The sequence below is a fragment of the Pantoea vagans genome, assembly GCF_004792415.1.
Classification (GTDB): domain Bacteria; phylum Pseudomonadota; class Gammaproteobacteria; order Enterobacterales; family Enterobacteriaceae; genus Pantoea; species Pantoea vagans.
In genome coordinates, this window is sequence record NZ_CP038853.1 from 512,271 (window position 1) to 973,643 (window position 461,373).

The 461,373-nt window shown below is 56.0% G+C and carries 412 protein-coding genes, 14 tRNA genes, 3 rRNA genes, 2 other RNA genes, 1 pseudogene, 1 riboswitch and 1 other annotated feature; of the genes and pseudogenes, 270 read left to right on the forward strand and 162 right to left on the reverse strand.

Features of this window, described 5'->3' with window-relative positions:
• Positions 1–48: 48 nt before the first annotated feature.
• The 7 genes from mreB to tldD all read left to right on the forward strand — a co-directional run bounded on the left by mreB (position 49) and on the right by tldD (position 10,288).
• Positions 49–1,092 (forward strand): rod shape-determining protein MreB, encoded by a 1,044-nt coding sequence (gene mreB / locus EGO56_RS02540; protein WP_003855260.1) that lies wholly within the window; start codon positions 49–51, stop codon positions 1,090–1,092.
• A gap of 148 nt (positions 1,093–1,240) precedes the next feature.
• On the forward strand, positions 1,241–2,269 hold the full coding sequence (mreC, locus tag EGO56_RS02545) for a rod shape-determining protein MreC (protein ID WP_135907615.1): 1,029 nt from the start codon (positions 1,241–1,243) through the stop codon (positions 2,267–2,269).
• Complete coding sequence (gene mreD, locus EGO56_RS02550; RefSeq protein WP_013359205.1) at positions 2,266–2,754, forward strand: rod shape-determining protein MreD; 489 nt, start codon at positions 2,266–2,268, stop codon at positions 2,752–2,754. Before mreC ends, mreD begins: the two co-directional genes overlap by 4 nt.
• Positions 2,755–2,762: 8 nt before the next feature.
• The gene (locus EGO56_RS02555) at positions 2,763–3,356 is read left to right on the forward strand and encodes a Maf family protein (RefSeq protein ID WP_135907616.1); all 594 of its coding nucleotides are present in this window, start codon (positions 2,763–2,765) and stop codon (positions 3,354–3,356) included.
• Entirely contained in the window at positions 3,346–4,815 is a 1,470-nt protein-coding gene (rng, locus tag EGO56_RS02560; protein WP_003855268.1) for a ribonuclease G, read from the forward strand. The genes EGO56_RS02555 and rng overlap by 11 nt, the downstream gene beginning before the upstream one ends.
• Positions 4,816–4,947: 132 nt before the next feature.
• Positions 4,948–8,778 (forward strand): AsmA2 domain-containing protein YhdP, encoded by a 3,831-nt coding sequence (yhdP, locus tag EGO56_RS02565; RefSeq protein ID WP_135907617.1) that lies wholly within the window; start codon positions 4,948–4,950, stop codon positions 8,776–8,778.
• A gap of 64 nt (positions 8,779–8,842) precedes the next feature.
• On the forward strand, positions 8,843–10,288 hold the full coding sequence (gene tldD, locus EGO56_RS02570) for a metalloprotease TldD (RefSeq protein ID WP_033784121.1): 1,446 nt from the start codon (positions 8,843–8,845) through the stop codon (positions 10,286–10,288).
• Between the two features lie 33 nt (positions 10,289–10,321).
• Here the strand turns inward: tldD and aaeR are convergent, their stop codons facing one another.
• Positions 10,322–11,239 carry an HTH-type transcriptional activator AaeR gene (gene aaeR / locus EGO56_RS02575; protein ID WP_135907618.1) on the reverse strand — a complete coding sequence of 306 codons (918 nt, stop codon included), beginning with the start codon at positions 11,237–11,239 and terminating at the stop codon, positions 10,322–10,324.
• A gap of 232 nt (positions 11,240–11,471) precedes the next feature.
• Here aaeR and aaeX point away from each other — a divergent pair, with 232 nt between their 5' ends.
• The 5 genes from aaeX to EGO56_RS02600 all read left to right on the forward strand — a co-directional run bounded on the left by aaeX (position 11,472) and on the right by EGO56_RS02600 (position 16,467).
• Positions 11,472–11,675 (forward strand): p-hydroxybenzoic acid efflux pump operon protein AaeX, encoded by a 204-nt coding sequence (aaeX, locus tag EGO56_RS02580; RefSeq protein ID WP_003855277.1) that lies wholly within the window; start codon positions 11,472–11,474, stop codon positions 11,673–11,675.
• A 7-nt stretch (positions 11,676–11,682) separates the two neighbouring features.
• Positions 11,683–12,615 (forward strand): p-hydroxybenzoic acid efflux pump subunit AaeA, encoded by a 933-nt coding sequence (gene aaeA, locus EGO56_RS02585; RefSeq protein WP_135907619.1) that lies wholly within the window; start codon positions 11,683–11,685, stop codon positions 12,613–12,615.
• Positions 12,616–12,624: 9 nt separating this feature from the next.
• Positions 12,625–14,577, forward strand: a complete 1,953-nt coding sequence (gene aaeB, locus EGO56_RS02590; protein WP_107319090.1) for a p-hydroxybenzoic acid efflux pump subunit AaeB — start codon at positions 12,625–12,627, stop codon at positions 14,575–14,577.
• 113 nt (positions 14,578–14,690) lie between these two features.
• Positions 14,691–16,142, forward strand: a complete 1,452-nt coding sequence (locus EGO56_RS02595) for an NAD-dependent succinate-semialdehyde dehydrogenase (protein WP_135907620.1) — start codon at positions 14,691–14,693, stop codon at positions 16,140–16,142.
• A 55-nt stretch (positions 16,143–16,197) separates the two neighbouring features.
• A complete protein-coding gene (locus EGO56_RS02600; protein ID WP_013359196.1) occupies positions 16,198–16,467 on the forward strand; it encodes a barstar family protein in 270 nt (89 codons plus the stop codon).
• 65 nt (positions 16,468–16,532) lie between these two features.
• Here the strand turns inward: EGO56_RS02600 and yhcN (EGO56_RS02605) are convergent, their stop codons facing one another.
• The 4 genes from yhcN (EGO56_RS02605) to argR all read right to left on the reverse strand — a co-directional run bounded on the left by yhcN (EGO56_RS02605) (position 16,533) and on the right by argR (position 18,448).
• Positions 16,533–16,796, reverse strand: coding sequence for a peroxide/acid stress response protein YhcN (gene yhcN / locus EGO56_RS02605; protein WP_013359195.1), 264 nt, complete (start codon positions 16,794–16,796; stop codon positions 16,533–16,535).
• A 93-nt stretch (positions 16,797–16,889) separates the two neighbouring features.
• Complete coding sequence (locus EGO56_RS02610) at positions 16,890–17,156, reverse strand: YdgH/BhsA/McbA-like domain containing protein (RefSeq protein WP_013359194.1); 267 nt, start codon at positions 17,154–17,156, stop codon at positions 16,890–16,892.
• Positions 17,157–17,239: 83 nt separating this feature from the next.
• Positions 17,240–17,503, reverse strand: coding sequence for a peroxide/acid stress response protein YhcN (gene yhcN / locus EGO56_RS02615; protein WP_098052264.1), 264 nt, complete (start codon positions 17,501–17,503; stop codon positions 17,240–17,242).
• Between the two features lie 474 nt (positions 17,504–17,977).
• The gene (gene argR, locus EGO56_RS02620) at positions 17,978–18,448 is read right to left on the reverse strand and encodes a transcriptional regulator ArgR (RefSeq protein ID WP_013359192.1); all 471 of its coding nucleotides are present in this window, start codon (positions 18,446–18,448) and stop codon (positions 17,978–17,980) included.
• Between the two features lie 440 nt (positions 18,449–18,888).
• On the opposite strand from argR, the gene mdh reads away from it, so the two are divergent.
• Positions 18,889–19,827 carry a malate dehydrogenase gene (gene mdh, locus EGO56_RS02625; RefSeq protein ID WP_135907621.1) on the forward strand — a complete coding sequence of 313 codons (939 nt, stop codon included), beginning with the start codon at positions 18,889–18,891 and terminating at the stop codon, positions 19,825–19,827.
• A 49-nt stretch (positions 19,828–19,876) separates the two neighbouring features.
• Here mdh and mscM read toward each other — a convergent pair whose 3' ends face one another.
• From mscM to rsgA, 3 genes are all read right to left on the reverse strand, one after another.
• Positions 19,877–23,206, reverse strand: a complete 3,330-nt coding sequence (gene mscM, locus EGO56_RS02630) for a miniconductance mechanosensitive channel MscM (protein ID WP_135907622.1) — start codon at positions 23,204–23,206, stop codon at positions 19,877–19,879.
• A 14-nt stretch (positions 23,207–23,220) separates the two neighbouring features.
• The gene (gene asd / locus EGO56_RS02635) at positions 23,221–24,120 is read right to left on the reverse strand and encodes an archaetidylserine decarboxylase (protein ID WP_013359189.1); all 900 of its coding nucleotides are present in this window, start codon (positions 24,118–24,120) and stop codon (positions 23,221–23,223) included.
• A gap of 171 nt (positions 24,121–24,291) precedes the next feature.
• Positions 24,292–25,341 (reverse strand): small ribosomal subunit biogenesis GTPase RsgA, encoded by a 1,050-nt coding sequence (gene rsgA, locus EGO56_RS02640; RefSeq protein WP_135907623.1) that lies wholly within the window; start codon positions 25,339–25,341, stop codon positions 24,292–24,294.
• Positions 25,342–25,442: 101 nt separating this feature from the next.
• Between rsgA and orn the strand changes: the two genes are divergently transcribed.
• The 4 genes from orn to EGO56_RS02660 all read left to right on the forward strand — a co-directional run bounded on the left by orn (position 25,443) and on the right by EGO56_RS02660 (position 26,426).
• Positions 25,443–25,991 carry an oligoribonuclease gene (gene orn / locus EGO56_RS02645; protein ID WP_135907624.1) on the forward strand — a complete coding sequence of 183 codons (549 nt, stop codon included), beginning with the start codon at positions 25,443–25,445 and terminating at the stop codon, positions 25,989–25,991.
• A 154-nt stretch (positions 25,992–26,145) separates the two neighbouring features.
• A tRNA-Gly gene (locus tag EGO56_RS02650) sits at positions 26,146–26,221 on the forward strand.
• 28 nt (positions 26,222–26,249) lie between these two features.
• A tRNA-Gly gene (locus tag EGO56_RS02655) sits at positions 26,250–26,325 on the forward strand.
• A gap of 25 nt (positions 26,326–26,350) precedes the next feature.
• Positions 26,351–26,426 (forward strand) — tRNA-Gly (locus EGO56_RS02660).
• Positions 26,427–26,776: 350 nt separating this feature from the next.
• On the opposite strand, the gene queG is transcribed toward EGO56_RS02660, so the two are convergent.
• Entirely contained in the window at positions 26,777–27,916 is a 1,140-nt protein-coding gene (gene queG / locus EGO56_RS02665) for a tRNA epoxyqueuosine(34) reductase QueG (protein WP_135907625.1), read from the reverse strand.
• On the opposite strand from queG, the gene nnr reads away from it, so the two are divergent.
• From nnr to EGO56_RS02740, 15 genes are all read left to right on the forward strand, one after another.
• Positions 27,915–29,435 carry a bifunctional ADP-dependent NAD(P)H-hydrate dehydratase/NAD(P)H-hydrate epimerase gene (nnr, locus tag EGO56_RS02670; RefSeq protein ID WP_135907626.1) on the forward strand — a complete coding sequence of 507 codons (1,521 nt, stop codon included), beginning with the start codon at positions 27,915–27,917 and terminating at the stop codon, positions 29,433–29,435. The genes queG and nnr overlap by 2 nt on opposite strands.
• The gene (gene tsaE, locus EGO56_RS02675; RefSeq protein WP_135907627.1) at positions 29,432–29,908 is read left to right on the forward strand and encodes a tRNA (adenosine(37)-N6)-threonylcarbamoyltransferase complex ATPase subunit type 1 TsaE; all 477 of its coding nucleotides are present in this window, start codon (positions 29,432–29,434) and stop codon (positions 29,906–29,908) included. The genes nnr and tsaE overlap by 4 nt, the downstream gene beginning before the upstream one ends.
• A complete protein-coding gene (gene amiB / locus EGO56_RS02680) occupies positions 29,905–31,575 on the forward strand; it encodes an N-acetylmuramoyl-L-alanine amidase AmiB (protein ID WP_135907628.1) in 1,671 nt (556 codons plus the stop codon). The genes tsaE and amiB overlap by 4 nt, the downstream gene beginning before the upstream one ends.
• A gap of 46 nt (positions 31,576–31,621) precedes the next feature.
• On the forward strand, positions 31,622–33,481 hold the full coding sequence (mutL, locus tag EGO56_RS02685; RefSeq protein ID WP_135907629.1) for a DNA mismatch repair endonuclease MutL: 1,860 nt from the start codon (positions 31,622–31,624) through the stop codon (positions 33,479–33,481).
• The gene (gene miaA / locus EGO56_RS02690) at positions 33,474–34,424 is read left to right on the forward strand and encodes a tRNA (adenosine(37)-N6)-dimethylallyltransferase MiaA (protein WP_013359182.1); all 951 of its coding nucleotides are present in this window, start codon (positions 33,474–33,476) and stop codon (positions 34,422–34,424) included. Before mutL ends, miaA begins: the two co-directional genes overlap by 8 nt.
• 104 nt (positions 34,425–34,528) lie before the next feature.
• Positions 34,529–34,840: an RNA chaperone Hfq gene (gene hfq, locus EGO56_RS02695; protein WP_009087468.1), complete on the forward strand. Its 312-nt coding sequence runs from the start codon at positions 34,529–34,531 to the stop codon at positions 34,838–34,840.
• 72 nt (positions 34,841–34,912) lie between these two features.
• Positions 34,913–36,193, forward strand: a complete 1,281-nt coding sequence (gene hflX / locus EGO56_RS02700; protein ID WP_013359181.1) for a ribosome rescue GTPase HflX — start codon at positions 34,913–34,915, stop codon at positions 36,191–36,193.
• A 227-nt stretch (positions 36,194–36,420) separates the two neighbouring features.
• Positions 36,421–37,659, forward strand: coding sequence for an FtsH protease activity modulator HflK (gene hflK / locus EGO56_RS02705; protein WP_013359180.1), 1,239 nt, complete (start codon positions 36,421–36,423; stop codon positions 37,657–37,659).
• Positions 37,660–37,662: 3 nt separating this feature from the next.
• Positions 37,663–38,667 carry a protease modulator HflC gene (gene hflC, locus EGO56_RS02710; protein ID WP_013359179.1) on the forward strand — a complete coding sequence of 335 codons (1,005 nt, stop codon included), beginning with the start codon at positions 37,663–37,665 and terminating at the stop codon, positions 38,665–38,667.
• A 57-nt stretch (positions 38,668–38,724) separates the two neighbouring features.
• Positions 38,725–38,925: a DUF2065 domain-containing protein gene (locus tag EGO56_RS02715; RefSeq protein WP_010256126.1), complete on the forward strand. Its 201-nt coding sequence runs from the start codon at positions 38,725–38,727 to the stop codon at positions 38,923–38,925.
• Positions 38,926–39,090: 165 nt separating this feature from the next.
• A complete protein-coding gene (locus tag EGO56_RS02720) occupies positions 39,091–40,389 on the forward strand; it encodes an adenylosuccinate synthase (protein ID WP_013359178.1) in 1,299 nt (432 codons plus the stop codon).
• A gap of 218 nt (positions 40,390–40,607) precedes the next feature.
• Positions 40,608–41,051: a nitric oxide-sensing transcriptional repressor NsrR gene (gene nsrR, locus EGO56_RS02725; RefSeq protein WP_013359177.1), complete on the forward strand. Its 444-nt coding sequence runs from the start codon at positions 40,608–40,610 to the stop codon at positions 41,049–41,051.
• 16 nt (positions 41,052–41,067) lie between these two features.
• Complete coding sequence (gene rnr / locus EGO56_RS02730; protein ID WP_033734046.1) at positions 41,068–43,563, forward strand: ribonuclease R; 2,496 nt, start codon at positions 41,068–41,070, stop codon at positions 43,561–43,563.
• A gap of 81 nt (positions 43,564–43,644) precedes the next feature.
• On the forward strand, positions 43,645–44,379 hold the full coding sequence (gene rlmB, locus EGO56_RS02735) for a 23S rRNA (guanosine(2251)-2'-O)-methyltransferase RlmB (protein WP_033734044.1): 735 nt from the start codon (positions 43,645–43,647) through the stop codon (positions 44,377–44,379).
• Positions 44,380–44,599: 220 nt separating this feature from the next.
• Positions 44,600–46,228: an isovaleryl-CoA dehydrogenase gene (locus tag EGO56_RS02740; RefSeq protein WP_135907630.1), complete on the forward strand. Its 1,629-nt coding sequence runs from the start codon at positions 44,600–44,602 to the stop codon at positions 46,226–46,228.
• Here EGO56_RS02740 and bsmA read toward each other — a convergent pair.
• Both bsmA and EGO56_RS02750 read right to left on the reverse strand, forming a co-directional pair.
• Entirely contained in the window at positions 46,202–46,528 is a 327-nt protein-coding gene (bsmA, locus tag EGO56_RS02745; protein WP_033734041.1) for a biofilm peroxide resistance protein BsmA, read from the reverse strand. The two genes, EGO56_RS02740 and bsmA, sit on opposite strands and share 27 nt — an antisense overlap.
• A gap of 56 nt (positions 46,529–46,584) precedes the next feature.
• A complete protein-coding gene (locus EGO56_RS02750; RefSeq protein WP_135907631.1) occupies positions 46,585–48,516 on the reverse strand; it encodes a methyl-accepting chemotaxis protein in 1,932 nt (643 codons plus the stop codon).
• 159 nt (positions 48,517–48,675) lie between these two features.
• On the opposite strand from EGO56_RS02750, the gene yjfP reads away from it, so the two are divergent.
• Entirely contained in the window at positions 48,676–49,425 is a 750-nt protein-coding gene (gene yjfP / locus EGO56_RS02755; RefSeq protein ID WP_135907632.1) for an esterase, read from the forward strand.
• Positions 49,426–49,474: 49 nt separating this feature from the next.
• Here yjfP and EGO56_RS02760 read toward each other — a convergent pair whose 3' ends face one another.
• Positions 49,475–49,681 carry a hypothetical protein gene (locus EGO56_RS02760; RefSeq protein WP_013359170.1) on the reverse strand — a complete coding sequence of 69 codons (207 nt, stop codon included), beginning with the start codon at positions 49,679–49,681 and terminating at the stop codon, positions 49,475–49,477.
• 404 nt (positions 49,682–50,085) lie between these two features.
• On the opposite strand from EGO56_RS02760, the gene rpsF reads away from it, so the two are divergent.
• The 4 genes from rpsF to rplI are packed head-to-tail and all read left to right on the forward strand — an operon-like array spanning position 50,086 to position 51,526.
• A complete protein-coding gene (gene rpsF, locus EGO56_RS02765) occupies positions 50,086–50,481 on the forward strand; it encodes a 30S ribosomal protein S6 (RefSeq protein ID WP_003855334.1) in 396 nt (131 codons plus the stop codon).
• A 6-nt stretch (positions 50,482–50,487) separates the two neighbouring features.
• Complete coding sequence (priB, locus tag EGO56_RS02770; RefSeq protein ID WP_013359169.1) at positions 50,488–50,805, forward strand: primosomal replication protein N; 318 nt, start codon at positions 50,488–50,490, stop codon at positions 50,803–50,805.
• A 4-nt stretch (positions 50,806–50,809) separates the two neighbouring features.
• Positions 50,810–51,037, forward strand: a complete 228-nt coding sequence (rpsR, locus tag EGO56_RS02775; protein WP_002210155.1) for a 30S ribosomal protein S18 — start codon at positions 50,810–50,812, stop codon at positions 51,035–51,037.
• Between the two features lie 39 nt (positions 51,038–51,076).
• The gene (gene rplI, locus EGO56_RS02780) at positions 51,077–51,526 is read left to right on the forward strand and encodes a 50S ribosomal protein L9 (protein ID WP_098052284.1); all 450 of its coding nucleotides are present in this window, start codon (positions 51,077–51,079) and stop codon (positions 51,524–51,526) included.
• Between the two features lie 76 nt (positions 51,527–51,602).
• Here rplI and EGO56_RS02785 read toward each other — a convergent pair whose 3' ends face one another.
• Positions 51,603–52,280: a LysM-like peptidoglycan-binding domain-containing protein gene (locus tag EGO56_RS02785; protein ID WP_156105718.1), complete on the reverse strand. Its 678-nt coding sequence runs from the start codon at positions 52,278–52,280 to the stop codon at positions 51,603–51,605.
• A 220-nt stretch (positions 52,281–52,500) separates the two neighbouring features.
• On the opposite strand from EGO56_RS02785, the gene fklB reads away from it, so the two are divergent.
• On the forward strand, positions 52,501–53,121 hold the full coding sequence (gene fklB, locus EGO56_RS02790; protein ID WP_010256433.1) for a BamJ family beta-barrel-assembly machinery protein: 621 nt from the start codon (positions 52,501–52,503) through the stop codon (positions 53,119–53,121).
• Positions 53,122–53,166: 45 nt separating this feature from the next.
• Here the strand turns inward: fklB and EGO56_RS02795 are convergent, their stop codons facing one another.
• The gene (locus tag EGO56_RS02795) at positions 53,167–55,110 is read right to left on the reverse strand and encodes a bifunctional 2',3'-cyclic-nucleotide 2'-phosphodiesterase/3'-nucleotidase (protein ID WP_135907633.1); all 1,944 of its coding nucleotides are present in this window, start codon (positions 55,108–55,110) and stop codon (positions 53,167–53,169) included.
• A gap of 293 nt (positions 55,111–55,403) precedes the next feature.
• Between EGO56_RS02795 and cysQ the strand changes: the two genes are divergently transcribed.
• On the forward strand, positions 55,404–56,147 hold the full coding sequence (cysQ, locus tag EGO56_RS02800; RefSeq protein WP_033734032.1) for a 3'(2'),5'-bisphosphate nucleotidase CysQ: 744 nt from the start codon (positions 55,404–55,406) through the stop codon (positions 56,145–56,147).
• 66 nt (positions 56,148–56,213) lie between these two features.
• Here the strand turns inward: cysQ and EGO56_RS02805 are convergent, their stop codons facing one another.
• Entirely contained in the window at positions 56,214–56,771 is a 558-nt protein-coding gene (locus EGO56_RS02805; RefSeq protein WP_135907634.1) for a YtfJ family protein, read from the reverse strand.
• Between the two features lie 315 nt (positions 56,772–57,086).
• Here EGO56_RS02805 and EGO56_RS02810 point away from each other — a divergent pair, with 315 nt between their 5' ends.
• Entirely contained in the window at positions 57,087–57,293 is a 207-nt protein-coding gene (locus EGO56_RS02810; protein WP_003855513.1) for a DUF1107 domain-containing protein, read from the forward strand.
• 81 nt (positions 57,294–57,374) lie between these two features.
• On the opposite strand, the gene paeA is transcribed toward EGO56_RS02810, so the two are convergent.
• Complete coding sequence (gene paeA, locus EGO56_RS02815; protein ID WP_013359164.1) at positions 57,375–58,697, reverse strand: polyamine export protein PaeA; 1,323 nt, start codon at positions 58,695–58,697, stop codon at positions 57,375–57,377.
• A gap of 516 nt (positions 58,698–59,213) precedes the next feature.
• On the opposite strand from paeA, the gene tamA reads away from it, so the two are divergent.
• The 3 genes from tamA to EGO56_RS02830 are packed head-to-tail and all read left to right on the forward strand — an operon-like array spanning position 59,214 to position 65,049.
• Entirely contained in the window at positions 59,214–60,929 is a 1,716-nt protein-coding gene (gene tamA / locus EGO56_RS02820) for an autotransporter assembly complex protein TamA (protein WP_185948879.1), read from the forward strand.
• A complete protein-coding gene (gene tamB / locus EGO56_RS02825) occupies positions 60,926–64,693 on the forward strand; it encodes an autotransporter assembly complex protein TamB (protein WP_135907636.1) in 3,768 nt (1,255 codons plus the stop codon). Before tamA ends, tamB begins: the two co-directional genes overlap by 4 nt.
• Before the next feature lie 2 nt (positions 64,694–64,695).
• Positions 64,696–65,049, forward strand: coding sequence for a gamma-glutamylcyclotransferase family protein (locus tag EGO56_RS02830; RefSeq protein WP_013359161.1), 354 nt, complete (start codon positions 64,696–64,698; stop codon positions 65,047–65,049).
• Between the two features lie 59 nt (positions 65,050–65,108).
• On the opposite strand, the gene ppa is transcribed toward EGO56_RS02830, so the two are convergent.
• The 3 genes from ppa to EGO56_RS02845 all read right to left on the reverse strand — a co-directional run bounded on the left by ppa (position 65,109) and on the right by EGO56_RS02845 (position 66,661).
• On the reverse strand, positions 65,109–65,639 hold the full coding sequence (gene ppa / locus EGO56_RS02835) for an inorganic diphosphatase (RefSeq protein ID WP_003855519.1): 531 nt from the start codon (positions 65,637–65,639) through the stop codon (positions 65,109–65,111).
• A gap of 100 nt (positions 65,640–65,739) precedes the next feature.
• The gene (locus EGO56_RS02840) at positions 65,740–66,189 is read right to left on the reverse strand and encodes a DUF441 domain-containing protein (protein ID WP_135907637.1); all 450 of its coding nucleotides are present in this window, start codon (positions 66,187–66,189) and stop codon (positions 65,740–65,742) included.
• A gap of 61 nt (positions 66,190–66,250) precedes the next feature.
• Positions 66,251–66,661, reverse strand: coding sequence for a lysozyme inhibitor LprI family protein (locus EGO56_RS02845; protein ID WP_135907638.1), 411 nt, complete (start codon positions 66,659–66,661; stop codon positions 66,251–66,253).
• A 169-nt stretch (positions 66,662–66,830) separates the two neighbouring features.
• Between EGO56_RS02845 and EGO56_RS02850 the strand changes: the two genes are divergently transcribed.
• Positions 66,831–68,390, forward strand: a complete 1,560-nt coding sequence (locus EGO56_RS02850) for a methyl-accepting chemotaxis protein (protein WP_135907639.1) — start codon at positions 66,831–66,833, stop codon at positions 68,388–68,390.
• Between the two features lie 50 nt (positions 68,391–68,440).
• Here the strand turns inward: EGO56_RS02850 and fbp are convergent, their stop codons facing one another.
• Entirely contained in the window at positions 68,441–69,448 is a 1,008-nt protein-coding gene (gene fbp / locus EGO56_RS02855; protein ID WP_013359157.1) for a class 1 fructose-bisphosphatase, read from the reverse strand.
• A gap of 168 nt (positions 69,449–69,616) precedes the next feature.
• On the opposite strand from fbp, the gene mpl reads away from it, so the two are divergent.
• Both mpl and EGO56_RS02865 read left to right on the forward strand, forming a co-directional pair.
• Positions 69,617–70,969: a UDP-N-acetylmuramate:L-alanyl-gamma-D-glutamyl-meso-diaminopimelate ligase gene (gene mpl, locus EGO56_RS02860; protein ID WP_135907640.1), complete on the forward strand. Its 1,353-nt coding sequence runs from the start codon at positions 69,617–69,619 to the stop codon at positions 70,967–70,969.
• A 352-nt stretch (positions 70,970–71,321) separates the two neighbouring features.
• Positions 71,322–72,062: an oligogalacturonate-specific porin KdgM family protein gene (locus EGO56_RS02865; protein WP_135907641.1), complete on the forward strand. Its 741-nt coding sequence runs from the start codon at positions 71,322–71,324 to the stop codon at positions 72,060–72,062.
• 38 nt (positions 72,063–72,100) lie between these two features.
• Here the strand turns inward: EGO56_RS02865 and yjgA are convergent, their stop codons facing one another.
• Positions 72,101–72,646 carry a ribosome biogenesis factor YjgA gene (gene yjgA / locus EGO56_RS02870; RefSeq protein WP_013359154.1) on the reverse strand — a complete coding sequence of 182 codons (546 nt, stop codon included), beginning with the start codon at positions 72,644–72,646 and terminating at the stop codon, positions 72,101–72,103.
• 115 nt (positions 72,647–72,761) lie between these two features.
• On the opposite strand from yjgA, the gene pmbA reads away from it, so the two are divergent.
• The 11 genes from pmbA (at position 72,762) to EGO56_RS02925 (ending at position 82,445) form a co-directional block, all read left to right on the forward strand.
• Complete coding sequence (gene pmbA, locus EGO56_RS02875; protein ID WP_013359153.1) at positions 72,762–74,102, forward strand: metalloprotease PmbA; 1,341 nt, start codon at positions 72,762–72,764, stop codon at positions 74,100–74,102.
• A gap of 63 nt (positions 74,103–74,165) precedes the next feature.
• Complete coding sequence (gene cybC, locus EGO56_RS02880; RefSeq protein ID WP_033734013.1) at positions 74,166–74,552, forward strand: cytochrome b562; 387 nt, start codon at positions 74,166–74,168, stop codon at positions 74,550–74,552.
• A 294-nt stretch (positions 74,553–74,846) separates the two neighbouring features.
• Entirely contained in the window at positions 74,847–75,182 is a 336-nt protein-coding gene (locus EGO56_RS02885) for a glycine dehydrogenase (RefSeq protein WP_061063460.1), read from the forward strand.
• Positions 75,183–75,195: 13 nt separating this feature from the next.
• Complete coding sequence (locus EGO56_RS02890) at positions 75,196–75,552, forward strand: SFCGS family glycine-rich protein (RefSeq protein WP_010256477.1); 357 nt, start codon at positions 75,196–75,198, stop codon at positions 75,550–75,552.
• Between the two features lie 2 nt (positions 75,553–75,554).
• Positions 75,555–75,854 (forward strand): DUF4312 family protein, encoded by a 300-nt coding sequence (locus tag EGO56_RS02895; RefSeq protein WP_013359149.1) that lies wholly within the window; start codon positions 75,555–75,557, stop codon positions 75,852–75,854.
• Between the two features lie 127 nt (positions 75,855–75,981).
• Positions 75,982–76,758 (forward strand): DUF4311 domain-containing protein, encoded by a 777-nt coding sequence (locus EGO56_RS02900; RefSeq protein WP_008925780.1) that lies wholly within the window; start codon positions 75,982–75,984, stop codon positions 76,756–76,758.
• An 11-nt stretch (positions 76,759–76,769) separates the two neighbouring features.
• Positions 76,770–77,411 (forward strand): DUF4310 family protein, encoded by a 642-nt coding sequence (locus tag EGO56_RS02905; protein ID WP_010256482.1) that lies wholly within the window; start codon positions 76,770–76,772, stop codon positions 77,409–77,411.
• Positions 77,412–77,454: 43 nt separating this feature from the next.
• Positions 77,455–78,585, forward strand: a complete 1,131-nt coding sequence (locus EGO56_RS02910; RefSeq protein WP_135907642.1) for an amidohydrolase/deacetylase family metallohydrolase — start codon at positions 77,455–77,457, stop codon at positions 78,583–78,585.
• The gene (locus EGO56_RS02915; RefSeq protein ID WP_135907643.1) at positions 78,569–79,690 is read left to right on the forward strand and encodes a DgaE family pyridoxal phosphate-dependent ammonia lyase; all 1,122 of its coding nucleotides are present in this window, start codon (positions 78,569–78,571) and stop codon (positions 79,688–79,690) included. Before EGO56_RS02910 ends, EGO56_RS02915 begins: the two co-directional genes overlap by 17 nt.
• On the forward strand, positions 79,687–80,427 hold the full coding sequence (dagF, locus tag EGO56_RS02920; protein ID WP_135907644.1) for a 2-dehydro-3-deoxy-phosphogluconate aldolase: 741 nt from the start codon (positions 79,687–79,689) through the stop codon (positions 80,425–80,427). The genes EGO56_RS02915 and dagF overlap by 4 nt, the downstream gene beginning before the upstream one ends.
• Before the next feature lie 107 nt (positions 80,428–80,534).
• On the forward strand, positions 80,535–82,445 hold the full coding sequence (locus tag EGO56_RS02925; protein WP_135907645.1) for a BglG family transcription antiterminator: 1,911 nt from the start codon (positions 80,535–80,537) through the stop codon (positions 82,443–82,445).
• A 22-nt stretch (positions 82,446–82,467) separates the two neighbouring features.
• Here the strand turns inward: EGO56_RS02925 and EGO56_RS02930 are convergent, their stop codons facing one another.
• Positions 82,468–83,367: a LysR family transcriptional regulator gene (locus EGO56_RS02930; protein ID WP_013359142.1), complete on the reverse strand. Its 900-nt coding sequence runs from the start codon at positions 83,365–83,367 to the stop codon at positions 82,468–82,470.
• A 129-nt stretch (positions 83,368–83,496) separates the two neighbouring features.
• On the opposite strand from EGO56_RS02930, the gene EGO56_RS02935 reads away from it, so the two are divergent.
• A complete protein-coding gene (locus EGO56_RS02935; protein ID WP_135907646.1) occupies positions 83,497–84,201 on the forward strand; it encodes a pirin family protein in 705 nt (234 codons plus the stop codon).
• A 52-nt stretch (positions 84,202–84,253) separates the two neighbouring features.
• Here EGO56_RS02935 and dolP read toward each other — a convergent pair whose 3' ends face one another.
• From dolP to EGO56_RS02955, 4 genes are read right to left on the reverse strand one after another with little or no spacing between them, the layout of a single operon-like run.
• Positions 84,254–84,826 (reverse strand): division/outer membrane stress-associated lipid-binding lipoprotein, encoded by a 573-nt coding sequence (gene dolP, locus EGO56_RS02940; protein WP_013359140.1) that lies wholly within the window; start codon positions 84,824–84,826, stop codon positions 84,254–84,256.
• Between the two features lie 14 nt (positions 84,827–84,840).
• Positions 84,841–85,428, reverse strand: a complete 588-nt coding sequence (diaA, locus tag EGO56_RS02945) for a DnaA initiator-associating protein DiaA (RefSeq protein WP_003855538.1) — start codon at positions 85,426–85,428, stop codon at positions 84,841–84,843.
• Positions 85,429–85,442: 14 nt separating this feature from the next.
• Positions 85,443–85,838, reverse strand: a complete 396-nt coding sequence (locus EGO56_RS02950) for a YraN family protein (protein ID WP_033784093.1) — start codon at positions 85,836–85,838, stop codon at positions 85,443–85,445.
• Positions 85,796–87,826, reverse strand: a complete 2,031-nt coding sequence (locus tag EGO56_RS02955; protein ID WP_135907647.1) for a penicillin-binding protein activator — start codon at positions 87,824–87,826, stop codon at positions 85,796–85,798. The genes EGO56_RS02950 and EGO56_RS02955 overlap by 43 nt, the downstream gene beginning before the upstream one ends.
• A gap of 62 nt (positions 87,827–87,888) precedes the next feature.
• On the opposite strand from EGO56_RS02955, the gene rsmI reads away from it, so the two are divergent.
• Together rsmI and rnpB are read left to right on the forward strand one after the other, a co-directional pair.
• Complete coding sequence (gene rsmI, locus EGO56_RS02960; protein WP_098052308.1) at positions 87,889–88,755, forward strand: 16S rRNA (cytidine(1402)-2'-O)-methyltransferase; 867 nt, start codon at positions 87,889–87,891, stop codon at positions 88,753–88,755.
• A 33-nt stretch (positions 88,756–88,788) separates the two neighbouring features.
• Positions 88,789–89,167, forward strand: an RNA gene (gene rnpB, locus EGO56_RS02965) — RNase P RNA component class A.
• Between the two features lie 533 nt (positions 89,168–89,700).
• Here rnpB and EGO56_RS02970 read toward each other — a convergent pair.
• The 10 genes from EGO56_RS02970 to EGO56_RS03015 form a co-directional block, all read right to left on the reverse strand.
• The gene (locus EGO56_RS02970; RefSeq protein WP_135907648.1) at positions 89,701–90,675 is read right to left on the reverse strand and encodes a glutathione S-transferase family protein; all 975 of its coding nucleotides are present in this window, start codon (positions 90,673–90,675) and stop codon (positions 89,701–89,703) included.
• Between the two features lie 76 nt (positions 90,676–90,751).
• Positions 90,752–91,162, reverse strand: coding sequence for a DoxX family protein (locus EGO56_RS02975; RefSeq protein WP_098052311.1), 411 nt, complete (start codon positions 91,160–91,162; stop codon positions 90,752–90,754).
• 202 nt (positions 91,163–91,364) lie between these two features.
• Complete coding sequence (locus tag EGO56_RS02980; RefSeq protein WP_013359134.1) at positions 91,365–91,649, reverse strand: YqjK-like family protein; 285 nt, start codon at positions 91,647–91,649, stop codon at positions 91,365–91,367.
• On the reverse strand, positions 91,649–92,044 hold the full coding sequence (locus tag EGO56_RS02985; RefSeq protein ID WP_135907649.1) for a phage holin family protein: 396 nt from the start codon (positions 92,042–92,044) through the stop codon (positions 91,649–91,651). Before EGO56_RS02985 ends, EGO56_RS02980 begins: the two co-directional genes overlap by 1 nt.
• Positions 92,045–92,046: 2 nt before the next feature.
• Positions 92,047–92,352, reverse strand: coding sequence for an ElaB/YgaM/YqjD family protein (locus EGO56_RS02990; RefSeq protein ID WP_033733985.1), 306 nt, complete (start codon positions 92,350–92,352; stop codon positions 92,047–92,049).
• A gap of 35 nt (positions 92,353–92,387) precedes the next feature.
• Positions 92,388–92,762, reverse strand: a complete 375-nt coding sequence (locus EGO56_RS02995; RefSeq protein ID WP_167493414.1) for a DUF1090 domain-containing protein — start codon at positions 92,760–92,762, stop codon at positions 92,388–92,390.
• A gap of 190 nt (positions 92,763–92,952) precedes the next feature.
• Complete coding sequence (mzrA, locus tag EGO56_RS03000; protein ID WP_013359131.1) at positions 92,953–93,300, reverse strand: EnvZ/OmpR regulon moderator MzrA; 348 nt, start codon at positions 93,298–93,300, stop codon at positions 92,953–92,955.
• Positions 93,300–93,974 (reverse strand): DedA family protein, encoded by a 675-nt coding sequence (locus EGO56_RS03005; RefSeq protein WP_003850219.1) that lies wholly within the window; start codon positions 93,972–93,974, stop codon positions 93,300–93,302. The genes mzrA and EGO56_RS03005 overlap by 1 nt, the downstream gene beginning before the upstream one ends.
• Positions 93,975–94,297: 323 nt before the next feature.
• Positions 94,298–95,074 (reverse strand): transcriptional regulator ExuR, encoded by a 777-nt coding sequence (gene exuR, locus EGO56_RS03010; RefSeq protein WP_061063451.1) that lies wholly within the window; start codon positions 95,072–95,074, stop codon positions 94,298–94,300.
• 86 nt (positions 95,075–95,160) lie between these two features.
• On the reverse strand, positions 95,161–96,465 hold the full coding sequence (locus EGO56_RS03015) for an MFS transporter (protein WP_135907650.1): 1,305 nt from the start codon (positions 96,463–96,465) through the stop codon (positions 95,161–95,163).
• Between the two features lie 400 nt (positions 96,466–96,865).
• Here EGO56_RS03015 and uxaC point away from each other — a divergent pair, with 400 nt between their 5' ends.
• Genes uxaC through EGO56_RS03030 form a run of 3 tightly spaced genes read left to right on the forward strand, consistent with a single transcriptional unit; the run spans position 96,866 to position 101,227 of the window.
• Positions 96,866–98,281, forward strand: coding sequence for a glucuronate isomerase (uxaC, locus tag EGO56_RS03020; protein ID WP_135907651.1), 1,416 nt, complete (start codon positions 96,866–96,868; stop codon positions 98,279–98,281).
• A 2-nt stretch (positions 98,282–98,283) separates the two neighbouring features.
• Positions 98,284–99,732, forward strand: a complete 1,449-nt coding sequence (locus tag EGO56_RS03025; RefSeq protein WP_135907652.1) for a tagaturonate reductase — start codon at positions 98,284–98,286, stop codon at positions 99,730–99,732.
• 4 nt (positions 99,733–99,736) lie between these two features.
• Complete coding sequence (locus tag EGO56_RS03030) at positions 99,737–101,227, forward strand: UxaA family hydrolase (RefSeq protein ID WP_135907653.1); 1,491 nt, start codon at positions 99,737–99,739, stop codon at positions 101,225–101,227.
• Positions 101,228–101,402: 175 nt separating this feature from the next.
• On the opposite strand, the gene sstT is transcribed toward EGO56_RS03030, so the two are convergent.
• The 3 genes from sstT to EGO56_RS03045 form a co-directional block, all read right to left on the reverse strand.
• Positions 101,403–102,635 carry a serine/threonine transporter SstT gene (gene sstT, locus EGO56_RS03035; protein ID WP_135907654.1) on the reverse strand — a complete coding sequence of 411 codons (1,233 nt, stop codon included), beginning with the start codon at positions 102,633–102,635 and terminating at the stop codon, positions 101,403–101,405.
• A gap of 235 nt (positions 102,636–102,870) precedes the next feature.
• Positions 102,871–103,839, reverse strand: a complete 969-nt coding sequence (locus EGO56_RS03040) for a TerC family protein (protein WP_013359123.1) — start codon at positions 103,837–103,839, stop codon at positions 102,871–102,873.
• A 255-nt stretch (positions 103,840–104,094) separates the two neighbouring features.
• Positions 104,095–105,081, reverse strand: a complete 987-nt coding sequence (locus EGO56_RS03045; RefSeq protein WP_135907655.1) for a Gfo/Idh/MocA family protein — start codon at positions 105,079–105,081, stop codon at positions 104,095–104,097.
• 146 nt (positions 105,082–105,227) lie between these two features.
• Here EGO56_RS03045 and EGO56_RS03050 point away from each other — a divergent pair, with 146 nt between their 5' ends.
• On the forward strand, positions 105,228–106,916 hold the full coding sequence (locus tag EGO56_RS03050; protein ID WP_135907656.1) for a chloride channel protein: 1,689 nt from the start codon (positions 105,228–105,230) through the stop codon (positions 106,914–106,916).
• Here the strand turns inward: EGO56_RS03050 and EGO56_RS03055 are convergent.
• A complete protein-coding gene (locus EGO56_RS03055; protein ID WP_013359120.1) occupies positions 106,913–107,416 on the reverse strand; it encodes a M48 metallopeptidase family protein in 504 nt (167 codons plus the stop codon). The genes EGO56_RS03050 and EGO56_RS03055 overlap by 4 nt on opposite strands.
• Before the next feature lie 83 nt (positions 107,417–107,499).
• Between EGO56_RS03055 and rlmG the strand changes: the two genes are divergently transcribed.
• The gene (gene rlmG, locus EGO56_RS03060; protein ID WP_135907657.1) at positions 107,500–108,618 is read left to right on the forward strand and encodes a 23S rRNA (guanine(1835)-N(2))-methyltransferase RlmG; all 1,119 of its coding nucleotides are present in this window, start codon (positions 107,500–107,502) and stop codon (positions 108,616–108,618) included.
• On the opposite strand, the gene EGO56_RS03065 is transcribed toward rlmG, so the two are convergent.
• Positions 108,619–110,637, reverse strand: a complete 2,019-nt coding sequence (locus EGO56_RS03065; protein WP_135907658.1) for an NADPH-dependent 2,4-dienoyl-CoA reductase — start codon at positions 110,635–110,637, stop codon at positions 108,619–108,621.
• Positions 110,638–110,846: 209 nt separating this feature from the next.
• Positions 110,847–111,554, reverse strand: a complete 708-nt coding sequence (locus EGO56_RS03070; RefSeq protein WP_135907659.1) for a purine nucleoside phosphorylase YfiH/LACC1 family protein — start codon at positions 111,552–111,554, stop codon at positions 110,847–110,849.
• Between the two features lie 106 nt (positions 111,555–111,660).
• On the opposite strand from EGO56_RS03070, the gene EGO56_RS03075 reads away from it, so the two are divergent.
• The 4 genes from EGO56_RS03075 to EGO56_RS03090 all read left to right on the forward strand — a co-directional run bounded on the left by EGO56_RS03075 (position 111,661) and on the right by EGO56_RS03090 (position 116,841).
• Positions 111,661–112,470 carry a 5'-nucleotidase, lipoprotein e(P4) family gene (locus EGO56_RS03075; protein ID WP_135910515.1) on the forward strand — a complete coding sequence of 270 codons (810 nt, stop codon included), beginning with the start codon at positions 111,661–111,663 and terminating at the stop codon, positions 112,468–112,470.
• A 579-nt stretch (positions 112,471–113,049) separates the two neighbouring features.
• Positions 113,050–113,685 (forward strand): carbonic anhydrase, encoded by a 636-nt coding sequence (locus EGO56_RS03080; RefSeq protein ID WP_135907660.1) that lies wholly within the window; start codon positions 113,050–113,052, stop codon positions 113,683–113,685.
• Positions 113,682–115,157 carry a SulP family inorganic anion transporter gene (locus tag EGO56_RS03085; protein WP_135907661.1) on the forward strand — a complete coding sequence of 492 codons (1,476 nt, stop codon included), beginning with the start codon at positions 113,682–113,684 and terminating at the stop codon, positions 115,155–115,157. Before EGO56_RS03080 ends, EGO56_RS03085 begins: the two co-directional genes overlap by 4 nt.
• A 262-nt stretch (positions 115,158–115,419) precedes the next feature.
• Entirely contained in the window at positions 115,420–116,841 is a 1,422-nt protein-coding gene (locus EGO56_RS03090; protein WP_033733958.1) for a GGDEF domain-containing protein, read from the forward strand.
• Between the two features lie 20 nt (positions 116,842–116,861).
• Here the strand turns inward: EGO56_RS03090 and ddlA are convergent, their stop codons facing one another.
• The 6 genes from ddlA to EGO56_RS03120 all read right to left on the reverse strand — a co-directional run bounded on the left by ddlA (position 116,862) and on the right by EGO56_RS03120 (position 121,581).
• Positions 116,862–117,959 carry a D-alanine--D-alanine ligase gene (gene ddlA, locus EGO56_RS03095; RefSeq protein ID WP_135907662.1) on the reverse strand — a complete coding sequence of 366 codons (1,098 nt, stop codon included), beginning with the start codon at positions 117,957–117,959 and terminating at the stop codon, positions 116,862–116,864.
• Between the two features lie 261 nt (positions 117,960–118,220).
• On the reverse strand, positions 118,221–119,525 hold the full coding sequence (gene yjjJ / locus EGO56_RS03100) for a type II toxin-antitoxin system HipA family toxin YjjJ (RefSeq protein ID WP_135910516.1): 1,305 nt from the start codon (positions 119,523–119,525) through the stop codon (positions 118,221–118,223).
• A 154-nt stretch (positions 119,526–119,679) separates the two neighbouring features.
• On the reverse strand, positions 119,680–119,862 hold the full coding sequence (locus EGO56_RS03105) for a hypothetical protein (RefSeq protein ID WP_135907663.1): 183 nt from the start codon (positions 119,860–119,862) through the stop codon (positions 119,680–119,682).
• A gap of 99 nt (positions 119,863–119,961) precedes the next feature.
• Positions 119,962–120,327, reverse strand: coding sequence for a hypothetical protein (locus tag EGO56_RS03110; protein ID WP_135907664.1), 366 nt, complete (start codon positions 120,325–120,327; stop codon positions 119,962–119,964).
• 184 nt (positions 120,328–120,511) lie between these two features.
• Positions 120,512–120,587, reverse strand: a tRNA-Ile gene (locus EGO56_RS03115).
• A 202-nt stretch (positions 120,588–120,789) separates the two neighbouring features.
• Complete coding sequence (locus EGO56_RS03120; protein WP_135907665.1) at positions 120,790–121,581, reverse strand: SDR family NAD(P)-dependent oxidoreductase; 792 nt, start codon at positions 121,579–121,581, stop codon at positions 120,790–120,792.
• A gap of 138 nt (positions 121,582–121,719) precedes the next feature.
• Between EGO56_RS03120 and EGO56_RS03125 the strand changes: the two genes are divergently transcribed.
• Both EGO56_RS03125 and mug read left to right on the forward strand, forming a co-directional pair.
• Complete coding sequence (locus EGO56_RS03125) at positions 121,720–122,304, forward strand: TetR/AcrR family transcriptional regulator (protein ID WP_135907666.1); 585 nt, start codon at positions 121,720–121,722, stop codon at positions 122,302–122,304.
• A complete protein-coding gene (mug, locus tag EGO56_RS03130) occupies positions 122,301–122,819 on the forward strand; it encodes a G/U mismatch-specific DNA glycosylase (protein ID WP_098052333.1) in 519 nt (172 codons plus the stop codon). The genes EGO56_RS03125 and mug overlap by 4 nt, the downstream gene beginning before the upstream one ends.
• 74 nt (positions 122,820–122,893) lie before the next feature.
• Here mug and rpoD read toward each other — a convergent pair whose 3' ends face one another.
• From rpoD to rpsU, 3 genes are all read right to left on the reverse strand, one after another.
• Positions 122,894–124,735 (reverse strand): RNA polymerase sigma factor RpoD, encoded by a 1,842-nt coding sequence (gene rpoD / locus EGO56_RS03135; RefSeq protein ID WP_013359071.1) that lies wholly within the window; start codon positions 124,733–124,735, stop codon positions 122,894–122,896.
• Positions 124,736–125,057: 322 nt separating this feature from the next.
• On the reverse strand, positions 125,058–126,803 hold the full coding sequence (gene dnaG / locus EGO56_RS03140) for a DNA primase (RefSeq protein WP_135907667.1): 1,746 nt from the start codon (positions 126,801–126,803) through the stop codon (positions 125,058–125,060).
• Positions 126,804–126,921: 118 nt separating this feature from the next.
• Complete coding sequence (gene rpsU / locus EGO56_RS03145; RefSeq protein WP_001144069.1) at positions 126,922–127,137, reverse strand: 30S ribosomal protein S21; 216 nt, start codon at positions 127,135–127,137, stop codon at positions 126,922–126,924.
• 277 nt (positions 127,138–127,414) lie between these two features.
• On the opposite strand from rpsU, the gene tsaD reads away from it, so the two are divergent.
• A complete protein-coding gene (gene tsaD / locus EGO56_RS03150) occupies positions 127,415–128,428 on the forward strand; it encodes a tRNA (adenosine(37)-N6)-threonylcarbamoyltransferase complex transferase subunit TsaD (protein ID WP_135907668.1) in 1,014 nt (337 codons plus the stop codon).
• Between the two features lie 226 nt (positions 128,429–128,654).
• Here the strand turns inward: tsaD and plsY are convergent, their stop codons facing one another.
• Complete coding sequence (plsY, locus tag EGO56_RS03155; protein WP_098052336.1) at positions 128,655–129,260, reverse strand: glycerol-3-phosphate 1-O-acyltransferase PlsY; 606 nt, start codon at positions 129,258–129,260, stop codon at positions 128,655–128,657.
• A 108-nt stretch (positions 129,261–129,368) separates the two neighbouring features.
• Here plsY and folB point away from each other — a divergent pair, with 108 nt between their 5' ends.
• Both folB and bacA read left to right on the forward strand, forming a co-directional pair.
• Positions 129,369–129,728, forward strand: a complete 360-nt coding sequence (gene folB / locus EGO56_RS03160; protein ID WP_013359068.1) for a bifunctional dihydroneopterin aldolase/7,8-dihydroneopterin epimerase — start codon at positions 129,369–129,371, stop codon at positions 129,726–129,728.
• Positions 129,729–129,919: 191 nt separating this feature from the next.
• Positions 129,920–130,738 (forward strand): undecaprenyl-diphosphate phosphatase, encoded by an 819-nt coding sequence (bacA, locus tag EGO56_RS03165; protein WP_013359067.1) that lies wholly within the window; start codon positions 129,920–129,922, stop codon positions 130,736–130,738.
• A gap of 15 nt (positions 130,739–130,753) precedes the next feature.
• On the opposite strand, the gene EGO56_RS03170 is transcribed toward bacA, so the two are convergent.
• On the reverse strand, positions 130,754–131,986 hold the full coding sequence (locus EGO56_RS03170; RefSeq protein ID WP_135907669.1) for a multifunctional CCA addition/repair protein: 1,233 nt from the start codon (positions 131,984–131,986) through the stop codon (positions 130,754–130,756).
• 158 nt (positions 131,987–132,144) lie between these two features.
• Positions 132,145–132,765, reverse strand: coding sequence for a TIGR04211 family SH3 domain-containing protein (locus tag EGO56_RS03175; protein ID WP_008925741.1), 621 nt, complete (start codon positions 132,763–132,765; stop codon positions 132,145–132,147).
• A gap of 272 nt (positions 132,766–133,037) precedes the next feature.
• Between EGO56_RS03175 and EGO56_RS03180 the strand changes: the two genes are divergently transcribed.
• The 3 genes from EGO56_RS03180 to hldE all read left to right on the forward strand — a co-directional run bounded on the left by EGO56_RS03180 (position 133,038) and on the right by hldE (position 138,729).
• A complete protein-coding gene (locus EGO56_RS03180; RefSeq protein ID WP_135907670.1) occupies positions 133,038–134,348 on the forward strand; it encodes a CYTH domain-containing protein in 1,311 nt (436 codons plus the stop codon).
• Positions 134,349–134,381: 33 nt separating this feature from the next.
• A complete protein-coding gene (glnE, locus tag EGO56_RS03185) occupies positions 134,382–137,234 on the forward strand; it encodes a bifunctional [glutamate--ammonia ligase]-adenylyl-L-tyrosine phosphorylase/[glutamate--ammonia-ligase] adenylyltransferase (protein WP_135907671.1) in 2,853 nt (950 codons plus the stop codon).
• A 70-nt stretch (positions 137,235–137,304) separates the two neighbouring features.
• A complete protein-coding gene (gene hldE / locus EGO56_RS03190) occupies positions 137,305–138,729 on the forward strand; it encodes a bifunctional D-glycero-beta-D-manno-heptose-7-phosphate kinase/D-glycero-beta-D-manno-heptose 1-phosphate adenylyltransferase HldE (RefSeq protein WP_013359063.1) in 1,425 nt (474 codons plus the stop codon).
• Positions 138,730–138,767: 38 nt separating this feature from the next.
• On the opposite strand, the gene ubiK is transcribed toward hldE, so the two are convergent.
• Positions 138,768–139,157 carry a ubiquinone biosynthesis accessory factor UbiK gene (ubiK, locus tag EGO56_RS03195; RefSeq protein WP_095706653.1) on the reverse strand — a complete coding sequence of 130 codons (390 nt, stop codon included), beginning with the start codon at positions 139,155–139,157 and terminating at the stop codon, positions 138,768–138,770.
• 171 nt (positions 139,158–139,328) lie between these two features.
• Positions 139,329–139,486, forward strand: a riboswitch (FMN riboswitch).
• Between the two features lie 110 nt (positions 139,487–139,596).
• Between ubiK and ribB the strand changes: the two genes are divergently transcribed.
• The gene (ribB, locus tag EGO56_RS03200; protein WP_013359061.1) at positions 139,597–140,253 is read left to right on the forward strand and encodes a 3,4-dihydroxy-2-butanone-4-phosphate synthase; all 657 of its coding nucleotides are present in this window, start codon (positions 139,597–139,599) and stop codon (positions 140,251–140,253) included.
• 236 nt (positions 140,254–140,489) lie between these two features.
• Positions 140,490–141,275, forward strand: a complete 786-nt coding sequence (ygiD, locus tag EGO56_RS03205; RefSeq protein ID WP_135907672.1) for a 4,5-DOPA-extradiol-dioxygenase — start codon at positions 140,490–140,492, stop codon at positions 141,273–141,275.
• Between the two features lie 52 nt (positions 141,276–141,327).
• Here the strand turns inward: ygiD and EGO56_RS03210 are convergent, their stop codons facing one another.
• The 3 genes from EGO56_RS03210 to tolC all read right to left on the reverse strand — a co-directional run bounded on the left by EGO56_RS03210 (position 141,328) and on the right by tolC (position 144,776).
• Complete coding sequence (locus tag EGO56_RS03210; RefSeq protein WP_033733915.1) at positions 141,328–142,488, reverse strand: glutathionylspermidine synthase family protein; 1,161 nt, start codon at positions 142,486–142,488, stop codon at positions 141,328–141,330.
• A 7-nt stretch (positions 142,489–142,495) separates the two neighbouring features.
• A complete protein-coding gene (locus EGO56_RS03215) occupies positions 142,496–143,167 on the reverse strand; it encodes a DUF1190 family protein (protein ID WP_033733914.1) in 672 nt (223 codons plus the stop codon).
• A 142-nt stretch (positions 143,168–143,309) separates the two neighbouring features.
• Positions 143,310–144,776, reverse strand: coding sequence for an outer membrane channel protein TolC (gene tolC / locus EGO56_RS03220; RefSeq protein WP_135907673.1), 1,467 nt, complete (start codon positions 144,774–144,776; stop codon positions 143,310–143,312).
• Positions 144,777–144,989: 213 nt separating this feature from the next.
• Here tolC and nudF point away from each other — a divergent pair, with 213 nt between their 5' ends.
• The 6 genes from nudF to EGO56_RS03250 all read left to right on the forward strand — a co-directional run bounded on the left by nudF (position 144,990) and on the right by EGO56_RS03250 (position 150,439).
• On the forward strand, positions 144,990–145,625 hold the full coding sequence (gene nudF / locus EGO56_RS03225; protein ID WP_033734725.1) for an ADP-ribose diphosphatase: 636 nt from the start codon (positions 144,990–144,992) through the stop codon (positions 145,623–145,625).
• Positions 145,622–146,047 (forward strand): DUF1249 family protein, encoded by a 426-nt coding sequence (locus tag EGO56_RS03230; protein WP_008925735.1) that lies wholly within the window; start codon positions 145,622–145,624, stop codon positions 146,045–146,047. The genes nudF and EGO56_RS03230 overlap by 4 nt, the downstream gene beginning before the upstream one ends.
• Before the next feature lie 42 nt (positions 146,048–146,089).
• Entirely contained in the window at positions 146,090–146,917 is an 828-nt protein-coding gene (gene cpdA / locus EGO56_RS03235) for a 3',5'-cyclic-AMP phosphodiesterase (protein WP_135907674.1), read from the forward strand.
• Positions 146,918–146,920: 3 nt separating this feature from the next.
• A complete protein-coding gene (gene yqiA / locus EGO56_RS03240) occupies positions 146,921–147,502 on the forward strand; it encodes an esterase YqiA (protein WP_033733910.1) in 582 nt (193 codons plus the stop codon).
• 49 nt (positions 147,503–147,551) lie between these two features.
• Positions 147,552–149,447, forward strand: coding sequence for a DNA topoisomerase IV subunit B (parE, locus tag EGO56_RS03245; RefSeq protein ID WP_033733909.1), 1,896 nt, complete (start codon positions 147,552–147,554; stop codon positions 149,445–149,447).
• A 92-nt stretch (positions 149,448–149,539) separates the two neighbouring features.
• On the forward strand, positions 149,540–150,439 hold the full coding sequence (locus tag EGO56_RS03250) for a LysR substrate-binding domain-containing protein (RefSeq protein WP_135907675.1): 900 nt from the start codon (positions 149,540–149,542) through the stop codon (positions 150,437–150,439).
• A gap of 372 nt (positions 150,440–150,811) precedes the next feature.
• On the opposite strand, the gene EGO56_RS03255 is transcribed toward EGO56_RS03250, so the two are convergent.
• Both EGO56_RS03255 and EGO56_RS03260 read right to left on the reverse strand, forming a co-directional pair.
• Positions 150,812–151,120 (reverse strand): putative quinol monooxygenase, encoded by a 309-nt coding sequence (locus EGO56_RS03255; protein WP_135907676.1) that lies wholly within the window; start codon positions 151,118–151,120, stop codon positions 150,812–150,814.
• 48 nt (positions 151,121–151,168) lie between these two features.
• Positions 151,169–151,750 (reverse strand): NAD(P)H-dependent oxidoreductase, encoded by a 582-nt coding sequence (locus EGO56_RS03260; protein ID WP_135907677.1) that lies wholly within the window; start codon positions 151,748–151,750, stop codon positions 151,169–151,171.
• A gap of 167 nt (positions 151,751–151,917) precedes the next feature.
• On the opposite strand from EGO56_RS03260, the gene EGO56_RS03265 reads away from it, so the two are divergent.
• The 4 genes from EGO56_RS03265 (at position 151,918) to ftsP (ending at position 157,504) form a co-directional block, all read left to right on the forward strand.
• Positions 151,918–152,682 (forward strand): transporter substrate-binding domain-containing protein, encoded by a 765-nt coding sequence (locus tag EGO56_RS03265; protein WP_135907678.1) that lies wholly within the window; start codon positions 151,918–151,920, stop codon positions 152,680–152,682.
• A gap of 192 nt (positions 152,683–152,874) precedes the next feature.
• Positions 152,875–155,148: a DNA topoisomerase IV subunit A gene (parC, locus tag EGO56_RS03270; RefSeq protein ID WP_135907679.1), complete on the forward strand. Its 2,274-nt coding sequence runs from the start codon at positions 152,875–152,877 to the stop codon at positions 155,146–155,148.
• A 45-nt stretch (positions 155,149–155,193) separates the two neighbouring features.
• Positions 155,194–155,931, forward strand: coding sequence for a 1-acylglycerol-3-phosphate O-acyltransferase (locus EGO56_RS03275; protein ID WP_033733902.1), 738 nt, complete (start codon positions 155,194–155,196; stop codon positions 155,929–155,931).
• A gap of 142 nt (positions 155,932–156,073) precedes the next feature.
• Positions 156,074–157,504, forward strand: coding sequence for a cell division protein FtsP (ftsP, locus tag EGO56_RS03280; protein ID WP_135907680.1), 1,431 nt, complete (start codon positions 156,074–156,076; stop codon positions 157,502–157,504).
• Between the two features lie 91 nt (positions 157,505–157,595).
• Here ftsP and dkgA read toward each other — a convergent pair whose 3' ends face one another.
• Complete coding sequence (gene dkgA / locus EGO56_RS03285; protein ID WP_013359044.1) at positions 157,596–158,420, reverse strand: 2,5-didehydrogluconate reductase DkgA; 825 nt, start codon at positions 158,418–158,420, stop codon at positions 157,596–157,598.
• A gap of 203 nt (positions 158,421–158,623) precedes the next feature.
• Between dkgA and EGO56_RS03290 the strand changes: the two genes are divergently transcribed.
• Positions 158,624–159,532, forward strand: coding sequence for an AraC family transcriptional regulator (locus EGO56_RS03290; protein ID WP_135907681.1), 909 nt, complete (start codon positions 158,624–158,626; stop codon positions 159,530–159,532).
• Positions 159,533–159,562: 30 nt separating this feature from the next.
• On the opposite strand, the gene EGO56_RS03295 is transcribed toward EGO56_RS03290, so the two are convergent.
• The 5 genes from EGO56_RS03295 to EGO56_RS03315 form a co-directional block, all read right to left on the reverse strand.
• Positions 159,563–160,225: a DedA family protein gene (locus EGO56_RS03295; RefSeq protein WP_033733897.1), complete on the reverse strand. Its 663-nt coding sequence runs from the start codon at positions 160,223–160,225 to the stop codon at positions 159,563–159,565.
• Positions 160,226–160,400: 175 nt separating this feature from the next.
• On the reverse strand, positions 160,401–161,591 hold the full coding sequence (gene metC, locus EGO56_RS03300) for a cystathionine beta-lyase (protein WP_135907682.1): 1,191 nt from the start codon (positions 161,589–161,591) through the stop codon (positions 160,401–160,403).
• 364 nt (positions 161,592–161,955) lie between these two features.
• Positions 161,956–163,242 (reverse strand): TRAP transporter large permease, encoded by a 1,287-nt coding sequence (locus tag EGO56_RS03305; RefSeq protein WP_061063367.1) that lies wholly within the window; start codon positions 163,240–163,242, stop codon positions 161,956–161,958.
• 14 nt (positions 163,243–163,256) lie between these two features.
• Positions 163,257–163,763, reverse strand: a complete 507-nt coding sequence (locus EGO56_RS03310; protein WP_135907683.1) for a TRAP transporter small permease — start codon at positions 163,761–163,763, stop codon at positions 163,257–163,259.
• 49 nt (positions 163,764–163,812) lie between these two features.
• Entirely contained in the window at positions 163,813–164,784 is a 972-nt protein-coding gene (locus EGO56_RS03315) for a TRAP transporter substrate-binding protein (RefSeq protein ID WP_135907684.1), read from the reverse strand.
• 349 nt (positions 164,785–165,133) lie between these two features.
• Here EGO56_RS03315 and exbB point away from each other — a divergent pair, with 349 nt between their 5' ends.
• The 3 genes from exbB (at position 165,134) to tcuC (ending at position 167,844) form a co-directional block, all read left to right on the forward strand.
• Positions 165,134–165,856, forward strand: coding sequence for a tol-pal system-associated acyl-CoA thioesterase (exbB, locus tag EGO56_RS03320; RefSeq protein WP_185948868.1), 723 nt, complete (start codon positions 165,134–165,136; stop codon positions 165,854–165,856).
• 6 nt (positions 165,857–165,862) lie between these two features.
• On the forward strand, positions 165,863–166,285 hold the full coding sequence (exbD, locus tag EGO56_RS03325) for a TonB system transport protein ExbD (RefSeq protein ID WP_013359036.1): 423 nt from the start codon (positions 165,863–165,865) through the stop codon (positions 166,283–166,285).
• A gap of 236 nt (positions 166,286–166,521) precedes the next feature.
• Entirely contained in the window at positions 166,522–167,844 is a 1,323-nt protein-coding gene (gene tcuC / locus EGO56_RS03330) for an MFS transporter (RefSeq protein WP_013359035.1), read from the forward strand.
• Here tcuC and EGO56_RS03335 read toward each other — a convergent pair.
• From EGO56_RS03335 to EGO56_RS03355, 5 genes are read right to left on the reverse strand one after another with little or no spacing between them, the layout of a single operon-like run.
• Positions 167,841–168,818: a Csu type fimbrial protein gene (locus EGO56_RS03335; protein WP_013359034.1), complete on the reverse strand. Its 978-nt coding sequence runs from the start codon at positions 168,816–168,818 to the stop codon at positions 167,841–167,843. The genes tcuC and EGO56_RS03335 overlap by 4 nt on opposite strands.
• A complete protein-coding gene (locus EGO56_RS03340; protein ID WP_135907686.1) occupies positions 168,815–171,262 on the reverse strand; it encodes a fimbria/pilus outer membrane usher protein in 2,448 nt (815 codons plus the stop codon). Before EGO56_RS03340 ends, EGO56_RS03335 begins: the two co-directional genes overlap by 4 nt.
• Before the next feature lie 7 nt (positions 171,263–171,269).
• Entirely contained in the window at positions 171,270–171,965 is a 696-nt protein-coding gene (locus tag EGO56_RS03345) for a fimbrial biogenesis chaperone (protein WP_135907687.1), read from the reverse strand.
• 25 nt (positions 171,966–171,990) lie between these two features.
• The gene (locus EGO56_RS03350) at positions 171,991–172,506 is read right to left on the reverse strand and encodes a Csu type fimbrial protein (RefSeq protein ID WP_135907688.1); all 516 of its coding nucleotides are present in this window, start codon (positions 172,504–172,506) and stop codon (positions 171,991–171,993) included.
• Positions 172,507–172,528: 22 nt separating this feature from the next.
• Complete coding sequence (locus tag EGO56_RS03355; RefSeq protein ID WP_013359030.1) at positions 172,529–173,098, reverse strand: spore coat protein U domain-containing protein; 570 nt, start codon at positions 173,096–173,098, stop codon at positions 172,529–172,531.
• Positions 173,099–173,643: 545 nt separating this feature from the next.
• Here EGO56_RS03355 and EGO56_RS03360 point away from each other — a divergent pair.
• From EGO56_RS03360 to EGO56_RS03370, 3 genes are all read left to right on the forward strand, one after another.
• Positions 173,644–175,701 carry a putative bifunctional diguanylate cyclase/phosphodiesterase gene (locus EGO56_RS03360; RefSeq protein ID WP_135907689.1) on the forward strand — a complete coding sequence of 686 codons (2,058 nt, stop codon included), beginning with the start codon at positions 173,644–173,646 and terminating at the stop codon, positions 175,699–175,701.
• A 168-nt stretch (positions 175,702–175,869) separates the two neighbouring features.
• A complete protein-coding gene (locus EGO56_RS03365; RefSeq protein ID WP_135907690.1) occupies positions 175,870–178,017 on the forward strand; it encodes a putative bifunctional diguanylate cyclase/phosphodiesterase in 2,148 nt (715 codons plus the stop codon).
• Positions 178,018–178,144: 127 nt separating this feature from the next.
• Positions 178,145–179,548, forward strand: a complete 1,404-nt coding sequence (locus EGO56_RS03370) for an aminotransferase-like domain-containing protein (RefSeq protein ID WP_135907691.1) — start codon at positions 178,145–178,147, stop codon at positions 179,546–179,548.
• On the opposite strand, the gene EGO56_RS03375 is transcribed toward EGO56_RS03370, so the two are convergent.
• Positions 179,545–180,027 (reverse strand): YlaC family protein, encoded by a 483-nt coding sequence (locus EGO56_RS03375; RefSeq protein ID WP_013359026.1) that lies wholly within the window; start codon positions 180,025–180,027, stop codon positions 179,545–179,547. The two genes, EGO56_RS03370 and EGO56_RS03375, sit on opposite strands and share 4 nt — an antisense overlap.
• Before the next feature lie 331 nt (positions 180,028–180,358).
• On the opposite strand from EGO56_RS03375, the gene EGO56_RS03380 reads away from it, so the two are divergent.
• Positions 180,359–180,970 carry a cupin domain-containing protein gene (locus EGO56_RS03380; protein WP_135907692.1) on the forward strand — a complete coding sequence of 204 codons (612 nt, stop codon included), beginning with the start codon at positions 180,359–180,361 and terminating at the stop codon, positions 180,968–180,970.
• A gap of 272 nt (positions 180,971–181,242) precedes the next feature.
• Positions 181,243–184,092, forward strand: coding sequence for a bifunctional diguanylate cyclase/phosphodiesterase (locus EGO56_RS03385; protein WP_135907693.1), 2,850 nt, complete (start codon positions 181,243–181,245; stop codon positions 184,090–184,092).
• 11 nt (positions 184,093–184,103) lie between these two features.
• On the opposite strand, the gene EGO56_RS03390 is transcribed toward EGO56_RS03385, so the two are convergent.
• The gene (locus EGO56_RS03390; RefSeq protein WP_135907694.1) at positions 184,104–185,168 is read right to left on the reverse strand and encodes a LacI family DNA-binding transcriptional regulator; all 1,065 of its coding nucleotides are present in this window, start codon (positions 185,166–185,168) and stop codon (positions 184,104–184,106) included.
• Positions 185,169–185,391: 223 nt separating this feature from the next.
• On the opposite strand from EGO56_RS03390, the gene EGO56_RS03400 reads away from it, so the two are divergent.
• Together EGO56_RS03400 and EGO56_RS03405 are read left to right on the forward strand one after the other, a co-directional pair.
• Positions 185,392–186,702: an MFS transporter gene (locus tag EGO56_RS03400; RefSeq protein ID WP_135907695.1), complete on the forward strand. Its 1,311-nt coding sequence runs from the start codon at positions 185,392–185,394 to the stop codon at positions 186,700–186,702.
• Between the two features lie 10 nt (positions 186,703–186,712).
• The gene (locus EGO56_RS03405) at positions 186,713–189,076 is read left to right on the forward strand and encodes a glycoside hydrolase family 31 protein (protein WP_135907696.1); all 2,364 of its coding nucleotides are present in this window, start codon (positions 186,713–186,715) and stop codon (positions 189,074–189,076) included.
• A gap of 303 nt (positions 189,077–189,379) precedes the next feature.
• On the opposite strand, the gene ftnA is transcribed toward EGO56_RS03405, so the two are convergent.
• A complete protein-coding gene (gene ftnA / locus EGO56_RS03410) occupies positions 189,380–189,886 on the reverse strand; it encodes a non-heme ferritin (RefSeq protein ID WP_033733871.1) in 507 nt (168 codons plus the stop codon).
• Between the two features lie 489 nt (positions 189,887–190,375).
• On the opposite strand from ftnA, the gene EGO56_RS03415 reads away from it, so the two are divergent.
• From EGO56_RS03415 to mrdA, 13 genes are all read left to right on the forward strand, one after another.
• A complete protein-coding gene (locus EGO56_RS03415; protein ID WP_135907697.1) occupies positions 190,376–191,044 on the forward strand; it encodes a nucleoside recognition domain-containing protein in 669 nt (222 codons plus the stop codon).
• A complete protein-coding gene (locus tag EGO56_RS03420; RefSeq protein ID WP_003848518.1) occupies positions 191,034–191,507 on the forward strand; it encodes a YjiG family protein in 474 nt (157 codons plus the stop codon). The genes EGO56_RS03415 and EGO56_RS03420 overlap by 11 nt, the downstream gene beginning before the upstream one ends.
• A 4-nt stretch (positions 191,508–191,511) precedes the next feature.
• Positions 191,512–192,615, forward strand: coding sequence for a M20 peptidase aminoacylase family protein (locus EGO56_RS03425; protein ID WP_135907698.1), 1,104 nt, complete (start codon positions 191,512–191,514; stop codon positions 192,613–192,615).
• A 293-nt stretch (positions 192,616–192,908) separates the two neighbouring features.
• A complete protein-coding gene (gene prfC, locus EGO56_RS03430; RefSeq protein ID WP_135910517.1) occupies positions 192,909–194,495 on the forward strand; it encodes a peptide chain release factor 3 in 1,587 nt (528 codons plus the stop codon).
• A gap of 257 nt (positions 194,496–194,752) precedes the next feature.
• On the forward strand, positions 194,753–195,367 hold the full coding sequence (gene osmY / locus EGO56_RS03435) for a molecular chaperone OsmY (protein WP_135907699.1): 615 nt from the start codon (positions 194,753–194,755) through the stop codon (positions 195,365–195,367).
• A gap of 96 nt (positions 195,368–195,463) precedes the next feature.
• Positions 195,464–195,625, forward strand: coding sequence for a DUF1328 domain-containing protein (locus EGO56_RS03440; protein WP_003848537.1), 162 nt, complete (start codon positions 195,464–195,466; stop codon positions 195,623–195,625).
• Positions 195,626–195,846: 221 nt separating this feature from the next.
• The gene (locus EGO56_RS03445; RefSeq protein ID WP_033733866.1) at positions 195,847–196,899 is read left to right on the forward strand and encodes a patatin-like phospholipase family protein; all 1,053 of its coding nucleotides are present in this window, start codon (positions 195,847–195,849) and stop codon (positions 196,897–196,899) included.
• Complete coding sequence (locus EGO56_RS03450) at positions 196,896–197,693, forward strand: TatD family hydrolase (RefSeq protein WP_135907700.1); 798 nt, start codon at positions 196,896–196,898, stop codon at positions 197,691–197,693. The genes EGO56_RS03445 and EGO56_RS03450 overlap by 4 nt, the downstream gene beginning before the upstream one ends.
• A gap of 234 nt (positions 197,694–197,927) precedes the next feature.
• Positions 197,928–198,707, forward strand: coding sequence for a deoxyribose-phosphate aldolase (gene deoC / locus EGO56_RS03455; RefSeq protein ID WP_135907701.1), 780 nt, complete (start codon positions 197,928–197,930; stop codon positions 198,705–198,707).
• 62 nt (positions 198,708–198,769) lie between these two features.
• The gene (gene deoA, locus EGO56_RS03460; RefSeq protein WP_135907702.1) at positions 198,770–200,098 is read left to right on the forward strand and encodes a thymidine phosphorylase; all 1,329 of its coding nucleotides are present in this window, start codon (positions 198,770–198,772) and stop codon (positions 200,096–200,098) included.
• Positions 200,099–200,193: 95 nt separating this feature from the next.
• Positions 200,194–201,417 (forward strand): phosphopentomutase, encoded by a 1,224-nt coding sequence (deoB, locus tag EGO56_RS03465; RefSeq protein ID WP_135907703.1) that lies wholly within the window; start codon positions 200,194–200,196, stop codon positions 201,415–201,417.
• A gap of 26 nt (positions 201,418–201,443) precedes the next feature.
• Positions 201,444–202,157 (forward strand): purine-nucleoside phosphorylase, encoded by a 714-nt coding sequence (gene deoD / locus EGO56_RS03470; RefSeq protein ID WP_013359011.1) that lies wholly within the window; start codon positions 201,444–201,446, stop codon positions 202,155–202,157.
• A 221-nt stretch (positions 202,158–202,378) separates the two neighbouring features.
• Entirely contained in the window at positions 202,379–204,250 is a 1,872-nt protein-coding gene (gene mrdA, locus EGO56_RS03475; protein WP_135907704.1) for a penicillin-binding protein 2, read from the forward strand.
• A gap of 28 nt (positions 204,251–204,278) precedes the next feature.
• Here the strand turns inward: mrdA and EGO56_RS22585 are convergent, their stop codons facing one another.
• Positions 204,279–205,598 carry a methyl-accepting chemotaxis protein gene (locus tag EGO56_RS22585; protein ID WP_135907705.1) on the reverse strand — a complete coding sequence of 440 codons (1,320 nt, stop codon included), beginning with the start codon at positions 205,596–205,598 and terminating at the stop codon, positions 204,279–204,281.
• A gap of 222 nt (positions 205,599–205,820) precedes the next feature.
• Between EGO56_RS22585 and EGO56_RS03485 the strand changes: the two genes are divergently transcribed.
• From EGO56_RS03485 to EGO56_RS03505, 5 genes are all read left to right on the forward strand, one after another.
• Positions 205,821–205,896: transfer RNA gene (locus tag EGO56_RS03485), tRNA-Phe, on the forward strand.
• Between the two features lie 303 nt (positions 205,897–206,199).
• Positions 206,200–207,165 carry a sensor domain-containing diguanylate cyclase gene (locus EGO56_RS03490; RefSeq protein ID WP_135907706.1) on the forward strand — a complete coding sequence of 322 codons (966 nt, stop codon included), beginning with the start codon at positions 206,200–206,202 and terminating at the stop codon, positions 207,163–207,165.
• A gap of 751 nt (positions 207,166–207,916) precedes the next feature.
• Complete coding sequence (locus EGO56_RS03495) at positions 207,917–208,081, forward strand: con-10 family general stress protein (protein ID WP_004571242.1); 165 nt, start codon at positions 207,917–207,919, stop codon at positions 208,079–208,081.
• 504 nt (positions 208,082–208,585) lie between these two features.
• Entirely contained in the window at positions 208,586–209,068 is a 483-nt protein-coding gene (locus tag EGO56_RS03500; RefSeq protein ID WP_033784034.1) for a YciE/YciF ferroxidase family protein, read from the forward strand.
• Positions 209,069–209,078: 10 nt separating this feature from the next.
• Positions 209,079–209,585, forward strand: a complete 507-nt coding sequence (locus EGO56_RS03505; RefSeq protein WP_135907707.1) for a ferritin-like domain-containing protein — start codon at positions 209,079–209,081, stop codon at positions 209,583–209,585.
• Between the two features lie 74 nt (positions 209,586–209,659).
• On the opposite strand, the gene treF is transcribed toward EGO56_RS03505, so the two are convergent.
• Both treF and EGO56_RS03515 read right to left on the reverse strand, forming a co-directional pair.
• Positions 209,660–211,318: an alpha,alpha-trehalase TreF gene (gene treF, locus EGO56_RS03510; RefSeq protein ID WP_071888691.1), complete on the reverse strand. Its 1,659-nt coding sequence runs from the start codon at positions 211,316–211,318 to the stop codon at positions 209,660–209,662.
• A 351-nt stretch (positions 211,319–211,669) separates the two neighbouring features.
• The gene (locus EGO56_RS03515; RefSeq protein ID WP_135907708.1) at positions 211,670–212,527 is read right to left on the reverse strand and encodes an SDR family oxidoreductase; all 858 of its coding nucleotides are present in this window, start codon (positions 212,525–212,527) and stop codon (positions 211,670–211,672) included.
• A 98-nt stretch (positions 212,528–212,625) separates the two neighbouring features.
• Here EGO56_RS03515 and EGO56_RS03520 point away from each other — a divergent pair, with 98 nt between their 5' ends.
• The 8 genes from EGO56_RS03520 to EGO56_RS03555 all read left to right on the forward strand — a co-directional run bounded on the left by EGO56_RS03520 (position 212,626) and on the right by EGO56_RS03555 (position 219,954).
• Positions 212,626–213,006 (forward strand): winged helix-turn-helix transcriptional regulator, encoded by a 381-nt coding sequence (locus tag EGO56_RS03520; protein WP_013359003.1) that lies wholly within the window; start codon positions 212,626–212,628, stop codon positions 213,004–213,006.
• A gap of 781 nt (positions 213,007–213,787) precedes the next feature.
• Positions 213,788–215,200: a cytochrome ubiquinol oxidase subunit I gene (locus EGO56_RS03525; protein ID WP_013359002.1), complete on the forward strand. Its 1,413-nt coding sequence runs from the start codon at positions 213,788–213,790 to the stop codon at positions 215,198–215,200.
• Position 215,201: 1 nt separating this feature from the next.
• Complete coding sequence (cydB, locus tag EGO56_RS03530) at positions 215,202–216,206, forward strand: cytochrome d ubiquinol oxidase subunit II (protein ID WP_013359001.1); 1,005 nt, start codon at positions 215,202–215,204, stop codon at positions 216,204–216,206.
• Position 216,207: 1 nt separating this feature from the next.
• Positions 216,208–216,387: a DUF2474 domain-containing protein gene (locus EGO56_RS03535; RefSeq protein ID WP_135907709.1), complete on the forward strand. Its 180-nt coding sequence runs from the start codon at positions 216,208–216,210 to the stop codon at positions 216,385–216,387.
• 505 nt (positions 216,388–216,892) lie between these two features.
• Positions 216,893–217,762, forward strand: a complete 870-nt coding sequence (locus EGO56_RS03540) for a helix-turn-helix domain-containing protein (RefSeq protein ID WP_033784030.1) — start codon at positions 216,893–216,895, stop codon at positions 217,760–217,762.
• A gap of 230 nt (positions 217,763–217,992) precedes the next feature.
• Positions 217,993–218,175: a hypothetical protein gene (locus tag EGO56_RS03545; protein ID WP_223811653.1), complete on the forward strand. Its 183-nt coding sequence runs from the start codon at positions 217,993–217,995 to the stop codon at positions 218,173–218,175.
• Positions 218,176–218,516: 341 nt separating this feature from the next.
• Positions 218,517–219,344 carry a siderophore-interacting protein gene (locus tag EGO56_RS03550; RefSeq protein WP_420371895.1) on the forward strand — a complete coding sequence of 276 codons (828 nt, stop codon included), beginning with the start codon at positions 218,517–218,519 and terminating at the stop codon, positions 219,342–219,344.
• Between the two features lie 70 nt (positions 219,345–219,414).
• Positions 219,415–219,954, forward strand: coding sequence for a PadR family transcriptional regulator (locus EGO56_RS03555; protein ID WP_013358997.1), 540 nt, complete (start codon positions 219,415–219,417; stop codon positions 219,952–219,954).
• Here the strand turns inward: EGO56_RS03555 and EGO56_RS03560 are convergent, their stop codons facing one another.
• On the reverse strand, positions 219,955–220,251 hold the full coding sequence (locus EGO56_RS03560) for an Rdx family protein (RefSeq protein WP_033733740.1): 297 nt from the start codon (positions 220,249–220,251) through the stop codon (positions 219,955–219,957). It abuts the gene before it with no gap.
• Positions 220,252–220,490: 239 nt separating this feature from the next.
• Here EGO56_RS03560 and EGO56_RS03565 point away from each other — a divergent pair, with 239 nt between their 5' ends.
• The 6 genes from EGO56_RS03565 to EGO56_RS03590 all read left to right on the forward strand — a co-directional run bounded on the left by EGO56_RS03565 (position 220,491) and on the right by EGO56_RS03590 (position 226,294).
• Positions 220,491–222,863 (forward strand): TonB-dependent receptor domain-containing protein, encoded by a 2,373-nt coding sequence (locus tag EGO56_RS03565; protein ID WP_135907711.1) that lies wholly within the window; start codon positions 220,491–220,493, stop codon positions 222,861–222,863.
• Between the two features lie 48 nt (positions 222,864–222,911).
• Positions 222,912–223,943 carry a hemin-degrading factor gene (locus tag EGO56_RS03570; RefSeq protein ID WP_135907712.1) on the forward strand — a complete coding sequence of 344 codons (1,032 nt, stop codon included), beginning with the start codon at positions 222,912–222,914 and terminating at the stop codon, positions 223,941–223,943.
• Positions 223,940–224,761, forward strand: coding sequence for a heme/hemin ABC transporter substrate-binding protein (locus EGO56_RS03575; RefSeq protein WP_135907713.1), 822 nt, complete (start codon positions 223,940–223,942; stop codon positions 224,759–224,761). The genes EGO56_RS03570 and EGO56_RS03575 overlap by 4 nt, the downstream gene beginning before the upstream one ends.
• A complete protein-coding gene (locus EGO56_RS03580; RefSeq protein ID WP_238348994.1) occupies positions 224,754–224,927 on the forward strand; it encodes a hypothetical protein in 174 nt (57 codons plus the stop codon). The genes EGO56_RS03575 and EGO56_RS03580 overlap by 8 nt, the downstream gene beginning before the upstream one ends.
• Positions 224,927–225,703 carry a heme ABC transporter ATP-binding protein gene (locus EGO56_RS03585; protein WP_185948880.1) on the forward strand — a complete coding sequence of 259 codons (777 nt, stop codon included), beginning with the start codon at positions 224,927–224,929 and terminating at the stop codon, positions 225,701–225,703. Before EGO56_RS03580 ends, EGO56_RS03585 begins: the two co-directional genes overlap by 1 nt.
• Before the next feature lie 93 nt (positions 225,704–225,796).
• On the forward strand, positions 225,797–226,294 hold the full coding sequence (locus EGO56_RS03590) for a CinA family protein (RefSeq protein WP_013358990.1): 498 nt from the start codon (positions 225,797–225,799) through the stop codon (positions 226,292–226,294).
• A gap of 31 nt (positions 226,295–226,325) precedes the next feature.
• On the opposite strand, the gene acuI is transcribed toward EGO56_RS03590, so the two are convergent.
• Positions 226,326–227,309, reverse strand: a complete 984-nt coding sequence (gene acuI, locus EGO56_RS03595) for an acrylyl-CoA reductase (NADPH) (protein WP_135907715.1) — start codon at positions 227,307–227,309, stop codon at positions 226,326–226,328.
• 563 nt (positions 227,310–227,872) lie between these two features.
• Between acuI and EGO56_RS03600 the strand changes: the two genes are divergently transcribed.
• The gene (locus EGO56_RS03600) at positions 227,873–230,026 is read left to right on the forward strand and encodes an ornithine decarboxylase (protein ID WP_135907716.1); all 2,154 of its coding nucleotides are present in this window, start codon (positions 227,873–227,875) and stop codon (positions 230,024–230,026) included.
• A 423-nt stretch (positions 230,027–230,449) separates the two neighbouring features.
• Here EGO56_RS03600 and EGO56_RS22245 read toward each other — a convergent pair whose 3' ends face one another.
• The 4 genes from EGO56_RS22245 to mutY all read right to left on the reverse strand — a co-directional run bounded on the left by EGO56_RS22245 (position 230,450) and on the right by mutY (position 233,629).
• Complete coding sequence (locus EGO56_RS22245; protein ID WP_167493415.1) at positions 230,450–230,644, reverse strand: hypothetical protein; 195 nt, start codon at positions 230,642–230,644, stop codon at positions 230,450–230,452.
• Between the two features lie 493 nt (positions 230,645–231,137).
• Positions 231,138–232,217: a membrane-bound lytic murein transglycosylase MltC gene (mltC, locus tag EGO56_RS03610; RefSeq protein ID WP_013358985.1), complete on the reverse strand. Its 1,080-nt coding sequence runs from the start codon at positions 232,215–232,217 to the stop codon at positions 231,138–231,140.
• Between the two features lie 54 nt (positions 232,218–232,271).
• A complete protein-coding gene (locus EGO56_RS03615) occupies positions 232,272–232,544 on the reverse strand; it encodes an oxidative damage protection protein (protein WP_003853409.1) in 273 nt (90 codons plus the stop codon).
• Positions 232,544–233,629, reverse strand: coding sequence for an A/G-specific adenine glycosylase (gene mutY / locus EGO56_RS03620; RefSeq protein WP_033784019.1), 1,086 nt, complete (start codon positions 233,627–233,629; stop codon positions 232,544–232,546). Before mutY ends, EGO56_RS03615 begins: the two co-directional genes overlap by 1 nt.
• Positions 233,630–233,783: 154 nt before the next feature.
• Here mutY and trmB point away from each other — a divergent pair, with 154 nt between their 5' ends.
• The 3 genes from trmB to EGO56_RS03635 all read left to right on the forward strand — a co-directional run bounded on the left by trmB (position 233,784) and on the right by EGO56_RS03635 (position 235,611).
• Positions 233,784–234,503: a tRNA (guanosine(46)-N7)-methyltransferase TrmB gene (gene trmB / locus EGO56_RS03625; RefSeq protein WP_010248887.1), complete on the forward strand. Its 720-nt coding sequence runs from the start codon at positions 233,784–233,786 to the stop codon at positions 234,501–234,503.
• Positions 234,503–234,829 carry a YggL family protein gene (locus EGO56_RS03630; protein ID WP_135907717.1) on the forward strand — a complete coding sequence of 109 codons (327 nt, stop codon included), beginning with the start codon at positions 234,503–234,505 and terminating at the stop codon, positions 234,827–234,829. The genes trmB and EGO56_RS03630 overlap by 1 nt, the downstream gene beginning before the upstream one ends.
• 65 nt (positions 234,830–234,894) lie before the next feature.
• Positions 234,895–235,611: a YggN family protein gene (locus tag EGO56_RS03635; protein ID WP_013358982.1), complete on the forward strand. Its 717-nt coding sequence runs from the start codon at positions 234,895–234,897 to the stop codon at positions 235,609–235,611.
• A gap of 35 nt (positions 235,612–235,646) precedes the next feature.
• Here the strand turns inward: EGO56_RS03635 and hemW are convergent, their stop codons facing one another.
• Genes hemW through EGO56_RS03655 form a run of 4 tightly spaced genes read right to left on the reverse strand, consistent with a single transcriptional unit; the run spans position 235,647 to position 238,668 of the window.
• Positions 235,647–236,786 carry a radical SAM family heme chaperone HemW gene (gene hemW, locus EGO56_RS03640; RefSeq protein ID WP_135907718.1) on the reverse strand — a complete coding sequence of 380 codons (1,140 nt, stop codon included), beginning with the start codon at positions 236,784–236,786 and terminating at the stop codon, positions 235,647–235,649.
• A complete protein-coding gene (locus EGO56_RS03645; RefSeq protein WP_135907719.1) occupies positions 236,779–237,372 on the reverse strand; it encodes an XTP/dITP diphosphatase in 594 nt (197 codons plus the stop codon). The genes hemW and EGO56_RS03645 overlap by 8 nt, the downstream gene beginning before the upstream one ends.
• A 21-nt stretch (positions 237,373–237,393) precedes the next feature.
• Positions 237,394–237,948, reverse strand: coding sequence for a YggT family protein (locus EGO56_RS03650; RefSeq protein WP_013358979.1), 555 nt, complete (start codon positions 237,946–237,948; stop codon positions 237,394–237,396).
• Between the two features lie 12 nt (positions 237,949–237,960).
• The gene (locus EGO56_RS03655) at positions 237,961–238,668 is read right to left on the reverse strand and encodes a YggS family pyridoxal phosphate-dependent enzyme (protein WP_135907720.1); all 708 of its coding nucleotides are present in this window, start codon (positions 238,666–238,668) and stop codon (positions 237,961–237,963) included.
• A 14-nt stretch (positions 238,669–238,682) separates the two neighbouring features.
• Here EGO56_RS03655 and EGO56_RS03660 point away from each other — a divergent pair, with 14 nt between their 5' ends.
• On the forward strand, positions 238,683–239,678 hold the full coding sequence (locus tag EGO56_RS03660) for a type IV pilus twitching motility protein PilT (RefSeq protein ID WP_135907721.1): 996 nt from the start codon (positions 238,683–238,685) through the stop codon (positions 239,676–239,678).
• Positions 239,679–239,683: 5 nt separating this feature from the next.
• Here the strand turns inward: EGO56_RS03660 and ruvX are convergent, their stop codons facing one another.
• From ruvX to EGO56_RS03690, 6 genes are all read right to left on the reverse strand, one after another.
• On the reverse strand, positions 239,684–240,103 hold the full coding sequence (gene ruvX / locus EGO56_RS03665; RefSeq protein ID WP_013358976.1) for a Holliday junction resolvase RuvX: 420 nt from the start codon (positions 240,101–240,103) through the stop codon (positions 239,684–239,686).
• Entirely contained in the window at positions 240,103–240,666 is a 564-nt protein-coding gene (locus EGO56_RS03670) for a YqgE/AlgH family protein (RefSeq protein ID WP_013358975.1), read from the reverse strand. Before EGO56_RS03670 ends, ruvX begins: the two co-directional genes overlap by 1 nt.
• Positions 240,667–240,753: 87 nt before the next feature.
• On the reverse strand, positions 240,754–241,698 hold the full coding sequence (gene gshB / locus EGO56_RS03675) for a glutathione synthase (protein WP_135907722.1): 945 nt from the start codon (positions 241,696–241,698) through the stop codon (positions 240,754–240,756).
• 106 nt (positions 241,699–241,804) lie between these two features.
• Positions 241,805–242,536 carry a 16S rRNA (uracil(1498)-N(3))-methyltransferase gene (gene rsmE, locus EGO56_RS03680; RefSeq protein ID WP_135907723.1) on the reverse strand — a complete coding sequence of 244 codons (732 nt, stop codon included), beginning with the start codon at positions 242,534–242,536 and terminating at the stop codon, positions 241,805–241,807.
• A 69-nt stretch (positions 242,537–242,605) separates the two neighbouring features.
• Positions 242,606–243,310 carry a deoxyribonuclease I gene (gene endA, locus EGO56_RS03685; RefSeq protein WP_135907724.1) on the reverse strand — a complete coding sequence of 235 codons (705 nt, stop codon included), beginning with the start codon at positions 243,308–243,310 and terminating at the stop codon, positions 242,606–242,608.
• Between the two features lie 76 nt (positions 243,311–243,386).
• Complete coding sequence (locus EGO56_RS03690; protein WP_135910518.1) at positions 243,387–243,899, reverse strand: SprT family zinc-dependent metalloprotease; 513 nt, start codon at positions 243,897–243,899, stop codon at positions 243,387–243,389.
• A gap of 209 nt (positions 243,900–244,108) precedes the next feature.
• Between EGO56_RS03690 and EGO56_RS03695 the strand changes: the two genes are divergently transcribed.
• Both EGO56_RS03695 and EGO56_RS03700 read left to right on the forward strand, forming a co-directional pair.
• Positions 244,109–245,254, forward strand: a complete 1,146-nt coding sequence (locus tag EGO56_RS03695; protein ID WP_135907725.1) for a glycosyltransferase — start codon at positions 244,109–244,111, stop codon at positions 245,252–245,254.
• A 25-nt stretch (positions 245,255–245,279) separates the two neighbouring features.
• The gene (locus EGO56_RS03700) at positions 245,280–246,512 is read left to right on the forward strand and encodes an O-antigen ligase family protein (protein ID WP_135907726.1); all 1,233 of its coding nucleotides are present in this window, start codon (positions 245,280–245,282) and stop codon (positions 246,510–246,512) included.
• Between the two features lie 79 nt (positions 246,513–246,591).
• On the opposite strand, the gene EGO56_RS03705 is transcribed toward EGO56_RS03700, so the two are convergent.
• From EGO56_RS03705 to EGO56_RS03715, 3 genes are all read right to left on the reverse strand, one after another.
• Complete coding sequence (locus EGO56_RS03705) at positions 246,592–247,989, reverse strand: sugar porter family MFS transporter (protein WP_013358968.1); 1,398 nt, start codon at positions 247,987–247,989, stop codon at positions 246,592–246,594.
• 532 nt (positions 247,990–248,521) lie between these two features.
• A complete protein-coding gene (gene metK, locus EGO56_RS03710; protein ID WP_010248851.1) occupies positions 248,522–249,673 on the reverse strand; it encodes a methionine adenosyltransferase in 1,152 nt (383 codons plus the stop codon).
• Between the two features lie 257 nt (positions 249,674–249,930).
• Positions 249,931–250,233 carry a hypothetical protein gene (locus EGO56_RS03715; protein ID WP_135907727.1) on the reverse strand — a complete coding sequence of 101 codons (303 nt, stop codon included), beginning with the start codon at positions 250,231–250,233 and terminating at the stop codon, positions 249,931–249,933.
• A 283-nt stretch (positions 250,234–250,516) separates the two neighbouring features.
• Between EGO56_RS03715 and speA the strand changes: the two genes are divergently transcribed.
• The 3 genes from speA to EGO56_RS03730 all read left to right on the forward strand — a co-directional run bounded on the left by speA (position 250,517) and on the right by EGO56_RS03730 (position 254,188).
• Entirely contained in the window at positions 250,517–252,493 is a 1,977-nt protein-coding gene (gene speA, locus EGO56_RS03720; RefSeq protein WP_071242808.1) for a biosynthetic arginine decarboxylase, read from the forward strand.
• A gap of 170 nt (positions 252,494–252,663) precedes the next feature.
• Positions 252,664–253,584, forward strand: coding sequence for an agmatinase (gene speB, locus EGO56_RS03725; protein WP_010248847.1), 921 nt, complete (start codon positions 252,664–252,666; stop codon positions 253,582–253,584).
• A gap of 193 nt (positions 253,585–253,777) precedes the next feature.
• Positions 253,778–254,188 (forward strand): YidB family protein, encoded by a 411-nt coding sequence (locus EGO56_RS03730; protein ID WP_033733689.1) that lies wholly within the window; start codon positions 253,778–253,780, stop codon positions 254,186–254,188.
• Between the two features lie 59 nt (positions 254,189–254,247).
• Here the strand turns inward: EGO56_RS03730 and loiP are convergent, their stop codons facing one another.
• Positions 254,248–255,003, reverse strand: a complete 756-nt coding sequence (gene loiP / locus EGO56_RS03735; protein ID WP_013358963.1) for a metalloprotease LoiP — start codon at positions 255,001–255,003, stop codon at positions 254,248–254,250.
• 271 nt (positions 255,004–255,274) lie between these two features.
• On the opposite strand from loiP, the gene tkt reads away from it, so the two are divergent.
• The 7 genes from tkt (at position 255,275) to EGO56_RS03770 (ending at position 263,696) form a co-directional block, all read left to right on the forward strand.
• Positions 255,275–257,269, forward strand: a complete 1,995-nt coding sequence (tkt, locus tag EGO56_RS03740; protein WP_135907728.1) for a transketolase — start codon at positions 255,275–255,277, stop codon at positions 257,267–257,269.
• Positions 257,270–257,581: 312 nt separating this feature from the next.
• Positions 257,582–258,601 (forward strand): erythrose-4-phosphate dehydrogenase, encoded by a 1,020-nt coding sequence (gene epd, locus EGO56_RS03745; protein WP_135907729.1) that lies wholly within the window; start codon positions 257,582–257,584, stop codon positions 258,599–258,601.
• A gap of 51 nt (positions 258,602–258,652) precedes the next feature.
• Positions 258,653–259,816: a phosphoglycerate kinase gene (gene pgk / locus EGO56_RS03750; protein ID WP_135907730.1), complete on the forward strand. Its 1,164-nt coding sequence runs from the start codon at positions 258,653–258,655 to the stop codon at positions 259,814–259,816.
• Between the two features lie 105 nt (positions 259,817–259,921).
• A complete protein-coding gene (gene fbaA / locus EGO56_RS03755) occupies positions 259,922–261,001 on the forward strand; it encodes a class II fructose-bisphosphate aldolase (protein WP_013358958.1) in 1,080 nt (359 codons plus the stop codon).
• A 192-nt stretch (positions 261,002–261,193) separates the two neighbouring features.
• A complete protein-coding gene (mscS, locus tag EGO56_RS03760; RefSeq protein WP_135907731.1) occupies positions 261,194–262,081 on the forward strand; it encodes a small-conductance mechanosensitive channel MscS in 888 nt (295 codons plus the stop codon).
• A 124-nt stretch (positions 262,082–262,205) separates the two neighbouring features.
• The gene (argO, locus tag EGO56_RS03765) at positions 262,206–262,829 is read left to right on the forward strand and encodes an arginine exporter ArgO (protein ID WP_033784010.1); all 624 of its coding nucleotides are present in this window, start codon (positions 262,206–262,208) and stop codon (positions 262,827–262,829) included.
• Positions 262,830–262,973: 144 nt separating this feature from the next.
• Entirely contained in the window at positions 262,974–263,696 is a 723-nt protein-coding gene (locus EGO56_RS03770) for an oxidative stress defense protein (protein ID WP_033784009.1), read from the forward strand.
• A 345-nt stretch (positions 263,697–264,041) separates the two neighbouring features.
• On the opposite strand, the gene EGO56_RS03780 is transcribed toward EGO56_RS03770, so the two are convergent.
• Positions 264,042–264,947 carry a LysR family transcriptional regulator ArgP gene (locus tag EGO56_RS03780; RefSeq protein WP_010248822.1) on the reverse strand — a complete coding sequence of 302 codons (906 nt, stop codon included), beginning with the start codon at positions 264,945–264,947 and terminating at the stop codon, positions 264,042–264,044.
• Between the two features lie 182 nt (positions 264,948–265,129).
• Between EGO56_RS03780 and rpiA the strand changes: the two genes are divergently transcribed.
• Both rpiA and serA read left to right on the forward strand, forming a co-directional pair.
• On the forward strand, positions 265,130–265,789 hold the full coding sequence (gene rpiA, locus EGO56_RS03785) for a ribose-5-phosphate isomerase RpiA (protein WP_135907733.1): 660 nt from the start codon (positions 265,130–265,132) through the stop codon (positions 265,787–265,789).
• A gap of 279 nt (positions 265,790–266,068) precedes the next feature.
• Positions 266,069–267,307, forward strand: a complete 1,239-nt coding sequence (serA, locus tag EGO56_RS03790; protein ID WP_033733680.1) for a phosphoglycerate dehydrogenase — start codon at positions 266,069–266,071, stop codon at positions 267,305–267,307.
• Between the two features lie 162 nt (positions 267,308–267,469).
• On the opposite strand, the gene EGO56_RS03795 is transcribed toward serA, so the two are convergent.
• The 3 genes from EGO56_RS03795 to zapA form a co-directional block, all read right to left on the reverse strand.
• Complete coding sequence (locus EGO56_RS03795) at positions 267,470–268,063, reverse strand: 5-formyltetrahydrofolate cyclo-ligase (RefSeq protein WP_135910519.1); 594 nt, start codon at positions 268,061–268,063, stop codon at positions 267,470–267,472.
• Between the two features lie 91 nt (positions 268,064–268,154).
• Positions 268,155–268,338, reverse strand: a non-coding RNA gene (gene ssrS, locus EGO56_RS03800) — 6S RNA.
• A 40-nt stretch (positions 268,339–268,378) separates the two neighbouring features.
• Entirely contained in the window at positions 268,379–268,708 is a 330-nt protein-coding gene (gene zapA, locus EGO56_RS03805) for a cell division protein ZapA (RefSeq protein ID WP_135907734.1), read from the reverse strand.
• A gap of 170 nt (positions 268,709–268,878) precedes the next feature.
• Here zapA and EGO56_RS03810 point away from each other — a divergent pair, with 170 nt between their 5' ends.
• The 8 genes from EGO56_RS03810 to EGO56_RS03845 all read left to right on the forward strand — a co-directional run bounded on the left by EGO56_RS03810 (position 268,879) and on the right by EGO56_RS03845 (position 278,921).
• Positions 268,879–269,457 carry a YecA/YgfB family protein gene (locus EGO56_RS03810; RefSeq protein WP_135907735.1) on the forward strand — a complete coding sequence of 193 codons (579 nt, stop codon included), beginning with the start codon at positions 268,879–268,881 and terminating at the stop codon, positions 269,455–269,457.
• A 46-nt stretch (positions 269,458–269,503) separates the two neighbouring features.
• Positions 269,504–270,826: a Xaa-Pro aminopeptidase gene (pepP, locus tag EGO56_RS03815; protein ID WP_135907736.1), complete on the forward strand. Its 1,323-nt coding sequence runs from the start codon at positions 269,504–269,506 to the stop codon at positions 270,824–270,826.
• On the forward strand, positions 270,823–272,001 hold the full coding sequence (gene ubiH / locus EGO56_RS03820) for a 2-octaprenyl-6-methoxyphenyl hydroxylase (protein WP_135907737.1): 1,179 nt from the start codon (positions 270,823–270,825) through the stop codon (positions 271,999–272,001). Before pepP ends, ubiH begins: the two co-directional genes overlap by 4 nt.
• A gap of 13 nt (positions 272,002–272,014) precedes the next feature.
• On the forward strand, positions 272,015–273,217 hold the full coding sequence (ubiI, locus tag EGO56_RS03825) for an FAD-dependent 2-octaprenylphenol hydroxylase (RefSeq protein WP_135907738.1): 1,203 nt from the start codon (positions 272,015–272,017) through the stop codon (positions 273,215–273,217).
• Between the two features lie 432 nt (positions 273,218–273,649).
• A complete protein-coding gene (gene gcvT, locus EGO56_RS03830) occupies positions 273,650–274,747 on the forward strand; it encodes a glycine cleavage system aminomethyltransferase GcvT (RefSeq protein WP_135907739.1) in 1,098 nt (365 codons plus the stop codon).
• A 23-nt stretch (positions 274,748–274,770) separates the two neighbouring features.
• Positions 274,771–275,157, forward strand: a complete 387-nt coding sequence (gene gcvH, locus EGO56_RS03835; RefSeq protein ID WP_033733675.1) for a glycine cleavage system protein GcvH — start codon at positions 274,771–274,773, stop codon at positions 275,155–275,157.
• A gap of 80 nt (positions 275,158–275,237) precedes the next feature.
• Complete coding sequence (gcvP, locus tag EGO56_RS03840) at positions 275,238–278,111, forward strand: aminomethyl-transferring glycine dehydrogenase (RefSeq protein ID WP_135907740.1); 2,874 nt, start codon at positions 275,238–275,240, stop codon at positions 278,109–278,111.
• A gap of 66 nt (positions 278,112–278,177) precedes the next feature.
• On the forward strand, positions 278,178–278,921 hold the full coding sequence (locus EGO56_RS03845) for an SDR family oxidoreductase (protein WP_033784003.1): 744 nt from the start codon (positions 278,178–278,180) through the stop codon (positions 278,919–278,921).
• Between the two features lie 30 nt (positions 278,922–278,951).
• Here EGO56_RS03845 and EGO56_RS03850 read toward each other — a convergent pair whose 3' ends face one another.
• Positions 278,952–280,391 (reverse strand): 6-phospho-beta-glucosidase, encoded by a 1,440-nt coding sequence (locus EGO56_RS03850; RefSeq protein ID WP_135907741.1) that lies wholly within the window; start codon positions 280,389–280,391, stop codon positions 278,952–278,954.
• Positions 280,392–280,506: 115 nt separating this feature from the next.
• The gene (locus tag EGO56_RS03855; RefSeq protein WP_135907742.1) at positions 280,507–281,226 is read right to left on the reverse strand and encodes a MurR/RpiR family transcriptional regulator; all 720 of its coding nucleotides are present in this window, start codon (positions 281,224–281,226) and stop codon (positions 280,507–280,509) included.
• Between the two features lie 169 nt (positions 281,227–281,395).
• On the opposite strand from EGO56_RS03855, the gene trhA reads away from it, so the two are divergent.
• Positions 281,396–282,061 (forward strand): PAQR family membrane homeostasis protein TrhA, encoded by a 666-nt coding sequence (gene trhA / locus EGO56_RS03860; protein WP_135907743.1) that lies wholly within the window; start codon positions 281,396–281,398, stop codon positions 282,059–282,061.
• 51 nt (positions 282,062–282,112) lie between these two features.
• Here the strand turns inward: trhA and ygfZ are convergent, their stop codons facing one another.
• Positions 282,113–283,099: a tRNA-modifying protein YgfZ gene (ygfZ, locus tag EGO56_RS03865; protein ID WP_135907744.1), complete on the reverse strand. Its 987-nt coding sequence runs from the start codon at positions 283,097–283,099 to the stop codon at positions 282,113–282,115.
• 226 nt (positions 283,100–283,325) lie between these two features.
• Between ygfZ and sdhE the strand changes: the two genes are divergently transcribed.
• Positions 283,326–283,592 (forward strand): FAD assembly factor SdhE, encoded by a 267-nt coding sequence (sdhE, locus tag EGO56_RS03870; RefSeq protein WP_013358937.1) that lies wholly within the window; start codon positions 283,326–283,328, stop codon positions 283,590–283,592.
• A complete protein-coding gene (locus EGO56_RS03875) occupies positions 283,567–283,977 on the forward strand; it encodes a protein YgfX (RefSeq protein WP_135907745.1) in 411 nt (136 codons plus the stop codon). The genes sdhE and EGO56_RS03875 overlap by 26 nt, the downstream gene beginning before the upstream one ends.
• A gap of 72 nt (positions 283,978–284,049) precedes the next feature.
• Here the strand turns inward: EGO56_RS03875 and fldB are convergent, their stop codons facing one another.
• Positions 284,050–284,568 carry a flavodoxin FldB gene (gene fldB / locus EGO56_RS03880; protein WP_135907746.1) on the reverse strand — a complete coding sequence of 173 codons (519 nt, stop codon included), beginning with the start codon at positions 284,566–284,568 and terminating at the stop codon, positions 284,050–284,052.
• Between the two features lie 102 nt (positions 284,569–284,670).
• Here fldB and xerD point away from each other — a divergent pair, with 102 nt between their 5' ends.
• From xerD to EGO56_RS03910, 6 genes are all read left to right on the forward strand, one after another.
• A complete protein-coding gene (gene xerD / locus EGO56_RS03885; RefSeq protein ID WP_135907747.1) occupies positions 284,671–285,564 on the forward strand; it encodes a site-specific tyrosine recombinase XerD in 894 nt (297 codons plus the stop codon).
• A gap of 21 nt (positions 285,565–285,585) precedes the next feature.
• On the forward strand, positions 285,586–286,299 hold the full coding sequence (gene dsbC, locus EGO56_RS03890) for a bifunctional protein-disulfide isomerase/oxidoreductase DsbC (RefSeq protein WP_013358933.1): 714 nt from the start codon (positions 285,586–285,588) through the stop codon (positions 286,297–286,299).
• Positions 286,300–286,302: 3 nt separating this feature from the next.
• Entirely contained in the window at positions 286,303–288,039 is a 1,737-nt protein-coding gene (gene recJ / locus EGO56_RS03895; RefSeq protein ID WP_135907748.1) for a single-stranded-DNA-specific exonuclease RecJ, read from the forward strand.
• Between the two features lie 232 nt (positions 288,040–288,271).
• Positions 288,272–289,370 (forward strand): peptide chain release factor 2 gene (gene prfB, locus EGO56_RS03900; protein ID WP_100228839.1). Its coding sequence is split into 2 segments (ribosomal slippage): positions 288,272–288,346 and positions 288,348–289,370, totalling 1,098 coding nucleotides; the frame shifts between segments, so codons are not numbered across the junction.
• A gap of 2 nt (positions 289,371–289,372) precedes the next feature.
• Positions 289,373–290,893 (forward strand): lysine--tRNA ligase, encoded by a 1,521-nt coding sequence (gene lysS, locus EGO56_RS03905; protein ID WP_135907749.1) that lies wholly within the window; start codon positions 289,373–289,375, stop codon positions 290,891–290,893.
• 123 nt (positions 290,894–291,016) lie between these two features.
• The gene (locus EGO56_RS03910) at positions 291,017–291,511 is read left to right on the forward strand and encodes a cupin domain-containing protein (protein ID WP_135907750.1); all 495 of its coding nucleotides are present in this window, start codon (positions 291,017–291,019) and stop codon (positions 291,509–291,511) included.
• Here EGO56_RS03910 and EGO56_RS03915 read toward each other — a convergent pair.
• A complete protein-coding gene (locus EGO56_RS03915; protein ID WP_135907751.1) occupies positions 291,508–292,134 on the reverse strand; it encodes a trypsin-like peptidase domain-containing protein in 627 nt (208 codons plus the stop codon). The genes EGO56_RS03910 and EGO56_RS03915 overlap by 4 nt on opposite strands.
• 361 nt (positions 292,135–292,495) lie before the next feature.
• Here EGO56_RS03915 and EGO56_RS03920 point away from each other — a divergent pair, with 361 nt between their 5' ends.
• Positions 292,496–293,659 (forward strand): MFS transporter, encoded by a 1,164-nt coding sequence (locus tag EGO56_RS03920; RefSeq protein WP_033783996.1) that lies wholly within the window; start codon positions 292,496–292,498, stop codon positions 293,657–293,659.
• Here EGO56_RS03920 and EGO56_RS03925 read toward each other — a convergent pair.
• Positions 293,656–294,576 carry a LysR family transcriptional regulator gene (locus EGO56_RS03925; RefSeq protein ID WP_013358926.1) on the reverse strand — a complete coding sequence of 307 codons (921 nt, stop codon included), beginning with the start codon at positions 294,574–294,576 and terminating at the stop codon, positions 293,656–293,658. The genes EGO56_RS03920 and EGO56_RS03925 overlap by 4 nt on opposite strands.
• A gap of 102 nt (positions 294,577–294,678) precedes the next feature.
• Here EGO56_RS03925 and lysA point away from each other — a divergent pair, with 102 nt between their 5' ends.
• On the forward strand, positions 294,679–295,935 hold the full coding sequence (gene lysA / locus EGO56_RS03930; protein WP_135907752.1) for a diaminopimelate decarboxylase: 1,257 nt from the start codon (positions 294,679–294,681) through the stop codon (positions 295,933–295,935).
• 32 nt (positions 295,936–295,967) lie between these two features.
• On the opposite strand, the gene EGO56_RS03935 is transcribed toward lysA, so the two are convergent.
• Entirely contained in the window at positions 295,968–296,276 is a 309-nt protein-coding gene (locus EGO56_RS03935; protein WP_135907753.1) for a PTS lactose/cellobiose transporter subunit IIA, read from the reverse strand.
• Positions 296,277–296,454: 178 nt separating this feature from the next.
• Between EGO56_RS03935 and EGO56_RS03940 the strand changes: the two genes are divergently transcribed.
• From EGO56_RS03940 to EGO56_RS03960, 5 genes are all read left to right on the forward strand, one after another.
• Complete coding sequence (locus EGO56_RS03940; RefSeq protein ID WP_135907754.1) at positions 296,455–297,804, forward strand: PTS sugar transporter subunit IIC; 1,350 nt, start codon at positions 296,455–296,457, stop codon at positions 297,802–297,804.
• Entirely contained in the window at positions 297,801–299,228 is a 1,428-nt protein-coding gene (locus EGO56_RS03945; RefSeq protein WP_135907755.1) for a glycoside hydrolase family 1 protein, read from the forward strand. The genes EGO56_RS03940 and EGO56_RS03945 overlap by 4 nt, the downstream gene beginning before the upstream one ends.
• A 15-nt stretch (positions 299,229–299,243) precedes the next feature.
• The gene (locus tag EGO56_RS03950; RefSeq protein ID WP_135907756.1) at positions 299,244–299,561 is read left to right on the forward strand and encodes a PTS sugar transporter subunit IIB; all 318 of its coding nucleotides are present in this window, start codon (positions 299,244–299,246) and stop codon (positions 299,559–299,561) included.
• A 96-nt stretch (positions 299,562–299,657) separates the two neighbouring features.
• Positions 299,658–300,431, forward strand: coding sequence for an FCD domain-containing protein (locus tag EGO56_RS03955; protein WP_033733824.1), 774 nt, complete (start codon positions 299,658–299,660; stop codon positions 300,429–300,431).
• A complete protein-coding gene (locus EGO56_RS03960) occupies positions 300,428–300,880 on the forward strand; it encodes a GNAT family N-acetyltransferase (protein ID WP_135907757.1) in 453 nt (150 codons plus the stop codon). Before EGO56_RS03955 ends, EGO56_RS03960 begins: the two co-directional genes overlap by 4 nt.
• Positions 300,881–300,920: 40 nt before the next feature.
• On the opposite strand, the gene EGO56_RS03965 is transcribed toward EGO56_RS03960, so the two are convergent.
• The 4 genes from EGO56_RS03965 to mutH all read right to left on the reverse strand — a co-directional run bounded on the left by EGO56_RS03965 (position 300,921) and on the right by mutH (position 303,926).
• Positions 300,921–301,961: an NADP(H)-dependent aldo-keto reductase gene (locus EGO56_RS03965; protein ID WP_061063274.1), complete on the reverse strand. Its 1,041-nt coding sequence runs from the start codon at positions 301,959–301,961 to the stop codon at positions 300,921–300,923.
• Positions 301,962–302,100: 139 nt separating this feature from the next.
• Positions 302,101–302,319: a YgdI/YgdR family lipoprotein gene (locus tag EGO56_RS03970; protein WP_135907758.1), complete on the reverse strand. Its 219-nt coding sequence runs from the start codon at positions 302,317–302,319 to the stop codon at positions 302,101–302,103.
• Positions 302,320–302,437: 118 nt separating this feature from the next.
• A complete protein-coding gene (locus tag EGO56_RS03975) occupies positions 302,438–303,148 on the reverse strand; it encodes a TerC family protein (RefSeq protein ID WP_003853954.1) in 711 nt (236 codons plus the stop codon).
• A 100-nt stretch (positions 303,149–303,248) separates the two neighbouring features.
• Entirely contained in the window at positions 303,249–303,926 is a 678-nt protein-coding gene (gene mutH, locus EGO56_RS03980) for a DNA mismatch repair endonuclease MutH (protein WP_110330840.1), read from the reverse strand.
• A 684-nt stretch (positions 303,927–304,610) separates the two neighbouring features.
• Between mutH and rppH the strand changes: the two genes are divergently transcribed.
• The 12 genes from rppH (at position 304,611) to recD (ending at position 323,114) form a co-directional block, all read left to right on the forward strand.
• A complete protein-coding gene (rppH, locus tag EGO56_RS03990; protein ID WP_009087042.1) occupies positions 304,611–305,138 on the forward strand; it encodes an RNA pyrophosphohydrolase in 528 nt (175 codons plus the stop codon).
• Positions 305,139–305,150: 12 nt separating this feature from the next.
• A complete protein-coding gene (ptsP, locus tag EGO56_RS03995) occupies positions 305,151–307,397 on the forward strand; it encodes a phosphoenolpyruvate--protein phosphotransferase (protein ID WP_033783993.1) in 2,247 nt (748 codons plus the stop codon).
• Positions 307,398–307,718: 321 nt separating this feature from the next.
• Entirely contained in the window at positions 307,719–308,600 is an 882-nt protein-coding gene (gene lgt / locus EGO56_RS04000) for a prolipoprotein diacylglyceryl transferase (RefSeq protein ID WP_033733822.1), read from the forward strand.
• Positions 308,597–309,391 (forward strand): thymidylate synthase, encoded by a 795-nt coding sequence (gene thyA, locus EGO56_RS04005; RefSeq protein ID WP_013358917.1) that lies wholly within the window; start codon positions 308,597–308,599, stop codon positions 309,389–309,391. The genes lgt and thyA overlap by 4 nt, the downstream gene beginning before the upstream one ends.
• 188 nt (positions 309,392–309,579) lie before the next feature.
• Complete coding sequence (locus tag EGO56_RS04010) at positions 309,580–310,050, forward strand: prepilin-type N-terminal cleavage/methylation domain-containing protein (protein WP_135907759.1); 471 nt, start codon at positions 309,580–309,582, stop codon at positions 310,048–310,050.
• Positions 310,047–310,574, forward strand: coding sequence for a prepilin peptidase-dependent protein (locus EGO56_RS04015; RefSeq protein ID WP_135907760.1), 528 nt, complete (start codon positions 310,047–310,049; stop codon positions 310,572–310,574). The genes EGO56_RS04010 and EGO56_RS04015 overlap by 4 nt, the downstream gene beginning before the upstream one ends.
• Entirely contained in the window at positions 310,571–310,975 is a 405-nt protein-coding gene (locus tag EGO56_RS04020) for a DUF2509 family protein (RefSeq protein WP_033733647.1), read from the forward strand. The genes EGO56_RS04015 and EGO56_RS04020 overlap by 4 nt, the downstream gene beginning before the upstream one ends.
• A gap of 46 nt (positions 310,976–311,021) precedes the next feature.
• Entirely contained in the window at positions 311,022–311,261 is a 240-nt protein-coding gene (locus tag EGO56_RS04025) for a prepilin-type N-terminal cleavage/methylation domain-containing protein (protein ID WP_167493443.1), read from the forward strand.
• A gap of 101 nt (positions 311,262–311,362) precedes the next feature.
• Positions 311,363–314,740 (forward strand): exodeoxyribonuclease V subunit gamma, encoded by a 3,378-nt coding sequence (gene recC, locus EGO56_RS04030; protein WP_135907761.1) that lies wholly within the window; start codon positions 311,363–311,365, stop codon positions 314,738–314,740.
• Between the two features lie 108 nt (positions 314,741–314,848).
• Positions 314,849–317,740, forward strand: a complete 2,892-nt coding sequence (ptrA, locus tag EGO56_RS04035) for a pitrilysin (RefSeq protein WP_135907762.1) — start codon at positions 314,849–314,851, stop codon at positions 317,738–317,740.
• Positions 317,737–321,276, forward strand: a complete 3,540-nt coding sequence (recB, locus tag EGO56_RS04040) for an exodeoxyribonuclease V subunit beta (protein WP_135907763.1) — start codon at positions 317,737–317,739, stop codon at positions 321,274–321,276. Before ptrA ends, recB begins: the two co-directional genes overlap by 4 nt.
• On the forward strand, positions 321,273–323,114 hold the full coding sequence (gene recD, locus EGO56_RS04045; RefSeq protein ID WP_135907764.1) for an exodeoxyribonuclease V subunit alpha: 1,842 nt from the start codon (positions 321,273–321,275) through the stop codon (positions 323,112–323,114). Before recB ends, recD begins: the two co-directional genes overlap by 4 nt.
• A gap of 49 nt (positions 323,115–323,163) precedes the next feature.
• Here recD and argA read toward each other — a convergent pair whose 3' ends face one another.
• Complete coding sequence (argA, locus tag EGO56_RS04050; RefSeq protein ID WP_013358908.1) at positions 323,164–324,492, reverse strand: amino-acid N-acetyltransferase; 1,329 nt, start codon at positions 324,490–324,492, stop codon at positions 323,164–323,166.
• Between the two features lie 232 nt (positions 324,493–324,724).
• Here argA and amiC point away from each other — a divergent pair, with 232 nt between their 5' ends.
• Positions 324,725–325,969, forward strand: coding sequence for an N-acetylmuramoyl-L-alanine amidase AmiC (gene amiC / locus EGO56_RS04055; protein WP_135907765.1), 1,245 nt, complete (start codon positions 324,725–324,727; stop codon positions 325,967–325,969).
• 110 nt (positions 325,970–326,079) lie between these two features.
• Here amiC and EGO56_RS04060 read toward each other — a convergent pair.
• The 3 genes from EGO56_RS04060 to EGO56_RS04070 all read right to left on the reverse strand — a co-directional run bounded on the left by EGO56_RS04060 (position 326,080) and on the right by EGO56_RS04070 (position 326,429).
• Positions 326,080–326,156: transfer RNA gene (locus EGO56_RS04060), tRNA-Met, on the reverse strand.
• Between the two features lie 54 nt (positions 326,157–326,210).
• Positions 326,211–326,287 (reverse strand) — tRNA-Met (locus EGO56_RS04065).
• Positions 326,288–326,352: 65 nt separating this feature from the next.
• Positions 326,353–326,429: transfer RNA gene (locus EGO56_RS04070), tRNA-Met, on the reverse strand.
• 203 nt (positions 326,430–326,632) lie between these two features.
• Between EGO56_RS04070 and mltA the strand changes: the two genes are divergently transcribed.
• The gene (mltA, locus tag EGO56_RS04075; RefSeq protein ID WP_013358905.1) at positions 326,633–327,781 is read left to right on the forward strand and encodes a murein transglycosylase A; all 1,149 of its coding nucleotides are present in this window, start codon (positions 326,633–326,635) and stop codon (positions 327,779–327,781) included.
• A 48-nt stretch (positions 327,782–327,829) separates the two neighbouring features.
• On the forward strand, positions 327,830–328,642 hold the full coding sequence (tcdA, locus tag EGO56_RS04080) for a tRNA cyclic N6-threonylcarbamoyladenosine(37) synthase TcdA (protein ID WP_135907766.1): 813 nt from the start codon (positions 327,830–327,832) through the stop codon (positions 328,640–328,642).
• On the opposite strand, the gene csdE is transcribed toward tcdA, so the two are convergent.
• The gene (csdE, locus tag EGO56_RS04085) at positions 328,621–329,076 is read right to left on the reverse strand and encodes a cysteine desulfurase sulfur acceptor subunit CsdE (RefSeq protein WP_135907767.1); all 456 of its coding nucleotides are present in this window, start codon (positions 329,074–329,076) and stop codon (positions 328,621–328,623) included. The two genes, tcdA and csdE, sit on opposite strands and share 22 nt — an antisense overlap.
• Before the next feature lie 2 nt (positions 329,077–329,078).
• Entirely contained in the window at positions 329,079–330,287 is a 1,209-nt protein-coding gene (csdA, locus tag EGO56_RS04090) for a cysteine desulfurase CsdA (protein ID WP_135907768.1), read from the reverse strand.
• A 209-nt stretch (positions 330,288–330,496) separates the two neighbouring features.
• Here csdA and EGO56_RS04095 point away from each other — a divergent pair, with 209 nt between their 5' ends.
• The 4 genes from EGO56_RS04095 (at position 330,497) to rlmM (ending at position 333,509) form a co-directional block, all read left to right on the forward strand.
• The gene (locus tag EGO56_RS04095) at positions 330,497–330,718 is read left to right on the forward strand and encodes a YgdI/YgdR family lipoprotein (protein WP_003854643.1); all 222 of its coding nucleotides are present in this window, start codon (positions 330,497–330,499) and stop codon (positions 330,716–330,718) included.
• 334 nt (positions 330,719–331,052) lie between these two features.
• Positions 331,053–331,970 (forward strand): transcriptional regulator GcvA, encoded by a 918-nt coding sequence (locus EGO56_RS04100; protein ID WP_003854641.1) that lies wholly within the window; start codon positions 331,053–331,055, stop codon positions 331,968–331,970.
• 50 nt (positions 331,971–332,020) lie between these two features.
• Complete coding sequence (locus EGO56_RS04105; protein ID WP_003854633.1) at positions 332,021–332,416, forward strand: DUF423 domain-containing protein; 396 nt, start codon at positions 332,021–332,023, stop codon at positions 332,414–332,416.
• Complete coding sequence (gene rlmM / locus EGO56_RS04110; RefSeq protein ID WP_033783981.1) at positions 332,409–333,509, forward strand: 23S rRNA (cytidine(2498)-2'-O)-methyltransferase RlmM; 1,101 nt, start codon at positions 332,409–332,411, stop codon at positions 333,507–333,509. Before EGO56_RS04105 ends, rlmM begins: the two co-directional genes overlap by 8 nt.
• A 24-nt stretch (positions 333,510–333,533) precedes the next feature.
• Here the strand turns inward: rlmM and xni are convergent, their stop codons facing one another.
• The 3 genes from xni to queF all read right to left on the reverse strand — a co-directional run bounded on the left by xni (position 333,534) and on the right by queF (position 336,703).
• Positions 333,534–334,289: a flap endonuclease Xni gene (gene xni / locus EGO56_RS04115; protein ID WP_135907769.1), complete on the reverse strand. Its 756-nt coding sequence runs from the start codon at positions 334,287–334,289 to the stop codon at positions 333,534–333,536.
• Between the two features lie 34 nt (positions 334,290–334,323).
• Complete coding sequence (ppnN, locus tag EGO56_RS04120; RefSeq protein ID WP_135907770.1) at positions 334,324–335,688, reverse strand: nucleotide 5'-monophosphate nucleosidase PpnN; 1,365 nt, start codon at positions 335,686–335,688, stop codon at positions 334,324–334,326.
• A gap of 169 nt (positions 335,689–335,857) precedes the next feature.
• Positions 335,858–336,703, reverse strand: a complete 846-nt coding sequence (gene queF, locus EGO56_RS04125) for an NADPH-dependent 7-cyano-7-deazaguanine reductase QueF (RefSeq protein WP_135907771.1) — start codon at positions 336,701–336,703, stop codon at positions 335,858–335,860.
• A 62-nt stretch (positions 336,704–336,765) separates the two neighbouring features.
• Between queF and syd the strand changes: the two genes are divergently transcribed.
• The 4 genes from syd to EGO56_RS04145 all read left to right on the forward strand — a co-directional run bounded on the left by syd (position 336,766) and on the right by EGO56_RS04145 (position 339,470).
• The gene (gene syd / locus EGO56_RS04130) at positions 336,766–337,314 is read left to right on the forward strand and encodes a SecY-interacting protein (RefSeq protein WP_013358896.1); all 549 of its coding nucleotides are present in this window, start codon (positions 336,766–336,768) and stop codon (positions 337,312–337,314) included.
• Between the two features lie 588 nt (positions 337,315–337,902).
• The gene (locus EGO56_RS04135) at positions 337,903–338,232 is read left to right on the forward strand and encodes a YqcC family protein (RefSeq protein WP_135907772.1); all 330 of its coding nucleotides are present in this window, start codon (positions 337,903–337,905) and stop codon (positions 338,230–338,232) included.
• Positions 338,232–339,011 carry a tRNA pseudouridine(65) synthase TruC gene (gene truC, locus EGO56_RS04140; protein ID WP_013358894.1) on the forward strand — a complete coding sequence of 260 codons (780 nt, stop codon included), beginning with the start codon at positions 338,232–338,234 and terminating at the stop codon, positions 339,009–339,011. The genes EGO56_RS04135 and truC overlap by 1 nt, the downstream gene beginning before the upstream one ends.
• Positions 339,012–339,023: 12 nt before the next feature.
• On the forward strand, positions 339,024–339,470 hold the full coding sequence (locus EGO56_RS04145) for a flavodoxin (protein ID WP_135907773.1): 447 nt from the start codon (positions 339,024–339,026) through the stop codon (positions 339,468–339,470).
• Positions 339,471–339,519: 49 nt separating this feature from the next.
• Here EGO56_RS04145 and garD read toward each other — a convergent pair whose 3' ends face one another.
• Complete coding sequence (gene garD / locus EGO56_RS04150) at positions 339,520–341,079, reverse strand: galactarate dehydratase (protein WP_135907774.1); 1,560 nt, start codon at positions 341,077–341,079, stop codon at positions 339,520–339,522.
• A 565-nt stretch (positions 341,080–341,644) separates the two neighbouring features.
• On the opposite strand from garD, the gene EGO56_RS04155 reads away from it, so the two are divergent.
• The 6 genes from EGO56_RS04155 (at position 341,645) to EGO56_RS04180 (ending at position 348,624) form a co-directional block, all read left to right on the forward strand.
• Positions 341,645–343,006 (forward strand): MFS transporter, encoded by a 1,362-nt coding sequence (locus EGO56_RS04155; RefSeq protein WP_135907775.1) that lies wholly within the window; start codon positions 341,645–341,647, stop codon positions 343,004–343,006.
• On the forward strand, positions 343,003–344,349 hold the full coding sequence (locus EGO56_RS04160) for an enolase C-terminal domain-like protein (RefSeq protein WP_095706745.1): 1,347 nt from the start codon (positions 343,003–343,005) through the stop codon (positions 344,347–344,349). The genes EGO56_RS04155 and EGO56_RS04160 overlap by 4 nt, the downstream gene beginning before the upstream one ends.
• A 10-nt stretch (positions 344,350–344,359) precedes the next feature.
• Complete coding sequence (gene gudD / locus EGO56_RS04165; RefSeq protein ID WP_033733625.1) at positions 344,360–345,691, forward strand: glucarate dehydratase; 1,332 nt, start codon at positions 344,360–344,362, stop codon at positions 345,689–345,691.
• A gap of 45 nt (positions 345,692–345,736) precedes the next feature.
• On the forward strand, positions 345,737–346,507 hold the full coding sequence (garL, locus tag EGO56_RS04170) for a 2-dehydro-3-deoxyglucarate aldolase (protein ID WP_013358888.1): 771 nt from the start codon (positions 345,737–345,739) through the stop codon (positions 346,505–346,507).
• 19 nt (positions 346,508–346,526) lie between these two features.
• Entirely contained in the window at positions 346,527–347,411 is an 885-nt protein-coding gene (gene garR / locus EGO56_RS04175) for a 2-hydroxy-3-oxopropionate reductase (RefSeq protein ID WP_013358887.1), read from the forward strand.
• A 73-nt stretch (positions 347,412–347,484) separates the two neighbouring features.
• Entirely contained in the window at positions 347,485–348,624 is a 1,140-nt protein-coding gene (locus tag EGO56_RS04180; RefSeq protein WP_033733622.1) for a glycerate kinase, read from the forward strand.
• A gap of 173 nt (positions 348,625–348,797) precedes the next feature.
• On the opposite strand, the gene barA is transcribed toward EGO56_RS04180, so the two are convergent.
• Positions 348,798–351,533, reverse strand: a complete 2,736-nt coding sequence (gene barA / locus EGO56_RS04185; RefSeq protein ID WP_135907776.1) for a two-component sensor histidine kinase BarA — start codon at positions 351,531–351,533, stop codon at positions 348,798–348,800.
• A 93-nt stretch (positions 351,534–351,626) separates the two neighbouring features.
• Between barA and rlmD the strand changes: the two genes are divergently transcribed.
• From rlmD to queE, 6 genes are all read left to right on the forward strand, one after another.
• Positions 351,627–352,943: a 23S rRNA (uracil(1939)-C(5))-methyltransferase RlmD gene (gene rlmD / locus EGO56_RS04190; protein WP_135907777.1), complete on the forward strand. Its 1,317-nt coding sequence runs from the start codon at positions 351,627–351,629 to the stop codon at positions 352,941–352,943.
• Between the two features lie 29 nt (positions 352,944–352,972).
• Positions 352,973–355,204: a GTP diphosphokinase gene (relA, locus tag EGO56_RS04195; RefSeq protein ID WP_013358883.1), complete on the forward strand. Its 2,232-nt coding sequence runs from the start codon at positions 352,973–352,975 to the stop codon at positions 355,202–355,204.
• Between the two features lie 156 nt (positions 355,205–355,360).
• Entirely contained in the window at positions 355,361–356,149 is a 789-nt protein-coding gene (mazG, locus tag EGO56_RS04200; RefSeq protein ID WP_098052505.1) for a nucleoside triphosphate pyrophosphohydrolase, read from the forward strand.
• A gap of 230 nt (positions 356,150–356,379) precedes the next feature.
• The gene (pyrG, locus tag EGO56_RS04205; RefSeq protein WP_013358881.1) at positions 356,380–358,017 is read left to right on the forward strand and encodes a glutamine hydrolyzing CTP synthase; all 1,638 of its coding nucleotides are present in this window, start codon (positions 356,380–356,382) and stop codon (positions 358,015–358,017) included.
• Between the two features lie 76 nt (positions 358,018–358,093).
• Positions 358,094–359,389, forward strand: a complete 1,296-nt coding sequence (gene eno / locus EGO56_RS04210; protein WP_013358880.1) for a phosphopyruvate hydratase — start codon at positions 358,094–358,096, stop codon at positions 359,387–359,389.
• A gap of 149 nt (positions 359,390–359,538) precedes the next feature.
• Complete coding sequence (gene queE / locus EGO56_RS04215; protein WP_135907778.1) at positions 359,539–360,210, forward strand: 7-carboxy-7-deazaguanine synthase QueE; 672 nt, start codon at positions 359,539–359,541, stop codon at positions 360,208–360,210.
• Positions 360,211–360,302: 92 nt separating this feature from the next.
• Here queE and queD read toward each other — a convergent pair whose 3' ends face one another.
• The gene (queD, locus tag EGO56_RS04220; RefSeq protein ID WP_013358878.1) at positions 360,303–360,662 is read right to left on the reverse strand and encodes a 6-carboxytetrahydropterin synthase QueD; all 360 of its coding nucleotides are present in this window, start codon (positions 360,660–360,662) and stop codon (positions 360,303–360,305) included.
• Between the two features lie 298 nt (positions 360,663–360,960).
• Here queD and cysJ point away from each other — a divergent pair, with 298 nt between their 5' ends.
• Genes cysJ through EGO56_RS04235 form a run of 3 tightly spaced genes read left to right on the forward strand, consistent with a single transcriptional unit; the run spans position 360,961 to position 365,224 of the window.
• Positions 360,961–362,772, forward strand: coding sequence for an NADPH-dependent assimilatory sulfite reductase flavoprotein subunit (gene cysJ, locus EGO56_RS04225; RefSeq protein WP_135907779.1), 1,812 nt, complete (start codon positions 360,961–360,963; stop codon positions 362,770–362,772).
• Entirely contained in the window at positions 362,772–364,493 is a 1,722-nt protein-coding gene (gene cysI / locus EGO56_RS04230) for an assimilatory sulfite reductase (NADPH) hemoprotein subunit (protein WP_135907780.1), read from the forward strand. The genes cysJ and cysI overlap by 1 nt, the downstream gene beginning before the upstream one ends.
• Positions 364,490–365,224, forward strand: coding sequence for a phosphoadenylyl-sulfate reductase (locus tag EGO56_RS04235; protein WP_004571209.1), 735 nt, complete (start codon positions 364,490–364,492; stop codon positions 365,222–365,224). Before cysI ends, EGO56_RS04235 begins: the two co-directional genes overlap by 4 nt.
• Before the next feature lie 59 nt (positions 365,225–365,283).
• Here EGO56_RS04235 and EGO56_RS04240 read toward each other — a convergent pair whose 3' ends face one another.
• Both EGO56_RS04240 and EGO56_RS04245 read right to left on the reverse strand, forming a co-directional pair.
• The gene (locus tag EGO56_RS04240) at positions 365,284–365,568 is read right to left on the reverse strand and encodes a YciI family protein (protein WP_135907781.1); all 285 of its coding nucleotides are present in this window, start codon (positions 365,566–365,568) and stop codon (positions 365,284–365,286) included.
• Between the two features lie 9 nt (positions 365,569–365,577).
• Positions 365,578–366,591 (reverse strand): aminopeptidase, encoded by a 1,014-nt coding sequence (locus tag EGO56_RS04245; protein ID WP_033783967.1) that lies wholly within the window; start codon positions 366,589–366,591, stop codon positions 365,578–365,580.
• A gap of 365 nt (positions 366,592–366,956) precedes the next feature.
• Here EGO56_RS04245 and cysG point away from each other — a divergent pair, with 365 nt between their 5' ends.
• From cysG to rpoS, 13 genes are all read left to right on the forward strand, one after another.
• A complete protein-coding gene (gene cysG, locus EGO56_RS04250) occupies positions 366,957–368,372 on the forward strand; it encodes a siroheme synthase CysG (RefSeq protein ID WP_135907782.1) in 1,416 nt (471 codons plus the stop codon).
• Between the two features lie 9 nt (positions 368,373–368,381).
• Positions 368,382–369,290 (forward strand): sulfate adenylyltransferase subunit CysD, encoded by a 909-nt coding sequence (cysD, locus tag EGO56_RS04255; protein WP_033733611.1) that lies wholly within the window; start codon positions 368,382–368,384, stop codon positions 369,288–369,290.
• A gap of 11 nt (positions 369,291–369,301) precedes the next feature.
• Positions 369,302–370,729 (forward strand): sulfate adenylyltransferase subunit CysN, encoded by a 1,428-nt coding sequence (cysN, locus tag EGO56_RS04260; protein ID WP_135907783.1) that lies wholly within the window; start codon positions 369,302–369,304, stop codon positions 370,727–370,729.
• The gene (cysC, locus tag EGO56_RS04265) at positions 370,729–371,334 is read left to right on the forward strand and encodes an adenylyl-sulfate kinase (protein ID WP_013358869.1); all 606 of its coding nucleotides are present in this window, start codon (positions 370,729–370,731) and stop codon (positions 371,332–371,334) included. Before cysN ends, cysC begins: the two co-directional genes overlap by 1 nt.
• A 52-nt stretch (positions 371,335–371,386) precedes the next feature.
• The gene (locus tag EGO56_RS04270) at positions 371,387–371,707 is read left to right on the forward strand and encodes a DUF3561 family protein (RefSeq protein WP_013358868.1); all 321 of its coding nucleotides are present in this window, start codon (positions 371,387–371,389) and stop codon (positions 371,705–371,707) included.
• 169 nt (positions 371,708–371,876) lie between these two features.
• The gene (ftsB, locus tag EGO56_RS04275; protein ID WP_013358867.1) at positions 371,877–372,194 is read left to right on the forward strand and encodes a cell division protein FtsB; all 318 of its coding nucleotides are present in this window, start codon (positions 371,877–371,879) and stop codon (positions 372,192–372,194) included.
• A 3-nt stretch (positions 372,195–372,197) separates the two neighbouring features.
• Positions 372,198–372,914, forward strand: a complete 717-nt coding sequence (ispD, locus tag EGO56_RS04280; RefSeq protein ID WP_098052518.1) for a 2-C-methyl-D-erythritol 4-phosphate cytidylyltransferase — start codon at positions 372,198–372,200, stop codon at positions 372,912–372,914.
• A complete protein-coding gene (ispF, locus tag EGO56_RS04285; RefSeq protein ID WP_008927107.1) occupies positions 372,914–373,396 on the forward strand; it encodes a 2-C-methyl-D-erythritol 2,4-cyclodiphosphate synthase in 483 nt (160 codons plus the stop codon). The genes ispD and ispF overlap by 1 nt, the downstream gene beginning before the upstream one ends.
• Positions 373,393–374,433 (forward strand): tRNA pseudouridine(13) synthase TruD, encoded by a 1,041-nt coding sequence (gene truD / locus EGO56_RS04290; protein WP_135907784.1) that lies wholly within the window; start codon positions 373,393–373,395, stop codon positions 374,431–374,433. Before ispF ends, truD begins: the two co-directional genes overlap by 4 nt.
• Before the next feature lie 192 nt (positions 374,434–374,625).
• The gene (gene surE / locus EGO56_RS04295) at positions 374,626–375,387 is read left to right on the forward strand and encodes a 5'/3'-nucleotidase SurE (protein WP_135907785.1); all 762 of its coding nucleotides are present in this window, start codon (positions 374,626–374,628) and stop codon (positions 375,385–375,387) included.
• Positions 375,381–376,007 carry a protein-L-isoaspartate(D-aspartate) O-methyltransferase gene (locus EGO56_RS04300; protein ID WP_013358862.1) on the forward strand — a complete coding sequence of 209 codons (627 nt, stop codon included), beginning with the start codon at positions 375,381–375,383 and terminating at the stop codon, positions 376,005–376,007. The genes surE and EGO56_RS04300 overlap by 7 nt, the downstream gene beginning before the upstream one ends.
• 162 nt (positions 376,008–376,169) lie before the next feature.
• Complete coding sequence (nlpD, locus tag EGO56_RS04305; protein WP_135907786.1) at positions 376,170–377,270, forward strand: murein hydrolase activator NlpD; 1,101 nt, start codon at positions 376,170–376,172, stop codon at positions 377,268–377,270.
• Positions 377,271–377,327: 57 nt separating this feature from the next.
• Positions 377,328–378,320 carry an RNA polymerase sigma factor RpoS gene (gene rpoS, locus EGO56_RS04310; RefSeq protein ID WP_009086923.1) on the forward strand — a complete coding sequence of 331 codons (993 nt, stop codon included), beginning with the start codon at positions 377,328–377,330 and terminating at the stop codon, positions 378,318–378,320.
• A gap of 133 nt (positions 378,321–378,453) precedes the next feature.
• Here the strand turns inward: rpoS and mutS are convergent, their stop codons facing one another.
• Together mutS and narL are read right to left on the reverse strand one after the other, a co-directional pair.
• Positions 378,454–381,015 carry a DNA mismatch repair protein MutS gene (mutS, locus tag EGO56_RS04315; RefSeq protein ID WP_135907787.1) on the reverse strand — a complete coding sequence of 854 codons (2,562 nt, stop codon included), beginning with the start codon at positions 381,013–381,015 and terminating at the stop codon, positions 378,454–378,456.
• Positions 381,016–381,320: 305 nt separating this feature from the next.
• Positions 381,321–381,923: a two-component system response regulator NarL gene (gene narL / locus EGO56_RS04320; RefSeq protein WP_238349016.1), complete on the reverse strand. Its 603-nt coding sequence runs from the start codon at positions 381,921–381,923 to the stop codon at positions 381,321–381,323.
• 356 nt (positions 381,924–382,279) lie between these two features.
• Here narL and EGO56_RS04325 point away from each other — a divergent pair, with 356 nt between their 5' ends.
• The 7 genes from EGO56_RS04325 (at position 382,280) to EGO56_RS04355 (ending at position 392,122) form a co-directional block, all read left to right on the forward strand.
• Complete coding sequence (locus EGO56_RS04325; protein WP_135907789.1) at positions 382,280–383,671, forward strand: NarK family nitrate/nitrite MFS transporter; 1,392 nt, start codon at positions 382,280–382,282, stop codon at positions 383,669–383,671.
• Positions 383,672–383,772: 101 nt separating this feature from the next.
• Complete coding sequence (locus EGO56_RS04330; protein WP_135907790.1) at positions 383,773–387,534, forward strand: nitrate reductase subunit alpha; 3,762 nt, start codon at positions 383,773–383,775, stop codon at positions 387,532–387,534.
• On the forward strand, positions 387,531–389,075 hold the full coding sequence (gene narH / locus EGO56_RS04335; protein WP_135907791.1) for a nitrate reductase subunit beta: 1,545 nt from the start codon (positions 387,531–387,533) through the stop codon (positions 389,073–389,075). Before EGO56_RS04330 ends, narH begins: the two co-directional genes overlap by 4 nt.
• On the forward strand, positions 389,072–389,800 hold the full coding sequence (gene narJ, locus EGO56_RS04340) for a nitrate reductase molybdenum cofactor assembly chaperone (protein WP_135907792.1): 729 nt from the start codon (positions 389,072–389,074) through the stop codon (positions 389,798–389,800). Before narH ends, narJ begins: the two co-directional genes overlap by 4 nt.
• Entirely contained in the window at positions 389,797–390,474 is a 678-nt protein-coding gene (gene narI, locus EGO56_RS04345; protein ID WP_135907793.1) for a respiratory nitrate reductase subunit gamma, read from the forward strand. Before narJ ends, narI begins: the two co-directional genes overlap by 4 nt.
• A 149-nt stretch (positions 390,475–390,623) precedes the next feature.
• Positions 390,624–391,706: a lytic murein transglycosylase B gene (mltB, locus tag EGO56_RS04350; protein WP_135907794.1), complete on the forward strand. Its 1,083-nt coding sequence runs from the start codon at positions 390,624–390,626 to the stop codon at positions 391,704–391,706.
• An 80-nt stretch (positions 391,707–391,786) separates the two neighbouring features.
• The gene (locus EGO56_RS04355; protein WP_135907795.1) at positions 391,787–392,122 is read left to right on the forward strand and encodes a zinc ribbon domain-containing protein YjdM; all 336 of its coding nucleotides are present in this window, start codon (positions 391,787–391,789) and stop codon (positions 392,120–392,122) included.
• Between the two features lie 33 nt (positions 392,123–392,155).
• On the opposite strand, the gene EGO56_RS04360 is transcribed toward EGO56_RS04355, so the two are convergent.
• Positions 392,156–393,043: a dihydrodipicolinate synthase family protein gene (locus tag EGO56_RS04360; RefSeq protein WP_135907796.1), complete on the reverse strand. Its 888-nt coding sequence runs from the start codon at positions 393,041–393,043 to the stop codon at positions 392,156–392,158.
• 165 nt (positions 393,044–393,208) lie between these two features.
• Between EGO56_RS04360 and tam the strand changes: the two genes are divergently transcribed.
• The 14 genes from tam (at position 393,209) to luxS (ending at position 404,387) form a co-directional block, all read left to right on the forward strand.
• Positions 393,209–393,985 (forward strand): trans-aconitate 2-methyltransferase, encoded by a 777-nt coding sequence (gene tam / locus EGO56_RS04365; RefSeq protein WP_135910521.1) that lies wholly within the window; start codon positions 393,209–393,211, stop codon positions 393,983–393,985.
• A gap of 105 nt (positions 393,986–394,090) precedes the next feature.
• Positions 394,091–394,585, forward strand: a complete 495-nt coding sequence (gene pncC, locus EGO56_RS04370; RefSeq protein ID WP_135907797.1) for a nicotinamide-nucleotide amidase — start codon at positions 394,091–394,093, stop codon at positions 394,583–394,585.
• Positions 394,586–394,680: 95 nt separating this feature from the next.
• Positions 394,681–395,751, forward strand: a complete 1,071-nt coding sequence (recA, locus tag EGO56_RS04375) for a recombinase RecA (RefSeq protein ID WP_013358828.1) — start codon at positions 394,681–394,683, stop codon at positions 395,749–395,751.
• Positions 395,752–395,872: 121 nt separating this feature from the next.
• A complete protein-coding gene (locus EGO56_RS04380) occupies positions 395,873–396,391 on the forward strand; it encodes a regulatory protein RecX (RefSeq protein WP_135907798.1) in 519 nt (172 codons plus the stop codon).
• A gap of 133 nt (positions 396,392–396,524) precedes the next feature.
• Complete coding sequence (gene alaS, locus EGO56_RS04385) at positions 396,525–399,152, forward strand: alanine--tRNA ligase (RefSeq protein ID WP_135907799.1); 2,628 nt, start codon at positions 396,525–396,527, stop codon at positions 399,150–399,152.
• Positions 399,153–399,402: 250 nt separating this feature from the next.
• Positions 399,403–399,588, forward strand: a complete 186-nt coding sequence (gene csrA, locus EGO56_RS04390) for a carbon storage regulator CsrA (RefSeq protein WP_008927091.1) — start codon at positions 399,403–399,405, stop codon at positions 399,586–399,588.
• Positions 399,589–399,870: 282 nt separating this feature from the next.
• Positions 399,871–399,963, forward strand: a tRNA-Ser gene (locus EGO56_RS04395).
• An 8-nt stretch (positions 399,964–399,971) separates the two neighbouring features.
• Positions 399,972–400,048, forward strand: a tRNA-Arg gene (locus tag EGO56_RS04400).
• Between the two features lie 212 nt (positions 400,049–400,260).
• A tRNA-Arg gene (locus EGO56_RS04405) sits at positions 400,261–400,337 on the forward strand.
• An 85-nt stretch (positions 400,338–400,422) separates the two neighbouring features.
• Positions 400,423–400,499, forward strand: a tRNA-Arg gene (locus EGO56_RS04410).
• 591 nt (positions 400,500–401,090) lie between these two features.
• Positions 401,091–401,657, forward strand: a complete 567-nt coding sequence (gene yqaB / locus EGO56_RS04415; protein WP_135907800.1) for a fructose-1-phosphate/6-phosphogluconate phosphatase — start codon at positions 401,091–401,093, stop codon at positions 401,655–401,657.
• The gene (locus tag EGO56_RS04420; RefSeq protein WP_033783952.1) at positions 401,654–402,082 is read left to right on the forward strand and encodes a YqaA family protein; all 429 of its coding nucleotides are present in this window, start codon (positions 401,654–401,656) and stop codon (positions 402,080–402,082) included. The genes yqaB and EGO56_RS04420 overlap by 4 nt, the downstream gene beginning before the upstream one ends.
• A gap of 31 nt (positions 402,083–402,113) precedes the next feature.
• Complete coding sequence (gshA, locus tag EGO56_RS04425; RefSeq protein WP_033783951.1) at positions 402,114–403,721, forward strand: glutamate--cysteine ligase; 1,608 nt, start codon at positions 402,114–402,116, stop codon at positions 403,719–403,721.
• A 150-nt stretch (positions 403,722–403,871) separates the two neighbouring features.
• Positions 403,872–404,387 (forward strand): S-ribosylhomocysteine lyase, encoded by a 516-nt coding sequence (gene luxS, locus EGO56_RS04435; RefSeq protein WP_135907801.1) that lies wholly within the window; start codon positions 403,872–403,874, stop codon positions 404,385–404,387.
• A gap of 61 nt (positions 404,388–404,448) precedes the next feature.
• Here luxS and EGO56_RS04440 read toward each other — a convergent pair whose 3' ends face one another.
• Together EGO56_RS04440 and EGO56_RS04445 are read right to left on the reverse strand one after the other, a co-directional pair.
• Complete coding sequence (locus EGO56_RS04440) at positions 404,449–405,735, reverse strand: HlyC/CorC family transporter (protein WP_013358821.1); 1,287 nt, start codon at positions 405,733–405,735, stop codon at positions 404,449–404,451.
• 15 nt (positions 405,736–405,750) lie between these two features.
• Positions 405,751–406,551, reverse strand: a complete 801-nt coding sequence (locus EGO56_RS04445; RefSeq protein WP_013358820.1) for a cytochrome C assembly family protein — start codon at positions 406,549–406,551, stop codon at positions 405,751–405,753.
• 165 nt (positions 406,552–406,716) lie between these two features.
• On the opposite strand from EGO56_RS04445, the gene ffh reads away from it, so the two are divergent.
• The 5 genes from ffh (at position 406,717) to rplS (ending at position 410,225) form a co-directional block, all read left to right on the forward strand.
• The gene (gene ffh, locus EGO56_RS04450) at positions 406,717–408,078 is read left to right on the forward strand and encodes a signal recognition particle protein (RefSeq protein WP_013358819.1); all 1,362 of its coding nucleotides are present in this window, start codon (positions 406,717–406,719) and stop codon (positions 408,076–408,078) included.
• A 141-nt stretch (positions 408,079–408,219) separates the two neighbouring features.
• Positions 408,220–408,468, forward strand: coding sequence for a 30S ribosomal protein S16 (gene rpsP, locus EGO56_RS04455; RefSeq protein ID WP_003849041.1), 249 nt, complete (start codon positions 408,220–408,222; stop codon positions 408,466–408,468).
• Between the two features lie 18 nt (positions 408,469–408,486).
• Positions 408,487–409,035: a ribosome maturation factor RimM gene (rimM, locus tag EGO56_RS04460; RefSeq protein ID WP_013358818.1), complete on the forward strand. Its 549-nt coding sequence runs from the start codon at positions 408,487–408,489 to the stop codon at positions 409,033–409,035.
• A 35-nt stretch (positions 409,036–409,070) separates the two neighbouring features.
• The gene (gene trmD / locus EGO56_RS04465; RefSeq protein ID WP_013358817.1) at positions 409,071–409,835 is read left to right on the forward strand and encodes a tRNA (guanosine(37)-N1)-methyltransferase TrmD; all 765 of its coding nucleotides are present in this window, start codon (positions 409,071–409,073) and stop codon (positions 409,833–409,835) included.
• A 42-nt stretch (positions 409,836–409,877) separates the two neighbouring features.
• Positions 409,878–410,225: a 50S ribosomal protein L19 gene (gene rplS, locus EGO56_RS04470; protein WP_003849035.1), complete on the forward strand. Its 348-nt coding sequence runs from the start codon at positions 409,878–409,880 to the stop codon at positions 410,223–410,225.
• Between the two features lie 97 nt (positions 410,226–410,322).
• Here the strand turns inward: rplS and EGO56_RS04475 are convergent, their stop codons facing one another.
• On the reverse strand, positions 410,323–410,859 hold the full coding sequence (locus EGO56_RS04475) for a GNAT family N-acetyltransferase (protein ID WP_135907802.1): 537 nt from the start codon (positions 410,857–410,859) through the stop codon (positions 410,323–410,325).
• A gap of 288 nt (positions 410,860–411,147) precedes the next feature.
• Between EGO56_RS04475 and EGO56_RS04480 the strand changes: the two genes are divergently transcribed.
• Both EGO56_RS04480 and tyrA read left to right on the forward strand, forming a co-directional pair.
• A complete protein-coding gene (locus EGO56_RS04480) occupies positions 411,148–412,227 on the forward strand; it encodes a 3-deoxy-7-phosphoheptulonate synthase (protein ID WP_135907803.1) in 1,080 nt (359 codons plus the stop codon).
• A 5-nt stretch (positions 412,228–412,232) separates the two neighbouring features.
• The gene (gene tyrA, locus EGO56_RS04485; protein WP_135907804.1) at positions 412,233–413,354 is read left to right on the forward strand and encodes a bifunctional chorismate mutase/prephenate dehydrogenase; all 1,122 of its coding nucleotides are present in this window, start codon (positions 412,233–412,235) and stop codon (positions 413,352–413,354) included.
• A 41-nt stretch (positions 413,355–413,395) separates the two neighbouring features.
• Here the strand turns inward: tyrA and pheA are convergent, their stop codons facing one another.
• The 4 genes from pheA to bamD form a co-directional block, all read right to left on the reverse strand.
• Positions 413,396–414,559, reverse strand: a complete 1,164-nt coding sequence (pheA, locus tag EGO56_RS04490) for a bifunctional chorismate mutase/prephenate dehydratase (RefSeq protein WP_013358813.1) — start codon at positions 414,557–414,559, stop codon at positions 413,396–413,398.
• Between the two features lie 22 nt (positions 414,560–414,581).
• Positions 414,582–414,706: a sequence feature (Phe leader region), on the reverse strand.
• Positions 414,658–414,705 carry a pheA operon leader peptide PheL gene (gene pheL / locus EGO56_RS22435; protein WP_187507180.1) on the reverse strand — a complete coding sequence of 16 codons (48 nt, stop codon included), beginning with the start codon at positions 414,703–414,705 and terminating at the stop codon, positions 414,658–414,660. (Overlaps the previous feature by 48 nt.)
• An 88-nt stretch (positions 414,707–414,794) precedes the next feature.
• Positions 414,795–415,130, reverse strand: a complete 336-nt coding sequence (gene raiA, locus EGO56_RS04495; protein ID WP_013358812.1) for a ribosome-associated translation inhibitor RaiA — start codon at positions 415,128–415,130, stop codon at positions 414,795–414,797.
• A gap of 280 nt (positions 415,131–415,410) precedes the next feature.
• Positions 415,411–416,142 (reverse strand): outer membrane protein assembly factor BamD, encoded by a 732-nt coding sequence (bamD, locus tag EGO56_RS04500; RefSeq protein ID WP_009086788.1) that lies wholly within the window; start codon positions 416,140–416,142, stop codon positions 415,411–415,413.
• Positions 416,143–416,271: 129 nt separating this feature from the next.
• Between bamD and rluD the strand changes: the two genes are divergently transcribed.
• The 9 genes from rluD to EGO56_RS04545 all read left to right on the forward strand — a co-directional run bounded on the left by rluD (position 416,272) and on the right by EGO56_RS04545 (position 427,948).
• Positions 416,272–417,249: a 23S rRNA pseudouridine(1911/1915/1917) synthase RluD gene (gene rluD, locus EGO56_RS04505; protein WP_013358810.1), complete on the forward strand. Its 978-nt coding sequence runs from the start codon at positions 416,272–416,274 to the stop codon at positions 417,247–417,249.
• The gene (gene yfiH / locus EGO56_RS04510) at positions 417,249–417,977 is read left to right on the forward strand and encodes a purine nucleoside phosphorylase YfiH (RefSeq protein ID WP_135907805.1); all 729 of its coding nucleotides are present in this window, start codon (positions 417,249–417,251) and stop codon (positions 417,975–417,977) included. The genes rluD and yfiH overlap by 1 nt, the downstream gene beginning before the upstream one ends.
• 113 nt (positions 417,978–418,090) lie before the next feature.
• Positions 418,091–420,676, forward strand: coding sequence for an ATP-dependent chaperone ClpB (gene clpB / locus EGO56_RS04515; protein WP_185948869.1), 2,586 nt, complete (start codon positions 418,091–418,093; stop codon positions 420,674–420,676).
• 474 nt (positions 420,677–421,150) lie between these two features.
• Positions 421,151–422,692 (forward strand): 16S ribosomal RNA (locus EGO56_RS04520).
• A gap of 73 nt (positions 422,693–422,765) precedes the next feature.
• Positions 422,766–422,842: transfer RNA gene (locus EGO56_RS04525), tRNA-Ile, on the forward strand.
• Positions 422,843–422,984: 142 nt separating this feature from the next.
• Positions 422,985–423,060 (forward strand) — tRNA-Ala (locus EGO56_RS04530).
• 208 nt (positions 423,061–423,268) lie between these two features.
• Positions 423,269–426,174 (forward strand): 23S ribosomal RNA (locus tag EGO56_RS04535).
• 92 nt (positions 426,175–426,266) lie between these two features.
• Positions 426,267–426,382, forward strand: a 5S ribosomal RNA gene (gene rrf, locus EGO56_RS04540).
• The 16S, 23S and 5S rRNA genes sit together here with 2 tRNA genes alongside, the layout of an rRNA operon.
• Positions 426,383–426,658: 276 nt before the next feature.
• Positions 426,659–427,948 carry an MFS family transporter gene (locus EGO56_RS04545; RefSeq protein ID WP_135907806.1) on the forward strand — a complete coding sequence of 430 codons (1,290 nt, stop codon included), beginning with the start codon at positions 426,659–426,661 and terminating at the stop codon, positions 427,946–427,948.
• A 5-nt stretch (positions 427,949–427,953) separates the two neighbouring features.
• Here EGO56_RS04545 and EGO56_RS22460 read toward each other — a convergent pair.
• From EGO56_RS22460 to trxC, 5 genes and pseudogenes are all read right to left on the reverse strand, one after another.
• Positions 427,954–428,253, reverse strand: a pseudogene (locus EGO56_RS22460) (YfiM family lipoprotein).
• A gap of 26 nt (positions 428,254–428,279) precedes the next feature.
• Complete coding sequence (gene pssA, locus EGO56_RS04555) at positions 428,280–429,635, reverse strand: CDP-diacylglycerol--serine O-phosphatidyltransferase (protein ID WP_135907807.1); 1,356 nt, start codon at positions 429,633–429,635, stop codon at positions 428,280–428,282.
• A 117-nt stretch (positions 429,636–429,752) separates the two neighbouring features.
• Positions 429,753–432,410 (reverse strand): bifunctional acetate--CoA ligase family protein/GNAT family N-acetyltransferase, encoded by a 2,658-nt coding sequence (locus tag EGO56_RS04560; protein WP_135907808.1) that lies wholly within the window; start codon positions 432,408–432,410, stop codon positions 429,753–429,755.
• A 139-nt stretch (positions 432,411–432,549) separates the two neighbouring features.
• Positions 432,550–433,227, reverse strand: coding sequence for a tRNA-uridine aminocarboxypropyltransferase (locus tag EGO56_RS04565; protein ID WP_135907809.1), 678 nt, complete (start codon positions 433,225–433,227; stop codon positions 432,550–432,552).
• An 81-nt stretch (positions 433,228–433,308) separates the two neighbouring features.
• Entirely contained in the window at positions 433,309–433,728 is a 420-nt protein-coding gene (trxC, locus tag EGO56_RS04570; RefSeq protein ID WP_135907810.1) for a thioredoxin TrxC, read from the reverse strand.
• Between the two features lie 159 nt (positions 433,729–433,887).
• Here trxC and EGO56_RS04575 point away from each other — a divergent pair, with 159 nt between their 5' ends.
• Entirely contained in the window at positions 433,888–435,072 is a 1,185-nt protein-coding gene (locus EGO56_RS04575; RefSeq protein WP_095706767.1) for a tRNA/rRNA methyltransferase, read from the forward strand.
• Between the two features lie 36 nt (positions 435,073–435,108).
• On the opposite strand, the gene emrB is transcribed toward EGO56_RS04575, so the two are convergent.
• From emrB to EGO56_RS04630, 11 genes are all read right to left on the reverse strand, one after another.
• Positions 435,109–436,644, reverse strand: coding sequence for a multidrug efflux MFS transporter permease subunit EmrB (gene emrB / locus EGO56_RS04580; protein ID WP_135907811.1), 1,536 nt, complete (start codon positions 436,642–436,644; stop codon positions 435,109–435,111).
• 16 nt (positions 436,645–436,660) lie between these two features.
• Entirely contained in the window at positions 436,661–437,833 is a 1,173-nt protein-coding gene (emrA, locus tag EGO56_RS04585; RefSeq protein ID WP_135907812.1) for a multidrug efflux MFS transporter periplasmic adaptor subunit EmrA, read from the reverse strand.
• A 150-nt stretch (positions 437,834–437,983) separates the two neighbouring features.
• Entirely contained in the window at positions 437,984–438,514 is a 531-nt protein-coding gene (mprA, locus tag EGO56_RS04590) for a transcriptional repressor MprA (protein WP_003850381.1), read from the reverse strand.
• 303 nt (positions 438,515–438,817) lie between these two features.
• Positions 438,818–440,005, reverse strand: a complete 1,188-nt coding sequence (locus tag EGO56_RS04595; RefSeq protein ID WP_135907813.1) for an MFS transporter — start codon at positions 440,003–440,005, stop codon at positions 438,818–438,820.
• Positions 440,006–440,401: 396 nt separating this feature from the next.
• Positions 440,402–441,361, reverse strand: coding sequence for a class 1b ribonucleoside-diphosphate reductase subunit beta (gene nrdF, locus EGO56_RS04600; RefSeq protein WP_135907814.1), 960 nt, complete (start codon positions 441,359–441,361; stop codon positions 440,402–440,404).
• An 8-nt stretch (positions 441,362–441,369) separates the two neighbouring features.
• Entirely contained in the window at positions 441,370–443,508 is a 2,139-nt protein-coding gene (gene nrdE, locus EGO56_RS04605; RefSeq protein ID WP_135907815.1) for a class 1b ribonucleoside-diphosphate reductase subunit alpha, read from the reverse strand.
• Positions 443,478–443,891, reverse strand: coding sequence for a class Ib ribonucleoside-diphosphate reductase assembly flavoprotein NrdI (nrdI, locus tag EGO56_RS04610; RefSeq protein ID WP_135907816.1), 414 nt, complete (start codon positions 443,889–443,891; stop codon positions 443,478–443,480). Before nrdI ends, nrdE begins: the two co-directional genes overlap by 31 nt.
• Before the next feature lie 4 nt (positions 443,892–443,895).
• Complete coding sequence (gene nrdH / locus EGO56_RS04615; protein ID WP_033783939.1) at positions 443,896–444,138, reverse strand: glutaredoxin-like protein NrdH; 243 nt, start codon at positions 444,136–444,138, stop codon at positions 443,896–443,898.
• A 294-nt stretch (positions 444,139–444,432) separates the two neighbouring features.
• Complete coding sequence (locus EGO56_RS04620; RefSeq protein WP_135907817.1) at positions 444,433–444,750, reverse strand: helix-turn-helix domain-containing protein; 318 nt, start codon at positions 444,748–444,750, stop codon at positions 444,433–444,435.
• Positions 444,743–445,132: a type II toxin-antitoxin system RelE/ParE family toxin gene (locus EGO56_RS04625; RefSeq protein ID WP_135907818.1), complete on the reverse strand. Its 390-nt coding sequence runs from the start codon at positions 445,130–445,132 to the stop codon at positions 444,743–444,745. The genes EGO56_RS04620 and EGO56_RS04625 overlap by 8 nt, the downstream gene beginning before the upstream one ends.
• Positions 445,133–445,355: 223 nt before the next feature.
• Positions 445,356–445,673: a DUF883 family protein gene (locus tag EGO56_RS04630; protein ID WP_033733577.1), complete on the reverse strand. Its 318-nt coding sequence runs from the start codon at positions 445,671–445,673 to the stop codon at positions 445,356–445,358.
• A gap of 154 nt (positions 445,674–445,827) precedes the next feature.
• On the opposite strand from EGO56_RS04630, the gene EGO56_RS04635 reads away from it, so the two are divergent.
• From EGO56_RS04635 to EGO56_RS04650, 4 genes are all read left to right on the forward strand, one after another.
• The gene (locus EGO56_RS04635) at positions 445,828–446,163 is read left to right on the forward strand and encodes a DUF2002 family protein (RefSeq protein WP_003850360.1); all 336 of its coding nucleotides are present in this window, start codon (positions 445,828–445,830) and stop codon (positions 446,161–446,163) included.
• A gap of 136 nt (positions 446,164–446,299) precedes the next feature.
• Positions 446,300–447,709 (forward strand): S-methylmethionine permease, encoded by a 1,410-nt coding sequence (mmuP, locus tag EGO56_RS04640; RefSeq protein ID WP_135907819.1) that lies wholly within the window; start codon positions 446,300–446,302, stop codon positions 447,707–447,709.
• Complete coding sequence (mmuM, locus tag EGO56_RS04645; protein ID WP_135907820.1) at positions 447,699–448,634, forward strand: homocysteine S-methyltransferase; 936 nt, start codon at positions 447,699–447,701, stop codon at positions 448,632–448,634. The genes mmuP and mmuM overlap by 11 nt, the downstream gene beginning before the upstream one ends.
• Before the next feature lie 85 nt (positions 448,635–448,719).
• Positions 448,720–449,139, forward strand: coding sequence for a hypothetical protein (locus EGO56_RS04650; RefSeq protein ID WP_003850357.1), 420 nt, complete (start codon positions 448,720–448,722; stop codon positions 449,137–449,139).
• On the opposite strand, the gene speG is transcribed toward EGO56_RS04650, so the two are convergent.
• From speG to EGO56_RS04680, 6 genes are all read right to left on the reverse strand, one after another.
• Positions 449,140–449,685: a spermidine N1-acetyltransferase gene (speG, locus tag EGO56_RS04655; RefSeq protein ID WP_003850356.1), complete on the reverse strand. Its 546-nt coding sequence runs from the start codon at positions 449,683–449,685 to the stop codon at positions 449,140–449,142.
• Positions 449,686–449,897: 212 nt separating this feature from the next.
• Positions 449,898–450,575, reverse strand: a complete 678-nt coding sequence (locus EGO56_RS04660) for an ABC transporter ATP-binding protein (protein ID WP_135910522.1) — start codon at positions 450,573–450,575, stop codon at positions 449,898–449,900.
• The gene (locus EGO56_RS04665) at positions 450,568–451,398 is read right to left on the reverse strand and encodes an ABC transporter ATP-binding protein (protein WP_135907821.1); all 831 of its coding nucleotides are present in this window, start codon (positions 451,396–451,398) and stop codon (positions 450,568–450,570) included. The genes EGO56_RS04660 and EGO56_RS04665 overlap by 8 nt, the downstream gene beginning before the upstream one ends.
• Complete coding sequence (locus tag EGO56_RS04670; RefSeq protein WP_033733571.1) at positions 451,388–452,245, reverse strand: ABC transporter permease; 858 nt, start codon at positions 452,243–452,245, stop codon at positions 451,388–451,390. Before EGO56_RS04670 ends, EGO56_RS04665 begins: the two co-directional genes overlap by 11 nt.
• Positions 452,242–453,294, reverse strand: coding sequence for an ABC transporter permease (locus EGO56_RS04675; protein WP_013358787.1), 1,053 nt, complete (start codon positions 453,292–453,294; stop codon positions 452,242–452,244). The genes EGO56_RS04670 and EGO56_RS04675 overlap by 4 nt, the downstream gene beginning before the upstream one ends.
• On the reverse strand, positions 453,294–454,862 hold the full coding sequence (locus EGO56_RS04680; protein WP_135907822.1) for an ABC transporter substrate-binding protein: 1,569 nt from the start codon (positions 454,860–454,862) through the stop codon (positions 453,294–453,296). Before EGO56_RS04680 ends, EGO56_RS04675 begins: the two co-directional genes overlap by 1 nt.
• 658 nt (positions 454,863–455,520) lie before the next feature.
• Between EGO56_RS04680 and mgtA the strand changes: the two genes are divergently transcribed.
• The gene (gene mgtA, locus EGO56_RS04685; RefSeq protein ID WP_135907823.1) at positions 455,521–458,223 is read left to right on the forward strand and encodes a magnesium-translocating P-type ATPase; all 2,703 of its coding nucleotides are present in this window, start codon (positions 455,521–455,523) and stop codon (positions 458,221–458,223) included.
• Positions 458,224–458,272: 49 nt separating this feature from the next.
• Positions 458,273–458,320 (forward strand): hypothetical protein, encoded by a 48-nt coding sequence (locus tag EGO56_RS22680; protein ID WP_370584677.1) that lies wholly within the window; start codon positions 458,273–458,275, stop codon positions 458,318–458,320.
• Positions 458,321–458,376: 56 nt separating this feature from the next.
• Here EGO56_RS22680 and EGO56_RS04690 read toward each other — a convergent pair whose 3' ends face one another.
• The 4 genes from EGO56_RS04690 to EGO56_RS04705 form a co-directional block, all read right to left on the reverse strand.
• Positions 458,377–459,231: a PA4780 family RIO1-like protein kinase gene (locus EGO56_RS04690; RefSeq protein ID WP_135907824.1), complete on the reverse strand. Its 855-nt coding sequence runs from the start codon at positions 459,229–459,231 to the stop codon at positions 458,377–458,379.
• A gap of 316 nt (positions 459,232–459,547) precedes the next feature.
• Positions 459,548–460,036: a cold-shock protein gene (locus EGO56_RS04695; protein ID WP_135907825.1), complete on the reverse strand. Its 489-nt coding sequence runs from the start codon at positions 460,034–460,036 to the stop codon at positions 459,548–459,550.
• Positions 460,037–460,230: 194 nt separating this feature from the next.
• Complete coding sequence (locus tag EGO56_RS04700) at positions 460,231–460,476, reverse strand: YmjA family protein (protein WP_033783932.1); 246 nt, start codon at positions 460,474–460,476, stop codon at positions 460,231–460,233.
• A gap of 114 nt (positions 460,477–460,590) precedes the next feature.
• Positions 460,591–461,319 carry a proteasome-type protease gene (locus tag EGO56_RS04705; protein WP_135907826.1) on the reverse strand — a complete coding sequence of 243 codons (729 nt, stop codon included), beginning with the start codon at positions 461,317–461,319 and terminating at the stop codon, positions 460,591–460,593.
• Positions 461,320–461,373: the final 54 nt, after the last annotated feature.

Below are 461,373 nucleotides of genomic sequence, written 5' to 3' on the forward strand. Positions count from 1 at the left end.
TAAGCGGATTTTATTTTCCGCCCCCAGCTTGCAGGATTATCCCTTAGTATGTTTAAAAAATTTCGTGGCATGTTTTCCAACGACTTGTCCATTGACCTGGGTACCGCGAATACCCTGATTTACGTAAAAGGACAGGGCATCGTGCTGAACGAGCCTTCCGTGGTTGCTATTCGTCAGGACCGTGCCGGTTCACCGAAAAGCGTCGCGGCCGTGGGTCATGACGCCAAACAGATGCTCGGCCGTACGCCAGGCAATATTGCCGCTATCCGTCCGATGAAAGATGGCGTCATCGCTGACTTCTTCGTGACCGAAAAGATGCTGCAACACTTCATCAAGCAGGTTCACAGCAACAGCTTTATGCGTCCCAGCCCACGTGTGCTGGTCTGCGTACCCGTCGGGGCTACGCAGGTAGAACGTCGTGCGATTCGTGAATCCGCTCAGGGTGCCGGCGCGCGTGAAGTCTTTCTGATTGAAGAGCCGATGGCTGCAGCAATCGGTGCAGGTCTGCCCGTTTCTGAAGCGACCGGTTCAATGGTCGTTGATATCGGTGGTGGTACTACCGAAGTGGCGGTGATCTCCCTGAACGGTGTGGTCTACTCCTCATCCGTACGTATTGGTGGCGATCGTTTCGATGAAGCTATTATTAATTATGTGCGTCGTAACTACGGTTCACTGATCGGTGAAGCGACCGCAGAACGTATTAAGCATGAGATCGGTTCAGCCTATCCGGGTGATGAAGTCCGTGAAATTGAAGTGCGTGGCCGTAACCTGGCAGAAGGTGTACCGCGCGGCTTCACGCTGAACTCCAACGAAATTCTGGAAGCGCTGCAGGAGCCGTTAACCGGCATCGTCAGCGCGGTGATGGTTGCTCTTGAGCAGTGTCCGCCTGAGCTGGCCTCCGATATCTCAGAGCGCGGTATGGTGCTGACCGGTGGTGGTGCATTACTGCGCAACCTGGATCGCCTGCTGATGGAAGAGACGGGTATTCCGGTTGTTGTTGCTGAAGATCCGCTGACCTGTGTGGCGCGCGGTGGCGGCAAGGCGCTGGAAATGATCGACATGCATGGCGGCGATTTGTTCAGCGAAGAATAATTGCCTCAACCGGCTGAGAACGCAATGATCATGCGAGGGAGTGGCATGTGAACCGGCGAAATCTGTGCCGGTACAGTGCGTTCAGCCCAGGGAAGCACGGTATTTTGCCGTCGCTTCCTCTCCTGTTGTCGAGGATCACGCAGATTATATGAAGCCGATTTTTAGCAGGGGTCCTTCCCTGCAGTTGCGTCTTTTCCTGGCGGTCATTGTGGCAATTGCCATTATCATTGCCGACAGCCGTGTGAGCTCTTTCACCCAAATACGCAACTATCTGGATACGTCGGTCAGTCCGTTTTACTTCCTGGCTAATGGGCCACGTCAGCTGCTGGATGGCGTGTCGGAGTCGCTGGCGTCGCGTCAGCAGCTGGAGCAGGAAAATAAAGCGTTACGTCGTGAGCTCTTCCTGAAAAACAGTAACCTGCTAATGCTGGGGCAATATAAGCAGGAAAACGCACGCCTGCGTGAACTGCTGGGTTCACCGCTGCGTCAGGATGAGCAAAAGATGGTGACGCAGGTGATCTCCACCGGCACCGATCCTTACACCGACCAGGTGGTGATCGACAAAGGCAGCGTTAACGGTGTCTATGAAGGTCAGCCGGTCATCAGTGATAAAGGCGTGGTCGGTCAGGTTATCGCCGTCGGACAGCTCACCAGCCGTGTTCTGCTGATCTGCGATGCGTCACATGCGCTGCCTATTCAGGTGCTGCGTAATGACATTCGTGTGATTGCCGCGGGTAACGGCTGTACTGAAGATCTCCAGCTTGAGCATCTGCCGGGTAATACGGACATTCGGGTCGGCGATGTGCTGGTGACGTCAGGTATCGGGGGGCGTTTCCCTGAGGGTTATCCGGTGGGCGTGGTCTCCTCTGTAAAAGTGGATACTCAGCGCGCTTACACGGTGATTCAGGCGCATCCGACCGCGGGTCTGCAGCGTCTGCGTTATCTGCTGCTGCTGTGGGGCGCAGATCGTAATGGCGATATGCCGCTGCCGCAGGATGAGGTTCATCGCGTTGCGAATGAGCGTCTGATGCAGATGATGCCGCAGGTTTTACCGCCTGCGGGTGAAATGGGTCCGCCTGCACCCACCGCACAGATGGGGCCGCCTGCTCCATCAACAGGCAGCAGTAGCAGTAGCGGACAGAGCAACTCCTCGCGTTCACGCGGGGGGCAGCCTTGAGTCGATATCGCAGCCAGGGACGTTGGGTCATCTGGCTCTCTTTCCTGGTCGCGTTAGTCCTGCAGATCATGCCATGGCCGGATGAAATTTATATGTTCCGGCCTTCATGGCTGCTCCTCATCCTTATCTACTGGGTTCTCGCACTGCCGCATCGGGTCAACGTCGGCAGCGGATTTATGCTGGGTGCTATCATGGATCTGATTGCCGGATCCACGCTGGGCGTACGTGCGCTGGCACTCAGTATCATCGCCTACCTGATAGCCTTTAAGTTCCAGTTATTCCGCAACTTAGCGTTGTGGCAGCAAGCGTTAATGGTTATGGTGCTGTCACTGGCGATGGATGTGATTGTCTTCTGGGCTGAATTCCTGGTAATCAACGTTTCATTCCGACCTGAAATTTTCTGGAGCAGTGTCGTCGACGGTATTCTCTGGCCCTGGCTATTCTTACTTATGAGAAAAATTCGTCGTCAGTTCGCTGTTCAATAAGGAAATTTATGGTAACCCTCTATCTTGCTTCCGGTTCACCGCGTCGTCGTGAGCTGTTAACTCAACTTGGCCTGACATTTGAGCGCATCGTGACTGACGTTGAAGAACAGCGTCAGCCGAATGAAGCGGCGGAGAGCTATGTCCGCCGGCTGGCTAATGACAAAGCGCAGGCGGGCGTAAAACTGGCCGCGCAGGATCTGCCGGTGCTGGGCGCAGATACGATTGTCGTGCTGAATGGTGATGTGCTGGAAAAACCGCGCGATGCCGCCGATGCCCACGCGATGCTGCGTAAACTCTCTGGCCATACGCATCAGGTCATGACGGCAGTGGCGCTGGCCGACAGCCAGCAGGCGCTGGATTGCATCGTGACGACTGATGTGACATTCCGCACCTTAACGGAGAGCGACATCGACGACTATATCGCGACCGGTGAGCCAATGGATAAAGCGGGTGCATACGGCATTCAGGGCAGGGGAGGAAACTTTGTCCGCAAAATTAATGGAAGTTACCATGCAGTGGTCGGATTACCGTTGGTTGAGACAGCGGAGCTGCTCAGCCATTTCCAGTCACTGCGTGCCGTAAGGGGTCATCATGACGGCTGAATTACTGGTTAACGTCACGCCTTCTGAAACACGCGTTGCCTACATTGATGGCGGCATCCTTCAGGAAATCCATATTGAGCGTGAAGCGCGTCGTGGCATTGTTGGCAATATTTATAAAGGACGGGTAAGCCGTGTTCTGCCCGGCATGCAGGCCGCTTTTGTTGATATCGGCCTAGAAAAAGCCGCCTTTCTGCACGCGTCTGACATCATGCCGCATACGGAATGTGTGGCGGGCGACGAAAAGAAAAATTTCATCGTGCGCGATATCGCCGAGCTGGTGCGTCAGGGACAGGATCTGGTGGTTCAGGTAGTTAAAGACCCGCTTGGCACCAAAGGCGCCCGGCTTACCACGGACATTACCCTGCCTTCGCGTTACCTGGTCTTTATGCCTGGCGCATCGCACGTCGGTGTCTCTCAGCGCATCGAGAGTGAGAAAGAGCGCGATCGGCTTAAGGCGGTGGTGGCGGATTACTGCGATGACCTCGGTGGCTTTATCATTCGCACCGCCGCAGAGGGGATCGGCGAAGAGGAGCTGGCGCAGGACGCGGCTTTTCTCAAACGTCTCTGGACCAAAGTCAGCGAGCGTAAAAAGCGCAACCAGACCCGCTGTCTGCTCTATGGCGAGCTGGCCCTGGCGCAGCGTATCCTGCGTGATTTTGCGGGCGCGGCGCTGGATCGCATTCGGGTCGACTCGCGTCTGACCTGCGACATGCTGGTGGAATTTACCGGCGAATATATCCCGGAGATGGCCGGTAAACTGGAGCTCTACAACGGTAAACAGCCTATTTTTGACCTGTTTGACGTTGAAAATGAGATTCAGCGCTCGCTGGATCGCAAAGTTGAACTAAAGTCAGGCGGATATCTGATCATCGATCAGACCGAGGCGATGACGACTATCGATATTAATACCGGTGCATTTGTTGGGCATCGCAATCTCGATGAGACGATATTCAACACCAATGTTGAAGCCACTCAGGCGATCGCGCGTCAGCTGCGGCTGCGTAATCTGGGCGGTATCATCATTATCGACTTCATCGACATGAGCAATGAAGACCATCGACGCCGGGTACTGCATTCACTGGAAAGCGCGCTCAGTAAAGATCGGGTCAAAACCGGGATTAATGGTTTCTCGGCGCTGGGTCTGGTGGAGATGACGCGTAAGCGTACCCGTGAAAGCATTGAGCATGTCCTGTGCCAGGATTGCCCGGTCTGCAAAGGGCGCGGCACGCTGAAAACGGTTGAAACGGTCTGCTATGAAATCATGCGTGAGATTGTGCGGGTTCACCACGCTTATGATTCTGACCGTTTCCTGGTCTATGTTTCACCGACAGTCGGTGAGGCCCTAAAAACCGACGAGTCTCATGCGCTGGCTGAAGTTGAAATCTTTGTGGGTAAGCAGGTGAAAGTTCATGTTGAAGCGCTCTACACTCAGGAGCAGTTCGACGTGGTAATGATGTAACGTCAGCCCGTAATCGGTCTGAATAAACGCCCTTGTTTGGGATAAAATGCGCATCTTTAACGCTTTTATCCGAAGACGGTCGGGTATGAGAACCAACTATCCGTCGTTTACGGAACACAAGGAGAGGCGTGAGTGAGGCAGTTGCCGAGGATTTTGTTACTGCTGGTCGCGACAATCATCGTGATTGTCGCGCTGCTGGTCAGCGGATTGCGTCTGGTGATGCCGCATCTCGACAGCTATCGCAACAACCTTCTGCAATTCATCTCCGACAAAACGGATGTGCCGGTTAACGCCAGCCAGTTACAGGGTAAATGGGAGAATTTCGGCCCAACCCTGCAGGTTCGTGACCTCAGCGTCGATCTGCATGAAAACGGCAAACTCACGATTAAACGTATCAATCTGGCGCTCGACGTCTGGCAGTCTCTGCTGCACTGGCGCTGGCAGTTCCGCGATCTGACCTTCTGGCAGCTGCACCTCGACACGAATCGCCCCTTACTCGACAACGACAAAGAGAAAAACAGCTTCCGTCCGGCGCAGATTAACGAGCTCTTCCTGCGTCAGTTTGACCACTTTGACCTGCGCGACAGCACCATTCGTTTCCGTACGCCGTCCGGCCAGCATGCTGAGCTGGCGATCCCCCGACTCACCTGGGTCAACGAAGATAACCGCCATCGCGCCGAAGGCGAAGTCAGTCTGTCGAGCTTTACCGGTCAGCACGGCGTGGTTCAGGTGCGGCTCGATCTTAACGACAGTAACGGTTTACTTAATGATGGCCGTATCTGGATGCAGGCCGATGACGTCGACATGCGTCCATGGCTGGGCCGCTGGGTGCGCGATAATACCCGGCTGGACAGCGCCCGCTTCAGCCTGGCGGCCTGGGTTAACCTGCGTGATGGCGACATCTATGCTGGCGATCTGCTGCTGCACAAGGGCGGCGCCAGCTGGCAGGGCGAAACCGGACGACACCGCATAGAAGTCGATGGGCTGACCGCGCATCTGTCACGCTTCCAGAATGGCTGGGTGGTCAATGTGCCGCAGACCCGGCTCAGCACCGACGGCGAGGCCTGGCCCGCAGGTCACTTCTCGCTGCTATGGCGTCCTGAAGACAAGCAGTTGCTGGGGCCGGATGGTCAGCAGGAGGTGCGGGTGCGCGCCACACAGCTGGTGCTGAGTCATATTGCGCCGATCGTACCGTTATTTGCGCCGCTCTCTCCGACGCTGTTTGAAAACTGGCAGACGCTGCAGCCACAGGGCACCATTGATGGCCTGGCGCTGGATATTCCATTACAGCAGCCTGAAAAAACCCGCTTACAGGTGAAGTGGCGTGATTTCAGCTGGCAGCACTGGAAACTGTTGCCGGGCATCAGTCACCTGAGTGGAGAAGCACGCGGCAGCCTGAGCCATGGTCAGGTCAGTGTGGATATGGGCGCGGCAACCGTCCCCTATGGCGACATGTTCCAGGCACCCTTAGAAATTAAGCGGGTGACCGGGGCACTGCGCTGGCTTAAAGATGAACATGGCCTGACGCTGGCGGGTGAAAACCTTGACCTCGACGCGCGCTCACTCCGGGCGCGCGGCGACTTCAGCTACCAGCAGAATAGCGGCGGCGAGCCTCGTCTGGATATTCTGGCGGGTATCCGGCTTACCGATGCGGGCGATGCCTGGCGCTACTTCCCGGTGCCGCTGATGGGTAACAGCCTGACGCACTATCTGAGTGGGGCGGTGAAGGGTGGCAGGGTGGACAACGCCACGCTGCTGTTTGCCGGTAACCCGGCGCTGTTCCCGTTCAAGCACAATGATGGCATGTTCCAGGTCTGGGTGCCGCTTCGCCAGGCGACCTATGCATTTCAGCCCAAATGGCCGGCGCTGAGCAATCTTGATGTCGACCTCAATTTCCTGAACGACGGTCTGTGGATGAAAGCGCCAGTGGCCAGACTGGGCGAAGTAGACGCTCGCAACGTCACGGCGGTGATCCCTGACTACCTGAAAGAAAAACTGATCATCGACGGGGATATCAGTGGTGAAGGCCAGCAGATCGCTGACTATTTCGATCAGACGCCGCTTAAGCCGTCACTGGGTGCCGCGCTGGAGCAGCTGGAAATTAAAGGCCGTGTCGGTGGCCATCTGAATCTGGACATTCCACTGGATGGAGAGCAGGTCCACGCCCGCGGCAATATCGATCTCAATAACAATTCGCTGTTTATCAAACCGTTAAAAACTACCATCGACAATCTTTCTGGCCGCTTCCGTTATGACAACGGCAATCTGGCCAGTGAGGATCTGCGGGCGAACTGGTTTGGGCAGCCGATGGGCGTCCGTTTCAGCACCCGGGAGAACCCGGATGACTTTGGCGTTAACGTCAAACTTCAGGGCGACTGGCAACCCGCGAAAATCAGCCAGGTTCCGGCAGCTGTCAGCAGGCAGCTCGGCGGGCATCTGCCGTGGCAGGGGGACGTCAATATTACGCTGCCGCATCATGGCGGGGCACGTTATGACGTGACGCTGAACGGTAATGCCAAAGAAGTAAGCAGTCACTTACCTGCACCACTCGATAAAAAAGCCGGTGAGGCGATGCCAGTTGCCATTCAGGCCAGCGGCGACCTGAACCATTTCGATCTCAGCGGCAGCGTCGATGCAAACCATCGGTTTAACAGCCGCTGGTTGCTGGAGCCGACGTTGCGCGTTGATCGTGGCATCTGGCTGAACGATGCACAGAAAACGCCTGCGCTACCCGACCATGAGGGCATGGTACTGAATCTGCCCGCGCTGGATGGTGAGGCCTGGGTAGCGATGATGGCTGCAGGCGGCTCTGCGGGAGCGGGTGTGTCGGGCGGCGGGAGCGACTTCCAGACCGGTGGCGTTACACTGCCGGGTAACATCACGCTGCGCAGTCCTGCGGTTACGCTGGCTGGACAGCAATGGCATGAGGTTGAGGCGACGCTGGCACAAAGTTCAGGTGGCCGAGGTCAGGTCAGCGTCAATGCGAAAGAGCTGCGCGGTGAACTGGCGATGGCCCCCAAAGCGCCATGGCAGGTGAACCTGGATTACCTCTACTACAATCCGCAATGGGAAAACGAGGCAGGCAAGGGCGGCAAAGCACCTTCTCAGCAAACCACAAACATTAACTTCAGTCAGTGGCCCGCCTTACAGCTGCGCTGTAACGAGTGCTGGGTACTGGGCCAGAAATATGGCCAGGTCTCCGCGATGCTGCAGCCTGAAGGAGATACGTTAGCGCTTACTAACGGAAAAGTGGATACCGGCAGCTCGCAGCTTAAAATTAACGGTGAGTGGGTTAATCGCCCGGACGATCAGCGCACCTCGCTGAAGGGCACGCTTAAGGGGCCGAATATTAATAATGCGACCAACTGGTTTGGCGTGAATACCCCGCTGCGCGATGCGCCTTTTGATATTGCTTACGACCTGCACTGGCGCTCTGCACCGTGGCAGCCCTCGGCAGAGACGCTGAGCGGTACCCTGAAGACCCACTTTGGCAAAGGCCAGATCGCGGATGTGAACACCGGCACGGCGGGAAAAATTCTGCGGCTGGTGAGCTTCGATGCGCTGCTGCGCAAGCTGCGCTTCGACTTCAGCGACACCTTTACCAACTCGTTCTATTTCGATTCGATTAACGGCACGGCCTGGATCGAAAACGGCGTCATGCGCACCGATAACCTGCTGGTGGATGGACTGGAAGCAGACATCGCCATGCAGGGTAATCTCGACCTGGTGAAACGTCAGATCGATATGGAAGCGGTGGTTGCGCCTGAGATCTCTGCCTCTGTCGGCGTAGCGACCGCCTTTGCCATTAATCCGGTGATTGGCGCGGCGGTATTTGCCGCCAGCAAAGTTCTGGGACCGCTGTGGAACAAGATATCGCTGCTGCGTTATCACATCAGTGGCCCGCTGGATAAACCGGAAATCAATGAAGTGCTGCGTAAACCGCGTGAAACAGACAACAAGTGAATTTGACGCCGTACCGGAATTACCGCAGGCTATGATTATCTGAGCACATAATGAGTGAGAAACGATGACTCTGAACCTGGTAAGTGAGCAGTTACTGACTGCTAACGGCATTAATCAGCAGGACCTATTTTCCCTGTTAGGGCAGCTTTCAGAACGTCGTCTGGATTATGCCGATCTCTATTTTCAGTCCAGCTTTCACGAATCCTGGGTGCTGGAAGACAAAATTATTAAAGATGGCTCATACCATATCGATCAGGGCGTCGGCGTGCGCGCGGTCAGCGGTGAGAAAACCGGCTTCGCCTATGCCGACCAGATTACGCTGAATGCGTTGCGTCTCTCCTCGGAAGCGGCTCGTAGCATTGTACGCGAACAGGGAAACGGCAAGGCCCATACGCTTTCTGCCGTGATGAACCGTTCGCTCTATTCGGCGGTCGATCCGCTGAGCAGCCTGACGCGTGAAGACAAAATTGCCCTGCTGCATCGCGTCGATAAAGTCGCCCGTGCGGCTGATCCGCGCGTGCAGGAAGTCAATGCCAGCCTGACCGGTGTTTACGAGCAGGTGCTGGTGGCGGCCACTGATGGCACGCTGGCGGCAGACGTTCGTCCGCTGGTTCGCCTCTCTATCAGCGTCCAGGTTGAAGATCAGGGCAAGCGTGAGCGCGGCGCAAGCGGCGGCGGGGCACGTACCGGCTATGCGTTCTTCCTTGAAGATGAAAATGGCGACGTGCGTGCTGATGCATGGGCGCGTGAAGCGGTGCGTATGGCGCTGGTTAACCTCTCCGCCGTGGCGGCACCTGCTGGCGCGTTGCCGGTAGTGCTGGGTGCAGGCTGGCCGGGTGTGCTGCTGCATGAGGCAGTCGGTCATGGTCTGGAAGGCGACTTCAACCGCCGTGGCACCTCGGTGTTCAGCGGTAAAATCGGTCAGCAGGTTGCCTCTGAACTCTGTACCGTGGTGGATGACGGCACCCTCGAAGGTCTGCGCGGCTCACTGGCGGTCGATGATGAAGGCGTTCCCGGTCAGTACAACATGCTGATTGAGAACGGTGTGCTGAAAGGCTACATGCAGGACAAGCTGAATGCGCGACTGATGGGCGTCAGCCCGACCGGTAACGGACGCCGTGAATCCTACGCGCATCTGCCAATGCCACGCATGACCAACACCTATATGCTGGCAGGCAAGTCATCGCCACAGGATATTATTGAGAGCGTTGAGTACGGCATCTATGCGCCGAACTTTGGTGGGGGTCAGGTGGATATCACCTCCGGCAAATTTGTCTTCTCCACCTCAGAGGCTTATCTGATTGAGAAAGGCAAAATCACCAAACCGGTCAAAGGCGCGACGCTGATTGGCTCCGGTATTGAAGCGATGCAGCAGATCTCGATGGTGGGTAATGACCTGGCGCTGGACAAAGGCGTCGGCGTTTGCGGTAAAGAGGGCCAGAGCCTGCCGGTCGGTGTCGGTCAGCCTACCCTGAAGCTGGATAAACTGACCATCGGCGGCACCGCCTGATGTGACCTCAACAACCCGCCGCCCGGCGGGTTGTTAGCTTTTACGGTGCTGCTGATACTGTTCAGCTACCTGTTCAAAATAGCCGGTCAGATAATCGATGCAGACCTGCACCTTCAGCGGCAGTTTATCCTTCTCGGTATAGAGCGCATACACCGGACGCGGATCGGACTGATAGTGCGGAAAAAGAATATCGATCTCGCCTGCGGTGATCTCATCAATCACCCACATCATCGGCACATAGGCGATGCCATTGCCCGACTTCAGCCAGCGAATCAGCGTCAGCGAATCGTTGGTCACGAAACGCCCCTGTGGCGCGAGGCGGGTGACTAAGCCTTCTGGCGCAATCAGCTCAAAATTGTTGTCGGGCCGTACGCTATATTCCAGCCAGGAAAAATTATCGATATCGCCCGGCTTCTCCGGCGTGCCATGCTGGGCCAGATAGCTTTTTGCGGCGCACACCACCATCGGCATCGCGCCAAGGCGACGCGAAAAGAGGCTGGAATCTTTTAATGCGCCTACCCGAATCACCAGATCCAGACCATCCGCAATCAAATCCGGGGCCGGAACGCCAGTAACCAGATTCACACTCAGCCCCGGATACTCCCGCAGCATATCGCTGGTCATACCGGCTAACACGTTCTGCGCCATGGTCGAGGAGCTGCCAATGCGCAACACGCCAATCGGCGTATTGTTAAACGCGTAGAGCTGTTCATGCACCTGCGTCGCTTCCGCCAGCATACGGCGGCAGCCCTGATAATAGATTTTACCCGCTTCGGTCAGCCCGATACTGCGGGTACTGCGATTCAGCAGCTTAACCTGCAATGCATCTTCCAGTTTCGCGACGATCTGGCTGATGGATGAGACGCTCAGATGGAGCTGACGCGCCGCCGCGGTAAACGAACCGAGTTCGACCACCCTGGCGAAGACAGACATACCTTTCAGTCGTTCCATTATTTACTCTGGCTTAAAAGTGATTTAGATCACATTCTGTAGAAAACTTATAGTCAGGCGCGTTATTATAAGCGCGCCGGGGTATTTCCCGGTGATTCTTCATTGCCTGATACCCTTCGATGATACGCTATTATTAAGCCAGCTGCGGTTCGGATAGCGCTGCCAGAGGGTTTTCCTGCGACATCTGAAAAGGCAACGAAGTATCCCGGCAAGGTCGAACTAAGGATTTGTGATGAGTGTGCTTCCGGTATTTGTCATGTTTGGGCTCTCTTTTCCGCCCGTTTTCATCGAATTGATTATTTCACTGATGCTGTTCTGGTTAGTGAAACGCGTGCTGACGCCGAGCGGTATCTACGATCTTGTCTGGCATCCGGCACTTTTTAATACAGCGCTTTACTGCTGTGTGTTTTACCTTGTCTCCCGTTTATTAGTCTGAGGTTGAAGTGAAAGCACTCATAAGAAAAATCGCGCGCTACGCGATCACGATTCTGCTGGTCATCATCGCAGTGATTATCATCTTCCGCGCCTGGGTGTTCTATACCGAATCACCCTGGACTCGTGATGCACGTTTTGCAGCTGACGTGGTGGCGATCTCGCCTGACGTCACTGGCCTGATTACTGAGGTTCCGGTACACGACAACCAGCTGGTGAAGAAGGGCGATACGCTGTTTGTGGTTGACCGCCCTCGCTATCAAAAGGCGCTCGATCAGGCACAGGCGGATGTTGAATATTACCAGGCCCTGGTGAGTGAGAAACGTCGCGAAGCCGGCCGCCGTAATCAGCTTGGTACCTCTGCAATGTCGCGCGAGGCGATTGAGCAATCTAACAACGATCTGCAAACCAGCGAGCATCAGCTGGCAAAATCGGTGGCGACGCGCGATCTGGCGAAGATCGATCTTGAGCGCACCACCGTGAAAGCGCCATCCGATGGCTGGGTCACCAACCTCAACGTCTATCAGGGCGAATTTATTACCCGTGGTTCTGTGGCGGTGGCGCTGGTTCAGCAGCACTCTTTCTATGTGCTGGCTTACCTTGAAGAGACAAAACTGCACGGCGTTGAGAAGGGCTTCCGCGCGGAAGTGACGCCACTTGGCAGCAACATTGTGCTGCGTGGCACCGTCGACAGCGTCGCGGCGGGCGTCACCAACAGCAGCAGCTCGGTCGATAGTAAAGGCATGGCAACGGTAGACTCCAATCTGGAGTGGGTCCGTCTGGCACAGCGTGTGCCGGTGCGCATCCGGCTTGATCAGCAGCCCGGCAATCGCTTCCCGGCGGGAACCACCGCGACCGTGGTGATTACCGGTCAGGCCGATCGTCAGCCTGAACAGGTTTCACCCATGATCCGACTGTTCAATCGCCTGCGTGAGTTTGGTTAAGAGGGCGATATGATCGAGTTCCTGCGTTTCCCGGTCAAGCTGACCTTCGCGCTGGTGTTAGCGTTGATGGTAGGGTTTCACTTTAACCTTGAAACACCACGCTGGGCAGTCATGACCGCCGGGATCGTGGCGGGCGGCACCGCGTTTGCAGCGGGTGGCGATCCCTATTCCGGCGCACTGCGCTATCGCGGCGTTTTACGTATTATCGGGACATTCATCGGCTGTATCGCTGCACTCACCATCATGATCGCCACCGTGCGTGCGCCGGTTGTGATGCTGCTGCTGTGCTGCATCTGGGCAGGGCTTTGCGTCTGGCTCTCTTCGCTGATTAAGGTAGAAAACTCCTATGCGCTGGGACTGGCGGGTTACACCGCGCTGATTATTGTGGTGACGGCTAACGCCAGCGGCGGTCTGACGCTGGTGCCGCAATATGCGGTTGAGCGCTGCAGTGAAATCGTACTCGGTATTCTGTGCGCCATTCTGGCCGACATGATCTTCTCGCCACGTTCGATTAAAAAAGTGATCGACGCAGAAGTTGATTCGCTGCTGGTGGCTCACTATCACCTGCTGCAACTCTGCGTCGCCCATGGTGATAAAGAAGAGGTCGATAAAGCCTGGAGCGCGCTGGTGCGGCGCACCACGGCGCTGAACAGCATGCGCAGCCAGCTGATGATGGAGTCGTCACGCTGGAAGAACAGCAACCGCCGTTTGCAGATGCTTAATACCCTGTCACTGACGCTGATAACGCAGGCTGCCGAAACCTTCCTCATTCAGAATTCCCGCCCGGACTATATTCCGCCCCAGTACCGGTTGATGGTTGAAAAACCGGCCTCGACGGTTGAAGAGGTGCATAAGCGGATGAAAGTAATGCGGCGGGTGATTGGCGCTACGGGCAAAACAACGCCGGTCACGCTGGCCAGTTGGGTAGGCAGCGCCACCGAATATCTGCTGCTGCTTAAAGGCATCAAAAGCAACAGCCGGATAACCTCGCTGGAAGAGGAGATTCTGCAGCGCGAAGTGGTGATTCAGGCGCGTTCGGCTGAAACACATCATGCGATGATTAACGGCATCCGCACCTTCGTTGCAACCGCGCTGGGTTCGCTGTTCTGGCTCTATACGGGCTGGACGTCGGGCAGTGGCTGTATGGTCATGCTGGCCGTTATTACCGCGCTGGCGATGCGTATGCCTAACCCTCTGATGATGGCCAAGGATTTTCTCTACGGCATGACGGTCGCGGTTCCACTCGGGGCGCTCTATTTTATGTATGTTCTGCCCGCGACGCAGCAGAGCGCACTACTGCTCTGCATCGCCATCGGCATACTGGGTTTTATCGGCGGCATCTTTATTCAGCGGCGTCAGCTCGGCACGCTGGGTGCGTTGATTGGTACGCTCAACGTGCTGGTTCTCGATAATCCGATGGAATTTCACATTAACGTTTTCCTCGATAATGTGCTCGGTCAGGTTATCGGCTGCTTTGTCGCGATGATGGTCATTCTGCTGATTCGGGATAAATCGAAGGCGCGCACCGGCCGCAAACTGCTGAACCGCTTTATGTATGCAGCGGTCTCGGCCATGACCACCAATCAGGCGCGTCGGCGCGAAAATCATCTGCCAGCGCTCTATCAGCAACTGTTTCTGCTGCTAAACCTGTTTCCAGGCGACATCAATAAATATCGCATCGCCCTGACGCTGATCATCGGTCATCAGCGGTTACGCGACGCGGAAGTGCCGGTCAACGCCGATCTCTCTGCGTATCACCGACAACTGCGTTACACCGCCGATCGGGTGATATCCGCCAGCAGCGACGACAAGCGCCGTTACTACTTTGAACGTCTGCTCAAAGAGCTGGATGTCTATCAGGAAAAACTGGTCCATTACGAGGCACCCGTCAGCGTAACGGAACCGGTCAAACGACTGGCGACGATGCTGGATAAATACCAGAACACGCTCATCCAAATCTGAATCTGGCCGCTGCGACCTGCAGCGGTCTGTGCAATCCCCATCCATCACAAAATCTGTCGCTTTTGCCAACTATACTCTCCAGACGGAAGAGCAAAACTGACAGGAGCGAATCAATGAAATCACTGCAAGAGAGCGAACTGTTCCGCACCGGCTATTTAGCCGACGGCCAATGGCATCAGGCGGCGTCCACCTTTGACGTGACCAATCCGGCAACCGGTGAGGTGATTGCGCAGGTAGCAAAAGCCGGTAAGGCGGAAACGGAACAGGCTATCGCCGCAGCGGAACGCGCCTTTCCCGCCTGGCGGGCGCAGACCGCAAAAGCACGTGCTGAAATTCTCACTCGCTGGTACCAGCTGATCATTGAGAACAAGCGCTGGCTGGGCGAGCTGATGACGACCGAACAGGGCAAACCCCTGAAGGAGGCGGAGGGAGAGGTTGAATACGCCGCCAGCTTTATTCAGTGGTTCGCCGAGCAGGCGAAAAGGGTGAACGGCGAGATCATTCCGCCGGCAAAAACCGGCTCCCGCATTCTGGCGACCCGCGAACCGATTGGCGTAGTGGCTGCCATTACGCCGTGGAATTTCCCGATGGCGATGCTGACCCGCAAACTGGGTCCGGCTCTGGCGGCAGGCTGCACCGGCATTATCAAACCCGCTAATAACACGCCACTCTCCGCCTTTGCCCTGCTGGCGCTGGCGAAGCAGGCGGGCGTGCCGGATGGTGTGCTGAACGCGGTGGCGGGTGATACCCATGCCATCAGCGATGCGATCATGGCCAGCAAAGCGGTGCGTAAAATCTCGTTCACCGGCTCCACCCAGGTAGGCAAGCTGCTGATGCGTAACGCTGCCGAAACCATGAAAAAAGTGTCGATGGAATTAGGCGGAAATGCCCCATATATCGTGTTCGACGATGCCGACATTAATGCCGCCGTACAGGGTGCCATTGCCAACAAATTCCGTAATGCGGGCCAAGTGTGCGTCAGTGTTAACCGCTTCTATATTCATAACGCTGTCTATGATGCGTTTACTCAGCAACTGGCTGCCGAAGTGAACAAGCTGAAGGTGGGCAACGGCATGGACGAAGGCGTGATTGTCGGACCATTGATTGAAGCGTCGGCGGTGGAAAAAGTTGAGCAGCACGTGAAAGACGCGGTAGCCAAAGGCGGCAAACTACTGGCAGGTGGTGAGCGCCATGCGCTGGGTGGCAACTTCTGGCAGCCTACGGTCATTACCGAGGCGCATGAAGGCATGCAGCTCGCGCAGGAGGAGACCTTTGGTCCGGTAGCCGCCTGTTTCCGCTTTGATGATGAAGATGATGTTATTCGCCGCGCCAATGATACGCCATTCGGCCTTGCCGCTTACTTTTATACCCAGAATCTGCAACGGGTGTTTCGCGTTTCAGCGGCGCTGGAGAGCGGCATGATCGGCATTAACGAATGTGCCGTTTCCACCGAGCTGGCGCCGTTTGGTGGAGTGAAAGAGTCGGGTCTGGGCCGCGAGGGTTCGGTACTCGGTATGGAAGAGTATCTGGAGGTCAAAGCGCTGCACCTGGGCGGTTTGAGCTAACGGTCACGAACGGGCGGCAGAGGTCGCCCGCAGACGGAGCATGGGAGCCGTCAGCATGAAAATCGAGCGTTTTGATTTTAATGAAATAGTCGACCAGTCCCATTTCTTTCGCCAGTTCAGCGAGCGATTTGCACTGGAGGAGCGCCGCATCTGTGATCTGGATGGATTGTGGGATGTCGTGACGGGCGATCTTTTACCGATGCCGCTGGAGATTGAGTTTGTCAATCTTGGCAGGGGCCAGCGACGGCGCTATGGCGCGCTGATTCTGTTATTTGATGAAGCGGAAGAGGAGCTGGAAGGCCGGTTGCACTTTAATGTCAGATAAAACGTCAGATGAAAAAAGGCCCCGGCGAGCGGGGCCAAAGGGTTCGTCATAGATCTGACGAGGAATTACTTATAAAGCTGTGCAGTGATGTGATAGCTATCACCGGTGCGCGCTTCAATGACTTTATAGGCGCTGGCACCCTGTTCATCCGCTTTCTGTGAAAGCTCAGCGCGGTAATCCATTGGGGATCCCCCGGTTCCACTGATGCTTACGGTGCCCGCAGGCTGCAGGTTCTGCGTCTGTTCGCTGGTGACCAGCTGTGCGGCTGATGCGCCGAACGCCATAACGGAAAGCAGACTGACTGTAGCGATGGTTGTTTTGATATTCATGATTATCTCCTCAATACATTCAACAACCTGCGGTTACTCGTAAGGGCCGGTCGTCGATATTTGTTATGCGCCTTCAGGCGTCATCACGGTTAATTATTTATAAAGCTCAGCGGTGACATGCCAGGTGTTGTCCTGGTTGTTTTCGATGATGCGATAATGGCTTGCGCCCTGTGCATCCGCTTTCTCTGACAGCACCTGACGGATATGCGTCTGGTCGCCGTTACGTCCACCAATGCTGATGGTCTGATTCATGGGCTGCAGACCCTGCGCCTGTTCATTCGATACCAGGCTGGCGGCGCTGGCACCCACTGAGAACAGGGACGCCAGACTAAGAGCAGCAATCGCTAATTTCATTTTCATTGTCAACTCTCCTGAAGATTTTGCTTCAGCTCTCCGGAGCGCAAAAAGGCGCGTCAGACAGAGAGCTGCTGGCATTATTGGGTTTAGTTATACAGCGCGGCGGTAGCGTGATAATTGCCGTTGTTGTAAGCCTCGATCACGCGATAGGCTTTTGCGCCCTGCTGATCCGCTTTGTCACTGAGCTTCTGTTTGATATCCATCGGTGAACCCGCGACGCCGCTGACACTGATGGTGCCGACAGCCTGCAGATCCTGTGCCTGTGCGGCATCGATAGATTCTGCTGCTACTGCACCAAATGACAGGGCAGAGAGAATGCTCAGGGTAGCGATGGTAGTTTTTACGTTCATAGATATTTCCTCGTCGTCTATTTTTATCTTTCTGGTTTGTGTGATTTGCATCACGAAAAGAAGTATAGAACTAATAACGAGAGAAATTAATACCCGGCTAATAATGTTTTTTTGTGATTCTTTATCCTTATGCCTACTTTTAATAACTTAACGTTATAAAAACAGCATAAAAAATAGCCTTTACGATGATTTTAATCAGAAAAACAGTGAGATAGATCACTTTAACGTTTAGTGCGAAACTATGAGGCGTATTGGACTGGAGTTTGATCTGGATCCGGGCAATGGTGCCGGATCAGTGATGTAAAGCAGTGTAAAATAGCGCAAAAGGTTAAGCAGAGTAAGCGATCTGACCAGGAGTCAGGCGTATTAAAACTGGCTTATTAGTATTAAACAGCGGGGCAGTGTGCCGCAAAACGATGGGCAGAGAAAACAAACTGACGACCCGGGGCGGGATAGCAGGCCGTCAGTCAGCGATCAGAGTTCCTGTTCAAACAGGTTAAGGATCGCGCTGTGCAGCTGCTTAACCGTAAAGTCGCGCGCACGGGTAATAAAGATTGTGTCATCGCCAGCGATCGTGCCAAGAATCCCATGCGCTTTGCCCAGTGAATCCAGCATACGTGCAATCAGCTGTGCTGCGCCCGGACTGGTATGAATCACCACCAGCGCATCGTTGTAGTCGATATCCAGTACCAGGTTTTTTAACGGGCTGGTAGTGGTCGGCACGCCCAGTTCAGCGGGCAGGCAATAGACCATTTCCATCCTGGCATTACGGGTGCGCACTGCGCCAAACTTGGTCAGCATTCGCGAGACTTTGGACTGATTGATATTTTCAAAGCCCTCATCCTGAAGCGCCTGAACAATTTCGCCCTGGGAACTGAATTTTTCTTCTTTTAATAAGGCTTTGAAAGCCTTGATCAGATCGTCTTGTTTCGATGGGTTTCGCATAGGTTACCAATAAATAGAGAGAATAACCGCGCATCCGCCCGCGGCAGAGTGGTGATTATGCATTTAAATGCATTTTTATGCAATCGGTCGATTGATGAGCAGAGTTCGGGCGGCTAGCGGGCGGCGATAATAGCAAATAAATCCGCTCAGACCAAAACCCCCGTCACAGCCCCGAAAGGCGAAGGTTGCAAAGTTGTTATATTATTGGTGGTGTAGTATCAGAAGTAGTAACAGAAAACGCACATAGCCGTTCTCTGTCTGACGACGGCAAAGTTGTCGGTCATTCAGGCGCAATGATAAGTAACTTTTGAATCCGGCGAGCAGGTGTGAAAACACGTAGAATTAACAGCGGATATTTATCATCGCCTGAGCAGTTGATTAAGGTCTGACACAGATAGAATTTCGGCCCATCTCTGCCCCACCTTAATAAGGAGTTAAGAATGAAAGTTGCCGTTCTCGGTGCCGCTGGCGGCATAGGCCAGGCGCTCGCACTTCTGCTCAAAACCCAGCTTCCCGCAGGTTCAGAACTCTCACTGTATGACATTGCGCCGGTTACGCCTGGCGTTGCCGTTGATCTCAGCCATATTCCTACTGCTGTCGCTATTGAAGGTTTTAGTGGAGAAGACGCCACGCCTGCCTTACAGGGTGCTGATGTGGTACTGATTTCTGCGGGCGTCGCACGTAAACCTGGTATGGATCGCGCTGACCTGTTTAATGTGAACGCAGGTATTGTTCGTAACCTGATTGAACAGGTTGCCACAACGGCCCCTAAAGCCTTGATTGGCGTTATTACCAATCCGGTCAATACCACCGTTGCCATTGCGGCAGAAGTGCTGAAAAAGCACGGCGTCTACGACAAAAATCGTCTGTTTGGCGTGACCACGCTGGACATTATTCGTGCTAACACCTTTGTGGCCGCGCTGAAAGGCAAGCAGCCTGACCAGGTTGAAGTCCCGGTGATTGGTGGCCACTCTGGCGTAACCATTCTGCCGCTGCTGTCACAGGTCAAAGGCGTCAGCTTCAGCGATCAGGAAGTGGCTGATTTAACTAAACGCATTCAGAACGCTGGCACAGAAGTAGTGGAAGCTAAAGCGGGTGGCGGATCGGCTACGTTGTCGATGGGCCAGGCGGCCGCGCGTTTTGGTTTGTCGCTGGTACGCGCGCTGAAGGGTGAGGCGAATGTTGTAGAGTGTGCTTACGTGGAAGGCGAGGGCGAATATGTCCGCTTCTTCTCTCAGCCGCTGCTGCTCGGTAAAAATGGCATTGCTGAACGCAGGCCAATTGGCACACTCAGCGCTTACGAACAGCAGGCGCTGTCAGGCATGCTCGATACGCTGAAGAAAGATATCGCTCAGGGTGAAGAGTTCGTTAAGCAGTAACAGACGGCTCAGACCTGAAATAACGCCCGGCTTTGCCGGGCGTTTTGCATTACAGGCCGCCAGATTTATAGGCGCGGGCTGCGGGCGCACCGTTGCTGGCAGGCAGCTTCTTGCCCAGCGTTTCCATGCGCATCTGAAACGGTGGGAACGGCATCTCGATACCGTGTTGCTCAAATCCGAGCAGAATCAGCTGGTGCAGCTCATGACGCAGCGGCATACGGTGTCCCATCTCTGCAGCATGTACCCTGATCTCAAACAACTGAATCCCCTGCTGCAGATCGACGAGGAACGCTTCCGGCGGTGGCGTATCAAGCACATAACTGCAGCGTTCGGCCGCCTGCACCAGAATGGTGGTTACCTGTTCACTGCTGACTTTGGCCGGGGCCGGAATGGTGAGCACCACCCGCGTCACGGAATCGGACAGCGACCAGTTAATGAACTGCTCGGTGATAAAGGCCTTGTTTGGTACGATGATCTCTTTGCGGTCCCAGTCGGTAATTGTGGTCGCACGCGTGTTGATCCGGGTAATACTGCCAGTCAGGTCGCGGATCGTCACGGTATCACCAATACGAATCGGCTTTTCGAACAGGATAATCAGGCCAGAGATAAAGTTGGCAAAAATCTCCTGCAAGCCAAACCCCAGTCCCACACCCAGCGCAGCAACCAGCCACTGCAGTTTCGACCATTCAATACCAATCATCGAGAAACCAATCAGCCCGCCAATCAGCAGCAGCAGATATTTGGTCAGTGTAGTAATGGCGTAACCGGTACCCGGCGTCAGATTAAGATGCTGCAACAGTGCCAGCTCAAGCAGCGCGGGCATATTGCGCACCAGCTGAGTGGTAATGATAAACACCAGAATAGCAATCAGCACTGAACCCAGGGTGATTGGCTGAATTGACTCCACGCCCTGTACGGACGTACTGACATCCCACAGCTGAATATTCTCCAGGAAGCCAAAGGCCGAGTGAATTTCTGACCACAGCACGATCACCGAGACGAGGGCAATCAGCGTCAGGATAGAACGCACCAGCCGCAGCGACTGCGCACTGATTGCATCCAGATCAATCACCGGCTCTTCGATTTCAATCGCGTCGGTATTCAGCGCGCTTTGCTCTTTCTCTTCTTCACTGCGCGCCCGGTTAGCCAGCATATCGGCACGGCGCTGACGGGCGCGGTCAAAACCAAGACGGCGACGCTGAATCAGCATCCAGCGCCGGATAATGTGGTAGATAACCAGCAGCAGGAACCAGATGGCGACGGAGGTTTCCAGTCGCGCCAGCAGCGCCTGCGCGGTCGCCAGATACCCCACGGCGGAGGCGAAGGCAGCCATCAGCGGCATGGCGATCATCAGGTTCCACAGCATCCGGTTCACGATGTTCTCGCCATTTCCCTCTTTATCGAGATAGAGCGGAATACCGGACCGCTTCAGGCTGACGGTAACAATGCTGATTGCTCCGCAGATCAGGATGAAACAGAGGCGACCCAGCGAGGAGGAGAACTGCCGATCTTCCAGATTGCCAAAGGCGATCAGCAGCATAATCAGCGGCACAATCAGCCCAATGCTCAGCGAGTAGTAGCGCATGGCGCGCGCTACCCGGTTCTGCGGCCAGCGGAAATGCACAATGAACAGGCCATTCGGACGGGCAAAAGCGGCGCTGATCATAAATGCCCACAGCAGCGGCAGCGTGGCGGTAATGCCATCGCCAATCGCCACGGCGATAGGGTAGGGCCAGGCGTTCTGCAGCCCATAACCCAGTGCACCCCACAATACCGGCAGCGGCAGCGCCACCAGAATCGACCAGAACACGGTGCGGATGGTCAGACGGAAACGATCCTGGGTGACCTTGCCGACTTTACTGGCAGAACGTTCAAGAAAGGCATTGAAGTGGCGGCGCGAGCTGATGCTGAAACCGACCAGCAGCAGGGCGCCAATAATTGGCAGCACCGAGTTGCGGCTGGTAAACATCATCGCCATCGCTTTGCCGAGCTGACCCAGCGTATCCAGCGACAGCAGGCGGGAAAGGTCTTTAGCCAGATCCAGCGGATAACTCAGACCGATTGGACTGACGTCAGCGGTCCAGAACAGATAGCGGTGCGTCGCGTCTTTGACTTCCGTCAGCGCATCCTGCAGCTGGGTATTGCCGACCTTGAGCTTGGTGATCTCCAGAATCAGGGTGTCACAGCCGGAGATCAGGGAGTTGAGCAGTTCACGCTGGGTGCGTAGCTGCGCATCAAGAATACGCTTCTGTTCTGCGGTGAAGGGCTGACCATCGGCCTGCCGTCCTTTGCGCAGCGTCTCCTGACGCTCCAGCAGATCTTCATAATAGAGACGCTGCACGCGAAGCTGTGCCATCTCATTATCAATCTGCTGGGACTTAGGCATCTCTGGCAGACGTGCGACCTGCGCCCGAAGCGCTTCGCCCAGCAGATTAGAGGCGCCCAGCCACTGTGACTGTTCTCTCAACGTAGAGAGCGCCTGACGGACCTGAATAATCTGGTTGGTGGCCAGCCGCTGCTGCGACGCCACCAGATCCATACGCTGCGCCTGCTGATTCAGCGCAACCGAGAGTTCGCGGTTAACCCGAAACTGATCGCTGATTGCTGGTGGCAGATCGCCGCTGTTTTCCGCCAGTTGCTCGGTGCGGGCGAGAGCGACTTCCGCTTCACGTTGCCGCTGATCGTTGAGCTGGTTGCGCAGCGCCTGCAGATAGTTATCGAGCTGCGTCGCCTTACGCTGATGGGCTTCCGCCCGCATACGCGCCAGCTCCTGACGGTTGTTGGCGGAGAGCTGGGCCAGCTCAAGTTCATCGACCAGCGCTTTATTAGCGGCGCTTTCCGCCTGACGCGCCGCCAGTTGCAGCTGGCCCTGCGGTGAACTGGTACTGACGCCCTGCAGCCGGCGTTCACTCTCCGTCATCGCCCGGCGTGCTTCGGTCTGTTGCTGCGGGAGTTGCGACAACGAATCGCTGATTTCCCGCGCCCGATCCTGCTCCTGGCGAGCCTGACGACCCTCTTCCAGCAGCTGGCTGCTGACCTGCAGAATCTCCTGATCCAGCTCGGCGCTACTCATGTTGCTGCGTACGGTTTTTCCGCTGTCGCTCAGCGCGGCGATCTGCTGACGCAGTTCGCGCGCCAGACGCGGAAAGTCATCAATCACCTGCTGATATTGCGTCGCGCGCTCCAGCGAGTCATCGCGTTCAGAGAGGAAGTTTAAGGCAGCTTCAATCGTCTGGATCTGTTCCGCCTGGGATGGAGAACTTTTGGCCGATTTTATCTCTTCCAGCTGCTGTTTGAGCTGGCTGGCGTCAGGAAGGCTGGCCGCGAAGGCCGGGCTGCTGAGCCACAGGCTCAGCAGCAGGAGGAGAATCGAACGCACAGAGGACACTCAATTTAGTCGACGATGACGTCGGAAATGTCTGTCGCCACAGGCAGCGCGATCGCCAGCGGTTGGCCCAGACGGGTTTTGCTTTCTGCTTCCAGACTTTCAGCCAGTTTGACGCGGCCAGGTGCGAACAGGTTGATGACGGTAGAGCCAAGTTTAAAGCGGCCCATTTCCTGTCCTTTCAGCAGTACTACCGCGCCTTCATCATCCGCTGCCGGATAGTGCCAGCGTTTGATCACACCTTCACGCGGTGGCGTGATGGTGCCCGCCCAGACCGTTTCAATGCTGCCGACAATCGTCGCACCCACCAGAATCTGCACCATCGGTCCGATATCCGTTTCGAAATAGCAGATGACGCGCTCGTTACGGGCAAACAGGTTGGGAATATTACGTGCGGTCAGCGGGTTGACTGAATAGAGATCGCCAGGCACATAAATCATCTCACGCAGGATACCGTTGCACGGCATGTGGACGCGGTGATAATCGCGTGGAGCCAGATAGGTGGTGACGAACTCACCCTCCACAAACTGAGCGGCCATCCGCTCATCACCCGCCAGCAGAGCATCGATGGTGTAGTGATGACCTTTAGCCTGGAAAATCTGATCGCCATGAATATGTCCAAGCTGGCTGATAGCACCATCTGCGGGCAGGGCGATCAGGCTGGCGTCTGCATCCACCGGACGCGCATCGTCTTTCAGCGGACGAACGAAAAAGTCATTAAACGTGCGATAGCTGGCGGTATCGGGCTTGCGCGCCTCCGCCATGTCGACTTTGTAAAACCAGACAAAGATGTCAATGACCAGTTTGGTCAACCAACCACCGCGGCGACTGGCGCCCCAACCGGCAAGTTCAGTCAGCCATTTCTTCGGGAGAATATGATTCAAGCCGAGTTTTAAACGATCAAACACCTTAGCCTCCTGGCTATTTCAGGACATGGTAAAAAAGGGGGCGGATTGTAGCAGTGCCCCGTTCAGATGGCGACTATACCTGATTTCTGGCACGCTGCACGGTCCGGACGCCTGATCGGAATCCACCTCGCAAAATGCAGCGGCTTATTTGCTCAGACGCGGTTATACCGATTAACTTTCACCATCAGGGAAATTTTTACGCGTTTTTACCTGCGCCATGCTCTCCAGAATACGGTGGTAGTTATCGAAACGGGACCGGTTGATTTTTCCCTGTTCGACCGCTTCACGAATCGCACAGCCGGGATCGCTGCCATGTTTGCAGTCACGGAATTTGCAATAGCCCAGGAAGGGGCGGAATTCGACAAAGCCACGCGTAACCTGTTCCGGCTCCAGATGCCACAAACCAAACTCACGCACGCCGGGAGAATCGATCACATCGCCGCCATGCGGGAAGTGATACAGGCGGGATGCGGTGGTGGTGTGCTGGCCCAGGCCTGAGCCATCTGATACTTCGTTGGTCAGAATCGCGACCTGCTCATCTTTGTCGAAGCCGAGCAGGGCATTCAGCAGGCTCGACTTACCGACGCCAGACTGACCGGCAAAGATACTCACGCGGTCGGTTAAGGCCGCTTCCAGATCGTCCAGACCGTTTTTCGCCCGGCTGGAGACCATCACCACGCGATAGCCAATATCGCGATAGATATCCATCTGCTGATCAACAAAGGCGCGCGCCTCGTCATCCAGCAGATCGGTTTTGTTCAGGACCAGTAAGGGTTCGATGTCCAGCGTTTCACTGGCCACCAGATAGCGATCGATGATGTTCAGCGACAGTTCCGGCAGGATCGCAGAGACGATGATGATCTGATCGATATTCGCCGCCATCGGCTTCACGCCGTCGTAAAAATCGGGGCGGGTTAATACGCTGGTGCGTTCATGCACCGCTTCAACAATGCCTTTGCCGCCGCTGGTGGCCGGACGCCACAGCACCCGGTCGCCCGTAACCAGTGAACGGATAGTACGGCGGATATTGCAGCGGTGGGCGACGCCTGCGCTATCCTCAACATCAGCATGCATGCCAAAACGGCTCACAACGACCCCATCTGCAGCTTCACCAAACAGGTTGTCATCCGCTTCCGGACGCTCTCTGCGCTGGTTGAGACGGCGATCGTGGTTAGCGCTTACGCGACGTTGTTGGCCCTTCGACAGTTTATTTTTACTCACTCACCCTCACAGCGTTAGCCAGATTTCGCCCGGCTGGGCAAAACGTCTATGATACACCTTATTCATCGTGAATGACGACTACAGCAACCGCAGGAAACAGCATGGCTACTGGAAATGAACAGAATCTGATCTGGATTGATCTTGAGATGACCGGACTTGATCCGACGCACGATCGTATTATTGAAATTGCGACCCTGGTGACTGACGCCAACCTGAACATTCTGGCGGAAGGGCCGGTCATGGCCGTCCATCAGTCCGATGCGCAGCTGGCGCTGATGGATGAGTGGAATGTCCGCACCCACACCAGCAGCGGCCTGGTTGCGCGGGTGAAGGAAAGCCAGATTGACGATCGCGCAGCCGAACTGGCGACTATTGAATTCCTGAAACAGTGGGTGCCGGCTAACACGTCGCCAATCTGTGGCAACAGTATCGGGCAGGATCGCCGCTTCCTGTTTAAGTACATGCCTGAGCTGGAAGCGTATTTCCACTATCGCTATCTGGATGTCAGTACCCTGAAAGAGCTGGCTCGTCGCTGGAAACCGGAAATCCTGCCTGGCTTCAAAAAAGGCGGTACGCACCAGGCGCTGGATGATATCCGCGAGTCGGTGGCGGAGCTGGCTTACTACCGCGAACACTTTTTGCAGCTTTAATCGACGACGGGTGCGCATGAAATCACCAGGTTGCTGATTTAATCAGCAAACGCGCGGAAAGCGAAAAATTTTGCTTTCAGACGCTTGCAGCAGCAACGATTTCTCGTATAATGCGCACCCCGTACCGGTGAAGAATTTAGTATCGGTACAAGGCGCGGGAATAGCTCAGTTGGTAGAGCACGACCTTGCCAAGGTCGGGGTCGCGAGTTCGAGTCTCGTTTCCCGCTCCAGATTTAAAATGCAAGCAGTAACCTCTTTGCGGGAATAGCTCAGTTGGTAGAGCACGACCTTGCCAAGGTCGGGGTCGCGAGTTCGAGTCTCGTTTCCCGCTCCAGTTTTATAAAGCAGTACCCTTCTATGCGGGAATAGCTCAGTTGGTAGAGCACGACCTTGCCAAGGTCGGGGTCGCGAGTTCGAGTCTCGTTTCCCGCTCCAGATTTTACATCACCCCCTGTTTCAGTTCGTTATACGACTGTTTTTGGTCGCGTGATTTTAGTTGTCTCCTGAAGGTTATCCACAGCACCACCTCCCATCTTTCGTGCCTGTCAGGGCGATCTGTAAATGTGTTCTGAACAGACTTATCCACAGCTTTGTGATTTAACCGCAGCGGTAGTGTCATTATTAAATAAACACAACTTTTTCATAAGTTGTTGATATTTATGTTTATGAAGATATTTCAATTTGTTATTTCGCAGTGAAATCAGCGTTGTTGCAGTTGAATGACAACAGCTTTTTATTTTTATTCACAGCATGTGGAAAACGATATCCAGCGGCTCGCTGTTCAATCATGCATCACGCGGTAAACCCTTCTCAACTGCACGAACCAGCCGTTTCTGCTGGGCGGGCTGCACTTCAACTACCAGCTGCTCGCGTTTCTGCTGCTGTTGCATCACTGCCCACTGAATATGTTCATCCAGCAGTTCACTCTCACCGAGTCGTTGTTCCAGCACCTGAATAATCTGGGGCGACCAGGGTGCATTACCCAGCGCCACGGCAATATTGCGCAGCCAGCGCAAATGGCCAATACGGCGAATCGCTGAGCCTTCCGTGATGCGTAAAAATTTCGCTTCATCCCACTGAAACAGATCGAGCAGCTCCGATGCATGTAACGCCGCGCGCGGTGAAAAGTCGCTTTCGTCACTGAGTTGCCCATAGCGATTCCACGGACAGATCAGCTGGCAGTCATCGCAGCCATAAATCCGGTTGCCCATCAGCGGGCGAAATTCTTCCGGGATTGCCCCTTCCAGCTCAATGGTGAGATAGGAGATACAGCGCCGGGCATCGACGACGTAAGGCTCAACGATAGCGCTGGTAGGGCAGATGGTCATGCAGGCAACGCAGCGGCCACACTGCTCCTGCTGCGGGGAGTCGACCGGCAGCGGAATGTCGATCAGCAGCTCGCCGAGGAAAAACCACGAGCCGGCTTCCCGATTCAGTATCAGCGAATGTTTGCCGGTCCAGCCGAGTCCGGCTTTGGCCGCCAGCGGGCGCTCAAGCAGCGGTGCCGAATCCACAAACGGCCGGAAATTCAGCTCGCCACAGTGCTGCTGGATCATTTCTCCGAGCTTTTTCAGTCGATTGCGCAATACTTTGTGGTAATCACGTCCGAGTGCATAACGGCTGACATAGCCCAGTCGGGGATTTTTCAGCGTGCTGGCAAAGGCAGCTTTGGCCGGAAGGTAGTTCATACGAACGCTGATGACGCGCAGCGTGCCGGGCAGCAACTCATGAGGACGCGCCCGCATCATGCCGTGTCGCGCCATCCATGCCATCTCACCATGATACTGCTTATCCAGCCATTCCTGCAGGCGCGGCTCTTCTGCACTGAGATCGGTATCGGTGATGCCGACCTGCTGAAAGCCGAGGTCTAATCCCCACTGTTTAATCTGTTGTGCGAGTTCATGAAGATCGAGAGGGTATGACATGAGTGACCAGGATTCGAAGAAAAACAGCCGCAGTTTACCATATTCTGTCTGGCCTGCGCAGGCTGTGGCGCAGCTTGAACAAGAGGGAGCCGATGTGCTCGGGATTACTCTGTATGAGCTGATGCAGCGTGCCGGGCAGGCCGCTTACGAGCATCTGACAGCCCACTGGCCCGAAGCCAGCCACTGGCTAATCCTGTGCGGTCACGGCAATAACGGCGGTGATGGCTATGTGCTGGCACGACTGGGCCAGGCGGCGGGAAAAACCATAACGGTGCTGGCATGCGAAAGTGAAAAAGCGCTGCCGGAAGAGGCGCAGCGCGCGCGGGACGCATGGCTGGACGCGGGCGGTGAAATCCATGCGGCCGATGCGGCCTGGCCAGAGCAGATTGATGTGATTGTCGATGCCCTGCTGGGAACCGGCAGCAATCGCGCGCCCGAAGAGCCCTATGCCACGCTGATCCAGCGGGCAAACGCCGATGCAGCACCGACAGTCGCCATTGATATGCCCTCCGGCTTATCCGCGCGCAACGGCACCGCGCCCGGCGAGGTGATTAATGCCAGTCACACGCTGAGTATGGTCGCCCTGAAACCGGGCCAGATCACCGGCAAGGCGCGAGACTACATCGGAAAGCTCTGGTATGCCGATCTTGGTCTGGCTGCTTTTCTGGCTGGAGAAGAGGCGCCTATCGCCCGTTATGATGCCAGCACATTAACCCGCTGGCTTAAGCCACGCAGACCGACCTCGCACAAGGGCAGTCATGGCCGGCTGCTGATTGTGGGAGGCGATGCAGGTACCGCTGGCGCAGTACGCATGACGGCAGAAGCCGCGTTACGCACCGGCAGTGGATTGGTGCGAGTACTTACTCACAAAGATAATATTATTCCGATTCTGACCGCACGGCCTGAAATTATGGTCGATGAGCTGACGGATGAACGCCTGACGGAGGCGCTGGAGTGGGCTGATGTCATTGCGATTGGACCCGGTCTGGGTCAGCGTGAGTGGGGAAAGCAGGCACTGAAGCGGGTAGCAGGCAGTGAAAAGCCGATGCTTTGGGACGCGGATGCGCTTAACCTGCTGGCAATCAGTGCTGAGAAACGTCAGAATCGCATTATTACGCCGCATCCCGGCGAAGCGGCGCGTTTGCTGAATATCGAGACCAGTGAAATTGAGAGTGACCGCTTACATGCAGCGCAGACATTGGCGCAGCGTTATGGTGGCGTAGTGGTACTGAAAGGTGCCGGCACGCTGATTGCCAGCGAGCAGGGCGAAATGGCCGTTGCGGATGTGGGCAATGCCGGTATGGCTTCCGGCGGTATGGGCGATCTCCTGAGTGGAATTATCGCCTCGCTGGTGGGTCAGAAACTGACGCTGTTCGATGCGGCCTGCGCGGGTTGCGTTGCACATGGTGCAGCGGCCGATGCGGTTGCGGCAGAACGCGGTACTCGCGGTATGTTGGCCACTGATTTACTGGATCTGCTGTGGCAGTTTGTTAATCCTGAGATGAATAAAGAAGCATGAAGACCTGTGTTATCTCTTTGCCCGATGAGGCGGCTACGCTCAGTTTGGGCGCTCAGCTGGCGCGCGCCTGTGGCAGCGCGGCAGTGATTTATCTCTATGGCGATCTGGGGGCGGGTAAAACCACCTTCAGCCGCGGCTTTCTGCAGGCGCTGGGCCATCAGGGCAATGTCAAAAGTCCTACTTACACCCTCGTTGAACCTTACTCGCTGGATGACCGTACGCTCTATCACTTCGACCTCTATCGCCTTGCGGATCCCGAAGAGCTTGAGTTTATGGGCATCCGCGACTACTTCAGCGGTGAAGCCATCTGTCTGGTGGAATGGCCGCAGCAGGGTGCCGGTTTTCTGCCGCAGCCCGATCTTACCTTAACGCTGCGTTATGTGGGTGAGGCGCGTGAAGCGGAACTGACGGCACAATCCGCGTCTGGCCAGCAATGGCTTGAACGCGTTGGTCAGGGCAGGGATCAGGCATGATGTCACGGATGAAAATAGCACTGGTATCACTGATGCTGCTGGTCTATACGCCCCTGTTTGCCGCCACGCTGTCTGATATCAAAGTGGCCAATGGCGATAGTCAGGCTACCGTTACGCTGAATTTTGCCGGACAGCCGGTCTATGCCTTCTTCTCTCTGCACAACCCGAATCGTGTGGTGCTGGATGTGCGCCAGAGCGGCGTAGTTCAGGGACTGCCGCTGAATTTCAGTGGCGAAAACATCGTAAAGCGAATTCGTACCAGCACCCCAAAAGACAAACAGAGCGTGCGGCTGGTGTTTGAACTGACGCAGGCGGGTAAAACCCGGGCAGTCACCCAGCGCAACGGCAACAGCTACAGCGTGGTCTTCACGATTACCGGCAAGCCGCCCGCTGTCACGCGCAGTGTGCCTGCGCCCGTCACAGCACCGACGCGCGTACCTGTGCAGAGTGCCGCAGCGGCTAACCCGTTCAATTCGAATCCGGTGACGTCCGTGACCAGCACCGCGAGTTCCGTACGTCCCGGCACTGCCGTCAGCCAGAATGACACTGTGATTGTGGCAATCGATGCCGGACATGGCGGTCAGGATCCCGGCGCTATCGGGCAGCGCGGACTGAAAGAGAAAAACGTCACTATCGCCATTGCCCGCAAACTGCGGGTGTTGCTCAATAACGATCCGATGTTCAAAGGCGTCCTGACGCGCGATGGCGACTATTTTATCTCGGTCATGGGACGTTCCGACGTGGCGCGTAAAGCCAATGCTAACGTGCTGGTCTCTATTCACGCTGACGCCGCGCCAAGCCATGCGGCGACCGGCGCCTCGGTCTGGGTCCTGTCCAACCGTCGCGCCAACAACGAGATGGCAAACTGGCTGGAGCAGAAAGAGAAACAGTCTGAGCTGCTGGGCGGCGCGGGTGATCTGCTGGCTAACAGTCAGGCCGATCCCTACCTCAGCCAGGCAGTACTGGATTTGCAGTTCGGCCACTCGCAGCGTGTTGGTTATGACATCGCGCAGAAAGTCTTGCAGCAGATGCGCAGCGTCACCTCGCTGCACAAACGTCTGCCTGAGCATGCCAGCCTGGGCGTGCTGCGTTCGCCCGATATTCCTTCTTTGCTGGTGGAAACCGGCTTTATCAGTAATTCCTCGGAGGAGCGACTGCTAGGCAGTAGCGCACACCAGGATAAGATTGCGCAGTCGATCTACAAAGGTCTGCGCACTTATTTCCTGGCGCACCCGCTACAATCCATCCCAAAGGAGGAAAACCGGCCGCTGGGCTCGTCGCCAGCGGTTAGCGTCGCCAGCAACCCGGCGACCGGAGTGACGCAATATACCGGCGCAACGCAGCGCCATACGGTAACGCGCGGTGAGACACTTTCCGGGATTGCCGCGAAGTATGGCGTCAGCATGGACACCCTGCGTGAGATGAATACCCTGAAGCGGGATGTGGTGTGGGTCGGACAGCGGCTGAAAGTGCCGGCTAGTGCAGTCGCCAGTCGCACCGCGCCCGCTAAGTCACGCGGCGTTGTGCGCCACAAAGTTGTGGTGGGTGATTCATTAACCGGCATTGCCGCACACTACGGCGTCAGTCCGAAAGCGATAATGCAGACTAATAATCTGAAGTCGACCAACGTCATGTTGGGGCAGAACCTGAAAATTCCTGCATCCTGATTGTTTGCCCGGCCACTGCACCGGGCTGCCAGCTAAAAGGAAAATCATGCCGATTCAAATTTTACCACCCCAGCTGGCTAACCAGATTGCGGCGGGTGAAGTGGTTGAGCGTCCTGCCTCCGTGGTTAAAGAGCTGGTGGAGAATAGCCTGGATGCCGGCGCGACGCGCATTGACGTTGATATTGAAAAGGGCGGCGCAAAGCTGATTCGTATTCGTGACAACGGCTGCGGCATCGTGAAAAGCGAGCTGTCGATGGCACTCGCCCGACACGCCACCAGTAAAATAGCCTCACTGGATGACCTGGAAGCGATCATGAGCCTGGGTTTTCGCGGTGAAGCGTTGGCCAGTATCAGTTCTGTCTCCCGCCTGACACTCACCTCACGCACCGCCGATCAAACTGAAGCCTGGCAGGCCTATGCAGAAGGGCGTGATATGGCGGTAACGGTTAAACCGGCGGCGCATCCCTGCGGTACCACGCTGGAAGTACTGGACCTGTTTTATAACACGCCGGCACGCCGCAAATTTATGCGCACCGAGAAAACGGAGTTCGGTCATATCGACGAGGTCATTCGCCGTATTGCCCTGGCACGTTTTGACGTGGCACTGTCGCTGAGCCACAACGGTAAAATGATGCGTCAGTATCGGGCCGTCAGCGAGGAGAGCCAGCGCGAACGGCGACTGGCTTCTATCTGCGGCACCACGTTTATGCAGCATGCGCTGCGCATCGACTGGCAGCATGACGACCTCTCGCTGCGCGGCTGGGTTGCCGACCCTGCCGGTTCGCGCCAGGTCACCGATCTGCAGTATTGCTATGTGAATGGCCGGATGATGCGCGATAAGCTGATTAACCACGCTATCCGCCAGGCGTTCCAGACCCAGCTTCAGGATGACCAGCAGCCCGCTTATGTGCTCTATCTGGAGATTGACCCGCATCAGGTTGATGTCAACGTCCATCCGGCCAAGCACGAAGTACGGTTTCATCAGTCACGCCTGGTGCATGATTTTATCTATCAGGGTGTGGTCAGCGCATTGCAGGCGATGGCGGCACCGACCTTACCTGCACTCCAGGCAGAAGAGCCCGCACCGCGCTGGCAGCCGGAAAACCGTCAGGCAGCAGGCGGTAATCATTTTGCGCAGCCTGCGGCGTCCGCCGGCGAGAAGAAGCCTTCAGCATCGGGGCGTGAAGCACAGCCTGCACCGGCCTGGCAGAACAAAGAGAATGTGTATCGTCAGCGTGAAGGGGCGGTTTATCAGCAGTTACTGAAAACCCCTGTCAGCACGTCATCACCACCAAAAGCCCGCGAGCCGATAGCGCGTCAGGCCGAAAGACCTTCGCCACTGGCCGCGCATGCTCAAAGTTTTGGCCGTGTACTGACCGTGTTGCACAATCATTTTGCACTGCTGGAGCAGGATCAGACATTAATGCTGATGGCGTTGCCGGTGGCGGCGCGCTGGCTGAAACAGGCGCAGCTTGAACCAGGCGAAGAGGGACTTAAACCGCAGCCATTGCTGATCCCGGTGCGCCTGAAAATCGCCCAGGAAGAACGACAGGCGGCAAAAGAAAATAGCAGCCTGCTCAATCAGATGGGTATTGAACTTCAGCCCGAAGGAGACCACGTGACGTTGCGCGCGGTGCCTTTACCATTACGAACACAAAATTTACAAATCTTGATTCCTGAGCTGTTAGGCTATCTCGCCCGGCAGCAGGAGAACTCTGCGACGCAACTGGCCCAGTGGCTGGCGCGGCGTCAGGAAACAGAGTCCTCTGACTGGAATCACTCACAGGCGATCAACCTGCTGGCAGAGCTTGAACGGCTTTGCCCTCAGCTGCTGAAATCGCCGCCTTCAGGCTTATTACAGCCCATAGAGATTGAGAGCGCGGTCAACGCGTTGAAGCATGAGTGAACTAAACCAGGCTGGCCGGCCAAAGGCTATTTTTTTGATGGGACCCACGGCGTCTGGCAAAACGGCTTTAGCAATTGAATTGCGTAAGCAGTTACCAGTGGAACTAATCAGCGTAGATTCTGCCTTAATCTATCGTCAGATGGATATTGGCACGGCGAAACCGTCGGCTGAGGAGTTAGCAGTGGCGCCCCATCGTCTGCTCGACATCCGCGACCCCGCAGAAGCTTATTCGGCAGCGGAGTTCCGGCGGGATGCTTTAGCAGAAATGGCGGATATCGTTGAAGCCGGACGAATACCGTTGCTTGTTGGTGGAACCATGCTCTACTTCAAGGCGTTACTTGAAGGATTGTCGCCGTTGCCCTCGGCCGATCCCGACGTTCGTCAGCGGATAGAGCAAACGGCGCGTGAAAAAGGCTGGGAAGCTTTACACCGCCAGCTGTGTGAAATCGACCCGGTTGCCGGCAGTCGTATTCATCCGAATGATCCGCAGAGACTTTCGCGAGCACTGGAAGTTTTTTTTATTTCGGGTAAAACTTTAACGGAACTGACAAAAACATCCGGTGAAGCGTTACCCTACGACGTGCAACAGTTTGCCATCGCCCCCGCGAGCCGCGAATTGCTGCACCAGCGCATCGCGTTGCGTTTTGAGCAGATGTTGGCGTCAGGATTTGAAGCGGAGTCTCGGGCCCTGTTTGCACGAGGTGATTTGCATACGGACATGCCTTCCATTCGTTGTGTTGGTTATCGTCAGATGTGGTCTTATTTGTCGGGCGAAATCGATTACAGCGAGATGGTTTATCGGGGAATTTGCGCAACCCGGCAGCTTGCTAAGCGACAGATGACCTGGTTACGCGGTTGGGAAAATGTTCACTGGCTTGACAGTGACGAGCCCCGGCTGGCGCGTGATACAGTGTTACAGGTTCTTAGTGCGAAGCATGGGTGATTGTGTACAATTGATGGGTTATCGTGCGCAAATTTTTACGCAGTTTTTTTCAGAACCATAGGTTCTACTAGCAACAAACAACAAGCATATAAGGAAAAGATAGAATGGCTAAGGGGCAATCATTACAAGACCCGTTTTTGAACGCACTGCGTCGTGAACGTGTTCCGGTTTCGATTTATCTGGTTAACGGTATTAAGCTGCAGGGTCAGATTGAGTCATTTGATCAGTTCGTCATTTTGTTGAAAAACACGGTAAGCCAGATGGTTTATAAGCACGCCATTTCTACCGTTGTTCCTTCGCGCCCGGTTTCTCACCATAGCAATAATACCGGTGGCGGCAGCAACAATTACCATCATGGTGGCAGCAACACATCTGCGCAGCCACAGCCACAACAAGACGGTGATAACGCAGAATAACGCGTCGCCGTACAGCCAGGAACGGAGAACAGCGGTTTTCCGTCCTGGTCTTTTATTTAGCGAGGTTATAGCTTGTTTGACCGTTATGATGCCGGTGAGCAGGCCGTACTGGTACACATCTGGTTCTCCCAAGACAAAGAAGTAGAAGATTTACAGGAGTTTGAAACCCTGGTCTCTTCTGCTGGCGTTGAGGCGCTGCAAGTGGTTACTGGCAGCCGTAAAGCGCCACACCCCAAGTATTTTGTCGGTGAAGGAAAAGCCGTTGAAATTGCCGATGCGGTAAAAACAACTGGAGCATCGGTCGTATTATTCGATCATGCCCTTACGCCCGCTCAGGAAAGAAACCTCGAGCGCCTGTGCGAATGCCGTGTCATTGATCGCACTGGTCTTATTCTGGATATTTTTGCCCAACGCGCGCGTACCCACGAAGGTAAATTGCAGGTTGAGCTGGCGCAGCTGCGTCATCTTGCGACACGTCTGGTACGTGGCTGGACGCACCTTGAACGTCAGAAAGGCGGGATCGGCTTGCGTGGCCCGGGTGAAACACAGTTAGAAACCGACCGCCGTCTTCTGCGCGGACGTATCAGTCAGATCCTGTCTCGTCTTGAGCGGGTTGAAAAACAGCGTGAGCAGGGACGACAGTCTCGTGCTAAAGCGGATGTGCCAACTGTTTCGCTGGTGGGTTATACCAACGCCGGCAAGTCGACCCTCTTTAACGCCATGACCTCTGCCAACGTCTTTGCCGCAGACCAGCTGTTTGCGACACTTGACCCCACACTGCGTCGTCTGAATGTTGCCGATGTCGGAGACGTGGTTCTGGCGGACACGGTCGGCTTTATTCGCCATCTTCCTCACGATCTGGTTGCCGCATTTAAAGCCACGCTGCAGGAGACACGTCAGGCGACGCTGTTACTGCACGTGATTGATGGTGCCGATCTTCGCGTTACGGAAAATATCGCCGCCGTCGATGCCGTACTGGAAGAGATTGAAGCGGACGAAATTCCGACCTTACTGGTCATGAATAAAATCGATATGCTCGACGGATTCGAACCGCGTATCGATCGCAACGAAGAGAACCTGCCCATCCGCGTCTGGCTTTCCGCCCAGACCGGTGCAGGCATTCCGTTGCTGTGGCAGGCTCTGTCCGAGCGCCTGTCAGGGGAAATTGCCCAGCACGCGTTACGTCTGCCACCGGAGGCGGGGCGGCTTCGCAGCCGTTTCTATCAGTTGCAGGCGATTGAGAAAGAGTGGAATGAAGAGGACGGCAGTGTAGGATTGCAGATACGTATGCCCATCATTGAGTGGATGCGTTTATGTAAACAGGAACCGTCGCTGACCAGTTACATTGTTTGATATTGCCCAAACGCATTTACCTTAAAAATTGAAGATTGTCGCACTTTCGTTGCAGGCCTGAATACGCAGGATTTACCCGGGTATTTCGGATTTCAGCAAGGCGGCAACTGAGTGAATCCCCGGGCGCTTACGCAGGTAAGTGAACGGGGTGAGCGAAGGCAGCCAGTACCGCTGCAATCCGAAAGATGAAGGGTAAAAACCGTAATTACAATAAATGGAGTAGAGACATGGCGTGGAATCAGCCCGGAAATAACGGACAGGACCGCGACCCGTGGGGAAGCAGCAATAATCAAGGCGGCAACTCTGGGGGAAATAAGGGAGGACGGGAATCCGGACCTCCTGATCTGGATGATATCTTCCGGAAGCTGAGCAAAAAGCTTGGTGGACTGGGCGGTGGCAAACAGAGCGACAACGGTCAGCGCGGCTCCGGCAGCGGTGGCAAAATCGTTGGCATCGTGGCTGTTGCTGCTGTAGTCATCTGGGCTGCAAGCGGTTTCTACACCATCAAAGAAGCGGAACGTGGCGTGGTAACGCGCTTCGGTAAGTTCAGTCACCTGGTTGAGCCCGGCCTGAACTGGAAACCGACATTTGTTGATCAGGTACGCGCGGTTAACGTTGAAGCAGTGCGTGAACTGGCGGCTTCTGGCGTGATGCTGACCTCAGATGAAAACGTCGTGCGCGTGGAAATGAACGTGCAGTATCGCGTGACCGATCCGGAACGTTATCTTTATGCCGTGACCAGCGCGGATGACAGCCTGCGTCAGGCGACTGACAGTGCGCTGCGCGGCGTGATTGGTCGTTCTACCATGGACCGCATTCTGACCGAAGGCCGTACCGTGGTGCGTAGCGACACCCAGCGTGAAATCGATGAAACAATTCGCCCTTACAACATGGGGATCGCGGTGCTGGACGTCAACTTCCAGGCTGCCCGTCCGCCGGAAGAGGTGAAGTCTGCGTTTGATGATGCGATTGCCGCACGTGAAAACCGCGAACAGTATGTCCGTGAAGCAGAAGCTTACGCCAACGAAGTTCAGCCTCGTGCTAATGGCCAGGCACAGCGTATTCTGGAAGAAGCGCGCGCTTACAAAGAGCGTACCGTTCTGGAAGCGCAGGGTGAAGTGGCGCGTTTCGCCAAGATTCTGCCGGAGTATAAAGCCGCGCCTGAAATCACTAAAGAGCGTCTCTATATCGAGACCATGGAACGCGTGCTGAGCCATACCCGCAAAGTACTGGTTAACGATCGGGGTAACAACCTGATGATGCTGCCGCTGGATCAGCTGATGCGTGGCGGTCAGGCGACATCGGGTCAGAATGGTCAGAAAGGCGGTAACAGTTCTTCGCTGCCAGCCACCTCCGATCGCAACGCCAGCCGCAATGACACGTCGTCATACAGTCCGGACAATATCATGGATCAGCGTCGGGCGAATGCTCAGCGCAGCGACAGCCAGCGCGAAGGGAGAGAGTAATCGATGCGTAAGCCAATAGTATTTTTAATCATTGTCGTGCTGGTGGCGCTCTATGCGTCGCTGTTTGTGGTGCAGGAAGGGCAGCGAGGCATTGTTCTGCGCTTCGGTAAAGTCCTGCGCGACGGCGAAAACAAACCCCAGGTGTTTGAGCCGGGTCTGCATTTTAAGATCCCATTCCTGGAAACGGTTAAAACGCTGGATGCACGCATTCAGACTATGGATAACCAGGCCGATCGCTTCGTCACCAAAGAGAAGAAAGATCTGATCGTGGACTCCTACATCAAGTGGCGTATCAGCGATTTCAGTCGCTACTACCTGGCTACCGGTGGCGGTGATGTTTCTCAGGCAGAAGTGCTGCTGAAACGTAAGTTCAGTGACCGTTTGCGTTCTGAAATGGGTCGTCTGGATGTGAAGGATATCGTCACAGATTCCCGTGGTCGCCTGACCACCGATGTGCGCGACGCGCTGAATACCGGTTCTGCGGGCAGCGATGATGAAATCGCCACGCCTGCAGCTGATGATGCGATTGCCAGCGCAGCAGCCCGTGTAGAGCGTGAAACCAACAGCAGCGAGCCGGCACCGAATCCGAACAGCATGGCAGCGCTGGGTATTCAGGTTGTGGATGTGCGCATCAAGCAGATCAACCTGCCGACCGAAGTTTCAGATGCAATCTTCAACCGTATGCGTGCTGAGCGTGAAGCCGTAGCGCGTAGTCAGCGTTCACAGGGTCAGGAAGAGGCAGAAAAACTGCGTGCCCAGGCCGATTATCAGGTGACGCGTACGCTGGCTGAAGCCCAGCGTGAAGCCCTGATCACGCGCGGTGACGGTGATGCAGAAACGGCGCGGTTGTTTGCAGATTCGTTCAGCAAAGATCCTGACTTCTACGCCTTTATTCGTAGCCTGCGTGCCTACGAAAACAGCTTTAATGAAAATCAGGATGTGATGGTGTTAAGCCCGGATAGCGACTTCTTCCGATATATGAAGGCGCCCTCTAACGCGACACGTTAAGAACTGATATAACCTGTGGGCCGACAATGTTGTCGGCCTTTTTTTTTGGGTAGCAAGATGAAAACAAGCATCTGGATGGCACTGGCGCTGGTATTAGTGCTGGAAGGGTTGGGACCGATGTTTATGCCACGCGCCTGGCGACGCATGATCCTGACGATGACCCGCTTACCCGACCGTCTGCTGCATCGCTTTGGCGGCGGACTGGTGGTCGCGGGCATGGTGATTTACTGCATGCTCAGCCTGCACGGCAACCTGTAAATCGGGTTTCAGACCGGCTAAATTGTGCCTCTTCGCGCCATTATCCCCAACATGTTGTAGTGATCAAAACTCAGGCAAAAAAGCGCGCAATCGTATGCTAAAAGTGCTGAAAACCATGGGATCAGATGGTAGAATCCTTTTTTAAGCAATCGGTGATTTTGAGAAATGGGTAAGAACGTCGTCGTACTGGGCACCCAATGGGGTGACGAAGGTAAAGGTAAGATTGTAGACCTTCTGACTGAGCGCGCGAATTACGTTGTGCGTTATCAAGGCGGCCACAATGCGGGCCACACGCTTGTCATCAACGGTGAAAAAACCGTCCTCCACCTGATCCCTTCTGGCATTCTGCGCGATAACGTCACCAGCATTATCGGTAACGGCGTAGTGCTTTCTCCTGAAGCCTTAATGAAAGAGATGAAAGGCCTGGAAGCGCGCGGGATCCCGGTACGTGAACGTCTGCTGATTTCTGAAGCCTGTCCGCTGATCCTGCAATATCACGTTGCGATGGATATGGCGCGCGAACGTGCCCGTGGTGCCAAAGCGATTGGTACTACCGGTCGTGGCATCGGTCCTGCTTATGAAGACAAAGTCGCCCGTCGTGCACTGCGCGTCAGCGACCTGTTCAACAAAGAAACCTTTGCTGCCAAGCTGAAAGAAGTGGTCGATTTCTACAACTTCCAGCTGGTTGAGTACTACAAAGAGCCGGCAGTGGACTTCGACAAAGTGCTGAGCGATGTGATGGAAGTCGCTGACATCCTCACTGGCATGGTGGTTGACGTTTCAGAACTGCTGGACAGCGCGCGTAAGCGTGGCGATCTGATTATGTTTGAAGGCGCGCAGGGTACGCTGCTGGATATCGATCACGGAACTTATCCGTACGTGACGTCGTCCAATACGACCGCAGGTGGCGTGGCAACCGGCTCAGGCATTGGTCCGCGCTATGTCGACTACGTGCTGGGTATTGTGAAAGCGTACTCAACCCGCGTGGGCGCAGGTCCGTTCCCGACTGAGCTGTTCGATGAAACCGGCGAATTCCTCTGTGCGCAGGGTAATGAGTTTGGTGCGACCACCGGACGTCGTCGTCGTACCGGCTGGCTGGATGCGGTCGCGGTTCGCCGTGCGGTTCAGATCAACTCCCTGTCAGGTTTCTGCATGACCAAACTGGACGTGCTGGATGGCCTGAAAGAGGTGAAAATCTGTGTTGCTTACCGTATGCCTGATGGCCGTGAAGTGACCACTACGCCACTGGCGGCAGAGAACTGGGAAGGCATTGAGCCGATCTACGAAACCCTGCCAGGCTGGAGCGAGACTACGTTTGGCGTGAAAACGCTGGAAGGTTTGCCTCAGGCTGCACGCGACTACATTAAGCGTGTAGAAGAGGTTACGGGTGTGCCGATTGATATTATCTCAACCGGTCCAGACCGCAGTGAAACGATGATTCTGCGCGATCCATTCGACGCATAATCATTCAGGCCGGACGCTGTCCGGCCCTTGTTTTTCCACTCTTTGATGCCACTTTACCTCCCTTCGCTTGTCAAACCTTGTGCTGGCTTAAAAAAACGCACGGCAAATCAGACTCTGGTTTATCATCGTAGCTAATCGAATGACGATCCGATTTAATTCTGACATCAATCACAGGGCGAATAATGCAATGCCACGCCTGAAGGTTCACTGAGGTTACTGTGCAGCTCACGAGTTTTACTGATTATGGCTTACGGGCGCTGATTTATCTGGCAGCGTTGCCTGAAGGTCAGCAGACCAATATTACGGAAGTGACAAATACTTATGGTTTGTCCCGTAATCATATGGTCAAAATCATCAATCAGCTGAGCCGTGCGGGCTACGTTGCCGCAACACGTGGAAAAAATGGGGGCATTCGCCTGGGTATGCCGCCTCGTCAGATTGTTATTGGCGACGTGGTACGCAAGATGGAACCGCTACAATTAGTGGACTGCGCCTCCTGTTCCATCACACCAGCCTGCCGTCTGAAGCAGGCACTGCACGATGCAGTGCAGCGCTTTTTGCAGGAGCTGGATAGCTATACGCTGGCAGATTTGGTCGAAGGAAATACACCACTTTATGAAATCATCCTGTCCAAATCGCCGGCGGAAATAAATATTAAATGACATCGGAGGAACCGCTATGTCAAAAGATCCTTTTCAGGATAGAGAAGCTGAAAAATACGAAAACCCTATTCCAAGCCGTGAATTTATTCTGGCTCTGTTAGAAAAACGTGAAAAACCAGCCAGCCGTGAAGAGCTGGCTGAAGAGATGAATCTGCACGAAGAAGAGCACCTTGAGGCGCTGCGTCGCCGCCTTCGCGCCATGGAGCGTGATGGTCAGCTGGTGTTCACCCGCCGTCAATGCTATGCGCTGCCAGAACGTCTTGATCTCCTGCGCGGTAAAGTCATTGGCCACCGTGATGGCTACGGCTTCCTACGGGCAGAAGGTCAGAAAGATGACCTCTACCTCTCTGCAGAGCAGATGAAATTCTGTATGCATGGTGACGTAATCCTGGCGCAGCCGCTGGGTGCCGATCGTAAAGGCCGCCGCGAAGCGCGCGTGGTCCGCGTGCAGGAACCACGTAACAATCAGATCGTTGGCCGCTACTTTACCGATGCCGGTGCCGGCTTCGTGGTACCGGACGACAGTCGCCTGAGTTTTGATATCCTCATCCCGCCTGAAGAGACGATGAATGCCCGCATGGGTTCCGTGGTGGTGGTTGAGCTGGTCCAGCGTCCGAACCGCCGCACCAAAGCGATCGGTAAAGTGGCTGAGATTCTGGGCGATGATATGGGCACCAGCCTGGCCGTTGATATGGCGCTGCGTACCCATGAAATTCCGCACACCTGGCCGCCAGAAGTGGAAGCTCAGGTCAGCAAGCTGAAAGAAGAAGTCCCGGAAGAGGCCAAAAAAGGCCGCGTCGATCTGCGCAAACTGCCGCTGGTCACCATTGATGGTGAAGATGCCCGTGACTTTGATGATGCGGTCTACTGCGAGAAAAAACGCGGTGGCGGATGGCGTCTGTGGGTGGCTATCGCCGATGTGAGCTATTACGTCCGTCCGGGTACGCCACTGGATGACGAAGCGCATCAGCGCGGCACCTCAGTCTATTTCCCGTCGCAGGTTGTGCCGATGCTGCCGGAAGTGCTGTCGAATGGCTTATGCTCGCTTAACCCGCAGGTCGATCGACTCTGTATGGTGTGCGAGATGACCATTTCGACCAAAGGTAAGCTCACCGGCTTTAAGCATTACGAAGCGGTGATGAACTCCCATGCGCGTCTGACTTACAACAAAGTCTGGAACATCCTGCAGGGCGACAAAGAGCTGCGTCAGCAGTATGCACCGCTGGTTAAAGATCTTGAAGAGCTGCACAACCTCTACCAGGTACTGGACGCTGCACGTGAAGAGCGCGGCGGTATCTCGTTTGAAACGGAAGAGGCGAAGTTCATCTTTAACGCCGAGCGCCGTATCGAACGGGTTGAGCGCGCGTCACGTAATGACGCTCACAAGCTGATCGAAGAGTGCATGATCCTGGCGAACATCGCCTCAGCACGCTTCGTTGAGAAAAATCAGGAACCGGCACTGTTCCGCGATCACGATCGTCCGACCGATGAGAGCATCAAGAGCTTCCGTACCGTGCTCAACGAGCTGGGACTGACTCTGCCAGGCGGTAACAAACCGCAGCCTGTGGATTATGCGGCGCTGCTGAAGCAGGTTGCCGATCGTCCTGATGCAGAAATGCTGCAAACCATGCTGCTGCGTTCAATGAAGCAGGCGGTTTACGATCCGGAAAACCGCGGTCACTTTGGTCTGGCACTCTCATCGTATGCGCACTTTACTTCGCCAATTCGCCGCTACCCGGATCTGACGCTGCATCGCGCCATTAAATATCTGCTGGCAAAAGAGCAGGATGAAGGTAAAGGCCTGGTACAACGCGCCATCAAATATCTGATGCCGAAGGAGCGCAATGTCGCCAAAGATATGACGACAGCAACCGGCGGCTATCACTACGAGATGCCGGAGATGCTGCAGCTGGGTCTGCACTGTTCCCTGACAGAGCGTCGCGCCGATGAAGCAACCCGCGACGTCGCGGACTGGCTCAAGTGTGACTTCATGCAGGATCAGGTCGGCAACGTCTTCAACGGCGTCATCTCCAGCGTGACCGGATTTGGCTTCTTTGTCCGCCTGAGCGATCTGTTCATCGATGGTCTGGTGCACGTTTCAACCCTCGACAACGATTACTACCGTTTTGACCCGGTAGGTCAGCGTCTGATCGGTGAATCGGGCGGCCGTACCTATCGTCTGGGTGACACCGTTGAAGTGCGTGTCGAGGCGGTCCATATGGACGAGCGTAAAATCGACTTTGCTCTTATCTCCAGCCAGCGTCAGGTGCGTGGTGAAGGTAAAACCGCGCGTGATCGGGCGAAGCGTGAAGACAACGCGCCAGCGAAGCGTCGTCGTAACGTGAACAAAAAGTCCAACTTCGAGCCGGATGCTGCATTCCGGGGTGACAAGGGGAAACCTGCCGCGGCCAATACCGAGAAAAAAAGTAAAAACGTCTCGGAAAAAACCCGTAAAATCGCCGCCGCCACCCGGGCGAAGCGCGCCAGAAAAAAAGCTGAGCCTGAAGGCTGAGCTTAACATGGTGCGCGTACCCGCCCTTTCTCTCCGCAGAAAGGGCGGTCATTTATTCATTTCCAACCACTGAGCAGATCGATGAGCGAAATTATTTTTGGTATCCATGCCGTGCAGGCGCTGCTGGAACGTGATCCACAACGTTTCCAGGAAGTCTTTATCCTCAAAGGCCGCGACGATCGTCGCCTGCAACCCGTGGTCGCCGCGCTGGAAGCTCAGGGGATCGTGATTCAGCTGGCCGAGCGTAAGTGGCTCGACAGCCAGGTTGAAGGCGGTGTGCATCAGGGCATCGTGGCGCGGGTAAAACCGGGTCGTCAGTATCAGGAAGGCGACCTGCCGGATCTGCTGCAGAGCCTGGAGAAGCCTTTCCTGCTGGTGCTGGATGGGGTTACCGATCCGCACAACCTGGGTGCCTGCCTGCGCAGCGCCGATGCGGCCGGTGTTCATGCGATTATCGTGCCGAAAGATCGCTCTGCTCCCCTGAATGCCACGGCCAAAAAAGTGGCCAGCGGTGCGGCAGAGAACGTGCCGCTGATTCGCGTCACTAACCTTGCGCGTACACTGCGCCTGCTGCAGGAGTACAACATTTGGGTGGTCGGCACCGCAGGAGAAGCGGATCATACCGTCTTCCAGAGCAAAATGACCGGTCCGATGGCGCTGGTGATGGGTGCGGAAGGCGAAGGCATGCGTCGTCTGACCCGCGAGCATTGTGATGAGCTGATCAGCATTCCGATGGCGGGCAGTGTTTCTTCACTCAACGTCTCGGTCGCAACCGGTGTCTGCCTGTTTGAAGCAGTGCGTCAGCGCAACGCCTGATCCCCGATGTGATCCTCGCCACAAATTAGTTTCTGTACCAGGCATAACTGCGCGTCATTCATATATACCCAAAGAATTTCGGGTTGCATTGAGGCGGCAAGAGAACGAATCCCGATGAGCTTACATGAGTAAGTGATTCGGGTGAGTGAACGCAGCCAACAAAAATGCAGCTTGAAAGACGACGGGTATACTTAGTGAGTGACATCCGCGAGGAGTGGTTATGACCTGGACAACACACACCGTTTTTAATCAGCCCCATCCTCTGAGCAACAGTAACCTGTTCCTGTCCGACACGCCGCTTGGCGAGGCACTGTCACGCGAAGGCGCCGGATGGGATGGGGAATGGCTGGCGTCAGTCGGCCGCCAGCTGGGCAGCGCCGAGTCGCTGGAGCTGGGGCGGCTCGCCAACGCTGAACCGCCTGAACTGCTGCGCTACGATGCCCGTGGCGTGCGCCTGGATGAGGTTCGTTTTCATCCTGCCTGGCACCTGCTGATGCAGGGCGTCTGCGCCAGTCGTCTGCACAATCTCAGATGGCAACCGACGGTGCGTGAACAGGCCAGCGTAGCGCGCGCTGCACGCTTTATTCTGCACGCACAGGTAGATGCGGGTACGCTCTGCCCGGTGACCATGACGCACGCCGCCATTCCGCTGCTGCAGGCTTATCTGCCCGCCGCGTTTGAAAGCTGGCTCGATCCGCTGCTCAGCGATCGCTACGACACGCACGCACAGCCCGGCGACCAGAAACGCGGATTGCTGATCGGGATGGGCATGACAGAAAAGCAGGGCGGCAGCGATCTGCTTACCAGCACTACCCGTGCCGAGCCGCTGGGCGCACGAGGCCCGGGTGAAGCCTGGCGGCTGACCGGCCACAAGTGGTTCTTCTCAGTGCCGCAGAGTGATGCGCATCTGGTCCTGGCCCAGACGCCCGAGGGATTAAGCTGCTTTTTCCTGCCGCGCCTGTTGCCCGACGGGTCACGTAACGCCATCCAGCTTGAGCAGCTCAAAGATAAGCTGGGCAATCGCTCAAATGCCAGCTGCGAAGTGGAGTTTCGCGACGCGACCGGCTGGCTGCTGGGGGAGGAGGGCGAAGGCGTACGGCTGATCCTGAAAATGGCCGGTATGACGCGCTTTGACTGCGCGCTCGGCAGTCATGGTCAGATGCGGCGCGCCTTCTCGGTGGCACTCTGGCATGCTCATCAGCGTCAGGTCATGGGGAAAAACCTGGTGGATCAGCCGCTGATGCGGCAGGTTCTGGCACAGCAGGCGCTGCAGCTTGAGGGGCAAACCGCCCTGCTGATGCGGCTGGCTCGTGCCTGGTCACAACCGGCCAAACCGCATGAGGTCGCCTTTGCCCGCTTGTTTACGCCAGCGGCAAAATATGTAATTTGCAAAGCGGGAGCGCCGTTTGTGGCGGAATCGATGGAAGTGCTGGGGGGCATCGGCTATTGCGAAGCGAGTGAGCTGCCGCGCCTCTATCGTGACATGCCGGTCAACAGCATCTGGGAAGGATCGGGCAACGTAATGTGTCTTGACGTGCTGCGCGTACTTAGCCGTCACGCAGAGGTGACAGAGATGCTGAGTCAGGAGTTTGAGGCGGTAAAAGGGAGTAATCGGCATTTCGATACGCGCTGGCGTCAGCTGCGACTGAGGCTTAAGAAGGTTCCTGAAGAGCAGGCGCGCGACGTCACCCACACGCTGCTGCAGCTGGCGACAGGCGCTCAGCTACTGAAATACAGTGAGCCACCCCTGGCCGATGCGTGGTGCCAGCAGTGGCTCGACCAGCGGGGTTCACACCCGTCTGAGGCTGCAGTGACTGACCGGTTACTGGCCCGCGCCTGTGGCCGGTGATGCACCGTACAGAATCGCGCTGGCGTACCATAAACCGGGCATTACCGTTTCGCTCAGCATCACAATCTGATAGTAAGCCGCGCCAGCCTGATTAGCCTGAGCGGCGATGGCTCGCTGGGCATCATCCGGTGAGCCATGCACGTTAACGGTAATGTTACCCAGCTTCGGCAAACCGCCACTCTGTGCCCGTGAAATCTCCTGCGCCTGTTGGGTTGGCGCAGGCGGGGCTTTTGGCGTGGTTTCAAGCGCAGAACAGCCTGCCAGCAACAGACTTATTATCAGTAAGTAAGCGGAACGCATAGCAAAACCCCTGTTCAGGACGAAACAGTAAGTGTATGTCATCGTCCTGAATGACGTCAGGATTTAAGGCTGAAAACGCTGACCAGCTGGGTCAGGTGATGCCCTTTATCACTCAGGTTCTGTGCGCTGTTTTCTGCCTGTGCCACCAGTTCGCTGTTCTGATGGGTCGCCTGACTGATCTGGTTCATCGCCAGATTCACCTGGCCGATACCCGCCGCCTGCTCCTGCGCTGCTACGTTGATCTCGCCCATCAGCGCCTGCACCTGTTCGATGTGGGTCACAATGTCGGTCATCGCATCGCGCGTCTGCTCAGAGAGCTGGTGTCCCTCCGCCACGTTGCTGATGGAGGTGGCAATCAGTCCATCAATCTCTTTGGCGGCCTGCGCGGAACGCTGTGCCAGCGCACGCACTTCTGCGGCCACCACGGCAAAGCCACGTCCCTGTTCACCGGCTCGTGCCGCTTCAACGGCCGCATTCAGTGCCAGAATATTGGTCTGGAAGGCGATTGACTCAATCACATGGGTGATATCCGCAATGCTTTGTGATGACACCTTAATGGCTGACATGGTATTAACCGAGCGCACCACCGTCTGGCTGCCATGACTGACGATATCGCTGGCTTCGGCCACCAGTGACATCGCCTGACGCAGGCTGTCAGCAGTGTGTTCGACCGTGGCACCAAACTGCTCCATGCTGGCTGAGGTCTGCTCCACGCTGCTGGCCTGACGTCCGATCTGCTCGCTGATGTTATGGCTGCTGGCCGCGATGGTGTCCGTGCCGTCGCTGATCTCCTGCGCTGCGCTGCGCACCTGGCCGACGATTTTTTCCAGCCCATCGCCAATGCCGTTAATCGCAATAATCAACTGACCGACTTCATCACGACGGCGGGTATCCATATGGACCTGCAGATTTCCGGCGGCATACTGCTCCGCCAGATGGATCACCTGCTGCAGCGGACGGGTAATTGCCCGACTGCTGTACCAGACAAACCCCAGCGCGAAGATCACCACCAGAATCAGTCCGGTAATCAGGAACAGGTTACGGCTGTGGGTAATCGGGGCGAGCAGGCTGGCACGGTTAACTTCACCGGTAATCACCCAGTTCCAGCCCGGCAACTGCTGCCATGCCAGCATCTGCTGCTCGCCGTTGATCTCCACCTGCTGCATGCCCTGCGGCTGCGTCAGCAGCGGCTGCAGTGTCGCGTCATCCCAGTCTGGCCGTTTCCCTTCGTTGTGCTGATCGAACAGATACTCGCCCTGATTCTTGCCGGGCGTGCCGTTGAGCACATAGAAATGGCCGCTGTCGCCCAGCCGGCGCGCCAGAATCTTTTCGCGCATCAGGGCATACTGCTTATCAATGCCTACGCCGACAAACAGGATGGCGACGACCTTGCCACTCTCATCTTTTACCGGCTGATACTGGGTGATGTAGCGGTGGCCGAACAGTGTCGCCAGCCCCTGATAGACTTCGCCCTGATGAACGCTTTTCCAGGCGGCACCAGTGCGGTCAAGCTGCGTACCAATCGCGCGGCTGCCATCCTGCTTTTTCAGTGAGGTGGAAATACGGATAAAATCGTCGCCGTCGCGCACAAAAATGGTCGCCACGGCGGCGGTACGTTCGGTGAAATCGTCAACCGCGGTCTGATCGAGGTTCAGCGTTTTTAACCCGGCGCGCAGCACGGGCGTCGAAAAGGCACCGACCTGCACCCGCGAGCTTTCATCCAGGCTAAAGCGCTTAGGCAGAAAGCTGGTAAAGAGGCTGGTGTAATGAGACACCTCTTCGGTGAGGGTGGCATTGAACATCGTGGTCATTTCACTGATGCCCTGCACCTGATTGTGCATGTCATCAATGGCGAGATTTTCCAGCTGGCGCGAGGCGTTGTGGCTTTGAGTCAGTGTCAGTACCAGCAACAGCAGCGTTACGCTGAGAGACGTCAGTACAGACAGCTTAACTCCGAGACTCAGTCCGCTGAGAGAGAGACGCTTCATAAATTACCTTTGATCAAGTTAGGGGAATACACGATCAACGGCACGCTGCGGAAAAAGTTTAGCGTGGAAAAGCATAACTAAGCGCAGCGGGGAATTTCGCAAATTAACCCGCAGAACGTACACTTGAACGGCACGCCTTGCCCCTGCTCAGGAGAGACCATGATTGAACTCACCACAGAAACGCTGGCCGGTATTGAATGCCTGCACGCTACGCCTGCCGGACAGCGGCATCAGCCACTGCCGACCGTACTGTTTTATCACGGTTTCACCTCATCAAAAGAGGTCTACGCCTACTTCGCCGTTGCGCTGGCGCAGGCGGGCTTTCGGGCAGTTATGCCGGATGCCGAACTGCACGGCGCGCGTTATCACGGTGACGCCGAAGCACGGCTGGGCCGCTTCTGGGAGATTCTGAAGCAGAATATTGATGAGCTGCCGATGCTGGAGACTGCGCTGCGTAATGAGAATCTGATCGCTGACAGGCATTTCGCGGTGGCAGGTGCATCGATGGGTGGCATGACGGCGCTGGGTGCGATGGCACGTTATCCGCAGATTCAGAGCGTCGCCTGCATGATGGGATCGGGCTATTTTATGCAGCTCAGCGAGTCGCTGTTTCCGCCGCTGGTGGCTGACACGCCGGAGCAGAAGGCGCAGTTTGCGGCCCGCATGGCCCCGCTGGCGGACTATGATCCCTGCAACCATCTGGAGGCACTGGCAAACCGACCCTTGCTGTTGTGGCATGGCGAGGCGGATGAGGTGGTGCCCTGGGCGGAGAGCGTACGACTGGAGCGCGCACTGCGTGAAAACGGGCTGGCGCAGCATCTGACCACGCTGTCGGAAAAACAGATTGGACATAAGATTACGCCATCCGCCTTAACGGCGCTGGTCAGCTTTTTTAAAAATCAGCTTTAAACGATGAACGGGCGGAGAAGGACTCTGCCGCCCGTAAACTTACCGGCCCTTACCAGTGTGCAGACGATTTTTCTGCTGTTCTGGCAGGCGCATTAACCGGGTTTCTTTCCGGCGTATCCAGCCGGTTAACGTAGACATAACCCGATGCCGCTTCGCTGCTGTGACTTCTCATCTGCTGCGCACAGTCAGCATAGCTGGCAAGAGCGGGTGGAGACAGGAAGAGACCCAGTAAAGTGGCGATGACGAACGTTTTCATGCCCGACTCCTCACTTCAGGGAACACACTCTGAATGACGCCACTAAGCGAACCGTCGCGTCTTTATTCAGTTTAGCGACTGAGCATATTATCGCCAGATCGTTCCTCTGAACCTCTCTGTCAGCGTTTTTGAACAAAGCGGTATTAACCCGCTGTATTCACATCATTAGCACAAAAAGCCACGGTATCTGGCACGCTGCCGGCAATTTGTTTAAATGTGCGCTTGAGTTCAGGGGCCGTCGCCAGTATGATTACGCGTCAATTTTTCAGCCGCATTCTCAGGCTGTGTCCCACAAGCGCTCGTCACAGCGAACCTTTGTGGGACACAGCCTATAACGTTCCTTGCTTCCATGGGCCGCGGTTGACCCCGACAGGAGGCTGAATAATCCGTAAGGAGCAATTTCGATGCGTCATTACGAAATCGTATTTATGGTTCATCCTGACCAGAGCGAACAGGTTCCTGGCATGATCGAGCGTTACACTGGTGCTATCACTGGTGCAGAAGGCACGATTCACCGTCTGGAAGACTGGGGCCGCCGTCAACTGGCTTACCCGATCAACAAACTGCACAAAGCGCATTACGTTCTGATGAACGTTGAAGCGCCGCAGGAAGCGATCGATGAGCTGGAAACGAACTTCCGCTTCAACGACGCCGTTATCCGTAGCATGGTTATGCGCGTTAAAAACGCGGTAACTGAAGCATCGCCGATGGTTAAAGCGAAAGATGAGCGTCGTGATCGTCGCGAAGATTTTGCTAACGAATCCGCTGATGAGTCAGATGCTGGGGATTCTGAAGAGTAATCCATCGTGACGGTCAATCGGCTTCGCCTGTCTGGCACTGTGTGCAGGACACCGGTTCGAAGAGTTAGCCCGTCAGGAATTCCTCACTGTCAGTTCGTGCTTGAGCACCGCTCAGTGCAGGAGGAGGCCGGGTTTCACCGGCAAGCCTGGTGTCGTATGCCTGTTATTATTAGCGGCAGCGCCCATCAGGTGATTACTCAACATATAACGGTCGGCACGCAACTCACACTCGACGGTTTCATTAGTTGCCATCAGGCACGAAATGGCCAGAGCAAAGTGGTGTTCCATGCCGAGCAGATTGAATTGATAGATTCTGGAGACTAGCCTAATGGCACGTTATTTCCGTCGTCGCAAGTTCTGCCGTTTCACCGCGGAAGGCGTTGTTGAGATCGATTACAAAGACATCGCAACGTTGAAAAACTACATTACCGAAAGCGGTAAAATTGTCCCGAGCCGTATCACCGGTACTCGTGCAAAATACCAGCGTCAGTTGGCTCGCTGCATCAAGCGTGCGCGTTACCTGTCTCTGCTGCCGTACACTGATCGTCATCAGTAATCGGCAACTGTCCATTAACGACTTTAAGAGGATAAGGTAATGCAAGTTATTCTGCTTGATAAAGTAGCAAACCTTGGCACCCTGGGTGATCAGGTTAACGTTAAAGCGGGCTACGCTCGTAACTTCTTAGTACCACAGGGCAAAGCTGTTCCTGCTACTAAGAAAAACGTTGAGTTCTTCGAAGCACGCCGTGCTGAACTGGAAGCCAAACTGGCTGACGTTCAGTCTGCAGCAACTGCACGCGCTGAGAAAATCAATGCACTGGGCACGGTAACCATCACGTCTAAAGCAGGCGATGAAGGTAAACTGTTCGGTTCAATCGGTACCCGCGACATCGCTGATGCAGTGACTGCAGCAGGCGTTGAAGTGGCTAAGAGCGAAGTTCGTCTGCCGAACGGCGTTCTGCGCACTACCGGTGAGCATGAAGTAGACTTCCAGGTTCACAGCGAAGTATTCGCTAAACTGAACGTGAAAGTTGTTGCTGGTTAATCCTGATTAACTGAGCACGACATTAACGCCGGCCCTGTGCCGGCGTTTTTGTTTTTATGACTTTCTGCTGGCCGCGTTACTGCGCGCGAATAAAGCTGCCATCGGGCTGACGGGTAAACAGCACCGGGCCGTTAGCGCCATCTACTGTCAGTCCTGTAACCACGCCCTGCGCATCCTGACGGATTTTAACCTGCTGGCCACTTTTCAGTGTGCTGAGCGGCTGATCGCTGCCTTCCACCCGCGCCATCGCAAACACATCATTGACCGGCAGACTGTTGTCACGAAACAGTTGCGCCAGCGTCTGACCGGACGCAATGGTCAGGTTACGCCATTCACCCTGAGAATCGGCTTTTGGCGTCTGCTGAGATTGCGAAGATGAAGGCTGACGGGTACCGTTGTTTTCATAAATATCCGCCTGCATCGGCACCTCTTTCTCCGCCTGGGGTGCGACAGGCTGCTCAACCGGATAGCGCAATGTACTGGCGGGCCAGAGAAACGCTACCAGCATCACCAGCAGAGCGGCTACGATGCCCCGACGGTGCGGCGCAGGCAGCGGGTCCATCCAGCGAATGTGGTCGGTAAAATGCCAGATACGCTGAAGCCATGTCGGCAGGCGGGATGACGCGTCTGAAGCCATTCGGGGTTTCTCCTCTCCGGCAGGCTGCTGTGGCCTGCGTGCGGCCAGCCAGCTCTGCAGCCGGGATACAATATGTTGTGCACGCATCCTGCGGCGTCGTGGGGCAATCTGGCCCATGTTTGCTCTCTTATTCAGGTGCTACAGACGGGGTGATCCCCATCGATAGTTATAGTATGGGCAATACCGGCGCGAAGTGCCTGCCAGCATTGATAAATTTGACGGCTCTATTGTTTCTCTTTCCCCCGCAAAAGTCATCTGCGACGCAGGGCATTTTACGCCAGCGGCCTGCGCTGCTATGCTGCCGGTTCGAATTTATCCGAGAGTGAAAGGAACGAAGATGACTACCCCTTCTTTCGACAGCGTCGAAGCACAAGCAAGTTACGGTATTGGTTTACAGGTTGGCCAGCAGTTGCTGGAATCTGGTCTGCAGGGTCTGCAACCAGAAGCACTGCTCGCGGGTCTGCGCGACGCGCTGGAAGGGAACTCACCGGCCGTACCGGTTGACGTGGTTCATCGCGCACTGCGTGAAGTACACGAACGTGCGGAAGGCGTACGTCGTGAGCGTACCGAAGCCATGGCAGCAGAAGGTCAGGCGTTCCTGCAGGAACATGCGCAGCGTGAAGGCGTGAGCAGCACCGAATCAGGCCTGCAGTTCAGCGTGATTACTCAGGGCGAAGGTCCAATCCCATCACGTCAGGATCGCGTACGCGTTCACTACACCGGCAAACTGATCGACGGCAGCGTATTCGACAGCTCGGTTGCCCGTGGCGAACCGGCAGAATTCCCGGTAAGCGGTGTTATCCCTGGCTGGATCGAAGCACTGACCCTGATGCCGGTTGGCTCAAAATGGGAACTGGTCATCCCACAGAACCTCGCGTATGGCGAGCGCGGTGCGGGTGCCTCTATCCCACCATTCAGCACCCTGATCTTCGAAGTTGAGCTGCTGGAAATTCTGTAATACCCGGACGCTGCAACCAATCCGGTTGCAGCGTTTTCTCCCGCCTTATTTCTGCTGTAAATTCACCTGCCACAGCGCAAAGCCAATCGCATCTGTGCCTTTGGACTGAAGCGGATATTGCGCATGCTGCTGAATAAAGCCGGTCGCCTTATCACCCGGTGCCGTTTCAAACTGAATATCGAGCGGGGTGGATGAGGTAATCGGTGCCAGACGCCAGTTATTGTCTGCCTTCGGCTGCACTTCTCCGTACGCTTTGGTTTCCGCGCTGATATAAGCCGCGACTACTGCCCGGTTCTCGTCCGGCGAAGCAAAGGCAATGTATTTATCCCCGGTACCGGCAAACTTGCCGCCGTAAGCGCGATAGTTATTGGTCGCGACCAGGAAAATGGCCTGCGGATCGACGGGCTTACCCTGCCAGCTAAGCTGGCGGATACGTGAAGCATCCGGGTGGATCAGCTGACACTCCGCGTCGTAGCGCGCAGGCTGAGTCACATCAATCTGGTAATTCACCCCGTCAATCACATCGAAGTTATAGGTGCGGAAATCCCAGTTGATTAGCGACTGCGTTTTGCTGCTGTGCGGATCGATCTGGTTAAACTGGCCCGCCGAACACTCCAGCCACTCTTTGACCTGTGCGCCCGTGACTTTCATCACCACCAGCGTATTGGGGTAGAGATAAAGGTCGGCGGCGTTACGGAAGGTCAGCGCGCCTTTCTCCACTTCGGTGTAGCTCGATGGGTCGTTTTTACGTCCGCCCGCTTTAAACGGCGCAGCAGCAGAGAGTACCGGCAGTTGGCCCAGATCCGGATCGCCCTGAATAAAGTGCTCCACGTAGGCGCGCTGCGCATTATTGACGATCTGCACTGTCGGGTCGTCTTGCACCAGCGACAGATAGCTGTACATCACATCGGCGGACTTGCCGATGGGTTTCGCCACAAACTCCCGCGTCGCGCGGTGATCGTCAGCGAGGACTTTCACCAGTGCCGGATCTTCCGCCGCCAGCGATTTTTTCGCGGCGATGTCATAAATCGGCCGCGCCTGCGCTTTGCCGCTGCTTACCTGCCAGTGTCCATCTTCATTGCTCAGCACCAGATCGACCACGCCCAGGTGATCGCCCCACATGCCTGGCATCACCGCCGGAATGCCGTTCAGCGTGCCGTTAGCGATGTCCGCACCCTTAATGGCGGCGAACTCCTCACTGGGGAAGACCGCATGTGCATGACCAAACAGGATGGCGTTGATGCCTTCCACCTGGCTGAGATAGTAAACCGAGTTCTCCGCCATCGTGTGATACGGCTCGCTGCTCAGGCCGGAGTGGGGGATAGCGATAATCAGATCGGCACCCTGTGCGCGCATCTCAGGCACATAACGGCGTGCCGTTTCGGTGATGTCATCGACCCGCACCTTGCCCTGCAGGTTGGCTTTGTCCCACACCATGATCTGCGGCGGCACAAAGCCGATATAGCCAATCTTCAGGGTCTGCTTTTTGCCGTCACGATCAACCATCGTGGTGGATTTGATGATGTAAGGAGTAAACAGCGGCTTGCCGCTCTTCACGTCAATCACGTTGGCATTTACATAAGGAAAGCGGGCGCCTGCCAGCGCTTTTTTCAGGTAGGGCAGGCCATAATTGAATTCATGATTACCGAGGTTGCCGACGCTGTAATCCAGCGTATTGAGCGCCTTATAGACCGGATGGATCTCGCCCTCACGTAATCCTTTGGCTGCCATATAGTCACCCAGCGGGCTGCCCTGGATGATGTCACCGTTATCGACCAGCAGACTGTTCTTCACCTCCTGGCGCGCGGCGTGAATCAGCGTGGCGGTTCGCACCAGACCAAACTTCTCGGTTGGCGTGTCTTTGTAGTAGTCGAAATCCATCATGTTGCTGTGCAGATCGGTGGTTTCCAGTATCCGCAAATCTACCGTTGCGGCCTGGGTGGCGACGGAAACGCTCAGGGCCAGTAACATCATTCCGGGCTTAAACATGCTTGCTCCTGCTGCAAATTAAATTAAGGCTCTCAAAATAATGTAAAAGCATGACAGATAGTCATTTTAAATCGTGATGGATATAACGTTTTGACGCATCAGCCAGCGGCGGATTCTTATACGACGGAGGCGCAGCAGCGCAGGCGTGGCGATTGTCGGATAACTATGATATTGATATATCTATGAATTGATGGGTCAGCCTGCCTGCACATGAGCACCGCAGGCTGAACTGCTAAAATGTCACTAGCTGGGGTGAATCTATCCCGCAGCAGACAGACACAACGAGGTGAAAAATGTTAGAGCAAATCTGCCAACTGGCACGCGAAGCGGGCGACGCGATTATGCAGGTCTATAACGGTGCCGCGCCGCTTGACGTTTCTCACAAATCGGACGATTCACCGGTGACCGCTGCGGATATCGCGGCGCACAACGTTATCATGAAGGGCCTGAAGCAGTTATCGCCTGAGATCCCGGTGCTGTCAGAAGAAGATCCCCCAGCCTGGGAGGTGCGTCAGCACTGGCAGCGTTACTGGCTGGTCGATCCGCTGGATGGCACCAAAGAGTTCATCAAACGCAACGGCGAATTTACCGTCAATATTGCACTAATCGAAGCGGGCAAGCCGGTGATGGGCGTGGTTTATGCACCGGTGCTGGGCGTCATGTACGCCGCTGCAGACGGCAAAGCGTGGAAAGAAGAGGGCGGTCAGCGTGAACAGATTCATGCCCGTGACGCGCGTCCTCCGCTGGTCGTGGTGAGCCGCTCCCATGGCGATGACGCCGAGATGAAAGAGTACCTGAAACAGCTGGGTGAACATCAGACCGTCGCCACCGGCTCTTCTCTGAAATTCTGCCTGGTGGCGGAAGGTAAAGCCCAGCTCTATCCCCGTTTCGGGCCCACCAACATCTGGGATACCGGCGCGGGTCATGCCGTGGCGATGGCCGCTGGCGCCCATGTGCATGACTGGCAGGGTAAAACCCTGGACTACGCGCCGCGCGAATCCTTCCTTAATCCTGGCTTCCGCGTCTCCCTGTTTTAATGCTGTCTGAATTTGCAGGCTGATGAAATCCCGGCGGTTGCGCTGTGACCGCCGGGATTTCAGCAATTACTCTTTCAGCAGTGAGGCCAGCAGCGCCATCACCTTTGTCACTTCATCCTGCGTCAGCGATCCATCCTTCACAAATCTCACCTTGCCCTGTTTATCCAGCACCATAATGGCGGAACCGCCCGGCTGTAACTGCCAGGCATGCTGCACATTGCCCTTGCTGTCGATGACAAACTGCGACCATGGATATTGCTGCTTGTTGGTCTCAACGCTGCTACGCACAAACATGCCGGTGCCGGGAATGGCGTCATCGGTATTCACGATAGTGGTAGTCTGATAGCGATCGTGCGGCAGCTTCGCAGCTTTGATTGCCTCTATCAGTGCCGCATTCATCTCTTTAGCGGAGGAGCGGCCAGCAATATGCTGGACCACGCGAACTTTTCCACTGAGCTGCGCGCTATTCCAGTTTTTGTAGCTAAACTTCTCCTGCTTTAATAACAGTTCGCCTTTGTCATTAACCCCCACCGGGGGAACCCGCATATCCTTTCTGAGGTCATGGGCCATCACGCTTGCTGGTATCAGCAAAGACAACGCCGCCGCGGTCAGAATGTTTCGCATTGCTATTTCCTTAAGTGATCGGACCAGTCAGTCATTTTACTGCAATAGTAAGCAGGGATGATGCGCCTGTCATGGAAAGGTGTCAGGTTTGTTATGGACACCACAATTCCTTAACCAATGAAGGTTTATACTGTCTTGTATGACCCTGATAACAGAGTGTTCTGTAATGATGTGTCAATTCAGTAAAAAAATTCACTTTTCGGAACACCAGTCGATTTTAGTGTTCTATAGTTATCGCGAATTCGCGCTTCATGGGCTGGAACCAAATTTGGAAACGGCGAAGCGTGCTTTAAAAATGTACAGGAGTTAGTCAGTATGAAGATCTTCCAGCGCTATAATCCGCTACAAATAGCGAAATATGTAAAAACGCTGTTCAAAGGAAGGTTGTATATCAAGGACGTTGGCGCGTTCGAGTTCGATAAAGGGAAAGTCTTGATCCCGCGCGTCAAAGACAAACAGCATCTGAGCGTGATGTCAGAAATTAACCGCCAGGTCGTTCGTCTCAAGCTTGAGTTCAACTAATATCAAGGGCGCCGATGGCGCCCTTAGTGTCTGGCCCGTCAGACTATTTATTTCACAGTCTGAATCTGGCCCTCAGTCATTCTACTCTTCTTCGCTTTTCGTCATGCTCAGCACCGGCGGTCGTTCGTCGATGCGGGTAACCAGCAGCTGGTCGATGCGATAGCTATCAATATCCACCACCTCGAATTTGTAGCCAGCAAACTTCACAAAATCAGTACGCTTTGGAATCTTACGCAGCATATACATCATAAAGCCGCCGATGGTTTCGTAGTTGCCTGACTGCGGGAAATCATCAATGTCCAGCACGCGCATCACGTCATCAATCGGTGTACCGCCCTCAACCAGCCATGAATTTTCATCGCGCGCCACAATCTGCTCTTCCATGCCCTGGCCTACCAGGTCACCCATCAGCGTGGTCATCACGTCATTCAGAGTAATAATGCCCACGACCAGCGCATACTCGTTCATAATCACCGCGAAATCTTCGCCAGCGGTTTTAAAACTTTCCAGCGCTTCGGAGAGGGTCAGCGTGTCCGGCACAATCAGCGCAGAGCGAATCTGCAGGCCACTGTTCAGCGCCATACTCTGATTGCCCAGCACACGCAGCAGCAGCTCTTTAGAGTCGACATAACCGACGATATGATCGATATCACCGCTGCAGACCAGAAACTTAGAATGCGGATGTTCAGCGATTTTGGTCTTGAGGCTGGTCTCATCTTCATGCAGATCAAACCAGACGATATTCTCACGTGAGGTCATTGAAGAGGGAACGGTACGCGATTCCAGCTCAAACACGTTTTCAATCAGCTCATGCTCCTGCTTACGCAGCACGCCCGCCAGCGCACCCGCTTCAACAACGGCATAGATGTCGTCAGAGGTGATGTCATCTTTACGCACCATCGGCAGTTTGAAAATACGGAAGAAGACGTTGGCCAGGCCGTTAAACAGAAAGACCAGCGGACGCATCACCAGCAGGCAGAAACGCATTGGGTTGATGATGCGCAGCGCGATGGTCTCCGGTGCGACCATGCCAACCCGCTTCGGGGTTAAGTCAGCGAACAGGATAAAGAGGCTGGTGACGATGGTGAAGGAGCAGATAAAGCTGAGCTGCTCTGCCAGTTCCGGCGAGACAAAACGGTTAAACAGGCCGCTGAAAACCGGTGAAAAAGCCGCGTCGCCGACAATACCGCCCAGGATGGCGACGGCGTTAAGGCCAATCTGCACCACGGTGAAGAACATGCCCGGCGTTTCCTGCATTTTAAGGACACGCTGCGCATTAACATTGCCTTCATCGGCGAGCAGTTTCAGTTTGATCTTACGGGCGGCCGCCAGCGATATCTCTGACAGAGAAAAAAAGGCACTGATTACGATCAGCAACAGAATGACAAGCAAGCTATCTAACATATGAGATCCAAAGGGTTATCCACTTGTCATTTTTGGCCTGGGCAGCGTGGGTAAGCGCAAACAGAGTTGGTTTATCCGTGAATCACAGCTATCCGTGCCAAAAATGTCTGCGCCTGTTCGACAGGAAAAAGATGTCGGGGCAGAAATGAAAACAGGCGGAATGCCTGTGGTGGCAGATTATAGCAGGAGCGCTCATTGTGCCGCCAGAGGGCAAACCGCCGCATCACACCGCATCTGCGTCCTGAGCGGCCGGTTATTGACTCGGATTTATCTGAGTGAGTCATCCGGAATTGATCATTCCACCCCTCAGGAGTTGTATCGCGATACCCATTTACCGACAATACCCTGTTATTTGACTTAGATGTCAGCGTTGCGCCGCCGTTTACCATAAAGTGCGGCTATGATGAGGGTGTTGCCGTTGCGGTAGTGCGGGCAAAGATGATTAATAAGTGCCCCGCGGAAAAGGGGCCGGCATGATTAACAGGAGTACAGGTGCCACGATTTTATGTTTATTGCATGGCTGGCCTGCTGCTTGCCGCGCCCGCCCTTGAGGCGGCGACAGTGCGATTACAGGTAGACGGCTTAACCGGGGATCTTCAGAGAAATGTCAGGGCGCGCCTGTCGACCATCGGCAGCGATGAGGTCTCTAACGATGGTCGTTTTCGCGCGCGTGTCTCTGTTGCGATAAAAGAGGGGCTGCGCGCACTCGGTTATTATGAACCTACTATCGATTTTGAATCCCGCCCCGCGCCTGCGCAGGGTGGACGTCCGGTTTTAGTGGCCCATGTCACCCCAGGCGAACCGGTAAAAATCGGCGGCAGCACTATCGTGGTCGAAGGCGATGCGCGGAACGACGCCGATTATAAAGCCTGGGTGAAGCAGGGACGGCCCAAAGTGGGCACGCAGCTTAACCACGGCCAGTATGACCGATTCAAAAGCGGCTTCTCAAATCTTGCGCTGCGTAACGGCTATTTCGACGGCACCTTTAAAAAAAGCCAGCTCGGCGTCTCGGTGGAACGGCGTGAAGCCTTCTGGGATATTGATTACGACAGCGGCGAGCGCTATCGCTTTGGCGACGTCACGTTCCAGGGTTCGCAGATTCGCGAAGAGTACCTGCAGAACCTGGTACCGTTCAAAGAGGGGGATTACTACAGCTCCCGCGATTTAGCCGAGCTGAATCGGCGTCTCTCCGCCACCGGCTGGTTTAATTCGGTGGTGGTTGCGCCGGAGTTCAGCAAGGGACGCCAGACCAAAGTCCTGCCGCTGAATGCCGTGATGTCGCCCCGCACCGAAAACACTATTGAAACCGGTGTCGGCTACTCCACTGATGTCGGTCCGCGCCTGAAAGGCACCTGGAAAAAACCGTGGATCAATGACAGCGGCCACAGTCTGGCGGCCAGCGCCTACGTTTCTGCGCCGGAACAGCAGGTCGATCTCAGCTACAAAGTGCCGCTGCTGAAAAGCCCGCTGGAGCAGTACTACACCTTCTCTGGCGGCCTGAAGCGCACTGACCTCAACGACACTAAAGCCGACACCACGACGCTGGCGATGTCGCGCAACTGGGACAGCAGCAGCGGCTGGCAGAAGGCAGTTAACCTGCGCTGGAGCCTGGACCACTTTACGCAGGGCAGCGTGACCAACACTACGATGCTGCTCTATCCCGGCGTCAGCGTAAACCGCACCCGTTCGCGGGGCGGTCTGATGCCGACCTGGGGCGATTCACAGCGCTACTCGGTGGACGTCTCGGATACGACCTGGGGTTCAGACGTTGACTTCCTGATCCTGCAGGCGCAGAACGTCTGGATCCGCACGCTGGGCGACAGCCATCGTTTTGTGGCGCGCGGCAATCTTGGCTGGATCGAAACCAACGACTTTGACAAAGTGCCGCCGGATCTGCGCTTCTTTGCCGGGGGCGACCGCAGTATTCGCGGCTACAAATACAAAAACATTTCGCCGCGTGATGACGACGGCAAACTCACCGGTGCATCCAAACTCGCCACCGGATCGCTGGAATATCAGTACAACGTCACCGGAAAATGGTGGGGCGCGGTGTTCGTTGACTCGGGTGAAGCCGTTAACGACATCAAACAGAGCAATATCAAAACCGGTGCGGGCGTCGGCGTGCGCTGGTCTTCGCCGGTTGGCCCCATCAAATTTGATATCGCCAGACCCATCGGGGATGACGAGGCACATGGATTACAATTCTACGTAGGGCTGGGGCCAGAACTATGAAGCTGTGGAAAAAGGTCCTGATCGGTATTCTGATCTTTCTGGTACTGCTGTTGGGCGGCGTGGCATTTTTAATTGGTACCACGCCGGGGCTGCATTTAGTGCTGAAGGGGGCATCGCGCTGGGTGCCCGGCCTGTCCATCAGGCAGGTCGAGGGCGGCTGGCGTAACCTGACGCTCAACGGTCTGCGTTTTGAGATGCCAGGCGTCAGCGTCGATGCCGGGCAAATCCATCTGGCGGTGGATCTCAACTGCCTGCTGCACTCCTCCGTCTGCGTTAACGATGTTTCCCTGCGTGATATCAGCGTGGTCGTCGACAGCAAGAAGATGACACCTGCTGCGCCAGCGCCGGAAGAGGAGAGTGGCAACACCAACCTCAGTACGCCGTACCCGATTACGCTGCGTCACCTTGGCCTGCACAACATCAATGTCAAAGTGGATGACACGGCGATCTCGCTGCTCGACTTCACTACTGGCCTGCAATGGCAGGATCGCGCGCTCACGCTGAATCCGACCCGTATTCAAAGCCTGCTGATTGCGCTGCCGAAAGCGGCGAAAGTCGTGAATGAAGAGGTGGTGGAGCCGAAGGTTCAGCAGCCTCACCCTGCGGAGAAACCGCTGGGTGAAACGCTGCAGGCGATGTTTGCCCAACCGCTGCTGCCTGCGCTGCCCGATTTCCGTCTGCCGCTGGATATTGAGGTGCAGCAGATTCTGGGTGAGCAGCTGCGCATTACCGGCGACACCGATATCTCCGTCAGCCGGTTACTGCTGAAAGCTAAAACCGCCGATCGTCAGATGCAACTGACGACGCTGGAAGTCGACTCGAATCTTGGCAACCTCAACGGCAGCGGACAGGCGACGCTGGCGGATAACTGGCCGGTCGATTTCACCCTGAACGGCACGGTTAACACCGACCCGATCAAAGGCGAAAAGCTGGCGCTGAAACTGAATGGTGCAATGCGCGACGAGCTGAAGCTGGGACTGAATCTTTCCGGTCCGGTGAAAGCACAGCTGGATGCGACCACTCAACTGGCCGTGGCGGGACTGCCGCTGTCGCTGCAGCTGACCAGTCCGCAGCTGCGCTGGCCGTTAACCGGCCCGGTACAGTATCAGGCGGATAACCTGGACTATCAGTTCAAAGGCAAAGCCACCGACTATGTGATGTCACTGCAGACCGCCGTGAAGGGCGAGTCGGTACCACCAGCCAATATCTCGCTGACGGGTAAAGGCAATGTTGAGCAGTTCAGCCTGGATCGCCTGCGCGTGGCTGCATTGCAGGGCAATATTGACCTCACCGCGCTGGTGGACTGGAGCAAGGCGATCAGCTGGCGCAGTGAGCTGACGCTGGCCGGGATCAACACCGCAAAACAGTATCCTGACTGGCCAGCGCGGCTGGATGGAAAAATCACCACCCGCGGCAGTCTCTATGGCGGCAGCTGGCAGCTGAGTGTGCCGCAGCTTCAGCTGAAAGGAAATGTGAAGCAGAACGCCGTGACCGCTGACGGCTCACTGACCGGTAACAGCTACAACCAGTGGACGGTGCCGGGCATTAAGCTGGCGCTGGGACGCAACCATCTGGATGTCAAAGGGGCGCTGGGCGACAGTCTGGATCTTGATGCCAGCATCGACGCGCCACAGCTCGACAATGCGCTGCCCGGTCTGGGCGGTGTCGTCAACGGCACTATCAAAGCGCGTGGCACCCTGAAAGCTCCGCAGCTGCTGGCCGATCTCAATGCCCGTGGTCTGCGCTGGCAGCAGATGCAGATTAATCGCGTTACGCTGAATGGCGATGTACGCTCCGGCGAACAGGTGGCGGGCAAACTGCAACTGCGCGTCGAGCAACTGAAGCAGGATGCGCTGAACATCAGCCTGCTGACGCTGAATGCGGACGGCAACGAGCGTCAGCATCAGCTGAAGCTGAATGTGCAGGGCAAACCGGTCTCTGGCCAGCTGGCGCTGAATGGCAGCTTCGATCGCCAGACCGAACGCTGGAGAGGCTCGCTGAACGATACCCATTTTGATACGCCTGTCGGCGAGTGGCGTCTGACCCGCGCGATGGCCATCGACTATCTCAACAGCCGCCAGACGGCGACCATCGGGCCGCACTGCTGGCAGAATCCGAATGCACAGATTTGTGTACCAGAGCCGGTAGAAGCCGGGCCGGCAGGCAAGGCGCATGTCGTGCTGAATCGCTTTGACCTGGCGATGGTGAAGCCGTTTATGCCGGATGCGACCCAGCTCAGCGGCCTGTTCAGCGGTGATGTGCGCGTCAACTGGACGGCCGACGGCGCGCTGCCGACCGGCACCGTGGCGCTGAAAGGCAACGGCGTGAAAGTGGTGCAGGATGTGCAGGGCAATAACCTGCCGATCGCCTTTGATACGCTGAACCTCAATGCCGCGCTGCAAAACGGACGCGCTAAGCTCGACTGGCTGATCCGCATCGCCAATAACGGGCAGCTGGATGGCAATGTGCAGATCGACGATCCGCAAAACCGCCGCACGCTGGGCGGTAACGTTAACATCCGCAATATCTCGCTGGCGATGATCAATCCGGCGCTGATGCAGGGCGAGAAGATCAAAGGCAGCCTGAACAGCAGCCTGCGTCTGGGTGGCAGCATCCAGCAGCCGCAGGTGTTTGGTCAGCTTGGTCTGACGGGTGTCGATGTGGATGGCAACTTTATGCCGGTCGATCTCACAGCCGCTAACCTGAATCTGGTGTTCAACGGCATGAGCTCCACCCTGAACGGGCTGGTGCAGACCGCGCAGGGCAACATTAACCTCAGCGGTAATGCCGACTGGAGCCAGCTCGATAACTGGCGTGCGCGCATTGCGGCGCAGGGCAGCCGGGTTCGCGTGACCGTGCCACCGATGGTGCGCATGGATGTCTCGCCGGATCTGGTGTTTGAAGCGACGCCAGCCGCCTTTAACCTTGATGGCCGGGTCGACATTCCGTGGGCGCGCATCACGGTGCAGGAAGTGCCGGAAAGCGCCACCGGCGTTTCGTCGGATGAGGTGATGCTGGATAAACAGCTGAAGCCAATTGCACCGCAAACCACCGCGATCCCGATTAACAGTAATCTGGTGATCCACGTCGGTAACGATGTGCGGCTCTCGGCATTTGGCCTGAAAGCGAAACTGAATGGCGATCTTAAACTGGTACAGGATAGGACAGGGCTTGGTCTGAATGGCCAGATCAACATTCCGTCCGGTCGCTTCCACGCTTATGGTCAGGATCTGATCGTCCGTAAAGGCGAGCTGCAGTTTGCCGGTCCGCCGGATCAGCCTTACGTCAATCTGGAAGCTATCCGTAACCCGGATGCGACTGAAGATGGCGTCACCGCCGGTCTGCGCGTCACCGGCCTTGCCGATGAGCCGAAAGCGGAAGTCTTCTCCGATCCGGCGATGTCGCAGCAGGAAGCGCTTTCCTATCTGCTGCGCGGTCAGGGATTAGGCAGTGACGGTGACAGTAACGCCCTTACTTCGGCCCTTGTTGGCTTAGGGGTTGCACAAAGTGGGCAGGTTGTGGGTAAAATCGGGGAGACATTCGGTGTCAGTAATCTGGCCGTTGATACTGCGGGTGTTGGCGACAGCCAGCAGGTGCAGGTCAGTGGCTATGTACTACCGGGTCTGCAGGTAAAATACGGTGTTGGCATATTTGATTCACTGGCGACGTTAACCTTGCGTTACCGCCTGATGCCTAAGCTCTATCTGGAAGCCGTATCCGGTGTGGATCAGGCTCTCGATTTGCTCTATCAGTTTGAGTTTTAGCAATGCGAATAATTGTCTACGGCAGTTTACGGCGCAAACAGGGAAACAGTCACTGGATGACGAATGCGCAGTGGCTGGGTGATCACCAGATTGAAGGCTTTGAGCTTTACAGTCTGGGGCATTATCCCGGCGTCATAGAGGGCAATGGAGCGGTACAGTGTGAAGTGTACCGCATTGATGCCTCAACCCTTGCGGAGCTGGATGCGCTTCGCACCAAAGGGGGAGAGTACAAACGTTATCTGACTCAGACGCCGTTTGGCAGTGCATGGCTTTATGTCTATCAACGCTCAGTGGCAGGACGCCAGCGCATTATGAGTGGTGACTGGCTGAAGCGCGATGAGGAGCCAGAGGCCTGAACAAAAACACCGTCCAGTTGGACGGTGTTTTTTTTTCAACTCACAAACCGGCAGCAGAATTACTTCTTCTGTGCGCGCTCGTAAGAGGAGATGATTTCGGCTTTAGCGGCTTCGGCGTTATCCCAGCCATCCACTTTCACCCATTTGCCTTTTTCCAGATCTTTGTAGTGCTCAAAGAAGTGGGTGATCTGTGCACGCAGCAGTTCTGGCAGGTCGTTCACATCTTTAATGTGATCGTACTCTTTAGACAGTTTGGTGTGCGGAACGGCAACCAGTTTGGCATCTTCGCCAGACTCGTCGGTCATTTTCAGCACGCCAACCGGACGGCAGCGGATCACTGAGCCCGGGACCAGTGGATACGGGGTCGGAACCAGTACGTCAACCGGATCACCATCCAGAGAAAGGGTATGGTTGATGTAGCCGTAGTTGCACGGATAGAACATGGCGGTAGACATGAAACGGTCTACAAACAGGGCACCAGACTCTTTATCAACTTCATATTTGATCGGATCAGCATTCGCTGGGATCTCAATGACAACGTAGATATCTTCTGGCAGGTCTTTACCTGCTGGCACCTGGTTCAAACTCATCTGGCATTCCTTCAGTAGTCGTATGTTGAGTGTCGGCTATTATAGCCAACTGACTCTGAAAGTATGCCCTCTTTTTGGCGTTTCGGAATGCGCCCAAACGCTACTTCGCCGCCACAAACAGCGAAACAATGCCTGCGGCAATCAGTGGTCCTACCGGCACGCCGCGGAAGAACGCTACGCCAATCACCGTACCAATCAGCAGCCCCCCGATGACCGACGGCTGCATGCTCATAAAATTCACGCCGCGACCGCCCAGCCAGGCGACAAAAATCCCCACCACAATCGCCACAATCGACTTCCAGTTGGCAAACGATTTAAGCAACTCAGAGGCGGGCAGTGAGCCGCTGGCCAGCGGCGCCATCACTGCGACGGTCAGAATAATGATCCCTAAGGTAATACCCTGTTTTTCTACATAGGGGAAAAATTGCGCCAGCGGGGTAATTTTAATCGCCAGCAGCACCAGAATAGAGATAGTGACCGCGTTGTTGTGAACGAAATAGCTCAGTACGGCAAGGGCAATCAGAATCAATGTCGAGGCGTAAGCAGCCATGGTTTCTCCCTGAAGGTTAACAGCGCACTGACGTCAGCCAGCGCAAAAAGCGGGTTATGGGTCAGCAGTCATCGGGATTGGCACAACTGCCTTTACCGAGGGACTGCAACATCAATGCCTGATTGCGTACCAGGCTCAGGCCCTGGGCACTCAGCGCTACGCTGCCCAGCGTTCCCTGCGTCGCCAGCTGACTGCGGCTCGCCTCAAGCCAGCTGTCGCGGTACCTCAGCCAGGCGCGCTGTGCAATACGCAGTCTGTTTTTAGCGTCGCCGTTCAGAGTCTTCATCAGTGTGTTGTACTGCTGATTCATCTGCTGATCCCAGATCGTTGTGGCCGCAGCATAGCACTGGTTCATCTCAAGGGTCGCAGAGGCGTCATTGAGGCAGCGATCCAGTGCGGCGTCTGAAGGCAAATCCTTCGCTATCGTTGCCGTACTGGCGAACAGCAGCATCAGAAGTAATCCCGATTTCATTCTTTTCTCCGGATAGCGGGCAGGCGGCGATCAGATTGAGCGATGTTTCCGTGATGATCAAGTTGTTAACTCTAATCAGGGTTAAAGTTTCGCCCCGTTACTGCCGATACCTCTTCCGTTTTAGGGCCGCTGGAAATTTCGCCTTTTCTCTTACACGGAAATCATCAGGATGAAACAGATATCACTTCGCACGGGGTTGCTGGCATTGCTGGCATTTATGACACTGCTGCTGTTGGCGGTGAGTTTTATGGGTATCGTGGCAATTAATAAAGGGAATCGCTCGCTGGATGTAATCAATCGCATTCAGGGGATCGAGCTGAACAGTCTTTACCAGAGTAATTCAGATCTGATGCGGGCCCGCGCGAATGCGGCGCTGGCGGTACGTAAAATTGAAATTGGTATGCTGGAAGAGGGCGCGGCAGTCACAAAACTGTCGCAGGCAGATGTGGTGTCATCACAGCAAAACCTGAAACGCTTTGTGGATGCCGGAACGGTGACGGCGCACGGGAAAATGCTGGCGGATGCGATTTCAGCCAGTTACAAAGCCTATCTCGACCAGGGCATCAAACCGATGATGGACGCGCTGGACAAGCAATACACTGACGAATATTACCAGCTGCTGGAAGGCAACCTGGCGACGCTGGCGGCAAGCTACAACAAAGCTGTCACAGACTTCAGCCAGTTCGCCGGACAGGTCACCGAAGCCCAGCTCGCACAGGCGGCCTACAACGAAACCAAAATGAAAATCCTGATCGCTGTGGCAGGCGTATTAACGCTGCTGCTGCTGGTGCTCGCCTGGCAACTGCTGCGCCGGATGCTCCTGCAGCCGCTTAATCTGGCAATTGTCCATCTTGAGCAGATCGCGGCAGGCGACCTGTCGCAGGCGCTGCCACCGTCCAGCAACAACGAGCTGGGGCGGCTCAATCATGCACTGAGCGGGATGCAGCAGTCACTTCGCACCTCGGTGAGTCAGGTGCGTGAAGCGAGTATGCAGATCGACATCGGCAGCCGTGAACTGGCGGCGGGTAACGTCAATCTGTCGCAGCGCACCGAAGAGTCTGCCGCTTCGCTGGAGCAGACGGCGGCCAGCATGGAGCAGCTCACGGCAACCGTGCGCCTTAACGCCAGCAATGCTCAACAGGCGCATCAGCTGGCTAACGCGGTCTCTGATACCGCCGATCGCGGCGCTGAAGTGGTCTGCTACGTAATGGAAAAAATGCATGAGATCACCGATAGCGCCAATCGTATCGGCGACATTCTCAGCGTAATTGACGGCATCGCCTTCCAGACCAACATTCTGGCGCTTAACGCCGCCGTCGAAGCGGCGCGAGCAGGCGAGCAGGGGCGTGGCTTTGCAGTTGTCGCAAATGAAGTGCGCACGCTGGCGCAGCGCAGCGCTAACGCAGCCAAAGAGATCCGCACCCTAATCAGTGATTCACAGTCGCGGGTCAAAGAGGGTACGGAGATGGCGACGCGCGCCGGGGAAACCATGGATGAGATTTCTGGCGAAGTGATGCGCGTAACGGCATTGATGAAAGAGATCTCGATGGCCTCCGACGAGCAGAGCCGTGGCATTGAGCAGGTCAATCTGGCGGTCACGCAGATGGATGCAACAGCGCAGCAGAACGCAGCGCTGGTAGAGCAGGCTACCGCCGCGACCCAGTCGCTGGAAGCGCAGTCCAGTCAGCTTCAGGCAACGATGGCGCAGTTCAGGTTGCAGACGGCGTAAAAGCAAAAAGGGCGCGAAATCGCGCCCTTTTAATTTATACCACGACCAGATTAACCCTGACGGCAATCCGGGAACTCGGCCAGGAAACGCTCAACGTCGTTTACCATCGCCTCATTACCGCAGTAGAACGGGCAGCGCTGATGCAGCGTGACCGGTGGAATATCCAGAATACGCTTCTGACCGTCGCTGGCTTTACCGCCCGCCTGCTCGGCCAGGAAGGCCATCGGGTTGCACTCATAAAGCAGACGCAGCTTGCCCTGAGGATGGCTGGCGGTGCTTGGGTAGAGGTAGATCCCGCCTTTCAGCAGGTTACGATGGAAATCCGCGACCAGCGATCCGATGTAACGTGAGGTGTAAGGACGGTGCGTTGGCAGATCCTCTTCCTGACAAAACTTCAGATATTTCTTCACACCCTGCGGGAAACGAATGTAGTTACCTTCGTTAATCGAGTAGGTGTAACCGGTTGGTGGATAGGTCATACGTTCGTGGCTGAGGCAGAACACACCCAGTGACGGATCGTAAGTAAACGCATGCACGCCTGCACCGGTGGTGTAAACCATCATTGTGGATGAGCCGTAGACCACGTAACCGGCAGCAACCTGTTTGTTGCCTGGCTGCATGAAGTCCGCTTCAACCACTGGCGTACCCGGCTCGCTGACGCGATGATAAATAGAGAAAATGGTGCCGACGGAAACGTTAACGTCGATGTTAGAAGAACCATCCAGTGGATCCATTAACACCACGTACTTACCGTTTTCCTCACCTTCAAAGATAACGAACTCGTCTTCTTCCTCAGAAGCGATACCGGCGACGATGCCACGTGCTTTCAGTGCTGCCTTCAGTTTTTCGTTGGCAAACAGATCCAGTTTCATCTGCTGTTCACCCTGAACATTTTCCACACCACTGGCACCGAGAATATCCACTAAACCGGCTTTATTGATGTCGCGGTGGATAATTTTGGCACCCAGCTTGATAGCTGAAATCAGCGCCGTCAGTTCACCTGTGGCGTGCGGAAAGTCGTGCTGCTTCTCGACGATAAATTCGCCCAACGTTTTCATAACACATTCCCTGAATCTTCGATGGAGTGGCAGCACGCGTAACAGTCTGCCAACGGATGCGTACGCAGTTTAGCCGATTGAACTTCAAAAACCATAGTCCTAATCCGTTTCTTCCGTCTGCGAGCGGCGTTACACTGTGCGCCGAACTTTTGAGTAATGGATCATGTTATGCGCATTCACATCCTCGGGATTTGTGGCACTTTTATGGGTGGTCTGGCGGTGCTGGCTCGTTCACTGGGTCATCAGGTGACCGGTTCAGACGCCAACGTTTACCCGCCAATGAGTACACTGCTCGAACAGCAAGGCATTGAATTAACGGAAGGTTATGACGCCAGTCAGCTTGATCCGGTGCCTGACTTAGTCATTATCGGCAATGCGATGACGCGAGGTAATCCTTGTGTGGAAGCGGTGCTGGAACGCAACATTCCCTACCTCTCTGGCCCTCAGTGGCTGCACGATTTCGTGCTGCGCGATCGCTGGGTGCTGGCCGTGGCCGGAACCCACGGTAAAACCACCACAGCCGGCATGGCAGCGTGGATTCTTGAGGCCTGCGGCCTTGAACCCGGCTTCATTATTGGTGGTGTGCCTGGAAACTTCGATGTCTCGGCAAAATTAGGAAAAAGTCCATTCTTCGTGATTGAAGCGGATGAGTACGACTGCGCGTTTTTTGATAAGCGTTCCAAGTTTGTCCATTACTCTCCACGAACCCTGATCCTCAACAACCTTGAGTTTGATCACGCCGATATCTTTGACGATCTGCGGGCGATCCAGAAACAGTTCCACCATCTGGTGCGGATCGTGCCGGGCCAGGGCAAGATCCTGCTGCCGGAACATGATCCTAACCTCAAACAGGTGATGGCGATGGGCTGCTGGAGCGAGCAGGAGAGCGTTGGTGAGCACGGGCGCTGGCAGGCGAAGAAGCTGACCAACGATGCGTCTCACTGGGAAATCTGGCTCGACGGCGAGAAAGTCGGGGAAGTGAACTGGGCGCTGGTGGGCGAACACAACATGCATAACGGCCTGATGGCGATTGCTGCCGCGCGGCATGTAGGTGTGAAGCCGGAAGATGCCGGCCTGGCGCTGAACACCTTTATCAATGCACGTCGCCGGCTGGAGCTGCGTGGCGAAGTGAATAACATCAAAGTCTATGATGACTTCGCTCACCATCCGACGGCCATTCTGGCGACACTGGCTGCCCTGCGCAGCAAAGTGGGTGGCAGAGCACGCATCCTTGCCGTGCTGGAGCCTCGCTCCAATACGATGAAGATGGGCGTCAGCAAAAACGACCTGGCACCGTCGCTGGCGCGTGCGGATGAGGTCTTCCTGTTCCAGCCGCACCATATTCCGTGGCAGGTTTCAGATGTAGCAGAAGCGTGCATTCCGCCTGCGCACTGGAGCGCGGATATCGATACCCTGGTAGAAATGGTGGCCAAAGCCGCTCAGCCGGGCGACACGATTCTGGTGATGAGCAACGGCGGATTTGGCGGCATTCATCAGAAGCTGCTGGACAGGCTGGCCTGAAAATCAGGCGCCCGTTTCGGGCGCTTTTTTTTAAAGCGTTATTGCCATTAATATTATTTCCTGAATAAATCCCGCATAGTTTGAATCCGATCTGCTCACTCTTCCTTCAGTTGCCATATTTTCTATATTAGTGTCTGAAACAGAAAGGCCACACCTGCCGGTTATTTTTAGCATCGTCTCTGCTGTAGCTGAGAAATAAATAATAATCAGAGGGATTCAGGTTAAAGAAACAATTAACAGGTTTTCTTCATGTGGCATCTTATATTAATACAGGTTTTAAATATAAGTTAAATTTGGGTTAAATGAATTTGGATAATTCATTGCCCTTATTACTGAGAATAAGGACATTTTTATGGGAAAAAGTACAACACGATCATTAGCTCTGGGCGTCACACTGTTATGCACTTCCGCGGCAGCGCTGGCAACGGCTACGGTGGATTACCGGCACGAGTACCGTCTTCGCGACCGCACGCACTATGACAAGCTGGGGCTGAGTACCACACTGCCGGATAATATGTTTCTTGGCGTTGAAACCAAATTTAAAACCGGTGGCGCAGATCCAAAAGATAAATATTATAACGACACCGTGTTAAATGTGGTGGAAGTCACCTTTCTGAAGTCCTATTACTGGGGGAACTGGACGCTGTCGCCTTTTATTCAGCCGGAATTTAACTCCTCGCGCACCGAATGGAAGTTTGGTGTGGCACCCTGGTATAAAATTAATGACCGCTGGTCTGTTGGCGGATTATATCGCCTTGAACTGACCGATTATGCCCATGACGATCAATGCCGCACCGGGGGTATTGATTATTGCGATACTGACCGGCATCGCACGGCTAACCGTTTTGATCTCTATCTGCGGAATAAAACCGATCGCCTCACCACCACTTATAAGCTGGTGTATAAGCACGCGGATGCGAAACTGTTTGCTAATAAGCATGATGACTATGAACAGGAGTTACAGTTCGATTATGCGCTTGGCAACGATCGCGTCTGGGTGCCTTACGTCACCTTTGGCGATATCGGACGTTCTGCTACATCGAGCGAACGCCAGTTGCGGCTGCGCACCGGTATTCTCTATATCTATCGGTAAGTGCTGCCGGGAGGCGGGCGAGACTGCCCGCCATGGCATTACTGCGCTTCGGCCAGCTCGCGCAGATACTGGAAAATCTGACGGGCAGACTTCGGCGGCTTGTTGCCCGCTTTCTCTTTCTGCGCATTACGGATCATACTGCGTAACTGCTGACGATCGGCATCGGGATAAAGCGCAATCACGTCGCTCATCGCCTCATCACCTTGCTCAATCAGACGATCGCGCAGCATTTCCAGTTTATGGAACAGCGCAACCTGCTGGTTGTGGCGATTCTTGAGCTTATCCAGCGCAATGCGGATAGGCTCCACATCAATGCTGCGCAGCAGTTTACCGATCAGCTGCAGCTGACGGCGGCGACCCTCTTTCTTGATGCGCTGTGCCAGTTCGATCTCGGTGCGCAGGCGCTCATCCAGCGGGATTTTATCCAGCGAGTTTTTACCCAGATCAACCAGTTCGGCTCCCAGGCGCTTTAACTCTTCTGCATCGCGTTTAATTTCACTCTTACTGACCCAGATAATCTCTTCATCTTCTTCTTCGTCATTATCTGGCACATCGTCGAGCCACTCATCGGGCTGTCTGGTCATTTCCGGGCTCCCAAAAAAAAGAGGCTAATCCTACCAGTATATCGGGTGACTGCGAAATTGTTCTCTGACTCTGATAGACTCAAATCATTCACACATAAGATTAGACGGCAGGTCGATGAACGTATCTACTCAGGTTGCAGAACAGCGAAAAGTACTGGAGCAGGCCATTGCGCAGGCACTTGAACTGGCTAAAGCAAGCACTGACAGCGCGGAAGTGGCTGTCAGTAAGACCACCGGCATCGGGGTCAGCACCCGTTATGGCGAAGTGGAAAACGTTGAATTTAACAGCGACGGTGCGCTGGGCATCACCGTTTATCATCAGAATCGTAAAGGCAGTGCCTCATCGACCGACCTCAGCCCGGATGCGATCAAACGTACCGTGCAGGCCGCGATTGATATTGCCCGCTATACCTCGCCCGATCCGTTTGCCGGTCTGGCCGACGCAGAGCTGCTGGCCTATGATGCGCCGGATCTGGATCTTTACCATCCGTGGGAAATTGACGCTGACCGCGCCATTGAACTGGCCGCGCAGGCGGAGCAGGCGTCGCTGCGTGCCGACAAGCGAATTACCAACACCGAAGGCGGCAGTTTCAACAGCCACGTCGGCATTAAAGTCTTTGGCAACAGCCACGGAATGTTGCAGAGCTACTGCTCAAGCCGCCATTCGCTCTCCAGCTGCGTCATCGCTGAGCAGGATGGCAACATGGAGCGCGACTACGCCTATACCATTGGCCGTGCATTTGAAGATTTGAAAAGCCCGGAGTGGGTAGGAGCCGAGTGCGCGCGCCGTACGCTATCCCGTCTGGCCCCGCGTAAACTGCCGACCATGAAAGCCCCGGTAATTTTTGCCGCTGAAGTGGCGACCGGCTTGTTTGGTCATCTGGTTGGTGCGATCAGCGGCAGCAGCGTTTACCGTAAATCGACCTTCCTGCTGGATTCAATGGGTCAGCAGATTCTGCCGGAGTGGCTCACCATCAGTGAACAGCCACACCTGCTGAAAGGGCTCGCCTCTACGCCGTTCGACAGCGAAGGGGTGCGGACTCAGGCGCGCGACATCATTAAAGATGGCGTATTGCAGACCTGGCTGCTGACCAGCTATTCCGCCCGTAAACTGGGTCTGACCAGCACCGGTCATGCTGGTGGTATTCATAACTGGCGCATTGCGGGTCAGGGCCACAGCTTTGACGACCTGCTGAAGCAGATGGGAACCGGATTAGTTGTGACCGAGCTGATGGGCCAGGGCGTCAGCGCCATTACCGGTGACTACTCACGCGGTGCAGCCGGTTTCTGGGTTGAGAATGGCGTCATTCAGTACCCGGTCAGCGAAGTCACCATTGCCGGCAATCTTAAAGAGATGTGGCACAACATGGTGACCATCGGTGACGATATTGAAACCCGCAGTAATATCCAGTGCGGTTCCGTGTTACTGCCTGAGATGAAAATAGCGGGACAATAAAGATGAATTCCTGAAGCAGCCGGTTGGCTGCTTTTTTTTCATCACAATAAAAAGGAAGTAATGATGCGTAAGCATGTGATTGCAATGTTGTCGGCTTCTCTGTTGTTCTCCAGCGTCAGCCTCTATGCGGCAGATCTGGAGCAGGATATGGACACGCTCAATGCGAATCTGAAAATCGTTAAGAAAACGGACAGTGCGCAGGAGATGCAGCAGGCGTTAACCAAAATGCGAACTGCGGCGCAGGATGCCAAAAAGTCGACGCCCGATAAGCTGGAAGGTCAGCCTGCTGACAGTGCGCAGATCAAAGACTACCACGCGGGCCTCGACTCACTTATCGCACAGATTGACGTGGTCAGCGCGCTGGCGAAAGCCAACAACGTGGACGGCGCAAAGCGCGAAGCCGCTAAATTTGATGACATCCGTAATACCAACCATAAGAAATTCCGCTAATCCGACCGCCGGTCAGCCTGACCGGCGGTTTTTACCATCACTTCTGCTTATCACCGCACCGTAAACCACCGCCCGGCAGTCTGATCGCCGCACAACATCACCGCTTTGCGAGGCTAACGCCATCACTTGGCGCATTTTGCGACGCATATCGCACTAAGCGTGCAGCCTGCGATCTGACGCACAACCTTCACTTCAATTTCCACTTACTGCTGGAAATGTTGCCTCTCCACAGCCGGGGTGATGACCGTTAATTTATTTCTAACGCGAATTATCCGGTTTAACAGGAGTAGCAAGGTGAGCAATAACGGCGTCCCGGTGTATGAAGCGCCACCGGAGAAAGTGCAACAGCTGGCTGACAGCGTGATGACGCAGATTGCGGCGATCTATCAGCAGCATGGCATTCAGCCCAATGCGGTCCAGCAGCAGATGCTGCAATCGCATGTCGGGGCCATGGCGTCACGCTCGCTGAGCGGGGAGCCGCTGCCGGAAGTGGAAGCGGAGCTGTTTGAGGATATTCCGCCTGAAACGGTCGCGCTGGCGCAGCAGGTCGTCGACCTGTTCGGCAATCTCCCCCGCGAAGAGGCCTGGCTGCTGTCAGTGCATATTGAAGTCGCGCGATCAAATAACTGAAGAGGAACACACCATGGTAACAGTAGTGATTGGCGATCGTTTAGGTAAGGGCCAGAAAGTGGCGGCGGGCATCGAGAAAGCGGGTGGCCGTGCTGTCGTGGTGCCAGGCGTGGCCGCTGACATGAAGCTGGGTGACGTGATGAAGGCAGAAAACGCCGATTTCGGCATCTCGTTCTGCGGCAGCGGCGGCGCGGGTGCTATCACCGCGCAGAACAAATATGGCTACAAAGCCAAACATGGCATGCGTTCTGTTGACGAAGGCGTCACCGCCATCAACGAAGGCGCCACCGTGCTGGGCTTCGGCTTTATGGATAAAGAAGAGTTAGGCGAGCGGCTGGTGCAGGCCTGGAACAAGAAGCACGGCAGCTGATTATGAAAGAACACTACGTTACCCAGGTGACGGTTGAGGGCAAAGGCGACACCAAAGCGAAAGCCTTTGCCGATGCCCTGAGTCGTGTGCAGAACCAGGTTCTGCGCGCGACGCAAAAAATTCTGCTGCGCATCGAACCTCAGGATGTCCGGGTGCTGCGCGCGCAGGAGAGCGTCAGAACCGAGAAGTTTCTCTTTTTCTTTCTGGCGCGCCAACGGCGGAGCTTCAGCGTGACGCTGGAGATCACCGTCAGCGTCACCGTTTTCGACACCGAGCAGGTGACGTTCACGGCGGCATCATAAAACAGAACCTGTTTACATCAGCCCGCCGTTTGCCCATTCCACTGCTGTAGCGATAGCGCGGCGGTCAGGCCGGGGCGATGCGGCGGCGCAGATAGGGCGGGTAAAAACGACAACAAGGTACAACAACATGTTTTTAATCATTTTGTTTAAGTCGTTGATCATTGGGGGCCTGGTAGGCGTCGGCGTTGGCGCGGGGGCTGCACGTATGTTCCACGCGCCCACCACCCAGGGCATGGGGGCGTTTCGTACGCTGGGCGAGCTGAACTCGTGTGAAGGCGATCCGGCCTCCCACTTCTCCTTTGGTCTTGGCTTCTTTTTCAATGCCTGGGCATCGTCTGTCGCAGCCGGTTCATTCACGCAGGATGTGGACCATCGCATCATTCCAAACTGGGGTGCGGCTGCCCTGATGGTGAAGAATCGTAATGTGGCGGAGACGCTGCACGATCCGAAAAAAATGGCTATCGCCTGCGGCATCATCGGCATGATCGTGGTCGCCTTCCTCAACTCTACCGCCTCTGCTGTGCCGGCTGCGCTGCAGGTGACGGCGGTCAAAGTGCTGGTGCCCGCCGCTAACCTGCTGGTGAATACCGTCATGCCGGTCATCTTCTGGCTGGCGGCGATCGATGCAGGCAAAAAATCAGGCTTCTGGGCCACCATTTTTGGCGGTCTGGCGCAGCTGATCATGGGCAACGCCGTACCAGGTCTGGTGCTGGGGATCCTGATCGGTAAAGGCGTGGAAGAGAGCGGCTGGAACCGGGTCACCAAAGTAATGATGACCGCCATTGTGCTGCTGTTTGTGCTGAGCGGCTTCTTCCGCGGTTTCGACATGAAACTGCTGCAGTCCTTCCAGCTCGGCATTCCAGGCTGGCTCGACATGATCCACAACTCAGTCAGCGGCAAATAAGAGGCGATGCGATGAACGAAAATAAAGGCTTCTGGTACGCCGACTGGTCTTTCCCGATCTTTGTTGGCCTGCTCTCGTCGGGCGTTTTCGCCGGGACGCACATGTATTACCTCTATGGCATTGGCGCGTTTAACGAAGTGGCGTTTGTCTCGATGCTGCGCGCAGGGATGGAGACCGGCGTCTACGGCGCGGTCGCCGCCTTTGGTGCCAGCTTCCTGTTTGCCCGCATTATCGAAGGCTCGCTGGTGGGCATTCTCGATATCGGCGGCGCGATCCAGACCGGGGTCGGGCTGGGTGTGCCGGCACTGCTGCTGGGGGCGGGCATCGTCTTCCCCGTGGCGAACTTCGCAGCTTCGCTGGCTACGGGCCTGGTGATTGGTGTGGCGATTGGCTACCTGATTATTCTGGCGCGTAAATTCACCATCAATCAGAGCGACTCCACCTACGGCGCAGACGTGATGATGGGTGCAGGTAATGCTTCAGGCCGCTTTCTGGGGCCGCTGATCATCCTGTCCGCTATGGCGGCCTCCATTCCGATTGGTCTGGGCTCGCTGCTGGGTGCGCTGCTGTTCTATCTCTGGAACAAGCCGATTACCGGCGGTGCCATCCTCGGCGCGATGATCCTGGGTGCGCTGTTCCCGATTGCTCTCTGATCTCACCGGCGGCCCGGCAGCGGGCTGCCGTTAAGGAGAAAACATGTACGACTTGATTATCCGCAATGCGCGCCTCAGCGATGAGCAGGTGGTCGATATTGCGTTGCAGGATGGCCGCATTGCTGCCATCGGCAAGGTGCAGGGCAGCGCACCGCGTGAGCGCGATCTGGCGGGCCGCTACTACCTCAGCGCGGGCTGGATCGACTCCCACGTTCACTGCTATCCCAAATCACCCATTTATCATGATGAAGCGGACGCGATCGGTGTGGCGCATGGCGTCACCACAGTGGTTGATGCGGGCAGCACCGGCGCAGAACACATTGATGACTTCTACCAGCTAACGCGCGCGGCGCAGACCCAGGTCTATGCGCTGATCAATATCGCCCGTACCGGCATCGTCACTCAGAATGAGCTGGCCGATATGACGCAGATCGATGGCGAGGCGGTGCAGCAGGCCGTGGTGCGACTGCCCGATTTTATTGTCGGCCTCAAGGCGCGTATCAGCAGCAGCGTGGTCGGTCAGAACGGCGTCCAGCCGCTGATAAAAGCTAAGGCAATTCAGCAGGAGAGCGGTGGTCTGCCGCTGATGGTTCACATTGGCAATAATCCACCCAATCTCGACCAGATTGCGGATCTGCTCACCACGGGCGATATCATCACGCACTGCTTTAATGGCAAACCCAACCGCATCCTGACGCCGCAGGGTGAACTCAAAGCGGCGGTCAGACATGCTATCGCGCGCGGCGTAAAACTCGATGTCGGCCACGGCAGCGCCAGCTTCAGCTTCGAGGTCGCCCGCGTGGCGATTGCGCAGGGCATTCTGCCCGACACCATCAGCTCTGACATCTACTGCCGTAATCGCCTGGCCGGGCCGGTTCACAGCCTGGCGCACGTGATGTCGAAATTCTTCAGCGTCGGCATGACGCTGCCGCAGGTGATCGACTGTGTGACGGTCAATGCGGCCGCAGGACTGCGCCTGCTGCGCAAGGGCCAGCTGAAAGTCGGCTACGACGCCGACCTGACTGTTTTTAGCGTCAAAGAGGAAACCCGGCCCTTTATCGATTCAGAAGGTGAACAGGTAACCGGTGAGAAGCATCTGGTTCCGCTGGCGGCCGTGGTCGCTGGTACGTGGATCGCGACAGAAGAAGGAATAGCGCATGACCTCGGTATATGAAAAGTATGGCCTGAAGCCGGTAATTAACGCCTCTGGCCGTATGACGATCCTCGGCGTCTCTACACCGTCGAGTGACGTGATCGATACGGTGAAGTACGGCCTCGACCACTACTTCGAAATGAAAGATCTGGTGGATAAGACCGGTGCTTATATCGCCGGACTGCTGAAGGTGGAGAACGCGCTGGTGGTCTCCTGCGCCTCCGCAGGCATCGCCCAGTGCGTGGCGGCGGTGATAGTGAAAGACAATGACTGGCTGGTGGATAACCTGCACGCCGCACCACTGACCATCCCGCACCAGATTGTGGTGCCGAAAGGGCACAACGTGAACTATGGCGCCCCGGTCGGCAGCATGGTGGCGCTGGGTGGCGGGCAACTGGTGGAAGCGGGTTACAGCAACGAGTGTTCACCCGCTCAGCTGGCGGCGGCGATCACGCCGCAGACCGCAGCAATCCTCTATGTGAAATCGCATCACTGCGTGCAGAAGAGCCATCTCGATGTAGCGCAGGCCGCGGCGGTTGCGCGTGAGCATGGTGTGCCGCTAATCGTTGATGCGGCAGCGGAAGAGGATCTGCAGTGTTACTACCAGGCGGGCGCCGATCTGGTGATCTACAGCGGCGCAAAAGCGATTGAAGGGCCGACCAGCGGGCTGGTCATTGGCAGGCATCAATACGTTGAGTGGGTCAAACGCCAGACCAACGGCATTGGCCGCGCGATGAAGGTAGGCAAAGAGGGGATTCTGGGGCTGACTCAGGCTATCGAAAATTATCTGACGCAGCCAAAAATCAGCGGCGCGCAGATGGTGGAAAAAATGACGCCGTTTATTGAGCAGCTCAATGGCCTGCATGGCGTGACGGCTCGCATCGTATGGGATGCCGCCGGACGTGATATCGCCCGGGCTGAGATCGCTTTTGACGAAGCTGCGATCCAGCAGCGCACCGGCGATCTGGTGCAGGCGCTGAAAAAGGGCGACGTCGCGATCTACTTCCGTGGCTACAAAGCTAACGAGGGGATCATTGAAGCAGACGTGCGCAGCGTCAGCGCCGATCAACTGAACACTATTTTCACCCGCATTCAGGTACTGTTAAACGGAGAGAAACACGCATGACGCTGACCCCCAACTTTTATCAGGATCGCATCTGTCTTAACGTCCTGGCGGGATCAAAAGAGAACGCCCGCGCCATCTGGCAGGCAGCAGAAGGGCACGTACTGGTCGGCGTGCTGTCAAAAAACTACGCCAGCAATGACGCCGCTATCGCTGATATGCGCGAGTATGCTGCGCTGATCGATAATGCGCTGTCGGTGGGGCTGGGTGCGGGCGATCCTGAACAGTCACAGATGGTGAGTGAGATCTCCGCGGTGCTGCAACCGCAGCATGTGAACCAGGTGTTTACCGGCGTCGCCACCAGTCGTGCGCTGCTGGGCCAGTCACAGACGATAGTGAACGGTCTGATCTCGCCCACCGGCACGCCGGGTCAGGTAAAAATCTCAACCGGACCGCGCAGCTCAACGCAGCGCGACGGGATCGTGCCTATCGAAACGGCGATTGCGATGCTGCAGGATATGGGCGGCAGCTCGGTGAAATATTTCCCGATGGGCGGTCTGCAGGCGGTGGATGAGTACCGCGCTGTGGCGGAAGCCTGTGCAAAACTCGATTTCTGGCTGGAGCCTACGGGCGGTATCGATCTGGAGAATTTCGGCGAGATCGTGCGCATTGCGCTGGAGTCCGGCGTCAGCAAAGTGATCCCGCACGTCTACAGTTCGATCATCGACAAAGCCAGCGGAGAGACCCGCATTGACGATGTGAAGCAGCTACTGGCCATCTGTAAAACGCTGCTGGCGTAGAGATCGATACGATCAGCCTGCAGCAGGCCGATCGCGCAACATGGACGTTGTGTGACGATCGCCGTAGGCTGATGTTCCCACTTTCTGTCTGCAAACAGGTAACGCTTGTGAGATTTCCCAATCAGCGCCTTGCGCAACTGTTCGATGCCCTGCAAAACGAAACGCTGCCTCAGGATGAGCTGGCGCGGCGTTTTGCCGTCTCGACCCGCACCGTGCGCACCGATATCACGGCGCTGAATGCGCTGCTGGCAGAGCATGGCGCGCAGTTTATCCTGAGCCGTGGCGCGGGCTATCAGCTGAAGATTGAGGATGCTCAGCGCTTTCAGCATCTGCAGCAGCACACCGCGTCGCCACTGCGGGTGCCACGCACCTCGCCAGACCGGGTTCGCTACCTGCTGACCCGCTTTCTCACTGCGGCCTATTCGCTGAAACTTGAAGAGCTGGCCGAAGAGTGGTTTGTCAGCCGCGCCACCCTGCAGAATGATATGGCAGAAGTCCGCGAATGGCTGGGGCGCTATCACCTCACTATTGAGAGCAAGCCACACTACGGCATGAAGCTGTTCGGCAGCGAAGTGGCGATTCGGACCTGCCTGACCGATCTGTTATGGCAAATCGATCAGGCGCAGCCGGAGAGTCCGCTGCTGACGATTGAAGCGCTGAACAGCGGCATGCTGGAGACGCTGCGCCCGCTGCTGCAAAACTGCTTTGCCCAGCACAATATTCGCCTCAGCGATGAGGGCGAGCGCTATCTGCGGCTTTACTGTGCCGTGGCGGTGCGTCGCATCAGTGAAGGCTATCCGCTAAACGATCCGGGAGCCGAGGAGATTGGTGATGAGGTGCGTGAAGCGGCACATCAGCTGATTAATCTGATGCGCCCGCTGGTCAGCAAACCGATTTCACCGGCGGAAGAGAACTGGCTGCGGGTCAATATCGCGGCGCGGCGCATTCAGGCGATCGCCCCCAGCGCTATTAATGCCGATGACGCCGACGCGCTGGTGGATTACCTGCTCAGCTTTATTAACACCCACTACAACTTCAATCTGCAAAACGATCAGCAGCTGCGTGCCGATCTGCTCACCCACATCAAAACCATGATTACCCGGGTGCGCTATCAGATCCACATTCCCAACCCGCTGCTCAGCAACATCAAGCAGCACTATCCGATGGCCTACGATGTCACCTTAGCGGCGGTAACCAGCTGGGGGAAATATACCCCGTATGTTATCTCCGAGAATGAGATCGGCTTTCTGGTGCTGCATATTGGCGTCGGGCTGGAGCGCCACTATGACGTCGGCTATCAGCGCCATCCGCAGGTGCTGCTGGTGTGCGACAGCGGTAACTCTACGCTGCGCATGATTGAGGCAATGCTGCTGCGTAAATACCCGCAGTTACAGGTCACGGCGCGCCTGTCACAGCGCGAATATGAGGCGCGCAGCCGTATCGACGAAGATTTTGTTATCTCGACCATCCGGCTCAGTGAAAAAGAGAAACCGGTGGTGGTGATGTCACCGTTTCCCACCGGTTTTCAGCTGGAGCAGATTGGCAAGCTGGTGCTGGTTGACCGGACCCGGCCTTACATGTTGGCGAAATTTTTTGATGCCCAGCACTTCCATATTGTCGACAAGCCGATGACCCAGTCTGAACTGTTTCGTCAGCTGTGCGATCAGCTGCAGGAGGAGGGCTTTGTGGATGCGGCGTTCTGTCCGTCGGTTGAAGAGCGTGAAGCGATTGTCAGCACCATGCTTGGCGAAGGGATCGCACTGCCGCACTCGCTGGGACTGCTGGCAAAGAAAACCGTGGTCTATACCGTGCTGGCACCGCACGGCATTCCCTGGGGCGACGATACCGCCTATGTCATCTTCCTGCTGGCCATCAGCAAAAGTGAGTATGAAGAGGCAATGGCGATATACGATCTGTTTGTGACGTTCCTGCGTGAACGGGCGATGACCCGCCTGCGGGACAGCAGCGATTTCAACAGCTTCAGGGCGGTGGCGATGGATTGCCTGAGCCGGTCTTAGCTTCGCCCTGAAACCATGATACTTAGTTTTTCTTCGCCAGCAGGCGCGGGATCTCGCGCAGACACCAGGATTTGGCTTCGCCCATGCTGTCACGTCGCCACGCCATAATAATATCGACCTCGCGGGTATACTCCGGACTCACTACCCGCAGGCGGCCTTCGGCAATATCCTGCTCGACTAATGAATAGGGCATGGTTGCCACGCCCAGGCCCGCCAGCAGCGCACGGCGCTTGTCGTCCATGCTGCTCACGGTCAGGCGCTGCTGCTTATCCAGCAACTGCACGGTCAGCACCGGACGCTCGCGCGCAGTATCCGCGACCGCAATGCCACGGTATTTCACCCGCGTCACTTCAGACTGCGGTTCCGGCTCGTTATGAATCGGATGATCCGCACTGGCGACGTAGACGCTCATCATGGTGTAGAGCTTGCGGGTATTGATCTCGGTGGAGGCGCGGAAATGCATATCGGGGGCAATCACGATATCGGCGCGGCCCTGTTCCAGTCGTTCCCATGCGCCCGCCAGCACTTCCGTCACCAGCGAAAACTGCGTGTTGGCTTTGTCGGCCAGACGGGTCACCAGCGGAAAGAGTGCATCAATGGGCACCAGCGCTTCGGTAACAATGGTCAGATGGGTTTCCCAGCCACGCGCCAGCGCTTCCGCATCGGTGGTGAGCTTGTCGGCCGCTTCCAGCAGTACCCGGCCACGCTCCAGCAGCATGCGTCCCACGTTGGTAAATTTGGTACGGTGACCGGAGCGGTCAAACAGCACCACATCCAGCTCCTCTTCCAGCTTCTGCATGGTGTAGCTGAGGGCGGAAGGCACGCGCCCCAGCTCATCTGCTGCTGCTGCAAAACTGCCACGCCGATCAATCGCATCCATAACGCGTAACGATTCAAGGGTTAACGCACGCTCTTTAGCCATCCCGGTTCTCTGTCAGGAAATTTGAACATGCCGGGCAGATTAACTGGCTAACAATCCGGCGTCCAGACTTTTACCATGGGTGCATAAAGTCCGTGGCCGATCCTCGTCACCGGATGCCGGAGGTAAATAATGATAACGACACGCAGTGCGTCCGCCTGTGGTCAGGCCGATTTCGGCTGGTTACAGGGCCGCTACAGTTTCTCTTTTGGCCACTATTTTGATCCCAAACTGATGGGTTACGCGTCGCTGCGCGTACTGAACCAGGAAGTGCTGGCGCCGGGTGCCGCTTTTCAGCCGCGCACTTATCCTCAGGTCGATGTGCTGAACATCGTGCTGCAGGGTGAAGCCGAATATCGCGACAGTGAAGGCAACACCATCAGCGTGCGGGAAGGGGAAGCGCTGCTGCTCTCTGCTCAGCCCGGAGTGAGTTACACCGAAATTAACCTGAGCAAAGATCGCCCGCTGACGCGCATGCAGCTCTGGCTGGCGGCCTGTCCGGAGCGCGAAAATCCGCGGATGCAGAAAATAGCCCTGACGGAAGGCCGCGTGTCTCAGTTGATTGCTTCGCCGGATGGCGTGGACGACAGCCTGCAACTGCGTCAGCAGGTGTGGATCCATCAGGTCGAGCTGGCACCGGGCGAACATTACTCGCTGCCGATACAGGGGCCACGAGCCTACCTGCAGTCGATTCACGGTTCGCTGGAGGCGATGTCCGGCACGGACCATCAGGAGAAGCTGGGCTGTGGTGATGGTGCCTTTTTGCAGGAAGAGAAGCAGTTGCAGCTGACTGCAAAAACCGCGACCCGCGCGCTGGTTATCGATATTCCGGTCTGAAAATCGGGCAATAAAAAAGGCGGCCAGGGCCGCCTTTTTGCGTTTTAGTGTGTTACTTCAGCATGGTAAAGGCGGTGGTGACGTGCTTCACGCCACTGACGCGGCTGGCAACATCGGCCGCGGCCTGCGCTTCCTGTTGCGTCACCAGACCCAGCAGGAACACTTCGCCATTCTCGGTCGTCACCTTCACGTTGGAGGATTTCACCTGATCGCTGCCCAGCAGCTGCGAGCGGATTTTGGTGGTGATCCAGGTGTCGGAGGACGTGGTGCCCAGCGTCACTTTCTGGCCGATGCGGATCTCGTTGTAGACCTCGGTTGCGCCATCAACGCCCATGGTGATCTGTTTGGCACGATTGGCGATCTCCTGCGAAGGTGCCTGGCCTGTCAGCAGCACTTTGCCCTGATAAGCCGTGGCGATGACGCGGGCATCGGTTTTAATCTGCTGATCTTTTGCCAGCGCGTTAGTGACGCGCAGCTCCAGGGTGCCGTCATCAACCTGCGTCCCTACCGAGCGAGGATCGGTCGCCGTTTTGGTGGCAACCGCTGCGCCGCCAGCCACAACCGCAACACAGCCCTGCAGCAACATGGCGGTTAACAGAATAGCTATAGCATTCAATGCTTTCATTCGTGCTCCTTCGGTCATTCCTGATGGGGAAAGAGAGTGTTATCGATCAGATCGCATAAGCAATTAACGGTGAGCATATGCATCTCCTGAATACGCGCGCTGCGGTGCGACGGAATGCGGATTTCCACATCCTGCGGACCCAGCAGTCCGGCGAGCTCTCCGCCATCATACCCGGTAAGCGCAACGATAGTCATATCGCGTGTTACCGCCGCTTCTACCGCCTTAACGATGTCGCGGGTGTTGCCCCGGGTTGAGATAGCCAGTAACACATCGCCTGCGTGTCCCAGTGCGCGTACCTGCTTGGCATAGATTTCATCATGCAGACGGTCGTTACCAATCGCGGTCAGCATCACGTTGTCTGCACTTAAGGCCAGCGCCGGTAAGCTGGGGCGTTCGGTCTCAAAACGGTTGATCATGCTGGCGGCGAAGTGCTGGGCATTGGCGGATGAAGCACCGTTACCACAGCTCAGGATTTTATTGCCATTCAGTAGCGACTGCACCAGCGTCATGGCCGCGCGCGAGATAGCATCGGGCAACGCCTCGGCTGCGGCAATCTGGGTTTGAATACTTTCGGTAAAACACGCTTTAATTCTTTCCTGCACACGACCACCTGGTTCTAAACGTCTGCATTAAAGGCATTCGGCAGCCACTCGAGCGCCGTGCCGGTAATGGCGATGATGTCGAAACGGCAATTCACTGTTTCAAAACTGCCGCCGCGTTGCGCCAGCCAGAGAGCGGCAGCGCGCAGCAGCTTTTGTTGTTTATTCCGGGTAACGCTGGCAAGTGCGCCACCATAACGCGCATCGCGCCGGTAGCGGACTTCAACAAACACCCAACAGTGCCCGTCACGCATAATCAGGTCAAGTTCACCATTGCGAAAGTGAACATTGCTGGCGACCCATATCAGGCCTGCCTGCTCCAGATAGCGCCGGGCATCTTCTTCATGCCCGGCACCAATCTGACGGCGATTTAATTGGCCGGTGCGATTTCGCCCCGACGATACTGGTTCCATGTCAACTTCCTGTTGATCACACAATCCGTGTCGGCGCTGAGCTTGCCGGTGTTGCCATCCAGCGTGAAGCCTGGTGACTGACGCATCTGGTTAAAGTGATTCGCCAGCGTCCAGGCATCCATACCCATGGCATAGAGGCGCACCAGCGAGTAGTCATTATTGAATGACTTCGAGGTCTGCTGCATCAGGCCAGGGTTGCTGCCGGAGAGCAGCGGAATATCGCTGAACTGCAGGCCATCCATTTCCAGACGGAAGTCCGGGCCGGCACCCGCCTGCGCGCTGCGCGAGCTGGCGTAGAGCGAGATGTTGCTGCGGCTGCCGGTGCGCATGGCAATCATAGGCTTGATCAGCTGCAGTTCATCCTGCGTGGAGACGATGTAGACCGCATCGACGCCGCCACCGCTGCTGGTGCTGACCACATCTGGCGTGCTCTGTTGCGGTGCCGGAATGGTCAGGCCCGCAATCGAAACGCCCTGCGGCTCGGCAGGTGCAGCATTCACCGGCGTACCTGATAAGCTGATACCTGCACCGCTGTTGATGCCCTGTTTCAGCTCAGAGGTCGAGCCAAAGCGCTGCTGCATGACCGTGCTGCCACCCAGCGTCTGCCACTCCTGAGCAAAGGCGTTGGTCACACGATCGCCCAGTCCGCTGCGCGGCACCAGCAACAGCGGCTGGCGTTTGCCCTGATCCCAGATATGGTGCGCGGCATCGCGCGCTTCGTCTTCAGGAGAAAGCGCAAAGTAACAGATATTCGGATGGTTCTGGATCTTCTCAGGCTCATTGAGCGCCAGCACGTTCAGTGGCGTCTGGCTGTTGGCGACCTTCTCAACGTTGCTCTTCAGCAGCGGGCCGACCACGATAGTCGCGCCATCCTGCTGTGCCTGCTGCATCACCTGCTCAATCGGCTGGCTGCTGGTGTCATAGACCTTAATCTGGGCGTTGCTGGCCGGTGCGGCTGCAGCAGGCTGAGACTGGGGCTGTGACTGAGGTTGGGTTGTGGTGTCAGCAGACTGCTGCGGCGCGCTGATGGGATCGGCAGCCGATCCCGCGGCAGCGGCAGGTTGCGTGCTGGCCGTCGCATCTGCAGCGGCAGGCTGGGCAGCAGCTGGCTGCGCGACCGGTACGGAGACGCCGTTCTTCGCGTCGTTAAAGCCTTTCTGAATCGCATTCGCGAACACCTGCGCCTGGCCGTTCAGCGGCAGCAGCAGCGCGATAATGCTGGTAGAGGCTTTGGTGTAGTTCTGCATCTGGCTCAGCTGCGTCGGCAGCGTTTTGGCCGCCGGGTTCTGTGGATAGCGGGTCTGCCAGTCTTTGATGCCTGACTTCAGCATCTCCGCATCCTGCGCGTTGGCGCGCCAGACCGCGAGCAGATCGAGCCAGCCCTGCAGCACATTTTCGTCGGCATTAATCACCAGGTTGCTGGCCTCCTGCGGCGACATCTGCGTCAGTGTCTGCCAGGTGGCGTCAATGTTGGCCTGATGATCGGTGCCTTTCAGCAGCGGCTCCTGCGCAATATAGGTGCGCAGCAGTGAGAGTGAAGGGCGACCCTGTGCGCTGGCGATCTGCAGGCTGTAATAACGCGCCAGCTGATCCTGCGACAGCGAACCGGTTTTCACCTGTGCTAACAGGGGTTCAGCCTCTTTGGTTTTCTGCTGTGAAATCAGTAATTGCGCTTTCAGCAGCAGCGATTCCTGTTGCTGCGTCTCAGAGAGCTGCTGCGGCAACTGGCTCAGTTGCTGGGTCGCCTCAGGATACTTTCCTTCCTTCAACAGGGCGCGGATTGCGAGTAATTGCCAGTCGGTCTTGCTATCATCGCTGCTTTGCTGCGCTTGCTGCAGATAGTAAGCGGAGCTGGCGGTGACTGGCCCCTGAATATTGACGGTTGAGGTTTGCGGCCCCTGACCGCTACATGCGGCTAAAATCAGCCCAGCAAGAATGACAGGCAGAAAGCGTCCTGCTTTATGACGAACGACTTTTGAAGGAAGCATACTGTATCCAGTGATGTTTTTTTCAAGATGCTCAATATTAAATCGGCAATTCGGATGAAACAATGAAACAACTCGATCGGGCAGAGATTTCTGCCAGCACGCTCTACATCGTTCCAACCCCGATTGGTAATTTGGGTGATATCACCCAGCGGGCGCTGACGGTGCTTTCGAGCGTCGATCTGGTCGCTGCGGAAGATACACGTCATACCGGGCTGTTGCTACAACATTTCGCCATCAATGCGCGACTCTTCTCACTTCATGACCACAACGAGCAGCACAAGGCTGAACTGCTGTTAACGAAGCTGCAGGAGGGTCAAAGCATAGCCTTAGTTTCCGATGCTGGCACGCCGCTGATCAACGATCCGGGCTACCATCTGGTGCGTCGCTGCCGTGAAGCGGGTATTCGTGTGGTGCCGCTGCCCGGTGCCTGTGCTGCCATTGCCGCGTTAAGTGCGGCAGGACTGCCATCCGATCGTTTCTGTTACGAAGGGTTTCTGCCCGCCAAAACCAAAGGCCGCTGCGATGCGCTGCGGGCACTGGTGCAGGAGCCACGCACGCTGATTTTTTATGAATCGACCCATCGTCTGATCGACAGTCTTCAGGATATGGTGAGTGAGCTGGGGGCTGAACGCTACGTCGTGCTGGCGCGCGAGCTGACCAAGACCTGGGAGTCAATTTACGGTGCACCGGTTGGCGAACTGCTGGCCTGGGTGAAAGAAGATGAGAATCGTCGCAAAGGCGAAATGGTGCTGATTGTTGAAGGGCACAAGGTCGATGACGAAGACGCGTTACCGGCCGATGCGCTGCGTACGCTGGCGCTGCTGCAAAAAGAGCTGCCGCTAAAACGCGCGGCTGCGCTGACCGCTGAGATCCACAGCGTGAAGAAAAATGCCCTTTATAAGTATGCGCTGGAGCAGCAAGAGGCGTGACAAACGCCGGCGAATGTCCTATTATCCCGCGCCGAAGCTGACCAGACAGTCGCCGCTTTGTCGTCGTCCTCACTTGTGGGGAGACGGGCAGAGGGGAGGAAAGTCCGGGCTCCATAGGGCAGGGTGCCAGGTAACGCCTGGGAGGCGCAAGCCTACGACCAGTGCAACAGAGAGCAAACCGCCGATGGCCCAGAAATGGGATCAGGTAAGGGTGAAAGGGTGCGGTAAGAGCGCACCGCGCGACTGGCAACAGTTCGTGGCACGGTAAACTCCACCCGGAGCAAGGCCAAATAGGGGTTCACAAGGTACGGCCCGTACTGAACCCGGGTAGGCTGCTTGAGCCAGTGAGCGATTGCTGGCCTAGATGAATGACTGTCCACGACAGAACCCGGCTTAACGGTCAGCTTCGACTTTTTACCAGAAACCCCGCTTCGGCGGGGTTTTTGCTTTATAAGCTCTGTGCAAACAGCGATGAATGACTGTCCACGACGCTCTCTATGAAAAGAACGCGGCTTAACGGTCAGCGTCGATTTTTTACTGAAAACCCCGCTTTGGCGGGGTTTTTGCTTTTGTGGGCTTGATGCGGACAGCGATGAATGACTGTCCACGACGCTCTCTATGAAAAGAATGCGGCTTAATGGTCAGCGTCGACTTTTTACCAGAAACCCCGCTTAGGCGGGGTTTTTGCTTTATAAGTTCTGTGCGGACAGCGATGAATGACTGTCCACGACGCTCTCTATGAAAAGAATGCGGCTTAATGGTCAGCTTCGACTTTTTACCAAAACCCCGCTTCGGCGGGGTTTTTGCTTTATAAGTTCTGTGCGGACAGCGATGAATGACTGTCCACGACGCTCTCTATGAAAAGAATGCGGCTCAATGGTCAGCTTCGACTTTTTACCAAAACCCCGCTTCGGCGGGGTTTTTGCTTTGTGGCGCTAACAACATTTAACCGCGGCCGTGCGGCTCATCCCAGTCAAACGCCGGGCCCAGCGAAATGACACCGCTCGGGTTGATGGTCTTGTGGCTGCAGTAGTAGTGATGACGGATATGCGGCAGATTGACCGTCTCCGCAATGCCCGGCATCTGATAGATATCACGCAGGAAACCGCTGAGGTTTCTGTAGTCACCGATCCGGTGACGATCGCATTTGAAGTGGGTCACATAGACCGGATCAAAGCGCACCAGCGTGGTCCACAACCGCAGATCCGCTTCGGTCAGCTGATCGCCGGTGAGATAGCGATGCTGGCCCAGGATCTGCTCCAGGCGCGACAGCGAATGAAACAGCGCAGTGACGGCCTCATCGTACGCGGATTGCGACGTGGCGAAGCCCGACTTATAGACGCCATTATTCACGGTGTCGTAGATCCAGCCATTCAGCTCATCAATCTTTTCACGCAGCGCAACGGGATAGTAGTCACCGGCACGGGCGCCCACCGCATCAAACGCACTGTTGAACATGCGGATGATATCTGCCGACTCATTGCTGACGATGGTGTTCTGCTGCTTGTCCCACAATACCGGCACGGTGACACGCCCGCTGTATTGCGGATCGGCGTGCAGATAGAGCTGATAAAGGAACTCGTTCTGGTAGAGCTTATCGCCGGTCGCATCCTGAAAGGTGTCATCGAACGTCCAGCCATTCTCCAGCATCAGTGGATGCACTACGGAGACATCGATCATGCTGTCCAGACCTTTCAGCTGGCGCATCAGCAGCGTGCGGTGCGCCCAGGGGCAGGCCAGCGAGACATAAAGATGATAGCGATCGCGCTCAGCGGCAAATCCTGCTTTACCTGACGGACCGGCGCTGCCATCCGGCGTTACCCAGTTGCGAAAAGCCGACTCTGAACGCTTGAAACGTCCACCGGTAGATTTGGTGTCGTACCAGGTGTCATGCCAGACACCGTCAATTAACTGTCCCATAATGGCTCCAATGCAAACAGGGCGGAGAAATGTCCCCGCCCTGTTAAGTATATGTGGCAATACGCTTTATGTGAGATTAGCGCGTAATCGCCTGTGGTTTTCTTTTGCTGATCAGGCGATCAAGGCTGTATGCACCCGGGCCGACCAGACCCAACACCAGGAAACCACCTGCGATAGAGAGGTTCTTCATGAACATCAGCTGGTTTACGCCTTCGGCGAAGTTACTGTGAAACAGAAACGCGGTCAGGATGGTAAAGCCGGCAGTGAACAGGGCAGTAAAACGGGTCAGGAAACCAAACAGGATGGCCAGACCGCCGCCAAACTCCAGCAGGATAACCAGCGGCAGCATAAAGCCAGGGACGCCCATCGCTTCCATATATTGCTGAGTACCTGCATAACCGGTGATTTTGCCCCAGCCGGCCGTAATGAACAGGATTGGCATCAGGATACGAGCCACTAACAAACCAACGTCTTCGAATTTTTTCATCATTTACTCCAGCGCTATCAGGGATGCAGGGCAGACTGCCCGCAGGGTTTATGCCCGCTGAAAGCAGTTCTGCATTCATTGGGTTGATAGCTGGAGATGATAATCGCGGCGTGGAAAGGTTGTAAGCGAGATATACTGTCAGTGTTCTTCAGAAATTCTGAAGAAGAAAAGCCGGCCTTTTCAGGACCGGCTTTAAGCAGGATTAACGCGGGGGCATAGCAGACTTGATCATGCGCCAGGTGCTCCAGGCACCGAATCCCCGCTTCGCCCAGCGCAGCAGCTTGCTCGGACTGCGAATGGAGTAAACGGCCAGCGCGCTGCTGCCAATGGCCAGGTAACGACGTAAGCTGAGGAAAGTAAACCAGCCGCGATCGTAGTGGGCGGTGCCTTCCAGCCAGTCACGCCGCGCAGCGCTTAAATCCAGCCGCTGCTGCTGCACATGCTTAAGCAGTTCATGGATGCGTTCTTCACGCTCGCGGCGGCTCATCAGCGCTGGTCCTCAAGCAAATTACGGTCTGTTTCCAGCTCTTTGCGCGTGTGGCGCAACAGCGTGGACTGACGTGATTTGTGAAGCGTCCAGAGCCCGAAAATAACCGCCAGCAAAAACAGCGTACCGGTCGTGATGCCAATCGCCATCAGACGATATTGTGCATCGACTGCCCAGATGATCAGGACCATCAGGCTCATCAGACCAAATGCAGTGAACAGCATTGTCAGGCCAATCATCAACAGCATCTGTATCAGATTCGCTTTCTCATGCTCCAGTTCCACTACTGCCAGACGAACGCGTGTCTCAACCATGCCAACCAGCGTGGTAACGATACGCTGGCCGATGTTAATGACCCCTTTAGCCGGGCCGTGGTTCTGCTGTGTGCCGGCCATGGTTAGCGACGCGAAATGAGCATGCCGAGTGCGACGCCAATCGCTGCACCGATACCCACACCATGCCATGGATTCTCACGCACGTAGCCTTCGGCTTTCTGCGCCGCTTCGCGCGTAGTCGCTGCGATGCGCTCGCCTGATTCGCCCAGACGCTCGCGTGAGCTGTCCAGCGCATCACGCGCTTTACTGCGAAGTTTATCCAGCTCGCCTTTGGATTTTTCGGTGCTGCTGCTCAGCACTTCTTCCAGGGTGTCGGCAAGGTTTTTCAGTTCAGCACGCAAATGTTCCGATGATGTGTCTTTAGACATAAAATACTCCTTTAACATCAGTTGGTTAATTCCGATTAATAGGGCTCCGCCTGTAACTTTTTCAGCTCCCGGCGCGCTTCATCCAGTTTTTGTTGTCGTTTGGCAATCTTCTCCCTGTCATGGCCCTTTTCACGCTCTTCCCTGAGTGCGTGCTCACGCTCAGCTACTTTCTGCTTCTGAGCATTAATTCTTTCAAGATGGGCGGCTTCCAGCTTTTTATCGCTGCAGTCCGCCCGGACTTCGGTCAGCGCGCGCTCCAGGCCGTTAACCCGGCGCTGGTTGTTATGCTTCTGCGCCATCCCGATTTCACGCTGAATATCCTGTTCTTTCTGTTCACAAAGCGATTCTGCTGCCAACAGCGAACCCGACAGCGAAAGCAGCGCGACGCCCAGTAATACTTGATATTTCATCGGTCCTGAACCTTCCATTGCGACCTGATTCGTCATCACGCGTCAGGCCTTATGCCTGCAGGTGCTGAAAATCGACTCTCGGTTAAGCATAGACACCGATAGTAAAAAGTTCAAAGAAGACCGGGAGATAGAGAGCCTTTCAGACCACCACATCCTGCCGCGGCGGTCTGAAAGCAAAGAGAGGGTCAGATTACGCCAGAGAGAGGTGCTGAGCGTGATCGTGCTGGGCGACGATAAAGCCCTGTGGCAGCAGGCGGCGTAATACTTTTTGCGCCGCCAGGCTCTGCTCTTCGCTGTCAAAATGGATGATTAGTGCGTCACCCGCAGGCGTGATGCTTTTGATACGGATCCCCTGCGCGCTTAATTGCTGATAGAGATAAAAGCCATCAGGCAGCGTTGCGCCAGCATGAGAAACCCGAATCTGCACCACTGTCTCGTGCTGCATCAGAGGAGGAACCACACAAAGCGCGGTCAGCGCAAGCGCGCCAGCAATCAACCACGGTATCCACCGTTTAGGAATAGCCTGCAGCAGTTTCATTACTCGGCTTTCCCGTTCTGATTCGCCTGACGCTTACGCCATAACACGACCAGCGACCCCACCAGGCCAAAGACCAGCAGCGCCAGCGGCAGCATCATCAGGAAGAACATCATCTCATCTTCATAACGACGGAAAATGGGGGTTTTACCCAGCGCAAAGCCGATAACGGTCAGAATGACTACCCAGAGGAAAGCACTTACCCAGTTAAAGAACTGAAAGCGGGCATTGCTGAGGCCTGATAACCCGGCGATGGTCGGCAGCAGCGTTCGCACAAAGGCGATAAAGCGGCCAATCAACAGGGCAGATAAGCCGTGACGGTGGAACATACTGTGCGCCCGCAGATGATACTGGGCGGGAAGGTGAGAAAGCCATTTCTGTACCGTAGGCGTATTGCCCAGCCAGCGTCCCTGAATGTAGCTCACCCAGCAGCCAAGGCTGGCTCCGGTGGTTAAAACCAGAATCGTTAACGGGAAGCTCATGGTGCCTTTGGCAATCAGAACGCCGACCAGAATCAGCAGACTGTCACCCGGCAGAAATGCGGCAGGAAGCAGGCCATTTTCTAAAAACAAAATCATGAACAGCACGCCGTAAATGGCCCATACCAGCGTGGGGTCGGAGAGGGTTTCGTAGTCCTGTTGCCACAGGGCATGCAGCAACGCTTGCAAAATATCCATCAATCATTCCTGAACATCATTGTTAAACATGTCCCACAGGGACTTAAACGCAGACCGGCATTTCGTTATAAATTTTAGGAGCGCAGCCTGGGCGGGGTTTTCCGGATCCTTCCAGAATTGATTGTTAAATCAGCGACTTTATAAAACCCTGTCGCAAAGGGTAATAAAAGGGCGATAACTGTAACAAAAATCGCCTGTCTGAGACAGGAAAACTCTCTGGCGAACAGGAGTTTTACCTTGTGAAACGGCGTGTAAAAAGGAGCTTTACATGACCTGACACTATTGCAGATTAACTGACCATCTCAGGGTGTTTTCAGGCACGTTTAGCGGGCGTTATTGGACCCATCAGGCAGGATGACCGGATTTTCACCAAACATGTAACGATCCACGTTAAATTCAAAATCATCCGCCGTCGCGTTAAACAGCATCTGTTTAGTATTTTCCAGATGTTGCCACATCGCCAGTTTGCTGGCGGCGGGATCTTTACGCATCAGGGCTTTAAGAATCTGATCGTGGTCGTCGCACCAGCTGAGAATGCTGCGCTGGTCGATGTGTTCGTGAAGTTTAAGCCAGTAGGGATTGTGCAGACGATGCAGCCACATTTTTTCAACGATGGCGGCTAAGGCGCTGTTCTGGGTGGATTGCGCAATACGCACATGAAACTGCATGTCCCACTCGGAGTCGCGGAAATGATCCTCCTGGCGGGCTTTTTCCTGTATCGCCATCAGATCGATAATGTCCTGACGCGTTACCTGGGTGGCAGCGAATTCCGCCACGTTACTCTCAATCAGCTGGCGCGCCTGAAGTAATTCAAACGGACCAAAGGTGGCAAACTCCAGCTGGCTGCTGGTGGGTGAGATACGATTCTGCTGCTGGCTGGCAATCACGTGAATGCCTGAACCTTTACGGACCTCAACATAGCCTTCCACTTCCAGCATGATGATCGCTTCGCGGACGACGGTGCGGCTCACTTCCATCTCTTCGGCAATCAGGCGCTCAGCAGGCAGTTTGTCACCTACCGGATAGATTCCGGTTTCGATGCGGCTTTTCAGCTCGCTGGCCAGCTGTTGATAGAGTCGACGGGATTCAGTGATGTCCATAGCACAATCCTGGTAGCAGACAGATAAGTTGTTATACCACTTCAGGGCGTGCGAGGAAATGGGCTGACATCAGCCAGCCCGGCAGTTTAACTGCTAACAACGCTGGCCTGAGGAATAACCGCTTCAGTATTCAGCTCTGAAATCGGTTTATTTTTCAGGACCGTCCAGATAACTACGGCACCCAGCAGATCAAACACCGCCAGTGCGGCAAACAGCGGGCTGAAGCCCAGCGTATCGGCCAGGGCGCCGACAACCAGCGCAAACATAGTGCTGGCGGTCCAGGCGGCCATGCCGGTTAAACCATTAGCTGTCGCAACTTCGTTGCGGCCGAAAACGTCTGACGACAGGGTGATCAGTGCGCCAGAGAGGGCCTGATGCGCAAAGCCGCCGACGCACAGTAGACCAATGGCGATATAGGGACTGGTAAACAGGCCGATGGTGCCCGGCGCAATCATTAACACCGCACCCATCGTCACCACCATCTTGCGGGAGACAATCAGGTTAACGCCAAACCAGCGCTGAAACAGCGGCGACAGATAGCCACCCAGAATGCAGCCGAAGTCTGCGAACAGCATCGGCATCCAGGCGAACATCGCAATCTCTTTCAGGTTGAAGCCGTACACCTTAAACATGAACAGTGGGATCCAGGCGTTAAAGGTTCCCCATGCCGGTTCTGCCAGAAAACGCGGCAGGGCAATGCCCCAGAACTGGCGGTTACGGATAATCTGCAGGGCCGACATTTTGCGGGTGTTGCCGGTCTGATGCTGCGCTTCCTGACCGGAGAGAATATAGTCGCGCTCTTCATCGCTCAGCTTCGTCTGCTGTTTCGGGTGCTTGTAAAACACCAGCCAGCAGAGCGCCCAGGCCATGCTCAGCACGCCGGTCATGATAAAGGCCATCTGCCAGCTGTGCGCCACGATCGCCCAGACCACCAGCGGCGGAGCCAGCATCGCCCCGATAGACGAACCGACATTAAAATAACCCACTGCGACGGAACGCTCTTTGGCCGGGAACCACTCACTGCTTGCCTTCAGTCCAGCCGGAATCATCGCGGCTTCAGCCGCACCGACGGCGCCACGTGCCAGAGCCAGGCCGCCCCAGCTGCCTGCCATCGCGGTTGCGGCACAGAATATTGCCCATAACACGGCAAACATGGCATAGCCGACTTTGGTGCCGAGAAGATCCAGCACATAACCTGCCACCGGTTGCATCAGCGTGTAGCAGGCTGAATAGGCCGCAATGATGTAGGAGTATTGCTGCGTGGTGATATGCAGCTCTGACATTAATGTCGGAGCCGCCACGGCAATGGTGTTACGGGTCAGATACCCCAACACTGTGCCGATCGTCACCAGTCCAATCATGTACCAGCGTAACCCTTTGATCTTACGCATCCTCTACCTCTTCCAGTTCTGTATGCGGTCTTGCCGCTGTTGTTATCTGGAGCGGGACAGCACGTGATGCAGCTCTGCTCACGCCCGCAGGTTCTGTGTGAGCAACCCTGTTATGACCTTGCCGTTATCTGAGTCACTAACGACCTCATGATGGAGCGAGAGCCTAACTTGTTATACAACTTTAAAAGTTGAGAGCCATCACAAAAACCCTTTCTGCACTGTGGGATACTGGAAACCTGCGTAATGACAGCCATTTAGCGCGCTGCGGGCGACAGAAACGTCCATAACGGCAGTCAGGGACCGCCGTTTATGTGAGCAGGATCGCAAATAAATCCGTAACGGACTAAAATTGGTATGATAACTTTGAGCCATCAGTGGTTCAGTCGATGAGGAAGCTTGTATGTCACGTTTCATGACCGAGGATTTTTTACTGGATAGCGAATTCGCCCGTCGTCTCTATCACGACTACGCGAAGGATCAGCCGATTTTCGACTATCACTGCCACTTACCGCCGCAGCAGATTGCCGAAAATTATCGTTTCGCTAACCTTTATGACATCTGGCTGAAGGGCGATCACTACAAATGGCGGGCAATGCGCGCCAATGGTGTGGCTGAAGCGTTCTGTACCGGCAACGCCAGCGATCGTGAAAAATTTGATGCCTGGGCACGCACCGTGCCGCACACCATCGGCAACCCGCTCTATCACTGGACTCACCTGGAATTACGCCGGCCTTTCGGTATTACCGACACGCTGCTTTCTGAGAAAACTGCCGACAGCATCTGGCATCGCTGCAATGAGCTGCTGGCGCAGGATAGCTTTACCACACGCGGCATCATGCAGCAGATGAAGGTGAAGATGGTCGGCACCACCGACGATCCGCTGGATGACCTGCGCCATCACCGCGCACTGGCAGACGATGCCAGCTTCAGCGTCAAGGTGCTGCCGAGCTGGCGTCCGGACAAAGCCTTTAATATCGAAGCCGACACCTTCCTGCCGTGGATCGCGACGCTGGAGCAGCTGACTGACATCAGCGTGCAGCGTTTTGACGATCTGCGCCGCGCACTGTATCAGCGGCTGGATCACTTTGCGGCTCACGGCTGTAAAGTCTCCGATCACGCGCTGGATGTGGTCTGTTATGCCGAGGCGGATGACGCCACGCTGGATGCAATCCTGGCGCGTCGTCGCAGCGGTGCCGTGCCGAACCCGCAGGAAACGGCCCAGTTCAAAACGGCGGTACTGGTCTGGCTGGGCAGCGAATATGCCCGCCGTGGCTGGGTGCAGCAGTATCACATTGGCGCACTGCGCAACACCAATCCGCGCCAGTATCAGCTGCTGGGGCCGGATGTGGGCTTTGACTCCATCAACGATCAGCCGCTGGCGGAACCGCTGGCATGCCTGCTGGGTGCGCAGAATCTCATTAATGCGCTGCCGAAAACCATTCTTTACTGCCTGAATCCGCGCGACAACGAAGTGCTGGCCACCATGGCGGGCAATTTCCAGGGAGAAGGTCAGGCGGGCAAAATGCAGTTCGGTTCAGCCTGGTGGTTCAACGATCAGCTGGACGGTATGCAGCGTCAGATGACGCAGCTGGCGCAGATTGGCCTGCTGAGCCGCTTCGTCGGGATGCTCACCGACAGCCGCAGCTTCCTCTCCTATACCCGCCACGAATATTTCCGCCGCTTGCTGTGCCAGATGATTGGCCGCTGGGTAGAGCAGGGTGAAGCACCCGCCGATGAAGCACTATTGGGTCAGATGGTACAGAACATCTGCTTTAACAACGCCCGCGATTACTTCGGTATCGAGCTGGGAGCCTGATAATGAAAAGGCTAAACCGCCACGACTTTCCCGGTGCAGTCTATCGCGACCGGGTGATCCAGTTTGGCGAAGGCAATTTCCTGCGCGCCTTTATCGACTGGCAAATTGACTGGCTGAATGAACATCAGGGCACCGATGCCGGGATCGTGGTGGTGCGGCCGCGCAACCGTGAAGTCAGCGACAGCCTGAATCAGCAGGATGGTCTCTACACCACGCTGATTCGCGGGCTGAACGATCAGGGCGAGCAGGTCAGCGAAACCCGGCTGATCCGCAGCCTCAATCGCGAAATCCAGCCCTGGCAGCAGTTCGGCGAATTTATGGCGCTGGCCCGGAATCCTGACCTGCGTATGGTCTTTTCCAACACCACTGAGGCGGGCATCGCTTTTGTCGGCACGGACCAGCTCACCGATCAGCCTGCCAGTAGCTTCCCGGGCAAACTGACGCAGCTGCTATGGGCGCGCTATTCACACTTCAATGGGGCCAGCGATCGGGGCTGGCTGGTGGTGCCGTGCGAGCTGATTGACCATAACGGCGACGCGTTGCGCGATCTGGTTCTGCGCTACGCCGATCACTGGCATCTGCCATCCGAATTTAAAACCTGGGTTCATCAGCACTGTGCCTTCTACAACACGCTAGTGGACCGCATCGTTACCGGCTTCCCGGCGGAAAGCGAGCAGCTGCAACGTGAGCTGGGTTATGAAGATCGCTATCTGGTGGCGGGCGAAGTTTACTATCAGTTTGTGATTCAGGGGCCGTCGGCGCTGTTCAGCGAACTGAAGCTGGCGGCGCTGTCGCCGCAGGTCCGGCATGTGGATGACATTGCACCCTATAAAGCGCAGAAAGTGGCGATCCTCAATGGCGCGCATACCGCGATGGTGCCGGTGGCGTTTCTGGCCGGTATTGAGAGCGTGGGTGAGGCGATGGCCGATCCAGCGATTGCCGGATTTGTCGATAACCTGCTGCGTCACGAAGTGATCCCGACGCTGGATCTGCCGGCAAACGAACTGCACGCCTTTGCCGATGCGGTTCAGCGGCGCTTCCGCAATCCGTTCATTCGCCACGCGCTGCTGTCGATTGCCCTGAATGGCATGACCAAATTCCGCACTCGTCTGCTGACGCCACTGCTTGCCGCACATCAGCAAACCGGTGAATGGCCGACACACATCACCTTTGCCCTGGCGGCGCTGATTGCTTTCTACCGCGGTGAATCAGCCAGCAAAAGCTGGCCGTTACAGGATGAGCCGCAGTGGCTACAGCGCTACGCCGACGCCTGGAAAGCGGTTGATGCGGACCAGATGTCACCGCAGCAGCTGGTGCATGCTGTGCTCAGCGACGCGCAACACTGGGGCGAAGATTTAACCCGTCAGCCCGGACTGGCTGCGGTTGTTACCCGACACCTGCAAAATATCATCGCTCACGGAATGCGTGAGGCGCTGAGCCAACTGAGATAACGCTATGCAAGATGCAATCAAAATTGATCCCCGCGACAATGTCGCCGTGGCGTTACGTGACCTGGATGCGGGCGCCACGATAGCGCTGCCGCCACTGAGCGTGGCGCTGCAACAGGCCGTGGGACGCGGGCATAAATTTGCCCTGCAGCCTATCGCGCAGGATGAGCTGGTAATCAAATATGGGCTGCCGATTGCCCATGCCACACAACCTGTGGCCGCCGGTGAGGTCATCCATTCGCAGAACGCCCGCACTAATCTCAGCGATCTGGATCAGTACGCGTATCAGCCCGATTTTGTGACGTTGCCACCGCAGCCGGGTGACCGTGAGGTGCAGATCTACCGTCGCGCTAACGGCGAAGTCGGCATCCGCAATGAGCTGTGGATCCTGCCGACCGTTGGCTGCGTCAACGGGATAGCACGTCAGATCCTGCAGCGTTTCCTGAAAGAGACACAGGAGGCAGAAGGCATTGACGGTGCGTTCCTGTTCAGCCACACCTTCGGCTGCTCGCAGCTGGGGCAGGACCACGAAAACACCCGCACCATGCTGCAGAATATGGTGCGCCATCCCAACGCGGGCGCGGTGCTGGTGATTGGTCTGGGTTGTGAGAACAATCAGGTCGATGCCTTCCGCGATACGCTTGGCGCGTTTGAAAGTGACCGGGTCGAATTTATGGTGTGCCAGCAGCATGATGACGAAGTGGAAGCCGGACTGGAGCGTCTGCATGCGTTGTATGAAAAAATGCGCCACGACCGACGTGAGCCGGGCAAGCTCAGCGAGCTGAAGTTTGGTCTGGAGTGCGGCGGCTCAGACGGTTTTTCAGGTATCACCGCCAACCCGCTGCTGGGGCGTTTCTCAGACCAGATGATCGCCAATGGCGGCACGACCGTGCTGACCGAAGTGCCGGAGATGTTTGGCGCAGAGCGGATTCTGATGAGCCGCTGCCGCGACGAAGCGACCTTCGGCAAAACGGTGGCGATGATCAACGACTTCAAACAGTACTTTATCGATCACCAGCAGCCGATCTACGAGAACCCGTCACCGGGCAACAAAGCGGGCGGCATCACCACGCTGGAAGAGAAGTCACTGGGCTGTACCCAGAAAGCGGGGCAGAGCCAGGTGGTCGATGTGCTGAAATATGGCGAGCGGTTAAAAACGCCGGGGCTGAATCTGTTGAGCGCACCGGGTAATGATGCGGTTGCCACCAGTGCGCTGGCCGGAGCTGGTTGCCACATGGTGCTGTTCAGTACCGGACGCGGCACACCGTATGGGGGGTTTGTGCCGACGGTGAAGCTGGCGACCAACACGCCGCTGGCGGAGAAAAAACCGCACTGGATCGACTTTAATGCCGGACGTTTGATCGAAGGGATGAGCATGGAAGCGATGCTGGAAGATTTTGTCGACAGCATTGTGGCGATTGCCAGCGGTCAGCAGACCAACAACGAGAAGAACGATTTCCGCGAGCTGGCGATTTTTAAAAGCGGTGTAACGCTCTAAAACTTGAACGTTCAGATAGCTCAAAAGCTCAGAGAGCGGGTGGCTTAGTCCGAAGAGCAAAGCGTCCCGCGCCAGGGAAGGCGCGGGCCGAGCGAGCAGGGATGCGTAAAGCGACTTTGCGATCGGACTAAGCCATCTGCGAAGCGCACAGGATTAACAGACGGTAATAACGATCTTATGCCCGGCTGGTTTCGCGCTCCGCTTCTGCCTGACAGACAGCGGCGGTAAACAGAATATCCGTTGAGGAGTTCAGCGCGGTTTCCGCCGAATCCTGCAGGACGCCGATAATAAAGCCGACCGCCACCACCTGCATCGCCAGATCATTCGGAATGCCGAACATATTGCAGGCCACCGGGATCAGCAGCAGCGAACCGCCCGCCACGCCCGATGCACCACAGGCACAGAGTGACGCCACCAGACTCAGCAGAATCGCCGTCGGCACATCAATGCTGATCCCCAGCGTATGCACCGCCGCCAGCGTCAGCACGGTAATGGTGATCGACGCCCCCGCCATACTGATGGTCGCACCCAGCGGAATCGACACCGAATAGGTATCCTCATCCAGATCCAGACGTTTCGCCAGCGCCATATTCACCGGAATATTGGCGGCAGAACTGCGGGTAAAGAAGGCGGTCACGCCGCTCTCACGCAGGCAGGTGAAGACCAGCGGATAGGGGTTACGACGGATTTTCCAGAACACCAGCAGCGGGTTTACCACCAGCGCCATCAACACCATGCAGCCCAGCAGTAGCGCCAGCAGATGGGCATATTGCCACAGCGCGCCAAAGCCGGTTGAGGCCAGAATCGACGCCACCAGACCGAAAATACCAACCGGGGCGCAACGGATGACGCAGCGCACCAGCCAGGTCACCGCCTCAGAGGCATCGTTGAGAAAGGCACGGGTGGTGTCACTGCTGTGACGGAACGCCAGCCCCAGGCCAATCGCCCATACCAGAATGCCGATGTAGTTCGCCTGCATCAGAGCCGTGATCGGATTCGACACCATGCTCATCAGCAGTCCACGCAACACTTCGGTAATGCCGGAAGGGGGAACGATTTCCGTGCTGCCCACCGCCAGCGTCAGCGTCTGCGGGATCAGATGGCTGAAGACCACCGCGACGACCGCCGCGAAAAAGGTGCTCAGCAGATAGAGCATGATGATTGGCCGGATATTGGTTTTCTGGCCCTGCTGGTGGTTGGCAATCGAAGCGATGACCAGTACCAGAACCAGCAATGGCGCGACCGCTTTCAGCGCACTGACAAACAGTTCACCCAGCAGACCGACCGCCAGCGCGGCATCGTGTGAAATCCAGGCGAGCGCCACACCGGCGATCAGCCCAATCATGATTTGCTTCACCAGGCTTCCGGCGAGCAGCGTGCCCAGACGTGCGGAGAGAGTTTTCTGCATAATATTTTCTATATTTTGTCGCGGATGTAGTTTCAGACGCGATGTTTTACATCGGCTAAAACGGTTTGCCCGGCGGAGTATAAGGAAATGACAGGCTGAGAAAAGAGAAAGTTCTGTCGCTTTGGCACAGGTCAGGTTTTTATTATGCTGGATAGTGGAAGTGTGACAGAGAGATGAAATGGCGTGACAGGCTGCCACAAAATAAAACAGGGGCATCCGCTGCCCCTGCAGGTAATTATGGTGCGAGCTTTTTCTGGTCTCTTTTGCGGTTAACCCAGGCGTTGATCAGCAGGGTAGACGCCAGAATGGCACCGACTACACCCAGGGAGATACCCACCGGGATATGATAAAGGTCGACAATCAGCATTTTGAAGCCGATGAACACCAGCACAATCGCCAGGCCATACTTCAGCATCGAGAAACGTTCCGCCACGTTCGCCAGCAGGAAGTACATGGCACGCAGGCCCAGGATAGCGAACAGGTTTGAGGTCAGCACGATAAACGGGTCGGTAGTAACGGCAAAGATTGCCGGGATACTGTCGACGGCAAAGATCACGTCGCTGAGTTCCACCATAATCAGCACCAGCAGCAGTGGGGTCGCAAACAGCACGCCGTTTTTGCGGGTGAAGAACTTCTCACCGTCGAGATCGTCGGTCATGCGTAAATGCTTACGCAGCCAGCGCACCACGGGCTTGTCGCCAACCGCACCGTCATCCTCTTTCGCCAGCGCCATTTTCACGCCGGTAAACAGCAGGAAGGCACCGAACACATAGAGGATCCAGCTGAACTGCGTGACCAGCCAGCTCCCTGCGAAGATCATGATGGTACGCAGCACGATAGCGCCTAATACCCCGTAGATCAGCACACGGCGCTGCAGATTGGCCGGAATAGAGAAGTAGCTGAACAGCATCAGCCAGACGAAGACGTTATCCACCGCCAGCGCTTTTTCCAGCACGTAACCGGTCAGGAAGGCGAGGGTCTGCGTATTAGCCACTTCACGTCCTGCGCTACCCTCCAGATACCACCAGAAGGCGGCGCTGAACAGCAGTGAGACAGAAACCCAGATCAGCGACCAGACAGCCGCCTGTTTGAAAGACATGGTCTGTGCGCCGCGGCGTCCCTGCAACAGCAGGTCGATAGCCAGCATGATCAGCACCACAACCGCAAAGCTGCCCCACAGTAAAGGCGTACCCACAGTTTGCATATTCGTATCCTGTCTTAAAAATAAAAAAACGGCTGAAGTCAGAAGACGTCAGCCGCTTATTTTTGTGTAAGCAAACCTCGCCTTCCGGCAAGGTCTCACTTACAACACAGAAATGGATTCCGGGTTGCCTGATGACCGGATGCTTGCGCAACGTAATGACGATCAATCAGCTTACAAGTTACTCCCCTTTGCAGGAGGGTAAGTTACGGTTTAGCCGCACAGGAAGCAACTCTTCACAGACATATTTAGAAATATTTACACAGCCGCCCGATCGGCCGGGAAAATCACGCCGGTCTGACGGCGGATTTCGGTCAGCAGCGCGGCGGTAATGCGCGAAACCTCCAGTCCCGGATGGTCCACCTGGCGCTGCTCAACCAGCCGGGCAAACGCGGCTGCTTCATACAGCATGGTGTTGATATGCTGCGGCTGGCTCAGCGCCTGCTTTTCCGCACCGCGAGGGATAAAGGTCAGCTGCTGGCACTCCGATAGCTTTTCAATCACCAGCGCGCCCGCCTCACCCTGAATCTCGCTGGGCAGGCTGGAGTCACTCACTTTTGAATGCAGTATCGTCACGTCGAAATCGCCGTAGCTCAGCACGACGACGCCATGCGCATCCACGCCGCTCGCCAGCAAGGTCGCGGTGGCCTGGACACTATCTGGCTCGCCCCACAGCGCCACCGCCGAGGCCAGGCAGTAATAACCGATATCCATCACCGAACCGTTCGACCAGCGCGGATCAAAGGTATTCGGGTTCTCGCCGTTAAGGTAGCGCGGATAACGTGAGGAGTACTGACAGTAATTCAGCAGCGCTTTTCGCAGTTTACCCACGTCAGGCAGCGCCTGCTGCAGCCGCAGGAAATTCGGCAGGCTGGCGGTTTTAAACGCCTCAAACAGTATCACCTGATGCTCACGGGCGCAGGCGATCATCTTCTCTGCTTCCGCCAGATTCGAGGCCAGCGGTTTTTCGCAAATGACATGCTTGCCGTGCGACATAAACAGCAGCGCCTGCTCGCAGTGCAGGGCGTTAGGACTGGCAAGATAGACCGCATCGATCGCCGGACTGGCGGCCAGGGCGTCCAGTGAAGTGAAGGTCTGTTTGCAGGGATAATCGGCGATAAAGGCGTCAGCCTGCTGCTGACTGCGTGAATAGACCGCGCAGAGCTTCATCGCTCCGGTTTCATGAGCGGCATCAATAAACTGGCGTGTAATCCAGTTTGTTCCCACAATGGCAAAACGAATCACGTCATCTCTCCGGCAGCGGTAAAGCGGCAGAGTAACATCTCACCGACGCGGTGCAAGCGCGCCGGGCAGGCAGGGATTGATCCTGCGATCCGCATTCCAATACTATGCGGAAGCGATAATAAACAGGCATCAACCAGGGAGCACAGGTGAAAGCAAGTAAGCACGCATTAAACTGGACCACATTGCTGATTGCCATTCCGGTCGGGTGTGCGGCGTCGCTGGTGACGCTGGCTTTTCGCGGCGTCATTGAGCTGATCAACCATCTGCTGTTTGCCCGCAGTGGCGACATTACTGAATCACTGCATCTCTGGCCGTGGATCTTCTGGCCGCTGCTGGTGGGCGCTGGCGGGGTGCTGGCGGGCTTTTTCCTGCGTTATGCGGTTGCCATCGAGCAGCAGCAGACGGTGAAAACGGATTACCTTGAAGTGATCAACGCCCGGCTCGATGCGGTGCCGACCAGAACCTCACTGTTCCGCGCCTTGTCGTCGATTGCCAGTATCGGCAGCGGTGCGTCGATTGGTAAAGAGGGACCGATGGTGCAGCTCTCGGCACTGTGCGGCAGTGCGATTGGCCGCCTGCTACCGTCTTCGCTTAACCTGAAAAACAGTGATGTGGTGGCGATGGCGGCGGCGGCGGGCCTCGCGTCGGTCTACCATGCGCCGCTGGCTTCGGCGATTTTCGTCGCGGAGATCGCCTTCGGCATTTCCGCGTTGCAGCGACTGATCCCCCTGATTATCGCCTCGGCGACGGCGGTGATGACCATGTGGACGCTGGGCTTCCGCAGCGCGCTCTATCCGCTGGCGGAGGCGAGCTTCGCTATGGATCTCAGCAGCCTGCTGATGACGGTAGTGATTGGGCTGAGCGCCGGAATGGCAGGCTGGATGCTGATTAAGTGCATCGCCCGCAGCAAAGTGCTGTTCAGCCGGGTTGCCTCGCTGCCCGTGCGTCTGGGCGTGGGCGGCTTTGCGGTAGGCTTACTGGCGCTGATCTCCACCGATATCCTCGGCAACGGCTACGAAGTCATCGTCAAAGTGATGGCGGGCGACTATCTGCTGCCGGGGCTGCTGCTGTTGCTGGTGCTGAAAACCCTCGCCACCAGCCTGTCGGTAGGGTCGAACGCCGTCGGTGGACTCTTTACGCCTTCGCTGCTGATAGGCGCACTGCTTGGCGTCATCATTGCCACGGTGGGGGCAGCGCTGCATCTGCCGCTGGGTAATGTGCTGCTTTATGCCGCGATTGGCATGGCGGCGGTGCTGGCGGCGGTCAGTCAGGCGCCGTTGATGGCGATGCTGATGGTGCTGGAGATGACACTCAACAGCAGCCTGCTTTTCCCGCTGATGATCGCCACCGTGCTGGCGTCGATGGTGGTCTATCGCCTGCAATCGGCCAGTACCTATCCGGTGGTGAGTCATCATTTCAGCCGTTCAGAGGCGAAATATGATTTCGATAATATGCGCATTGCCGAGTTAATCATTCCCGGTGCGGCGCTGCAGCCGGAAGAGTCAGTGGGGCAGGCGCTGGCGGTCAGCTCGCTGAAGCGTGAACGCTACGTCTATGTCATTAATGCCGCAGGCGCCTTCCTCGGCGTGGTGTCGATTCATGAGATTTCGCGCCGGGTGCTGGCGCAGGAGATCACCCTCGATTCACCGGTGCAGTGCGTGATGGATCAGGATTTTCCGGTGGTGTTTGAGAATCAGAGTATGCGTGAAGGCTGGGAGGCTTTTGCGGCGGTCACGCTGGAGCGACTGCCGGTGCTGAATAATCCCCGGGAGCGACGCTTTCTGGGCGCGCTGACTAAAACCAGCCTGATTCAGAAAGCGCAGGAGTTTCTTTAAGCCGCGTTGCCACGCATCGCCTGGTCTGTCATCCAGAGTCGAGCATCAAATTCGAGCTGGTGGTAATCCGGCTCCATATGGCAGCAGAGCTGATAGAACGCCTTGTCGTGATCTTTCTCTTTCAGGTGTGCCAGCTCATGCACCACGATCATCCGCAGAAACGGCTCAGGCGCGAGGCGGAAAAAGGTCGAGATGCGAATTTCCGCTTTCGCCTTGAGTTTGCCGCCCTGAATCCGTGAGATGGCCGTATGCAGGCCGAGTGCATGCTTCATCACCTTAATCTTGTTATCCCACATCACTTTGCTGATCGGTGGTGCGTTGCGCATATAGCGGTTTTTCAGCGCCTGGGTGTAGTCATACAGCGCTTTATCACTCATCACGTCGTGGGTGTCGGGATAACGTTCCTGCAGAAACGCACCTAAGCGCTGGTGGGTAATCAGCGTCTGAACCTGCTCAAGCAGAGGGGCAGGATAGCCCTGAAGGTAGATCAGTGAGGACATTAGGGATTCCAGGCGAAAGACAGTATACTGCGCCCCCGTTTTTGGGGCGAAAATCAACCAAAGTGTACCACGCCGGAGAATTCATGAGCCAACTTGAACTGAACGATCGCACACTGATCCTGCATCGCTTCCCGCAGATGCGTGACGAAAGTCCATTACAAGCCTGGGATGCGGCTGATGAATATCTGTTACAGCAGGCGCTGCCGGAAGGAGCCGTGCTGGTCTTCAACGACAGTTTCGGGGCATTAACCTGCGCCCTGAATTCACGCACCGTCTGGCATGTCAGCGACTCCTGGCTCAGCCAGCAGGCCGCCCGTCAGAACCTTTCCTTTAATGGGCTGGATGATAGCGACGTACACTTTGTTGATAGCCTGGCTGAACTGCCGGCGGCTCCGGCGGCAGTGCTGATTAAGGTGCCGAAAACGCTGGCGCTGCTGGAGCATCAGCTGCGTGCCATTCGCGAAGTCGTCACACCGGATACGGTGATTCTGGCGGCGGCGCGCGCCAAAGAGATCCATAACTCGACTCTGCAGCTGTTCGAACAGATCATCGGTGAAACCAAAACCTCACTGGCGTGGAAAAAAGCGCGTCTGATTTTCAGCCAGTTCAGCAAGCCTGCACTGCGTGAGGCGACGCCGACGCTGGTCTGGCCGCTGGATGGCACCCCTTACCAGATTCACAACTACGCCAACGTCTTCTCACGTTCGTCGCTGGATATCGGCGCACGGCTGTTTGTGCAGCATCTGCCGGAAAACATTGAGGGTGAGATTGTCGATCTGGGCTGTGGCAACGGCGTGGTAGGACTGGTGGCACTGGAGCAGAATCCGCAGGCCGAAGTGCATTTCCTTGATGAGTCTTATATGGCGGTCGCCTCCAGCCAGCTTAATGTGGAAGTGAACCGTCCTGACGATCTGTCGCGCTGCCAGTTCCTGGTGAACAACGTGCTGAGCGGCTATCCGTCGGATCGGCTGCATGCGGTGCTGTGCAATCCGCCGTTCCATCAGCAGCACGCGGTCACCGATCACCTTGCGTGGCAGATGTTCCGCGATGCGAAACGCTGCCTTCAGTATGGCGGCGAGTTGCGTATTATCGGCAACCGCCACCTCGATTATCACCACAAGCTGAAGAAGCTGTTCGGCAACTGCACGCTGATCGCCTCTAACCAGAAGTTTGTGGTGCTGCGCGCGGTGAAAATGCGCTAGTCAGACCGTTAACGCCAGCTGCGTCGCCTGCGCAATCGCGCGGCGCGCATCCAGTTCCTGCGCTACGTCTGCGCCACCTATTACCGTCACCACCTGTCCCTGTGCACGCAGCGCGGCTTCCAGTTCGCGCTGCGGCTCCTGCCCGGCACAGATAATCACGTTATCGACTGCCAGCAGCAGCGTTTCGCCGTTGCGCCGCAGATGCAGGCCGCTGTCATCAATCGCCAGATACTCCATGCTGCCCCACATCTCCACGCCGCGGGCCTGCAGACTGGCGCGATGGATCCACCCGGTGGTTTTTGCCAGGCCGGCACCGGGTTTCCCCGTCCGGCGCTGCAGCAGCCAGATTTGCCGTAACGCGGCAGGCGGCTCAGGTTTCACGATGCCGCCGCGCTGCGTCAGGCTGTGGTCGATGCCCCATTCGGCGTAAAATGCCGCCCGATCCTCGTCATGGGAAGGCTGTGACAGATACTCCGCCACATCAAAGCCAATCCCGCCGGCACCGATAATTGCCACCCGTTTACCCACCGGGCGCTTATCGCGCAGCACCTCAAGATAGCTGAGCACGCTGGGGTGATCGATGCCCGGAATATCGGGCGTGCGCGGCTGGATGCCGGTTGCCAGCACCACTTCATCGGCGTCACACAGCTGATCCGCCGTGACCCGACAGCCGGTTTTAACCGTCACGCCCGCAGCCGCCAGCTGATTGCGGAAATAGCGCAGGGTTTCGCTGAACTCAGATTTGCCAGGAATCTGCCGGGCAATATTGAACTGGCCGCCAATGTCGGGCGCGGCTTCATACAGCGTCACCTGATGGCCGCGCTGCGCTGCCTGCAACGCAAACGCCATTCCGGCGGGACCGGCACCCACCACCGCCAGCCTGCGCGGTGCGATGGTGGCGATGACCGGCATCAGCGACTCATGGCAGGCGCGCGGATTGACCAGACAGGAGGTGATCTTTCCGGCAAACACCTGGTCGAGGCAGGCCTGGTTACAGGCAATGCAGGTGTTGATGCTGTCCGGTTCGCCGCGCTGTGCTTTGCTGACAAAAGCAGGATCGGCGAGGAAAGGGCGCGCCATCGAGACCATATCGGCGCAGCCCGACTGCAACAGCTCTTCGGCAACGGCGGGGTGGTTAATGCGGTTGGTGGCGATCACCGGCACAGACACGTGGGCGCGCAGGCGCTGCGTTACCCAGGCAAAGGCCGCGCGCGGCACGCAGGTGGCGATGGTCGGGATGCGCGCTTCGTGCCAGCCAATGCCGGTATTGAACAGCGTGACGCCGCACTGCTCCAGCTCGCCCGCCAGCAGCAGCGTCTCTTCCAACGTGCTGCCCTCTTCGATCAGGTCGAGCATCGACAGCCGGAAGATGATGATAAAGGCGTCGCCGGTTGCGGCACGCACCGCGCGGGTAATCGCCAGCGCGAACTGCATCCGCTGGCGGAAGTCGCCACCCCAGCGATCGGTGCGCTGATTGGTGTGCTTCACCAGAAACTGATTAATCAGGTAGCCTTCAGAACCCATAATCTCCACGCCATCGTAGCCCGCCTGCTGCGCCAGACGGGCGCAGCGGGCAAAGTCCTCAATGGTCTGTTCAATTGCCGCCTCACTCATCGCCTGTGGTGTGAACGGGTTAATCGGTGCCTGACGTGCCGAAGGCGCAACCAGATCGGGCTGATAGCTGTAACGGCCGGTATGCAGGATCTGCAGGGCGATTTTGCCCTGATGCTGATGCACGGCTTGCGTGATCTGCCGATGCCAGCTGCACTGCGCCTCGTCGGTGAGCATCGCGCCATGCGCGGTGGTGACACCCTGCGCATTAGGCGCAATGCCGCCGGTGACGATCAGCGCGACGCCTTCACGCGCCCGCTCGCCGTAGAACGCCGCCAGCCGGGCTGCGCCATCCGGATGCTCTTCCAGACCGGTGTGCATCGACCCCATCAGAAAGCGGTTTTTCAATTGGGTAAAGCCAAGATCCAGCGGCGTAAACAGCGCAGGATAATCAGGATTGACGGACATTGTAGTCACTCACAGTTAAGTGGTCGGATGAGTTCACTCTAGTCACTTCTGCGTTAAAAAAAAGTGAAAGAATGTCAGGGTGTGAGTGAAATCATAAACATCGGCGGGGAAAGGCGAATGAGTGGGAGCAGGGAGGTTGTGCGTTACATAGCACCGCCATCTCCTGCATCGCTTTTGATGTTCAGTTCGGTTAACCGGCTCTGAAACCGCTAACGCCGCCGGATCCATGAATAGCGTGAGCGATAGCCGCTGCCATGGTGAGTATTAAAGCGGTAGCTTGATCCGCTCTCAGCCATGCAGTAGGTGCAGACATTCACGTTATCAATCTGCGCGGCCGGGACGCCCGCGTTCACCAGCAACTGCGTCGCCAGCGCAGGCAAATCGAACCAGACGCCCTGCTGGTGAGCAGAGGCCTGAGTACGCTGCGCCAGCGGGTTGACCGGCTGGTTCAGGTGCCAGCACAGCCCGCGGGCAAACGCCGGGTTCTGTGCTATCTCCGCCAGCTGCGGTTCGGCCAGTTCATAGCAGCAGGGCCCCATTGCCGGGCCGATGGCCACCACCAGATCCTGCGGCTCACAGCCCTGCTCGCCCAGTTTTTCCACGGCGCGGGTCAGCACGCCCGCCAGTGTTCCCTTAAGTCCGGCATGCACCGCCGCCACGATTCGCCTATTGCGATCGGCGAACAGCACCGGCAGGCAGTCAGCGGTATAAACCGCCACCGGGCGCGTCCCGCTGCCGATTACACCATCTGACTCGCAGCTTTTCGGCGGGATGTTCTCAATGTCGGTGACCACGGTCGCGCTGTGGCGCTGATGGCCCCAGGCGGCATCGGCGGGAGGCGGCTCACCGGCGGGCTGAAACGCATAATCGAGCCACTTCAGCGAATCGAGCAACGGCGAGCGCGGGATCACGGCCATAAGAATCTCCTGTTATAACTGCGTGCGTTGGGCTGCCCACAGCTTACGTTAACTGCTACATTTTTGAAGCTTCTCCTCAGACCTTTCTCACCTTAAGGATGAAATGATGAAAACCTCCGCAAAACTCGCTGCATCCGGACTGGTCGCGCTGCTGCTGACCGGCTGCGCCTCGTCGACACATCAGACCGCGCAACAGCAGCTCGGTCAGCAATCGGTGCTGGCGCTGAACTGGTTCCAGCAGTCTGGTGAATATCAGGCGCTGACCTGGCAGGCGTTTAACACCGCGCGCATGGCGTTTGATCAGGCACCGTCGCTGACCGGCAAACCTAAAGCGGTCATTGTCGATCTGGATGAAACCATGCTGGATAACAGCGCCTACAGTGCATGGCAGGCGAAGAATGGCCAGCCGTTCAGCAGCAAAACCTGGTCAGCCTGGACGCAGGCGCGTCAGGCGAAAGCGGTGCCGGGTGCAGTCGAGTTCGCACGTCATGTGACAGAGAATGGCGGTACGCTGTTCTATGTGTCGAACCGCGATCAGAAAGATTACGCCGCCACGGTCGCCAATATGCAGCAGCTCGGCTTCCCGAACGTCAGTGATAAAACGGTACGTCTGAATACCGACAGCTCTAACAAGCAGGCGCGTTTCGATGCCATCAAAAACGCGGGCTACAACGTGGTGCTCTATGTCGGCGATAACCTCAACGATTTCGGTGGCTCGACCTGGCATAAAGGGAATCAGACGCGTCGCGACTTTGTGAATCTTAACCACCAGCAGTTTGGTACGCAGTTCATCGTGCTGCCGAATCCGCTCTACGGCGACTGGGAGAGTGGAATGGCGGAAAACTACAATAAACTGACACCGGAACAGCAGCTGTCTGTGCGGGAATCACGGCTGCAAAGCTGGAACGGTAAATAATTCGTCAAGAAAAAGAGCCTGCCCGTTCAGGCTCTGTTCAGAAATGGCCCTGATTTACTTACTGCCGTCACTATTTTGCTGCAAATCAAATTAATCATCTCTTGCTTCATTCTTCTCTTATTACAGGCATATTTAACTGGCTGTCAGCAATTAAGCCGGTGGATTCTGCTAATGGTTAATTTTTTAATTAAGAGTATTCCTGGTAAAAAGCACACCGGTTGGTATGGCAGTGAATATCCCCTTATTTATTAATTGTATTTATTTGTCAGTGGTAACTTTAGTTTATTTTTACTGCTTTTTTAGCTAATTGATTTTAATGGCTTAATAAGGTGATTGGTTTATCTGGCCTCATTTATGCTGCTGAATTAAATTTACTTAACCCTGACCTTTACTGACCGTTGACTGACAAAAACCGCGTTGTTAAATCGCTGTGAAATATTGCGCGTGCATTGAAATTGGTTAGCGTCTATAACCTTTTTCTGTGACTCAGTTCTTATTAACCTGGCGGCTCACGCTTTATTTGTGAGCCGATACACTTTGTGGTTAGCCAGGATGCGACATCCCGGTAGTAGAGAGAAGATGATTGTGACGACACTTAAACCCTTATTAGCGAAAAATCGCAGTTGGGCATTACAGCGCCGCCAGCGTAATCCGGATTATTTTAATAAATTCCTTCATCAGCAAAAGCCGCACTCACTCTGGATTGGCTGTTCTGACAGTCGCGTTCCGGCAGAAGTCTTAACCGGCTCCCATCCTGGCGAACTCTTTGTGCATCGCAATATCGCCAACATGGTGATCGAGGACGATGACAATTTACTGAGCGTGCTGCAATACGCACTCTTCTTTCTCGGCGTTAAACGCATTGTATTAAGCGGTCACTATGGCTGTGGCGGTGTAGAAGCCGCGCAGAATCTGCCAGGCAGCGTGCTGGAAGGGCAGGAGAGCGCGCTGGCGAGACGCATCCAGACCCTGCGTGATGATATTCAGCATGGCCTGGCAGAAATTCCCCTCTCAGACGCGCCGCCGGGCGAACAGCTCGATCGGCTGGTTGAGGCCAATGTTAAGGCGCAATTCGCCAGGCTGGTGAAATCTGAACCGGTCCGGCAAATCTGGCAATCGGGCCAGGAACTGGAGGTGTTTGGTTGTGTTTACGACCTGCGCTCCGGCCATCTCAAAGAGCTGATTCATCAATCTGCAGAGGAGCCTTCATTATGAACCTCGATACCCTGCGTCGCGATATTCCTGCGGGTCTGGTGGTTTTCCTGGTCGCCTTACCGCTCTGCCTTGGCATCGCACAGGCCAGCGGATTACCCCCGTTTGCCGGTCTGCTGACCGGTGTGATTGGCGGTCTGGTGGTGACGTCGCTGAGCCCATCCCGGTTTGCCGTGAGTGGCCCGGCGGCGGGTCTGGTCACCATCGTCGTCGCCTCAATGGCCTCACTGGGCAGCTTCTCCGCCTTTCTCACCGCGCTGATTATTGCCGGGGCACTGCAATGCGTATTTGGTCTGCTGCGCGCCGGGCGGTTTATTTCGCTGGTGCCAGGTAGCGTCATCAAAGGGATGCTGGCGGCGATTGGCCTGCTGCTGATTATGCAGCAGATCCCGGTAGCGCTGGGTGCCGCTGGTGATGCAGAACTGGTGTCATTGGTGACCGGCCAGATGACCTTCTCGCTGCCCGCAATCCTGGTAGCGGGTGTCGGTCTGGCCATTTTATGTCTCTGGACGACCGCGCCGGTGAAACGGATCAAAGCGCTGGCCTGGATCCCCGGCCCGCTGATTGCGGTGCTCATCGGCTGTCTGGCAACGGTAGCAGGAGGGCGACTCTTCCCTGAAATGACCCAGGGACTGGCGCGCATTTCGCTGCCCGCTTTTGACAGCGTCTCTGCGCTGGTGGCTGAACTGGAAACGCCCGACTGGATGGCCTGGCAGAATCCGCAGGTCTGGGTAGTGGCGGTGACGCTGGCACTGGTAGCCAGTCTGGAAACGCTGCTGAGTCAGGAGGCGCTGAAAAAACTGCGTCCTCAGACGCCCGCGCCATCGCCCAACAAAGAGATGTTCGCGCAGGGTATCGGTAATCTGGCGGCCGGTTTTCTGGGTGCGATGCCGATAACGGCAGTGATTGTGCGCAGCTCGGTCAACGTCAGTGCGGGCGCGCAGACGAAGCTCTCGATCTTCATTCACGGCGTGCTGCTGCTGATATGTGGAATGTGGTTCAGCGAGATGCTGAATGCTATCCCGCTTGCCAGCCTGGCTGCCGTACTGCTTTATACCGGTTATAAGCTGGCGACACCCAAACTGTTTGTTGAGCAGTTCCGGATGGGCGCACAGCAGTACGTGCCGTTTCTGGCCACCATCGTCGGCATTATCACGCTGGGTATGCTGGTCGGTATTGGCATCGGTATCGCCACGCAAATTCTTTACAGCATCTATAAGAGCCATCGCAACGCGCTGCAGCTTACCCGCTATGACGACCACTATGTACTGCGTTTCCAGCAGAACCTGACCTTTATGCATAATCCAAAACTGCAGGGATTGCTGGATGAGATCCCGGAGAACAGCGTCGTCATTGTTGATAACGACAATGCGGAATATATCGATCCCGACGTAAAAGCGGTGCTGAAAGATTTTGGTGATAACGCCGACAAACGCGGTATACGCCTGAGTCAGTGGCCGGTTGCGGTAAAATAGCGCAACGGTTAAGTCGTTTAAGAAGCAAAAATCGGATATCTCGGATATCCGATTTTTTTGTTTGCGAGGCATAATAAGTTCCCAATTTCTGCTGTCATCTGTTGGGTTTAGCCTCTGCAGGATAACGTTCCTGAATCAGCCCGTGAAATGAGGTTTTATCGCCGGATGACATTGAGGGTATTCAGGATTTAATCATTCTGACACCACGCGCCTGTTCAGGCTGGCGTGGACAGCCAGCCTCTCTGCGACAAGGTCCGGATGTATGCGCATACAGCTGTTTGAAGAGCACAACGCTAAGAAGAACGCATTTTTGCTGTTTTTGATCACGCTGCTGTTTTGCTTTATCGGCGGACACCTGCGTTTCCCCCAGGAGCTGTCTCTGTTCTGGCCGGTCAACGCAATCGTCACTGGCGTTATCGTCCGTAATCCTTTTCTGCATCAGACCCGCTCTTACCTGGCCATTTTTGCCGCGATGGTATTTAACGACACCGTATTTTCCGGCTGGGCGCTCTCTGCTTTTACCCTCAATCTGGCGAATCTTCTGTTTGTGCTGGTGGCCGCCACGCTGCTGGTAAAGCATCTTCAGCACGACTCCGGCAGTGAGCGTATAACCAGTGTGCTGCGCATTTTTCCGGCCTGTCTGCTGGCTGCGCTGGCCTGTGCCAGCTGGGGAGCGCTGGCACAGCAGGCTGATTTTAATGCCGGACTGGCGGTGGCATGGGGTGACTGGTTCAGCGAGCAGTTCTCAACCGGGCTGATGCTGCTGCCCTTTTTGCTGACGCGCGACTGGTCGTCGCTGTCGCCCCGCCAGTTTCTGCAGATCCGCAAGCTGGCACCGGTCATCGCTGTGATGGTTTCGCTGATGATCGGCGCAATGATGGGCGGCGCGGGCAGCCTGACGCTGCCGGTTCCGGCGCTGGTCTGGTGCGCCATTGTGTTGCCGATGCCGCTGACCAGCCTGGTGATCCTGCTGACCGGCATTACTGAAATCATTCTGGTCTCTCATGGTGTGATGAACATTCAGGGCGACGATAATCTGTTGCCGATTAGCCATCTGACCTCTGCGCGTCTGGGTGTGGCAACCATCGCGATCAGTCCGCTGATCGTGGCTGCAAGCATGGATGCAATCCGCCAGCTTAATCAGCGTCTGGCGCTGCGCGCGAATTACGATTTCCTGACCCGCCTGCTGTCACGTTCCGGTTTATATGAAAGCCTGCGTGCGGAGCCGATTTTCCCGGATCGTAAAGTGGGCGTGATCCTGCTGGATGTCGATTACTTCAAAGCTATTAATGACAATTTTGGTCACGATGCAGGCGACAGCGTGCTGGAAGAGATCGCCCGCCGGATGCAGCGGGTAGTGGGTAAAGCGGGGCGCATCTGTCGCTTTGGCGGAGAGGAGTTTGTGGTGGTGCTGTTCGACCAGAACGCGGAAAAGCTCTATTTTCTGGCGGAGGCAATCCGGCAGAAGATGGCGAAAGAGAAGTTCTGGCTGCAGGGCAGTACGGCCACGGTGACCGTCAGCCTGGGTCTGGCCCATGGCAGTGCCGATGAGGCGACGGAGTGGCATCGCGTGATCAACCGGCTGATCTCCGCGGCGGATAAAAATCTCTATCTGTCGAAGCGCAATGGCCGTAATCAGACTTCGCCGGTTAACTACCGCACGATTACCAGCGACGTGGCATAGCGTCACGTCGCCGTGTCCGGTCAGCTGACGCTGCTTTTCAGGGTGCTGGCCTGCTGGTGGCGTTCAATCGCCAGGTCGATCAGACAACTGATCAAATCCTGATAGCTGAGTCCGGCCGCCTGCCACAGTTTCGGGTACATGCTGATATTGGTGAAGCCGGGCAGGGTATTCACTTCATTGACGATAATTTCGCCGTCATCGGTCAGGAACACATCGACGCGCGCCATGCCAAAGCACTCCAGCGCGGAGAAGGCTTTGATGGCGACGTCACGGATTGCATCGCTGGTTTCCGCTGCAATGGCTGCCGGAACCACCGTCTGCGCACCGCTTTCAGAGATATATTTGGTGTCATAAGAGTAGAAGGCGTCATGCACCACCACCTCGCCGCACGGGCTGGCTTCCGGCGCATCGTTGCCCAGCACCGCGCACTCAATCTCCCGGCCTTTGATACCCTGCTCAATCAGCACTTTGCGGTCAAAGGAGAAGGCCAGCGCCAGCGCAGCATCAAATTCTTCAATGCTATCCACTTTGCTGACGCCAACTGATGACCCCTGGTTGGCAGGTTTGATAAACAGCGGCAGGCCAAAGCGGGCTATCACGGCTTCGGCGTCCAGTTGCGCGCGCTGCGCCTGGGTGACGCTCAGCCATGGCGCGACGTTGAGGCCAGCATCGCGTAGCAGACGTTTGGTGAAATCCTTATCCATGCTGACAGCAGAACCCAGCACGTCAGAGCCGACAAACGGTAATGATGCCATGCGCAGCAGGCCCTGCAGGGAGCCATCTTCACCCAGCGTACCGTGCACGATAGGGAAGATAACGTCGATCTGCGACAGCGGATGGGCGTTGTGGCGGGTGATGATTTGCTGCTGCGTGTTACCCGGCACCAGCGCCACATCTTCAGCGGCGTGATTTAGCGCAATCAGCGCCGGATTTTCAGCGTTCAGTAAGAAGTTCGACGCATCATTCAGACGCCAGTGTCCCTGTTTGTCGATGCCCAGCAACACTACGTCAAACCTGGTTTTGTCGATCGCCTCAAGAATATTTTTGGCCGACTGCAACGACACCTCATGCTCAGCCGATTTGCCGCCAAACACGATCCCTACCCGCAACTTTGTCATCAATTTTGCCTACTGAAAAAATCAAAACCACAAGATAGCATGGGGTTTGCGCGGGAGAACAGGGTGGGGGAGGGAATTGTGGGCTGGGGGAATAGCTTTGCGATTCTGTCGGCGTCAGAGGGTTTAGATGGCATTTCGGCACCTGGTGAGAGTGCTGAAGTGGTGGAGCAGGAGTGTGAACCTGACTGGCGGTCTGGAAACGCTGGTAAGACTGCTATTTTCGCAGCGCTTCAGAAAATGGCTTAGTGAGGTTGAACGCATTTACCCTATTCGAGCGATACGCAATCTGGCATCGTCCAGATGGCGGCGTAATGTCTCAAGGCAAGGCGCGAAACTGGCAGAAAAGCGATCGCAACTGCAGGCTAAAGCATAGAATTTCTCCGCAAGTTCCAGCGCTTCCAGCCAGATATCTCCACTGATTACATCCGACAGTGATGCTGGCCTGAGCTCATTCACGATTGCGCCACCTGCTCTGGGAGCGAACCCCATAGGCAGAACGTCGTAGGCTGGCGCAAGGGAATAGGGGCGGCCGTGACTACTGATGAACGACAGATTTCCGTGGTGCATGTCGGTGTTACCAATTAGCATCCCGAATGCCCAGAGCCGGGCAGTACTGGCAGCAGCCTCAGGATGAACATGCCCCTGCCCGACAAGTTTATTAACCAGAACCGGCCAGATGGCACTGGCATTACCCACAAATTCAGCATCAAGTGCCCTAAGCGAGAAAATGCCGATACGACCCAACAGTCCAGTGCGATCGAATCGGGGGATTTCGAGGAAGCGTTGACCGTTGAAATCAAATATCTCTGTCTTCACACCCAACACCTCTAGTGCAAGATGTTCGGCCAGCAGAAGGTCGCGCCAGCGTTCGCTGACCGGGTTATTGTCCGTGGCCGAGAATTTAACCAGTACATGCCCTTGATCCGTAAAGGTACAGAATTTTGGCTGTTCACCACCTGCAGACGATCCAGGCGCTTCACCGGCACCCGCCGCCAGGGCCAGTGCCGGAAATGTTGTAGCGCGCTCAACCGGAACGGGCTCTGACATCTGTAGGAACCGATCCCGTGCCTGCTCACCTATCAGCAGGTTTCCGATAGCATCATGGCCTTGTGCCAGCAGTGCCCTGACCACTTCAGAGTCGGTCCATTGCTCTGGATTCGCTGGTAAGCCTAATCCAGCGGCATACGTCGATGCATAGGCTCGTCCGAGATACCCCTGTGGGCGCATGTCGAACAGCCACCACGGCAGTCCGTCACTGTGGAGACTTACTTTGTCGTTCTGCTGCATGACAAATCCGTCCGGGCGGACCGGAATCAATTCACCAAGTGGTTTAACGCGGCCCTCATCGCTGATGCGATAGATAGGTGCAGAATTGAATCCACGCCAGGCATCACGTAAAGCATATTGAATAGATGGACCCGCACCGATTCGGATAATCTCATCGCCAAGGCTATTCACTGCACGAGACAGCGTAGGTTGGCTAATGCCTAATTTTTCAATAAGCTGCCTTGCGGTCATGGGACCGTGGTTGAGTAACTGGCGTATCGTTTCGAAGCGATCAGGCATGGTTTGAATGGCTTTATGAATAGATTTATGAATAGGTATTTTAGCAAGGAAAGGGGGGATGATCACTCTTTGTTGGGTATGGATAATCGTCCATATCGCAGAGGGGTCTCAGACAGTTTTCTGCTATTCAGGAAGCATGACTCAAGGCCTTGATTCAACTGGCCTCATCTTTATCTGGGATTCTGTCTGTGTTTTTATCATTCGTTATTTTAAATACAGGTTTGTAGTGAAGACCTGAGATCTTCTTTTTATCTTTTCCTGGTCTTCTATCTCGCTTCCCTGATGTTACTGGCCAGTAGGTAAGTAAATCTGAAAGTACTTCAAGAAAATGATGCATTTGTATTTTCCTGTATTCCAGCCTGCACCTGATTAACTATCTTTGACGTTGCGCATAACCAGAAAGTGAACCACCGACATGGCGATGGTTCGCCTGTGATCACCACGTTAGTTTTTGCTTATCAGCTTTAACATTTTGCTGATACATCATTTCGATAGTAGTGTAATTGCACATATCAATACCCCCTTCGCAATAATCTTTGATGACTCTATCCATGACTTCCCGATCGTCAGCTTTAGTGAGTTTTTTAAAAGCGTTGAGGTTTTGCTGTTCCATCATGCGTAATGTTGTGGGTTGGCACATATCCAGTTGTCCATCGCAATAATCAGCTCTTACCGTACTTTGAATGAAACTTATTACTTCCTGTTTTTGTGCTTCGGATCCATCAAACTCTAACGGATGGATGAAACCAGCATCCGCCGTGAAGGATGACAAAAGTAAAGCTGTCCCGATAAGTATTTTCATTTTGGATTCCTTTTCAAAAAATAAGGGCCAAGACTAATCCGGAATAGTACCGATGGGAACTGAAAATGAACAGAGGGATAGGGTGAGTTAAAAAACACCGCCATTTTATCGCCATTCAGAAAAGCAGACACAAAAAAAGCCACGCTAAAGGTGGCTCTAATCTGCTGATCTCGCAGCTAAAATTTGGTGGCCCCTGCTGGGTTTGAACCAGCGACCAAGCGATTATGAGTCGCCTGCTCTAACCACTGAGCTAAGGGGCCAGCGGAGCGGGGATTATAAAGTATCTCTTCAGGGCAATCCAGCGCTCCGCCACCGGTTGCTGAAATAAGCAGCAGCAATTTAACTGCTGATTTCTATAACAAATCTGGCAACGCGTGAAGCTGAAGTCGGAAAACGGCACGGATAATGCTTCTCCGTACCGTTAACGAAACCGGACTTCAGCCGCGATAAGTTAACGCTGACTCAGTTCTGACGATAGCGAGATGCGGATTTATCTCGTGAAAGGTGAGGAACCATTGCACCACGCGCCCGATCGTAATCGTGCCACATCTGCAGATCCTCCAGCGGCGGAATAGTTACCGCCTCTTTGCTGTCCAGGCCGGCAAGTGCGGCATCCACCATCTCATCAACGTCCATCAGCATCTCAGCCGGGATTTCATTAATCGACTGACCTGCACGGTCGAAAATTTCAGTGCGGGTTGCGCCGGGTAATACGGCCTGTACCTGCACGCCGCTCTCTGCAAGTTCTCGCTGCATGGCGCGCGTTAGAGTCAGCACGTAAGATTTAGTGGCGTTATAGGCGCCATTGAACATCTCGTGCATTAGCGATAGTACCGAGGCGATATTGATAATAATGCCGTGACCGCGTGCTTTGAATGCCCGGCCCGCCGTCTGTGCCAGTCGGGTTGGGGCCAGAATATTTAACGCCAGCATGCTGTTAATGCGTGTGATGTCCGCCGCCAGAAACTCGCCTTCCACGCTCATGCCAGCGTTGTTCAGCAGCAGCGTAATCTCTGGATTGTTCGCCAGCTCTGACTCCACGCGCTTCAGGTCCTGCTCCTCCGTTAAGTCAGCCTTCATCACAGTCACCTTAACAGCGTGCTGCTGCGCCAGTGCATCCGCCAGGGTGGTGAGTCGTACCTGATCCCGGGCGACCAGGATCAGATCATAACCGCGTGCTGCCAGTCGTTTTGCATAAGTCGCGCCGATACCGCTGGATGCGCCGGTGATTAATGCTGTGCCTGATTGTGACATCTTTTCTTCCTCGTATGATGGTCGTCATAATGGCTATAAATATGACGATCATCATATCGGCCGTCAAGCTGGAATATGATGACCGTAATAATTACTATAATAGTCAGAAGCTACCGGGCAGAAACCGAAGGAAATAAGATGGAGAAGCAGAGCAGCAAAGCACAAACGCGGCAGCGTATCCTTGATGAGGCGGCGCGAGTGATGCGTGAAACCGGTACCGAAGGGATCGGTGTGGCGGCGCTGATGAAGCGGGTCGGGCTGACACACGGCGGTTTTTATGCACATTTTGCGTCACGTGAGGAGCTGGTTGAGGAGGTGCTGAAGCATATGTTCGCTGAAGCCGATACCTTTAAGCCCGCTCAGTCCGTGACTCAGCCAGCACAGCAGCTGGCAGACTTTATCGATAGCTATCTATCCGAAGCGCATCGTAATGCACCGGCGCAGGGCTGTCCGCTGGCAGCGCTGGTAAGCGAAGTGGCGCATCTTCCCCAACCGACGCGGCAGATCTTCGCCCAGGGCTTCAGTACGATGCATGCCAGTCTGACGCAGTTGCTGAGTGAGCTGGGGTGGACGGAAGCGGATGCGCTGGCTTCAAGCATGATGGCAGAGATGATTGGTGCGCTGGCACTGGCGCGAGCCTGTCCGGATGCGGAGCAGGCCAGCCTGATGCTGCAACGCAGTCGTGCTGCACTGAAGCAACGTACGCTGGAGGTCGCAGCATGAGTGAACACGCTATCCGCGACATCATCAGTTCCGGGCTTGATGTACTGTTCTGCGGCATTAACCCAGGCCAGTCAACGGCCCATCAGGGGTTCCACTTTGCACATCCTGGCAATCGCTTCTGGAAGGTAATCCATCTGGCGGGATTCACCCGGGAACAGCTGAAACCCGAAGAGGAGCAGCGCCTGACAGAAACTGGCTGCGGGATTACGATGCTGGTTGAGCGGCCCACGGTGCAGGCGAATGAGTTAGCACCTGATGAGCTGCGGGACGGCGGCAAGCGCCTGATGGAAAAGGTGCTGAATTACCAGCCCGCTGCGCTGGCGATTCTGGGTAAAGATGCGTTTCGTCGCGCCTTTAAGCAGAGCAAAGTCGAATGGGGGAAACAGCCGATCTGTATGGGAAAGACGCAGGTGTGGGTGTTGCCGAATCCCAGCGGACTGAATCGCGCATCACTGGACGAAATGGTTGAGGCGTATCGTCAGCTCTGGCTGGAACTGCATCCGGAGAGCAACTGAATCTGCGAAGGGCAGGGGAGAGGTGCTAACAGGCAGGCATAAAAAACCCCGGCGAACCGGGGTTTTTGTCGGACTTAATCGTCGAGGAAGCTACGCAGCACTTCCGAACGGCTCGGATGGCGCAGTTTACGCAGGGCTTTCGCTTCAATCTGACGAATACGCTCACGCGTAACGTCAAACTGTTTGCCCACTTCTTCCAGCGTATGGTCCGTGTTCATATCGATACCGAAACGCATGCGCAGTACTTTCGCTTCACGCGCGGTCAGGCCAGCCAGCACGTCGTGGGTAGCAGAACGCAGGCTCTCTGAGGTAGCAGAATCCAGCGGCAGCTCCAGCGTGGTGTCTTCGATAAAATCGCCCAGATGTGAATCTTCGTCATCACCAATCGGCGTCTCCATCGAGATCGGCTCTTTAGCGATTTTCAGCACTTTGCGGATTTTATCTTCCGGCATCAGCATACGCTCAGCCAGCTCTTCCGGCGTCGGTTCACGGCCCATCTCCTGCAGCATCTGGCGCGAAATACGGTTGAGCTTGTTGATGGTCTCAATCATATGCACCGGAATACGGATGGTACGTGCCTGGTCAGCGATAGAGCGGGTGATAGCCTGACGGATCCACCAGGTAGCATAGGTCGAGAACTTGTAACCACGGCGATATTCAAACTTATCTACCGCTTTCATCAGGCCGATATTACCTTCCTGAATCAGGTCGAGGAACTGCAGACCGCGGTTGGTATATTTCTTGGCAATCGAAATAACAAGACGCAGGTTCGCTTCCACCATCTCTTTCTTGGCGCGACGGGCCTTAGCTTCACCGATCGACATGCGACGGTTAATGTCTTTAACCTGCTCAATGGTCAGGCCGGTCTCTTCTTCAACCTGTGCCAGTTTCTGCAGGGAACGCATTACGTCATCCTGCACTTCCAGCAGCTTCTCAGACCACGGCTTGTTCATGGCCAGTGCGGCTTTGAACCAGCTTTCGTTGGTTTCGTTACCGGTAAACAGCGTGATAAAGTTTTTCTTTGGCATTTTGCACAGCTCAATACAGAGCTTCATGATCAGACGTTCCTGGGTACGGACACGTTCCATCATGGTGCGCATGCTGCCTACCAGGTAGTCGAACTGCTTCGGTACCAGGCGGAACTGCTTGAAGACGTCGGAGAGGTTCTGGATTTCGGCAACAGCAGCAGCATGACTGCGACCTTTGCTTTTAATCACGTCGCGGGTGGTTTCATACTGCTTACGCAGGTCAGAAAACTTCTCGCGCGCCAGTTCCGGGTCGATAGAGTTATCGTCGTCGGAGCTGTCATCATCCTCTTCATCTTCTTCATCGTCGTCGTTACGATCGGCTTCAGAAAGTTCAGAACCCACGTGCGTTGCCGTCGGGGCCAGATCTTCTTCTGCATTAGGATCGACGAAACCCGTGATCAGATCGGAGAGGCGTGATTCACCTGCTTCAACTTTGTCGTATTGATCCAGAAGATAAGTAATCGCTTCAGGGTATTCGGCTACAGAACACTGAACCTGGTTGATACCGTCTTCAATACGCTTGGCGATGTCGATTTCGCCTTCGCGCGTCAGCAGTTCAACGGTACCCATTTCACGCATATACATGCGAACCGGGTCAGTGGTGCGCCCGATTTCAGATTCAACGCTGGATAACACCTGAGCGGCAGCTTCCGCGGCATCTTCGTCAGTATCGGAGCTGTTTTCATTCAGCATCAGATCGTCGGCATCCGGGGCTTCTTCAACCACCTGAATACCCATGTCGTTAATCATCTGGATGATGTCTTCGATCTGATCTGAGTCGACGATATCTTCCGGCAGATGGTCATTGACCTCAGCATAGGTCAGATAGCCTTGCTCCTTACCACGGGTGACAAGAAGCTTGAGCTGTGACTGCGGGTTTTGCTCCATAAGACGGTATCCACACTTCTGTTAAATTAGATTGGTGTCGGTCGGCAGCGCGCCAACAATAGCAGTGAAGGCGTTTAATTCTTGCCGCTGCCTTCGTCGCGGCGTGGGCTTTGCCCAACAGTAATCGGCACTTAAGCCGCTTGTATAAATTTTTGGTGGTGCAGGCCTGGCTTACTCGCCATTCTGCTTCCCGGCAGTGCTCGCTCTCCTCACGTACTTCAGTACGCTCTGGGAGCTGTGCGCTGGCGGTAGACAGACTGGCTTCGACGCCTTGCCTTAAAACAGCCACGCCGCCCTTGGTCAGAACGGGCAGCGTGCAAAATTATTTCCTGGCAAACGCCTGACTGAGTGTCCAGAGTTCACGGCGCTCATCGGCGCTCAGTCCCTGGGTGCGCTCACGCGCAATCAAAAATTCCAGGCGCTCTTCAAGAGCAGAATCGTAGATGCTGGCCAGCGAGTCCTGAAACACCGCTTCGACTTCTTCATCTACTATCATGTGGTTCCAGATCGCCAGCGTTTCAAGCGTCTGACTAAAATTTGTTCCGCGATATAACTCTAGTAGCTGTCCGGTGGTCAATCCAGGATTCTCAGTACAACGACCCACTAACTCAATAAATAGCGGTAAACCCGGCATTTTTGACTCAGACAGCCCATCAAGCGAAGGTACCAGGGTCGCCAGCTGCGGGTTCTGAATCAGCAATGCTACCAGCACACGCATGGTGGTCCGTTTCAGCGGTGGCGCAACCGGCGCCGTTCCGCTTGCGGCCAGCTTTGGCATCAGCTTTTCAAGCTGATTGTCGTCAAGAATACCGAGCTTGTTCCCCAGTTCCTGACGCATATAAATACGTAACGTCTCACCGGGGATCTGCGTTATCAGCGGTAAAGCCAGCGTGCTCAGACGCGCTTTTCCGTCGCGTGAGCTCAAATCAACCTGCGGCAGCAGGCTATCAAACAAAAACGAAGAGAGCGGCATCGCCTGCTCCATCCTCGCTTCGAAGGCGGCTTTACCCTCTTTGCGTACCAGCGTATCCGGGTCTTCACCATCGGGTAAAAACATAAAGCGTAGCTGACGACCATCATTCATGTAAGGCAATGCGGTCTCAAGCGCACGCCATGCTGCTTCACGACCCGCCCTGTCGCCGTCGTAACAGCAGATCACGGTGTCGGTACTGCGAAACAGCAACTGAATGTGTTCAGCCGTGGTGGAGGTGCCTAACGACGCAACAGCATAATCAATGCCGTACTGCGCCAGCGCAACCACGTCCATGTATCCCTCGACCACTAACAGGCGGGCGGGTTCAGGATGGTTCTTAACTGCTTCATACAGGCCATAAAGCTGGCGGCCTTTATGGAAAATAGGGGTTTCCGGTGAGTTCAGATACTTCGGCGTATCGTTACCCAGTACGCGGCCACCAAAACCGATGACGCGTCCGCGTTTATCGCGGATCGGAAACATGACGCGGTCGCGAAACCGGTCATAGGTACGGCCTTTGTCATTGCTGACCAGCATGCCCGCTTCCATCAACGATTCGCGGTCTTCCGATTGCTTACCAAAACGCTTGAGAACATTATCCCAGCCGGCTGGCGCGTAACCTATGGCGAAATGATTGATGATGTCGGCGCTCAGACCACGACGATCAAGATAGTCGCGTGCTGGCTGCGCACTGGATTGCTGCAGACCCTGCTGATAAAAACCGTTCAGGTTCTCCATCAGCTGATACAGGCTCTGGCGCTGATGGCGTTCCATCTGGCTGGGCCCGCTGCCTGCTTCGTAAGGCACGTCTAAACCGTGGGATGTGGCTAACTCTTCAATACTTTCAACAAACTCCAGACGATCAAAGTTCATTAAAAAGTCGATAGCGTTGCCGTGTGCACCACAGCCGAAACAGTGATAGAACTGCTTTTCGCCGTTTACGGTGAAAGAGGGCGTTTTTTCATTATGGAAAGGACAGCACGCATGGAAATTCTTACCCTGCTTTTTCAGCTTAACGCGGGCATCGATAAGATCCACGATATCCGTGCGGGCAAGTAAATCATTGATAAATACGCGTGGAATTCGTCCAGCCATACGCCCCAGATTTTCAGCTCATAAACGGCAACAAGCCGCGCTTCCTTTCGGAAAGCACGGCCTTTTACTTGACTCTGTCTGCGTGAATCACGCGGTGGAGGCGAACCTCCGGAACGACTTAGTACAGACGAGTGCGGCGTGCGTTTTCGCGAGCCAGTTTCTTGGCGTGACGCTTAACTGCTGACGCTTTAGCGCGCTTACGTTCGGTAGTCGGTTTTTCATAGAACTCACGACGACGAACTTCAGCCAGAACGCCTGCTTTCTCGCATGAACGCTTGAAGCGACGCAGTGCTACGTCAAATGGCTCGTTTTCACGTACTTTAATTACCGGCATGTAACTCTCACCTCGATAAAATTCGGTTTTGCTGCTGACTGCGGCGCCAGCACATTTCAAAATGGTGCAGCATTTTACTCCAACTCATGTTGGTTTGTAAAGCACCATGGATAATTTGAAACCAACAGGAGCGTTTGCCTGTGCGGCTGCCGGTTTTTCCAGGGGCGGGAGTATAGCGCACTCTTTAGCCGACAGAAAATGACTTTTTACGCGGGATGCCCGCGCTGCACATCCCATTGCTGTGATAAACTGCGCGCCGCAAGAATGAGGTGATGCAATGCGAATTCTGGGTATTGAAACGTCGTGCGATGAAACCGGCATCGCAATCTATGATGACGAGGCTGGATTACTGGCTAACCAGCTCTACAGCCAGGTAAAACTGCACGCCGATTATGGTGGTGTGGTGCCGGAACTGGCCTCACGCGATCACGTGCGTAAAACCGTGCCACTGATTCAGGCGGCGCTGAAAGAGGCGGGGCTTGAACCGCAACAGATTGATGCCGTGGCTTACACAGCCGGTCCCGGACTGGTGGGTGCGCTGCTGGTCGGTGCCACCATTGGCCGCGCGCTGGCGTTTGCGTGGAAAGTGCCTGCCGTGCCGGTTCATCATATGGAAGGCCACCTGCTGGCACCGATGCTGGAAGAGAATCCACCGGAATTTCCGTTTGTCGCACTGCTGGTCTCCGGCGGACATACCCAGCTGATTAGCGTCACCGGTGTCGGTGAATATGAATTGCTGGGTGAATCGATCGATGATGCAGCGGGCGAAGCCTTTGATAAGACGGCGAAGCTGCTGGGTCTGGATTATCCGGGCGGGCCGATGCTGTCGAAGATGGCGCAGCAGGGCACGGCAGGGCGTTTCACCTTCCCGCGTCCGATGACCGATCGTCCGGGCCTGGACTTCAGCTTCTCCGGCCTGAAAACCTTTGCCGCGAATACGATTCGCGGCAATCCTGATGATGCACAGACCCGTGCTGACATCGCCCGCGCCTTTGAAGATGCGGTGGTGGATACGCTGTCGATCAAATGTAAGCGCGCGCTGGATCAGACCGGCTTTAAGCGTCTGGTCATTGCCGGTGGCGTCAGCGCTAACCGCACACTGCGCGAGCAGATGGCGGTCATGATGCAAAAGCGCGGCGGCGAAGTGTTTTACGCCCGCCCGGAGTTCTGTACCGACAACGGTGCGATGATCGCGTATGCGGGCATGGTGCGGTTAAAAGGCGGAACGCGGGGCGGGTTAAGCGTCAGCGTGCGACCGCGCTGGCCGCTGGCGGAGTTGCCTGCCATCTGACGTAAAAAAAGCCGGCTCAACAGCCTGAATGAGAGTGCATCTGGCCGCAACGGATAAGCTCAACACGCAGGGAACTGGGTCAGAAGAGGAAAGCGTCACGCGCCATGGATGGCGCGGGCCGAGCGGTCAGGGATGACGGCTTTTGTATCTTTCCGATCTGACCCTGTTTCCTGAGCAGTGCCGGTCGCACAGCCACAGTTTTTGGACACCCTATTGCCGGCTTTTTTTATGGCTGAGATTTCTTTTTGCGCTTCCAGATTTTGCCTTCCTGACCGCGCCACAGCCGCTGAATATTATCGTGATGACGCAGCAGGATCAGACAGGAGAGCATGGACACCGGAAAGGTAAACTGCGGTTTGAACCACCAGACATAGAATGGCGCGATCAGTGCACTGACAATCGCTCCCAGCGAGGAATAGCCACTGAGTAAAACCGTGAGCAGCCAGGTGCCGGTGACCAGCCCGGTTAAGTCCCAGCCAATCGGCGCAATCGCGCCAAATGCCGTTGCCACACCTTTGCCACCGCGGAAGTGAAAGAACACCGGGTAGATATGTCCGAGACAGGCGGCAATGGCGGTCAGGCCAAGATAGAGCGGCGTCACGTGCATCAGATAAGCCAGCCAGACCGGCACCATCCCCTTCAGCACATCAAACACTAATACGCTGGCTGCTGCGGCTTTACCGCCCAGACGCAGTACGTTGGTGGCACCGGGATTACCGGAACCGTGTGTGCGGGGATCGGGCAGGCCAGCGAGTTTGCAAACCAGAATTGCACTGGAAATCGAACCGCAAAGATACGCGAAAATAATCATACCAAGCGCGAAAGCACTCATAACACCGTACCGTTCCCTTTAGGGTCGTTTTGATCTCATCAACCGTGGATAATACGCATAATCCGCCGGAAGTGGTATCCGGCTTAGCCAAAAACAGAGACCCTCATCATGGATATCGTATTTATAGAACAACTCACGGTGTTCACCACCATTGGCGTTTACGACTGGGAACAGGGTATACAGCAGAAGCTGGTGCTCGATGTCGAAATGGCCTGGGATAACCGTCTGGCGGCCAGCAGCGACGATGTGAAAGATTGTCTCAGCTATGCCGATGTCTCCTCGGCGATTCTGACCCATCTGAACGGGGGGCGTTTTGCCCTGGTCGAGCGGGTGGCTGAAGAAATCGCGGATCTGTTGATGAACCGTTTCAATTCGCCTGGCGTACGCATAAAGGTAAGCAAACCGGGCGCTGTAGCCCAGGCGGCGCAGGTTGGCGTGCGAATTGAGCGCGGGACTATTCCTAAATAAATACGATGTGATTGCCATCACAATGAAACCAAACCAAATTACTGTCTGTCATAGCGTGGACCGTTTCGTTACAGCAGGCGAAACGGAGCGGACCTTAAGGTTTAATTCAGGCTAATTGCGGCATGATTTCAGGCGATAGCAACGCGCTACCGCCTTTTTAATGGTTTTGAAACGGATAGAGGGAACATTTGATGGCAGATATTCATCAGCTTTGGGTAGCTGCAATCCTGGGCGTTGTGGAAGGGCTGACCGAATTTTTACCGGTCTCTTCCACGGGGCACATGATTATAGTGGGTCACCTGCTGGGCTTTGAAGGTGAAAAAGCCGAGACCTTTGAAGTTGTGATCCAGTTAGGATCGATTCTGGCTGTAGTAGTGATGTTCTGGCGCCGTCTGTTTGGCCTGATCGGCATTCATTTTGGCGAAGTCAAACATGAAGGTGTCGGCACCGGGCGTCTGTCGCTGATCCATATCCTGCTGGGTATGGTACCGGCGGTAGTTGTGGGTCTGGTGCTGCACGATCAGATCAAAACGCTGTTCAATCCGATCAACGTGATGTACGCGCTGGTGGTGGGTGGTGTGCTGCTGCTGGCCGCAGAGTATCTCAAGCCAAAACAGCCGAAAGCTGTCGGCGTCGATGATATTACCTATCGTCAGGCCTTCATGATTGGCTGTTTCCAGTGCTTAGCGCTGTGGCCGGGCTTCTCACGTTCTGGTGCAACCATCTCCGGCGGGATGCTGATGGGTGTGAGCCGCTATGCCGCGTCAGAGTTCTCCTTCATCCTGGCGGTGCCAATGATGATGGGTGCGACCGTACTGGACATGTACAAGAGCATCGGCTTCCTGACCATGGCAGACTTTCCGATGTTCGCCGTGGGCTTCGTAACGGCATTTATCGTGGCGCTGATTGCGATTAAAGCCTTCCTTGAGCTGATCAAACGCATCTCGTTTGTCTCGTTCGCCATTTACCGCTTTATCGTGGCGGCAGCGGTTTACATGATCTTCATGTAAACCCGTGGCAGCCTGCTAGTCAGGCTGCCCGATCGCCAGACCCTGAGCGACGGCGGCAATACGTCGTCGCGTCATCTCTTCCCGCACTTCCATCCCTTTGAATCCCGCTTCGACAACCGCTTTGGTCGGCACCGCCTGCGCCAGCGCAAAAGCACGACGCAGATAGTCGCCCTGCGGATAAGGCATACTCTCCAGCCCGGCACGTCCGCGCGCATCCGCTTCGCTGGTCAGCGCCATCTGCTCAACGCGCTGCGGCTTACGCCAGGCATCGATGCGGTCAAACAGCGCTACCAGTGACGCCGCAGATTGCCGCTCAATGGTGTGCACAATGTCGTGAAACTCGGTCACGATCAGCGCCAGATCGCGAATTGCATTGGGCACCCGCAGTCGCTGGCACAGCGCCTCGACCAGCGGAACGCCTGCCAGACCATGACCGTGGTGGCTCGGCCACAGCTCAGGGGGTGTCAGCGCTTTACCGACGTCATGAAACAGTGTGGCGAAGCGCACATCGATCTCACTGGAGAGCGCGGCGGCCATCGCCAGCGTCATCAGCGTATGTACACCGGTGTCGATCTCCGGGTGCCACTTAATCGGTGCAGGAATACCAAACAGATTATCCAGCTCGGGAAACAGCACCTGCAGCGCACCGCAGTCGCGCAGCACCTGAAAATAGACCTGCGGATTGCGTGAACTCAGCGCTTTTTCCGTCTCTTTCCACACCCGTTCGGCAGTGAGATTCGATAGCTCACCGCTTTCGGCCATCAGCTGCATCAGCTGCTGGGTTTCGGGGGCAATACGGAAGTTGAGATGGGCAAAACGCGCAGCAAAGCGCGCGACGCGCAACACACGCAGCGGGTCTTCACTGAAGGCTTCCGAGACGTGACGCAGCAGGCGCTGGGCAATATCACGCTGGCCGTTGTAGGGATCAACCAGCTCGCCGTTTTCATCCTGTGCGATGGCATTGATGGTCAGATCGCGGCGCTGTAAGTCCTGCTCCAGCGTCACGTCGGGCGCAGACCAGGTGACAAAGCCGGTGTAGCCTTTCCCGTTTTTCCGCTCGGTCCGGGCCAGCGCATACTCTTCGCGACTGACGGGATGCAGGAAAACGGGAAAATCGCGACCGACCTGTTGATAGCCCTGCTCAAGCATGGCTTCGGGCGTGGAGCCCGTTACCACCCAATCTTTGTCTGTAACCGGCAGATTCAGCAGCGCATCACGCACCGCTCCGCCAACAAGAAACGTCTTCACGCAAAACTCCAGAGAAAAAGAAATGACCTGCACGCCGGGCGTATCCCGCGCCTGAAATCAGCGGTGCATCTCATTTTATTGTTGCACAGATTCCCCGGATTGCAGACATGCCAAAAGGGGGATCCTGCGATCCCCTGCTTAAACCCGACAGAAGGGGGTCAGTTCATCCAGCGATCGCTTTTCTTACGGCGCGGCAGCATGTGCGGCAGTAAGAGTCCCAGCAGCAGGCCAACACCCAGCACACCGCCGCCATACATAAACCACTGCATGATTATGGTGCGCTGCTTGTCATCCAGCTGAACGTTGGCGGCGCTGACTTTCTTCTGGGCGACGATCAGCTCATTTTTCAGCTTCTGATTCTCGCCTTTCAGCCCGTTGATCACGCCGTCGCTGCTGGCGACTTTGTTCTGCATCTCAGCAGTCCGCTGGTTCCAGCTGTTGTCAATGTTATCCAGCTTGGCCGTCAGATCTTTCACCTGCTGCTCAAGCTGCGGCACCCGGGTGCGCAGGCTCGGATTGGCGCTGAGCTGCGACAGGGGGATCCAGGTGGTGCGGCCTTCCGAATCACGGATCTGGCCATAATGGGTGTCATTGTTAGTCTGTAGCAGCTGCACCTCTTCCCCGGCGTTCAGCTTACCGAGCAGGCGGAACTGATCGCCCGGCCCGCTGCGGACCCAGGTTGAGAGTTCATCAGAAACATAGCGTTTTTCGTCGGCATGGGCAGGTGCAAGGGTGCTGAGGGCCAGCAAAGTGAGTCCAGCGAGTGTGATTTTTTTCATTCGATTTCGTTTGGCTTAGTCTGACTTAAAATTTACCGGCACAGTCTGGAGAGGCCTCGCATAAATCTGAATGAGAACTATCCTGGTCTCATGAGAGTGCGAAAAGGTCTGCGAAAGAGCAAAGAAAGCAGAGACAGCGCGGCTTCTGTGCATTAATCTTCGCCTGATAACCCCTTGCCCTCCAGGCGGCAGCGTGAGTAACCTGCTGATAATCGCCTGAAATATGCAGGAAAAACCCTCTTAAGTGCCAGCGGCGTAGTGAATAAAAAATTATGACCATCGAAATCGAACTAAAGTTCATTGCAACTCCACAGGCAGCCGGGAAACTGGCTGAACTGCTCTCCACTCTGCCGCATCAGCATCAGGCTGCTCGCGAGCTGACCAACATCTACTTCGAAACGGACGACAACCAGCTTCGGCGCTGGGACACGGGATTACGTATCCGTGGCGTCGACCAGCGTTATGAAATGACGCTGAAAGCGGCGGGGCAGACGCTCGGCGGCCTGCATCAGCGTCCGGAATATAACGTTGAGCTCAGCGAGCCGGTGCTGGATATTGCGCGCCTGCCCGCAGAGATCTGGCCTAAGGGCACCGATGTCGCGGCGTTGCAACAGCGGTTACAGCCGCTATTCACCACCCATTTCCAGCGCGAAATCTGGCTGATCACCACAGGCAACAGTGAAATTGAAGTCGCATTTGATCAGGGCGCGGTCACGGCGGGTGAGCTTAGCGAACCGCTGTGCGAGATCGAACTGGAGCTTAAAAGTGGCGAACGCCAGGATCTGCTGGCCTTTGCGCAGCAGCTGGTGGCGCTGGGCGGTCTGCGTATGGGCAGCCTGAGCAAAGCCGCCCGCGGTTATCAGCTGGCGCAGGGTAATCCGCCGCGCCAGATTGAGGCTTTCCCGCTGCTGAAAGCAGGTGCTAAAGCGACCGTTGAGCAGGGCATGATCGCTGCAATGTCGGCGGGGCTGCGTCACTGGCAATACCATGAAGAAGTCTGGCTGCGCGGCAACGCGGCGGCGCAGGATGCGGTGCGCGAAGCGCTGGATCTGCTGCGTCAGGCGTTCAGCCTGTTTGGTGCGCTGGTGCCACGCAAAGCCAGCAGTGCTCTGCGTCAGCAACTGACCACGCTGGAAGAGACGCTGGTAAACGAAGAGCAGGAGGCGGCGACGTTTTGCTTATCTTCTCTCTCGGTTGAAACGCAGCTGGCGCTGACCCACTGGCTGGCGGAGTCTCAGTGGCGTCAGTGGATCGATGCCAAAGGAGAAGCCAAGCTGCAGGGTTCGTTTAAGCGTTTCAGCGACATCATGCTGAGTCGCGTCAATGCTGACCTGAGAGAGACGTTCGTCACGGTCAAACAGCCCAATGAGTATCAGGACAAAGCCACGCGTCTGGCGCGCCAGCTGCTGACGGTGCATCTGCTGGCCGGATCTTACCCTGCAGAAACGGTGATGAGCTGGCTGGAACCCTGGCAGCAACTGCTGTCGGCGATTCATGAAAAGCAGTCATCCGGATTAGCCTGGCTGACGTCGCAGGCACTGAAACAGCAGCCATTCTGGCTCACCAGCGGCGCTGGCCGCTAACGGGTAATTCGTACCGCCATCAAGGAGGACGTTATGTTGGCAGCACTTCCCGCGTTGCTACGCGACCAGGCCGACCAGGCCGCCCGACAGCTTGGGGTTCCGCTGACTTCGCTTAGCCCGGAGCAATCCGCCGGGCTGGCTTTCAGCGATTTCGTGCTGGAAAACCTGCAACAACATCCCGACTGGTGGCAGACGATACTCGACCAGCCGCCGCAGCCTGATGAGTGGCAGCACTACGCTGTATGGCTAAATGAGGTACTCAGCGGCATCGACAGTGAAGCGAGCCTGATGCGCGAACTGCGACTGTTTCGCCGCCGTATGCTGGTGCGTATTGCCTGGATGCAGGCTCTGCAACACGCCACGACTGAACAGAGCCTGCAACAGCTTAGTGTCTTAGCTGAGGTGCTGATCAGCAGGGCGCGCGACTGGGTATATCAGGATTGCTGCCGTGATTTTGGTACGCCCTGTAATGCCGACGGCGACGCGCAGCCGCTGCTGATTCTGGGCATGGGCAAGCTGGGTGGCGGCGAACTCAACTTCTCCTCTGACATTGACCTTATTTTCGCCTGGCCGGAAAACGGCACCACGCGCGGCGGACGGCGTGAGCTCGATAATGCTCAGTTCTTTACCCGTATGGGCCAGCGTCTGATCAAAGTCCTGGATCAACCCACCATGGATGGCTTTGTCTATCGTGTGGATATGCGGCTGCGGCCGTTTGGCGACAGCGGTCCGCTGGTCATGAGCTTTGCCGCACTGGAAGATTACTACCAGGAGCAGGGACGTGACTGGGAGCGTTACGCCATGGTCAAGGCGCGCCTGATGGGCGATGACCACGACCGCTGGAGCCTGGAGCTGCAGCAGATGCTGCGACCTTTCGTATACCGGCGCTACATCGACTTCAGCGTGATCCAGTCGCTGCGTAACATGAAAGGGATGATCAGCCGCGAGGTACGGCGACGCGGGCTGAAAAACAATATCAAACTCGGCGCGGGCGGCATCCGTGAAACCGAGTTTATCGTGCAGGTGTTCCAGCTGATTCGCGGCGGACGTGAGCGTTCGCTTCAGTTGCGTTCGCTGCTGCCGACGCTTGAGGCGATCAAAACGCTGGCTCTGCTGCCTGCTGAACAGGTCGATGCGCTGCGTGACGCCTATCTGTTCCTGCGGCGGCTGGAGAATCTGCTGCAAAGCCTGGGCGACGAGCAGACCCAGACGCTGCCCGAGGATGAGCTGCATCGCGCCCGGCTGGCGTGGGCGATGGATTGTGCCGACTGGCCTGCGCTGATGACCCAACTTGATGCTCAGATGGCAGCGGTACGGACAATCTTTGATGAGCTGATTGGCGAAGATACGCCTGAGATTGGCGATCAGCGTGAGCTGGCGGAGTTTCAGGTGCTGTGGCAGGACCAGCTGGAGGATAACGAGCTGGCACCGCTGGTGCCGCAGCTCAGTGACGATCAGCGGCTTACGCTGCATCAGACGCTGGAGGCGTTTCGTCAGGACATCAGCCGGCGCACCATCGGCCCGCGTGGCCGTCAGGCGCTGGATCAGCTGATGCCGCGTCTGCTGAGCGAAGTCTGCCCGCGTGAAGACGCGGCGGTCACGCTGAGCCGTCTGACGCCACTGCTGCTCGGCGTGCTGACCCGCAGCACCTATCTGGAGCTGCTGACCGAATATCACGGTGCCCTGCGTCACCTGATTCGCTTGTGCGCGGCCTCACCGATGGTGGCCAGCCAGCTGGCGCGTCACCCCCTGTTGCTGGATGAACTGCTCGATCCCGCCACGCTCTATCAGCCGACTGCCACCGATGCCTATCGTGACGAGCTGCGACAGTATCTGCTGCGCATCCCCACTGAAGATGAGGAGCAGCAGCTGGAAGCGGTGCGGCAGTTTAAGCAGGCGCAGCATCTGCGTATCGCTGCTGCTGACATCGCGGGCACGCTGCCGGTGATGAAAGTCAGCGATCATCTCACCTGGCTGGCTGAAGCAATCATCGACTCTGTGGTGCGTCAGGCGTGGAACATGATGGTGCAGCGCTACGGTCGTCCTTCCCACCTGAGCAATGAACATGAACGCGGTTTTGCGGTGCTGGGTTACGGCAAGCTGGGTGGCTGGGAGCTGGGTTACAGTTCCGATCTCGATTTAGTCTTCCTGCATGACTGTCCGGCAGACGCCGTGACCGAAGGAGATCGCAGCATCGATGGTCGTCAGTTCTATCTGCGTCTTGCCCAGCGCATTATGCATCTCTTCAGTACCCGCACCGCCTCCGGCATTCTCTACGAAGTGGACGCGCGTCTGCGTCCTTCCGGCGCGGCGGGGATGCTGGTCAGTACCTTTGAGGCGTTTGAAGAGTATCAGCGCAGTGAAGCCTGGACATGGGAACATCAGGCGCTGGTCCGGGCGCGCGTGGTGTTTGGCGAAGCAGCGCTGGGTGATCGTTTCAACGCGATTCGTCAGACGATTCTGTCGCTGCCACGTCCTGCAGACGCGCTGCAAACCGAAGTGCGTGAGATGCGTGAAAAGATGCGCGCTCACCTCAGCAACAAACATAAAGGTCGCTGGGATATCAAAGCCGATGCGGGTGGCATCACCGATATTGAATTCATCGCCCAATATCTTGTCTTACGCTACGCCGCTGAGCAGCCTGAACTGACGCTCTGGTCTGACAATGTGCGCATTTTCGAACTGATGGCGAAGTACCATAAAATGCCCGCCGATGAAGCGCAGGCGCTGACGCAGGCTTATGTCACGCTGCGCGACGCCCTGCACCATCGCGCCCTGCAGGAGCTGCCGGGCCACGTTGAGCCAGAGGCTTACGCAGCGGAGCGGCAGACGGTTCTGAACAGCTGGCAGCGCTGGCTGATAACGCCTGCGTCTATCCTGGCGTGATGCTGATAGCACAAATCGCAACTGTGCTATCATCCGCGCACTATTTTTAATGCAGTCTGGAGTGTCTGGAATGAAAGTGACTCTGCCCGCGTTCGGCCAAGCCTCAGTGCTGGTTGTTGGCGATGTAATGTTGGATCGTTACTGGTATGGCCCAACCAGCCGAATCTCCCCTGAAGCCCCGGTTCCGGTGGTGAAAGTGGACACGGTTGAAGAGCGCCCTGGCGGCGCGGCAAACGTAGCGATGAACATTGCAGCACTCGGTGCCGCGTCCCGGCTAATCGGCCTGACCGGTGAAGATGATGCGGCGCGCGTGTTGAGCAACACGCTGAAAGACGTCAACGTTCATTGTGACTTCGTGGCGGTCAAAAGCCATCCGACCATTACCAAACTGCGCGTGCTTTCCCGCAATCAGCAGCTTATCCGCCTCGACTTTGAAGAGGGCTTTGAACAGGTCGATCCGGAGCCAATTCATCAGAAAATGCGTGATTCACTGGCCGCAGCGGGTGCGCTGGTGCTGTCCGATTATGCCAAAGGCGCGCTCTCCAGCGTGCAGACCATGATTACCCTGGCGCGCGAAGCGGGTGTGCCGGTATTAATCGATCCGAAAGGCACTGATTTTGCGCGCTACCGTGGCGCGACGCTGCTGACGCCGAACCTTTCCGAATTTGAAGCCGTGGTCGGCAAATGCAAAAACGAAGAGGAGATCGTGGCGCGTGGCACGCAGCTGATCGCTGATTTTGATCTCTCCGCGCTGCTGGTGACCCGTTCTGAAAACGGTATGACGCTGCTGCAGCCGGGCAAAGCGCCTCTGCATCTGCCGACTCAGGCGCAGGAAGTCTATGACGTGACCGGTGCCGGCGATACGGTGATTGGTGTGCTGGCGGCAGCGCTGGCAGCGGGCGACTCGCTTGAAGAAGCCTGTTTCCTGGCCAACGCGGCGGCGGGCGTGGTTGTGGGTAAACTCGGTACCTCGACCGTCAGTACGGTTGAGCTGGAAAATGCGATTCATGCCCGCCCGGAACAGGGTTTTGGCATCATGACGGAAGCGCAGTTAAAAGCCGCCGTTGAGATGGCCCGCCGTCGTGGCGAAAAAGTGGTGATGACTAATGGCGTGTTCGACATTCTGCATGCGGGACATGTCTCTTATCTGGCCAACGCCCGCAAGCTCGGTGATCGACTGATCGTTGCGGTGAACAGCGATGCGTCTACTAAGCGTCTGAAAGGTGAAAGCCGTCCGGTCAATCCGCAGGAAAACCGGATGATCGTGCTCGGCGCGCTGGAAGCGGTCGACTGGGTGGTTGTCTTTGAAGAGGATACGCCGCAGCGGCTCATTGCGGGCATTCTGCCTGACCTGCTGGTCAAAGGCGGTGATTACAAGCCGGAAGATATCGCGGGCAGTAAAGAAGTCTGGGCAAATGGCGGCGACGTACAGGTGCTGAACTTCGAAGATGGTATCTCGACTACCAACATCATCAAAACCATTCGCGGCAGCTAACGCAGAGGGTAAGCGGGAGCCTGGCTCCCGCTTCACGCTTATTCTGACTTGTTGTCCGGAACAGGTTTCACGACATCGGCAACCGGTGGCGGTGAAACAGCGGGTGAGGTGGCTACTGAAGCAGATGGTGTAGCCGCTGCAACAGGTGTTGCCGGTGCGGTTGCCGTCGGAGGCGTACCCGCTGATGAACCCTGACTTTCCAGCTGGGCCAGACGCTGCTCCAGCGCCGCCAGTTTCTCCCGCGTACGCAGTAATACCTGCGTCTGCACATCAAATTCTTCACGGTTGACCAGATCCATCCGGGTCAGCTGCGCCTGAAGAACCTGACGAATTTTCTTTTCGACATCATCACCAAACTCACGAACACCTTTAGGCATCGCTTCGTGAACCTGACGGGCAAGTTGTTCAATTTTTTTCGTGTCGATCATGATGATTTCCTGGTTACGGGGAGCTGTGTCAGCGTGTTTACCAACGTAATAAGTGTTAAGTGTAATGCCAGAAATGAAAAGGATAAACCTCAAATCGGTAACGCAGGAAATGCAAAAGCAATTGCGCTATTGATGATTGCCGCCTCAAACGATCGGCGTTATAGTTGAAAGGCTTATTCTCAGGGCGGGGCGCAATTCCCCACCGGCGGTAAATCAGCTTCGGCTGAAAGCCCGCGAGCGCTTTATCTTGATGAAAAGAGAGGTAAAGGTCAGCAGATCCGGTGTAATTCCGGGGCCGACGGTTACAGTCCGGATGGGAGAGGGTAACGACATCTGTCGGACAATTGTGTCTGCATCACGTTATTGCCACGTCTTTTTGACGTCACTCCTAAGCACGCCCTGATTCTGGTAACCCATACATTTTAAGGTTTTTATTACCATGAATCAGACGCTACTTTCTGAATTTGGCACGCCTGAACAGCGTGTAGAACGTGCTATCGCCGCCCTGCGTGAGGGACGCGGTGTGATGGTACTCGACGATGAAAATCGTGAAAACGAAGGCGATATGATCTTCGCCGCAGAAACCATGACCGTTGAACAGATGGCGCTGACTATTCGTCACGGCAGCGGCATTGTCTGCCTCTGCCTGACCGAAGCGCGTCGCCAGCAGCTTGACCTGCCCATGATGGTGGAAAACAACACCAGCTCCTTTGGCACCGGCTTCACCGTGACCATTGAAGCGGCTGAAGGCGTCACCACCGGCGTCTCCGCGCAGGATCGCATCACTACTATCCGCGCGGCCATTGCCGATGATGCTAAACCTGCCGATCTGCATCGCCCTGGTCATGTCTTCCCGTTGCGTGCCAGCGAAGGCGGCGTATTAACCCGTGGCGGACATACTGAAGCGACTATCGATTTAGTCACTCTGGCCGGCTTTAAGCCTGCGGGTGTGCTGTGTGAACTGACCAACGACGACGGCACCATGGCTCATGCGCCTGAAGCGATTACGTTTGCGCGTCAGCACAATATGCCGGTAGTGACTATTGAAGATCTGATCGCCTGGCGTCGCGGACACGAAACGCGCCACGCCAGCTAATCTTTCTGCTGCGATAAACAGGCCCCGCTCAGGGCCTGTTTCATTTATGTCGTACCGCCATGATGCGGACTGTACTCTCGCTTTTCCTCACTTCTTTCTGCTGAATACCTGTGCCATCTGTCACGTCAGATTTCATTCAAATTTCCTGGTGATCATCATCATGCTTATCCGCGTGATAACCTGGCGAATGCGCGTATCGTAGTGGCTATTGAACCACCGGATGCCGGAGAGTACGAATGAGTCAGTTACGCATGCCAGCCCTGTTTTTAGGCCATGGCAGCCCGATGAATGCCCTTGAAGAGAACCGCTATACCGCCGCATGGCGTCACGCAGGCGACACGCTGCCACGTCCACGCGCCATTATTGCGGTTTCGGCGCACTGGTATACGCGTGGCACCGCCGTGACGGCAATGGCACAGCCGAAGACCATTCATGATTTTGGTGGCTTCCCACAGGCGCTGTTTGATACGCGCTATCCGGCACCCGGTTCGCCTGAACTGGCTCAGCAGCTGGTGGAGCAGTTAGCGCCCGTCGAGGTGAAGCTGGATCAGGATTGGGGACTGGACCATGGCTCCTGGGGCGTCCTGATTAAGATGTACCCGGATGCCGATATTCCGGTGGTACAGCTCAGCATTGATGGCACTAAACCTGCGGCATGGCACTTTGAGATGGGCCAGAAACTGGCAGCACTGCGCGATCAGGGCGTAATGATTGTCGCCAGCGGCAACGTGGTGCACAACCTGCGTAAAGTGCGCTGGGATGGCAACAGCGAAGTCTATCCGTGGGCCAGCAGTTTTGAACAGTTCGTCCGTGATAACCTGGCGGTACAGAGCGATGCGGCTTCTCATCCGCTGGTTAACTTTATGGATCACCCTGGCGCGGCGCTCTCTAACCCGACGCCTGAGCACTATCTGCCGCTGCTTTATGTGCTGGGCGCACGTCAGCCGGATGACGCCATCAGTATCCCGGTTGATGGCATGGAGATGGGTGCCATCAGCATGCTGTCGGTTCAGGTGGGTTAGGCGAAGTTGAGAGAAAACAGGCCAGAAGCTGGCCTGTTATTATCGCGGTGCGTTAACCGATAAAGGCGTGCGGATAGAAACGGGAAAGATCCTGAGTGATCAGGTCGCGATCTTCACGCAGACCGATTCCGGCTGGTTGATCGTCGATCAGCCAGCTACCAATCAGCGTATAACTGTCGCCAAATTTTGGTAGCGGATGGAACTGCTGGACGATCATTCCCTCTTCGCCGTACGGCCCATCAACGCGGGCAATCTCCTGGCCATTCTCTACGATGCGGATGTTAGCCCCTTCACGTGAAAACAGCGGCTTCACCACATATTTTTCCATGTGTGGCACGTCATCTTCCGCGAACCAGGCGGGCAGCAGGTTAGGGTGATTCGGGAACATCTCCCACAGCAGCGGCAGCAGAGCTTTGTTCGAAATGATGCTTTTCCATGCCGGTTCCAGCCAGCGCACGCCAGCATCGCCCAGCTTGGTGGAGAACATTTCACGCAGCATGAATTCCCACGGATAAAGCTTAAACAGGTTACTAATCACCTGATCGTGAGCGTCGGTGAATTCACCTTTTTCGCCCAGGCCAATCTCATCAATATAGAGAAACTCACTCGGCAGACCCGCTTCGGTAGCGCAATCCTGAAGGTACTGCACGGTGCCACGATCTTCGTCGGTGTCGCGGCAGCAGGCGAAGTGCAGCCAGTTAAAGCCGTGCTGCTGATGTAACGCGGCAAAGCGTTCAATCAGCTTTTCCTGCAGGCTATTAAACTGATCGCTGCCGGCGGGGAGCTGACCGGCATTAAGCTGGTCTTCCAGCCAGAGCCACTGGAAAAACGCTGCTTCATACAGCGAGGTCGGCGTATCAGCATTGTTCTCCAGCAGCTTCACATCACCCTTGCCATCCCAGGCGAGATCCAGACGAGAGTACAGCGATGGCTGACGCTGATGCCATGAATCGCGCACGAAATCCCAGGTGTGCTTAGGGATGCGGAATTTAGTCAGCAGCGCTTCGCTGTTGACCACTTTTTCCACCACCTGCAGACACATCTGATGCAACTCAGCGGTGACTTCTTCCAGATGCTCAATTTGCGCCAGCGTAAACTGGTAATAAGCATCTTCACACCAGTAGGGTTCGCCATGCATGGTGTGAAAACGAAAGCCGAACTCGGTGGCTTTTTCGCGCCAGCCCGGGCGCTCTGAAATGGCAATGCGTTCCATCGGGGCGTTAGCCTCCCATTGAGCGGCTGGAGGTGCCGGTTGCGCTGCTGCGCTGCATGCTGTTCTGCTTAGCAACGGTTTCACCGAAGCCACCACGGGTAATGGTCGACGTGGTCGCCGGTTTCGGTGCCAGCGCCGTTTTCGGCACGGTCATGGTTTTGCCGGAGGTGGCAGCACCATAGTTACGGCCCGATGCATCAACAAACTGACCATTAGCCGGGCTGCGGGCATTTTTCGGCGAGAACAGCGGTTGCTGCGCAAAGCCCGAACCACCGCCCATCATGCGGCCCATCATGTAACCCGCCATCAGTGGCATCCAGAAGCTGCCGCCGCTCTGCTGTGATTCCGCATTGGTGGTGCCCACGCCTGCCTGAGCCGGTGTCTGCTGACACTGATTTTCGCCAAATTCAGCAACACAATCTTCACGGGTGGCATATTTTGGCGCGGTGCGTTCCGCCTCTTTTTTGGCCTCATTGAATGCGGTGGTACATTGCGCACTCTGGCCCGGATTGGCTTTCGAACAGTCATCGGCGTTCTGGTACATCGAAACCGTTTCATCGTTCTGTTCACAGCCAGCCAGCATAAATACCGCCGAAACGGCGATAGCAACGGGCGTTAAATGGCGTGCCTGCCAGCTCTTACGAAAAGCGGCATAGCGAATAGATTTTGTGCGTTTCATTATGATTATCCTGTGCCCAAAGGTAGCGCATAGAATAGGGGATGGGGGGGTAAAATTGAAGCTGGAGGCCTGATACAACAGGGATCTTTACTTAGTTATACGTTCAACAGAGAGGCGGGCCGCAAAGCAGCCCGCCCGCTGATTAATTACCGAAAGGATTACCGCTGCTGTGGCGAGCTGCAGGACGCGCTGCCTCAGAAGAGCCGGTTGCCGCCGGACCGCTATCGACACGTGCGGTCTGCTGGGCATTTTCCGGCGCCACGGTTTCCGGTGACGTCGGGATCTCTTTACCTAACTGACTGTTCAGTTTCTGCAGGCTCTGCTCATTGAGCGTACCCAGCGCATAGCTGATATTCAGCTGGTTAATCAGGTAGCTATAGCGCGCATCGGAAAGCTGCTGCTTCGCGTTATAGAGCACGGTAGTCGCATCGAGCACATCGACGATAGTACGTGTACCCACCTGATAGCCTGCTTCTGACGCATCCAGAGAGCTTTGCGCAGAAACGACGGCCTGTTTGTAGGCGTTGATGCTGCTGATAGACGCATTCACGTTGTTAAACGATGAACGTACGGTCTGAACCGCTGTGCGATGTGCACTTTCCAGCTGTTCGCTGGCGCTGACGAAGCTGTACTGCGCCTGCTTCACCTGAGAGGTGACGCTGCCGCCGCTGTAAAGTGGCAGTGAGAAGCTCAGGCCAACCTGATTTGAACCGGTAATCGAGTCAGTAGACCCCTGACTCTGATTGGCACGGCTGCCGCCATATTTGCTGTTCGACATGCCAGTAGAGGCCGTCAGGCCCAGCGTCGGCATATGCCCGGATTCAGCGGAGCGGATCTGCTCACGGGCTAAATCCTGGTTCAGACGGGCAGAGAGCAGTGACAGGTTACGGCTTTCCGCCTGCTTAAGCAGTGCGCTGACCGCTTCGGGCTTATCGGTTCTGAAGCGATCGATGCTCAGCGAAGCCAGCGACATATAGTCCATACCGGTGATCTGACGCAGCGTTTCTACGTTGTTATCGAGGTTGTTACGCGCGGTCACTTCGTTAGCCAGCACGCTGTCATATTGCGCACGGGCGTTCTGCACGTCTGTGATGGCAACCAGGCCAACGTTAAAGCGCTGAGTGGTCTGATCCAGCTCGCGGTAAATCGACTGTTTCTGCGCTTCGGTGTAAGAAAGCGTATCAATCGCTTTCAGCACGTTGAAGTAGGCAGTCGCGGTGTTCAGAATCAGATCCTGCTGTGCGACCTGATAGGTCACATCCTGAATACCGGCCGCTTTTTCCTGCAGGGTCAGCGCGCGCCATTTCGACATGTCGAAAATAGTCTGGGTTAATTGCAGTGTGCCGCTGGTCGTGTTGGAATGAAGACCGCTGCTGTCGCGATAGCCGTTGTTATAGGTGTAGTCTGCACCCAGGCCGAGCTGGGGTAATAATGGGCTACGCGCTTCGTTGATTTTCTCAAAAGCAGAATCGCGATCGGCAGCGGCACTGCGCAGATCCGGGTTGCTCAGACGCGCTTGTTGATAAACCTGAAGCAGGTCTTCTGCCTGGCTGGCGAAGCTGAAACCGCCCAGGCTCAGCCCAATAAAAAATGGGAGCAGTTTTTTCATTTGCATTCCTTTTGTTGCAGCAAATTGCAGTGGGTGCGCTGCCGGGTAAGCCAAAAAATTATCGCCGATTCTAGCAGAGGGCAACTGTGAGATAAGTTGGCTGAACGTGCCTTCTCCCCCTAATTTACGTAAATAATTCAGAAAGAACTACTTACATGGAGCACAGTTACAGGCTTTTTTCGCTCCACTCCAATCTGCACAAGGAACCTGATGATGCCGGAAGAAAAAAAATCCCCTGTGACTTTCACAAAAAACGATGTAGAAATTATTGCACGCGAAACCGTCTATGATGGTTTTTTTTCCGTCGAACGTTACCGCTTCCGCCACCGCCAGTTTAATGGCGAAATGAGTGGGGAAGTGCAGCGTGAAGTTTTTGAGCGCGGACATGCCGCCGTGCTGCTACCTTATGATCCCTTACGCGATGAAGTGGTGCTGATTGAACAGATCCGCATCCCGGCTTATGACAGCAGTGCTTCACCCTGGCTGCTGGAGATGGTCGCCGGCATTATTGAACCCGGCGAATCGGTTGAGCAGGTTGCGCGCCGTGAAGCCGTTGAAGAAGCAGGTTTAGACGTTGGCCGGGTTAAGCCTGTGCTTAGCTATCTGGCCAGCCCTGGTGGCACCAGCGAACGTCTGTCGGTGCTGATTGGGGAAGTGGATGCCAGCCAGGCAGAGGGATGCCACGGTCTGGAGGAAGAGAATGAGGATATTCTTGTGCATGTGGTGAGCCGCGAACAGGCTTATCGCTGGGTGGAAGAGGGGATAATCGACAATGCGGCGTCTGTCATCGCCCTGCAATGGCTGGCGTTGCACCATGAAAAACTACGCGAAGAGTGGATACAAAAATGAAACAGCGTTATACCCCTGACTTTCCCGAAATGATGCGGCTCTGCGAAACCAACTTCGCCCAGTTACGCCGCCTGCTGCCGCGCAACGATGAGGCGGGCGAATCGGTGATTTATCAGGTGAGTGGCGCCCGTTATCAGCTGACGATTCAGGAGTCGACGCGCTACACCACGCTGGTGGAGATCCGCCAGGTCGCGCCTGCCGTGAGTTACTGGAGCCTGCCCTCAATGTCGGTCCGGCTCTATCACGATGCGATGGTCGCCGAAGTGTGTTCAACTCAACAGATCTATCGCTTCAAAGCGCGCTATGATTATCCTAATAAAAAATTGCATCAGCGCGATGAAAAGCATCAGATAAACCAGTTTCTTGCAGACTGGCTGCGCTACTGCCTGGCGCATGGCGCAATGGCAGTTCCGGTCTGCTGATGCGTATAATGCAGTAAATGGCGTGGAGACGAAGGAAACGCTTTGGATAGCCTGCTAACTCTTCCTGCAGCGAACGGTTCCGAAATCAGGATTTTGCAAATCACGGATACTCACCTGTTCGCGGGAAAACATGAATCGCTGCTTGGCGTGAACACCTGGTCGAGTTATGACGCGGTGCTGGATGCGATTATTTCGCAACAGCGCGACTATGATCTGATCATCGCCACCGGCGATCTCGCCCAGGATCACTCTGTCGAAGCCTATCAGCATTTTGCTGAGGGTATCTCACGTTTACCGCGCCCCTGTGTCTGGCTGCCCGGTAATCACGACTTTCAGCCCGCGATGGTCGACACGCTGGCGGCAGCGCACATCAATGCCCACAAGCAGGTGCTGGTGGGTGAGCAGTGGCAGATTGTGTTGCTCGACAGCCAGGTTTACGGTGTCCCGCATGGAATGCTGAGCGACTATCAGTTGGAGTGGCTCGACAACGCGCTGTCCCGCTTTCCGCAACGTTATACGCTGGTCCTGCTGCATCACCATCCGCTGGCCTCGGGCTGTACCTGGCTCGATCAGCACAGCCTGCGTAATTCCCATCAGCTCGATGCGGTGTTACAGCGCTACCCGTTAGCCCGGACGCTGGTCTGTGGTCATATTCATCAGGAGCTGGATCTGGAGTGGCACGGCCGCCGCGTGCTGGCCACACCCTCAACCTGCGTCCAGTTCAAACCGCACTGCACCAGTTTTACGATTGACACCGTGGCACCGGGCTGGCGCTGGTTTACCCTGCATCCGGATGGCGGCCTTGAGACCGAGGTCAACCGGCTCGACACCGACGCTTTTCGTCCCGATTTAGACTCAGAAGGATACTGACGCGTGGCGGCATTGCTTTATCTGCACGGTTTTAACAGCTCGCCGCAGTCGGCGAAGGCAACGCAGTTCCGGCAATGGTTAGAGGCGCAGCATCCCGGGATCGAGATGATCGTGCCTCAGCTGCCGACTTTTCCGGCCGATGCCGCGGCCATGCTGGAAGATCTGGTGCTGAGCCGCAGTGGCGAAACGCTGGGGCTGGTGGGCTCTTCGCTGGGCGGTTATTACGCCACCTGGCTGTCGCAATGCTTTATGCTGCCTGCCGTGGTCGTTAATCCTGCGGTTCGACCTTTTGAGCTGCTGGCGGATTTCCTGGGCGAAAATCAGAATCCCTACACCGGCCAGCAATATGTGTTAGAGTCACGCCACATTTACGATCTCAAAGTAATGCAGATTGAACCGCTGGAAGCGCCCGATTTACTCTGGCTGCTGCAACAGACCGGCGATGAAGTTCTCGATTACCGCCAGGCGCTCGACTATTACAGCGCGTGCCGTCATACGGTAGAAGAGGGCGGTAATCATGCATTTACTGGATTCGAGCGCCATTTCCCGCAGATTCTGGACTTTCTCGGTCTGAATCATCCCTGAGTAATGCGGAAATCGCACCCCATTTAACCCTTCTAATCAGACATTTACGATGAGTCAATCTAACTATAACGCGGATGCCATTGAGGTCCTGACTGGCCTTGAGCCTGTTCGCCGTCGTCCGGGCATGTACACCGATACGACGCGTCCCAACCATTTGGGTCAGGAAGTGATTGATAACAGCGTCGATGAGGCGCTGGGCGGCCATGCGAAGCGGGTTGAAGTGATTCTGCACGCTGATCAGTCGCTGGAAGTGATTGATGATGGTCGCGGCATGCCGGTAGACATCCACCCGGAAGAGGGCGTGCCCGCCGTCGAGCTGATCCTGTGTCGTCTGCATGCGGGCGGCAAGTTCTCCAACAAAAACTATCAGTTCTCGGGCGGCCTGCACGGCGTCGGCATTTCTGTGGTTAATGCCCTGTCAAAACGTGTCGAAGTTACGGTGCGCCGTAATGGCGAAATCTATGACATGGCGTTTGAAAATGGCGACAAAGTGCAGGATCTCACCGTCACCGGCACGGTGGCGAAACGCAACACCGGCACGCGCGTCCATTTCTGGCCTGATGAAAGCTTCTTCGACAGCCCGCGCTTCTCGGTATCGCGTCTTTCCCATTTGCTGAAAGCCAAAGCGGTGCTCTGCCCTGGCGTTGAGATTGTCTTCAAAGACAAGCTGAACAATACCGAGCAGCGCTGGTGCTACGAAGATGGCCTGACCGACTATCTGTGTGAAGCGGTGAATGGCCTGCCGACGCTGCCGGAAAAACCCTTTGTCGGCAGCTTTGCCGGTGATGTGGAAGCAGTGGACTGGGCGCTGTTGTGGCTGCCGGAAGGCGGCGAGCTGTTAACGGAAAGCTACGTTAACCTGATCCCGACCATGCAGGGCGGGACGCACGTCAACGGCCTGCGTCAGGGACTGCTGGATGCGATGCGTGAATTCTGCGAATACCGCAACATCCTGCCGCGTGGCGTGAAGCTCTCAGCGGAAGATATCTGGGATCGCTGCGCCTATGTGCTGTCGGTGAAGATGCAGGATCCGCAGTTCGCCGGACAGACCAAAGAGCGTCTCTCTTCCCGTCAGTGTGCTGCCTTTGTCTCTGGCGTCGTAAAAGATGCCTTCAGCCTGTGGCTGAACCAGAATATTCAGACGGCGGAAATGCTGGCTGAGCTGGCGATCTCCAGCGCCCAGCGGCGTATGCGGGCAGCCAAAAAAGTGGTGCGTAAAAAGCTCACCAGCGGACCGGCGCTGCCGGGCAAGCTGGCGGACTGCACCGCGCAGGATCTGAATAAAACAGAACTGTTCCTGGTCGAAGGAGACTCGGCAGGTGGCTCGGCCAAGCAGGCGCGCGATCGTGAATATCAGGCGATCATGCCGCTGAAAGGCAAGATCCTGAACACATGGGAAGTCTCTTCCGATGAGGTGCTGGCGTCGCAGGAAGTGCACGATATTTCCGTGGCGATCGGCATCGATCCTGACAGCGAAGATCTGTCGCAGTTGCGCTACGGCAAGATCTGCATTCTGGCGGATGCGGACTCCGATGGTCTGCACATTGCTACGCTGCTCTGTGCGCTGTTCGTGAAACATTTCCGCTCACTGGTCAGAAATGGTCACGTCTACGTTGCGATGCCGCCGCTCTACCGCATCGATCTCGGCAAAGAGGTCTATTACGCGCTGGATGAAGATGAGAAAGAGGGCGTGCTGGAGCAGCTGAAACGCAAAAAGGGTAAACCGAACGTTCAGCGCTTTAAAGGGCTGGGCGAAATGAACCCGCTGCAGCTGCGCGAAACGACGCTGGATCCGAATACCCGCCGACTGGTACAGCTGACGATCAGCGAAGAGGATGTGGATCAGACGCTGCGCATGATGGATATGCTGCTCGCGAAAAAACGTTCCGAAGACCGGCGTAACTGGTTGCAGGAAAAAGGCGATATGGCCGATATTGAAGTATAAAAACAGGACGCGAAAGCGTCCTGTTCTCTTTGTGCTTCAGCCCGCACATCCTAAGAGAACCCGGCAGATTCAGAGCAGAGACAGTAACCCTTGTGAAAATTACCCTGGAAGAGCTACGCGCCTGGGTGGCGGTGGTAGACAGCGGTTCCATTACGGCGGCGGCAACCCAGCTGGTGCAGACCAGTTCGGGCATCAGCCGGGCGCTGTCGCGGCTGGAGAGCAAGCTGCAGACCACGCTGTTGCATCGGACTACCCGACGGCTGGCGCTGACCGAAGAGGGACAGGTGTTTCTGGAGCATGCGCGCCAGATCCTGGCCTCGGTTGAGCAGGCGGAAGAGCAGATTGCGCTGAGGCGCGAGATGCCGTCAGGACGACTGCGGGTGAACGCTGCGACGCCCTTTATGCTGCATGTGATTGTGCCGCTGGTGGATGATTTTCGCGCCCGCTATCCGCTGATCCAGCTTGAACTGAATACCGACGATATCATGATCGATCTGCTCGAGCAGCAGACCGACATTGCCATTCGCATCGGGGAACTGCGCGACTCCACGCTACGCGCCCGGCTGCTTGGCAGTAGTGCAATCCGGCTGATGGCCAGTCCGGCCTATCTGGCGAAAGCGGGCACGCCACAGAGCGTTGCCGATCTTGCGCAGCATCAGACCATCGGCTTCAGTTATCCTGACACCCTCAACGTCTGGCCGATCTGGCAGCCTGATGGTGATTTTATGCGCGTCAAGCCAACACTCGCAGCCTCCAGCGGTGAAACCATCCGGCAGCTGGCGCTGGCGGGACAGGGGATTGCCCGCCTCTCAGACTTTGTCAGCCGGGAAGATTGCGCCGCTGGCCGGCTGGTGCCTGTCCTCCCCGCGGAAACCCGCGATTTGCGGTTGCCAGTGCATGCGGTTTATTACCGTAACACCACGCTCTCTTCGCGTATCGGCTGCTTTCTCGATTTTCTCCGCACCGAGATTGATCGGCGTCAGATGCTTTAAACCGGCCTGTCAGAAAGAAAAAATCGCTGTTGCAGAGCGTAGGTTTGAGGAGGGTGACAAAGTCTGGCCGGCTTTGCTTTCTGATTGTGCCCGCTCAGGGAATATGGACAGATCGGAAAGACGCTCAAGCCAGTCCCTGGTCGCTCTACCCGCGCGATTACGCACCTCATCCCTGAGGTGCGCCCTTGTCGGACCAACGCTTTGCGTTGTTCAAAAACGCTCCCGGCGTTTTTATCCAGGCGCGGGACGCTTTCCTCTTCTGCCCATATTCCCTTCGGGTTGAGCTAATGCGTTGCTGCCAGAGCCACTCAGCTTTGAGTTTGCCAGCAGCCTCCGGCACGAATACAGGAACATTAGCAATCAGCTTATTAGTCAGGCACTCGGTTCCAGCACCAGAATCTTCATATCCACCACATCATCTTTAATGATGGCGCGATGCGCATCCATGTGCGGCATCTGCTGATGCTGCTCCAGATGACGCAGCGTTTCCCACTGCTCCAGCATGAAAATAGAGTCTGGCGAGTTCTGCTTCCATGGCACCTGCGCCTGATGATCCAGCAGCGCGTCATACTGATGGCAGCCATCTTCTTCTAAGACCTGCGGGATCAGCTTTTTCACTGCATCCAGCACAGCCTGACGGCGACCGGGTTTAACACAAATTTCAGCTACGACTGTTAACATTCTCGAATTCCTCTTTCGTGAGAAAATAGGGGGTATCCCCTGACTATCTTACGCAAAAACGCGGCTAAGATGGGTCCGATAAGCGGCAATATCGCGTGGCACGTCCGGTGCTTTAATCACGTCATTGCAGATAAAGGTCGGCAGTGCTTCCATTCCCAGGAACTGGTTGGCTTTGTGGAAGTGCAGATAAAGACCATCGACGCCGACGCCTTCAAAGAACTGCTCCGGGTCGGTAAAGGCCTGCAGCGGCGCATTCCAGGTGAGCGACAGCATATATTTTTTGCCCTGCAGCAGACCGCCGGAACCATATTTTTTTGCTGCATCGGAACGGGTACGACCATCGCTGGCATAGAGCGAACCGTGGCCTTCAGTAAAGACTTCATCGATGTAACGCTTCACCGTCCAGGGCTCGCCCATCCACCAGCCCGGCATCTGATAAATCACCACATCGCTGTCGACATATTTCTGCACTTCATCGGCGATCACGTAATCGCTGTCAGCTACGGTGACTGACACCTCATGTCCCATGTCACGCAGCTGGCTGGCCGCAACATCGGTCAGGGTGTGGTTCAGTTCGCCTTTAGAGTGGGCAAAAGTTTTGCCGCCATCGATAATTAAAATCCTGCTCATGAATAGGTTGCCTCGTTTCCTGAATATGGTGCTCAGCTTACGCGCGCCGCAGCCGCAGAAAAATGCGATGTTGATCACAACACTTTTGCTGTAGCAGCAACAATACGCCGGTTTATGGCACCATCGGTAGGCAAACTCACCATAAAAAATCATAGAAAATAATCAGAATGAAAAAATTAATCCTCGCTTTGCTGCTGGCCAGCGGTGCTGTCCAGGCACAATCTCATCTCGACACCGTTCTCAGTTCTAAGACGCTCAAAGTCTGCACCACCGGCGATTACAAACCCTACAGCTATCTGCGACCCGATGGTCAGTATGAAGGGCTGGATATCAGCATGGCGAACGCGCTGGCTACCTCGCTCGGTGCGAAGGTGGAGTGGGTACAGACCAGCTGGAAAACCCTGATGCCTGACTTTCTGGCAAAGCAGTGTGATATCGCCGTTGGCGGCGTCTCCGTCACGCTGAAGCGCCAGCAGACCGCCTGGTTCGCGCAGCCGCTGGACGTGGATGGCAAAATCCCGCTGGTGCGCTGCAGCGATAAAGAGCGCTTCCAGACCATTGAACAGCTCAACCGGCCTGACGTGCGGCTGATCGAACCGGCTGGCGGCACCAACGAAGCCTTTGTGCACAGCCATCTGCCAGAAGCCTCGCTGACGCTGTTCCACGATAACGTCACCATCTTCCAGCAGCTGGTCGACAACAAGGCAGATGTGATGATCACCGATGCCTCTGAAGCGCGTTTTCAGCAGCAGCATTACCCGACGCTGTGCGCGATCAATCCTGATAAACCGCTGCAGTATGGCGAGAAGGCTTACATGATCCCGCGTGACGACATCAGCTGGAAGCTCTATGTCGATCAGTGGGTGCATCTCAGCACCGCCACCGGTGAATATCGTGATATTGCCCGTCAGTGGATAGGGGCAAAGCCCTGATTCACTTCCGCAGAGAGGTCAGGCACTTGCCGGTCTGAATCCGGCGTGCCTCCGGCACATGAAATTGCGCGGCGGGACGCCTCTTGTCCCGCGCTTCCCCTGTGACTAACACCAGGGAATAAGGTACTATCCTCGCCAAACCACCGCCGGGTGTCCCGCCGTTGTGGGCCACGATGTGAGGATGAGAAATTAATGAGTGAACTGACTCAGGATGGTGCAGAGCGTCTTGCCCTGCACACATTCACCGAGAATGCGTACTTAAACTATTCGATGTACGTCATCATGGACCGCGCACTGCCTTACATTGGCGACGGATTAAAGCCGGTTCAGCGACGTATCGTTTACGCCATGTCCGAGCTGGGCCTGAGCGCCAGCGCAAAATTCAAAAAATCGGCACGTACCGTGGGTGACGTGCTGGGTAAATACCATCCGCACGGCGACAGCGCCTGCTATGAAGCGATGGTGCTGATGGCGCAGCCGTTCTCCTACCGTTATCCGCTGGTCGACGGCCAGGGTAACTGGGGCGCGCCGGATGATCCCAAGTCGTTCGCGGCGATGCGTTACACCGAATCCCGTCTGTCAAAATATGCCGAGCTGCTGCTGGGCGAGCTGGGTCAGGGCACGGTCGACTATCAGCCGAACTTTGATGGCACGCTGCAGGAGCCGAAGATGTTACCGGCGCGCCTGCCCAATATTCTGCTGAACGGCACCACCGGTATCGCCGTGGGCATGGCGACCGATATTCCGCCACACAACCTGCGCGAAGTAGCTCAGGCGGCGATCGCACTGATCGACGCGCCGAAAACCACGCTGGACCAGCTGCTGGATATTGTTCAGGGACCTGATTATCCGACCGAGGCGGAAATCATTACGCCGCGTGACGAAATCCGTAAAATTTATCAGACCGGGCGCGGCTCCATCCGCCAGCGTGCGGTATGGAAGAAAGAAGAGGGCGAGGTGGTTATCACCGCGCTGCCGCATCAGGTATCAGGCGCGCGCGTACTGGAGCAGATTGCTAACCAGATGCGCAATAAAAAGCTGCCGATGGTGGAGGATCTGCGTGATGAATCAGATCACGAGAACCCGACCCGTCTGGTGATCGTGCCGCGCTCTAACCGCGTCGATCTCGATCAGGTGATGAACCATCTGTTCGCCACCACCGATCTGGAGAAGAGTTACCGCGTTAACCTCAATATGATCGGTCTGGATAACCGCCCTGCGGTGAAAAACCTGCACGAGATCCTGACAGAATGGCTGGTGTTCCGCCGCGACACGGTCAAACGTCGTCTGAACTACCGACTGGATCGCGTGCTGCGCCGCCTGCATATTCTGGAAGGTTTGCTGGTCGCATTCCTGAACATTGATGAAGTGATCGAGATCATCCGTACTGAGGATGAGCCGAAGCCGGTCCTGATGTCGCGTTTTGGCATCAGTGAAACGCAGGCCGAATCGATCCTCGAACTGAAGTTGCGCCACCTGGCAAAACTGGAAGAGATGAAGATCCGTGGCGAGCAGGCGGATCTGGAAAAAGAGCGCGATCAGCTGCAGGCGACGCTGGCGTCTGAACGCAAGATGAACACCCTGCTGAAAAAAGAGTTACAGGCTGACAGCGCCAGCTACGGCGACGATCGTCGTTCGCCGCTGTGTGAGCGTGAAGAAGCCAAAGCCCTGAGCGAAACCGAGCTGGTGCCGTCTGAACCGGTCACCATTGTGCTGTCGCAGATGGGCTGGGTGCGCAGCGCCAAAGGCCACGATATCGATCCCGCCGGACTGAGCTATAAAGCGGGCGACAGCTATCTGGCTGCCGCACGCGGCAAGAGCAATCAGCCGGTGGCCTTTATCGACTCCACCGGCCGCAGCTATACGCTGGATCCGACATCGCTGCCTTCCGCGCGCGGACAGGGCGAGCCGCTGACCGGCAAGCTGACGCCACCGCCGGGTGCGGTGGTTGAACAGGTGCTGATGGAGCCGGATGACCAGCGTCTGCTGATGGCGTCTGATGCGGGCTACGGCTTTATCTGTACCTTCAGCGACCTGATATCGCGCAACCGCGCCGGTAAAGCGCTGCTGACGCTGCCGGACAATGCCCGCGTGATGACGCCAATGGCGGTGCATCATGAAGATGACATGCTGCTGGCGATTACCCAGGCGGGACGCATGCTGATGTTCCCGGTTGGCGAACTGCCGCAGATGTCGAAAGGCAAGGGCAACAAAATCATCTCCATTCCGTCAGCAGAAGCCGCTGCGGGTCAGGACAAACTGGCCTGGCTGATGATCCTGCCGCCGGGCAGCGCGATCACACTGCACGTGGGCAAGCGTAAAATGCTGCTGCGCAGTGAAGAGCTGCAGAAATTCCGCGCCGATCGCGGACGTCGCGGCACGCTGTTACCGCGCGGCCTGCAAAAAATTGATCGTGTTGAACTGGATACGCCTGCGCGTCCGGCGAGCCCGGATAGCGAAGCGTAAACTACCCGGCTGACCCTGCGTCAGCCGTGGCTCAATGAGGGAACTATGTTACTGATTCTGCGTGCCATTATCGTCGTCATTTATTCGATCCTGATCTGTATCTTTGGCTGTATCTGGTGTCTTTTTTCACCACGCGATCCGCGCCACGTCGCCACTTTTGGCCATCTGTTCGGCAAATTGTCGACGGTATTTGGTCTTAAAGTTGATCTGCGCAGACCGGAAGGCGCGGAGAATTATGGCAATGCGATCTATATCGCCAACCATCAGAACAACTACGACATGGTCACCGCGGCCAAAATGGTGCAGCCCTATACGGTCACCGTGGGCAAGAAGAGCCTGCTGTGGGTGCCGTTTTTTGGCCTGCTCTACTGGCTGACCGGCAACCTGCTGATTGACCGCGATGACCGGGCGAAAGCGCGCGGCACCATCGGTGAGCTGGTGGATCAGTTTAACCGCAAGCGCATCTCTATCTGGATGTTCCCGGAAGGAACGCGCAGCCGTGGCCGTGGCCTGCTGCCGTTTAAAACCGGTGCCTTCCACGCTGCCGTGGCGGCGGGCGTGCCGATCATTCCGATTGTGGTCTCCAATACCCATGGCAAGATCGATCTCAATCGCTGGAACAACGGTCTGGTCATTGTTGAGATGCTGCCGCCGGTTGATGTAAAAGCATTCGAGTCTTCGTCGGTGCGTAAGCTGGCGACTCACTGTCGCGAACTGATGGCGGCGAAGCTGGAAGAGCTCAATGCCGAAGTCGCAGAACGCGAAAAAAACGGAAAAATCTGACCGGCGATTCATTCGCCGAACTATCCTGCATGGATGCCGCGCGGCGAGCCTTTTCCGGCTCGTCGTGAACGCAGCACAGCAAAAACAGATCAATAAAAACAGGGCCGGCGCTTAGCGCCACGCGTAAAGGGTCAGAAGTTTTATGTCTTTCAGCAGACGTCAGTTCATCCAGCTTTCTGCCGGAGCGGCGCTTAGCGCCAGTTTACTCCCTCATGCGGCACATGCCGCTTCTTCAGCCAATGGCGATACGCCACTTCCGGTTCCGCCGTTGCTGGAATCCCGTCGCGGCCAGCCGCTGTTTCTGACGATGCAGCGCAGCCACTGGTCATTTAATGGCGACAATAACAAAGTGCCGGTGTGGGGCATTAATGGCCTCTACCTCGGCCCGACCGTCCGGGTTTACAGCGGTGACGACGTTAAGCTGATCTACAGCAACCGGCTGAATGAGTCCGTCTCCATGACCGTCAGCGGTTTGCAGCTGCCGGGTGCGTTAATGGGTGGCGCGCCACGTATGATGTCGGCCGGTGTCGACTGGGCGCCGGTGCTGCCGATTCGTCAGGCGGCCTCAACCTGCTGGTATCACGCCAATACCCCAAACCGCATGGCGCCGCATATCTATAACGGTCTGGCGGGCATGTGGCTGGTGGAAGATGACATCGGCAAACAGCTGCCGCTGCCGAAGCATTACGGCGTCGATGACTTCCCCATCATCATTCAGGACAAGCGGCTCGATAACTTTGCCACGCCGGTCTATGACCCGCCGCAGGATGGTGGTTTCCTGGGTGATACGCTGCTGGTGAATGGGGTACGCAATCCTTATGTTGAGGTGTCACGCGGCTGGGTGCGCCTGCGTCTGCTGAACGCCTCGAATGCGCGACGCTATGAGATGGTGCTCAGCGACAATCGTCCGTTTATGGTGATTGCCAGCGATCAGGGCTATCTGCCTGCGCCGGTGGCGGTGCAGCGTCTGTCACTGGCGCCGGGCGAACGTCGTGAAGTGCTGGTGGATATGTCGCAGGGTGACGAAGTGTCGATTACGGCGGGAACAGCGGCAGGCATTATGGATCGGCTGCGCGGTTTCTTTGAGCCATCTTCTATTCTGACCTCCACCCTGATCCTGACGCTGCGCCCAACCGGCTTACTGCCGCTGGTGACGGATAATCTGCCGATGCGGCTGCTGGCCGACCAGATTCTGGATGGCGTGGCGGTGCGCACCCGCGAATTCCGCATCGGTGACAGTATGCCGGGCATCAACGGCGCGCTCTGGGATATGAACCGCATTGACACCACTGCGCAGCAGGGCACCTTTGAGCGCTGGATCCTGCACGCCGATCGGCCGCAGTCGCTGCATATTCAGGGCGTGATGTTCCTGATTAAAAGTGTGAATGGCGCTCAGCCGATGGGCGAAGATCGTGGCTGGAAAGATACGGTGTGGGTTGATGGCAGCGTGGAACTGATGGTTACCTTCCCGCAGAGTTCGTCCGATCACTTTCCGTTCGTCTATTACAGTCAGACGCTGGAACTGGCCGATCGCGGTACGGCCGGTCAGCTAGTGGTGCAGCCCACGGCATAACAACGTGGTCAGGCGGGAAGAACCCGCCTGACCACGTTAAGCCTTCTCTGTCCGTCAACAGCAGGGCAGAGTGGTTAAGGTCACCTTCACGTCAGTTAAAGGTTTCCGGGTCCGGTCCCAGACGATTGCCGCTGTCCAGTTTCGCAATATCACTCACTTCATGCTTATCCAGACGGAAGTCGAACACCTTGAAGTTCTCTTCGATACGCGCTGGCGTCACCGACTTCGGAATCACCACCAGACCGCTATCCAGATGCCAGCGGATCACAATCTGCGCCGGTGTCTTGCCATATTTCTTCGCCAGCGACTTGATGATCTCCTGATCGAAGACCCCTTTACCGCCCTGCGCCAGCGGACTCCAGGATTCGGTCTGGATCTGGTGCAGCGCGTTCCACGCATGCAGCGTGCGCTGTTGTAGCATCGGGTGCAGTTCAATCTGGTTCACGACCGGCGTCACACCGGTTTCATCCAGCAGACGCTTCAGGTGCGCTTCATGGAAGTTACAGACGCCGATGCTTTTGGTCAGCCCCTGCTGCTGCAGTTCGATCATCTTCTTCCAGGCATCAACGTAATGGTCTTTTTCCGGGCACGGCCAGTGCATCAGATAGAGATCGACCTGATCCAGTTTGAGTTTTTCCAGGCTGGTTTCCATCGCCTGCTGAACGTTCTGCTGATCGTCGTTCCACAGTTTGGTGGTCACGAAAATTTCTTCGCGCGGTACGTCGGTTTCCTGCAGAGCCTGGCCAATCGCCTCTTCATTCTTATAGGCGGCGGCGGTATCGATTGAGCGATAGCCGACCTCAAGCGCTTTCAGCACCGCATGACGCGCATCTTCGATGCTGGCCTGCCACACACCGAGTCCGAGTTGCGGCATCATATTGCCATCGCGCAGTTTGATAATGGGTTGGTCTGCCATAGTTGCTCCTTTCCGTTGCGGTTAACCCGTGAGAATTCACTGTGCTTAAGTCTAGCCAACAATTTTCAGCCTGCTCAGCGCCAGCAACAACAGCGGGTCTGCTCTTCTGCCCGATCCGGTAAATTTCTTGCCTGATTCTCCAGGCTGCTGGCGGTTCAGGCATTAGCACGGCACACTGGCTTTTTGCCCGAAAAGGAGTTGCTATGGCGCACGATGCACTGTGTCACCGGCTGGCACAGCAGGTAGTCACCTTAATGACCCATGGTCGCGACCGTCTTTGCCCGGTCGAAAATGTGTCGCTGATTTATGCCAGTCAATATCGTCCCCGTACGCCGATGATGTATCAGCCCGGCATTGTCATCCTGTTTCAGGGCAGCAAAACCGGCTATCTCGGCAGCACCGTGTTTCAGTATGACGCCAGCAAATACCTGATGCTGACCGTGCCGCTGCCGGTGGAGTGCGAAACCTGGGCCTCGCCGGAGATCCCGATTGCCGGGCTGTGTCTCAGGGTTGATACCGCCAGCCTGCAGGATCTGCTGATTGAAATTGGCGACGACGATCAGTTTCAGCCGCAGCCGCAGACTTCGGGTATTCACTCGGCCTGGCTGACGGAACCGATGCTGTGCGCCGCGGAGCGACTGCTGGATGTGATGACCCAGCCGCGCGATGCGCGCGTGCTGGGGCCGCATATCGTGCGGGAGATTATCTACTATGTGCTGACTGGCCCGATTGGCGGCGCGCTGCTTTCGCTGATGAGCCGACAGACGCAGTTCAGCCTCATCGCGCGCGCCCTGCGACGGATTGAGAATCACTATGCGGAAAACCTCAGCGTCGATGCGCTGGCCGCGGAAGTGAACATGAGCGTCTCAGCCTTTCACCATAACTTCAAAACGGTGACGCAGACCTCGCCGTTACAGTATCTCAAGCGCTATCGCCTGCATCAGGCGCGGCTGCTGATGCTGCACGATGGACTCAAGGCGAGTGCGGCGGCGGTGCGGGTGGGCTATGAAAGCCCTTCGCAATTTTCGCGGGAGTTTAAACGCTATTTCGGCGTGACGCCGGGGGAAGAGGTGAGTCGTGTCAGGCAGACGGTAGCGGATCCGTCCGTCTGAGGGGCGGCGGATCCGAAAGCCAGACGCGCGTCAGGCGCGTTTCTGGCGACGCTTTTTCCAGATCACCACAATGCTGCCGGACAGGCCGAGCACCAGCAGCACCATCGGCAGTATCATCAGAATCGCCATCACCTGATCTTCATGACGCTTGATAAACGGCACCTGGCTGATGCCATAGCCAAAGGCAACCACAATGCCGACCCACAGCACGCCGCTGAGCCAGTTAAACAGCTGAAAGCGGCCATTCTGCAGGCCTGCAATGCCCGCCATGGTCGGCAGGATAGTGCGGATAAAGGCAAGAAAACGGCCGACCAGCAGCGCCATCAGGCCGTGACGGTTAAACATATTCCAGGCGCGCTGGTGATACTGTGCCGGCAGATGCATCAGCCAGCTCTTCACAAGCCGGGTATTCCCCAGCCAGCGGCCCTGCAGATAGCTCAGCCAGCAGCCGAGGCTGGCGGCCGTCGTGAGGATCACCATCGTCGGCACAAAATCCATCACCCCTTTAGCCACCATCGCGCCTGCCAGCAGCAGCAGACTGTCGCCCGGCAGGAAAGAGGCGGGCAGCAGACCATTTTCCAGAAACAGCGTCAGAAACATCACGCCGTACACCACCCACACCACATCCGGATTTGCCAGCGCGGCAAAATCCTGATGCCAGAGCGCCTGGACAATCTCGTGTAAAACACCCATTAGCGATTCCATCACGTCACAAGGAACAATCCGTCTGCGTTCAGGCAGCACGGCAATCTCACCGGTAAGCTGAACGATGCGGGATAAATTTTAACAACAAATGAGCCGGGGCCCGGCAAACTCTCCGGGCCGCCGCTACGTGGTTTATCTTCTGTTTACTTTCTGTTTATCTGACTTAGCGCGTCAGGCGCGCAAAACCGGCCTCCAGGTCAGTCAGCAGATCATCAACGTGCTCCAGACCAATGTGCAGCCGCACCAGCGTGCCGGTGAAATCCACACCGCCCGCCGGACGAATCTCAGCCAGCTCTTCCGGCTGATTCGCCAGGATTAGCGATTCATAGCCGCCCCAGGAGTAAGCCATGCTGAAATGATGGAAGTGATCGAGATATTCCGCCAGTTGGGGCGCGTCTAATTTTTCCTGCAGGATGAACGAGAACAGGCCGCTGCTGCCGTTAAAATCGCGCTGCCAGAATGCATGACCTTTGCTTTGCGCCAGTGCCGGATGATTGACCCGTGCCACTTCCGGGCGCGCCGCCAGCCACTCAGCCACCTGAATCGCGCTCTCTTCATGCTGACGCAGACGGGTGCCCAGCGTGCGCAGACCGCGGCTCGCCATGTAGGCGGTATCGGCATCCACCATCTGGCCCATCAGATAAGAGTTCTCACGCAGCTGGTCGATACAGCATGCATTGGCGACTGCCGTGCCGATCATTGCATCGCTGTGACCAATCAGATATTTGGTACCAGCCTGAATCGAGATGTCGATGCCGTGCGCCAGCGCGTTAAACAGAATACCGGCCGCCCAGGTGTTGTCGATCATGATGATCGCCTCGGGCGCTTTAGCGCGTACCGCTGCCACAATCGCCGGAATATCCTGAACTTCCATCGTGATTGAAGCGGGCGACTCCAGGAAGACAACACGGGTGTTGGGTTGCACCAGCTCACCGATTTCACTGCCGATGCAGTGATCGAACCAGCCGGTGGAAACCTGCAGCTTAGCGAGAATTTTAGTACAGAAATCCTGCGTCGGTTCATAGACCGCACCGCTCATCAGTACGTGGTCGCCCGCCTCGACAAACGCCAGAATCGCGTTCGCCACGGCAGCCGCGCCGCAGGGGTAGAGCACACAGCCCGCACCGCCTTCCAGCTCGGTCATCGCATCCTGCAACGCGAAGTGCGTCAGGGTGCCACGACGGCCATAAAAGAGTTCGCCTTTTGCCCGACCGGCGGTGGCGCGTTTCTTCTCTGCAACCGTATCAAAAACCAGCGAAGAGGCGCGCTGAATGACGCTGTTCACCGAGCCCTGGGTATAACGCTTGCTGCGTCCTGCACTGACGAGCGTGGTATCAATTTTTCTGGTGGTCATGAGTCGCCTTTACCGCTTCAGACTAAGCCTTCACGTTATCACGAAACGGCCAGCAGGGTTGAGACTCAATGGTGATTATCAGAGTGCGTCGCAGGAAAAAAACCGGCCCGCGAGCGGGCCTGAAATTGATGACAAAGTGTGGCCCGGTTAGCTGTGAGACCGAGCCAGTACAGGAAACCCGGTCAGAACGGAAAGGCGCTTACGCCAATCCCTGGCTCGCTCGGCCCGCGCCGTCCATGGCGCGGGACGCTTTCCTCCTCTGACCGGGTTCCCTGCATGTTGAGCTAATCCATCGCTGCCAGTTGCACCCTGATTCGAGTTTGTCAGCAGTCTGGGACCCGCAAGCAAGCCGGTTTCCATTGCCTTACATCACGCCCATCAGGCGCGGTAACCAGAGTGAAATAGCGGGAATATAGGTAATCAGCATCAGCACCAGGAACAGCATGCCGTAGAACGGCAGCATCGCCCCGACGACCTGCTCAATCTTCTGCTTACTCACCGCGCTGGCCACAAACAGCACGGTGCCGACCGGCGGCGTAATCAGCCCGATGCCCAGGTTCGTCAGCATGATCATGCCAAAGTGAACCGGATCGACCCCCAGCGCGGTGGCTACCGGCAGCAGCACCGGCGTCAGGATCAGAATCAGCGGCGCCATATCCATCAGCGTGCCCACCACCAGCAGCAGGATGTTGATACACATCAGGATCACATATTTGTTATCGGAGAGGCTGGTGAACGCTTCGGTAATAATGGTTGGCAGCTGCATAAAGGTCATTACCGCGCCAAACCCGGCCGCGAAAGCGATCAGCACCATCACGATGGTGACGGTTTTAATGGTGCGGAACAGCAGGATATGCAGCTGACTCCATTTAAAGTCGCGATAGATAAACATGGTGACGAAGAACGCCCAGATACAGGCAATCGCAGCGGACTCCGAGGCGGTAAAGATGCCGGAGAGGATCCCCCCCATGATGATCACGACGGTAAACAGCCCCCAGAACGCGTCGAAGAAAATCTTCAGCGCCTGACGAAACGGAATACGCTCGCCTTTGGGGTAGCCGCGTTTACGGGCAAAGCCCAGACACATCACCATCAGGCAGGCCCCCAGCAGCAGGCCAGGAAAAATCCCGGCGACAAACAGCGAGGAGATAGTCACCATGCCGCCGGTCGCCAGCGAGTAAATCACCGAGTTGTGGCTGGGGGGCGTCAGCACCGCCTGAACGGAGCCGCTGGCGGTTACGGCAGCCGCAAAGTCACGCGGATAGCCTTTCTCCTCCATCTGCGGAATCATCACCGAACCAATCGAGGCGGTATCGGCTACCGACGACCCGGAGATAGCGCCAAAAAAGGTTGAAGCGACGATATTAACCAGCGACAGCCCGCCGCGAATAAAGCCGACAAAGATATAGGCGAAGTTGACCAGGCGACGGGCAATGCCGCCCTCCGCCATAATCGCGCCAGCGAGGATAAAGAACGGAATGGTCAGCAGTGAAAATTTGTTAATCCCGTTGGTGACCTGAATCACCACCGCTTCCAGCGGCAGATCGATCCACCAGGCGCCGATAAAGGCGCTCAGTCCCACCGCAAAGGCGACCGGAAAACCTACCATCAGCAACACCAGCAAACTGCCTATCAAGATCAATGCATCCATTTTTCTGCTCCGCGTTAGTGGGTGCCGCCCAGCGTGACAATCGGTCGCTGGCTCTGATCGCCGCTCAGCAGGCGCTCAATAACAAACAGCAGGGTGAAAATTGCGCCAATCGGGATCGGCAGATACATCTCGCCGTAGGTCACCGCCGGAAGTGAGGCGAGGGTCTGCACCCACATCGCTTCGCACAGGCTGTAACTGGCCTGGAAGATCACCAGACAGGTGACGACCATCAGCAGATCGCTGACGCGCAGCATCAGGCGCTGCCGGGCAGGCGACAGGCGGTCAGTGACCATCGACACGCAGATATGGGTTCCGGCGCGCAGACCCACCGGTGCGCCAATAAAGGTAAAAATAATCATGCAGATAATGGCAACCGGCTCCGGCCACGAGAGCGCGCCGTTCATCACGTAACGGGCGAAGATCCCAATCGGGATCACCGTCACCATGATCAACAGCGCCATGGCGGCCACCAGCATGCAGAGCAGATAAAGCCCATCCATCAGACGCGTATAAGCAGACATAATTGATACCTGATTAAATACGCCACACGGCAGCGTGGCGCGGGAAGGGTTATTTCACCTCAGCGATCCGGGTCATCAGATCCTGATATTTGCCGCCAAACTGATCGCGCACCGGCTGAGTCGCTTTGACGAAATAGTCACGGTCGGTCTGCTGGAAGGTGACGCCGCCCGCCTTCATTTTGGCGATCGACTCTTCGGTATAGGTCGCCCAGAGATGGCGCTCCTCATCCTGTGCCTCTTTGCCAAGCTTTTTCAGCAGGGCCTGATCGTCGGGTTTCAGGCGATCCCAGGCGCGTTTTGAAAACAGGATCATCTCTGGCTGGATAAAGTGGCCGCTGAGGGTGTAATACTTCGCGACCGGCATATAGTTATGGGCGACAAAGGTTGGTGGGTTGTTTTCGGTGCCATCAACCACGCCGGTCTGCATCGCACTGAACACTTCACTGACGCCCATTGCCACCGGATTGGCGCCCATCGCTTTCAGCGTCGCCAGCGAGATGGCGCTGTTCTGCACCCGGATTTTCATGCCCCTGAGATCGTCCGGCTTCGCCAGCGGCTTTTTGGTGATCATGTTGCGCTCACCGGCATCGGTCCAGCCCAGGAACACCATGCGGGCGTTGGGATCGTTATCGAATTTGTCGGCAATCTCGCGGCCTATCTCGCCATCCAGCACGTTGTGCATGTGATTAACGTCGCGGAAAATGTAGGGCAGGGTCAGCACGCTGGTTTCCGGGGCAATCGAGGTGACCGGGGCCAGCGAGACGCGGATCATATCAATAGCCCCCAGTTGCACCTGTTGCAGCGTCTGATCTTCATCACCCAGCACGCCACCGGCGTAGAGCTTCATCTCCAGCCGCCCATCGGTGGCCTGTTTCAGTTTGTCGCCCATGTGTTGCAGAGCGACCACAGTGGGATAACCGGCAGGCTGCACTTCAGCCACCTTAATCACCTGTGCCGTGGCGGTGGCGCTCGCTATCATCGCCGCCAGGGCACTGGCCACGCATGTTTTCATCATTCTCATTATATTGTCTCCCGCAGAGGTAAGACGGCCTGCGGTCAGGGCTAACCGCAGAGGGCCGTAAGGAGCCAGCATAGTGAAAACGTGTCTGAGTAAAATGCAGCAATGCTGATTGAATGAATTCCGTCACATTTTGAAACGTTGTTTTAATAAATTTTCATACAGCTTCACATTTTCGAAACATCCTCACAAACCGTGCCTGAACCCGCTCAACAACAGGTCAATAGCGCTGAGCAGCTTTGTAAATAGTAATGAGAACGACTATCAATTCGCCGGCGTTTTGCTATTATTTGCGCTTGTTTCGCATCCCTGAATCAGAAGTTGGAGAAGCAGCGTGGTAGCCAGTGATTTGATGCAAACGGACCTCTCCGTTTGGGGCATGTATCAACATGCCGATATCGTGGTAAAGGTGGTCATGATTGGCCTGTTATTGGCCTCAGTGGTGACCTGGGCGATCTTCTTCGGCAAATATGCCGAACTCAGCGCGGCTAAGCGTCGCCTGAAGCGTGAGCAACTGGCACTGGGCGAAGCCCGCAATCTGAATGACGCCGCCCGCATTGCCAAAGCCTTTACCGGGCACAGCCACTCTGTGATGCTGTTGAACGATGCGCAGAATGAACTTGAACTGTCGGCTGGCGTGGAAGATACCAACGGCATTAAAGATCGCACCAGTTTCCGCCTCGAGCGCCGTGTAGCCGCCTTCAGCCGTCATGCGGGTCGTGGCAACGGTTTCCTGGCGACCATCGGTTCTGTCGCTCCGTTTATCGGCCTGTTCGGCACCGTCTGGGGCATCATGAACAGCTTTATCGGCATCGCGAAAACCCAGACCACCAACCTTGCGGTGGTGGCACCGGGTATTGCCGAAGCGCTGCTGGCGACCGCGATTGGTCTGGTTGCTGCGATCCCGGCCGTCGTCATCTATAACGTTTTTGCCCGCATGATTGCCAACTACAAAGCCTCGCTGGGTGATGTCGCCGCGCAGGTGATGCTGCTGCAGAGTCGTGATATCGATCTGGGCACCGTCGCCACAGAGGTTCCGCGTCCTGCGACCGCCCAGAAACTGCGCTTAGGGTAAGTTGTTATGGCCATGCGATTAAACGACGATCTGGAAACCGATGGTGAAATGCATGAGATCAACGTGACGCCGTTTATCGACGTCATGCTGGTGCTGCTGATCATCTTTATGGTGGCCGCGCCACTGGCTACGGTCGATGTGCGCGTTAATCTGCCTGCTTCCACCAGCGCGCCGCAACCGCGTCCGGAAAAGCCGGTCTATCTGTCGATTAAAGCAGATAAGCAGCTTTACGTGGGTAACGATCAGGTCACCCCGGACTCGCTGGTTAACGTGCTGACCAGCCAGACGCAGGGCAACAAAGAGACCACCATTTTCTTCCAGGCAGACAAGTCGGTAGATTATGAAACGCTGATGAGCGTGATGGATAAGCTGCGCACGGCGGGCTACCTGAAAATCGGTCTGATGGGCATGGAAACCGTGAAGAAATAGCGGGTTATCCGGCAACATGAAAAGGCGACTGTTAAGGTCGCCTTTTTTTATGGCGGCTCTTCAGCCAGATAAAATCAGGCAGATCAGCACCAGAGCTGATCACTTATGCTGGCTGATCTGAATTGTTAATTGCTTGTTACTTATGTACACAGAATTGTAAAGTGCAATGGTGAGCCAGGTCACATTAATCTCGCCTCAGGCAGGCTAAAACGGCTAAAAAACAACAGGAAGCCGTTATGAGTCACACCCCGTCTTTACAAAAGCCGCCGAAAAGTGCTGCCCGAACCATCTTTAACGTCACCAGTGGTAACTTTCTGGAGATGTACGATTTTATGGTGTTTGGCTATTACGCCACCGCCATTGCCAAAACCTTCTTTCCCGGTGATGACCCGTTTGCTTCCCTGATGCTCACCCTGATGACCTTTGGTGCCGGCTTCCTGATGCGCCCGCTGGGGGCGATCATTCTGGGTGCCTACATCGACCATCATGGTCGTCGTAAAGGCTTATTACTGACGCTGGGCTTAATGGCGATTGGTACCCTGACCATTGCGCTGGTACCAGGCTACGCCACGCTGGGCGCGGCGGCACCGATTCTGATTCTGCTGGGACGCCTGTTGCAGGGCTTCTCGGCAGGCGTCGAGCTGGGTGGCGTATCGGTCTATCTGGCGGAAGTCGCGCCAAAAGGTCGCAAAGGCTTTTTCGTCAGCTGGCAGTCCGGCAGTCAGCAGATTGCGGTGATTTTTGCCGCCCTGCTGGGCCTGATGCTGAATCATCTGCTGGCGAAAGAGGCGGTGACGGAGTGGGGCTGGCGTATCCCGTTTGTGGTCGGCTGCCTGATTGTGCCGTTCCTGTTCTACATTCGCCGGATGCTGGAAGAGACCGAAGCGTTCAGCAAACGTAAACATCATCCGAGCATGACGGAAATTATGCGGTCAGTTGCCAGCAACTGGGCGCTGGTGCTGGCGGGCATGCTGATGGTGGTCACCACCACGGTGATGTTCTACATGATCACTGCCTTTACCCCGACCTTTGGTAAAACCGTGCTGATGATGAGCGATAAGCAGGCGTTTCTGGTCACCCTCTGCGTGGGTGTCTCAAACCTCTTCTGGCTGCCGCTGATGGGCGCGCTGTCGGACCGCGTCGGACGCCGTCCGCTGCTGATCATCTTTACCCTGCTGATGATTGTGACGACCTGGCCGGTGCTGCACTGGCTGGTGGGCTCGGCCAGCTTCGCCCATCTGCTGGAAGCGGAACTGTGGCTGTCGTTTCTTTATGCCAGTTACAACGGGGCGATGGTGGTGTATCTGGCGGAGATTATGCCTGCTGAGGTGCGCGCCGCCGGTTTCTCTATGGCCTACAGTCTGGCGACGGCGCTGTTTGGCGGCTTCACGCCGGCTATCTCCAGCTATCTGATCCACGCCACCGGTGATAAGGCGATGCCGGGCGTCTGGCTGACCTTTGCTGCCGTCTGCGGGCTGATCGGTACGCTGTTGATTGGCCGGATGGTGAAACAGTATCAGTTGCGCCACAGCGCGACGCCGGCCAGCGCTTCCCTCTAAAAAGACAAATCGACCACCACGCTGTCGCTGTAGTTACCGGCAGGCGGCGTGTTCTGCGTGGTCAGGATGCGCGCGGTGTAGTTAAAGCCGCGCGTCAGTCCATCCGTGGATACCGCCGTCGAGGTGGTACTGCTCCAGCGCTCCGTACCTGCCGGGCCCCAGCGATTGCTGGTGGTACTCTTATAAATCTCATAGCTCAGCCGATTCGTCCCGCTCGCCATATTCCTGACGCTGCTCACCGCATAGCTGCCATTGCTCAGTCCGACGGTATAGGTGCTGCCTTTACTGCACAATACGTTGATGGTCTGCGAGACGGTGGAAAAGCTGCCCACCAGCGGCGCGCTGCCAAAGCTGATATTGGGTGAGGTAATCGTCGTGCAGTCATTGGTCAGGATAGCGGTGATGTTAATCGGGATCACGCCGCTGCCGGTCTGCTCACTTAAGCAGAGATTTCCCACGCCGACGCTGGTGCAGATGCGATAGGTCACCGCCATGTTCAGCGTCACCTGATAGGTGCCGGCGGCGACGACCTGACCGGGAACGGTGCGCAGATAGACCGGAATGGCAAAGTTGAGGCTGCCCAGCAAACCCGCCAGGTTAATCAGAGTCTGCGATCCATAGACAAATGGCGTGCCACCGATGGTCAGTTCGGTGGCGCAGGCACTGTCAGTGCAGAGTTGCACCGGCACATTATCGCTGCCGGTGTCACCGCTACGCTTGAGGATGCCGCGCGTGCCGCTGACAGTGGTTGCGCCGGTCAGCTGAAAGGTTATCTGGTTATTGCCGAGCAGCGACAGCGACGAGCCGGAGCCACAGTTGACGTTGGCGTTGGTGGTGACCGAACTGACGGTGGTATTCGCCACAAAGGTGGTGACCGAACCAAAGCTTGCTGTGGAGGCGGGCAGGGTACAGGCGGCGTAGCTCAGTGACGGCAGTAGCAGCAACAGGCCAGCCAGTAACAGCGATCTCATCATAGTGGATTTCCGGACGTAAAAGGTTCAGCAGGCGCGGCGGCGCTGCCTGCAACAGGAGCCGGTAGCGCGCAGGTCAGAGGGCCATAGGTTTTCAGCGCCTGCGGCTGACCGCTGGCGATATGCAATTCGGTTTCGCAGCGGCGACCATCTGGCGTCACTACCTCGATCGGATTGCTGGCGGTAAGATCTTCCATCCAGACGATGCCATCCCAGCCGACATATCCGGTGGGATGGTCAGGCCGCTGCACCAGGCTTGAGACCGGCAGCGGCTGGCCCTGCGCATCAACCAGGATCACGCTGGCGGCGCGCAGTTTTTCCACCGGGAAGTTGAGCAGGTAGCCGCTCTGGCGTTTCACCGCGAAGCGCTGCTCAACCCGCGGCGTGGTCATATCGGCGGGCAGGTCGAGGGTGTCGATATCATATTTGGCCGGATAGTAGCTGCTGATGGCGGGCACCAGCAGATAGCCCTGTTGATTGGTGCGTCCCATCGACTGATTTTCGTAGCGCACGTTCACGTCGGGATAGCTTGTTTTCACCAGCACAAAGGCGTCGTTGATGGCGTTAGCGGCAAAAACGCTGTTATCCATTAATACCAGCGCACCGGAGAGATCGGCCCATTGCGTGAGGTTGTCATCATCGCCATAAAAACCGCCGGAGGTATCAATCTGGTTATTGCGATAGCGCAGACTGCCCTGACGATAATCGCCGCTGTCACCGCTCTGATTCGCCCAGGAGGCATCCCAGGCGAACCCGCCGTCGCTGGGCATGGCGCTGGAGGCGTAGATACGCTGGCTGTCGCGACCGCGCTGATCGCGTTCGGTGCTGATGGCCGCGCTGCCCTGTTCACCAAACGGGATCACTAGCGAGATGGCACCGGTCCAGCTCTTCTCCTGCTGATCGCGGCTGGCAGAGACATAGAGGCTGCTGTTACCCCACAGGTTTTTACTCCATGAGAGGTTCCACAGGCGGGTGCGGTCGCCCTGGCCGTCGGTGATATCGATGAAAGCGGCACCGACGCTGCCAAACTGGTTCAGCGAGACGCTGGCGCTGTACTGCGCACTGCGGCGCGACAGCGCGTAACGGCTATCCGCCTGGCTCCCGGCTCGGCTGCCAACCAGCGCCAGATTGCCGAAGTCGCTGCTGCGCTGGGTCTGCTGCGTGCCGATGTTGAACCAGCTATTATTGTACTGATAACCCCAGCTGTATTGCCTGCCGCTCTCGCCCTCAAGCTGACTCTGCGCCACCGCGCCGTTGACCACGCCCCAGCTGCCGACGCGTAACTGACCGCCCAGCCCGCCCATCGCCAGGCTTTCGCTGCCTTCAGCGTGACTCTCCAGCGTCAGCCAGTCGGTCATGCCGTATCGGTAAGAACCGCTGGCGGCGGCCTGCCCATAATCGAAGTTTTTTATGCCGTAGTTCTCGCGGATCGCGCCAGCGGAAAAGGCATAATCCGACAGGCCCGACTTCAGCAGATTACTGGAGACGTAAAACGGCATGGTGGTAGTGACGCGACGGCCCACCGCATCGGTGGTGGTGATCACCGCGTCACCCGCGCCATTAACAAACGGCACATTGGTCATCGACCAGGGGCCTGGCTGCACGTTTTCCTGGCTGGAACGATAGCCGTTGATAAAGAGATCGACGGTGGAGGGAACGGCTGCCTGGCCGGAAAAAGCGGGCAGCGGATAGGTTACCAGATCGGGACGGACGCTGAAGTCGCGGCCGACGCGGATGCCGCCAAGCCGCACGCTGCTGCTCCACGCCAGCGAGTCGGTGACCAGATCCCCAACCCGCCAGCTTACCGCCGTGTTCTCATCTTCATTGCTCCACCAGCTATCGTAGCGGATATAGCCATCGTTCTGATAAGTCTTGCTGCCCTCCAGCTGTTGCTGCCAGACACCGTTAGTGGAGACGTGTCCGGTATCACCAAACATCCGTAGTTCATATCCGGCGGCAAGGCGGGTGCCGCTGTTATCGGTGCGGCTGGCATAAAGATCGTAGTTAATCAGCGCACCGCTGCTGGTGCGGCCTGGATAACGCGGTCCGTTCTTTGCCTCCCCAATGACCTGACCGGGCAGCCAGTCAGGCGGCACGGTCAGCAGCAGGCGCTGCCGCGCAGCGTCATACTCCACGCTGATGGATGGCAGGCTGCTGACATCAACCTCTGGCTGCTGGCCCAGCTTAGCCGGTGGCAGACCGGCACGCTGCAGATCGCCGCTGCGCAGCCAGAAATGACCGTCGCGCTGCTCCACCGCCACAATGTTGCCGTTCGCCTGCTGGTTAATCACCAGCTCCAGCATATAACGCTGACCGCTGCCGGTGCTCTGCAGGCTGGGCGGCGGGGGCAGGGATGAGTAAGTCTCCGCCAGCACAGGATCCGGCGTAAGCGCGTAAATCACGCTGGCCACCGCCAGCGCGCAGGGATGCAGGGAAAAGGGTCTCATTCAGCGCTTACTTCTGAGCAGCGCTGCGCCACTGGCTTTTGTTCACGTCAGCGGTAAGTTCGCCGCTGACCTGCGAGGTGAGCGGCCAGCGATGCGTGCTGTCTGCCAGCACATAGCCGTATAAGCCTTCGCCCAGTTTGCGACCACCAATCGCCACATTGCTGAGCCGGGCGTGGCCGTTACCGCTGTTGGTCAGCTGAAGCCAGCGCTTGCCGCCCTCGCTGATCTGTTGCCAGCGCAGAGCAGGGCGGGCGCTGTCGGTGGAGAGCCCGGTACCATACACAAACAGCGGCACCGAATAGCGCATCTGAAAGGTCAGCCCGGCCTGATTCTCGCCAGGATTGTTCGGCGTCGGGATCTCATCCAGCACCACCCGATAGGCCAGCTCTTTACCGGCCGCCGGGGGCGTCTGTTTAATCAGCCTGACCAGCTGTTTCTGGCCCGGCTCCATCCGCACCATCGGCGGGCTGGCGACCACCTGCTGCTGGGTCTGATACTGCTCCTGACTGTTAATCTGCTGCCAGCTGAAAACCCGGATCTGCATCATGGTCGTGCTGTTACCGCGATTCTCCAGCCAGAGTTCGCTGGCTTTCTCTTCAGGATTAATGGCGGGGTCGATAGGCCAGATCATCACCGAGTTAGCGGCGAAGGCCGGAGAGAGCAGGGTGGGACTCAGCAGCAGCAGGGCGCGCAGTGGCTTCATGATCATATCCTTGTTTTCTATCGCCTCACCAGCTCAGGGTGACGGTCAGCGTGTCGGTATAGACGCCGGCGCGCGCAGTGCCGGGCAGTTGTAGCTGGCCATAGATCGGCAGCGTAATGTTATTGGCATTGCTATAGCTCAGCGACACCGCCTGGTTTACCGGGATGACCGTGGTGCGGCTGGCGTTGCTAAAGAGCGTATAGGGAACGGTATTGGTGAAGTTGGGCAGCTTCAGATTACGGGTCGTCGTGAAGTTACTGCCCTGATTAATACTCATGCTCAGCGTGGTGCCTGGCGTACAGGCAAGGTTAATGGAGGTGCTCTGCACGAAGCTGGCGTTGACGGTGCTGGTCGCCACACCAGACTGCGTGCCGAAATCAAGAGTGCCGAAAACGCCGGTATTGGTACCGGATATCACGCAGCCTGCCACAATCGACGCCGTAACCTGGAAAGTGCTGCCAGGCAGACTCCAGGCGTTAACGCTCCCTATCAGCAGAGGCAGACCGCGTGCGATCGTCAGGCAGGTTCGCCAGAGAACCACCTTTCTTTACCTGCGAGAGCAGTTAATAGTTCACGGCAACGTTGATCGTATCGGTATAGGTTCCGGCAGGGATCAGGGGGTTAAAGCCGCCGCCGACCACCCGGCCATAAATGGCGTAGTTGGTTCCCCGCGTCGGATCGGTCGTACCGCTGGAGGCGATCGGCGTATTGTTGGCGATCGCCGTGGTGAAGGAGGCGTCACTGTAGAGGGTATAGGCGATCCCCTGCGCATTATTCGATCCCAGAATCAGATAACGCGGCGATGTAGAGGCGGTGCCATAGATAGTAGCGGGCGCAGCATTGCTGCTGGTCACCACCACGTTGTAATCCTGACCGGTGGTGCAGCGCACAAAAATACCGTTACCGGCTGCACCGACCAGGGTGGCGTTCAGGGTATCAAAGGTGGCGGCGCTGCTACCAAAGTTCAGGGTACCGAAGTTAACGCCCGCCGTGGCTGACTGTCCGTTTACCAGGCAACCGGTGGTCAGCGTTAACGTGGCATTGATGGTTCCCGAGGTCGTAGCCGCCTGGGTTAATGATGGAACAGCAACAGTTAATCCTGCAGCGGCAAACAGAAAAAGCTTGAGTTTCATAATATTTCCTTACGAATTATCGAGAGTCAGTGCTTTTTCACCCGGTGTTTATTAACGATTCAACCCAAAGTAAGGAAATAAAAATAACAAGTCCGGCAGCGCCGCAGTCTTAAGAAAAATCTTAGACTTAAGAATGATGATTTATATCAGTTTTACTTACTATAGATCAGTTAAAGCGTTACGCGAAGTGCGGCTGTTTATTTTTCGTTAATCAAATGGTCTCTCTGGCCGATAACCCAGTTACAGCAAGGCATAAAAGCGAGATGGCAAAACAAAACCCCTTGTTTTTTCGGCCTCTGGTATGCTTTCTGCTTCGGTGATATGTTCCTGTACCAATCAGACATAATAACGATTTACCGCCAGAGACAGCAGGCGGTTAATAAGATGCAGGTCACAAATGGCCCTGCATTTATGGGCCTGTTTTGCCCGGCTTTCAGGGCCAGTAAATACTGAAGTTTATTAACTTTCACCCATTGGGTGTTATTAAAATTATTTTTCTGACTTTATACAGCACCTGATTTTCTGCGGGTGGTGAGGAGTTGTACATGTTGCTTGTCACCTGGGATAGCGTGCTGATCTGTGTTTCGCTGCTCGTGGCGTTTATTGCCTCTTTTACAGCGCTGGACACTGCCGGACGGGTGGCGGTCTCCCGTGGCTGGAGCGCGCGGTTCTGGCTGCTGGTGGGCGGCACGGCAATGGGGATTGGCATCTGGGCCATGCATTTTATCGGGATGCTGGCAATGATGGTGCCGATGACGATGCGCTATGACACGCGGCTGACGATCCTTTCGCTGCTGGTGGCGATCCTGGCGTCAATATTCGCCTTCGGCCAGACGGTGGGCGGCCTGCATCTCACCCGTCAGCGGCTGCTGCGCGGCACGCTGATCCTGGGCGCGGGCGTGGTGGTGATGCACTATCTTGGTATGTCGGCCCTGCTGATTGATCCGCAACCTGAGTGGAATATGCTGCTGGTGGCGCTCTCGGTGCTGATTGCGTTCGTCGCCTCGGGCGTGGCGCTGTGGCTGGCGTTTCATCTGCGGCAGGGTGACCATCATCTGCTGCTGATGCGTGGACTGGCCTCAATAGTGATGGGGATCGCGATTGCAGGCATGCACTATGTGGGCATGGCGGCGGCGGTGTTCAGCCAGAACAGCACCATGCAGCCGCACGGCGTCAGTAATCCGGGACTGGCGGTATGGGTCTCGCTGATTACGCTGAGTATTCTGGGGATCACCCTGCTGAGTTCGATGCTGGACGCTCAGGTGCGCGCCGCGCGGCTGGCAACCCGGCTCAATCGCGCTAATCAGGAGCTGCGTCAGCTGGCGATGCATGACAACCTGACGGCGCTGCCCAATCGGGTGATGCTGGAGCAGCAGCTTGATCTCGCCATCAAACAGGCGACGCTGAATGAAGATCGCTTTGCCGTGATCTATATGGATCTGGACGGCTTCAAGGCGGTCAATGACACCTGGGGACATCACGTCGGTGACCGGCTACTGGTGGCAGTGGCGGAACGGCTGCGCAGTCAGCTCAGTAACACCATGCTGCTGGTGCGGCTGGGCGGGGATGAGTTTGTGCTGATGGCGGAGTGTGATATCAGCCCGGCCCGGCAGCTGGCGCAAAAACTGGTGAAAGTAATCGGTACGCCGTTTGAACTTGACCGCTATGTACTGCACGTTTCACTCAGTGCCGGTATTGCGATCTTTCCACTGCATGGCCGCAGCCGGCAGGAGCTGTTGTTTAATGCCGACGCGGCGATGTACCACACCAAACACAGTGGGCGAAACGGCTGGTGCCTGTTTGAGCCCGCCATGAGCGCGGCAACGCAGCATCAGCTTGAGCTGGCCAACGATCTGTGGGAAGCGATCGATCGCCAGCAGATGCGGCTGTTCTATCAGCCCAAATTCCGTTCCGGCGGCACACGATTAATGGGATTTGAAGCGCTGCTGCGCTGGCAGCATCCGCAGCGCGGTCTGCTGACGCCTGAGCTGTTTTTGCCGCGCGCCGAAAAAACCGGTCAGATTGTGGCGCTGGGCAACTGGGTGATTGAGGAGGCGTGCCGTCAGTTAAGGATCTGGCACAGCCAGGGACACAGCGACTGGACGGTCTCGGTGAATCTCTCGGCATTGCAGTTTCACCAGCGTGATCTCCTCAGCACGCTGACCGGGACGCTGGCGCGTTACCAGCTGTCAGGGAGCGCGCTGATGCTGGAGATCACCGAAACGATTGCTATGCGCGACCCTGTTTTCAGCCAGCAGCGGATTCGGGAGTTGCAGCAGGCAGGCGTCAGCGTCGCCATTGATAACTTCGGCATCGGCTACGCCAACCTGTTGCATCTTAAGCATCTGGATGCCAGTGAACTTAAGATTGATCGCAGCTTTATCAACTGCCTGCGACCTGGCAGTGAAGATGCGACCGTGGTCAGCGCCATGCTGACGCTGGCGCAGAGCCTCAACCTGCGCATGGTAGCGGAAGGCGTTGAGACGGAAGAGCAGCAGCATCTGCTCACCAGCTTAGGCTTTGATGCATTGCAGGGATATCTGCTGGGCAAGCCAACGCCTCCGGATCGGGTTGACGCGTTCAGCTTTCCCGCACTGCGGTAGCCGGTGTCGTCGGTTTCTGGCTGAAGCTGACGATAGATTTCATCACTCAGAATGAGTGGAAAGGATGCAGGGTTCGCGGCTCATTAACCGCCGGGCTATGCCGATAACTCATACAAATTTAAAAAAACCTCTGCCCAACCACCAGCACGGCTTTCGCGGGAATGCACTATGTTAGCGACCTCATACGACTCTTTTATCGTCATCGTCTCAGTTCTTGTCGCGATGCTGGCTTCGTTTACCGCCTTAGATATGGCGGGACGGGTGGTACATTCTACCGGCAAAGTGGCGCTGGTCTGGCTGTTCGGCGGCGGTTTCTCCATGGGCATCGGCATCTGGGCGATGCACTTTATCGGCATGCTGTCGATGAGCATGGAGATGGTCATGAGCTACAACGCCGGACTTACCGCCTTCTCCGCCGCCATTGCTGTCTGCGCGTCGATATTTGCACTGTGGCTGGTCTGCAGCAGTGGCGATCTGCCTTTGCCGCGTCTGGCGGGCGGCGCGCTGATCCTCGGCAGTGGTGTCGCGGCGATGCACTACACCGGCATGGCGGCGCTGATGTTCTCGCCTGGTATCGTCTGGCAATGGGGCTGGGTAGCGCTGTCGGTGGCGATTGCTCTGGCCGCTTCGGGGGCGGCGCTGTGGCTGGCGTTTAATCTGCGTGAGGGTCAGACCGGCCGGGTCACACTGCTGCGCATTGGCGCCTCGGTGGTGATGGGCTGTGCGATTGCAGGCATGCACTATACCGGCATGATGGCGGCAGAGTTTCCCACCCACAGTCATCCGGTCGGGCAGGGCGTTAACAGCAACTGGCTGGCGATTCTGGTCACGGTGGTCACCATTTCGATTCTGGGCATTACCCTGCTGGTCTCGATGCTGGATGCGCGGATGCAGGCGCGTACCTCGATTCTCGCCAGTTCGCTGGCTGAAGCGAATCGCGAGCTGGCTCAGCTGGCGCTGCACGATAACCTGACCCGGCTGCCGAACCGTATCCTGCTGGAGGATCGACTGGAGCAGGCGATCAACAAAGCGAACCGTGAGCAGACGCAGTTTGCCCTGATGTTTATGGATCTCGATGGGTTTAAGGCGGTTAACGACGCCTTCGGACATCACATTGGCGACAGTCTGCTGGTTGGTGTGACCGAGCGGATGAGTCAGCAGATGACCGGCTACTACACGCTGGCGCGGCTCGGTGGTGATGAGTTTGTGCTGCTGGTTGAGATAGACGATCCCAATGATGCTGCGGCCATCGCCGATAAGCTGGTTAAAGCGGTGGATCGCCCGTTTGATATCTCACGCTATGAACTGGTGGTCTCACTGAGTCTGGGTATCGCCGTCTATCCCGGTGATGGCGTGGATGAGCGGGAACTGATGTTCAACGCCGATGCGGCGATGTACCACACCAAAAATAATGGCCGCAACGGCTACACCTTCTTCCAGCCCTCAATGAACATTCAGGCGCAGAGCCAGCTTCAGCTGAATAACGATCTCTGGCATGCGCTGGAGAACGACGAACTGCGCCTGTTCTATCAGCCAAAATATTGTGCGCCGCGCGGCCCGATCCTCGGTTTTGAGGCGTTGCTGCGCTGGCAGCACCCGAAGCGTGGCCTGCTGTCGCCCGATAAATTCCTGCCGATGGCGGAAAAGACCGGCATGATTGTCAGCATCGGTAACTGGGTGATCCATGAAGCCTGTCGTCAGCTGCGTCAGTGGCATCTGCAGGGCCATCCGGACTGGTCGGTGGCGGTGAACCTGTCGGCGCTGCAGTTTGAACAATCGAATCTGGTAGAGACGGTGGTGGATGCGCTGGCAAAACATCAGATTCCGGCCGAACTGCTGACGCTGGAAGTGACGGAGACCACTGCGATGCGCGATCCCGATGAGAGCGTGCGTATTCTCACCGAGCTGACCCAGCTCGGCGTGAAAGCCTCGATTGATGACTTTGGCACCGGCTACTCCAGCCTGCTCTATCTGAAACGGCTGCCGGCCAGCGAGCTTAAGATCGACCGGGCCTTTGTGAATGAGCTGCAGCATCAGAAAGAAGATGCCACCATCGTGTCGGCGATTGTGGCGCTGGCGCAGTCGCTGCAGCTGAAAGTGGTGGCTGAAGGCGTTGAAACCGCTGAGCAGCAGGCCTTTCTGACCAGCCTCGGCTGCAATACGCTGCAGGGCTATCTGCTGGGCAAGCCGGTTCCTCCTGAGCGAGTGCCGGATCTGGCTAATTTTGTGGTGCCGGAAGCGGAAGCGGCAATGGCAAACCTGAGCCCGATGACTGAGGCCGATCAGCCCCTGACGCCGCAGGTGGCGGTGATCTGACGCGCCTGTGCAGCGCCGAATCAGCGTAATCAGAGACGATAAGCGATGCGCGCCGCCTGTTATTGGCCGCCGTGCGTGGTAAAGTCTCGCGGTCAGACTACTCGCGGTAAACAAGGAGAGGCGACCCGTGGCGAAATACCAGCGCTTGATGGATGAGATTCAGCAGCAGATAGAGGCCGGCATCTGGCTGCCGGGCACCCGATTACCGTCGCTGCGTCAGCAGGTCGCGCAGCAGGGTGTCAGCCTGATGACGGTGCTGCATGCCTATGAGCTGCTGGAGAGTCAGGGCTGGATCGTCTCGCGTCCACAGTCAGGTTACTACGTGGCACCGCGCGCCTTAGCGCCCGCACCGCTGAGTGTGGCGATCAGCGAGCAGGTCGATATCAACGACTTTGTGTTTGATGTACTGCAGGCCACGCGCGATCCCGCCATCGTGCCGTTTGGCTCTGCATTCCCCGATCCGGCACTCTTTCCGCAGCGTCAGCTGATGCGCTCGCTGGCGAACGTCTCTCATCATCTGACCCCAACCGATGCGCTGCACAATCTGCCACCCGGCAACGCTACGCTGCGACAGCTGCTGGCGCAGCGCTATGCGCGTCAGGGCATCACCCTGTCGCCGGATGAAATTGTCATCACCAGTGGGGCGCTGGAGGCGCTGAACCTCAGCCTGCAATCCCTGACCGAGCCGGGCGACTATGTGGTGATTGAGCAACCGAGTTTTTATGGCGCGCTGCAGGCGATCGAGCGGCTCAAGCTCAAGGCGCTGGCGATTCCGGTCGATGCAAAGCAGGGCATCGATCTCGTCCAGCTGGAGGAGGCGCTGCAACGCTGGCCGGTAAAAGCCTGCTGGCTGATGACGACGCTGCAGAATCCGCTCAGCGTGACGTTAACGCCGGAGCGCAAACAGCAACTGGTGACGCTGCTGGCGCGTTATCAGGTGCCGATGATTGAAGATGATGTCTATGCCGAACTCTGGGCGGGTGAGGCTGCGCCGCTGCCCGCGAAGGCCTGGGATCGCCAGGGAAACGTGCTGCACTGTGGCTCGTTTTCCAAGTCGCTGGTGGCGGGTTTCCGCGTCGGCTGGGTGGCAGCGGGACAGCATGCGCAGCGCATTCAGCGCCTGCAGCTGATGAGCACGCTCTCGACCAGCGCACCGATGCAGCTGGCGCTGGCCGACTTTCTTGCCACGCGGCGTTACGACACCCATCTGAAGCGGCTGCGACAGATACTGGCGAAGCGACAGCAGATGGTGCGTCAGGCGCTGCTGAAGGTGCTGCCGCCGCAGGCGACGGTCAGCGAAGCGCGCGGCGGCTATTTTCTCTGGGTGACGTTGCCGGACAGCATCGATACTACCCGGCTCTACCAGCAGGCGCTGGCGCAGGGGATCAGTATTGCACCGGGGCAGTTGTTTTCGGCAGGAGAGCAGTTCAGTCACTGCTTCAGACTGAATACCGCCTGGCCGTGGGATAGTCGGGCCGAGGCGGCAATAGCAACGCTGGGTCAGTTAATGGCGCAACCGCAGGCGGATTAGACGCGCGCCGCTTCCTGGTGGCCCCAGGTCAGGTAGTAGACATCATAAAAGTCCACTTCCCCTTTTTGCGTCAGCAGACGCTGGATACCACTTTTCACCCGCTCCGGCGTTTCAGGTAGCGACAGAATGCGTGAGATAGCCTGCTCGCGCACCGGCTGAACGTAATACCACTCACCGTTGTAGCAGACACGCAGATCGAGCGCATCGATATCTTCAAAGCGATATTTCGGGTTGATATCGAGCAGCATCAGCACGCTCATCACCAGCACAAATGCGGTGGCAAACCAGAAGGCGGGCCAGCCGAGCATCTCGGTGGTGAAGATCAGCGCCACGCACAGGCCATAGCAGAGATACATAACGGCCCAGAGGCCGGGATGGTTCTTCAGAAACGAGAGGCTAAAGCGCGGCAAATTGTCGCGACGTTCTTCGCGGTTAAGCGTGGCGATCTCGTCAATCAGGATTTGTTTAATAGCGTCCATTTGTTACCTCACTGTCATCTGTTAGCTATTACAACAGATAACAGTCAAGCATATCAGAAACAGATCTGTGCGATTTTTGTATAACAGTTTATCAAAAGAGTGTCCGGACATCGGGCTGCCGTATCTGCGTGCCGGGCCGCCTGACATTTTGCAACACTTTGCCGCAGTAAGAACCGCTATCCGCAGGCGTACAGGCACTATCTGGCCCTATTGTTAACGACACATTTGGCTTTAGTCAGCAATATCAGTCAATTATCTCAATTGTGTCGTCCGGCGCACATTGCATTGTGCTGCGGGTTTGCCACACTTAGAAAAAAACCGGAGAACCTGTATGCGTGCCTCATCCTCCAGTCTGTTATTAATGATGTCCTTCGCCGCGGGTACTTTTTCGGCCGGGGCCTCTGATAATCCTCAGCATCTGATGCTCGCCATCCCGTCGGGCGGCGTACCTAATAACCCGTTACCTCTGATTATCTGGCCGCGCGTGGTGCCGGAAGAGGAGGAGATCGCAGCGTGGTTTGAAAAAACTTTCGACGAAAACGGCTGGCCACCCGCCTGGCGCTATCCGATTTTCCCCTATACCCATTTCCATCCCAACACCCATGAACTGCTCGGGGTTGCGGAAGGCTGGGCGGAAGTGCTGTTTGGCGGCGACAGTGGCCGGATGGTCACCCTGCGCGCAGGCGATGCGGTGCTGATCCCGGCAGGTGTCGGTCATCGCCAGGTCAGCGCCAGCGAAGATTTTATGGTGATTGGTGCCTATCCGCGCGGCATGTCGCCTGAGAAGCTGCGCGACGAACCCGCGAAGCTGAAAATGGCGCAGGAGCAGGTGAAAAAAGTGCCGTTGCCGACACAGGATCCGTTCACCGGTAAAGAGGGCGCGTTAACCGAGATCTGGCAGCCGATTGCCGCGATGCATTTACAGCAACAGATGGACCTGTAAACGCCGTTTCTGCCGCGAAATGATTAAGCGCGAGCCAGCCTCGCGCTCTGACTTGGCTGGCTGTAAAACCTGCCTTAACGCCTGACCTCAGGCGCTTATCCCGATCATCACATCATTGAACATTTGCTCGCCGCTGCCGATAACTCCCCTGTTAAGATTAGTTATTCTTCTTAATACGCTTGTCTTCGCAGACCTTTTCCGCTGTAGTCTCGGCTCGCGATTAAGAACATTCCTAAGCCTTTACCGGGCTACCGAGCAGCAGGCAAATAACAATGGATAATAACTCTGATGTCATGTATCGCATGCTGGTACAAAGCGTGATCGACTACGCGATCACCATGCTTAAACCGGACGGGACTGTCGCCAGCTGGAATGGCGGGGGTCTGCACGTCCTTGGTTACAGGCCAGACGAAATTATTGGACAGCACGCCGCCCTGTTTTACAACGAAGAGGATCGCCGTCGCGGTCAGCCGCAGCGCGAACTTGATATCGCCGTCACCACCGGACGTTACGAAAACGAAGGCTGGCGCTGCCGCAAAGATGGCAGTAGCTTCTGGGCACACGTGGTCATCTATCCGATCCGCGACGAGACCGCTCAGCTGATTGGATTTGCTGCTGTCTGCCGTGATTGCACCCGGCAGCAGGAGCAGCAGCGCAAAGAGCGGGAGCAGGAGATGCGCTTTCGCCTGCTGGTGGAGGGCGTCACCGATTACGCCATCTACATGCTCGATCAGGACGGAAACGTAGTGAACTGGAACGCCGGCGCACAGCGGGCCAAAGGCTATGTGGCGGAAGAGATTGTCGGCCAGCATTTTTCCCGTTTCTACAGCGCGCAGGATCGACTCAATCATATCCCCAGCCAGAACCTGCAAACTGCGTATCGCACCGGCCGTTTTGAAGATGAGGGCTGGCGCTACCGCAAAGATGGCAGCGCGTTCTGGGCCCATGTGGTGATCGACACGATCCGCGACGATCAGGGTAAATTGCTGGGTTACGCCAAAATCACTCGTGACTGCACCGAACAGCAGCGTGTCCGCAGCGAGCAACGGGAACAGGAGCAGCGTTTTCGCCTGCTGGTAGAGGGCGTCACCGATTACGCCATCTACATGCTCGATGTCGACGGCGTGGTGGTGAACTGGAACGCCGGTGCCCAGCGCGCCAAAGGGTATAAAGCGGAAGAAGTGGTGGGACAGCACTTCTCGCTGTTTTACAGCGCTCAGGAGCGACTGAACCGCACGCCCGAAGCCAACCTCGGTATCGCGCTGAAAACCGGCCGTTTTGAGGATGAAGGCTGGCGCTACCGTAAAGACGGCAGCGCGTTCTGGGCGCATGTGGTCATCGACGCGATCTATGATGATGACGGTAAGCTGATCGGTTTCGCCAAGATCACCCGCGACCGCACGGAAGGCCGTGAGCAGGAGCAGCAGATCCTGCGCGCCCGGGATCTGGCCGAAGCCCAGAGCACGCAGAAAACCGCCTTGTCTAAATTCCTGGACAATATCATTGCTAATATTCCCTCCTGCGTGATTGTTGAAGATGCGATCACCCGCGAGATCCTGCTGGTGAATGACCGTACTCAGCAGCTGTTTGGCCTGTCGAAAGCACTGATCGTCAACAAGCGTCCGCACGAGTGCATGTCGCCTGAACTCAGTGACTATTTTAACAATCTGGCGGACGTTGCACTGCGCAGTGAGGGCATGCATGAGCGTGAGCAGTTGCTGATGACCGCCAGCGGCGAACGCATTCTGCATACCCGCGCCACCGCGATTAATGGCCAGGATGCACGCCGCAACTACCTGATGCTGCTGGTGGAAGATGTTACCGACCAGCGTGCCGCCGATGCCCGTATTCACCATATGGCGCACCATGACAACCTGACCAGCCTGCCGAACCGCATTCTGTTCCGCCAGCGTCTGAGTGAGGCGTTGCGCACCGCGAATCAGACGCAGCGCCAGACCGCCGCGCTGTGCCTTGATCTGGATAACTTCAAAAATGTGAACGATGCGCTGGGCCATCAGATTGGCGATGAGCTACTGCGCAGCGTGGCTAAACGTCTGCGTAACACGCTGCGCGATCAGGATACGCTGGCGCGCATCGGTGGCGATGAGTTCGCTATCGTGCTGCCTTCGGTCGCGAACAGTGAGGAGGCGAGCATTGTGGCGCAGCGTCTGATCGAGGCGATTCGTCCGCCGGTCAACGTTGAGGGTCATAATCTGTCGGTCGGGCTCAGCGTAGGCATTGCGCTCAGCACCACCATCACCAATACGCCGGAGCAGCTGCTGCGCTGTGCGGATATGGCGCTGTATGAAGCCAAGCGTAATGGCCGCAACCGCTATGAGCACTTTACGCTGGAGATGGATGATGTGGCGCGCAGCCGCCGCCTGATTGAAAACGATCTGCGCGATGCAATCAGCGGCGGGCACCTGCGGCTTTACTATCAGCCCATCACCAATGGCGATCATCGCACGATTATTGGCTATGAGGCGCTGATGCGCTGGCATCATCCGATCCGCGGGCTGATCATGCCCAACGACTTCATCCCGATTGCAGAAGAGACCGGCCTGATTCATATGCTGGGCGCCTTTGCGCTCTATGAAGCCTGTCGTGAAGCGGCGAGCTGGGAAGGGGAGCAGTCGGTCTCGGTCAACCTCTCACCGCTGCAGTTTAAAAACAGCTCGCTGGTGCCGGTGGTCGAAGGCGCGCTGAAAGAGTCGGGTCTCGATCCGGCGCGCCTGGAAGTCGAGATCACCGAATCGGTGCTGCTGGATGACTCACTGGGGAATATCCGTACCCTGCAGAATCTCAAGGCGCTGGGCGTACAGATTGCGCTGGATGATTTCGGCACCGGCTATTCGTCGCTGAGCTATCTGCGATCCTTCCCGTTCGACAAAATCAAAATCGACAAATCGTTTATTAACGATATGGGCGACAGCCGCGAGGCGCTGGCGATCATCCGCGCGATTACCGGCATGAGCCGCAGTCTGGATATCCAGATTACCGCTGAAGGCGTGGAAAGCGATGAGCAGTTCGCGAAACTGCGCGATGAGGGCTGTACGCTGTTCCAGGGCTTCCTGTTCGGACGGCCTCAGCCGTCGGAACTGCGGCTGAAAACGCTGGGTTAATCAGCACCGGGTTAATCATAAAGGCCATGCTGCTGAACCGGCGCATGGCTGAGATTATCGCGGATGCGGCGCACCGACTCGCGCACCACCAGCCTGCCATTCAGCAGCAGGCTGCCGGTGGGTGTGCCGGGATTCAGCCGCATCTCCTGCAGCATTCTGACTGCTGCGGCGCCCAGCTCATCACGTGGCACCTGCACCGAGGTCAGCGGAATGTCGTGGATAGCGGCCAGGTTAAACCCGTCCATGCTCATTACTGAGATATCCTGCGGCACCCGCAATCCGGCCTGCTCCAGCGCAGTGACGGCGCCAGCCGCAATATAATCTCCGCTGGCGAGAATCGCCGTCGGGCGCAGCGCATCAGGGCAGTGGCGCAGATATTCCCCCAGCCGTTCCGCCGCCTCATTGCTGCTGAAGCTGTTCAGGGTCAGCAGATGCTGGCGGCTGTCAAAGCGCAGATTCATGGCGTGCCAGGCGTCACGTACCCCCTGTAAGCGCTGCTCCATGGTGTAGCGGCGCAGGCAGTGCAGCGACAGGATCTGCCGGTGTCCCTGCTCAAACAGATAGCGCGCGGAGAATTCCCCAATCAGCTGATGATGCGGCGAAACCGACGGCAGGCGCATCCGGCGATCGCGGGCGTTGATCAGCACGCAGGGTTTGTTCATCTCCGCCGCCAGCTGATGAATATGCTCATCATCAATGCCGATCAGCAGGGCGGCTTCGGTCTGCTGCATCTTATCGATAAACAGCGCGGCATTACTCTCCAACTCTTCCAGCGGACAGTAGCGCAGCCGCACTTCATGTGGCTCTACCGCCTGGCTGATCCCCTGAATCACCTTGTAGTAGAAAATGTCGCTGCGTACGTCAAAGGCGCGCGGCGGGGCAAAGACCATCAGGTTATTAAGCAGCAGGCGACCGCTGTGCAGGTTATCCAGCACGCCCTGCTGCTGCGCCACGGCCAGCACTTTGTCCCGTGTCGCGGGCCGGGTATTCGCTTTTCCCGCCAGCACCCGCGATACCGTACTGATCGAGACCCCGCTCAGCGCCGCAATCTCACCGATTTTCAGCCTTTGTTTCATTCTGTGATCGCCTTCAAATCTGCTGATGAAAAATTTTTCATAGCCTGCTGAATCGCGTCAGATAAGCGTTTCAGTGCCATTTTCTGTCGGGATTCAGCCTGCCATGAAAAGCGTTGCAAAAAAGTGGCTGTACCCACGTTTCACACTTTTTTAACGTCGCTTACAGGACACGCGGTACGCCAGCAGGCGGTGTGCGTCATCAATGGCAATCAGGAGTGGCACAATGAGCCTCGAATCAACAACCAAACCCATCAGTGCATCACGCACGGTGCGCGTGATTAAAAATTTACGCTGGTGGATGCTGGGAATGTTCCTGCTGGGTGTGACCGTCAACTACATCACCCGTAACTCCCTCGGCATTCTGGCACCGGAACTGAAAACCAGTCTGAACATGACCACCGAACAGTATTCGTGGGTCGTAGCCGCATTTCAGCTCGCCTATACCCTGTTTCAGCCGATTTGCGGCTGGCTGATCGATGTGATCGGACTGAAGATGGGCTTCCTGATCTGCGCGCTGATCTGGTCGCTCACCTGTCTGCTGCACGCCGGTGCGGGAAGCTGGCTGCATCTGGCGCTGCTGCGTTTTGTCATGGGCGCGTCGGAAGCGGCGGCGACGCCCGCTAACGCCAAAGCGATAGGTGACTGGTTTCCGAAAAAGGAGCGTCCGGTTGCGGCGGGCTGGGCGGGCGTCGGCTTTTCGGTTGGTGCGATGCTGGCGCCACCGATTATCTATGTTGCCCACATTACCTTTGGCTGGCAGGGCGCATTTCTGCTGACCGGCGGCCTGGGCCTGCTGTGGGTGGGACTCTGGTGGTGGGGCTATCACTCGCCGGAGAGCCATCCCCGTCTTTCCGATGATGAACGCGCCTTTATTAATCAGGACAACGAGGCGATGGGTGAAAAGCTGGCGTTCTTCACCGCGCTGAAAGTGATTGGTAAAGAGAAGAAATTCTACGGCATCGCCATTCCGGCCTTTCTGGCTGAACCCGCCTGGGCGGTGCTGAGCTTCTGGGTGCCGCTCTATCTTGCCAACGAGCGCGGCATGGATCTTAAGCAGATCGTCATGTTCGCCTGGCTGCCGTTTCTGGCCGCCGACCTCGGCAGCGTCGCCAGCGGCTATCTCACCAGAATCTATGTGCGCTGGTTTGGCATGACCCGCGTGAATTCCATTGTCGCCAGTTCCGTCACCGGGGCACTGCTGATGGTGTCGCTGGCGCTGATGACGCTGGTGAAAGATCCCTGGCTGGCGATCGCCCTGATCTCCGTTGGTGGCTTCGGTCATCAGGTGATCTCCTGCATGCTGAGTGCGCTGGTGGTGGAGCGCTTTGATCGCCGCCAGATGGCCACCGTCAACGGCATGCGTGGCTCCTGTGCCTGGATCGCCAGCTTTATCTTCTCGCTGATTATCGGTGTTACCGCCGATACCATCGGCTTTAATCCGCTGTTTGTGGCGATGGGCTTCTTTGACCTGATTGGTGCCGTTTTCCTGGTGATGCTGATCGCCGAACGCCGCCAGCGCCCTGCTAACCCATAAGGATATCGCGATGAAAACCCTGAAGAACTGGACGCTGCATCAGCAGGCCGATCACTTTGTTGAACTCAAGGTCGACGCTCGACATTTCCTGCGGCTTTACGTGCTTGAAGAGAAGCTGATGCGCGTGCTGCTGAAGCGCGACGGTGAGCTGGCGCTGAACCGCACCTGGAGCATTGCGCCAGAGCACGATGTGCCCTGGCAGGGACGTGACCGTGAGGCGCTGGATGGCTTTACGCTGCCCGCGTTTCAGGTGGAGCATGATGCGCAGCAACTGCGCATCAGCACCCGACAGCTGCGGGTGACGGTGCATCAGCCGCTCTGCCTGAGCTGGGAGCAGTTTGATGGTGCCAGCTGGCAACCGCTGACCGCCGATCGTCACACCGGTGCTTATCTGCTCAATGCCCACGGCGACGGCGTCGAGCACTATCAGCGTCGTCAGCCGCAGGATCGGGTGTATGGTCTGGGCGAGAAGAGCGGCGACCTGAACCGCGTTAACCGCCGTTTTGAGATGCGTAATCTCGATGCCATGGGCTACAACGCCGCCAGCACCGATCCGCTCTACAAACATATTCCGTTTACCCTGACGCAGCGCGATGGCGTCAGCTTCGGCCTGTTCTATGACAACCTCAGCAGCAGCTGGCTCGATCTGGGGAATGAGCTGGATAACTACCATCTGCCTTATCGCCGTTATCGCGCCGAGGCGGGCGATCTCGATTACTACATGATGCTCGGCCCGACGCTGCTCGACGTCACTAAAGCTTTTGTGCGTCTGACCGGACGCACGCTGTTTCAGCCGAAGTGGAGCCTGGGCTACAGCGGTTCGACCATGCATTACACCGACGCGCCCGACGCACAGCAGCAGCTGCAATCCTTTATCCGCCTGTGTCGCGAGCATGAAATCCCCTGTGATTCGTTCCAGCTCTCTTCCGGTTATACCTCGATTAATAACAAGCGCTATGTCTTCAACTGGAACTACGACAAAGTCCCGAACCCCAACGCGATGAGCGACGCATTTCACACTGCCGGAATGAAGCTGGCGGCCAACATCAAGCCCTGTCTGCTGCAGGATCATCCGCGCTACCAGGAAGTGGCGGCGCAGGGGCTGTTTATTCGTGACTCTGAGTTTGATCGTCCCGAGCGTTCGGTGTTCTGGGATGATGAGGGATCGCACCTTGATTTCACCCATCCGCAGGCGGTGCGCTGGTGGCAGGAGAATGTTACGCAGCAGCTGCTGGAGAAAGGCATCGATTCTACCTGGAATGACAATAACGAATATGAAGTTTGGGATGGTGAGGCGCGCTGTCACGGTTTTGGTCAGCCAATCGCCATCAAGCATATCCGGCCGGTGATGCCACTGCTGATGATGCGTGCCTCAATGGAAGCGCAGCAGCAGTTTGCGCCAGACAAACGTCCCTATCTGATCTCCCGTTCCGGCTGTGCCGGGATGCAGCGCTATGTGCAGACCTGGAGCGGCGATAACCGCACCAGCTGGCAGACTCTGCGCTATAACATCCGCATGGGGCTGGGGATGAGCCTTTCCGGGCTGTTTAACGTCGGACACGATGTCGGCGGCTTCTCGGGCGATAAGCCGGATGCTGAATTGTTTGTGCGCTGGGTTCAGAATGGCGTGATGCATCCGCGCTTTACCATCCACTCGTGGAATGACGATCACACGGTGAACGAGCCGTGGATGTACCCGGAAGTGACACCGATGATCCGCGAAGCGATCCGCCTGCGTTATCGTCTGATGCCTTATCTCTACAACCTGGCGTGGCAGGCGAGCGTGGAAGATGAGCCAATGCTGCGCCCGACCTTCCTCGACCATGAGCAGGATCCGCTGACGTATGAGGAGTGTGATGATTTTATGCTGGGCCGCGATCTGCTGGTCGCCAGCGTCGTGGAGCAGGGCGCGCGCAGTCGTGAAGTCTATCTGCCACGCAACCAGGGCGGCTGGTATGACTGGCACAGCGGCAAAGCGTATGCAGGTGGTGAAACGATTACGCTGGATGCGCCACTGGATCGGCTGCCACTGCTGGTGCGGGCGGGGGCGATCATTCCGCTGGGCGAGTGCGAAACCACCACCGATGCGCGGCGCGACACGGTGCGGCAGTGGCAGCTGTGGCCGGCACCGGAAGGCGTAACCACCCAGGGCGAAATGTTTGACGACGATGGCGAGAGCCATGGCTGGCAGCAGGGCAATGCGCTGTGGCTGAGCTGGACGTTGTGCAGCAGCGCCAGCCGAATCGACCTGACGGTAGAAAAACGCGGCGATTATCAGCCCGCCTGGCGGGAGATTGCGCTGTTACTGCCTGCGGGTGAACGTCGTGAGCTGTGGGTAAATGGCGAGAAAGCGGCGAGTTACCGGCTGGGATAGCGGTGGCGTGGTGGCAAAGCCTAATCAATCAGGTTTTGGGCAGCAACGCTTAAGTTCATTGAGCAGGGAACAGGGGCAGAGGAGGAAAGCGTCCCGCCGCCCGGATAAAAACGCCGGGAGCGTTTTTGAACAACGCAAAGCGTTGGCCCGTTTACGGGCGCACCTCAGGGATGAGGTGCGTAATCGCGCGGGCCGAGCATGCCAGGGATGGCGGCTTTTGCGTCTTTCCGATCTGACCCTGTTCCCTGTGAAGGCACGATCTCACAGCGACCAGGTCTTATACCTCATTGGTCGCAAAAGATATTATTCTGCGTGGTTCTCGGTGCTCATGCGGCCCAGGTCTTTATCGACCAGGAACAGACCGTTGCCGCTGTTGCTGACCAGCGCCAGTTTATCCAGCACGGTTTTGAACAGCTTCTCTTCTTCGTGCTGCTCGGCAACGTACCACTGCAGGAAGTTAAACGTTGAGTAATCCTGTGACGTCATAGCGGCGTGTGCCAGCTCGTTGATTTTGCTGGTGATCAGCTGCTCATGCTCCAGCGCCTGCTGCAGGATTTCATTCAGCGAGGTGAACGAAACCGGTGGCGCAGCGATGGTGCCCAGCACCGGCATCGCGCCGGTATCGCTCAGGTAGTCAAACAGACGCTGCATGTGCTGCATCTCTTCGCGTGAATGCATCTTCAGGAAGGAAGCGGCACCCTCAAAGCCTTTGTCGCTGCACCAGGCGCTCATTTGCAGATAAAGATTGGCAGAGAAAAATTCCAGGTTCAGCTGGTCGTTTAAACGCCCAGTCATTTCAGCAGTCAGCATGGCCGAGTCCTTTTAAGAAGATGTTAAATAAACAGGTGGATGCGGTGAATTATGCATCATACATGTTAGTAAAGTGAAGCCTTTTCCGCAAAATAAGACAATTTATCTGATTGATTTAAATAGAATTATTTCGGAAATTGAATGCGACCAATTCTCATTCTGCATCGCGCAATATCAGGCAACAACGTCAGGAGAATCAGCACCATGATAGTGCGGGCGATAGCTATTCTGCTGGTGCAATGGTCGCTGCGGCAGACGAAATACCCACCCTCTGATGCCGTCCCGGAAATATAACGTTGTGTTCTGAAAATCATTTTCAGAGCGCGATAAGAGGTATGGCGTGGATTAAACGTCCTGTGTCGGCAAATAAGGCGTTAACAATCGTTCTCCTGGCGGCTCTGGCATAAATCCTGCTTAGAACTGAGTTCCATATATTGAAACTTGCCACGGCAGGGAACGAGCGGCAGGCCATGTTATCAGGAGAAAATAATGTCAGATGAGAGTGTGGTTAATCCGGTAAAAATGACGGCGACCAAAGGCAGTTATATCGCTTTAATTTTTGCCATTCTGTTTTTCTCAGGGCTGTTTTATAACGTCGAGGGCCTTAAATGGCTGGGTGCGTTTGACTTCACCACGCTGGGCGGCAGCTTCGGCACCATGAAAGATCCCGTCAGCAACACCTTTCTCGGCGCAGGCGGACTCAGTGCCAAAGCGGGTTTTCTGTTTGCTCTGTCGCTGACGCCGACGGTAATGCTGGCGCTGGGCGTGCTGGAAATCTTTACCCACTATGGCGCGATTCGCGCGGCACATCGCTTACTGACGCCGCTGCTTAAACCGCTGATGGGGCTGCCGGGTCGTTGCGGTCTGGCGTTAATCACTGACCTGCAAAGCACCGACGCGGGCGCGGCATTAACCAAAGAGATGGCTGACCAGAAACAGATTGGCAAAAAAGAGCTGGTGGTGATGAGTGCCTGGCAATATTCCGGTGCCGGATTAATCAATAATTACTTCGCCATCGGTTCGGCTCTGTTCGCCTCAATGACGCTGCCGATCATTATTCCGCTGTTATTAATGTTCGTGCTGAAATTTGTCGGTGCGGCGATAACGCGCGCTGTGTTAAACAGTGTTTATAAGAAGGATTTCGCCGATGGAAAATAAAATTGCGACAAGCAGTAATCCGTTCGATGTGTTTGTGACCGGTGCGCGTAAAGGCTTTCATATCGCCATTCACAATCTGATGCCGAATGTGGTGATGGCCTATGTGCTGGCAGAAGTGCTGAACCTGCTCGGCATTATGCAGTTTCTCGGGCATGTGTTTGCGCCGGTGATGGGGCTGTTCGGCCTGCCGGGCGAGGCAATAACTGTGTTGCTCACCGCCTGGCTCTCCTCGTCGGCGGGCACCGGCGTCGCAGTAAGCCTGCTGACCAAAGGGCTGCTGACCGGTGCAGATATCACCATTCTGGCACCGGCGATTTTCCTGATGGGATCGCAGCTGCAATATATGGGGCGGCTGCTGGGCGTGGCCGATGTGCCCAAAAAATACTGGCCGCTGCTGATGCTGGTGAGCATCATCAACGCGCTGATCGCAATGTCTGTTATGCGTCTGTTTATTCAGGAGTAACGCTGTGTCTAAGGTATTAGAGCATTACCACTTTCTGCATGAAATTCCGGAGCTGGGTTTTCAGGAGGTGAAAACCTCGGCCTACATCGCCGATCAGCTCGAGAAAGCGGGCCTGAAGGTGACGCGCAACATCAATAACACCACCGGCATTGTGGCGGAGATCGACAGCGGTGTGCCGGGACCGGTGCTGGCGCTGCGTGCAGATATGGATGCGCTGGGCCACATCATTGATGGCGTGCCCTGTGCGCGTCACACCTGTGGTCACGACGGTCACTCTTCGGTAGTGCTGACGGCAGCATCGGCACTGCTGCAGGAGGGCACGGTGAAACGTGGCCGGCTGAAGATTCTGTTCCAGCCCGCCGAGGAGCTGGGTGCGGGTGCGCTCTCGATGATTGAAGGTGGCGCACTGGATGATGTGGAGATGATTCTGGGCTTCCATCTGCGTCCGCTGGAGGAGTGCGTGGTCGGTCAGGCGGTGCCTGCGGTGCTCTACTCCGCCTGCAGCACGCTGGAAGCGACCATCAAAGGTCAGCCCGCCCATGCGGCGCGACCGCATCTGGGCGTGAACGCGCTGGATGCCGCCGTGCAGGCGGTTCAGGCGGTTAACGCCCTCCATCTGTCTCCCGGTCTGACCTGGAGCGTCAAGGCGACCCGCTTCCTGTGCGATGCCGGTGTCACCAACTCGGTACCGGATGAAGCCCGCGTGGTGTGGGATCTGCGTTCGCAGGAGAACGGGCCGATGACGCAGCTGAAAGAGCAGGTCACGCGCGCCATTACTCACAGCGTGGCGGCACTGGGCGCCACCGCCGAGGTCCGCGTGCTGAAAGAGATGCCCGCCGCCGAGATTGATGATGAGGCGACCGCGGTTATCCGCGCGGCCATCGTTGAAGTGCTGGGTGAAGAGGGCGCACTGCCGACCCGAACCACGCCGGGCAGCGAGGACTTTTTCTACTATCCGGTCAAGCGTCCGGGTGTGAAGGCGGGCTTCTGGGGGCTGGGCACCAACCTGACGCCAGGACTGCATCATCCCGACATGCGTTTCGATCTCAGCTCGCTGGAGATTGGTGTGCAGATTTTTAAAGCCTGCGTCAGAAAGGTACTGGGATAACAGAGTGGGGGCGGGTGCAGACCTGCCCGACTCTGTTGCCGCATCCGCTGTTCTCCGATTCTCCCTCTGCGAAATCCCGCCCCCTTCCCTGTAGGCCGCGCGCGCAAAATATTGTATGCTATGCCGCCTTAAAGCTGACCAGGTAACCGGACTTCACGCCAATGTAACTTCGCGCTGACCCGCCAACGATGAAACATCGTTTTTGGCACCGTTTACCCGCCGGTAAGGTTCTGCCGGCCACCGTGATTTATCAGCAGCGCCAGTACGTTGCGCTGCCTATTGAGAAGAATTCCATGTCTAATCCCTTTTTAGAAGAGGTGGCACGCCGCCGCACCTTCGCGATCATTTCGCACCCGGATGCCGGTAAAACCACCATTACCGAAAAAGTGTTGCTGTTCGGACAGGCTATCCAGACCGCCGGTACGGTAAAAGGCCGTGGCTCTAACCAGCACGCCAAGTCGGACTGGATGGAGATGGAGAAACAGCGTGGTATCTCCATTACCACCTCGGTGATGCAGTTCCCTTACCGCGATAGCCTGGTGAACCTGCTGGATACCCCAGGTCACGAAGACTTCTCGGAAGATACCTACCGTACGCTGACTGCGGTTGACTGCTGTCTGATGGTGATCGATGCCGCGAAAGGCGTCGAGGATCGTACCCGCAAGCTGATGGAAGTGACCCGTCTGCGCGATACGCCCATCCTGACCTTTATGAACAAACTTGACCGTGACATCCGCGATCCGATGGAGCTGCTGGATGAGGTGGAAAGCGAGCTGAAAATCGCCTGCGCACCGATCACCTGGCCTATCGGCTGCGGCAAGCTGTTCAAAGGGGTTTACCACCTCTACAAAGATGAGACCTATCTCTACCAGACCGGTAAAGGCCACACCATTCAGGATGTGCGCATCGTGAAGGGGCTGAACAACCCGGATCTCGACACTGCAGTGGGTGAAGACCTGGCGGCACAGCTGCGTGAAGAGCTGGAGCTGGTGCAGGGCGCCTCGCACGAGTTCGAGCAGGAGGCCTTCCTGAGTGGCGAACTGTCGCCGGTCTTCTTCGGCACCGCGCTGGGTAACTTCGGCGTTGACCACATGCTGGATGGCCTGGTTGCCTGGGCGCCACGTCCGATGCCACGCGATACCGACACCCGTACGGTAGAAGCGAAAGAAGAGAAGTTCACCGGCTTCGTGTTTAAGATCCAGGCCAACATGGACCCGAAACACCGTGACCGGGTGGCCTTTATGCGTGTGGTCTCCGGTAAATATGAAAAAGGGATGAAGCTGCGTCAGGTGCGCACCGGCAAAGATGTGGTGATCTCCGACGCCCTGACCTTTATGGCGGGCGACCGTTCACACGTTGAAGAAGCGTATCCTGGCGACATCATCGGTCTGCATAACCACGGCACCATTCAGATTGGCGACACCTTTACCCAGGGTGAGAATATGAAGTTCACCGGTATTCCGAACTTTGCGCCAGAGCTGTTCCGCCGTATTCGCCTGCGCGATCCGCTGAAGCAGAAACAGCTGCTGAAAGGGCTGGTTCAGCTGTCGGAAGAGGGTGCCGTGCAGGTATTCCGCCCGGTGCATAACAACGATCTTATCGTTGGCGCGGTCGGGGTACTGCAGTTCGATGTGGTCGTGGCACGTCTGAAAAGCGAATATAACGTCGAAGCGATCTACGAAGCGATTAACGTCTCTACGGCGCGCTGGGTTGAATGCGGCGACGCGAAAAAGTTTGAGGACTTCCAGCGTAAAAACGAAGTTAACCTGGCGCTCGATGGCGGTAATAATTTGACTTATATCGCGCCGACCATGGTCAATCTTAATATTACGCAGGAACGTTATCCCGACGTCACTTTCCGTAAAACGCGCGAGCACTAATCGCCTGTTTCCGGGCCATTCCAGCAGGGAATGGCCCTGATTTCCCCACTCCAGACTCCTCCTAAAAACCCCGTTTTTTTTCTGTTTTGACGTGTGATCAACCAGTTAGCCAGGCAAATCGCAAAATGCCGTCTATGATTATTTTATCGGACGGCGGAAGAGACTTCTCTTGTCCTTACGTCCTGTAACGCAGCGGCACCTGTGCCTCTGTTTCGCCCACAGTTTTGGGTGAGTTAACTGATAGAAGGAAGATATCGATGAACAAGACTAAGATTGCTAAAACCCTGATGGCCGCCATGATTGGCTCAGCACTGATCAGCGGCAGCGCACTGGCCGACGAATCGCTTTCTCAGAAAGCGTCACAGACAGCCGACAGCGCGGGTTCGAAAATCGATAGTTCTATGAAAAAAGTCGATGGTTATATGGATGACAGCGGCATCACCGCCAAAGCCAAAGCGGCACTGGTGGATGACGACGCAATTAAAAGCACGGATATCTCGGTAAAAACGCATAGCGGCGTCGTGACCTTAAGCGGTTTCGTCACCTCACAGGATCAGGCTGAAAAGGCTGTGGCAGTGGTGCAGAAAATCGAAGGTGTTAAATCCGTCAGCGACAAACTACACGTCCGAGACAGCAAATCATCTTCAGTGAAAGGTTATGCCGGCGATGCCGCTACGACCAGCGAAATTAAAGCTAAGCTATTAGCAGACGACATTGTTCCGTCGCGCAACGTAAAAGTTGAGACCACCGACGGTGTTGTTCAGCTTTCAGGGCATGTTGCTACTCAGGCACAGTCAGATCGTGCAGAAAGCATCGCTAAAGCCATTGAAGGCGTGAAAAGCGTTAAGAATGACCTGACGGTTAAATCTTAAGCTTGCATGCGGTCACTCCGGTGACCGCATGGATAAAAGATACCCATCCGGGGATTAAATAAGCAGTTCGATTTTAAATAGGGTAAGGAGAGGCTTATGTTTCGTTGGGGCATTATTTTTCTGGTGATCGCACTGATCGCTGCAGCGTTAGGTTTTGGCGGTTTAGCGGGCACAGCAGCATGGGCAGCTAAAGTTGTCTTCGTCGTTGGTATTATCCTGTTCCTCATCAGCCTGTTTACCGGCCGTAAAAAGCTTTAGCCGATGAGTCCTGCAGCGTAATAAAACGCAAAGCATAGAGCGGAGACCAGTCATCGGCAGCGACTGACGTGAAGAGAAGGACACCTTCACATCGCTGCGATGGCAAGCCAGTTCAGCTGGCCTGCCGGTTAAAGGAATAGATGACTGGTTCTCCGGAATGCTGCTGTCTTTGATGGATCCCTCCTCCAGCATACCCGGAACCCTTTTTTGAGGTTCGCACAGTGGGTATACGCATTCCCGTCACACTCGGCGCCATTGAACCTCTGGCCCTGACACCCTTTAAAGCTCAGAAAATTGCCCTGGTTTGTGAAGGCGGCGGTCAGCGCGGCATTTTCACCGCAGGGGTACTGGACGAATTTCAGCGCGCCCGATTCAATCCTTTTCAGCTGATGCTTGGCACCTCTGCCGGTGCACAAAATCTCTCTGCCTTTGTCTGTGGTCAGCCCGGCTACGCCCGTCGCGTGATTACTCGCTATACCACCAGTAAACTCTTTTTTGATCCGCTGCGCTTTGTGCGTGGCGGCAACCTGATTGACCTCGACTGGCTGATCGATATCACCCGCAGTGAATTTCCGCTGGCGATGAGCAGTGCGGAACAGCTGTTCTCCAGCGGTCGCGAGTTTTATATGTGCGCCTGCCGCAGCGACGACTATTCGCCCGGCTACTTTACGCCCACCGCCGACAACTGGCTGGATCTGATCAAAGCCTCCAGTGCCATTCCCGGTTTTTACCGGCTGGGCGTCAATCTGGAAGGGATCAGCTATCTCGATGGTGGCATTAGCGATGCGATTCCGGTGCGTGAAGCCGCCCGACGCGGGGCTGATACCATTGTGGTGATCCGCACGGTGCCATCGCAGATGTTCTACACCCCAAAATGGTTTAAACGGATGGAGCGCTGGCTCAGTACTGGCGCGCTGCAGCCGATGATCAACGTGCTGAACAAGCATGAGCAGAGCTATCGGGAAATTCAGCAGTTTATCGAGAATCCGCCCGACGATTTGCGCATTATCGAAATTTTTCCGCCGCACGTGCTGGCCAGCAGTGCCCTGGGCAGCCGGGTTGCCGCGCTGAATCAGGATTACCATCTGGGACGCCGCTGTGGTCGCTATTTCCTCGCCACGCTGGGCCAGTGGCTGAGCGATGCTGAACCGATGATCTCAGCGCGCATCGTCACCCCGCCTGCGCCGGTTGCCAATGCACCGGATACCCGATTGATTATCACGCCGCCGCTGGCGGACAATGATGCGGATTACGACAAAGGATCGCTGGCATGACGTTTATCGATACGCACTGTCATTTCGACTTTCCGCCTTTTGAAGGAAATGTTGCCGCCAGCCTGGCGCGCGCCGCGGAAGCGGGTGTAGAGAAGATTATCATCCCGGCGATCGATGCCAGCCGGTTTGAGCGCGTCTGCGCACTGGCTGCTGAACACCCGCCGCTTTACGCGGCGCTGGGCCTACACCCTATCGTCATTGAAAATCACCTTGAGGCGCATCTTGGACAGCTGGAAACCTTACTGCAACAGCGGCCACGTAAGCTGGTGGCGATCGGCGAGATCGGGCTGGATCTCTATCGCGACAATCCACAGTTTGATAAGCAGCAACGCTTTCTTGAAGCACAGCTGAAGCTGGCGAAACAGTATCAGCTGCCGGTGATCCTGCATTCGCGGCGCACCCATGACAAGCTGGCGCAGATTCTGCGTCGTCTCGATCTGCCGCGCCGTGGCGTGGTGCACGGTTTTGCGGGCAGCCTGCAGCAGGCGCAGGCCTTTATTAAGCTGGGTTATGCGATTGGCATTGGCGGGACCATTACCTATGAACGCGCCAGCAAAACCCGTCAGACCGTAGCACAGCTGCCGCTCTCTTCACTGCTGCTGGAAACCGATGCACCCGATATGCCACTGCAGGGCTTTCAGGGCCAGCCAAACCGCCCGGAACGGGCGCGTCAGGTGTGGGAGGTACTCTGCAGCCTGCGAGAAGAGTCACCCGAAGAGATTGCCGATGCGCTGTGGCACAACAGTCAGAAGCTGTTCCAGCTCGATCCCGCTTTCCCGGCGCTGCGTAACTGACCAGATCTGCCTCATCTGCACTTAAATGTGATAATAGTAACATTGGGCCGGCTGGCGTATAATGGCCATTAAACGCTGTTATCTGCGATTTAAGTCACAGTGATTGTGACGTAATTGCACCAATTTCTTATCCCTATGTGACTACTGGCACATATCAGGCCGCTTCTGAGTGTTATTATTATAACATTCCGCCGGCAAGCCGGTGGGTTGCACCCCGATCCTTTGGAGAGCCTCATGACCGATATTAAACCTCTTGCCCTGCGCGCCCTGAAACTGATGGATTTAACCACCCTGAATGACGACGACACCGACGCAAAAGTGATCGCCCTGTGTCATCAGGCTAAATCTCCGGCAGGCAACACCGCCGCCATCTGTATCTATCCGCGCTTTATTCCGATTGCGCGTAAAACGCTGCGCGAGCAGGGTACGCCGGAGATCCGCATCGCCACGGTGACCAACTTCCCGCACGGCAATGACGACATCGATATTGCACTGGCAGAGACCCGCGCCGCTATCGCCTACGGTGCGGATGAAGTGGATGTGGTCTTCCCGTACCGCGCGCTGATCGCCGGTAACAGCCAGGTTGGTTTCGATCTGGTGAAAGCCTGTAAAACCGCCTGTGCTGAAGCGGAGGTGCTCCTGAAAGTCATCATCGAAACCGGTGAGCTGAAAGAGGAAGCGCTGATCCGTCAGGCTTCTGAGATTGCTATCGACGCGGGTGCCGACTTCATTAAAACCTCTACCGGTAAAGTGCCGGTCAACGCCACGCCAGAAGTGGCGCAGATCATGATGAATGTGATCCGTGATAAAGGCGTCAGCAAGGACGTTGGCTTTAAACCGGCGGGCGGCGTGCGCACTGCTGAAGATGCCGCGATCTATCTGCAAATGGCAGAAGAGACGCTGGGTGCCGACTGGGCCGATGCGCGCCATTTCCGCTTTGGTGCATCTAGCCTGCTGGCGAGCCTGCTCAACACCCTGGGTCATGACAGCGACACCAGCAAAGCGGGTTACTGATCTTTCAGGCGGTCGCTGACCGCCTGTTCTCCATCCTGATTTCCCTGAACCAGGGGGCTACTTTGTTTCTGCCACAAGAAATTATTCGCAAAAAACGTGACGGCCAGGCGCTGACTGAAGAGGAGATTCGCTTCTTCATCAATGGCGTGCGCGATAACACCGTCTCGGAAGGTCAGATCGCCGCGCTGGCGATGACCATTTATTTCCACGACATGACGCTGCCGGAGCGGGTCGCGCTGACGATGGCGATGCGTGATTCCGGTACGGTGCTTAACTGGAAATCACTCAACCTTAACGGGCCGGTGGTGGATAAGCACTCGACTGGCGGTGTTGGCGATGTGACGTCGCTGATGTTAGGGCCGATGGTCGCCGCCTGCGGCGGATATGTGCCGATGATCTCCGGTCGTGGTCTGGGTCATACCGGCGGTACGCTGGATAAACTGGAAGCGATTCCGGGCTTCGATATCTTCCCCAGTGATGACCGTTTCCGCGACATCATTAAGCAGGTCGGTGTGGCGATTATCGGCCAGACCAGCTCGCTGGCCCCGGCAGATAAACGCTTCTACGCGACGCGTGACATCACCGCCACCGTCGATTCTATTCCGCTGATCACCGCCTCGATTCTGGCCAAGAAACTGGCAGAAGGGCTGGATGCGCTGGTGATGGATGTCAAAGTGGGTTCCGGCGCATTTATGCCAACCTATGAAGCCTCAGAAAGTCTGGCGCAGTCGATTGTTGGCGTTGCCAACGGCGCAGGCTGCCAGACCACCGCGCTGCTGACGGACATGAACCAGGTACTTGCCTCGTCAGCCGGTAACGCGCTGGAAGTGCGCGAAGCGGTGCGCTTCCTGACCGGTGAACAGCGGAATCCGCGCCTGCTGGAAGTGACGCTGGCGCTCTGTAGCGAAATGCTGATCTCCGGTAAACTCTCCGCCAGCGACGCCGACGCGCGTCAGAAGCTGATGACGGTGCTGGATAACGGTAAGGCGGCTGAGGTGTTTGGCCGCATGGTCGCTGCCCAGCAGGGACCGGCTGATTTCGTCGAACGCTACGACGCTTATCTGCCCGCGCCAATGCTGAGCAAACCGGTCTATGCCGACCAGCCAGGCATCGTCAGCAGCATGGATACCCGTGCGCTGGGTATGGCGGTCGTCGCGATGGGCGGCGGACGTCAGCGCGCCAGCGACAGCATCGATTACAGCGTCGGCTTCAGCGAAATGATCACCCTGGGCGAACGTGCCGATGCGCAGCGTCCGCTGGCGATGATTCACGCCAGCAGCGAAGACAAATGGCAGCAGGCCGCCGCAGCGGTTAAAGCGGCGCTGGTGCTCGGGGATTCCGCCCCGGCTGAGACGCCGGTCGTCTATCGCCGTGTGAGCGATCTCAGCTAACTGACCAGTAACCGGTGCCAGCCGCGATGCATTCGGGTATACTGATCTGATCGCTTTTTTTTGACTTGTCACGCGCCAATGCGCAGGAGACTTGCATGAAACGTGCTTTTATTATGGTTCTCGATTCCTTTGGAATTGGCTCCAGTAAAGATGCCGATAAATTCGGCGACGCAGGTTCAGATACCCTGGGTCATATCGCCGAAGCCTGTTTTAAAGGTGAAGCAGACAAGGGACGTAAAGGTCCACTGCATCTGCCTAATCTCACCGCGCTGGGGCTGGGTAAAGCCGCCGAGCTGTCGACCGGCCGCTTCCCGGCGGGTCTGGATCCTGAAGCGAAGATCACCGGCGCGTACGCTTACGCCAGTGAGCTTTCGTCAGGTAAAGATACGCCGTCAGGCCACTGGGAGATCGCCGGTGTGCCGGTGCTGTTTGACTGGGGCTACTTCAGCGACAAAGAGAACAGCTTCCCGCAGGAACTGCTGGACAAGCTGGTAGCGCGCGCAGACCTGCCGGGCTATCTCGGTAACTGCCACTCTTCAGGTACGGTGATCCTCGACCAGCTGGGCGAAGAGCATATGAAAACCGGCAAGCCGATTTTCTACACCTCTGCGGACTCCGTATTCCAGATCGCCTGTCATGAAGAGACCTTTGGTCTTGAGCGGCTCTATGCGCTGTGCGAAATTGCCCGTGAAGAGCTGACCGAAGGGGGTTACAACATTGGCCGCGTGATCGCCCGTCCGTTTGTGGGTGACAAAGCGGGTCAGTTTGAGCGTACCGGTAACCGTCACGATCTGGCGGTCGAGCCGCCATCCGCCACCATGCTGAAAAAGCTGGTGGATGAGAAGGGCGGTCATGTGATCTCCGTGGGTAAAATCGCCGATATCTATGCTGAGCAGGGCATTACCAAAAAGGTCAAAGCGACCGGTCTGGATGCGCTGTTTGACGCGACGATTCAGGAGATGAAAACCGCGCCGGATCAGGCGATTGTGTTCACCAACTTCGTTGATTTCGACTCCACCTGGGGACATCGCCGTGATGTCGCCGGTTATGCGGGCGGGCTGGAGCTGTTTGACCGTCGTCTGCCTGAGCTGATGGAACTGGTTGGCGAAGATGACATCCTGATCCTGACCGCTGACCACGGCTGTGATCCGACCTGGGAAGGCACCGAACATACGCGTGAGCACATTCCGATTCTGATCTACGGACCGAAAGTGGAGCCGGGTTCACTGGGATACCGCGAGACTTTCGCTGATATTGGTCAGACAATTGCACACTATTTTGGCCTGTCCGAGATGGACTATGGCAAGAACATGCTGTAAATCAGCAATTTAATAAGGATTAAACAATGGCAACCCCTCATATTAATGCTGAAATGGGTGATTTCGCAGACGTCGTACTGATGCCTGGCGATCCGCTGCGCGCAAAACACATCGCAGAGACCTTCCTGGAAAATGCGGTCGAAGTGAACAACGTGCGCGGCATGCTGGGCTACACCGGCACCTACAAAGGCCGTAAAGTCTCTGTAATGGGTCACGGAATGGGTATCCCTTCCTGCTCCATCTACACCAAAGAGCTGATCACGGACTTCGGCGTTAAGAAGATCATCCGTGTCGGCTCCTGCGGTGCCGTACGCCCTGATGTAAAACTGCGTGATATCGTGATCGGTATGGGTGCCTGCACCGATTCCAAAGTGAACCGTATGCGTTTCAAAGATCACGACTTCGCAGCGATTGCTGACTTCGACATGGTGCGTAACGCGGTTGATGCGGCGAAAAACCTGGGTGTTGAAGCGCGCGTGGGTAACATCTTCTCTGCCGATCTCTTCTACACGCCGGATCCGCAGATGTTCGACGTAATGGAAAAATATGGCATCCTCGGCGTTGAAATGGAAGCCGCAGGTATCTACGGTGTGGCTGCTGAGTTCGGTGCGAAAGCGCTGACCATCTGTACCGTATCAGACCATATCCGTACGCACGAGCAGACCACTGCTGCTGAGCGTCAGACAACCTTCAACGACATGATCAAGATTGCGCTGGAGTCTGTCCTGCTGGGTGATTAATCCGTGCGGCGGGTGACGATTCCCGCCTGCTGCCCGATCGCCTGTTCAGATCCTCCTTAACCGGAGGATCTGAGTTTCCCGCCTCGCTTTCCCGGTAACATTCACATCAAATGACACACTTTTGCCGAGGCTTGTGCATCTTCGCGCTGGCACGCCTGCGATCGCGCTTTATCATAGTGTGCAATAACAGATAATAATTAGTCGCCTGATAATGCCCCCTGATGAACTTTCGTAACTTCGATGCTGAAGAGAAGCTGTTTGCCCGTCGCGCCGCAATCGCCTTTGCTCTGGTCTGTCTCTGTTTCACTATTCTTGGCGTAAACCTTTTCCGCTTACAGGTGCGCGACCATGCCTACTACCAGACGCGCTCCAACCAGAACGACATCAAGATGATCCCCATCGCCCCGACGCGCGGGCTGATTTATGACCGCAACGGTATTCCGCTGGTGCGGAACGTCAGCTGGTACGCCATCACGCTGACGCCTTATAAAATTGACGATATGAACGCCACGCTGCGGGCGCTGACGCCGATCGTAAATCTGACACCCGATGAGATTGACACCTTCCGCCGTGCGCTGAAGCAGACCAGTCGTTACAAGCCGGTCGTGCTGAAAGAGGAGCTGACCGAAGAGCAGGTTGCCCGCTTTGCGGTCAATCAGTTCCGCTTCACCGGTGCCAGCATTGAGACCTACCAGGATCGTGAATATCCCTATGGGGCCGATCTGGCCCATGTGATTGGTTATGTCTCGAAAATCAACGATAACGACTACAAACGGCTGAATGCGGAAGGTATCGCCGAAAACTATGCGGCTGACCACAACATCGGCAAGCAGGGGATTGAGGGCTATTACGAGGCGCTGTTGCATGGCAAGCCGGGCTATCAGGAAGTAGAAGTGGATAACCATGGCCGCATTGTGCGGGTGCTGAAAGAGGTGCCGCCGGTGGCGGGTAAAAACCTGACGCTGACGCTGGATCTGCATCTGCAACAGTATGTGGAGAGCCTGCTGGCCGGGCAGCGTGCGGCGCTGCTGATTGAAGATCCGCACGACGGCTCCGTGCTGGCGATGGTCTCCAGCCCCAGCTACGACCCGAATCCGTTTGTGAAAGGTATCAGCTATCAGGCTTACAAAAAGCTGCTGCAGGATAAAGACCTGCCGCTGATTAACCGCGTCACGCAGGGACTCTATCCGCCCGCCTCGACGGTGAAGCCTTATATGGCGATGTCGGCGCTGCTGACCCATGTGATTACGCCACAGTCGCAGTTCTTTGGTGCGCCGACCTGGACTTTACCGGGCACGGACCGGCGCTATCGCGACTGGAAGAAAACCGGGCACGGCATGCTGGATGTCACTCGCGCGATAGAAGAGTCTGCCGACACCTTCTTCTATCAGGTGGCTTTCATGATGGGCATTGACCGGATTCACACCATGCTCAGCCAGTTTGGCTACGGCAAATCGACCGGCATCGACCTGAATGAGGAGTACAACGGCTTACTGCCAAGCCGTGAGTGGAAGCAGAAGGTGCATAAAAAGCCATGGTATCAGGGCGATACGGTTTCAGTAGGCATTGGTCAGGGCTACTGGATTGCGACGCCGATTCAGATGGTGAAAGCGATGGTCGCGCTGATTAACAATGGTCGGGTCATCGCACCGCATCTGCTGGAGAAAACTCAGCGCGGCACCCTGGTGGAAAACTACCATCCACAACAGCACGAGGCGCAGATTGGCGATCCTCACTCACCGTACTGGTCGCTGGTGCGTCACGCGATGTTTGGCATGGCTAACGCGCCTAACGGCACCGGTTATAAATATTTCCATACCGCACCTTATGGCATCGCGGCGAAAAGCGGGACGTCGCAGGTGTTCAGCCTGCGTCAGAACCAGACTTATAACGCGAAGATGATCCCGGTGCGGCTGCGTGACCATATCTTCTACACCGCCTTTGCACCGTTTAATGACCCGAAAGTGGCGGTGGCGTTAATTCTGGAGAATGGTGGCGGGGAAGGGGTAACGGCTGCGCCCGTGATGCGGGATATTCTGGACCATATCTTTATCCCGCCGGTGCCAGAAGCACCCGCTCAGGCCACACCGTAAAAAAGGGGGCGAAGGCCCCCGCAGAGCATCAGACTTTAAGCGTTTTAGTGACCTGTCCGATGGCGCGCACCACGTCCGTTGCGCCTTCACGGATTTCTGCAATCACGCCGCCCGCCTCCTGAGCCAGCTGTACGCCCTGGTCGGCACGTTTCAGGTTCGACTCAATACCTTTCAGCGCCCGGCTCGCCAGCAGATGATTTTGCTGAATCCGGTTTTCAATGTCGGTAGTGGCGCGGTTAATGTTGGCTGCCAGCGTGCGGACTTCGTTAGCCACCACCGCAAAGCTGCGGCCATGGGTGCCGGCCCGCGCTGCTTCAATGGCGGCATTCAGCGCCAGCAGGTTGGTCTGATCGGCGATCCGGCGAATACCTTCCACAATCGCCCCGATACGATCGGAAGACTCACTCAGGCCGGTAATATCCCCGGAGATCCCCTGCAGTTCACCCGCCAGCGCATTCATGGTCTCCACGCTGCTGGCGATCACATCGGCACCCAGCTTTGTGCTTTCATCCGTTTGCAGCGCGGTGTGATAAGCCCGTTGTGCCGCATCATGCTCCTGCTGATTCTTTTCTACCTGTGCGGTCACATCCGTGGCGAATTTGACGATTTTGTAGAGCCGGCCCTGTTCGTCAAATACCGGATTGTAGGTGGCGCGCAGCCAGACCGTCTCGCCCCGTTTATTTACCCGGGCAAACTGACCCGAGACAAATTCACCCCGGTTCAGTTGCTGCCAGAACTCGCTATATTCGCGGCTGTCGCGCACAGCCTGCGAACAGAAACGACTGTGGTGGATCCCTTCTACCTCCTCACGACGGTAGCCCATGGTTTTCAGAAAATTGTCGTTGGCTTTCAGCACTTCACCTTTGAGGTTAAAGGCGATGACCGCCATCGACCGTTCAATGGCGGTGGTAATGGCGCGCTGCTCCTGGGCATCGTTGATATGGCCCGTAATGTCGGTGGCCAGTTTGACGATTTTAATCACCCGGCCATGGCGGTTCTGCACCGGCACATAGTTGGCTTCCAGCCAAATCGGGCGGCTGTTTTTCGCCATGCGCAGAAATTTATCGCTGAAGCTTTCGCCCCGGTTCAGCCGCAGCCAGAAGTCCTGATAGTCCCGCGACTGAAGCTGTTCCGGCGTGCAAAAAAGGCTGTGGTGCTGGCCTTCAATCTCCGCCAGCGTGTAGCCCATGCGCGCCAGAAACAGCGCATTGGCGCTGAGAATGGTGCCATCGGAGGAGAATTCAATCATGGCAATGGAGCCGTGGAGCGAGCTCAGCGTGGCCGCTGAGTGAGCCCGCTTCTGCCAGCCGTGGCGTGAAGCGATACCTGATGTAATGGTGGAAAACATGGCGATCCTTATTATTAGTGTTGGTCTCGCCTCCTATATCGGCAAAATCGCGGCACAATGGAGCCTTTACCGCTCCGCTGACTAAAATTTATCCGGCCAGACGCGAGATTTTTGCGCCGGGTCAAACCCGATATTTGAGTTGATGGAAAAGCCGTCAGTCGATGTGATTTTGGTGAAAAGCGTTTGACGCTGCCGGGCCGCTTTGGTTTAATGCGCCCCGTTGCCCGAATAGCTCAGTCGGTAGAGCAGGGGATTGAAAATCCCCGTGTCCCTGGTTCGATTCCGGGTTCGGGCACCATATTTAAAGAACCCGCCTCTGGCGGGTTTTTGCGTTATGGCGAACCGGGTTCGCCAGACTCCCCCGACATTTCCGAATTTCACTTCAGTCCGGCGCATTTCACTTCACAACGCTGTAGCAATGCAAACAGATTTCACGGCGAAACCAATTTGCCGCTTCGCCTCTGTGCTGTGTTGCCAGACCCGCACCGCCTGATGTGCTGTCCAGCCTGCAATTGGCCGCGGCTAATCGTGTTTTATTAGCCACTCTTTACAGAATCAACCTGACAGGCACAATAGCCCTTTTTACAGTTCTCTCACGGTCATGTCAGAAGAAGCGCTGCGTCTGCAGATACAGAACCTGAAAAAGCATAATGCGCGTCTGAAGCGTATAGCGCATGACGCCCGTACAAAACTCAACGCAGCGCTGGATGGCACCGGATTATTCCTGTGGCAGCTCGATATTCCCAGCGGCAAGCTGGTGATCTTCAACCGACGCTGGGGTGCGATGCTCGGCTTCCAGCCCAAAGAGACCGACGCCAACTTCGAATCGTGGAAAGAGAGTCTGCATCCTGATGATGCCGCCGAAGTTTTGCGGGCGTTTAACGATCACATCGCCGGAAAAGCGCCTTACTATGAAGCGCTGCATCGCATGATCGCCAAAAATGGCAGTATCACGTGGGTGCTGGATCGGGGCCGGGTCAGCGAGTGGAACGCGCACGGCGAGCCGGTTAAAGTCATCGGTACTCACATCGACATGACCAAAGAGAAGGAATATGAAGAGCAGCTCGCTCTGCTGGCGCTGCACGATCCCCTTACGCTGCTCAATAATCGCCATGCCCTGCAAAATGCTTTCTGTGAAATGAAAGCGCAGGGGCCGCTCTGCGTTGTCTTTATTGACCTGGATAACTTCAAACACGTCAACGATACCCTGGGGCATCGCAGCGGTGATGAAGTGTTAATTCAGTTAAGCCAGCGATTGACTGAGCTCTCCCCGGCAGAAGTGATCATTGGCCGGCTCGGCGGCGATGAGTTCGTCCTGCTATTACCGTTTGCACTCAGGCAGCCGCAGGTCAGACAGCTGGCGCATGCCTGCCTTGATGTGGTACTTACCCCTTTTGATTTGGCTAACGGGCACGCGCACATAGGCGCGTCAGTAGGCGTGTCACAGGTTGAGGTAAAAGATGACTTTGATACCGCCCTGGCACGTGCTGATAAAGCTATGTATCGCATAAAGAAGAACGGTAAACGCGGCGTTGCCTTTTATTCCGCCGTGTCTGACTCCCTCTGACGCTGCCGGGCTTCCTCCCTGCACGCCACTGACGCATCATTTCCTGACAGGCACTGCACGATTACACCCGTCATTTTTTGATTTCTCCTTCTGCTCGCCGCCTGCAGGCTCATAAAACCTATGAATTTCTCCACAGAAAACACTTTTTAGTACTATTCCGAAAACCCTATTTTTATCCCCGATTTACCTGAATATCACCGCTTCGTTTAATCCTGAATATCCGTACCAATTATTGCGTATCATTCTGATTAAAATTTTCATTAAATCAGTATAATTGATCGTTTATTGATCAAAATCAGCTATTTTCAGCTGGCACGGTCAAAGCCTTGCGTCTCGCTTAATTCAGCTTCCAAAACAGCGGCGTGTAAATATATTTACCGCTTCGCTTAGGGAAATTGATCGTTTGTTGATCATCTTCACTAACTGATATTGATGAAGTTATCTCAGTGCCGCTTCGGTTACTGTTTTTTCAATTGGACATTTTTCGAAAATGATCGATTAATAGGGCGCGGCGATTTTTGTAAGAAATGTATTTTGCGCCGTAGCTCTTTTTTGAATAGAACAGAGCGATAGTTGAAATGCGTTACCAGTCCGGATGAGGGTTGAACTGCCAATAAGTCAGATCGGTAGCGGGTTTTTTATTTGTCTCGCTTGATCGGTCCGGTTTTCTGTCTACATTTAGGTTGCTGAATCGGCCTGATTAAGCATTAACTGTGCAAATTCTGATTTTAATTTCAAAGAGGAACACAGAATGACTCAATATCGTGGTGGGGCCGGGAATTTTGCGGCTGACAAAGAGCGTGCTGCGGAAGCAGGGCGCAAAGGCGGTCAGAAAAGTGGCGGGAACTTTAAGAACGATCCCGAACGTGCCATCGAAGCCGGGCGCAAGGGAGGTAAGGTAAGCCGCAGAAGCTAAACGCTTTTAAGGCTGCCGGATGGCAGCTTAACGCGTTTGCCGGGCTGCACAGATCCTCTTTTCATTTTCCTGCAAGATAATTACCTCCTGAATTATGTCGCTGATTTATCATTGACACAGAGAGATGCCGTTAATTAAACCGGTTGGGTTTTCCCTGCCGGTTTTTTTATTTCCGATCGATTAAAGCTATACGGTTTAATAAAGTTCTGTACAACTAAGTTTTGACTGGTGCTTTTTTTATGCACTTAATCCTAAAAAATTTATACAGAGATTTATTGCTTTGTACAAATTCCACCGCAGCGAGCGAAGCCGCAGCCATAAAAACCTTTTTCGGCTAAATGACTGCTGTAAAAAGGAAAATGCATTTTGCATGCCACTTTTGTATTAAATTCATACTGCCACAGCGTGCGATATTAAGAATCTCCACTAAACTTTTCAGGTGCCAACGATATGACCGGCGTTGCGTTATTACCGACGCAGCTTTTTAATCAATGAGGCTATCTTATGACAGTGAAAACGTTAAACGATCTGTTCATCCACGACCTTTCCGATGTATACAGCGCTGAGAAACAGATAACCCGTGCATTGCCTAAAATGGCGCGTGCTGCCAGTGACGAAAATCTTATCGCTGCGTTTAATCAGCATCTTGAAGAGACCCGTGCTCAGATTGAACGGCTGGATGAACTGGTAGACGTGACACCTGAAGTCAAAATCAAAAGAATGAAATGCCATGCGCTTGAAGGTCTGGTTGAAGAGGCCCAGGAAATTATCGACTCGGTCGAAAAGGGCGAAGTCCGCGATCAGGGGCTGATCGGTGCGGCACAGAAAGTTGAGCACTATGAGATTGCCACCTACGGCACGCTGCATGCACTGGCGCTGAAGCTGGGCTATACCAAAGCGGCAGAGCTGCTGGCAGCGACCCTGAATGAAGAGAAACAAACGGATGAGAAACTCACCTCGGTAGCCGAGGCTATTACCGTCTCTTAAGGAGTGACACATGACTGCGATTGAACATTATCATGACTGGCTGCGCGATGCGCATGCGATGGAAAAGCAGGCAGAAAGCATGCTGAGCAAGATGTCAGGCCGTCTTGAACACTATCCGGCGCTGGAACAGCGTCTGGCGCAACATCTGGAAGAAACTAAGCATCAGCTGACCCTGCTGGAACAGCTGCTCGACAGCCACGCTATCGATCACTCTGTGATGAAAGATGCGATGGGTAAAATGGCGGCGACCGGCCAGGCGGTGGGCGGTATGTTTAACTCTGATGAAGTGGTGAAGGGTGCCATCAGTGGCTACGTTTTTGAGAATGCTGAGATCGCCAGCTACACCAGCCTGATTGCCGCGGCGGAGCAGGTGGGCGATACGCAGGGCGTTCGCATCCTCAACGAGATCCGCGATCAGGAAGTGACTATGGCGGAGTGGCTGCTGCAACACCTGCCTGAAGTGACTCAGAAATTCCTGCAACGTGCGTCGCAGCCAGGCGCAGAAGCGAAGAAGTAACGCCTGAATGCCTGCATGAAAAAAGCCGGGAATGACCCGGCTTTTGCGTTTTAGTGATTTACAGGCTGCGACACTCAGTCAGCCATTAAATGCCCATACATCGTCATCAGCTTACGCGTGACGCCATTCGTCCAGCCGAAGCCATCCTGTAATGGATACTCGCCGCCGCCGCCGGGACGGGCGCGGTCGCCACTGATGTCATACTTCTCGACCAGTTTGTGGTGCAGCTGATAGAAGTTATTAACCGTATTAAGCCAGTTCACTGCGACTTCACTTGCCAGCGTCTCTTCACCGTAGTTATTCAGGCCGACAACGGCCATCCACTGCATCGGTGCCCAGCCGTTAGGACGGTCCCACTGCTCACCGCTTTCCACCATTGAGGTCAGCAGGCCACCGTTGCTCAGCAACAGATGACGCAGGGAGATCGCCTGCAGGTGCGCCTGATGCGGTGTTGCCAGACCCACAAACAGCGGAACGACCGAGGCAACGGTAAAGGCACCAAAACGCTCACGACGCCAGTCGTAGTCACGGAACACACCAGCGGTGCTGTCCCACAGGTAACGGGTAATAGCGCGTTTCCGCGTTTCCGCCTTTTTCTGCCAGGCCAGCGCCGTCAGCTCTTCGCCTTTGGCGTGCGACAGGGTGGCAATCATCAGCTCCAGCTTGTACAGGAACGCATTCAGATCGATAGGGATAAACTGTGTTGTACGGATACTCGACAGCCGTTTCGGATTACGCAGCCAGCGCGAGGAGTAATCCCAGCCCGACTCCGCACCAGCACGCAGGTCACGATAGACTTCGCTGGCCGGACGTTTTGATTCGCGCGCGGTTTCAACGTCTTCCATCCACGACTCATCACGTGGCGTATCGCGGTCATCCCAGTAACGGTTCAGCAGCGAGCCATTTGGCATGCGCACGACGTGACGATAAGCCTGGTTTGGCATCAGTGAGCCGGCACCATCCATCCAGAACTGATACTCCTTCATCAGCTGTTCCTGATAGCGCTTAGCACCGCGCACGCCATCCTCTTCAAACAGCTCCACCATCAGGGCAAATACCGGCGGCTGAGAACGGCTGAGATAATAAGTACGGTTGCCATTTGGCACATGGCCGTAGTTATCGATCAGCCAGGCAAAGTTGTCTGCCATATGACGCAGCAGGTCATCACGGCCAGATTCCGCCAGGCCCAGCATGGTGAAGTAGGAGTCCCAGTAGTAGGTTTCGCCAAAGCGTCCGCCCGGTACCACATAGGGTTTCGGTAACGGCAGCAGCGATGAGTGCGGCATATGCTGCTGCGGCATTTTGGTCAGAACCGGCCACAGATCGTCGATATGCTCGTTGAGCGATTTATCCGGGTTGGAGACATAAAAACTTTCGTTTACGCCAGGCAGATAAAAGTGATCGGCGACAAAACGCGACAGGTCGAAATCACTGCTGCGTTTCTGTCGACGATAGCGCATCAGCACATCCAGCGGATCGTACTTAGGCGAACAGTCGGGAAAGGTTTTGCTGTCCTCAAAAATCCGCGACATCTGGACATGTTCAAACAGTTCCAGATAACGATCGGCAGGCGTGAGCGCATCCGGTGCCGGTAAGCCTTCAATCAGCTCCGGTTCCGGTTCAGAATCCTGCATGCGATCCAGTTTCAGTTCATGGGGATCGTATTGATACTCAACTTCCGCCCCGGCACGAACCTCTTCAAGTGCATTTTGTTGCTGGCGATGGGTATTAATAACGGCCTCCTGAGCGGTCGTGGTTGCACAAAGGAGAAATTATAGACCTCTCATCCTGCGGAACAACAATGCAGAATATCTATGAACGTAATAAAAATTGTCGATTAATCGAGGCTTTTTAATAAATTCCAGTCAATTCAACCAAATATAGCGGTGTTCACAAAAAATACATTTCGGATGAATCTCTTAGCCGCATGAATAAAAAAATTTAAGCTGAAGAAAACTGGCATTTATTCACATTTTGTAAAAGAAACCGCAGCCGCAAAGGGTGCAGAAAATGGCATACGCAACGGAAATCAGGGCAGGAGTGAGAAGTGAGCGGGCAGGGTTGCCCGCTCAGAGAGAGCTGGGTTAATGGTTCGCCAGTGCTGCGCGGATCACTGCCTGCCAGCTTGTGGTCGGGCGACCAATCAGTTTGCTCAGCTGACGCGAATCATCAAACAGGCCACCTTTTTCTGCACCGGCATCAGAATCCGCCAGCATCTCCGCCAGACCCTCTGGCAGGCCAGCGCCTTTCAGCGCGGCGGCAAAGTCAGCCTGAGACAGATTGACGTAATCGACCTTCTCACCACTCTGTGCGGCAATCTCCGCAGCAAACTGCGCCAGCGTATAGCTGTCGTCGCCGGACAGCTCATAGACCTTGCCCGCCTGATCGTCACGAGTCATTACTTCAGCCGCCGCTTCAGCGTAATCCTGACGGGCAGCCGACGCGATGCGACCTTCACCTGCCGCGCCGATAAACGCATGATGTGCCAGCGCCGGAGGAATGCTGGCGGCATAGTTCTCGGTGTACCAGCCGTTGCGAAGCAGGGCGAACGGGATGCCTGCGGCTTTCAGCAGCGCTTCAGTCGCGCGATGTTCAACACCTAAACCCAGCGGTGAGGTATCCGCATGCAGCAGACTGGTGTAAGCGATAAAGCCCACGCCTGCAGCCTTTGCAGCCTCGATGACAGCTTTATGCTGCGCCTCACGCTGGCCCACCTCACTGCCCGAGATCAGCAGCAGCTTATCCACGCCTGCAAAAGCGGCCTCCAGCGTCTCTGGCTGGCCATAATCGGCCTGGCGGACAATCACGCCCAGCGCAGCAAGATCGGCCGCTTTGGCGGGCGTACGCACAGCGGCAACAATTTCTGCTGCCGGAACTTTTTTCAGTAATGCATCGATAACGATTCGGCCCAGCTGGCCGGTGGCACCTGTAACTGCAATCATGGGATGACTCCTGTGGCTGTTGGTGAAATTCAGACTAGGGTATAAACTAATTTTTAGTAAGTACTTACAGAATTGTTAGTTTGAGGTGCACAGGTTAAATGTCTGAAAAACTGAGTGAAAAATTTAGTCGTGGTGAGCTGCTTAACGTTAACTGTCCGTCGCGTGACGTACTGAAACGGGTGACCAGTCGCTGGAGCGTACTGATTCTGCTGGCCCTGCAGGGCCAGACGCTGCGCTTCAGTGCGTTGCGCCGGGCGGTGGGTGGCGTCAGTGAACGGATGCTGGCGCAGAATCTGCGCTACCTGGAAGAAGATGGCTTCGTGCAGCGCATCGCTTACGATGTCGTACCGCCGCACGTGGAGTATCGTCTGACCCCGCTTGGCCGCGAAGTCAGTGAACAGGTAGTGGGGCTGGCGGACTGGCTGGAGCTGAACCTGAGCCGGATTCTGGCACAGCGTGAAAAGTCTGCAGCTGAGTAAAATCCCCGCCTGTCAGCCATTCCGTCGTGAAGGTGTGGAGATGCTGGCAGGAGATTTTTAATCTGTTCTTCTCTCCCATTTCTCTTCCTGAAACCGGAATAACGTAACGGCAGCGAAAATAACCCAAGCGGTTTTTTCGCCTCTTTGCTGGTTATTAAATCATTTCATCAGGCTCTGGCCCGGAATAACCGACTGCTTCGGGCGCGCTGTTAATTCAGTCCAGCTTTTTGACCCATTTTATTAACATCTCCCGTGGCGCTTAAAGGCGCCGCTCTGGCTATTTTTCGCCTGGGTGCAGGTCTGAATTAGCAAGGGTAATGCAAAAAAATAAACAAAGCGGTAGTGGTACTCATTTACTGATTTAACTTATTAAAAAATAAGATTATTTAATTTATCTGCTCTCAGGTTTGACCTTTTTGAAATCAGGGTTTATAACAAAATAACGTCTGGAAACAGCCGGTTGAAGGCTTTTTTTAGTCAGGATTTGCTTTGCCGATATGAATTTTAAAAGTGACAAATACCGTAACATTAACGACACATAAATACGCTCTGATTAACCTTTAAGCCTTATTTTTAAATAAGTAATTCCCGCTAAAAACAATGATCAAAATCAACAAAGACTGTTATAGTTTTCATTAACCCCACTGTTTCTGTTTCCTCGTCGCGAATAGTTCTAAATTTGCGGCGGGAATTTCAATAAGCGCAGAGAAGTCAGCGCATCAGGCTTAAGTTGTTAATAATAAGTAAATACATGGTGTTCTATGTGGCAAAGAGGTAAGCAATGTTCGGATTAGATGCCTTTCATCTGGCCAGGATTCAGTTCGCATTTACTGTTTCCTTCCATATTATCTTTCCCGCCATCACCATCGGTCTCGCCAGCTTCCTGGCCGTACTCGAAGGTATGTGGCTCAAAACCCGCGATCAAACCTATCGCGATCTCTACCATTTCTGGTCCAAAATCTTTGCCGTTAACTTCGGTATGGGTGTGGTGTCAGGGCTGGTGATGGCTTATCAGTTCGGCACGAACTGGAGCGGCTTCTCAGAGTTTGCCGGCAGTATCACCGGTCCGCTGCTGACCTATGAAGTGCTGACGGCGTTCTTCCTGGAAGCGGGCTTCCTGGGCGTGATGCTGTTTGGCTGGAATCGCGTAGGTCCGGGTCTGCACTTCTTTGCCACCTGCATGGTCGCCCTGGGTACACTGATTTCGACCTTCTGGATCCTGGCCTCTAACAGCTGGATGCATACGCCACAGGGCTACATCATTCAGAATGGCATCGTGGTTCCGCAGGACTGGTTCAAAATCGTCTTTAACCCCTCTTTCCCTTACCGGCTGTTCCATATGTCGGTGGCGGCGTTCCTGGCGAGTGCCTTCTTTGTCGGTTCATCGGCGGCATGGCATCTGCTGAAGGGCAACAATAATCCTGCCATCCGCAGGATGTTCTCCATGGCGTTATGGATGGCGCTGATCGTTGCGCCGATTCAGGCGATGATTGGTGATGCTCACGGTCTGAACACGCTGGAGCATCAGCCTGCCAAGATCGCGGCGATTGAAGGGCACTGGGAAAACCCGCCGGGTGAAGCCACACCGCTGATCCTGTTTGGCATTCCCGATATGGAGCAGGAGCGCACCAAATATGCGCTGGAAGTGCCTTATCTCGGCAGTCTGATTCTGACGCACAGTCTGGACAAGCAGGTTCCGGCGCTGAAGTCGTTCCCGAAAGAGGATCGACCTAATTCAACGGTGATTTTCTGGTCCTTCCGCGTGATGGTGGCGCTGGGCCTGCTGATGATCACGCTGGGCGTGGTCAGCCTGTGGCTGCGTTTCAAAGGGCGTCTTTATGAGTCGCGTCCGTTCCTGTGGTTTGCACTGTTGATGGGTCCATCGGGTCTGATTGCGATTCTGGCAGGCTGGTTTACCACTGAAATCGGTCGCCAGCCGTGGGTGGTTTATGGCGTGCAGCGCACCATTGATGCGGTCTCGGCACATGGCGATATGCACATGAGCATCAGCCTGCTGGCCTTTATTCTGGTCTACAGCTCGGTGTTTGGCGTGGGGTATCACTACATGATGCGTCTGATTAAGCAGGGACCGGTTGTGGGCGAAGGTCATATCACCGAAGAGGGTGGACCAGGTCAGAAGAAAACGCCAGCGCGTCCACTTTCCGCTGCCACCTTTAAGGATGGAGACCACTAAGATGATCGATTTTTCCGTTATCTGGTTTGTGATTATCGTCTTCGCAACCCTGATGTATATCGTGATGGATGGTTTCGACCTGGGCATTGGTCTGCTGTTCCCGTTCAATAAAGATGCTGGCGAGCGCGACATGATGGTGAATACCGTCGCGCCGGTCTGGGATGGTAATGAGACCTGGCTAGTGCTGGGAGGCGCAGGCCTGTTCGGTGCGTTCCCGCTGGCCTATGCAGTCATTGCCGACGCACTGTCGATTCCGCTGACCGCCATGCTGATTGGTCTGATTTTCCGCGGCGTTGCCTTCGAGTTCCGCTTTAAAGCGGTGGAAGGCCATCGTGCATTCTGGGACAAATCGTTTATTGCCGGTTCGATCATCGCCACCTTCAGTCAGGGTGTGGCGGTCGGTGCATTGCTGGATGGTATTCCGGTTGAGGGACGCCGCTTTGCCGGTTCCGCAATGGACTGGCTGGCACCGTTCCCGCTGTTCTGCGGCGTGGGTCTGGTGGTGGCCTATGCGCTGCTGGGCTGTACCTGGCTCATCATGAAGACCGAGAATGAACTGCATCGTAAGATGTCTGCGCTGGCGACGCCGCTGGTGATTGCGCTGCTGGTGATTATTGGCATCGTCAGCCTGTGGACGCCGTTTGCGCATGCCGACATCTCTCATCGCTGGTTCAGCACGCCAAATCTGTTCCTGTTCCTGCCGGTTCCGGTGCTGGTGCTGCTCTGTTCGTGGGGCATTATTCGCGCCATCAAACGTGAGGCACACTATTCACCGTTCCTGCTGACGCTGGCGCTGATCTTCCTCGGCTTCTCCGGACTGGGCATCAGTATCTGGCCAAACATTATTCCGCCATCCGTGACCATCTGGGCCGCTGCGGCACCTCCGCAGAGTCAGGCCTTTATGCTGGTGGGTAGCCTGCTGATTATCCCGATGATCCTGGGCTATACCTTCTGGAGCTACTACGTGTTCCGTGGAAAAATCAAAGCAGACGCAGGATATCATTGATATGAAAAGCCTCAGCAGCATGAAAGACCACAACCATAACCACAACGCAGAGACGAAAGCACCGTGGTGGAAGCGGGTGATGTGGCTGGTGTTTATCTACGCCGCCAGCGTGCTGGCACTGGGCGTTGTCGCCTCGCTGTTCCGGATGATGATGACTGCGGCGGGAATGCGTAGTCATTAATTGTCTGGCAGAACATATACTGGCTCAGGGAGCATATGCCCTTTGCAAAGTCGCAAAACGCCATCCGTGGCCCGCGATGTTTTGCTCCTGGCGTATGCTCCCATCGCTTTATGTTGTGAGTTAGCCTCAGACTGCTGACAAACCCAAATCAGTGTGAATCTGGCAGCAATATATAAGCTCAATGCGCAGGGAACACGGTCAGAGGAGGAAAGCGTCCCGCGGCAGGGACGGCGCGGGCCGAGCAGGCCATGGATGGCGGTTTTTGCGTCTTTCCGATCTGACCGTGTTCCCTTCGCAGGCTCGGTCTTGCCGCTACCGGGCTGGACTTTGTCAACAATCAGAGGCTGACGTCAGTCAGCCTTTTTTAGTTAGTAACCTAAGCAATTAATGCGGAATCGCCCCGAACAGGCGCGTGCGCCTTACCCTTTCCTTACACCGATTCGCAATTTTTGTTATTCTTTTGTAACGAAAATTCCAGTCCTAACCCGCGTCGTAAATCGCCATCATGCTCAGTCAGGCTATTAAAAAACAGCACATTAACGATCTGGTCGAGTGGATAGAAGCCAACCTCACCGACGATCTCAATATCGATCAAATCACCCTGAAATCAGGTTATTCCAAATGGCACATGCAGCGCATGTTCAAGGAGATGACCGGACAGACGCTGGCGGCATATACCCGCAAACGGCGTCTGACGATGGCGGCCATGGCGCTGCGTCTGACACGCATGACGCTAATCGATATCGCCGTACGTTTTGGCTTTGATAACCAGCAAAACTTCACGCGGGTGTTCAAAGGCCACTTTTCACTGACGCCTGGCGCGTTTCGCCGTATTCCTCACTTGCCGGTTAAAAACTTCCATGGTCGCATTCTGGTGCGATCGCTGGCAGAGCGTGCGACGCTGGTGGAACGTGAGGAAGAACTGCATCTGTGCGGAGAGACACTGGAGTGGGAGTGCAGGTTTGGTGAGTATATTGCCGACCACGACCACCGGGTGGCTGAGCAGGCACGGCATCTGGTCGCGCTGGCGGGCAGCCATGCGACGCACGGCTGGTTAGGCTTTCAGTATGGTCCCGGCCATAGCTCTGCTGACCAGCAGAATATCAGCCTGTTTCAGGCGCTGGCACCACAACATGCCGGGCTGCTGGGTGACAATACCGCTAGCTGGAGCGAGGTGTGCGGCCTCTATGCGTCGATCCGCTGGAGCGGCAGGCCGGAGCAGCTGACGCGATTTATCGAGGATATCTACTATCAGCATTTGCCCATGCTGGGCGTGTCGCGCCGTCCGGGCAAAGACCTGTTGCGTCTTGATTTTGCGCACTGTAAGCCCGACTGGCTCAGCGGCGTTTTCTCTATTCCGGTGATGCAGGCGTAGCCGGCAGGGCAGGGTCAAGCGCTTCTGCTCCTGCCAATGCATCTTTTGTGCGATAAACCGTGACAAACCGCACGATTTTATAAAATAAGTCGCCATTCTGGCGTAAAATCCTCCCCCGAAACCCTGCCATATCTGAATCATCGTGCTTCTGTGGCAGGGCTGGAACATTCATCTGCATTTCAGGCCTTTTCTGGCCAAAACGACAATCGAAGACAACTATGCGACGCTTAATGATTTCCCTGATCCTGGCATTGCCTGCAATGGCGATGGCACAGCAGGCTGAGCCTTTCTCACCGCCTGCCGGACTGCATCCGCACTCTCAGGTTACCCAGCATGAAATCCTGGGTGATGGTGAACTGCCGGATCACACCAGCAGTAATGCCTCCCTTTCCGGATTCAACGACACGCTGTAAGTGTTGATGCGCTGCCAGAACCGGCGGCGCGAGATGATGCCCGGCTCGTCAGGAGCCGGACAGCTTCTGCCTGATTTACCTGCTCATACTCTGCACCTGCGGCTTCCTCTCTGAGGCCCATTCACCTGCATCTGAAACACGCTTTACCTGCATATTGCATCTTTGATGCTTCTGATTCATGCCGCTTCCCGTCCATATCTCCTCGCTTACGACACTGCTTAAAATATATCTTAAGTTGCAGAATCGCATTTTTCGTTCTTGTGCCGAAGATATATCATAGCTAATCTTGTCGCTTCAGATGAGAATGATTGTTATTCCATTGTTGTTTAATCATGGCGGGTATGCCCCTGACTATCGGGCATAGACCCTGTTTCAGGAGAGAGATTTTGACTACAACAGCCGATAAGCGCACGCCGCAGCGCGTCCGCAATGAACTGCGTTTTCGCCATATCCAGGTCGAAAGTAAAACCCATATTGCCGGGAAATTCTGGCGCATCCGGTTCAGCGGCAGCGATCTGGCAGGCTTTACGTCGCCAGGCTTTGATGACCACATCAAGGTGTTTTTCCCTGCTGCTGAAGGTGAAACACTGGTTCTGCCACAGATTACCGACGCAGGCATTGTCTGGCCGGAAGGTTTACGTCCGCAGGCGCGTGATTACACGCCGCTGGAATTCGATGGTGAATCTTCACTGACCCTCGACTTCTATATTCATCAGCAGGGCGTAGCCAGTGACTGGGCCGCGCAGGCGCAGGTGGGCGATCAACTGATTGTTGGTGGGCCACGCGGCTCGCTGGTGGTACCGACCGATTACGCATTCCAGCTTTACGTCTGCGACGAAACCGGGCTGCCCGCTTTTGCCCGCCGTCAGCGCGACGCCCGCGCCCAGGCGCTGCATCTCTATGCCTTTACCGATGAAGCGACCGGTCGCGACTATTTAGCGGATACGACAGGCGTAACGACAAACTGGCTGGGCAGCGGTCAGATGCAAAAAGCGCAGTTCAGCCAGCTGATTACCCGGCTGGATCAGATCGCTATTCCGACGGAGGATTACTTTATCTGGCTGACCGGCGAAGGTGAGTTTGTCAGAGCGCTGTCTGACTACTTTACCTCGCAGCGTGGTCTCGACAGCGACTTCGTGCGCGCGGTGGCCTACTGGCATCAGAAGTAAGCCGCGCTGGCAATTGAGTTTTGCCAGATGGCGGACTACCATCACTCTCCTTTTTTCAGCAGGGCAGGTCATGAAACAGCATCCGACTTCCACTTCATCTGACGAACAGACTTCGCGCGCAGGCGGCTGCAGCGGACGACGTAAACGACGTGAAAAGATGCTGGAAGCGAGTGAGATTCGCCTGCTGATGCTCCACTTCCTGGCGCAGAATGCGGCGCACGGCTATGAGCTGATCAAGTCCGTTGAGGAGCTGTCAAAGGGAGAGTATTCGCCCAGCCCGGGGATCATCTATCCCAACCTGACGCTGCTGGAAGAGATGGAGGCGATTCAGGTGGTGGATGCGCAGGCAGCGCGTAAAGCCTACCGACTGACGGCGGCTGGTGAGGCGCAGCTGGCGGATAATCGCGAAACCGTAGCCAGCCTGATTACGCGGCTCTCTACGCTGGCGATCGTGGTCAATAACCGCAGCATTCCTGCTGTGGAGCAGGCGATTCACGGGCTGAAGATGGCTCTGAATCAACGACTGGCGCAGGAAGATATTTCAGAAGCCGCGCTGCAGACGCTGATTAAGGCGCTGCACGACGCGGCTGATAAAATCACCCACAGTTAATCAGCTGATTTCACTCTTATTCTTGTCGATGTGGCCCAGGGTACGATCCGGGAAACAGATGTCGCGCACGCGCTGTTTCAGGGTAGTCGCATCCGGGAAACCACCGTCCCGCTTACGTTCCCACAGCAGATGACCATCCAGCGTAATCTCAAAAATACCGCCGGTGCCGGGTTTCAGCGTGACCTCTGCCAGATCCTCGGCGAAGGTATGCAACAGTTCCTGTGCCATCCACGCTGACCGCATCAGCCAGTTGCATTGCATACAGTAGTGAATAACAACCACAGGTTTTTGCGCCATAACTCTCTTCCTTTACGTATTGATAAATGCAGATGCATTCGGGTTAACAATTTGTGCGCTGTGGTTTATTTCTTAATGTAAATAGGATTGATAATGATTATCAGTTGCATTAAATTCGCGGCGATAATGATTACACCCGCATGATGTTCTGACTTTTTACGGCTTTTATGCAGAGCCGTTTTTTATGTTGCAGCAAGCAAGTGAGCGAATACTAACAATTAATCAGGTAATTCGCGCCTATGTCACCACGTTTTCGGAGATTGACGCAACCGCGTCTGTCTGAGCTGGCGTTGCTCGCCACCTTTATCAATACCACCTGCACCTATGCTGCGGGCAGTGAACCTGCCACGCTGACCCTTTCCGACCGCTATGGCAGCAGTGCTGAACCGGTAATGACGGTGAATGCACCGGAAATTAAACAAACGGCGGGCAGTAAAACCACGCTCTCTGCCAGCGATCTGCAGCAACGTGGCGCTACTGATTTTGGATCGATCATGCGTTATGAACCGCTGATCAGCGCCACCGGCACCAGTGGCGGTTCCTCAGCCGGTAAGAGCGGCTTTGACCGGGCCGGTTACACCGGCTACAACATTCGTGGTTTAGAGAGCAACCGCGTGGGTCTCGATGTGGATGGCATTCCATTACCGCAGGCCACCGGCCGTAGCTATGTGGGACGAGCCGGTCTCGACAGCTTTGGGATTGGCCGCGATTACATCGATCCCTATATGTTTGGTCATATCGGAATTGAGAAGGGTGCCACGGCAGTGGATCAGCCGAATAACTCGATTGGCGGCAATGTCTCGTTCCGTAACAAATCCCCGGATGACTATCTGCATCCCGGTAAAGGCAACTATTTCGGATATCAAAGCGACTACGACTCTGCCAGCCGCAGCTGGCACAACGGCGTTACGGCAGCAGCAGGCGATGATACGCTGCGGGGAATCTTTGTTTACAGTCGTCGTGACGGCCAACAGACCCGCAACAACAGCGACACGGTTGATGCCTATCCAGCCAACTGGCATTCTGATGCCTTTATGACCTCGGGCATCTGGCAGCCCAATGATCTTCACAAGCTCAGCGCGACTTTCGATTACTATCACAAAACGCACCACAGCCATTACGACAGCTGGAGCACGTCCGGCAATACGGTCTGGGGAACGGCGCAGCAGCAGAGCGATACCCGACGCTGGGGCATCAGCCTGGCGGATGAGTACACGCCTTACAATGACCTGATCGACAGTCTGACAACCCGCGTTTACTGGCAGCAGACCCAGGCACATGACAACACCTTTATGCCGTCAGGTGCCACCACCTGGCAAACCGTCTACTCCGACTACAACAGCGACAGCTACGGTTTTGACACCCGCGCGCTTAAAACCATCGGGCGACATGAACTGAGCGCCGGGCTGAATGCGCGTCTGGTGGATACCGAACGGCCTTTCCGTCAGTCGCCTGCGGCGAGCGCCACCAGCGTGATCATGCAACCGCAGGCTAACAGCCGCAGTTATACGGTTGGTGGTTATCTGCAGGATACCATCAGCTTCGATGCTGACGGACACCGTGCGGCTATCGTGCCGGGCGTGCGTGTAGCATACCAGAATACCCGCCCACGCGATGTGGCGACACTGACGACAAACAGCAGTGTGCTCGACGCCAGCGAAGTCTCCGCGCTCTACGGTTCGCCAAACAGCGACACTCAGGTGTTGCCGTCGATCGCCTTCCAGTACGATCTGACCCCGGCATTGATGACTTATCTGCAATATACCCGTGGCGCGCAGTTCCCCAACGACTCCCAGCTCTATGGCTCATGGAACCTTGGCTCCAGCTATGCCGGCACCGCGCAGTATGCGCTGATTGGCAATGCCGATTTGAAGACCGAAACCAGCAACAACTACGAATGGGGTATAAAAGGCCAGGTTGCAGAGGGCGTGACGCTTAACGCTGCCGCGTTCTATAACGACTACAAAAACTTCATCGCCTTTACCCGCTACAGCCGGGCGGCCAATCCGGGTAAGTTCGTCAATGTACCCAGCAACATCTACACCACCTATCAGGCGGAGAACCGCGACAAAGCCTATATCTATGGGGCTGAAATCAGCAGCAAGGTGAACTTCGGCAGCTGGTTCAGCGAGGTCGAGGGGCTGAGCGCTAATCTGGCGTTTGGTTACACCCAGGGTGCGGCGAAGTCGAGCTACCTGGGGGACCGCTACATCGACCTGGAGAGCGTTGCGCCGATGAAAGCAATTGTCGGACTCGCCTGGGATGATGAGGCGCGCGGCTATGGTGCTGCCGTCACCGCCACGTTTGTTAAAGGTAAGAAAGCCAGCGCCACAAATCGCAACAGCTTTACCAACACCGGCAACAGCCTGACTGACTCCAGCACCGATTACATGCGGGTGCCGGGTTATGGCCTGGTGGATATGACCGCCTACTGGCGCGTCACGCACAACGTCAGGTTAAGCGGCGGGCTTTACAACATAACCGACCGCAAATACTGGGATTACCTCAGCAGCCGTCAGCTGACCAGCGCAACCCAACAGGATCGTAACGATCAGGCACTGGCCGTAATGCCGGGTCGTACTTTCCAGTTAGGTGTTAATGTCGATTTTTAATCACCGCTGCCCTGCGCTGATGCAGGGCATGACTAAGAGAAGCGAACCATGAATCCGATTTATCAGCACTATCTCGCCCTGAAGAGTGAACATCCGAAGAAATATGCCCGCGATCTGGCCACACTGATCGGTATCAGCGAAGCAGAACTGTGTGAAGCGCGTATCGGCGTTGATGCCGTGGCGCTGAAACACGATTTTCCGGCGCTGCTGAAGGCGCTGGGTGCGGTCGGCGAGACCAAAAGCATTACCCGTAACGCTTATGCGGTGCATGAGCATCTGGGCGAATATCAGAATGTGCAGATCGGCGCACATGGCGGCTTGGTGCTGAATCCCCGGGCGCTCGACCTGCGTCTGTTTGTCGGACAGTGGTTCAGCGCCTTTGCCCTGCAGGAGTCGGGCGCACAGGGCGTACGTCACAGCATTCAGGTCTTCGATCGTCACGGCGATGCGGTGCTGAAAGTTTACGTTACGGAGCAGACCAACATGGCGGCATGGCACGCGCTGATCGCTGACTTCACTGACGCCGCTGCGATGCCGCTGGTGGTTGAGCCGGTTACCGCTGCTACTCAGACAGAGACCATTGATGCCACCGCGATTGACCGTGAATGGCGCGCTATGACCGATGTTCATCAGTTTTTTGCCCTGCTGAAGCGTCATCAGGTGTCCCGACCGCAGGCATTCAGCGCAGTGGGTGAGGATCTCGCCTGGCAGACCGGCAACGATGCGCTTGAGCGTGTCCTGCAGATGGCACAACAGGCGGGCAACGAAATTATGATTTTTGTCGGCAACCGTGGCTGTACCCAGATTTTCACCGGCCAGGTAGAGAAGCTGGTACCTATGGATAACTGGCTCAACATCTTCAATCCCCGCTTCACGCTGCACCTGATGGCGGACCAGATCAGCGAAAGCTGGGTTACACGCAAACCCACCGGCGATGGCTTTGTGACCAGCCTGGAACTGTTCGCCGCCGACGGCACGCAGATCGCCCAGCTCTATGGACAGCGTACGGAAGGCACGCCAGAACAGGCCTGCTGGCGTGAGCAGGTGAACGCACTCCGTACGCCAGGAGCGGCGGCATGAAATACCTGAGTCTGTTGTGGCTGCTGCTGACGCTGCCCTCACTGGCTGCTGAGCGGGTGGTGTCAATTGGGGGTGACGTCACCCGGATTATCTACGCGCTGGATGCTCAGTCACAGCTGGTGGCGCGCGACAGCACCAGCCTGCGTCCGGCGCAGGCTGCCCGGCTGCCGGACGTGGGCTACATGCGCCAGCTGAATGCCGAAGGTATCCTGGCGCTAAAGCCGACACTGGTGCTCGCCAGCGCGCAGGCAAAGCCGTCGCTGGTACTGCAACAGATTGCCCGCGCGGGCGTCAGGGTGGTGACGGTCAGCGGCGACAACAGTCTGCAGGCGATCCCGCAGAAAATTATCACGGTGGGGCAGGCGCTGCAGCGTGAAAGCGAAGCGCAGGCACTGGCGCAGCAAATAATGCAGCAGATTCGCCAGTTGCCACAGCAATCGCTGCCGGTGAAGGTGCTCTACATCATGGCAAACAGCGGCATGAAAACGATGGCGGCCGGAAATCAGACCGCAGCCGACGGCGCTATTCGCAGCGCCGGGCTGGAGAATGCCATGGGTTCGGTGCCGCACTATCAGGCGCTGTCGCAGGAAGGCGTGATCGCCGCCGCGCCGGATCTGGTGGTGATCGGCGAGGATGGACTGAAAACCCTGGGTGGTGAAGCGCAGCTGTGGCAGTTACCCGGCCTGGCGCTGACGCCAGCCGGGCAGCAGCATCGTCTGCTGATCATTGATACCCAGGCGCTGCTGGGATTTGGCCTTGATACGCCGCAGGCAATAGTGAAATTGCGGCAGGCTGCGGAATCGCTGAACCATGATTAATGGCAATGCACTGCGCGGTCTGACGCTGATGCTGATTTTCCTGCTGGTGGCGATGGTAGTGGCGGCGAATCTGGGGGCGATGTCGCTGTCGGTGCGGGCGCTATGGCAGGCACCGCTCAGCGATCTCATCTGGCTGATCCTGCGTCAGCAGCGAGGATTTGAATGATGGAAAGGTTAGAGGCGACGGGACTCTGTGTGGCGCGCGACGGCAAAACCGTTATCGATAATCTTGACGTTACGCTGTCAGGTGGAGAGCGGGTGGCGCTCATCGGGCCTAACGGCGCAGGTAAATCAACACTGTTGCGGATGCTGACCGGATTTTTAGCGCCCGATCGGGGTGAGTGCCGGCTGGGCGATCGTGTGTTGTCCGCATGGCCGCGTGAGCAGCTGGCGCGACGCCGGGCCGTGATGCGGCAGCAGAACAACCTGACCTTTGCCCAGTCGGCGCAATCGGTAGTGGCGATGGGCCGTGCGCCGTGGCCTGAGACGCAGACGTCGCAGATTGTGGCTGAAGTCATGCAACTGACCGGCTGTGATTCGCTGGCGCAGCGCGATTACCGCCAGCTCTCCGGCGGTGAACAGCAGCGGGTGCAGCTGGCGCGGGTGCTGGCGCAGCTCTGGCAGGAGGGAAGACCGCGCGGCTGGCTGTTTCTGGATGAGCCGACCTCGGCACTGGATCTCTTCTGGCAGCAGCAGACTCTGCGTTTATTACGCCAGCTGACGCGCACGGGTGATCTCACCGTCTGCACCGTGTTACATGACCTTAATCTGGCGTCATTATGGGCCGATCGCATACTGCTGCTGCACGCGGGCAGACTGGTGGCTCAGGGTTCACCGCAGACGGTGATGACTGAAAAGACGCTGACGCGCTGGTATCAGGCTGATTTGCAGGTGGTGGCACATGCCGGGAACGGGAAGCCACATATCCAGCTGCGGGTTTAGACCGTTTCGCTTTAAAAACATTGCCTTGCGTGCTTTTAATCACTGATTTTGCGCTATACCTGGTGTTCAGGACAGAAGACTTAGGAGACCATAATGGCAAAATCATTAGATCAAACCGCTGAGCAACTGGGTAACATTTTACTCTCCTCCGGACTTCATCTGACGACCGCCGAATCCTGTACCGCCGGGTTGATCAGCATGACGCTGGCCGCGGTGGAAAGCAGCGGCGACTTCTATACCAGCGGCTTCGTGACCTACAGCGAAAATGCCAAAATCCGCCTGCTGGGCGTGCATCCTGATACGCTGAAACAGCACACGGCGGTGAGCGAGCAGACGGCGCGTGAAATGGTACAGGGAGCCTGCGCCCGCTCAGGTGAACCGGTAGGGTTATCGATTACCGGCTATGCCGGACCCGATGGCGGCGAAGATGGCACGCCAGCGGGCACTATCTGGTTTGGCTGGGTATTGCCGGACGGCAGGGACGAGGCGGAGTGTCATCAGTTCAGCGGCGATCCGAAATCCGTGATGGAGCAGGGCACGCAGTTCGCGCTGGAAGGGTTGATCAAACGGCTGCAGCGAGCCAGTCGATAAAGGCGCGCGGTACGCGCCTTATAAACGCGGGTTAACGGCAGTCGACAATCAGACGACCCTGTACGCTGCCATCCAGCAATGCCTGCGCACCTTCTCTGGCTTCACTCAGCGGGATCACCCGGCTCAGTTTGCTGAGCCGATCGCTATCCAGCAGCTCGCCGAGCCGCTGCCACGCCTGCTGACGAAGCGGCTTCGGACACATCACGCTGTCGACACCCGCCAGCGTGATGCCACGCAAAATAAAAGGCGCGACGCTGGCGGGCAGGTCGAGTCCCTGCGCCATACCGCAGGCAGCCACCACGCCATCACGCTGAATACCGGCCAGCACGTTCGCCAGAGTGTGACTGCCGACGCTGTCTATCGCGGCGGCCCAGCGCTCTTTTGCCAGCGGCTTACCGGGATGGGAAAGCTCTTCGCGATTAATCACCGATGCCGCGCCCAGCGTATCGATAAGATACGCATGGTCGCTGGCCCGACCGCTGGAGGCGATGACCTGATAACCCAGACGCGCCAGCAGGCTGACGCTGTAGCTGCCGACGCCGCCACTGGCACCGGTCACCAGCACGGGGCCATGTTCGGGCGTGATGCCCTGTTTTTCCAGCGCCATGACGCAGAGCATTGCGGTCAGCCCTGCTGTGCCGATGGCCATGGTTTGCAGCGGGCTAAGAGAAGCGGGCACACGCACCAGCCAGTCGCCGCTGATGCTGGCTTTCTGCGCCAGACCGCCCCACTGTTTTTCGCCTGCGCCCCAGCCCGTCAGCAGCGCCACATCATCCTCTTTCCAGTCGGGATGGCGGCTGGCCGTCACGCGGCCGACAAAATCGATACCTGGCACCATCGGAAACTGGCGCACAATCGGGCCTTTATTGCAGATAGCCAGTGCATCTTTATAGTTCAGGGATGAGTAGCTGACGTCGAGCGTGACATCGTAGTCGGGCAGTTGGGATTCGGAGAGATCTTTCAGCAGGGAACGGTAACCTTGTTCGTCATTTTCAATGACCAGTGCCTTGAACATGCAGCCTCCGGCAGAGTGGGAAAGAGAGGGTAAGTTTACGCCCGCGAGTGGCAATGCGGTAGGGCAATGGCCGCCTCTTCGGTTCAAGGAGGCAACAGGCAGGGAAAAGCGCGCTGACAGCGCTAGCGAATCATGTGCATAAATCTGCATATAATTCATATAATTAGTCGTATTATGAATTTTTTATGATAAATAGACTATAAAAATCATGTTGTTATCCTTTTATTGTGTGACTGAATAATTGCCTGGGTCGGGTTGTTCGTGCATAAAAAAGATGACATTATGACCGCCACTTTTTGACCCTGCTTGTTCACTACAGAGGACGTCGCCATGTCCGGTTCACCGCGCACCTGCCCGGATTACCGTTCGCTTTTTCCGGCGCTCACCGGGTTTTCCTCTTTTCCGCACTCTCCGTTATTCACCATGCGGTGAGGCCAGCCAGGCAGCGGCTGTGGATCTGCTCGCCACACTGCACTATGCCTTCTGACGCTTAATTATTCGCCGGGGCGCTGTCCCCATACTTGTGCTTCTGGCACCTCCTCCCTGACGTTAGGGATCCTGTTATGACTCCACTGAAAATTGCTGCCAGCGCCGCTGTCGCGCCCAGCCTGACCCTCAACACCGCGCGTGACGTAGTGACGCTGGATAACACTGATTTTACGGATGTGGCTGCGGTCGTCGTCTCGCTGGCGGATACCCGCAGCGGCGTGCTGGCGCTGCTGCGTCACACCGGCTTTAATCTGCCGGTATTTGTCGCGAATGCGTTTGAAGAAGAGGTGATGCACCTGCCCGGCGTCAGCGGTGAGCTGAATGGCGAGCCACAGGAGTGGCTTGCGCTGGAAGCAGCTGCGCAGGCGTATGAAGCGGCGCTGCTGCCACCTTTTTTCGAAACGCTGACCCGCTATGTCGATATGCAAAACAGCACCTTTGCCTGTCCCGGACATCAGGGCGGCGCGTTCTTTAAAAAGCATCCGGCAGGCAAACAGTTTTATGACTTTTATGGCGAGAATGTTTTCCGCTCTGACATGTGCAACGCCGACGTCAAACTGGGCGATCTGCTGATTCATGAAGGCTCGGCTAAAGATGCGCAGAAGTATGCGGCAAAGGTGTTTAACGCCGATAAAACCTACTTTGTGCTCAACGGCACCTCAAGCGCCAATAAAGTGGTGACCAATGCGCTGCTGACCCGCGGCGATCTGGTGCTGTTTGACCGTAACAATCATAAGTCGAACCATCATGGCGCGCTGATTCAGGCGGGCGCGACCCCTGTTTATCTTGAAGCAGCACGTAACCCGTTCGGCTTTATTGGCGGCATTGACGCGCACTGCTTTGATGAGGCTTATCTGCGTGAGCAGGTCGCGGTCGTCGCCCCTCAGCGCGCAGAAGAGGCGAGGCCTTTCCGTCTGGCGATTATCCAGCTCGGCACCTACGATGGCACGGTCTACAACGCCCGCCAGGTGGTGGATCGCATCGGCCATCTGTGTGATTACATCCTGTTTGATTCCGCGTGGCTCGGCTATGAGCAGTTCATCCCCCTGATGGAAGGCTGTTCGCCGCTGACCCTGGATCTGAATGAAAACGATCCTGGCATTTTTGTCACCCAGTCCGTGCATAAGCAGCTGGCGGGTTTTTCGCAGACTTCGCAGATCCACAAAAAAGATAATCACATTCGCGGACAGCGGCGCTTCTGCCCGCACAAGCGTCTGAATAACGCCTTTATGCTGCACGCTTCCACCAGCCCGTTTTATCCGCTGTTTGCCGCACTGGATATCAACGCCAGAATGCATCAGGGCGAAGCGGGGCGTCGCATGTGGGATGAGTGCGTCACGCTGGGTATTGAGGCGCGTAAAGCGATCCTCGAACGCTGTGAAATGATCCTGCCGTTTGTGCCGGAAACGGTAGATGGACAGCGCTGGCAGGATGCGCCAGTTGAGACGATCGCCCGCGATCTGCGTTATTTCAGCTTTGAACCGCAGGCGAAGTGGCACGGTTTCGCCGGTTACGCGCGCGATCAGTATCGGGTCGATCCCTGCAAGCTGCTGCTGACCACGGCAGGGATCGATGCGGCCAGCGGGGAATACAGTGATTTCGGGATCCCGGCCACCATTCTGGCTAACTACCTGCGTGAGAACGGCATCGTGCCGGAGAAGTGCGATCTCAACTCGATCCTGTTTCTGCTGACTCCGGCTGAGAGCCCGGAGAAGATGGCGAATCTGGTGGCGATGCTGGCGCAGTTTGAGCAGCACGTTAAAGAGGATGCGCCGCTGGCCGAAGTGCTGCCGACGATTTACCGCAAAAACGCCGAACGTTATGCCGGGTATACCCTGCGTCGTCTCTGTCAGGAGATGCATGACCTTTACGTCAGTCATAACGTGAAGGATCTGCAGCGCCTGATGTTCCGCGCCGCCGAGTTCCCGCCGGTCAGCGTAAATCCGCAGGATGCACATCAGGCTTATATTCGCGGCGAAGTGGAGCTGGTACCTATCGCCGAGGCCGCAGGACGTGTCGCTGCGGAAGGCGCGCTGCCTTATCCACCGGGTGTGCTGTGCGTCGTGCCAGGCGAAATCTGGGGCGGCGCGGTGCAGCGTTACTTCCTGGCGCTGGAGGAGGGACTTAATCTGCTGCCGGGCTTCTCGCCGGAGCTGCAGGGCGTTTACACCGAAGAGGATGAGCAGGGACGTAAGTATCTGGTGGCCAATATGATGGTGGGGCGCTGATCTGAGCGGGGCAGAGGCGGGTAGCGGCCCGCCAGGCCTTTTTGTTCGCTGCGTGAACGGGCTATGAGAGGGGTTTCTTTCGCCTGGCAGCGGGGCATGCTTTGCAGCGGGCTGGCTATGAGAAGGTTTCGCTTTGCAGCGGGCTGGCTTTGAGCAGGTTACGCCCGCCAGGCGATGGGGAGTTTCAGGTTGCCGGTGCAGGCGGACGCGTCAAGGGGCGGACGCCCGCCCCTTAACTATCCCGGCGTCCGGCTGCCTGCGCGCCCCGCTTTGCGGGGTGCCTTCGTCACGCCCTGCGGCCAGCGGACCGTCCGGACGCGCCATCCCTGGCGCGAACCGTCCTTTCGCCGACGTCCTGTCGGCTCATCCTCGCCTCCGGTTGTTCCTCAGCGCTTCGGATGCCTCTGAGAAACCCCCCGCCTGTTATCTCTTTTGTTTTCTCTGGTGCTGTATTGTCTGCTGACCTGAAAAGCCAAAGCCAAAGCCAAAGCCAAAGCCAAAGCCAAAGCCAAAGCCAAAGCCAAAGCCAAAGCCAAAGCCAAAGCCACAGCCACAGCCACAGCCACAGCCACAGCCACAGCCACAGCCAAAAACCCACAGCGATAAAGTACCCAACACAGAAAGAAGAGATAACAGCAGGGGGGAGGGAGGCCGTCAGAACCGCTGAGCGGATGAGGGATTTCAGGACGAGCGACAGGGATGTCGCGAAGAGGCGGGTTCGCGCCAGGGATGGCGCGTCCCGGCGGTCCGTGAGAAATTCGGAAGAAGCGAAGGTACCGCGAAGCGGCGGTGAAGCAGGCCGGAGCCGGGGGTCAAGGGGCGCGGCGACTGGCGCCCCTTGTCGGTCGCCTGCAGAGGCGTGTCTGAAACTGCCCAACTGCTCAGGCGAACGAAACCCTTCTCAGTGCCACCCTGCTGCAAGCGAAACCTTTTCATAGCAAGCCCGCTGCGAATCGTGCCCCGTTCGCGCGGCGAACACCACCCAGCTCTGGCGAGAAAAACCCTTCTCAGCGCCCGTTCGCGCAGCGAACACTTTCAGCGTCAGCCCGCTGCAAAGCGAACCTCAAGCCTCGTTCGCGCAGCGAACAACCCCCCGCTTCAGCGGCGCCGATCAGAATCCCCGATAACTCTTCTGCGCCGTACTCACCTTATACAGATAACGACGCGACTCCGCCGACGGATGCTGGTTCGCCAGGGTCGAATAGACCTTGCTGGGTGACATGCCGTTAATCATCGAGAACGCCCGATCTTTATCGCTGGAGAAGACGCGCAGCACGCTGCCTGCACCACCGTTATAGGCGGTGATCACCGCATAGCGGCGTGATACCGGATCCTGAATGCCGCCCAGATAGCTGCGCTGCAACAGCGACAGATAAGCTGTACCGGCATCGATGTTGTTCTCCGGATCCAGCAGATAGCTGCGGCTCGGCTTGCCCCATTTACCTTTCATGCGGAACACGTCAACACCGGCGGTATGCTGCACCACCTGCATCAGACCCAGCGCATCAGAATGGCTCACGGCGTAGGGGTTGAAGCTCGACTCGGTCTGCATAATCGCCAGGATCAACGAAGCGTCGACACCATACTGCTCGGCGGCTTTACGCACCATCGGCAGGTATTTGTGCGCACGCTTATCCAGGTGGTTCGGCACCATCGGAATCGAAATGCTGTAAATCACATGCAGACCCGAGGTACGGCGCATCAATTTATTCTGAATCAGATAGTCAGCAAAGGCTTCAGCGCGACCCTGCCAGCGAATCGGCTGACCGGTGTTATCCAGCACCTGACCATAGAGCAGCGGCTCTTTACTGATCTCAATGTCGTTGGCGTCAGAATAGAGATCGACATTACCCGGATCTTCGCCAATCAACAGCGTGGTCACGATAGCCTGACGCAGACTGGCCATTGGATCGGTGCCAGAAATGGTTTCGATGGTCAGCTTACCGCTTTCAAAGTTGATGTGGCTGCGGGTGTAATAGTTGTCGCTATATTTGACGTAATCTTTCGGTCCGGCGATCAGGACCTCATTGATACCCCAGATATTCTCAATATTGTGAGCAAACTGGCCCATCAGAATATCAAAGCCGTTGGTGTCTTTAACCCACTCCTCGTGGGATTGCTGATTCTTTGACCCGGAACAGGAAACCAAAAGTGGTGCTATCACCAGCAGGGCGATTAATTTTTTATTCATTGGGAATGCAAGCCTGACCTGGATAACCGGCCTCAGCGATGAGGCCCGGAATGTTTACGCTTCTGGCGGTGTATAGCCTTCGATATGAACGTCTTTGCCTTCGAACAGGAAATTGATCATCTCCTTCTCCAGCACCTTACGATCTTCGGGATTCATCATGTTGAGCTTCTTCTCGTTGATCAACATGGTCTGTTTCGCCATCCACTTCTGCCAGGCTTCTTTGGAGATGTCGTTGTAAATGCGCTTACCCAGGTCGCCCGGATAGAGCTGAAAATCCTGACCTTCCGCGTCGCGCTGTAAAAAAGTACAAAAAATGGTGCGGCTCATTACTCTTCCTCATTAATCTCACAACTGTCCAAAGCCAGTTGTCGGGGATGGCGCAGCTCGTGTAACAGGCGCTCAACGGGTGCAGCTAATCCCACAGATGGTGGCAGCGCTAAGTTATACCAGAGACCGCCTGCTTCATCCATCGCCGCCCCGGCAGAAGGCCACGACAGCCACATTGGCACGATATCGAGATGGAAATGACTGAAGGTGTGACGAAACGCGGTAAGCTGCTGCGGTTTTGCATGGATGCCACGCGCCGCCAGCCAGTCATTCAGCGCCGCTTCGGTGGTGAACTGCGGGAAGCAGAACAGACCGCCCCACAATCCCACAGGCGGGCGCTGCTCCAGCCAGACATCATCGCCATCCTGCATCATCAGGAACCAGCCGCTGCGCTCCGGCAGCACTTGCTTAGGCTTTTTGCCGGGATAGCTTGCCCAGCTGCTGCTGGCGTACGCCTCACAGCCGCTGTTCAGCGGACAGATTTCACACTTCGGCTTAGAGCGGGTACAGACAATCGCACCCAGATCCATCATCGCCTGATTAAACTGGCTGACGCCCTCGGCGGGTGTGACCTCTTCGCTGATCTGCCACAGCCGTTTCTCGACCTCTTTTTTACCCGGCCAGCCGCTGACGGCATAGCAGCGGGCCAGCACGCGCTTGACGTTGCCATCCAGAATCGGGAAATGCTGACCCAAAGACAGCGACAGGATCGCACCTGCCGTTGAGCGGCCAACGCCGGGCAGGGCAGAAACATCATCGAAATTACGCGGGAATTCGCCCCGGTGAACCTCGACAATCTGCTTTGCCGCTTTATGCAGATTACGCGCACGGGCGTAATAGCCGAGGCCGGTCCAGAGATGCAGCACCTCATCCAGCGGCGCCGCAGCGAGATCGGTGACCGTGGGGAAGCGCGCCATGAAGCGTTCAAAATAGGGAATAACCGTGGCAACCTGGGTTTGCTGTAGCATCACTTCGGAGAGCCACACCTTATAAGGCGTTTTCTCCAGCTGCCACGGCAGGGTTTTGCGACCAAAGCGCTGATACCAGTCCAGCACCTGTTGCGCGAACTGCGGCGCTTGCATCATAAGAAGGAAATTTTCCGTGTTTACTCTACACTCAGGCAGGAATTCCAGCACATGCGCACCTGGGTGTAAACCGGAAGATTGCAAAGGCTTGCTTCTGCTTATGAACTTTGCATAATGCCCGTTTCCCGGAACAGGCTAACCAGCAGGCTTTTACATGATTAATGACGTCATCACCCCAGAATTTGATGAGAACGGGCGGCCATTGCGCCGGATCCGCAGCTTTGTGCGCCGCCAGGGTCGCTTAACAAAAGGCCAGCAGCAGGCGCTGGATACCCTGTGGCCGGTCATGGGGGTGGAATATCAGCCTGAGCCTGTCGATCTGCCCGCGCTGTTTGGCCGCGAAGCTCCGGTGACGCTGGAGATTGGCTTTGGCATGGGCGCATCGCTGGTGACCATGGCGCAGAACACGCCACATCAGAACTTCCTGGGTATTGAAGTGCATGCGCCGGGCGTGGGTGCCTGTCTGGCCGCCGCCAAAGAAGCCGATGTGCAGAACCTGCGGGTCATGTGCCACGACGCCGTGGAAGTGCTGGAGAAAATGATTCCGGATAACTCGCTGCGCATGGTTCAGCTCTTCTTCCCCGACCCGTGGCATAAAGCACGTCACAATAAACGCCGTATCGTCCAGGTGCCGTTCGCCGAACTGGTGATGCGTAAACTGAAGCTGGGCGGCGTTTTCCACATGGCGACCGACTGGGAAGCCTACGCGGAGCATATGCTGGAAGTGATGAACAGCATCGATGGCTATCGCAACCAGTCAGAACAACAGAATTACGTGCCGCGTCCTGAGACGCGTCCACTGACCAAGTTTGAGCAGCGCGGGCAGCGTTTAGGCCATGGCGTATGGGATTTAATGTTTGAGAGGGTGAAATAATGGCCACACAACGCAGCCGCCGTTTACGTAAAAAACTGCACATCGACGAGTTTCAGGAACTGGGCTTCTCCGTTGCCTGGCGCTTCCCGGAAGGCACCAGCGAAAGCGAAATTGATGAGACGCTGAACCAGTTTATCAATGAAGCGATCGATCCTAACGGCCTGGCCTTTGATGGCAGCGGCTACCTGGTGTGGGAAGGTCTGGTTTGCCTGCAGAAAACCGGCAAATGCACCGATGAGCATCGTGCGCTGGTCCGCAAATGGCTGGAAGACTGCAAGCTGCAGGATGTGCAGATGACGGAACTCTTTGACGTCTGGTGGGACTAAGTCGTCACACAGTGTCGGGCTGCGGCCCGATCGGAGGGTTTCAGACCCGATCTTAGGGAGTAGATATGATGCGTAAAGCGCTTCTTGCTGTGCTGCTGGTGGCAGCAACTCAGGCTCAGGCAGCCTACGAATGCAGCGTTAAGCCGCAGGACGATGTGGTGATTAAACCGCAGAGCGTGCAGGTGGTCGGTGCTAACGGCAATATGGAAATCTCGCCGCAGGGCGACGTGCAGTTCAATGGCCAGAAAGTTTCGCTGGATATCGCTGAACGTCAGAAAGCTATCGACTATCAGAACGCGCTGCGTCGCGATCTGCCTTGGATCGACAGCGGAGCGACATCTCGTCTGGAGAAAGGACGTGCGGCACTGGATCGGGTCATCGTTGAAAAACTGGGCACCGACAGCAACGTGCGTAATCGCCTGACCACGCTGAATGGCCAGCTGAAACAGCAGATGAACCGCATCATTGAACACCGTGAAGACGGTCTGACGTTCCACCATCAGGCGATCGATCAGGTGCGCGCAGAAGGCGAAAGGCTGGTGCAGTCAACGCTGGGCGGCGTGATGCAGGACAGTCTGAATGAGATGGGCAGTAAGCAGGGCAGTGGCGGCAGTAATCCGCTGCAGGCGATTATGGGCAATCTGGGCGGTCTGCAACAGTCGATTCAGGCTGAGTGGAGTAAGCAGGAGCAGGATTTCCAGAACTTCGGACATGAAGTGTGTAATCGCGTTATTTCGCTGGAAGATCAGCGTAAACAGCTTACCGGCGCACTGAAAAAATAAGTTAACGCCTCAGCCTGACGGGCTGAGGCGCTTTTTTACTCTTCCGCTAAAAACAGCTCAAGCAGCGAATTCAGGAACAGCTTCCCTTTTTCCGTAATCTGCCACTGCTGAGCGGTTTCCGTCACGTAACCGGCGGCAATCGCGGCATCCATCTGTGGACGGATCACCTCTTCTGACAAACCGGTGTAGCGGCTGAATTCGTCGCGCGGCGCGGCCTCCAGCAGGCGAAAGCGGTTCATGAAATATTCAAACGGCTTGTCGCTATCGGCAACCTCATACTGCTTTTCGCGGTAGTTACCCTGCATGAAGCCACGCGGATGACGGGTTTTCACTGTGCGGACAATGCGGCCATCCGGTTGCGTCAGCTTGCCGTGTGCGCCACAGCCAATCCCCAGATAGTCGCCAAAGCGCCAGTAGTTGAGGTTGTGTTCACAGTGATATCCCGGCTTCGCGTAGGCGGAGGTCTCATACTGCTGATAACCGGCCGCCTGCAGCAGCCGATCGCCCTGCTCGAAAATATCCCACAATGCATCATCATCCGGCAGCACCGGCGGGCGTGAGCCAAACAGGGTGTTGGGTTCGATGGTGAGCTGATACCAGGAGAGATGCGGAGGATTCAGCGCAATCGCCTGACGTAAATCGTCGAGCGCCTCTTCCAGCGACTGATCGGGCAGGCCATGCATCAGGTCGAGGTTAAAGCTGCGCAGCGACAGCGACTCTGCCAGTTCGGCGGCGCGGACGGCCTCTTCCGGACCATGAATACGGCCCAGACGCTGCAACTTTTGCGGACTGAAACTCTGTACACCAATCGAAATACGGTTGATACCAGCACGCTGATAAGCGCTGAACCGGTCAGCTTCCACGGTGCCAGGATTGGCTTCCATGGTCACTTCCGCATCAGGGGCGAGCGTCAGACGCGCCCGCACGCCATCCATCAGCATCTGCATCGCACTGCTGCTCAGCAGGCTGGGCGTGCCGCCGCCAATGAAAATCGTGCGCACTTCCCGGCCATTGATCAGCGGCAGGTCGATCTCCAGATCGCGCAGCAGGTGCTGCACGTATTCAACGTGCGGCACCTCATCTTTCAGCGCGTGGGAGTTAAAATCGCAGTAGGGACACTTCTGTACGCACCACGGAATGTGGATGTAGAGACTTAACGGCGGCAGATTAGGCATTACGCATCGCTTCCAGCAACAGCGTCAATGCTTTACCCCGGTGAGAAACTGCACCTTTTTCCGCTTTGCTCAGCCCGGCCGCGGTTTTACCCAGCGCCGGGACATAGAAAATCGGGTCGTAACCAAAGCCACCGGCGCCAGAGGCGGAGCGAGCGATCTCACCCTGCCAGCTGCCGTGGAACACCAGCGGCGTCGGGTCTTCCGCATGACGCAGATAGACCAGCACGCAGTGGAACTGCGCCTGGCGCTGACCGTCAGGCACGTTTTCCAGCGCCTGCAGCAGCTTCTCCAGGTTCTGCTGATCGCTGGCCTCTTCACCGGCGTAGCGCGCCGAGTAGATGCCAGGCGCGCCGCCCAGCGCATCCACGGCCAGACCGGAGTCATCGGCGATGGCCGGTAATCCGGTGATCTGTGCCGCGTGACGCGCTTTGAGAATCGCGTTCTCAATAAAGGTCAGGCCGGTCTCTTCAGCTGATTCAACCCCAAGGTTCGTCTGCGCGACGATATCCAGACCAAAGGCGGAGAGTAACTCCGCCAGTTCACGCACTTTGCCGGGATTGCCGGTTGCGAGCACAACTTTTTGCATAACAGTTCCAGTTTGATTCATTTACAGCAGATACCAGAGACCCGGGAACAGGTCCATGCCGAGAAAGTTCAGGGCATACAGCACCAGGATGACGATCATCGCTGAGAAATCGATGCCGCCCATCGCAGGCAGAATACGGCGAATAGGTGCCATCATCGGCTCGGTCAACTGCACCAGCAGATAATCGACCGGGCCACGGCCCTGGCTGATCCAGCTCATCAGAGAGCGAACGATGATGACCCAGAAGACCAGATAGCCGGCGGATTTCACCAGCGACAGCAGACCGACCAGCAGATTCGTCGGATCAACCGAGAACACGCCCACCTGAATCAGCAGCAGAATCGGGTATTTCAGCGTGGTCAGCACAAAGGCCAGCAGCAGCGAGGCGGTATCAATCGGCCCCAGAGCCGGCAGTATGCGGCGCAGTGGCTTAACAATCGGCTGTGTCACTTTTACGACAAACTGCGCCACTGGATTGTAAAAATCGCAGCGGGACCACTGCATCCAGATGCGTAACAGCAGCACCATGACGTAGAGATCGATCAGCGTTTTTACCAAAAACGTCAGTGTTAACATGAAGTTCCTCTGTTATTGTTGTGAGTTGTGCGCATAATCTCGTGCGCCAAAAATGGCGGTGCCGATACGCACCATCGTACTGCCTGCGGCGATTGCCGCCTCCATGTCATCGCTCATTCCCAGCGAAAGCGTATCTATACCAGAATAGTGCTGTTGCAACTGCCGGAAGGCTTCCGCCATCTGCTGACACACCGCCAGCTGCCGCTGGTAATCACTCTCCGCTGCCGGAATCGCCATCAATCCCCGCAGCCGCAGTTGCGGCAGTGCAGCGATCTGCTCCGCCAGCCCGGAAACGGCCTCCAGCATGATGCCAGATTTGCTGTTCTCGTCACTGATATTTACCTGAATTAACACATTCAGCGGTGGCAGCGAGGCGGGCCGCTGATCGTTGAGCCGCTGCGCAATGCGCTGGCGGTCAATGGTGTGACACCAGGCGAAATGCTCTGCCACCAGACGGCTTTTGTTGGACTGCAACGGACCGATGAAGTGCCACGCCAGTTCAGGATGTGCGGCCAGTGCCTGAACCTTTTCAACCCCTTCCTGGACGTAATTTTCACCGAAGGCAATCTGGCCAGCGGCAAAGGCTTCTTCGACCGCGCTCGCAGGTTTGGTTTTACTGACTGCAAGCAGGGTAATTTCTTCCGGAGCGCGGCCGCAACGCGCGGCAGCGGCGGCGATTCGCTGTCGCACTTGCTGTAGGTTCTGCTGGATTGAAGTCATAGTCAGGAGAAATTATGAATCTGGATGAAATGGTGGAGCTTAGTGTAAAGCATAATGCCGCCGATCTGCACCTTTGCAGCGGACATTTGCCCTACTGGCGGCGGCAGGGAAGGCTGGAGGTGATTCCGCAGCAGGCCAGACTTTCTGCCGCCTGGATGGCAGAGTTTATGACCCGCTGGCTCAGTGACCCGCAGCGTCAGCAGCTGGAGCGTGCAGGGCAGCTCGATTTCGCCCTGAGCCTGACCTGCGGCCAGCGTCTGCGTGCAAATCTGTTTATGCAGCGCAACGGCCTGTCACTGGCGCTGCGTATCATTGCCACCGCGTGCCCGACGCTGGAGAGCCTGCAACTGCCCGCCATTGTGCCGACACTGCTGGAGCAGCAGGATGGCCTGATTCTGGTGACCGGTGCGACCGGCAGCGGTAAATCGACCACGCTGGCGGCGCTGGTCGATGCGCTGAACCGCCAGCAGGCGCGCCACATCATTACGCTGGAAGACCCGATTGAATTTATCCATCACAGCCAGCAGTCGCTGATTCAGCAGCGCGAAATTGGCCTGCACTGCGATTCGTTCTCGCTGGGGATAAAGGCGGCGCTGCGTGAAGATCCCGACGTCATCCTGCTGGGCGAACTACGCGACAGCGACACCATCCGTCAGGCGCTGACGGCGGCGGAGACTGGTCATCTGGTACTGGCGACGCTGCACACCCGCGGCGCGGCGCAGGCGGTGGACCGGCTGGTGGATGTCTTTCCGGCGGAGGAGAAACAGCTGGTGCGTACGCAGCTGGCGGGCAGCCTGAAAGCAGTGATTGCGCAGCGGCTGGTGCCTTCAATTGCCGGATCGCGCATCGGACTGTTTGAAGTTCTGTTCGCCACACCGGGCATCACGAATCTGATCCGGGAGGGCAAGATGCACCAGATCCCTGCGCTGCTGCAGACCGGCGCGCAGGCCGGTATGCAGACGTTTGAGCAGAGCCGGCTGGCGCGTCAGGCCGCCGGTCTGATTGAGTAAGCAGATCAGTAGTGGTTTTCGAACCAGTCCTGCAAAATGATGGCAGCGGACTGTGAATCGACCGACCCTTTGTTGAGCGCACGATAGCCGCCGCGCTCAAACAGGCCAGCACGTGCTTCTACCGTGCTGAGTCGTTCATCCTGCAGCTCTACCCGGATGCCAAAGCGACCATGCAGGCGGTTGGCAAATTTACGCGCGCGATCGGTCAGCGGCTGCTCGGTGCCATCCATATTCAGCGGCAGGCCGACGACTACGAAATCGGGCTGCCACTCTTTCAGCAGCTTTTCAATCACCTGCCAGTCCGGGATGCCATCCTGCGCTTTAATCGCGGTCAGCGGACGGGCGCTGCCCGTGAGTTCCTGACCTACAGCGACACCAATACTTTTGGTGCCGAAGTCGAAACCTAACAGAGTCTGAGTTGACATCAGGCGTGTCCCGCGTCGCTGGCCATGTTATGAATATCGACGCCAATACTGCGCGCCGCTTCGCGCCAGCGCTCTGAAATCGGCGTCTGGAACAGGATATTGCTGTTAGCTGGCGTGGTCAGCCAGGCATTTTCCATCAGCTCATTTTCCAGCTGATCTTTTTCCCAGGCGCAATAGCCCAGCGCGACCAGCACATTGGTGGGCTGAGACGCGGTGCCGATCGACTCCAGCACGTCACGGGATGTGGTGATAATGGTGTTATCTGAGACACGGATGCTGGAGGTAAACGTTCGCTGTGCTGAGTGCAGGATAAAGCCACGATCCTCTGCCAGCGGGCCGCCGGTAAACACCGGTTTATCCAGCCTGATGGCCGGGTCGCGATCGTCAGCAGAGATTTTCAGCTTCTTCAGAATGCCTTCAACCGTCAGGTTTTCCATGGGTTTATTGATGATCAGTCCCATTGCGCCCTCTTCGTTATGTTCGCAGAGATAGACCACGGAACGCTTGAAGAAAGGATCCTGCAATGAAGGCATGGCAATCAAAAAGTGATGTTGTAAATTCATTCTCACACGATGTACCAAAAAAATAACCGGCACGCGACGACCGCACCGGTATTGGGTTGATCACGGAGCCACGCCCCGGCTTCTTGCTCAGCCCAGGCGCTTCTCAATGGCATCCATCAACATGCCGGTGATGGAGATCGGGAACGCAGCCTCAATTTCACGAATGCAGGTTGGGCTGGTCACGTTAACTTCAGTCAGTTTATCACCGATGATGTCGAGACCGACAAAAATCAGTCCTTTTGCTTTCAGTGTCGGGCCAACACGGCGCGCAATTTCCCAGTCGCTTTCGCTCAGCGGACGCGCTTCACCACGACCACCAGCGGCGAGGTTGCCACGCGTTTCACCGCCCTGCGGGATACGTGCCAGGCAGTAAGGCACCGGTTCGCCATCCACAACCAGCACGCGTTTGTCACCCTCTTTGATCGCCGCAATGTAGTTCTGCGCCATGCAGAAACGGCTCTCATGCTCGGTCAGGGTTTCGGTAATCACACCAAAGTTAGGATCGTCTTTCTTCACGCGGAAGATAGACGCGCCACCCATGCCATCCAGCGGCTTCATGATGATGTCGCCATGCTCCTGCCAGAAGTCACGCAGCTGCGCTTTGCTGCGGGTCACCAGGGTGTCAGGCGTGAACTCGGCAAACCAGGCGGTATAGAGCTTTTCGTTACAGTCACGCAGGCTCTGCGGTTTGTTCACGATTAGCGTACCCAGCTCTTCTGCGCGCTCCAGAATGTAGGTCGCATAGATGAACTCGGTGTCGAATGGCGGATCTTTGCGCATCAGCACCACGTTCAGGTCAGCCAGCGGGATCACCTGCTCGCTGCCGAACTGATACCAGTTTTCAGGGTTCTGCTCGACGGTCAGCAGGCGGGTGCGGGCAGAGGCCACGCCACCGCGCATAGAGAGATCGTGCATCTCCATGTAGTGAATTTCGTAACCACGGCGCTGTGCTTCCAGCAGCATAGCGAAGCTGGAGTCTTTTTTAATATTGATGGACGAAATAGGGTCCATCACGATGCCAAGTTTAATCATTATTATCTCCTCGGTGAGGCGGTATTTACCGCCTCGTCTGGTTCGGTCTGCAGTGGGCCGATCGGTCAGGACATCATGCCTGTGCTCTTTCCGCTGAAAGTATCGCTTAACCCAGGTCGCCAAACCTCACCTGAAGTGCCGTAATGGCCGTCAGCGCGGTGGTTTCGGTACGCAATACCCGTGGGCCAAGCAGAATGTCAGTAAAATCGTGCTGCGCCGTCATCGCAATCTCGTCCGCAGACAAACCGCCTTCAGGGCCAATCAGCAGTCGTACCCGCTCAACAGGCTGTGGCAGCGTGTTGATGCTGTGGCTGGCGCGCGGATGCAGGTTGAGCTTCAGACCGCTGTCAGCCTCAGCACACCAGGCTTCCAGCGTCATCGCTTCACGAATCTCCGGCACGCGATTACGGCCACACTGCTCGCAGGCGGCAATAGCAATTTTCTGCCACTGCTGGATCTTCTTCGCCAGACGTTCAGCATCAAGCTTTACGCCACAGCGCTCGGAAAACAAGGGTGTAATGACATTCACGCCCAGTTCGATCGATTTCTGGATAGTGAATTCCATTTTTTCACCGCGCGACATCACCTGACCTAAATGCAGATGCAAAGGTGACTCGCGATCGTCCGGCTGGCTCTCTGTGGCCGATACTTTTACACGCTTTTTATCAACATGCGTGATCTCTGCTGCAAAAGTCAGATTAGTGCCATCAAAGAGTTCCAGACGCTGGCCTGCCGTCATCCGGAGTACCCGGCCCACATGATTGGATGCATCTTCATCCAGGGTAATTTCACTGCCGATCTCTAAGGCTTCGGCGTGATAGATGCGAGGTATGCGCATAAGGTTCCTGAAACCGGACGCCGCGCTGCGGCGGCGTCATGGGAAAAGAGCTAGTGTAGGGCAGGGATTTTAGCGCTGGCAAGCCTGCTGCACATAAGGATTGTGATTGCCCTGAACCTTTGCAATGCGCTGGTCGCGTTCGCACTCCCACTGGGTGACGGGATAGAGCTTATTCCAGGCGGTAAACAGCTGCGTCTGCTGGCGCGAAATGCGCAGATGATACTGGTCGCGCATGTAGAAATAAGTACGGGCAATGGCACCACGCGCCCGCGCAGGCGGCTCCGCCTGTTTGAGTTTAAAGTCGATCTTCATCTCACACTGGCCGTACTGCTTCTCGCTGCCGTTCCATTGACTGTAGGCGAAGTTACCACGGTCGCCATTCACTTCACCCACTGCGGGCTGAAGGTTATGCAGGTCAGTTTCGATGCGGCGATAGTCGGGGTCCTTGCTGCAGTTTTTGCGGCCACCGTCCTGCCAGCACTGGCGCTGATGACCAAACTCCCAGGCCGGCATCACATGTTCCCACTCAATGCGCCCGGCGCGATTGGCGTTCTTGCGCACCTGATAGCCACAGCTGTTGAGATCGGGAATGCCCTTTTTGCCCTGCCACTGAATCTTACAGCCACAGTAGAACGAACCCGGTGCATCGGCGTTAATCGCCGCCGCAAAGGTTTTGGCCTGCTGGAAGTTATTTTGATGATAGTTATTCAGATTAAGGGCGTCAGCGGCAGGTGCAAACAGCAGCGCAACCGCCAGACTTAGTATGCGAGACATATTCCGGATTTCTTCCTGGTACGAAAAAGGGCGGCAGGTTAACAGAATGTGGAATAGGGCGGAATGGGGATTGTTCTCAGGAAGCGACAAACTCGCCTGCGACCAGCAGGCTGCCGCAGTGCACGCAGCGATATTCACTTTCTTTGCGCAGAACACGATTGTGGCGGCGAACCGTCAGCTGATGCTGCTGACACTGACAGCGGTATGCAAAGGTATTACTGCGCACGGAGGCGATCTCAAACTGATGGGTACGGCGTGCCGGCACCCCCAGCACCTGCTCCATCATCCACTTCCACTCTTTGCCGTGCGGTGCGACGCGGCCAAACTGTTTCCACACCAGCAGATGCGCCAGCTCGTGCGGCACCACTTCATCGATAAATGCCTGCTGGTTTTCCAGCAGCAGCACCGGATTGATGCGGATCTCCCAGGATGCCAGCCAGGCGGTGCCCGCCGCCGTACCGCGTTGCTGGTAGAGCAGCTTCGGTTCCGGGTAATGGGTTTTCAGGGCCTGATTTGCACGCTCAAGCGACTGGCGCAGTGAGCGCATCACGGCCTGCTGCAGGGCAATGGGGAGACGAGGTGTTTTCATGGCGCTCAGAATAATCGCCGTCGCCCAGGAACTCAATGTTACCCACGAAAACGACAGCGCAGCGACTATACTCATCCGCCAGTTTCGATCCATACGATCCACAGCGGGCGTGTGGCCCGGCGTGCCCCTGCGATTAGTTAAAATTCTGGATTAAATATTGTTACGGTCTTTTTTAGAATATCCTGTTGATAATGTTCACTGCAGAGTGAATGGATCAGAAGCGGAAGGCACAGTGTACGGACAACGCAATGAAAAATAATAACATCAGGAAACAGCGTATTGTGCTGGTTACCGATCTCATGGCTGGCCGCGGCGGTATGGAGAATGTGACCTGCCAGCTGATTACCGCCCTGAATGCGGAACCCGGAACGGAAGCGGGGCTGTTTATTATCAACAGCGGAGAGGAGAGCCACTCACGTGCCTGGACCGCCAACGCCGTTTTATCAGAGAGCGTCTGCACGCTGCGGAATAAGAAAATAAAAAATCTTATTCACACGCTGAGAATGGCCGCCTTCTTTCGTCGCTATCAGCCCGACCATGTTCTGACCCTCAATACCATTCCCTGTCTGATGACGCGCCGGGCCATTACGCTCTCAGGGCGCAAAATCGTGTTGTCGAGTTGGATGCACCTGCCACCGCGGGAGCGCTACCGTCCCCACTATCTGCTGCGGGCCGATCACCATTTTGCCATCAGTAAGCAGATCAAAGAGCAACTGGTGGAGCTGGGCGCACCCGCTACTGACGTTGACGTTATCTATAACCCGATCCGGCGTAATGACGTGGTTATCGGCAGGCCGCAGGGGCTGAAGTTTCTCTATATCGGTCGCGTCCATTTTCAGCGGCAGAAACAGCTTAAAGATCTGTTTGATGCGTTAAAGCATCTGGATGCACCGTGGACGCTGGAGATTGTGGGTGACGGAGAAGACCTGACGCAGTGTCAGCACTACGTGACGCAACTCGGCATTCAGGATCGTATTACCTGGCATGGCTGGCAGGAGAACGCCTGGGAGTATGTCATCCGCCATATCAGACAGGTCACCTGTCTGATCATGACCTCGAACTTTGAAGGCTTTCCGCTGATCCTGCTGGAGGCGATGTCACGGGGTGTTTACTGCGTCTCATCCGACTGCATCAGCGGTCCGTCAGAGATTATTCAGAACGGTCTCAATGGTCAGCTCTACCCTACTAATGACAGCATGGCGCTGGCCGCTATTCTCAACGCCATGAGCCGGGATTTCCACTTTCCCGATCATCAGGTTATTAAAGCGAGCATCACCGGTTTTTATGAGGAAAATTATATGAAGCACCTGATGAGTGCGTTTAACCGTCTGACTGAGGTTAAGCATGACGAATAAAAGCAGTCGTAATGGATTAACGTTAATGATTAATGCTTCAGTTATTGCGCTCTGTCTGGCGCTGTCACTGAATATGTTTGTTTCCGGCCTGCCGCAAAAAATATTTTATCTGGTCTCTTATCTCTCCGTCGCATCCGTGTTGTATGGCCTGGTGCGCAGGCGAGTGGCGTTTAAAGAGAACGGTTTTTATGTCGCCCTGTTTGCTGTGCTAATTCTCTTTGCTCTGATCCGTCTGTTCTGGGCGATACACACAAAGGGGATTGAGACCGCGCCCTCAAACGATGCCATCACCAATATCGGCAACTATCTGCTGGGGGCGAAACGGCTGTTGCTGGGAGCCTTTGTGCTGCTCAGTCTGGCGATTTATGGCAACCGGGTCTCTGCAACCACGCTGCGTATTGGAAAAGTGTTAATTCTGGTCGGTCTGCTGATTACGCTGGGCTTTGGTATTCATGAGCATCTTTATACCGAGAATATCCGCATCAAGCTCACCACCGAAGCGGCCTCGATGTCCTCCTACATGATTCTGTTTATCTACTGCACCTGGCTATGGCTGAGCCGTTACGAGACGCACGCATACTGGAAGATTGCCGATATCGCTGTGCTGGCTGTGACCTTTGCCTTGCTCTACCTGTGCGGCACCCGCGTAACGCTGATTGCGCTGATTGCCGTGGGGCTGCTGTTCCTGTTGCAGACCTACCGGCTGTCGCTGCTGACCAACTGGCGAATCAGCGCATTACTGGTGGGCGTGCTGGCGGTGCTGATCCTGATGACCAGTAACCGCTGGGTAGAAGGGATGCAGGACATTGAAAACTACGGGTCAAACAGCTCGACCTCGCTGGGCGCGCGCGTGGCTATCTGGGGCGGGGCAGTTAACTTTATTGAGCATCATGGCGGTTTTGCCACGCCGGATGCACGCACCACGGAGGCGCGGGAGTTCATCATGGCGCACTATCCGCTTAATGGTGAAGGCTATACCAACGTCAAATACAACATGCACAACGAGTTCCTCGAAGTGACCTCATTGCAGGGCTGGCTGGGAATGCTGTCGCTGGCGCTGCTCTATCTGGCTGTGCCTGGCGGCTGGCTTAAGAAGTGCGATCTGCGCGGCGTGGCGCTGCCAATGCTGGCACTGTTTATCTGCGGACTGACCGATTCAGTACTGCCGTATAATCAGACAGCCACTATTTTCATTATGGCGCTGGCGCTCTGCTGCATACGGCAGCCATTGCCGGCAGGGCGGGCTAACTCGCTTTAATCATGCATTGAACAAATAAAAACGGCGGGGTTTCCAGAGAAACCCCGCCGTTTTTTACCGCATTTTTTATCGGGTAATATTAGTCACGTGAACCGATGTCGCGCAGTTTCTTACCTGCCATCAGGTTACGTTCGATGTGTTCCAGCGAGACATTTTTGGTCTCAGGAATCAGCATCACGGTCAGCAGAATGAAGAACAGGTTAAGCAGTGCGTAGACCCAGAAGGTGTTTGCGTTGCCCAGCGTATTCAGCATCGTCAGGAAGGTCGCACCCACGATCATGTTAGCGATCCAGTTGGTGGTCGTGGAAACCGTGATACCGAAATCGCGGCCTTTCAGCGGCTGAATTTCGGAACAGAGCACCCAGATCAACGGACCGGCTGACATCGCAAAACCAACGATAAACATCAGCAGCATACCGACCGCGAAGTACTGTGCGCCCGCGGAGTGAATGCCGAAGTGCAGCATCGTACCCAGCACGCCCATACCAGCTGCCATCACCATAAAGCCCAGAATCAGGGTAGGTTTACGGCCCCAGCGATCCACCAGACCAATAGCAATGAAGGTCGCCAGTACGTTGACCAGACCCACAATCACCGTGCCCCACATCTGCTGGGTGGTGTTGGTGAAGCCCGCGATTTCAAAGATTTTTGGTGCGTAGTACATGATGACGTTCATACCGGTAAACTGCTGCATGACCTGCAACAGGATGCCCAGATAGACCGCACGACGGAAGTGGCTGCTGCTGGTGAACAGACCCCAGCCAGACTGCTTGACCTTCAGGCTTTCACGAATCTCTTCCAGCTCACGTTTTGCCTGCTCACTGGTGTCACGCAGACGATCCAGTACGCGTTGCGCATCGCGGAAGTTGCCTCGCGCCGCCAGCCAGCGTGGGCTGTTTGGCAGGAAGAAAACACCGATCAGCAACAGCAGGGCCGGAATGGTGATGATACCCAGCATCCAGCGCCAGTTGCCGGTAAAGCTGAAGGCGGTATCGGTAAGGTAAGCACCCAGAATACCGATGGTGATCATCAGCTGGTAAAGCGAAATCATACTGCCGCGAATTTTTTCCGGAGCGATCTCAGAAAGATAAAGCGGGGCGGTATAAGAGGCAATACCGACAGCCAGGCCCAGCAGAACGCGGGCGCTGATCAGCATTTCCGGGTTTGGCGACATCGCTGACCAGAGTGAACCGATAACGAACAGAATCGCACCGGCCATCAGGCTTTTTTTACGGCCCAGGCGGGATGACATCCAGCCACTGCCGATAGCACCGACCGCCGCACCAAACATCATGGAACTGACGATCCACTCCTGCTGGTGGGGAGTAACGTTAAAGTCCTTTGCGATAAACGGCAGGGCACCGGCGATAACGCCGATATCCAGACCGAACAGCAGTCCCGCAAGGGCCGCCAGAAAGCAGACAAATAAGGTCATCGCCTTATTTGAAGTTCTGCTTTTGTGTGTATTGCCAGGCATTGGAGCCTCCAGGTTTATCCATCATTGTTTTTATCAATGTTAAAAAACCTTTTGCGGGAAAAAAGTGAGTCTGATCACATCAGTGTAATCGTTTACACACGCTGAAACCCTGAAATTCAGCATATTTTTCCCGGAAAGATTAATTAACCAGTGAGGTATAGCACTCATTAAGTTTCTGACAATGCTCTATTTAGTGGCTATCAGACGACGCTGAAAATAACGCATTTTCAGCATAATAACTACGTACGTTAATTCCTAAATATCGGAAAAACAAAGCATTTCAATTTGTAATCGTTAACATTTTGTCGTCAGAAAAAGCGAAAGGAAGTGTAGCTGAGAATGGAAAATTTGCTGCAGAGTGAAAGAGATGCCGGGCATATTGGTTTTTCTGATGTCTGACGGTCACCAGTAACTGCGCGGATATAGCGTTAAGCTGCATGTGTGAGAAAGCAGTCTCTGGTCAGCAATGGGGCTGAAAAGGCGATAAAAAACCCCGCCGCAGGGGCAGGGTTTTCATCAGCAGCAGCTGACCTTACAGGCCAGCGGCTTCACGAAGCAGGGCCGCTTTGTCGGTTTTTTCCCATGGGAAATGTTCGCGACCAAAGTGACCATAAGCGGCGGTCTCTTTATAGATTGGGTGCAGCAGATCCAGCATCTGAATCAGACCGTATGGACGCAGGTCGAAGAACTCGCGAACCAGCAGCGTCAGCTGTTCGGTAGAGATTTTCTCAGTGCCGAAGGTTTCCACCATGATGGAGGTCGGTTCAGCCACGCCGATTGCGTAGGAGACCTGGATTTCACAACGGTCAGCCAGACCGGCCGCCACGATGTTTTTCGCCACATAACGCGCTGCATAGGCTGCAGAGCGGTCAACTTTTGACGGATCTTTACCCGAGAACGCACCGCCACCGTGACGCGCCATGCCGCCGTAGGTATCCACGATGATTTTACGACCGGTCAGACCGCAATCGCCCATCGGGCCGCCGATCACAAAGCGACCGGTTGGGTTGATGTGATATTTGGTTGAGGCGCTCAGCCATTCTGCTGGCAGAACCGGCTTGATGATCTCTTCCATCACCGCTTCCTGCAGATCTTTCTGGCTGATGGATTCCGCGTGCTGAGTAGAGAGCACGACGGCATCGATGCCGACGATTTTGCCATCGTCATACTGGAAAGTGACCTGGCTCTTGGCATCCGGACGCAGCCACGGCAGGGTGCCGTTTTTACGCACTTCAGCCTGACGCTGAACCAGACGGTGCGCATAGGTCACCGGCGCAGGCATCAGCACGTCTGTTTCGTTGGTGGCATAACCGAACATCAGGCCCTGATCGCCCGCGCCCTGTTCCAGCGGATCGGTGCGGTCAACGCCCTGGTTGATATCCTGAGACTGTTTACCAATCGCGCTTAATACCGCACAGGAGTTGGCATCAAAGCCCATATCGGAATGAACATAGCCGATTTCACGTACGGTCTTGCGGGTGATCTCTTCGATATCGACCCAGGCGCTGGTGGTGATTTCACCGCCAACCAGCACCATACCGGTTTTAACGTAAGTTTCGCAGGCCACGCGCGCTTTCGGATCCTGTTCAAGGATCGCATCCAGCACAGCATCGGAGATCTGGTCGGCGATTTTATCGGGATGTCCTTCTGATACGGACTCGGACGTAAAAAGGTGTTTAGCCATTCTGTTCTTTACCTTAAATATGGTTTGAGTACGACTGCATAGCGCCAGTGAGGTTGTCTGACCTGACGCCCCTTCAGGCAAAGCCGCGAGCAGTGAGGTTGTGTCAGCACAGCGGGCCAACACCGCCTGGATAGTAACCTGTTTAGATGGAAAACCATCTGGACGGCTATTTTAGGATAGAGGGGAAACCAATTACCAGCCCTTTTTCTGTTTCAGCATTTAACCTGTTATCGTTATCGACATAATTTGCTGACACTTCACGCAATTCCCGGATAATCTTTTTGCATTTTAGGGCCGTAAACGGTATAAAACGCCGCTGCTTCGAGAGCAGCAGCAAGAATGACGCCACTCTCTGCGTCGCGCCTGTCGGACTCTGATCTGGCTTTCACCCAGGTTGTTTTCCATGTGCCCCTGGCATATGCGGAGGTGATAAAAGTAATGAACCACGCTTTTTCTTTTTCCGGTTCTCTGCGCTGCGGCGTGGCGCTGGCTCTCTCCTGCTTCCCATCTGTTTCTCTTTTCTGCCGACACTCTGGGCGATGCGGTAATTTTACCGACACAGGCGCCGGCTAATCTTTATCTCTGCTCGATCGGTTTTGTCTCTTCTCTGCGCCCGCGCAGCGGAACGACGCAGATTATCCATGGTCAATAGTGATCGGTTAAATGTTCTCTGTTTCAACGGAGATGGCCAGGGTGTTTTACACTTAACTCTCATGCGTGAATCGCGCTGACGGCAATGTCAGGTGAACAGGACAGTGCATTTAATGTGGCAACAGGTTTTCAGATTAGCGGCCATAAAGCCGGTTAACAGTTCTATCTTTCAACGGAAAATTGAGGTTCGCGATGTCTGACGACATGAAGAATATCAAAGGTTCGTCAGCTGGCGAACAGGGTACACTCCGCTCCATGCAGGAGGTTGCAATGAACGATCAGGATGCGAGCAAAATGTTGCGTACGTACAACATCGCCTGGTGGGGCAACAACTATTACGACGTTAACGAACTGGGCCACATCAGTGTCTGCCCCGATCCGGACCGGCCGGATGTGCGCGTCGACTTAGCCCGTCTGGTGAAAGAGCGCGAAGCACAGGGCCAGCGTCTGCCCGCCTTGTTCTGCTTCCCGCAGATCCTGCAGCATCGCCTGCGTTCTATTAACGCCGCCTTTAAGCGTGCGCGTGAATCTTACGGTTACAAAGGCGACTACTTCCTGGTTTACCCGATCAAAGTGAACCAGCACAAACGTGTCATCGAATCGCTGATTCACTCTGGCGAGCCGCTGGGACTGGAAGCGGGTTCCAAAGCCGAGCTGATGGCGGTGCTGGCGCACGCCGGACAGACCCGTTCAGTGATCGTCTGTAACGGCTATAAAGACCGTGAATATATTCGTCTGGCGCTGATCGGCGAGAAGATGGGTCATAAGGTCTATCTGGTGCTGGAGAAGATGACAGAAGTCCGGCTGGTGCTGGAAGAAGCAGAACGTCTGAATGTGGTGCCGCGTCTCGGTATCCGTGCGCGTCTGGCTTCACAGGGCTCCGGTAAATGGCAGTCGAGCGGTGGCGAAAAGTCGAAGTTTGGTCTGTCCGCGACGCAGGTGCTGAAGCTGGTTGAGATCATGCGCGAAGCGGGTCGCATCGACAGCCTGCAGCTGCTGCACTTCCATCTGGGTTCGCAGATGTCGAATATCCGCGACATCGCTACCGGCGTGCGTGAGTCGGCGCGCTTCTACGTCGAACTGGCTAAGCTGGGCGTTAACATCAAATGTTTTGACGTCGGCGGCGGTCTGGGCGTCGATTACGAAGGCACACGCTCGCAGTCTGACTGCTCGGTCAACTATGGCCTGAATGAGTACGCCAACAATGTAATCTGGGCGATTGGTGCGGCCTGTGATGAGCACGGTCTGGACCATCCGACGGTGATTACCGAGTCGGGTCGTGCCGTGACCGCGCACCACACGGTGCTGGTCTCCAACATCATCGGTGTGGAGCGTAACGAGTTCAGTGAACCCGAAACGCCGGATGCGGATGCGCCGCGCCCCATCCTCAGCATGTGGGAAACCTGGCAGGAGATGCACGAACCGGACACCCGTCGTTCGCTGCGTGAATGGCTGCATGACAGCCAGATGGATCTGTCTGATATCCACACCGGCTACGCGTCCGGTACCTACGATCTCAAACAGCGTTCATGGGCTGAGCAACTCTATCTGAGCATCTGCCACTACATTCAGCAGCATCTGGATCCCAGCAACCGTGCGCACCGTCCGATCATCGACGAACTGCAGGAGCGGATGGCGGATAAGATCTACGTAAACTTCTCGCTGTTCCAGTCCATGCCGGATGCGTGGGGTATCGATCAGCTGTTCCCGGTTCTGCCGCTGGAAGGGCTGAACAAGAAGCCGGAGCGTCGTGCCGTGCTGCTCGACATCACCTGTGACTCTGATGGCACCATCGATCACTACGTCGATGGCGACGGTATCGCGACTACTATGCCGATGCCGCAATATGACGTTGATAACCCGCCGATGTTAGGCTTCTTTATGGTCGGGGCGTATCAGGAAATCCTGGGCAACATGCACAACCTGTTCGGTGACACCGAAGCGGTGGATGTCTATGCACGCGAAAATGGCGAAGTCGAAGTGCAGCTTTCGGATGAAGGTGACACCGTGGCAGACATGCTGCGTTATGTGCAGCTTGATCCTAACGAGCTGATGGCGCTGTTCCGCAATCAGGTACAGGCGTCCGATCTCGACGACGAGCTGCGCGCGCAGTTCCTGGAAGAGTTTGAGAGCGGCCTTTACGGATACACCTATTTAGAAGATGAGTAATCGGCCCTGGCAGCCCGCAATCGCATATTGCAGTTGCCGTTAACTATGTCGATAATCTGAACCACTCAATCCCTTCCTCGTCGGGCCTAACGACGCGGAGGGGATTTTTTTCATCTCAACCTTAATGGCATGCGGGCCTCGCCCGACTTACGCACATAGAGAGAGCAATTATGTATAACACGCTTGGCAATCAGTACGACAACTCCCTGGTTTCTAACGCCTTTGGCTTCATGCGTTTTCCGCTGAATTTCCAGCCTTACGACAGCGACGCCGAGTGGGTTATCACCGGCGTGCCGTTTGATGCCGCCACTTCCGGTCGTCCGGGCAGCCGCCTGGGGCCGGGCGCAATCCGTCAGATCTCAACTAATCTGGCCTGGGAAGGCTGCCGCTGGCCGTGGGATTTCGACCTGCGTCAGCGCCTGAACGTCGTCGACTGTGGCGATCTGGTTTACGCCTTCGGCGATTCGCAGGATCTCTCTGACAAGTTACAGGCCCATGCGGAAAAACTGCTGGCGAATGGCAAGCGCATGATGACTTTTGGCGGTGACCACTACGTTACGCTGCCTCTGCTGCGCGCCCATGCGAAACATTTCGGCAAGATGGCGCTGGTGCACTTTGATGCGCATACCGATACCTACTCCAACGGCCCGACCTTTGACCACGGCACCATGTTCTTTACCGCGCCGAAAGAGGGTCTGATCGATCCACAGCACTCCGTGCAGATCGGTATCCGTACCGAGTTCGATAAGAGCCTGGGCTTCAACGTGCTGGATGCGGCGCAGGTCAACGACCGCAGCGTTGACGATATCCTCGCCGAAGTGAAACGCACCGTCGGCGATCTGCCGGTTTACCTGACTTTCGACATCGACTGTCTGGATCCGGCCCATGCGCCTGGCACCGGCACCCCGGTCATTGGCGGCCTGACCACCGACAAAGCGACCAAGCTGATCCGTGGCCTGCAGGGCATGAACATTGTCGGCATGGACCTGGTAGAAGTGGCACCGGGTTACGATCACGCCGATCTGACAGCACTGGCGGCGGCGACGCTGGCACTGGATATGCTGCATGTTCAGGCCGTGAACAAAGGCTAATCCCGTCCTGAGCCTGCCGGGTCAACCCGGCAGGCTTTGCGCCGCCACCTGAAGCGGCGCAGTGCCAGTAACTATTTTCATCAGCTTTTTCCCCTCCGGACTTTTCTCCCCTTGTGACACCGCACGCGCCTCAGGCGTAACCTCGCATCAGCAACTAAACTGACTGATATCAATTCTCAACGTGGAGGCAATTATGGGCTTTCTGGATGAACTGGCGGGAGCGCTGCAGGGCAACCAAAGCGACGGGCATCTGCCTGGACAGCTGCAGGCGGTCTGGCACTGGGTACAGGAGCAGGGCGGCATCGAAGTGCTGCTGCAAAAATTCCAGCAGGGCGGGCTGGGTGAGGTGTTTGGTTCGTGGATCGGCACCGGGACGAATCAGCCGGTAGAACATAGCGACATCCACTCGGCGTTTGGTGAGGCGGAACTGCAGTCACTGGCGGATAAGCTGGGAACCGACGTGAAAGGCGCAGCGGGCACGCTGGCAGTTATCCTGCCGCAGCTGATCGATAAGATGTCACCGCAGGGGCATATGGATGAAGCATCGCTGCACGAGAACAAACTCGATTTAGGTTCGATGGTGGATCAGATATTCAAACGTTAGGCCACGGATACTGACCTGACTCTATAGGCGCATGCACGGTGCATGCGCCTGGTTATGCGTTACTTCGCGTCAGCAGCAATGCGCTCACGGATATGCTCGGCGCGCGCTTCAGAAGCCGGGTGCGAGTCAAACATTGAGCTCTGACGGCCCTGTTCCAGCTTCGCCAGTTTCTCGAAGCTGGTCACCAGGCCTTCCGGATTGATGTTGCGCTTCTTCATCAAATCGTAGGAGTAGTCATCCGCCTGCGATTCCTGCGTCTGGGAGAACTGCGCATTGACCAGTTTTTCACCCATTTCACCCAGCTGTGACTGCGACAGCGAACCGATCACGCCGCCCACCGAGGCTGCTGCCGTGCGGGCTGCGGTGGTGGCATACGCCAGCTGCATAGCCTTGCGCGTATGACCCAACGCCACGTGACCCATCTCATGGCCCAGGACGCCTTCCACTTCATTGTCGGTCATCATATCCATCAGGCCGCTGTAAACGCGGATACAGCCGTTCGCCATCGCCCAGGCGTTGACATCTTTGGTCTGATAAACCTTGTAGTTAGCCGGAACGCCGTTGATGTTGTCGCCCAGCGCGGCGGCGATCTTGTTCAGGCGCTGCTGATACTCACTGTTCGCAGGCGCAACCTGATTATCTTTGTCCATCTGCTCACAGGATTTATCGCTCAGCTGCTTAACCTGATCGTCGCTCAGGGTGTACGCCTGAAACGCCTGCGCGCCCGACTGCATCAGTCCATTATTGTCTAAACCCTGACAGCCGCTGAGCAGCGTTGCCAGCCCAAGCGCTAACACCGTTTTCTGGATTTTCATGCTCTATCCCATTCATAACAAGGTAAGAAAAACAAACACCTGAAACTCTGTCAGGTGAATAAACGATTTGGTTATAGCGTGCCAGTCTGCACTTTGCTAGCAGAGTTGGCCGGAAAAGCCATACGAAGCGGTTACATTTAGCGTTTTACAGCATGTACTTTTGCCCCGATTTTCATGTACATTGATGGGCAACTTTTTCCTTGTTTTGCCCACTAACTCATTAATAACAATAAGTTAAGGCGCGAAGCATTAATCCGACCTGGAGTAGAAAATGCCCTCTCGTAAAGAGCTTGCCAACGCCATTCGTGCGTTAAGTATGGATGCAGTACAGAAAGCGAAATCGGGACATCCGGGTGCCCCAATGGGCATGGCGGACATCGCTGAAGTACTCTGGCGCGGCTACCTGAACCACAACCCAACCAACCCGCTGTGGGCCGACCGCGACCGTTTCGTCCTCTCTAACGGTCACGGCTCCATGCTGATCTATAGCCTGCTGCACCTGACCGGCTACGATCTGCCACTGAGCGAGCTGGAAAACTTCCGCCAGCTGCACTCAAAAACTCCAGGTCACCCTGAATATGGCTACACCGTGGGCGTTGAAACCACCACCGGTCCGCTGGGGCAGGGCATCGCGAACGCAGTCGGCTTCGCCATTGCGGAACGCACGCTGGCCGCACAGTTCAACCGTCCGGGTCATGACATCGTAGACCACAACACCTATGTCTTCATGGGTGATGGCTGCATGATGGAAGGTATTTCTCACGAAGTCTGCTCACTGGCAGGTACGCTGAAGCTGGGCAAACTGGTTGCGTTCTATGATGACAACGGCATCTCTATCGACGGTCACATTGATGGCTGGTTCACCGATGACACCGCGAAGCGCTTTGAAGCGTACGGCTGGCACGTGGTGCGCGGCGTTGATGGTCACGATGCGGACGCGATTGCGAAAGCGATCGACGAAGCGAAAAGCGTCAGCGACAAGCCTTCACTGCTGATGTGCAAAACCGTTATCGGCTTTGGTTCACCGAACAAAGCGGGTACGCATGATTCACACGGCGCACCGCTGGGTGATGACGAAGTGGCACTGACCCGCAGACAGCTGGGCTGGAACCACGCGCCATTCGTTATTCCTTCTGACATCTACGCAGAGTGGGACGCGAAAGAAGCTGGCAAGGCAAAAGAGTCTGCATGGGATGAGAAATTCGCTGCGTATGCGCAGGCACATCCTGAACTGGCTGCCGAGTTCAAACGTCGCGTCAGCAACGAACTGCCTGCTAACTGGCAGGAAGAGTCGCAGAAGTTCGTTGAGCAGCTGCAGGCGAACCCGGCGAAGATCGCCAGCCGTAAAGCCTCACAGAACGCTATCGAAGCCTTTGGTAAAATTCTGCCGGAATACCTGGGCGGCTCAGCCGACCTGGCACCGAGCAACCTGACTATCTGGTCTGGCTCCAAGCCAATCAACGAAGATGCAGCGGGTAACTACATCCATTACGGCGTGCGCGAGTTCGGTATGACCGCTATCGCTAATGGCCTGGCGCTGCATGGCGGCTTCCTGCCGTACACCGCCACCTTCCTGATGTTCGTTGAATATGCGCGTAATGCAGCGCGTATGGCGGCACTGATGAAGATCCGTCAGATCATGGTCTACACCCACGACTCTATCGGTCTGGGCGAAGATGGTCCGACGCATCAGCCGGTTGAGCAGATGGCGAGCCTGCGTACCACACCAAACATGAGCCTGTGGCGTCCGTGTGACCAGGTTGAATCTGCCGTGGCGTGGAAATATGCCATCGAACGTCAGGATGGCCCGACAGCACTGATCTTCTCTCGTCAGAACCTGGCGCAGCAGGAACGTGACGCTGCACAGCTGGCCAACGTGGCACGTGGCGGTTATGTACTGAAAGATTGCGACGGCACCCCTGAGCTGATCCTGATCGCTACCGGTTCAGAAGTTGAACTGGCTGTCGGTGCCTGGGACAAACTCACCAGCGAAGGCCGCAAGGTACGCGTGGTCTCTATGCCGTCAACAGATGCTTTCGACAAGCAGAGCGATGAGTACCGCGAATCTGTGCTGCCGAAAGCCGTCAGCGCGCGCGTCGCTATCGAAGCGGGCATCGCGGATTACTGGTTCAAATACACCGGCCTGAACGGCGCTATCGTGGGTATGACCAGCTTCGGCGAATCTGCACCTGCGGATCAGCTGTTTGAACTGTTTGGCTTCACCGTCGACAACGTGGTCGCGAAAGCGAAGGCGCTGCTGGCGTAAAACCCGGCCAGGCGGGTCTGTTGCCGTCTGGCAGTAAAAGAAAAGGGGCGAAATTTTCGCCCCTCTATTTATTATTCCTCCAGTAATAACTGACTATGGCCTGAATTTGTGACGCAGATCCAAATTTAAGCAGTCAGATTGATCACAGTCATTCCTGTTATTCCTTCCTTCTATTATTGTGGCTGAACCGTTTCAGTCGCTGTGCACACCGCCCTGATTTCGGACAATGCCGGGTAAGAATCTCCTGTACAAAATGCAGTGAAACGCTCAGGCTAACGGCACGTTTTTTCAGTCTGACGTGGCAGGAGAGAAATGACGGTACGGGTAGCGATAAATGGTTTTGGCCGGATTGGACGCAACGTCCTGCGCGCGCTCTATGAAACGGGCCGGCGTGCAGAGATCACTGTGGTCGCCATTAACGAGCTGGCAGAAGCCACCGGTATGGCACACCTGCTGAAATACGACACCAGCCATGGCCGTTTTGCTTTCGACGTCCGTCAGGAGCGCGATGTGATGTGGGTGGGGGGAGATACCCTGCGTATTCTGCACCGTGCAGAGATTGCCGATTTGCCCTGGCGTGAACTTGACGTGGATGTGGTGCTGGACTGTACCGGCGTCTATGGCTCGCGGGCTGATGGCGAAGCGCATCTGCAGGCCGGCGCTAAAAAAGTGCTTTTCTCTCATCCCGGCGGCAACGATCTCGACGCCACGGTGGTGTATGGCGTTAACCAGCAGGCACTGACCGCCAGTGACCGCATCGTCTCCAACGCCTCCTGTACGACGAACTGCATTATTCCGGTGATTAAGCTGCTGGATGATGCGTTTGGAATCGAATCCGGCACCGTCACTACGATCCACTCGGCGATGCACGATCAGCAGGTGATCGACGCTTATCACAGCGATCTGCGCCGCACACGCGCAGCCAGTCAGTCGATCATTCCAGTGGATACGCGTCTGGCGGCTGGCATTACCCGTATTTTTCCGAAATTCAACGATCGCTTTGAGGCGATAGCCGTTCGCGTCCCGACGATTAACGTGACGGCCATTGATCTCAGCGTTTCTGTGCATAACGCGGTGACAGCGTGTGATGTTAACACCCTGTTGCGGAGCGCGGCAGAAGGGGCATTTCGTGGTATAGTTGACTATACGGAATTACCGTTAGTCTCAGTAGATTTTAACCATGATCCGCACAGTGCCATTGTGGATGGAACACAAACGCGGGTCAGCGGTCAACACCTTATCAAGACCCTGGTCTGGTGTGACAACGAATGGGGCTTTGCTAACCGAATGCTCGACACGACGTTAGCGATGGCCGCAAGCGGTTTCAGGTAAGACGCGGTTTGCGTCTGGCAAAACTTATGAGAATCAACGAGAGGGTTCACCATGTCTGTAATTAAGATGACCGATCTGGATCTGGCTGGCAAACGCGTTCTGATCCGTGCCGATCTGAACGTACCAGTTAAAGAAGGTAAAGTGACGTCTGATGCACGTATCCGTGCTTCTCTGCCAACCATTGAAGCGGCGTTGAAACAGGGCGCGAAAGTAATGGTTACCTCCCACCTGGGTCGTCCGACCGAAGGTGAGTACAACGAAGAGTTCTCGCTGCTGCCGGTAGTTAACTACCTGAAAGAGAAGCTGAGCGGCACCAATGTGACCCTGGCAAAAGATTACCTCGATGGCGTTGAAGTCGGCGCTGGCGACCTGGTTGTGCTGGAAAACGTTCGCTTCAACAAAGGCGAAAAGAAAGACGACGAAGCGCTGTCTAAAAAATATGCTGCACTGTGCGACGTATTTGTGATGGACGCCTTTGGTACTGCGCACCGTGCGCAGGCGTCTACCCACGGCGTCGGCAAATTTGCTCCTATCGCCTGTGCTGGCCCGCTGCTTTCAGCAGAACTGGAAGCGCTGGGTAAAGTCATGAGCAACCCGGAACGTCCGCTGGTGGCTGTCGTTGGCGGTTCTAAAGTCTCAACCAAATTTGACGTGCTGCAGTCTCTGGTCAAAATCGCGGACACCGTGATTGTGGGCGGCGGCATCGCGAACACCTTCGTGGCTATCGACAACAATGTCGGTAAATCACTCTATGAACCAGACTTCGTTGAAGCGGCCAAAGGCCTGCGCGATCAGCACGGTATCCCGGTTCCAACTGACTCACGCGTCGGCACAGAATTCTCTGAAACTGCGCCAGCGACCGTGAAAAAGGTTTCGGAAGTAGCGGATAACGAAGAGATTATGGACTTTGGTGACGAAACCGCACATGCGATGGCGGCTATCCTGAAGGATGCTAAAACCATCCTGTGGAACGGCCCGGTGGGCGTGTTTGAGTTCCCTAACTTCCGTAAAGGCACCGAGATCGTAGCGAACGCCATTGCAGACAGCGATGCCTTCTCTGTTGCTGGCGGTGGCGATACCTTAGCGGCTATCGACCTGTTCGGCATTGAAGACAAAATTTCCTACATCTCTACCGGCGGCGGCGCGTTCCTTGAATTCGTTGAAGGCAAAAAACTGCCTGCAGTTGCTATGCTGGAAGAGCGTGCGAAGCAGTAATCCTTTGGGGGTGATGCCTGGCGGCATCGCCTGAAGTCTTGCCCGTCTGGGCGTTTAAATCGTTGTTCCCGAGCGGGAACAACGGTCACGAAACAGGACACAATCATGTCTAAAATTTTTGATTTCGTAAAACCCGGCGTTGTCACTGGTGATGACGTACAGAAGATCTTCAAAGTTGCGAAAGAGAACAAATTCGCACTGCCAGCCGTAAACTGCGTCGGCACCGACTCTATCAATGCCGCACTGGAAGCCGCTGCGAAAGTTAAAGCGCCAATCATCATCCAGTTCTCTAACGGCGGTGCTGCATTTATCGCGGGTAAAGGCTTCAAGACTGATAAACCACAGGGCGCGGCCATTTTCGGCGCTATCGCGGGTGCACATCATGTTCACCTGATGGCTGAGCAGTATGGCGTGCCGGTTATCCTGCACACTGACCACTGTGCCAAGAAACTGCTGCCATGGATCGACGGTCTGCTGGACGCAGGTGAAGAGTATTTCCAGAAAAACGGTAAACCACTGTTCTCTTCTCACATGATCGACCTGTCAGAAGAGTCTCTGGAAGAGAACATCGAGATCAGCAGCAAATACCTGGCGCGCATGGCGAAACTCGACATGACGCTGGAAATCGAACTGGGCTGCACCGGTGGTGAAGAAGATGGCGTGGATAACAGCCACATGGACGCTTCTGCACTCTACACTCAGCCGGAAGATGTGAACTACGCGTACGAAAAACTGCATGCGATCAGCCCGCGCTTCACCATTGCGGCTTCATTCGGTAACGTACACGGCGTTTACAAGCCAGGTAACGTGAAACTGACCCCAACCATTCTGCGCGATTCGCAGAAATATGTGTGTGAAAAACATGGCCTGCCGCACAACGCGCTGGACTTCGTTTTCCACGGCGGTTCAGGTTCTTCAGCTGCAGAAATCGAAGAGTCTATCAGCTACGGCGTGATCAAGATGAACATCGATACCGATACCCAGTGGGCAACCTGGGACGGCATCCTGCAGTACTACAAAAAGAATGAAGGCTATCTGCAGTCGCAGCTGGGTAACCCGGAAGGCGACGACAAGCCAAACAAAAAATACTACGACCCACGCGTCTGGCTGCGTTCTGCCCAGGCCTCTATGGTCGTGCGTCTGGAGCAGGCTTTCAAAGAGCTTAACGCTGTCGACGTGCTGTAACTGACATTCAGTTATCGTACAAAAAAGGCCCGAAAGGGCCTTTTTTTTGGCCTTTTTTCGTCAGATTTGTGTCAAAAGCCATGCAGGTTTGGCACACCGCCATTTATTGTTTACCCTTTTGTCAGGGATTGTCAGAGCGGTTCTGGCAATGTGTTGTTATTTCCCCGGGCAATTTAATTACAGGATGGTTCCATGCAGGATACGGGTATGTTTGATGAGCTCAACAACGCGGGTAACTGGATAGTACGCAATCAGGAGCTGCTGATTAGCTATGCGGTAAACATTGTCGCAGCTATTGCGATTATCTTTGTGGGGATGATGATTGCACGCATCATCTCTAATACCGTTAATCGTCTGCTGCGCGCGCGTCATATTGATACGACCGTTGCTGATTTTCTGTCGGCGCTGGTGCGCTACGGTATTATCGCCTTCACACTTATCGCGGCACTCGGGCGCATTGGTGTCCAGACAACCTCGGTCATCGCCATCCTTGGTGCAGCCGGTCTGGCTGTCGGTCTGGCATTAAAAGACTCTCTGTCAAACCTTGCTGCGGGCGTACTGCTGGTGATTTTCCGTCACTTCCGTGCCGGTGAGTTCGTTGATCTGGGTGGGATCATGGGTACGGTAATGAACGTGCAGATCTTCTCCACGACGCTTAAGTCAGCCGACGGCAAGCGAGTGGTGGTACCTAACGGTAAAATTCTTGCCGGAAACATCGTTAACTTCTCGCGTGAGCCGGTTCGCCGTAATGAATTTATCATTGGCGTCTCTTACGATGCCGATGTTGATGAGGTTCTGACGCTGCTGCGTGAAGTGGTCGATGCTGACAGCCGTGTATTGCAGGATAAAGGCGTGCAGGTTGGTCTGAATGAGCTGGCCGCTTCTTCCATGAACTTTGTGGTGCGCTGCTGGAGCAACAGCGGCGATCTGCAGGACGTTTACTGGGACCTGCTGAAGAACTTCAAGCGTGCGCTGGATGGCAAAGGAATCGGTATTCCTTATCCGCAGATGGATGTGCATTTGCATCGCGTCAGACAGTCGGACGCAACCACGCCAGAAACTCAGCCGCAGGCGCAGTAACCGGTCAATGGGCGGCGCCCGTCGCCCATTAATTTTGCTAATCGCAGATTAATTCTTTCAATTTCCGCTAATCATTTCCTCTCTTTATACTTCTTCGCATCTGACCATGTGAGGACGTAATGCTATGATATCTCTCTACTTTCAGGGGCTTGCCCTCGGCGCCGCGCTGATACTACCGCTGGGGCCGCAAAACGCATTTGTGATGAATCAGGGTGTAAAACGTCAGTACCATCTGATGACGGCGGCACTCTGCTCGCTGAGCGATATTCTGCTGATATGCGGCGGCATCTTTGGCGGCAGCGCCTTGCTGAGCCAGTCTCCGCTGCTGCTGATGGTCATCACCTGGGCGGGCGTGGCTTTTCTGCTGTGGTATGGCTGGGGCGCGTTGCGCAGTGCTTTTCGCGGTGAGGCCGATCTGACGGATGGTGAGCCGTTAAAGCAGAGCAGGGGACGCATCATTGCGACGCTGCTGGCGGTAACCTGGCTCAATCCGCACGTCTACCTCGACACCTTTGTGGTGCTGGGCAGTCTTGGCGGTCAGTTGCCGACCACCACGGCGCGTCAGTGGTTCGCGCTGGGCACCATCAGTGCGTCAATCCTCTGGTTCTTCGGCCTGGCCCTGCTGGCCGCGTGGCTCTCACCGCGCCTGCGTACCGCGAAAGCCCAGCGCATCATTAACCTGCTGGTGGGCGCGGTGATGTGGTTTATCGCCCTGCAGCTGGCGCGCCAGGGCATTGCCGGTTTTTGATCCCGGCTGCGATCCGTGGCGGTAATTGCCGCACCGCAGGCGAACTTTTGCCATAATGACCACTCAAAGCATGGCGCATACCGATGCGCTGTTGGGCTTCGCCGGTTGGAAGCCGTCATAGTGACCTTTTCAAGGAGGACTTTCATGAAACTGAAAGCATTGGCTCTGGCCGCAATCATGAGCGCCGGGGCATTGCCTGGCGTACACGCTGATGAGTTACCTAACGGACCGCACGTGGTGACCTCAGGCAAGGCAACGGTCGATGCCCGTCCCGATATCGCGACGCTCTCAATCGTGGTGAACGTGTCGTCGAAAGATGCTGCAGATGCGAAAAAGCAGGCGGATAGCCGGGTTGCGCAATATTTCGATTTTCTGCAGAAAAACGGCATTGAGAAGAAAGATATCGATGCAGCTAACCTGAGCACACAGCCTGAGTATGATTACACCAAAGAGGGTAAATCGGTACTGAAAGGCTATCGTGCGGTGCGTCAGGTGCAGGTCACCCTGCGTCAGCTGGACAAGCTGAACGATCTGCTGGACGGGGCGCTGAAGTCCGGTCTGAATGAGGTACGCAGCGTTGAGTTAGGCGTGGCAAACCCGGAAAGCTACAAAGAGCAGGCGCGTAAAGCCGCGATTAAAAACGCGACTCAGCAGGCCTCACAGCTGGCTGAAGGCTTCAACGCGAAGCTGGGATCCATCTACAGCATTCGTTATCAGGTTGCCAACTATCAGCCGATGCCAATGAACCGCATGTATAAAGCGGCAGCCGCGGCAGATACGTCGGCGCAGGAAACCTACGATCAGCAGAGCATCAACTTTGACGATCAGGTCGATGTGGTGTTTGAGCTCAAGCCCAACACGCCATAATGCAAAACGGGGCTGATGCCCCGTTTGAGATTGTTGACAAAACCTGGCCCGGTTCGCTGTGAGACGGTGACTGCACAGGAAACAGGGTCAGATCGGAAAGTCGCTAAGGCCAATCCCTGGCCGCTCGTCCCGCACAATTACGCACCTCATCCCTGAGGTGCGCCCGTGACCGGGCCAACGCGTTGCGTTGTTCAAAAACGCTCCCGGCTTTTTTGTCCCAGGCCGCGGGACGCTTTCCTCTTCTGACCCTGTTCCCTTCGCGTTTAACTTTTCTGTTGTTGTAAGACTCCTGGTTATCCCGATTTGTCAGCAACAAAAAACGGGGCTTTCGCCCCGTTTTTGTTTTCAGGCTGCCACGTCATCCTGACGCAGCACCCGATGTCCATGCGCAATCAGCGCATCGGTCACCCGACGCATTAAGCGGCTCTCCGGCGCAAACCGATGCCAGTAGAGCATCCGGCGCTGACACAATCCCGGCGTCAAATCGATTAACTCACCGCTTGCCAGCTCACGCTCGATCTGAAGATGCGGGATCATACAGCAGGTTGAACCCTGCCGCGCCATCTGCACAAAGGCTTCAGAGGAGTTCACGATGTGGCAGGGCACGCTGCCGGGTGAAAGATCAAAGTTCTGCTGCAGGAAGGCCTGATGCATATCATCAAGATGGTCAAACGCCACTGCAGGCGCTTTCAGCAGGGCTGAGCGGGTGACGCCGTTAGGGAAGAAGCGATCGGCAAAATCACGGGACGCGACAAACAGATAGTCGAGCGCGCCGAGCTGATCCACCAGGCAACTGGGCAGCGGCTGCGGCTGAATACTCACTGCACCTACTACTTCACCCCGACGCAGACGCTCCTGAGTGCGGGTTTCATCTTCGACCTGCAGATTCAGACGGACAGGGGAATCTGCCAGCACATCTTTCAGCGCAGGCAGCAGCCAGGTCGCCAGACTGTCGGCATTGACCGCCAGCGACAGCAGTAGCGGCGTGGTGCCACTGTTCTCATCGCCCAGCCACTCCTCTTCCAGCAGCTCCACCTGATGCAGCAACGCCAGCAGTTTTTGCCCCTGTTCAGTCGGACGCGGCGGCACGGTACGCACCAGCAGCGGCTGACCAAACAGGTTCTCCAGTTGCTTGATACGCTGTGAAACCGCCGATTGGGTGATACACAACTTTTGTGCGGCACGCTCAAAGCCGCGTTCGCGGATCACTGAATCCAGCGCCTGAAGCGTTCGATAATCCGGGCGTTTCATTCTTCTTCTCTCTCCTTCAGGGTGGACGTCACTATGCCACAAAAGTGTCACCTGTGATGGCTCGCTTGTTTTTTGTGGACTGGCTTCCAAAGCGATAAATCCACGTCGGACAGCCGAGCATTTTCAGCAAGCCTTGTTTTATACTACGCGCACTTCGTTGTCGCACAGGTTTTAAACATACCATGACCCAGGATGAACTGAAAAAAGCCGTTGGCTGGGCTGCACTTGACTATGTGCAGCCGGGCACCGTTGTTGGTGTAGGCACCGGATCCACCGCTGCCCACTTTATTGATGCGCTGGCCACGATCAGGCATCAGATCGAAGGTGCCGTCTCCAGCTCCGACGCTTCTACCCAGAAGCTGAAAAGCCTGGGCATTCAGGTGTTCGATCTGAACGAGATTGACCTGCTGTCGGTTTACGTTGATGGCGCGGATGAGATCAACCCACAGATGCAGATGATCAAAGGCGGCGGCGCAGCGCTGACGCGTGAAAAGATCGTAGCCGCGGTGGCCGAGACCTTTATCTGCATTGCTGACGCCTCAAAAGAGGTCGATGTGCTGGGGCGTTTTCCGCTGCCAGTCGAAGTGATTCCGATGGCGCGCAGTTACGTGGCGCGCCAGCTGGTGAAAATGGGCGGCTTACCTGAGTATCGTCAGAACGTGGTGACCGATAACGGCAACATTATTCTTGATGTGCATAATCTGCGCATTCTCGATCCGATTGAGCTCGAAAAAACCATCAATGCCTTGCCTGGCGTCGTTACCGTTGGTCTTTTTGCCGCGCGCGGGGCCGATATCGCATTGATTGGCGGTCCTGATGGCGTGAAAACCATCAAAAAATGATCTGTCTGGCGCTGTAAAGGCGCCGGTTATTTCTGCCTGCAAATCATCTTTTCTCACGTCGGTGAAATTTGGTGACTTATGTCACATAACCGTCATCGACAGTAGGTTCGTTCTCTCTTCACCGCTGACATCATGATTTTGTCCGGCAATGTGCTGCTGTCAGCCGTTGCCGTGCTGGCTGCCGGGCAATCGTTTGTATTGCCGGACGCGATTTTTTTGATATTTTGACAGAAGGCTGGCTTATGGTAGTCCTCATTGAATGCTGAATAGGATCGGGAAATGGCAAAGGTATCACTGGAAAAAGATAAGATTAAGTTCCTGCTGGTGGAAGGTGTCCATCAGAGCGCGCTGGAGAATCTGCGGGCTGCAGGCTACACCAACATCGAATTCCACAAGGGCGCACTGGACTCCGACGCGTTAAAAGCATCGATCCGCGATGCGCACTTCATTGGTATCCGTTCCCGCTCCCAGCTCACTGAAGAGATTTTTGCGGCGGCTGAAAAGCTGGTCGCCGTTGGCTGTTTCTGTATCGGCACCAACCAGGTTGATCTGCAGGCGGCTGCGAGCCGGGGTATTCCGGTATTCAACGCGCCGTTCTCGAATACCCGCTCGGTGGCAGAACTGGTCATTGGTGAGATGCTGCTGATGCTGCGTGGCATCCCCGAAGCGAATGCGAAAGCACACCGTGGTATCTGGAATAAGATTGCCAAAGGCTCATTTGAAGCGCGTGGCAAAAAGCTGGGTATTATCGGTTACGGCCACATCGGGATGCAGCTGGGCGTACTGGCAGAAAGCCTGGGCATGCATGTTTTCTTCTACGATATTGAAAATAAGCTGCCGCTGGGTAATGCCACCCAGGTACGCCATCTGGCCGATCTGCTCAACATGAGCGACGTTGTCAGCCTGCACGTGCCGGAAACCGCCTCTACACAGGATATGATCGGTGCAGAGCAACTGGCGCAGATGAAACCCGGTGCGCTGCTGATTAACGCCTCACGCGGTACCGTCGTGGATATTCCGGCGCTGTGTGATGCCCTGGCCAGCAAGCATGTGGGTGGCGCAGCCATCGATGTCTTCCCGACCGAGCCTGCTACCAACAGCGAGCCGTTTATCTCTCCACTGAGTGAGTTCGACAACGTGATCCTGACGCCACACATTGGCGGCTCGACAGAAGAAGCGCAGGAGAACATCGGAATTGAAGTAGCGGGTAAGCTGGCGAAATATTCCGATAACGGCTCGACTCTCTCGGCTGTTAACTTCCCGGAAGTATCACTGCCGATTCACGGTATCAGCGCCAGTCGTCTGCTGCACATCCATGAAAACCGTCCCGGCGTGCTGACGGCCATTAACCAGATCTTCGCAGAGCAGGGCATCAACATCGCCGCGCAGTATCTGCAGACCTCGCCGTTTATGGGTTATGTGGTTATCGACATTGATGCAGAGCCAGAAGTGGCAGAGAACGCACTGCAGCTGATGAAGGCGATTCCGGGCACTATCCGCGCGCGTTTGCTTTACTAAGGGGATCTTTACAGCCTGTAGCGTTTAGTGGCGCTACAGGCTATTGAGAAACCTGAATCTGATAAATCTGATCGTGTTTCCTGCGCTGTCTCGATCTCACCGCTAACAGGGCACAATTGCCAGCAATCTCAGGCGCTTCACCGTGCCTGTTTCTTAACAATTCTACTCCCACTGCCAGAGCTTTGACGGCGTCATCACCGCTGGCAAAGGCACATCCCATTCTGCAACCGGCAGGCTATCCACCTGCTGACAGTCGTGTGCCAGACCGACCGGCAAAAAACCGTGCTGCCGCCAGTTCTGTAGCGTGCGATCGTAGAAGCCTCCGCCCATCCCCAGTCGCTGCCCATGCTGATCAAAAGCCACCAGCGGCACCAGCATCAGATCCAGTTGATCAAGTGTGATCAACTGCCGGATATCGAGCGGCGGTTCAGGAATGCGCAGTTTATTCGGGACCAGTGGTGTATCGGGCGAGTAGCGCAGAAACAGTAAATTACCGGGGGAAAAAGGGTGTAAGACCGGCAGATAGACCGCTTTCTTCAGATGCCAGAGCCGGGCAATCAGCGGACGGGTATTCAGCTCACCATCAACAGATAAAAACAGGGCAATATTGCGTGCAGTTGAGAGCGGGGCGTAGTTAAGGGCGAGTTCAGCGAGCTGTTCGGCGGCCTGAGCCTGCTGCTCATCCGTCATGGCACGACGCAGATGGCGCACCTGCTGACGAATTTCCTGACGCTGTAACATTGAAGGTGATGACATGGAAGGTTCAGACATGATTTCCCCGCCGTTTAAGCCGCTGTGCAGCGACTATAACATGTCGGTCCGGGGAAAAAAGCAGGACTACAGAAGGGAGATCTCCGAGATGCCGCCGTAGGCTGTAACCCTTGAACCCTTGGTTCAAGGTGAACATGCCGTCGTAACCATCAGGCTTCTCGGACGAACCGAGCATGCACACAGGTTACAGAGCGTCACATTCTGTTTTTTCGAAATATCGGCTCAGGGGACTGGCCCACATGCAAACATCTCAGAGAAAATTTACCTCACCGTTGCTGTAACGATAGCAACCATGAAGTTTTATTCGAACTTCGCACCCTCACGCTCAGAGATGCGACCTTGCTCAACCAGTGCCTGTTCTATCGTCTGCTGCAACATACGAATACGCTGTTCCATATTAGCAGCATAATCGCGCGTTTTCACTTTCTCTTGCGCCAGCTCGTGGCAGACGTTTAACGCGGCGATGAACACCAGTTGTTCTGTATTTGTGACTCTAGTGCGAACTTTTAGATCTTGCAACCGTTGATTGAGATCATCAGCCGCGCTATTGAGCGCATCTTGCTGCTCTGGCGGACAATTCACTCTCAACGAACGACCAAAAATTTGTAAATCTACCGGTTGTGCAGACATGCCACCTTCCTGACTGATTACTTCGCTCGCAACTCCCTTAGCAGTCAATGGCTTGGGAGGCGGGCAACTATATAGACCCACGAAATAAGATACAACCCCTTTTCTGGAAACCTTGAGGCAGCTAGTGGTAGCATAACACGAACTTATTCTGCCAACGACGATGAAAACTTATGTCCTTACAGAACGCAACCCCCGATTACAACGCGCTCGCGGCTGTGCTCTCCCAGCAGGGCGTTGGCATGACGCCCGCGGAAATGCATGGCCTGCTGAGCGGGATCCTCTGTGGCGGTAACCAGGACACCAGCTGGAAGACGCTGGTACACGATCTGGCTAACGAAGGCATGGCGTTTTCCCACACTCTTGCCGTGCCGCTGGCGGCGCTGCACGAGCACACGGCCACCACGCTGGAAGATGACGGCTTCCTGTTTCAGCTGATGCTGCCTGCTGACGATGACATCACTGTCTTTGACCGCGCAGATGCACTGGCAGGCTGGGTTAACCATTTTCTGCTCGGCCTGGGCGTAACACAGCCTAAACTGGATAAGGTCACCGGCGAAACCGGCGAAGCAATCGACGATTTGCGCACTATCGCCCAGCTGGGTTACGAAGAAGATGAAGACCAGGAAGAGCTGGAGCAGTCGCTGGAAGAGGTGATCGAGTATGTGCGTATCGCCGCACTGCTGTGCCACGATACGTTTACCCGTCCACAGCCCACCGCGCCAGAAGTGCAAAAACCGACGCTACACTAATTTCAGGTCAACGCGTTTAACCGGTCAGTTTACAGGGAGTGCAGAGATGATTTCACTGGAACGATACCTGCAGCGTCGTCAGGCGCTGCTGGCAAAGATGGCGCCTGGCAGCGCAGCGCTGATTTTTGCTGCGCCCGAAGTGACGCGCAGTAATGACACGGAATACCCGTTCCGCCAGAGCAGCGACTTCAGCTATTTCACCGGCTTTAACGAGCCGCAGGCACTGCTGGTACTGATCAAAAGCGATGAAAATCATAATCACAGCGTGCTGTTTAATCGCGTGCGTGACCCGGCAGCGGAAGTCTGGTCTGGCCGTCGGCTGGGCCAGGAGGCGGCTCCCGAAAAACTGGGCGTCGATCGTGCCTTACCCTGGAGTGATATCGGTGAACAACTCCACCTGCTGCTGAATGGCCTTGACGTCATTTACCATGCGCAGGGCGAATATGCCCATGCGGATACGCTGGTGTTCAGCGCGCTGGACAAGCTGCGTCGCGGTTTCCGTCAGAATCTCAGTGCGCCCGCTACCGTCACTGACTGGCGACCGTGGGTGCATGAAATGCGCCTGTTCAAAGATGCAGAGGAGATTGCGCTGTTACGTCGCGCCGGGGAAATCAGTGCACTGGCGCATACCCGTGCCATGCAAACCTGTCAGCCCGGCATGTTTGAGTACCAGCTCGAAGGGGAGATTCATCACGAGTTTACCCGTCACGGCGCGCGTTATCCCTCCTATAACACCATTGTGGGTGCTGGTGAGAACGGCTGCATTCTGCACTACACCGAAAACGAAAGTGAAATGCGCGACGGCGATCTGGTCCTGATCGATGCAGGCTGTGAATTCTACGGCTATGCGGGCGATATCACCCGCACCTTCCCGGTTAACGGCAAATTCAGCCCGGCGCAGCGCGCGATTTACGACATCGTGCTGGCTTCGCTGAACCGATCGCTTGAGATGTTCCGCCCTGGCGTCAGCATTCGTGAAGTGAATGATGAAGTGGTGCGAATCATGATTACCGGTCTGGTTGAACTGGGCATTCTTGAAGGCGACGTTGATACCCTGATCGCTGAAGAATCGCATCGCCAGTTTTACATGCATGGCCTGGGGCACTGGCTGGGACTGGATGTGCACGATGTTGGTCACTATGGCACGCCGAGCCGCGACAGGATTCTGGAGCCAGGTATGGTGTTAACCGTCGAGCCGGGTCTTTATATCGGGCCGGATGCGGACGTGCCCGCACAGTATCGCGGCATCGGCATCCGAATTGAAGATGACATTGTCATTACGGAAGATGGCATTGAGAATCTCACCGACAGCGTGGTGAAAGAGGCCGATGAGATTGAAGCACTGATGGCGGCGGCAAAACAGGCATGACGATTCTGATTGCCGGAGGCGGCATGACCGGGGCGACGCTGGCGCTGGCGATCTCCCATCTTACCCAGGGCACACTGCCGGTGACGCTGATTGAAAGCAGCGAGCCTGGCAGTCGGGCCCATCCCGGTTTCGATGGCCGCGCGATTGCGCTCTCTGCCGGCACCTGCCAGCAGCTGGCGGACATCAATCTTTGGCAGCGCATCGCCAGTTGTGCCACCCCGATTACCGACATCCATGTTTCTGACCGCGGGCACGCCGGCTTTGTGTCGCTGGCAGCGGCTGATTACGCGATTCCGGCGCTGGGACAGGTGGTCGAACTGTTTGACGTCGGTCAGCGGCTGTTTGCTGAACTGAAAAAAGCGCCAGGCGTGACGCTGCGCTGTCCGGCGCGCGTCACGCATGCCCAACGCAGTGAGAAGCAGGTAGAGGTGACGCTGGACAGTGGCGAGCAACTCAGCGGCAAACTGCTGGTGGCGGCGGATGGCACGCGCTCTGCGCTGGCCGCCTCATGCGGTATTCAGTGGCAGCGGGACGACTATCAGCAGCTCGCTGTGATTGCCAATGTCACCACTGCGTTGCCTCATCAGGGCCGGGCATTCGAGCGTTTCACCGAACATGGCCCGCTGGCGCTGCTGCCGATGTCCGGCAATCGTCTCTCGCTGGTCTGGTGTCATCCGCTTTCGCAGCGTGAACGCATTGAGCAGTGGAGCGAGGCCGAATTCCTGAGCCAGCTTCAGCGTGCCTTTGGCTGGCGCCTGGGCAAATTCACCCACACCGGTCAGCGTGAATATTACCCGCTGGCACTCCACCGGGCGATCTCGCCTGTGACCCACCGCGTGGCGGTGGTGGGCAATGCGGCGCAGACGCTGCATCCGATTGCTGGTCAGGGCTTCAATCTTGGCCTGCGCGATGTGATGTCGCTGGCCGAAACCCTGGCCGCCGCCCATCGCCAGCAGCAGGACCCCGGCAGCTATGCGGTGCTGAACCATTACCAGCAGCGTCGTCAGCCCGATCGTGCCGCGACTATCGGTATTACCGACGGGCTGGTTCGTGTCTTTGCGAATCGCTATGGCCCGATGGTGGCCGGTCGCAACGTGGGTCTGCTGGCGATGGATCATCTGCCGTGGCTACGAAATCAACTGGCTGAGCGTACGCTTGGCTGGGTTAAGCGTTAATAAAGAGGCTCAGATGCAAACTTTTGATGTGGTGATTGCCGGTGGCGGTATGGTGGGGCTGGCGGTGGCCTGCGGCTTGCAGGGCAGCGGACTGCGCATCGCCGTGCTGGAACAATCGCCGGAGCCACCGCTGGCGCTGAGTGCGTCTCCGTCCATTCGCGTGTCGGCAATCAACGCTGCCAGCGAACGGCTGCTGCAGAAGCTGGATGTCTGGTCGACCATTCTCTCGCTGCGCTGCCGCGCATATCACGGCATGGAAGTGTGGGATAAGGACAGTTTCGGCACCATCGCCTTTGATGATGAGCAGCAGGGCCTGTCGCATCTGGGCCATATCATCGAAAATCCGGTGATTCATAACGCGCTCTGGCAACGCGCCAGCGCCTGCAGTGACGTAACGCTGATGGCACCTTCGCAGTTACAGCAGGTGGCATTTGGCGACAACGAAGCCTTTATTACCCTGCAGGATGGCAGCATGTTAAGCGCGCGATTAATGATTGCCGCTGACGGGGCTAACTCCTGGCTGCGTAATAAAGCCGATATTCCGCTGACCTTCTGGGATTACGATCACCATGCGTTAGTGGCTAACGTCCGCACTGAGAAGCCGCACGACGCGGTGGCGCGCCAGGTGTTCCACGGCGACGGCATTCTGGCTTTCCTGCCGATGCAGGATCCGCATCTGAGCTCCATCGTCTGGTCGCTCTCGCCGCAGGAAGCGAGTCGTCTGGAAACCATGCCGGAAGCGCTGTTCAATCAGCAGCTCTCGGTGGCGTTTGATATGCGCCTCGGCCTGTGCCAGCTCGAGAGCGAGCGTAAGTCGTTCCCGCTGGTGGCGCGCTATGCCCGCAACTTTGCGGCACACCGCCTGGCGCTGGTGGGTGATGCAGCCCACACCATTCATCCACTGGCGGGTCAGGGCGTTAACCTTGGCTTTATGGATGCCGCCGAACTGATTGGTGAAATTCGCCGTCTGCATCAGCAGGGTAAAGATATTGGTCAGCACCTCTATCTGCGTCGCTACGAGCGCAGCCGTAAGCACAGTGCCGCCATGATGCTGGCGGGAATGCAGGGCTTCCGTGAAATGTTCGCCGGTAATAATCCGGCGAAGAAACTGCTGCGCGACGTCGGCCTGAAGCTGGCCGATCGCCTGCCGGGGGTAAAACCCATGATGCTGAAGCAGGCGATGGGCCTGAATGATCTGCCCGCCTGGCTACGCTAAATCCACGCCGTCTGATAAGCCAGCATCTGCTGGCTTTTTTTATCCCTGAACCCCTCTGCACCACCAAAAGGCAACGCTGCACCATCAGGGATCTTCGTTTGATTTATTCTAATTTTGCGGCCGAATTCGCATTACTTTTTCTCATTCATCTCCTGGCAGAGTGCGGAATTTTTTTAACATCCTGAATGCCATCCCGCATAAATTTGCTGCGTATATTTAAAAGCCCTGCATTTATTGCGCGATTAATCACAAAATTGCAGTTTTTTATCCTGTAAGTCGCGGTTCCTGGTTAGGCTGTGCATCTGCTTTCGACCCCGTTTTGCTTATGGTTAATCGTCAGATTCGGTGGTAACGTCAGCCGTAAGAGAACGTTTGCGTCGGCACTGAATTCCGGCGCACTTTTGCACTCAACCGCTTCTGCACAGGATGGTTATGACTCAGCAAACACCTCTGTTTGAACAGCACCAGGCCTGCGGTGCCCGCATGGTAGATTTTCATGGCTGGATGATGCCGCTGCACTATGGCTCCCAGATGGATGAACATCATGTTGTGCGCAGCGACGCCGGTATGTTTGATGTCTCTCACATGACCATTGTTGACCTGACAGGTCCGCGTACCCGCGAATTCCTGCGCTACCTGCTGGCAAATGATGTGGCAAAACTGACGCAGCCGGGCAAAGCGCTCTACACCGGCATGCTGAATGCTTCAGGTGGCGTCATTGACGATTTGATTGTTTACTTTATGAGCGAAACGTTCTTCAGGCTGGTGGTGAACTCCGCCACCCGTGAGAAGGATCTCGCCTGGATTACCCAACACGCAGAGGGCTATGGCATTACGCTCACCGAACGTGATGACCTGGCGCTGATTGCCGTGCAGGGGCCGCAGGCGCAGCAGAAAGCGCAGACCCTGTTCAGCGAAGAACAGCGTCTGGCTGTCGCTGGCATGAAGCCGTTTTTCGGTGTGCAGTCAGGTGACCTGTTTATCGCTACGACCGGCTACACCGGCGAAGCGGGCTATGAAATTGCGATGCCCGCAGAAGAAGCGGCCGATTTCTGGCAGCGTCTGCTGGCCGCTGGTGTAAAACCGGCTGGCCTTGGCGCACGCGATACGCTGCGTCTGGAGGCAGGTATGAATCTTTATGGTCAGGAGATGGATGAAGGCGTGTCACCGCTGGCCGCCAACATGGGCTGGACCGTCTGCTGGGAACCCGCCGATCGCGATTTCATCGGCCGGGAAGCGCTGGAACTGCAGCGTGAACGTGGCACCGAAAAACTGGTGGGGCTGATCCTCACAGAAAAAGGGGTGCTGCGTAACGGCCAGCCGGTGCGTTTCACCGATGACAAGGGGCAGTTGCAGGAAGGCATCATCACCAGTGGTTCTTTCTCACCGACGCTGGGTTACAGCATCGCCCTGGCGCGTGTTCCAGCCTCTATCGGCAGCACTGCCATCGTTGAGATCCGTAACCGCCAGATGCCGGTTCAGGTTACCCGTCCCGTTTTTGTCCGCGCCGGTAAACCGGTCGCCCAGTAAATTTTATTCAGGAGAAATGGCCAATGAGCAATGTGCCGAATACGTTGAAGTACCGCGACAGCCACGAATGGGTGCGCAAAGAAGCCGATGGCAGCTACACGGTGGGGATTACGGAACATGCGCAGGAGTTACTGGGCGACATGGTGTTTGTTGATCTGCCAGAAGTGGGCGCGACGTTTGCTGCCGGTGAAGAGTGCGCGGTGGCTGAATCCGTTAAAGCGGCCTCAGACATCTATGCGCCGATCAGCGGTGAGATTGTGGCTGTCAATGAAGCGTTGACCGACTCACCGGAGCAGGTCAACAGCGAGCCTTATGACGGCGGCTGGTTATTCAAAATCAAAGCCAGCGACGCGTCTGAAATCGACACGCTGCTGGATGCGGATGCTTACAAAGCCTCCATCGACGAGTAGTCGTCAGGCGGCCTCGTGCAGAGGCCGCAGATTTCTGTTTGCTCTCCGGTTCCCCCAGCCCGATTCAGGATTTACTGCTAATGACTCAGACTCTCAGCCAGCTTGAACACAACGGTGCATTCATCGAGCGCCATATTGGTCCTTCACCTGAGCAGCAGGCGCAGATGCTTGACGCGATTAGTGCCCGTTCGCTGGACGCGTTAATCAGCACGATTGTGCCGGCAGACATTCAGCTGCCAGGCCCGCCCGCGGTGGGCGAAGCCGCCACGGAACAGCAGGCGCTGGCCGAACTGAAAGCCATTGCCAGCCAGAATCTGCGGTACAAATCCTGGATAGGTATGGGATACAGCGCGGTGATCACCCCGCCGGTCATCCTGCGTAACATGCTGGAGAATCCGGGCTGGTACACCGCCTATACGCCGTATCAGCCTGAAGTTTCACAAGGCCGTCTGGAAGCGCTGCTGAACTTCCAGCAGCTGACGCTGGATCTCACCGGCATGGATATCGCGTCTGCCTCACTGCTGGATGAAGCCACTGCCGCCGCCGAAGCGATGGCAATGGCAAAACGCGTCAGTAAGCTCAAAAACGCCAATAAATTCTTCATTGCCGACGATATTCATCCGCAGACGCTGGATGTGGTCCGTACCCGTGCGGAGACGTTCGGCTTCGAACTGATCATCGATAGCGCCGACAAGGCACCGGATCACGACGACCTGTTTGGCGTGCTGCTGCAACAGGTAGGCACAACGGGTGAAGCGCACGATTACAGCACGCTGATTGCCGGGCTGAAAGCACGCAAAGTCGTGGTCAGCGTGGCGACGGACTTTATGTCGCTGGTGTTACTTGAAGCGCCAGGCAAGCAGGGCGCAGACATCGTCTTTGGTTCCGCTCAGCGCTTCGGCGTGCCAATGGGTTACGGCGGCCCGCATGCCGCCTTCTTCGCCAGCCGCGATGAGCATAAACGCTCCATGCCAGGCCGCATCATCGGTGTGTCACGTGATGCCGCAGGCAATGCGGCGCTGCGTATGGCGATGCAGACCCGTGAACAACATATCCGCCGTGAAAAGGCCAACTCCAACATCTGTACGTCGCAGGTGCTGCTGGCCAACATCGCCGGTCTCTACGCGGTGTTCCACGGCCCGGCCGGTCTGAAACGCATTGCCTCACGCATTCACCGCTTCACGAATATTCTGGCCGCCGGACTGCTGCAGGGTGGCCTGAAGCTGCGCCATCAGCACTGGTTCGATACGCTGACGGTGGAAGTGGCGGATAAAGCCACCGTGCTGAATCGCGCCCTGAGCTTTGGCGTTAACCTCCGCAGCGACATCCATAATGCCGTCGGCATCACGCTGGATGAAACCACCTGCCGCGACGATATTCTGGCGCTGTTCGCTATTCTGCTGGGGGATGAGCACGGCCAGGATCTGGAAAAGCTCGACAGCGAAGTCGCCAGCGAAAGCCACGCGATTCCGGCTGGCCTGCAACGCCACAGCGAGATTCTGACCCATCCGGTGTTCAACCGTCATCACAGCGAAACCGAGATGATGCGTTACATGCACAGCCTGGAGAAAAAGGATCTGGCGCTGAATCAGGCGATGATCCCGCTCGGTTCCTGCACCATGAAGCTGAATGCCGCTGCCGAAATGATCCCGATCACCTGGACGGAATTTGCGGAGCTGCATCCGTTCTGTCCGGCTGAACAGGCGACCGGCTATCTGCAGATGATCGGCCAGCTTTCACAGTGGCTGGTGCAGCTCACCGGCTATGATGCACTCTGTATGCAGCCGAACTCCGGCGCGCAGGGTGAATATGCCGGGCTGCTGGCGATCCGCCGCTATCACGAAAGCCGCGGCGAGGGCGATCGTCACCTCTGCCTGATCCCGAGCTCGGCGCACGGTACGAATCCGGCATCCGCCCAGATGGCAGGCATGGACGTGGTGGTGGTGGCCTGCGATAAACAGGGCAACATCGACCTTGGCGACCTGCGCGAAAAAGCGGCGCAGGCGGGCGATAAGCTCTCCTGCATCATGGTGACGTATCCGTCCACCCACGGCGTTTACGAAGAGACCATCCGTGAGGTGTGCCAGATTGTGCATCAGTACGGCGGCCAGGTTTATCTGGATGGCGCGAACATGAATGCGCAGGTCGGCATTACCACGCCAGGCTATATCGGCGCGGATGTCTCGCACCTCAATCTGCATAAAACCTTCTGCATTCCGCACGGCGGCGGCGGTCCGGGTATGGGACCGATTGGCGTGAAAGCGCACCTGGCGCCGTTTGTTCCGGGGCACAGCGTAGTGCAGATTGACGGTGTTCTGACGCAGCAGGGCGCGGTCTCCGCAGCGCCTTTTGGCAGCGCCTCTATTCTGCCGATCAGCTGGATGTACATTCGCATGATGGGCGCGGAAGGGCTGAAACAGGCCAGCTCAGTCGCGATTCTGAATGCCAACTATATTGCCAGCCGCCTGCAGTCTGCTTATCCGGTGCTCTACACCGGCCGTGACGGACGCGTGGCGCATGAATGTATTCTCGACATCCGCCCGCTGAAAGAGCAGACCGGTATCAGTGAGCTGGATATCGCTAAGCGCCTGATCGATTACGGATTCCACGCACCGACCATGTCTTTCCCTGTGGCAGGCACGCTGATGGTGGAGCCGACCGAGTCTGAGAGCAAAATCGAACTGGATCGTTTTATCGACGCGATGCTGGCGATCCGCATGGAGATTGACCGGGTTACGGCAGGGGAATGGCCGCTGGACGACAATCCACTGGTGAATGCGCCGCATACCCAGTTGGAAATCGTCAGTGAGTGGTCACATCCTTACAGCCGCGAACTGGCCGTCTTCCCGGCGGGCAGCCACAACAAATACTGGCCGACGGTGAAACGTCTGGATGATGTATTTGGCGACCGTAATCTGTTCTGCTCCTGCGTGCCGATGAGCGACTATCAGTAAGCTCACCGCAGGTAAGCATTAACCATCAGGGGCCGCTTCGTCGGCCCTTTGTTCTGGGGGAACAGCATGAAACTGGCACTGGTTACGGGTGGCAGCCGCGGTATCGGACGGGCCACGTCGCTGTTACTGGCCGCGCGGGGTTATCGGGTCGCGGTGAACTATCGTCAGCGCGAGGCGGAGGCTCAACAGCTGGTGGCGCAGATCCAGCAGCAGGGCGGTGAAGCCTTTGCGGTTCAGGCGGATATCAGTGATGAAGCCCAGGTCATGGCGATGTTTGCGCAGCTCGACCAGCAGTCTGTGCCGCTGGCGTTGCTGGTAAACAACGCCGGGATTCTGTTTCAGCAGTGCCGCACCGAGCAGCTGGATGCGGCTCGCCTGCACAAGGTTTTTGCCACCAACGTTATCGGAACCTTTCTCTGCTGTCGTGAGGCGGTTAAGCGGATGGGCACCCATCACGGCGGTCAGGGTGGCGCGATTGTAAACGTCTCGTCGGCCGCGTCGCGTACCGGTGCGCCTGGTGAATATGTCGATTACGCCGCCTCAAAAGGGGCGATGGACACGCTGACGAAAGGTTTGTCGCTGGAAGTGGCGCAGCAGGGGATTCGGGTTAATGGCGTCCGTCCGGGATTCATCTATACAGAGATGCATGCCGATGGCGGCGAGCCAGGCAGGGTGGACCGGCTTGCCAGCATTATCCCGATGGGACGTGGCGGTGAGGCAGAAGAGGTGGCGGAAGCGATCGTCTGGCTGGCCAGCGACGCGGCCTCTTACGTCACCGGCAGCATCATTGACGCTGCCGGTGGGCGTTAATCGCCGCTGCTGATGCGGCGGAGTATTAAATCAGAGGTTTTCGCCGTTGCTGGCGATAACCTGCTGATACCAGCTAAAGCTCTTCTTCTTCGCACGAGAAAAGTCGCCGCTGCCATCATCATTTTTATTCACATGAATAAAGCCGTAACGCTTGTCGTACTGGCCGGTGGTGAAGGAGACGCAATCCAGACAGCCCCACGGCGTATAGCCCATTAATTCGACGCCATCATACGTCACGGCTTTCTTCATCTCTTCGATGTGCGCACGCAGATAGTCGATACGGTAATCATCTTCAATCAGCCCGTCGGCATTGGGCTTATCGATAGCCCCAAAGCCGTTCTCTACAATAAACAGCGGCTTCTGATAACGCTCGTACATCTCATTCATGGCATAGCGCAGGCCAACCGGGTCGATCTGCCAGCCCCAGTCTGACGCTTTCACATGCGGATTTTTCACCACGCCTTCAAAGCCGGTGATCGGGTCGTAAACGCCGCTGGCATCGGTCTTCACGGCGTTGCTCATGTAGTAGCTGAAACCGACATAGTCGGCGCAACCCTGGCGCAGCGTCTCGGCATCGTCCGCTTCCATCTGGATATTATACCCTTTGCGCGCCCACTCTTTCAGGGTGTAGGCCGGATAGTAGCCGCGCATCTGCACGTCACTGAACACATAGCGCTGATGCATCGACTCCTGTGCCAGCACCACATCGTCCGGGTGGCAGGAGAACGGATAAACCGGGACCATGGCGATCATGCAGCCAATCTGAAAGTCAGGATTGATATCGTGACCGAGTTTGACCACTCTGGCGCTGGCAACAAACTGGTGGTGCATCACCTGATACATTGCCTCTTCAGGCTTCTCGTGTTCGGTGAAGATCACGCCTGAACAGCAGTAACCAAACAGCGGATACTGCCAGTTGCGCTGGTTATTGATCTCGTTAAAGGTCATCCAGTATTTCACTTTGTTCTTATAGCGCTTTAGCACCACTTCGCTGAAGCGAACAAAGAAGTCGACCACTTTGCGGTTATGCCAGCCGCCATACTCTTTGACCAGGTGATAAGGCATTTCGAAGTGCGAGAGGGTGATGACCGGTTCAATGCCGTACTTCAGCAGTTCATCAAACAGATCGTCATAGAATTGCAGACCCGCTTCGTTGGGCTGCTGCTCATCCCCGTTGGGGAAGATGCGGGTCCAGGCAATGGAGGTGCGGAAGCATTTGAAGCCCATCTCGGCAAACAGCGCGACATCCTGTTTGTAGTGGGAGTAAAACTCCACGCCCTTGTGGTTCGGATAGAAATGGCCAGGCTGCACGCCGTCGGTGATCACCCGGTCAACGCCATGCGAACCGCCGGTCAGCACGTCAGCAATGCTGACGCCTTTGCCGCCCTGATCCCAGCCGCCTTCAACCTGATGCGCTGCCACCGCGCCGCCCCAAAGAAAGCCTTTTGGTAACTGCAATTCTGCACTCATGCTTCACCCCATTGCGGATATTGAAATTGGGCTGAGTGTAGCAAGGCAATAATGAAAGTCACGATATAACAGCGCGCCAGTAATTGCGTTTGTCACATCTGAAAAACAGGCTGTTTTATTTGCCCAATTGGCGGCCGATCGCTTCAATAATATAGGTGACTGGCACCTGCGTCGTAATATCGGTGTTGTCCGCCATGCGGATAATCGGCACATGGTAGCAGAGGTTGAAATCACCAATCTTCGCCAGCGAACAGCTTTCCGTATTGGTTATCGCAATGATTCTGCACTTATTCAGACTGAACTGGCTGGCAATACGCAGGATCTCTTCGGTTTCACCCGAGACGGATAAAATAATGGCAATGGCATTTTCATAAAGATCGGGAGCGACCGGATAATAGGGGTCATCAATCGCATGACTGAATTTACCAAGGTTGGAGAAAAAACGCGCGCCATATTTTGCCAGGCTGCCGGAGGTGCCGACGCCAATAAAGAAAACCTGCTCAGCCTGATTAATCTTCTGCGCAGCCTGGGCGATGAGTTGTTCAAATTCCGGGTTATTAATACTCTTAAAAAAGCTCAGCATCTCGCTGACGCCCGCCGTATTGAGCAGCGGCGCGCTCTGTTGTTCGCTTAAGCGCAGGCGGATGCGGAATTCTGACCAGCCTTCGCAGTCCATCTTGCGGCAGAAACGCAGCACGGTGGTGGTGGAGACACCAGCCTGCGCAGCCAGCTCGCGGATCGTCATGTAGCTGACGCCTTCGCGGTGCTTAATGATGAACTGATAGACCTGCATTTCCAGATCGTTAAGGCGGGCAAGATCGCGATGCGAAAACATGGATGGCTCATTGAACAGTTGACCGGCGGTCAGTTTACCAGATTCAGCACCGGGTTTAACGGAGAGTGAATTTCAGCAAAATAATTTTAGCGTACACGTGTACACTGAAAAAATATTGGCTACGCTGGGTAACAGTTATCACTGCTATGGAGCTGTTCAGGAACCGGATATGACCACCACACTCTCTCAAAAACACCGGCCCGCAGCGGGCTATTCAGTTGCCGAAGAAATTGCCAACAGTATCAGTCACGGCCTTGGCTGCCTGTTCGGTATCGTCGGGCTGATAATGATGATCAACCAGGCCACTGCGCGGCAGGCGGACACCCTCACTTTTATCAGTTACAGCCTCTATGGCGGCAGCATGATTTTGCTGTTTCTGGCCTCGACGCTCTATCATGCGGTTCCGGATGGACCGGCCAGACCCTGGCTGAAAAAGCTGGATCACTGCGCCATCTATCTGCTGATTGCCGGCACCTATACGCCGTTTCTGCTGGTCGGGTTAAGAACGCCGCTGGCGTATGGATTAATGGCGGTGATCTGGGGTCTGGCGCTGGCCGGTATTCTGTTTAAGCTCACGATTGCGCATCGCTTTAAAGCGCTGTCGCTGGTGACCTATCTCTGTATGGGATGGCTGTCGCTGATTGTGGTTTATCAGCTGGCGATGATCCTGCCGCCGGGCTGCATCTGGCTGCTGGCCGCAGGCGGAATTATTTATTCGCTGGGGGTGATCTTCTATGTGGCGCGCCGCATTCCCTATAACCATGCCATCTGGCATTTTTTCGTGCTGGGCGGCAGTCTCTGCCACTTCTGCGCTATCTACTTTTATGTGCGCTGATCTGAATTGCAGCACTGGCCCTTCCTTTAGCGGAAGGGCCATTTGGCGGAATCAGCTCTCATCCAGCGAGTAGGGCAGCGGCTGAATGGTCAGATGGCCGCCTTCATCACCTTCAACCCGCAGCACGCTATCCGGCTCCAGATCGTTATTCAGCACCACCTGAATCCAGCTGATGCCGTCATCTAACTGCACCGCAGCCAGCACGCTGCCGGTACGACGCCAGCGGTCACCCATCTGCAACTCCAGCGGGGCATTGGCTTCCGGCAGATGACTGGCCTGACCCGCCAGCCAGTAGAGCGCGCGTTTATTAGCACCGCGATATTTCGCCCTGGCGACCATCTCCTGACCGGCATAGCAGCCCTTTTTAAAGCTGATCGCATCCAGCGCCTGCAGGTTGGTGGCCTGCGGAATAAACTGCACGCTGGTGGCCGGATCGATCACCGGAATTCCCGCTTCAATCTCCAGCGCCAGCCACTGCTGACTGTCATTGAACTGCGCATCATCGTTAAGCTTCTGCTTCAGCGTCTCAGCCATAGCCTGCGAGGTAACAATCAGAAAACGTTCGGCCGGATGGGCAAACCACAGCAGCGTCGTTTCTCCCTGCTGTATCACCGTTTTCTCGCTGTCGGGCAGGGTATCAAACAGATTCGCCAGGGCGGCACGCGCCTGAAAACCGGCTACGCCCAGCAGCACAGACTCGTCGTCAGCCGCCATCGTCACTTTCGAAAACACCGCGTATTTCTTCAACTCGGTAAGCTGGGTGTCGCGCAGTTCACGGCGGATCAGATAGGCATAGCCTTCGCCGCGATGGAACAGGCGCAGGTTGCTCCACATTTTGCCTTTGGCATCGCAGTGTGCGGCGGGCGAATGGTGGTCTGCATCCAGCGCCGCGACATCCAGCGTTAACTGACCCTGCAGATAAGCGGTGCTGTCGGCACCGGTAATGGAAACCAGCGCCCAGCTATCCAGTGACATCAGGGTTAACGGCAGACGAGACGACGCGGCAGGCTGGCGCGGCGGTAAAGTAAAAGTGGGCATGGAGATATCCTGTATAAGAAGGTTCATCCGGAATGTTGTCTTCAATGTTAAAAGAGCCGACTGGCAATGCAACCTGTTTACGGAAAACGGCGCACAAAAGGCGTGATAACCCTGAAAACAGATAATCTTAAATGTGGCAGGTTGCACAGCCTGCGACGCTGCGCCTGCGAGCCGCAGTAAACCAGGTTACACTAGCGGCCACGTTGTGAATTGTGGAAATTGACGCATGGATATTAATGATAAATCACGTATTCAGTGGGCCTGCCGTCGCGGCATGCTGGAACTGGATGTGGCTATTATGCCGTTCTTCAAATTTGAGTATGACACGCTGAACGACACGGATAAGCAGGTCTTCGTTGCCCTGCTGAAGAGTGACGATCCCGATCTGTTTAACTGGCTGATGAATCATGGCGAGCCAGCCGATCCAGAGCTTAAGCGGATGGTAAAACTGATCCAGCAGCGTAACCATGATCGCGGCCCGGTGGCAATGTAAGCTGCGACCCTCTCGCCTGGCGTGCGGATGTCTGTGCGCCTGGCTGGTGGCTGCCGTTCCTGGTGTAATGCTGATGATGCTGCCTGTGGGCGGCTGGCTGATTAAAACGCCGGTTATTCTGCTGATGCTGGCTGAAGGCTGGCGTTGTTACCAGCGATTGATTCGGCGACACGGCACATTGCAGCGGGAAAGCGTTCATTGCTGGATCTGGCAGGGAAAACGCTGGCGGCCCACCCAGCCGCTGCGGTGGTTACCGATTGGCGTACTGCTGGTAGCGAAGAGCGAGCAGGGGGCTATGCTGCGCTGGTGGCTGATGCAGGACAATATGCAGCCGGACGAATGGCGGGCGTTACGCGCCAGCTGCTTCAGTAAGGCGCGGCATTAACGGCAACAGGGCTGGCAATCATCGTTTGCTGGCGCATGGGTTCAACAACAGCAAACCAGCGCGCCTGACCGGTCAGAGCAGTGCGGCGGTTTCGGTTAACACCTGTTCACACCACTGCTCAACACGCTCATCGGTGACCTCAAACTGATTCACATCATCCAGCGCCAGACCCACAAACTGCGCGCCATCGGCACTCAGCGGTTTCGGGCTGGTAAATTCATAGCCTTCAAGTGGCCAGTAGCCGACAAAGCGCACGCCCATCGGCTGCAGCAACTCGTGCAGCATGCCGAGCGCATCTAAAAACCACTCGCCATAGCCAATCTGATCGCCCATCCCATAGAGTGCGACAATCTTGTTGTGCAGATTCAGCGCGGGCAGCTGCGTCCAGATGGCTTCCCAGTCCTCCTGCAACTCACCGAAATCCCAGGTCGGGATGCCCATGATCAGCAAGTCATACTGCTCCATCAGGCGCGGATCGTCATCTTTGACGTTATGCAGCGTCACTAACTCTTCGCCAATAAAATCGCGAATTTTTTCCGCTACGATTTCGGTGTAACAGGTACTGGAACCGTAAAAAAGACCGATTTTCATGCAGATAACACTCTGTAAATACTGACTTTGGCGCAATTGTACCAGAAGCACCGCTGAATCAGGCATAATGAGCATGATTTTACACCAGACGGCGGAGATAACGTGCAGGACAGCGATCTGACAGAACAGTTTCTTGATGCGCTCTGGATTGAACGCAATCTGGCGCAGAATACTCTCTCCTCTTATCGTCAGGATCTTCAGACGCTGATCGGCTGGCTGACGCATCACCAGCTGACGCTGCTCAGCGTGACGCCGCTGGATCTGCAGCAGTTCCTGGCCGAACGGCTGGAGGGCGGCTACAAGGCAACCAGCTCAGCGCGGCTGCTCAGCGCGATGCGTCGCTTGTTCCAGTATCTTTATCGCGAAAAGCTGCGCCCGGACGATCCCAGCGCGCTGCTGTCTGCGCCAAAACTGCCGCAGCGTCTGCCGAAAGATCTCAGTGAAGCCCAGGTTGAGCGGCTGTTACAGGCACCGGATACCAACATCCCGCTGGAGCTACGCGACAAGGCGATGCTGGAAGTGCTCTATGCCACTGGCCTGCGCGTCTCTGAACTGACTGGACTGACGCTCAGCGACATCAGCCTGCGTCAGGGCGTCGTGCGGGTTATCGGTAAAGGCGATAAAGAGCGGCTGGTGCCGTTAGGTGAAGAAGCGGTTTACTGGCTGGAGCAATATATGGAACATGGTCGCCCATGGCTGCTCAATGGTCAGACGCTGGACGTGATGTTTCCCAGCAATCGTGCACAGCAGATGACGCGCCAGACCTTCTGGCATCGCATCAAGCACTACGCCACGCTGGCGGGCATCGACAGCGAAAAGTTATCGCCGCATGTGATGCGTCACGCCTTTGCGACCCATCTGCTGAACCACGGCGCGGATCTGCGTGTCGTACAGATGCTGCTGGGACATAGCGATCTTTCCACCACCCAAATTTATACGCACGTCGCCACTGAGCGCCTGCGTCAGTTGCATCAACAACACCATCCGCGAGCCTGATTCGCGGCCATAAGGATAAAAATGAACAAGCATTTTGCCATGCTGGCCCTGTTAGCCAGCGCCTTTTCCGGTCTGGCACAGGCCGATGACAGCGCCATTCAGCAATCCCTTAAAAAGCTCGGTCTGAACCAGACGGAAATCAGCCCGTCACCGCTGCCAGGGTTTAAAACCGTGCTGTCGGAAAGCGGCGTGCTCTACGTGACCGATGACGGCAAACATATGATTCAGGGCCCGCTCTATGATGTCAGCGGCAAACAGCCGGTCAACGTCACCAACCAACTGCTGGACAAAAAAGTCGAGGCGTTGGTGCCGGAAATGATCGTCTACAAAGCGCCAAAAGAGCAGCATGTGATCACGGTCTTCACCGACATCACCTGTGGCTACTGTCACAAGCTGCACGAGCAGATGGCGGACTACAATGCGCTGGGCATCACCGTGCGCTACCTGGCGTTTCCGCGTGAAGGGCTGAATGGTCAGATCGAACCAGCGATGAAAGCGATCTGGTGCAGCGCTGATCGCAATAAAGCGTTCGATGAGGCGATGAAAGGCAATGCACCGAAAATGGCCGCGCCGGACAGCTGTAAAATCGATATTGCTCAGCACTACAAACTGGGCGTGCTGTTTGGCATTCAGGGCACGCCCGCGATGCTGACCGACACCGGCATGATGATCCCGGGTTATCAGTCGCCGCAGGAGCTGAAGCAGGTGCTGGACAATCAGAAGCGTGGTGGTTAATCGGTGTTAAAACAGGAAGTGGAACTGCGTCGCCGTGAGGTGACGGTTGACGATGCGCTACCGGCCACGCTGCCGCCGCTGCTGAAACGACTCTATCTGCAACGCGGCGTGTGCGACGCCGCGGAACTGGAGCGCGGTGCGAAAAACCTGCTGCCGTATCAGTCCTTAAGCGGGATTGAGAGCGCCGTGGCGCTGCTGCATGAGGCGCTGCTGGATGGGCGTCGCATTATGGTAGTGGGCGACTTTGATGCCGATGGCGCAACCAGTACTGCGCTGACGGTGATGGCGCTGCGCAGCATGGGTGGCGGCAACGTGCAGTATCTGGTGCCTAACCGCTTTGAAGATGGTTATGGCCTCAGTCCGGAAGTGGTTGAGCAGGCGCGCGCACGTGGTGCCGCGATGATCCTGACGGTCGATAACGGCATCTCCTCTCATGCCGGTGTGGAATGCGCACATCAGCACGGCATTCCGGTGCTGATTACCGATCACCATCTGCCGGGCGAAACCTTACCGGCCGCTGAAGCGATCGTGAATCCCAATCTGCCGGACTGCAACTTTCCTTCACGCGCGCTGGCGGGCGTGGGCGTCGCGTTCTATCTGATGCTGGCGCTGCGCGCCCATCTGCGTACCCAGGGCTGGTTTGGCGCTACCCGCACTGAACCGAATCTGGCGGAGATGCTGGATCTGGTGGCGCTCGGCACGGTTGCGGATGTGGTGCCGCTCGACGTTAATAACCGCATTCTGGTGTGGCAGGGGCTCAGCCGTATCCGGGCCGGAAAATGTCGGCCAGGCATCCGGGCGCTGCTGGAGATTGCGAATCGCGATGCGCGTCAGCTGGCGGCCAGCGATCTCGGTTTCGCGCTGGGGCCGCGGCTCAACGCCGCAGGCCGCCTCGACGATATGTCGGTGGGCGTAGCGCTGTTAATGACCGACGATCTCAGCCAGGCGCGCATGCTGGCTAGTGAACTGGATGCGCTGAACCAGACGCGCAAAGAGATAGAGCAGGGCATGCAGAGCGAAGCGCTGGCGCTGTGTCAGGCGCTGGAGCGTGAACAGAGCGATCTGCCGCTGGGACTGGCCTTTTATCATCCCGAATGGCATCAGGGCGTGGTGGGCATTCTCGCCTCTCGTCTGAAAGAGCGTTTCCATCGTCCGGTCATTGCCTTTGCGCCAGCTGGCGACGGCACGCTGAAAGGCTCGGGCCGTTCGATTGCCGGTCTGCATTTGCGCGACGCGCTGGAGCGTCTGGACACGCTGAACCCAGGCCTGATGCTGAAGTTCGGCGGTCACGCCATGGCGGCCGGTTTATCGCTGGAAACCGCGCGTTACGAGGAGTTTCGTCAGCGCTTTGCCGACCTGGTCGGAGAGTGGCTGGATGGCGAATCCCTGCAGGGCATCATCTGGTCCGATGGCGCGTTACAGCCGCAGGAGTTTTCGCTGCAGACCGCAGAGATGCTGCGCGAAGCCGGTCCCTGGGGCCAGGCGTTCCCGGAACCCGCGTTTGACGGCAAATTTAAGCTGCTGCAACAGCGTCTGGTGGGCGAGCGTCATCTGAAAGTGATGGTCGAGCCGCTGGATGGCGGACCGCTGATCGATGGTATCGCCTTTAATGTCGATACTACGCTGTGGCCCGACAGCAGCATTCGTCAGGTCGAACTGGCGTATAAGCTGGATATTAATGAGTATCGCGGTAACCGCTCGGTGCAGCTGATCATCGACCATATCTGGCCGCTGAACTGAGTCAGACAGGCTGTCGCGACTCTCCGGCCACGGCAGAGTCGCGACAGCCTGATTATCCCCTGCATTAACCCGCTACCTGCGAGCATGTCGCCGCGCTGCAAGACGCAAATGCGACACGTCACGCAACCCCGGCATCCGCCCGCTGTCTCAGCGCTACAATCTGCCGCCAGTTTCGGGTAAACTTGTGCGTTAATTTTCCTGTCCCATCGCACATAAGAAAGACGCTAAAGCCATGTTTGAAATCAACCCGGTCAAAAACCGTATTCAGGACCTCAGTGAGCGCAGCGACGTTCTTCGGGGGTATCTTTGACTACGATGCCAAGAAAGAACGCCTCGAAGAAGTAAACGCCGAGCTGGAACAGCCCGATGTCTGGAACGAACCTGAGCGTGCTCAGGCGCTGGGCAAAGAGCGCTCCTCGCTGGAAGCCATCGTACAGACGCTGGATCAGATGTCGCAGGGCCTGGAAGATGTGCAGGGTCTGCTTGAGCTGGCCGTAGAAGCGGAAGACGAAGAGACCTTCAACGAAGCCGTTGCCGAGCTGGATGTGCTTGAGGGCAAGCTGGGCGAACTGGAATTCCGCCGCATGTTCTCCGGCGAGTATGACAGCGCCGACTGCTACATTGACCTGCAGGCGGGTTCCGGCGGCACCGAAGCGCAGGACTGGGCCAGCATGCTGATGCGTATGTATCTGCGTTGGGCCGAAGCAAAAGGCTTCAAAACCGAAATTATCGAAGAGTCTGAAGGTGAAGTTGCGGGCATCAAGTCTGTGACCATTCGCGTATCAGGCGACTACGCCTTTGGCTGGTTGCGCACCGAAACGGGCGTGCATCGCCTGGTGCGTAAGAGCCCATTCGACTCCGGCGGCCGTCGTCACACCTCCTTCAGCTCCGCCTTTATTTACCCGGAAGTGGATGACGATATTGATATCGACATCAACCCGGCCGATCTGCGCATTGATGTCTATCGTGCGTCTGGTGCGGGCGGTCAGCACGTTAACCGGACCGAATCTGCGGTGCGTATTACCCATATTCCAACCGGCACCGTCACCCAGTGTCAGAACGACCGTTCTCAGCACAAGAACAAAGATCAGGCAATGAAGCAGATGAAAGCGAAGCTGTACGAGCTTGAGATGCAAAAGAAAAATGCTGAGAAACAGGCGCTGGAGGACAACAAGTCCGACATTGGCTGGGGAAGTCAGATCCGTTCTTACGTTCTCGATGATGCACGCATCAAAGATCTGCGCACCGGCGTAGAGACGCGTAACACCCAGGCGGTGCTGGACGGCGATCTGGATCGTTTCATTGAAGCTAGTTTAAAAGCAGGGTTATAGACATGTCTGAACAACAACCGCAGAGCGCTGATGCCGCCGTTGAGTTAAATAACGAACTGAAAACGCGCCGTGAAAAGCTGAGCGCGCTGCGTGCCAACGGTCTGGCGTTTCCTAACGATTTCCGTCGTGACAGCCTTTCGAACCAGCTGCTGGAAAGCTATGGCGAGAAGAGCAACGAAGAGCTGGAAGAGTTAGGTATCGAAGTCAGCGTTGCCGGACGCATGATGACTCGTCGTATCATGGGTAAAGCCTCCTTCGTCACCCTGCAGGATGTGGGCGGCCGGATTCAGCTTTACGTCTCGCGTGACGATCTGGCGGAAGGCATCTACAACGAGCAGTTTAAGAAATGGGACCTCGGCGATATCCTGGGCGCGCGCGGCAAACTGTTTAGAACCAAAACCGGCGAACTGTCGATTCACTGTTCAGAACTGCGTCTGCTGACCAAAGCACTGCGCCCGCTGCCGGATAAGTTCCACGGCCTGGCCGATCAGGAAACCCGTTACCGTCAGCGTTACCTTGATCTGATCGCCAACGAAGAGTCTCGCAACACCTTCAAAATTCGTTCGCAGATCATGGCCGGTATTCGCCAGTTCATGGTGGGCCGCGACTTTATGGAAGTGGAAACCCCGATGATGCAGGTGATCCCGGGCGGTGCCTCTGCGCGTCCGTTTATCACCCATCACAATGCGCTGGATATCGACATGTATCTGCGTATTGCGCCAGAGCTCTACCTGAAGCGTCTGGTGGTGGGCGGCTTTGATCGCGTGTTCGAGATCAACCGTAACTTCCGTAACGAAGGTATTTCGCCACGTCATAACCCAGAGTTCACCATGATGGAACTCTATATGGCTTATGCGGATTACAAAGATCTGATCGAACTGACCGAAAGCCTGTTCCGTACGCTGGCGCAGGATGTGCTGGGCAGCACGATCGTGCCATATGGCGAGCAGGAGTTTGATTTCGGTAAGCCGTTTGAAAAACTGACCATGCGTGAAGCGATTAAGAAATACCGTCCGGAAACGGATCTGGCCGATCTGGAAGACTTCGACAAAGCCGTGGCGATTGCACAATCCCTGCATATCAAAGTGGAGAAGAGCTGGGGTCTGGGCCGCGTCGTGACCGAGATCTTCGAAGAGACGGCAGAAGCGCATCTGATTCAGCCAACCTTCATTACCGAATATCCGGCTGAAGTCTCTCCGCTGGCACGCCGTAATGACGAGAACCCGGAAATCACCGATCGCTTTGAGTTCTTCATTGGTGGTCGTGAAATCGGCAACGGCTTCTCCGAGCTGAACGATGCAGAAGATCAGGCTGAGCGTTTCCTGCAGCAGGTGAATGCCAAAGATGCGGGTGATGACGAAGCGATGTTCTACGACGAAGACTATGTCACCGCACTGGAACACGGTCTGCCGCCAACCGCGGGTCTGGGCATCGGTATTGACCGTATGGTGATGCTGTTTACCAACAGCCACACTATCCGTGATGTGATCCTGTTCCCGGCACTGCGTCCAGGCAGCAAGTAAGTCTGACTGTTCTCAGAAAAGGCCGGGCATCCCGGCCTTTTTTATGTCTGCTGTTCGCCTCGCCATGCTTGAGTCATGCCGCTTCCTCTGCCAGGCTGAATGTCTCAACCTGGAGCCATCATCATGACGCAACGTCCCGACTGTATTCGCCACTGGCAGGCGCTGGAAGGCGAAGATAACGAACACTATGCCGACAGCTATGAGCGCATGTCGATTGGTGCGCCACTGGGGAGATTGCTGGGATTAACCCGTCTTGGCATTCACCATGAAAGGCTGTTGCCCGGACGCCGCTTGTCTTATCCCCACGCGGAGAGCGCGGAAGAAGAGTTCATTTTTGTGCTTGAAGGACATCCTGACGCCTGGATTAACGGCGAGCTTTATCCACTGTCGCCGGGCGATGCAGTGGCCTTTCCGGCGGGCACGGGCATTTGCCACACCTTTATCAATAACAGCGAGCACGAGGCACGCTTCTTAGTGATAGGGGAGACCAGCAAGCCTGAAAATCGTATTACTTATCCTCTTAACCCGGATTACGAAGCAACCCGTAAAGACAGATGGCTGAATCCGCCCGAACATCCTATGGGCAACCATCCCGGTTTGCCCGACAAAAAATCTTAAGATTTTATCGCCTGATCCAGCCAGGTCTGGAATCGCGAATAGGGCACATAGAGCGCAACGTTCTTATACAACGTCTTACCGCTGGCATTGTCATTGATGTTATTGCTGTAGCCGATAATTACACCTGCCAGCGTGTCGTCTGAGGCGTTATAGACCGCGCCGCCCGACATCCCTTTCACCACACCCGCATTCGCCGCGACGACGACGCAGTCTGGTTTGTTCCAGCTGTTTGCCAGCGTGGTATTAATCAGGTTCTGTCCGCTGGAGCTGACCGGCATGGCCGAAATGAAACTGTAACCGTAGAGATTCACCTGGTCGCCGATATGGCTGTTGCGGAAGCTGGGTGGCAGGTTCATTTCGCTGTTTTTGTGATAGACCACCGCCAGATCGCATTGCGGATGCCAGGCTTTGACGCGGTAAAGTGAAAACTTTGCCACATGCGCGGCGGTCAGGCTGTACTCCGGCGTCAGCGGGATAGTGGTACCGAGCGTACCAATACCCAGCACGGTAGGAATGCCGGTCACGGTCATATCAACCCGTTTTTCAGCCTCTTTACTGTACTCATAATGACCCACCGAGCAGCCGGTTAAGCCAAACACCATTAAGGCTATGAGTCGTTGCATTCTCTCTCCCTGCGTCAGAAGTTGATTACATCACCTGGCAATTGATTAGGGATATATCGGCAACGTTAAAGATTTATTAATTAATTCCGCATTAAAAAGCGTAACCGGTTAACAGAAAATGACAACCTGACCGTGGGGGATTGGGGCTGTGCGGGTCTGGCCTGCAGGCTGGAGACGGAAGATTTTTACGACAACGTGGGAGGATTATTGCGGCGGCGGCAATAATCCTTTGCTGGACGCAGGCTATGTCGCAAATCAGCGCTGTGCTGTAATACTCAACGTGACGCAGATCAAATTCTAACAAGCGTCGAGGGGCGGCGCGTCTGCGCGGTTCACCTGCAAATCAAACCGGGAGAGTGTTATGCCTGTAGCATTAATGGCGCTGGCGTTGAGTGCGTTCGCCATCGGAACCACCGAATTTGTCATTATGGGATTGCTGCCGGAGGTGGCACGTGACCTTCAGGTGTCGATTCCGTCGGCGGGCTGGCTGATCAGTGGCTATGCGCTGGGAGTGGCGATTGGTGCGCCGATTATGGCACTGCTCACCGCCAGACTGCCGCGCAAAAAAACGCTGATCCTGCTGATGGTGATCTTTATTGTCGGCAACCTGCTCTGTGCGCTGGCATACAACTACAACCTGCTGATGCTGGCGCGAATCGTCACCGCGCTCTGTCACGGTGCTTTCTTTGGTATCGGCGCGGTGGTTGCCGCCAGCCTGGTGCCGGCCGGTCGTCAGGCTTCTGCTGTGGCGCTGATGTTTACCGGGCTGACCCTGGCTAACGTGCTGGGCGTTCCGCTGGGCACCAGCTTCGGACAGATGTTTGGCTGGCGCGCCACGTTCTGGGGCGTAGCGGTGATCGGCGTGCTGGCGTTTATCGCCCTGATCGTGAGTCTGCCCAACAATAAAGAGGAGAAGCCGGTTCATCTGGCGAGTGAAATCGGTGCGCTGGCCAACGGCAAACTCTGGCTCTCGCTGCTGATGACGGTGTTCTTTGCCGCGGCGATGTTTGCCCTGTTCAGCTACATTGCGCCGCTGCTGTTAGAGGTAACGGGCATCAGCGATCGGGGTGTCAGCTGGACGCTGTTCCTGATTGGCGCGGGCCTGACAGTGGGTAACATTCTTGGCGGCAAACTGGCCGACTGGAAAGTCTCCTTCAGTCTGATCCTTAGCTTTTCTCTGATCGCCATCTTCTCGCTGCTGTTCAGCTGGACCAGCCATGCGCTGTGGCTGGCGGAGCTCACCCTGTTCCTCTGGGCAATGGCGACCTTTGCCACGGTACCGGGCCTGCAGATCAACGTGGTCCGTCATGGCAAAGAGGCACCGAACCTGGTCTCAACCCTGAACATTTCGGCGTTTAACGTCGGTAATGCGCTGGGTGCCTGGGTCGGCGGGGCAGTCATTGGCCGTGGTTTTGGCCTGACGGCGGTACCGGTTGCGGCAGCTGCGCTGGCCGCTATCGGCCTGCTGATCTGCCTGATCACCTTCCGTAAATCGGGCAGCGCAGCCGCCCGGGTTCGCGCTTAAGCCAGGCGGGCGGCAATACGTGCCGGAAAGTCAGCCACCTGCTGCTGCAGATGGCTGACAAAGGCATCGACCAGCGCTGACGCGGGACGGTGTTGTGGCCTCACCAGGCTGACGGTAAACGGCACCGCCACGCTGAATTTTCGCATCACCACACCGCTGTCGGCGTAATCCAGCGCCGTCAGCGGATTCACAATCGAAATACCCACGCCCGCTCTGACCATCGCGCACACCGATGCGGCGCTGTGCGTCTCCATCACCAGCCGCCGTTCGACGCCCTGATCCTGAAACAGCGCATCCAGCAGCTGACGATAGCTGTCGTTGCGCGACAGGCTGACATACTGTTCGCCGGCAAAGTCGTGCGGTGTCAGTTCTGCACGCTGACTCAGAGGATGATGCTGTGGCAACACGCATACTTCATCACAGGTCAGCAGGGCGAGGCGGTCAGTCCCGGCCGGCGCGTGCTGGGTTTCGGTTAAGCCGATATCGTAGCGCTGTGCCGACAGCCACTCCTCCAGCAGCGGCGACTCCTGCGGAATCACATTCAGGCTCACATCCGGGTAGCGCTGTAAAAACGGCTGACACAGCGGTGGCAGCAACGACTGCGAAAAAACCGGCAGGCAGGCGATCGACAGCTCACCCTGACGAAACTGACGCAACCCTTCTGCCGCTTCCATGATGCGATCCAGCCCATACCAGGATCGCTGTACCTCTTCAAACAGACGTAACCCCTGTACCGTCGGCTGCAGGCGACCGCGTACCCGCCCGAACAACGCTAATCCCAGCTGCTGCTCCAGTCGCGCCAGCTCCCGGCTTACGGTCGGCTGTGAGGTATGCAGCAGCGTAGCAGCCTGGGTCAGGTTGCCGCTGGTCATCACCGCATGAAAAATTTCGATATGCCGCCAGTTAATGTTCGCCACGCCGCCTTCCTATATCCATTCTGAATAGATGCTATTAAAACAGATATTTTTCGCTATAGCATGATTCTGGCTTAATGCAGTTATCGCCACAGGAGAATTGCTATGCCACGTTCATTACAGAGTACCGACACCGCCCTCAACGCCGCTAATCTGCTGCTGCTGGCACGCCGTTATGCCGGTCCATTCTGGGCTTATGACGCACAGATTATTCAGGCGCGTATTGCTCAGCTGCAGGCGTTTGATGTGGTGCGTTTTGCGCAGAAAGCCTGCTCAAATATTCATATCCTGCGCCTGATGCGGGCCGCGGGTGTGAAAGTGGATTCGGTATCGCTGGGTGAGATCGAACGTGCGCTGGCTGCTGGCTACCAGACTGGCGGTGACGAGATCGTCTTCACTGCGGATCTGTTCGATCAGCCGACACTGGCGCGGATTACTGCGTTGAAGGTGCCGGTCAATGCCGGTTCGATTGATATGCTGCATCAGCTCGGCGCGGTGTCACCGGGACATGCGGTGTGGCTGCGGGTGAATCCTGGCTTCGGTCACGGCCATAGCCAGAAAACCAACACCGGCGGCGAAAACAGCAAGCACGGTATCTGGCACGGCGATTTAGCCGAGGCGCTGGCAGCGATTCAGCAGCACGGCCTGAAGCTGGTGGGCATTCACATGCACATTGGCTCAGGCGTCGATTATGCGCATCTGCAGCAGGTCTGTGATGCGATGGTCGGACTGGTGATGGCATCGGGTCAGGATCTGACTGCGATCTCTGCGGGCGGTGGCCTTTCTATTCCTTATCGCTACGGCGAAGAGGCGATCGATACCGATCACTACTTTGGACTGTGGGACGCGGCGCGTCAGCGTATCGCTCAGCATCTGGGTCACGCAGTCAAACTGGAGATTGAACCGGGCCGTTTCCTGGTGGCCGAAGCGGGCGTGCTGGTGTCGCAGGTGCGGGCAGTGAAGTCGATGGGCAGCCGTCACTTTGTGCTGGTCGATGCCGGTTTCAGTGACCTGATGCGTCCCTCCATGTATGGCAGCTATCACCATATCTCGCTGATGGCAGGTGATGAACGGGTGATTGATGAGCAGCAGACCATCGACACGGTAGTGGCCGGTCCGCTGTGCGAATCGGGCGATGTCTTTACCCAGCTGGAGGGCGGCATGGTCGAACCGCGCGCGATGCCGGCAGCAAAAGTGGGCGATTATCTGGTGTTCCACGACACCGGAGCTTACGGTGCCTCTATGTCCTCAAACTACAACAGCCGTCCGCTGATCCCGGAAGTGCTGTTTGAGCTGGGCCAGCCGCGCGAAATCCGTCGCGCGCAGACGATTGAGTCGTTGCTGGCGCTGGAACTCAGCTAATCCTCTCACTCAGGCGGCCACTGTGCCGCCTGTCAGCCAAAGATCTCCTTACGCAGCATCACCAGCTCTGCTGCCAGCTCACGGCACAGCATCGCATTCATCAGGTGATCCTGGGCATGCACCAGAATCAGCGTCACCGGTAATTTGCCGCTTCCCTCATCTGCACCGATCAATGCGGTCTGAATTTTATGTGCGGCTTTTGCCGCACTGTCTGAGGCAGCCAGCGCCGCGTCAGCATCATCCCAATCGCGTTTGCGCGCGCACTGAATTGCCATCATTGCCGATGAGCGTGCTTCCCCGGCATTGATCAGCAATTCCATCATGATCTGTTCATAATCCATACACCCTCCGCTATTGGTATGCCAAATTGGCTTTTTTAATCATACTGGAATGCCAAAAAACGTTTCCGGGAGGTTCATCACAGAAAGAGTCGCCGGGAATCGTCATTTTGGTATGCCACTGGCAGGGAAGACCACGACGACTACAGGAATACCGATCTTACATCTCTGAGGATTGATCATGTCTCTACAGGACCGCCTTATCGATTCCCTGGGCAGCTTCGCCACCCGCTTTAACAGCTACCGCTATATCATGGCGATAAAGGCCTCTTTCATTACCCTGATGCCGGTGATCATCGTCGGTGCATTCTCGGTATTGATCTCAAATATGGTGCTGGACAGCAAAAATGGCCTGGCCAGCTTTGCCGCTCTGGCTTTTTTAGCCGACCTCAAGCCCATTACCAGCAGTATTAATTACGCCACGCTCAGCTTTCTCAATATTGGCGCGGTGTTTCTGATTGGTATCGAACTTGGCCGCATCAACGGGATCAAAACACTGTTTCCTGGGCTGCTGGCGATCATCTGTTTTGTCTCGGTAACGCCGACCACCCTGCAGATGATGGTGGACGGGCAGATACATCTGGTCACAGATGTGCTGGCGAAGCAGTTCTCTGATACTAAAAGCCTGTTTCTTGGCATGTTTATCGCCATTCTGTCGGTAGAAATCTACTGCCGCCTCGAACAGGTTGAGCGGCTGAAAATCAAAATGCCCGACACCGTGCCACCTAACGTTGCCGCTTCTTTTTCTGCGCTCATCCCCTCCATCATCACTGTGACGCTGGTGGCGACCCTGGGCTTTATCTTCCATCGCGTCACCGGCATGTATCTCTACGACGCGGTATACCAGGTGGTTCAGCAGCCACTGGAATCGGTGGTGCAGAGCCTGTGGGGCATTCTGATTCTGATGTTCGTTGCTCAGCTGTTCTGGGTCATTGGCATTCACGGCAACCAGATGGTCAAGCCGATCCGTGAGCCGCTGTTACTGGGGGCAATCCTGGTCAACATGACCGCCTTTGAGCAGGGTAGAGAGGCACCAAACATCATCACTATGCCGTTCTGGGATGTCTATATGAGTATCGGTGGTTCAGGCCTGACCATTGGTCTGCTGACCGCTGTGATGCTGGCGACGCGGCGCAAAGAGATGCGCGAAATTGCCAAGCTGTCGTTCGGACCAGGCATTTTCAATATTAATGAACCGGTAATATTTGGTATGCCGATTATGCTCAACCCGATTCTGGCCATTCCTTTCATCATCACACCCCTGGTAACCGGTTCAATCGGCTACTTCGCTACGGTTTTGGGTTTTGCCGGGAAAGCCGTGGTGATGGTGCCATGGACCACACCACCGATTATCAATGCCTGGCTTTCAACGGCCGGATCAATGGGCGCGGTAGTGACGCAGATTGTCTGCATTCTGGTGTCGGTGCTTATCTACCTGCCGTTCGTGAAAGTCGCCGCGCGCCGCGCCGATGCTGCGGAAGCAAAAAGCCTGCAACCTGAGCTGAACCCCAACCGGACGGAGGTGTTATGAGTCGTCAGACTATCGACATACCTGAGCATTTTATTCTGGGGGCAGCGGCCTCCGCCTGGCAGACAGAAGGCTGGAGTGGAAAAAAAGCGGGGCAGGAGTCCTGGCCTGATGCCTGGTATCAGCAGGATCGTCACGTCTGGCACAATGGCTACGGCCCGGCGATTGCCACCGACTTTATTAATCGCTTTGGCGAAGATGTGGCGCTGATGAAGGCCAGCGGGCTCACGCACTACCGCACGTCAATCAACTGGTCACGTTTCCTGACCGATTATGAAAAAGCCACGGTCGATGAGGAGTATGCGGCTTACTATGACCGGCTGATTGATGAAATGCAGCGTCAGGGTATTGAACTGATGCTCTGTCTGGAGCATTACGAACTGCCTGCCGCGCTGCTGGAGCAATATGGTGGCTGGCAGTCAAAGCATGTGGTTGAACTGTTTATCCGTTATGTCGAACAGGTCTTTGAACGCTATGCCGGTCGGGTAACGCGCTGGTTTGTGTTTAACGAGCCGATTGTTGTGCAGACCCGCGTCTATCTCGACGCACTGCGCTGGCCCTATGAGCAGAACACGCATAAATGGATGCAGTGGAACCATCACAAGAATCTCGCTACCGCCCGGGTCGTTAAGCTGTTCCGTGAGAAAGGCTGTGCTGGCAGCATCGGCACTATTCTCAATCCGGAAGTGACCTATCCGCGATCATCAGCCCCGCACGACCAGAAGGCGGCGCACATCTACGATCTTTTTTATAACCGGGTTTTCCTCGATCCCGCCATTAAAGGCGCGTATCCGGCGGAGCTGCTGGCGCTGCTGGATAAACATCAGATTGAGTGGGAAGCCACGTCGGAAGAGCTGGCGATTATAGCCGCTAATACCGTCGATGAGGTTGGGCTTAACCTCTACTATCCGCATCGCGTGAAGGCGCCGTCCCGCGCCTGGCATCCTGAGACGCCCTTTCATCCCGCCTGGTATTACGAGCACTTTGAGTTGCCTGGCCGGCGCATGAACCGGTCACGCGGCTGGGAAATTCAGCCAGAAATTATCTGGGATATGGCACAGCGAATGCGTGATGAGTACGGCAATATCCCGTGGTTTGTGGCTGAAAGCGGTATGGGCATTGAAAATGAAGCGCAATTTAAAAACGCCGCCGGAGAGATTCAGGACGATTATCGCATCGCGTTTATCAGCGAGCACCTGCGTCAGGCGATCCGCGCCAGCCAGGCTGGCATCAACTGCCTGGGTTACATGCTGTGGGCGTTTACCGACAATGTTTCACCGATGAATGCCTTTAAAAATCGCTATGGGCTGATCGAAATCGACTTAGATAACCAGCGTCAGCGTCGTATGAAGAAATCTGCCCACTGGTTCCGGACGCTGCGCGATACGCAGCAATTTACCCTGTGGCTTGATGATGAGCCGAAATAACGCGAGGAAGCGAGCATGAAACGAATTGTTCTTGCCTGTGCTGCGGGCATGTCGACTTCAATGGTAGTGACGCGGATGGAAAAAGAGGCTGCCGATCGCGGACTGGCTTTTCAGATCTACGCCATTCCTGAGCAAAACCTGCGTGAAGAGCTGCAAAATTACGGTAACGAGGTGGCAGTAGTGCTTCTTGGGCCGCAGGTGCGCTTCAAACTGGAGGAGAACAGAAAACTCACCGACAGCTATCAGTTGCCCATTGCGGTGATCGATACGGTTGCTTACGGCACGCTGAATGGTGCAAAGGTACTCGATCAGGCGCTGGCTTTGATACACTGAGCCCCAGTTTGCGAGCCAGCTTCTCCGGTTCGCGGGCATTGTCGCGCAGGGAACGGCGGCAATGCCGTTAGCGCATTGATTGCAAAGGGTGACAGCGTGGACAAAGCCGAAGCGCCGCAAGAAAAAAAGCAGTATCAGGAAATTGGTCAGCACCTGCGTCAGCAGATCAGTGACGGGCACTATCCGGTGGGATCGCGCCTGCCACCTGAACGTCAGCTGGCTGAGACCTGGGGTGTCAGCCGGACTATCGTGCGCGAGGCGCTATTGATGCTGGAGCTGGAAGGCACGGTGGATATCCGCCAGAGCTCCGGCGTCTATGTGATGCGTATTCCTTCCGCCAGTGATGATGAAGAAGAGGCCTTCTTTCGCAGCGACGTTGGCCCGTTTGAAATGTTGCAGGCGCGTCAGCTGCTGGAGAGCAATATTGCTGCATTTGCCGCAAAAATGGCGACCAAAGCGGACATTGAAAATCTGCGCCGCACCCTGGAACAGGAGCAGCGCGCCATCGCGGCCAACGACAGCAGCCAGGACAACGACAAGTTGTTTCATCTGTTGCTGGCGGGCGCCAGTCAGAATCAGATGCTGCTTGATACTGTCACCAGCATCTGGCGTCATCATGACAGCAGCCCGCTCTGGCAGCAGCTGCGTCCGCAGTTTGAAACCCGCGCTTATCGCCTGAAATGGCTTGGCGATCACCAGACCATTCTGGCGGCCCTGCGTCGGCGTGATGTGATGGGGGCCTGGCAGGCAACCTGGCAGCACCTCGAGAACGTCAAGAACACACTGCTGGAGCTTTCCGATGCCGACGCACCGGACTTCGATGGTTATCTTTTTGACTCAGTGCCGATCTTTCAGGGGAAACTCATGTGATGCAGATTGTCCCGCTCAGCGATGTGCCGCAGTTTGCCGATCAGGTCACCGACTGGCAGTGGCGCGCTTTTGGCGAAGCCAGCAGCCGGGCGTTCTTCGCCAGTGTGGTAAACAGCAGCCTGACCGGCGCTGATTTTCCGGTCACCTTTGTCGCCTTAGAGGCGGGCAGGGCAATCGGCACGGTGGGATTCTGGCGCTGCGATCTGATCAGCCGTCAGGATCTCTATCCGTGGCTGGCGGCGCTCTATGTGGATGAGTCGGCGCGCGGCAAAGGTGTCAGTGAGGCGCTGCAGCAGCATGTCATTGCTTATGCACAGGCTCGCGGCTATCCACGGCTGTGGTTATGGTCAACGTTTGGAGGATATTACGAACGGTCTGGCTGGCTGCCGCAGGGAGAGGCGCTGGAGTATCCCGATAAGCCGGTGAAACTCTATTATCGTGACCTGTGAGAGAGGCCAGCCGCCCCTGCGGCAGCTGGCAACAGATTACTTATGGCGCAGGATAGGTATAGCGGCGGTGGATCGCCTCAATACCTTCCAGAATCTCTGCATTTAAGGTCAGATTGAAGCTGTCGATATTAATCTGCAACTGCTCAAGCGTTGTGGCACCCAGCAGCGTGCTGGCCACAAACGGCTGCTGACGCACATAGGCGAGCGCCATCTGCGACGGGTCAATCTGATGCTGTTGCGCTAACGCCACATATTCGGCAATCGCCTTCTGAGACTGCTCGCCGCTATAGCGGGTAAAGCGGCTGAACAGCGTGTTACGTGCGCCCGCAGGCTGCGCACCGTTCAGATATTTGCCGCTCAGCGTACCAAACGCCAGGCTGGAATACGCCAGCAGCTCGACGCCTTCATGCTGGCTGATTTCGGCCAGACCCACTTCAAAGCTGCGGTTCAGCAGGCTGTAGGGATTCTGAATGCTGATAATGCGCGGCAGTTCATGCTTCTCCGCCAGCTGCAGATAGCGCATCACGCCCCACGCGGTTTCGTTCGACACGCCGATATAACGGATTTTACCGGCGCGCACCTGCTCGGTAAGCGCTTCCAGCGTCTCCAGCAACGTCACCTGCGCCGTGGTCTCGCTGTACTGATAGCCCAGCTTGCCAAAATAGTTGGTCTGGCGCTGTGGCCAGTGCAGCTGGTAGAGATCAAGGTAGTCGGTGTTCAGACGTTTCAGACTGGCATCGAGTGCGGCGCGGATGTTTTTACGGTCCAGTGCCATATCCGGGCGAATCGACGCATCATTGCCGCGTGACGGACCCGCCACTTTACTGGCCAGAATGATTTTGTCGCGGCTGCCGCGCTGTTTAAGCCAGCTGCCAATGTATTGTTCGGTCAGACCCTGGGTTTCCGGGCGCGGTGGCACCGGATACATTTCAGCGGTATCAATAAAGTTGATGCCGGAACGGATAGCCAAATCCAGCTGAGCATGGGCGTCGGCTTCGCTGTTCTGTTCGCCAAACGTCATAGTGCCCAACCCCAGCTGACTCACTTCCAGCGTGCTGTGGGGAATACGATGATAGTGCATTGCCAGCTTCCTTTTTTTATGGAATGGAATGTTGTGTCCTCAGGGACTATAGCGCGAGCAACGGCGGGGAAGGAAGGGGGAAAAGTCGGGGAAATCACCTGCCAGCGCGGAATCGGTGGCAGGTAATTAAATCGGGCACTTAACGTTCAATGATCGTTGAGACCTCATCGCTGTTAATCTGTACCTCGTGACCCGTCTGGTCGGTGTACTGCACCAGGCCGGTCTCTTTATCAATGCTCGGCTTGCCCTCGGTCATGATCATCCGGCCATCTTTGGTCGCCATGACATAATCAGAACTGCATCCACTCAGGAACGCTGCGGTTACCATCACCAGTGCTACGCCTGCCAACCCTTTCATCACGCCTCTTCCTCACAAATCGTTAAGTGCAAAAAGTGTAGTAATAAATGGTTTTGCCGGCAGGGTTAATCGTAGGATTCTGAAAATAACCGGGCGAGCAGGCTCGCCCTTGACTTTCTCAGGCGTGCTTTTTCTTGCTGCGCATCAGGTTTAGGCACTCAACCGCCATGGAGAAGAACATAGCGAAATAAATGTAACCTTTTGGTACGTGGACCGCGAAACTCTCCAGAATCAGGGTAAAACCGACCAGAATAAGGAAGGAGAGTGCCAGCATTTTCACTGACGGATGGCGCTCGACGAACTCACCAATGGCGCGTGCGGCAAACATCATCATCAGCACCGCAATCACGACGGCTGCCATCATAATGAACAGATGATCGGAGAGGCCGATGGCGGTGATCACCGAGTCGAGGCTGAAAATGATGTCGAGCATCATGATCTGCACAATCGCGCCAAGGAACGAATGAACGCGGGTATTGTGTTCGCCTTCGCTGCCTTCAATCGTTTCATGGATCTCCATGCTCGATTTCCACAGCAGGAACAGACCGCCAAACAGCAGGATCAGATCGCGCGCCGAGAACGCATGATCCATCAGCGTAAACAGCGGATTAGTCAGACGGGCGACCCAGGCGATGGAAGCCAGCAGGCCAAGACGCATTAACATCGCACCCATCAGACCAATGCGGCGTGCACTGGCTTGCTGGTGTTTTGGCAGTTTAGCGACCACCAGCGACAGGAAAATGATGTTATCAATACCCAGCACCACCTCAAGGATGGTCAGGGTGCCCAGCGCCAGCCAGGCGTTGGGATCGGAAATCCACTCAAACATACCGGCATTCAATCCTAAACGAAAAGTAAACGGCGATTATACGCATTGAATTCACCAATCTCCCACAAAATTGCGACGATGGTCGCGCAGGATAAGCGATTTACAGGAGAAAATGGCGTGCCAGCAGGGGGCCGGTGAAGCTCTTCTTCAGGTAGAAGCCGCGCGGCAGGGTCATGATGGGCTGGCCCTGATCGCCGATTCCCTCGGTCAGTGCCTTACTGTTGGCGGCTTTGGGCCGGATTTGCAGCCAGGCACCATGGCGTGCGGTAATCTGCTCAACGCGCCCCAGCACGATCATATCCATTAGCTCTTCCCAGTCCTGACGCAGCATCTCATCTTCTTCCGCATTCGGGCTCCATAACAGCGGCGCGCCGACACGGCGTTCCCGCAGCGGAATCTCGCGTCCGCCTTCAACCGGGATCCAAAGCACCCGCGCCAGCTTGTGACGCACATGGCTGGTGAGCCAGGTCACGCCGCTGTTACCGGTCAGCGGTGCGACGCAGACAAAGGTGGTTTCCAGCGGTTTACCCTGTGCATCAATCGGGATGGTTTTCAGTTCGATACCGAGATGGGCAAAGTCCTGTTCCGCTTTGCTGCCTGCACTCGCCCCAAGGTGCCACTCCAGCAGCATGCCGACCCAGCCTTTATCGCGTTTAAGATCCGCAGGCATGGGCAGGCCGGCACGCGCAGCCAGCGTTTCCATAGGTAATCCGGCTAAATCCTGCGCGCGTGCCAGCAGGCTGGCTTCATCTTCGGGTGGTCCTGGTGGATAACGCATGTTGATAACTCGTAATGGTTAAAATTCGTACAGCTGCGGGTGGTTAAGTTGTCCCGCTAAAATAAATCGTGTCCGGGATCGATAATAACATGATAGATCATGCTTTTTTAGGTGGATTGACCTTGCGCTATCCGCAGTGGGCCAGGGTTATCCCAGCTTACCCGCAACAATGAACAGGATCTCCAGCCCGGTTATCCACAGAAAAGTGGGATAACCCCCTTATGTTTGCGGTACTGGTTCCATTTACAGCCTTGACTTTTCGCTATTTGACCAAATTTTCACCGCCCTGACCTAACCCTGAGCAATTATCTGTGGATAAAAAGCACTGTGCTTATAATTTAGCCAATTGTCAGTGGGCGTAAAAATATTCGCTGTTTATAAAAAGCCGATGAAGTGAGATTCTGCATTAATTTAATTATTAATCAATAAGATAATAAACTAAGTCTTTTCGGCATTCCCTGGTGTGATGGCAGGGTTATTCAGTTAACTCCCGCGTTCTGCACAAAGCTATCCACAGAAAAGGTGAATAAGATCGATCTTTTTTGTGGTCTTTGTTTATAACTTTGCCCTTTTCTGTGAGTTATCCCGCTATTGATGGCTCAACCCCCCATGAATCCAGTGGTTTACCGCCTGTAAGGAGTGTGAAACAATCAAGCCATTCAAATTTTGCTTTGAGGTAGTCCGGTGATCGATGATGATGGCTACCGCCCGAATGTTGGTATCGTAATCTGTAACCGGCAGGGACAAGTGTTATGGGCCAGGCGCTTTGGACAGCACTCCTGGCAATTTCCTCAGGGAGGCATCAATCCCGGTGAAACCGCAGAACAGGCGATGTATCGCGAACTGTTCGAAGAGGTCGGATTACACCGGAAAGATGTTCGAATACTTGCCTCTACCCGTAACTGGTTGCGTTACAAGTTGCCAAAACGTTTGGTGCGTTGGGACACAAAGCCGGTATGTATCGGCCAGAAACAAAAGTGGTTTCTTCTGCAGTTAATGTGTAATGACGCGGATATCAATGTGCAGCACAGCAGCACGCCGGAATTTGACGGCTGGCGCTGGGTCAGTTTCTGGTATCCGGTGCGTCAGGTTGTCTCCTTTAAGCGCGATGTCTATCGTCGGGTAATGAAGGAATTCGCTGGCGTGGTGATGTCTATGCAGGAGAGTGCGGGGCAGCGAAATAATCCTGCCCATCGACGTAAGAGAGGATAGGCCACGCCCTTTATGCTCACTCAGTTGCGCGAAATTGTAGAAAAAGTGGCGAGTGCGCCGCGTCTCAATGAAGCACTCGACATCCTGGTCAATGAGATCTGTCTGGCGATGGACACGGAAGTCTGTTCCGTTTACCTCGCCGACCACGATCGTCGCTGCTATTACCTGATGGCGACGCGCGGCCTCAAAAAACCGCGTGGCCGCACCGTGACGCTGGCGTTTGACGAAGGTATCGTCGGTTTAGTGGGCCGTCTGGCCGAACCGATTAACCTTGCTGACGCCCAGAGTCACCCCAGTTTTAAATATATCCCCGCAGTCAAAGAGGAGCGTTATCGCTCCTTCCTCGGCGTGCCCATTATCAGCCGTCGCCAGCTTCTTGGCGTGCTGGTGGTGCAGCAGCGCGAACACCGTCAGTTTGATGAAAGCGAAGAGTCATTCCTGGTTACGCTCGCTACCCAGATGGCGGCGCTGCTGTCGCAGTCTCAGATGGGTCAGCTGTTTGGTCAGTTCCGGCAGACGCGGGTGCGCGCCATTGCGGCAGCGCCTGGCGTAGCGGTGGCACCCGGCTGGGTCGATGAGACGCAGCCTCTGCTCGATCAGGTTTCGGCCGCCTCGACGCTGGATGTGCAGCGTGAACGTGAGCGTCTGTCGCTTGCTATGAGCGAAGCGGCCAGTGAATTCCGCCGCTTCAGCAAACGTTTCAGCGCCAGCGCACAAAAAGAGAGCGCGGCCATTTTCGATCTCTACTCTCACCTGTTAACCGATGCCCGGCTGAAGAAAGATCTGTTCGACGAGATCGAGCGCGGATCGGTCGCGGAGTGGGCTGTGAAACAGGTGATCGAGAAGTTTGCTGAACAGTTCGCCAGCCTGACTGACAACTACCTGCGTGAACGTGCAGGCGATCTGCGGGTGCTGGGTCAGCGTCTGCTGTTTCACCTCGATGATACTCTGGTCGGCACCAATGCCTGGCCGGAACGCTTTGTGCTGGTCGCCGATGAGCTGACCGCCACTACCTTAGCGGAGCTGCCGCAGGAGCGGCTGGCGGGTGTGGTAGTGCGTGACGGCGCGGCTAACTCCCACGCGGCGATCCTGACGCGCGCCATGGGCATCCCGACGGTGATGGGCGCTGACATCCAGCCTCATCAGCTCAACAAACGCCTGCTGATCGTTGATGGCTATCGTGGTGAACTGCTGATCGATCCCGAGCCGGTACTGGTGCAGGAGTATCAGCGGCTAATCAGCGAAGAGAATGCGCTGAGCAAAATGGCGGAAGGCGTGGTCGATCAGCCGGGTGAGCTGAAAAGTGGCGAACGCGTGCAGGTGATGCTCAATGCCGGATTAAGCCCGGAACATGAACAGGCGCTGGGCAGCTGGGTGGATGGTATCGGCCTCTACCGCACCGAAATCCCGTTTATGCTGCAGAACGGCTTCCCGTCGGAAGAGGAGCAGGTGGCGCAGTATCAGGGCATGTTGCAGCTGTTCCACAACAAGCCGGTAACGCTGCGAACGCTGGATGTCGGGGCAGACAAACAGCTGCCCTACATGCCGATCAGTGAAGAGAATCCCTGCCTGGGCTGGCGTGGCATCCGCCTGACGCTCGACCAGCCGGAAATTTTCCTGGTGCAGGTGCGCGCGATGCTGCGCGCCAATGCTGCCTCCGGCAACCTCAGTATCCTGCTGCCGATGATTAGTCATATCGACGAGATCGACGACGCAAAACAGCTGATCGATCGCGCCGGACGCGAAGTGGAAGAGATGCTGGGCTATGCGATTCCCGCGCCGCGTATCGGCATCATGATCGAAGTGCCGTCGATGCTGTTTATGATCCCGCATCTGGCGTCACGGGTCGATTTTGTCTCGGTCGGCACCAACGACCTGACGCAGTATCTGCTGGCGGTGGATCGCAACAATACCCGCGTCGCGAACCTGTATGACTCGCTGCATCCGGCGATGCTGCGCGCACTGAATGCGATTGCGCAGGAAGCCCGCCTGGCCAATCTGGAATTGTGTCTGTGTGGTGAAATGGCAGGCGATCCGATGTGCGTCGCGCTGCTGGTCGGCCTGGGTTATCACCATCTCAGCATGAACGGTAAAAACGTACCGCGCGTTAAGTACCTGTTGCGTCATCTGGATCATGAAGAGGTACAGAAGCTCAGCGAGCAGGGAATGAATGCCGACACTGCCACCGAAGTTCGCCATCTGGTCTCGGCCTTTATGGAGCGGCGCGGATTAGGTGGGCTTATCCGTGGTGGTCGTTAACTGCCTGACCCATCAGGCTATTTTATTTGCCATTCTGGCCCTGGGCAGTGCTCACACAGGCTGCTTTAGCAACCTGAACGCCCGTCAGGGCGGCCCTGAAAGGGCGAGCACAGCGAGTAATCCTCACGTACTACGTGTACGCTCCGGTTGTTCCGCGCTGTCCGTGTCCAGACTGGCTGCAACAATGTACGCCTGACGGGTCAGGTTTTACGCGTTTACATTTGCAAGACAATTCACAAAACCGGCTGTGCTATGATGCGCAGCCTTAATTTATGTGCCTGACAACGCCCCTTTTCAGGGTTGAAAAATAGACGGTGAATGATGAATAACGGCTATATTGCATTTCCGCAGTTCGATCCGGTGATCTTCTCGATCGGACCGGTTTCGCTGCACTGGTACGGTCTGATGTATCTGGTGGGCTTTGTTTTCGCCATGTGGCTGGCAGTACGCCGCGCCAATCAGCCTGGCAGCGGCTGGAAAAAAGAGGAAGTTGAGAACCTGCTTTACGCCGGTTTCCTGGGCGTCTTCCTGGGCGGCCGTATCGGCTATGTCCTGTTTTACAACTTACCGCTGTTCCTGGAAAATCCTCTCTATCTGTTCAAAGTCTGGGATGGCGGCATGTCGTTCCACGGTGGCCTGATCGGGGTGATTGTGGTGATGCTGATCTTTGCCCGCCGCACTAAACGTAATTTCTTCCAGGTTTCGGATTTCATTGCGCCGCTGATCCCGTTTGGTCTGGGTGCCGGTCGTCTCGGCAACTTTATTAACGGCGAGCTGTGGGGACGTGTCGATCCGGGCTTCCGTTACGCCATGCTGTTCCCTGGCTCCCGCAGCGAAGATGTCGCGCTGGCCGCCACCAATCCGCAATATCAGGAACTGCTTAACACCTACGGCGTACTGCCACGTCATGCTTCGCAGCTCTATGAACTGGCGCTGGAAGGTGTGGTGCTGTTTATCATTCTGAACCTGTTTATTCGCAAGCCGCGCCCGATGGGCAGCGTCTCTGGCCTGTTCCTGATTGGCTACGGTGCCTTCCGTATCATCGTTGAGTTCTTCCGCCAGCCGGATGCCCAGCTTGGCCTGTTTGAAGGCGGAATCAGTATGGGACAGATCCTCTCTGTGCCGATGATTGTTGCCGGTATTATTATGATGATCTGGGCGTATCGTCGTCGCCCACAGCCACAATTTCGCGAGGAAAAATGAAACAGTATCTGGATTTAATGCAACATGTGCTGCACGAAGGCACACCAAAAGCTGACCGTACCGGCACGGGTACGCTTTCAATTTTTGGTCACCAGATGCGTTTCAATCTGCAGGATGGTTTTCCGCTGGTCACCACCAAGAAATGCCATATTCGCTCCATTATTCATGAGCTGCTATGGTTCCTGAAAGGTGACACCAACATCGGTTATCTTAAGGAAAATAACGTCTCCATCTGGGACGAGTGGGCAGATGAGAATGGCGATCTCGGCCCGGTGTATGGCAAACAGTGGCGCAGCTGGGGCACGGCCAGCGGTCAGGAAATTGACCAGTTAAGCCAGGTGATGGAGCAGCTGAAGCGCGATCCTGACTCACGGCGGATTATCGTTTCTGCCTGGAACGTTGGTGAGCTCAGCGAGATGGCGCTGGCACCGTGCCATGCGTTCTTCCAGTTCTATGTGGCGGACGGCAAGCTCTCCTGCCAGCTTTACCAGCGCTCGTGCGACATCTTCCTGGGTTTGCCGTTTAACATCGCCAGCTATGCGCTGCTGGTGCATATGGTGGCGCAGCAGTGCGATCTGCAGGTGGGCGACTTCGTCTGGACGGGTGGTGATACGCACCTCTACAGCAACCATCTGGAGCAGGCGCGCCTGCAACTGACCCGCGAGCCGCGTCCGTTGCCAAAGCTGGTGATCAAACGCAAACCAGCGTCACTGTTTGACTATCAGTTCGACGATTTCGAGATTGAAGGCTACGATCCGCATCCCGCGATCAAAGCGCCTGTCGCCATCTGATCCGCAGTAAACGATAACGCCCTGGCAACTTCGCCGGGGCTTTTTTTTGCCTGCATACCGGTAAATCTGCGGCACCACTCGCACGCTTCTGCCACTGCCTGTGTGGGGGGGATGATTCTCTGCGGCACGCTTTCCAGCCTGTCACAACACCTGTTGTTTCGCCTGTTCATCACCCGCACTCTGACGCCATGAAAACATCACACTTACGCGGTTTTACCCTGCCGGAGCTGCTGCTGGTAATGGTGATTGCCGGCATTCTAAGCCTTGCCGCGCTACACGGCTGGCAGCGCTGGCAACAGCGGCAGCAACTGCGCGACAGCGCTCAGCAATTGCAGGGATTCCTGCTACGACTGCGTGCCCAGGCCAACCGGCAAAATAGCGACCTGGTGTTATGGTCACAGCCTGGCGATCCCTGGTGCATCGGCGCCGGCAGCCGCCCCGTTACGGGGTGTGTTCACGGGAAACGGCTGCATTTCATCGCGCCGCATGCGGGCGTGGCGCTCTATGACATTCGGGGCGAGCCGGGTTTCTATGGCCGCCGCAATGTCGCTAAGGCGGGCAGTATAGAGCTGGGGAACAGTGCCGGACGCATGCGGCTGATTATCTCAGCCAGAGCCCGTATTCGCCTCTGCATGATGGATGAGGAGACGTGCCGTTGAAAATCGCCGGATTCAGCCTGCTGGAGATGCTAATCGCCATGGCAATCAGCGCGGTCGTCATGTTAAGTACCGGGCGTTTTCTGCCGCTGCTGCTGGCAGAGAGTGCTGGCGTACTGCAACAGGCGCAGCTGCGTCAGGAGTTACAGCAGATGATGGCCACGCTGGAAAAGGCGGTTCGGCGTGCCGGTTATTGTCACGGTGAGTGCGGCAGTGGTGCGCTGAAAATCAGCGAGAACTGCCTGCTGCTGCGTTGGGATGAGAACAGCAACGGTAAATGGGAACCAGTGAGCCATACGGAGAGTGACTATTACGGCTTTCGCCTGCGTCAGCAGCAGCTTGAGATGCAGCGCGGTGTTGATCAGTGTCAGTCAGCGGGCTGGGAACGGCTCTCCGATCCCGCATTCATGACAGTGGAGCAGTTCGGCATCAGCCAGCAGGGTACACAGGTCAGGATCGTGCTGCAGGGACGGGCCGGACGCTGGCTTGAAACGGTGGAGAGCTGGATAGAGGGCGTGAACCTGTGAAGCAGCGAGGCAGCAGTGCGCTGGGCATGGTGCTGATGATTATGGTGATCGGCAGCTTTACGCTGCATGCCAGCCGAAAGATGTCTGAGCAGGGAATGCGACTGCTGGCGGATGAGCAGCAGTTTATTCAGGATTTCTGGCGGGCGCAGTCGGCGCTGCAATGGGGTCTTTCCCTGAGCTGGCCAGCGACGGAGTCTGCCCTGTGTCAACAGGATGATCGTCAGGGCTGGCGCAGCTGTTTACAGCGAGGTGAAAAGGATGAAGGTCTGCTTAAAGGTGAGGCCAGCGGCAGTGGCATGGCGGTATGGCATTGGGTGCGTTTACGGGGCAATCAGATTAGTGCGCTGCCGCACGGCTGGATTGATTACTGTCCGCTCACGTCCCCGGCAACCTGCCAGTAAATGCGGCGGATTCAGTCTGCCGGAAGTGTTGTTTGCTCTGCTGTTAATGGCATTAAGCAGCAGCACGCTGTTGCACTATCATCGCGCACTGGCGCTGGGATTCAGTCAGCAGTGGTATCAGCGCGAGGCATGGCGGGTGGCTGAGCAGCGCCTGGCAGGGCATGACGTTGCGGGCTGGACATCTGCGCTGCAACAGCAGAGCGGCCCTTCAGGCTGCACCCTGGAGCGGGCTGACGTGACGGGGCCTTATCAGCGCCGCGCTACGCTGACGCGGCTGCGATGTTAAAGGTCGCGGGTCGCCCTTTTGATGGGTTTCAACCGCGATACGCGGTAAAGTGACAGAGCCGCAATACCGCAGTCACGTTCTGAGTTATCACAGGAGTTTTCATGTTTCACGTTTATCACTCAAATCAGCTTGATGTGCTGAAGATTCTGGCGGCGGCGGTGATTAAACATGATCCTCTTGATGATCCTTTCGCCTCAGAAATGGTGCTGGTGCAGAGCCCGGGAATGGCGCAATGGCTGCAGATGGAGCTGGCGCAAACCTTTGGCATTGCGGCCAATATCGAATTCCCGCTGCCTGCCAGTTTTATCTGGGAGATGTTCGTCCGCGTACTGCCCGATATCCCGGTAGAAAGTGCTTTCAGCAAGGCCAGCATGGGCTGGAAGCTGATGCACCGGCTGCCGGTGATGCTCGAACAGGAAGAGTTTATCTCTTTACGCCACTATCTCCATGACGACGGCGACAAGCGAAAACTGTATCAGCTCAGTTCACGCGTGGCCGATCTGTTCGACCAGTATCTGGTTTATCGTGCCGACTGGCTCAACAGCTGGGAGCGTGGCGAAACCATTGACGGACTGGGCGAAGCGCAGCGCTGGCAGGCCGCACTGTGGCGCGATCTGGTAAGTTATACCCAGGCGCTGCGCCAGCCCGGATGGCACCGTGCCAACCTCTATTCGCGATTTATCCAGACGCTGGAGCTGGCGAAAACCACGCCGGAAAATCTGCCGAAACGGGTCTTCATCTGTGGTATCTCTGCGCTGCCGCCGGTCTATCTGCAGGCGTTGCAGGCGCTGGGACGTCACATCGACATTCATCTGCTGTTCACCAATCCCTGCCGCGACTACTGGGGCGACATTCAGGACTATGCGTTTCTGGCGAAACTGCAGAGCCGTCAGCGCCGACGTCATGGTGCCGATGAATCACGCGGACTTTTCCGGGATGCAGAGCAGGCTCCGGCGCTGTTTAACGACGCTGGTGAACAGCAGCTCACTAACCCGCTGCTTGCCTCATGGGGCAAGCTGGGGCGCGATAACCTGTTCCTGCTCAGTCAGATGGAGTCAAACGACGATATTGATGCGTTTGTGGATGTGGAGCCGGATAACCTGCTGCACTGCATGCAGCACGATCTTCTCAACCTGCAGGATAACGCCGTCATCGGGCTGAATGCGGCGGAACTGGCGCACAGCGATCAGAAGCGCTGCCTTGATCCGGAGGACCGCTCCATTGCGGTTCAGGTCTGCCACAGCGCCCAGCGTGAAGTCGAAGTATTGCAGGATCATCTGCTGGCGATGATGGAGGCCGATCCGACGCTGAAAGCGCGTGACATTATCGTCATGGTGGCCGATATCGACGCTTACGCGCCGTTTATTCAGGCGGTGTTCGCCAACGCACCCGCCGATCGCTACCTGCCGTTTGCGATTTCAGACCGGCGGGCCAGTCAGGCGCATCCGGCCATTGTGGCATTTCTGAATCTGCTGGCACTGCCGGACAGCCGTTTTGTCTCAGAGGATGTCCTGGCGCTGCTGGATGTTCCGGCGCTGGCTGCTCACTTCTCTATTGATGAAAGTGGCCTGCGTTTACTCCGGCGCTGGGTCAGCGAATCGGGTGTGCGCTGGGGGCTGGATGATGCCAGCGTAGAAGCGCTGTCACTCCCGATTACCGGCCAGCACACCTGGCGCTTTGGCCTGCAGCGCATGCTGCTGGGTTATGCAATGGAGAGCCACAACGGTGACTGGGAAGGGATTCTGCCTTATGACGAGTCGAGTGGTCTGGTAGGGGAACTGGCGGGACATCTGGCTGAGCTGCTCTCCCGGCTTAATCACTGGCGACAGCTGCTGGCCGAACCCCGTCCGCTGGTCGCCTGGCTGCCACTATGCCGGGAATTGCTGAACGCCTTTTTCAGCCCCGATGCAGAAACCGAGGCTGCCCTGCTGCTGGTGGAAGAGCAGTGGCAGCAATTGATCGAATATGGGATGGATGCACGCTTTGAAGAGGCGATTCCGGTGGCGCTGCTGCGCGATGATCTGCGCAGCCGCCTTGATCAGCAGCGCATCAGCCAGCGTTTTCTGGCCGGACAGATTAACTTCTGCACCCTGATGCCGATGCGCTCCATTCCTTTTCAGCTGGTCTGTCTGCTCGGCATGAACGACGGCGTCTATCCCCGGACCCTGGCACCATTAGGCTTTGACCTGATGCAGCAGCAGTCCCGCAAAGGCGACCGCAGTCGCCGCGATGATGATCGCTATCTCTTCCTGGAGGCGATGATTTCGGCACAGCAGCAGCTTTACATCAGTTATATCGGTCGGGCGATTCAGGATAATACGGAACGCTACCCGTCGGTGCTGGTCACAGAACTGCTGGATTACATTGGACAGAGTTTTTATCTGGAGGGTGACGGTCATCTTGAGCTGGATGAGAGTGCCGAACGGGTGCGGGTGCACCTGCAGCACCTGCACAGCCGGATGCCCTTTGCTGCAGAAAACTTCCAGCCGGCTGCCAGACTGCAGAGCTTCGCCCGTGAGTGGCTGCCTGCCGCGCAGGGAGCAGGGAAGCCGCAACCCGATTTTGTTCAGCCGCTGGAAGCGCCGTTAATTGATGCGCTGACGCTGGAAGCGTTTCTGCGTTTCTGGCGGCATCCGGTCCGCGCCTGGTTCCACCAGCGGCTCGGCGTGAGTTTCTGGCTGGAGGAGAACGAACTGCCCGACAGCGAGCCGTTTGCGCTCGACAACCTGGAGCGTTACCAGATCAATGCGCAGCTGCTGAATGCCCTGGTCGAAGGCGAGGACACCCAGCGGCTTTATGCGCACCATCGCGCGGCCGGTAATCTGCCTTACGGCGCGTTCGGTGAGCTGTTCTGGCAGGCGCAGCGTGATGAGATGCAGGAGGTGGCTGCTGAAGTGGTCACTCAGCGCAGTGATGGCGAGAGCTGGGAAGTAAACCTGCAGCTGGAGCAGGTCAGCTTAACCGGCTGGCTGACGCAGGTGCAGAGTGATGGATTACTGCGCTGGCGACCTGGCGTGCTTAACATGAACGACGGACTGTTACTCTGGCTGGAGCACCTGGTCTACTGCGCGCTGGGCGGCACCGGCAGCAGCCGGATGTTTGGCCGGCAACAGAGCCGCTGGTGTTTCCTCGCCGTACCTCAGGCTGAGGCGATCGCTGCGCTGAATGAATATGTCGCAGGCTATCTCGCCGGTATGCGCCAGCCGCTGATGTTGCTTAACAAAAGTGGCGGCGCGTGGCTGACCGCCAGCTATGACAAAAAAAGCCAGCAGATGCTGACCGATGAAGCGACGCAGCTCAAAGCGCGTAATCGACTGCTGACCGCCTGGCAGGGTAACTATCAGGTTGAGGGCGAGGGCGGCGATCCCTATCTGCAGCGTCTTTGCCGTGTGCTGGATGAGCCACAACTGCAGCAGATAACTGAGGCAGCACAGCGCTGGTATTTACCGGTGCTGGCTGCACATCAGGATGATGAATAGCAGGCCAGAAGGCATTTTTGCTGACTGGCTTATTACACAGAAATTTTGCTCTGCTTTGAGCCGCCGTGTCAGAGATTGGCGGCTTATCGGGAAACGAGAGGGGTTTACATGCGGGTACATGCACGCTGGATAGCGGCGCTATTGTTAAGCCTGGTGGCTTGCACAGCACAGGCGCAGACATCATCAGGCTGGCAGCCAGTTAACGACACTATTCGCAAAAGTGAACAGGATCCTCGCCACTATCAGGCGATCCGGCTGGATAACGGGATGACGGTGTTACTGGTTTCCGATCCTGTGGCACCGAAATCGCTGGCGGCGCTGACGCTACCGATAGGATCGCTGGACGATCCCGATCAGCAGGCGGGACTGGCACACTACCTCGAGCATATGGTGCTGATGGGCTCAAAGCGCTACCCGCAGCCGGACAATCTGGCTGAATTCCTGAAAAAGCATGGTGGCAGCCACAACGCCAGCACCGCTTCTTACCGCACCGCTTTTTACCTGGAAGTGGAAAACGATTCGCTGGAGCCGGCGGTTGATCGCCTGGCGGATGCGGTGGCTGAGCCGCTGCTGGATCCGGTTAACGCCGATCGCGAACGCCACGCCGTGAACGCCGAGCTGACCATGGCGCGCTCGCGCGATGGCCTGCGCATGGCCCAGGTGGGCGCTGAAACCCTGAACCCGGCGCATCCGGCGTCACGTTTCTCGGGCGGCAATCTTGAAACACTGAAAGATAAGCCCGGCAGCAAACTGCACGAGGCGCTGCTGGATTTTTATCACACGCATTATTCCGCCAACCTGATGAAGGCGGTGATCTACAGCAACAAACCGCTGCCAGAGATGGCATCGATAGCGGCTAAAACTTTTGGCCGGGTGCAAAATCATGACGCCAGCGTGCCGGAGATTACGGTGCCGGTGGTGACGGATGCACAGCAGGGCGTCATCATTCATTACGTTCCGGCCCAGCCGCGCAAGCAGCTCAAAATCGAATTCCGCATTGCCAATAACAGCGATCGCTTTCGCAGTAAGACCGACACGCTGATTAGCTATTTAATCAGTAACCGCAGCAAAAATACGCTGACTGACTGGCTGCAAAAGCAGGGGCTGGCCGACGGGGTCAATGCGGGCGCTGATCCGATGACCGAGCGTAACAGTGGCGTATTTGCGATTACCGCGTCACTCACCGATAAAGGCCTGGCACAGCGTGACGAAGTGGTAGCGGCCATATTCAGCTACATCAATCTGCTGCGTCAGCAGGCCGACGATAAGCGCTATTTCGATGAAGTTTCACACGTGCTGGCGCTCGACTTCCGCTATCCCTCCATCACCCGCGATATGGATTACATCGAATGGCTGGTTGATACCATGCTGCGCGTGCCGGTTGAACACACGCTGGATGCGCCCTATCTGGCGGATCAGTACGATGCCGCTGCGATCAAGGCCCGGCTGGACGAGATGACCCCGCAGCATGCGCGCATCTGGTATATCAGCCCGCAGGAGCCGCATAACAAAACCGCCTATTTTGTGGATGCGCCTTATCAGGTTGAGAAAATTACGCCACAAACCTTTGCCGACTGGCAGCAGCGCGCCAGCCAGATCACGCTGGCGATGCCCGTGCTGAACCCCTATATCCCGGACGACTTCACCCTGTTGCCGTCGGACGGAAAAACGTATCAGCATCCGGTGAAGCTGAAAACCGAAGACGGTATGCGCATTTACTGGATGCCCAGTCGTTATTACGCCAGCGAGCCTAAAGCGGCGATAACCCTGGCGTTACGCAATAAAAACGCCATCAGCGACGCCCGTCAGCAGGTGCTGTTTGGCCTGAATGACTACCTCTCCAGCCTGGCACTGGACGAGCTTAACTCGCAGGCCTCGGTGGGCGGCATCAGCTTTTCAACCGGTGAAGATCAGGGGCTGGTGTTCAGCGCCAACGGTTTCACGCAACGTCTGCCGACGCTGCTGAAGAAACTGGTAGAGGGCTATGCCACCTTCCAGCCGACAGAACAGCAGCTGGAGCAGGCCAAGTCCTGGTATCTGGAGCGTCTGGACGCGGCGGAAAAAGGCAAAGCGTTTGAGCAGGCGATTCAGCCGATGCAACTGCTGTCGCAGCTGCCTTATACCCAGCGCGAGACCCGCCGCAAGCTGGTCAGCACAATCTCACTTAAGGATGTGACGACCTATCGCGATACGCTGTTCCGCGACGCGACGCCAGAGATGCTGGTGGTGGGTAACCTCAGTGCTGACAGCGTGACGCAGCTGGGACATGAGCTTAAGCAACAGATGCAGAGTAATGCGACCCGCGACTGGCACAGCCAGTATGTGACGATTAAAAAACCGCTGAAAGCCAACCTGCAACAGCAGGGTAGCAGCACCGACTCCGCTCTTGCCGCTCTCTATGTTCCCTTGGGGTATGGTGAATATCAGAGCATGGCGCACAGCTCGATGCTGAGCCAGATCGTTCAGCCGTGGTTCTACAATCAGCTGCGTACTAAAGAGCAGCTCGGCTATGCGGTGTTTGCCTTCCAGATGCCGGTGGGCCGACAGTGGGGTGTCGGCTTCCTGCTGCAAAGTAACAGCAAACAACCGGACTGGCTGTTGCAGCGTTACAAAGCCTTCTATCCACAGGCAGAAAAACGATTACGCAGCATGAGTAAGGCAGATTTTGCCCAGTACCAGCAGGCGATGATCAACGATTTGCAGCAGCGTCCTCAGACGCTTTTTGAGGAAGCGGATCGTTTTAGCCGCGACTTTGATCGGCAGAATGATCACTTTAATACCCGGCAAAAAGTGATCGAGCAGGTTCAGCAGTTAACCCCGGCCAGTCTGGCAGACTTTTTCCGGCAGGCCGTGATTGAACACAAGGGCATGGTAATGACCTCGCAGATTGCCGGCACCGGCACTGGCAAAACTGAATTTGCCCGCCAGCCTGGCTGGAAAACCTGGAATGAAGTGGCGCAACTGCAGCAGTCGCTGCCGGTAAAGAGTGAGACCCAATGACGCAGTTACCGCCCGTCTCGCTGAATCCTTTAACGCTGCCGCTCAGAGGCGAGCGGCTGATTGAGGCGTCAGCGGGCACCGGAAAAACCTTTACCATTGGTCTGCTCTATCTGCGCCTGCTGCTGGGGCTGGGCGGAGAAAACGCCTACAGCAGACCGCTTTCGGTAGAAGAAATTTTAGTGGTGACCTTCACCGAGGCCGCCACTGCGGAGCTGCGTGGACGCATCCGCGAGAATATTCATCAGTTGCGTCTGGCCTGTATCCGCGGCAAAAGCAGCAATACGATGCACCAGTTACTGCTGGAGCAGATGCCGGATCTGAGTCAGGCCGCCGCGCAGCTGCTGGCTGCTGAACGGCAGATGGATGAAGCCGCCATCTTCACCATTCACGGCTTCTGTCAGCGGATGCTTAATCTCAACGCCTTTGAATCGGGCATGCTGTTTGAGCAGGAGCTAATTGAAGATGAGCAGGCGCTGCTGAAACAGTCGACTGCCGACTTCTGGCGTCGTCAGTGCTACCCACTGAGTCTGGATGTCGCGCGGATTATTGCTGCGGAGTGGAGCGGGCCCGACAGCCTGCTGACTACGCTGCGTCCCTGGCTTCAGGGTGAATCACCCAGCCTGAAACGTCCGCCCGCAGCCGATGAGACGCTGGCATCACGTCACGCCCGTAACCTGGCGCGCATTGAGGCCATCAAGCAGCAGTGGCAGGCGCTTAGCGCCGATGTTGAAGGCATGATTAGTGCTTCTGGCGTGGATAAGCGCAGCTACAGCAGTAAACATCTGCCCAACTGGGTCGCAAAAGTCACGCAGTGGGCCAGCAGTGAGACGCTGGATTATCAGCTGCCGAAAGAGCTGGAACGCTTTGGTCAGCAGGTGCTGGACGAGAAAACCAAAAAAGGCGACGCACCACGACACTCGCTGTTTGAGGCGATCGATCAGTTTCTGGCAGAACCCTTGTCGCTGCGCGATGTGATTATCGCGCAGGCGCTGACCGATGTGCGTGCCACGGTGCAGCGTGAGAAGCGGTTACGCGCGCTGTTAGGCTTTGACGATCTGCTCAGTAAACTGGATGAGGCGTTGCAGCAGCCCGGCGGGGTGTTGCTGGCGGAAACCATCCGGGCGCGTTTCCCGGTGGCCCTGATTGATGAATTCCAGGATACCGATCCACAGCAGTATCGCATCTTCCGCACGCTCTATATTAATCAGCCGGAGCAGGCGCTGTTTCTGATTGGCGATCCCAAGCAGGCAATCTACGCGTTTCGCGGCGCAGATATTTTTACCTATCTGCGCGCCAGAAGCGAAGTCAGTGCTCACTACACACTGGATACTAACTGGCGTTCTTCACCTGAGATGGTCGGGAGCGTCAACCGCCTCTTCTCTCAGCTCGATTCACCTTTCCTGTTTTCGGCGATTCCCTTCCAGCCGGTTAAGCCCGCTGCGCCCAACGAGTCACTGAAGCTGATTTTTGATCAGCAGCAGCAACCCGCATTACGTTTCTGGCTGCAGCCTGGCGAGGGGGTCGGCAACAGCGACTACCAGCAGTTTATGGCGCAGCAGTGTGCCGCCGATATCAGCCGCTGGCTGGTGGCAGGACAGCAGGGACGAGCCTGGCTGGGTAAAGATGAGGCGCTGCAGCCGGTGCGGGCTTCCGATATCACCGTGCTGGTGCGCAGTCGCAATGAGGCCGGTTTAATCCGCGACGCGCTTAACGCGCTGTCGATTCCGTCGGTCTATCTCTCCAGCCGGGACAGCGTCTATACCACGCCGGAAGCGCGCGAATTACTCTGGTTGCTGCAGGCGATACAGGCACCGGAACAGGAACGGCTGCTGCGTAGCGCGCTGGCGACGTCGATTTTTGCCATCGATGCGGCGACGCTGGACGCGCTGACACAGAATGAGCGCGAATGGGATGCGCTGGTGGAGCAGTTTGCCGTCTGGCAGCAGCTGTGGCATCAGCGCGGCGTGTTACCGATGCTGCGTGATGTGATGATCAAGCGGCAACTGGCGGAGAATATGCTGGCCTCAGAGAATGGTGAACGTCGCCTGACTGACCTGATGCATCTGGGTGAACTGCTGCAGGAGGCCTCGGTGCAGCTGGAGAGTCCGCACGCGCTGGTGCGCTTCCTGGCGCAGCAGATTGCCCGGCCAAACAGCCAGGCCTCCAGCCAGCAGCTGCGTCTGGAAAGCGACCGCCATCTGGTGCAGATCATCACCATCCATAAATCAAAAGGGCTACAGTATCCGCTGGTCTGGCTGCCGTTTGCCGCCGGGTTCCGCGAGGCGGCCAGCGCGCTCTATCACGATCGTGACAACTTCACGGCGCTGCTCGATGTGCAGGGCGATGCGCAGAGCCTGGCGCTGGCCGAAGAGGAGCGTCTGGCAGAGGATCTGCGTCTGCTCTACGTGGCGCTGACCCGTTCCGTTTATCACTGTAGCGTTGGCATTGCACCGCTGATCAAAGGCACCCGTAAAAAAGAGGGCGAAAGCGATCTCCACAAGAGCGCACTGGGCTACCTGGTGCAGCAGGGGCAGGCGGCCGATGCGCAGCAGCTCAGCCAGCGACTTAATGCATTAACCGGTGAAGGGATTGCGCTGGTCGAAGAAGATCTGCTGCCGGGCGAAATGTGGCGGGACGCTGAGCAGGGTGATGAGGCGCTAAGCAGCCGCGACGTGACCCGCGCCCTGGCGGATGTCTGGCGGGTAACGAGCTACTCCGGGCTGCAACAGCATCACAGTTCGCCACTGCTGGATGCGCTCCCTAACTTCGATATCGATGCAGCGGGCGAAGAAGAAAATGGTGAAGAAGCGGCACTGACGCCGCATCACTTTCCTCGTGGTGCGGCACCCGGTACCTTCCTGCACGGTCTGTTTGAGTCGATCGACTTTACCGAACCGCCGGATCGCATCTGGCTGGAAGATCAGCTGCAGCACAATGGTTACCCGCTGAGCTGGTTACCGGTCATTGAACAGTGGATTGATCGGGTGTTACATACCCCGCTCAATGCGGAGGGGCTGACGCTGTCGGCAATCAAAAGCAGCGAACGGCTCATCGAGATGGAGTTTTATCTGCCGATCAACAATCTGCTGACGGCGGCGGATCTTGACGATCTGCTGCGTCGTCACGATACACTCTCTCAGCAGGCCGCTCCGCTGGATTTCCGCCAGGTGCGCGGCATGCTGAAGGGCTTTATCGATCTGGTCTTCCGCTGGCAGGGAAAATATTATCTGCTGGATTACAAATCGAACTGGCTGGGGGAAAGTCACGCCGCTTATACGCCCGAGGCGATGGCGCAGGCGATGATTGGCCACCGCTACGATCTGCAGTATCAGCTCTATACGCTGGCGCTGCATCGCTATCTGCAGCATCGCCTGCCGGACTACGACTATCAGCACCATTTTGGTGGGGTGTTTTATCTGTTTTTACGTGGGATGGATGGCAGCTCGCCGGACAACGGCATTTTTGCCACCCGACCTTCCGAAGCTTTTGTGGAAGAGATTGATGCGCTGTTTGGTGAAACCGGGGAGATGCTATGAGTGACATGCTGAGCCTGCTGCTGCAGGCGGTTGAGAAGCGTCTCCTGCGGCCGCTGGATATTCAGTTTGCCCGTCTGGTGGCGACAGAATCACAACCTGCGCTGTTGCTTGCTGCTGCCTGCGTCAGCGCAGAGGCGGGAGAAGGGCACGTCTGTTTACCGCTGAGCAATCTCTGCGAAGACAGCCTGTTTGCCGGGCGTCAGCCTGCGCTGGCCCAGGCCATCTGGCAGGCAGCGGGCAAGCCGGATGACTGGCCATCACACCTGGCAGACTGGTCGGCGGTCAGTGATGGCAGCCGGGTGACGCCGCTGGTGCTGAGCAACCAGCGTTTGTATCTGCATCGGCTGTGGCACAGTGAAGGCCGGGTCGCCGACTTTTTTGCTGCGCAGGACGTGAAAACCGCGTTTGATATGCGTGCCGCAGGAGACGTGCTGAACAGTCTGTTTGGTGACCAGCCGGAGAACTGGCAGAAAATTGCTGCGGCCGTGGCGCTGACCCGCAAGACGGCGGTCATTTCCGGCGGGCCGGGCACCGGCAAAACCACCACCGTGGCAAAACTCCTCGCCGCCCTGATTCGCCTGAATCCCGGCGCGCTGCGGATTCAGCTGGCAGCACCGACAGGCAAAGCTGCTGCGCGACTGACCGAGTCGCTGGGCAGGGCGCTGCAGGATCTGGCGGTCAGCGACGAAGAGCGGCGGCGTTTTCCCGCCGAAGCCACTACGCTGCATCGCCTGCTGGGCGCACAGCCCGATACCCAGCGGTTACGCTACCATGCCGGTAACCCACTGCATCTTGATGTGCTGGTAGTCGATGAAGCATCGATGGTCGATCTCTCAATGATGGCAAAACTGATCGCCGCGCTGCCTGCCCATGCCCGCGTAGTGTTTCTGGGCGACCGCGATCAGCTCGCCTCCGTTGAAGCCGGTGCGGTGCTGGGCGACATCTGCCGCTGCACGGAAAGCGGCTACAGCCTGGCGCGGGCCGAACAGCTCGCCCTGCTGACCGGCTGTACGCTGCAGGGCAGTGACGATGGACAGGCACCGGTCGTGCGTGACAGCATCTGCCTGCTGCAGAAAAGTTATCGTTTTGACGCCTCATCCGGTATCGGCCAGTTGGCAAAAGCGATCAACCTTGGTGATGCAGAGCAGGTCAGGGCGGTGTTTGCTGCGGCCCATGACGATGTCAGTTATCAGACGCTGAACAGCGCGGAAGCGTATCAGGTGATGCTGGATGAGGTCGCACAAGGCTATCAGCCCTTCCTGCAGCTTATTCGCCAGCAGGCGGAGCCTGCTGAGGTGATTGCCGCCTTTGGCCGTTATCAGCTGCTGTGTGCGTTACGTGACGGGCCTTTTGGCGTGCAGGGTCTGAACCAGCGCATTGAGCAGCGACTGATGCAGCTGCAGCGCATCCGGCGTCCTGGTATCGGCAGCCGCTGGTATGCCGGGCGTCCGGTGATGATCACCCGCAATGACAGTGCGCTCGGCCTGTTTAACGGTGATATCGGCATTACGCTGCGGGATGAAGAGGGTAACCTGAAGGTCTTTTTCCCGCTGCCGGATGGGTCAATCAAGGCGATCCAGCCGAGCCGGTTACCTTCCCATGAAACGGCCTGGGTGATGACGGTGCATAAATCGCAGGGGTCGGAGTTCGACCACACTGCGCTGGTAATGCCGACGCAGTTTCTGCCGGTCCTGACCCGTGAACTGGTCTATACCGCGATTACCCGCGCACGTAGGCAACTGACCATTTACAGCGAACCGGGCGTATTTCAGCGCGCCGTGCAGCTGCAGACGCAGCGACGCAGCGGTCTGGTGGAACGACTGGGTGAAACCGGCTGAGAAGAAGGGGGACAGTCCACGCCAGATGGCCTGTCCCTTCTGGATTGAATCAGGTGAGGTCGGCCATCAGCACCTTGGAACGGCGCTGATAGTTGTACATCTCTTTTTTACTCTCGGGCAGTGACTCGATATCAACCGGCGTAAAGCCGCGCTCCTGGAACCAGTGGATGCTGCGCGTGGTTAACACAAACAGCTTTTGCAGTCCCATCTGCTTCGCCTGCAATGCCACGCGCTGCAGCAGCATTTCTCCACGTGAGGAGCTGCGATAGTCAGGATGAACCGCCACACAGGCCATCTCGCCAATCTTCTCATCCATAAACGGATAGAGGGCGGCACAGGCGATGGTCAGGTTGTCGCGCTGAATAATCGTGAACTTATCGATCTCCATCTCCAGTTGCTCGCGTGAGCGACGCACCAGAATGCCCTGCTGCTCCAGCGGACGGATCAGTTCGAGGATACCGCCGATGTCGTTGATATTGGCACGACGGATCTGCTCGGCCGACTCCATCACAATCTGCGTACCGATACCGTCGCGTGAGAAGAGCTCCTGCAACAGCGCGCCATCTTCCTGATAGCTGATGAGATGGCTGCGGCGCACGCCACTGCGGCAGGCTTTCACCGCACCGCGCAGGAAGCGGACTGTCCCGGAAAGATAATCACCTTCCTTTTCAATCTCGTCAATGCGGGCCTGCGCATCGTTCGGGAAAAGCTCGGAGATGATTTCACCGTCGCTGTTCAGCACACCCTGCTCGGAGCAGAAGCCGATCATTTTTTCGGCTTTGAGCTTAATCGCCAGTTGGGTAGCCACTTCTTCTGAAGTCAGATTAAAGCTCTCGCCGGTCACAGAGACCGCCACCGGTCCCATCAGCACGATGGCATCGTTATCCAGCTGGCGGTGAATCGCCTCTTCATCAATACGACGGATGCGCCCGCTGTGGCAGTAGTCCACGCCATCATCCACGCCCAGCGGCTGTGAAATAATGAAGTTGCCGCTGACCACATTGATATGCGCGCCCTGCAGTGGGGTATTGTTAAGACTCATTGAGAGGCGGGCAGTGATATCGAGCTGCAACCGGCCGGCAGCCTGCTTCACTAATTCCAGCGATTGCGCATCGGTCACCCGGGTAAATTTATGATAAACCGGTTCCAGCTGCTGCTGAGCCAGGCTGGCGTCTATCTGCGGCCGTGCGCCATAAACCACCACCAGGCGGATGCCCAGGCTGTGCAGCAGGCCGATGTCGTTAACGATGCCAGAGAAGTTCTCATGCTCAATCGCTTCGCCACCCAGCATGATGACAAAGGTTTTACCCCGGTGGGCATTGATATAGGGAACGGTATGGCGAAAACCCTGAACCAGTTCGGTACTACGTTCCTTCACGGCCAACCCTCAGTGAATGTTTATTCGTATTTTCTGTATTTTTATGCTTTTACGCCCGATTTTGCAAGTCTTAATCCTGACGAAAATTTACGTTTTTATGGGTGTCAAAGCCGCTAACAGACTGCATTATTTAGGGTTTCCGGGGTGACATCATCCTGCGGATTGGATAAAGTTTTCGCCGCCATTTGATTAACTGGCGCTTTTTTAGACATAACACAGCAGCTGGAGCGGCATGTCAGACGGTAATTCCCATTTTTCACGCAGACGTTTTTTACAGGGGACAGGCGCCTTACTGCTGTTGAGCGTCAGCCGCACAGGCCTGGCGGCAAAAAACCACATTGTGGCGGTGCGTATCTGGCCCTCATCCACCTATTCGCGTATGACGCTGGAGTCCAGTGTCGCGCTGAAATACAAGCAGTTTGCGCTGAGTAATCCCGAACGACTGGTAATAGATATTCAGGGCCTGCATCTTAATTCGGCCCTGAAAGGGGTAGATAAGCAGGTACGGGTCGACGATCCCTTTATCAAAAATGCCCGGGTCGGCCAGTTCGACAGCAACACGGTGCGCGTCGTTCTGGAACTGAAGCGCAACGTCGCACCGAAGATCTTTAATCTGGCACCGGTCGCCGGGATCAATCACCGGCTGGTGGTCGATCTCTATCCGACCCAGAACCATGTGGAAGACGATCCGCTTCTGGCTCTGCTGAAAGATTATAATCAGGGCGATCTGGACAAGGATGAAGGGGTGCAGGCGCCGTTACCCGGCAAAGCGGGACGCGATCGTCCGATTATCATCATGATCGATCCCGGTCACGGTGGAGAAGATCCTGGCGCGCACGGCAAATATAAGACCCGCGAGAAAGATATTGTGCTGAAGATCGGACGGCGGCTCAAAGCGCTGATCGATAAAGAGCCCCACATGAAAGCCTATATGACGCGCAATGAAGATGTCTTTATTCCGCTGCGCGTCCGGGTCGCCAAAGCCCGCAAACAGCGCGCCGATCTCTTTGTGTCTATTCATGCGGATGCGTTTACCAGTCGGGCAGCACGCGGCTCTTCGGTGTTTGCCTTATCCACCAGTGGTGCCACTTCAGCCGCCGCCCGTTTCCTGGCGCAGACCCAGAATGAATCAGACCTGATTGGCGGCGTCAGCAAAAGCGGCGACCGCTATCTTGATCACACCATGTTCGACATGGTGCAGCGGCAGACGATTCATGACAGCCTGAAGTTTGGTAAAGAGGTGCTGCATCGTATGGGGCACATCAACCATCTGCACAAACGCACCGTGGATCAGGCTGGCTTTGCGGTGCTGAAAGCCCCGGATATCCCGTCAATCCTGGTAGAGACCGCGTTCATCAGTAATGTGGAAGAGGAGCGGAAGCTGCGAACTACCCGCTATCAGCATCAGGTGGCAGAGGCGATTCTGAACGGTATCAAAGCGTATGTTGAGAGTGGGGCGGCACTGGCCCATCGGTAAAGGTAAGCGGGTAGTCACGGCTATCCGCGCATTTATCTGCGGGAGAGAGGCTTAAGAGGAATTCGAGAACGGCAGAAACAAAAAAACACCCTTTCAGGTGTTTAAATGATTGGTTGCGGGGGCCGGATTTGAACCGACGACCTTCGGGTTATGAGCCCGACGAGCTACCAGGCTGCTCCACCCCGCGTCCGTATCATACTTATTTCACATTGTGACTTCTGTAAAACAACTGCAGAAGTATTGGTTGCGGGGGCCGGATTTGAACCGACGACCTTCGGGTTATGAGCCCGACGAGCTACCAGGCTGCTCCACCCCGCGTCCGTATTGCTTCTATTACTTTTACTTCTCACACTGTGACTTCTGTAAAACTGCTGCAGAAGTATTGGTTGCGGGGGCCGGATTTGAACCGACGACCTTCGGGTTATGAGCCCGACGAGCTACCAGGCTGCTCCACCCCGCGTCCGTGGAAGCGCACTATACTCTCCGCGCTAATTCATGCAACCCCTTTTTAAAGATAAAAGCCAAATTAACAGCCAGTTGCTGAAGGATTCAGCCATATGATTAATTATTGAACTGATATGCGCCAGGTCAAAGCGGATGCATTTCATTCTGTCGGGGGCTTTGCTATCGTCGCGGGGCGAACAGTTATAAAAAGAGAAGAGAATGAAATCACATTGGGTGAAGTATGCACTTACTGGCGCGTTAATCACGCTGCTGGCGGCCTGTAGCTCTAAACCGACCGATCGCGGTCAGCAATATAAAGATGGCAAACTGGAACAGCCGCTGGCGCTGGTGAATCAGCCCAATGCTAAAGGCGCGCCGGTTAATGGCAAAGACTTTGGCGATCAGGTGCGCCAGATTCAGTCCGCCTCATCCGCTCTTTATAGTCGTCAGAACGGCACCTACAGCGCCATTGAAAGCTGGCTGATGGCGGGTGCTGATACCCGGCAGCTTCGCCAGTATGGCCTGAATGCCTGGCAGATGGAGGGCACGGATAACTACGGTAACGTGCAGTTCACCGGTTACTACACGCCGGTCGTGGAAGCGCGCTACACCCGTCAGGGCGAATTCCAGTATCCGATCTACCGTATGCCGCCGCGCAAACGCGGAGAGAAATTACCGAGCCGCGCCTCTATCTATAGTGGCGGACTTGATGACCGTTACGTCATTGCCTACAGCAACTCGCTGATTGATAACTTCATGATGGATGTGCAGGGCAGTGGTTACGTCGACTTTGGCGATGGCCGCCCGATGACCTTCTTTGGTTACGCCGGTAAAAATGGCTGGGGCTACCACAGCATCGGTAAAGAGCTGATCGACCGTGGTGAAGTGAAGCGCGAAGATATGTCGATGCAGGCGATTCGCCAGTGGGCGCAGGAGCACTCACCGCAGGAAGTGCGTGCGCTGCTGGAAACCAACCCGTCATTCGTCTTCTTTAAGGCTGAGCCGTTTACGCCGGTGCGCGGTGCCAGCGCCGTTCCGCTGGTAGCGAAAGCCTCGGTGGCTTCTGACCGCTCAATTATTCCGGCGGGCACGGTGCTGCTGGCAGAAGTGCCGCAGTTGAATGAGAAGGGCAAATTCAACGGCAAATATGAGATGCGCCTGATGGTGGCGCTCGATGTGGGTGGCGCGATTAAGGGACAACACTTTGATATCTATCAGGGTATCGGCCCGGATGCCGCGCATCTGGCGGGCTTCTATAATCACTATGGACGCGTTTGGGTGATCAAAGCCGCACCGGGTGCCGGACAGCCGCTGTTCTCCAGCCCGCAAAACGGTAATAATGGTTCACTGCTTCTCGGCTCTAACTAATGTCTTCTCTGCGGGCCTCCGGGCCCGCACGACGTAACAGGTTCAACTATGAAAGTGTTAAATGACGCCTGGCATCAGCGCTTTGGCGGCACAGCGCGTCTCTATGGCCAGGATGCGCTGCAACGTTTTGCTGACGCGCACTTCTGCGTCATCGGTATCGGCGGCGTGGGTTCCTGGGCAGCGGAAGCGCTGGTGCGCACCGGCATTGGTAAAATCACCCTGATAGATATGGATGACGTCTGCATTACCAACACCAACCGACAGCTTCATGCGCTGCAGGGCAACGTGGGCAAAGCCAAAACGGAGGTGATGGCGGAGCGGCTAAGGGCGATCAATCCGGACTGCGACGTAATCTGCATTGATGACTTTATTACGCCCGAGAACACCGCCGAACTGATGGCCGCCGGTTTTGACTATGTGATCGACGCGATCGACAGCGTACGTCCTAAAGCGGCGCTGATCGCCTGGTGTCGCCGGAATAAGATCCCGCTGATCACCACCGGTGGCGCGGGCGGACAGATTGATCCGACCCAGATCCAGGTCGCCGATCTGGCGAAAACCATTCAGGATCCGCTGGCGGCGAAGCTGCGCGAGCGCCTGAAAAGCCTGGGCGTGGTGAAAAGCAGCAAGGGCAAACTTGGCATCGACTGCGTTTTTTCTACCGAAGCGCTGGTCTATCCGCAGGCCGACGGCAGCGTTTGTGCTTCACGCAGCACCGCAGAGGGGCCGAAGAGAATGGATTGCACATCCGGCTTTGGCGCGGCCACCATGGTGACCGCGACGTTCGGCTTTGTGGCTGTTTCGCATGCGCTGAAGAAGTTTCTGGCATGCGCCGCCCGTCAGGATGCGGTCAGCGCCTGACGCGCGGCGTGCTCAACTGCGGTGGCCAGCGCCTGCAGGCCGCTGCCGCGTGAGGCGCTGAGCTGGGCACGCAGCCCCAGTTCATCAAACAGGGTTAAGGGATCGGTGGCCAGTAATTGCTGCGGCGTCTGGCCCTCAACGGCGGTCAGCAGCACGGCCAGCAGGCCGCGCACGATCCGTCCTTCACTGTCACCATAGAAGTGCAGTGAGCCATCCTCACACAGCTGGCTGCCCAGCCAGACCCGGTTTTCACACCCGCTCAGTTCAATTTCCGCTGTTTTCAGTTCCTCCGGCAAGGCAGGTAACTGGCGGCTCAGCTGGATCAGCTGACGATAGCGATCCTCCCACTGATGAAAACGGCCAAAGCTCTCTTTCAGACTGGCAACGGTAATCTGTTCGCCAAACGGGTGTGGCGCTAACCGCGATGAACGCATAATCAAAACTCCGATAACAGCGCGATGGCGCTCTTCATGGCGCGCACCAGCGCATCAACATCCTGCAGATTATTATAGGGTGCAAAAGAGGCGCGCAGCGTGCCACTGACGCCCAGCGCCGCCAGCAAGGGCTGAGCGCAATGCTGACCGGCGCGCAGTGCGATTCCCTGCTCGGCCAGCAGCGTTACCAGGTCACTGTGATGCAGACCTGAGAATTCAAAGGCCAGCAGGCTGGTATTGCCACAGCGGAAGCTGCGAAAGCCGGGCAGTTCTGCCAGCTGCTCTTCCGCCAGCGAGGCAAGCTGCTGACTCCAGCGCTCGGCTTCGGGCAGATCGTACTGCGCCAGCCAGCTCAGTGCCGCACTCAATCCCACCACCCCAGCCACATTCGGGGTGCCAGCCTCAAAACGCCACGGTACCGGCTGCGGCGTGAAACCATTGAAGTCGACATCCGTGATCATCTTACCGCCGCCCTGCCAGGGCGCCATCGCTTCCAGCAGTTCCGCTTTGCCATATAACGCGCCAATGCCCATCGGGCCGTAAATTTTATGGCCGGAAAAAGCGTAAAAGTCGATATCCAGCGCCTGTACGTCAGGCGGGCAGTGCACCACACCCTGCGCGCCATCGACCATCACTTTCGCGTCCACGGCATGTGCCAGTGAAATCGCCTGTGCGAGATCGGGGCATCCACCGGTGACGTTCGACATCTGACCCACAGCCAGCAGGCGGGTGCGGCTATTAAGCAGGGCGGGTAACAGGCTGATATCGGGCAGACGATCTGGCCCTAACGGCCATTTTACGACGCGGGCACCGCACGCCTGCGCAGCCATTAGCCAGGGAACCAGGTTGGCGTGGTGCTCAGCCTCACTCACCACGATCTCATCACCGGGCTGCAGGCGCGGACGCAGCCAGCTGTTCGCCACCAGGTTTATCGCCTCGGTGGTGCCACGCGTCCAGACAATTTCACGATCGTCCGCGGCGTTAATCCAGCGGGCCACCTGATTGCGCGCCTGCTCATAGCGCTGGGTTAAGGCCTGCGCCGCAGCAAACTGGCTGCGATGAACCGTACCCGCGCTGAGGCTGTAAAACTGCTGCGTGCTGTCAATCACGGCCTGCGGCTTCAGCGTGGTCGCGGCGCTGTCGAGATAGACGCCGGCGTCGGCGAGCGCGGGAAACTGCTGGCGGAATGCGGTGGGATTAAATGCGGTCATGCCGGGTCCATGATAAGAAAAATTAGGACCACACTGAAAGAATGGTCTGCGTCTGGCAAAGCTGGAAAAGCGCGTTATGCTGAATATTGCAAGGTTTGAACCAAACCCGCATAACGATCGGACGTTTAATAGTCGATCTCACTTATCGGCTGCCTCTGGTTAGCGTAACGCGGGTGGTTTGATGCAATCAATCTACAAGGAGATAGCAGATGAAAAAACTTACCGCAGTCCTGGCCGTGTGTACTCTGGCTTTTACCCTGAGTGCCTGTTCAAGCAATTATGTCATGCATACCAACGATGGTCGTACCATCGTGGCTGCCGGCAAGCCAAAAGTTGATAACGATACCGGCATGATCAGCTATAAAGATGCGAATGGCAACGAGCAGCAGATCAACCGCTCTGATGTCAAAGAGATGGTCGAGTCAAAGTAAGCAGCAAAAAAAAAGCACCGCAATTTGCGGTGCTATTTAAAAATCACTATGGACAGACAGGGTAAATCTACAGGAATTAAGAGTTCGATCCGCAATCGTCGGATCAAAAATTGCAAACACAACATCACGACCACAAGCCAAAAGCTTTCAGAAAATCTGCGAACTCACTCACAAATCTAAAAACTTTTCGTTCCGGCTCAGGAAGTGCGGCAACTATAGGTATTTGCTGGAGGTTCCTCAACGGACAAATTATAATGCCTCGGATTAAAAATTCTAATACGTAAACGCTTTGTATAAGCCTGCGTATTTTTCGCCGATCCGGATACGGAAAACCATGTCGAAACGCCTTCCTCCTCTTAACGCACTGCGGGTTTTTGATGCCGCTGCGCGCCATTTAAGCTTTACCAAAGCCGCTGAAGAGCTGTTTGTCACCCAGGCTGCCGTAAGCCATCAGATTAAATCTCTGGAAGATTTTCTGGGGTTAAAGCTGTTTCGCCGGAGGAATCGTTCGCTGTTACTGACCGAAGAAGGGCAAAGCTACTATCTCGACATCAAAGAGATTTTCTCGGCAATTAACGAAGCGACCCGAAAACTGCAGGCGCGCAGTGCCAAGGGCGCGCTGACCGTCAGTTTACTGCCGAGCTTTGCTATTCAGTGGCTGGTTCCCCGCCTCTCCAGCTTTAATATGGCTTATCCGGGAATCGACGTGCGTATCCAGGCCGTTGACCGCGATGAAGAGAAGCTGGCCGACGATGTCGACGTGGCAATTTTCTACGGCCGTGGCAACTGGCCCGGCCTGCGGGTTGAAAAACTCTATGCCGAATATCTGCTGCCGGTCTGTTCGCCATCACTGATGACCGGCGATAATCCGCTGAAAACCCCGATGGATCTCTCGCGCTTTACCCTGCTGCATGACGCCTCCCGCCGTGACTGGCAATCGTATATCCGCCAGCTGGGTTTACAGCATATCAACGTGCAGCAGGGACCGATCTTCAGCCACAGCGCCATGGTGTTACAGGCGGCGATTCATGGTCAGGGCGTGGCGCTGGCCAACAACGTCATGGCGCAGAGCGAAATAGAGGCCGGGCGATTAATCTGCCCCTTTAATGATGTATTAGTCAGTAAAAACGCTTTTTATCTGGTTTGTCATGACAGTCAGGCAGAACTGGGTAAAATAGCCGCCTTCCGACAGTGGATCCTGGAAAAAGCTGCAACCGAACAAGAAAAATTCCGCTTTCGCTATCAACAATAACGTCTTGATTTATTTGCATTACGATGCAAAAGCATCCTGAGGATAGGTTAATGTCCAGTCGTGCCATGTTTGTTTTTGCGGCTATCAGCGGCTTTCTGCTGGTGGCTTTTGGCGCATTTGGTGCCCACGTTTTAAGTCAGTCGCTGGGTGCTGCTGAGATGGCCTGGATTCATACCGGGCTGGAATATCAGGCTTATCACACGTTAGCGGTGATGGGACTGGGTGCCGCGATGTTACGCCGCGCCAATATCTGGTTTTACTGGAGCAGTGCGCTGATGGCGCTTGGCACCGTACTGTTCAGTGGCAGCCTCTATTGTCTGGCGCTGTCACATCTGAAGTTTTGGGTTTTTATCACACCGGTAGGCGGGGTCTGTTTCCTCGCCGGTTGGGTATTGATGTTGATTGGCGCGCTGCGTCTTAAACGAAAGGCAGAACGCCATGAATAAAGTTTTACTCTATTGTCGTCCCGGTTTTGAAAAAGAGTGTGCGGCAGAAATCAGCGCGAAAGCGGCTGAACGTGAAATCTACGGTTTTCCTCGGGTTAAAGATGACTCCGGCTACGTGCTGTTTGAGTGCTACCAGTTTGAAGATGCTGAGCGTCTGGCGCGTGAGTTACCGTTTGACGAGCTGATCTTTGCCCGTCAGATGCTGGTTGTCGGTGAAATGCTGCGTGACCTGCCGCAGGAAGATCGCATCACCCCAATTGTTGGCATGCTGACCGGCGTGGTGGAGAAGGGCGGCGAACTGCGTGTTGAAGTGCCTGACACTAACGAAGCCAAAGAGCTGACCAAATTCTGCCGTAAGTTCACCGTGCCGCTGCGTTCAGCACTGCGTGAAAGCAAGATTCTGCTGAACTATGAAAGTCCGAAACGCCCGGTCGTCCATGTGTTTTTCATCGCGCCAGGCACCTGTTACGTCGGCTATTCCATTCGGGAAAACAGCTCGCCGTTTTACATGGGTATTCCACGGCTTAAGTTCCCCTCTGATGCACCAAGCCGCTCGACCCTCAAGCTGGAAGAGGCGTTTCATGTCTTCATTCCTGCGGATGAGTGGGATGAGCGTTTAGCCAGCGGCATGTATGCCGTGGATCTGGGTGCTTGTCCGGGCGGCTGGACCTATCAGCTGGTCCAGCGCAGCATGATGGTCTATGCGGTGGACAACGGACCGATGGCCCCCAGTCTGATGGATACCGGCCAGGTGATGCACGAGAAAGCCGATGGGTTTAAATTCCGTCCACCCCGCACCAATATCAGCTGGCTGGTGTGTGACATGGTCGAAAAGCCGGTGCGTGTGGCTAACCTGATGACCGACTGGCTGGTTAACGGCTGGTGCCGTGAAGCCATCTTCAACCTGAAGCTGCCGATGAAGAAGCGTTATGAAGAGGTGACGCAGAATCTGGCCATGATGCAGGAGCGCTTTGATGAGAATGGCATCAACGTGCAGATTCGTGCCCGCCAGCTTTATCATGACCGCGAAGAGGTAACGGTACATGTGCGTCGTATGTGGGCAGCGACCGGTGGCCGTCGAGACGAACGTTAATCGCCTGGCTGAGTGCAGCTGCACTCAGCCGGTATAACGCAGCGTATTCAGATTGCCCTGCAATACCAGATCCCGCTTTAGCGTGGCCACCTGACGGCTGATCTCAGCCATCTGCTGGCCTTCAGCAAGCTTTTCCCGCCATTTAGCGGGCACCTGATGCAGTTGCTGATAGATTCCTTCAAGCGTATGAAACTCTGCCAGCAGCTGTTTCGCGCTTTTCGGGCCGATGCCGGTGATGCCTGGAATTTTACTGCTGCTGATGCCGCACAATCCCCAGTAGTCGGGGAGTAACTGGGCTGCCACGCCAAATTCAGCTTCGATAAAAGGCAGATCGAGCCAGCGTTTCTGGAAGTAGTCGCGGATGCGGATTTCGGAGGCCAGTAGCTGACAGTAACCTTTGTCGGTGGACACGATGGTGGCCTGGTGTCCGGCCTGCGCCATTTTCACCGCCAGCGTCGCCGCTAAATCATCTGCCTCATCCTCGCCCGCTATCCAGCAGCTTACACCTGCCGAACGAAAGGCCTCCTGCAACGCCGGCATCTCTGCCTGTAAATCGTCTGGCATCGGCGGGCGACCGCTTTTGTAATCGGGCAGCAGCTGATGCCGCCAGCCCTGATGACGCGCTTCGCCATCAAATACTGCGACAGCGTGAGTTGGATGGGCGTGACCCAGTACCTGGCGCAGCGCAGCCACGCAGCCGTCGACACAGGGTGAGCCCTGTACCGCATGCAGACGGCGAATCAGATTCAGCGCGTCAACAATAACAAGATGAAGAGCCATGAGCGTATCGGCAGCCCGGGGGCTGCCTCCTGGTTTATTTGATAATTTCGTAGCAGGGGATGTAGGCGGTGCCTGGCAGTTTCATGCGTTGCTGGGCAACGAATCCCTGTAGCAGCTCATCCATGCGGTGCATGATGTCGGGATCGCCATGCAGTCTGTAGCGTCCCTTCTCGCGGATTTCGCGGATGCCCATCTCTTTAACATTACCGGCGACGATACCTGAGAAGGCGCGGCGCAGGTCGGCAGCCAGCTTCTCGGTAGGCTGATTGGTATAGAGATTGAGGTTGGCCATATTTTCATGGGTTGGCATGAACGGCACCTGCAGATCGGGCTCAATGCGAATCGACCAGTTAAAGCTGTACGCATCGCCGGTTTCACGACGGTTCTCTTTCACCTGCGGCATCGCTTTCTTCATCAGACGCGCCACTTCTGCCGCGTCATCAATGATGATCTGGTAATGCTTACGCGCCTGTTCACCCAGGGTGTTAACGATGAAATCATCCAGCACGCGGAAGTAATCGGCGCTCTCTTTCGGCCCGGTCAGAATCAGCGGCAACACCTGATTGTTGTTCTGCGGATTCATCAGGATGCCCAGCAGATAGAGCAGTTCTTCAGCCGTACCGACGCCGCCAGGGAAAATGATGATGCCGTGAGCGATACGCACAAACGCTTCCAGACGTTTTTCAATGTCCGGCATGATGATCAGCTCATTCACCAGTGGATTCGGCGGTTCAGCTGCAATGATTGAGGGTTCGGTGAGGCCGATAAAGCGGCTGTCGCGATAGCGCTGCTGGGCATGGCCAACCGCTGCGCCTTTCATCGGCGCTTCCATCACGCCCGGCCCGCAGCCGGTACAGATATTCAGCTCACGCAGTCCAAGCTGCGTACCGACATTGCGGCAATACTGATACTCAATGGCGTTGATTGAGTGACCACCCCAGCAGACTACGGTGTTGGGATCCTCGCCGATGTGCAGAGCCCGCGCATTACGCAGAATGGAAAATACCGTGTTGGTGATGGTGGCGGAATCATTCTCTTCGGCTGCACTTAACCGGCCCGGTATGTTGAGCTGGCCGCTGACAAACAGGATGTCACGCAGCACCGCAAACAGGTTAGCCTGCAGTGAGCGGATGATGCGGCCATCCACGAACGCCTCTTCCGGCGGATTGATCAGTTCCAGTTTGACGCCGCGCTCCTGGCGCAGCACGTTGATGTCGAAGTTCTCAAAGCGGGAGAGCAGTTCGTGGCTGCTGTCAGTCTGGCTGCCGGAGTTAAGCACGGCCAGAGAGCAATTGCGAAACAGCTGGTAGAGGTCGCTGCTGGCTGTGCGCTTGAGCATGTCGACTTCCAGCTGCGAGAGCAGATCCATTGAGCCAAGTGGGCTGATATGGGTAATCAAATGAACTCCTTTACACCCGCCTGGGTGCTGATTGGCACTGCAATGGCAGTGACGAAAATCCCTGGTCGGCAACCCGCAGATTGCCGCCTTCACCAGAGTAGCCTTGTCGGCCCGCACAGCTCAAGCGGAACTGCGCTTACGGCACCCAGCCTGAGAGAAGTCTCGCAAACTACTGACGGACCAGCCGCGAAAAACCGGGCGAGAAGGGCACATTGGTGCGCCACGGGTTAATATCCAGCCCGCCACGACGGGTGTATCGCGCATAGACCGTCAGCGCTTCCGGATGGCAGAATCGCATCACATCATTAAAGATGCGCTCAACACACTGCTCGTGAAATTCGTTGTGCTGACGGAATGAGACCAGATAGCGCAGCAGTGCTTCACGCGCGATACGCGGACCTTTATAGCGGATCATCACCGAGCCCCAGTCGGGCTGGTTGGTAATCAGGCAGTTCGACTTGAGCAGATGGCTGACCAGCGTCTCTTCAACGATTTCGCTGCCTGCGGCATCCGCCAGATAGTCAGCGTTGAAGCGGTAATCCTCAATGGCGATATCCTGCTCATCAATGCAGCAACCCTCAAAATGACCAATCGGCTGACCTTCTATTTCATTGAGCCGGAACAACGCGACCCGCGCTTCCCCTTCAGCACAGGCACTCAGATCCCGCTCCAGCGTCTGACGAACCTCACCCCAGTCGGCAAAGCGGGTCTGATTGAAACTGTTCAGGTAGAGCTTGAAGCTTTTCGACTCGATAAGATTACGGCTTTGCGCATCCAGCACGACTTCGCCAACGGCAACCTGTGGCAGACCTTTGCTGTTGAGCCACGAGAGTTCATACAGGGTCCAGATATCGCTGCCGGTAAAGGGCAGACTGTCGGGAAACAGGCCAAGCGGTTCACGGTTCAGGCTGCGCGGCACCGCCTGCAGTAAGCTGTTGTCATACCAATCGTGATAGGCTGTGGGTTTGCCCAGCGTCAGGTTACTGAGCGCCTGATCCTGTTCGTGAGTAGTCATTGCGGTTACCACCAAAATTAATCAAAGTGGCTAAGTGTAACCTATCAGAAGTGAGAATATGAATGATGCAGCAAACTGCCGCCGCGTTGCGCGACTTTACCACCCGATACTGCCAGCACTGGCTTCAGCAGGCGGGACATGGGCCGGCCAGCAGCGATCTCTATGGCGTTCCTTCGCCCTGTGCACTTGAAGATCGCGAGCAGCGGGTCGTCTGGCAGCCGCAGCCGTTTAGTCTGCCAACGACGCTGGATGCGATTGAGCGGGCGGTCGACATCCAGCTTCAGCCGCCGATCACGGCGTTCTATACCACGCAGTTTGCCGGCGATATGCAGGCCCGTTTTGGCGAGAATCAGCTGACCCTTTTGCAGGTGTGGAGTGAAGAGGATTTCCTGCGATTACAGGAGAATCTGATTGGGCATCTGGTGATGCAGCGCCGCCTCAGACAGTCGCCTACGCTATTCATTGCCACCACCGATTCAGAAGAGGAGATCATCTCCCTGTCTAATCTCAGCGGCGAAGTGATTCTGGAGCAGCCTGGTCGTAAACAGCGCGTGGTACTGGCAGAAAGTCTTGAGATATTTCTTAAGTCATTACAACCGGTTATCATCTGAATTGCAGTGATTTGCCGCCTGGCTTGTGAGACATCTCTTACATATACTGTGAGAGATCGCCATATAACAGTTGAGACATCCGGAAGGCCGTGATGTAAAAATATTGTGAATCATCAACTTAATGGCGTTAATCTGAATTTGTGCAGCACATTTCGTAAAGTTTCGCTGTAAGTACCTTGTGCGCGTAACGAGTTCTGTCAAAATGTTTCCCACTGCAGGATGCTCAGGAAACAGATATCGTCAGGATGATGATAAGCCATGAGGCAGGAACGTAACGGAGCTTACGGCACACGGAAGGTTTCAGGATGAAACAGGATCGCTCAGGAGTGAGCAAGGGACACCTCCAGGATGGAGAATGAGAACCCCCTCAGAAGAGGTGGTGGGCCAGGATGCTAAGGATACATCAGGACGATGCGCGACAGGAGTTCGCACTGGACAAGTTGTCATGGAAGAGCAGGGAGCAAAAACGTAGCAGGATGGCTGCAAACGAACCGGGAGCACTGTTTATACAGTGCTCCCTTTTTTTGTGCCTGTGCCAACAAGTGATATGCTTGCCGCCCATTTTTGACTGCTTGCCGGAGGTGGCGCATGACGCCTGAACAATTGATTACGCAACGGCTGGAGCAACTGGAAGCGGTGATGCGTGAGCACCATCTCTGGCAGAGTACCCCTCCGGCCGAAGACGCGCTCAAGAGCCGTGAACCCTTTTGCCTGGATACGCTGGAGCCGCTGCAGTGGCTCCAGTGGGTGCTGGTCCCGCGGATGCATGCCCTGATTGCGGCTCAGCATCCGTTACCGCAAAATTTTGCGGTTGCTCCCTACTACGAGGTGGCGCTGGTGCCTGACCAGCCTGGCATTGCACCGCTGCTGCTGACCCTGCGTCAGCTTGACGCGTTGGTCAAGGATGCAGCCCACTGATGCTGGAGATACTCTATCAGGATGAGTGGCTGGTTGCCGTCAACAAGCCCAGCGGCTGGCTGGTTCACCGCAGCTGGCTGGATCGCCATGAAACCGTGTTTGTGATGCAGACCGTTCGCGATCAGATTGGACAGCATGTGTTTACCGCACATCGTCTGGACAAACCCACCTCAGGCGTACTGCTGATGGGACTTTCAAGCGAAGTCGGTCGTCTGCTTTCCCTGCAGTTCGAACAGCATCAGATGCAGAAAACCTATCATGCCGTGGTACGCGGCTGGCTGGAGAGCAGCGGAACGCTCGACTATCCGCTGGTGGAAGAGCTGGATAAAATTGCTGACAGGCACGCCACTGAAGCGCGCACCGCACAGCCCGCGGTTACCGATTATCAGTCACTGGCAACGGTCGAGATGCCGGTCGGCATTGGCCGCTATCCTACTTCGCGTTACAGCCTGGTTGAAATGGCCCCTAAAACCGGCCGCAAGCATCAGCTGCGTCGTCATATGTCGCACCTGCGTCATCCGATTATTGGCGATTCGGCGCACGGTGATCTGCGCCAGAACCGGGGTGCCGCTGAACACTTCGGCGCTAACCGGCTGATGCTGCACGCCAGCAGCCTGGCACTCACCCATCCGGTGACTGGTGAACCTTTACTGATCCGCGCCGGGCTGGATGGCGTCTGGCAGAACCTGATGAACCAGTTTGGCTGGCAGGATCGCATTCCTGAGGTGCCGCGGGTTGAGTTTAACGCAGCGCCAGGACAGGATAACGTTTCAGAATAAGGGAGAGAGCAGATGGCAAAGATTGGCATTTTTGTGGGGACAGTATACGGCAATGCGCTGCTGGTAGCGGAAGAAGCGGAGCCCCTTCTGCAGCAGCAGGGTCACAGCGTCACCGTGTTTGACGATCCGACGCTGGCAGACTGGCAGAACTATGCCAGCGACGTGGCGTTAATTGTCACCTCAACCACCGGACAGGGCGATTTTCCCGATACGATTTCAGGCCTGTTCCATGCGGTTAAAGATAAGCTGGGTCATCAGCCCGCGCTGCGCTACGGCGTGATTGCGCTGGGTGACAGCAGTTATGACCATTTTTGTGGCGCGGGTAAAACTTTCGATGCGCTGCTGCAGGAGCAGGGCGCACAGCGGGTCGGTGAGGTGTTACTGGTTGATGCCACCGAAAATCCTGAGCCGGAAGCGGTGACCTCTCCGTGGGTTGATGCCTGGGGTGCGCAGCTCTAATGGCAACGCCAGGCTTATCTCTGCATAACGATAAGCCTGGCGTGTGATATCAGGTCACCGGTGCCGGGTTAAACACCGCCAGCTGATTACGGATGCCCCAGCGATCGGACCAGGTCTGCTTCCTGCCACTGGCAATGTCCAGAATCAACTCAAACAATCGCCAGCCCACCTGCTCAATACTCTCTTCACCGGTCGCAATCGTCCCGGCATTAATATCCATCAGATCGTGCCAGCGCTCTGCCAGCGCATTGCGCGTTGCCATCTTGATAACCGGTATCGCAGCCAGACCGTAGGGCGTTCCGCGGCCGGTAGTAAACACCTGTAGTGTGATACCGGATGCCAGCTGCTGCGTACCGCAGACAAAATCGCTGGCGGGCGTCGCCGCGTAGATCAGGCCACGTCGCGTAGGTCGCTGACCGGGCGAGAGCACTTCAACAATGGCGCTGCGCCCCGATTTGGCGATCGACCCCAGCGCTTTTTCCACCACGTTCGCCAGTCCGCCTTTTTTATTGCCCGGCGACGGATTCGCGCTGCGATCGGTCTGGCCCTGGTCGAGGTAGTTGTCATACCAGGCCATCTCCTCCAGTAAGCGCTTACCCACTTCCTGATTAATCACCCGCGGCGTCAGCAGGTGAATGGCATCACGCACTTCTGTGACTTCCGAAAACATCACCGTCGCACCGCAGCGCACCAGCAAATCAGAGGCGAAACCCACCGCCGGATTCGCCGTTACGCCCGAGAATGCATCGCTGCCACCGCACTGCATGCCGACAATCAGTTCTGCAGCAGAACAGGTTTCGCGCTGGCGCTGATTCAGCCGCTGGAGATGGCGCTCCGCTACCTGCAGAATCTCATTTACCATCGCACCAAAACCGACCAGCTTCTCATCCTGCAGGCGCACAATGTCATGATCGTCCAGCGAAATCGCCTGCACGTCGGGCGTGCCGGTCAGCAGACGCTCCGGCTGTAACTTCTCACAGCCCAGGCTGACGATCATCACTTCGCCACCGAAATTGGCATTCAGCGCCAGGTTATGAATGGTGCGAATCGGCACGACCGCCGCGGGTGCATTAATCGCCACGCCGCAGCCATAAAGGTGGTTGAGCGCGACCACGCCATCCACATTCGGGTAGCGCGGCAGTAAATCCCGTTCAATGATCTGTACGACATGATCCACCACCCCGGCCACGCAGTGGACGCTGGTGGTGATGCCGAGCAGGTTACGCGTGCCGACGCTGCCATCCGCATTGCGATAGCCTTCAAAGGTATAGCCTTCCAGCGGCGGCAATTCAGGCGGAACCTGCGTGGCTAACGGCAGACTCTCCAGTGGAGGCGCTTCCGGCAAAGCGACCAGCGACTCATCAATCCAGCTGCCCTGGGCAATATCCCGTAATGCATAGCCGATGACTTCGCCGTAACGCACGATCTCTGCACCCTGGTTAATCGCGCGCAGCGCGACTTTGTGACCCTGTGGCACATGCTCCGTGAGTGTCAGGCCATCCGCAAACTGCGTGCCAGCTGGCAGGCCCAGGCTGTTAACCACTATCGCCACATTGTCGTGCTCATGGACTTTGATATAGAGCGGTTGTTCATCTGTTTTGGGGTACATCGCTCACCTTCCCGTCTGTCGTGCCGTACTTGTGCGGCACGCTGTAATGTTCTGACCTGTCACACGTTTGTTTGCCATCTTCAGTATAGGGAGGCGGAGCAGGGCGCGCATTGTGCAAATGACCACCATTGAGACAATTCGCCTTATCGATTTGGGGCGATTATCCAGAAGCAAGTGAAGAGCCTCACAAACAGCGGGGGAAAGCGTTACCTGAGACGGTTTTTGCTCGGTTATTTGCTGCTTTCGTGAGCCATCCCGCAGGGTTTTGTGCATCCGCCACACAATCACTTCTGCACTGAGGTTATTCCAGGGCGATGTGCCAATGTGCTCGCTTCAGGCTGTTCTTATACTGGGTTCCGTTAGCCAAAGTCAGGTTATCTGTCACGACGTATTACTCATCCGCAGAGGTCGCAGAAGCGCATTGGCTGCCACCTCGCAGATGGATAAATAAAGGTTTGCCACAACAAAAAGATCGCCGTGTTTAACCCAACTTCTCTCTGATACCCAACGCGATGTGTATGCAGTCAGAGCGAATGTAGCTCACGCTATATTTCAGGAGTGCATCATGAATAGTTTCAGCCAGACCGCGGAAACGGTGCAGAAGCGCACCAATGCCCGCTACTGGATTGTGGTGATGTTATTTATCGTCACCTCATTCAACTACGGTGACCGCGCAACCATCTCGATTGCCGGTTCCGCAATGTCCAAAGATATCGGCCTCGATTCGGTCGGACTGGGCTATATCTTTTCTGCCTTCTCATGGGCGTACGTTATTGGCCAGATTCCGGGCGGCTGGCTGCTCGATCGCTTCGGCTCTAAACGGGTCTATTTCTGGAGCATCTTTACCTGGTCGCTGTTTACGCTGCTGCAGGGTTTCGTGGATATCTTCAGCGGCTTCGGCATCATCATGTCGCTGTTTATCCTGCGTTTCCTGGTGGGTCTGGCTGAAGCGCCTTCCTTCCCCGGCAACAGCCGGATTGTAGCCGCCTGGTTCCCGGCGCAGGAGCGCGGCACGGCAGTGGCGATCTTCAACTCTGCGCAATACTTCGCCACCGTGATCTTTGCACCCATCATGGGCTGGCTGGTCTCTGAAGTGGGCTGGGCGCATGTGTTCTGGTTCATGGGCGGCCTGGGCATCATCCTCAGCTTTATCTGGCTGAAAGTGATCCACGATCCCACCGATCACCCCGGCGTGAACAAAGCTGAACTGGAGTACATGGAGCAGGGCGGCGCGCTGATCAACATGGATGTTAAAAAGGATACCCGCAAGGTGAGCTGGAGCGAGAAGTGGTTCCAGATTAAGCAGCTTCTGACGTCACGCATGATGCTGGGTATCTATCTCGGTCAGTACTGTGTTAACGCCTTAACCTATTTTTTCATCACCTGGTTCCCGGTCTATCTGGTGCAGGCGCGCGGCATGTCGATTCTCAAAGCGGGCTTTATCGCCTCGATTCCGGCAGTGTGCGGCTTCCTCGGCGGCGTTCTGGGCGGAGTCATCTCCGACTGGCTGATGCGTAAAACCGGCTCGCTGAATATCGCACGTAAAACGCCAATCGTGCTCGGCATGCTGCTCTCCATTTCGATGGTGATGTGTAACTACACCGATACCGAATGGGTGGTGGTGTTCTTTATGGCGCTGGCGTTCTTTGGTAAAGGCATTGGTGCGCTGGGCTGGGCGGTGATGGCGGATACCGCACCGAAAGAGATCAGCGGACTCAGCGGCGGCCTGTTTAACATGTTCGGTAACTTCTCCGGCATCGTGACCCCCATTGCTATCGGCTACATCATCGCTACCAGTGGTTCCTTTGAAGGTGCACTGGTCTATGTCGGCATCCATGCCTTTGTTGCGGCATTCAGCTTCCTGGTGATTGCCGGCGATATCAAACGTGTCGAACTGAAATCCTGGCACGGTAAGGACGCATCATGAATACGCAAAGTTCCCCGGTAATCACAGAGATGCGGGTTATCCCGGTCGCCGGTTACGACAGCATGCTGCTTAACATTGGCGGTGCCCACAACGCCTGTTTTACCCGCAACATTGTGGTCCTTACCGACAGCGCCGGCCACACCGGCGTGGGTGAAGCGCCCGGCGGTGACACCATCTATCAGACGCTGGTGGAGGCGATTCCGCGGGTTTTAGGCCAGCAGATTGCCCGCATGAACAGTCTGGTGCAGCAGGTACACAAAGGGAATCAGTCGGCTGACTTCACCACTTTTGGCAACGGTGCCTGGACTTTTGAGCTGCGCGTCAATGCGGTGGCCGCGCTCGAAGCGGCGCTGCTCGATCTGCTGGGACAGTGTCTGGGCGTCCCGGTGGCTGAACTGCTGGGGCCGGGCAAACAGCGTGATGAAGTGACGGTGCTGGGCTATCTGTTCTATCTCGGCGACCGGCGCAAAACCGATCTGCCCTATCTCACGGGTGAGCAGGCCAGTCACGACTGGTATCACCTGCGCCATCAGGAAGCGCTAAGCAGCGATGCCGTGGTGCGGCTGGCTGAGGCGGCACAGGATAAGTACGGCTTTAAAGATTTCAAGCTCAAAGGTGGCGTGCTGCCGGGCGAGCAGGAGATCGCCACGGCGGCGGCGCTCAAGCAGCGCTTTCCCGATGCGCGTATCACGGTCGATCCCAATGGGGCCTGGCTGCTGGATGAGGCGATAGCGCTGTGTAAAGGGATGCAGGATGTGCTGAGCTACGCCGAAGATCCCTGCGGCGCGGAGCAGGGCTATTCGGGGCGTGAAGTCATGGCCGAGTTCCGGCGTGCCACCGGCCTGCCGGTCGCCACCAACATGATCGCCACTAACTGGCGCGAGATGAACCACGCGGTGATGCTGAATGCGGTCGATATTCCGCTGGCGGATCCGCACTTCTGGACGCTGAGCGGTGCCGTGCGTGTCGCCCAGCTGTGCGATGAGTGGGGCCTCACCTGGGGTTGCCACTCCAATAATCACTTCGATATTTCACTGGCGATGTTCACCCATGTGGGTGCGGCGGCGCCGGGTAATCCCACCGCGATTGATACCCACTGGATCTGGCAGGAGGGCGATCAGCGCCTGACGAAAAATCCGCTGCAAATCCGCAACGGAAAAATCGCCGTACCGGATGCACCGGGTCTGGGCATTGAGCTCGACTGGGATCAGGTAAACAAAGCCAATCAGCTTTATCAGTCACTGCCCGCCGGTGCACGTAACGACGCGACGGCGATGCAGTATCTGATCCCCGGCTGGACTTTTGACCGCAAGCGCCCGGCATTCGGCCGGAAAACAGCATAAGGAGCAGGAGATGAGTTCAACACCGAAAGTGACCGCCATGCAGGTTATTCCGGTCGCAGGCTATGACAGCATGCTGCTGAACCTCAGTGGCGCTCACTCGCCATTCTTTACCCGCAACATTGTGATTATCAAAGATAACGCCGGACATACCGGCGTCGGTGAAATCCCGGGCGGCGAGAAAATCCGCCAGACGCTGGAAGATGCCGCCTCGCTGGTGATCGGCAAAACGCTGGGTGAGTACAAAAATACCCTCAGTCTGGTGCGCAGTACTTTTGCCGACCGTGATGCGAGTGGACGCGGCAACCAGACTTTTGATCTGCGCACCACGATTCATGTGGTGACCGGCATCGAAGCGGCGCTGCTTGATCTGCTGGGTCAGCACCTGGGCGTTAACGTCGCCTCGCTGCTGGGTGACGGGCAGCAGCGTGACCGTGTTGAGATGCTCGGTTACCTGTTCTACATCGGCGACCGCACTAAAACCTCGCTCTCTTATCAGAACCAGCAAGACGATCCGTGCGACTGGTATCGCCTGCGCCACGAAGAGGCGCTGACTCCGGATGCGGTAGTGCGTCTGGCGGAAGCAGCCTATGAGAAATATGGTTTTAACGACTTCAAACTTAAAGGTGGCGTGCTGCGCGGCGGTGAAGAGGCCGAAGCGGTCACGGCGCTGGCAAAACGTTTTCCTGAAGCTCGCATTACCCTCGATCCCAACGGCGCCTGGTCGCTCAACGAGGCGATCATGCTCGGTAAGCAGCTCAAAGATGTGCTGGCCTACGCAGAAGATCCCTGTGGCGCAGAGCAGGGCTACTCAGGGCGTGAAGTGATGGCGGAGTTCCGCCGTGCGACCGGCATGCCCACCGCCACCAATATGATCGCCACCGACTGGCGGCAGATGGGGCATACCCTGTCGCTGCAGTCGGTGGACATTCCGCTGGCTGACCCGCACTTCTGGACCATGCAGGGTTCGGTGCGCGTGGCGCAGATGTGTCACGACTTCGGCCTGACCTGGGGCTCGCACTCCAATAACCACTTCGACATTTCGCTGGCGATGTTTACCCACGTTGCCGCCGCCGCACCGGGCGCGATCACCGCCATTGATACCCACTGGATCTGGCAGGAGGGCAATCAGCGCCTGACCAAAGAGCCGTTCCAGATTAAAGGCGGCATGGTACAGGTGCCGCAGAAGCCGGGTCTTGGCGTAGAGCTGGATATGGATCAGGTGATGCAGGCCAATGCGCTCTATCAGAAGCAGGGGCTGGGTGCGCGTGACGATGCTGAAGCGATGCAATTTTTAGTACCGGGATGGACTTTCGACAATAAACGCCCGTGCCTGGTACGTTAACCTTTCTGGCTCCCGCCGCGGAGCCACCGTCACAGGAGTTCAACCATGAGTAATGCAGCCTGGCCCAATGGATTTCGTCGTCGCCTGTTAGCGGGCGACACCCTGATTGGCAGCTGGTGTGCGCTGGCCAGTCCTATCTCAACTGAAATCCTGGGGCTGGCCGGTTTCGACTGGCTGGTACTGGATGGCGAACACGCGCCCAACGACATCACGACCTTTGTGCCGCAGCTGATGGCACTGAAAGGCAGCCACAGCGCCCCCGTAGTGCGTCCGCCCTGCAACGAGCCGGTGATCATTAAGCGTCTGCTGGATATCGGCTTTAACAACTTCCTGGTGCCGTTTGTCGAAACCGAAGAGGAAGCTCTGCGTGCCGTCGCCTCAACCCGCTATCCGCCCGCCGGGATTCGCGGTGTCTCGGTGTCCCACCGCAGCAACATGTACGGCACGTTGCCGGATTACAACAGCACCATTAACGACAACATCACGGTGCTGGTGCAGATCGAAACCCAGCAGGCAGTCGATAACATTGACGCCATCGCGGCGGTGGATGGCGTCGACGGTATTTTCGTCGGGCCGGGGGATCTCTCCGCTGCGCTGGGCTATCTCGGCCAGCCTGCACATCCTGAAGTGCTGAAAGTGATTAAACACATTTTTGAACGTGCCAAAGCGGCCGGTAAGCCGAGCGGCATTCTGGCGCCAGTGGAAGCGGACGCGCGTCGCTATCTGGAGTGGGGAGCCACCTTTGTGGCCGTCGGCAGCGATGTCGGAATGTTCCGCAACGCCTCGCAGGCGTTATGCGACAAATTTAAGCGCTAATCGATCAAGGAGAAACGCAATGAAAATTGGATTTATTGGCCTGGGCATTATGGGCAAACCCATGAGTAAAAATCTGGTGAAAGCCGGTTATTCGCTGGTGGTACGCGATCACAACGCCGAAAACGAAGCGGAGCTGACGGAACTGGGCGCGACCGTGGCGAAATCGCCTAAAGAGGTGGCGGAACAGTGCGACGTGGTGATTACCATGGTGCCTAACTCGCCGCAAGTGATCGAGGTCTGCCTGGGTAAAAATGGCATTGTCGAGGGCGCAAAGCCGGGCCTGGTGGTGATCGACATGAGTTCGATTGCGCCGCTGGCGAGCCGTGAAGTCCATGATGCGCTGGCAGAAAAAGGCATCAAAATGCTGGATGCGCCGGTCAGCGGCGGCGAACCTAAAGCGATTGAAGGCACGCTCTCTGTGATGGTCGGCGGCGATAAAGCGGTGTTCGATGCCTGCTACGACATCATGAAATCAATGGCGGGATCGGTCGTGCATACCGGCGACATCGGTGCAGGTAACGTCACCAAACTGGCAAACCAGGTGATTGTGGCGCTGAACATTGCGGCCATGTCTGAGGCGCTGTCGCTGGCGACGAAAGCGGGTGTGAATCCGGATCTGGTTTATCAGGCGATTCGCGGTGGGCTGGCGGGCAGCACGGTGCTGGATGCCAAAGCGCCGATGGTGATGGACCGCAACTTCAAACCGGGCTTTCGTATCGACCTGCATATCAAAGATCTGGCGAACGCGCTGGATACCTCGCACAGCATCGGTGCGCATCTACCGCTGACGGCGGCGGTGATGGAGATGATGCAGGCGCTGCGCAACGAGGGTCAGGGTACTGCCGACCACAGTGCGCTGGCCTGCTATTATGAGAAGTTAGCGAAGGTTGAAATCGCCCGCTAAAACCCGGTTCCGGTTTCCTGAAACCCGACTGGTTAAGAGCCGTTTCAATTACTCAACTGCGCTCGGATTGCCTATGAAAATCGTAATCGCACCGGATTCATATAAAGAGAGTTTATCCGCCCTGGATGTGGCATCGGCGATTGAAGCGGGTTTCCGTGACATTTTCCCCGATGCGCATTACGTAAAAATACCGGTCGCCGACGGTGGCGAAGGCACGGTAGAAGCGATGGTGGCGGCGACGAAGGGAAAGATCGTCAGGTTGAAGGTGACAGGTCCGTTAGGCACGCAGGTTGATGCCTTTTACGGTCTGTCGGGAGATGAACGCACCGCCTATATCGAAATGGCGGCGGCCAGCGGACTGGAGCGGGTGCCCGCTTCACAGCGTGACCCGCTGATAACGACGTCGTTTGGCACCGGCGAGTTGATCAGGAATGCACTGGATAAAGGCGTTGCTCACATCATTATTGGTATCGGCGGCAGCGCCACCAACGATGGCGGTGCCGGGATGATGCAGGCGCTGGGCGCCCGATTGCTCGACGCCCAGGGCAGCGAGATTGGTCACGGTGGCGGCGCGCTCTCTGACCTCGCCAGCATTGATATTGACGCGCTGGATGCCCGCATCCATCAGTGCCGCATCGAAGTGGCCTGTGACGTGACTAATCCGCTGACCGGCAAAGAGGGCGCATCGGCCATTTTCGGTCCGCAGAAAGGGGCGACTCCGGCGCTGGTGCAGCAGCTCGATCAGGCGCTGGCCCATTACGCCGCGATTATTCACCGCGATCTCGATATCGATGTGCTGCATATTCCCGGCGGCGGCGCAGCGGGCGGCATGGGCGCGGCGCTGCACGCCTTCTGTCAGGCGGAGCTGCGGCGCGGCATTGAGATTGTTACTGAAGCGCTGGGGCTGGCTGAAGAGGTCAAAGATGCGGACCTGGTGATTACCGGTGAAGGGCGTATCGACAGCCAGAGTATCAATGGCAAGGTGCCGATTGGGGTCGCCAGCGTGGCAAAGCGCTTTAACAAGCCGGTGATTGGCATCGCCGGAAGCCTGACGGCGGATGTCGGCGTGGTGCATCAGCACGGGATTGATGCGGTATTCAGCGTGCTCTACAGCATCTGTACGCTGGATGAGGCACTCGCGAATGCCGGAAAGAATGTCGAGATGACGGCGCGTAATGTGGCCGCGACGCTGAAACTGGCCGGATTCCACTGACCGTCAGGAATACCCGGCCAGGCAATGCGGGCCGTGATCTGTAGAGGGTGATGCGGGTGGTAAGGCATAGTTTTGCGGCGTCAGCCCTTTATCCTGGTGGCAGGTGCATCAGCGGAAGCTAAAGCACCTGCCGTTTAGTGTTTGCGCGTATAGCTGGCGTGGCAGCAGGCCGGTCAGACTTCCCCGAACCCTAACAGTCGCCGGGCTTCTCTGGCGACGTTCTCCATCTCATCCTGCAGCTCCAGCAGTTCCGGCTCCAGCGCGGCGATATCGCTGGCCTCCAGCAGCCCCCGTTCCAGCTGATGACAGAGTTGCTTCATGCGCGGCACGCCGCTGTAGCTGGCACTGCCGTGCAGCTTGTGAATAATTTCACGCAGGGCGTTGACCTCATTGGTCGTCATAAACTGCGCCATCTTCGCATGCACTTCCGGTAAAAACTCCAGCAGCATTCGTAGCAGATCGCGCGCCAGCTCGGGTTTGTTCGCCGCCTGACGCAGCGCCAGCTGCCAGTCCAGCGTCGGTAATATTGGCTGCAGTTCCGGCAGGGAGACCACCGGCGGCGGCGTATAGCGCGCCAGCAGCTGTCTCAGCTTGCTCTCATCAATCGGCTTGGCAAGATAGTCATTCATACCCGCCTTGATCAGCTGTTCACGCTCGCCATCAATCGCATGTGCGGTCACCGCCACAATCGGTGTATTTGCGTGATGCGGCAGACCCCGGATAATTTCGCTGGCGCGAATGCCATCAATTTCAGGCATCTGAATATCCATCAGAATCACATCCAGCGACTGCTGACGTGCCTCGCGGATGGCGTGTTCGGCGCTGCTGCACAGCAGGATGTTCTGCACCTGCTCCTCCAGCAGCGCGCCAATCAGCTTGAGGTTGGCGGGATTATCATCCACCGCCATCACCGTCAGCGGCAGTCGCGGTGACAGCGGTAGTTCGCTGACCTGGCGGGTATGGATATCCAGTAACATCGGCAGAAGCCGCGTCAGAGAGATCGGCTTAGCGATGCAGCCGTCAATGCCGCGTACCTTTAGTTCATCAGCCAGCAACATCATCGGGCTGGGAAGGGCCATCAGCACGTTGTCTGCCCGATCCAGCAGCCCATTGATCAGGCGCTCATTGAGCAGTTCAGGCTGGCTGATACCGACCGGCATCGCCATCAGCAGCAGCGGATAGTGAGACGCTTTCAATCCCTCCAGCGTTTCGCTGTAGTCAATCTGCAATGGGGTAGCGCTCAGCATCTCCAGCGCGGCGCTGGCAACGTTAGCATCCGCTTCCACATAAGCAATACGCGCATGGGACAGCGTTTCCAGCACGCGGGGCATGCCGGGCGCGTTGGGATTAAGATCCAGCTGCACGCGAATTACAAAGGTTGAACCCTGATCCGGCTGGCTGCTGAAGGTGATTTCTCCCCCCATCTCCCGCACCAGTTTTTGCGTGATGACCAGACCCAGCCCGGTGCCGCCATGACGGCGTGAAATGCTGGCGTCAGCCTGACGAAACGCCTGGAACAGCTGTGTCTGCTGCTGCTCAGAGATACCGATACCGCTATCCTCAACCTGAATCTCCAGCTCGACGCGGGACTGGGTAATCACCCGCTGTCCGACGCGCAGGCCGATGTAACCCTGCTCGGTAAACTTGATGGCGTTACCAATCAGGTTGATCAGAATCTGTTGCAGGCGCAGCGCATCGCCAATCACGTTGTCCGGCACGCTGCTGTCACACACCACCGTCAGCTCCAGCCCCTTTTCATGCGCCGACGGCGCCAGCAGCACCAGGGTTTCATCCAGCGTGGCGCGCAGCGGGAAGGGGATCGCCTCCAGCATCAGCTTGCCCGCTTCCAGCTTCGAAAAATCGAGCACGTCGTTGATAATACTGAGCAGGTTATTGGCTGAGCGTTCAATGGTTTGCATATAGTCGCGCTGGGTGGTGCGCAGCTGGGTTTTCAGCATCTGCCGGGTAAAACCCAGTACGCCATTGAGCGGCGTTCGCAGCTCATGCGACATATTGGCCAGAAACTCAGATTTGATACGCGCGGCTTCCTGCGCGCGTTTCTTAGCCAGATCCAACTCAACGTTCTGAATTTCCAGCTGCTCCAGCGTCTCTCTTAAATCGTAGGTTGCCTGGTCGATATTGTGCTGCATCTCTTCGTGATAGGCGGTCAGCGACATCGCCATCGCGTTAATGCCGTTTTTCAGAATGTTGAGTTCACCCAGCATGTAGCCCTCAACGCGGCTGTCGAGCTGGCCGCGACGGATGCGGTCAACGGTGGTGACCATGTTGCGGATCGGGCCGGTAACATCGCGCATCAGGCGATAAGCAAACAGCATGGCAAGACAGAGGCAGAAGAGCAGCATCAGCGTGGCAACAAATACCTCTTTGTACTGCTGCAGGCGCACCGACTGCAGATCCAGTTCAATCGCCACATAGCCCAGCGGATTGCCCGCGGGCTTGGCATCTTCATCCGGTAATTCATCCACATCGTAACGCTCGGAGGTAATCGGCGTGCGCAGAATTAATAGGCTGCCGTGGCGCTCCATTGAGACATCGTCAGGCAGGGCGCGGATATCATCCTGTTGCAGCAGGCTGAGGTTTTGCTTGTGATTCGAGGTGACATAGAGCTGATTATGATTATCAAACACCGAGATGGCCCGCACGATGCCGGAGTGGCGGCGGTGCAGCAGGCTGACCAGCTCACGCATGGCATCCCGATTGTGCCAGGTCATGCTGTATTCGCTGGAAATCGCCAGGGGTTCGATGATGTTGGCCCCGGCATCGATCACCTGGCGCTGCAGTTCGTTGTAGCGGTGTACCACAAAAAATGAGCTGAGCAGCAGGCCAACCATCAGCGTGGGTGCCAGGATTAAAATCATCATTCGCGCCCGCAGGCTGTATTTGGTCATAATAGTCGCCTGGCTACTCCGGCATTAACGTCCCTGTGCATGCTGTCGACAAAACGATGCAGGCCGTTTTCGATAAAGAGAATGAATAACACTATGGCGCAATTTTACGTTGCAAAACAGCGCGTGACGACGCAACAACGGATCACCGTCACCATTGATGAGCTCGATCCGTTCGGACAGGGCGTGGCGCGTCACAAGGGCAAAACCCTTTTTGTCACGGGTGCTCTGCCGGGTGAACAGGCGGAGGTCGTGCTGACAGAGGATAAACGTCAATTTGCCCGGGCGAAAGTGACACGACTGATTAGCCGCAGTCCGGACCGCGTTACGCCGCGCTGCCCGCACTATGAACGCTGTGGTGGCTGTCAGCAGCAGCATGCGGATGTGGCGCTGCAACAGCAGAGCAAAGCCCAGGCGCTGAGCCGGATGCTGAGCAGGGCCGCAGCACAGAACGTGGCGGTAGATGAGGTGATTGCCGGTCAGCCCTGGGGCTACCGCCGTCGCGCCCGTCTGGGTCTGCAATGGCAAAATAAAGCGCAACGCTTACAGATGGGCTTCCGCCAGGAAGCCAGCAACGATCTGGTCGATATTCAGCACTGCCCCATTTTAGCGCCCGAACTTGAAGCGTTACTGGTTCCGCTGCACCAGTGCCTCAGTGCGTTGCGCGCCGTCAGGCGTCTCGGACATGTGGAACTGGTGCTGGCGGATAACGGCCCGCTGATGATTCTGCGCCATCTTGATGCGCTGCATGCCGATGATCGTGAAAAACTGGAACAGTTTTCGCATAAGCATCAGCTGATGCTGTTCCTGGATGCGGGGGAAGAAGAACTGACGGCGTTAAGTGAGTCGGTGCCGTTTTATCACTCGCACCAGCTTAAGCTCACCTTCAGCCCACAGGATTTTATCCAGGTTAACGATGCCGTTAATCAGCAGATGGTCGCGAAGGCGATCGCCTGGCTCGACCTGCAGCCGGAAGACCGGGTGCTGGATCTGTTTTGCGGCATGGGAAACTTCACACTTCCTGTAGGAATCTTCGTACAAAATGTCGTTGGTGTGGAGGGGATTGCAGCATTAGTGCGGCAGGCAGCGTATAATGCTGATTTGAATAATCTTAAAAATGTCAGTTTCTTTCAGCATAATCTGGAAGAAGAGGTGTCGCGCCAGCCGTGGGCGGCACAGGGATTTAACAAGGTATTACTCGATCCGGCACGCGCCGGGGCTGCGGGCGTCATGGCGCATGTGGTTAAACTTGCACCAGAACGCGTGGTCTATGTTTCGTGTAATCCCACAACACTCGCCCGCGACAGCCAGACATTGCTGTCGGCAGGCTACCAATTGGAAAGGGTCGCGATGCTGGATATGTTCCCACATACCCGTCATCTCGAATCCATGGTGCTGTTCAGAAAAACATAAGCGATGAATGTCGTTGTGCAGGAGAGGTTATGGTTGCGGTCAGAAGTGCGCATTTAAATACTGAGGGGGATTTCGCCCTCGACCAGTGGATCGCCAGTCTCGGTATTGCCAACCCGCAATCCTGTCAACGCGTTGCTGAGACCTGGCGCTACTGCGAAGCGCAGACGCAGGGCCATCCCGATCAGTCGCTGCTCCTGTGGCGCGGTATCGAGATGGTGGAAATCCTCTCCATGCTCAGCATGGATATTGAAAGCCTGTGTGCGGCGCTGATTTTCCCGCTGGCTAACGATGAAGTGGTGAGTGAAGAGGAGCTGGAAACCGCCGTCGGCAAAGGCATCGTCTCGCTGGTACACGGCGTGCGCGATATGGACGCCATCCGCCAGCTGAAAGCGATCCACAACGACTCCATGGCCTCTGAACAGGTCGATAACGTCCGCCGCATGCTGCTGGCGATGGTGGAAGATTTCCGCTGCGTGGTGCTGAAGCTGGCCGAACGCATCATGAACCTGCGCGAAATGAAAGATGCTCCGGAAGATGAGCGGGTGCTGGCCGCCAAAGAGAGCACCAACATCTATGCGCCCCTGGCCAACCGTCTCGGTATCGGTCAGCTCAAATGGGAGCTGGAAGATTACTGCTTCCGCTACCTGCATCCCGACGAATATAAGCGCATTGCTAAATTACTGCATGAGCGTCGCATCGATCGTGAACAGTACATCGATAACTTCGTCAACAATCTGCGCAAAGAGATGGTTAAAGAGGGCGTGCGCGCCGAAGTCTACGGTCGTCCGAAACACATCTACAGCATCTGGCGCAAGATGCAGAAAAAATCGCTGGCCTTTGATGAGCTGTTTGACGTGCGTGCGGTGCGCATCGTGGCCGATCGTCTGCAGGATTGCTACGGCGCGCTGGGCACGGTACATACCCTCTATCGCCATCTGCCGAGCGAATTCGATGACTACGTCGCTAACCCAAAACCCAACGGCTATCAGTCGATTCATACGGTGGTGTTAGGGCCGCAGGGCAAAACGGTAGAGATCCAGATCCGTACCCGCCAGATGCATGAAGATGCCGAGCTGGGCGTGGCGGCGCACTGGAAATATAAAGAGGGGCCAACCTCCAGCAGCGCGCGCGGCGCCGCGGGTCACGAAGAGCGTATTGCCTGGCTGCGTAAGCTGATTAGCTGGCAGGAAGAGATGGCCGACTCCGGCGAGCTTCTGGAAGAGGTCCGTAGCCAGGTGTTCGACGACCGGGTCTACGTCTTTACCCCGAAAGGTGACGTGGTGGATCTGCCGGCCGGATCGACGCCGCTCGACTTTGCCTATCATATTCACAGTGACATCGGTCACCGCTGCATCGGTGCAAAAATCGGTGGCCGCATCGTGCCGTTCACCTATCAGCTGCAGATGGGCGATCAGGTTGAAGTGATCACCCAGAAACAGCCGAACCCGAGCCGCGACTGGCTCAACCCGAATCTGGGCTACATCACCACCAGCCGTGGCCGCTCGAAGATCCACAACTGGTTCCGCAAGCAGGATCGCGACAAGAACATTATCGCCGGACGGCAGATTCTGGATAACGAACTGAATCAGCTTGATATCAGCCTACGCGAAGCAGAGAAACTGCTGCTGCCGCGCTACAACGTGACCTCGCTGGAAGAGCTGCTGGCGGCGATTGGCGGCGGCGATATTCGTCTTAACCAGATGGTTAACTTCCTGCAGGCGAAGCTCAACAAGCCGAGTGCTGAAGAGGAAGATCGCGAAGCGCTGCGCCAGCTGACCCAGAAATCGTACTCGCAGCCTGCTCGCAAAGAGAGTGGGCGCGTGGTCGTCGAAGGCGTGGGCAATCTGATGCACCACATTGCCCGCTGCTGTCAGCCGATTCCGGGCGATGATATTGTCGGCTTCATCACCCAGGGGCGCGGTATCTCAATTCACCGCGCCGACTGCGACCAGCTCTCTGAACTGATTTCACATGCGCCGGAACGTATCGTCGATGCCGTATGGGGCGAGAGCTACTCCAGCGGTTACTCGCTGGTGGTGCGCGTCACCGCCAACGATCGCAGCGGCTTGCTGCGTGACATCACCACCATTCTCGCCAACGAGAAAGTGAATGTACTGGGCGTCTCAAGCCGCAGCGACACGAAAAAGCAGCTGGCGACCATCGACATGGATATTGAGATCTACAACCATCAGGTACTGGGACGTGTCCTGGCGCGCCTGAACCAGGTCTCTGATATTATTGACGCCCGCCGCCTGCACTGATATTCAGCTGCATTGCGGCAACCGGCAGCCGGAGGTTGCGCGGGCGTTTTCTGCGGTACCTGAGCGTGCCGGACGCGGTTCACCCCGTCCGGCACTGTTATACGCCTCGCCTCCTTGCCCGCTGCCTGTCACCTGACTACTCAAGGACCCGTCTGAATGAACGCTATTGAGCGCCTGCTTGGCATCATGAAAACCCTGCGCGATCCCCAACATGGCTGCCCGTGGGACCGTGAACAGACCTTCACCTCTATCGCGCCCTATACGCTGGAAGAAACCTATGAAGTGCTGGACGCCATCCAGCGCGAAGATTTTGACGATCTGCGCGGCGAACTGGGCGATCTGCTGTTTCAGGTGGTGTTCTATGCGCAGATGGCCAGCGAACAGGATCGTTTTAATTTTGAGGATATCTGTCACGCCATCAGTGACAAGCTGGAGCGCCGTCATCCTCACATTTTTGGCGATGCCACGGCAGAAACCAGCAGTGACGTGCTGAAAAACTGGGAAGCGATTAAAACCGCCGAGCGGGCGGATAAAGCCCAGCATTCGGCGCTGGATGATATTCCTAAAGCGCTGCCCGCACTGATGCGTGCCCATAAGATTCAGAAGCGCTGTCACAATGTGGGATTCGACTGGACCACGCTGGGGCCGGTAGTGGCAAAAGTGCATGAAGAGATTGATGAAGTGATGCACGAGGCGCAGCAGAGCGTGGTGGACGGCGAAAAGCTGGAAGAGGAGATTGGCGACCTGCTGTTTGCCACGGTTAACCTGTCGCGTCATCTTGGCAGCAAAGCGGAAACGGCGCTGCAAAAGGCGAATGACAAGTTCGAGCGTCGGTTCCGTGAAGTCGAGGCAATCATCGCAGCACAGGGGTTAAGCATGCCGGGTGCCACGCTGGAACAGATGGAAGCGGCCTGGCAGCAGGTGAAACAGGGCGAGAAGCGCTGATTATTCCAGCGCTGTGCATAAAGTCGCCATATATGCTTACTCGTTTCAGCGTGGCTACAACTTTGTGACGCACATCAACATTTTATTGGCAGCTATCCGCTATGTTAGGACGCAGCAATGCGTTGGAGGATGGCTGTGATTCATCAATTGTGGCTGATAGCGGTTTCCAGTATACTGTTTTCCCGTCCTGGTTATTCCACCGTCTTTAAACCTAAACTCTCAGGTTCAGCATGACAACGAATTATATTTTTGTGACCGGCGGGGTCGTTTCCTCTCTGGGTAAAGGCATTGCCGCCGCCTCCCTCGCAGCCATTCTCGAAGCTCGTGGTCTGAACGTGACCATCATGAAGCTGGACCCGTATATCAACGTGGATCCAGGCACCATGAGCCCGACCCAGCACGGCGAAGTTTTCGTCACTGATGACGGCGCTGAAACCGATCTCGATCTGGGTCACTACGAGCGCTTCATCCGCACCAAAATGTCGCGCCGTAACAACTTCACCACTGGCCGTATCTACTCAGAAGTCCTGCGCAAAGAGCGCCGTGGCGACTATCTGGGCGCAACCATTCAGGTTATCCCGCACATCACCAACGCCATCAAAGAACGCATTATTGAAGGCGGTGAAGGCCATGATGTGGTGCTGGTCGAAATCGGCGGCACGGTAGGGGATATCGAATCACTGCCGTTCCTGGAAGCGATTCGCCAGATGGCCGTGGATGTGGGCCGCGAACACACCATGTATATGCACCTGACGCTGGTACCGTACATGGCGGCGGCGGGTGAAGTGAAAACCAAACCGACTCAGCACTCCGTAAAAGAGCTGCTGTCGATTGGTATCCAGCCAGACGTGCTGATTTGCCGTTCTGATCGTGCCGTTCCGGCCAACGAACGCGCTAAAATCGCGCTGTTCTGTAACGTCCCTGAAAAAGCGGTTATCTCGCTGAAAGACGTGGATTCCATCTACAAGATTCCTGGCATGCTCAAGTCGCAGGGCCTGGATGACTACATCTGCAAGCGCTTCAACCTGAATGCACCGGAAGCCAACCTGGCCGAATGGGAGCAGGTGATCTATGAAGAAGCCAATCCGGGTGGTGAAGTCACCATCGGTATGGTGGGCAAGTATGTTGAGCTGCCGGATGCCTATAAGTCAGTGATCGAAGCGCTGAAACATGGTGGCCTGAAAAATCGCGTCACCGTGAATATCAAACTGATCGATTCGCAGGATGTTGAATCCCGCGGTGTCGAATTACTGAAAGATCTGGATGCGATTCTGATCCCAGGCGGCTTCGGCTACCGTGGTGTCGAAGGCAAGCTGATGACCGCCCAGTACGCACGCGAAAACAACGTGCCGTACCTCGGCATCTGTCTGGGCATGCAGGTCGCGCTGATGGAGTTCGCGCGCAATGTCGCGGGCATGCCGGGCGCCAACTCCACTGAATTTGTGCCAGACTGTAAATACCCGGTGGTGGCATTAATCACCGAATGGCGTGACGAAGAAGGCAACGTCGAAGTCCGCAGCGAGCAGAGCGATCTGGGCGGCACCATGCGTCTGGGTAGCCAGCAGTGTCAGTTAACGCCGGGCAGCCAGGTTCGCCAGCTCTACGGCTCTGACACCATCGTTGAGCGCCATCGCCACCGCTATGAAGTAAACAATATGCTGTTAAAGCAAATTGAAGCAGCCGGTCTGCGCGTAGCAGGTCGCTCGGGTGATGATCAACTGGTTGAGATTATCGAGATCCCGAACCATCCGTGGTTTGTGGCCTGCCAGTTCCACCCTGAGTTTACCTCGACCCCACGCGACGGCCATCCGTTGTTTGCCGGCTTTGTTAAAGCTGCGCATGAGCATCAGAAGCGTTTAGCGAAGTAAGTTTCACAGGCAGCGCGCGAACTTTTCGCGCGTTGTCTGTCTTAGGATTGACTAACTTGTACTGAGGAAAATCGTAATGTCCAAAATCGTAAAAGTCATCGGTCGCGAAATTATCGACTCACGTGGTAACCCGACTGTTGAAGCTGAAGTGCATCTGGAAGGCGGTTTTGTAGGCCTGGCCGCTGCACCATCAGGTGCCTCTACCGGTTCACGCGAAGCGCTGGAACTGCGTGACGGTGACAAATCACGTTTCCTGGGCAAAGGCGTAACCAAAGCCGTTGCTGCAGTAAACGGTCCGATTGCTGAAGCGGTAAAAGGCAAAGACGCGAAAGATCAGGCGAACATCGATAAGATCATGATCGACCTGGACGGTACTGAGAACAAATCTAACTTCGGTGCTAACGCCATTCTGGCTGTTTCACTGGCAGCGGCTAAAGCAGCTGCAGCTTCTAAAGGTCAGGCGCTGTATGAGCACATCGCTGAGCTGAACGGCACCCCAGGCAAATACTCTATGCCACTGCCTATGATGAACATCATCAACGGCGGCGAACATGCCGACAACAACGTCGACATCCAGGAATTCATGATCCAGCCGGTTGGCGCTTCTAACGTTAAAGAAGCTATCCGTATGGGTTCTGAAGTATTCCACAACCTGGCAAAAGTGCTGAAAAGCAAAGGCATGAGCACGGCAGTCGGTGACGAAGGCGGCTACGCGCCTAACCTGGGTTCCAACGCCGAAGCGCTGGCCGTTATCGCTGAAGCGGTAAAAGCAGCAGGCTACGAGCTGGGCAAAGACATCACCCTGGCGATGGACTGTGCGGCATCTGAGTTCTACAAAGATGGCAAATACGTTCTGGCCGGTGAAGGCGGTAAAGCGTTCACCTCTGAAGAGTTCACCCACTTCCTGGAAGATCTGACTAAACAGTATCCGATCGTCTCTATCGAAGATGGCCTGGACGAATCTGACTGGGACGGCTTCGCTTACCAGACCAAAGTGCTGGGCGACAAAATCCAGCTGGTGGGTGACGACCTGTTCGTAACCAACACCAAAATCCTGAAAGAAGGTATCGATAAAGGTATCGCTAACTCCATTCTGATCAAATTCAACCAGATCGGTTCTCTGACCGAAACCCTGGCTGCGATCAAAATGGCGAAAGACGCGGGCTACACTGCCGTGATCTCTCACCGTTCAGGCGAAACTGAAGATGCAACCATCGCTGACCTGGCGGTAGGTACTGCAGCGGGCCAGATCAAAACCGGTTCAATGAGCCGTTCTGACCGTGTTGCTAAGTACAACCAGCTGATCCGTATCGAAGAAGCGCTGGGTTCTAAAGCGCCATTCAACGGTCTGAAAGAAGTTAAAGGTCAGTAATGACCCAGTGCTGATGGCGCGTTAAGCGTCATCGCATACGCTGAAAGCCCCGCCTTGTGCGGGGCTTTTGCTTTTTCGTGTCGCGCAGCTGTTGTTGTGCGACACACGCTGGCATAATCAGCGCCCCGATTTATCCAGGCGAGTAAAAAATGTTCTACCCGATTAACGAAATGTTCCAGACACTGCAGGGCGAAGGTTATTACACCGGCGTGCCTGCCATTTTCATCCGCCTGCAGGGCTGCCCGGTGGGCTGTAGCTGGTGCGATACCAAACACACCTGGGAAAAGCGGGCAGATCGGGAAACGTCACTGGGTGATATTTTGATCAAAACGGTGGAGAGCGACGCCTGGGGCGATGCCGATGCCGCCACATTGCTTCGTAGCATCGAACAGCAGGGCTGGACGGCGCGTCATGTGGTGATCACCGGTGGTGAACCGGCGATTTACGACCTGCGTCCGTTAACCACGATTCTGGAACAGCACGGTTTCCAGTGTCAGATTGAGACCAGCGGCACTCACGAGATCCACTGTTCTGAGCAGACCTGGGTGACTGTCTCGCCGAAGGTCAACATGCGCGGCGGCTACGATGTGCTGCCCCAGGCGCTGAGCCGGGCCGATGAAATTAAACATCCGGTGGCGCGTCAGCGTGATGTGGACGCACTGGATGGGCTGCTGGCGGGGATTGACGACACCAAAGCCCGAATCATCGCTCTGCAGCCTATCAGCCGCAAAGACGATGCTACCCGACTCTGCATTGAAACCTGTATTGCACGCAACTGGCGCCTGTCGATGCAGACCCATAAATATCTCAATATCGCCTGATAAAGAGTGTGCTGAGCGGTTAACCACAGGGAAGGGGCTTATGCGGGATAGAAGCGAAACAGCGTCGGATCGAAAGGCTCGATCCGACAGGCTTAGCCGCGGTAAACGCAGCCTGCGGTACAGGTTTCTTTAATCATGACCGCGCTTAACAGCGGCAACTGCGGCTTCATCTGATCCCAGATCCATTTTGCCAGCACTTCGCTGGTGGGATTTTCCAGGCCAGGAATATCATTCAGATAGTAGTGGTCCAGCCGATTGTACAGAGGCTTAAACGCCGCCTTCAGTTCAGCAAAATCCATAACCCAGCCGGTATGCGCATCCACTTCGCCGGTAATCTCCAGACGAACCAGGAACGAATGACCGTGCAGACGGCCACATTTGTGTCCGGCCGGCACATTCGGAAGATGGTGCGCGGCTTCGAACTGGAACTCTTTAAACAAGGTGGTAGACATAGTAGTTCTCAGACATTAAAAAACCGCTGAATTCTACCTGATTACCGCTTTTTTCGCACCCGCGCCGCACAAAGCGATACTTTCACATCCGATTGCCGGATCGTGTCCAGCTAATTAACTGATAAATCTCCCGTTTACTTACCAGTTTTAACGATTAGCTCTACCAGAAAAACCACTTAGTCATTTTGGTTATTTGATATGTCGAAGGCGTATTTAATCGTTAATATACAGCCCGGTAACCTACGCACTCTTCCGCCACTTTACGGTCCGGACTTCTGATACTGGAATTTTTAACGCGATGACGACTCAGGCACCTGGTTCACTGCTTCCGCTCTCCCCGGAACAACTCGCCCGCTTACAGGCGGCGACGACAGATTATTCCCCGACTCAACTGGCGTGGCTGTCAGGCTATTTCTGGGGCCGGGTAGAGCAGACGCCGTGTAGCGCCGTCGCCAGCAGCGCACCGTCCGCGCCCGCCGCTGAAACGCCGGTTATTACCCTGCTTTCTGCTTCCCAGACCGGCAATGCCCGTCGTCTGGCTGAGCAGCTGCGTGATGACCTGCTGGCCGCGAAGCTGAACGTAAACCTGGTGAATGCCGGTGATTACAAGTTCAAGCAGATTGGCCAGGAAAAAATGCTGGTGGTCGTAACCTCTACTCAGGGCGAAGGCGAGCCGCCGGAAGAGGCGGTAGCGCTGCATAAATTCCTGATGTCGAAGAAGGCACCGAAAATGGAGGGTGCTGCCTTTGCGGTGTTTGGCCTGGGCGACACCTCTTATGAATTCTTCAGTCAGGCGGGCAAAGATTTTGACAGCCGTCTGGCGGAGCTGGGCGGCGAACGCCTGCTGGATCGCGTTGATGCGGATGTCGAGTATGCAGAGCAGGCTTCGGCCTGGCGCAGTGCGCTGACCGACATTCTGAAACAGCGCGTGCCGACCGAATCCCCGGCGCAGGCTGCGGCGACAGCGGCAGGCAGCGTTAATGAAGTCACCACCAGCCCCTACAGCAAAGAGTCTCCCCTCAGCGCCAGTCTGGCGGTGAATCAGAAAATTACCGGACGTGACTCAGACAAAGATGTGCGCCATATCGAAATCGATCTGGGCGACTCCGGTCTGCGCTACCAGCCTGGCGATGCGCTGGGCGTCTGGTATGAAAACGACGCAGCGCTGGTCAGTGAACTGCTGGAGCTGGTGTGGCTGAAAGGCGATGAGCCGGTAGAGATTCAGGGCAAAACCCTGCCGCTGGCGGAGGCGCTGCAAAAGCATTTCGAGCTGACGGTGAACACGGCGCAGATCGTCGCGCAGTACGCCCAGCTGTCCCGTAATGCGGAGCTGCTGTCGCTGGTGGATGATAAAGCCCGGCTGCAGCACTATGCGCATAACTATCCGATTGTGGATATGGTGCGTCTGGCTCCGGCTGAACTCACGGCAGAACAGCTGACCGGCCTGCTGCGACCGCTGACGCCGCGACTCTACTCTATCGCCTCTTCGCAGGCCGAAACCGACACCGAAGTGCACATCACCGTGGGTGCCGTGCGCTTCGATATTGAAGGTCGCCAGCGCGGCGGCGGTGCATCGACCTGGCTGGCCGATCGCATCGAAGAAGAGGGCGAAGTCCGCGTCTTCATTGAGCACAACGATAATTTCCGCCTGCCGGCTAATCCGGACGCGCCGGTGATCATGATTGGCCCGGGCACCGGCATCGCGCCGTTCCGCGCCTTTATGCAGCAGCGCGACAACGACGGTGCCAGCGGCAAAAACTGGCTATTCTTTGGTAATCCGCACTTCACCGACGATTTCCTCTATCAGGTGGAGTGGCAGAAATATGTGAAGGATGGGCTGCTGACGAATATCGACCTCGCCTGGTCACGCGATCAGGCAGAGAAAATTTACGTTCAGGATAAGATTCGCGCGAAAGGGGCCGAAGTCTGGCGCTGGATTGAAGAGGGCGCGCATCTGTATGTCTGTGGCGACGCGAATCGTATGGCAAAAGACGTCGAGCAGGCCCTGCTGGATGTGGTGGTCGAACACGGCGGAATGGATCGTGAAACGGCCGACGAATTTTTAAGTGAGCTGCGCATTGAGCGCCGTTATCAGCGAGACGTTTACTAATGAGCGATAAACACCCTGGACCGCTGGTTGTAGAAGGCAAATTAGCAGACGCTGAGCGTCTGAAGAAGCAGAGCAACTATCTGCGCGGCACCATCAAAGAAGATCTGGAAGAGGGTCTGACCGGCGGCTTTACCGGCGATAACTTCCTGCTGATCCGTTTTCACGGCATGTACCAGCAGGACGATCGCGACATTCGTGCCGAACGTGCCGAGCAGAAGCTGGAACCCCGCCACGCCATGATGCTGCGCTGCCGACTGCCGGGCGGGATCATCACGCCGACGCAGTGGCTGGCCATCGACAAATTTGCCACCGATAAAACCATTTATGGCAGCATCCGTCTGACCAACCGTCAGACCTTCCAGTTTCACGGCATTCTGAAGAAGAACGTGAAACCGACGCATCAGATGCTGCATGAAGTGGGGCTGGATGCGCTGGCGACCGCCAACGACGTCAACCGTAACGTGCTCTGTACGTCGAACCCGGTTGAGTCGGAACTGCATCAGGAAGCGTATGAGTGGGCGAAGAAGCTCTCCGAGCATCTGCTGCCGCGCACCCGTGCCTATGCCGAGATCTGGTGGGATAAAGAAAAAGTCGCGACAACAGATGAAGAGCCGATCCTCGGTGAAACCTATCTGCCGCGTAAATTCAAAACGACGGTAGTGATCCCGCCGCACAACGATGTGGATCTGCACGCCAACGATCTGAACTTTGTCGCTGTCGCCGAGAACGGCAAGCTGGTGGGCTTCAACCTGCTGGTGGGTGGCGGCCTGTCGATTGAGCACGGTAACAAAGCGACTTACGCGCGTACCGCCAGCGAATTTGGTTACTTCCCGGTTGAGAAGATCCTTGATGTTGCCGAGGCGGTCGTGACGACGCAGCGTGACTGGGGTAACCGTACCGATCGTAAAAACGCCAAAACCAAATACACCCTTGAACGTGTTGGCGTTGAGACCTTTAAAGCGGAAGTTGAAAAACGCGCTGGCCTGACGTTTGAGCCGATCCGTCCTTATGAATTCACCACCCGTGGCGATCGCATTGGCTGGATCAAAGGCATCGACAACAAATGGCACCTCACGCTGTTTATCGAAAATGGTCGCCTGCTCGACTATCCGGGCCGACCGCTGAAAAGCGGCATCGCGGAAATTGCGAAAATCCATCAGGGTGACTTCCGCCTGACTGCCAACCAGAACCTGATTGTGGCGGGTGTGCCGGAAAGCGAAAAAGCGCAGATTGAAGCGATCGCCCGCGAACATGGTCTGATGGATCATGTGACGCCACAGCGCGAAAACTCCATGGCCTGCGTTGCGTTCCCGACCTGTCCGCTGGCGATGGCAGAAGCCGAACGCTTCCTGCCCGCGTTTGTGACCAAAGTCGAGGGCATCATGCACTCGCATGGCGTTGGTGATGAGCACATAGTGTTACGCGTTACCGGTTGTCCGAACGGTTGCGGCCGTGCCATGCTGGCGGAGCTGGGTCTGGTGGGTAAAGCGCCAGGCCGCTACAACCTGCATCTGGGCGGAAACCGCAGCGGAACGCGTATTCCCCGTATGTACCGTGAAAACATTAACGAAAGCGAAATTCTCGCCACCATTGATGAGCTGGTGGGACGCTGGGCCACCGAGCGCCAGGCCGCTGAAGGCTTTGGTGACTTCACCATCCGCGCAGGCATTGTTGCGCCGGTGCTGGACCCGGCACGCGACTTCTGGGAGGAAGCAAAATGAGTCAGCCCGACCTCGCAGCACTGAATGAGATGTCCAAAGTCCAGCGTGCGATGGCGCTGGCCGCGACTAATGCGCAGCTGGAAAAGTCATCAGCAGAAGAGCGGGTCAGCTGGGCGCTGGAGAATTTACCGGGCGCCTACGTGCTCTCCTCCAGTTTCGGTATTCAGGCGGCGGTGTCGCTGCATCTGGTGACGCGTCAGCAGCCCGATATTCCGGTGATCCTGACCGACACCGGCTATCTGTTCCCGGAGACCTATCGTTTTATTGATGAGCTGGCGGACCAGCTCAATCTCAACCTCAAAGTGTTCCGTGCCGAAACCTCACCGGCCTGGCAGGAAGCGCGCTACGGCAAGCTGTGGGAGCAGGGCGTCGAGGGGATTGAGAAATATAACGAGATCAATAAAGTCGAGCCGATGAACCGGGCTATCGAAACCCTGGGTGCCCAGACCTGGTTTGCAGGCCTGCGCCGTGACCAGTCCGGCAGCCGGGCAAATCTGCCGGTGCTGGGCGTGCAGCGTGGCGTCTTTAAGCTGCTGCCGATTATTGACTGGGATAACCGCCAGATTCATCAGTACCTGGAACAGCACAAGCTGAAGTACCATCCGCTGTGGGATGAAGGCTATCTTTCAGTAGGTGATACCCATACCACCCGTAAATGGGAGCCGGGTATGGCAGAAGAAGAGACGCGCTTTTTCGGTCTCAAGCGCGAGTGTGGTTTGCACGAAGGCTGATGCCGTTCTTCTCTCCCCCGCGAGGGGGAGAGAATGTCTTCGCGCAGTCAGTCAGGAAGTTAAACGCCTTTTAATCCGGCAAACGCCTCCGCTTCGCGCGTCACATTCACCTTCGTCACCTCATACTCTGCCACGGCGACAAACGGATCTTCCGCTAAGATCGCATCCAGCTTTTCACGCTCCATCTCTCTGACCAGCAACATGCCGCCCGTGCGTGGATCTATACGTCCCGCTGCAATAAAAAAGCCCGCATCAAAATAGCGATCGAGCCAGTCGATATGGCCTGCCAGCAGCGCTTCAACCTCTTCTACCGGACGAACATAATTCAGAAAAACTACGTACATGTCAGATCCTCACACTTTAGGATTGGTCAGTTCGCTGATCAGCGGCAGCAGCACGCGGACGCTGTCGCGGGTTCGCAGGGCTATCTGGCCCGGCAGCCAGCGGTCGAGATAGCTCAGATTATCCAGGTCAGTCTGATGACGGGTCACGCCATCCGGAAAGTGGTGGCTGCGATGACGCTGTAATGCGCCATCTTTATTCCCCAGCGTCCAGTTGCTGGCAGTGACATCCAGCAGTGGAAAGCCCGCCCTGTCGAAGGCATTCAGACCGTTGAAGTCTTTGCGAGTCAGCTGATGACTGGCAGCGGGAATGCCCTGCTGACGAGCCAGTAACAGCGCGCGATCGCTGGTCTGCTTGCGCACCGCCCGGGGCGTGTTCATGCCGCTGTTGAAATAGAGATGATCGCCGGTGATCAGGCTATTGAGGTCGATGACCAGCAGCGTGTTCTTCTTCTCACGCGCGCTCATCCGCTCAACGTAATCATCCATGCCGTGCAGGTCGGTTTCTCCGGCGCTCAGCGCGACAAAGCGGATGCCGTAGTGCAGCGGTTTACGACTCAGCTGCTGCGCCAGCTCCAGCATCACGCCAAGACCCGACGCATTATCGTCGACGCCCTGCAGACGTAAGCCGCCCAGATTATGATGGACCTGGCTGCTGTTCTGCGGCGTCCAGGTATCCAGATGCGCCACGATCAGAATCTCCTGCGGCACGCTGCCAGCGCGCGCGGCAATCACCGAGGTGGCCGTGAGCTTATGCCAGCGCTGTGTGCCATCATCTTCCTGCCACTTATAGCCGGTATTGAACTGGCGGGTATCGGTTTTATACCCCAGCGCGGTAAATTGCTGTTGCAGATAGTCAGCGGCCATCAGCTCTGCCGGACTACCACTCATGCGGCCAGGAAAATAAGTGGCGATGTGCCGGACCTGCTGTTCGGCAAACTGACCCGCTGGCGCGGCCAGGGCCAGCGGGGAAATGAGTGCGCTCAACAAAACTGTCGCGACCCTCAGGCGGAGGGAACAAAACATAGTGCATCCTTTTTTACATTATCCGGGAGCCAACAGGCATGCGGGCCAGGCCTGCTCATGCCGCGCGCATTATACCCCTTTTGTTCTGCGAGCTGGTTAGCGGAATCGGGCGCTGCTGAGAGGGAAAGCACCCACGCACATTTATCGCTGGCACTTATCTGCTTTTGTGGGCGCAGACGCGGACTGGAATGTGTGAGCCTGTTCACGAAAAAGCCATTAAATTTCATCTGCTAAGATCAAATTGTTCTGTGCTTTGCGATGTCGTTATTCCATTCGGTAACTACTCATTCCAATTCGTAATTTCATCTGGATAAACTCAGCGACGTATAGTCGCGTTAATACAAAGTTAAATCATCAGGGTTAACGTGGACTATTTGCCTCTTTTTGCCGATCTCTCTGGCCGCCCGGTTCTGGTTGTCGGCGGTGGAGATATTGCGGCGCGAAAAATTGAACTGCTGCGTCGCGCGCGCGCGCGCGTTCAGATCGCCTCTCGTGAACTCTGCCCGGAACTGCAGGCACTGCTGGATAAGCAGGAGCTGGAGTGGGTGGCGACCGAATTTGATCCGTCCCAGCTGGATGGCGTTTTCCTGGTGATTGCTGCCACCGACGACAACCAGCTCAACGCCTGGGTTTTTGAAGCCGCTAACGCGCGGCATAAGCTGGTTAACGTGGTCGACGACCAGCCAAAATGCACCTTTATCTTCCCGTCGATTGTTGACCGCTCACCGCTGGTGGTGGCGATCTCCTCCAGCGGCACCGCACCGGTGCTGGCACGCATGCTGCGCGAAAAAATCGAAACGCTGCTGCCTGCCAGTCTTGGTCAGATGGCGGAGGTCGCCGGACTCTGGCGCGATAAGGTCAAACAGCGCTTCAGCCGCATGTCCGATCGTCGGCGTTTCTGGGAGCGGGCCTTCGACGGTCTGTTCGCCAGTCAGATGTCCGCCGGTAACGTCGAAGAGGCGAAGCGCACGCTGGATCGTGAACTGCTGGAAGAGCCAACCCGTCAGGGCGAGATCTTTCTGGTCGGTGCCGGGCCGGGCGACAGCGGCCTGCTGACGCTGCGTGGCCTGCAGGTAATGCAGTTAGCCGATGTGGTGCTCTACGACCATCTTGTCAGCGAAGAGGTGCTGGACCTGGTGCGTCGCGACGCCGACCGCATCTGCGTCGGTAAACGCGCCAGCGCGCATACGTTACCGCAGGAAGAGATTAATCAGTTGCTGGTTTCACTGGCGCTGAAAGGTAAGCGCGTTGTCCGCCTCAAGGGTGGCGATCCCTTTATCTTTGGCCGCGGCGGCGAAGAGCTGCAGGCGGCACAGCAGGCGGGCGTGCCGTTCCAGGTGGTGCCGGGCGTCACCGCGGCCGCTGGTGCGACGGCCTATGCCGGGATTCCGCTGACCCATCGCGACTACGCGCAGAGCGTGATGTTTATTACCGGTCACTGCCGTCCCGATGGCGATGATATCGACTGGCCCTCGCTGGCGCGTGCGCGTCAGACACTGGCGATCTACATGGGCACGGTTAAAGCGGCTGCTATCAGCGCGGCGCTGATTCAGCACGGTCGCGCGCCATCAACGCCCGTGGCGGTGATCAGTCGCGGCACCCGTCAGGATCAACAGGTGCTGACCGGCACCTTAGAACAACTTGAGGCGCTGGCCGCCTCGGCACCTACTCCGGCGCTGCTGGTGATCGGAGAGGTGGTTAATCTGCACGGGCAACTCGCCTGGTTTAAACATTCAGCACAGCAGGGGACTCGCGAGTCCGCCGTTGTCAATCTGGCTTGAGGGAAAATCATGGACCAAAAACGACTCACTCATCTGCGTCAGCTGGAGGCGGAGAGTATCCACATCATTCGCGAAGTGGCGGCGGAGTTCAGCAATCCGGTGATGATGTACTCTATCGGCAAAGACTCCTCGGTGATGCTGCATCTGGCGCGTAAAGCCTTTTATCCGGGCACGCTGCCGTTCCCGCTGCTGCATGTGGATACCGGCTGGAAATTCCGTGAAATGTACGAGTTCCGCGACCGCACCGTGAAAGCGATGGGCGCAGAGTTGCTGGTTCACCGCAATCCGGAAGGCGTGGCGATGGGGATTAACCCCTTTGTCCACGGCAGTGCCAAACACACTGACATCATGAAGACCGAAGGGCTGAAGCAGGCGCTGAACAAATACGGTTTCGATGCGGCCTTTGGTGGCGCACGTCGTGATGAAGAGAAGTCACGCGCCAAAGAGCGTATCTACTCCTTCCGTGACCGCTTCCACCGCTGGGATCCAAAAAACCAGCGTCCTGAGCTGTGGCACAACTACAACGGCCAGATCAACAAGGGCGAAAGCATCCGCGTCTTCCCGCTGTCGAACTGGACTGAACTGGATATCTGGCAGTACATCTTCCTGGAAAACATCGAGATCGTGCCGCTCTATCTTGCCGCGCCGCGTCCGGTGCTGGAGCGTGATGGCATGCTGATGATGATCGATGACGATCGCATCAACCTGCAGCCGGGTGAAGAGATCACCCAGCGGATGGTCCGTTTCCGTACGCTCGGCTGCTGGCCGCTGACTGGTGCGGTAGAGTCTGAAGCGCAGACGCTGCCGGAGATCATCGAAGAGATGCTGGTCTCCACCACCAGCGAGCGTCAGGGCCGCATGATCGATCGCGATCAGTCCGGTTCGATGGAACTGAAAAAACGCCAGGGTTACTTCTAAGGAGACGCCAGATGAATACCGTAATAGCACAACAGATTGCCGACCAGGGCGGCGTTGAAGCCTGGCTGACCGCTCAACAGCATAAGAGCCTGCTGCGTTTTCTGACCTGCGGCAGCGTTGACGACGGAAAAAGTACCCTGATTGGTCGTCTGCTGCACGACACCCGTCAGATCTATGAAGATCAGCTTTCATCACTGCACAACGACAGCAAGCGTCACGGCACCCAGGGCGAGAAGCTCGATCTGGCGCTGCTGGTGGATGGTCTGCAGGCTGAGCGTGAGCAGGGCATTACCATTGATGTGGCCTACCGCTACTTCTCTACCGAAAAGCGTAAATTCATTATTGCGGATACGCCGGGACATGAGCAGTACACCCGCAACATGGCGACTGGCGCGTCAACCTGCGATCTGGCGATTCTGCTGATCGATGCGCGTAAAGGCGTACTGGATCAGACCCGCCGTCACAGCTTTATCTCGACGCTGCTGGGCATCAAGCACCTGGTGGTGGCGATCAACAAGATGGACCTGGTGGAGTACGAGCAGGAACGCTTCGAGCAGATCAAACAGGATTACCTCGACTTTGCTGCCCAGCTGCCGGAAGACCTTGATATCCGCTTTGTGCCGATGTCAGCGCTGGAAGGGGATAACGTCGCCTCTGCCAGCCAGACTATGCCGTGGTACAGCGGCCCGACCCTGCTGGATGTGCTGGAAACCGTGGAGCTGAAGCGCGTTGTCGATCATCAGCCGATGCGTTTCCCGGTGCAGTATGTCAACCGTCCCAACCTGGATTTCCGTGGCTATGCCGGTACCCTGGCGTCAGGCAGCGTGCAGGTCGGCCAGCGCGTAAAAGTGCTGCCGTCTGGCGTAGAGTCGACGATTGCCCGCATTGTGACTTTTGATGGCGATCTGCAGGAAGCGGGTGCAGGTGAAGCGATCACCCTGGTACTACAGGATGAGATTGATATCAGCCGTGGCGATCTGCTGGTGGATGCCGGCGAAGCGCTGTCGGCGGTGCAGTCTGCCAGCGTTGATGTGGTCTGGATGGCGGAACAGCCGCTGCAGGCCGGTCAGAGCTATGATCTGAAAATCGCCGGTAAGAAAACCCGTGGTCGCGTTGAGAAGGTGCTGCATCAGGTTGAGATCAACTCGCTGGAGACGCGTAAGGTCGATACACTACCGCTGAACGGTATTGGTCGCATTGAGATCACCTTTGACGAACCGATGGTGCTCGACAGCTATCAGCAGAACCCGGTAACCGGCGGCATGATCTTTATCGATCGCCTGAGCAACGTCACCGTGGGTGCCGGCATGATCCATCAGCCAAACCATGATGCGCCGGTTAACAGCGGCGAGTTCAGCGCGTTTGAGCTGGAACTGAATGCGCTGGTGCGTCGTCACTTCCCACACTGGAACGCGCGCGACCTGCTGGGCGGTCAATAATGGCGCAGCACGATGATAACGTGGTGTGGCATGACCATCCGGTAACACGCGCTTCTCGCGAGCAGCAGCACGGCCATCAGGGCGTGGTGCTGTGGTTCACCGGGCTTTCGGGCTCGGGGAAATCCACCGTCGCAGGTGCGCTGGAGCAGGCGCTGCACCGCATCGGTGTCAGCACCTATCTGCTGGATGGTGACAATGTGCGTCACGGCCTCTGTCGTGACCTCGGCTTCAGCGATGATGACCGCAAGGAGAACATCCGTCGGGTCGGTGAAGTGGCGAAACTGATGGTGGATGCCGGACTCGTGGTGCTCACCGCCTTTATTTCGCCGCATCGCGCCGAGCGTCAGATGGTGCGCGACCTGCTGGAGCCAGGGCAGTTTATCGAGGTGTTTGTCGATACGCCGTTAGCCGTGTGTGAAGCGCGCGATCCGAAAGGGTTATATCGCAAAGCACGCGCCGGTGAGCTGCGTAATTTCACCGGCATCGACAGCGTCTATGAGGCGCCAGACAGCCCGGAAATCCAGCTGGATGGCGAACAATTGGTTACAAAACTGGCCGCCCAATTGTTAGACCTGCTGCGCGACCGCGATATCATCAGATCCTGAAGAGACAGCGGCAGATCGTCTGATCTGCCGCCCTCGCGCCAACAGGATGCCTATGCAGAACATTACCCCAATGCTCGCCCGTAAAGATGACTCCGCCCCGGATGAGCCACGCTCACTGCTGCCGGGCGGCGTTATCGGTTTTCTTGCTTACGGGTGTGCGCTGGCGATCCCTTTCCTGCTGTTCGGTTCTAACACGCTGTTTTTCTTTCTCTATACCTGGCCATTCTTTCTGGCGCTGTTGCCGGTCGCCGTGGTTACGGGTATTGCACTGAATACGCTGCTGAGCGGGCAGTGGCTCTGGGCCGCGCTCGCCACCGTGATTATGGTGGTCACGCTCTTCTGGTTAATGTTCTCCTTTCTCTCCGGCTGGTAAGCCATCACTGCGCCCGTGCTGATGTGCAAACGCATCGGCAGGTTACAAATCTTTTCCCGCCAGAATCGGTACTCATTGCGCATACGCGCAGCAAAGCATGCCATTTTCGCCACTGGTGTGGAGTCCTGTGCAAAGTTATGGGATGATTGGGCCGTTTTTAGGGGGCGGGATGGGAAAACTGACGTTACTGTTATTGGTGCTGCTAGGCTGGCTGCAATATTCATTGTGGCTGGGGAAAAATGGCATCCATGACTATACGCGCGTCAATGATGATGTCGCGGTGCAACAGGCAAACAATGCCAAACTGAAATCGCGAAACGATCAGCTGTTTGCCGAAATTGACGACCTCAATGGCGGCTCGGAAGCGATCGAGGAGCGTGCACGCAATGAACTGGGCATGATTAAGCCCGGTGAGACTTTCTATCGTCTGGTGCCTGACCAGAACAAACGCAACGCGCAACAAGCAGCGCAAAACCAACAACGATAAAACATGAACACTCTGGCCTCCCTTGCGGATGTGATTGCCGTGGTGCCCGCTGCCGGGATCGGCAGTCGCATGCAGGCAACCTGTCCGAAGCAGTATCTGACGATTGGTCAGCACACCCTTCTGGAACACAGCATTGCACGTCTGTTTTCCCATCCCGCCATCAGACAGGTGATTGTTGCCCTCAGCCCCGATGACGAGCACTTTGCTTCCCTGCCGCTGGCACGCGATCCGCGCGTGCTCAGGGTGACAGGCGGAGAGACCCGTGCCGAATCGGTGCTGGCCGGACTTCAGGCCGCTCAGGGCTCCGCCTGGGTGCTGGTGCATGACGCTGCGCGTCCCTGTCTGCATCCCGACGATCTCCAGCAACTGCTCAACGTGCGCGAACAGAGCCACGTAGGCGGAATTCTGGCCGCGCCCGTGCGCGACACGATGAAGCGGGGCGAGCCGGGCAAAGCGGCAGTGGCTCATACCGTAGAACGTGACGATCTCTGGCACGCCTTAACGCCGCAATTTTTCCCTCATGCGCTGCTCACCGCCTGCCTGACGCGGGCGCTGGCAGAAGGCGCGACCATCACCGATGAAGCGTCGGCGCTGGAGTATTGCGGCTACCATCCGCTATTAGTCAGCGGACGCAGTGATAACATCAAAGTCACCCGGCCAGAAGATCTGGCGCTGGCGGCTTTTTATCTGAGTCAGATTCAATTAAAGGAGAGCGCATGATGCGTATCGGTCACGGTTTTGACGTTCACGCCTTTGGCGGAGAAGGTCCGTTAGTGATTGGCGGTGTGCGGATCCCGTTTGAACACGGTTTTATCGCCCATTCCGATGGCGATGTGGCGCTGCATGCGCTGACTGACGCCCTGCTGGGCGCAGTAGCGATGGGCGATATCGGCAAGCTGTTTCCCGACACCGATCCGGCCTTTAAAGGGGCGGACAGCCGCGGCCTGCTGCGTGAGGCCTGGCGTCGTATCGAAGCCAAAGGCTATCGTATCGGTAATGTCGACGTTACGATTATTGCTCAGGCACCGAAAATGCTGCCGCATGTGCCACAGATGCGTATCAACATCGCAGAAGACTTAGGCTGCCACATGGATGCGGTCAACGTCAAAGCGACCACCACCGAGAAGCTCGGCTTTACCGGACGCGGCGAAGGCATCGCCTGTGAAGCGGTCGCGTTAGTCCTGAAAGCTGACAGCCAATGACGCTGAATTACCTGCACGGCACGCCCGTCGCTTCCGGCGTGATCAAAGCTAACCCGGAAGATTTCGTGGTGGTGGAAGACCTCGGCTATGGCGCGGATGGTGAAGGTGAGCACTTACTAGTGCGCATCCGCAAAGTCGGGGCCAATACCCGCTTTGTGGCGGAGGCGCTGGCTAAGTATCTTGGTATTCATCAGCGCGACATGAGCTATGCCGGGATGAAAGACCGCCATGCGGTCACGGAGCAGACTCTCTGTTTCCGTCTGCCAGGCAATGCGATGCCCGATCTGCGCGGTTTTTCGCTGGAAGGCGTCGACATTCTGCAGGTGGTGCGCCACAAGCGTAAGCTGCGCATCGGCGCACTGGCGGGAAATGCGTTCCGGCTGGTTATCCGCCAGATCAGCGACCGCGATGCGGTTGAAACGCGTCTGGTGCAGGTTCGTGATGCGGGCGCGCCCAACTATTTTGGTGAACAGCGCTTTGGCCGCGGCGGCAATAACCTGGTGATGGCGGAGAAGTGGGCGCGCAATGAGATTATTATTCGCGACCGCAACAAACGCAGCCTGATGCTTTCTGCTGCACGCAGTGCGCTGTTTAATCAGGTGACCAGCGCGCGTCTGCAACAGCAGGGCAGCCTGACGCAGGCGCTCAACGGCGATGCTTTGCAGCTGACTGGCCGTGGCAGCTGGTTTGTCGCCCAGCCAGATGAACTCGCAGAGTCACAGCGCCGGGTTGAACAGCATGAGCTGCGCATTACCGCGCCGCTGCCGGGATGCGGCGAGCCTGGCCCGCAGGCTGACGCACTGGCCTTTGAACAGCAGGCGCTGGCGGATGAGTCGCTGCTGCTGGGATTGATTGAACGTGAGAAGGTCGATGCTGCCCGCCGCGCTATGCTGGTGGTGCCGCGCGATATGCAGTGGAGCTGGTGGGATGACGTTACGCTGGAACTGTCGTTCTGGCTGCCTGCGGGTAGCTTTGCCACCAGCGTGGTCCGGGAGCTGCTGACTCAAACGGATTCGCCCGATCAGCCTGATGAGTAATCTTCGCTGCAACATGACCCGACATTGTGGGTAATGTTGCGGCAAACCCCCACCGTCGTGTGATTTACGCCTACCACTTCCTTGCGTGCCTCGCTAGAATGCAAAAATCGCTGTCCATTCATCACCTGTTGCCATGCCGTTCAAACAGGTTCAGTCACGGCGACCAGTCGAATAAAAAAAGGTCAGAACGAAATGCGGATATTGCTCAGCAACGATGACGGCATTCATGCGCCAGGCATTCAGACTCTGGCAAACGCTCTGCGGCAGATTGCTGACGTGCAGGTTGTTGCTCCCGATCGTAACCGAAGCGGTGCCTCTAACTCCTTAACGCTGGAAACACCTCTGCGTACTTTCACCCATGAAAACGGCGATATCGCCGTTCAGATGGGTACCCCGACCGATTGCGTCTATCTGGGGGTGAATGCGCTGATGCAGCCGCGTCCTGACATTGTCGTGTCAGGCATCAATGCCGGTCCCAATCTGGGTGACGATGTCATCTACTCCGGCACGGTGGCGGCGGCGATGGAAGGGCGGCATCTTGGTTTACCGGCGATAGCGGTTTCACTTAACGGTCATCAGCACTACGCCACCGCGGCAGCGGTGACCTGCGCGCTCCTCAGGGCGCTGACGCATGAACCGCTGCGCACCGGCCGCATTCTCAACATCAATGTCCCCGATTTGCCGCTGGCCGAACTCAAAGGCATCCGCGTGACGCGCTGTGGCAGTCGCCATCCGGCGGATCAGGTGATTGCGCAGCAGGATCCGCGTGGCAATACCCTCTACTGGATTGGCCCGCCGGGCGAAAAACTGGATGCGGGCCCGGATACGGACTTTGCCGCCGTGGATCAGGGTTACGTTTCTGTAACCGCACTGCATGTCGATTTAACGGCGCACAGTGCGCAGAACGTGCTTAGTGACTGGTTGGCTAAAGCTGAGGTGAACCTGGCATGGTGAATCGGCGTATTGAGACACTGCTGTCACAACTGCGTCAGCAGGGTATTGATGATGAAAACCTGCTGAAAGCCATCAGCGAGGTGCCGCGCGAACGGTTTATCGACGAGGCATTTGAGCATAAAGCCTGGGACAATGTGGCCTTGCCTATCGGCTCCGGTCAGACGATCTCACAGCCTTATATGGTCGCGCGGATGACCGCGTTGCTCGGGCTGAATCCGCATTCGCGTGTACTGGAGATTGGTACGGGTTCCGGGTATCAGACAGCGATTCTTGCCCATCTGGTAGACCATGTTTATTCAGTAGAACGCATCAAAGGGCTGCAATGGCAGGCCAAACGTCGTCTGAAACAGCTGGATCTGCATAATGTCTCAACCCGCCATGGCGATGGCTGGCAGGGCTGGCCTTCTCGCGGTCCGTTCGATGCCATCATTGTTACCGCCGCGCCACCGGAAATTCCGATTGCGCTGATAGCACAACTGGCAGAAGGCGGCATTATGGTGCTGCCGGTTGGCGAAGATCAGCAGGTACTGAAGCGCCTGCGTCGTCAGGGCGAAGAGGTCACGGAAGAGATCATTGAACCGGTGCGTTTTGTTCCGCTGGTACAGGGCGATCTCGCCTGACGCTCTTCGTATTTCTTCACAACTGTTTCATGGCACCACCTGGTTGATATTGTTACTATCCAGTTTATTCAACGAAAACACAGATTTTATCGCGCCGCGCAGAGCATTCTGCTGGCCGGTACAGTGAAACAGATAGATCAGCGTTGCCATCACGGGGGATTAATGAGCACGGGAAGCACACTTTTTCAGTTACGCCGTCTGGCGGCACTTTCACTGGTAGGATTCTGGCTGGCAGGCTGCAGCTCTGGCGACAACTCACAGGCACCGATCAGTCGCGTTGGCGATGATGGCGGCATGATGAACAGCCAGGCTGGCGCAGGCCCGGTTTCGGGTGGTGTGCCTGCTGCGCCGTCTCAGGGACAAATGTTAAGCAGAAATTCAGCATCTGTCCCCAGCAATGGCGGAATGGTTAGTACCAACAGTAATGTTGAGATGCAGAACGGCCGGATCGTGTACAACCGCAGTTACCAGAATATTCCTAAGGGTAGCTACTCCGGTGAAACGTATACCGTTAAGCGCGGAGACACCTTGTTTTACATTGCCTGGATTACCGGCAATGATTTCCGTGATTTAGCCCAGCGCAACAACGTTGCCGCGCCATACAGCCTGAATGTGGGTCAGACTTTACAGATTGGTAACGGGTCGGGTCAGCCGATTACCGGTGGCAATCCCATTACCGTTGCTGATGCAACGCAGGGCGGCGTTCCGGCGGCGCCACAAATTAAATCGCCTGCTGTTGCACAGCAACCTGTTATTACGTATTCTGATGATTCAGGTAATTCGGGTGGCAGCAAATTGTTGCCTTCGAAAGGAGCAAATGTTGCAACGACAACAGCTCCGGTGGTTACCGCACCCCCAACGGTTAGCAGTACTACCAACAGTTCAACGCCGGTCGGAAGCTGGCGCTGGCCGACTGACGGGAAGATTATCGATAACTTCTCTGCCGCCGAAGGTGGCAATAAAGGTATCGATATCGCCGGGACGCGCGGACAGTCTGTGGTTGCCACTGCTTCAGGACGAGTGGTTTACGCAGGTAACGCACTCCGGGGTTACGGTAATTTAATCATCATTAAACACAACGATGATTACCTGAGCGCCTACGCCCACAACGATACAATGCTGGTTCGGGAACAACAGGAAGTTAAGGCGGGGCAAAAGATCGCTACCATGGGTAGCACCGGAACCAGTTCAGTCAGATTACACTTTGAAATTCGTTACAAGGGGAAATCCGTAAACCCGTTGCGTTATTTACCGCAGCGATAATCCGGCAGAACAAACCCTTTTTATGTTCTGCCCTGGAATCACGGGTAGGAGCCGCTTATGAGCCAGAATACGCTGAAAGTAAACGAGTTACATGAGAACGCGGAATTCGATGAGAACGGAGCTGAAATTTTTGACGAGAAGGCCCTTGTTGAAAATGAAGCCAGTGATAGCGACGTAGCGGAAGAAGAGTTGCTATCACAGGGTGCGACGCAGCGTGTATTAGATGCGACGCAGCTCTATCTTGGGGAGATTGGCTATTCTCCGTTGTTAACGGCAGAGGAAGAAGTTTTCTTCGCTCGCCGTGCATTGCGGGGTGATATCCCTTCCCGTCGTCGCATGATCGAAAGTAACTTACGCCTGGTGGTGAAAATCGCCCGTCGTTACAGCAATCGTGGTTTAGCACTGCTGGACCTGATTGAAGAAGGTAACCTCGGCCTGATTCGCGCCGTAGAGAAATTTGACCCGGAGCGTGGGTTCCGTTTCTCAACGTACGCCACCTGGTGGATTCGTCAGACTATTGAACGGGCGATCATGAATCAAACCCGTACCATTCGTCTGCCGATTCACATTGTTAAAGAACTGAATGTTTATCTGCGTACCGCGCGTGAACTTTCCCACAAGCTCGACCATGAGCCAAGTGCGGAAGAGATCGCCGAGCAGCTTGATAAACCGGTTGATGACGTAAGCCGTATGTTACGTCTCAACGAACGCATTACCTCAGTTGATACGCCATTAGGCGGTGATTCTGAAAAAGCGCTGCTGGATATTCTGGCCGATGAGAAAGATAACGGCCCGGAAGACACCACGCAGGACGATGATATGAAACAAAGCATCGTCAAGTGGCTGTTCGAACTGAACGCCAAGCAGCGTGAAGTGCTGGCGCGTCGTTTCGGCCTGTTAGGCTATGAAGCGGCAACGCTTGAGGATGTGGGTCGTGAAATCGGCTTAACCCGTGAGCGTGTACGTCAGATTCAGGTTGAAGGTTTGCGCCGTCTGCGCGAAATCCTGCAGGCGCAGGGTCTCAACATTGAAGCACTGTTTCGTGAATAATCGTCTGTAAGATGGTCTGAGTTCGAATGCAAAAAGCGGTGGTGAAAACCACCGTTTTTTTTATGCCTGCAGAAAAGTGATTTACAGAGAAATGCCAGCGCCACACCGTGCGTTTACACGATGCGGCGTGCTATCACACCAGCGATTTAAGCCGATAAATCCATTCAAGTGCCTGACGCGGTGTCAGCGTATCCGGATCCAGCGCCTCAAGCGCCTCCACCGCTGGCGAGGTCTCTTCAACCAGCAGCGGCAGCTGAGAACCATCTACCGTTGATGATGCCGAGTGGTTTGAAACGGTCTCCAGCTCTTTCAGCTTATTGCGCGCCCGTTTGATCACCTCTTTAGGCACGCCGGCCAGCGCGGCGACGGCAAGACCATAACTCTTGCTCGCTGCACCTTCCTGAACGCTGTGCATAAAGGCAATGGTGTCGCCATGCTCAACCGCATCCAGATGGACGTTGACTACACCCTCCATTTTTTCCGGCAATGTTGTCAGCTCAAAGTAGTGAGTGGCAAACAGCGTCATTGCCTTGATGCGGTTCGCCAGGTTTTCAGCACAGGCCCAGGCCAGCGATAAACCGTCGTAGGTCGAGGTGCCGCGTCCAATCTCATCCATCAGCACCAGACTGTTTTCAGTGGCGTTGTGCAGGATGTTGGCGGTCTCGGTCATCTCAACCATAAAGGTCGAGCGCCCGGAGGCGAGATCGTCAGCCGCACCGACGCGGGTAAAGATGCGATCCAGCGGACCAATCAGCGTCTCATCAGCAGGAACAAAACTGCCAATCCATGCCATCAACGCAATCAGTGCCGCCTGTCGCATATAGGTACTTTTACCGCCCATATTGGGACCGGTAATAATCAGCATTCTGCGCTGTGGTGCCAGTGACAGCGGGTTAGCAATAAACGGCTCTTTCAGAACCTGCTCAACTACCGGATGGCGACCGCCGCTGATTTTAATGCCGGCTTTATCCTGCAGCACCGGACGGCAATAGTTCAGGGTCCAGGCGCGTTCGGCCAGGTTGCTCAATACGTCCAGTTCGGCCAGCGCGGCGGCACTCAGCTGCAGCGCTTCAAGGTGCGGCAGCAGCTGATCGAACAGCGCCTCATACAGGCTCTTCTCCAGCGACAGCGCTTTGCCCTTCGAGGTGAGGACTTTATCTTCGTACTCTTTCAGTTCCGGGATGATGTAGCGCTCAGCATTTTTCAGCGTCTGACGACGGACATAGTGCATCGGCACCTGATGGCTCTGTCCCCGGCTGACCTGGATGTAATAGCCATGCACACCGTTAAAGCCGACCTTCAGCGTATCCAGTCCCAGCTTCTCACGTTCACGGATCTCCAGCCGGTCCAAGTAGTCGGTTGCGCCATCGGCCAGCGCGCGCCACTCATCCAGCTCTGCATTGTAGCCGGGCGCGATCACGCCGCCGTCGCGAATCAGCACCGGCGGTGACTCAATCACCGCCTGCTCCAGCAGCTCGCGTAGTGCGGTGAACTCGCCCATCTGCGTACGCAGCTTTTGTAGCTGTGGCGCTTCGACATCGGCCAGCAGCTGGTTCAGTTCAGGCAGTTGCTGAAACGCATGACGCATGCGGGCCAGATCGCGCGGACGCGCGGTGCGCAGTGCCAGGCGCGCCAGGATTCGTTCCAGATCGCCAACCTGACGCAGCACCGGTTGCAGGACTTCGCTGAGATTCTGCAGCTCAGCAATCGACTCCTGACGCTGGTTAATGATGCGCACATCGCGCAGCGGCATATGCAGCCAGCGTTTAAGCATCCGGCTGCCCATTGGGGTGACGGTTTTATCCAGCACAGCCGCTAAGGTGTTGTCGGTGCCGCCTGCCAGGTTCTGGGTGATCTCCAGATTACGGCGGGTGGCGGCATCCATGATGATGCTGTCCTGCTGCCGCTCCATGCTCAGCGAGCGGATATGGGGCAGCGTGGTGCGCTGGGTATCTTTGACATATTGCAGCAGGCAGCCCGCCGCGCTCAGCCCCAGATTCGCATTCTCCACGCCGAAGCCATTGAGGTCGCGGGTGCCGAACTGCAGGTTCAGCTGCTGGCGCGCGGTGTCGATCTCAAACTCCCACAGCGGACGACGTCGCAGGCCACGACGCTGATCGATCAGCGACATCGCCTGAAAATCTTCGGGATAGAGCAGCTCGGCGGGGTTGGTGCGCTGCAGCTCTGCCGCCATGGTTTCAGCATCCGCCGGTTCGCTTAAGCGAAAACGGCCTGAGCTGATATCCAGCGTGGCGTAGCCAAAACCGCGCGGACTTTGCACAATCGCCGCCAGCAGATTGTCATGCCGCTCCTGCAACAGCGCCTCATCACTGATGGTGCCGGGTGTTACGATGCGCACCACTTTGCGCTCCACCGGGCCTTTGCTCAGCGCCGGATCGCCTATCTGCTCACAGATGGCAACCGATTCGCCCAGCTGCACCAGCTTAGCCAGATAGCCTTCAACCGCATGATAGGGCACACCCGCCATCGGGATCGGTTCGCCCGCGGACGCGCCGCGTTTGGTAAGTGAAATCTCCAGCAGCTGCGAGGCGCGTTTTGCGTCGTCATAAAACAGCTCGTAGAAGTCACCCATCCGGTAAAACAGCAGAATATCAGGATGCTCCGCTTTGAGGCGCAGGTACTGCTGCATCATGGGCGTATGGGAAGGAAAGTCCTTTTCGGTTGGCTCTTGCATAAGGTTTTAACTCATCTTTAATGCGGTAAATTTCTGGCGGTCAACGCCCATGAAACCGAAAGGGATTCCAGGCACGCAGGATAACCAGATGATAACGAATAGGGCAGGGCATATGCCAGCCTGATAATCGCCCTGATCCTGACCGGGTGTAACCTGACAGGCATCCTGGCAAATGTGGCGACGGCTGGCGACAGAAAAGTGGCGTTTTTCATGACGCTGGCGCGGTGCTGCGAGGCGGCTCGCGATTTCTGCGTCAGTTTACGGTGTGCGGGGCGGCGCCAGAGCGCACAGCAGAAGAAAAAAGCTCAGCGCAGCCCGTTCTGCAGCGCCCAGACGGCGGCTTCAAGCCGGGACTTGAGGTTCATTTTTTTCAGCAGATATTTGACGTGAACCTTAACCGTGCTTTCACTGATGTCCAGTTTGCGGGCAATGGCTTTATTGGTCATTCCATCGCTGATCAGTTGCAGGATGTCGCGTTCACGTCGGGTCAGCTGGCTGATATCGCGCGTCTGTGCAGGCTGCGAATCGCGCAACCGCGCAACCAGAATCGGGGTTAACGCTTCGCTCAGCACGATCTGTCCGGCGGCGGCCTGATGCAGTGCTTTCAGCAAGGCTTCCGGTTCCATATCTTTCAGCAGATAACCATCCGCGCCGCGCTTCAGTGCGCTGACCACATCCTCTTCATTATCGGAAACGCTGAACACCACCACGCGGCCAGAAAGGGCGATTTCGCGCAGCTGGGTCAGGGTATCCAGCCCGTTCAGACCCGGCATATTAAGATCCAGCAGGATCAGGTCGGGATCGTGCTGTTGTGCCAGCGCCAGACCATCAATGCCGTTACCCGCTTCGGCCACCACCTGCAGTCGTTCATCCAGCGCAATCAGCTGCTTCAGCCCGTTGCGCAGCATGGGGTGGTCATCGATTAATAAGAGCGTAAATTTCTCTGCCGTCACAATCTTTCCTGTTCTGTACGCCGGCCCTGTGCGGGCGAAGGTGTCTATCTTACCGGTGAAGCGGGGTCGCTATATACCCCCAAAGGACTACTCCTTTATTTCCATTCAGATGCCCTTTTGCTGAAGGGGTTCGCAGCATTAATTAAACCGCATGATTTATAAGGGTTATCTGCATTCAATTAACTACTTAACCGGGATGATCAGAGATTGCCACGCCTTTGTAACCTGCATTGCCGTTGATTTGTATCAAGCAAGCCGCCAGGCCGGATGCGCAGGATATGCACAATTATTATTCTGCTGATGAGAGATTTATGACCCAATCTGCCCCACTGCAAACCCCGACGCGCGGCGCATTAATCCAGGACTGGCAACCGGAAAACGAGGCGTTCTGGCAGGCGCGCGGCAAGCGTATCGCCAGCCGTAATCTGTGGATTTCTGTTTTTTGCCTGCTGCTGGGCTTCTGCGTCTGGATGCTGTTCAGCACCGTAGCGGTTAACCTGAATAAAGTCGGCTTTAACTTCACTACGGAGCAGCTCTTTTTGCTGACCGCGCTGCCGTCGGTCTCCGGCGCACTGCTGCGTGTGCCTTACTCTTTTGTTATTCCCATCTTTGGTGGCCGCCGCTGGACCGCCTTCAGCACCGGCATCCTGATTATTCCCTGCCTGTGGCTCGGCTTTGCGGTACAGGACAGCCAGACCTCATTCGCGACGTTTATGGTCATCTCCCTGCTGTGCGGATTTGGTGGCGCTAACTTCGCGTCAAGCATGGGCAACATCAGCTTCTTCTTCCCTAAAGCCCATCAGGGCGGCGCGCTGGGTATCAACGGTGGTCTCGGTAATCTTGGCGTCAGCGTGATGCAGTTTGTCGCGCCGCTGGCCATTTCCTGTGCCATTTTTGGCTTTGCCGATGTGGGTCATACCACCGCCACGGGCGACAGCCTCTGGCTGGAAAATGCGTCCTGGATCTGGGTACCGTTCCTGGCGGTCGGCACGCTGGCGGCCTGGTTCGGCATGAACGATCTCGCGGCGGCGAAATCCTCGCTGCGTGAGCAGTTGCCGGTGCTGAAACGTCCACACCTGTGGATCATGGCGCTGCTCTATCTGGCGACCTTCGGTTCCTTTATCGGATTTTCTGCCGGTTTCGCCATGCTGACGAAAACGCAGTTTCCGGATGTGGTGATCATGCATTACGCCTTTTTCGGCCCGCTAATTGGTGCGCTGGCCCGTTCAGCAGGCGGTATCGTTTCTGACCGCCTCGGCGGGACCCGCGTCACGCTGGTCAACTACATCCTGATGGCGCTGTTTGCCGCGCTGCTGTTCCTCACGCTGCCGGGAGACGGACATGATGGCTCGTTCATCGCCTTCTTCGCGGTGTTTATGGGCCTGTTCCTGACCGCCGGTCTGGGCAGTGGCTCCACCTACCAGATGATTGCGGTGATCTTCCGTAAGCTGACGCTGGAACGTATCAAAGCTGAAGGTGACGACGATGCGCATGCGCAGCGTGAAGCGGCGACAGAAACCTCGGCTGCGCTGGGCTTTATCTCCGCCATTGGCGCACTGGGCGGCTTCTTTATTCCACAGACCTTTGGGCTGTCGCTCGCCATGACCGGTTCACCCGCTGGCGCGATGAAAATCTTCCTGGTCTTTTATCTCTGCTGCATCGCCGTGACCTGGCTGGTTTACGGACGAAAAGCCCGCGCCTGATAACGACAAAGCCGGTGTGGCGCACCGGCACCATTTTACTTTCTGTGTCGCGACAGATGCAGAGTCAGCAATGTCATACAAAGCCTTCAGGAGTATTCCGGATGAGCAAGTTTCTTGATCGATTTCGTTATTTCAAACAGCTGGCTGAGCCTTTTTCCGGCCAGCATGGGCAGACCTTAAACAGCAACCGCGACTGGGAAGATGGCTACCGCAGCCGCTGGCAGCACGATAAAGTTGTGCGCTCTACCCACGGTGTTAACTGTACCGGCTCCTGCAGCTGGAAAATCTACGTCAAAAATGGTCTGGTCACCTGGGAGACCCAGCAGACCGACTATCCACGTACCCGTCCCGATCTGCCCAACCATGAGCCGCGCGGTTGTCCACGCGGTGCCAGCTACTCCTGGTATCTCTACAGCGCTAACCGCCTGAAATATCCGCTGATGCGCAAGAAGCTGATTCAGTTATGGCGCGATGCGAAAGCGCAGCACAGCGATCCGGTAGAGGCCTGGGCATCCATCATCAGCAATCCGGAAAAGGCCAAAAGCTACAAGCAGGCGCGTGGACGCGGTGGTTTCGTGCGTTCAAGCTGGCAGGAAGTGAATGAGATGATCGCTGCTGCGAACATCTGCACCGCGAAGACCTACGGCCCGGACCGCATTATGGGATTCTCGCCGATTCCGGCGATGTCGATGGTCTCCTACGCTGCGGGCGCACGTTACCTGTCACTGATTGGCGGCACCTGCCTGAGCTTTTACGACTGGTATTGCGATCTGCCACCTGCGTCACCGATGACCTGGGGCGAGCAGACCGACGTGCCGGAATCGGCCGACTGGTACAACTCCTCATACATTATTGCCTGGGGCTCGAACGTGCCGCAGACCCGTACCCCGGATGCGCACTTCTTCACGGAAGTCCGCTATAAAGGGACGAAAACCGTGGCGATCACCCCGGACTATGCCGAAGTCGCTAAGCTGTGCGACCATTGGCTGAGTCCGAAGCAGGGCACCGACAGCGCGATGGCGCTGGCGATGGGCCATGTGATGTTGAAAGAGTTTCACCTTGATCGCGAAGTCGGTTATTTCCGTGACTACGTACGCCGTTATACCGATATGCCGATGCTGGTCATGCTGGAGCCACGCGAGGGCGGTTACTACGCCGCAGGCCGTCAGCTACGCGCCAGCGATCTGGTGGATGGCCTGGGTCAGGAGAATAATCCGGAATGGAAAACCGTGGCGCTGGATCAGGTGACCGGTGAACTGATTGCCCCGCAGGGCTCTATCGGCTTCCGCTGGGGCGAAAAAGGCAAGTGGAACCTGGAGCAGCGCGACGGCCTGTCGCAAAAAGAAGTGGAGCTGCAGCTCAGCCTGCTTGGCAGCCACGATGAGGTGGTTGAGGTCGGTTTCCCTTACTTTGGCGGCATCACCCGCGAGCATTTTAACAGCGTCGCGCTGGATGAGATTCTGCTGCACAAGCTGCCGGTGAAACGGCTGCAGCTGGCGGATGGCAGTGAAGCGCTGGTTACCAGCGTCTACGATCTGACGCTGGCGAACTATGGTCTGGATCGTGGTCTTGACGATGCCAACTGCGCGCAAAACTACGACGAGATCAAAGCCTACAGCCCGGCCTGGGCAGAGCAGATTACGGGTGTTTCCCGTCAGAACATCATCCGCATTGCCCGCGAATTTGCCGAAAACGCTGAAAAAACCCGTGGCCGTTCAATGATCATCGTCGGTGCCGGCATGAACCACTGGTATCACATGGACATGAACTACCGTGGCCTGATGAACATGCTGATTTTCTGCGGCTGCGTGGGTCAGAGCGGCGGGGGCTGGGCGCACTATGTCGGTCAGGAGAAACTTCGTCCGCAGACCGGCTGGACACCGCTGGCCTTTGGCCTGGACTGGCAGCGTCCGCCGCGCCAGATGAACAGCACCTCCTTCTTCTACAACCACTCCAGTCAGTGGCGCTATGAAACCCTGGCCACCAGCGAACTACTGTCACCGCTGGCGGACAAAAGCCGCTACAGCGGCAGCCTGATCGACCTTAACGTCCGTTCCGAACGCATGGGCTGGTTGCCTTCCGCGCCGCAGCTTAACGTCAACCCGCTGCACATCGCCGCGCAGGCGAAAGCCGCCGGTCAGTCACCGCTGGACTACACCGTGGAGAGCCTGAAGCAGGGCACTATCCGGTTTGCCGCTGAACAGCCGGACGACCCGCAGAACTTCCCGCGCAACCTGTTTGTCTGGCGCTCCAATCTGCTCGGTTCCTCAGGTAAAGGGCATGAGTACATGCTGAAGTACCTGCTGGGCACCGAAAACGGCATTCAGGGGAAAGATTTAGGTCAGCAGGGCCGCGTGAAACCTGAAGAAGTGGAATGGCTGGATCAGGGTGCTGAGGGCAAGCTGGATCTGGTGGTCACACTCGACTTCCGCATGTCGAGCACCTGTCTCTACTCTGACGTTGTGCTGCCAACCGCCACCTGGTATGAAAAAGACGATATGAATACCTCGGATATGCATCCGTTTATTCATCCACTCTCGGCGGCTGTCGATCCGGCCTGGGACTCAAAAAGTGACTGGGAGATCTACAAAGGCATCGCCAAAGCCTTTTCCGATCTCTGCCCTGGCCATTTAGGGGTTGAAACGGATGTGGTAACGCTGCCGGTGTTGCATGACTCGCCCGCCGAACTGGCACAGCCGTTTGAAGCAAAAGACTGGAAAAAAGGGGAGTGCGACCTGATTCCGGGCAAAACCGCGCCACACATTATGGTGGTGGAACGCGACTATCCGGCGACCTGGGAGCGCTTTACCTCGCTGGGGCCGTTGCTGGATACCCTGGGTAACGGCGGCAAAGGGATCAGCTGGAACACCAGCAAAGAGGTCGATTTCCTCAAACAGCTTAACTATGTCAAAGCGGATGGCCCGGCAGCGGGACGGCCAAATATTGACACGGCGATTGATGCAGCCGAAGTGATCCTGGCGCTGGCACCGGAAACCAATGGTCAGGTGGCGGTGAAAGCCTGGCAGGCGCTGGGCGTGATTACCGGCCGTGATCACACGCATCTGGCACTGAACAAAGAAGATGAGAAGATCCGCTTCCGCGATATCCAGGCGCAGCCGCGCAAAATTATCTCCAGCCCAACCTGGTCAGGTCTGGAAGATGAACATGTCTCCTACAACGCCTGTTACACCAACGTTCATGAGCTGATCCCATGGCGTACCCTGAGCGGCCGTCAGCAGCTCTATCAGGATCATGAGTGGATGCGCGCCTTCGGTGAGAGCCTGATGGTCTATCGTCCGCCTATCGATACCCGCGCGGCGAAGCCGTTGCTGAACAGCAAGCCCAACGGTAATCCGGAGAAGGCGCTTAACTTCCTGACGCCACATCAGAAGTGGGGCATTCACTCCACCTACAGCGACAACCTGCTGATGCTGACGCTGTCACGCGGCGGCCCGATTGTCTGGATGAGTGAAGATGACGCCCGCGAGCTGGGCATTGTGGATAACGACTGGATCGAGGCGTTCAACGCCAATGGTGCGCTGACCGCGCGTGCGGTGGTGAGCCAGCGTATCCCGGCCGGTATGACCATGATGTACCACGCACAGGAACGCATCGTGAATATCCCCGGTTCGGAAATCACCAGCCAGCGCGGCGGCATCCATAACTCCGTAACGCGAACCTGCCCGAAACCGACCCATATGATCGGCGGTTATGCCCAGCTCTCCTGGGGCTTTAACTACTACGGCACCGTCGGCTCTAACCGCGATGAGTTCGTGGTGGTGAGAAAAATGAACAATGTTAACTGGTTAGATGGGGAAGGCAACGATGCCTGCCAGGGCAGCCAGCAGGAGGTAAAACCATGAAAATTCGTTCACAGGTCGGCATGGTGCTGAACCTCGACAAATGTATCGGCTGCCACACCTGCTCGGTGACCTGTAAAAACGTCTGGACCAGCCGCGAGGGCATGGAGTACGCCTGGTTTAATAACGTCGAAAGCAAGCCTGGCGTCGGCTATCCGCACGCCTGGGAAGATCAGCAGAAGTGGAAGGGCGGCTGGATCCGTAAGATCAACGGCAAGCTGGAGCCGCGTATGGGCAGTCGCGTCGGCCTGCTGTCGAAGATCTTCGCCAACCCGGATGTGCCTGCACTGGATGATTACTACGAGCCGTTCGATTTCGATTATCAGCATCTGCACAACGCGCCTGCCAGTAAACATCAGCCGATTGCACGTCCGCGCTCCCTGATCACCGGTCAGCGGATGAAAAAGATCGAAAACGGCCCGAACTGGGAAGAGATCCTCGGTGGTGAGTTTGCTAAACGCTCACAGGATAAGAACTTCGACAACGTCCAGAAGGAGATTTACGGCCAGTTTGAACACACCTTCATGATGTATCTGCCGCGCCTGTGTGAGCATTGTCTCAACCCGGCGTGTGTGGCGACTTGCCCAAGCGGCGCGATCTACAAGCGCGGCGAAGATGGCATTGTGCTGATCGACCAGGATAAATGTCGCGGCTGGCGGATGTGCCTCACCGGCTGTCCGTACAAGAAGATCTACTTCAACTGGAAAAGCGGCAAATCAGAAAAATGCATTTTCTGTTATCCGCGCATCGAAGCGGGCCAGCCCACCGTCTGCTCAGAAACCTGCGTCGGCCGCATCCGCTATCTCGGCGTGCTGCTCTATGACGCTGACCGCATTGAACAGGCGGCCGCAGCGGAAAACGAGAAAGATCTCTATCAGCGCCAGCTGGATATCTTCCTTGATCCCCACGATCCTGCCGTGATCGCCCAGGCACTGAAAGATGGCGTCGCGCAGAGCGTGATCGACGCCGCGCAACGTTCACCGGTTTATAAAATGGCGATGGAGTGGAAGCTGGCGCTGCCGCTTCACCCTGAATACCGCACGCTGCCGATGGTCTGGTATGTGCCGCCACTGTCACCGATTCAGTCGGCGGTGGATGGCGGGGCGCTGGCGCACACCGGCGTACTGCCGGATGTGGAAAGCCTGCGCATTCCGGTGGAGTACCTGGCGAACCTGCTGACCGCAGGCGACACCGCGCCAGTGCTGCTGGCACTGAAACGCATGCTGGCGATGCGCCATTACAAGCGCGCAGAAAGCGTGGAGGGTGAGCATGATATCCGGGCGCTGGAGCAGGTCGGTCTGACCGAAGCCCAGGCGCAGGAGATGTACCGTTATCTGGCGATCGCCAACTATGAAGATCGTTTTGTGGTGCCTTCAAGTCATCGTGAACTGGCGCGTGAAGCCTTCCCGGAAAGCAAAGGCTGTGGCTTCAGCTTTGGCGATGGCTGCCACGGCAGCGACAGCAAATTTAACCTGTTCAACAGCCGCCGAATTGATGCCATTGACGTCAGCAGGAAAACCACGCGTCCGGAGGATGCCTCATGATCACGCTGCGTGTTGTGTCGCGCCTGCTGGACTATCCGGACGAGGCGCTGTTTACCCACTATCCCGATCTGATCGCGGCGCTGGATGAGGCCAGCGAACTCAACCTGCAGCAGAGCGCACGGCTGGTGCGCTTTATCAATCAGCTTTGCACCCGGCCAATGCTGGACGTGCAGGCTGACTACTGCGAACTGTTTGATCGCGGCCGCGCCACCTCGCTGCTGCTGTTTGAACATGTGCACGGGGAGTCCCGCGATCGCGGTCAGGCGATGGTCGACCTGCTGGAACAGTATCGGGCCGACGGTCTGGAGCTGGACAGCAAAGAGCTACCCGATTATCTGCCGCTCTACCTGGAATATCTCGCCTGTAAAAGCGATGAGGCGGCGCGTCAGGGGCTGGACGACATCGTGCCGATCCTGGCGTTGCTGGCCGCGCGGCTGGAAGAGCGTCATAGCCCTTATGCTGACCTGTTCACGGTGTTACTGACGCTGTCCGGCAGCGCGGTCGATCCTGCGGCCCTCAAGCCCCAGGTGGCGCAGGAAGCGCGCGATGATACCCCGGCCGCACTCGATGCGGTCTGGGAAGAGGAGCAGATTAAATTTCTCGGCGAACAGGGCTGCGCCTCGGCGCAGCAGGCGATGCATCAGCGTCGTTTCGCCGATGCGGTCGCGCCGCAGTATCTGGATATCGCCGCGGCGACGGCGCGCACCACAGGAGAATCAGCATGAATTTTATTAACACTTTCTTCTTCGATATTTACCCCTACCTGGCCGGAACGGTTTTTCTGGTGGGGAGCTGGCTGCGCTATGACTACGGGCAGTACAGCTGGCGGGCCGGTTCCAGTCAGATGCTGGACAAAAAAGGAATGCGGCTCGCCTCTAACCTGTTCCACATCGGCATCATCGGGATCTTCTTCGGCCATATCGTCGGGATGCTCACCCCGCACTGGATGTATGAATCGTTCCTGCCGATCGACGTGAAGCAGAAGCTGGCGATGATTGCCGGTGGCCTGTTTGGTGCATTGACGCTGGCGGGCGGCGCGCTGCTGCTGAAGCGCCGTCTGACCAATCCTCGGGTGCGGGCAACGAGTAGCGTCGGCGACATTCTGATCCTGACGCTGCTGGTGGCTCAGGCCACGCTGGGTCTGCTGACTATTCCTTTCTCCACCCAGCATATGGACGGCAGTGAAATGATGAAGCTGGTGGGCTGGGCGCAGGCGGTGGTGACCTTCCACGGTGGTGCATCGCAGCATCTTGAGGGCGTCGCGTTTATCTATCGCATGCATATGGTACTGGGCATGACGCTGTTCCTGCTGTTCCCGTTCTGCCGTCTGGTGCATATCTGGAGTGCGCCGGTTGAGTATCTGACCCGCCGTTATCAGCTGGTGAGAAATCGCCGCTAACCCCGGAATGGCTGCGGGAAGATACTGCCCCGCAGCCCTTTTTAATCCACGGCTGCGTTGACGTTTTTTTAAGATTCCGGACTGTATGTCAATGCGCTGAACGACTACTATTACCGCATCTGAATTTACCCCTCGTTTATGGATAACCGATGCGTCTTAAGCTAGCCCTCCTTGCGTTCATCCCGCTTCTGGCCTCCTGCAGCAGCAAACCTGACGTTCCGACCCAGCAGAAGATGCTGGCTGCGCCACAGGGCGGTTTTTTACTGCAGCCGTCGCACAGTGGACAGGCGATGTTCGGCGATTTTGCCGGTAACCCGGCCGCAGAGCAGTTTATCGAGAAGATGGTTGAGAAGCATGACTTCGACCGTGAGCAACTGCACAACATCATTGGTCAGGCTAAGCGACTGGATTATGTGCTGCGGCTGATGGATCGTCAGGCACCGAGCTATACGCCAGCGCCGGGCCCTAACGGGGCCTGGATCCGCTATCGCAACAAGTTCATTACGCCGGATAACGTGCAAAACGGCGTGGCGTTCTGGAACCAGTATCAGGATGCGCTGCAACGCGCGCAGCAGGTCTATGGCGTGCCGCCGGAGATCATTGTCGGCATCATTGGCGTGGAAACCCGCTGGGGCCGCGTGATGGGGAAAACGCGGATTCTGGATGCGCTGGCAACCTTATCGTTTAACTATCCGCGCCGTGCGGCGTACTTCAGCAGCGAGCTGGAAACCTTCCTGCTGATGTCGCGTAAAGAGCAGGATGACCCGCTGGCGCTGAAAGGCTCTTTCGCCGGAGCGATGGGCTATGGCCAGTTTATGCCTTCCTCTTACAATGATTACGCGGTTGATTTCAATGGCGACGGCCATGCAAACCTGTGGGATCCGGTGGATGCGATCGGCAGCGTGGCGCACTACTTCCAGAAGCATGGCTGGCGCAGCGGTGAAAATGTGGCGGTTCCGGCCAGCGGTCAGGCACCGATGCTGGAAGATGGCTTCAAAACCAGTTATAGCGTGAGCATGCTGGCGGCGTCAGGCCTGTCACCACAGGGCTCGCTGGACGGTAACAATCAGGTCAGTCTGCTGCGCCTCGACCTGGGCACCAGCTACCAGTACTGGTACGGCTTACCCAATTTCTATGTGATTACCCGCTACAACCACAGTACCCATTATGCGATGGCGGTATGGCAGTTGGGCGAGGCGGTGAGCAAGGCACGGCAGGGCGGCCTGTTATAAAGACTATCCTTGTTAACTGTAAGGTTATATGATGACGCCCTTTTTCAGGCCACACAGCCACTGATATCTCTGGAGTCGTTATGTCTTTACCTGCCTGCCCAGCCTGTCACGCCGATTACACATGGCAGGATGGCGAAAACCTCAACTGCCCCTCCTGCGGTCATATCTGGACCGAGGGAGAGGGTGACAGCAGCAACGGAGCGCTGGAAGTGCGTGATGCCAACGGTAATCTGCTGGCCGATGGCGACAGCGTCACGGTGATCAAAGATCTTAAGGTGAAGGGCAGCTCCTCATCGCTGAAGATTGGCACCAAAGTGAAAAGCATTCGCCTGGTTGAAGGTGACCACAACATCGATTGTAAAATCGACGGTTTTGGCCCGATGAAACTAAAATCTGAGTTTGTGAAAAAGAACTGAGATCCGGGGCGCAGGGATGCGCCCGCCTTTCTTTTAGCTGAACAGCCGATCAATTGCGGCGCACTGTTCCGCGTTCAGAGCACCACCGTAATTACGCGAGTTACTGCTCATTGAGTCATAACGTCGCGCCACGGCCGTTTTAATCGTCGTCACAAAATCATCGCCAATACTGTAAATCGCCATCAGCCGACCGATCTGCTGCTGCAGACGCGTCAGCTCAGGCAGATTGCCCGTTCGCCATGCCGCCATCATCTCTGCAAAGTACTCCGGCACAATATTATTCAGGCCCGAAATCACCCCGGCGCCCCCCGCCAGCAGATTGGGAAGCAGGTATTCGTCATACCCCGACAGCACGGCAAAATCAGTGCGCACCTTGCGGGTCTCTTCGATCATCGCCCGGTTATGCGACAGGCAATCCACCGTATCTTTGATACCGATAAAGTTGCGCAGTTTTGCCGCCAGAGCGGCGATCAGCGCGGGCGTCAGATCGCAGCCGGTGCGAGCCGGGAAGTTGTAGGCAAACCACTTGCCACCCAGTTGCGCGTCGAGTGCTTCGAAGCAGTGCATCAGCTGCTGTTGCGTCTGGCCGTAATAGTAGGGCGGCAGGACCATTACCGCATCAAAATCGTTTTTCCACGCGGCTTCGGCCAGCGCCAGCATATCAGGCACGCAGGTCGCCGAGACGTTCGCTACCATCTTCAGCGGTGACAGGGGCCTGGCTTCCTGAATCAGCTGTAAACGTTCCTGCTGCGTCAGTGACGCAAACTCGCCAATGCTGCCCATTACCAGCAGAGTGTCGATACCGGAATCATTAAGGCGGCAGAAGTGTCGCCCGAGCGCGTCGATATCAAGGCCGCCCTGCGCATTGAACGGGGTGACGGTAGGGCACCAGACACCGGCAAAGGCCGATTTTTCACGCATAGCTGACTCCTGAAGCAAATGTTAAAAATGAAACACTGTTTTAACTTAATGGCTCCAGTCAGTCTCAGCCAGCGCATGATTCAAAAGTGAGCAACGGGTCGCACTTTTTCGTTTTTCGTTCGTCTCAGTAAGCGGATGCTTCTGACAACTGAGCGAGAGGTGATGATGAAAGAGTGGGATCCCGTGCTGTATCGCAAATTTGAAGCGGAACGAACCCGTCCGGCCCGCGAGCTGCTTGCGCGTATCAGCCTGGAACAGGTTGATCAGGTGACCGATCTGGGCTGCGGACCCGGCAACAGCACCGAGCTGCTCGCCGATGCCTGGCCGCTGGCGCAGATCACCGGACTCGACAGTTCAGCGACGATGCTAACTCAGGCCCGTGAACGTCTGCCGCACTGCCGTTTTGTCCAGGCCGATATCCGCACATGGCAGGCGGATGCGCCGCAGCAGGTGATTTATGCCAACGCGTCTCTGCAATGGCTGGATAATCACGTCACGCTGTTTCCTCATCTGGTCAGTCAGCTGGCACCCGATGGCGTGCTGGCGATCCAGATGCCTGATAATCTCAGTGAGCCGTCGCACCAGCTGATGCGCGAGGTGGCGGCTACCGATCGCTGGTCGTCACGCATTAATGCCAGTGCCGCTGAACGTACACAGCTGCTTTCCACAGGCGAGTACTACGATCTGCTAACGCAGGCCGGCTGTGAGGTGGATATCTGGCGAACCACTTATTATCACGTGATGGCCGACGCACAGGCGATTATCAGCTGGCTGCAGGCGACCGGCTTACGGCCTTTCCTGGCGATGCTGAATGAGTCTGAACAGACGGCTTTTCTGTCTGATTATCATCAGCGCTTACTTACTGCTTATCCGGCTCAGGCCGATGGTCAGGTTCTGCTCGCCTTCCCGCGAATTTTTATGGTTGCAGTGAAAAAAAGGTGAGGGCGCTGGAAAGCAGGCCGCAAAATCAGGGCAATAATGATAAGAGCCCTTGAAAAAGTGGTTTTTCTGCACCACCTTCAACCCACGACCAAAGGGAGAGTTGAAATGGACGATCAGCAATTGCAGGCGTTAAGCGCGCAGATAGGTGAGAAGCTGAAGCAGCGTAATGCCACCGTAACCTGTGCGGAATCGTGCACCGGCGGCTGGATTGCCAAAGTCTTTACCGATATCAGCGGCAGCTCCGCCTGGTTCGAACGCGGTTTTGTCACCTACAGTAATGAGGCGAAACAGCAGCTGGTGGATGTTAAGGCCGACTCGCTGGCGCAGTATGGCGCGGTGAGTGATGCGGTGGTGCGTGAGATGGCGCTGGGTGCCCGCAAGGCAGCCCATGCTGACTACGCGATCTCCGTCAGCGGCATTGCCGGCCCGGATGGCGGCAGTAAAGAAAAACCGGTCGGCACGGTGTGGTTTGGCTTTGCCGGGCCGCAGGATAACGTATTGACTTTTCAGCAGCATTTTATCGGCGATCGTGATGCCGTCCGCCGCCAGTCGGTGGCATGGGCCCTGCAGAAACTGTATGGCGAATTTCTGACAAATTAAACTTGATACTGTATGACTATACAGTATAATTGTCGGCAACAGAAAGAGTGCAGGCACCCTGAGTGCGTGTTTACCCGGCTTGATTAGGAGTTGAAATGGCGATTGATGAAAACAAACAGAAGGCTTTAGCTGCCGCGCTGGGCCAGATTGAGAAACAATTTGGTAAAGGCTCCATCATGCGCTTGGGTGAAGACCGCTCAATGGATGTGGAAACCATCTCTACCGGTTCGCTCTCGCTGGATATCGCATTAGGCGCAGGCGGTCTGCCAATGGGCCGTATCGTTGAGATCTACGGACCAGAGTCTTCTGGTAAAACCACGCTGACCCTGCAGGTTATCGCATCTGCACAGCGTAAAGGCAAAACCTGTGCCTTTATCGATGCTGAGCATGCGCTTGATCCGGTTTACGCCAAGAAACTGGGCGTAGATATTGAAAACCTGCTCTGTTCTCAGCCCGACACGGGTGAGCAGGCGCTGGAAATCTGTGATGCGCTGGCGCGCTCTGGTGCCGTTGATGTCATCATCGTCGACTCCGTTGCGGCGCTGACGCCGAAAGCGGAAATCGAAGGTGAAATCGGTGACTCACATATGGGCCTCGCGGCACGTATGATGAGCCAGGCGATGCGTAAACTGGCCGGTAACCTGAAGCAGTCCAATACGCTGCTGATCTTCATCAACCAGATCCGTATGAAAATTGGTGTGATGTTTGGTAACCCGGAAACCACTACCGGTGGTAACGCGCTGAAGTTCTATGCGTCTGTCCGTCTTGATATCCGCCGTATCGGTGCCATCAAAGAGGGCGATAACGTGGTGGGCAGTGAGACCCGCGTTAAGGTAGTGAAAAACAAAATCGCTGCGCCATTTAAACAGGCCGAGTTCCAGATCATGTACGGCGAAGGTATCAATACCTTTGGTGAGCTGGTCGACCTGGGCGTGAAGCACAAGCTGATTGAAAAAGCGGGTGCATGGTACAGCTACAACGGCGACAAGATTGGTCAGGGTAAATCGAATGCCGGCAACTTCCTGAAAGAGAATGCTGCTGTGGCAAACGAAATTGATCTGAAGTTGCGTGAAATGTTGCTCAACGGCGCGGATGAGAAACTCGCAGCAGCCGATAAGTCTGCTGAGAAAGAAGACGCGGCAAGTGAAGCGAACGAAGACTTCTGATTTATGATGCGGGAGGGGCAAAAGCCACTCCCGCTGTTTTATCCCCCCTGATACCTTTCCTGCCTTCCCTCTGTCCTGTTCTGTCGCCATAATCTCCCTCTGTTTGTAGAAGGTGCGCAGTATGACTGAATCCTCTCAGCCCCAACCCAATGTTGTCTCTTATTCTCGTCTGCTTGACCGTGCGATGCGCATTCTGGGTCAGCGCGATCACAGCCGTGCAGAGTTATCCCGTAAGCTGCAACAGTCAGCTCAGCGTGCCGCATGGGCGCAGAAAAAAGAGCCTGAAATTATCACTGAAGCGCTGCTGGAGCAGGTACTGGACTGGTGTCAGGAAAGCGGCTGGTTAAATGACGAGCGTTTCACCGATCGGTTTATTCAGAGCCGAAGCCGTAAAGGTTTTGGGTCGCAGCGCGTACGGCTTGAACTGGCCCAGAAAGGCATCGATCGTGAAGCTATTGATATTGCGATGGAAGATACGGATGTTGACTGGGCAGCCTGCGCTGCACAGCTGGCTGAACGAAAATTCGGACATCCGCTGCCCACAGAGTGGAAAGAGAAAGCGAAAGTACTACGCTATCTGCAGTCAAAGGGCTTTCAGACCGAAGATATTCAGTCTATTTTCAGAAATTTTGATGACTAAAAGCCGATGTAATTTTACTTCCCACTGAAGAAAATTTATCTTATTCCCACTTTTTGTTCCGCTAATCAGGCACCACGAGAATGTGGCCGCGCCGATCAGAGGGAACGTTCGTTAGCGTGATTCCAGGACATTTATGAGCAAGAGCACTGCTGAGATCCGTCAAGCGTTTCTCGACTTTTTTCATAGCAAGGGACATGAGGTTGTAACCAGCAGCTCCCTCGTACCGAATAACGATCCAACGTTGTTGTTTACCAACGCCGGGATGAACCAGTTTAAAGATGTGTTCCTCGGTCAGGACAAACGTGATTACACACGTGCGACCACGTCACAGCGCTGCGTTCGCGCAGGCGGTAAACACAACGATCTTGAAAACGTCGGCTACACCGCGCGTCACCACACCTTCTTTGAAATGCTGGGTAACTTCAGCTTTGGTGACTACTTCAAGAGAGAGGCGATTGGTTTTGCCTGGGAACTGCTGACGAGCGAGCAGTGGTTCAGCCTGCCGAAAGAGCGTCTGTGGGTGACGGTCTATGAAACCGATGATGAAGCCTACAATATCTGGGCGGATGAAATCGGCGTGCCACGCGAGCGCATTATCCGCATCGGCGACAACAAGGGCAGCGCGTACGCGTCAGATAACTTCTGGCAGATGGGCGATACCGGTCCTTGTGGTCCATGCAGTGAAATTTTCTACGATCATGGCGATCACATCTGGGGTGGCCCGCCAGGCAGCCCGGAAGAAGATGGTGACCGTTATATTGAGATCTGGAACATCGTCTTTATGCAGTTCAACCGTCAGGCTGACGGCACTATGCTGCCGCTGCCAAAACCGTCGGTTGATACCGGAATGGGCCTTGAGCGTATTTCTGCCGTTCTGCAACACGTCAATTCCAACTATGAAATCGACCTGTTCCAGAAACTGATTCAGGCTGTGGCACAGGTTACTGGCGCAACCGATCTGAGCAATAAATCGCTGCGCGTGATTGCCGACCATATACGCTCCTGTGCTTTCCTGATTGCCGATGGTGTGATTCCGTCGAATGAGAACCGTGGCTATGTGCTGCGTCGTATCATTCGTCGTGCCGTACGTCATGGCAACATGCTGGGCGCCAAAGAGGCCTTCTTCTATAAGCTGGTTGCGCCACTGGTTGAAGTCATGGGTGCTGCGGGCGAAGAGTTACAGCGCCAGCAGGCTCAGGTTGAGCAGGTGCTGAAAAGCGAAGAGGATCAGTTTGCCAGAACGCTGGAGCGTGGACTGGCGCTGCTGGACGAAGAGCTGGAAAAACTGCAGGGCGACACGCTGGATGGCGAAATCGTCTTCCGTCTTTACGATACCTTTGGCTTCCCGGCTGATTTAACGGCTGACGTCTGCCGCGAACGCAATCTGAAAATCGATGAAGCAGGCTTTGAGCAGGCGATGGAACAGCAGCGTCAGCGCGCACGTGAAGCAAGTGGCTTTGGCGCTGACTACAGCAACGTTATCCGCATTGATGCCGCCTCTTCCTTCAAAGGTTACGACCAGCTTGATTTGGCTGCCACGGTGAAAGCGCTCTACGTTGCGGGCGAGGCGGTTGATGAAGTGACCGCAGGTCAGGATGCCGTAGTCGTGCTGGACGAAACCCCATTCTATGGCGAATCCGGTGGTCAGGTCGGCGATACCGGTCTGCTGAAAGGGAAGAATGCTGAATTTAGCGTCCAGGATACACAAAAATATGGTCAGGCAATCGGTCATGTCGGTAAGCTGACCGCAGGGCAGTTGCGTATCGGAGATCGCCTTGAGGCACAGGTTGATGCGGCACGTCGTGCGCGCATTCGTCTTAACCATTCTGCGACCCACTTATTGCATGCCGCATTGCGTCAGGTTTTAGGTGAGCATGTGGCGCAGAAAGGCTCGCTGGTTAATGACAAATACCTGCGTTTCGACTTCTCGCATTTCGAAGCGATGAAACCTCAGGAGATTCGTCAGGTCGAAGATATTGTCAATGCGCAGATTCGTCGCAACCTGCCGGTTGAGACTGAAGTGATGGATCTTGAAGCGGCGAAGTCTAAGGGTGCAATGGCACTGTTTGGCGAGAAATATGATCAGCGCGTACGCGTTCTGACCATGGGTGATTTCTCGGTTGAGCTGTGCGGGGGTACGCATGCTGCGCGCACCGGTGATATCGGCCTGTTCCGTATTCAGGCTGAATCAGGAACGGCAGCCGGTATCCGTCGTATCGAAGCGATTACCGGTGAAGGCGCGCTGGCGCAGGTCAATGCGCAGAGCAGCCAGCTGCAGGATCTTGCGCAGCTGGTCAAAGCGAACAGCAGCAACCTGAACGAGAAAGTGCGAGGTCTGGTCGATCACGTGCGTGCTCTCGAGAAAGAGTTGCAGCAATTGCGCGATCAGCAGGCCGCGCAGGAGAGCGCCTCACTGAGCAGCAATGCCATCGACGTTAAGGGTGTGAAACTGCTGGTCAGTGAGCTCAACAACGTCGAGCCTAAAATGTTGCGTACCATGGTTGATGATCTTAAGAATCAGCTGGGATCGGCGATTATTGTGCTGGCGACAGTTGCTGAAGGTAAGGTGTCGCTGATTGCGGGTGTGACCAAAGATCTGACTGACCGTGTTAAAGCGGGTGAGTTGATTGCCGGTCTGGCACAGCAGGTTGGCGGGAAGGGCGGTGGTCGTCCTGATATGGCACAAGCTGGTGGTACTGATGCTGATGCGCTGAAAGGCGCTCTGGCAGGGGTCGAGAGCTGGGTTAACAGCCGCCTGTAATGTAAACAGAACAAGGCATTGTCTGAAGCGTCAGAACCCCGGTTCCGGCGCTTTTTAATACGATGCTAAAGCAACAAATGACAAAGTCAGGTTGATGTAGTGTATTTCGGCTAAACTAACTATCAGCAGAATGTATTGGCGCATCGATGTGCATTGGTGTATTTCTCATAGTCAATGTGCAGCGTTAAATGATGGATAATGCCGGGAGCCTGTACAAGCCCGACTCTTTTAATCTTTCAAGGAGCAAAGAATGCTTATTCTAACTCGTCGAGTTGGTGAAACCCTCATGATCGGTGATGAGGTAACTGTAACAGTGCTGGGTGTTAAGGGTAACCAGGTTCGTATAGGGGTTAACGCGCCGAAAGAAGTGTCTGTGCATCGCGAAGAGATCTATCAACGCATCCAGGCTGAAAAAACGCAACAAACCAGCGTTTAACGGATTCAGCGTCTCGCACCTGTGCGAGGCGCTACCGCTTTCTGTAAAAATCCTGCCTTTTCTTTTCTGCATTCTCTTCCCTGTTTCGTTAACGACATCATCTTTCATTGTTGATAATTCACTCTTTTTGTCGCCATTTTGTCCCAATTGTGTGTGATTTGCTCAATCAAACAAAGTTTCGGAAAAATTGTTTGACTTAAAAGTCCGGGAAAGTAATATGTGCGCCACGCAGTGCCGATGAGCAGAAACAAGTTCAGACGCACGGTTCGAAAGAAAGCGTAAGGTGAGGTGGCCGAGAGGCTGAAGGCGCTCCCCTGCTAAGGGAGTATACGGTCAAAAGCTGTATCGAGGGTTCGAATCCCTCCCTCACCGCCATTTTCGATGCATCCATAGCTCAGCTGGATAGAGTACTCGGCTACGAACCGAGCGGTCGGAGGTTCGAATCCTCCTGGATGCACCATATTTTCGAATATGGAGAAGTGCCTCGGTGTGACATGACGCATTAGCGTTCAGGCCGCACTAAGGAGGATAACGTTGCATCAGCAACGGCCCGCAGGGCGAAGCGCAAGCTGAGTAATCCTCCTGGATGCACCATCGAAAAAACAAAGTGAATTAGCAATTCCTTTCATGGTGAGTAGTTAGCACCCTGCGTTGTACAAGAATCAGATTTATGCATCCATAGCTCAGCTGGATAGAGTACTCGGCTACGAACCGAGCGGTCGGAGGTTCGAATCCTCCTGGATGCACCATTCTTTGTAACATCCTCAGGTTGGTTTCTGTAAGTCCATAAAAAGTTGTACCTCAAAAGACAGACCCCAAAAGATAGACCCCAATGCATCCATAGCTCAGCTGGATAGAGTACTCGGCTACGAACCGAGCGGTCGGAGGTTCGAATCCTCCTGGATGCACCATATCTTCCAATATGATTAATACCTCAGTGTGTCATGACGTGAATAGCGTTCAGGTCTCACTAAGGAGGATAACGTTGCTTCAGCAACGGCCCGCAGGGCGAAGCGCAAGCTGAGTAATCCTCCTGGATGCACCATCTTTGTTCTCTCATAAACCCTCAATGTATCATGGCGTGATCATCGCTAAGAACTCACTAAACTCCTTACTGCCGCATCAGTAACCGCCTGTGCCCCAAAGCTAAAAACGTTTCAGGAACTCCCCCAGCAGTTTCCCTCTGGCTTTGCCCGTACTGTTTTTCTGCTTAACCCGCCTCACTGATTCATCATTCTGACTTAAGCGAATTACAGCGCCTGTTTCACGTGTCAGCACTCTCTGTTTTGCTGCTCACGCCCGTCCGCCGCCGCCTGTCTGCCAAAATAATGTTAAAAAATCGCTGCAAATTCGTACGGTTATCCCTGGCCGCGCACGATCACCTTTATCTGAAAACAAAAATTGCTAATGCTTTCAAAGCATTTGCTGTTCATCCCCCCTGGCGACAACCTGTCCACATTAGGCTAAAGTAATGTCTCATTTGGTGAATGTCCGGAGTGACAATGTACGATCAATATGACGCCCTGATTTTCGATATGGACGGCACGATTCTTGATACTGAGCCGACACATCGAAAAGCGTGGCGTCAGGTACTGGCGCGTTATGGATTAACGCTGGATGAAGCGCGTATTATCGACTTCAATGGCGCTCCCGCCTGGCGGCTTGCGCAGTTCATCATTGAATCCAATCAGTCGTCACTCGACCCTCATCTTCTTGCTGCAGAAAAAACGGCTGCTGTAAAAGCGATGCTGCTGGAAAACGTCAGGCCACTGCAATTAATGGAGGTGGTAAAAGCGTATCACGGGCGTCGTCCGATGGCGGTGGGTACCGGAAGCGAACACAGCATGGCAGAGGCGTTACTGACGCAGCTGGGCGTGCGTGAGCTCTTCTCAGCAGTTGTCGGCGCTGACGACGTTCAGCGTCATAAACCTGAGCCTGAAACCTTCTTACGCTGCGCTGAGCTGCTGGGTGTGGCGCCGGCACGTTGTGTAGTGTTCGAGGATGCGGACTTTGGGATTCAGGCCGCGAAGGCGGCAGGTATGGACGTGGTGGATGTCCGCTTACTGTGAGTGACGTTCTCGCCTATGCCTCGATGTTCGGCAGCAGTTTTCTGAGTGCGACGCTCCTGCCGGGAAGTTCCGAAGCACTGCTGATAGCACTATTGATAGCAAAAAAGACATCAGTTTACGGGTTGCTTTTGGCCGCATCCCTGGGAAACACCTTGGGCGGCTTAACCAACATTCTTATTGGTCGCTTGCTGCCGCTAAAACGTCAGGGGCGATGGCATGACACAGCAATGACGTGGTTGCACCGACTGGGACCTGCAGCACTGTTATTCAGCTGGCTGCCGGTGGTAGGTGATCTGCTCTGCGTTCTCGCAGGCTGGTTACGTTTCGCCTGGCTACCTGCGATGCTGTTTCTCGCCGTCGGCAAAACACTGCGTTATATCGTTATCGCGACTGCCACATTACAGGGTATGCAATGGTGGCATTGATTCGCACAGATTCGAGGCTACGGTTAACATTATGCTGAACAAAAATAAATTATTATCACAGCGGGGGGGTAATGTGATCCCGGACGTATCTAAAGCGCTCTCCTGGCTGGAAGCGCATCCCAATGCCCTGAAAGGGATTGGCCGTGGCATCGAGCGTGAAACGCTGCGTGTACAGGAAAATGGCGATCTGGCAAAAACCGGCCACCCTGAATCTCTGGGCTCGGCGCTGAAGCATGACTGGATCACCACTGACTTTGCCGAAACACTGCTGGAATTTATTACGCCAGTGGATCACAGCATTGATCATATGCTGGCTTTCCTGCGCGATATCCATCGTCACGTTGCCCGTGAACTGGGTGATGAACGCATGTGGCCCTTCAGTATGCCGTGCGAGATTGACGACGCGGACAATATCGAGCTGGCGCAATATGGCACCTCCAATATCGGCAAGATGAAGACCCTCTACCGCGAAGGCCTGAAAAACCGTTACGGCGCGTTGATGCAGACCATCTCCGGCATTCACTATAACTTCTCGCTGCCGCTTTCATTCTGGCAGGAGTGGGCTGACGTGAAAGATCAGGAAAGCGGCAAAGAGACCATCTCAGCGGGCTACCTGCGGCTGATCCGCAACTACTATCGCTTCGGCTGGGTGATCCCGTATCTGTTTGGCGCATCGCCGGCTATCAGCTCCAGCTTCCTGCAGGGCCGTGAGAGTGCGCTGCCGTTCGAAACCAATGACAAAGATACCATGTGGCTGCCGTACGCCACTTCGCTGCGTCTGAGCGATTTAGGCTACACCAATAAATCGCAGAGCTCACTGGGCATCACGTTTAACTCTCTGGAAGGCTATGTCACTGCGCTGAAGAATGCGATCAGGACGCCATCTGAAGAGTATGCGGCGATGGGCACCAAAGATGCCGACGGTAACTGGCTGCAGCTCAACACCAACGTATTGCAGATTGAGAACGAGCTTTATGCGCCAATTCGCCCTAAGCGTGTGACGCGTTCGGGTGAGGCGCCTTCAGATGCGCTGCTGCGTGGCGGCATTGAATACATTGAAGTGCGCTCGCTGGATATCAACCCGTTCTCTGCCATCGGCGTTGATGAGAATCAGGTTCGCTTCCTCGACCTGTTCCTGATCTGGTGTACCCTGGCGGATGCGCCGGAAATGAGTGCCGATGAGTTGCAGTGCACCCGCAAAAACTGGAACCGGGTGGTGCTGGAAGGGCGTAAACCGGATCAGAAAATTGCGGTGGGCTGTGGAGATGCGGAGCATTCGCTGGTGGAAGTAGGCAAGACCCTGTTTGCCGATCTGCGTCGCGTTGCTGAAGTCTTAGACAGCAATAATCAGGACAGCACGGAATATCAGCAGGTTTGCGATCAACTGGTAGCATCATTCGACGATCCTGAGCTAACCTACTCGGCGCGCATCCTTCAGGCAATGAAGGACAATGGTGTCACCGGAACGGGCGTGGCGCTGGCTGAACAGTATCGCCACCTGCTCTGCGAAGAGCCGCTGGAAGTGCTGACAGAAGACGATTTCACGCGTCAGGCGCAGGAATCTGTTGCTGCACAGCAAGAGCTGGAAGCGAATGATAAGCTGGATTTTGAAGCGTATCTGGCGAGCCGGGAAGGGTAGAAAAGAAAAAGGCCACATCAATGTGGCCAAATTAACATCTCTGTTGTCAGGGATGATGATAACAAATGCGCGTCTTTCATATATTCAGACGTTGGGCGAACAGAAAAGTTTCATCGTTTTAAAAAAAATTCTCAGAACAGGAGGTGACGTATGCCACTACTGGACAGTTTTACCGTTGATCACACCATCATGGGCGCACCGGCAGTACGCGTTGCAAAAACCATGAAGACTCCGCATGGCGATACGATTACCGTCTTTGACCTGCGTTTTTGCCGCCCGAACATTGATATCCTCACTGAGCGTGGCATTCATACGCTGGAGCATCTCTTTGCCGGATTCATGCGTGACCACCTGAATGGTGACGGTGTTGAGATCGTCGATATCTCGCCGATGGGTTGCCGCACAGGCTTCTACATGAGCCTGATTGGTACGCCAGACGAGCAGCGCGTTGCGAAAGCGTGGAAAGGGGCGATGGAAGATGTTCTGAAAGTCAAAGATCAGAACCAGATCCCTGAGCTGAATGAATACCAGTGTGGCAGCTACAAACTGCACTCACTGGACGAAGCGCAGCAGATCGCCCGCAATGTGCTGGCGCATGAGATCGGCGTTAACTGCAACGACGATCTGAAACTGCCTGCTGAAAAGCTGAAAGAACTGCACATCTAGTCAGGACTTCTCTGCTAAAAAAAACGCCGCATCCTGTCGATTGCGGCGTTTTTTTATGGTTTCAGGAACCGACCGATTTTTTCAGGGGCGTCTTTGGCGTAATGCGCACCTGTTTGATCATGTTGTCCTGCACGTCCAGAATATCGACGTTGTAGTGGCCTATCTGAACCCGGGTGGCGATGGCGGGGATCTCTTCCAGCGCTTCCAGCAGCATGCCGTTGATGGTGCGGGCTTCCTGCTCTGGCAACTGCCAGTTAAAAGCCTTGTTGATTTCACGCACGTTAGCACTGCCCTCAATCAGCACCGAGCCATCATTCTGCGGCATCACTTCCTCTGCCAGCGACGGTGACATGGAGGTGGTAAAGTCACCAACAATCTCCTCCAGAATGTCCTCAATCGTCACCAGCCCTTTGATGTCGCCATATTCATCCACCACCACGCCCGCTTTCTCTTTATTGCGCTGAAACTTCACCAGCTGGGTGTTCAGCGGTGTACCTTCCGGGATGTAGTAAATCTCATCGGCGGCACGCAGCAGCGTCTCTTTGGTGAACTCTTTTTTCTCCGTCATCATGCGCCAGGCTTCGCGTACCCGCAGCATGCCGACGCAGTCATCCAGCGAATCCCGGAACAGCACGATGCGGCCGTGTGGCGAGTGACTCAGCTGACGTACGACCGACTTCCAGTCATCGTTGATGTTGATGCCGACGATCTCATTACGCGGCACCATGATGTCGTCAACGCTGACTTTCTCCAGGTCGAGAACAGAGAGCAGCATGTCCTGGTTACGGCGTGACATCAGGCTACGCGACTCATAGACGATGGTACGTAACTCCTCTTTGCTCAGCGCAGAGTTAATGGCACCGTCAGCGCGGATACCCGCTATTCTCATCAGCAGCCGGGTAATAGTGTTGAGCAGCCAGACCAGCGGCAGCATGATGTATTGCAACGGGACCAGCAGCAGGCTGCTGGGAAAGGCGACGCGCTCGGGATAGAGCGCCGCCACGGTTTTTGGCAGCACTTCGGCAAAGACCAGCACCACAAAGGTCAGGATGCCGGTCGCAATCGCGACGCCTTCATCACCGTGAATACGCATGCCTACGATGGTGGCAAGGGCGGAGGCCAGAATATTGACCAGGTTGTTACCGATTAAAACCAGACTGAGCAGCCGGTCAGGACGACGCAGTAGCTTCTCCACCCGGCGTGCGGCGCGATTACCGTTTTTTGCCTGATGGCGCAGCTTATAGCGGTTAAGCGTCATCATGCCGGTTTCCGACCCGGCAAACCAGGCGGAAACCAGGACCATGACGCAGAGAATAATAATCAGCGTGGTGGTTGAAACATTCTCCAACGCAGAACTTCCTTTTTAACGAGAGGTAGGGACAAGCAGATGCTGCAGGATGCGACTGCCGAAGTAAGCCATGGTTAACAGCACCGCACCGCTGCAGTTAAACCAGACGACGCGGCGACCACGCCAGCCTTCATGATAGTGCCCCCAGAGCAAAACGATATAAACAAACCACGCAATGATGGAGAGAACGGCTTTATCGACGTTTTCTGCGCTGAAGAGATCCTGCATATAAAACAGACCGGTGCAGAGCACCAGCGTCAGCAGCACGACGCCAACCTGGGTAATGTGAAACATCTTACGTTCGATGGTCAGCAGCGGCGGCATATCCTGGGTAAATGCCAGTCGCTTGTTTTTCAGCTGGTAATCAATCCAGGCCAGCTGCAGCGCATAGAGCGCGGCAATAATCAGCGTCGCATAGGCGAACAGCGACAGGCCGATATGGATCATCATGCCTGGCGTGGTTTCCAGATGGGTGATGAACGCATTGGGGACGAAAGTAGCGAAGGCCAGATTAATCAGCGCGAAGCTGTAGACAATCGGCAGCAGCAGCCAGCCACGGTTGCGTGACGCCACAATGGTCATGATGGCGCAGATCAACAGGCTCACCAGCGAGCCAATGTTGAGCAGGCTTAAATTCTGTCCGCTATCAACCGCAAATATGCGTTGCTGCAGGGCGACCGCGTGTGTCACCAGCGCCACACAGGCAGAGAACATCGCCATTCGCCGCCAGCCGCCGTTACGTTTCAACAGGCTGGGAATGATAAGGGCAAGACTTAAGGAGTAGGCGAATAGCGCCACTATCGCGAAAACGAACATAGATCCTTTCAGGTCAGTCAGATAAGGAAAAAGGCAGTATAGCGCCAGCCGAAGCAGGCTCCAAACGATCTGAGGGGCAATTGCAGAGATCGCCGAGGCTTCGTGTTATAATCCGCCGCATTCTGCCGATCAGGCACCTCGCGATCTTTTTTTTAGTGAGAGACCATGTTTGATAATTTAACCGATCGTTTGTCGCAAACCCTGCGAAATATCAGCGGCCGCGGAAGGCTGACTGAAGAGAACATCAAAGAGACCCTGCGTGAAGTGCGCATGGCGCTGCTTGAAGCTGACGTTGCACTGCCAGTGGTGCGTGACTTCATCAACCGTGTGAAAGAGAGCGCGGTCGGCCATGATGTGAATAAAAGCCTGACGCCAGGTCAGGAGTTTATCAAAATCGTTCGTAACGAGCTGGTTGCGGCGATGGGTGCAGAGAACAACGCACTCGACCTGGCGGCTCAGCCACCAGCCGTAGTACTGATGGCGGGCCTGCAGGGTGCCGGTAAAACCACCAGCGTCGCTAAGCTGGGTAAGTTCCTGCGTGAAAAGCACAAAAAGAAAGTCTTAGTGGTTTCTGCCGACGTCTATCGTCCGGCGGCAATCAAACAGCTGGAAACCCTGGCACAGCAGGTTGGCGTGGATTTCTGCCCGTCCGATCTCAGTCAGAAGCCGGTCGACATCGTTAACAACGCGCTGCGTGAAGCCCGCCTGAAGTTCTACGATGTGCTGCTGGTGGATACCGCCGGTCGTCTGCACGTTGACGAAGCGATGATGGACGAAATCAAACAGGTTCATGCCGCGATTAAACCGGTAGAAACGCTGTTTGTGGTCGATGCCATGACCGGTCAGGATGCCGCAAACACGGCGAAAGCCTTTAATGAAGCGCTGCCGCTGACCGGGGTTATCCTGACCAAGGTCGACGGTGATGCCCGCGGTGGTGCAGCGCTGTCGATTCGCCATATCACCGGCAAGCCGATTAAATTCATGGGTGTCGGTGAAAAAACCGAAGCGCTTGAACCGTTCTATCCTGACCGTATTGCGTCACGTATCCTCGGCATGGGTGACGTGCTGTCACTGATCGAAGATATTGAAAGCAAGGTTGACCGCGACCAGGCGGAGAAACTGGCCAAGAAGCTGAAAACCGGCGACGGTTTTGATCTCAATGACTTCCTTGAGCAGTTGAAGCAGATGCGCAACATGGGCGGCATGGCCAGCCTGATGGGTAAACTGCCGGGTATGGGACAGTTGCCTGACAATGTGAAATCGCAGATGGATGACAAAGTGCTGGTACGCATGGAAGCCATCATCAACTCGATGACGCGCAAAGAGCGTGAGAAACCAGAAATCATCAAAGGCTCGCGCAAGCGCCGCATTGCAACCGGCTCCGGAATGCAGGTGCAGGACGTTAACCGCTTATTGAAGCAGTTCGACGACATGCAGCGTATGATGAAGAAAATGAAGAAGGGCGGTATGGCGAAAATGATGCGCGGCATGAAGGGTATGATGCCGCCAGGATTCCCCGGCCGCTAAGCGTTCCACAAAAAAGCCCGGAAAGGCACGGTTTAGGTTGCTTTTTTCGCCAAAATGAGTAAAATTTTCGGGCTTTTTATACAGCACCCGGACCCCGTTCCTCGATGGGGGCCGGGTGTTTTATTAACTGAAGAGGATGTTATGGTAACAATTCGTTTGGCACGTCACGGCGCTAAAAAGCGTCCGTTCTATCAGGTCGTCGTTACTGACAGCCGCAATGCACGCAACGGTCGTTTCATCGAGCGCGTTGGTTTCTTCAACCCGATCGCATCTGGTCAGGCTGAAGGTCTGCGTCTGGATCTGGACCGTATCGAGCACTGGGTTGGCCAGGGCGCAACACTCTCTGATCGCGTTAACGCGCTGGTCAAAGAAGCTAAGAAAGCAGCTTAATCTGTCACGGTGGTGAGCATGAGCAGACAACTTGCCGCACAGCCTCCTGTTAACCCGATTGTATTGGGTAAGATGGGAGCCGCCTACGGTATTCGCGGCTGGCTCAAAGTGTTTTCCTCCACTGAAGACGCTGAAAGCATCTTCAACTACCAACCCTGGTTCATCCAGCGCGCCGGTAAATGGCAGCAGGTCGAACTGGAAGGTTGGAAGCACCACAATCAGGACCTGATTATCAAAGTCAAAGGCATTGACGATCGGGATGCGGCGGCTCAGTTAACCAATTGCGAAATTCAGGTTGACTCGACGCAGTTGCCATCGCTTGAAGAGGGCGACTACTACTGGAAAGACCTTATGGGCTGCCAGGTAGTTAACCTTGAAGGCTACGAGATGGGTAAAGTCATCGATATGATGGAAACCGGCTCGAACGACGTACTCGTCGTTAAGGCAAACCTGAAAGATGCATTCGGTGCTCAGGAGCGGTTAATTCCGTTTCTTGATGAACAGGTTATCAGGAAAGTCGATCTCTCTACTGGCGTCATTGAGGTAGATTGGGATCCTGGTTTTTGATCTCCGAATCGAACGGTAACGTAACGGCGAATACAATGTGGATTGGTGTTATCAGCCTGTTTCCAGAAATGTTTCGCGCTATTACCGATTACGGGGTAACTGGCCGGGCTGTAAAAAACGGTCTGCTCAGCATTCAGAGCTGGAGTCCTCGTGACTTCACGCACGACCGGCACCGTACCGTGGATGATCGTCCTTACGGCGGCGGACCGGGAATGCTGATGATGGTACAACCCTTACGGGATGCCATCTCCGCAGCGAAAGCAGCGGCAGGTGATGGCGCCAGAGTGATATATCTTTCACCTCAGGGTCGCAAACTGGACCAACAGGGCGTTTGCGAGCTGGCGGCACGGGACAAGTTAATTCTGGTCTGTGGCCGTTATGAAGGAATTGATGAGCGCGTAATTCATTCCGAAATTGACGAAGAATGGTCAATCGGTGATTACGTTCTCAGCGGCGGGGAACTGCCAGCAATGACGATGATTGACGCAGTTGCCCGGTTTATTCCTGGCGTACTCGGCAAGCAGGCGTCAGCCGATGAGGATTCGTTCTCTGATGGCTTGCTGGATTGTCCGCACTATACCCGACCTGAAGTGTTAGACGGCGTGGAGGTCCCGGCAGTATTACTGTCAGGTAACCATGCTGATATTCGCCGCTGGCGTCTGAAGCAGTCGCTAGGCCGTACCTGGCTGAGAAGACCTGAACTTCTGGAAAACCTGGCTCTGACTGAAGAGCAAGCAAGGTTGCTGAATGAGTTCCAGCGGGAATCTCAGCAGCAACAAAACGATGATGTGGAAGAGTGATCTTCCCCGACTATCAGTTTACCCAGGATATGAGATTTAATTATGAGCAACATTATCAAGCAAATTGAACAAGAGCAGATGAAACAGGACGTACCTTCCTTCCGCCCGGGTGATTCCGTGGAAGTGAAAGTATGGGTCGTTGAAGGTTCTAAAAAACGTCTGCAGGCATTCGAGGGCGTGGTTATCGCTATTCGTAACCGCGGTCTGCACTCTGCATTCACTGTTCGCAAAATTTCTAACGGCGAAGGCGTTGAGCGTGTATTCCAGACTCATTCACCTGTCATTGACAGCATCGCTGTTAAACGTCGTGGCGCTGTGCGTAAAGCCAAACTGTACTACCTGCGTGAGCGTACTGGTAAGTCTGCTCGTATTAAAGAGCGTCTTAACTAAGGTATCGCTAACGCGACATCTAAAAGTTAATAGCAAACAAGGGGGTTGGCATCTGCCAGCCCCTTTTTTTGTCCTGATGACAACCAGATGGCAGCAGTTAACCGGCATCCGGCCGTTGAAAATGATAAATCGCGGTATTCACCGGCCCCGCCTCTAATACGATCAGGCCATAGCGACAGCCAATAAACTGGCCACCGCACTTCTCCGCTACGCCCCGACTGGCCAGGTTATCCTCAGCGGCCAGAATTTCAATCACCCGTGTCTCCGGGCGTGAAAATCCGAGCGGCAGTAGCTTTGCTACCGCGCGGCTCGCGATCCCCTGACGCTGTGCATCACTGCGAACCCAGTAGCCAATTGCGCTGGTGTCACCCGGATGACGGGCAAAGCGTATGCCTGCGCCTCCCAGCAGCCGGTCATTCTGATCGACAATCGCAAACTCTTCTGCTTCCTCCTTCATCCGCTGCCAGTGAGTAAAGCGGATCCAGCTTTCTGCTTCGTGAGGCTGATAATCGTGATGCGCCCAGACCATCCAGGGGATCAGGCTGTCCAGAGAGGCATTAACCGCAGCAGTAAATGTCGCTATGTCACTGAGCTCAAAGGGTCTCAGATAAAATTTCTGTAGCGATGGGCGCATAACTCTCTCAGTTTTAACAGAATCATTCTTTCATTCTGCCTGTGGAGAGCAGAAACGCAACATACACATGTGTAAACATATAATTACATTGTGGTGATTCGCTGTTTTGTGAGTATATTGCTTAAAGTTATGAATTTAAAAGTTATTTAATTGGTAGGTTTAGCAGTGTTTGATCTGTGGTAATAAATGTGTACATATAATATTGCGCTATGTATTGCCTGTGATACAGTATTTGCATTCCTCAATGAGGAGCCACAATCAGCTAATACGAGCTAAAGGATCGCCATCATGCAAAAAGACGCGCTGAACAATGTGCATATCGCCGGTGAACAGGTACTCATTACGCCTGAAGAGCTGAAAGCGAAGTTTCCACTGACTACTGAACAGCAGGAGCAGGTCGCGGCGTCCCGCCAGACTATCTCTGACATTATTGCCGGCCGCGATCCGCGTCTGCTGGTGGTGTGCGGACCCTGCTCGATTCACGATACCGAAGTGGCGCTTGAATATGCTCGTCGTCTGCAAACCCTTTCTGAAGAGCTGAAAGATCAGCTTTATATCGTGATGCGCGTCTATTTTGAAAAGCCTCGTACGACTGTCGGCTGGAAAGGGCTGATTAATGATCCTTACATGGATAACTCGTTTGATATGGAAGCGGGTCTGCACATTGCGCGTCAGCTGCTGGTGAACCTGGTTGAAATGGGCCTGCCGCTGGCGACTGAAGCACTGGATCCGAATAGCCCGCAATACCTGGGCGACCTGTTCAGCTGGTCTGCCATTGGCGCACGGACGACAGAATCTCAGACGCACCGTGAAATGGCCTCGGGCCTGTCGATGCCGGTCGGCTTCAAAAACGGCACCGATGGCAGTCTGGGAACGGCAATCAACGCCATGCGTGCTGCTGCAATGCCGCACCGTTTTGTCGGGATCAATCAGGCTGGTCAGGTCTGCCTGCTGCAGACGCAGGGCAATCCGGATGGTCACGTGATTCTGCGTGGTGGCAAAGCGCCGAACTACGGTCCTGAAGATGTCGCACAGTGTGAAAAAGAGATGCTCAAAGCGGGACTGCGTCCAGCCTTAATGATAGATTGCAGCCATGGCAATTCGAACAAAGACTACAGCCGTCAGCCTGGCGTAGCGGAATCCGCTATCGCGCAGATCAAAGACGGTAACCGTTCAATCATTGGTCTGATGCTGGAAAGCCATATCAATGAGGGTAATCAGTCTTCTGAACAGCCACGCAGCGAAATGAAGTATGGCGTTTCCGTAACTGATGCCTGCATCAACTGGGAAGTGACCAAAACGTTGCTGCGTGAGATGCATCAGGATCTGCAGGGAGTGCTGTCGGCGCGTCTGTCACAAGAGGTGTAAGAGCAATGGTGGCTGAACTGACCGCGTTACGCGATCAAATTGACAGTGTTGATAAAGCGCTACTGGATCTTCTGGCTAAACGGCTGGAGCTGGTAGCGGAAGTAGGGGAGGTCAAGAGCCGTTACGGACTGCCTATCTATGTCCCTGAACGGGAAGCGTCTATGCTGGCTTCCCGTCGCAAAGAGGCTGAGGCGCTCGGTGTACCACCGGATTTGATAGAGGATGTGCTGCGTCGTGTGATGCGCGAATCCTATACCAGCGAAAATGACAAAGGCTTTAAAACCCTCTGTCCTGAACTGCGCCCGGTGGTGATCGTCGGTGGCAAGGGTCAGATGGGCCGGTTGTTTGAAAAAATGCTCGGGCTGTCAGGCTATACGGTCAAAACGCTGGATAAAGAGGACTGGCCACAGGCTGAGTCACTGCTTAGTGATGCCGGCATGGTGATCATCAGTGTGCCTATTCACCTGACCGAGCAGGTCATTTCTCAGCTGCCGTCACTTCCTGAAGATTGTATCCTGGTCGATCTGGCATCAGTGAAAAACCGGCCTCTGCAGGCGATGCTGGCCGCTCATAACGGCCCTGTGCTGGGTCTGCATCCGATGTTTGGCCCTGACAGCGGCAGCCTGGCAAAACAGGTGGTGGTCTGGTGTGATGGAAGAGAGCCGGAAGCCTACCAGTGGTTCCTGGAGCAGATTCAGGTCTGGGGTGCGCGTCTGCATCGTATCAGCGCCGTTGAGCATGACCAGAACATGGCGTTCATTCAGGCGCTGCGCCACTTTGCTACCTTTGCCTATGGTCTGCATTTAGCTGAAGAGAACGTCAATCTCGATCAGCTATTGGCACTCTCGTCGCCGATTTACCGGCTCGAACTGGCGATGGTGGGACGATTGTTCGCGCAGGATCCGCAGCTTTATGCGGATATCATCATGTCCTCAGAGAGTAATCTGGCGCTGATCAAACGCTATTACCAGCGGTTTGGTGAAGCAATAGCCCTGCTGGAGCAGGGTGACAAGCAGGCGTTTATTGCCAGCTTTAACCGGGTAGAGCAGTGGTTTGGCGATCACGCGAAACGCTTCCTGGTTGAAAGCCGCAGTCTGCTGCGTTCGGCCAATGACAGCCGGCCATAAATGAAGAAGGCATCCAACCGGATGCCTTTTTTCTTTTCTTTTTATTCGCCAGGGTCAACTGGCACCACATTCTCGCTGGGATAGCAGCCCAGCACCTTCAGCGAGCGGGTCATGGTTTGCAGTTCCTGAAGCGCCTGCTGCATCCGCTCTGATTGCAGATTGCCCTGCACATCAATGTAAAACATCTCTTCCCACGGATTGCCATTAATCGGGCGGGACTCCAGCTTGCTCATAATCAGATTGTGCTGACGCAGAACCAGCAGCGCATCGACCAGCGCACCCGCCTGCTGGCCGGTTGCCATGATCAGCGTGGTTTTCGCCGGGACCTGGTCCGACACCTCAATTGGTTTGCGGGCCAGCACGATAAAGCGGGTATGGTTCTGCTGCTGATTGGCCAGATTACGTTCCAGCACCTGCAACTGATAGAGCTCACCGCCTGCTTCACTACCCAGAGCTGCCACCTTAGGTGAGTTGAGCGCAGCCACTTTCTCCATCGCTGCTGCGGTACTCTCGGTATATTCGATTTTCCAGTGCGGGAAGCGGTTAATGAACTGGCTGCACTGCTGGAAGGGCTGAGGATGGCTGTACACCGTCTCAATCTGCTGCAGATCGGTAGGGCCATTCACCAGCACGCAGTGGTCGATAGGTAAGGTTAATTCGCCCACGATAGAGAGGCTGGTCTGTTGCAGCAGATCGTAGACGTCGTTAATAGAGCCCGAACTGGTATTCTCAATCGGCATCACCGCGTAATCGGCCACGCCATTTTCCACTTGCTTGATGATGTCGTGAAACTTCAGGCAGCCACACTCCACCATGCTGTCGAAATGACGGGACGCGTAGTTGCGTGCGGCAAGATGTGAGTAAGAGCCTTTCGGACCAAGGAAAGCGATGCGGGCGGCATGCGCATGGGGATGGTTGAGGTTTTTCTGCAGCAGTGCCTGCTGAGTCAGCACGGAATCTTCGATGACCAGCTGGAACAGGCGGGTGATGTAGTGCGCATCCAGTTTGTGCGCTTTACCCAGCACAATCAGATTCTCCAGCAGCGCACGTTCGCGCTCCACATCGCGAATCGGGCGATGCGTTGCCAGTTTCGCTTGCGCGACTTCCACTGCCAGCAGACGACGCTCGGCCAGCAGCGTCAGAAGTTTTTTATCCACTGCGCTGATCTTATCGCGTAGCGCCAGCAATGGATTGTCGGGATTCATAGGGCTCACCTGTATGCTATCCAATAAAAAAGCCTCCCGGTTGGGAGGCTTCGTTGTTCGTCTTCGCTTTCATTTTCACACGACGAATGGCCTCCCGTTCAGGGGAAGGTAAAAAAGAAAGCGAAGAAAAACAGATCAAGTTTCATGGGAATGTCCGAAAAGAGAGTGACCTGAGAGTAACCGTACTGCTTAAAAGCTGTCAATAAAAAACGCGCCCGAAGGCGCGTTAACAAACTCAGGACTCTTCGTCGGCGGGGATAATATCTTTTACGCTGGCACTGGCGCGGCGTGCTTCAGACTTATGCTGAACTTTATTCAGCTGACGTTCGAGCTTCGCAATCAAATCGTTGATCGCGGTATACATATCATCATGCTTGGCGCTGGCCACCAGAGTCCCGTTAGGTGTGTTAATGGTGGCGTCAGCCACGAATTCTTTGGGCTCTTTAGACAGGACAATATGCGGGTTAATCAGGTCAGTTTGCCATTTTTCGAGCTTGGCGAGACGGTCTTCAACATGGCTTCGGATTGCCGGAGTGATCTCCATTTGTTTACTGGTAATGTTCAGAATCATCGTTCTTACCTCTCTATCATTTCCGTCTTGGTCTTTTCAGCATAGCGCGAAAAAGCGTTGAATGTGCGATTTCGATCACGAAAAAATGTCACTTTTTGTCAGTCACGACATTCTGTGAGAAAGGCTGAGAAACTGGCTGAAATGGCTTGAAGCGAAACGATTAACACGGCATGCTTGATGAGTTAGCTCGCTGGCATCAGATCCACTTCTGACTGTTCTTTGAGCAAAAAAAGCAGCCATCGCAGGCTGCTTTTTTTATGGCTGAAAAACTATCGGGCTATCAGCTGTTGTTCGCTGCGATGATTTTGGCCACTTTGTCTGCTTCAGCGTTCAGCTGCAGATTACGGTAAGCATTTTCCATCAGCGGCAGCGCATCGTGTGTTGCCTGAGTATCCGGATAATCGCGCATCATACCTTCGACACGGTTAACAACCGCGACATACGCCTCACGCTTAGTATAGAATTGCGCCACTGATAGCTCATATTTCGCCAGGCGGTCTTTCAGATAAACCAGGCGTTTCTGAGCATCAGCCGCATACTGGCTGTTCGGGTAACTGCGCAGCAGCTGGGAGAAGTCGCGGAAGGCATCACGAGCGTGCGTCGGATCGCGGTCAGAACGATCGATACCAAAGAAGCCCTGCAGTGCTGAGTCATCCAGCGCCATGTCCGTCAGACCTTTCATATAGATGACATAGTCAATGTTCGGATGTGTGGGGTTAAGACGCATAAAGCGGGCAATGGCAGCCTGTGCCAGGGGCAGATCGGCATTTTTATAGTACGCGTAGATTAAATCCAGCTGCACCTGCTGCGAATAAGGACCGAACGGATAACGATTATCCAGCGCTTCCAGTTGCTTAATCGCGGCTTTAAAGTTACCGTCCTGCAGCTTTTGCTGCGCTGTAGCATAGATTTCAGAAGGCGGGCTGTCCGGTACCGCGTCATTTGAGCCGGAACAACCAACAAGTGCCAGGCTCAGTGTGGCAGCAGCCACCAGATGTTTCATACGCGTCATGACGAAGTGATTATCCTCAAATGTTATGGCGGAAGCTGTCCGTATAGCTCCCGGTAATGACCAGGTACGATAGCACATTATATTAAACGGCATCGCCGTGAAAACCCAACGTTAACGAAGAAGCTGTATATGGCACAACAAGTTCAACTCACCGCAACGGTATCCGAATCACAACTCGGACAACGCTTAGATCAGACTTTGGCGGAATTGTTCCCTGATTATTCACGTTCCCGCATAAAAGAGTGGATCCTCGACCGTCGCGTAACAGTAAACGGCGTCATGGTCGATACACCTAAAGAAAAAGTGCTGGGCGGCGAGCTGGTCGCGATTGACGCTGAGATCGAAGAGGCACAGCGCTGGGAACCGCAAAATCTGCCACTCGACATCGTTTATGAAGATGAAGACATCATCGTCATCAACAAACCACGTGACTTTGTGGTTCACCCTGGCGCCGGTAACCCGGATGGCACGGTACTCAACGCCTTACTTCATCACTATCCGGCGATTATGGATGTCCCACGCGCGGGCATCGTACACCGCCTGGATAAAGACACCACCGGTTTAATGGTGGTGGCGAAAACTGTACCGGCTCAGACGCATCTGGTGGACTCGCTGCAACGTCGCGAAATCACCCGTGAATATGAAGCGGTCGCGATTGGTAATATGACGGCGGGCGGCACGGTTGAGCAGCCTATCAGCCGTCACTCAACCAAACGCACCCACATGGCGGTTCACCCGATGGGTAAGCCGGCGGTGACGCATTACCGCATCATGGAGCACTTCCGCGCGCATACCCGTCTGCGTCTGCGCCTGGAAACGGGTCGTACTCACCAGATCCGTGTGCATATGTCTCACATCAGCCATCCGCTGGTGGGCGATCCGCTTTATGGTGGCCGTCCGCGTCCGCCAAAAGGCGCATCAGAGGCATTTATCACTACGCTGCGCGGTTTCGATCGTCAGGCTCTGCACGCCACCATGCTGCGTCTTTATCACCCTATCAGTGGGATTGAAATGGAATTCCATGCGGCGCTTCCGCAGGACATGGTTGATCTGATCGCGGCGTTAAAAGCAGACACCGAAGAATTTAAAGACCAGATGAACTGGTGATGAATCTGATTACGCCTCAATGGCCCGCTCCGTCACGCGTTCGGGCCTGCTCGACGCAGCGACAGGGTGGCATCAGCACATCGCCCTGGGATGCACTGAATCTCGGCGGGCATGTGGGGGATAATCCGGATACGGTAACGCGTAACCGGCAGTTGCTGGTGGAAGAGGCGGGCTTGCCTGCGATGCCGCAGTGGCTGGATCAGGTTCATGGCACGGAGGTTGTGCGTCTGGCTGCAGGAGGAGGTACGCCATTACGTGCTGATGCCTGTATTACCGATCAGCCCGGCGTCGTCTGCGCCATTATGACCGCTGACTGTCTGCCGGTTCTGTTCTGTTCGCAGGATGGGAGGGAAGTGGCGGCGGCACATGCAGGCTGGCGCGGACTGTGTGCGGGTGTACTGGAAAATACCCTGGCGCAGTTTCGTTACCCGCCGGACCAGATCCATGCCTGGCTGGGTCCGGCAATCGGGCCGGATGCATTTGAGGTCGGTGCAGAAGTACGTGAGGCCTTTATGGCTCAGGATCCTCGCGCCATGCAGGCTTTCCGCCCATCAGGCGACCGTTTTTACGCGGATATCTGGCTGCTGGCGCGAAAGCGACTCCAGGCCGCGGGCGTGAAATCAATCAGTGCCGACAGCCGTTGTACCTTTACGCAGCGCGACGATTTCTTCTCCTTCCGCCGCGATGGGATCACCGGGCGTATGGCAACTTTGATCTGGCTGTTATAACCTTACGCCATAAGACGGTCCAGTTAGCGTATTTTTTACTCAAATCTCAGGTCATTAACCTTGAAATTTTGAGGGATGACCTCATTTAATCTCCAGTAGCATTTTGACCTGTAATGGGAGGAATTATGCGTCTGGATCGTCTTACTAACAAATTTCAGCTGGCTCTCGCCGACGCGCAGTCCCTGGCTCTGGGACACGACAACCAATTTATTGAACCTCTGCACCTGATGAGCGCGTTGCTCAAACAGGAAGGCGGATCGGTTTCACCTTTACTGACTTCTGCGGGTGTCAACGTTACCCCCTTACGCGCTCAGGTTGAGCAGGCCATCGATCGCCTGCCACAAGTTGAAGGCAGCGAAGGGGATGTACAACCCTCATCTGACCTCGTGCGGGTATTAAACCTGTGCGACAAGCTGGCGCAGAAGCGCAACGATAACTTCATTTCATCCGAATTATTTGTTCTGGCCGCCCTTGAATCACGTGGTTCACTGGCTGATCTGCTTAAAGCAGCGGGCGCAACGCGCGAAAAAATCACCAGTGCGATTGAACAGATGCGGGGAGGAGACAACGTGAACGATCAGGGGGCTGAAGATCAGCGCCAGGCATTAAAGAAATACACTATTGATCTGACCGAGCGTGCCGAGAAGGGCAAACTCGATCCGGTCATCGGCCGCGACGAAGAGATTCGCCGCACCATTCAGGTTCTGCAGCGCCGTACCAAAAATAACCCGGTGCTGATTGGTGAGCCTGGCGTGGGTAAAACCGCGATTGTCGAAGGGCTGGCGCAGCGCATCATTAACGGTGAAGTCCCTGAAGGTCTGAAAGGCCGCAGGGTACTGGCGCTGGATATGGGTGCGCTTGTGGCCGGGGCGAAATATCGCGGTGAATTCGAAGAGCGTCTGAAAGGCGTGCTGAGTGACCTGTCGAAGCAGGAAGGCAACGTCATTCTGTTTATTGACGAACTGCACACTATGGTAGGCGCCGGTAAAGCGGACGGTGCAATGGACGCCGGTAACATGCTTAAGCCTGCGCTGGCCCGTGGTGAACTGCACTGTGTGGGCGCCACTACGCTGGATGAGTACCGTCAGTACATTGAAAAAGATGCTGCGCTGGAGCGTCGTTTCCAGAAAGTCTTTGTGGCTGAGCCGAGTGTGGAAGACACCATCGCTATTCTGCGTGGCCTGAAAGAGCGTTACGAACTGCATCACCATGTGCAGATTACTGACCCGGCGATTGTCGCAGCGGCGACTCTGTCTCATCGTTACATTGCTGATCGCCAGTTGCCGGATAAAGCGATTGACCTGATTGATGAGGCGGCATCCAGCATTCGTATGCAGATGGACTCGAAGCCGGAGTCACTGGATCGTCTTGAGCGCCGCATCATCCAGCTGAAGCTGGAGCAGCAGGCGCTGAAGAAAGAGGCGGATGATGCCAGTATCAAACGTCTGGAGATGCTGGAAACTGAGCTGAACCAGAAAGAGCGCGAATATGCCGAGCTGGAAGATGAGTGGAAGACTGAAAAAGCTTCGCTGTCGGGCACGCAGAATATTAAAGCTGAACTTGAGCAGGCGCGACTGAACTTAGAGCAGGCTCGTCGTCAGGGCGATCTCGCTCAGATGTCAGAACTGCAGTACGGTAAAATTCCGGAGCTGGAAAAACAGCTAGCCGCAGCGACTCAGGCGGAAGGCAAAACCATGAAGTTACTGCGCAACCGCGTAACGGATGTGGAGATTGCCGATGTGCTGGCGCGCTGGACCGGTATCCCGGTAGCACGAATGATGGAAGGTGAGCGCGATAAGTTACTGCGCATGGAACAGGATCTGCATGGCCGGGTCATCGGACAGGATGAAGCGGTTGAAGCGGTATCCAATGCGATTCGCCGTAGTCGTGCTGGCCTGTCAGATCCTAACCGGCCTATTGGTTCCTTCCTGTTCCTGGGACCTACCGGGGTAGGTAAGACCGAACTGTGTAAGTCGCTGGCTAACTTCCTGTTCGACAGTGACGATGCGATGGTGCGTATCGACATGTCCGAATTTATGGAAAAACATTCAGTGTCACGGCTGGTGGGTGCACCTCCCGGCTATGTCGGCTACGAAGAGGGCGGTTATCTGACCGAAGCGGTACGTCGTCGTCCTTATTCGGTCATTCTGCTGGATGAAGTCGAGAAGGCGCATCCTGATGTCTTCAACATTCTGCTGCAGGTGCTGGATGATGGGCGTCTGACGGATGGGCAGGGTCGTACGGTCGATTTCCGTAACAGCGTGGTCATCATGACCTCTAACCTGGGATCGGATTTAATCCAGGAACGGTTTGGCAACCTGAGCTACCCGGAAATGAAAGATATTGTGATGGGTGTTGTCGGACAGCACTTCCGTCCGGAATTCGTCAACCGTATTGATGAAGTGGTCGTCTTCCATCCGCTGGCTGAAAAACACATCGCGTCGATTGCGCAGATTCAGCTGCAGCGGTTGTACAAACGTCTGGATGAACGTGGCTATCAGCTGCACATCTCAGATGATGCGATCAAACTGCTTGCCGAGAACGGATATGATCCGGTCTATGGTGCACGGCCTCTCAAACGTGCGATACAGCAGCAGATTGAGAACCCGCTGGCTCAGCAGATCCTTGCCGGTTCGCTGGTGCCAGGCAAAACCATCGAAATGGATGTGGAAAACGACGTCATTACTGCACATCAGTAATGATGTGAATCGAAAAACGGGCCGCTGGCCCGTTTTTTTTGCCCTTTTGCGGGGTTTTTGCTTATTTAGCATACCTTTTGAGTGCAAATTGAACGGTCAGTGAAAAAGTTATCATTTGCACTTGCGCTATCTGAGCCGTTCCCTATAATGCGCCTCCATCGACACGGAACACCGGCAACGGGAAACAGGTTGAGAGGCACAGGAGACTGCGCCGCCGGAGAAAAACTTCTGAAATAGAGGTTGACTCTGCAGGAGGAAAGCGTAATATACGCCACCTCGCGACAGGACGCTAACGCACTGTTCGCACTGCTCTTTAACAATTTATCAGACAATCTGTGTGGGCACTCGCAGGATTGATATCAGCGTCTCAGGACGCAACAAAAATATCAAAGCCTCACGAGTGAACACATAATGAAATTCATTATGACGTTTTACAGATGAGCACCGCTTAACTTGTTTAAGCAAATCAAACTTAAATTGAAGAGTTTGATCATGGCTCAGATTGAACGCTGGCGGCAGGCCTAACACATGCAAGTCGGACGGTAGCACAGAGGAGCTTGCTCCTTGGGTGACGAGTGGCGGACGGGTGAGTAATGTCTGGGGATCTGCCCGATAGAGGGGGATAACCACTGGAAACGGTGGCTAATACCGCATAACGTCGCAAGACCAAAGAGGGGGACCTTCGGGCCTCTCACTATCGGATGAACCCAGATGGGATTAGCTAGTAGGCGGGGTAATGGCCCACCTAGGCGACGATCCCTAGCTGGTCTGAGAGGATGACCAGCCACACTGGAACTGAGACACGGTCCAGACTCCTACGGGAGGCAGCAGTGGGGAATATTGCACAATGGGCGCAAGCCTGATGCAGCCATGCCGCGTGTATGAAGAAGGCCTTCGGGTTGTAAAGTACTTTCAGCGGGGAGGAAGGCGATGCGGTTAATAACCGCATCGATTGACGTTACCCGCAGAAGAAGCACCGGCTAACTCCGTGCCAGCAGCCGCGGTAATACGGAGGGTGCAAGCGTTAATCGGAATTACTGGGCGTAAAGCGCACGCAGGCGGTCTGTTAAGTCAGATGTGAAATCCCCGGGCTTAACCTGGGAACTGCATTTGAAACTGGCAGGCTTGAGTCTTGTAGAGGGGGGTAGAATTCCAGGTGTAGCGGTGAAATGCGTAGAGATCTGGAGGAATACCGGTGGCGAAGGCGGCCCCCTGGACAAAGACTGACGCTCAGGTGCGAAAGCGTGGGGAGCAAACAGGATTAGATACCCTGGTAGTCCACGCCGTAAACGATGTCGACTTGGAGGTTGTTCCCCTGAGGAGTGGCTTCCGGAGCTAACGCGTTAAGTCGACCGCCTGGGGAGTACGGCCGCAAGGTTAAAACTCAAATGAATTGACGGGGGCCCGCACAAGCGGTGGAGCATGTGGTTTAATTCGATGCAACGCGAAGAACCTTACCTACTCTTGACATCCACGGAATTTGGCAGAGATGCCTTAGTGCCTTCGGGAACCGTGAGACAGGTGCTGCATGGCTGTCGTCAGCTCGTGTTGTGAAATGTTGGGTTAAGTCCCGCAACGAGCGCAACCCTTATCCTTTGTTGCCAGCGATTCGGTCGGGAACTCAAAGGAGACTGCCGGTGATAAACCGGAGGAAGGTGGGGATGACGTCAAGTCATCATGGCCCTTACGAGTAGGGCTACACACGTGCTACAATGGCGCATACAAAGAGAAGCGACCTCGCGAGAGCAAGCGGACCTCACAAAGTGCGTCGTAGTCCGGATCGGAGTCTGCAACTCGACTCCGTGAAGTCGGAATCGCTAGTAATCGTGGATCAGAATGCCACGGTGAATACGTTCCCGGGCCTTGTACACACCGCCCGTCACACCATGGGAGTGGGTTGCAAAAGAAGTAGGTAGCTTAACCTTCGGGAGGGCGCTTACCACTTTGTGATTCATGACTGGGGTGAAGTCGTAACAAGGTAACCGTAGGGGAACCTGCGGTTGGATCACCTCCTTACCTGAAGATACCTTCCCGCGCAGTGTCCACACAGATTGTCTGATAAAAAGTAACGAGCAGAAAAAACCTCTACAGGCTTGTAGCTCAGGTGGTTAGAGCGCACCCCTGATAAGGGTGAGGTCGGTGGTTCAAGTCCACTCAGGCCTACCAAATTCGCACTCACGCTGCGTTATGTCTCCGGCTCGCATAGTTCACTATGCTTCGCGAAGACATGCCTTGCCTGAGCACGAATTGCATTTCTCACGAAGTGTACTCGGTTGAGTGGTAGTAGTGGTCTCTGCAGTAACTGTATGGGGCTATAGCTCAGCTGGGAGAGCGCCTGCCTTGCACGCAGGAGGTCAGCGGTTCGATCCCGCTTAGCTCCACCATACCGTTTTAACTGTTTTTTCTGAATACTTCAGAGCGTACCGGCAACGGTGTGCTGCGAAGTATTATGCTCTTTAACAATCCGGAACAAGCTGAAAATTGAAACGACGTGTCGTTTTCATTCTCCGTAATAAGAATGAAAAACGCGACATGTTCGAGTCTCTCAAATGCTTGCAGCTCGCAGCGTTGAAAAACGCCTGTGGGTTGTGAGGTTAAGCGACTAAGCGTACACGGTGGATGCCCAGGCAGTCAGAGGCGATGAAGGACGTGCTAATCTGCGTAAAGCGACGGTAAGGTGATATGAACCGCTACAGCCGTCGATGTCCGAATGGGGAAACCCGGTGCACTCTGTGCATCATTGCAGCATGAATACATAGTGCTGCAAGGCGAACCGGGGGAACTGAAACATCTAAGTACCCCGAGGAAAAGAAATCAACCGAGATTCCCCCAGTAGCGGCGAGCGAACGGGGAGCAGCCCAGAGCCTGAATCAGCATGTGTGTTAGTGGAAGCGTCTGGAAAGTCGCAGGGTACAGGGTGATACTCCCGTACACAAAAGCGCATGTGCTGTGAGCTCGATGAGTAAGGCGGGACACGTGGTATCCTGTCTGAATATGGGGGGACCATCCTCCAAGGCTAAATACTCCTGACTGACCGATAGTGAACCAGTACCGTGAGGGAAAGGCGAAAAGAACCCCGGCGAGGGGAGTGAAACAGAACCTGAAACCGTGTACGTACAAGCAGTGGGAGCCTTCTTTATGGGGGTGACTGCGTACCTTTTGTATAATGGGTCAGCGACTTATATTCTGTAGCAAGGTTAACCGTATAGGGGAGCCGCAGGGAAACCGAGTCTTAACTGGGCGTTAAGTTGCAGGGTATAGACCCGAAACCCGGTGATCTAGCCATGGGCAGGTTGAAGGTTGGGTAACACTAACTGGAGGACCGAACCGACTAATGTTGAAAAATTAGCGGATGACCTGTGGCTGGGGGTGAAAGGCCAATCAAACCGGGAGATAGCTGGTTCTCCCCGAAAGCTATTTAGGTAGCGCCTCGTGAACTCATCCTCGGGGGTAGAGCACTGTTTCGGCTAGGGGGCCATCCCGGCTTACCAACCCGATGCAAACTGCGAATACCGAGGAATGTTATCACGGGAGACACACGGCGGGTGCTAACGTCCGTCGTGAAGAGGGAAACAACCCAGACCGCCAGCTAAGGTCCCAAAGTCATGGTTAAGTGGGAAACGATGTGGGAAGGCACAGACAGCCAGGATGTTGGCTTAGAAGCAGCCATCATTTAAAGAAAGCGTAATAGCTCACTGGTCGAGTCGGCCTGCGCGGAAGATGTAACGGGGCTAAACCATGCACCGAAGCTGCGGCAGCGACACTATGTGTTGTTGGGTAGGGGAGCGTTCTGTAAGCCGTCGAAGGTGTGCTGTGAGGCATGCTGGAGGTATCAGAAGTGCGAATGCTGACATAAGTAACGATAAAGCGGGTGAAAAGCCCGCTCGCCGGAAGACCAAGGGTTCCTGTTCAACGTTAATCGGAGCAGGGTGAGTCGACCCCTAAGGCGAGGCCGAAAGGCGTAGTCGATGGGAAACAGGTTAATATTCCTGTACTCGGTGTTACTGCGAAGGGGGGACGGAGAAGGCTATATCAGCCGGGCGACGGTTGTCCCGGTTTAAGCGTGTAGGCGGAGGGTCCGTAAATCCGGTCCCTTATCAACGCTGAGGCGTGACGACGAGGCACTACGGTGCTGAAGTGATAAATGCCCAGCTTCGGGGAAAAGCCTCTAAGCATCAGGTAACACAGAATCGTACCCCAAACCGACACAGGTGGTCAGGTAGAGAATACCAAGGCGCTTGAGAGAACTCGGGTGAAGGAACTAGGCAAAATGGTGCCGTAACTTCGGGAGAAGGCACGCTGGCGCGTAGGTGGAGGGACTTGCTCCCCGAGCCGAAGCCAGTCGAAGATACCAGCTGGCTGCAACTGTTTATTAAAAACACAGCACTGTGCAAACACGAAAGTGGACGTATACGGTGTGACGCCTGCCCGGTGCCGGAAGGTTAATTGATGGGGTTATCCGCAAGGAGAAGCTCTTGATCGAAGCCCCGGTAAACGGCGGCCGTAACTATAACGGTCCTAAGGTAGCGAAATTCCTTGTCGGGTAAGTTCCGACCTGCACGAATGGCGTAATGATGGCGAGGCTGTCTCCACCCGAGACTCAGTGAAATTGAACTCGCTGTGAAGATGCAGTGTACCCGCGGCAAGACGGAAAGACCCCGTGAACCTTTACTACAGCTTGACACTGAACATTGAGCCTTGATGTGTAGGATAGGTGGGAGGCTTTGAAGCGCGGACGCCAGTCTGCGTGGAGCCAACCTTGAAATACCACCCTTTAATGTTTGATGTTCTAACGTAGGCCCGTAATCCGGGCTGCGGACAGTGTCTGGTGGGTAGTTTGACTGGGGCGGTCTCCTCCTAAAGAGTAACGGAGGAGCACGAAGGTCAGCTAATCACGGTCGGACATCGTGAGGTTAGTGCAATGGCATAAGCTGGCTTGACTGCGAGAGTGACGGCTCGAGCAGGTGCGAAAGCAGGTCATAGTGATCCGGTGGTTCTGAATGGAAGGGCCATCGCTCAACGGATAAAAGGTACTCCGGGGATAACAGGCTGATACCGCCCAAGAGTTCATATCGACGGCGGTGTTTGGCACCTCGATGTCGGCTCATCACATCACGGGGCTGAAGTAGGTCCCAAGGGTACGGCTGTTCGCCGTTTAAAGTGGTACGCGAGCTGGGTTTAGAACGTCGTGAGACAGTTCGGTCCCTATCTGCCGTGGGCGCTGGAGAATTGAGGGGGGTTGCTCCTAGTACGAGAGGACCGGAGTGAACGCACCACTGGTGTTCGGGTTGTCATGCCAATGGCATTGCCCGGTAGCTAAGTGCGGAAAAGATAAGTGCTGAAAGCATCTAAGCACGAAACTTGCCCCGAGATGAGTTCTCCCTGACCCCTTGAGGGTCCTGAAGGGACGTTGAAGACTACGACGTTGATAGGCCGGGTGTGTAAGCGCAGCGATGCGTTGAGCTAACCGGTACTAATGACCCGTGAGGCTTAACCTTACAACGCCAGAGGCGTTTTTGAGAGACACGATTTTCAGCCTTGTACCGGATATTCTGCGCGGCCATCATTGGCGGCGCGGAGACAGAATTTGCCTGGCGGCTGTAGCGCGGTGGTCCCACCTGACCCCATGCCGAACTCAGAAGTGAAACGCCGTAGCGCCGATGGTAGTGTGGGGTCTCCCCATGCGAGAGTAGGCAACTGCCAGGCATCAAATAAGTGAAGAAGCCCCGCACGAAAGTGCGGGGCTTTTTTACGTCCAGATTCTGCGACATTAAGTAGAAATAGTGACCGCAATTCCACTTCCAGCAACCCTCACAACCCCATGCTTCTCTCAGGAATCGCCAGCAACTCGCTGATTTTTCGCTAATTGGCGATAAGGCTCACAATATTAATCTCAGATTACCCCGCCTTTACCTTCAGTAGACTTAAATGCTTTACTCAATCCTTTAAACGCTGTTGATCAGCAAGGAACAGAGGTAAGGCATGACAACAACAAATAATAAAATTCAGCCGGATGATACAAGGAAACGCATCTGGGCTATCGTCGGCGCGTCATCGGGCAACCTGGTTGAATGGTTCGACTTCTATGTCTATTCATTCTTCTCGCTCTACTTTGCGCACATCTTCTTCCCGCAGGGTGATACCACCACGCAGTTGTTACAGACGGCGGGCGTTTTTGCGGCAGGATTTCTGATGCGTCCGATTGGTGGCTGGCTGTTCGGCTATATCGGCGACAAACATGGCCGAAAAAATTCGATGCTGGTTTCAGTCTGCATGATGTGTTTCGGGTCGCTGGTCATTGCCTGCCTGCCGGGTTACGAGACGATCGGCGTAGCGGCTCCCGTCATTCTGCTGCTGGCGCGTATGTTTCAGGGATTATCGGTGGGTGGGGAATATGGGACCAGCGCAACCTACATGAGCGAAGTAGCCCTGGAAGGGCGCAAAGGATTCTACGCCTCATTTCAGTATGTCACGTTGATCGGTGGCCAGTTAGCGGCGGTACTGACCGTGGTGGTGCTGCAATTTCTGCTCACTGACGCGGAGCTACGCAGCTGGGGCTGGCGAATCCCCTTCTTCCTCGGCGCACTGCTCGCGGTTGTCGCATTATGGTTACGGCGCTCTCTGGAAGAAACGTCAGACAAGACCAGCCGCGAACATCGCGATGCGGGAAGCGTAATTGGATTGTTGCGCAACCATACCCGTCCTTTCCTGATGGTGCTGGGTTTCACCGCAGGCGGTTCCCTGAGTTTTTATACCTTCACCACTTACATGCAGAAGTATCTGGTTAACACGTCGGGTATGGATCCTAAAACGGCCAGCGGGCTGATGACCGGTGCGCTGCTGGTCTTTATGCTGATTCAGCCCATTATCGGTGCGCTGTCAGATAAAATCGGTCGTCGCACCTCGATGATGATCTTTGGTGCGGGCGCGGCTATCTGTACCGTGCCAGTTCTGACGCTGCTGCAAAATGTGCAGAGTCCCGGCGTGGCTTTCCTGTTAATTATGCTGGCATTGCTGATCACCAGCTTCTACACGGCTATCAGCGGCATCCTTAAAGCCGAAATGTTTCCGCCGCAGGTGCGCGCGCTGGGTGTCGGGCTCTCCTACGCCGTCGCGAATGCGATCTTCGGTGGTTCGGCAGAGTATGTCGCGTTGCTGATGAAGAAGCAGGGGATTGAGACCACCTTTTTCTGGTATGTCTCTGCGATGGGCGCGGTGGCGTTTCTGGTGTCGCTGTTGCTGCACAAGCGTGGTAAGGGGATTAAGCTTTAAAACAGCTACTGACTCAGATTCCACAGGGCAATGCCGCTGGCTGCACCGGCGGCATCCCAGGCTAAATCTTTCCAGCTCCAGCCGCTGCCATTCGGGCGGCTGTCATACAGCTCTTTTCCCGTCCCAGGGCTTAACGAAAACAGAATGCCGACAGACCTGCTTTGCCGGCCAGAAAGGTGCTGGCGATGTCCATATTCACTGCCGGAGGCGACAACGTGTTCTGCTTTATCCCGTCCTGTTCATTGATCTTCCGCCATATGGGCACATCCACTACACAACAGCAAAGCAGGCAGCACGCTTCGCATAATGGATGCCTTCATGGCCGCAGGGATTAAAGAATACGGCTGATCAGACGATCGATACGTATCCGGCGCAGACGACGAATCAGTTTCCGCACCTTGGCCGGATAATCAGCAATACTTTCAAGCTCACGGAAATGCGTCACTACCGTGGTGTGCTGGCGGATTAGCGTAAGCTCTTTTTCACGCTGCGCTGCTAACTGCTGATGAGGATCGTGGATCAGCACCGCATTTTCCAGGTCTAAACGCCATGCACGTGGATTGAGATTATTGCCGGTAATCAGTTGCCATTCATCATCGACCCACATCCCTTTAAGGTGATAACTGTTCTCGCCATCCTTCCACAGTCTTACGACCAACTGGCCAGTCGTAACGTAGTAGTGCAACCGGCTCAGGAAGCGGCGCAGATTGATTTCATAAAGATATGGCAGCGCGCCGATAATTTTGAACGGCTGGTCGGGCGCAATATAGAAATCATTGGCTGTTTTATCACCGACGATAATCTCGACCTGTTTTCCCTGGCGCAGCAGGTTAATGATATTACGCACCAGCAAGGCGGGCAGGTTGAAGTAGGGTGTACAGATAATCAGCTTCTGTTCTGCACAGGGCATCAGGTGAAAAATGGTTTTATTAAGCAGGCTATGCTTACCAAGACCGACCAGCGGCGTAACTGCCAGTTCATCGTTGCCGGCATTCCCTTCAAACTGATAATTGAAGCCACGCAGATCCTGACGGAACTGGCGCGTCTCATTTTTAATTTCAGGGCTGGAAGGGCGCTCAGCGAAATCGAGCCGGTTAACCGCTTCTGCTGGCTTCAGATTGAGCGTGATCCAGTCATACATAGTATCGGTCAGCTGCGAATTGCGGATAACCTGGTAGCGATCGTAGCGATACCTGTCATGCTGATGCAGGTAAACATCATTGATGCTGGCGCCGCTGTAGAGCAGCGTATCATCAATAATGAAACCTTTAAGATGGAGTACACCCAGTGCTTCCCGGGTATTAACCGGGATACCATACACCGGGATGGCAATATCGGCATAACGCGTCGCCATTTCGCAATACCAGTCGGCATTGGTTACGCCTCGCGCTGCGCCAATTCGCCCACGCTGCGCACGATGCCAGTCTACCAGAATCGAGATATCCAGTTCCGGTCGCGCCTGCTTCGCATGATAAAGCGCATCCATGACGGCACGTCCGGCGTCATCGTTTTCCAGATAGAGCGCAACGATACAGATGCGGGTCTGCGCTGCCGCAATCTTCTCCAGCAACGTCTGACGAAATTCGGCCGGCGAGTAAAGTGTCGACATATCCGCAACGGATTGTGACAGTTTCGGCAGCTCTGCGAGGTGTTGTTGGTGTTTATTACGTTTAAATTTAGACAACATCACAGTGCACTTCTTCTCTGTTCATTGCATGGCCTTTTGCCATCAAATCAGGGTTATAACCATAAATAATAACATCAACTTCGTCGATTCGAACGTTTTTTACCTTTCTCTACAAGGTTAGCTGATCTCATTCTGTAAAGACAATTTCAGGCTGACAATACCGTCATCCAGTTGAATATCAACATGAAAATTGAGTTTTCGCGCCAGGGTAATCATGCCGCGGTTATGGGGCATGGTGATACCGTTCAATTGTTGCAAACCGTGATGTCGGGTATAGCGGATCATCTTTTCCAGCAGACGACGGCCCATACCTAACCCTTTCAGGTCCGAACGGACCAGCACTGAAAACTCCGCATCAATGTTATCAGCGTCAGAGATGGCGCGGGTGACGCCAATGATTTCGGGGCGCCCCTGATGCTGACGGACCGCCACAATCGCCATCTCGCGGTCATAATCGATCTGAGTCATATTGGCGAGGTCATCATGCGTGAACTCGTTGATCTCACTGAAGTAGCGGTAGTAGAGATCCTCTTTAGTGACCTGACTGATAAAATCGCGCAGTAAAGGTTCATCTTCTGGCAGAATCGGGCGGAACAGGCAGAATTGCCCATCTTTTAACTCTACCTGCTCTTCCAGATGCTGCGGATAAGGGCGAATGGCAAGTCGTGTTTCGTTATCGCCGTGGAACGGGGCCAGCGTCAGGGTGACGTCCAGCAGGGTAAAGTCATTGCCCGCCGCCAGCAGCGGATGAATATCCAGTCGCTGGATCTCCGGGCAATCCACGACCAGATCAGAGACCTGCACCAGCAGCTGACTCAGGCCGGGGATATCCAGTGGATTCAGGGCGCTGCGGCTGCGGATTTTCCCGCTTTTGATCGCCTGAATGACCAGATAGCGTGCCAGCGTCATATTCAGCGGGGGGAGGGCAACGGCAGCCTGTTTATCAGCCTGCCATTCAACGCCGCCTTCACCCAGCATAATAATTGGGCCAAAGAGTGCATCCTGTTCGACCACAACCCGCAGTTCCTGCGCGCCCGCCCGGCTGGCCATGCTCTGAACCAGCAGTCCCTCGATGCGCGCCTGTGGCAGCGTCTGCTTTACCCGATCAAAAATGGCTTCGGCGGCATGCTGCACTTCACTGGCATTGCGCAGGTAGAGCATGACACCCTGAACCTCTGACTTATGGGCGATATCGGGTGAACGCAGCTTCAGCGCCACCGGGTAGCCAATCTGATCGGCAATGGCTACCGCAGCCGCACTGTCACTGGCGATCCAGGTTGGCAGCGTGGCCAGCCCATAAGCCTGCAGCACCGGCTGCACTTCGTGAGTATCCAGTGAGGTAATGCCGCGCGCCAGCGCCTGTGACAGCAGCTGGTGAGCATGTGTACTATCCTGGTTCAGCGTGGCGGGCAGGGCAGGCGTTTCGCGCAGCTGCTTCTGATTACGCCGGTACTCAACCTGATGCATAAAGGCGGTCACGGTGCCTTCCGGCGTACGCCAGGTGGGTATACCCGCCTGTGTAAAGGCACGACGCGCAGCCTGTGAAGAGAACTCGCCGCTCCAGTTGGTCAGCAGCGTCACCAGCTTACCGCGCGGGTGGCGGGTCACGGTATCGATCAGATGTGCGGCTGTTTCAGTCGCGGGGGCGACCGCGCTTGGCGCATGAATGATCATTAAGGCATCAAGTTCATGGCTGTCGAGCAGGATCTCCACACAGGCAGCGTAGCGCTCAGCGGTGGCGTCATCTTTTAAATCCAGCGGATTACCACGACCCGCACCGGCAGGCAAAATAGCCTCAAGCTGCCGACGCGTTTCATCGCTGAGCTGCGCCAGTTTCCCGTTGCGGGCATAAAGCTCATCCAGCGCCAGCGCGGCAGGTGCGGCACCATTACTGATGATCATCAGCCTGTCGCCGCGCAGTGGCCGCATATGGCTCAGCGATTCAACGGCGGAAAACAGCTCATGGGTATCCTGTACCCGTAGCAATCCGGCGCGCTGAATGGCCGCATCCCAGGCAGCGTCCAGACCACTGTGGGTGCCAAGCAGCGCCTGCGCTTCACGGCTGCGACCACTCTTGATCACCAGAATCGGTTTATTACGGGAGGCGCTGCGTGAGGCGGAAACAAAGCGACGTGCGTCACTGAGGTGCTCCAGATAAAGGAGGATAGCACTGGTTTTACCGTCGCGCGCCAGGAAGTCGAGCAGGTCATCAACATCGGTGTCCAGGCTGTCACCCAGCGCGATAAACCACGAAAAACCGAGGTTACGCTGCTGCGCCCAGTCGAGAATGGTATTCGACACGGCGGCGGACTGGGAGATAAACGCGATACGGCCTTTCTCTATGGGTACCGGCGAGAAGCTGGCATTGAGTCCCTGCCAGGGGGCCAGCAGACCAAGACTGTTAGGTCCCAGCAGACGTATCTGCCACTGGCTGGCGCAGGCTTTAAGTTCCGCCGACTGGCTGGCAGGCGCAGAGAGAATAATACAGGCCTTGCAGCCTTTCTCGCCGAGCTGTTGCAGCAATTCAAGGTTACGTTTTGAGTGGGTGCAGATCACCGCCAGGTCAGGCGCGAAAGGTAAGCTGTCGATAGTGGGCCAGGCGAGTACGCCGCTGACCGCTTTGTATTTTGGCGTCACCGGCAGCACCGGTCCGCTAAAACCGCCTGCCAGCAGGTTACGCATCATAAAGTAGCCGGCACGCCCGGGCGTGACCGAGGCACCAATCACCGCAATTGATTTAGGTCGTAACAGCGCTTCCAGTCCGCGTTGGCTCATCTCGCCCTCCAGAGATCGGGATTTGCGTGATTGTAAACGCTTTTTGCTGGCCGTGCTTCCGGGCAGATCGCAGGCTGAACATCCGGATCATGGAAACTGTCAGGGCAGGCTCACACCTGCCAGCCGGAGAGGGATGCGGTTAAGCCTGTCCGGCGTGATGCGGCTTTCCTGCGAGGTAAGCCGTGCGGAACCGATCGAAATGGTGAGATAACGCCTCTGCCGCCCGCCGATCGCCCGCCTGTGCCAGCAGCGCCGCTGCCACTTCAGCGGTACAGTGCTGACTTTCACCGTGGGCCTCACGCAGCGTATAGCGCGAAGGTGTGCTGACATCCAGCGACATCACCGGCAGGGCATCGAGCCAGGGACTTTTGCGAAACATCTTGCGCGCTTCGGTCCAGGTACCATCCAGCATAATAAACAGCGGCGGCTTGCCGCTGATGGGTGGCGTTGTCAGCACCTCGCGACCGGGATCGGCATAGGAAGCCGGGAAGACGACCAGCGGCTGATAATTGGGATTGCGCACGGCCGCCAGCAGCAGCGGATCCGGTTCGGTGCGTGACCAGCCAAATGCCTGGGTATCCGGCAGAATATCGGCAATCAGACGACCGGTGTTACTCGGCTTCATTGGCTCGGTATCAAACATCACCAGGCAGAAGCGACTACGGGCAGACTGCGGCACGATCTGGCTGCAGAGGCAGTTGGCCTCTGGCAGCAGGCAGCCCTGGCAGCGAATGACCCGATTTCCGCGCGCGAGGAAAGGACGGGTGGCGCGGGCCAGGCGTTGGGTGCGCAAGCGCAAAACGGCATTATCAGACATGAGTATTCAGGGCAGGAAAAACGTCAGTGTAATCGAAGCGCAGATGAAAAGGAAAAGGCCAGACTGGCTGGCCTTTGAAGTTTAAAGTGATTCGTCGAGCCATTCGTTAAACGGCGCTTTGGGCATAGCACCGTTCAGCATGTCGACCCGTTCGCCATTTTTAAACAGCATGATGGTCGGGATACTGCGAATATTGAAACGGGCGCTCAGGGCGGGCTCCGCTTCGGTATTCACTTTAATAAAGCGGACCTTGCCGCTGCGTTCACTGGCGACATCTTTAAACACCGGCGCAAAATTGACGCAGGGGCCGCACCAGGGCGCCCAGAAATCGATCACTACCGGCAGATCATCCTGCAGATATTTGTGAAAGTTGGCACTGGTGGCATTCACCACTTCGCCATCGAACAGCTCATTTCCACAGCGACCACATTTCGCCACGTCGGCAAGGCGTTCGTCAGGAACGCGATTGGTTGCCTGACATGAAGCGCATACCGTATTCATAGGAACCTCTGATGTTGAAAAGTGTCAGTCTGGTAATAGTTGTCCATTATGAAAGGGGGCGGATTTTCGCTCAATCTGGATTGCTCTATAGGTTCAATAGTTGATAGCTAAGCGCCAGCACATCAGGTAATCTGCGCGCTCTAAATGCAGGAGGAAGACATGAACGACGAATACAAAGGCAAGAGCGGCAAAGTTAAGGTGATGTACGTGCGTGGCGAGGACGATAAAAGCGCGCGCGCGTCGAATCCTCGTACAGGCAAAGGTGGTCACTCTGCTGCCCGCCAGGATGATAATCGTCGTTCATCTGGCCCCCGCACTGAACGCACTCAGGAAGGCGGTCGCTCCGCTGGTCGTCGTAGTGACGACACCGGTCGCAGCAGTTCACCGCGTCGTGATGAAGGCGGACGTGGCGCACCACGCCGTTCAGACGATGGCGCAGGTCGCCGCAACGATCGTGGTGATGACAGCCGTGGCGCCTATGGCAGCAGCGACTCCCCGTGGCGCACCGTGTCACGGGCACCATCCGCCGATCGTGCGTCATCGCCTGAGAGCGATAAGCCGGATCACGGCGGCATCAGCGGCAAGAGCTTCGTCGATCCTGAGCAGATCCGCCGTCAGCGTAATGAAGAGACCCGCGTCTATGGCGAGAACGCCTGTCAGGCGCTGTTCCAGAGCCGTCCGGAAGCGATTGTTCGCGCCTGGTTCGTGCAGGAAGTCACACCGCGTTTCCGCGAAGCGCTGCGCTGGCTGGCGGCTAACCGCAAAGCCTATCACGTGGTCGAAGATGCTGAGATCACTAAAGCATCAGGTACAGAGCATCATGGCGGCGTCTGCTTCCTGATCAAAAAGCGTATGGGCATGGCGGTGTCTGAATGGCTGAGCCAGGCAAATACGAAAGATTGCGTACTGGCACTGGAAGATGTCAGCAACCCGCATAACCTCGGCGCAATTATGCGCAGCTGCGCGCACTTTGGCGTGAAAGGTTTGCTGGTGAATGACGCTTCCCTGCTGGAGTCAGGTGCAGCCGTGCGTACCGCAGAAGGCGGCGCTGAGCATGTGCAGGCGATCAGCGGCGCAACCTTCAGCGAAGGTCTGGAAGCGTTCCGTAAAGCGGGTTACACCATCGTGACCACCTCCAGCCATCAGGGCACGCCACTGGCGCAGGCTCAGCTGCCGGAGAAAATGGTGCTGGTGTTAGGTCAGGAGCGTGAAGGTCTTTCTGACACCGCGTTCAAACAGGGTGACATGAGCCTGTCGATTGGCGGCACCGGTAACGTGGAAAGCCTCAACGTTTCGGTCGCAACCGGCGTACTGCTCGCCGAATGGTGGCGTCAGAACGCATAAAAAAACGGGCCGAAAGGCCCGTTTTGCTGTGTAACATCAGTGCGCGCCACCACCACCCCCGCCTGCGCCAAACGGCGGGCGGGCAAACCAGATCAGCACCAGCAGGATTAAAAACACCCCCGCCGACGCCCAGAAGATCTCATTCGCTGAAATAATCAGTCCCTGATTGGTAATCTGCTGCGCGATATAAGCTGACGCCTGCTGCTGCGTCATCCCCAGGCTCTCCAGCTGGCTATACATCTGCTGTGAATTGACGTTATACGGGGTGACCGACTCAGTCAGATAGCTATGATGCATCGACTCGCGATTCGTCCACATGGTGGTGGTAATCGACGTTCCCACTGAACCGGCAAAGGTTCGCATGAAGTTCGACAGGCTGGATGCGGCGGCCATGCGCTCCGGCGGCAGTCCCGACAGCGTAATGGTGGTCAGCGGCATAAAGAAGCAGGCCACGGCAAAGCCCTGAATAAACTGCGGCCAGGCTGAGGCACCAAAGTCCATCCCCGGTTCAAACGTATACGCGCGCCAGTAGAAGCAGACGGCATACATAATGAAGCTGAACGTGACCAGCCGTCGCATGTCGAGCTTATGCGCAAAGCGACCAATAATCGGCGACAGGATTACCGGCAAAATCCCCACCGGCGCAGATGCCAGACCCGCCCAGGTTGCGGTGTAGCCGTAGACCTCCTGCAGCAGCTGCGGCAGCAGAACTATCGAGCCGAAGTAGAGCATATAAGCCAGACTGATCGACAGGCAGCCAATGGTAAAGTTGCGCGACTTAAACAGCGACAGGTCGATGATCGGATGATCGTCCGTCAGCTCCCACACCAGCAGCACTGACAGCGCAATCACGGCCACGACCCCGAGCACGATAATCTCGGACGAGTTAAACCAGTCAAGCTCCTTTCCGCGGTCCAGCATCACCTGCAGACAGCCGATCCCCACCACCAGCAGCACCAGACCTACCATATCGATTGGCCGGATTTCGGTTTTGGTTTCCCGGCCACGCAGGGTTTGCAGCGTGAGTATCACCACTGCCACACCAATGGGCACGTTGATAAAGAAGATCCAACCCCAGTGGTAGTTATCGCTGATCCAGCCACCCAGTATCGGGCCACAGATCGGCGCAACAATCACCGTCATCGCCCACAGCGACAGCGCAACACTCCGCTTGGCCGGGGGATAGTTGTTGAGCAACAGACTTTGCGACAGCGGAATCAACGGACCCGCGACGATCCCCTGAATGACGCGGAAAAAGATTAGCATCTCCAGGCTGTCTGACATGCCACACGCCCAGGAGGCGATGGCAAACAGAATGGTCGACCAGGTGAAGAGCTTCACTTCACCGATGCGTTTTGCCAGCCAGCCGGTCAGGGGGATCGAAATCGCATTGGCGACGCCAAACGAAGTGATCACCCAGGTGCCCTGAGAGTTCGACGCCCCCAGGTTCCCGGCAATGGTAGGGATAGCCACGTTGGCGATGGTCGAGTCCAGAACCTGCATGAACGTCGCCAGCGACAGCGCAATGGTCATCAGGACCAGCGGCATCCCTTCAAGCGGTTTTTGTGCCATTACAGCCTCCGCGTCATCATCCGGCGTTGGCGCGGACGATATCGGTGATCAGCTGATTGACCGGCGCAAGGTCAATCGCCAGCGCGTTGCTGCTGTAAGCGGCCTGCTGACGGGCGCTGGTGGCGAGCGCGCTACCCTCTTTGCTGGTGGTATCGATTTTAACCAGCGTGGAGAGGCCGATGCGCAGCGGATGTCTGGCGATATCGTCCTGATTCAGTTCGATACGGACCGGCAGACGCTGAACTACTTTGATCCAGTTACCGGTGGCGTTCTGTGCGGGCAGCAGAGAGAAGGCGCTGCCGGTGCCCATATCCAGCCCCACGACTTTACCCTGATAAACCACTTCGTCACCGTAGATGTCGGCGACCACGGTGGCAGGCTGACCGATACGGACGCCTGCCAGCTGCGTCTCTTTGAAATTCGCATCGACCCACAGATTGGTGGCAGGTACGACAGCCAGCAGCGGGGTGCTGGTAGAGATTTGCGAACCGACCTGTACGCTGCGACGGGAGACAAAGCCATCCATCGGGCTGCGGATTTCGGTGCGCTGCAGCGCCAGCCAGGCGTCACGCAACTCAGCCGCGCTCTGTTGCACGGCAGGCTGATTCTCCAGCGAGGTGTTAAGGATCATCGCCTGATTCGCATTGTATTGCTGAATGGCTACGTCCAGCTGCGCTTTGGCCGTTGCCACGGCGTCACGGGCGTGCTGCAACTCTTCACGGCCAATCAGGTTAGCCGCACCTAATGGCTCACGACGTTTCAGGTCGGCTTCTGCCTGCGCCAGCGCGGTCTGCTGCAGCGTAACGCTGGCCTGATACTGTTTGCCATTAATCATCAGCTGATGCGTCTGACGCACGCTGGTGGCCAGTGCCGTCTGCGCTTTTTCAAACGCCTGCTCGGCATCGGTCTTATCGAGTGACACCAGCACATCGCCTTTTTTGACGAAATCGGTATCTTCAAACCAGACTTTATTCACGCTACCGGAGACCTGGGCCATCACCTGCACCTGATTACCTGCAACGTAGGCGTCATCGGTTTCCTGAAAATGGCGCAGGACCAGGAACCAGTAAACGCCCCAGGCAATACCAATCAGCACAAAGATCAGCGCCAGCACAATGAGCACGCTTTTGCGCTTCTTCTTTTTGCTGGCTGACGGTTGCGGGCTTTGTGCTTCTGCCGTTGCACTCATGACTTTCTCCACGTTTTCCATTTAGTCGGGCGGCAGAAATCCTTTTCTGCCAGCGCCCGAGTCGAAAAAGCCAGCGACTGAGCGCTGGCCAGATAAAAAAGGAAATTAAAATAACGATTTCGACAGGTGATTGTGTCGCACTTATTGCTATTAGCGGGACAGCGAGGCGATCAGCTGATCTTCATCCATTTTATCAAGACGATTAAGCAACTTACGGGTAATGCCTTCGAGCTGAGACTTCTCATCGACTGACAGCGACGACCAGAGGTACTGCAGGCTCTGATGCTGAGGTGGCAGCAACTGACGGAGGAACTCCATCCCTTTATCGGTCAGATGCAGGTGCAGGCAGCGACGATCATGGTCGCTTTCGCGACGCTCAATCCAGCCGCGCTTTTCCAGCTCATCAGCAATGCGCGTGGCATTGGTGCGTGAAGAGCCAAGGGCAGAGCTGAGCTCAGAAGGCTGAATGCTGTGATTTTCCTGCGCATCCAGTGTAATCAACGCCATAAACAGGGTCTCATTAATACCCTGTGCTTTCAGCATCTTATTGCGGTTGTCCAGCAGTTTACCCTGCATATGCATACAGAGACGCGTCAGAATAATTTCCTGCAACGGAAAATCCTTATGGCGATTGGCACGGATGTTTAGCATCTGCTCAATGGGAGTAAACGAACTTTCCATTAAAAAAAACCTCACTAATTGCAACTTGTATAATAACTATGGTGACAGGCTAAGCGTAGTCACTTTTTGGCAGGTGGTCGCTGACAGACTCGCACGCTGCACCATCAAAGGTATTCCAGGCCATTCCCTGGCCCTGGGTCAAAAACCCGTACGCCCGGCGGCAGCCGCAGTGCCGGGACGTTATCAAAAAGGGGGCAAATTTAATAATATCGCGAGGAAAAATAACTGAAGTGAATAGGTTTGTTACTAACCATAACAAACCTAACCATTTGTGACCAGACCAATGCACTGTCCGGACAGCCTTCAGTTAATTTTTTCCGGCTCAAAGCGCGATCCGCCCGCCCAGATCAGCAGATTCACCAAAGTCAGTAACGCGCCAGCGATACAGACACCATACCAGCCCGCAAGATGGTAAGCGGTAGCGGAGAGCAGCGAGCCCGCCGCACCGCCGATAAAGTAGCTGGTCATGTAACCGGCATTCAGACGGTTACGCGCCTCCGGCATCTGCGCATAAATCACGCTCTGATTGGTGATATGAACAGCCTGCACCGCCAGATCCAGCAGCAGGATGCCGACGATCAGCGGCACAAGCTGCTCTGCGCCCCACGCAATGGCGGCCCATGACAGCAGCATCAGCAGCAGGCCCAGTCGGGTCGTCAGCTTCGCTTTACCTTTGTCGGCCAGTGAACCCGCCTGACGTGCGGCCAGCGCACCCGCGGCACCGACCAGGCCCAGCAAGCCAATTTTGCCTTCTGAGAAGTGATAGGGCGCGCCGGAGAGCAGAAACGCCATTGAGGTCCAGAGCAGGCTGAAATTGGCAAAGGAGAGACAGCCGGTCCAGGCGCGTGTGCGGATCACCCGATTACCTGCATACAGACGAAAGATGGACGCCAGCAGTTGCGGATAGCTCATGGGCACGGACTGTTTCACGCGTGGCAGCGATCGCCACAGCGCCAGCGCCATAATCACCATCAGCAGGCTGGCGGTCCAGTAGACGGTGCGCCAGCCGCCAAGCTGTGCCAGGCCGCCTGCTACGGTACGCGCCAGCAGAATCCCCAGCAGCAGACCGCTCATTACCGTTCCGACAATTTTACCGCGTCGCTCCGGCTCGGCCAGCGTGGCGGCCAGCGGCACCAGAATTTGTGCGGCGACCGAAAACAGGCCGGTCATGATCGTGCCCAGCAGTAAAAAGAGGAACGTGTGCGACAGGGCGATAATCACCATGCCCGCCGCAGCCAGCAGGATCATCGTCACAATCAGGCTGCGTCGTTCAAAGCGATCGCCCAGCGGCACCAGCAACAGCAGACCACAGGCGTAGCCGAGTTGCGCCGTGGTGACAATAAACCCGGCGAGGCTCACGGAGAGATCAAACTGCTGGGCGATGGTATTGAGCAGTGGCTGAACGTAGTAATTACTGGCTACACAGAGGCCGGTTGCTACCGACATCAGCATTACTAAAGCAGGTGTCAGACCCTGGCGAGTCGCATTCATAAACAGCATCGGTCGCTAATAATCATTTGAGGTTAATAATAACTCAAAAAACTATTTCACACGCATGTTTATTAACAGGCCATACCAGTCATAACAAGAGGTTTAAACCACGGTAGAGGATTTACGGGTGACGTTATGCGAACAGGCTCAGGAAGCATACGCCTTTCGCAAAGACGCAAAAGATGCCATCCATGGCATGCTCAGCGCGGGCGATGACGCACTTCATCCCTGAGGTGCGCCCGTTGCCGGGCCAACGCGTTGCGTTGTTCAAAAACACTCCCGGCGTTTTTATCCGGGCGGCGCTATGCTTTGCTACAGGCGTATGCTCCCATCGCTTTGAGTTTTGGTGCCGTCTGAATGAAGAAACGCTTTCAGATCAGGACGACCTACCCACCATCAGAAATTCCAGTCTTCGTCTTCAGTTTCGACCGCTTTCCCCATCACATAGGAGGAGCCTGAACCCGAGAAGAAGTCGTGGTTCTCGTCAGCGTTGGGTGACAGTGCCGACAGAATCGCCGGATTGACGGCCGTCAGCTCCGCCGGGAACAGCGCCTCATAGCCCAGATTCATTAACGCTTTGTTGGCATTGTAGTGCAGGAAGGTTTTTACCTCTTCCACCCAGCCGACATCACCATAGAGCGCTTCGGTATAGGCCACTTCATTCTCATACAGCGCCAGCAGCAGATCATAAGCGAACTGCTGCAGCTCTTCGCGACGCAGATCGTCAGCGCTGGCCAGCGCCTGCTGATATTTGTAGCCGATGTAGTAACCGTGCACCGCTTCATCGCGGATAATCAGGCGAATCAGGTCTGCGGTATTGGTCAGCTTGCCCCGGCTTGACCAGTACATCGGCAGCCAGAAGCCGGAATAGAACAGGAACGACTCCAGAAAGACGCTGGCGATCTTCTTCTTCAGCGGATCATCGGCCCGGTAGTGCTCCAGGATAATCCGCGCCTTGTTCTGCAGCGGCGCATTCTCTTCGCTCCACTGGTAGGCGGCATCCACATCCTGCGTGTTGCACAGGGTTGAGAAGATCGAACTGTAGGAGCGGGCATGTACCGCTTCCATAAAGCTGATATTCGACAGCACAGCCTCTTCGTGCGGGGTAATCGCATCCTCCATCAGTCCCGGCGCGCCGATCACGTTCTGGATGGTATCGAGCAGCGTCAGGCCGGTAAAGACCCGGATAGTCAGCTGCTGCTGCTGTTTATCCAGCGTCTGCCAGCCGGGCAGATCGTTGGAGAGTGGCACCTTTTCCGGCAGCCAGAAGTTGCTGGTGAGACGGTTCCACACCTCAAGATCTTTATCATCCTGAATGCGGTTCCAGTTAATGGCCTGAATCTGTTTGAGTTTCATCGTGTTCATTACAGGGAGCATGAGACGCAGCCCTGAACCTCCGTGCCCTGAAGCGCCATCTGACGCAGTCGAATGTAATAGAGCGTTTTGATCCCTTTTTTCCACGCGTAAATCTGCGCTTTGTTGATGTCACGGGTGGTGACGTCATCGCGGAAGAACAGCGTCAGCGACAGTCCCTGATCGACGTGCTGCGTTGCTTCTGCGTAGGTATCAATAATCGCTTCCGGCCCAATCTGATACGCATCCTGATAGAGGTAAAGATTCTCATTGGTCATAAATGGCGCGGGATAGTAGACGCGGCCGGTTTTGCCCTCTTTGCGGATCTCGATAGGGGAGACAATCGGATGGATGCTGGAGGTGGCGTGGTTGATGTAGGAAATCGAACCGGTCGGCGGGATCGCCTGCAGGTTCTGATTAAACAACCCGTGCTGCATCACCGCATCACGCAGCGTCTGCCACTCTGCCTGCGTGGGCAGCGTCAGTCCGGCATCGGCAAACAGTTGAGCTACCCGTTCAGTACGCGGCAGCCACGCGCGCTGCAGATACTTATCGAAATAAACGCCGCTGGCGTAGTCCGAATCCGCAAAGCCGTCGAAAGTCTGCTGATGCTCCTGCGCCAGCTGATTAGAGGTGCGCAGCGCATAGTAGGTGATGCAATAGAAGTAGAGATTGGTGAAATCCAGCGCTTCCGGCGAACCGTAGGCGATGCCTTCACGCGCCAGATAGCCGTGCAGGTTCATCTGACCCAGGCCAATGGCGTGCGAGCGGCGATTGCTTTCGGCGATGGAAGGCACCGAGCCGATCTCGCTCATCATCGACACCGACGTCAGGGCGCGAACGGCCACATCCACGGTGCGCGCCAGATCGCGCGAATCCATGGCGTGTGCGATATTCAGCGAGCCGAGATTACAGGAGATATCTTTGCCGACGCGGCGATAGCTGAGATCGTCGTTGTACTCGCTGGCGCTGTTTACCTGCAGAATCTCAGAGCAGAGGTTGCTCATATTGATGCGACCGGCAATCGGGTTGCTGCGGTTCACGCTGTCCTCATACATGATGTAGGGATAGCCCGACTCAAACTGAATTTCGGCCAGCGTCTGGAAAAAATCACGCGGCTGAATATAGGTTTTGCGGATGCGATCGTCCGCCAGCATCTCGTCATACTTTTCGCTGATGCTGATATCACCAAAGGCCTGACCGTAGATCCGCTCCACGTCGTAGGGCGAGAACAGCGCCATCGGTTTATTCTCTTTCGCCAGCTGGAAAGTGATATCGGGGATCACCACGCCCAGCGACAGGGTTTTGATGCGGATCTTTTCGTCGGCGTTTTCGCGTTTGGTATCCAGAAAGCGGAAAATATCGGGATGGTGCGCATTGAGCCACACCGCGCCAGCGCCCTGACGTGCGCCAAGCTGATTCGCATAAGAGAAGGCATCTTCCAGCATTTTCATCACCGGGATCACGCCCGATGACTGATTTTCTATGCGCTTGATCGGCGCACCGGACTCTCGCAGATTGGACAGTAAAAAGGCGACGCCGCCGCCCCGTTTTGACAGCTGCAGTGCCGAGTTCACGGCGCGACCAATCGACTCCATGTTGTCTTCGATACGCAGCAGGAAGCAGGAGACCAGCTCACCGCGCTGCTGCTTGCCGCAGTTCAGAAAGGTGGGTGTGGCAGGCTGGAAACGGCCGCTGAGGATCTCCTCCAGCAGCGCCCGCGCCAGCGTTTCATCGCCCTGAGCCAGCGTCAGCGCCACCATGCAGGCGCGCTGTTCGAAAGTTTCCAGATAGCGTTTGCCGTCAAAGGTCTTCAGCGTATAGCTGGTGTAGTACTTCCAGGCACCGAGAAAGGTTTTGAACTCAAATCCCCGGTTCTCCGCCACCTCATGTAGCGCAAGCAGGAAGTCAAAGTCGTACTGGTTCAGCATGTCCGCTTCGTAATAGCTCTCTGCCACCAGATAGCGTAAACGCTCAGCGTTGCTGGCGAAGGAAACCGTATTGGGCTGTACATGCTGCAGATAAAACTGACGTGTCGCTTCGCGATCCTTGTCGAACTGGATGCGGCCCTCCGCGTCATAGAGGTTCAGCATGGCATTGAGGGCGTGATAATCGAGCGTCACGCCGTTGAGGGTATCTGTTGTTGCCAAAATTGGGTTACTCCCGCTTTAACTTTCGCAATATCGTCAGGCGTTCCCATCAGCTCGAAGCGGTAGAGGCAGGGAACCTGACATTTTTTTGCAATGATGCTGCCCGCCAGGCAGTAACCGGCACCGAAGTTACGGTTGCCGGCCGCGATCACGCCACGAATACCGCGCCGGTTCGCTTCATCATTAAGAAACTGAATCACCTGACGGGGCACCGCACCGCGACTGCTGCCACCGCCATAGCTGGGCACCACCAGAATATAGGGCTGGTCGATATGCAGCGTCTCCCGGGCATCCAGCGGGATGCGCCGGGCGGGCAGGCCGAGGCGTGTCACAAACCGGTGGGTGTTTTCCGACTGGCTGGAAAAATAGACCAGCAGGAACATGTGGTTAGCCTCCGACAGCGGCAAGCTGGCGCAGCGTGGCGATCTTGTCCGGGCGGAAGCCGCTCCAGTGATCGTTATCTGCCATCACGACCGGTACCTGGCGGTAACCCAGTGTTTTCAGGTTATCAATCGCATCCGGCTGGCTGTCGAGATTGATGAGCTGATAGGCGAGACCCTGACGGTCCATCGCATTTTTGGTCGCCGTACACTGGACACAGTTATCTTTAGTGTAAATAATAATGCGCATGATTCGTATTTCCCTCTGTGTGCGGTTCTGATGCCCGGAAATAAAGCTGATGAAGCCTGTTGCGGCCTTCATTCGGGCGGGTATATGGTGTCGTGCTGATGAGTTAAATACTAGATGTAGTGGTTTGAGGGGTCAAGCCCACCAGATATAGGGTTTTATGATTTGCATTTGCGCAACAGAGGCAAAGCCAGCAGGGATGCGCCCTGCCGCCTGGAAAATTCTTTTGTAAATGTCGCAGGCCGGAAAAAGGGCAAAAAGGCTTTTTCAATCTGGCTAACTTTTACTTCAATCTCTCTAAGTCATAAAGACCTGGGGACCTTTGGCATCAATGATATTAATGATGCGCATCGCGGCATTGTTGGGCTTACTCTCACCCCGTTCCCACTTCGATACACTCTCTACTGACATCCCAGTAGTGATAGCCAGTGCAGCCTGCGACATGTGATAGCGTACACGAACCTCTCTGATCTCACTGCCGGTCATTGTCCTGATTGCAGGGATAGTACGGGCGGCAACAGCAGCATTAATTGCTGTAAGAGTTTCATCTTTAACAACGCCCAATTCGTTATAACGCTTAGCCATACCCTGTATGCGTTTGAGTCTTTCAGTCATCACAAACTACCTCTATCAAATCATTTTTGATCAGAAGGACATCTATCAACTCCTGACCCATACTTATGAAATCGGATGCGATTTTACAGTAAGCATCGATTTCATCATCCTCAAGTTCCTTTCCTTTTTTCTTTGAAAGCTCACTTTTAAGGTACATATCAAAGAAAAAAATATTTTCACCATCGTTAAAAAAAACGATTGCACGCGCTCCATCACGGGCACTAACACCAGGCAAGCCCATCCTTTTTTTATAGGTAAACTTTCCCAGAGGATCACCTGACAGACCTCGAAAAATGTCTCCGGCGGTTTTACACAACATCCCGTTTGTAATCCGCGCTTTTCTACGATCATCATCAAAGTCAGGCGTTAAATAAATTCCCATAGTATAAAGTCCGTTTTAATACCTGTAATCACTACTATAGTCATGGTTACGGGTCGTTGCAATCCATCGACTTTAGTGCGGCGCATTGTTCAGACCAGGTTGGCAATTAGCTTACATAAGTACGCCAGTATTCCGGCTTCAGAGGGAGGATGTACGGTGATCGCGCTTGATTACGCGCAAAAAAAAGCCCCGCACGGGGCAGGGCTCGGGGGATTTTTTGTACTTAGCGGCGTGAAGCCAGCAGTATACCGACTACGATACCAAACGCGGCACCGACACCTACACCGTGCCATGGTTTGTCATGCACGTAGGTATCAACCTGTGCACCGGCATCACGTGCAACCTGAGATACGCGGTTGCTGCCACCGTTCAGTTTAGAGCGGGTCTGCTTCAGCAGTTTTTCTGCCTGACTGCGGGCAGAGTCCACTTCGTCTTTGGCGTCACTGCCATAAGATTTCAACAGCGCTTCGAGTGAATCGGCCAGCTCATTCACATCCTGATTGATATCAATGTCATCGTTTTTTACAGTGCGATTAAACATTTTTTAGCTCCCTTTGATTTAAAAACGTAATACTAGTGTAGACGACCTTTTTGATAAACGAGACGCGGGAGTGTTCTTTAGGGAAAATTCCGAATGCCCACTCTGTCATGCTGATGTAAGGTTGCGAAGCTTTTGAAAGAGGAGAGGATCGAGCATGTATTTACGACCAGATGAGGTAGCGCGCGTACTGGAAAAAGCGGGTTTCGAAGTCGATGAAATTACCCCACGAGCCTATGGCTATCGCCGTGGTGAAAACTACGTTTATGTGAATCGCGAAGCGCGCATGGGGCGCATGGCTTTAGTGATTCACCCGACGCTGAAAGAGAAGAGCCAGCCGTTCGCTGAACCTGCTTCAGAAATGAAGACCTGCGATCACTACACCCAATTCCCTCTCTACCTGGCGGGTGATTCACAGGAACATTACGGCATCCCGCACGGATTCAGTTCCCGCATGGCGCTGGAACGCTATATTCAAAGCGTTTTCGGCTAACGCATCAGGCCCCGCCGCGACGGGGCACTGAACCCCCTGACCATCCTCCCTGTTTACCCTGCCGTTGCAATTACCGGCTGTGACGCGTATAAATTTGTCCCTTATAGATGTTTAGACGTCCATACGGATAAAAGTGATGAGCGAACAGCCAACTCCCTCGCAGGAAAAATTTAAACGCACCATGAAAGTACGCCATCTGGTGATGTTATCGCTGGGCGGTGTGATCGGCACCGGCCTGTTTTTTAACACCGGCTATATCATTTCAACTACCGGCGCGGCGGGAACGCTGCTCGCCTATCTGATTGGCGCGCTGGTGGTCTGGCTGGTGATGGTCTGCCTGGGCGAACTCTCCGTAGCGATGCCGGAAACCGGCGCGTTCCACGTCTACGCCGCGCGTTATCTCAGCCCGGCAACCGGCTACACCGTGGCCTGGCTCTACTGGCTGACCTGGACGGTGGCGCTTGGCTCCAGCCTGACGGCGGCGGGCTTCTGTATGCAGTACTGGTTCCCGCAGATCCCAGTGTGGATCTGGTGCCTGGTCTTCTGCTGCGCCATCTATCTGCTCAACGTCATCTCAACCCGCTTCTTCGCGGAAGGAGAGTTCTGGTTCTCGCTGATAAAAGTCGTCACGATTGTCGCCTTTATCGTGCTGGGCGGCGCGGCAATGTTTGGCTTTATCCCGATGAAAGATGGCACCCCAGCGCCGGGCCTGAGCAATCTCACCGCGCACGGCTGGCTGCCCAATGGTGTACTGCCGATTCTGATGACCATGGTGGCAGTAAACTTCGCCTTTTCCGGCACTGAGCTGATCGGGATTGCTGCCGGTGAAACTCAGCAGCCGGAGAAAGTGCTGCCGCTGGCGATCCGCACGACGGTGGCCCGACTGATTATTTTCTTTATCGGCACCGTATTTGTGCTGGCGGCGCTGATTCCGATGGATCAGGCGGGGATTGTGAAAAGTCCGTTTGTGCTGGTGTTTGAAAAGATCGGCATTCCCTATGCGGCTGACATCATTAACTTTGTGATCCTGACCGCTATCCTCTCTGCGGCCAACTCGGGCCTTTATGCTTCCGGGCGCATGCTCTGGTCGCTGGCTAATGAAAACACGTTGCCGCGCGCCTTTGCCAGCGTCAACAAGCGCGGCGTGCCCCTGCTGGCCATCACCGTCAGCATGATCGGTGGATTACTGGCGCTGGTCTCCAGCGTGGTCGCACCGGACACGGTATTTGTGGCGCTGTCGGCCATCTCCGGCTTTGCGGTGGTCGCGGTCTGGCTCAGCATCTGCGCCTCGCATTTTGTTTTCCGTCGCCGTCATCTTCAGCAGGGCAAATCGCTGGCCGAGCTGGGCTACCGTGCGCCGCTCTATCCGCTGACGCCGATTCTGGGCTTTCTGCTCTGCCTGCTGGCCTGTGTCGGGCTGGCATTTGATCCGACCCAGCGCATTGCGCTGTGGTGTGGCATCCCGTTTGTGCTGTTCTGCTACGCCGCTTACCATCTGACCCACAAATCATCCCCGAAGCCTGAGGAGGCCAAAGATGTCGCATAACCCTGTCGCGCAGGCTTTAACGGAGTCGTCTCCGCTGATTCTGGATGGCGCGCTGGCCACCGAGCTGGAAGCCCGCGGCTGCCATCTGGCCGATGCGCTCTGGTCAGCGAAAGTACTGATGGAAAATCCTGAGCTGATCTACCAGGTTCACTACGACTATTTTGTTGCCGGGGCGCGCTGTGCCATCACTGCCAGCTACCAGGCGACGCCGCAGGGCTTTGCCACACGCGGTCTCGATGAGGCGCAGTCACTGGCGTTGATCGCCCAGAGCGTCGAACTGGCGCGCCGCGCCCGTCACGATTACCTGGCGGTACGGCCCGATGCGAAAACGCTGCTGGTGGCGGGATCGGTGGGGCCATATGGTGCCTTCCTGGCGGATGGTTCGGAATATCGCGGCGACTACGCGTTGCCGGAAGCGGAGATGATGGCGTTTCACCGCCCGCGCGTGCAGGCGCTGCTGGCGGCGGGTGCCGATCTGCTGGCCTGTGAAACCCTGCCTTCCTTTGCTGAAGCGCAGGCGCTGGTGAAGCTGCTGGCTGAATTTCCTGAAAGCCGCGCCTGGTTCACGTTTACCCTGCGTGACGCCGGACACATCAGCGACGGCACGCCGCTGTCAGAGGTGGTGAGCTGGCTGAATCAGCAGCCACAGGTGGTGGCCATTGGGATCAACTGCGTGGCACTTGAGAGCGTGACGCCTGCGCTGCAGCAGTTGCAGAAGCTGACCGACAAACCGCTGGTGGTCTATCCCAACTCCGGCGAGCAGTATGATGCTGACAGCAAAACCTGGCATTCAGCGCCCTCGGGCTGCACGCTGCATGACAAGCTGGACGAGTGGCAACAGGCGGGCGCGAAGCTGATTGGCGGTTGCTGCCGTACCTCTCCCAACGACATCGCGGCTATCGCCCGCGCTTGTCAACCGCAATAAGCTGGCTGAATCGGGCGATGATAGCCCGATTGAGATGAAGAGGGCGGTCTACACTCTGATCACTGATCACTCTGTGGACCCCTTCATGAAACAGCGAATTCTGGCTCTGGCCGCCGCGCTGCTGCTTAGCGGCTGTGCCACCATTGTCGGCACTGAAACCCAGATGGTGCGCATCGACTCTCTGCCGCAGGGCGCGCGCTTTACCGTGCAGGATGAGCGTGGCTATGCAGTGGCGCAGGGTTTCACGCCGCAGACCGTTGAACTGGCCAAATCCACCGGCCGCTACTTCGGCAAAAAGCACTACCTGCTGATGCTGGAAAGTCCGGGCTATGTGCCGGTTACGGTGCCGATCGAGGCGCGCGCTAACCTCTGGTATCTGCTGGGCAACATTCCGCTGGGTGGATTCCCCGGCTGGCTGCTGGTCGATCCCTTCTATGGCGGCATGTACGACCTCAAGCCGGAGCATCCGCGTCCCTTTATGAACCCGGTTGGCGCGCGCGGCTGATTACTGTGCGGTCGGCTTCACCATTCCGCCTGGCGTTTTATGGCGTTCCAGATACTGATGCTGGAAAATGCACATGCGGATGGTGTTGCGGTACTCCCCGTTAATGAAAAACTCATGCTTAAGCACGCCTTCAATCTCGAAGCCGAGCTTGGTGTAGATGTGGATCGCTTTTTCGTTCTCCTGATCGACAATCAGGTAGAGCTTATAAAGATTCAGCACTGAGAAGCCGTAATCCATCGCCAGCTTTGCTGCCTGCGTGGCCAGCCCTTTGCCCTGATGCGCCGGATCGATAATGATCTGAAACTCAGCGCGGCGGTGCACATGGTTAATCTCGACCAGTTCCACTAATCCCGCTTTCTGCCCGCTGTGCTCCACCACAAAGCGGCGTTCGGTCTGATCGTGAATGTGCTTGTTGTAGAGATCGGACAGCTCCACAAACGCCTCATAAGGCTCCTCGAACCAGTAGCGCATTACGCTGGCGTTGTTATCCAGTTGATGGACAAAGTGCAGATCTTCCCGCTCCAGCGGACGCAGTTTTACCGTCATTACCTGACTCCTTTTTAAAAGAAACTGCGGCGAGTATACCGCATCAGCCTGGCGCTGCGATTTGCTCAGACGCATACCTTTGCTGGCTTCAGCGGACAGTGCACCGTTCCGGCAGGGGAGAAGAGAGGTTAACGGCGGGCATAGAGGCGTGTTAAGACAGGCGGGAGAAAACAATAGCGCCGGACGGCAGGTGAACGCCGTCCGGCCTGAGTTCAGGCAGAGATCTGCTCGATGATGCGGCCCTGCGCCATACGCACGGCGCGATCGCACATGTGATCGATAACGTCGGGATCGTGGCTGACCAGCACCATGGTCAGACCATCCTGCCGTTTCAGATCGTTGAGCAGATTAAGGATCTCGGCCTGTACCGACATATCGAGCGCTGACGTCGGCTCATCCAGCAGCAGGATCTTCGGCTGCAGCAGCAGGGCACGCACGATAGCGACGCGCTGACGCTGACCGCCGGAGAGCTGATGCGGATAGCGATCTGCCAGCGCAGGATCGAGTCCGACGTGACGAAAACCCTGATCGATACGTTCGTTGATATTGTCGCGTTTCAGCAGCTTCAGCGGCTCCGCCAGCGTGCGGCGCAGGCGGTGACGTGGATGCAGCGAGGCATAAGGATCCTGAAACACCATCTGCACTTCCTGACGCAGTGCGCCGGTAAAGGCTTTGTCCGGCTGAACCTCGTGACCGGCAAGCTGCATCTGGCCCTGCCAGTGTGGATTGAGACCTGCCAGCACCCACAGCAGCGACGACTTGCCGCAGCCTGAAGGCCCCACCAGACCAAAACACTCGCCAGCGTTAACCTCCAGACTAACCTCGTGCACCACGGTGCGCAGCTCGTAACCCTGTTTGTGGGCGACGCTTAAATCCTTAAGCTTAATCATCATTCGCCTCCAGCGCAGCGCGATCCAGCACAGGTAAAGCCTGGCCGTGAGTCGCTTTGCCAGGACGGCAGGCCCACAGCGTGCGGGTATAGGGATGGGTCGCGCGCGGCAGATCGGCGGCGGGCAGCGTATCCAGCAACCGGCCTTTGTACATGACCATCACCCGCTCGCAATGTTCCGAGACCTGCTGCAAATCATGGCTGATCAGTAGCAGACCCATGTTGCGCGCTTCCACCAGACCGCGGATCAGCGCCAGCACCTGATCGCGCATGGCGTGATCCAGCGCGGAGGTTGGTTCATCGGCGATCAGGAAGTCCGGATCGGTGATCAGTGCGATCGCCAGCATCACACGCTGGCCCATGCCGCCTGAGAGCTGATGCGGATAGTGCTGCATCAGACGACGCGGATCGGGCAGGCCGACCGCATCCAGCATCTCGCACACCTTCTCTTTGCGCTCGGCACGGCTCAGACGGCGATGCAGGATCAGCGGCTCTTCCACCTGCCAGCCAATGGTGCGCGTCGGGGTGAGGGCATACTTTGGGTCCTGCATCACCATCGCCACGCGGTTACCGCGCAGCTGGTTCCAGTGGCGCTCACTCAGCGTCAGCACATTCTCACCGGCCACCTGAAGCTGGCTGGCCTGCAGATGCAGCGCGGGCGAGAGCAAGCCCATCAGGCTGCGGGCAGTGAGGGACTTGCCGGAACCGGACTCACCCACCAGCGCCACGCGCTCGCGACCCACGGAAAAGCTGATGTTATCGACCAGCAGCGCATCATCGCTGCGAATGGTCAGCCCTTCGGCATGGAGCAGATTATTTTGCATGACGGGTATCCAGTCGGTCGCGCAGGCCATCGCCTGTCAGGTTAAAGGCCAGGCTGGCAAACAGAATGGCCGCGCCTGGGGCGGCGGCAACCCACCACTGATCGAAGATCACTTTACTGCCTTCGGCGACCATTGAACCCCATTCCGCCGTCGGCGGCTGAACACCCATGCCGAGGAAGCCGAGACCGGCCGCGGCCAGGATAATCCCGCCCAGGCTCAGCGCGGCGCGAACCACCGCTGTCGGCATACAGAGCGGCAGGATATGACCGAACATCAGGCGAAAGCCCGTAATGCCCTGCATGCGCGCAGCGGCAAGGTAGTCGCTGCGGCGCAGTGCCAGCGTTTCAGCGCGCGCCTGACGGGCAAACGGCGGCCAGCTGGTCAGCGCCAGTGCCAGCGCACCATTCATCAGGCCAGGGCCGAGAATCGCCACCAGCGCCAGCGCGATCACCAGGTTCGGCAGCGACAGGAAGATATCGGTAATGCGCATCAGCAGGCGTTCGGTCCAGCCGCCAACGTAACCGGCGGTGATGCCGATCAGCAGCCCGGCCGGAATGGTCAGCACCAGAATCAGCGACACCAGCAGCAGCGTAGGACGTGCGCCGTAAATCACGCGCGACAGCAGATCGCGGCCAAAGCCGTCGGTGCCAAACCAGTGCTGCGCCGACGGTGCCAGCAGACGGCTCGACATGGTCTGCATATTCGGATCGAATGGCGCAATCAGCGGTGCCAGCAGCGCCATCAGGATAAGAATCGCCACCAGCGTCAGCCCAACGGTTAATGAGGTCACGCGTTGACGGCGACGGCGTGGTCGCAGCGTTTCGAGTTCAGAGAGTTGTTGCGTCATCGGGTTCTCGGATCGGTTAACCAGGTTAAAACATCCGCCAGGGCGTTAATTAGAATAAAGCAGCTGCCGATCAACAGGGTGGAGCCCAGAATCGCCGGCACATCGCCGGAGAACAGCGCATTGGTCATGTAGCGACCCACACCCGGCCAGGCGAAGACGGTTTCGGTCAGCACCGAACCTTCCAGCAGAGTGGCGTAGGAGAGGGCGATGACCGTAACCAGCGTGCCCAGCACGTTAGGGAAGATGTGGCGCAGCAGGATGCGAACCCGACCCGCGCCTTTGGCACGTGCCAGCACCACATACTCTTTGCTGCTCTCTTCCAGCAGCGCAGCACGCAGCAGGCGGGTAATGCCCGCCATCGCCAGCAGGCCGAGGATCACCACCGGCAGCCAGAGGTGCGCAATCGCGTTGCGGAACATCTCCGGTTCACCGGACAGCCAGCTGTCGATCAGCACAAAGCCGGTCTTCGGCTCCAGGGTGTAGACCCAGATATCATCCAGCCGTCCCGGTCCGGCAGACCAGTGCAGCACTGCATAAAAGAGCAACAGGCCCAGCAGGCCGAGCCAGAACACCGGCACCGAGTAGCCCAGCAGCGAGATAAAGCGGGCGAGGTTATCGATCCAGCTGCCCGGTTTCCACGCCGCCAGCAGCGCCAGCGTGACGCCGAACACCACCGCGAAGATCATCGCGCAGGTCGCCAGCTCAATGGTGGCGGGGAAGGTGGTCATCAGATCGCCACTTACTGACTGATTGGTCAGACGTGAGACACCCAGATCGCCCTGCGCCAGATGTTCGATGTAGCGCCAGAACTGCATCAGCACCGGCTGGTCGAGCCCCAGGTCGTGACGCACCTGTTGATAGGTCGCTTCACTGGCGTGATCGCCAGCGATCTGCTGCACCGGATCAATCGGCGAGAGATGCGACAGCATAAAGGTGAAGGCGAGCAGGCCAAGCAGCGTGACCAGCAGCGACAACACGCTACCGATCAGCCGTCCGCCACGCTGCCAAAAAAGCCGGGCGAACCCGGCTGAAGGAACAGACTGTGCCATTACTTAGTGACCTGCGAGTAATACACCATGTCAGGGTTAATGCCCTGCACATAGCCTTTCAGGTTGTCGCGCAGGGCGATCAGGTTCTTCGCCTGCATGCCAATTACGTAAGGGGAGTTCTTCATCACTTCACGCTGCATCGCTTCATACAGCGCGATGCGCTTCTTCGGATCGCTTTCCGCCGTTGCCGCAATCACCTGCTTGTTCAGCTCAGGAATGTGCCAGTCTGAACGGAAGGCGATGGTTTTGCTGCCATCTTCCGGGTTGTAAGCAAACGAGGCGGCGTTGGTGTTCGGATCGAAATAGTCGGAGCCCCAGGCGTTCAGCGTCGCTTCATATTTATGCGCTTTCACGTTGGTTGAGACTTCGGAGCTCAGGCCCGGTACCACTTCCACTTTCACGCCCGCTTTGGCGAAGCTGCCCTGCAGCGCCTGAGCAATATCCAGATAAGGCGGCTGGTTGCTGGTGGAAAGCTTGAAGGTGACGTTGTTCAGGCCCGCTTTCTTCAGAATCGCTTTGGCTTTTTCCGGATCGTAGCTGTATGGCGTGTCGTTGATCGCGCCCAGGAAGCCTTTAGGCAGGAAGCTCTGATGCACGTCGAACTGACCTTTCAGCAGCTCATTAGCAATGCCTTTGTAGTCCCACAGGTAGCGTGCCGCTTCCCAGAAGGCCGGGTTCTTCATCGTCTCATTCGCGCCGATGTTGAACTGGATGTAGTAGAGCGACGCCATCGGAATCGCTTCTGTCTTCACGCCAGGTTTGCCGTTCAGGGCAGCAATCTGATCGGCACCCAGGTTACGGGCGATATCGGCATCACCCTGTTCCAGCAGCAGACGACGCGCAGCCGGTTCCGGTACGTTTTTGATCAGGATGTTCTTCATTTTTGGCGCACCCGCCGGTGAAGTCGGGTTGGCGCTGAGCAGTACCACCTGATGCATCACCACTTTGCGAATCTGATACGGACCGCTGCCCGCGGAGTGGGTTGCCAGCCAGGCGTTACCGAAGTCGCCGTTCTTCGCGTTCGCCATCGCCGTTTTTTCATCGACAATGGACGAGACCGGCGCAGAGAGCAGGCTCAGCACGTAGGTCGGGCTGACGTTGGCGGTCCAGCTGATCTGCACATGATTGTCGTCGACTTTTTTCAGGAAGCCATCGACGTTATCTTTGGTCCAGCCGAGCTGCGTCAGGATGAAAGAGGGATCGAGGTTCAGTTTCACCACGCGGCCCAGCGAGAAGATCACATCTTCCGGACGCAGCGGATTGCCGGTGGAGAATTTCGCATCTTTGCGCAGTTCAAAGGTCAGGCTGCGGTTGTCGCTGCCGGGCTGCCATGAGGTCGCCAGTGTGGGCTTCAGGTCCACCGGATTCTGCGGATCAGACTGAACCAGACGCTGATAGATATTCGTAAAAGCCTGGACGCTGGTCAGTTCAAACCCTTTGGCCGGGTCGAAGCTGTCGGCGTCGTCGGTAGATTGGGCAATCACCAGCGTATCTTTTGGTGTTGCGGCCTGTGCTGTGAAGACGGCAGCCAGCGTCAGCGCCAGCAGTGATGGAATTATAGTTTTCATGAAATTTCCTTGCCTCTAAAAAGTTACGCGAGTTTACGAAAGGGCCGATGCGAAGAATAGTCGAATATAGGCTAACCATATGCCAAAAGGTTATAAGTGTTAGGTTGTGGTTATAAGAAGATCGCCATGTTGTTACCGAAGCGGCAACCTGAGCAGAAACAAATCCTCAACGAAGCGGTTATTTATTCCTGAATCGCTTTACCCTAATATTCCTCTCTCTATAATAGCGGCAAATAACTTCAGGAGAATTCAGTTGGACAGTCACCCTAGATTAATTTTAATTCTGGCAAGCTGAATTTTCTCTGCTGCTTGCCAACCGGCGAGCAGCGATCCCCGCTTTAATTAACGATCGCGCTCCTTGTTTTTAATCCTGCCAGCTACAGGAGTGCACGTTATGCTGTTGTTTATCCTAGCCCTTTTTCCTCCACCCCGACTGGCGTAGCTCAGGCTGCGCCCGAACGCCGATATCAGACCTTTAAAACACAGCGCTTAACAGGCGTTACGTCATCCTGCGCGCGTCATTATTTTTCACGCAGGCGGAATAACGTCATTATTCCTGAAGGTCGCCTCATAAAATAACCCGGCCATGCCAGGTTTTATCCATGCACCTTATTTTGCGTGCAGGACAACTATTGCTTTAAATCAGGGAGATGTCGAAATGAGCGACATGAAACTGGAACAGGTTGCGATCACCTCATCCGGCAACCGTAACGATAAAAAAAGTAAAAAAATATTTGCTGTCGCACAGCAGGCAGGCCAGCACGTTGAGATGACGCTGGCGAACCTGCGCAGTCAGCGTCAGGGTCTGACTCAGGCTGAAGCGGCGAAACGACTGGATCTGTATGGCCGCAATGAAGTGGCACATGAGAAAGCACCACCGGCGCTGATTCAGCTGCTGATGGCGTTTAATAACCCATTTATCTACGTCCTGCTGGTCCTGGCGCTGGTGAGCTTCTTTACCGACTATATATTGCCGCTGCGCGCCGGTCAGGAGACCGATCTCTCCGGCGTCATCATCATCTGCACCATGGTGATGCTGAGCGGGCTGCTGCGCTTCTGGCAGGAGTTTCGGACCAACCGTGCCGCGCAGGCGCTGCAGTCACTGGTTCGCAGCCAGGTCACCGTGCTGCGGCGCGAGGCGGGGAGTGAAACCGCGCAGCGCCAGGATGTGGATATGAGTGAGCTGGTGCCGGGCGACATTATTCTGCTCAGCACTGGCGATCAGGTGCCTGCCGATGTGCGTCTGCTGAGCTCACGTAATCTGTTTATCAGTGAAGCGGTGCTGACCGGAGAATCGCTGCCGGTTGAAAAACACAGCAGCGATGCGGGTGTTGATGCCGAAGATCAGACCGCTCAGGAGCTGCTGGCGTCACCGAACATCTGCCTGATGGGCACCAGCGTGGCCAGCGGCACAGCCAGCGCCGTCGTCGTCGCGACCGGAGGCGAAACCTGGTTTGGTTCACTGGCCTCATCGCTGACCGGAAGTCGTCCACAGACCGCGTTTGACCGTGGGGTGAACAGCGTCAGTAAACTGCTGATCCGCTTTATGCTGGTGATGGTCCCGGTGGTGCTGCTGATTAACGGCTTCACCAAAGGGGACTGGATGGATGCCACGCTGTTCGCCCTGGCGGTTGCGGTCGGGCTGACCCCGGAAATGCTGCCGATGATTGTCAGCGCTAATCTGGCCAAAGGCGCCATTGCGATGTCCCGGCGTAAAGTGATCGTCAAAAAGCTCAACGCCATTCAGAACCTGGGCGCGATGGATGTGCTCTGCACCGATAAAACCGGCACGCTGACCCAGGACACTATCCTGCTGGCGCATCATCTGGATGCGCAGGGCAGTGAAGATGAGCAGGTGCTGCTGCTGGCCTGGCTTAACAGTGGCAGCCAGAGTGGCGCAAAAAACCTGATGGATCGCGCCGTGCTCTGCGCAGGCGATAAAGTCATTTCACAGACTCAGCGCAGCCAGTATCAGCTGGTTGATGAGCTGCCGTTTGATTTTACCCGCCGTCGGGTGTCGGTGCTGGTGGAGGATCTGACTCAGCATCGCTCGCATCTGATCTGCAAAGGCGCAGTTGAAGAGATGCTGGCAGTCAGCGTTGCCGTGCGGCAGGGTGATGCGATCGTTGCACTGGATGCGGCACAGCGTGCGGCCCTGCTGGCGCAGACCGAACGCTATCATCAGCAGGGCTATCGCGTGCTGCTGGTGGCAACCCGTGATGGCGAGCTGCACGCGCCGCTCAGCGACAGTGATGAGCGCGATCTGGTTATCCAGGGCATGCTGACCTTCCGCGATCCACCAAAAGCCAGTGCCGGTAAGGCGATTAAAGCCCTGCGCGACAGTGGTGTAACGGTGAAAGTGCTGACCGGTGACAATCCTCTGGTGACGCTGCGGGTCTGTGCCGATGTCGGGCTGACCGATCCGGCCATGCTGACCGGCGATCAGATTGAGGCGATGAACGATGATGAACTGGCACTGGAAGCGGAGCGCTGCACCCTGTTTGCCCAGCTGACGCCGCTGCAGAAATCACGTCTGGTGCGGCTGATGCAGCAGAACGGTCACACTGTCGGATTCCTCGGCGATGGTATCAATGACGCGCCTGCCCTGCGGGCGGCTGACACCGGTATTTCCGTGGACAGTGCGGCGGATGTGGCGAAAGCCTCATCGGACATCATCCTGCTGGAGAAAGATCTTCAGGTGCTGAATGAGGGGGTACTCAAAGGACGCGAGACCTTTGGCAACATCATCAAGTATCTCAACATGACCGCCAGCTCCAACTTCGGCAACGTGTTCTCGCTGCTGGTGGCCAGTGCCTTTATTCCGTTTCTGCCGATGCTGTCGATTCATCTGCTGATTCAGAACCTGATGTATGACGTTTCCCAGCTGGCGCTTCCCTGGGACAAGGTTGACCGTGAGTTTCTGAATAAGCCGCGTAAATGGGATGCCGGCAACATTAAACGCTTCATGCTGTGGATGGGCCCGACGTCATCAATTTTTGACGTCACCACCTTTGCGCTGATGTGGTTCGTTTTCGGCGCTAACCATGCAGGCGTGCAGTCGCTGTTCCAGTCTGGCTGGTTTATCGAGGGACTGCTGTCACAGACGCTGGTGGTACATATGCTGCGTACCCGGAAGATTCCGTTTATCCAGAGTCGTGCCACTTTACCGGTGATGCTGACCACGCTGGCGGTGATGGCGCTGGGCATCCTGATCCCGTTCTCACCGCTGGGTGCGATGGTGGGTCTGGTGCCGCTGCCATGGCAATATTTCCCGTGGCTGGTGCTGACGCTGTTCAGCTACTGCCTGGTGGCGCAGGGCATGAAACGTTTCTATATCCGTCGGTTTGGTCAGTGGTTCTAGGGAGGCAAAGATGAAAAAAGGCAGGCTCGATACGGTATTTGTCGGCGTGATGATCATCGGCTTAACTCTGATTGCGCTGACGGTCATCGTTAGATGAAAGGATTGTAATAGTGCGATAGTTAAGAGGCAGCGAGGCAACTCGCTGCCTTTTTTCTAATCTTCGTCGCGCTCACGGCTGGCGCGCTGGCGTTCGTAGTATTCATCTTCTGCGGTGATGATCTCATCCATCAGCGAATCCATATCCACCACGCGCTCTTCTTCGACAAACTGTCCGGTCAGCGGTGTTTCAGGAGTCAGTTTGCCATCTTCATACAGTTGCCAGATCTCTTTGGCATAGCGCGTCTTCAGCAGCGCCGGAGCAAACTGACCGTAGTAGGAGGTGATGTTGTCTACGTCACGTTCGAACATCGACTCAGCATGGTTATTGGCTGCCGCATCGACCGCCTGTGGCAGGTCGATAATCACCGGGCCCTGATCGTCCAGCAGCACGTTGAACTCGGATAAGTCACCATGGACGATACCGGCACAGAGCATACGCACGATGTTGCGGATCATGGTGTGGAAGTCGGTAATCGCCTCCTCTTCGGAGAGCGTGACGTCGCTGAGGCGCGGCGCGACAGAGCCATTGGCGTCGGTCACCAGCTCCATCAGTAACACGCCGTCAATGCAGAGATAAGGCTGAGGCACGCGAACACCGGCGTTCGCCAGGCGGAACAGGGCGTCTACTTCGGCAGTCTGCCAGGACTCCTCCTGCTGCTTACGGCCAAACTTCGTGCCTTTCTGCATGGCGCGGGCGTTACGGCTGTTGCGGGTTTTACGTCCTTCCTGATACTGCACCGCCTGCTTGAAGCTACGCTGGGTCGCTTCTTTATAAACTTTGGCGCACTGCACTTTACCGCTGCAAAGCACGGTATAGACGTCTGCTTCTTTGCCGCTTTTCAGCCGCTGCAGCACATCGTCAATGAGGCCGTCATCGACCAGGGGCTGGATTCTGTTTGGGATTTTCATGCGGCTTTATACCTTATTTCACCCGCTTTTCGTATCACTTTGCGATGATGGAAAACATTGGCAATGACTGAACAAAGTATCTGATTCTACCCTGGAAAGACGCGTTGTGGGGATGAACCTTGATGCGTTGCGCTTTTGACCTTTGTTTTATCATAAACAACGGATTAGGCGGGAGAGCAGGGCGGTTTTATCTGCCAGAGATTCGCTTTTTCACGGCACCGGGCAGCATCATGTCAGAGTGATGTGCCTGAATAGCAGGCGGATGCGGGCATAAAGGCCGAAATCCTGCTCAAAGAATCCCGGCCTGCCTGCGGGATTACTTCAGGCCTTTAAGCACTTTAACCGTGCTTTCGATGTCGATCTCATCTTCGGAGAAGATCAGCGTCGTTCCCTGGAAAGTGGTCACCGCCAGCTTTTTCAGCGAGCGCATCTCACTGGCGTTCGGGTCAGACTTCGGACGGATATTATTCAGCAACAGGCCCACTGAGAGCACCGCGTTCTCTTTATCGACACCCGCATCAACCGGGACTTCTTCGTTGTAAACCAGGTAAGATTTAATCGAAGTGATCTTCAGCCGCTCGCCTGCGATATAGATATATTTGCTGGTTGGCGCGACTTTCACCGCATAGGCGGACAAGCCTTTGTTGTTGGTGGTGGGTTCGAATGTCACCGCCGCATCTTTCTTAATCAGATCAGGATTGGCGACTTTAATCACATGAAAATAGCGGTTATCACCGTTTTCATCTTTGATAAAGCCAAAACCTTTATCTTCAAACCAGGTTGTGATCGTTCCGTTCATCGCCATTTCTGCCTGCTTAATCTACTCAGTTTTTTACAGCGCGCAGTGTAAAACACAATGCCTGCGCAGACTATATAAGTCTGGATGATAATTTACGGCCGGGCAAGAGGCTGGGGCGGATGCCCGACGCGGAGGTGAATGCGGTAGTCAGAAAGGTTAACCGGCGGACGGCGCAATGCTCGTCTGCCGGTGCGTATCTCTTACTCATTGCCCCAGCGGTTCAGGAACTCGGCGATATCATCAATACGCTGCTCATCGATACCCGCTTCGCGCGCCATATCCTGCTGCGACTCTTCACTGATCTCTTCGTTATTCATCAGACGGGTAATCAGCAGCTGGAAGTAATGCGCCAGCGGAGTACGCTCTGCTTCGCTGACCGGCTTAGCCGCCTCCGTCGCGTACTCATCTGCGACATCATAATATTTGAGAGAAATTTCGTTATTCATAAGGGGATCCGCAGAGTTGAAAGTAAGTAGCGACCGGATTCTGACCCGGCTTGTGGAGGTATTATTTCGTGTTTAGGTTGGGGCTGTAAAGGGGAACAGGATGCCCGGTTCTGACTAGAGAACCAGTGGCGGTAGCTGTCTGAAGGTGCTGACTAAACCCTCTCCCCAGCCTTTTCGGATAGTCGTGAAGTACGGGTGGTCTTCGGTAATGCGGTATTGCCGGGCATCGCTGAAGCTATCACACGGGTAGATCATCACGTCGAGCGGCAGACCAACGGACAGATTGCTGCGCAGGGTCGAATCCAGTGAAATCAGCGCGCATTGCATCGCCTGCTCCAGAGACATGTCGTAGTGCAGCACCCGGTCAATAATCGGTTTGCCGTACTTGCTTTCACCAATCTGGAAATAGGGCGTATCGCGGGTGGCTTCGATGAAATTACCCTGTGGGTAAATATGGAACAGACCAATATCATCCCCGTTGATTTGCCCGCCGAGCAGCAGGTTGCAACTGAAGTCTGTCGTGCTGCCATTCTGTTGCGCCTCACTGTCACGCTGGATCACCTCACGAACCGTCTCGCCTATCAGCGACGCGGCCTCATAGAGGCTGGATACATTCAGCAGATTGGGACAATCGGCATTCCTGCTGCGGTATCGCAGCAAGCTGATGATACTTTGCGTGGTCGCCAGATTACCGGCGGTCTGAAGCACCAGCGTACGATCGCCGTCCTGATGAAACACGTGCAGTTTACGGAAGGTGGAAATATGATCCACGCCAGCATTGGTACGTGAATCGGATGCAAAGACCAGCCCGGATGACAGGCGCATGGCCACACAATAGGTCATACCACACTCCCCTCAAAAAAAGATTTGCACGCCATCAGCGTGTATGAAGTTTTC

Excerpts from the sequence above, each read along its gene's own strand:
- mreB (WP_003855260.1), top strand. The coding sequence starts at position 49 with ATGTTTAAAAAATTTCGTGGCATGTTTTCCAACGACTTGTCCATTGAC.
- mreC (WP_135907615.1), top strand. The coding sequence starts at position 1,241 with ATGAAGCCGATTTTTAGCAGGGGTCCTTCCCTGCAGTTGCGTCTTTTC.
- EGO56_RS02555 (WP_135907616.1), top strand. The coding sequence starts at position 2,763 with ATGGTAACCCTCTATCTTGCTTCCGGTTCACCGCGTCGTCGTGAGCTG.
- rng (WP_003855268.1), top strand. The coding sequence starts at position 3,346 with ATGACGGCTGAATTACTGGTTAACGTCACGCCTTCTGAAACACGCGTT.
- tldD (WP_033784121.1), top strand. The coding sequence starts at position 8,843 with ATGACTCTGAACCTGGTAAGTGAGCAGTTACTGACTGCTAACGGCATT.
- aaeR (WP_135907618.1), bottom strand. The coding sequence starts at position 11,239 with ATGGAACGACTGAAAGGTATGTCTGTCTTCGCCAGGGTGGTCGAACTC.
- aaeX (WP_003855277.1), top strand. The coding sequence starts at position 11,472 with ATGAGTGTGCTTCCGGTATTTGTCATGTTTGGGCTCTCTTTTCCGCCC.
- aaeB (WP_107319090.1), top strand. The coding sequence starts at position 12,625 with ATGATCGAGTTCCTGCGTTTCCCGGTCAAGCTGACCTTCGCGCTGGTG.
- EGO56_RS02595 (WP_135907620.1), top strand. The coding sequence starts at position 14,691 with ATGAAATCACTGCAAGAGAGCGAACTGTTCCGCACCGGCTATTTAGCC.
- EGO56_RS02600 (WP_013359196.1), top strand. The coding sequence starts at position 16,198 with ATGAAAATCGAGCGTTTTGATTTTAATGAAATAGTCGACCAGTCCCAT.
- yhcN (WP_013359195.1), bottom strand. The coding sequence starts at position 16,796 with ATGAATATCAAAACAACCATCGCTACAGTCAGTCTGCTTTCCGTTATG.
- EGO56_RS02610 (WP_013359194.1), bottom strand. The coding sequence starts at position 17,156 with ATGAAAATGAAATTAGCGATTGCTGCTCTTAGTCTGGCGTCCCTGTTC.
- yhcN (WP_098052264.1), bottom strand. The coding sequence starts at position 17,503 with ATGAACGTAAAAACTACCATCGCTACCCTGAGCATTCTCTCTGCCCTG.
- argR (WP_013359192.1), bottom strand. The coding sequence starts at position 18,448 with ATGCGAAACCCATCGAAACAAGACGATCTGATCAAGGCTTTCAAAGCC.
- mdh (WP_135907621.1), top strand. The coding sequence starts at position 18,889 with ATGAAAGTTGCCGTTCTCGGTGCCGCTGGCGGCATAGGCCAGGCGCTC.
- orn (WP_135907624.1), top strand. The coding sequence starts at position 25,443 with ATGGCTACTGGAAATGAACAGAATCTGATCTGGATTGATCTTGAGATG.
- nnr (WP_135907626.1), top strand. The coding sequence starts at position 27,915 with ATGAGTGACCAGGATTCGAAGAAAAACAGCCGCAGTTTACCATATTCT.
- queG (WP_135907625.1), bottom strand. The coding sequence starts at position 27,916 with ATGTCATACCCTCTCGATCTTCATGAACTCGCACAACAGATTAAACAG.
- tsaE (WP_135907627.1), top strand. The coding sequence starts at position 29,432 with ATGAAGACCTGTGTTATCTCTTTGCCCGATGAGGCGGCTACGCTCAGT.
- amiB (WP_135907628.1), top strand. The coding sequence starts at position 29,905 with ATGATGTCACGGATGAAAATAGCACTGGTATCACTGATGCTGCTGGTC.
- mutL (WP_135907629.1), top strand. The coding sequence starts at position 31,622 with ATGCCGATTCAAATTTTACCACCCCAGCTGGCTAACCAGATTGCGGCG.
- miaA (WP_013359182.1), top strand. The coding sequence starts at position 33,474 with ATGAGTGAACTAAACCAGGCTGGCCGGCCAAAGGCTATTTTTTTGATG.
- hfq (WP_009087468.1), top strand. The coding sequence starts at position 34,529 with ATGGCTAAGGGGCAATCATTACAAGACCCGTTTTTGAACGCACTGCGT.
- hflK (WP_013359180.1), top strand. The coding sequence starts at position 36,421 with ATGGCGTGGAATCAGCCCGGAAATAACGGACAGGACCGCGACCCGTGG.
- hflC (WP_013359179.1), top strand. The coding sequence starts at position 37,663 with ATGCGTAAGCCAATAGTATTTTTAATCATTGTCGTGCTGGTGGCGCTC.
- EGO56_RS02715 (WP_010256126.1), top strand. The coding sequence starts at position 38,725 with ATGAAAACAAGCATCTGGATGGCACTGGCGCTGGTATTAGTGCTGGAA.
- EGO56_RS02720 (WP_013359178.1), top strand. The coding sequence starts at position 39,091 with ATGGGTAAGAACGTCGTCGTACTGGGCACCCAATGGGGTGACGAAGGT.
- rnr (WP_033734046.1), top strand. The coding sequence starts at position 41,068 with ATGTCAAAAGATCCTTTTCAGGATAGAGAAGCTGAAAAATACGAAAAC.
- rlmB (WP_033734044.1), top strand. The coding sequence starts at position 43,645 with ATGAGCGAAATTATTTTTGGTATCCATGCCGTGCAGGCGCTGCTGGAA.
- EGO56_RS02740 (WP_135907630.1), top strand. The coding sequence starts at position 44,600 with ATGACCTGGACAACACACACCGTTTTTAATCAGCCCCATCCTCTGAGC.
- bsmA (WP_033734041.1), bottom strand. The coding sequence starts at position 46,528 with ATGCGTTCCGCTTACTTACTGATAATAAGTCTGTTGCTGGCAGGCTGT.
- EGO56_RS02750 (WP_135907631.1), bottom strand. The coding sequence starts at position 48,516 with ATGAAGCGTCTCTCTCTCAGCGGACTGAGTCTCGGAGTTAAGCTGTCT.
- yjfP (WP_135907632.1), top strand. The coding sequence starts at position 48,676 with ATGATTGAACTCACCACAGAAACGCTGGCCGGTATTGAATGCCTGCAC.
- EGO56_RS02760 (WP_013359170.1), bottom strand. The coding sequence starts at position 49,681 with ATGAAAACGTTCGTCATCGCCACTTTACTGGGTCTCTTCCTGTCTCCA.
- rpsF (WP_003855334.1), top strand. The coding sequence starts at position 50,086 with ATGCGTCATTACGAAATCGTATTTATGGTTCATCCTGACCAGAGCGAA.
- rpsR (WP_002210155.1), top strand. The coding sequence starts at position 50,810 with ATGGCACGTTATTTCCGTCGTCGCAAGTTCTGCCGTTTCACCGCGGAA.
- rplI (WP_098052284.1), top strand. The coding sequence starts at position 51,077 with ATGCAAGTTATTCTGCTTGATAAAGTAGCAAACCTTGGCACCCTGGGT.
- EGO56_RS02785 (WP_156105718.1), bottom strand. The coding sequence starts at position 52,280 with ATGGGCCAGATTGCCCCACGACGCCGCAGGATGCGTGCACAACATATT.
- fklB (WP_010256433.1), top strand. The coding sequence starts at position 52,501 with ATGACTACCCCTTCTTTCGACAGCGTCGAAGCACAAGCAAGTTACGGT.
- EGO56_RS02795 (WP_135907633.1), bottom strand. The coding sequence starts at position 55,110 with ATGTTTAAGCCCGGAATGATGTTACTGGCCCTGAGCGTTTCCGTCGCC.
- cysQ (WP_033734032.1), top strand. The coding sequence starts at position 55,404 with ATGTTAGAGCAAATCTGCCAACTGGCACGCGAAGCGGGCGACGCGATT.
- EGO56_RS02805 (WP_135907634.1), bottom strand. The coding sequence starts at position 56,771 with ATGCGAAACATTCTGACCGCGGCGGCGTTGTCTTTGCTGATACCAGCA.
- EGO56_RS02810 (WP_003855513.1), top strand. The coding sequence starts at position 57,087 with ATGAAGATCTTCCAGCGCTATAATCCGCTACAAATAGCGAAATATGTA.
- paeA (WP_013359164.1), bottom strand. The coding sequence starts at position 58,697 with ATGTTAGATAGCTTGCTTGTCATTCTGTTGCTGATCGTAATCAGTGCC.
- tamA (WP_185948879.1), top strand. The coding sequence starts at position 59,214 with ATGGCTGGCCTGCTGCTTGCCGCGCCCGCCCTTGAGGCGGCGACAGTG.
- tamB (WP_135907636.1), top strand. The coding sequence starts at position 60,926 with ATGAAGCTGTGGAAAAAGGTCCTGATCGGTATTCTGATCTTTCTGGTA.
- EGO56_RS02830 (WP_013359161.1), top strand. The coding sequence starts at position 64,696 with ATGCGAATAATTGTCTACGGCAGTTTACGGCGCAAACAGGGAAACAGT.
- ppa (WP_003855519.1), bottom strand. The coding sequence starts at position 65,639 with ATGAGTTTGAACCAGGTGCCAGCAGGTAAAGACCTGCCAGAAGATATC.
- EGO56_RS02840 (WP_135907637.1), bottom strand. The coding sequence starts at position 66,189 with ATGGCTGCTTACGCCTCGACATTGATTCTGATTGCCCTTGCCGTACTG.
- EGO56_RS02845 (WP_135907638.1), bottom strand. The coding sequence starts at position 66,661 with ATGAAATCGGGATTACTTCTGATGCTGCTGTTCGCCAGTACGGCAACG.
- EGO56_RS02850 (WP_135907639.1), top strand. The coding sequence starts at position 66,831 with ATGAAACAGATATCACTTCGCACGGGGTTGCTGGCATTGCTGGCATTT.
- fbp (WP_013359157.1), bottom strand. The coding sequence starts at position 69,448 with ATGAAAACGTTGGGCGAATTTATCGTCGAGAAGCAGCACGACTTTCCG.
- mpl (WP_135907640.1), top strand. The coding sequence starts at position 69,617 with ATGCGCATTCACATCCTCGGGATTTGTGGCACTTTTATGGGTGGTCTG.
- EGO56_RS02865 (WP_135907641.1), top strand. The coding sequence starts at position 71,322 with ATGGGAAAAAGTACAACACGATCATTAGCTCTGGGCGTCACACTGTTA.
- yjgA (WP_013359154.1), bottom strand. The coding sequence starts at position 72,646 with ATGACCAGACAGCCCGATGAGTGGCTCGACGATGTGCCAGATAATGAC.
- pmbA (WP_013359153.1), top strand. The coding sequence starts at position 72,762 with ATGAACGTATCTACTCAGGTTGCAGAACAGCGAAAAGTACTGGAGCAG.
- cybC (WP_033734013.1), top strand. The coding sequence starts at position 74,166 with ATGCGTAAGCATGTGATTGCAATGTTGTCGGCTTCTCTGTTGTTCTCC.
- EGO56_RS02890 (WP_010256477.1), top strand. The coding sequence starts at position 75,196 with ATGGTAACAGTAGTGATTGGCGATCGTTTAGGTAAGGGCCAGAAAGTG.
- EGO56_RS02895 (WP_013359149.1), top strand. The coding sequence starts at position 75,555 with ATGAAAGAACACTACGTTACCCAGGTGACGGTTGAGGGCAAAGGCGAC.
- EGO56_RS02900 (WP_008925780.1), top strand. The coding sequence starts at position 75,982 with ATGTTTTTAATCATTTTGTTTAAGTCGTTGATCATTGGGGGCCTGGTA.
- EGO56_RS02905 (WP_010256482.1), top strand. The coding sequence starts at position 76,770 with ATGAACGAAAATAAAGGCTTCTGGTACGCCGACTGGTCTTTCCCGATC.
- EGO56_RS02910 (WP_135907642.1), top strand. The coding sequence starts at position 77,455 with ATGTACGACTTGATTATCCGCAATGCGCGCCTCAGCGATGAGCAGGTG.
- EGO56_RS02915 (WP_135907643.1), top strand. The coding sequence starts at position 78,569 with ATGACCTCGGTATATGAAAAGTATGGCCTGAAGCCGGTAATTAACGCC.
- dagF (WP_135907644.1), top strand. The coding sequence starts at position 79,687 with ATGACGCTGACCCCCAACTTTTATCAGGATCGCATCTGTCTTAACGTC.
- EGO56_RS02930 (WP_013359142.1), bottom strand. The coding sequence starts at position 83,367 with ATGGCTAAAGAGCGTGCGTTAACCCTTGAATCGTTACGCGTTATGGAT.
- EGO56_RS02935 (WP_135907646.1), top strand. The coding sequence starts at position 83,497 with ATGATAACGACACGCAGTGCGTCCGCCTGTGGTCAGGCCGATTTCGGC.
- dolP (WP_013359140.1), bottom strand. The coding sequence starts at position 84,826 with ATGAAAGCATTGAATGCTATAGCTATTCTGTTAACCGCCATGTTGCTG.
- EGO56_RS02950 (WP_033784093.1), bottom strand. The coding sequence starts at position 85,838 with ATGGAACCAGTATCGTCGGGGCGAAATCGCACCGGCCAATTAAATCGC.
- EGO56_RS02955 (WP_135907647.1), bottom strand. The coding sequence starts at position 87,826 with ATGCTTCCTTCAAAAGTCGTTCGTCATAAAGCAGGACGCTTTCTGCCT.
- rsmI (WP_098052308.1), top strand. The coding sequence starts at position 87,889 with ATGAAACAACTCGATCGGGCAGAGATTTCTGCCAGCACGCTCTACATC.
- EGO56_RS02970 (WP_135907648.1), bottom strand. The coding sequence starts at position 90,675 with ATGGGACAGTTAATTGACGGTGTCTGGCATGACACCTGGTACGACACC.
- EGO56_RS02975 (WP_098052311.1), bottom strand. The coding sequence starts at position 91,162 with ATGAAAAAATTCGAAGACGTTGGTTTGTTAGTGGCTCGTATCCTGATG.
- EGO56_RS02980 (WP_013359134.1), bottom strand. The coding sequence starts at position 91,649 with ATGAGCCGCCGCGAGCGTGAAGAACGCATCCATGAACTGCTTAAGCAT.
- EGO56_RS02985 (WP_135907649.1), bottom strand. The coding sequence starts at position 92,044 with ATGGCCGGCACACAGCAGAACCACGGCCCGGCTAAAGGGGTCATTAAC.
- EGO56_RS02990 (WP_033733985.1), bottom strand. The coding sequence starts at position 92,352 with ATGTCTAAAGACACATCATCGGAACATTTGCGTGCTGAACTGAAAAAC.
- EGO56_RS02995 (WP_167493414.1), bottom strand. The coding sequence starts at position 92,762 with ATGAAATATCAAGTATTACTGGGCGTCGCGCTGCTTTCGCTGTCGGGT.
- mzrA (WP_013359131.1), bottom strand. The coding sequence starts at position 93,300 with ATGAAACTGCTGCAGGCTATTCCTAAACGGTGGATACCGTGGTTGATT.
- EGO56_RS03005 (WP_003850219.1), bottom strand. The coding sequence starts at position 93,974 with ATGGATATTTTGCAAGCGTTGCTGCATGCCCTGTGGCAACAGGACTAC.
- exuR (WP_061063451.1), bottom strand. The coding sequence starts at position 95,074 with ATGGACATCACTGAATCCCGTCGACTCTATCAACAGCTGGCCAGCGAG.
- EGO56_RS03015 (WP_135907650.1), bottom strand. The coding sequence starts at position 96,465 with ATGCGTAAGATCAAAGGGTTACGCTGGTACATGATTGGACTGGTGACG.
- uxaC (WP_135907651.1), top strand. The coding sequence starts at position 96,866 with ATGTCACGTTTCATGACCGAGGATTTTTTACTGGATAGCGAATTCGCC.
- EGO56_RS03025 (WP_135907652.1), top strand. The coding sequence starts at position 98,284 with ATGAAAAGGCTAAACCGCCACGACTTTCCCGGTGCAGTCTATCGCGAC.
- EGO56_RS03030 (WP_135907653.1), top strand. The coding sequence starts at position 99,737 with ATGCAAGATGCAATCAAAATTGATCCCCGCGACAATGTCGCCGTGGCG.
- sstT (WP_135907654.1), bottom strand. The coding sequence starts at position 102,635 with ATGCAGAAAACTCTCTCCGCACGTCTGGGCACGCTGCTCGCCGGAAGC.
- EGO56_RS03040 (WP_013359123.1), bottom strand. The coding sequence starts at position 103,839 with ATGCAAACTGTGGGTACGCCTTTACTGTGGGGCAGCTTTGCGGTTGTG.
- EGO56_RS03055 (WP_013359120.1), bottom strand. The coding sequence starts at position 107,416 with ATGTCCTCACTGATCTACCTTCAGGGCTATCCTGCCCCTCTGCTTGAG.
- rlmG (WP_135907657.1), top strand. The coding sequence starts at position 107,500 with ATGAGCCAACTTGAACTGAACGATCGCACACTGATCCTGCATCGCTTC.
- EGO56_RS03065 (WP_135907658.1), bottom strand. The coding sequence starts at position 110,637 with ATGTCCGTCAATCCTGATTATCCTGCGCTGTTTACGCCGCTGGATCTT.
- EGO56_RS03070 (WP_135907659.1), bottom strand. The coding sequence starts at position 111,554 with ATGGCCGTGATCCCGCGCTCGCCGTTGCTCGATTCGCTGAAGTGGCTC.
- EGO56_RS03075 (WP_135910515.1), top strand. The coding sequence starts at position 111,661 with ATGAAAACCTCCGCAAAACTCGCTGCATCCGGACTGGTCGCGCTGCTG.
- EGO56_RS03080 (WP_135907660.1), top strand. The coding sequence starts at position 113,050 with ATGATTGTGACGACACTTAAACCCTTATTAGCGAAAAATCGCAGTTGG.
- EGO56_RS03085 (WP_135907661.1), top strand. The coding sequence starts at position 113,682 with ATGAACCTCGATACCCTGCGTCGCGATATTCCTGCGGGTCTGGTGGTT.
- EGO56_RS03090 (WP_033733958.1), top strand. The coding sequence starts at position 115,420 with ATGCGCATACAGCTGTTTGAAGAGCACAACGCTAAGAAGAACGCATTT.
- ddlA (WP_135907662.1), bottom strand. The coding sequence starts at position 117,959 with ATGACAAAGTTGCGGGTAGGGATCGTGTTTGGCGGCAAATCGGCTGAG.
- yjjJ (WP_135910516.1), bottom strand. The coding sequence starts at position 119,525 with ATGCCTGATCGCTTCGAAACGATACGCCAGTTACTCAACCACGGTCCC.
- EGO56_RS03105 (WP_135907663.1), bottom strand. The coding sequence starts at position 119,862 with ATGCATCATTTTCTTGAAGTACTTTCAGATTTACTTACCTACTGGCCA.
- EGO56_RS03110 (WP_135907664.1), bottom strand. The coding sequence starts at position 120,327 with ATGAAAATACTTATCGGGACAGCTTTACTTTTGTCATCCTTCACGGCG.
- EGO56_RS03120 (WP_135907665.1), bottom strand. The coding sequence starts at position 121,581 with ATGTCACAATCAGGCACAGCATTAATCACCGGCGCATCCAGCGGTATC.
- EGO56_RS03125 (WP_135907666.1), top strand. The coding sequence starts at position 121,720 with ATGGAGAAGCAGAGCAGCAAAGCACAAACGCGGCAGCGTATCCTTGAT.
- mug (WP_098052333.1), top strand. The coding sequence starts at position 122,301 with ATGAGTGAACACGCTATCCGCGACATCATCAGTTCCGGGCTTGATGTA.
- rpoD (WP_013359071.1), bottom strand. The coding sequence starts at position 124,735 with ATGGAGCAAAACCCGCAGTCACAGCTCAAGCTTCTTGTCACCCGTGGT.
- dnaG (WP_135907667.1), bottom strand. The coding sequence starts at position 126,803 with ATGGCTGGACGAATTCCACGCGTATTTATCAATGATTTACTTGCCCGC.
- rpsU (WP_001144069.1), bottom strand. The coding sequence starts at position 127,137 with ATGCCGGTAATTAAAGTACGTGAAAACGAGCCATTTGACGTAGCACTG.
- tsaD (WP_135907668.1), top strand. The coding sequence starts at position 127,415 with ATGCGAATTCTGGGTATTGAAACGTCGTGCGATGAAACCGGCATCGCA.
- plsY (WP_098052336.1), bottom strand. The coding sequence starts at position 129,260 with ATGAGTGCTTTCGCGCTTGGTATGATTATTTTCGCGTATCTTTGCGGT.
- folB (WP_013359068.1), top strand. The coding sequence starts at position 129,369 with ATGGATATCGTATTTATAGAACAACTCACGGTGTTCACCACCATTGGC.
- bacA (WP_013359067.1), top strand. The coding sequence starts at position 129,920 with ATGGCAGATATTCATCAGCTTTGGGTAGCTGCAATCCTGGGCGTTGTG.
- EGO56_RS03175 (WP_008925741.1), bottom strand. The coding sequence starts at position 132,765 with ATGAAAAAAATCACACTCGCTGGACTCACTTTGCTGGCCCTCAGCACC.
- EGO56_RS03180 (WP_135907670.1), top strand. The coding sequence starts at position 133,038 with ATGACCATCGAAATCGAACTAAAGTTCATTGCAACTCCACAGGCAGCC.
- glnE (WP_135907671.1), top strand. The coding sequence starts at position 134,382 with ATGTTGGCAGCACTTCCCGCGTTGCTACGCGACCAGGCCGACCAGGCC.
- hldE (WP_013359063.1), top strand. The coding sequence starts at position 137,305 with ATGAAAGTGACTCTGCCCGCGTTCGGCCAAGCCTCAGTGCTGGTTGTT.
- ubiK (WP_095706653.1), bottom strand. The coding sequence starts at position 139,157 with ATGATCGACACGAAAAAAATTGAACAACTTGCCCGTCAGGTTCACGAA.
- ribB (WP_013359061.1), top strand. The coding sequence starts at position 139,597 with ATGAATCAGACGCTACTTTCTGAATTTGGCACGCCTGAACAGCGTGTA.
- ygiD (WP_135907672.1), top strand. The coding sequence starts at position 140,490 with ATGAGTCAGTTACGCATGCCAGCCCTGTTTTTAGGCCATGGCAGCCCG.
- EGO56_RS03210 (WP_033733915.1), bottom strand. The coding sequence starts at position 142,488 with ATGGAACGCATTGCCATTTCAGAGCGCCCGGGCTGGCGCGAAAAAGCC.
- EGO56_RS03215 (WP_033733914.1), bottom strand. The coding sequence starts at position 143,167 with ATGAAACGCACAAAATCTATTCGCTATGCCGCTTTTCGTAAGAGCTGG.
- tolC (WP_135907673.1), bottom strand. The coding sequence starts at position 144,776 with ATGAAAAAACTGCTCCCATTTTTTATTGGGCTGAGCCTGGGCGGTTTC.
- nudF (WP_033734725.1), top strand. The coding sequence starts at position 144,990 with ATGCCGGAAGAAAAAAAATCCCCTGTGACTTTCACAAAAAACGATGTA.
- EGO56_RS03230 (WP_008925735.1), top strand. The coding sequence starts at position 145,622 with ATGAAACAGCGTTATACCCCTGACTTTCCCGAAATGATGCGGCTCTGC.
- parE (WP_033733909.1), top strand. The coding sequence starts at position 147,552 with ATGAGTCAATCTAACTATAACGCGGATGCCATTGAGGTCCTGACTGGC.
- EGO56_RS03255 (WP_135907676.1), bottom strand. The coding sequence starts at position 151,120 with ATGTTAACAGTCGTAGCTGAAATTTGTGTTAAACCCGGTCGCCGTCAG.
- EGO56_RS03260 (WP_135907677.1), bottom strand. The coding sequence starts at position 151,750 with ATGAGCAGGATTTTAATTATCGATGGCGGCAAAACTTTTGCCCACTCT.
- EGO56_RS03265 (WP_135907678.1), top strand. The coding sequence starts at position 151,918 with ATGAAAAAATTAATCCTCGCTTTGCTGCTGGCCAGCGGTGCTGTCCAG.
- parC (WP_135907679.1), top strand. The coding sequence starts at position 152,875 with ATGAGTGAACTGACTCAGGATGGTGCAGAGCGTCTTGCCCTGCACACA.
- EGO56_RS03275 (WP_033733902.1), top strand. The coding sequence starts at position 155,194 with ATGTTACTGATTCTGCGTGCCATTATCGTCGTCATTTATTCGATCCTG.
- ftsP (WP_135907680.1), top strand. The coding sequence starts at position 156,074 with ATGTCTTTCAGCAGACGTCAGTTCATCCAGCTTTCTGCCGGAGCGGCG.
- dkgA (WP_013359044.1), bottom strand. The coding sequence starts at position 158,420 with ATGGCAGACCAACCCATTATCAAACTGCGCGATGGCAATATGATGCCG.
- EGO56_RS03290 (WP_135907681.1), top strand. The coding sequence starts at position 158,624 with ATGGCGCACGATGCACTGTGTCACCGGCTGGCACAGCAGGTAGTCACC.
- EGO56_RS03295 (WP_033733897.1), bottom strand. The coding sequence starts at position 160,225 with ATGGGTGTTTTACACGAGATTGTCCAGGCGCTCTGGCATCAGGATTTT.
- metC (WP_135907682.1), bottom strand. The coding sequence starts at position 161,591 with ATGACCACCAGAAAAATTGATACCACGCTCGTCAGTGCAGGACGCAGC.
- EGO56_RS03305 (WP_061063367.1), bottom strand. The coding sequence starts at position 163,242 with ATGGATGCATTGATCTTGATAGGCAGTTTGCTGGTGTTGCTGATGGTA.
- EGO56_RS03310 (WP_135907683.1), bottom strand. The coding sequence starts at position 163,763 with ATGTCTGCTTATACGCGTCTGATGGATGGGCTTTATCTGCTCTGCATG.
- EGO56_RS03315 (WP_135907684.1), bottom strand. The coding sequence starts at position 164,784 with ATGAGAATGATGAAAACATGCGTGGCCAGTGCCCTGGCGGCGATGATA.
- exbB (WP_185948868.1), top strand. The coding sequence starts at position 165,134 with ATGCAAACGGACCTCTCCGTTTGGGGCATGTATCAACATGCCGATATC.
- exbD (WP_013359036.1), top strand. The coding sequence starts at position 165,863 with ATGGCCATGCGATTAAACGACGATCTGGAAACCGATGGTGAAATGCAT.
- tcuC (WP_013359035.1), top strand. The coding sequence starts at position 166,522 with ATGAGTCACACCCCGTCTTTACAAAAGCCGCCGAAAAGTGCTGCCCGA.
- EGO56_RS03335 (WP_013359034.1), bottom strand. The coding sequence starts at position 168,818 with ATGATGAGATCGCTGTTACTGGCTGGCCTGTTGCTGCTACTGCCGTCA.
- EGO56_RS03340 (WP_135907686.1), bottom strand. The coding sequence starts at position 171,262 with ATGAGACCCTTTTCCCTGCATCCCTGCGCGCTGGCGGTGGCCAGCGTG.
- EGO56_RS03345 (WP_135907687.1), bottom strand. The coding sequence starts at position 171,965 with ATGAAGCCACTGCGCGCCCTGCTGCTGCTGAGTCCCACCCTGCTCTCT.
- EGO56_RS03355 (WP_013359030.1), bottom strand. The coding sequence starts at position 173,098 with ATGAAACTCAAGCTTTTTCTGTTTGCCGCTGCAGGATTAACTGTTGCT.
- EGO56_RS03360 (WP_135907689.1), top strand. The coding sequence starts at position 173,644 with ATGTTGCTTGTCACCTGGGATAGCGTGCTGATCTGTGTTTCGCTGCTC.
- EGO56_RS03365 (WP_135907690.1), top strand. The coding sequence starts at position 175,870 with ATGTTAGCGACCTCATACGACTCTTTTATCGTCATCGTCTCAGTTCTT.
- EGO56_RS03375 (WP_013359026.1), bottom strand. The coding sequence starts at position 180,027 with ATGGACGCTATTAAACAAATCCTGATTGACGAGATCGCCACGCTTAAC.
- EGO56_RS03380 (WP_135907692.1), top strand. The coding sequence starts at position 180,359 with ATGCGTGCCTCATCCTCCAGTCTGTTATTAATGATGTCCTTCGCCGCG.
- EGO56_RS03385 (WP_135907693.1), top strand. The coding sequence starts at position 181,243 with ATGGATAATAACTCTGATGTCATGTATCGCATGCTGGTACAAAGCGTG.
- EGO56_RS03390 (WP_135907694.1), bottom strand. The coding sequence starts at position 185,168 with ATGAAACAAAGGCTGAAAATCGGTGAGATTGCGGCGCTGAGCGGGGTC.
- EGO56_RS03400 (WP_135907695.1), top strand. The coding sequence starts at position 185,392 with ATGAGCCTCGAATCAACAACCAAACCCATCAGTGCATCACGCACGGTG.
- EGO56_RS03405 (WP_135907696.1), top strand. The coding sequence starts at position 186,713 with ATGAAAACCCTGAAGAACTGGACGCTGCATCAGCAGGCCGATCACTTT.
- ftnA (WP_033733871.1), bottom strand. The coding sequence starts at position 189,886 with ATGCTGACTGCTGAAATGACTGGGCGTTTAAACGACCAGCTGAACCTG.
- EGO56_RS03415 (WP_135907697.1), top strand. The coding sequence starts at position 190,376 with ATGTCAGATGAGAGTGTGGTTAATCCGGTAAAAATGACGGCGACCAAA.
- EGO56_RS03420 (WP_003848518.1), top strand. The coding sequence starts at position 191,034 with ATGGAAAATAAAATTGCGACAAGCAGTAATCCGTTCGATGTGTTTGTG.
- prfC (WP_135910517.1), top strand. The coding sequence starts at position 192,909 with ATGTCTAATCCCTTTTTAGAAGAGGTGGCACGCCGCCGCACCTTCGCG.
- osmY (WP_135907699.1), top strand. The coding sequence starts at position 194,753 with ATGAACAAGACTAAGATTGCTAAAACCCTGATGGCCGCCATGATTGGC.
- EGO56_RS03440 (WP_003848537.1), top strand. The coding sequence starts at position 195,464 with ATGTTTCGTTGGGGCATTATTTTTCTGGTGATCGCACTGATCGCTGCA.
- EGO56_RS03450 (WP_135907700.1), top strand. The coding sequence starts at position 196,896 with ATGACGTTTATCGATACGCACTGTCATTTCGACTTTCCGCCTTTTGAA.
- deoC (WP_135907701.1), top strand. The coding sequence starts at position 197,928 with ATGACCGATATTAAACCTCTTGCCCTGCGCGCCCTGAAACTGATGGAT.
- deoB (WP_135907703.1), top strand. The coding sequence starts at position 200,194 with ATGAAACGTGCTTTTATTATGGTTCTCGATTCCTTTGGAATTGGCTCC.
- deoD (WP_013359011.1), top strand. The coding sequence starts at position 201,444 with ATGGCAACCCCTCATATTAATGCTGAAATGGGTGATTTCGCAGACGTC.
- mrdA (WP_135907704.1), top strand. The coding sequence starts at position 202,379 with ATGAACTTTCGTAACTTCGATGCTGAAGAGAAGCTGTTTGCCCGTCGC.
- EGO56_RS22585 (WP_135907705.1), bottom strand. The coding sequence starts at position 205,598 with ATGTTTTCCACCATTACATCAGGTATCGCTTCACGCCACGGCTGGCAG.
- EGO56_RS03490 (WP_135907706.1), top strand. The coding sequence starts at position 206,200 with ATGTCAGAAGAAGCGCTGCGTCTGCAGATACAGAACCTGAAAAAGCAT.
- EGO56_RS03495 (WP_004571242.1), top strand. The coding sequence starts at position 207,917 with ATGACTCAATATCGTGGTGGGGCCGGGAATTTTGCGGCTGACAAAGAG.
- EGO56_RS03500 (WP_033784034.1), top strand. The coding sequence starts at position 208,586 with ATGACAGTGAAAACGTTAAACGATCTGTTCATCCACGACCTTTCCGAT.
- EGO56_RS03505 (WP_135907707.1), top strand. The coding sequence starts at position 209,079 with ATGACTGCGATTGAACATTATCATGACTGGCTGCGCGATGCGCATGCG.
- EGO56_RS03515 (WP_135907708.1), bottom strand. The coding sequence starts at position 212,527 with ATGATTGCAGTTACAGGTGCCACCGGCCAGCTGGGCCGAATCGTTATC.
- EGO56_RS03520 (WP_013359003.1), top strand. The coding sequence starts at position 212,626 with ATGTCTGAAAAACTGAGTGAAAAATTTAGTCGTGGTGAGCTGCTTAAC.
- EGO56_RS03525 (WP_013359002.1), top strand. The coding sequence starts at position 213,788 with ATGTTCGGATTAGATGCCTTTCATCTGGCCAGGATTCAGTTCGCATTT.
- cydB (WP_013359001.1), top strand. The coding sequence starts at position 215,202 with ATGATCGATTTTTCCGTTATCTGGTTTGTGATTATCGTCTTCGCAACC.
- EGO56_RS03535 (WP_135907709.1), top strand. The coding sequence starts at position 216,208 with ATGAAAAGCCTCAGCAGCATGAAAGACCACAACCATAACCACAACGCA.
- EGO56_RS03540 (WP_033784030.1), top strand. The coding sequence starts at position 216,893 with ATGCTCAGTCAGGCTATTAAAAAACAGCACATTAACGATCTGGTCGAG.
- EGO56_RS03545 (WP_223811653.1), top strand. The coding sequence starts at position 217,993 with ATGATTTCCCTGATCCTGGCATTGCCTGCAATGGCGATGGCACAGCAG.
- EGO56_RS03550 (WP_420371895.1), top strand. The coding sequence starts at position 218,517 with ATGCCCCTGACTATCGGGCATAGACCCTGTTTCAGGAGAGAGATTTTG.
- EGO56_RS03555 (WP_013358997.1), top strand. The coding sequence starts at position 219,415 with ATGAAACAGCATCCGACTTCCACTTCATCTGACGAACAGACTTCGCGC.
- EGO56_RS03560 (WP_033733740.1), bottom strand. The coding sequence starts at position 220,251 with ATGGCGCAAAAACCTGTGGTTGTTATTCACTACTGTATGCAATGCAAC.
- EGO56_RS03565 (WP_135907711.1), top strand. The coding sequence starts at position 220,491 with ATGTCACCACGTTTTCGGAGATTGACGCAACCGCGTCTGTCTGAGCTG.
- EGO56_RS03570 (WP_135907712.1), top strand. The coding sequence starts at position 222,912 with ATGAATCCGATTTATCAGCACTATCTCGCCCTGAAGAGTGAACATCCG.
- EGO56_RS03575 (WP_135907713.1), top strand. The coding sequence starts at position 223,940 with ATGAAATACCTGAGTCTGTTGTGGCTGCTGCTGACGCTGCCCTCACTG.
- EGO56_RS03580 (WP_238348994.1), top strand. The coding sequence starts at position 224,754 with ATGATTAATGGCAATGCACTGCGCGGTCTGACGCTGATGCTGATTTTC.
- EGO56_RS03585 (WP_185948880.1), top strand. The coding sequence starts at position 224,927 with ATGGAAAGGTTAGAGGCGACGGGACTCTGTGTGGCGCGCGACGGCAAA.
- EGO56_RS03590 (WP_013358990.1), top strand. The coding sequence starts at position 225,797 with ATGGCAAAATCATTAGATCAAACCGCTGAGCAACTGGGTAACATTTTA.
- acuI (WP_135907715.1), bottom strand. The coding sequence starts at position 227,309 with ATGTTCAAGGCACTGGTCATTGAAAATGACGAACAAGGTTACCGTTCC.
- EGO56_RS03600 (WP_135907716.1), top strand. The coding sequence starts at position 227,873 with ATGACTCCACTGAAAATTGCTGCCAGCGCCGCTGTCGCGCCCAGCCTG.
- mltC (WP_013358985.1), bottom strand. The coding sequence starts at position 232,217 with ATGAATAAAAAATTAATCGCCCTGCTGGTGATAGCACCACTTTTGGTT.
- EGO56_RS03615 (WP_003853409.1), bottom strand. The coding sequence starts at position 232,544 with ATGAGCCGCACCATTTTTTGTACTTTTTTACAGCGCGACGCGGAAGGT.
- mutY (WP_033784019.1), bottom strand. The coding sequence starts at position 233,629 with ATGATGCAAGCGCCGCAGTTCGCGCAACAGGTGCTGGACTGGTATCAG.
- trmB (WP_010248887.1), top strand. The coding sequence starts at position 233,784 with ATGATTAATGACGTCATCACCCCAGAATTTGATGAGAACGGGCGGCCA.
- EGO56_RS03630 (WP_135907717.1), top strand. The coding sequence starts at position 234,503 with ATGGCCACACAACGCAGCCGCCGTTTACGTAAAAAACTGCACATCGAC.
- EGO56_RS03635 (WP_013358982.1), top strand. The coding sequence starts at position 234,895 with ATGATGCGTAAAGCGCTTCTTGCTGTGCTGCTGGTGGCAGCAACTCAG.
- hemW (WP_135907718.1), bottom strand. The coding sequence starts at position 236,786 with ATGCCTAATCTGCCGCCGTTAAGTCTCTACATCCACATTCCGTGGTGC.
- EGO56_RS03645 (WP_135907719.1), bottom strand. The coding sequence starts at position 237,372 with ATGCAAAAAGTTGTGCTCGCAACCGGCAATCCCGGCAAAGTGCGTGAA.
- EGO56_RS03650 (WP_013358979.1), bottom strand. The coding sequence starts at position 237,948 with ATGTTAACACTGACGTTTTTGGTAAAAACGCTGATCGATCTCTACGTC.
- EGO56_RS03655 (WP_135907720.1), bottom strand. The coding sequence starts at position 238,668 with ATGACTTCAATCCAGCAGAACCTACAGCAAGTGCGACAGCGAATCGCC.
- EGO56_RS03660 (WP_135907721.1), top strand. The coding sequence starts at position 238,683 with ATGAATCTGGATGAAATGGTGGAGCTTAGTGTAAAGCATAATGCCGCC.
- ruvX (WP_013358976.1), bottom strand. The coding sequence starts at position 240,103 with ATGTCAACTCAGACTCTGTTAGGTTTCGACTTCGGCACCAAAAGTATT.
- EGO56_RS03670 (WP_013358975.1), bottom strand. The coding sequence starts at position 240,666 with ATGAATTTACAACATCACTTTTTGATTGCCATGCCTTCATTGCAGGAT.
- gshB (WP_135907722.1), bottom strand. The coding sequence starts at position 241,698 with ATGATTAAACTTGGCATCGTGATGGACCCTATTTCGTCCATCAATATT.
- rsmE (WP_135907723.1), bottom strand. The coding sequence starts at position 242,536 with ATGCGCATACCTCGCATCTATCACGCCGAAGCCTTAGAGATCGGCAGT.
- endA (WP_135907724.1), bottom strand. The coding sequence starts at position 243,310 with ATGTCTCGCATACTAAGTCTGGCGGTTGCGCTGCTGTTTGCACCTGCC.
- EGO56_RS03690 (WP_135910518.1), bottom strand. The coding sequence starts at position 243,899 with ATGAAAACACCTCGTCTCCCCATTGCCCTGCAGCAGGCCGTGATGCGC.
- EGO56_RS03695 (WP_135907725.1), top strand. The coding sequence starts at position 244,109 with ATGGATCAGAAGCGGAAGGCACAGTGTACGGACAACGCAATGAAAAAT.
- EGO56_RS03700 (WP_135907726.1), top strand. The coding sequence starts at position 245,280 with ATGATTAATGCTTCAGTTATTGCGCTCTGTCTGGCGCTGTCACTGAAT.
- EGO56_RS03705 (WP_013358968.1), bottom strand. The coding sequence starts at position 247,989 with ATGCCTGGCAATACACACAAAAGCAGAACTTCAAATAAGGCGATGACC.
- metK (WP_010248851.1), bottom strand. The coding sequence starts at position 249,673 with ATGGCTAAACACCTTTTTACGTCCGAGTCCGTATCAGAAGGACATCCC.
- speA (WP_071242808.1), top strand. The coding sequence starts at position 250,517 with ATGTCTGACGACATGAAGAATATCAAAGGTTCGTCAGCTGGCGAACAG.
- speB (WP_010248847.1), top strand. The coding sequence starts at position 252,664 with ATGTATAACACGCTTGGCAATCAGTACGACAACTCCCTGGTTTCTAAC.
- EGO56_RS03730 (WP_033733689.1), top strand. The coding sequence starts at position 253,778 with ATGGGCTTTCTGGATGAACTGGCGGGAGCGCTGCAGGGCAACCAAAGC.
- loiP (WP_013358963.1), bottom strand. The coding sequence starts at position 255,003 with ATGAAAATCCAGAAAACGGTGTTAGCGCTTGGGCTGGCAACGCTGCTC.
- tkt (WP_135907728.1), top strand. The coding sequence starts at position 255,275 with ATGCCCTCTCGTAAAGAGCTTGCCAACGCCATTCGTGCGTTAAGTATG.
- epd (WP_135907729.1), top strand. The coding sequence starts at position 257,582 with ATGACGGTACGGGTAGCGATAAATGGTTTTGGCCGGATTGGACGCAAC.
- pgk (WP_135907730.1), top strand. The coding sequence starts at position 258,653 with ATGTCTGTAATTAAGATGACCGATCTGGATCTGGCTGGCAAACGCGTT.
- fbaA (WP_013358958.1), top strand. The coding sequence starts at position 259,922 with ATGTCTAAAATTTTTGATTTCGTAAAACCCGGCGTTGTCACTGGTGAT.
- mscS (WP_135907731.1), top strand. The coding sequence starts at position 261,194 with ATGCAGGATACGGGTATGTTTGATGAGCTCAACAACGCGGGTAACTGG.
- argO (WP_033784010.1), top strand. The coding sequence starts at position 262,206 with ATGATATCTCTCTACTTTCAGGGGCTTGCCCTCGGCGCCGCGCTGATA.
- EGO56_RS03770 (WP_033784009.1), top strand. The coding sequence starts at position 262,974 with ATGAAACTGAAAGCATTGGCTCTGGCCGCAATCATGAGCGCCGGGGCA.
- EGO56_RS03780 (WP_010248822.1), bottom strand. The coding sequence starts at position 264,947 with ATGAAACGCCCGGATTATCGAACGCTTCAGGCGCTGGATTCAGTGATC.
- rpiA (WP_135907733.1), top strand. The coding sequence starts at position 265,130 with ATGACCCAGGATGAACTGAAAAAAGCCGTTGGCTGGGCTGCACTTGAC.
- serA (WP_033733680.1), top strand. The coding sequence starts at position 266,069 with ATGGCAAAGGTATCACTGGAAAAAGATAAGATTAAGTTCCTGCTGGTG.
- EGO56_RS03795 (WP_135910519.1), bottom strand. The coding sequence starts at position 268,063 with ATGTCATCACCTTCAATGTTACAGCGTCAGGAAATTCGTCAGCAGGTG.
- zapA (WP_135907734.1), bottom strand. The coding sequence starts at position 268,708 with ATGTCTGCACAACCGGTAGATTTACAAATTTTTGGTCGTTCGTTGAGA.
- EGO56_RS03810 (WP_135907735.1), top strand. The coding sequence starts at position 268,879 with ATGTCCTTACAGAACGCAACCCCCGATTACAACGCGCTCGCGGCTGTG.
- pepP (WP_135907736.1), top strand. The coding sequence starts at position 269,504 with ATGATTTCACTGGAACGATACCTGCAGCGTCGTCAGGCGCTGCTGGCA.
- ubiH (WP_135907737.1), top strand. The coding sequence starts at position 270,823 with ATGACGATTCTGATTGCCGGAGGCGGCATGACCGGGGCGACGCTGGCG.
- ubiI (WP_135907738.1), top strand. The coding sequence starts at position 272,015 with ATGCAAACTTTTGATGTGGTGATTGCCGGTGGCGGTATGGTGGGGCTG.
- gcvT (WP_135907739.1), top strand. The coding sequence starts at position 273,650 with ATGACTCAGCAAACACCTCTGTTTGAACAGCACCAGGCCTGCGGTGCC.
- gcvH (WP_033733675.1), top strand. The coding sequence starts at position 274,771 with ATGAGCAATGTGCCGAATACGTTGAAGTACCGCGACAGCCACGAATGG.
- gcvP (WP_135907740.1), top strand. The coding sequence starts at position 275,238 with ATGACTCAGACTCTCAGCCAGCTTGAACACAACGGTGCATTCATCGAG.
- EGO56_RS03845 (WP_033784003.1), top strand. The coding sequence starts at position 278,178 with ATGAAACTGGCACTGGTTACGGGTGGCAGCCGCGGTATCGGACGGGCC.
- EGO56_RS03850 (WP_135907741.1), bottom strand. The coding sequence starts at position 280,391 with ATGAGTGCAGAATTGCAGTTACCAAAAGGCTTTCTTTGGGGCGGCGCG.
- EGO56_RS03855 (WP_135907742.1), bottom strand. The coding sequence starts at position 281,226 with ATGTTTTCGCATCGCGATCTTGCCCGCCTTAACGATCTGGAAATGCAG.
- trhA (WP_135907743.1), top strand. The coding sequence starts at position 281,396 with ATGACCACCACACTCTCTCAAAAACACCGGCCCGCAGCGGGCTATTCA.
- ygfZ (WP_135907744.1), bottom strand. The coding sequence starts at position 283,099 with ATGCCCACTTTTACTTTACCGCCGCGCCAGCCTGCCGCGTCGTCTCGT.
- sdhE (WP_013358937.1), top strand. The coding sequence starts at position 283,326 with ATGGATATTAATGATAAATCACGTATTCAGTGGGCCTGCCGTCGCGGC.
- EGO56_RS03875 (WP_135907745.1), top strand. The coding sequence starts at position 283,567 with ATGATCGCGGCCCGGTGGCAATGTAAGCTGCGACCCTCTCGCCTGGCG.
- fldB (WP_135907746.1), bottom strand. The coding sequence starts at position 284,568 with ATGAAAATCGGTCTTTTTTACGGTTCCAGTACCTGTTACACCGAAATC.
- dsbC (WP_013358933.1), top strand. The coding sequence starts at position 285,586 with ATGAACAAGCATTTTGCCATGCTGGCCCTGTTAGCCAGCGCCTTTTCC.
- lysS (WP_135907749.1), top strand. The coding sequence starts at position 289,373 with ATGTCTGAACAACAACCGCAGAGCGCTGATGCCGCCGTTGAGTTAAAT.
- EGO56_RS03910 (WP_135907750.1), top strand. The coding sequence starts at position 291,017 with ATGACGCAACGTCCCGACTGTATTCGCCACTGGCAGGCGCTGGAAGGC.
- EGO56_RS03915 (WP_135907751.1), bottom strand. The coding sequence starts at position 292,134 with ATGCAACGACTCATAGCCTTAATGGTGTTTGGCTTAACCGGCTGCTCG.
- EGO56_RS03920 (WP_033783996.1), top strand. The coding sequence starts at position 292,496 with ATGCCTGTAGCATTAATGGCGCTGGCGTTGAGTGCGTTCGCCATCGGA.
- lysA (WP_135907752.1), top strand. The coding sequence starts at position 294,679 with ATGCCACGTTCATTACAGAGTACCGACACCGCCCTCAACGCCGCTAAT.
- EGO56_RS03935 (WP_135907753.1), bottom strand. The coding sequence starts at position 296,276 with ATGGATTATGAACAGATCATGATGGAATTGCTGATCAATGCCGGGGAA.
- EGO56_RS03940 (WP_135907754.1), top strand. The coding sequence starts at position 296,455 with ATGTCTCTACAGGACCGCCTTATCGATTCCCTGGGCAGCTTCGCCACC.
- EGO56_RS03945 (WP_135907755.1), top strand. The coding sequence starts at position 297,801 with ATGAGTCGTCAGACTATCGACATACCTGAGCATTTTATTCTGGGGGCA.
- EGO56_RS03950 (WP_135907756.1), top strand. The coding sequence starts at position 299,244 with ATGAAACGAATTGTTCTTGCCTGTGCTGCGGGCATGTCGACTTCAATG.
- EGO56_RS03965 (WP_061063274.1), bottom strand. The coding sequence starts at position 301,961 with ATGCACTATCATCGTATTCCCCACAGCACGCTGGAAGTGAGTCAGCTG.
- EGO56_RS03970 (WP_135907758.1), bottom strand. The coding sequence starts at position 302,319 with ATGAAAGGGTTGGCAGGCGTAGCACTGGTGATGGTAACCGCAGCGTTC.
- EGO56_RS03975 (WP_003853954.1), bottom strand. The coding sequence starts at position 303,148 with ATGTTTGAGTGGATTTCCGATCCCAACGCCTGGCTGGCGCTGGGCACC.
- mutH (WP_110330840.1), bottom strand. The coding sequence starts at position 303,926 with ATGCGTTATCCACCAGGACCACCCGAAGATGAAGCCAGCCTGCTGGCA.
- ptsP (WP_033783993.1), top strand. The coding sequence starts at position 305,151 with ATGCTCACTCAGTTGCGCGAAATTGTAGAAAAAGTGGCGAGTGCGCCG.
- lgt (WP_033733822.1), top strand. The coding sequence starts at position 307,719 with ATGAATAACGGCTATATTGCATTTCCGCAGTTCGATCCGGTGATCTTC.
- thyA (WP_013358917.1), top strand. The coding sequence starts at position 308,597 with ATGAAACAGTATCTGGATTTAATGCAACATGTGCTGCACGAAGGCACA.
- EGO56_RS04010 (WP_135907759.1), top strand. The coding sequence starts at position 309,580 with ATGAAAACATCACACTTACGCGGTTTTACCCTGCCGGAGCTGCTGCTG.
- EGO56_RS04025 (WP_167493443.1), top strand. The coding sequence starts at position 311,022 with ATGGCATTAAGCAGCAGCACGCTGTTGCACTATCATCGCGCACTGGCG.
- recC (WP_135907761.1), top strand. The coding sequence starts at position 311,363 with ATGTTTCACGTTTATCACTCAAATCAGCTTGATGTGCTGAAGATTCTG.
- ptrA (WP_135907762.1), top strand. The coding sequence starts at position 314,849 with ATGCGGGTACATGCACGCTGGATAGCGGCGCTATTGTTAAGCCTGGTG.
- recB (WP_135907763.1), top strand. The coding sequence starts at position 317,737 with ATGACGCAGTTACCGCCCGTCTCGCTGAATCCTTTAACGCTGCCGCTC.
- recD (WP_135907764.1), top strand. The coding sequence starts at position 321,273 with ATGAGTGACATGCTGAGCCTGCTGCTGCAGGCGGTTGAGAAGCGTCTC.
- amiC (WP_135907765.1), top strand. The coding sequence starts at position 324,725 with ATGTCAGACGGTAATTCCCATTTTTCACGCAGACGTTTTTTACAGGGG.
- mltA (WP_013358905.1), top strand. The coding sequence starts at position 326,633 with ATGAAATCACATTGGGTGAAGTATGCACTTACTGGCGCGTTAATCACG.
- tcdA (WP_135907766.1), top strand. The coding sequence starts at position 327,830 with ATGAAAGTGTTAAATGACGCCTGGCATCAGCGCTTTGGCGGCACAGCG.
- csdE (WP_135907767.1), bottom strand. The coding sequence starts at position 329,076 with ATGCGTTCATCGCGGTTAGCGCCACACCCGTTTGGCGAACAGATTACC.
- csdA (WP_135907768.1), bottom strand. The coding sequence starts at position 330,287 with ATGACCGCATTTAATCCCACCGCATTCCGCCAGCAGTTTCCCGCGCTC.
- EGO56_RS04095 (WP_003854643.1), top strand. The coding sequence starts at position 330,497 with ATGAAAAAACTTACCGCAGTCCTGGCCGTGTGTACTCTGGCTTTTACC.
- EGO56_RS04100 (WP_003854641.1), top strand. The coding sequence starts at position 331,053 with ATGTCGAAACGCCTTCCTCCTCTTAACGCACTGCGGGTTTTTGATGCC.
- EGO56_RS04105 (WP_003854633.1), top strand. The coding sequence starts at position 332,021 with ATGTCCAGTCGTGCCATGTTTGTTTTTGCGGCTATCAGCGGCTTTCTG.
- rlmM (WP_033783981.1), top strand. The coding sequence starts at position 332,409 with ATGAATAAAGTTTTACTCTATTGTCGTCCCGGTTTTGAAAAAGAGTGT.
- xni (WP_135907769.1), bottom strand. The coding sequence starts at position 334,289 with ATGGCTCTTCATCTTGTTATTGTTGACGCGCTGAATCTGATTCGCCGT.
- queF (WP_135907771.1), bottom strand. The coding sequence starts at position 336,703 with ATGACTACTCACGAACAGGATCAGGCGCTCAGTAACCTGACGCTGGGC.
- syd (WP_013358896.1), top strand. The coding sequence starts at position 336,766 with ATGATGCAGCAAACTGCCGCCGCGTTGCGCGACTTTACCACCCGATAC.
- EGO56_RS04135 (WP_135907772.1), top strand. The coding sequence starts at position 337,903 with ATGACGCCTGAACAATTGATTACGCAACGGCTGGAGCAACTGGAAGCG.
- truC (WP_013358894.1), top strand. The coding sequence starts at position 338,232 with ATGCTGGAGATACTCTATCAGGATGAGTGGCTGGTTGCCGTCAACAAG.
- EGO56_RS04145 (WP_135907773.1), top strand. The coding sequence starts at position 339,024 with ATGGCAAAGATTGGCATTTTTGTGGGGACAGTATACGGCAATGCGCTG.
- garD (WP_135907774.1), bottom strand. The coding sequence starts at position 341,079 with ATGTACCCCAAAACAGATGAACAACCGCTCTATATCAAAGTCCATGAG.
- EGO56_RS04155 (WP_135907775.1), top strand. The coding sequence starts at position 341,645 with ATGAATAGTTTCAGCCAGACCGCGGAAACGGTGCAGAAGCGCACCAAT.
- EGO56_RS04160 (WP_095706745.1), top strand. The coding sequence starts at position 343,003 with ATGAATACGCAAAGTTCCCCGGTAATCACAGAGATGCGGGTTATCCCG.
- gudD (WP_033733625.1), top strand. The coding sequence starts at position 344,360 with ATGAGTTCAACACCGAAAGTGACCGCCATGCAGGTTATTCCGGTCGCA.
- garL (WP_013358888.1), top strand. The coding sequence starts at position 345,737 with ATGAGTAATGCAGCCTGGCCCAATGGATTTCGTCGTCGCCTGTTAGCG.
- garR (WP_013358887.1), top strand. The coding sequence starts at position 346,527 with ATGAAAATTGGATTTATTGGCCTGGGCATTATGGGCAAACCCATGAGT.
- EGO56_RS04180 (WP_033733622.1), top strand. The coding sequence starts at position 347,485 with ATGAAAATCGTAATCGCACCGGATTCATATAAAGAGAGTTTATCCGCC.
- barA (WP_135907776.1), bottom strand. The coding sequence starts at position 351,533 with ATGACCAAATACAGCCTGCGGGCGCGAATGATGATTTTAATCCTGGCA.
- rlmD (WP_135907777.1), top strand. The coding sequence starts at position 351,627 with ATGGCGCAATTTTACGTTGCAAAACAGCGCGTGACGACGCAACAACGG.
- relA (WP_013358883.1), top strand. The coding sequence starts at position 352,973 with ATGGTTGCGGTCAGAAGTGCGCATTTAAATACTGAGGGGGATTTCGCC.
- mazG (WP_098052505.1), top strand. The coding sequence starts at position 355,361 with ATGAACGCTATTGAGCGCCTGCTTGGCATCATGAAAACCCTGCGCGAT.
- pyrG (WP_013358881.1), top strand. The coding sequence starts at position 356,380 with ATGACAACGAATTATATTTTTGTGACCGGCGGGGTCGTTTCCTCTCTG.
- eno (WP_013358880.1), top strand. The coding sequence starts at position 358,094 with ATGTCCAAAATCGTAAAAGTCATCGGTCGCGAAATTATCGACTCACGT.
- queE (WP_135907778.1), top strand. The coding sequence starts at position 359,539 with ATGTTCTACCCGATTAACGAAATGTTCCAGACACTGCAGGGCGAAGGT.
- queD (WP_013358878.1), bottom strand. The coding sequence starts at position 360,662 with ATGTCTACCACCTTGTTTAAAGAGTTCCAGTTCGAAGCCGCGCACCAT.
- cysJ (WP_135907779.1), top strand. The coding sequence starts at position 360,961 with ATGACGACTCAGGCACCTGGTTCACTGCTTCCGCTCTCCCCGGAACAA.
- cysI (WP_135907780.1), top strand. The coding sequence starts at position 362,772 with ATGAGCGATAAACACCCTGGACCGCTGGTTGTAGAAGGCAAATTAGCA.
- EGO56_RS04235 (WP_004571209.1), top strand. The coding sequence starts at position 364,490 with ATGAGTCAGCCCGACCTCGCAGCACTGAATGAGATGTCCAAAGTCCAG.
- EGO56_RS04240 (WP_135907781.1), bottom strand. The coding sequence starts at position 365,568 with ATGTACGTAGTTTTTCTGAATTATGTTCGTCCGGTAGAAGAGGTTGAA.
- EGO56_RS04245 (WP_033783967.1), bottom strand. The coding sequence starts at position 366,591 with ATGTTTTGTTCCCTCCGCCTGAGGGTCGCGACAGTTTTGTTGAGCGCA.
- cysD (WP_033733611.1), top strand. The coding sequence starts at position 368,382 with ATGGACCAAAAACGACTCACTCATCTGCGTCAGCTGGAGGCGGAGAGT.
- cysN (WP_135907783.1), top strand. The coding sequence starts at position 369,302 with ATGAATACCGTAATAGCACAACAGATTGCCGACCAGGGCGGCGTTGAA.
- cysC (WP_013358869.1), top strand. The coding sequence starts at position 370,729 with ATGGCGCAGCACGATGATAACGTGGTGTGGCATGACCATCCGGTAACA.
- EGO56_RS04270 (WP_013358868.1), top strand. The coding sequence starts at position 371,387 with ATGCAGAACATTACCCCAATGCTCGCCCGTAAAGATGACTCCGCCCCG.
- ftsB (WP_013358867.1), top strand. The coding sequence starts at position 371,877 with ATGGGAAAACTGACGTTACTGTTATTGGTGCTGCTAGGCTGGCTGCAA.
- ispD (WP_098052518.1), top strand. The coding sequence starts at position 372,198 with ATGAACACTCTGGCCTCCCTTGCGGATGTGATTGCCGTGGTGCCCGCT.
- ispF (WP_008927107.1), top strand. The coding sequence starts at position 372,914 with ATGCGTATCGGTCACGGTTTTGACGTTCACGCCTTTGGCGGAGAAGGT.
- truD (WP_135907784.1), top strand. The coding sequence starts at position 373,393 with ATGACGCTGAATTACCTGCACGGCACGCCCGTCGCTTCCGGCGTGATC.
- surE (WP_135907785.1), top strand. The coding sequence starts at position 374,626 with ATGCGGATATTGCTCAGCAACGATGACGGCATTCATGCGCCAGGCATT.
- EGO56_RS04300 (WP_013358862.1), top strand. The coding sequence starts at position 375,381 with ATGGTGAATCGGCGTATTGAGACACTGCTGTCACAACTGCGTCAGCAG.
- nlpD (WP_135907786.1), top strand. The coding sequence starts at position 376,170 with ATGAGCACGGGAAGCACACTTTTTCAGTTACGCCGTCTGGCGGCACTT.
- rpoS (WP_009086923.1), top strand. The coding sequence starts at position 377,328 with ATGAGCCAGAATACGCTGAAAGTAAACGAGTTACATGAGAACGCGGAA.
- mutS (WP_135907787.1), bottom strand. The coding sequence starts at position 381,015 with ATGCAAGAGCCAACCGAAAAGGACTTTCCTTCCCATACGCCCATGATG.
- narL (WP_238349016.1), bottom strand. The coding sequence starts at position 381,923 with ATGCTGCGCAACGGGCTGAAGCAGCTGATTGCGCTGGATGAACGACTG.
- EGO56_RS04325 (WP_135907789.1), top strand. The coding sequence starts at position 382,280 with ATGACCCAATCTGCCCCACTGCAAACCCCGACGCGCGGCGCATTAATC.
- EGO56_RS04330 (WP_135907790.1), top strand. The coding sequence starts at position 383,773 with ATGAGCAAGTTTCTTGATCGATTTCGTTATTTCAAACAGCTGGCTGAG.
- narH (WP_135907791.1), top strand. The coding sequence starts at position 387,531 with ATGAAAATTCGTTCACAGGTCGGCATGGTGCTGAACCTCGACAAATGT.
- narJ (WP_135907792.1), top strand. The coding sequence starts at position 389,072 with ATGATCACGCTGCGTGTTGTGTCGCGCCTGCTGGACTATCCGGACGAG.
- narI (WP_135907793.1), top strand. The coding sequence starts at position 389,797 with ATGAATTTTATTAACACTTTCTTCTTCGATATTTACCCCTACCTGGCC.
- mltB (WP_135907794.1), top strand. The coding sequence starts at position 390,624 with ATGCGTCTTAAGCTAGCCCTCCTTGCGTTCATCCCGCTTCTGGCCTCC.
- EGO56_RS04355 (WP_135907795.1), top strand. The coding sequence starts at position 391,787 with ATGTCTTTACCTGCCTGCCCAGCCTGTCACGCCGATTACACATGGCAG.
- EGO56_RS04360 (WP_135907796.1), bottom strand. The coding sequence starts at position 393,043 with ATGCGTGAAAAATCGGCCTTTGCCGGTGTCTGGTGCCCTACCGTCACC.
- tam (WP_135910521.1), top strand. The coding sequence starts at position 393,209 with ATGAAAGAGTGGGATCCCGTGCTGTATCGCAAATTTGAAGCGGAACGA.
- pncC (WP_135907797.1), top strand. The coding sequence starts at position 394,091 with ATGGACGATCAGCAATTGCAGGCGTTAAGCGCGCAGATAGGTGAGAAG.
- recA (WP_013358828.1), top strand. The coding sequence starts at position 394,681 with ATGGCGATTGATGAAAACAAACAGAAGGCTTTAGCTGCCGCGCTGGGC.
- EGO56_RS04380 (WP_135907798.1), top strand. The coding sequence starts at position 395,873 with ATGACTGAATCCTCTCAGCCCCAACCCAATGTTGTCTCTTATTCTCGT.
- alaS (WP_135907799.1), top strand. The coding sequence starts at position 396,525 with ATGAGCAAGAGCACTGCTGAGATCCGTCAAGCGTTTCTCGACTTTTTT.
- csrA (WP_008927091.1), top strand. The coding sequence starts at position 399,403 with ATGCTTATTCTAACTCGTCGAGTTGGTGAAACCCTCATGATCGGTGAT.
- yqaB (WP_135907800.1), top strand. The coding sequence starts at position 401,091 with ATGTACGATCAATATGACGCCCTGATTTTCGATATGGACGGCACGATT.
- gshA (WP_033783951.1), top strand. The coding sequence starts at position 402,114 with ATGCTGAACAAAAATAAATTATTATCACAGCGGGGGGGTAATGTGATC.
- luxS (WP_135907801.1), top strand. The coding sequence starts at position 403,872 with ATGCCACTACTGGACAGTTTTACCGTTGATCACACCATCATGGGCGCA.
- EGO56_RS04445 (WP_013358820.1), bottom strand. The coding sequence starts at position 406,551 with ATGTTCGTTTTCGCGATAGTGGCGCTATTCGCCTACTCCTTAAGTCTT.
- ffh (WP_013358819.1), top strand. The coding sequence starts at position 406,717 with ATGTTTGATAATTTAACCGATCGTTTGTCGCAAACCCTGCGAAATATC.
- rpsP (WP_003849041.1), top strand. The coding sequence starts at position 408,220 with ATGGTAACAATTCGTTTGGCACGTCACGGCGCTAAAAAGCGTCCGTTC.
- rimM (WP_013358818.1), top strand. The coding sequence starts at position 408,487 with ATGAGCAGACAACTTGCCGCACAGCCTCCTGTTAACCCGATTGTATTG.
- trmD (WP_013358817.1), top strand. The coding sequence starts at position 409,071 with ATGTGGATTGGTGTTATCAGCCTGTTTCCAGAAATGTTTCGCGCTATT.
- rplS (WP_003849035.1), top strand. The coding sequence starts at position 409,878 with ATGAGCAACATTATCAAGCAAATTGAACAAGAGCAGATGAAACAGGAC.
- EGO56_RS04475 (WP_135907802.1), bottom strand. The coding sequence starts at position 410,859 with ATGCGCCCATCGCTACAGAAATTTTATCTGAGACCCTTTGAGCTCAGT.
- EGO56_RS04480 (WP_135907803.1), top strand. The coding sequence starts at position 411,148 with ATGCAAAAAGACGCGCTGAACAATGTGCATATCGCCGGTGAACAGGTA.
- tyrA (WP_135907804.1), top strand. The coding sequence starts at position 412,233 with ATGGTGGCTGAACTGACCGCGTTACGCGATCAAATTGACAGTGTTGAT.
- pheA (WP_013358813.1), bottom strand. The coding sequence starts at position 414,559 with ATGAATCCCGACAATCCATTGCTGGCGCTACGCGATAAGATCAGCGCA.
- raiA (WP_013358812.1), bottom strand. The coding sequence starts at position 415,130 with ATGATTCTGAACATTACCAGTAAACAAATGGAGATCACTCCGGCAATC.
- bamD (WP_009086788.1), bottom strand. The coding sequence starts at position 416,142 with ATGACGCGTATGAAACATCTGGTGGCTGCTGCCACACTGAGCCTGGCA.
- rluD (WP_013358810.1), top strand. The coding sequence starts at position 416,272 with ATGGCACAACAAGTTCAACTCACCGCAACGGTATCCGAATCACAACTC.
- yfiH (WP_135907805.1), top strand. The coding sequence starts at position 417,249 with ATGAATCTGATTACGCCTCAATGGCCCGCTCCGTCACGCGTTCGGGCC.
- clpB (WP_185948869.1), top strand. The coding sequence starts at position 418,091 with ATGGGAGGAATTATGCGTCTGGATCGTCTTACTAACAAATTTCAGCTG.
- EGO56_RS04545 (WP_135907806.1), top strand. The coding sequence starts at position 426,659 with ATGACAACAACAAATAATAAAATTCAGCCGGATGATACAAGGAAACGC.
- pssA (WP_135907807.1), bottom strand. The coding sequence starts at position 429,635 with ATGTTGTCTAAATTTAAACGTAATAAACACCAACAACACCTCGCAGAG.
- EGO56_RS04560 (WP_135907808.1), bottom strand. The coding sequence starts at position 432,410 with ATGAGCCAACGCGGACTGGAAGCGCTGTTACGACCTAAATCAATTGCG.
- EGO56_RS04565 (WP_135907809.1), bottom strand. The coding sequence starts at position 433,227 with ATGTCTGATAATGCCGTTTTGCGCTTGCGCACCCAACGCCTGGCCCGC.
- trxC (WP_135907810.1), bottom strand. The coding sequence starts at position 433,728 with ATGAATACGGTATGCGCTTCATGTCAGGCAACCAATCGCGTTCCTGAC.
- EGO56_RS04575 (WP_095706767.1), top strand. The coding sequence starts at position 433,888 with ATGAACGACGAATACAAAGGCAAGAGCGGCAAAGTTAAGGTGATGTAC.
- emrB (WP_135907811.1), bottom strand. The coding sequence starts at position 436,644 with ATGGCACAAAAACCGCTTGAAGGGATGCCGCTGGTCCTGATGACCATT.
- emrA (WP_135907812.1), bottom strand. The coding sequence starts at position 437,833 with ATGAGTGCAACGGCAGAAGCACAAAGCCCGCAACCGTCAGCCAGCAAA.
- mprA (WP_003850381.1), bottom strand. The coding sequence starts at position 438,514 with ATGGAAAGTTCGTTTACTCCCATTGAGCAGATGCTAAACATCCGTGCC.
- EGO56_RS04595 (WP_135907813.1), bottom strand. The coding sequence starts at position 440,005 with ATGAATGCGACTCGCCAGGGTCTGACACCTGCTTTAGTAATGCTGATG.
- nrdF (WP_135907814.1), bottom strand. The coding sequence starts at position 441,361 with ATGAAACTCAAACAGATTCAGGCCATTAACTGGAACCGCATTCAGGAT.
- nrdI (WP_135907816.1), bottom strand. The coding sequence starts at position 443,891 with ATGTTCCTGCTGGTCTATTTTTCCAGCCAGTCGGAAAACACCCACCGG.
- nrdH (WP_033783939.1), bottom strand. The coding sequence starts at position 444,138 with ATGCGCATTATTATTTACACTAAAGATAACTGTGTCCAGTGTACGGCG.
- EGO56_RS04620 (WP_135907817.1), bottom strand. The coding sequence starts at position 444,750 with ATGACTGAAAGACTCAAACGCATACAGGGTATGGCTAAGCGTTATAAC.
- EGO56_RS04625 (WP_135907818.1), bottom strand. The coding sequence starts at position 445,132 with ATGGGAATTTATTTAACGCCTGACTTTGATGATGATCGTAGAAAAGCG.
- EGO56_RS04630 (WP_033733577.1), bottom strand. The coding sequence starts at position 445,673 with ATGTTTAATCGCACTGTAAAAAACGATGACATTGATATCAATCAGGAT.
- EGO56_RS04635 (WP_003850360.1), top strand. The coding sequence starts at position 445,828 with ATGTATTTACGACCAGATGAGGTAGCGCGCGTACTGGAAAAAGCGGGT.
- mmuP (WP_135907819.1), top strand. The coding sequence starts at position 446,300 with ATGAGCGAACAGCCAACTCCCTCGCAGGAAAAATTTAAACGCACCATG.
- mmuM (WP_135907820.1), top strand. The coding sequence starts at position 447,699 with ATGTCGCATAACCCTGTCGCGCAGGCTTTAACGGAGTCGTCTCCGCTG.
- EGO56_RS04650 (WP_003850357.1), top strand. The coding sequence starts at position 448,720 with ATGAAACAGCGAATTCTGGCTCTGGCCGCCGCGCTGCTGCTTAGCGGC.
- speG (WP_003850356.1), bottom strand. The coding sequence starts at position 449,685 with ATGACGGTAAAACTGCGTCCGCTGGAGCGGGAAGATCTGCACTTTGTC.
- EGO56_RS04660 (WP_135910522.1), bottom strand. The coding sequence starts at position 450,575 with ATGATTAAGCTTAAGGATTTAAGCGTCGCCCACAAACAGGGTTACGAG.
- EGO56_RS04665 (WP_135907821.1), bottom strand. The coding sequence starts at position 451,398 with ATGCAAAATAATCTGCTCCATGCCGAAGGGCTGACCATTCGCAGCGAT.
- EGO56_RS04670 (WP_033733571.1), bottom strand. The coding sequence starts at position 452,245 with ATGACGCAACAACTCTCTGAACTCGAAACGCTGCGACCACGCCGTCGC.
- EGO56_RS04675 (WP_013358787.1), bottom strand. The coding sequence starts at position 453,294 with ATGGCACAGTCTGTTCCTTCAGCCGGGTTCGCCCGGCTTTTTTGGCAG.
- EGO56_RS04680 (WP_135907822.1), bottom strand. The coding sequence starts at position 454,862 with ATGAAAACTATAATTCCATCACTGCTGGCGCTGACGCTGGCTGCCGTC.
- mgtA (WP_135907823.1), top strand. The coding sequence starts at position 455,521 with ATGAGCGACATGAAACTGGAACAGGTTGCGATCACCTCATCCGGCAAC.
- EGO56_RS04690 (WP_135907824.1), bottom strand. The coding sequence starts at position 459,231 with ATGAAAATCCCAAACAGAATCCAGCCCCTGGTCGATGACGGCCTCATT.
- EGO56_RS04695 (WP_135907825.1), bottom strand. The coding sequence starts at position 460,036 with ATGGCGATGAACGGAACGATCACAACCTGGTTTGAAGATAAAGGTTTT.
- EGO56_RS04700 (WP_033783932.1), bottom strand. The coding sequence starts at position 460,476 with ATGAATAACGAAATTTCTCTCAAATATTATGATGTCGCAGATGAGTAC.
- EGO56_RS04705 (WP_135907826.1), bottom strand. The coding sequence starts at position 461,319 with ATGACCTATTGTGTGGCCATGCGCCTGTCATCCGGGCTGGTCTTTGCA.